The organism is Agrobacterium vitis, assembly GCF_037039395.1.
Classification (GTDB): Bacteria; Pseudomonadota; Alphaproteobacteria; order Rhizobiales; family Rhizobiaceae; genus Allorhizobium; species Allorhizobium vitis_E.
Genome location: NZ_CP146242.1, coordinates 2,475,936 through 2,937,308 on the forward strand (window position 1 = coordinate 2,475,936; position 461,373 = coordinate 2,937,308).

Genomic DNA, 461,373 nt, shown 5'->3' on the forward strand with positions numbered 1-461,373 from the left:
GATCCGTGCGAAAAATTGAGCAAACTGGGCAATTTAAGCGTGATTTGAAGCGAGAGTCCAAGGGGCGCTATCGCACAATTCTCGAAGACGAGTTGCTGCCTGTTATCGCAGCTTTGGCCCAGGATGAGGTTCTTGAAGCCAGATACCGTGATCACGCCCTAACGGGTGAGTGGAAAGATCACCGTGATTGCCACGTGAAGCCCGATCTGGTGCTGATTTACCGCAAGCCGGACGCTGAACTTCTTCAGCTCGTTCGACTTGGGTCGCATTCTGAATTGGGTCTGTGATGCTTTCGATGTCAATAGAAAGCCGTCTTAAGTCGCTGCCGCGACCCGGTTCCACCTTACCCCTCCGAAACCTCCCGCCGCGACCCCGGCCTTGGCCGCAACGCATCCAGCGCGTCGGCATTGTCACGGCCCCAGGCATAGAGCATCTCGACCGGCTCGATAAACCGATTGCCGAGCGGGGTCAGCCGGTATTCGACGGCGGGTGGAATGGTGGCCTGGACGTGGCGGGAGATCAGGCCGCTGGCCTCCATGTCGCGCAGGGTCTGGGTCAGCATTTTCTTGGAAATACCGGGCAGGCTGCGCAGCAGCACGCCGGTGCGCGCCTCGCCCCCATGGCGGGCATGTAGGGTGTGCAGCACCATGCTGGTCCATTTGGTGGAAAACAGTTCGAGTACGCGGCGCGGCGCGCAATCTTCGCGCCACTCGGTTTCGGGCGTTCCTGGGTGCATGGTGGTTACCTTCTGGTGTCTAGGCCCGTAAATGGTGCCGTCTTTTTTAAAGGCAAGGGGCGCCTACATCTCTGCCTTCAGACAGAAGGAGCATGAAGATGGTTGGATCAGCATTGGTTGTCGGCGCAAGCGGTATCGTTGGCAGTGCGACGGTGGATCTCCTGTTGGCAAAGGGATGGGCCGTGCACGGTCTGGCCCGGTCGCCGGTTGCCAAAGACGGTATGCAGCCTGTGGCCGCCGATCTTCAGGACCGTGAGGCGACGGCGCGGGCTCTTTCCGACGTGAAGCCCGACGTGGTGTTCATCTCGACATGGGCGCGGCAATCAAGTGAGGCGGAAAACATCCGGGTCAATGCGGCGATGGTGCGTAATGTGCTGGATGCGCTGCGTCCAGCCGGGTCGGTTGCCCATGTAGCCTTGGTCACGGGGCTCAAACACTATCTCGGCCCCTTCGAGGCCTATGGCAAGGGCACCCTGCCACAGACACCGTTCCGGGAGGATCAGGGCAGGCTGGATGTCGAGAATTTTTACTATGCGCAAGAAGATGAAGTGTTTGCCGCAGCCGGGCGCGACGGATTTTCCTGGAGCGTGCATCGCCCGCATACGGTGATCGGCAAGGCGGTTGGCAATGCCATGAACATGGGAACGACGCTTGCCGTCTATGCGACGCTCTGCCGGGAAACCGGGCGGCCCTTCCGTTTCCCCGGCTCTGCCGTTCAGTGGAACGGCCTGACGGATATGACCGATGCTGGTGTTCTGGCCGAACAACTGCTCTGGGCCGCAACCACTCCCCAATGCCGCAATCAGGCCTTCAATGTGGTCAATGGCGATATTTTCCGCTGGAGCTGGATGTGGGGCCGGATTGCCAACTGGTTTGGGCTGGAGCCTGCTCCGTTCGACGGCACGGTCCTGCCGCTGGAACAGCAGATGGCAGAGGACGCGGCCATCTGGCGGGAACTTGCCGAGCGCCATGGCCTGATCGAAAAAGACCTGTCGCGTCTTGCCTCACCTTGGCATACCGACGCCGATCTTGGGCGGCCGATTGAAGTGGTGACCGATATGAGCAAGAGCCGGACAATGGGTTTTAACCGCTACCAGCCCACCGACGAGGCCTTTTTCGCCCTGTTTGCGCAATTGCGCAAGGAAAGGCTGATTCTTTAGAATTTACCTTAGAAAAAGGGGAATACATTTTCCCCCGAAGACAGAGTAAAACAAAGAGATATAGAGTCCATCAGGTTAATCTTCACAGTAGACGCAAAGGTTTTTCGGCTTCGCCGCCCCCTCATCCGGCTGCCGCCACCTTCTCCTCCCCATTTCTTAAATAAAGAGTTGGGGGAGAAGAAGGAAAGAGCCGCAGCGTTTATGGCTTCCTCTCCCCAGCGGGGAGAGGTCCGCTGAGCGTAGCGGAGGCGGGGTGAGGGGAAACCCAGCACGCAAAGCTAAAGTGTCGTGTCCTGTGGTTCAACCTGACAGCCTCTAACGCCTGTCACCCCTGTTCACGCCGCGTCCGCAGCCCCTTCCTGCAACATGCCGAAGGCATATTCGGCAAAGGACCGCCAGCATTCCACCCGGAAGGCGTCTTCACTCATCCGGTAGAGCACGATTTCGATCTTGCCGAACACGGTGCGGGTGACAGCGCCGAGGGGAAAGGTTTTCAGCGACAGGTCGAGCGGGGAGGCGGTGTTGAGGGTTTGAACAGCGCCGGGGCCGGAGACCAGGATGGCGGTGTTGCGGTGGGAGACATCGGTGGCGGAGTGAATGGTGCCGGAGGCGCTAGAGGCGGCGACCAGATCGGCACCGTCTTCGTCAATGACAAGCCATTCGTCCGGGCCGAGCCAAAAGGCAAGGCGGGCACCGGCATGGGCGGAGGTTTTCGGCGCCGTGGGCAGTTCCAGGCCAAGGGCTGAGGAAAGACCAGAGACGGCATCCGCTCCGGCCCGCAGCGAGATGCGTGAGGCGGGGGCGGCTGGCGTCAGCGCCACATGGGCGGAGCCGCCATAGGCGCCGTCAAGAACCGATTTGCGGATCGCGGTCATCTCGCTGGAGGTGATTGGCTCAACCATGGATGCGGCTTCCTTCCTTGTCGTAAAATACCATGTCGGTCACTTCCACGGCGATTGTCTTGTCAGGCATCGGCACATAGAGCGTTTCGCCCATCCGCGCCCGGCCACCGGCCACCGTGGCAATGGCAATCGATTGGCCAAGACTTTCCGACCAATAGGACGAGGTGACATGCCCCAGCATGGTCATCGGCTTTGGCTGGTTGGGGTTGGCAACAATCTGTGCGCCTTCTTCCAGCACTTCGTTCGGGTCTTTGGTCTTGAGGCCGACCAGTTGCTTGCGACCTTCCTTCACCAGATCCGGGCGTTTGAGGCCGCGAATACCAACGAAGTCGGCCTTTTTCTTCGAGACTGCCCAGCCGTAATTGGCATCGTCAGGCGTCAGCGTGCCATCGGTATCCTGGCCGACGATGATATAGCCCTTTTCAGCGCGCAGCACGTGCATGGTTTCCGTGCCATAGAGGCAGGCACCAAGGCTTTCCGCCCGCTTCCACACGGCTTCCAACACCGACGCGCCGTAATCGGCTGGCACGTTGATTTCAAAGCCGACTTCCCCGGTGAACGACACGCGGAACAGCCGGGTTGGTACGCCGCAGAACTTGCCTTCCGCCACGCTCATATGCGGGAAGGCCTCAGTGGAAATATCAATGCCTTCGACAAAAGGTGCGATGATATCGCGCGCCTTTGGTCCCTGCACGGCAATCACCGCCCATTGCTCGGAAGCGGAGGTGAGCCAGACTTTCAGCTCCGGGAATTCCGTTTGCAGATAGTCTTCCATATGGTTCAGCACGCGGGCCGCACCGCCGGTGGTGGTGGTGACATGGAAGCGGTCTTCGGCCAACCGTCCAACCACGCCGTCGTCATAGATAAAGCCGTCATCGCGGGTCATGATGCCATAGCGGCACTTGCCGGGTTTCAGGCTATCCCATGGGTTGGTGTAGATCAGGTTGAGGAATTTGGCCGCATCCGGGCCAACCACCTCGATCTTGCCAAGCGTGGAGGCATTGAACACGCCAGCCACTTCGCGCGCCGTCTTGCATTCGCGGTTGACGGCGGCATGCATATCCTCGCCGGGGCGGGGATAGTACCAGGCGCGCTTCCAATTGCCGACATCTTCGAATTCCGCGCCAAGCGCAGTTTCGAGGTCATGCATCGGCGTCTTGCGGGTCGGGTCAAACAATTCGCCGCGTGAATGGTTGATCAGCGTGCCAAAGGTCACAGGCGTATAGGGCGCACGGAAGGTGGTGAGACCCACTTGCGGAATATCCTTGCCCAGCATTTCGGCGGCAATCGCCAGACCATGCATATTGGACAGCTTGCCCTGATCAGACGCCATGCCATTGGTGGTGAAGCGCTTGATATGCTCGATGGAATGCATGCCTTCGCGCACCGCCAAGCGAATGTCCTTGGCGCAGACATCGTGCTGGAAGTCGATAAAGGCTTTGACCGTGGTATCGCGGCCAGCGCCTTGGGCGGCACCAATCATGCCGCCTGTCCATGTGTGGGCATTGCTTCCCGTGGGAAGGGCGGCTGTTGCGCCTTCCGCACCCGCTTCTGCCGCAAATTTTGCGCCAGCGGCATGGGCCTCAGTCAGCAGATCGCCAAGATCATCCGTGCCGTTGCAGGCACCCACGCAGAGGCTTTCCTGCACGTACACATCCGGCAGGAACCGATCCTTGGCGGCGTCAAACTTCAGCTTGCCACGCGATTGCGAAAACAGATGCACAGACGGCGTCCAGCCTGCGGAGACCAGCAGCGCATCCACATCAATCTTGCGGGTAGAGCCGCCGGAGTTGCGCTGCACGCTGATGGTTTTTACCCGCAGACGGCCGGAGGTGTCGGTGACGCCATGGCCGGTCAGCACTTCAATGCCCAGTGCTCTAGCCTCTGCCAGCACGGCCTCGCCGGGCTTTTCACGGCAATCGACAATGGCGGCAATGGTAACGCCTGCTTTTTTCAGGTCAATCGCGGCTTCATAGGCCGAATCGTGGGCAGTGTAGACCGCCACTTTCGCGCCCACAGCCACGCCAAAATGGTTGAGATAAGTGCGCGCAGCGGATGCCAGCATAATGCCGGGGCGGTCGTTGTTGGCAAATACCATGTGGCGCTCAATGGCGCCGGTGGCCAGCACCACCTTTTTCGCCCGCACCTGCCACAGCCGTTCGCGGGGAAGGCCCTTGGCGGGCTTGGCGATGTGGTCGGTAATGCGCTCTGCAAGACCAAGGAAATTGTGGTTGTAATAGCCAAATGCCGTGGTGCGGGTCAACACGGTGACATTGTCCATGGCTTTCAGCTTGGCCACGGTGGCCTGCGCCCAGTCATAGCCGTTTTGGCCGTCAATCACGGCACCCGTATCGTAATGGAAGGCACCTCCCATTTCAGGCTGCTCATCGCAGATGATCACCGATGCGCCGGTCTCGGCCGCCGCAAGGGCAGCCGTCAGACCAGCCACGCCGCCACCCACCACCATCACATCGCAATGGGCGTAGCGGTTGGCATAATGGTCGGTATCCTCTTCGGTCGGGGCCACGCCAAGGCCTGCGGCACGGCGGATGATTGGCTCATAAATCTTGTGCCAGAAGCTCTTCGGCCACATGAAGGTCTTGTAGTAAAACCCTGCGGCAAAGAAGGGCGAGAGCATGTCGTTGACCGCGCCAATATCCATGGACAGCGATGGCCAGCGATTTTGCGTCTGCACCCGCATGCCATCAAACACTTCCTGCACGGGAGCGCGCACGTTTGGCTGACGCCGGGCGCTATCGCGGGAAATGTCCAAAAGCGCGTTTGGCTCTTCCGGGCCAGCGGTGAGAATGCCGCGCGGACGGTGATATTTGAACGAGCGACCAACCAGATGAATGCCATTGGCCAGCAGGGCCGATGCCGCGGTATCGCCCTCAAGGGCGGTGAGGATGCGACCATCGACGGTGAAACGGGCGGTTCTGGCAGGCGTCAGGCGGCCCTTGCCGGGAATACGATTGGCACCGCTCATTTCGCAGCTCCCTTGTTGTCCATGAGGACCTGTACTGTGGCGTCATCGGGCTTGGATTCCCCGATCTTGTAGGTCAGCAAGAATTTGTCGCTGACGGTATCGCGCACCGCATTGAAAAACCGCCCGCAGCCATGCAGGTGGCGCCAGCGCTCAAAGATGATTCCCTTGGGGTTATCCCGCAGAAAGAAGAAGGCTTCGAATTCCTCATCGGAAATTTCGGCAATATTGGCTGGCCGCACAATATGGGCCTCGCCAGCGCCGTGAAATTCCAACTCGGAACGCGCTTCCTGACAATAGGGACATTTGATCAACAGCATTTTCTCAATCCCTCTTTATTAGTGCGCCACAGCGGCGGCTGCCGCTTCATCAATCAACCGTCCGGTGCGGAACCGATCCAGCGTCAGGCCCTTGGCCAGTGCATGGGGCTCGCCCTTGGCGATCAGATGGGCAAACAGGTTGGCAGAACCCGGCGTGGCCTTGAAGCCGCCCGTGCCCCAGCCGCAATTGACAAACAGGTTTGGCACAGGCGTCACACTCTGGATCGGCGAGCGGTCGGCTGTGTTGTCGGTAATGCCGCCCCATTGGCGCATCATCTTGACGCGGCGGAAAATGGGGAAGAGCTCACAAATCGCATCCAGCGTGTGGGTGATGATCTGCAAACCGCCGGTCTGGGAATAGGAATTATACTGGTCGGTGCCTGCGCCAATCACCAGTTCGCCCTTATCCGATTGCGAGATATAGGCATGCACGGTGTTGGACATCACCACGCAGGGGAAAATCGGCTTCAGCGGCTCAGATACCAGCGCCTGCAACGGCGTGGAATGGATTGGCAGGCGCACATCGGCCATGCCCATGACCATGGAATTATGGCCCGAGGCCGAAACGCCGATTTTCTTTGCGCCAATAAAGCCCTTGGAGGTCTCAACGCCGGTGACTTCACCGTTTGGTCCACGACGAATAGCCGTGACCTCGCAATTTTGAATGATATGCACGCCGCGATCAGATGCCGCGCGGGCATAGCCCCAGGCCACGGCATCATGGCGGGCCGTGCCGCCGCGCCGTTGCAGAGCGGCACCATTGATGGGGTAACGGGCGGTTTTGGCAATCTCCAGCGGCGGGCAGAAAGCCTTGGCCTGTTCTGGCGTCAGCCACTCATTATCAATGCCATAGAGCGTGTTGGCGTGAACGTGGCGCTTGAAGCTCTGCTTGTCATGCACATTGTGCGACAGCATCATCACACCGCGGGCCGAATACATCACATTGTAATTCAGCTCCTGGCTCAAGCCCTCCCAGAGTTTCAGGGAGTGCTCGTAAATGTCCATGCTCTCTTCATAGAGATAGTTGGAGCGAATGATGGTGGTGTTGCGGCCTGTGTTGCCGCCGCCAATCCAGCCTTTTTCAATCACGGCAATATTGGTGATGCCATGTTCCTTGGCCAGATAATAGGCAGCACCCAGACCATGGCCGCCGCCGCCGATGATGATGACGTCATAGGATTTGCGCGGCTCTGGTGAGGTCCATTGCGCGCTCCAGCCTGTATGGGCGCGAAGCGCCTCGCGGGCTACGGCAAAAACCGAATATTTGCGCATTCGCGTCATCTCCTTCAGGCGTTATCCAGCCTGGCTGTTTTGCGTCCGCGTGTGTCGCTGGCCATGGAAGGGCCGGGCGGCTGCGGATGCAGGGGCGTTCAGGTTGTTCTACGATGGCTCGCAGGGGTCCAGATCTTAAGCTTATGCCAGAAACAATCATAGATTCCGACAGGCTTTTAATCCATCGCACTTGCCACCACACTGGCCCCATACTGACCATCGCGCTGGCGTCCTATAACGCTGGCATCAATGGACACCGCGGGGTCGTCGGGTCATCGTGGACAAAGCAAGCTGTGACAGATCGATAAAGACCATGTCCCTTTCTTTGCGACACGCTTCTATCGGTCTTTTGACACATGGCCAATATCTCGCCTGCCACGATCGCTTCACCGGCGGTCGCAGAACCACATAGGAGTGATGTTTTGCAGGGCGGCGCCGCTTGGTTGCGGATTTTTTTGGGCAGCGGCACTTGCCGTCTGGACTTCGAAAGTCCGATCTGTTATTGGCGCTCCCTAATCGCTGGTCCTGCGGGCCAGCGGAACACTCTTTTTTGGTCCGTGAAAGGCATGGTTCGGCAGAATTCGTGTCCCGGCGGAAAACGACCACCAAACCAAAGGAACGGGATTCGACGTGCAGGTACTTGTCCGCGATAACAACGTTGATCAGGCGCTTCGCGCCTTGAAGAAGAAGATGCAGCGCGAAGGCATCTTCCGTGAAATGAAAATGCGTGACTATTATGAAAAGCCGTCGCAAAAGCGCGCTCGCGAAAAGGCTGAAGCCGTTCGCCGCGTTCGCAAGCTGGCCCGCAAGAAGATGCAGCGCGAAGGCCTGATTGCCGCTCCGGCACGTCCGGCACTTGGCAGCCGCTAATTGACGTTTCCCGCGTTTTTTCAAAGCGCGACATGATCCGATTGAGCGGCAGCGATCAGTTCGCGGCCGCTTTTTCGTGTGAAATTTTCTATGACAGGCAGATCGGCAGCCGGCATAGTCGCGTCGTGGCCGGGCTATAGCCTCATTCGGGACATTGGACCGGCGCGCTGCCATAGAGTTTTGTTGTCGCATCGGATTCGTCGCAAAACCGGTTTCTACGTTTCGGTCCGATGCTATAAAGGCCGCAAATTGCTGGAATGATGTGGTTTTTGCATTTGCGCGGTGGAAACCGTCTGCATTCGGATGTAAGCCAAGTTTCGGGATAAACAGGTCTCGGTATAGACAAGTCTCCGGATAAAGTTTTGTTGAACGGACAGAACTTTAGGAACGCTGCGGCGTTTCCTTTTCAGTTTCGGCATAGTCCGACGTTTTGAACAGGTGGAACGGAAAGCATGACGCCAATGGTCGATAAGGTTTTCAACTCCGGTCCAACAGCCGGTCGCCTGGGGGCTAACATGCGCGGCAAAAGCTGCCATATGCTGGCGCTTGGCCTCACCGCCATGCTGACGCTTGCCGGATGCCAATCCACCAATCAGTCAAGCGACATGATCAGCATCGATCGCGATCAGGGCTCCAAGGAAAATATTTCCTCGCTGTCGTCGGTTATCGCGTCCAATCCACGCGACCCAGGCGGCTATAACGTGCGGGGCTCCGCCTATGGCCGGGCTGGCGAGTTCCAGAAGGCGCTGGCCGACTTCAACACCGCGCTGCAACTCAACCCGAATTTCTATCAGGCCTATGCCAACCGCGCGCTTGTCTATCGCAATATGGGCAAGCCGGTGGAAGCCGCCAATGATTATACCGCTGCGCTGAAGATCAATGGCAGCTATGATGTCGCCTATATCGGCCGTGGCAATATCTACCGCCAGGCGGGCCGGGTGGATGAGGCATTTCAGGATTTCTCCAAGGCAATCGAGCTGGATACCACCGATGGCCGCGCCTATCACAATCGTGGCCTGATCTTCCAGCTGCGTGGCCAGCACGACAAGGCGATCGACGATTTTTCCAAGGCGATCTCGCTGTCGCCCAGCGCGCCTGAGCCTTATAACGGCCGTGGCGTGAGCTATCTGGCGCTGAACGACGACGAAAACGCCTTTGCCGATTTCAACCATGCCATCGACATGAATCCGAAGCTGGCTGAATCCTGGGCCAATCAGGCGCTGGTCTACGAGCGGCGCGGCGACAAGGTCAAGGCGGCCAAGTCCTACGCCCATGCCCTGAGCCTGGATGGCAAATACACGCCTGCCCGCGATGGTCTTGCCCGCACACGCGGCTCGACAAGCTGAAGCAACTGACACAGTTCCATAGAAAAGGCCGGCATTGCCGGCCTTTCAGTTCTGGAGATTGGTCAGTTCTGGAGATTGGCAATCGCGGTTTACCGCATCATGAAAACGCCGATGACGCTGAGGATCAGGAACACCAAAATGCCGCCGAGAAATCCGGCTGTGGTGAAAAATCCGGCGGCCATGGCGATCATCAGCGCCACGAGAATGACGGTGCCATATTTCGACGCGGCTATGAAACTGTCATAGGTCCGTTCGTGGGCGGGATAATCCATCGAGGCGCCCGTTTCGACCGGGCCGGAATGGTCTTCGCTCATGCTCTTACTCCCCAAAAGCGTGTATTTCCCACAGGCTACCGCATAATTCTTAAAACCGGAACTGGTTTTCAAGAGAAAATCATGCCGCAAATTTAAAATGCTACAGCATCATCCGCTTGATGAAACGGATAGTGCCGTAGAACTTTAGGCGAACTTGACAGGCTTTCAAGGCCAAACTCCTGCTAATCCCGTGCATGGCAGGCCACCGCCCGGTTGCGCATGTCCGCCCCTTGTTCTAAGCAAATAAGGGAGTTGGGAGGCTTATATGACTGTTTTGCTGGCATGGGGGCGGGCTATCGATGCGCTAAGCGCGGGCGTTGGCCGGGTGGCGGAATATCTGGTCATGCTGTGCTGCCTGATCAGCGCCGGTAACGCGATTATTCGGTATCTGTTCAATATCAGTTCAAACGGCTGGCTGGAAATACAGTGGTATCTGTTTGCCTATGTCGTTGTGCTGGGGGCATCGCATACCTTGCGCAAGAACGGCCATGTCCGGGTCGATCTGATTTATGGATCGGTGTCGGAGCGCAAGCGGCTGTGGATCGACCTGATCGGTCTCGTGCTGTTTCTTTTACCGGTCTGTATTTTCCTGACCTGGCTGTGCTGGCCGTTTTTCTGGCTATCCTATCAGCAGGGCGAAATGTCGGCCAATGCCGGTGGCTTGATCCGCTGGCCGGTCAAGCTGATCCTGGTGACGGGTTTCGGGCTTTTGACCTTGCAGGGCCTGTCGGAACTGATCAAGCGCATTGCCGCACTGACCGGCCGCATCGATATCGACGTCAGCTACGAAAAGCCGCTGCAATAATATCTGCCTGCCCGTCCCGTTGATGCCTTCCGGCGTCCGGGGACGACAGCAGAGCGGAAGGACATGCCTGAGGGGGACGTGTTATGTTTGATTTCGGAATTATTCCGCCCGCGATGTTTCTGGGCATGGTGCTGTTCATGCTGTTCGGCTTTCCGGTGGCGTTTTCGCTGGGCGCGGTCGGCATGTTCTTCGGCATGATCGGTATCGCCACCGGCCATTTCAGCGAAATGTTTCTTCAGGCCCTGCCGCTGCGGTTCTTCGGTATCGTCTCCAACGATCTGTTGCTGGCCATTCCCTTCTTCACCATGATGGGGTCCATTCTGGAGCGGTGCGGGCTGGCGGAAGACCTTCTGGAAGGTACGGGCAAGCTGTTTGGCGCGGTGCCGGGTGGCATTGCCTATGCGGTGATTTTCGTCGGCGCCATTCTGGGCGCGATTACCGGCACGGTGGCGGCCTCGGTCATCACCATGGGCATGATCTCGCTGCCGGTCATGTTGCGCTATGGCTATAACCAGCGGATCGCCACCGGCGTCATCGCGGCGTCGGGAACGATGGCCCAGCTTATTCCGCCATCGCTGGTGCTGGTCATTCTGTCCGACCAATTGGGCAAGTCGGTGGGCGACATGTATATGGGCGCCATCGGCCCGGCTGGCATGCAGATCGCCATCTATATGCTGTTCATCCTGGCGATTTCGATTTTCCGGCCTTCGCTGGTGCCACCTTTGCCGAAGGAAGTACGCGGCGAGCTGGATGGCCGGCTGATCGGCAAGGTTCTGGCCGGCATGCTGCCGTCCATCGTGCTGATTTTCCTGGTGCTGGGCACGATTTTCCTTGGTCTTGCCACGCCGACGGAAGCGGGGGCGCTGGGTGTCGTCGGCGCGCTGGTGCTGGCGGCGGTGCATCGGCGGTTGACCAGGGTGCTGGTGCGTCAGGCGATGGAATCGACCATGACCATCACCTCGATGGTGGTGATGATCCTGATCGGCTCCACCTGTTTCAGCCTGGTGTTTCAGGGCATGGACGGTTCCCGTTGGATCGAGCATCTGCTGTCCGGCCTGCCGGGGGGACAGCTAGGCTTCCTGATCTTCGTCAACTTCTTCATTTTCTTCCTCGCCTTTTTCCTCGATTTCTTCGAAATCGCCTTCATCGTCATCCCGATGCTGGCACCGGTGGCGCAGCATCTGGGCATCGACCTGATCTGGTTCGGGGTGCTGATCTGCGTCAATATGCAGACCAGTTTCATGCACCCGCCCTTTGGCTTTGCGCTGTTCTACCTGCGCAGCGTGGCACCGAAGAGCGTCAAGACCCGCGAAATCTACCTCGGCTCTATCCCGTGGATCTGCATGCAGCTGGTTATTGTCGGCGTGGTGATTTTCTGGCCGCAATCGGTGACCATGTGGGTGGAAAAGGCCAAGGATATCGACCTCGACAAGGTGAAGATCGAAGTACCGGGCTTTGGGGCAGGCGGCGGTGGCATGAGCCTGCCTTCGCTTGGCGATGGGTCTGGCCTGAATTTCGGCACGCCCCCCGGCCTGGGCGGAGCAAGCGCCCCTGCGGCAAAGCCTGCCATGGATCTCAGCCAGCCGCCGGTGTTCAAATAAGGCAGCGGGTGGCGTGTCGAAAGAAAGCAGCGTGGCGGTTCAGGCTGTCCAGCCCTGCCATTTGACCCATCGGCCATGGAAATCGGCGCGGCCGATCTCCTGGCGCTCACCGCCCGGCCAGATTTGCAGATTGAGGCTGGCGCCATCGCGCTGGCCATCTGCTTCCATTTGCAGGCGGGCGAACGGGGCCTGCGCCGTTGCCCGTTGACCGGCTTGTGCAATCAGCGCTTCGCCCTCGGCTTTCAGTGCCTGGGGAAAATATTGCCAGGCGATGGAATGATAGACGACATGCATCTGGCCCGGATGGGACGGAGCCAGTCTTTGCGTCAGCCAGTCGATTGCATCCATGCGGTCCACGTAAAGATCGTTGCTTCGTGCCAGCGCCAGGGCTGCTTTGGTGCGCTCAAGCCGGTCGGCCTGATCGGCCCAGATATAGGAAAACAACCGCTCGCAATCCTCAGCCTTGGCGGGATCGAGAGGGTTGAGATCGCAACCGGCCCGTTCCGTAACGGTGATCGTCGCAGATGGCGGCGGTGGGCCTTGCCAGTCGGGTGCGAGCAGAACCGGCGAACCATCGCCCCAGCTCGCTTCACCCAGCCGATAGGCATAGCGGTCCCATTGCAGGTTCAGCCCGGCGCTGGCGCCGATCTCCGACAACCGCAACGGCAGGCCGAACAGCGAGGCAATGGTGAGGAAGCCCGGCAAAAGGGCTGCGGAACGGCGGACCTCATTGGTCTGCGGCGCAGAATTCAGCCGGGCCTGCATGAAGGCTTGATGGTCGCGGAAGGCGGCTTCGACTGCGGCCCAAAGCGCGTCGTCCGTGGCGACATGAGGCGGATAGACAGCAGTCAGATCAGGACTTTCCCTGCTCAAAACCAGGGCATGAAGCGTACCCGCCAACCGCAGCGGCACGGAATCACCGGCAGACGTGATGTCGCCTGGCCAATCGATCAGCCGCGCGCCAATCGCGCTTGCGGGCGTCAGCCGCTCGGCGGCAAGACGGCACAGCCTTGCGGTGAAGGGTGAGCCAAGACTGTCACAGGAGCGGGCCTGATCGGTGAGGGCATGACGCAGGCTGTCAATCGTCATCTCAAACCCCTTCCGGCCGGTTTTCGGGGTCGAACTGGATGATGGTCTGCCAGATGGCGGTGAGCGCCGGTTTGCGCTCCTCCTCGATCTCGACACTGACATCATAGGTGGTCATCAGCATGCCTGCGCCGCGAAACCGGGCACCAGCCAGCACGAAGCGGCCGCGCACCCGCTTTCCCGAGCGGACCGGCGCCATCAGCCGGATTTTCTCAAAGCCGTAATTGATGCCCATAGTTTGTTCGCGGATCACCGGCAGGCAATCGTAATTCATTGCCGATAGCAGCGAGATCGTCAGAAACCCATGGGCAATGGTGCCGCCATAGGGTGTTTCGGCCTTGGCGCGTTCAGGATCGGTATGGATGAACTGGTGATCGCCGGTGGCGGTGGCGAAGGCATCGATCATGGTTTGATCGACGGTGATCCATTTGGATATGCCCAGTTCCTCCCCGACCAGGGCCGGGACATCTGCGAGAGAAATTTGACGCTGCATGCTCTGCTCTCGTTGGGTTGGGGCTCTGGTGGGTGTCCAGATCAAGAAGAACCCTATCGCCATTTGTGGCGGCTGAAAATCACGCACTCGATAATTGGGTGAAACCATGTCCTGAATGCTCAGAATCAAGCGCAAAGAGTGAGAAAATCGTTAATTCCGGTGTGCCGGGGAATGGTTTAAGGACGGTGTCGATAAAAATCATTCAATGAATGTAGACGCTTATCATGTCGTTTCTACGTCCGGCTCCCGTGGAAACCATGAGGCCCGGCATTGGCGGTCAAGGCAGACCTGTTGCGGGCGGTCTCAGCCCTCGACGAGAAATGCCACATGGCGGGGTTCGATCATCAGTTTTGAAACAGCTGCATCCGAAAAAATCTCCCGCCATCTCCCGCCTGATGAGGCGGGAAGATCGACCGTGCGCGCTTCACCGCGATTGATCAGGATTGCCAGCCGCGTGTCGCGTCCTGTGGTGCGATCCGGGGTGGCCACCAGCAGGCCTAAGAAGCGGGTCTGTGGATTTTGCCAGGTCTCGACGCTCATAGTCAGGCCGGATGCATCGATCCAGCTGACATCGCCATTGCCGGTGAAAAAGCCCGGATCTGCAAGGGCCGGAAACCGCCGGCGAAGGGCGGCCAGCCGCCCGGTATGGGCGACCAGATCGGCATCGAGCACTGACCAATCCAGCCAGGTGATGGCATTGTCCTGGCAATAGGCATTGTTGTTACCGCGCTGGCTGCGTGCGCCTTCGTCGCCAGCCGTCAGCATCACCCAGCCTTTCGAGACAAACAGGGTGGAGAGCAGAGCGATACAATCACGCTTGCGGGCGGCAAGGATATCAGGGTCGCCGGTCTCACCCTCCGTGCCATTGTTCCAGCTGTGATTGTCACTATGGCCGTCTCTGTTATCCTCGCCATTCGCCTCATTGTGCTTATCGGCATAGGACACCAGATCGAGCAGCGTGAAACCATCATGGGCGGCGATGAAATTGACGCTGCGGGTGTGGGTGCTGCCGTTACGCGAGAAAATATCCGATGAACCCGCCAGCACCGTCGCCATCTCGCCGGTCAACCCGTCATCGCCGCGCCAGAAGCGGCGCATGGTGTCGCGGGCGCGGTCGTTCCATTCCAGAAACGGTGCTGGGAAGTTGCCGAGCTGGTAGCCGCCGGGGCCGATATCCCAGGGCTCGGCAATCATCACCCGGTCCTTTAAAATCGGGTCCTGGAGCATGGCGGTTAGCGTCTCGCCCTGCGCCTCAAAGCCTGTTGCCGTCCGTCCCAGCACCGGGGCGAGATCGAAACGGAAGCCATCGACGCCCGCCGCCATGACGAAATGGCGCAAAGTGTCGAGGATCAACTGGCGCACCACCGGTCTGTCGCAGGCAATGGTGTTGCCACAGCCGGTATCGTTGACCAGCACGCCCGGCTGGTCGGGCAGGTGCCGGTAATAGCTCCTGTTGTCGAGGCCGCGCATCGATAGCGTCGCGCCGAACCGGTCGCTTTCGCCGGAATGGTTGAAGACCAGATCGAGGATGACGCCGATGCCATTCTCATGCAGGCATTCGACGGTGCGGCGCAATTCCGCCACGCCGCCGGGGCAGAGGCGCGGGTCGAGCGCCATCAGGGCAATCGGGTTATAGCCCCAGCTGTTGGAAAGGCCGAGCGGCGGCAGGTGCCGTTCATCGATCCAGGCGGTGATCGGTAAAAGCTCCACCGCATCGACGCCAATGGCTTGCAGATGGGCGATGACGGACGGATGGGCGAGGGCCGCGACCGTGCCGCGCAGGTTTTCCGGCACGTCAGGGTGCAGCATGGTGAAGCCACGCACTGGCAATTCATAGATAAAGCCGCCATCTGGCAGGCGAGGCGGCTCCAGTACAGCATGTCCGGGCGCGGTCAGGATGGCCCTGGGCGTCAGATCGGCGGTATCTTCGCCAAGCCAGGTGAGGCGCGGATCGTGACGGAAGGGGCGGTCGATTTCCAGCGCATAGGGATCGACCAGCAGCTTGGCGGGATCAAACCACAGGCCTTGATCGGGATCATACGGCCCATGGGCGCGGTAGCCGTATCGTGCTCCAGCGACTAGTCCCTTGACGGTCAGCCGGTGCAGATCGTCTTCGCCGCGCTGCATCGGCAGGCGGCGAAGCTCTATGTTTCCGGTCTCATCGAACAGGCAAAGGTCCAGACGCTCGGCATCACGGGAATAGACCGCAAATTCCGCGCCTGTTGCCGTGAGACGAGCGCCAGCACCTGTCATAGGACCATCCGCGATCAGGTGATCACGGTTGGGGCGTCGCGGCCGGTGCGGGCCTTGATGCCGGCCAGCTCCTCGGCAGCAACAATCAGGTCGGCGAGTGCCTCCTGGGTTTCGATGCCGTGATTGGAGGAGTTTGGCTCATAGCGCTCGATATAGACGCGCAGTGTTGCACCCGACGTGCCGGTGCCGGACAGACGGAAGACCACCCGTGAGCCGCCCTCGAACATCACCCTGATGCCCTGTTTCTTGCTTTCGGAATGGTCGACCGGATCGTGATAGGCGAAGTCATCGGCCTTTTCGACCTTCAATTCGCCGATCATGGTGCCGGGCAGGGCGGGAAGCTTGGCGCGCAATGCATCCATCAACCCGTTTGCCGCATCCGAATCCACTTCCTCATAGTCATGGCGGGAGTAGAAATTGCGGCCATAGGAGGCCCAATGCTGGCGCACAATGTCCTGAACGCTTTCGCCACGGCTGGCCAGCACGTTCAGCCAGAGCAGGACTGCCCAGAGCCCGTCCTTTTCGCGCACATGGCTGGAGCCGGTTCCGGCACTTTCCTCGCCGCAGATCGTCACCTTGCCGGCGTCGAGCAGATTGCCGAAGAATTTCCAGCCGGTCGGGGTCTCGTACATGCCGATCTTCAGCCGCTCGGCGACGCGGTCGGCTGCGGCACTGGTCGGCATGGAGCGGGCAATGCCGGCAATGCCGCCGGAATAGCCGGGCGCCAGATTGGCATTGGCGGCCAGAATTGCCAGACTGTCTGATGGAGTGACGAATATGCCCTTGCCGATAATCAGGTTACGGTCGCCGTCGCCGTCGGAGGCTGCGCCGAAATCAGGCGCATCCGACCCCATCATCTCGTCATAAAGCTCTTTGGCATGAACGAGGTTCGGGTCGGGATGATGACCGCCGAAATCCGGCAGCGGAACGAAATTGCGCACCGTGCCATCAGGGGCGCCGAGGCGATTTTCGAGAATTTCCTTGGCATAGGGACCGGTGACCGCGCTCATCGCGTCGAACACCATGCGGAAGCCGAGGCTGAACAGATTGCGGATACCGGCAAAATCGAACAATTGCTCCATCAGCGCGGCATAATCGGCAACCGGGTCGATGACTTCGACAGTCATTTCGCCCAGATCGAATGTGCCGATCCGGTCGAGATTGATGTCGGCTGCCTCAACCGTCTTATAGGCGGTGATGGTCTTGGTATTGGTGTATATCGCGTCGGTGATCTTTTCGGGCGCAGGTCCACCATTGCCGATATTGTATTTGATGCCGAAATCTTCGGTCGGGCCGCCGGGATTGTGGCTGGCCGACAGCACGATGCCGCCAAAGGCCTTGTATTTGCGGATAATGTTGGAGGCCGCTGGCGTCGATAGAATGCCGCCCTGACCGACCAGCACCCGGCCAAAGCCGTTGGCCGCCGCCATCTTGATGGCTTTCTGGATGACTTCACGGTTGTAAAACCGGCCATCGCCACCAATTACCAGCGTCTTGCCTTTGAAATCCTCAAGCGAATCGAAAATCGACTGGATGAAGTTTTCGGCGTAATGCTCCTGCTGGAATTGGGGCACCTTCTTGCGCAGACCCGACGTGCCGGGTTTCTGGTCCGAATAGGGTTTGGTTGGAACCGTAATAATCATGCGTGTTTCAGCCTTTTCCGAGGAGGCGGTTATAAACATCGACGTAGCGCTGGGCGCTTGCTGTCCAGGATACGTCTGCTTTCATGCCCTGCTTCTGGATCTGATACCATAGTTTCTTGTCGTCGAAGAGGCGGATCGCCCGGCGTACCGCCTGTCGCAACCCTGCCACCGTGACCGGGGCGAACTGTATGCCGGTGGCAGCCTTTGCCGCAAGTGCCGCCGCATTGGCGTCGATGACCGTGTCATTCAAACCACCGGTGCGGCTCACCACCGGAACACAGCCGTAGCGCAGGCCGTAAAGCTGGGTCAAGCCGCAAGGTTCGAATCTTGACGGAATGAGGATGGCATCGGCACCCGCCTGCATCAGATGCGACAGCGGTTCGTTATAACCCATCACCATGCCGATCCGGCCCGGATGACGGCTGGCTGCCGCCTGCAAGGCCTCTTCCAGGGCGGGGTCGCCGGACCCCAGAATGACCAGTTTGCCGCCTGCGGCCACCAGATCGTCGGCGACCTCGGCCAGCACATCCATGCCCTTTTGCCAGGTGAGGCGGGAAATCACACAGAAAATCGGTGCCGCATCGTCATCAAGGCCGAAATGCCGGGTGAGTGCCTCGCGGTTGGCGACGCGCTTGCGCAGGGTAGCAGTGCTATAAGGGGAGGCGATCAGCCCGTCATCATCGGGGTTCCAGACGGCGGTATCGATGCCGTTGACGATACCGAACAGGTCATTGGCGCGGCTGGCGATCAGCCCTTCCATGCCCATGCCGAAATGCGGATCGAGAATTTCCTCGGCGTAAGACGGGCTGACGGTGCTGATGGCGTGGGCCGTGGCAATGCCGCCTTTCAGAAAAGCCAGTGTGCCGTAATATTCAAGCGCTTCCCACAGCGCATGCTCTGGCAGGCCAAGAGCGGGGAGAATGTCGGCGGAAAATTGCCCCTGAAAGGCGATGTTGTGAATGGTGATGAGGCTCGGAACTTCCGGCTTCTCATCGTAGCGCATATAAACCGGCACCAGAGCGGCCTGCCAATCGTGGACATGCACGAGGTCAGGTCGCCAATCATCCAGTGCGCCTTGGGCAATACGGGCACCCGCCAGCGACAACGCCGCGAACCGTTTCCAGTTGTCGGCGAAATCGCGGCCATCGCTGTCAACATAAGGGCCGCCAGCCCGCTTGTAGAGCGTTGGCGCATCAAGGATCAGCAGGTCCAGGCCCTCATGCCGGGCCGAAAGTACGGTTGCCGTCTCGCCGAGAAGGTCAGGCATATGCAGGAGCACATCCGTGTTAACAAGCTTGGCGAGGACTGCCGGATAGCCCGGCAGCAGGGTTCTGGTTTCTATGCCCAAGGGTTCGAGCGCCAGGGGCAGGGCGCCCGCCACATCGGCGAGACCGCCGGTCTTGATCAGCGGATAGACTTCCGATGCAACGGACAGGATGTTCATGTGCCCGATTGCTCCAGCTTGTCCAGCATGGCCTGGGTGATCAGGCAGATGCCGTTTTCACTGCGGCGGAAGCGTTTGGCGTCGATTTCCGGGTCCTCGCCGACAATCAGGCCTTCGGGGATGTTGACGCCATGGTCGATCACCACATTGGTCAAGCGGGCATGACGGCCAATGGTGACCTTGGGCAGAATGACGGCGCCTTCCAGTCTCGAATAGGAATTGGCGCGAACCCCGGTAAACAGCAGGCTGCGATAGAGCGTCGAGCCGGAAATGATGCAATCGCCCGAGACCAGAGAGGAAATCGCCGAACCGCGACGGCCTTCATCGTCGTGGACGAACTTTGCCGGCGGATTGATTTCGGCATAGGTCCAGATCGGCCAGGATTTATCGTAGATATCCAGTTCTGGCAGGATGTCGGTCAGGTCGACATTGGCCTGCCAATAGGCATCGATGGTGCCGACATCGCGCCAATAGGGGGTCTTTTCGAAATCCGAGCGCACGCAGGAGGAGGCAAAGCGATGCGCCACGGCTTTGCCATGCTCGACGATATAGGGAATGATGTCCTTGCCAAAATCCCGGCTGGAATTGGGGTCGGCGGCGTCGCGGCGCAGGCAATCCATCAGGAATTTGGTGTGGAACACATAAATGCCCATCGAGGCGAGCGCCATGGTCTCGTTGCCGGGAATGCCCGGTGGATCGGCGGGCTTTTCGACGAAGGCAATGATCTGGTCCTTTTCGTCGACATGCATGACACCGAAAGCCGAGGCTTCCATGCGTGGCACTTCCATGCAGCCAATGGTGACATCGGCACCACTGTCGACATGCTGCTGGAGCATGAATTCATAGTCCATCTTATAGACGTGGTCGCCCGCCAGGATCACCATATATTCCGGGCCATAAGGCTCGATAATATCGATATTCTGGAAGACGGCATCTGCCGTGCCTTCATACCATTGCGTTTCGGAAACGCGCTGGCTGGCGGGCAGGATGTCGAAGCTCTCATTGCGTTCCGGCCGCAGGAAATCCCAGCCGCGCTGCATGTGGCGGATCAGCGAATGGGCCTTGTACTGGGTGGCGACGCCGATGCGGCGAATGCCGGAATTTAGCGCGTTCGACAGGGCAAAATCGATAATCCGGGCCTTGCCGCCGAAATAGACGGCGGGTTTTGCCCGCCGGTCGGTCAGTTCCTTAAGGCGGCTGCCGCGTCCGCCGGCCAATACATAGGCCATGGCGTCACGCGCCAGCGGCTGAATTCTCTTTGTCGGCGTCATGTAATCTCCTCCCGCATGTCTAAAATACGTGTTCGTCTTACTGTTCCAACTCCAGCATGATCACAGCCAGCGGCGGCAGTGACAGCGTCGCGTGCGCCCATGGCGCCTTGTCGGGGGTCGTTGCCGCATCCAGTACGGCCTCCACCCGGCCGCCATTGCCCTTGCCGCTACCGCCATAGATCTCGGCATCGGTATTGAGGATTTCCCGCCACCGCCCGGCCACCGGCAGCGGAACGTCGTAACGCTCGTAATAGACCGGCGTCAGATTGGCGATGACAGCCACCGGCCGTTCACCGGGCGTCTTGCGCAACCAGGCAAAGACCGATTGATCGGCATCCTCGCTGATCAGCCATTCGAACCCTTCGCCCTCGCAGTCGCGGGCATGCAGCGCCGGCTTGTTGCGATAGGTAAAGTTCAGATCACGCACCAGACGGCGCATGCCCTCATGCAGCGGATATTGCAGCAGGTTCCAATCCAGCGACCGTTCCTCGCTCCATTCGCTCCACTGGGCAAATTCCTGGCCCATGAACAGCAGTTTCTTGCCGGGATAACCCCACATGAAGCCATAATAGGCGCGAAGATTGGCAAATTTCTGCCAGTCGTCGCCGGGCATTTTGGCAATCATCGAGCCTTTGCCATGCACCACTTCATCGTGGGAAATCGGCAGCATGAAATTTTCGCTATAGGCATAGATCAGCCCGAAGGTGATTTCATGATGGTGATGCTTGCGATGCACGGGGTCGCGGGCAAAATAGCTTAAAGTGTCGTGCATGAAGCCCATGTTCCACTTGAAGCCGAAGCCGAGACCGCCTTCATGCACAGGCTGGGACACTTTCGGCCAGGAGGTGCTTTCCTCGGCAATGGTCATCACCTGTGGATGGGCGCCGTAGATATGCTCGTTCATCTTTTGCAGGAAGCGCACCGCCTCCAGGTTTTCCCGCCCGCCATATTCGTTGGGGATCCACTCGCCTTCCTTGCGGGAATAATCGAGATAGAGCATCGAGGCGACCGCATCGACCCGCACGCCATCCAGGTGGAATTTTTCCGCCCAGTAGAGCGCATTGTTGACCAGATAGGACAGAACCTCGATCCGCCCGTAATTGTAGATCGCGGTGTTCCAGTCGGGGTGGAAGCCTTTGCGTGGGTCCTCATGCTCATAAAGAGCGGTGCCGTCGAAAAAGCGCAGCCCATGGGCATCGGTCGGGAAATGGGCCGGAACCCAGTCGAGAATGACGCTGAGGCCGACCTTGTGACAGCCGTTGACGAAGCGGGCAAAGCCTTCCGGCTCGCCAAACCGCGCACTCGGCGCATAAAGCCCTGTCGTCTGGTAGCCCCAGGACGGGTCATAGGGATGTTCTGATATGGGCAGGAATTCGATATGGGTAAAGCCCATCTCGGTGCAATAGGGGATCAGCCGTTCCGCCAGCTCGTCCCAGCTGAGAAAGGTGCCGTCAGGCCGCTTCTGCCAGGAACCGGCATGAACCTCGTAGACCGAGATCGGCTGACGGCGCTTGTCGATGCTGCCCCAATGGGCCAGATGCGCAGCATCCTCCCAGTCCTGGGAAAGCTCGGCGGCGGTGACGGAAGCGGTTTGCGGGCGAAATTCGCTGCGGCGGGCGAAAGGATCGGCCTTCAACGGCAAAAGCTCGCCATTGACGCCGATAATCTCGTATTTATAGGCAGAACCGGGCCGGACATCAGGGGCGAAAATCTCCCAGATGCCGGTATCGCGGCGCAACCGCATCACATGGCGGCGGCCATCCCATTCATTGAAATCGCCGACCACCGAGACCCGTCTTGCATTCGGCGCCCAGACGGCGAAATGAAAGCCATCGACGCCCTGATGCTTGATCGGGTGTGCGCCCATCTTGTCGAACAGCCGCAGATGCGATCCTTCGCGCAGGAAGTAATCGTCCATCGGACCGAGAACCGGGCCGAAACTATAGGGATCGGTCAGCGACCATTCCACATCGCCCCGGCAGGCGCGGTAGCGCAGCGGCTGCTGGGACTTGATCGCCACCGGACCGGCGAAAAAGCCAGCTGGGTCGAGACAGGCCAGCTCTCCGGCAAGGCTTCCGTCGAGTGTGAGCGCGGTAATGCTGTCGGCGCCCGGCACGAAACAGCGGGCAATAAAACCATCCGCACCGGCGTGTACGCCCAGCACCGAAAACGGATCGGTGTGCAGGCCCGCGACGATGGCTTCGATCTCGGCAGAAGAAAGGTGGTCAGTCGAGTGCGGATTTCCGCTCTCGGCTGATGCCTGCGTCTGCCTGGTTGTTTTCTTCATCAGGCTCTCCAGATGTCGGCCGTATACTGTCTGATCGTCCGGTCGGAGGAGAACCAGCCCATGCGGGCCGTATTTAGAATGGCTTTGGATTGCCAGAGGGGCTGGTCGGTCCAGACCGCATCCACCTGACGTTGGGCTGTGGCATAGGCATCGAAATCGGCAGCCACCATGAACCAGTCATGGTTATAGAGCCCATCCACCAGGCTGGAGAACCGGTCCCGATCGTCAGGCGAGAACACGCCGGACGCAATGGCGGCCAGCGCCTGTGACAGTTCGCGCGACCGTTCGATGATCGGGCGTGGGGTGTGCCCCTCGGCACGCACCTTGCCGACCTCTTCCGCAGTCATTCCAAAGATAAAGATATTGTCTTCTCCGACGTGATCGCGCATTTCCACATTGGCCCCATCAAGGGTGCCGATGGTCAGCGCACCGTTTAACGCGAACTTCATGTTCCCGGTTCCCGATGCTTCCATGCCGGCGGTGGAAATTTGTTCGGAGAGGTCGGCAGCCGGCACCATGACCTCGGCCAGCGACACATTGTAATTGGGAATGAACACCACTTTCAGCAGGCCGCGCACCGACGGGTCGTTGTTGATGACCCGCGCGACGTCATTGGCCAGTTTGATGATCAGCTTGGCATTGTGATAGCTCGGCGCTGCTTTGCCTGCGAACAGCTTGACGCGCGGCGCCCAGTCGCGTTCCGGATGCGAGCGGATCTGGTCGTAGAGCGCCACGGTCTCGATGATGTTCAGGAGCTGGCGCTTGTATTCGTGGATGCGCTTGATCTGGATATCGAACATGGCAGAGGGATCGAGCCGGATGCCCATGCGGCTGGCGACCAGATTGGCCAGCTGCTCCTTGTTGGCCCGCTTGACGGCGGCAAATTTCTGCTGGAAGGCGCTGTCCTTGGCAAAGCCATCCAGCGCGGTCAGCTTTTCGGCATCGTCGAGGAAGTCGTCACCGATTGCTTCGCGGATCAGCGAGGTCAGGCCGGGATTGCACTGCATCAGCCAACGGCGTGGTGTGATGCCATTGGTCTTGTTGTTGATCCGGTCCGGGTAGAGCTTGTGCAGGGTGGCAAACACCGTTTCCTTCATCAGCTCGGTATGCAGGGCCGAGACGCCATTGATCGAATGGGAGCCCATGAAGGCCAGATTGCCCATCCGCACCCGGCGGTCGCCGCTTTCATCGATCAGCGACAGGCTGGTGATTTCCAGATCGGTGAAATTCTTCTGCTTGCGCGCTTCCACCAGGCATTTGGCGTTGATCGCGTAAACCAGCTGCATATGGCGCGGCAACAGCCGCTCGAACAACGGCACCGGCCAGCTTTCCAGCGCTTCGGGCAGAAGCGTGTGGTTGGTATAGGAGAAGGTCTCGCGGGTCACGTCCCAGGCGGTGTCGAAATCCATGCCGTGGACGTCGGTCAATTGCCGCATCAGTTCAGCGACAGAGACGGCAGGATGGGTGTCGTTGAGCTGGATCGCCACCTTTTTCGGCAGGTCGGTCAGCGCATTGCCCTGTTGCAGGTGGCGCCGGACGATGTCTTGAAGCGATGCCGAGCAGAAGAAATATTCCTGCCGCAACCGCAGTTCCTGGCCAGCCGCAGTGGCATCGGCTGGATAAAGCACCCGGGTCAGGCTTTCAGCCCGGTTGCTTTCGCGCAGCGCACCAATATGGTCGCCCGCATTGAAGGCATCGAGCAGGATCGGGTCGATCGGCTGGGCCGACCAGAGGCGAAGCGTGTTGATACGCTCGCCGCGCCAGCCGACGATTGGCGTGTCATAGGCGGTGGCGATCACCCGCTCGCTCGGCTTCCAGACGTGGCGGATTTCCTCGCCGCTGGTGCCGTTGGAGGCGGTCTCAACGCCGCCGCCGAAGCCGACTTCGTAAGAGCTTTCACGCCGCTCGAATTCCCAGGGATTGCCGTGGGCGAGCCAGGTTTCCGGCAGTTCCACCTGCCAGCCATCGGCCATCTGCTGGCGAAACAGGCCGTGGACGTAGCGGATACCATAGCCATAGGCCGGGATATTCACCGTCGCCATGCTTTCCATGAAACAGGCGGCCAGACGGCCAAGCCCGCCATTGCCCAGTGCCGCATCGGGTTCCAGCCCGGCGATGACGCCAAGATCGACACCGAGCGATTCCAGCGCCGCCTTGATCTCTTCGACCAGGCCGAGATTGGTCATCGCATCGCGCATCAACCGGCCGATCAGAAACTCCAGCGACAGATAATAGACCCGCTTGGCATTGGTGGAATAGGTCTGGCGGGTGGATTCCATCCACTTGTCGATGATGCGGTCGCGCACCACCAGAATGGTGGCGGTCAGCCAGTCATGAGGCTTGGCAACCTTGGCGTCCTTGCCGATACCATAGGTCAGCCGCTCGATGATTTCGGCGGCCAGCGTTTCCGGATTGGAGACGCGGGGCTTTGGAAGGGGGAGGTCGGCCTTTGGATGAGTTTCATTCATGACTTCGCCACATGGTGAGGAGGAAAGGGCAGGGCGCGAGACCGATGGTCATGCGGTTTGCCAACCACCGGCACATACAGTGTATGCATCCTTGGCGAATAGTTGCAACAGCGTATTTTTTTGAAGAGCAGTCGTTGCTTCGTGTTTTTATGGCTCAGTTAAGCCCCGGATTATTCTTGGGATTATTGTTGCGTCCGCACTTTGTGCGGATACTTCGCCCTTTGCGCCATCACGAAAGCTTGGAGGGCCCGCGATAATCGCGAGATGTTGGGGATGGGCCGCAAGGATGCGGCCAGCCCGCAAGCCATTTTCCCCGCTACTTGTCGGCCATGGACGGCAGAAAGTCCTCGACCTGTTTGCGCTCGCCCTCTTCCAGCACCTCGATGTGTTCGGCCCAGAATTTGGCGGCTTCCGCCGGTTCGCCTTCCCATTTGCGGGTATCGGTGATGTTGTCATCCATCTTCAATTTCCGGGTGCCGCCCAGTTCCAGATAGCGTTTTGCCAGTTTCAGCGACGGTGTGTCTTCCATGGTTCGCTCCTTGTGTTTCAAGGAGGCTAAAGGCTGGCCAGAGGCGGAAAGTTCCAGACATCTTCGTCCAGCCCAGGTTTCGCTCACTCCCAGGTTGTTTTTCGATTGCCCTGGAGCGATTTGGCCACCAATCAGTTGGTCAGGCGGGTCGAGGTGGAGGTCGCTTTCTTGCCGATTTCCCCGAAGGCGGCGACAAGGCTGGCCGCATCGGTCGCCTCGTAATAGTGCGAGGCGTCACTGGCGCAGGCACTGAGCAGCGACTTGCCTTTGTCGGGTGCCATGAACGCAACAGTATAGATCTGGATGCCATCGGCCTTGATGCTTGTGCATTGGCTGCGCACGGCGGAGTCGATGCTGGAGCTCCAGCTGCTGCTGTTGCCGGTCATTTCCCCGTCCGTCATGAACACAATGTAGCGGCCAATCTTGCTGACGCTTGATACATTATGGGCGGTAATCTCTGTCTTGTTGGATGTTTGCAGCGCGCTATAGGCAGCACTCAGCGCGCCTCTGGCATCGGTGCCGCCGGTGGCGCTGAGCGCGTTGACGTAGGTGACGACATTGGCGGTTCCCCAGCTCATCGCCTGGGCGGTATCAGCACTGGCATTGTAGGAATCGGCGCCGGTGCGCACATATTCACTGTTTGGATCGGCCTTCTTGAGCTGTGAGGCCAGATCCGCGACGGCCAGCTTCAGCGACTCGATCTTCGTGTATTTTTTTGTGCAGCTATAGCTCGTCGTCGTGGTCTTCTTGTTGTAGCCATAGCCAGACGTCGTGGTTTTGGTGCAGGTCCCCGTGTAGGTCGTCGTCGTTTCGTCGTTCATCGAACCTGATCGGTCGAGCACCAGATACATCGAAAGCGGGCTCTCGGAGGCCGTGGTCGCGGCCTGGGCCTTGCCATAGGCCTTCAGCGTCACCGTCTCCCACCCCAAAACCCTCGAAAGCGCATTCATGGTGATGGTATAGCTACCTGTCAGTTCTACGTCATAGGCGGTCGATGAGCTGTTGACCTGAGTAGTCTTGACGGAAATATCCGGTTCCGGCTGTGTGATCTGGTCCACCGAACTGGTGTTCTCGTCTCTGGCCATGGTATTGGCCAGCTGCGAGGAAAGGAAGCTCTTGGCAAGGGCAATGGCGTCAGCCTCGCTCATGCCGTTGCTCATTGCCGAGGCGGCAGCAAGGGCTGCTGCATCCACCGAGCTTTGCAGGGCGCTTTTTGATTGCACCGTCTCCGTCGCATCCATCGCCAGGCCTGCCACGCCGATGGACACCGGCAGGAGAACAGCGGTCATCATGCCGAAATTGCCACCTGTATGGCGCAGCAGGGGAATTGCCAAAGCGGCGGATCGCCGTGCTTTCGAGGCGAGCAAACGACAGGCACGCAAATGAGGGCTAAGCGCCGAAATGACCATCATGTCCATCCGTGACGTTGATCCGGCACCTGTCATCTCTTCAGTGAAACGAAAGCGTCGGTCGTGTTTCCTGCAACAGGACCGTGGCTTGACGATCCGCATCGCTGCTGAGGAATTGATAGGACACACTGCTTGCAACTGGCTTAATGGGGTTGCTCAAATGCAACCTATTCCTGAAATAGTGCGGTTGAAACGGCGGCGATATTCGCCTCGTCAGCCAATCGGAATCAGGTCCACCGCCTGGACGGTCGTGTGGCTGCCATAGCCTTTCAAAACGCCGATGACAGGCGCGACATCGGAATAGTCACGGCCATAGGCGACGACGACATGGTCGGTGCCGGCGGTGATATTATTGGTCGGGTCAAGCTCGACCCAGCCGACGGTTTTGCCGCACCAGACCCTGACCCAGGCATGCATGGCGTCGGCGCCTGCCAGCCGTTCCTTGCCTGGCGGCGGAATGGTGCGCAGGAAGCCGCTGACATAGCCCGAGGGAATGCCGAGGCTGCGCAGCGCCACGATCATGATATGGGAAAAATCCTGGCAGACCCCCTTTTTCAGCGCAAAGGCTTGTTTCGGGGTGGTATCGACAGTGGTGGCCTTGGGGTCGTATTTGAAATCCTTGTGGATGCGGGCGCAAAGCTGTTCAGCGATTTGGCGCACCGTCATGCCGGGCTTCACGACGGAGCGGGCATAGGCGGCAATATCGGGGTTTTCAGGCAGCCGTGGGCTCGATCCGGTGAAATGATGCGGGGAGGCTGGCTCCAGAGACCAATATTCGAAAAGCTCGACCGCAAGCCTTTCGGGCAATGGAGAAAAATCCGCGGTGAACGGCTGGCTGTCCACCTGAATACGGGCCTGAAGGCGGATATCCAGTGTGTCATGGGAAGAACGATAGGCGAAAGTCGTGGTGGGATGCGCGAAAAAATCGGCAAAGCCGGTACGCTCATCCGGCTGCGGCTCGATGGAAATCGAACCGGCGATTAGCCTTTGCCGCTCCGGCAGCGAGATCGGCATGATACGCAGGATATGACGTCCGCCAGCGGCCGCCACATCGTAGTCATAGCCCATATGCAAGGTCAGGTCATACAGCATGGTTGCGTCTTTGCGTGCTCATCCGAGATAGGTTTGCGCTAAGAGATCAGACAGCAATTCCAGTTCTTTTTCCAGATGATTGTAGATCTCAGGCGTCATCATTTCCGGCGTCATCACCGCCACGCTTGAATGCAGCCTGACGGTTTCGCGCAGGAAGCGCGACATTTGGCCGTTGACCTTGGCATTGGGCAATTGTTCCACTTCATTGTGGATCTCGTTGAGCTGAAACAGGATGGAGCGCGGGTTGAGCGGATCGAGCGCCAGAAGATCGGTCACGGTCAGATAGGCGGTGTTGACATTATAACGCCGCCGATGGGTCATGACGTTGTCACCGATCTCCAGCAGCATGTCGAGCGCGCCGTCTGGTGCGTCCTGCCCCGCCATATGACCCAGCAGCCGGGTCATGTGCATGCCACGCTCCAGGTAGCGGCCGATAGCGAGGAACCTCCAGCCGGTGAAGCGATACATGTTTTCATGCACCAGACCGGCAAAACCCGCCAGCTTGCGCAGCAGGATGGTCATGGCATGCGAGGCGTCGTCGCCCGGCTTGATCTTTTCATGGAAGCGGCGTGCGGTCTTGGCGAGATCATTCAGTGCCAGCCAGCCATCCGGTGAGAACCGGTCGCGGATATTGCTGGCCGAGTAGACGGCGCTGTTGATATTGCCGAGCAGGCTTTCCGGCACGCCCTGGTCTGTATTGATGTCCAGCGCTTCGAGATATTCGCTGACAAAGGCCAGAAGCGGCTGTTTCGGATCGGCTGTTTCGGCAAAGCGTGCATTCCAGGCGCGCAGAATTCTAAGCGCGCCTTCGGCCCGTTCGATATAGCGGCCCAGCCAGAACAGGTTATCGGCGGCGCGGCTGGGCAGGCTGCCCGGCATGTTGCGGGTAAACTGTTCTTCGGCTGGCAGCAGCGTGATCCGCTCGACCGGCTTGTCGGAAACGATCCACACATCGGCGGCAGATCCGCCAGCCTGCATGGCCATCGCCGCCACATCGCTGCCGCTGCCGATCCGCCCGAACCCGCCCGGCATGATCTGCCAGCCATCCCTGGTGCGCGCCGCAAACACCCGCAAGCTCATCGGCCTCGGTTGCAGCCTGCCATCGACCATGGCGGGGGTGGTGGAGAGCGTCACGGCTTCCTGGCCGACCAGCTTGGCACCGTCGGTTTCCAGCCAGCCGGCAATCGATTGCTGAGCGGTTTCCCGCAAGGTCGCGCCCAGGACCGATTGCCTGTTGTCATCGAAAAACGGCTGGCGCGAATAGGCCGGGCCGATCACCATTTTCTCGATATTGTGGGCGACATGGTCGCGCTCCTGCTTCTGCCCGCACCACCATGTGGCAATCGAGGGCAGCAGCAGATCCTCGCCCAGCAGATGCCGACAGATGGTGGGCAGGAAAGCCATCAGCGCCCGGGTTTCCAGAATGCCGGAACCGAGTGCGTTGACGAAGGTGACCGCATTGTTGCGCAGCGCCTGCACCACGCCCGGTGTGCCGATATGGCTGAGCTGGTTCAGTTCCAGAGGATCGGCAAAGGCCGCATCCAGACGTCGCCACAGCACCCCGATCGGCTTCAGCCCGGCCACGGTGCGCACCATCACCTTGCCGTTGACCACAGTCAGATCCTCGCCCTCCAGCAGCATGATGCCGAGATAGCGGGCAATATAGGCATGTTCGAAATAGGTTTCATTGGCCGGGCCGGGGGACAGCACGGCGATCCGGTCATCAGGGCTTTGCTTATGGCCCTGAAGCGCATCACGAAACGCCCCGAAGAACGAGGCAAGCCGGTGGACATGGGTTTCGGCATAGATGTCGGAAAAGGCCCGGGCCGTCGCCACGCGGTTTTCCAGCGCAAATCCGGCCCCGGAGGGGGCCTGCGTGCGGTCGGCCAGCACCCACCAGGCGCCATCCGGCCCACGGCCGATCTCGAACGAACAAAAATGCAGGTAATGGCCACCCGCCGGTTTCACCCCGACCAGGGGTCGCAGAAATTCACCATTGGCGGCAATCAGTGCGGGCGGAATGAAGCCTTCCTGTACCAGCCTGTTATCACTGTAGATATCGGCGACAACCTGTTCCAGCAATTCGGCCCGCTGCACCAGCCCGCGCGCCAGAACCTGCCATTCGGCATCGGCGATCAACACCGGAATATGGGAAAACGGCCAGGCCCGCTCGGTGGGACCGGCAGACCCGTAGGCGCGGTAGAAGACCCCGGCATCGCGCAGATAGCGGTCGGCACGGGCAAAGCGCTCGTGCAATTGCTCTTCATCCATGCCGTTGATGGCGGCGACGAAATTCTGCCAGACCGGACGGATGTTGCCATCCCGGTCCAGCATTTCATCGGCAGCACCGGGCAAGGCCCGGTAGCCATCGGCAAATGCCGCTCCGGGGTCTTTTTCCAGCCTGTCCATCTCAATGGCCGTACGCTTGGTCATCTTCATTCCTGCCGAAGCATGTCGTCTCCGCAAAACCGTTTCACATTTTTACGCGACATAGCTTCTTGTTGGCGCATGTCGTTGCCGTAAAACCGTTTCACACTTTTACGCGACATGCTTTCTTGCCGAAGCATGTCGTCTCCGTAAAACCGCTACACACTTTTACGCGACATGCTTAAATCCCCTGTGGTCGCCGCAAATCCAATGTGTGCGGAAATTCCGGCGAGACGGCTTCCGGCCACAGCGGATAAGATCCGGCTGTATGACCCCAGGGTTCGAACCGCGCAAGCCGCCGGGCCTCCGCTTCATTACCATTCACAGGGAAAGTATCATAACTGCGACCACCGGGATGCGCGACATGATACACACAACCGCCAATCGACCGCCCTGTCCATATATCATAAACGTCGAATGTTAGCGGTGTGTTTACAGGCAGGACCGGATGCAGGCCCGATGCCGGTTGCCAGGCCTTGTAGCGCACGCCGGCGACGGCCACGCCATTGGTGCCGCTTTTCTTCAGCGGCAGGCGGCGGCCATTGCAGGCAATGGTGTAACGGTCGGGATTGGCGGTCTCCAGCTTGACCTGCAAACGCTCGACGGAACTATCGACATAGCGCACCGTCCCGCCGATGGCACCTTCCTCGCCCATCACATGCCAGGGCTCCAGCGCCTGGCGCAGCTCCAGTTTGCTGTCTTCGTATTCCACCTGTCCGACGAAGGGGAAGCGGAATTCGAGCTGGGCTGCAAACCATTCCGGCTTGAAATCGAAACCGTGTTCGCGCAGGTCGGCCAGAACTTCGAGGAAATCCTGCCAGAGATAATGCGGCAGCATGAAGCGGTCGTGCAGCGCCGTGCCCCAGCGCACGAAATTTCCGCCGATCGGGTTCTTCCAGAACCGTGCGATCAGCGCCCGCACCAGCAATTGCTGGGCCAGCGACATGCGGGCATTCGGCGGCATTTCAAAGCCACGGAATTCGACCAGACCCAGTCTGCCTGTCGGCCCGTCCGGCGAGAACAGCTTGTCGATGCAGATTTCCGAGCGATGGGTGTTGCCGGTGACATCGGTCAGCAGGTTGCGAAACAGCCGGTCGACCAGCCAGGGCAGGGGCGGCAGAGTTCCATTGCCCGGCATGGGGATCTGGGCCAGGGCGATTTCCAGCTCATAGAGCGTATCATGGCGGGCCTCGTCAAAGCGCGGCGCCTGGCTGGTCGGGCCAATGAACATGCCCGAGAACATGTAGGACAAAGCCGGATGGCGCTGCCAATGCAGGACCAGGCTTTTCAGCAGATCCGGGCGGCGCAGGAACGGGCTGTCGCCGGGATTGGCGCCGCCAACCACCACATGGTTGCCACCGCCGGTGCCGGTATGACGACCGTCGATCATGAATTTGTCGGCGCCAAGCCGCGTCTGGCGAGCCTCTTCATAGATGATATCGGTGGTGGCCACGCAATCCTGCCAGCTATCGGCGGGGTGGATATTCACCTCGATAACGCCTGGATCGGGCGCGACGCGGATGACATTTATGCGCTCGTCCTGCGGCGGGGCATAGCCTTCGATGTGGATCGGCAGGCCAAGATTGCGCGCGGCGGTCTCGGCGGCGGCAACCAGTTCCAGATAGTCCTCGATCCGCTCCACCGGCGGCATGAACACGCAGAGCCGGCCATCGCGCGGCTCGACGCTCATCGCCGTGCGCACCGCGCCGGTGATATCCCCAGCCGATCCGGCAATATTCTGTTCGTTGCGGTCCTGCTGAGTATCGCTGGTCTTGCGCGAGGCTTCCGACAGCGCCCGGCCTTCGCGAGTATCCGGGCCGAAATCCGGCAGAGGCGCACGCGGAATGGACGGGTCAGCCGTGTGGATATAGGGATATTGCGAGGGCGGCACATAGGGCAGGGTGCCGAGCGGCATACGAAAGCCGACGGGACTGTCGCCTGGAATGAGGAAGATCTTGCCGCGCCGGGTGCGCCATTTCTCGCTGATCCAGCGTCGCCCGCTGGCCTTGGCGTTCCAGGCCTGGACCGGCAGGATATAGCCGGTCGGGATCGTCAAGCCGCGCTCGAACACCTTGGCGATGCGGGCGCGCTCTTCGGGGCTTTCCAGCTTGGAATTGGACGGATCGACATTTTCCGGCAGGCTGCCTTCCTTGATGATCCAGGCTGCGGGATCTTCATAGGCCGGCAGGATCATGTCAGGCTCGATCTCTAGCTCGGTGGCAATGCCGGCCATCAGCGCCTCGGCTTGCTCGTGGCTCACATTGGTATCGGCCTGTTCGGTGGCGATCAGGTCTGGATTATGCCAGATCGGCTTGCCATCCTTGCGCCAGTAGAGCGAGAACGTCCAACGGGGCAGGCTTTCCCCCGGATACCATTTGCCCTGGCCGTAATGCAGGAAGCCACCGGGCGCAAAGCGGGTGCGCAGTTTTCGGATCAATTGATCGGCCAGTGCCCGCTTGGTCGGGCCAACCGCATCGGTATTCCATTCCGCCGACTGGAAATCGTCGATCGACACGAAGGTCGGCTCGCCGCCCATGGTCAGGCGCACGTCATGGGCTTTCAGATCGCCATCGACCTTCAGGCCAAGCGCGTTCAGCGCCTCCCAGCTTTCATCGGAAAACGGCTTGGTGATGCGCGGATGCTCGGCAACCCGTGTCACCTTCATATCGAAATCGAAATCGGTCTTCGCTTCACCGAAATAGCCGCCGGAAATCGGCGCGGCATTTTTGTAATGCGGCGTGGCGGCCAGCGGAATATGGCTTTCGCCGGTCATCAGGCCGGAGGTCGGGTCCAGGCCAATCCAGCCGGCGCCGGGAATATAGGCTTCCGCCCAGGCATGCAGGTCGGTGAAATCCACCTTGGTGCCGGAAGGCCCATCGAGCGCTTCCAGATCCGGCTTCAGCTGGATCAGATAGCCGGAGACGAAGCGGGCGGCAAAGCCCAGATGCCGCAGAATCTGCACCAGCAGCCAGCTGGTATCGCGGCAGGAGCCGCGCGCCGAAGTCAGCGTTTCATCCGGTGTCTGCACGCCCGGCTCCAGGCGGATCACATAGCCGATTTCGCTTTGCAGGCGGGCATTGAGCCCGACGATCATATCGACGGTGCCCTGGCCGGGCGTCATGTCCAGGGTCTTGAGATAGGCGTCGAGGGCGGGGCTGTCCGGCTCTGGTTTCTTGTAGATCGCCAGATCCTCGCGGATATCCTCCGGGTATTCGAAGGGCCAGGTGACGGCCTCTTCCTCCGTGAAGAAATCGAAGGGATTGTAGATGCTCATATCGGCGGTGAGATCGACCTCGATCTTGAACTCGGTGACCGGGTCGGGAAACACGAAGCGGGCCAGATAGTTGCCGTAAGGGTCCTGCTGGAGATTGACGAAGTGGTTTTCAGGCGTAACCTTGAGGGAGTGGCTCAGAACCTTGGTTCTGGAATGGGCCGCCGGTTTCAGGCGAATGATCTGCGGCCCCAGGCGGATCGGCGTGTCATATTTATAATGGGTGAGATGATAAATGCTTGCCTTGATCGCCATGAAACCCCTCGTCCGTGGTCCGGACCTAATGCCATTCTGATTGTGCCTGATCTTGTGCAATGCACAGAAATAAAGCAAGTCAGGTTCTTGGGTTTTTGGTGGGCAGTGTTTTGGGTAGCACAAGGCGATGAAGTGTCTTCACTCTCGGGCTTGTCCTTAGGATCTGTTTTATGACTCTAAGTCTTTGATATTATTGACTGAAAGTTGGTGGTCTGATGCCCGGCAGAAGGCCGAGCACCACGTTGTGTTCAATCGTTGGCTTTACCAGTAAGCCCGACCGCAAAAACCCCTCAGGTCCGCCCGAACTCATCGACCAGCCGGACGATATCGTCCTCACCCAGATAGGAGCCGGTCTGGATTTCGATCATTTCCAGCATGATCTTGCCGGGATTGCCGAGCCGATGCACAGCGCCCTGGGGAATATAGATCGACTGGTTCTCGTAAAGCATCGTCACCTTATCGTTGATCGTCACTTCGGCGGTGCCGCGCACGCAGATCCAGTGTTCGGACCGATGGAAGTGCTTTTGCAGCGACAATTTCTTTTCGGGATGGACGAACAGCCGCTTCACCTGGAACCGGTCGCCGTTGAGGATCGAGGTGTAGCCGCCCCAGGGCCGCAGTGATGTCGGGTGGGTCTCGGTGAGGTTTGCCGTCTTCTTGTTACCAGCCAGAAGCTTGACCAGATTGCCGACTTCCTGGGCCTGGTCGAGCCTGCCGACAAACACCGCGTCCTCGCTGGCAATCACCGCCACGCCGTCCATGCCCTGTACGGCCAGGTGGCTGTTGCGGGAGATAACTAGTGAATTTCGGGTGTTGTGGACGGTGGCATTGCCCTTGACGACATTGCCATCGGCATCGGCCTCGCCGATCTTCCACACCGCGTCCCAGCTGCCGAGATCCGACCATTGGATGGCGGAGGGGACGACGGCGGCATTGGCGGTCTTTTCCATCACCGCATAATCGAGGGAAATCGACGGTGCTGCGGTAAAGGCCTCGGTATTGAGCCGGATGAAATCGATATCCTTGGTAGCCTTGGCAACAGCCTCTGTCGCGGCTGCCATCACCTCTGGCGCGTAGCGTTCCAGCTCCTCGATGATATCTGTCGCGCAAAACAGGAACATGCCGGAGTTCCAGTAGTAATTTCCGGCATCGATTAAAGCCTGCGCCTTTTGCGCATCCGGCTTTTCAACGAAACGGCTGACGGCATGGGCGCCATTGCCGAGATCGGCACCCAGTTCGATATAGCCATAGCCGGTGGCCGGTTCTGTCGGAGTAATGCCGAAAGTGACGAGCTTGCCGCGTCTTGCGGCGGTGGCCGCAGCCGTGATCGAGGCCAGATAGACGGCATCAACGGTGATGGCGTGGTCGGACGCCAGCACGAGCAAGGCCGCATCAGGCCCGAACCGTTCCGCAACGACGCGGGCGGCGACGGCAATGGCGGCTGCCGTGTTGCGTGCCACCGGCTCCAGCAGGATGCCCGACAGCGCCACGCCCTGTTCGCGGGCCTGTTCGGCGACCAGGAAGCGAAATTCCTCATTGGTCACCACCAACGGTGCTTCATAGACACTGGTGTCGCTGACGCGCTGCAATGTGGACTGAAAAAGCGTTTCCTCGCCCACCACTTTCAGGAACTGCTTGGCGGCGGTGGCGCGCGACAGTGGCCACAATCTTGTGCCCTTGCCGCCTGCCATGATGACGGGGACGATTTTATCGGTCATTCTCGGTCCTTTCTGCAGAAAGCGCGCGGCCGCGATCCGGAAGGATCTGGTGGCGAAAGGCATGAAAGCGCTCCGGCCTCATAGCGGGTCTGGCGTGAGGGGGTTGTTGCATTTTTCTGCAAAACATCCAAGCGCTTCGTCGGCAGCGACTGCAGAATTCCTCAAATCGGGAGAGGATTGCGATTTCAATCAGGCGTCGATTTTCTCAGGCCGAGCTATTGCGCCGGGCTGAATTGGTGCGAATGACCCATCTTTCAAACTCTCTGGCTTTTCCTGGTGAATGCGCAGGCGCGGCAAGGCATCGGGATAGTCCTTCTGGATGAAGTCCATCAGCTTTTCGCGCACATAGCAGCGCAAGTCGAAAGCTTTTCCGGCGCTGGCGGCGGACACCAGAATGCGGATCTCCATCATCTGATCCTTCAGGTCGGTGACGGCGAGGTTGAAGACATTTCCATCCCACAACGGCGCGGACCTGACGATATCCTCGGTTTTTCGGCGCAGGGTGGAGACCGGAACGGAATAATCCATGTAAAGCATGACCGTGCCGATCAGCGCGGCGCCTTCGCGGGTCCAGTTCTGGAAAGGCTTTTCGATGAAATAATTGAGCGGCAGGACCAGTCTTCGCCAATCCCAGAGCTTCACCACCACATAGGTGGCGGTTATTTCCTCGACATGGCCGAACTCCCCTTCGACAATCAGCGCGTCATCGATGCGGATCGGCTGGGTAATGGCCAGTTGCAGCCCGGCAAACAAATTTTTCAACATCGGCTGCAAGGCGAGACCGAGAACGATACCGGCGACACCCGCCGAGGCCAGCAGGCTGACGCCATATTGGCGCACCGCCGGAAAAGACATCAGAACGGCTGCCGCCGTGAGGGCGACGATGCCGGTGGCGGCCACCCTTTCCATGATTCGGGATTGGGTGACGTGCTTGCGGGCCAGCAGATTGTCTTCGGCATCAAGCTTGAAGCGACGAAGATAGACGGTCACCCAGATATGCAGGGCGGTACGGGTCATCCATCCGACAACAATGACGAAGCACAGCAGCAGAGCATGGCGTACGATGTTGGCTGCCGCATCGCTCAAAGGTGCAAGCGCGACACCGATGGAGAGCGTCCAGGTCAGGATGGCGAGCCGCAAGGGTCGCCGGGTGCGCTGCACCAGTGAGCGCCAGAAAAGATCCCGGTTTTCCGTCAGTCGTGTCAGGATACGGAAGCCGAAGTGCTGAATTAACATGCCCGCCAGAAAAGCAAGAAGCAGGACACAAAGCGAAACAGCCCAATCCGGCATCCATGCGATGGCATGTTGCAATGTTTCAAAAATAGTCTGCATCCAAACCCATCTAGGGTGCAATGCGGTATAGAAAATAGGGAAAGGGCAAAAAAATTACCCGGGAACGGTTCTTGCAGACTAGCGCGGCGATCGCGAGCGAGGCAGTAGGCGACGATGAACCGGCCTAGGGTCTTGATATGAACCAGGCTTGTCAGATCTATAAAAGGGAAAAAATCGGATGGTGGGCGTGACAGGGATTGAACCTGTGACCCCTACGATGTCAACGTAGTGCTCTCCCGCTGAGCTACACGCCCATCCGATGGCGGGGGTAAACCATGAAACCGCCGGTTCCGTCAATAGCTATTGCGCGGTTTGGACCAAGAATTCGGCAAGCATCTGTATCTGCTGGCTTTTCCGGGTTTCTGCGCAAGCGCTTCACTGTCGTGATCTACCATGCGCCAGGGCCTGGCGCATGCATCGTTTGCCGAGCCGCTTGCGATGCGACGCATGATGGTCGCAAATCGCGGCCGATTGGAGGAATCCAATCTGGGTGAGCCAGACCGTAGAACTCTGCGGTCTCAGGCGGCGGTCAGCAGCTTGTTGACCTCGTCTACCAGGTCGCGCAGGTGGAAGGGCTTGGACAGGACCTTGGCATCCTTGGGAGCCTTGGAATCGGCGTTCAGGGCCACGGCGGCAAAGCCGGTGATGAACATCACCTTCAGGTCCGGGTCGAGTTCGGTGGCGCGGCGGGCCAGCTCGATGCCGTCCATTTCCGGCATGACGATGTCGGTCAGGAGCAGGGAGAAGGGTTCTTCCCGAAGCCTGTCATAGGCACTGGCGCCATTGTCATAGGAGGATACTTTGTATCCGGCCTTTTCCAGGGCTTTCACCAGGAAGCGGCGCATGTCGTTGTCATCTTCGGCAAGAAGTATTTTCTGAGTCATTGCTGGACCGTTACTCAACTGGGATCATGGTGTTAAGCTTTCCCAGATATTCCAGCCCGTGTAAACAGCAGGTGAAGACGGGAAAGCCGGGTGTGATTTTTCGCCACTACAGCGACCTGTCCGCGTCTTTGGCGGCGCAGACAGGTCGCTGTAGCACATTATAACTGCTGCATAAGTGCTGCATGATTCTCCTGTCATGCCGTATTCGGCTTCAGGATTAATGCAGTATGGACTTCGCGGTGGGCAACTGGCAACATATGTTTCATTATGAATTGCTGATTTGGTAAAGAAGGGGTGAGATGCAGCCGGAACGCGACGATTTCGAGCTGTTTGACGTGCGCGAACCCGAACAGCATAGCATTCCCTTTGTTTACAATTCCCCCCATAGCGGCAGAGATTATCCACAGGAGTTTCTCGCCCGTTCGCGCCTGGACAGGCTTTCCATCCGCCGTTCGGAGGATCACTTCGTCGATGAGCTGTTTGCGGCAGCGCCCGACCATGGCGCGCCCTTGCTCTACGCGAAATTTCCACGCGCCTATATCGATGTCAATCGCGAGCCTTACGAGCTCGATCCGAAGATGTTTTCCGGCTCCTTGCCGCCTTACGTCAATGCCCATTCGGTGCGCGTTGCCGGAGGGCTCGGCACGATTGCGCGGATTGTGGCCGAAAATATGGAAATCTACCGGGAGCGGTTGAGTGTAGAGGAGGGGATTGCCCGGATCGAGACGATCTACAAGCCCTATCACGCCTGCCTGCGTCGGTTGATTGCCCGCACCCATGCTCATTTCGGTGCGGCCATTCTGATTGATTGCCATTCGATGCCGGGCAATATCCGGTTGAGCGGCAGCGCCATTCGTCCTGATTTCATCATTGGCGACCGATATGGCACCAGTGCTTCGGCCGAACTGACCCATGCGGCCATGCAGGTGCTCAGCGATTTCGGATTTACGGCGGTGCGCAACAAACCCTATGCCGGTGGCTTCATCACCGAACATTACGGGCGTCCCGCCAGGGGCCTGCACGCTCTACAGATCGAAATCAACCGCGCGCTGTATGTCGATGAGACCACGTTGGAAAAACGACCGGATTTCGCCTTGCTTGCAGCCACGCTGTCGCGGTTCATCGGCCAGATGGCGGAGCTTTCCAAAGGCATTGCCACGCCCGGCCTCGGCGATGGCGCGCTCGCTGCCGAATAGAGCATCATTCCGAAAAGTAGAAGTCGACCGAAAAGTGGAAACCGGCTCTGGACCCCGCGACGCACAGCGCGATAGGGCAAAAAAAACCGCGCTCGAGGCGCGGCAAGTCTAGGGAGGAAACACCCAAGGAGGGTATTTACAGTCGAAAGACTGTAAGACGTATAATATTTTGCATTGCACAAATGTCAAGACGGTTTTGGCATTTTTTTAATCACGATTATTATTTGGGCATTTGCATCGAGGGAATGCTCGAATGGCGTGCAATTCGGTGATCTGCCGCCGTCCTGATAAATTTATGCTGGAGCGAATTCCGATCCGGCGTTTTATGCCGTAAGAAACGTCCACGTTCACCCTACCGAGGAAGCCGCATGCGCCCCGACAAGACGTTTTTCGACAGCCTCGCCGAGGCCGCCAAGGCCGAGACCCTGCCACGCTTTCGCTCAATGCTGGATGTCGTCAACAAGGATGCGGGCGGCTATGATCCCGTCACCGAAGGCGATAAGGCGGCGGAAACCGCGATCCGCGTGCTGATCGAGGCCAAGTTTCCTGATCACGGCATTCTGGGCGAGGAACATGACAATATCGGCCTTGGCCGCGATTGCGTCTGGGTGATTGATCCGATCGATGGAACGCGGGCGTTCATTTCCGGTCTGCCCACCTGGGGAACACTGATCGGTTTTCAGGAACACGGTCATGCGGTGATGGGCATGATGGACCAGCCTTTTACCGGCGAGCGTTATTTTGCCGATGGGGAGAAAGCCTGGTACAGCGGGCCGGATGGCCAGCGGCAGATCACAACGCGGGCCTGCACCGGCCTCGCGGATGCGGTGCTTTACACCACCTCACCGGATATTTTTCTGGAAGACGAGCGGCCGCGTTTCGATGCGGTGCGGGCCAAGGTGCGGCTGACCCGCTATGGCGTGGATTGCTATGCCTATGCGCTGCTGGCGGCAGGCTTTGTCGATCTGGTGATCGAAACGGGGCTGAAGCCTTATGATGTCGGCGCACTGATCCCGATCATCGAGCAAGCAGGCGGGGTGATCACCACCTGGGACGGAGGCCGCCCGGAAGCCGGTGCCAAGATCATCGCGGCAAGCTCCATCGCGGTTCATCAGCAGGCACTGGCAATTCTGGCGGGGTGATCGCCGCCGGTGCCATGCTGGATCGTCCATGATGCGGCAGATATAAACTGCTACAGCGTCCTGTGGCATATGTGCCGCAGGACGCTGTAGGGGTATTCTCAGGTCTGGTGAGACCGGCGATTAGCCGAGTATACCTGCTTGCGCTTCGATGGCCTCAATCTCGCTTGGAACCTCGCCTTGCGGCTGGTACTTTTGCAGGCCGGCATGGAACGGACATCCAGCAAATTTCGGATCGTCCTTGTAGAGCGAAACGTAATGCTCGGGAAACGCCTGATCAAGGGCTCGGATGCCAGCCTTGATGTCCGCCTTTTCATCCTTGCTCATTTTGTCGCGTGATTCGATATAGCTTTCCGTCGGATCGTCTAACTGGGTTTCCAGATACCAGAAGATCAGGCCCATCAATTTGGGCAGAACATCCTGCGCCATCGGATAGGCAGGTTCGATCTGCATGGTTTCAAGGGTTGTGGGCAGCGACATCGAGCGGAGCAGCTGGTGTCCGAGCCAATGCAGTTCCTTGGGGAAAAAGCGGAAGACGAATTGCTCATAAATCGCCGTGGCGATGAGGTTGCCGCGCTCGTGCTTCGGCTTATCCATCTCTTCTATCGCTTCGCAATAGCTGATCAGACCCGCGAAGTCCTCGGGATAGCCGTGCAGCGGCTGATTGTTCTCGGCCACGAACAGCTTGGACATTTCCAGCCAGAACCGATGGGAGGCGATCTGTTCCTTTTCCGAAATGCCCGGCAGCCCCATGCGCAACCGGAGACGGTGCATGGTTATGGCCGTAAAGGCGCAAGTATAGATATAATCTTCATTATAGGAGAATCGACCTGGATATTTCTTGGCCCAATAGGCATGCAGGTTGTTAATGCCTTCGGCGGATTTCTTGGTGCGTTCATCATGGGGGCCATAGAACCACCACAAGGCGTTGGCGCTGCTGGTCTGTTCAACGCGACTCGTGGCACGATCAACTACCTTGCCGCCATCGTCGCGCCAGACAACTTCCGCACCCCATTCCGTCACCACGAAATTCGGAAAGGTCAGCGCATAGATGAAGTTTTGCATAAAGTCGTTGAGGCCGTAGCTGCTCGACAGCCGCCAGATCCGCACATAATCCTTCTCAGGATCGAGAGATTGGATTTCGTTCTGGATCCATTTCTTAGGCGCATTCATCGTTTTTCTCCTCCCAAAAAAGCAAATTGGGCGCTGAGGCTCAGCACCCATCTTCGCTAAACAATACGAATTCGTACATTATTGATGTTCTGAATTCTGTCAATTCGGATCGTTCGCCAGCGATAAAAATCTCTTAAGGATTGCCGGGGGAGGGCCCCGCCGCATAATTTTCTCTTTAAACCGGAATCGGTTTAAAGAGAAAATTATGCGGCAGATATAAAGAGCTACAGCGAACCTTTGTGCGCCATATATGGCGCACGGCGCTGTAAAAGCCGTGCGGGATTATCGGCGGTGGGTTAGGACATCGCGGTTGGCACGCACAGGGGAAGGGGACGTGTCAAAGACCGACGAGTTCTGCCTCGCCGTCGATCTGCATCGGGTCGCTGCCGGGAATGAAGGCATGGATGGCGGCCAGCGCCTGTTCGCGGTAGCGGTCCTGTTCCTGCAACACTTCATGACGGGCGCCGGGAATGGACAGCAATTGCGCGGCGCGGAAATGCCGGGCCAGATGTTCCTGCGCACTGAAGGGCACGACGCCGTCCAGCATCGGGGCAAGCAACAGGGTAGGGATGGTGATCCCAGTCAGATGAGCGGGATCGTTGACCCGCCGGATGGCTTTTGCGCATTCATGCAGCCAGCGGGCCGAAGGCGCACTGATCGACAGTTCCGGCACGGCGGCAAAAATCGCCATATTGCGGTCGAAGCGGACGGCATCCGAGGTCAGGACATTGGTGGCGAAGGTGTGCGGCTTGCTGGCCGCAGACAAAGGCCGATTGCCAAGCCCGAGCGTTGAGGCCAGCCGCGCCAGCGCGAACACTTTTGCTGCCGACAGGGCTTCGCCATGCAGACCGACAAAGGGGGCAGACAGGACCAGCCGCGAAATGCGCCCGGACAGCCGTGGTGCTGCAGCTAGCGCGATCAATCCGCCGGTGGAATGGGCAATCATCGAAAATGGCAGACGGCAATCCGGCAGCACGACCTGTTCCAGGAACAGCTCCAGATCCTGCTCATAATCGGAAAAGCGCCGCACATGGCCCCAGCGTTTTTCCTTATCCCCTCTGGATTTCAAGGAGTTTTGCAGCAGTGTCCAGTCGGACAGGCCCTGGCCGCGCAGGTCGAAGGTGGCGACCCAAAGGCCCGCTGCGGTCAGGTCGCGGATGGTTTCGAAATATTTCTCGATGGATTCGCTGCGGCCATGCACCAGCACCACCGTGCCCTTGGCCGGGCTGATATCGCTCTTGAAAATCGCATAGCGCAGGCGAAGGCCATCGTAGCTGGTGAAGAAACCGGCGTGATGATTGTCGGGAATGGGATTGCCGTCCACGGCATGAAGCACGCTATCCATGGCCTTGCCTTTCCAAGCACAATCGTCAGTTTTTCATACCGCATATTCGCGCGGACCGAAATCGGGTCAAGGAAAAAAGCCGCCCATTGCATTGAGGCGCTTGGCATTCAAGGCCAGTAAGCTTCAAGACAAATGGGCGGCAACAAATACTGAAGACGCAGGGACGATATTCTTCAGCCACCAGGATCACTCCTGATAGGGCGACGCTAGTGCGGCCAAGGTGAACCGATGCCAAACCCGTCATTCATCAAAAATTCAGCCACAAAAAAATCGGTCGTGATGGTGCGTGCATGGTGCCGGGTCTTGAACTCGCAAATCGCCTTTCCCATCTCTTTATCGCAGGCGCCGGAAGGGCCTGCATCATCAGGCAGACACCGCCACATCAGGGGTATCTGTCTTGTCATTACCGCAACCGTCGCTTCTCAGGAGGACATCTATGCGTCACGTTGATTTTTCCCCGCTCTATCGCTCCACTGTCGGCTTCGACCGCCTGTTCACCATGCTGGACAGTCTGGGTCAGCCGGATCAGGCCCAGAGCTATCCGCCCTATAATATCGAGCGGACGGGGGACAATACCTACCGGATCACTATGGCCGTCGCCGGTTTCGATGAAACCGAACTCAGCATCGAGGCTCATGCGCATGTGCTGGCGGTCAAGGGTGAAAAGGCCCAGGAAGACCAGGCCGAACAGACCGAATTTTTGTATCGCGGCATTGCCAAGCGTGGGTTCGAGCGTCGCTTCCAGCTTGCCGATCACGTCGAGGTGACCAATGCCTCGCTCAAGAACGGCCTGCTGCATATCGATCTGCTGCGCAATATTCCAGAAGCCATGAAGCCACGCCGTATCGCGATTGCCAGCGAACCGGTCGAAGCGCCCAAGGCCATCGAGTCCCGCGTCGTCTGATCAGGGTTCGAAAGACATGAAGAAGGGCGGCTTGGTGCCGCCCTTTTGCGTTTGGGGTGTTTGTCGAAGCCGTCAGTCTTCAAATGCTCAGAGAATGTCGAGAAACTGATCGACATCCTGCTCTGTCGTGGCAAAGCTGGTGACCAGCCGGATCAAGACATTGTCCTGTCCGACCAATCCGGGCTCATCGCGTGGCACCAGCCATTCGTAGAATTTCGCGCCGCGGGCCTCGGCCTGTTTGGCGGCATCCTTGCCGATAACAGCGAAGACTTCATTGCTCTCGGTCTTCCAGGCCAGACGGGCCTTGTTGTTGTTGCTGAGACCAGCACGCATCCGGTCGGCCATGGCATTGGCGTGGCGGGCCAGATCCAGCCACAGATCATCCTTGAAATAGGCTTCCAGCTGGGCGGACACGAAGCGGGTCTTGGAAAACAGCTGCGCCGACCGCTTGCGGATATAGGGCATTTCCTCGGCCATGTCCGGGTTGAAGAATACGATGGCTTCCACGCACCAGCAGCCATTCTTGGTGCCGCCGAAGGAGAGAATATCGACGCCGCGCTTCCAGGTCATTTCGGCGGGCGTCGCATCGAGCGCCACCAGCGCATTGGCAAAACGGGCGCCATCCATGTGCAGGGGTAGGGATTTGGCGCGGGCAATGGCGCTGATCGCGGAGATCTCGTCCAGTGTATAGATGGTGCCGGCTTCGGTTGCCTGGGTGATCGTCACCGCCATGGGCCTGCCCTGATGGACGGACGGCGTGTCGAAGCGCGAAACGGCGGTGTGAAGGGCTGCCGCACGCATCTTGCCGTCGCCGCCCTCGACCGGATAAAGTCGGCTGGCATGGCTGAGATATTCCGGCGCGCCACCCTCGTCGGCATTCACATGCGCGTCGAAATGACAGAAGGTGACGCCACCGGCCCGCGCCACACTGGCCAGCGCCAGCGAATTGGCCGCCGTACCGGTGCCAACGAAGAACACCGAGACTTCGCGCTCGAAAATCTCGTTGAAATGCGCTTCGACGCGCCGGTCGAGATCGCTGGTGCCATAGGCGCTGGCATAGCCCGCCGCTTCCTTCATCAGACTTTCGGCAATGGCGGGATGGGCTCCGGCCCAATTATCGGATGCAAAGAACATGATGGCTTCCTGATTGGCTGTAACGCTTGTCTATGGGCGTAGTACCCAGGGGTCATTGAAAATGACTCTTGGTATTCCCTTTGCAAATATCTCAAGCGTTTGCTGCATTTGAGATGTTTGCAATGCTTTCAAGGCGAGAATGCGTGAGCATGTCAGAGACTTGATATAATGAGACCCTAACGATTTTACCGCCGTGTTCAATCCGGTCCCATAGGCCGTCACAGGCCGGACCGATTATCACCAGCGCGATTGTCTTCGTATTCACCTCTCCAGATCGGTTTCCTGCGCAAATGCGACGGCGGACGAAAGAATCATGCGGTAGATCGCGAAAAAAGACAGATTCTGTCGCGCCACCACCCGGCTTTTTAAGCCGATGGCTTGCGAAGCTGATTTGTTTCTGCCATATAGTTTGCAGAAATAGGTCAATGAAACTGACATATTTTCGGAAATCGAGTGGCAGGTTTTGGTTTTCTAGGCCTTTTGTCCTGGCTCTCTTGCGCTATACTCACCGGGATATCTGCTTTTGCAGCGGTCGAGAGAAGCTGTGCAGAAAGGTCAGGTTTGTGACCTGTTTTGCACATGGCAAGCGGGGCGCCTTTAAAATCCGGCCCCTGGTTTGGGCAGCGATGAGCCCCGTCGGTATTCGATTTTGTCAAATAGCTGTGTGCCGGATCGGATAGTTTCGACCGGACGGTTCAACTGGAGGGAAAACGATGACGCAGATGATGCCATCCGAAGCAATCGTGGCGGCCGATGCGACGCAGGCGAACGCCGGTGCCGCTACGGTAAAGCGTTATGGTCTTCCGCAAAAGCAGGGCCTCTACGATCCGCGCAACGAGCATGATGCCTGCGGCGTCGGCTTCATCGCCCATATGAAGGGCGAGAAGTCGCATCAGATCGTCCGCGACGGCCTGTTCATCCTTGAAAACCTCACCCATCGCGGCGCGGTCGGGGCCGATCCGCTGATGGGCGACGGCGCCGGCATTCTGGTGCAGATCCCGGACCGGTTCTTCCGTGAGGAAATGGCCGCTCAGGGCGTCATCCTGCCCAAGGCTGGCGAATATGCCGTCGGTCATTTCTTCTTCCCCGCCGACGAAGAGCAGATCGCGCATTTCAAGAAGGTGATCACCGATATCTGTCTGGCCGAGGGCCAGCACCTGCTTGGCTACCGCGACGTACCGGTCGACAATTCCTCGCTGTCCAAGGCCCCGGACATTGCCGCCACCGAGCCGCGCCATATCCAGGTGTTCATCGGCGCTGGCCGCGATGCCGCCAGCCAGGATGCTTTCGAGCGTCGGCTGTTCCTGCTGCGCAAGGTCATTTCCAACCGGATCTATGACGAATTCGGCGGCCAGGAAACCGGCTTCTATCCGGTGTCGCTGTCGTCTTCGACCATCGTCTACAAGGGCATGTTCCTCGCCTATCAGGTCGGTGCCTATTATAAGGATCTCGCCGATCCGCGCTTTGAATCGGCTGTGGCCCTGGTGCATCAGCGCTTCTCCACAAACACCTTCCCATCGTGGAAGCTGGCGCATCCTTACCGGATGGTCGCCCATAACGGCGAAATCAACACGCTGCGCGGCAATGTCAACTGGATGGCCGCCCGCCAGGCGTCGGTCTCTTCGCCGCTGTTCGGCGATGACATTTCCAAGCTTTGGCCGATCTCCTATGAAGGCCAGTCGGATACCGCCTGTTTTGACAATGCGCTCGAATTCCTGATCCGTGGCGGCTATTCCATGGCCCATGCGGTGATGATGTTGATCCCGGAAGCCTGGGCTGGCAACCAGCTGATGAGCAAGGAGCGCAAAGCGTTTTACGAATACCATGCAGCCCTGATGGAGCCATGGGACGGTCCTGCCGCCGTGGCCTTCACCGATGGCCGCCAGATCGGCGCGACGCTGGACCGCAACGGCTTGCGTCCGGCCCGCTATCTGGTGACCGATGACGACCGGATCATCATGGCGTCGGAAGCCGGTACATTGCCGGTGCCGGAAGAGAAGATCGTCAAGAAGTGGCGTTTGCAGCCGGGCAAGATGCTGCTGATCGACATGGAAAAGGGCCGGATCGTTTCCGATGATGAAGTCAAGTCGGATCTGGCCGGAAGCCTTCCCTACCGGGAATGGCTGGATCGTACCCAGTTGATCCTTGAGGACCTGAAGCCGGTTGAGCCTCGGGCGCTGCGCCGCGACGTGTCGCTGCTCGACCGTCAGCAGGCCTTCGGTTACACACTCGAAGACACCCGTATCCTGATGTCGCCGATGGCGACGACCGGCCAGGAAGCCATTGGCTCGATGGGAACCGACACGCCGATTTCGGCCATGTCGTTGAAGTCGAAGCTGCTTTACACCTATTTCAAGCAGAACTTCGCCCAGGTCACCAACCCGCCGATCGATCCGATCCGCGAAGAGCTGGTGATGAGCCTGGTATCCTTCATCGGCCCGCGCCCGAACATTCTCGACCATGAGGGGGCTGCCCGCGCCAAGCGGCTGGAAGTGCGCCAGCCGATCCTGACCAATGGCGATCTCGAAAAGATCCGCTCCATCGGCCATACGGAAGACCGGTTCGACACCAAGACGCTCGACTTCACCTATGATGTGGAGCGGGGCGCCGAAGGCATGCCTGAAATGCTCGACCGGCTCTGCGAGCGCGCCGAAGCGGCAGTGCGTGGCGGCTATAACATCATCGTGTTGTCGGACCGCCAGATCGGCCCGGACCGCATCGCCATTCCGGCGCTGCTGGCAACGGCTGCCGTGCATCACCATCTGATCCGCAAAGGCCTGCGCACCTCGGTCGGCCTGGTCATCGAGACCGGCGAGCCGCGTGAAGTGCATCATTTCTGCTGTCTGGCGGGCTATGGCGCGGAAGCCATCAACCCCTATCTGGCCTTCGACACGCTGCTGGACATGCACAAGCATGGCGAATTCCCCAAGGAAGTCGATGCCAGCGAAGTGGTCTATCGTTATATCAAGGCGGTCGGTAAGGGCATTCTCAAGGTCATGTCCAAGATGGGCATTTCCACCTACCAGTCCTATTGCGGCGCGCAGATTTTCGATGCCATCGGCCTGAATTCCCAGCTGATCGATCAGTATTTCTTCGGCACAGCCTCCAACATCGAAGGCATCGGCCTTGCCGAGATTGCTCAGGAAACGGTGGCGCGCCATCACTCCGCTTTCGGCAAGGACCCGATCCTGGCGACTTCGCTGGATATCGGCGGCGAATATGCCTACCGTCTGCGTGGTGAAAACCATGCCTGGAGCCCGGATTCGATTGCTTCGCTGCAACATGCGGTGCGTGGCAATTCCCAGGAGCGCTACCGCGAATTCGCGGAAATGGTCAATGAGAGCGCCCTGCGGATGAACACCATTCGCGGTCTGTTCAAGATCAAGAAGGCAGCCGATCAGGGACGCCAGCCGATTTCGGTCGATGAGGTCGAACCAGCGGCTGATATCGTCAAGCGTTTCTCCACCGGCGCCATGTCGTTCGGCTCGATCAGCCGCGAAGCGCATACCACGCTCGCCATCGCCATGAACCGGATCGGCGGCAAGTCCAACACGGGTGAGGGCGGCGAAGAGAGCGACCGCTATCTGCCCCTGTTCAATGGTTCGCCCAACCCGGAACGCTCTGCCATCAAGCAGATCGCCTCTGGCCGGTTCGGTGTGACCACCGAATATCTTGTCAATGCCGATATGCTGCAAATCAAGGTGGCGCAGGGTGCCAAGCCCGGCGAGGGCGGACAATTGCCCGGCCATAAGGTGGATGCGACGGTTGCCAAGACCCGGCATTCCACGCCAGGCGTCGGACTGATTTCGCCGCCGCCGCATCACGACATCTACTCCATCGAAGATCTGGCACAGCTGATCTACGACCTGAAGAACGTCAATCCGGCTGCCGATGTCTCGGTCAAGCTGGTGTCGGAAGTCGGTGTCGGCACGGTGGCCGCCGGTGTTGCCAAGGCCCGCGCCGATCATATCACCGTGTCCGGCTTCGATGGCGGCACGGGTGCCTCGCCCCTGACCTCGCTGAAACATGCCGGCAGCCCTTGGGAAATCGGCTTGGCCGAAACCCAGCAGACGCTGGTGCTGAACGGCTTGCGCTCGCGCATCGCGCTTCAGGTCGATGGCGGTTTGAAGACCGGCCGCGATGTTATCATCGGCGCATTGCTCGGTGCCGACGAATTCGGCTTTGCCACCGCACCGCTGATTGCGGCTGGCTGCATCATGATGCGCAAGTGCCATCTCAACACCTGCCCGGTTGGCGTCGCCACCCAGGACCCGGTTCTGCGTAAGCGCTTCAAGGGAACGCCGGAACATGTCATCAACTACTTCTTCTTTGTCGCGGAAGAAGTGCGCGAAATCCTCGCCTCGTTGGGCTTTGCCAAGCTGGATGACATTATCGGCGCCTCGGAACTTCTGGAAAAGAACGACATGCTGGCCCATTGGAAGGCCGAGGGTCTCGATTTCTCGCGGATCTTCCACAAGGTCGATGCGCCCAAGGAAGCCACGTACTGGACGGCGCGCCAGCATCATCCGATCGAAGATGTGCTGGACCGTAAGCTGATCGAAAAGTCGATGCCCGCGCTGGAATCCAAGCAGCCTGTGGTGTTCGATGTCGATATCAAGAATGTCGACCGCTCAGCCGGTGCCATGCTGTCGGGTGAGCTTGCCAAGCGCTGGGGCCACAAGGGTTTGAAGGACGACACGATCCACGTGACGCTGAACGGCACGGCTGGCCAGTCCTTCGGGGCGTTTCTGTCGCGCGGCATCACCTTCGATCTGGTGGGTGACGGCAATGACTATGTCGGCAAGGGTCTGTCCGGTGGCCGGATCATCGTGCGTCCGCCGGAAAATGCGCGGATCGTCGCGGAACACTCGATCATCGTCGGCAATACCGTGCTCTACGGCGCCATTGCCGGGGAATGCTATTTCCGCGGCGTGGCAGGCGAACGGTTCGCGGTACGCAATTCCGGCGCAATTGCCGTTGTCGAAGGTGTCGGTGACCACGGCTGCGAATACATGACGGGCGGCGTGGTTGTGGTGCTGGGCGAAACCGGGCGCAACTTTGCAGCCGGCATGTCGGGCGGCGTCGCCTATGTCCTCGATGAACAGGGCGATTTCGCCAAGCGCTGCAACATGGCGATGGTGGAACTGGAGCCGGTGCCGGAAGAAGATGACATGCTGGAAAAGCTGCATCACCATGGCGGCGACCTGATGCACAAGGGTCTGGTGGACGTGTCGGAAGACATGACCCGCCATGACGAGGAGCGGCTCTACCAGCTGATCTCCAACCATCTGCATTATACCGGGTCCAACCGCGCCAAGCAGATCCTCGACAACTGGGCCGATTACCGTCCGAAATTCCGCAAGGTCATGCCGGTCGAATATCGCCGGGCGCTGGAGGAAATGGAACGGATGCGCATGGGCGTTGCCGCCGAATAATTCGCCACCGCGCGATCCCGGATGCCGGGATCGCGATCACGCATGGCATGTCCGTGCAGTTGCAGGCTCATTGAGTAGGACGAGAATATGGGCAAGGTTACAGGTTTCATGGAAATCGACCGGCAGGTGGCGAAGTATCAGCCGGCCTCCGACCGCATCCGGCATTTCCGCGAATTCACCATTCCGATGTCGGAACCGGAAGTACAGAAGCAGGCAGCGCGCTGCATGGACTGCGGCATTCCCTATTGCCACGGCCCGACCGGCTGTCCGGTGCATAACCAGATCCCCGACTGGAACGATCTGGTCTATAACGGCAAGTGGGAAGAGGCGATCCGCAACCTGCATTCCACCAACAACTTCCCTGAATTCACCGGTCGCGTTTGCCCGGCTCCTTGCGAGGAGGCTTGCACGCTGAACCTCGAGGATGCGCCGGTTTCGATCAAGACCGTTGAGCAGGCAATCGCCGACAAGGCCTATGAGCTGGGCTTCATCGTGCCGCAACCGGCCACGATCCATACCGGCAAGAAGGTCGCGGTCATTGGGTCTGGACCATCGGGCATGGCAGCTGCCCAGCAGCTTGGCCGCGCCGGGCATGACGTGCATGTCTATGAGCGCGAAACCAAGCCGGGCGGTCTGCTGCGCTATGGCATTCCAGATTTCAAGATGGAGAAGAACTTCATCGACCGCCGCGTCGAGCAGATGAAGGGTGAAGGCGTGACCTTCCATTGCGGCGTCAATGTCGGCGTCGATGTAACGGTGGAAAAGCTGTTGGCCGATTACGATGCCGTGCTCTATTGCGGCGGCTCGGAAACCCCGCGTGAAGCCGGTATCCCCGGTGTCGACCTGCACGGCGTCTATGATGCCATGCCCTATCTGGTTCAGCAGAACCGCCGGGTGGGTCGTGAAAACATCGACAGCGTTGGCTGGCCCTCCGAGCCGATCATTGCCGGTGGCAAGCATGTCGTGGTGGTCGGCGGCGGCGATACCGCATCCGACTGCGTTGGCACGGCTTTCCGCCAGGGCGCTGTGAAGGTCACCCAGCTCGACATCCGTCCGCGTCCGCCGCAGACCGAAGACAAGCTGGCCGTCTGGCCGTTCTGGGCCACCAAGATGCGTACCTCCTCCAGCCAGGCCGAAGGCGCTGTGCGCGAGTTCCAGGTGGGAACACTCGGATTCGTCGGTGAAGACGGCATGCTGACCGGCGTCAAATGCTGCCAGGTGGATGACCGTCGCCAGCCAATCGCTGGTTCGGAATTCATCATCAAGGCTGATCTCGCCTTCATCGCCATCGGCTTTTCCGGCCCCTTCACCGACAGCGTCGTCAAGGAATTGGACGGCAAGCTGGACCTCAATACCGACCGGCGCGGCTCCACCAACGTTATCGCCAATGACAAGGACTACCGCACCTCCGTCGATAAATTCTGGGCAGCCGGCGACGTGCGCCGTGGCCAGTCGCTGGTGGTCTGGGCCATCCGCGAAGGCCGCCAGGCGGCTCGCGCCATTGATGAAGCCCTGATGGGCACGACGGTTTTGCCGCGGTAAGGCGTGTGGCAATCAGATAAGGGATTGTTTGAACATGAAATCGAAGGGCCGGGTAACCGGCCCTTTTCCGTTGTTGGATATCATTGTCCCGGCACGACCAAATTTATATTTGGCGTGGACACCAGCCGGTAATCGTCCACCCGGCCTTTCGGCGGTTCGGGCATGATGCCGGTCGAGACCAGCAGGTCGCGGGGCGAGGGGGGTGTTTGGGGGGCGGGTTTTTCAGCGCCGCCCAACAGGTGCTCTGCGCCATCCAGCGCCGGATCGGATATTTTCATGGGCGGAATACGGTCGGGGCCGTCAAGCTGTTCTGGCCCGGTCAGGTCGGGCAGGCTGGTCGCATCGAGCCGCACCAGGCCGGGGCTTGCCATGTCGCCCAGGAATTTGCGGGCGGATTTTTCCAGATAGAAAGCCATCTTGCGCTTGCCGGCATCGGTCATGCTGATGCCATCGGGGCCGCGCAACCGGGCCTGCTGGCCGTTGATGTCGGAGCCGGTCAGCACGAAGCCGCCATCCGCATCGACGAAGCCGTCCCAGATGTCGATGAATTCGCCGCCTGCCGCTTCCGCCGCCTTGCGGTAGAGCGCGTTGAACTTGATCAGGTCTGCCGACATGCTTGGTGATTTGACCGGCGGCAGGCCGACCCAGATCAGCGGGACCTTCTTTGCCGTCACCAGCTTGGCAATGGTGTCGATCCGCTTTTGATATTCGGCAAACCAGGCGTCGGAGGGAAAGCGCTGATCGCCGCCGCCTGGTGTCATCTGCTGGCGGTCATTGGCGCCAAGCTCGACGATCACCAAAGCCGGTTTCGTCTCCTCCAGCATTTTCGGCAATTGCCGCCGCCAGTCGAAATAATCATCCCGCACCAGGCCGGAAGAGCCGTTGCTGCGGGTCTCGATGACCGTGCCGGGCGCATCGGCAAAGGCCTGTTGCAAGCCATCGCCGATGGCGCTGGCAAAGAAATCGCCGACAACAAGGATTTTCTGGGCATTGCCGATCTTGGCGGGAGCCGCCTCCTTTGGCGGGGCTGAAACCGGGACAGGACGTGTCCGTGCCGGAGTGGCCGGAGCAGCGGCGGCGGCAGGTTTCTTGCGGCTGCGCGGCCCTGCCGGGCGCGGCGCGGCCGGATATTGCCGTTCATAGCGGCTGTCGTCCGAACGGCTGCCGAACAGCATGTCGAGCAGCGTGCGGCGGCGGGGATAATCCTGCGCCAGGGCCGGGCTAACGACGCTTGTCGCAGCCACGACGATGGCAAACGCAAAGGTCACATGTCGCCGCACGATCCGGCCTATGTCTTCACCAGGCATGAGCAGTCTTCCCGTCGCGGCCCGTCAATCGCCGATCGCTCCCAATCAATGCCGCCTGAGCATTTCCAGCAGCGACTTCGAGGGTTCGCCATCGCCCTGCATGCCCAACCGTTGCTGGATGGCGGAAATCGCCGCTTTCGAGCCGGAGCCGAAATTGCCGTCCACTTCGCCATTATAATAGCCAAGGGCCTTCATCCGGGTCTGCAACTCGAATTTTTCCTTGATGTCCAGCGTGCCGTCCGGACGTGGCCATTTCTGTTGCATTCCACCATAACCGGCGATTTCGTCGGCAAGAAGACCGACGGCCAGCGCATAGGTATCGGCGGCATTGTATTTCTTGATGGTGAAAAAGTTGGATGTCATCAGGAAGCCCGGACCGTTGGCACCGGCCAGCAGCTTCAACTGCGCCCGCTCTCCAGGGTTGCGGAATGCCTTGCCGCCGGGGCGGGTGAAGCCCAGCTTCTGCCACTGGGCCAGCGTCAGCGTCTTGCCGGCATATTTGCCAGCCCCCGCAGGCACCACGGCCTCATAGCCCCAGGTCCGTCCGCTGTCCCAGCCGTTCTTGGCCAGAAGATTGGCCGAGGTTGCCAGCGCATCGGGAATGGAATTCCAGATATCCTTATGGCCATTGCCATCCGCATCGACCGCATACAGCAGGTAGCTGGTCGGGATAAATTGTGTGTGGCCCATGGCGCCCGCCCAGGAGCCGGTCATTTCCTTTGGGCTTACATCGCCGTTTTGCAGGATTTTCAACGCGGCGATCAGCTGTTTGCGGGCAAAACCGGCGCGCTTGGGATCGGCATAACCAAGGGTGGCCAGCGCCTGCGGCACGTAATGCAGCCGGTCGTCCTTGGCGAGAACCGCGCCGTAATTGCTTTCCATCGACCAGATCGCCAGCAGGATGTGGCGGTCAACACCGAAATATTTTTCCAGCGAGGCCAGCGTGCGGCCATGCTTGGCCAGCATTTCCCGACCGATCTTCACGGTGTAAGGATTGACGCGGCTATCGAGGTAATCCCAGATGTCAGACTTGAATTCCGGTTGATAGGCCGCCTTGCGCAGCACATCGGCATCCGGGTCCTTGATACCGGCAAAGGCGCGGTTATAGGTTTGCGCACTGATGCCCGAGGCGGCAGCCGTGGGATAGAAATCCCGGATCCATTTCTGAAAGCCGGCATCGGCATGGGCATGAAGCGGCGCAAGGCTCGCCATGAGGGAAAAGGCAAGCGCGCGAAGATGGCGCGAGGCGCGTTCTCTGGTCATTGGCATTCTCGTCCGTTCAGCTGGCTGTTGTCTCATCTGCTTATGCTGGTCGATACCGCCTGGTTGTGGCGGTGGGGCAATACCGGGCTGGAATTGCACAGGCATGGCCAGTCTTGATCAGTGTATGACCATAGTCTCAACAAATTCTTTACCAATTTACCAAAATCGCAAACGGATTTGCAATTCCGTTGCAATTCTTTAGTAATCGGCGTTTGTGCGATTGAATGCATATGTGAAAAATCCTCCAGGAGGGATGTGTGGGACAACTGAAAAAAATTCGTAAAGCCGTGTTTCCGGTTGCTGGTCTTGGAACTCGTTTCCTGCCCGCCACCAAGGCCGTGCCGAAGGAAATGCTGACCGTTGTCGACAAACCGGTCATCCAATATGTGGTGGATGAAGCCGTTGAAGCCGGGATTGAGCATTTCGTGTTCGTCACCGGACGCGGCAAAGGCGTGATCGAAGATTATTTCGATATCCAGTACGAGCTGGAACAGACACTGAAATCCCGAAACAAGAATGCAGAACTGACGCTGCTGTCCGAAATCCTGCCCAAGGCAGGCGCCACCAGCTTCACCCGTCAGCAGGAGCCGCTGGGTCTCGGCCATGCCGTGTGGAGCGCTCGCGAAATCGTTGGCGACGAGCCTTTCGCCGTATTGCTGCCCGACATGATCATGCGCGGCGAGACAGCCTGCATGAAGGGCATGGTCGATCTCTACAACAAGGCTGGCGGCAATATCCTCGCCGTTGAGGAATGTGCGCCTGACCAGGCGCATAAATACGGCATCGTCGGTGTCGGCGAAACGCTGGATGGCGGCTTCAAGATCACCGAGATGGTGGAAAAGCCAGCCAAGGGCACGGCGCCCTCGAACTTCTTCATCAATGGCCGCTATATCCTGCAGCCGGAAATCTTCTCGATCCTGGAAACCCAGGAACGCGGCGCCGGCAATGAGATCCAGTTGACTGATGGAATGCTGAAACTGGCCAAGATCCAGCAATTCGCCGGTTATCATTTCAAGGGCGAAACATTCGACACGGGTGCCAAGGACGGGTTCATTCTCGCCAATGTCGCCTTCGCCCTGTCGCGTCCCGATCTTCGCGGTCTGGTGGAAGAGCCGATGAAGGCGCTGCTGGCTGCTTTGAAATAAGCGTTTTTCAGCAGAATGACATTTTCAAACGCCGTGCGTCCAACGCGCGGCGTTTTTTATCGCCTCAGCTTGAGGCCTATGCCTGCCGTCAGGGTCTTGTCGTCGGAACTGCTGTCACTGGTGGATTTTTCCCAGGTGAGATCGGCGGTGAGATCCAGCCAGCGGTTGACCTTGTAAACCAGCCCGCCACCTGCCGTGTAATACATGCCCGTACTCAGGCTGCCACCGCGATAATTGCGCCAGGTGGTGCCACCTGAAAGCTTGGCGATCAGGTTGTCGCGCAATTCATGGGTGACGACGGCCGTCAGCGCATAGGCGACATCGCCGCTGACGCCTGCGGTGGTGGACGGTTCAATGGAGGTAGCAAGACCCAGATCGACATTGGTGCCGCGCAACGGTGACCATGCGACATTGCCATCAACGGTCATCGCGCCCATATCCTCCAACCGCGTGTCGTCGAAACTGGCGAGCTTATAGCCAAGAGCGATTTCGCCGCGCAGCTTTTCGCCCATATCTGAGCTGATCCCGGCCTTGGCGCCGTAGATATTGCCGGAACGGCGGTAGCCTGCGCTGTCCTCAGTCTGGTCATAGCGGGTCTTGCCAGCGGAAACCTCGACAAAGGGTGTCAGCGCCGGGGAGATTTCATAGCCGAGCCGCGAAGACAGGGTGACGGCATTACGGTTTCGGTCGGAATTGGACAGCATGCTGCCATTGGCAAGCTTGGCATCAGTATAGACCCAGCGTTCGAAATCCAGCCCGACCGAGCCTTTCAACGGACCAAGCTGCCGTTCCAGCACAGCACCGGCGCTGAACTGATTGACGCCGGATTGCACCGAGGCATTGCGCACGGCATTGGGATCGGTGGTGCTTTCGCGGCTGAAACCATAGCCCGCGGTCAGCCGGGCGGCGATGTCATCGGCAAAATCCAGTCGTAATGCGGCATCGACGCGCCCGGAGGGGTCGCTGTCACGGTCGCCGGCAATGTGCTGACGCCATTGTCCGTCGCCGGTAATGACCAGTTGATGGCGTGACCAGTCGGAGGTCAGCGTACCCTTCAGCCCATTGTCCCAATAGGTGGTGTTCTGCTTGTCGCTGCCGGTTGATTTGCGCTCGGTGCTGATCCCTTGCGACAGTTCCGGCCTGAGAATCATCGTGCCAACATGAATGCCGGTGCCGTCATCCTCGGTTTTGCGCAGTTGACGCCGTTCATCGACCGGCGATTCTCTGAGGTTGATGCGGTTGGCATCCAGCGCGTCATTGGTGATCCGGCGGAAACTGTCGGTATCAAGCGTGTCTTCGCTGGTATCCGACTTGGTTTTGGTTGATGACGTAGCGGTGCCTGTTGCCGTCGTGTCGGTGGTTGTTGCCGAGTTGTCGGTGCTGGCTGTAGAGCCGCGCAGGGTCGCAAGGCCCGCGCTTTGCTCAGTCGATCCCGACGTCAACTGCTGGGAGAGGGCAGGACCCGCCCCAGCCGCGACCAGACACGCTGCCAGCAGGCCAGCGGACACCATCGGGCAAAAACCCGCGCTGTGCTGCCGATCAGGGGAATGGGTCTGGCTGTCCGTCATTGCGGCCTGTTGAAATCTGTCTTTCGGCGGTGATGCCATTACCGAAAGGTAAATTCCCATGGTTAATTATTCGTTGCGATCAACGATTTGCACAGGTCAGCTTGCCAGAAACACCGGCCAGTCGTCATTTCTTACAGACTGTAGGCAAGGGTGAATGGACAGTTAAGTTCATTAGCGCTATGGACATTGCCATGAACAAGCTGGCTGTAAAACTCGTGGAAGCAAGCGCCATCAAGGCTGCATTGCGTGTCGTCGCTACCGAACAAAGCGGGCTGGCGGCTCTGGAAGAGGCTTTGGCAGGGTATCTTGCCGGACCGTTTTGCAACGCGATCGATGTTATCGGCAAAAGCTCAGGCCGGGTGATCGTCTCTGGCGTCGGCAAAAGCGGCCATATCGGCGGCAAGATTGCGGCGACCTTTGCCTCGACAGGCACACCGGCTTTCTTCATCCATCCGGCGGAAGCCAATCACGGCGACCTCGGCATGATTGCCCGTGACGACGTGGTGATCGCCCTGTCGTGGGGCGGCGAAAGCACCGAGCTGAACGGCATTCTGTCCTTTACCCGCCGGTTCTCCATTCCGCTGATCGCTATTACTGCTGGTGAGCAGTCCACTTTGGCGCGTGAAGCCGATATCGTGCTTTTGATGCCCAAGGTGCAGGAAGCCTGCCCGCATGGCTTGGCGCCGACCACCTCCACCATGATGCAGATGGCGCTGGGCGATGCACTGGCCCTGGCACTGCTGGAAGCGCGTGGCTTCGGACCAAACGATTTCAAGACCTTCCATCCGGGCGGCAAGCTGGGCGCGATGCTGACCCATGTCGGTGATATGATGCATATCGGCGAGGACGTGCCGCTGGTGCCGGAAGGTACCTCTGTGCCGGAAGCCATTATCATGCTGTCGCAGAAGCGTTTTGGCTGCGTCGGCGTGACCGACAGTACCAATCGCCTGGTCGGCATCATCACCGATGGCGATATTGCCCGTAACCTCAACCGCAATCTCGGTGAGCGGATGGTGGAAGAGGTGATGACCCGTCATCCAAAGACGGTACACACCGAAACACTTGCTACGACTGCTATGGCAATCCTCAATCAGCACAACATTTCGGCGCTGTTTGTGACAGATGAAGACGGTGTGCCCAATGGCATTATCCACTTCCATGACCTGCTGCGGATTGGTGTGGCTTGACGAGTGAGTGATAGCGTCGGAAGGTTCATACTGAGCCCATGGGCGTAAGAGTTTGAGTATCTCGGCTCCGCCGCCCCCTCATCCGGCTGCCGCCACCTTCTCCCCGCTGGGGAGAAGAGGGATAGAGCCAACAGCGTATTCGGATATCCTTTTTCGGTGGACATACGACTGCGGAGCAGAGACGAGACAAAATATGACGTTTCGCTGAAGTCCCCGGTTTATTCTTAAATAGGCTTCTTCAAACCGCATCCACGGTCAAATCGCTCCCATGGGCGGCGACGATTCTGACTTGAATACCGGCGTCTAGATCCGGTCCCGAAACCGTCCAGAACGTATCATCCAACCTGATCCGGCCACGCCCCTCGCGGATCGGTTCCTGGAGTGTGGCGGTTCGCCCGACAAGACTTGCGGTGCGCTGGTTGAGCAGCGGCTCATCGCTGCGGCTGGCGTCGGAGCGTAGATAATTACGCCCAATCATGATGGCGGCGACCGAAAAAGCGCAGAACACCAGTGCTTGAACCTGCCAGGGCCAGAAGGCGTCGCCCCAGAAGGCCAGCGATAGCAGGCCGGTGGCAATAGCGCCCAGCCCGATCCAGATCATGAACATGCCGGGCATGACCAGTTCGACGGCCAGTAGCGCCATTCCCAGCACCAGCCAGCTCCACGGACCCCATTGATCGACCAGCGTGGCGAACATCGTGGCTTATTCCTCCGACTTGGCGAAGGGATTGATCGCGGGTGTGGTGCTGACTGTGGTGGTTTTCGGCACGCTTCTGGCTGAGGAGCCGGAATGACGGGCAGGACTGCCGCCCGCTTGTGGTGCATCGCCGCCGAACACTTCACGGGCGATGGCGCCAATGCCGCTCAGCGAACCGATCAGTGATGAAGCTTCCATCGGCATCAGCACGATTTTCGAGTTGGAGGCGGTGCCGATAGCGGTCATCGCCTCGGTATATTTCTGCGCGACGAAGTAGTTGATGGCCTGCACGTCACCGGCGGCAATTGCCTCGGAAACCAGGGCCGTCGCCTTGGCCTCGGCTTCTGCCAGACGCTCGCGGGCTTCGGCTTCACGATAGGCGGCTTCCCGCTGGCCTTCGGCCTGGAGAATGGCGGATTGCTTGGCGCCTTCGGCCCGCAGAATCTGGGCATTGCGGAAGCCCTCGGCTTCCAACACCAGGGCGCGTTTTTCGCGCTCGGCCTTCATCTGACGGCCCATGGCATCGACCAGATCCTTGGGCGGCTGGATGTCCTTGATCTCGACGCGGGTGACCTTGATACCCCAGGGTCGCACGGCTTCATCCACCACCCGCAGCAGCCGGTCATTGATGACCTCGCGGTTGGAGAGCAGTTCATCAAGATCCATCGAGCCCATGACCGAACGAATATTGGTCATTGTCAGGTTGAGAATGGCGTTTTCCAGATTGGCGACCTGATAAGCGGCCTCGGCAGCGTTCAGAACCTGATAAAAGGCCACGGCATCGGCGGAGACGCTGGCATTGTCCTTGGTGATGACTTCCTGGGTTGGAACATCCAGCACCTGTTCCATCACGTTCATCCTGGCACCGATGGTTTCGATGAAGGGAGTGATGATGTTCAGGCCCGGTTCCAGTGTGCGGGTATAGCGCCCGAAGCGTTCCACCGTATAGCGAAAGCCCTGCGGCACGGTCTTGATCCCGGCAATCAGCACCAGAATGACGAAGCCCACCAGGGCAATAACCATAATATCGAAGCCGGACATCTCTTCTCCCCACCGCTATTTTGTTGAACCTTATGTAAGCTTGGCCCCATCCCGTTACCAGTGGCTTGAACGATCTAAGGTCGTTGCCAGCGCAATTACCCGTTCGGGCGGGTTTGCAAAACCCCACTTCTGCGCTATCAGGGCCACGGTTTTCACCACCGGTCGCAGCCTACCCGGAAAAAACAAGGACTAGAACCATGAAAATACTCGTCGTCTGCTCCGGCGGACTCGATTCCGTTTCGCTTGCCGATAAAATGGCGGCGGAGCATCAGCTGATCGGCCTGATCTCCTTCGATTACGGCCAGCGTCATAAAAAAGAGCTGGATTTTGCAGCGCTTGCGGCCAAACGGCTGGGCGTTCCGCACCAGATCATCGACATTACCGCGATTGGTGCCAGCCTGACCGGCTCGGCGCTGACAGACGATCTCGACGTTCCCGATGGCCATTATGCCGAAGAGACGATGAAGATCACTGTCGTGCCGAACCGCAATGCCATCATGCTGGCGATTGCCTTTGGCGTGGCCGCAGCCCGCAAGGCGGATGCGGTGGCCGTTGCCGTGCATGGTGGCGACCATTTCATCTATCCCGATTGCCGACCCGGCTTCATCGATGCATTCCAGACCATGCAGACCCATGCACTGGAAGGCTATGCCGATGTCAAGCTGATGGCGCCGTTCGTCACGGTTTCGAAGGCCGATATCGTCACCGAAGGTGCGAAATACGGTACGCCATTTGAGCAGACATGGTCTTGCTACAAGGGTGGCGAGCGCCATTGTGGCCGGTGTGGCACCTGCGTGGAGCGGCGCGAAGCCTTTCATCTGGCTGGTGTTACCGATCCGACTGCCTATGAAGACCCGGATTTCTGGGTGAGCGCCACCTCCGGCTTCCAGGCCAGGGAGGTTTGAGACCATGTACCGGATCACCAAGGAATTTCATTTTTCCGCCTCGCACCAGCTGAAAGGCCTGCCCGCCGATCATCAATGCGCCCGGCTGCATGGGCATAATTATATTGTCGAGGTCGAGCTTTCGGGGGAGGACCTGAACGACCATGGCTTCCTGCGCGATTATCATGAGCTGAAAGTGCTGAAGACCTATATCGATGAGGCCTTCGATCATCGCCATCTCAATGACGTCCTGGGCCATGACAAGACCACGGCGGAATGTCTGGCCAAGCATTTCTACGATTGGTGCAAGCAGCGATTTGCCGAGACCTCTGCGGTCCGGGTCAGCGAAACCCAGAAGACCTGGGCGGAGTATCGACCGTGACGCAGCCTCAGATCTTGGGCGATACGGGGCTTAGGGTCAGCGAAATCTTTGGCCCGACCATTCAGGGCGAGGGGGTGTTGATCGGCCAGCCAACCGTGTTCGTGCGCATGGGCGGCTGCGATTATCGCTGTTCCTGGTGCGACAGCCTGCATGCGGTGGAAAGCCGCTTTCGCCACGAGTGGCTGCCAATGAGCGTCGAGGCGATCTGGTCCGAGGTGGAAAGCCTGTCCGGGGGCGTGCCTTTGATGGTGTCGCTGTCGGGCGGCAATCCGGCGATCCAGCCGCTGGGCGGGCTGATTGCTCACGGTCATGAGCGGGGCTACCGCTTTGCCCTTGAAACCCAGGGGTCGATTGCCCGCGACTGGTTTGCCGATCTGGATGTGCTGGTGCTATCGCCCAAACCACCTTCGAGCGGCATGGAAACGGATTGGGATGCGCTGTCGCTCTGTCTGGAGAAAGCCGCAGCGCGGGGCGAGCAGCAAAGCCCGCTGACCGTGTTGAAGTTCATCGTCTTCGATGAGGCCGATTATGCCTATGCCCGCGATGCCAGCGCCCGGCATCCGCATCTGCCGGTCTATCTCCAGCCCGGTAACCATACGCCCCCGCCGCCGGAAGACGATGACGCGGTAATCGATATGGATGGGATCATGACCCGGATGCATTGGCTGGTGGACCGGGTGGTCGAAGACCGCTGGTTTGCCGCCCGAGTGCTGCCGCAACTGCATGTGCTGCTCTGGGGCAATAAGCGCGGCGTGTGATGCTAAAGCATCGCGCTGAAAACCGGTGTCCATTTTTCGTACCAAGACCAACGGTCATTTAAAGAATGACCGTTGGTCTCGCGTGACCTGATGACAACCTCTTATCCGAGGACGGGTGCCTTATCAAAACTCCTCCCAGTTATCCCGGGATTGAGCGGCAGCTGCACCACCGCCAAAGGCCTTGGCGACAGCCTTGACCCGTTCGCGGGCCGGTGACGGAGCCGGACTGCGGGCGGTCATATGTGCGGAGACCGGCTGCGGTGCTCTGCGCCGAGGCTCGGACATCGTGGTTTCAGGCATTGTGCGGCTTTGCTGCCCGGAAATCTTGAAGTGGCTGAGCAGTCCGACCAGGCTCTGCGCCTCGTCGGAGAGTGAGTGGGTGGAGGCTGAGGTTTCCTCGACCATGGCGGCATTCTGCTGGGTCACCTGATCCATCTGGTTGATGGCGGCATTGATCTCATGCAGGCCGGTTGCCTGTTCCTTGGCCGCATTGGCGATGGAATGGATATGCTCGTTGATGGTCAGCACGCGGCTTTCGATCTTTGCCAGCGCTTCGCCGGTTTTTTGCACCAGCTTGACCCCGCCTTCGACCTCCTGGCCGGATTTGGTGATCAGCGCCTTGATGTCTTTGGCGGCGTTGGCGGAGCGTTGCGCCAGTTCGCGCACTTCCTGGGCAACCACGGCAAAACCCTTGCCGGCTTCACCCGCACGCGCGGCTTCTACACCGGCGTTCAGGGCCAGAAGATTGGTCTGGAAGGAAATCTCGTCGATCACGTTGATGATGGTGGAAATTTCCTTGGAGGCATTTTCGATCCGGCCCATGGCGTCCACGGCTTCGCGCACCACGACGGCGGACTGGGCGGCATTTTCCGTGGCTTCCGTCACGATCCGGCTGGCTTCCTGGGCACGTTCAGAGGAACTGCGCACCACGACCGTGATCTCATCGAGTGCCGCCGAAGTTTCCTCCAGAGCGGCCGCCTGCTTTTCGGTGCGCATCGACAACTCGTTGGTGGCATTGCTCAATTGGCCGGTGCTGCCGCTGATGGCGTCCGTCTTGTGGCGGATGCTGGAAATCGTGTCGCGCAGGCGCTCGAAGGTGGTGTTGACATTGGCCTGCAATTCGCCAAACGCGCCTCTGAACTGGCCTTGCATTTCCTGGCTCAGATCGCCGCTGGCGAGGTTGGCGATCACCCGGCGGGTTTCTGTCACCCCACGCTCAACGCTTGCGATCAGCTCATTGATATTGTTGGCGAAAAGGTCAAGATTCGGATCGTCGTAATGTTTGTCGATCCGCTTGCTGAAATCGCCATCGGCGGCGGCTGCGACGACGACGGACATGCTGGATTGCAGGTCATCGCTTTTGGCGCGCAGGGCGGTTTCCTGGACATTCATGCGGGCGACCTCCTGGCCATTGCGCTTGAAGGTTTCCACCGCCAAGGCCATATCGCCGATTTCATCCTTACGGGTGGCGCCCGGCACGTCGGTTTCGAAATCGCCACTGGCGACACGCTTGATGGCCGTGGTGAGCTGGACGATCGGGCGGCTCAATTGCTTGACGCCGATATAGATCCCGAGGCCGACGCCGATCAGGATCGAGACAACCGTCACCGAGACGATCAGGATCATCATGGTTGTCTGGAAACTGGCGACCGAAGCCGTCACCGCCTGGAGTTCTTTCTTGTCGGCGCTGACGACGGCATCCACCTCGGTCTGGAAGGCTTTGCGGTTGGCGCGGTTGGCCTCGTTATTGCCCTGCTCATTGGCGGATTGCGGGCTGACTTCGGTGCCCAGACGGACCGTTTCCGTGCGGAATGTCCGGAATTCCGCCGCCTTGGCAACCATGGCTTGGAAGGCCTGCAGCTGGGTTTCCGGTATCATTTTCCGCCAGGTTTGAAGCGTGGCATCCATGTCATCGAGGCTTTTTGTCAGCCCCTTGCCGAATTTGTCGGCGTCTTCCTTGGATTTCGCCGCGTAGATACCCCGTGATTCCATCACGACCGAAGTGATCAGACGGTTGAGCCGCTCACCCTGGAAGGCGCGCTCGGATAGGTTGAGAACCTGTGCGGTCTTGCTGTCATACCGCAATGTCACGAAAATCCCGATCGCCCCAATCAGGGATGCGGCAAAGCCGAGAATGAAGACAAGTAGATATATTTTTCCATTAATACGCATAGATTCCTCCTCCGCGGGGGCGCGGCAATCTCCCTCGATAGGTTCAATGTAGGGTGGAACAATTAATTATTGCTTTGATTTGCCCCCTTGGGCTACACAATCCGCAGATTGTAGAGGCTTGCTTTCACCATCAACATCGGCATGGATGAACAGTGCCGCGGGCAGGGGCGGGGAGGCTCATTTCAATATGGACTCATTAAGAACGGCGTTTTAAAAGCAATCTGTATATTTAAAGTATGCAATAGAAAATTTTTAAGCGGGTCAGTATCGCGCGTTGGGTAAAACGCAGGATGCTGAAGGGGAACGGGACCTGGTTTTCCCGAAACATGTTGTGAGAATATGAAAAAGCAGCCGAGTGAAAGCCATAAGATAACTTCACTTGAAGGTCTGCGAGGTATCATGGCATGGTGGGTGGTGCTGGGGCATGTTTCCTTGACATTCGGCTGGGGCCTGCCAATTGTCGACCGCAATGTCCTGGCGGTGGATGTGTTTATCATCCTGTCCGGCTTCGTGATTGCCCGCCTGATCGACCGCAAGGCTGAGCCGCTGGGACTTTATATTACTCGCCGTGGCTTCCGGCTGTTTCCACTATATCTGGTGGTTCTTGCCCTTTCGACAGTGCTGCTGCGGGTGCAGGTTTCCGCCTGGCAGGACATTCCCTTCGCGACGCCGACCAATGCCAACCGGCTCTATCTGGCTCAACAGGGCCTGGGGTCGCTCGCTCAGCAGCTTCTCGTCCATGTTCCGCTGTTGCAGGGCTTGGTGCCGGATCACGTGCTCGATAGCGCCCCCTATACGATCGTCGGCCAGGCCTGGAGCATTTCCATGGAGTGGCAGTTCTATCTGCTGGCGCCATTCTTCCTGTGGGCGCTGGCAAAGAAGCAGCGCTGGCCGTTGGGAGCGGCTGTCTTCCTTGGCCTGATCCTGGTGACGGATCTGCTTCCGGGCGGCTTCATCGGCTATAAGGTTTCCCGTTTTGCCATCGGCATCTGTAGCTATATGGCCTTTGATCGCAGGCAGGAATGGCGGGGATGGTTGCTGGCAATTCTGGGTTTTGCCGGTATTGCTGTTGTGCGCGAAGGGCTTTCACAACTGCTGCCGCTTTTGCTCTGGGCGGTCGTCCTGCTCTCGGCAGCGGCACCCGTCCATCACCTGATGCACCTGCCGGCGCGGCTTCTGGGGTCGGCTCTGCCGGTCCATCTCGGGCAGATCTCCTATTCGGTCTATCTTGTCCACATGATCCCGCTTTACGTGTCGATCGCGGTTCTGACCGGATTGGGCGTTTCGAACTCGGTCCTGCAGGCTGGTGTTGTGATCTTCACACTTGTCGCGACTTATCTTCTGTCCCTGGTCAGTTACCGTTTCATAGAGAAACCGGGAATCGAGCTTGGCGCCCGATTGACCCGGCCAGCGGAACTGCAAACCGCGTGATTTTGGTTTAAGTACTTCTATGAAGAGTCATTGAAAATGGCTCGTCGTCTCAAACCCAGCCCTGCAACTCCCGGCGCACGACGTTTTCCAGCACGCGCATGCCGTCCGGGCTGTCGTTCAGGCAGGGAATATGGGTGAATTTCTCACCGCCGGCGTGGTGGAAGATTTCGCCTGCTTCTCCGGCAATTTCCTCCAGCGTTTCAAGACAATCGGAGACGAAGCCGGGATTGATCACGGCAATGCGCTTGACGCCATCCTTGGCCAGTTTTTCCACGGTCTTGTCGGTATAGGGCTGTAGCCACTCCTCAGGCCCGAAGCGGGACTGGAAGGTGACCATCAGTTTTTCCTTCGGCCAGCCCAACCGGTCGCGCAGCAGGCGCGCGGTCTTGTAGCATTGGCAATGGTAGGGATCGCCCTTCATGAAATAGGACTTCGGAATGCCGTGGAACGAGGTCAGCACCAGTTCCGGTTCCCAGTCGAGGCTGGCGAGATGGGCTTCGATGGAATTGGCCAGTGCATCGATATAGACCGGATCGTCGCTATATTGCGGCACGGTGCGCAGTGCCGGCTGCCAGCGCATCTTGAGTAGTGCCTTGAAGGCTTCGTCATTGACGGTGGCTGTGGTGGCTGCGGCATATTGCGGATAGAGCGGAAACAGCAGGATCTTTTCGCAGCCTGCCTTTTGCAGCGCGTCGATGCGCGATTTGATTGACGGCTGGCCGTAGCGCATCGCCCAATCCACCACGACATTTGGCAGGTCGGCAAAGGAGGCCGCCATTTTCTCCGCCTGATTGCGGGTATAGGTGCGCAGATAGCTCTCGTTCAGATCCTTGTTCCAGATTTCGGCATAGGCCTTGCCGACCTTGCCCGGACGGGTGTTGAGGACGATGCCATAGAGGATCGGGTACCAGAACAGCCGCGACCATTCGATCACCCGCTTGTCGCTGAGGAATTCCTTCAGGTAGCGGCGCATCGAGGTGTAATCGGTGCCGTCGGGCGTGCCGAGATTGACGAGCAGCACGCCGACCTTGCCGAAATTGACCTTTGGATGTTCGGCAGGAAGATGGTTGACGATCGCGCTCATATTTGGACTACCTTGGTCAAGAATTCGATGCTGGTGTTACGCTTTTGGACCGAGAAGAGATCACTGTCCAGAATGAAAAATGGCCCGGATCGCTCCGGGCCGGACCTTTTGTCGCACGCGGGAGGCTGAAGGCTTCCCACAACTGAAAGTTACTTCGCCGGAACGGTCAGAACTTCACCGATCTCGATATGGTCGGGATGGCGCAGCGTGTTGGCACCGGCAATTTTCTTCCAGTCCTCGCCATTGCCATAAGTGGCCTCAGCGATCTTCCACAGGCTATCACCCTTGACCACGGTATATTGCGTCGGCTGAGCGGCAGCGGGCGGTGCGGAAACGGCCGGAGTTACCGGTGCAGGAGCTGCGGGCGCAGGGGTTGCCGGAGCGGCAGGCGCTGTTGCGGCAGGAGCCGGTGCGGTGGCCTGTGCGCCGGTCGCCGTCTTCGGCTGGGCCGCTGGCGCAACATAGCCGGCTGGCGTGACTTCGCTGACGCGGCCATCGGTAAACGGCTTGTAGGGCGAATTCTTGGCCAGGAAGTCGGCTGTCACATCGGCCAGATCCGGTCCGTAATCATAGGCGTTCTGCCCGGCTGTCGCAAAGATCTTGTAGCCGTCGCCGCCGGAGCGCATGTAATTATTGGTGACGACACCGTAGAGCTTGCTGGTGTCGAGCGGCACGAAGCCGTCGCCGTCCTTGACCTGCACGTCAACGACCCGGCTGCCGACCGGCTTGGAACGATCGAAGCTGTATTTCAGACCGGCAACCTGGGCGAACCGGCCCGCGCCGTCATCCACTTGGCTCACGCCGTTTTCAAGCGCGGCAATCACGTCGGAGCCCTTGAGCTGGAAGGTGGCAAGCGTGTTCTGGAAGGGGAGGACGGTGATAACCGAGCCCATGGTGACCTTGCCGCCGCCAATCGAAGAGCGCAAGCCGCCGCCGTTCTGGATGGCGATGCTCATGCCCTGGCTGCGGGTATGATCCAGCATGGCCTCGGCCACCAGGTTGCCCATGGCGCATTCCTTGACGCGGCAGGACGTGGAGGCGCCGTCGATCGGGCCAGCGCTTTCGCCGATTTCCTTCTGGCGCAATTCCTGGATCGGACCGGCCAGTTCCTTGACCTTGGCGGTCATCGCTTCATCAGGCTTGAATTTCGAATCGATCAGGATCGGATCGCCCTTGGCGCTCTTCACCACGCCGTTATCGTCGAAAACCACGGTCAGATCACCGAGATATTTGCTGTAGGAGGCCGCTGTTACCACTGGCACCTTGTAGCCGCCGGGATTGTCGACCAGCGTCGGATAGGGGCCTTCGGCTTTCGGATCGGTGTTTGACAGCAGTGTGTGCGAGTGGCCGCCGACCACGACGTCGACATCCGGGATCTTGGCGATCTCCATGTCGCGGTGATAGCCGACATGGGTGAGAGCGATGATCTTGTTGACGCCTTCGGCCTTCAATTTCTTCACTTCTTCGGTGATGGCGACGACATCGTCAGTGAATTTCACATTCGGTCCCGGCGAGGCGAGTTCGACGGTCTCCGGGGTAATGGCGCCGACGATGCCGATCTTCTGGCCGCCGATCTCCAGGATTGTGGAGGGCTTGAACTTGTCCTTCAGCTTGGACTCGGCATTGGCCTCCAGATTGGCGACCACGACCGGAAACTGCACCTTGTCGAGGAAGGGACCAATGGCCGTCTCACCATCGTCGAATTCGTGATTGCCAAGTGTCATGGCGTCGAACTTCAGGATGTTCATCACATCCAGTTCAGCGGTGCCCTTATACGTGGTGTAAAACAGCGATCCCTGGAAATTATCGCCAGCATTCAGCGTCAGGACATTCTTGCCGGCAAGCGATGAGCGGGTCTGGTCGAGTGCCGTCTTCAGGCGAGCGGCGCCACCGAAGCACTGGTTCTTGCTTTCTTCATCTGCCGAGCAGGTCGAATCATATTTATTGATCGACTCGATCCTGGAGTGGAAATCGTTGATATGCAGGATGTTCAGCTCGAAATCGGCAAAGGCCGCACCCGACGACAAGATCAGCACCGAGGCGCTCAACAGGCCAAATTTAAATCTTTTTAACATCCGTAACTCCTGATTTCATGGAACACCCGCTTTGGTTACCCCTCTTTTATGACGTTCTTATCGGGCTTTCGCGGAAGGATGTATGTTTCCATCGCGCTTGGTTTACCGCAAGCGAAAATACACCAGAACAGCAAAAAGCCGGCCCGTTGGGCCGGCTTTGTCAAGCCTCGATGAGGTTAAGCGTCAGATCTTGCGGCGTAGCGAGAAATTCGAGCCGGCGTCCGTGGTGCAGTTCAGCTGTTCCGGCGAAACCAGCGCGCAATTGACCCGCGACTGTGTCTTGCGTACCAGCGAGGTCATGTTGATTTCCACCAGCGTAGGCGAGGTATTGGTATAGGTACCGGAGGCCAGAAGCGCATTGGTGTCGCTGGAGCGGGTGGCAAATGTGCCGCCCTGGAAAGTGGAAACGATACCGTTCGGATCGACCCAGGCACCATCGACGCCTTGTGGCTGCGGCGTATTATATGCGACCTGGCGCGGCGGCGGCGTGCCTACGCAGGACGACACGGCAAAGGCCGCGACGAGCAGAATTGCGATGCTTTTGACCTTCATGACAGTCTCCATCCGGCAGGACATTATGGCCGCCTATGTCTCTGGCCTCTGCCCGGTCGCCTCGGCCGGAGAGGTCTCTTGCTCTTCATATTCGCGGTTGGTGACAACCGATTTCCTGAAAGTCCCGAGGGCCGATCAGGTTCCATACTGGCGACCATGCCGCGAAGATCGGGTGAAAGCAAGGCTTCCAACCGCTTCCCGGCCACTTGAACACAATCATGGCAGTGTTGTTCCACAGGGACATGAAAAGCGTGCCATGCTGGTCTTAGCGCCGCGCGGTCTTTCGATGCGCGGCGCCATTAGTTCAGGCCACTGTTTCAGGCCATTGTTTCAGATCGGCAGACGGATAGTGCCATCCGCCGTTCTGCTGCCTTTAGCGCACCAGGATATTCTTGAACTGCCAGGCGTCCTTGGTGTCGAGGTCTTCCGGGAACAGGCCGGGACGACCGTCGAGCGGGGTCCAGTCGGTGTAATGGCCTTCGACCGGGCCGAGATAGGGCGACTGCACTTCCAGGCAGCGCTTGTAATCGACTTCATCGGCCTCGACGATACCAGCCTTCGGGTTCTCGATGGCCCAGACCATGCCGGCCAGCACGGCGGAGGTTACCTGCAAGCCAGTGGCATTCTGGTAAGGGGCGATGCGGCGGGTTTCTTCCAGCGACAGGCGCGAACCATACCAGTAGGCGTTCTTTTCATGGCCATAGAGCAGTACGCCCAACTCGTCGATGCCATCGACCAGCTCGTTTTCGTCGAGAACATGCAGGACCGGCTGGGCGGTGCCGCCATTGCCGAACATTTCATGCAGCGACAGAACCGCGTCATTGGCCGGATGATAGGCGTAATGGCAGGTCGGGCGATAGGCGACTTCGCCGTCCTTCTCGACGGTGAAGTAATCGGCAATCGAGATCGATTCGTTGTGGGTGACGAGGAAGCCATATTGCGGGCCGGGGGTCGGGCACCAGGTGCGCACGCGGGTATTGGCGCCCGGCTGTTCCAGATAGATCGCAGCCTGGCAGCCCTTCTTATGCTTCTTGGCGTTTTTAGGCATCCACGTTTCGTGCGTGCCCCAGCCAAGCTCGGCCGGTTGCAGGCCTTCGGAAATGAAGCCTTCCACCGACCAGGTGTTCCAGAACACGTTGAGCGGCTTCGGTGTCTTGGCCAGCTGCGTGTCGCGCTCGGCAATGTGAATGCCCTTGACGCCGACCTTCTTCATCAGCTTGGCCCAGCCTTCGCGGTCATCGACCGAGGGCTCTTCAAACTTCAGGCCGATCTCGTTGGCGATATTGACCAGCGCCTGCTTGACGAACCAGGAGACCATGCCCGGATTGGCGCCGCAGGTGGAAACGGCGGTGGTGCCGCCCGGGTTCTTCTTCTTTTCCTGGCGAACGGTTTCGCGCAGCGCATAGTTGGTGCGCTCAGAGTTCTTCATGTTCTTGTCGAAATAGAAGCCCAGCCAAGGCTCAACCACCGTATCGATGTAAAGCACGTCCAGCTTGCGGCACAGCTTCATCAGGTCGAGCGAGCCGGTATCGACCGACAGGTTGACGCAGAAGCCCTGGCCTTCGCCTTCGGTCAGCAGAGGCTTCAGCAGGTCCTTGTAGTTCTCCTTGGTGACATGCGCCTGGATGTGCTTGATGCCATGCTTGGCCAGCAATTCGGCTTCGTCATTGCGCGGGTCGATGACCACCATCCGGCTCTTGTCGAACTTGAAATGGCGTTCGATCAGCGGCAGGGTGCCACGGCCGATCGAGCCGAAACCGATCATCACGATCGGACCGGTGATCTCGCCGTAAACCGGATAGGTCTGGGTGGTCATATAGTCTCTCCTTGGAAGGCCGTTTTGCCATAGGCGCATTGTTCACGAACGCGGTCTTGCTATGGCCGGGTTCTTTCTCTTCCTAGAGCATAATTCAGCGACAGAATAAAGACGGCGTTTCGAGAGATTGCCTCCGGGCAATAGTGACTTGCCCGAAGCTATTCGATCAGGTGGCTGACGCCGTGCGCTTGCGTTCTCGCCGGCCCAGCACGACGGCGAAGATAAAGGTGATGGTGAGGATCAGCGCTGCTGCGAGCCAGAGGAGCAGCAAGCTGGCCAGATCGTAATCACTGGAAAGGCCTCGCGTGGTGCCATCGCCATAGGCGAAATTCCAGCCGCCGATATAAGCGATGCCGGTGACGAACAGCGCGGCTATATAGATGAGAGGCAGAAGCAACGCTCGTTTCAGGGCAGGTTTATGGTTGAGATTGACGGTGGCGCCGACCTGGCCATTGCCTTTCCAGATGGTAATGGCCAGAACCGCAATGATTGGAAAATGTCCAACCAGATCCACCCGGCCGAATTCCAGCACGGCGGAGCCAAAGATCATCAGCAGTGCGAGGGCCGATAGCCGGCTGGCAACGGGGCCGCCCAGCAGCAGCATAGCGGCGGCGCCAAATTCAAACCAGCCGGAGAGGCTGAGAAAGACTTCTGGCGTCAACCCCATCGTCAAATAGGGTCGTGCGCACAGCAGCGTCAGCGACCAATCCGCGAAAGCCCATTTTTCCATAGAAGCCCACATCAGCGTCCAGGACATTGTTGCGCCGAGAAGGCCGATCCGGTGGGCGGTGAAGCTGGCCAGAGCCCTAACCCGAAGCCTGTCAAGGCTGATGGAGATCAGGCAGATGGCAAATCCCAGAAAAAGAGGGTAATCCAGCAGGTGATAGGTTCCATATTGCCGCGCCGCGCCAACCCATAGGCCAATCAAGCCAAACCCGGTCAGGCCGGCCCCCCTGCGCGAGAGGCAAAGTGCAGCCAATCCGAGTTGTATCCACTGTATGCTGGGATCCGAGGTCTTGAGCTCGGGCGTCAACCAGATCGGCTCCGGCAGCATCCAGAGCCAGGACAGCCAAAACGCAACGGTGAGACGGATCAGGTCGTCGGCCTTGAAGCCAAAGGGTTGCCGTATCAAGGACAGAACCCAGCCAAGCCGAGAGTTTTTTCCTGCCGCGTCAAGCGCTACACAGGCCCAAAGCGCAGGCAGGCTCAGGGCGAGGCCAAGCAACCATGTTGGTGTCGCCATGAATTGGTCAGGTGATATAGGTTGCTCTTTAATATTAAAGGATTGAAACCACTTTATATGAGCAAAAGAACTGTTAGCGCTAACTCCAATAATAAATATTGAAGCTAATATAATGCATATTAATTTTCCTATTTTTTCGTAGTAAATATTGTTTTTCATATTGATTTACCTATTTAAAATAATCAATACGTATTTTTATCTATCAATTCTCTTATTATGACAATTTAAGAAATTTTACTCATGATATTTGCAATAATTATGAATTGATTTTCAATGTAAAATTTACAATTCAATTTTCGATTATAAAATTAAAAATCGTAAAAACCACCAGGATCATCCATTCGATGAGGCGGTCGATCGTGTTGTTGCTGTTGTTTTTTTAGTTTATGAAGATTAAGCGACGGCCTTCTGCTGTTCTTCCACCAGTTCGGCGCGGATCAGGCCGCGCAGGCTGTTGCCGACGAAGATCGCCCGTCCATTCAGGCTTTCCGGTTTCAGCAGGTCGGCGCGGGCCTTGCGTTCACGGATCATCTCGGCGCGCAGGATGCCGGGAATGAGACCGCTGGTCAGCGGCGGGGTGATCAGCATGCCATCCAGACCCTGGACGAAGACATTGGTAAACGTCCCCTCACAGATTTCGCCACGCTCGTTCAGCAGCAGAACTTCATCTGCCTCCTCGGTGGAAAACTCGGCCCTGGCCGCTTCATAGGGATCGCGCCGCGAGGTCTTGTGGCGGTAGAGCGTATCCTGTGAATTCAGCCTGGTCTTTTCGGCGATGCGAAGACGCCAGATGGTGTTTTCGCCAATAGGTTCGAAGGGAAGTGCCGCTGCCTCCAGCTTGCCGCGAAAATTCATGGCGAGGCGCACCCGAAGCGGGGTATCGCCACTCACCACTTCTTTTAATGCCGCTTCGGGCTTGATCGGCTGGCGAAAGCCCAGCGCATCGGCAGAGCGCGAGAGGCGCCGCAAATGCTGGTCGAGCCTGATGAAGCCCTGGCCTGGCTCCCAGCGGAGCGTTTCAATCAGCGTGAAATCCATTGATCACCTACCGCAAAGCGCGCCTTGAGCAGACATTCCTGATATTCCTGTTCAGGCTTCGAATCAAAAACAATCCCGCCACCGACATTGAAAACCGCCCGGCGGCTTTTGAAAAGCCCCTGTTGTTCACGGAAATGCTCCGAAACGACCGGTTGATCAAATAAAGTCAGGGTTCGGATGGCAACGGAAAACCGCATCGGGCCTGCCGGATCGCAAAAACCGATGGCGCCGCAATAGATATCGCGCGGTCCTTGCTCCAGCCGGTGCAGGATCTGCATGGCGGCGAGCTTGGGTGCGCCGGTAATCGAGCCACAGGGAAACAGCGCTTCAAGAATGTCGCCAAGGCCCATTCCAGGCAAAAGCCTGCCGCGCACATGGCTCACCAATTGATGCAGCGTCGGATAAGTCTCGATATCGAACAGTTTCGGCACGGTCAGGCTATCAGGCTCGATGATCCGGGAGATGTCGTTGCGCAGCAGATCGACGATCATCCGGTTTTCGGCCTGGGTCTTTTCGTCCGTCAGCATTGCCGCCTTGATCGCCTCGTCCTCGGCATCATCAGAGCCGCGTGCCGCCGTGCCCTTCATCGGATGGGTCTCGATAAAGCCGTCGCCATCCACCTTGAAGAACAGTTCCGGCGAGCGCGAGACGATGGCCGGACCGCCGAGTTCCACCAGCGCACCGTAAGAGACCGGCTGACGCGCGATCAGCGACCAGAAGACGTCGCGAGGGCTGCCCCGATAGGCCGCCTCGATGGGCATGGTTAGGTTGGCCTGGTAGCAATCGCCCTGCCTGAGATGCTGGTGCAGGGTCTCAAACCGCTGCCGATAGGTCTCGAAATCCCAGGCTGCAACCGGGTTTCCCAGCAGGTGGGTGTTGCTTTCGGGGTGATGCGGGTTTCCCAGCGGATGAGCAGGGTCGGCTGGCGCGTTGAAAATGCCAAACTGGAGGAGCGGTACGTCCCGCCCATCAGGGATCAGCGGTCTCAGCTTGTCTTCAAACACAAAGCCCGCTTCATAAGCCAGCGTCCCCGCCAGCCAGTAACCCTCCTTGCGGGCGCGTTCCAACTGGGCAAGCGCCGGCAGAACGTCGTCGCCCCGCCGGGCGACGACGATGTCCACTGGATCGGTAAACACCAGCGTTTCACCGCTTTTGTCATTCCGAAACAGGATCGACGGTTGAAACGGTTCGGATTTCGCCATCGTGGCTCGATCTGTCCGTTCAGACTTTGGCGTCAAGCGCTTCCAGCTCGTCGATCAGCCCTTCGATCATCGACAGGCCCTTGGCCCAGAAGGATGGGTCGGTGGCATCCAGACCGAACGGCGCGAGAAGCTCGGAATGATGCTTGCTGCCGCCCGCCTTCAAGAGGTCGAAATACTTCTGCTGGAAGCCCTGTTCGGCATTCTGGTAGACGGCATAGAGCGAATTGACCAGGCAATCGCCAAAGGCATAGGCATAGACATAGAAGGGCGAATGAATGAAATGGGGGATATAGGCCCACCAGGTCTCATAACCCTCGGACACCTTGATGGCTGGTCCAAGGCTTTCTTCCTGCACCGATAGCCACAGTTCGCCAATCTTTTCCGCCGTCAACTCGCCCTCCTTGCGGGCGGTGTGCAGCTTGCGCTCGAATTCGTAGAAAGCGATCTGGCGCACGACCGTGTTGATCATGTCCTCGACCTTCTGGGCCAGCATGGCCTTGCGCTCACGCGCATCCGTGGCCTTTTCCAGAAGCGCCCGGAAGGTCAGCATTTCGCCGAACACCGAGGCGGTCTCGGCCAGCGTCAGCGGCGTCTGGCACATCAGCGCGCCCTGTTCGCCGGCGAGAACCTGATGCACGCCGTGGCCCAGTTCATGGGCCAGCGTCATCACGTCGCGCGGCTTGCCGAGGTAATTGACCAAAACATAGGGATGGGCAGACGGCACGGTCGGATGGGCAAAGGCGCCGGGCGCCTTGCCGGGGCGGGCGGGCGCATCGATCCAGCCGCCATCAAAGAAGCGACCGGCAATCTCTGCCATATCAGGCGCAAAACCGCGATAGGCCGACAGCACGGTCTGGCGGGCCTCATCCCAGGGAATGATCCGGTCGATGCTGTCGGGCAGGGGGGCGTTGCGGTCCCAGAAATTCATCTGCTCCATGCCCAGCCACTTGGCTTTCATCTTGTAATAGCGGTGCGACAGGCGCGGATAGGCATCACGCACCGCAGCGGCCAGCGCATCGACCACCTGACGTTCGACCCGGTTGGACAGATGGCGGCTATCGGCAATGTCGGCAAAGCCGCGCCAGCGGTCGGAAATTTCCTTGTCCTTGGCGAGCGTATTGGTGACCAGCACGAAAACCCGGATATTGTCCTTGAAGGTCTTCGACAGCGCCATGGCTGCCTTTTCACGCAACGCTGGATCGGCTTCCTGCAACATGGTCAGAACCGGCTCCAGCGTCATCTGCTCGCCGTCGATCTCAAAACGCAGGCTTGCCAGGGTCTCGTCGAACAGCCGGTTGAAGGCCGCCGAACCGGTCTGGGATTTTTCCAGGAACAATTGTTCCAGCTTGTCATCCAGCTGATAAGGCTTGTCTTGCCTGAGATCGACCAGCCAGGGCTTGTAATGGGCGGTGGCCGGATCGCGGGCAATGGCGGCATCGATCACCGCATCGTCCAGCCGGTTCAGCTCCAGCGTGAAAAACAGCAGGTGGGCGGCAAGCTCCGTCAGCCTGGCCTGCACATCGCCGAAGAATTTGCCGTTTTCCGGCTTGGTCATCTCACTATAGTAATAAAGTCCGGCATAGGAGCCGATTTTGCCGAGCAGGTCTTCGAGATCTTCGAATTCCTTCAGCGCGGCACCCAATCCCTGATCTGCGTCCTTGCTGGCGGCATCTTCCAGCCGCCCCTTCCATTTGGTCTCGAAGGCCAGGCTCATCTCGCTGGCCTTGGCGAGGTCGGCCTTGAAGAGATCCGAGGAGGGGGCTGGATAAAGATCGGTGAGCTGCCATTCGGGCAGCGTGCCGAGGCCTTGGCTTAGCGCTGATACGCTTGCGGATTCGGCTGCCGGAAGGCGGGTCTGGTTAACGGGGCTGAAAGGCATGATGGCACCCTTGAGGTCTTTCGGGCCGTGCCGTCACCAAAATGGAACAGGCGCCGGTCCGATGCGTTTGGCATGAGATATCCCCAGTCATAGCATGGCAAAGGCACCCGACAACAGCATATGGCAGATGTCTGTGCATTTCAGCGCTTGCCATTCTACCCGTCGATCTGGCATTTTAGGAAAAAGACGTCTGTGCCGATATTTGACAAAATCGAGGCACGGAGGAATTGGACTGTGTCTAAGGCCGGGATTCTGTGGCTTTTTGCAGTCTTTTTTTTAAGGCATTGTATCGAAGCGGACAGTTTGGCGGGCTATAGATAAAATCCTAGCAAATGTTGGAACCTGTTTTTCAAAACTCCATGGCATTTTGCGGGACAAGGACGACGGTTACAGCCTTTGCTTGCGGAGGGAACCTGAAAAGCGCAGCATTTTCAGGGTTTGTGGCCGGGTTCGGAAAAGGCCGAATTCGGAAAGGCCGAATTTGGAACAGGATCGCGTTTTTGATTCTGCCGCTTACGGACATGGTCCATTGTTTCAACCGGCGCCAGACGCCATAAGGACTCGGGGAGCTAAAATTGACCGCTCATATTCTCGTTGTCGATGACGATCCGGTTCAACGCCGGTTGTTGAAGGCCGCTGTCGAAAGCCAGGGGCATGTTGCCCATCTGGCCGAGGACGGAGAGGCAGGCCTTGCCTATTTCCGTCAGCACAAGGCGGAGATTTCCGTCATCCTACTGGATTTGATGATGCCGGGCGTATCCGGCCTCGATTTCCTGGTCGCCATCGGCGGTCAGGAGGCGGAAGTGCCTGTCATCGTCCAGACCGGTCAGGGCGGCATCGATACCGTGGTGCAGGCCATGCGGGCTGGCGCCTTCGATTTCGTCGTCAAGCCGGTCTCGCCGGAGCGGATCGCATCGGCCATCGGCAATGCGCTGCGCGTCGATCAGCGCGACGCCAAGACGCGGCCTGCGCGCCGCTCGCGCACCGGTGCAGTGCATTTTTCCGATATTATTTCGGCAAGCCCGGCCATGACCCGGGTCATCGACCTGTCGCGCCGTGCGGCCCAGTCGAATATCCCTGTCGTGCTGGAAGGCGAATCGGGCGTTGGCAAGGAAATGGTCGCTCGGGCCATCCAGTCGGGCAGCGACCGCGCCTCGCGGCCATTTGTCACGGTCAATTGCGCTGCCATTCCCGCCAACATGGTGGAAAGCATTCTGTTCGGCCATGAAAAGGGATCTTTCCCCGGTGCGACCGAACGCCATATCGGCAAATTCGCCGAGGCTGACGGCGGTACGCTGTTCCTCGACGAGATCGGCGAATTGCCGCTCGATACCCAGGTCAAGCTGCTTCGGGCCGTGCAAGAAGGCGAAATCGAGGTTATCGGCGCCCGCCAGACCCAGAAGGTCAATGTGCGGCTGATCTCGGCGACCAACAAGGACTTGATCGAAGAGGTCAAGGCTGGCCGGTTCCGCGAGGACCTTTATTACCGCCTCAACGTCTTCCCCATCACCATTCCGGCTCTGCGCCGCCGCAAGGAGGACATTCCCTTCCTGGCGCGCGCCTTTACCGAACGGTTCTCGGCGGAACAGCGTTTGACCCGTACCCTGTCTCTGGGGGCCGGCGCGCTTGCTTTGCTGACGGCCTTCGATTGGCCCGGCAATATCCGCCAGTTGGAAAATGCCATCTACCGGGCGGTGATTCTGGCCGAAGGCACGGATCTGACGGAAAGCGATTTCCCGCAGATCCTGGCGCAGATCCCAGGCGGTTTGGCGCAGGACAAATTCTGGACAGGCTTGCCCGGCACGGCGGAAAGCCAGCCGGAACAGGTGGCGCCGCGCGGCGCAGACCGGCCGGAACTGGCCTTTATCGACCGGCTCCCGGCCCCGCGCGCCGAGGACCCGCGTCCGGTAGCGTTGGACAATGTCATCGTCAGCATCGACGAGAGCGGCAATGTCCGGCAATTGGCTGAGATTGAGGAAGAACTGATTCGTTTCGCGCTGAAATTCTACCGGGGCCAGATGAGCCAGGTGGCACGCAAGCTGGGAATCGGCCGCTCGACGCTCTATCGCAAGCTGAAGGATTACGGGATCGACCCGGATAATCCGCAGAAGCACGCCGCCTGAAAAAGCTGATATCCGGGTTTGTTTCAGCGCCCGGCTGAAGATTTGAACACGCCGCGCACCTGACAGGGTGGGCGGCGTTGTCATTTTGGGCTATAAGGACGCCGAATTTCGCGTCTTGCAGTGCGGGATGACAATATCGTGCGGTCCGCAGAAACGCCTGCCGGTTCGATAGTTGTTAACCCCCGGGTAAGGATGATTGATTACTGGTTGTCAATGGGTTGTTATGAATTGGTTCACCATATATGAATCAATTTGAACGATGTGGCAAAATTGCCATGTGGATACCGTATTTCACAGTCATGTGATAAACGAGCGATGTGACTTTTCTGACGGGGACGGATTTTGCGGATATCTGGTGCATTTGTATCGCCCTCAGGGCCTGGGCGGGTTGACCGCACGGCCATGATTTGGGCGAACATATCCAAGCTGTTTCTGACAGCTCTGGTCCTGATGACGATCGCCTTTTCCGCCCTCTATGCCACGACCGGTTCGGCTGCTGCGGAAACGCGGTCGCTGAAAATCCTTTTTGTCCATACCGGCGAGAAGCAGGAAATCACCTTCAAGCGCAATGGCCGTTACGATCCCAAGGGCTTGCAGCAGCTCAACAATATTGTGCGCGACTGGCGTCGCAACGAAGCGACCAAGATGGACCCGCGCCTGTTCGACCTCGTCTGGTCGGTCTATCAGAAGGCGGGCGCCAGCGGTTATATCTATGTCGTGTCCGGTTATCGCTCGCCGGCCACCAATGCCATGCTGCGTTCGCGCTCTTCCGGCGTTGCAAAGGAAAGCCAGCACATGAATGGCACCGCCATGGATTTCTTCATCCCTGGCGTGCCGCTGAAAAACCTGCGCGATATCGGCATGAAATTCCAGGCGGGCGGCGTGGGCTATTATCCCAATTCCGGCTCGCCTTTCGTGCATATGGACGTGGCGGGCGTCCGCTCCTGGCCGCGCGTTCCGCGCAGCGAACTGGTGCGAATGTTCCCCGATGGCAAGACCCTGCATATTCCCGCCGATGGCAAGCCGCTTCCCGGCTACCAGGTGGCGATGGAGGAATATAAGAAACGCCTGGGGTCTGAACAAATATTGATGGCGGATAATAAATCCTCGCCGCGTGGCAGGCCGCGAAATCTGATGGCCATGCTGTTTGGTAGCGGTGATGAGGACGAGGGCGACGAAGATTCAGCCCCAGCCGCACCGGTGCGGGCATCGGCTCCAGCCGCCGCGCCAAGACCGGCCGAGCTGACCAATCCAACGCCAACCAGTCCGATGCCTGTGGCTGTGGCTTCCGCAGCGCCTGATATCGCGGCTCCCGTGCCGCAATCGCGTCCTTCCCTGCGTCAGGGTGATGACAGTCTGGCTGTGGCGCTTTATTCTCCTGGCGGGCGCAATGCTGCCGAGGATGCCCTGCAGAAAGTTGCGGGCAATCCGTCGGGTGACGCTTCCGCGCAGCAAAGCGGCTATGAAGATCTGGCCGCCTACAAGGTTCCCGTGCCGACCCTGCTTGGGCCGCGTGGTATGAAGGGTGACGCCGAGCCTGTGATGACCGCGTCGCTTGGATCGCCTGATGATAGTAACCCTATTGCCCAGCATATTCCGGTGCCAGCTGGCCGTCCGGCGCTTGCCGATGCCATGGCGGCAACCCTGCCGCAGCAGCGCCCACAGATGAACGACGAGCCGTCTACGGTCGAAGAAGCCATGCTTTCTCCGGCTGCCGCCGAGGCACTGCAACAGAGCCAGGATGGCGCGCCGCTGAAGACCGTGGTGATCCCGCGTGACCGGCCAACGCCTTCTGTTGCAGCGGTTGCCGAAGTTCGGCCTGCGGCACCCACTGAGAGACCTCAGCCTGTAGCCGCCCCGGCAGTGCAGCCGAAAGCCGTCGCCGTTCTCACCCAGGGACCGCTTCCAGCTCAAGCTAAAGCCTCCACTCAGGGACAGCAGCAGGTGGCTTCGCTTGCGCAGCCCTCCCGCGCCAAGCCGAGTGCGGGCCAGTTTGGTGATGTTTTTGACCAGCCCAAATCGGCAAGCCGTGCGAATGAAGCCTCGCTTCCCGTCAAGGGCGGACGCCCGGGACCAAGTGAAGCGGATGCGGCCAGCCGTGGCCTGACCGGCGGGACCGAGTTGACCCGGACGATGATTTCGCAATGGGCAATGAACAAGAACCGGCTTGAGCCGGGCGCAAACCCCGTGCCTGCCAAGGCCGGTCGTGGCGGCCGTGTCGTGACCCAGGCCATCACCGCACCGGTCAAGGCGCCGCAGACCGGCTTTACTCCCGGCGCCCAGGCCATCGATCCAGGCCGCTTCGGCGCGGTCCGGTAAATATATCGAGCCTTCCTTCGGGCAGGGCTGCATATCTGGTCATAAAAAACCCGCGGTAACCGCGGGTTTTTTCGTATCTCTAGGTAAAAGCCTGAAAGTCTCCCGCATCTCCCGGCTCAGGTTTTCCAAGAGGGTAACGAGGGCTCTATGGCATCGGACTTAAACGTGGGTGCCGGTTTTTAGGCCGGGATGGATGCGGCAAAGGTCTGTAGAACGAGCGTCAGGGTCAAGACCGTTATCAGCAGCGACACGATAATCGCCAGAGATGTTTCTTCACTGAAATAGCCGTATTTCCTGCCAAAAACATAAGCTCCAGCGCCAATGGGCTGTGCTGCCATCACAACAGCGGTGGCATACCAGATATCGATATCCGCCTTGAAGGCGATCGCGATCATACCAAGCGTTACCAGCGGCTGTATTAGGATCTTTATCAGGACGACCGGGGCAATCCAACCGGCCATGGCCGACAGCCGTGCTGCTGAAAAAGGAATTCTGGCAAGGCCGAGACCAAGGGCAAAAAGCGCTGTCGGTCCGGCCGCCGCTGCCAGAAACCCTGTGAAGGAGGTGAGCATGGTTGGCAACGGAATTCGCAGCAGGCAAAAAAACGCCCCGGCCAAAACCGCCATCGTCAGCGGATTTTTCAAGGTCGTCGCCAAGGCGCGTCCGGCGCTGGCCAAGGGGCTGGACTGCTTTTGGCCGGTGAGATCATGGGTAATGATCACGGCCATAATCGCTGGAATGTTATGCAATATTGTTGCAATGGCGGCAGGAACCGCGGCTTTGGGACCGAAGGCGGCAATCAGGATGGGAATGCCCATATATCCGGTTGTCCCATAACATGCTGCCATGCCGACAATGGAGGATTGCGGTGCCGATGTCCCTTTCGCTCTGGCTAGAAACAGACCGGCAAGATAGGCCGCAGCAATTCCAGCCAAAGTTGCCGCCATGAATGGCCACTGCGCGAGATCCGCCGGGTTGGCCCGCGCCACCGCCAGAAACAGCAAGGCTGGCAGGGCAATATACAGAACATATTCATTGATCAGCTTTTCGGCTTCAGCAGCAAACTGATGCTTCCTTCCAAAACCATAACCAACCAGAATGACAAGAAAAACGGGAACAACGACCTGTAACATGAAATTTGCTCGATCTGAAAAGGACGATGGGAAAACACGGCCATATGGCTGTGTGACAGAGCACGCGCAGTTGGAGCACCTGGTCCTAGCGGGATCACCCGGTCCGCTATCAATGGAAAAACCGGACAATCTGAACGTATGGTGAGCTGGAAACGTCATCACCATACTCTGGTCTTTCCTCTTGATGGAAGCCAAAATGATATTATATTTCAATGCTTTGCGTTATTCTGCGCTGCCCTGAAGTTCTATTATGTGTTGCATCAGATTCAAAATGAATTATCGTGGTAGAAAATGCGCGCGAGGCATTATGAAGCAAAGTCTGCGGTTATTGACGCTTGACCAGATCAGGGCATTTGTCTCGGTTTGCGAGCACGGCAGTTTCACCAATGCGGCGAAAGACCAGTCACGGACGCAGACCGCCGTTACCCGTCAGATTCGCGCCGCGGAAGATATTTTGGGTGAAAAGCTGTTTCATCGATGCCGTGGGCATTTCGAAGGGCCAACGGAAGCGGGCGAAAAACTGCTTCCTTTTGCCATTAAAATTCTGGCAACTCTTGAGGACGCCTGGATGTGTCTGGAGCGTCCGGGTCTGAAGGGAACGATCAGGGTCGGTGTCATGGATGACATTGACATGAACTGGCTGCTGGAATTGATTGGCCGCTTCAAGGCGCTACATCCTGAATGCGACGTGAGGGTGATTTCCGATTTTTCCACAAGGCTTGAGAAGCGGCTCGAGCAACGCGAACTCGATGTTGCCATTGTCAAGACATTGATCAGGACGCAGCATGGGGAGGTGAGCAACGCTCACAAGACGTTACGTCGTGAGCCATTGCTATGGGCGGCGGGACCGGGCTTTCGCTTGCGCCAGCGTGAGCCCCTGCCACTCGTGCTGTTTCATGAGGGATGCGTCTATCGTCACCACGTCATTCAACGGCTGGAATCAGCAGGTGTGCCTTTCAGGATTGCTTATGAAGGGCAAAGCTACAGCCATTTGCGTGCTGCCGTCGCCGCGGGCCTTGGCGTGACAGCCCTTGCCGAAAGTCAGGTTGCCATGGGTGGCCTGCAAAGTCTGATCGAGGTTGCCGGTCAGCGTCTCGATCCGCTTTCTGACGTCGAAATTGCCATGAAGGCACTTCATAGCCGCAAGAACCAGGCGCTATCGGGCTTCATGCGAGAAGTGATGCGATCAACCAAGCAGGATCGGCAGGCCTTTTGCATGCCCGACAATCAAGACGTGACCAGATTGCAAGAAGCTGGAACTGGCTTGAGGGGATAGAGCATCGTGCAGAAAACAGGAATCAGCACGATGCTCTCAGTTCTGTTTGCGGATCGGAGGTTTCCGAAAGCTGGTTTTTAACTTTCGATCTGATGTTTTGGAGTTTGTCAGGGAAAAGTGGTCACCGGTTTTCCCGAAAGGACAAACTCAAACAAAAACAGCGAGAGTCTGTCTGGTTCAATATGAACCTGGCAGACTTTAGCCTTCCGGCGGGTTCTCGATCATGCCCAGCGCATGAAGATAGGTATCGAGGATCAGGTCTTCCTCCATCCGCTCCTGCTCATCCTTCTTGCGCAACGCGATGACCTTTTTCAGGATCTTGGTATCGAATCCCATGCCTTTGGCTTCGCCATAGACGTCCTTGATATCGTCGGCGATGGTCTTCTTTTCTTCTTCAAGGCGTTCGATGCGCTCGACAAAAGCGCGAAGTTGGTCACGGGCGACGCCATGAGCATCAGACATGGGGATCTCCTTGCTGGGGATGGTCATTTGAGTGGGGGTGACGTGCCGTGAACTCTGCGCCACGTCAAGTTCTTTTGCATGGCGCAAAGCCCGGGCCTTGGCGGAGGGGGCAGTGGAATATCGGGTAAAACCTTGTCAGGATTGGATAATAGCCTGAAATCCCCAGGAGGTCTTGGGGTGGGGGTCGGCAAAATTATCCGTGTCCGGTGCCACTTCGAGAGCCGTTCTCGAAGCTAGTCCTGCGGGCGTGAGGCTTCGAAATCCGCCTTCTGGGCCTCGCTCGCCTGTTTCTGATGCCGCAATTTCCATTGCTCATAGGGCATTGCATAGACATGCTGGCGCGCCTCGTCGCGGGTCATCTCGACCCCTTTGGTGTCGGCTGCGTCCTGATACCAATTGGCCAGGCAATTGCGGCAGAACCCGGCCAGATTCATCAGGTCGATATTCTGCACATCGCTGCGTTCACGCAAATGCGCCAGAAGACGGCGAAAGGCCGCTGCTTCCAGTTCGGTTTGCTGTTCCTTGGTCAGTTCGCTCATCTCTTGTCCGATCATTTTTCCAAGGCCGGGTAAGGTCCGGTTCGGGACGGAAATTGCCGCCATTCGTGCAGGGCAGGATCGCCGTTCATTGCGGCAAAAATCGGCTCCAGCCGGTCTGCCCAGGCGGTGATGCCCGCTTCGTCGCCGATCAGGTCCTGGCGCACTTCCAGCAACGCATGAGGCATGCCCGACACCATGCAATGACGGTAGAGTGTATCGCCCTTCAAGGCGCCGTCATAGGGTTCATTGTCACCGACGAGAATGTCGCCCGGCTGGCTGAGCGCGTCGATCAATGGCCGCACGGCGCGCTCATCGCTATCCCAGAGCACGGCGGCATGCCAGGGGCGGGCCGCGCCCTTCCAGGCGGGCGTATAGGAATGCAGCGACAGCACCAAGGGCGCCTTGCCACTGGCAGCGGCCGTGTCTGCCAACAACTGTTCGACAGCGTGGTGGTAAGGCCGATGGAAGTTTTCCACCCGATACTGCCATTCTTGCGCGCTGATCGGGTGATTGCCAGGAATGATCGCGCCGTCGGAAATTTTCATCACCAGCGTCGGGTCGTCCTCGCCCCGGTTTGGGTCGATCAGCAGCCGGGAAAAACAGGACATCGCCGCCGGCACGCCGAGCCGCGCCGCCAATTGGCGGGTCAAGCTTTCCACGCCAATATCATAGGCGATATGGCGCAGATAAGCGCTATCTGGCAGGCCAAGCGTGCCGTAGCCGGCAGGCAGCCGGTTCATGGCGTGGTCGGCAAGCAGCACGAGGCCCAGGCTGTTGTCGCCGGCTATCGTCTCATAGGGTTTGAAGTCATTCATGGCTGACACATTTATGTGATGGGATTGTCTATCATGGGGGATGTGTGGAAACATCCTTCACCAAATTATTCCAGGAGGTCTCTTTTATTCTAGGAGATCCCTTGGGTCGAATTTGGACCGTCTGCCGTGCAGAAACAGGATTATCACCAGTTTTTCAAGGCTTGAGGATTGTGGGCTTGGTCAAACGCACAAAAGATGCAGCCGCACTTCAAATTTGCTGCATAATTCCTTAAATCGGAGTGGATTTAAGGAATTATGCAGCAGGCGGATTTAAAGGGATACTTCGTGCCGCTTAACGCCTTATGATCGTTCGTGTGATAACGAGTGCGGTTAAAGCCTGTGCGGAAGAAGGATCTGATTGCGCACAGAGACGGTCCGCCGTCACCATTCAGTCAAACTCACCCCTCATCATTCGCGTGGGGATTACAATCGATTAGAGCTGCGTTGACTTTCTTGGTCCATAGTCGCAAGAAGGCAACACAGAAAAATGGAGTTCCGTCGGAAGCCGTGCCTCATTCCAACACACTCTCTTCCGTTACAGGTTCCGGGCGTCTTGCACGTCTCGGCCTGTTTTTGACCATTGTATTTTCACCGATTGCTTATGCCGCACCCGCGCAGGCGGATTTTCGCGTTTGCAATGGTTCGGCCAATCTCGTCGGCGTGGCCATTGGCTACCGGGCGGCGGAAGGCTGGATCAGCGAGGGTTGGTGGCAAGTACCCGCTTCGACCTGCGCAACGCTGATCGAAGGCGAGCTGAAATCGCGCTACTATTATCTCTACGCAGAAGATGCCGCCCGCGGTGGCCGCTGGACTGGCAATGTCAACATGTGCGTGGCGGAAAACGAGTTCAAGATCGTTGGCGTCGGGGATTGTTTCAAGCGCGGTTACCAGCAAATGGGTTTCAAGGAATATGACACGGGCCGCCAGGGGAGCTGGATGGTTCAGTTGTCCGACACGCCCGGCACGCAGGAAGGCCAGAAGCAATGAAGCGTAACCGCAAAGTCAAAATTCTAGCAACGCTTGGACCGGCTTCGCAAGATGAAGCCATGATCCGCAAGCTGCATGAGGCTGGCGCCGATCTTTTCCGTATCAACATGAGCCATGCCAGCCACGATGTGATGCGTACGCTGATCCAGCGCATCCGCAATGTCGAAGCTGCTTGCGGGCGCCCGATCGGCATTCTCGCCGATTTGCAAGGCCCCAAGCTGCGGGTCGGCAAATTTGCCAATACCTCGGTGGAATTGAAGCCCGGCCAGACATTCACCCTCGACAGCAACGAGGCTCCTGGTGATGAAAACCGGGTCTATCTGCCGCACCCGGAAATCCTGGAGGCCGTCAAGGTTGGCCATCGCCTGTTGATCGATGATGGCAAGCTGCATCTGCGTGCCGAAAAATGCGACGGCAAGACCATTGTCTGTAGCGTGGTGTCTGGCACCAAGATTTCCGACCGCAAGGGCGTCAGCCTGCCCGATACCATCCTTGCGACCGGCGTGCTGACCGACAAGGACCGCGCCGATCTGGATGCTGTTCTGGCCACCAATGATGTCGATTGGGTCGCGCTGTCCTTCATCCAGCGTCCTGAGGATCTGGCCGAGGTGCGCAAGATCGCTCGTGGACGCGTCGGGCTGATGTCGAAAATCGAAAAGCCGCAGGCGCTGGAACGGATCGACGAGATCATCGAACTGTCCGACGCCTTGATGGTGGCGCGTGGAGATCTTGGCGTGGAAATGCCGCTGGAGGCCGTTCCCGGCATTCAGAAACAATTGATTCGTGCCTGCCGCCGTGAAGGCAAGCCGGTGGTCGTGGCCACCCAGATGCTGGAGTCGATGATTTCAGCGCCGGTTCCAACGCGCGCCGAAGTCTCCGACGTGGCGACAGCCGTGTTCGAAGGCGCCGATGCCATCATGCTGTCGGCTGAATCCGCTTCCGGCCAGTATCCGGTCGAAGCGGTCTCGACCATGGCGTCGATTGCCCGCACCATCGAGCGAGAGCCGCATTATCCCGGCATTATCTATGCCCAGCGCCCGCAGCCGGAAGCAACCGGCGCTGACGCGATTTCGTTGGCAGCCCGCCAGATTGCCGAGACCCTGAAGCTGACGGCCATCGTCTGTTACACGTCGTCAGGTAATACCGGGCTTCGCGCTTCGCGTGAGCGTCCCGAAGTGCCGATCCTGGCGCTGTCGCCGGTGGTTCAGACGGCGCGCCGCCTGTCGCTGGTCTGGGGCCTGCATTGTGTCGTTTCCGAGGAGCCAACCGATCTGGATGACATGGTCAACAGGGCCTGCCGCATCGTGGTGTCGGAAGAGTTTGGCAAGCCGGGCGACCGGGTGATCATTTCTGCTGGTGTGCCATTGGGAACGCCGGGCGCCACCAATATGCTGCGCATCGCCTATATCGGTCCGGATGGCCTGTCCGGCGTCTGACAGTGCTAAGCCCTGCAAGGCGAGGTGCGAATGCATCCTCGCCTTTAAGGCCCTATGCCGTAGAAGTATTTGAAAAGAGAATGTGAGAGGTCACCTTCTGTGACCCTTCTGACCGTCCATATATCCGAGAAATTCTAGTGCCGCTTGTCAGGGATGACGGGCGGCGTTTTTCGTGACATGCGCTGCCAGAGGGCCGATTTAGCGGACTGAGACCTGCGATTCGGTCTGGTAAAATCCGATGGGAACAGCCGCAGATGGCGTGTCCTGAGTTTTCTAAAATCCAGGGCGGATGCCGTCATGGTGTGAGCCTACGGCACCATTCCACTGTGAAATTTCATTCGATTTGCGGAATTATATAGAAATTCCTAATATTAGGAATTTTGAAATATCGCCCCGTAATATCGATAGCGCAAAATAATAAAGTCGCCTTGGGAGAGGCGACTTTATTACTTATAAATTATTCAATAACTCAGAAATATAAATAGACTATAAATTCGTCTTTGATAATATTGCAGTTCTAAATTGGTTTGTTACTATGCCTATAGTTTTGCTCCAATTTGATTGTGATGTCAAGGACACAATCCCCTTGGTTGTAGATAGCCGATGTCGGTGGTTATCGAGACTCTTAAGTAGCTGCCAATTTTATCAGTTTGTTGACATTTCAAAAGCATCACCGATTTTCCTGGCCAAAGACCCAAGATCACGGTCGTGGCCGGCTATTTTTTCAATGGCGGCAACCGCCAGATCTGTGACGCAATAATCCGGCTTGTGTCCTAAATGTCGTACCCAGACCAGTTCTGCGTCTGCAATGTCGCGAGCAAGACCAACGGAGTGAATATCGGCCAGAACGATGGCATCACTGTCACCGGTGACAATCACGGTGGGCGCCCGTATTTCGGAGTAGCGAGGTGCCATGCGGGTGACATAAGCATGCAAGCCGAAAACATCGATGGCATTGTGACGAAAGGTGCTGGGCCGCAGAACCAGGGTGGGAGCGGTTCGGGCCATATAATCATCCGGACGTGGATTGGGAGCGAAGACTGCCCCGATGGCTCCATCCATTTTGGCAAGCCCAGCCAGTGGTGCAAGGGTGCGGGCAAAGAGGGGCCCGATGATTGGTGTTGCCGTCAGATGGTAATGCCAATCGACCCCACCGGGCCATGGATGGGTGGCAGGGGCCAGAAAAAGCAAACCCGCCGTCTTTTCTGGATGGAGAACAGCAAAGCTTGCCGCAATAGCACCGCCAAAGGAATGGCCGATGATAATGGCCCGCGACACGCCAATGGCGTCCATGGCCTCGGCGATGGCGTTTGCCTGGCCATCTGGTGTGTCGTTTTGCGGACCACCACGCGGCGAATAGCCATGACCCGGCCTGTCCACGAAGATCAGATCCGCGCGTCCCTCAAGGGCCGGACGAAATGCCTCGGCCTGATCGCGCAAATTACCACTGGCGCCATGAATGAACAGCAGCGGTGGCAGATCGGCGCTTTCAGACGCCGGAATATGCAGAAGGTTGAGATGGGTGTCTCTTATCGGGACGAGCGTGCCAATATTCGGATTGTCAATGATGATCTGTCTTATTTTGACTGTGGAAAACACCCAGGCTACAATCAGGGGTGTAGTGACGATGGCAAGGATCAGAATTGCAGGCATGGCATATGGGTTCCTGCTGCGTCATTGCGTAAAGCGGCTCAGCTATCCGATAGATGACGCAGAAAATTTAATCAGCGATGGCCTCTTCATCCGCATAACAAAGCATGGGGCGCGTGGAGTGAGAAAGGTAAGATAGCCTTCGGCGTTCCCAAAACCACCATCCTTAGGGGCACAGCAGGGATGACAGCGCCGTGCGTTTTATAAAATGCACAAAGGATGCTGTAACACTTTAAATCTACTGCATCCGCAATGGGTCATGATTACGTCCGGGCGCCTGCCAGCTTCTCGGAAAGCTCGGTCACGGTCTTCTGGGCGGCGCGGTCGGCGGGATAGATGGACAGGTAGCGCTGCCAGGCTTCCAGCGCCTTTTGATCGCTGCCGGTCTCGGCCAGAATATTGGCGAGCATTTCCAGCGCGCCGAAATGGCGCGGTTCGATGGCCAAGACGTGATTGAGATCGGAAATCGCTTTGCGGTAATTGCCCTGGCTATAATGCAGGCTGGCGCGGTGGCCCCAGCCATTGGCATAATCAGGTTCCAACACGATCGCCTGATCGAGGAAGTCCAGTGCGGCGGCGTTCTTCTTGTCTTTGATCGCCTTGTCGGCCCATTGCATCAACAGATTGACGGTTGGGCTGCCGGAATTCGACCAATCCGCCATCACGGCAGCGGCAATCGCCTTGGCTGCCTCCGGCTGGCGTTCGCGTTTCAACTGGGTCAGCAATTCGTCCGCAGGCTTGCCGGATAGAGCTGCGGTGTCGCTGCGGTCTTCCAGACGCTCAACCTCGCCCTGCTGCGGAGATGGGTCTTGCTGTGGAGATAATGGCGGCTGGCCATCCTTGTCCGCTCTCGGCTCACCCGTCTCAGGATGGTTCGGCTCAGGTTGAAGGTCCGGCGTGAAGGGCAGGGCAGGCGGCATAGGCTGGCTGGGTGCCGCGTCTGGCCCTTCCTGCGCAAAAGTGATGTCCTGCGCAAACGTCATGGCGGCAGGCCCGGCGAGGGCGCTGGCAACCAGAATACAGGCCGTGAGAATCAGGTGAGTGAACAAACGAACAGAGCGCATGCAGGTAATCTACCGTGCATGCGCTCTGTTTCAAACCGAATTCTGCGATTGACCGAAGTCCACGCATCACAGCGAGGTGATGCCGCTCTCCCGCAGGAGAGGTTTCGATCAGCCCTGACGGGCCTTGAAACGCGGGTTCTGCTTGTTGATGATGTAAACGCGACCCTTGCGGCGAACCAGACGGTTGTCGCGGTGACGTGCCTTAAGCGCTTTCAGCGAATTCTTGATCTTCATTTTTAGATCCGCATGGTTGCCAGGGAACTGTGTGGTTCCACCGGGATGTATATCGACGAAAAACGCACCGCGGGGCGCGCTGTTTCAGGGTTGGTGGCACATACCCCGGCTTAACCCGGCATGTCAACCGGAAAACCGGGCATTTTGCCCGTTGATGGTAGGTTATTCCCGGTTCCTGACCTCGGTGACATGTCCCATTTTGCGGCCGGGCCGTGCTTCGGCCTTGCCATAGAGATGGACGAGCACACCCGGCTTCGCCAGCCAATCTGGAACAGCATCAATGTCGTCGCCGATCAGATTGGTCATGACGCAATCGCCGTGGCGGGCCGGATCGCCCAGCGGCAAGCCGGCAACGGCGCGGACATGCTGTTCGAATTGCGAGATCACGCAGGCCGCTTCCGTCCAATGACCGGAATTGTGGACACGCGGGGCCATTTCATTGGCGATCAGGCTGCCATCGGCCATCAGGAACAGCTCGAGACCCACCACGCCGACATAGTCGAGACCGCTCAGCAGTTTTTCCGCCGCACTTTTGGCGGCAGCGGCGGTCTGCGGCGAAATCGACGCAGGCACGGTGGAGGTGTGCAGAATGCCGTCGCGATGAATGTTTTCAGCCGGATCGTAGCAGGCGATTTCGCCTGATATCGAACGGGCGGCGATGATCGAGATTTCCCGCGCAAACGGCACGAAGCCTTCGAGAATCAGCGGCACGGCGCCAAGAGCCTGATAGCCGCCACTGGCCTCGTCCCCCTTGCGATAGACCCGCTGGCCCTTGCCGTCATAGCCGAAGCGCCGGGTTTTAAGCACGCCTTCGCCACCGAATTCGGCCAATGCCTGCTCCAGGTCCGCCTGGCTGTCGACGGTGCGAAACGGGGCGGTGGCAATGCCATTGTCGTTGAGGAAGCGCTTTTCGCTCAACCTGTCCTGGGACACGGCGAGCGCCTTGGCTGGGGGGTAGACCGGCACGGTGCACGCCAGGGCTTCGGCGGCTGCGACCGGCACGTTTTCAAATTCATAGGTGACCACGTCGCAACTGGCGGCCAGTTCGGCAAGGGCTGCCTCGTCGGCGTAATCGGCGGTGATCTGCCGGTTGGCGACCTGGGCCGCCGGACAGTCGGCCTGCGGTTCCAGCACGATGGTCTTCAGCCCCAGCCTTGCTGCGGCCATGGCAAGCATGCGGCCAAGCTGGCCGCCGCCGATAATTCCAATGGTCTTCACGCGTGTGATCCGTACAGTTTATAAGCCTCAGGGAGCTTCGTCGGTGGGATAGTCGGCAACGGCGGCAGTCTGGTTGTCGGTCCAGTCGTCCAGCCGGTCGGCGAGATCGGCATCCTGCAACGCCAGCACCCGTGCCGCCAGCAGGGCGGCATTGACGGCGCCGGCCCGGCCGATGGCGAGCGTTCCGACCGGAATGCCGGCTGGCATCTGCACGATGGAATAGAGACTGTCGAGGCCGGACATGGTTTTCGACTGGACCGGCACGCCGAAAACCGGAAGCGCTGTCATCGAGGCGACCATGCCGGGCAGGTGGGCGGCCCCGCCAGCTCCGGCGATAATCACCTGGAAGCCTTCGTCGCGCGCGCCCTTGGAAAAGGCGACCATGCGGTCTGGGGTGCGATGGGCCGAGACGATGCGCGCCTCGTAGCTGACGCCAAGTGCGTCCAGGGTGTCGGCAGCGTTCTTCATGGTTTCCCAGTCGGACTGGCTTCCCATGATGATGGCGACGGGCGGTCTTTCATCCTGCATCGGCGGCACCCTTTTCTCAGGCAATGATATCGGGAATGAGCTGATCTTCCAGTTTGGTCAGCCTGTCCTTGATGGCAAGCTTTTTCTTCTTCATCCGCTGGATCCGCAAGGCATCGCAGCCGACCTGAACCATGGCGTTGATCGCAGCATCATAATCCTCGTGTTCCTGACGAAGGCGTGCGAGTTGAAGCCTTGTATCCGCGTGGTCCTGATCCGGCATCCGTCTGTCCCCATCTTGTCGCTGGCTGCATCTATTTCTGATGCATGGTGGAATGGCGCAAGCTCCTATCACCAAACGTCGGTAACGGGAAGTTAGCCCTTTCGCATAATTTCATCGGCAGCGGCTGTGTCTTTCAGTCCATCAATTTTCTTTGCGTTTAGAGAGGCCTAACGCATGGGAGTGACCCGAGATGGGAAGCGTCGCCTGTGCCAACATGAAATTGCCCTCATAAATTCAGGTTTTCGCCTTAGACATCGGCAAGCGATCGTGTCACACTGCTGTCGCAAACCAAGAAGCTCCAGCGATGGATGCTGGAGGTTGAAAAGGAAGGATAGAATCAAATGACCATTCAGGCTCATATTGAATCGCTTGCCAAGAAGCATGGAGTTTTGGAGGAGAAACTACATGCCGCCCTTTCCTCTCCCTCGACCGACGACAAGGAAATTCTGGAACTCAAGCGCCTCAAATTGCGCCTCAAGGATGAAATGGAGCGCCTGAAGTCAACACGACATTAAAGGCTGGATGATGCCCCCTTAAATCGGGCCCGATTTAAGGATTTCATACAGTCAACAGGCCCTTTGAATCGTCAGTCGGCGGATGAATTGTCTCACTTACTTTGTGCGTTTTACAAAACGCACGGTGATGTAGCGTTACCGCCGCTGTCTTGATACTCTTTCCATGATCCAGGAGCGCCAAACATTGCCGCTCTTGACCGAAACCAGGCTCCGAAGCGCTGATTGCCTTCGGGGCCTTTTTTGTGGGTTGTTTTGGGAAGTGGGATCACTCGGTGCTATAAACGATTGGGAGCGCCAGAGGCGCTGTGGCGAACGAAATATTCGCGCCGGTCATGCCGATATTGGCACGGCTTTATTGTCACGCCGGTCCCCATGCGAACCGATCCCACCGTCAGTTCCAGAACTGGTCCAGCCACAGGTTCAGCCGGTTGAAGCCGGAATTGTTGACCGAGTAGATCCGCTTGGTGCCCTGAGTGGCCACTGTCACCAGATTGCAATCCAGCAGCGCCTTCAAATGTTGGGAGACGGCCGGCCGGCTGATCGGCAGGCCCTTGGCCAGATCGTTTACCGTGCGGGGTGCACGGCGTAACTCTTCCAGCAAATGGCGTCGGTTGGGATCGGCAATAGCCGAGAATGGATCGATTGTCGTCATATGCGCAAGCTATGATACATCCTGCCGTCCGGCAAGCGCAATTGTGCGATGCGAAAATGCAATTTTATCGGGATTTTGATTGTCGTCAATTTTGCAATCCCCTTCTGTGGCAAATGTCTTATCCCGCGTCTTGAGATATTTGCAAAAGCAATAGGATGCCCCATCGTCAATGGCCCATCGTATTACAGGAAAAACAAACCGTCCCAAAACAGTTTCAGTCCGGCGATGAGCGTCATGGCATAGATCAGCGGATAGAAGGTCTGCGCCTTCATGCGCCGCACCACCATGGCGCCGGCCATGGTGGACAGCAGCGCCACCGGCAGCAGGCTGAGCGACAGGGTGAAATTGCTGAAATCCAGCTGGCCGAGTGCCATATAGGGAATGACCTTGATGGCGTTGAGGCAGGCAAAAAACCGCACGCTGGTGCCGGTATAGGTTTTGGGGTCGAGCTTTAACGGCAGGGCATAGATTTCAAACGGTGGGCCGCCGGCATGCGCGACAAAGCTGCCATAGCCTGCCAGCGTGCCCCAGCCCGTGGCGGCCACGGCGCGCTGCGGTTTTGCCGGTCTTGCATCATGGCCTTCGCCGCGCAACCGTCGCTGGAAATAGCGCCCGGCAAACACAACCGTGATGGCGCCGAGCACGAGCCGCATGGCATCGGCCGGGATGAGGGCCGATGTGGCCCAGCCAAAGGCGATCCCGGCAATGGCGCCGGGCAAAAGAAGGAAAAAAGTGCGCCAGTCGCCATGGTGGCGCCAGGCGTGCAGAGCGACCAGGTCCATGACCAGCAGGATCGGCAGGAAAATCGCCGCAGCCGTCATCGGCGGCACGACGAGCGCCAGGATTGGCACACCAAGCAGACTGAAAGCGCCGCCCAGGCCGCCCTTGGACAGGCCGACCAGCATGACGGCGGGAATGGCGGCAAGCAGGAATGAGAGATCTGGCAGCATGAATGTTTGAATTTCCGCGATGGTGTCTTGGGGTGCTGGTATCTGTAGGGATGGGTATCTTCCCCACAAGGCGGCGGCTGTCTCTGACAGTTGGTGTTGATCCTTTCCTCAGTCCGGTCTATCGACTTCCTGCAAACATGGCGAGATCCTTTCGCCGCAGAGAGAGTGCCAACAAAAACGAGAGCAACAGAGGCTTCGGCATCATTCTTTAAATCACAAACGGTTTAAAGAGAAAATCATGCCACAGGCATGACGTGCTACAGCACCTTATATGCCCTATATAAAGGGTGCAGGGCGCTTTGGCCCGGATCGCCTCCCTTGCTCTTGCCATCAAGAAGACGGAAATCGCCATGTCCAAGTCGTCAAAGTCGCCCAAGTTCCAAAGCCGCTGCCGGCTCGTTCTTATCACGCCGCAGATTGCCGATGTGCAGATGCTTGCCACGACTGTCGGCAATGCCTTGAAGGGTGGCGATGTCGCCTCGGTGATCATCCCGCAATATGATTTCGATGACGACACGTTTCAGGCCCAGGCCGAAGCGGTCGTGCCACTGGTTCAGGCGGCGGGTGCCGCTGCCATCATCGCCGACAATAGCCGGGTTGCCGGTCGCGCCAAGGCCGATGGCCTGCATATCAGCGGCGATGTCGAGGCGCTGGCCGAGGCGGTGGAAAAATTCACACCGAAGATGATTGTCGGCTCCGGTGCTGCCCGCGACCGGCACCATGCGCTGGAGGCTGGCGATGCCAACCCCGACTACATGTTCTTTGGCAAGCTGGACGGCGATATCAAGCCGGAAGCGCATTCTAAAAACCTGGCCTTAGGCGAATGGTGGTCGTCGATGGTGGAAATCCCCTGCATCGTCATGGGCGGTGCAGATCCGCAATCGGCCCTGGCCGTTGCTGAAACCGGCGCGGAATTTGCGGCGCTCTCCAGGGCAGTGTTCGATGATCCGGAGGCAGCCGCCACCGTGGTTGCTCAGGTAAATGCTTTGCTTGACGAAAAAGCGCCACGGTTTGAGGATTGAACGCCTCAATGACCCTTGCCCTACCTCGTCTTGTCTTGACCCGTCTTGCCCTAACCCGTTTGGCTAAATTCCAGTTGCTGTCTGGACGATCCGTCTGTGCCAGTCTGGTCTTGGCGCTGGCTTGTCCGACGGTCATGGATATCGGTGTTTATGCGCAGGTTCCGCCTGCTGCATCCTCGCCCACGGTGGCGGAGCCTGAGGTGAAGGCGGATGACGGCAAATCAGGCGAGGCGGGCAATCAGACCGCCACTGAAACGCCATCGGAAAAAGCTGGCGAGCAAGGGCGAGGCCCAAAGCCGGGGAGCAATGTCGAGATGCCGGGCGCTCCCGATGATAAGACGGCTCCCGAAAATACCGCGGGCTCTGACGGGACCAATGGTTTTGTCAGGCCAAGCGAGCTTTCCGGTCCGGTGTCGGGCGAGGATGCTGGCAAGGTCCAGCGGCCGGGTATCAAGGATGCGGGACCGGTCGGCGGCATTACGCTGATGGAGCGCATGGGCATTCCGCTGCCGGACCTACCGCCGGAAAAGCCCTATACCGGCAAGGTCGATCTTGCCTATGGCGCGTTCCAGCGCGGGCTATTTGCCACCGCCTTCGATTACGCCCTGCCGCTTGCCGAGAAGGGCGACCCCGCCGCGCAGACATTGCTTGCCGAGTTGATGACCCGTGGACTGGCGGTCAAGCGCGACATGAAGGGAGCGGCTTTCTGGTATGCCAAAGCCGCCGAAGGCGGCGATCCGGCGGCAATGTTCAAATATGCGCTGATGTTGATCGAAGGGCAGTATGTGGCGCCCGACCGAAAGCTGGCCGATGACTATATGCGCCGGGCAGCGGAAGCGGGCAATGCGTCGGCCCAGTTCAATTGGGCGCAATTGCTGGTTTCTGAAAATCCCGGCAAGAAGGGATTGCTGCTGGCGCTGCCTTTTTACGAGCAATCGGCCGAACAGGGCATCGCGGATGCGCAATATGCTGTCGCTCAGATCTATCGCAACCTGCCGGAAGTGCCGGCGGAAAAGCGTCAGTTGGCGCGCGAATGGCTGGTGCGGGCGGCGCGTGCCGGTTTCGATACCGCAGAGCTTGATATCGGCATCTGGTTGATCAACGGTATTGCCGGGCCGCAGGATCTGGAGCAGGGCTTCAAATGGTTGCGGATTGCCGCCAATCGCGGCAATGTCGCGGCCCAGAACCGGCTGGCGCATGTTTATGTGGCGGCGCTCGGCACCCGGCCTGATCCGGTCGAGGCGGCGAAATGGTATGTGCTATCGCGTCGGGCGGGCCTTGCCGATCCGGCCCTTGAGGATTTCTATCTCGGTCTGCCGGATAGCCAGCAGAAACAAGCAATTGAAGCGGCCAACAAATACCGGACTGGCCAGCATAGGCTGGGCCGCCCGGTATCGAAGGCGCAGGGCGCGGCAACCGGCAAAAATGCAGCGAAGGCAGCGGTCGGCGATGTCGTCGCCAAGCCGGTAAAGCCGGTTACGCCACCGCCCGTTGACCCGACCGGACTTCCGGGCGTCTCCATGCCGCCAGTCGGGGGGCAAGTTGGGGGCCAGCCGCAAAATGACGTCCCCGAAAATGATGCAGACCAAAAATGATGCAGACAAGGACGAAATCCCGGCGATGGCACCGATGTGCCGGATCAGCCGCCCGCCGCCACCTGAATTGCGCAGGGACTTGAATTGCGCCAGATTTTGTGGTCTTGAACCGCTCAATCTTTGCACGCCGCTAAAAGGGCCGCGCCCAACCTCCATCCGGGTGATGGCGGGTGACGGCCTGCTGCATCATTCAGTCTAAGGAAACCGCTATGGCTCGCTCAGCCCTTCTCAATGTCATGGTCCAGGCCGCCGTCAAGGCCGGGAAATCCCTGTCGCGCGATTTTGGCGAAGTGCAGAACTTGCAGGTTTCGGTCAAGGGTCCCGGCGATTTCGTTTCCCAGGCCGATATGAAGGCTGAAAAACTGGTGCGCGAGGACCTGCTGAAGGCCCGCCCCACCTACGGCTTCCTTGGAGAAGAGGGCGAAGAGATCAAGGGGACCGATGGCGCGCATCGCTGGATCGTCGATCCGCTGGATGGCACCACCAACTTCCTGCACGGCATTCCGCAATTTGCCGTCTCCATCGCCCTGGAGCGCAATGGCGAAATCGTTGCCGGCGTGATCTTCAACCCTGCCACCGACGAGCTCTACACGACCGAAAAGGGCGGCGGCGCCTTCCTTAACGATCGCCGCATTCGCGTTGGCGCCCGCAAGGTGCTGTCGGATTGCGTGATCGGTTGCGGCATGCCGCATCTTGGCCGCGGCAATCACGGCAAGGCGCTGTTGGAACTGCGCCATGTCATGGGCGAAGTGGCTGGCGTGCGCCGCATGGGGGCCGCCGCTCTCGATCTCGCCTATGTCGCCTGCGGCCGGTTCGACGGTTTCTGGGAAACGGGCTTGCATGCCTGGGATATCGCCGCTGGCCTGTTGCTGATCCGCGAAGCGGGCGGCTTTGTCAGCGATATGGCAGGCGGAACCGATAGTCTCGACCGGGGCGATATTGTCGCGGGCAATGAATATATCCAGAAAGCACTGCTGGAAGTGGTCAAGCGGCCCTTGCCGAAGGCTTGATCGGCTCGGAGGAGGCGTCGCTTTTTCGGCGCTTTCCTAAAAGCGTCGGTTTTCGCTTCAATTCGACATGAATTTGAACTAGCCTCCGTCCACTTCACGCTGCCTGGGCCGAGCCTTTCAGAGGCTTGACCCGTGGTTTGCGAAAGGGATCGACCGCTTGCCTGTAATGGAGACGTGCTGCCAATGACGGATGTGGATGTGGACGCCCCGGACGCTGAACCGGCCCGTTACGGCTCGAAACTCTCAAGCCCGGCACCCATTATTCTGACGATGCTGATCTTTCTGATCCTCATCGGGTTCATTGCGGCCATCCTGTTTCGGCAGGCCGAACAGGCATTTTACACCAATCCGGGCCTGAATGGTCTCATTCTCGGGGTATTGGCCGTCGGCATCATCCTGATTTTCGCCCATGTGGTCGGGCTGATTTCGGAAGTGCGCTGGTTCAACCATTTCCAGATGCCAGACACTGCCGATAAATCCGGACGCGAGCCGAAATTGCTGGCGCCGATGCGCTCTCTGCTGGGCAATCGCCGCTCAACGGGCCTGTCGACCACGCTGTTGCGCTCGATTCTCGATTCCATCGCCACCCGGCTGGACGAAGCGCGCGATACTTCGCGCTATCTGATCGGCCTTCTGGTGTTTCTCGGCCTGCTCGGCACATTCTGGGGCCTGATCGGCACGATCAGCTCGATCAGCAATGTCATCCAGACCTTGGATGCCGGCTCGGGCGGGCAGGGCAGCGATGTGCTGCAAACCCTGAAAAACGGACTTTCCGCGCCGCTTGCCGGCATGGGTACTGCGTTTTCCTCGTCGCTGCTTGGTCTGTCCGGCTCGCTGATCCTCGGTTTTCTCGATTTGCAGGCTGGCCGTGCCCAGAACCGGTTCTATACGGAGCTGGAAAACTGGCTGTCTTCCGTCACCGATACCGGGTCCGATCAACCCGTACCGGCAGGCGTTTCCGGTCACGACATCGAGCGTTTGCTGGAGCAGATGAAGAAGATCGCCCAGCAGCCTGCCTCCGGCTCCGACCGTTCGGCAGCAGCACTGAGCGGTTTGTCGGACGGTATTCAGGGCCTGGTTAAGAACATGCGCAATGAGCAACAGATGCTGCGTGACTGGATCGAAGCCCAGCAGGAAGACACCCGCGCCATGCGCAAGGCGCTGGACCGGCTGAACGACAAGCTCGGGAGCAAGTAAGCCATGGCCCTGGGGCGCAACCGCAGGCGGGATCGCGGCGCCGACTATTGGCCGGGCTTTGTCGACGCCTTGTCGACGCTGCTGATCGCCATCATGTTCCTGCTCACCGTCTTCGTGGTGGCGCAATTCGTGCTCAGCCGGGAAATTTCCGGCAAGGACGAGGTGTTGAACCGGCTGAACAACCAGATTGCCGAATTGACACAGATGCTGGCGCTGGAAAAAGGCGGCAAGCAGGACCTGGAAGATGCACTGGCCAACCTGCAATCCTCGCTGGATACGTCCGAGAAGGAACGCAGCCGTTTACAATCGCTGCTCGACACAGGCGCCGGGAATTCGGCCCAGGCCCAGGCAAAGATCGGCGAGTTGAGCGGCAAGCTCGATGAGCAGCAGCAGGTCAGCGCTCGCGCCATGAGCCAGATTGACCTGTTGAACCAGCAGATCGCCGCACTTCGCGCCCAGATCGCCGCTGTCGAGCAGGCCTTGCAGGCCTCGGAGGCCAAGGACCAGAATTCGCAAGCGAAAATCGCCGATCTCGGACGGCGGCTGAATGTGGCCTTGGCCCAGAAGGTGCAGGAACTCAATCGCTATCGCTCCGACTTTTTCGGGCGCCTGCGCGAAATCCTGTCAGACCGGCAGAATATCCGCATTGTCGGCGACCGTTTCGTGTTCCAGTCGGAAGTGCTGTTTCCCTCCGGCGGGGCCGACATGAACCCGCAAGGCCAGGAGGAAATGGTCAAGCTCGCCAATGCCCTGATCGATCTCGCCAAGGAAATTCCCCCTGATATCAATTGGGTGCTACGCGTCGATGGCCACACGGACAATGTCCAGCTCTCAGGCAATGGCCGCTATCCAGACAATTGGGCGCTGTCTGCTGCCCGCGCTGTCTCGGTGGTCAAGTTCCTGATCTCCAAGGGCGTTCCCGCTGACCGTCTGGCTGCTGCCGGTTTCGGCGAATTCCAGCCGATTGCCCCTGGCGATACGCCTGAAGCCCGCGCCCAGAACCGACGGATCGAGCTGAAACTGACGGAGCGGTGAGACGGGCAGATGAATGGGTGTGGCTCTTATACGAAGATTGCACACTAGACGACGCTAAGGTTTTTCTGTGCCGCTTACCCCCCCCCTCTGTCCTGCCGGACATCTCCCCCTCACGGAGGGAGATCGGCAGGAAGCACTGGCCGCACATCTTTTTAGCGACTGAATATGCTGGAAATAAAACGGTTTCTGTAGGGTAACTGGTTTCCACACATCGATCTGCCGACGATTTTATCGTCCCACATCCCGGCTTTATCCAATGTCCCATAGAAAAGCGGTAAAGTTGTAGGAAGAGCACAGCCTGCCTTCCACTTGCTCTATTTTGACCTTTGCGTAAAAGTAATTTTTTTCTGCCAGGGAGAGAATGGCAGCGAAATGTGCTTGGGAGGGCGTGATGGACGAGTTCGACGTGATCGTGGTTGGCGCGGGGCTGGCGGGGTTGGTTGCGGCAACCGAGGCGGCGGGGCGGGGCTTGTCGGTCTGTGTCGTCGATCAGGAGGGGGAGCAGAACCTCGGCGGGCAGGCTTTCTGGTCGCTGGGCGGATTGTTTTTCATCGACAGTCCCGAGCAACGCTTGATGCGGGTGCGTGACAGCCTGGCCTTGGCCGAGCAGGACTGGTTCGGCTCGGCGGGCTTTGACCGGCCGGAGGATTATTGGCCGCGGCGTTGGGCGCAGGCCTATCTGCACTTTGCCGCAGGTGAGAAACGGGCATGGCTGCATCAGCTTGGCATGCGCTGGTTCCCGGTTGTTGGCTGGGCAGAGCGGGGAGGGCAGCTTGCCGATGGCCATGGTAATTCGGTGCCACGCTTTCATGTCACCTGGGGGACAGGGCCGGGCGTGCTGGAACCATTTCTCAAACTGGCCACGGCACTGGCCGAGGCCGGGCGCATCACCTTCCGGTTTCGCCATCAGGTCGATGCGCTGGAGCGCCGGGATGGACGGGTGACGGGCGTGTCCGGCACGGTGCTGGCCAATGATGCCGTTTTGCGGGGTGAAAAGAGCAGCCGTGAGCCACAAGGTGATTTCGCTTACTCCGCCCAGGCGGTCATCGTTGCGTCCGGTGGCATTGGCGGCAACCATCAATTGGTGCGGCAGAACTGGCCGGTCGACCGGCTGGGTCAGCCGCCTGCCACCATGGTTTGCGGCGTGCCTGCCCATGTCGATGGGCGGATGATCGCCATTACCGAGCAGGCGGGCGGCAGCGTCATCAACCGGGACCGCATGTGGCATTATACCGAGGGTGTGAAGAACCACGACCCGATCTGGCCCGATCACGGCATTCGCATCCTGCCCGGCCCATCCTCCTTCTGGTGCGATGCCGATGGTAATCGGCTGCCATCGCCCGCCATGCCGGGGTTCGATACGCTGGGCACGCTGAAAATCCTGCGCGAGCGAGGCAGCGATTACAGCTGGTTCATCCTGACCGAGGCGATTATCAAGAAGGAATTCGCGCTGTCCGGTTCGGAGCAAAACCCGGATCTGACCGGTCGCAATATCCGCCTCCTGCTGAAACGGCTTGGCAAGCGCCCGACCGGTCCGGTTCTGGCCTTCATGGAGCGGGGTGAGGACTTTGCCGTCAGCACGGATCTGGAGGAACTGGTGGCGAAGATGAACGCGATCAGCGTTGAGAGCCGATTGGACCCAGCCCATCTCCGCCGTCAGATCGAGGCGCGCGATCGGGAGATCGCCAACACCTTCAGCAAGGATGCGCAGATCACCGCCATCAGAGGCGCCCGGCGCTATCTTGGCGATAAATTGATGCGGACTGCTGCACCGCATCGGCTGCTCGATCCGGCCAAGGGACCGTTGATCGCCGTGCGCCTGCATATCCTGACCCGCAAGACCCTGGGCGGCTTGCAGACCGACCTTGAGGGCCGGGTGCTGGAAATGTCCGGTGAGCCGGTGCCGGGCCTTTATGCGGCAGGCGAGGTCTCAGGTTTTGGCGGCGGCGGAATGCACGGCTATAATGCGCTGGAAGGCACATTTCTCGGCGGCTGCCTGTTTTCCGGCCGGGTGGCTGGCCGCAATGTTCTTGCGGCCCGCCCGTCCTGATGGGCTATTTCGCTTCTGCCAGAAAATCCTGCGCTCCGCTCTGGAATTGCAGCCGGGCCAGTCGGGCATAGATGCCGCCCTGCTGGATCAGGCTTTGGTGGGTACCCTGTTCCACCACCTTGCCATCATCGATGACCAGAATCCGGTCGGCTTTGAGCACGGTGGCCAGCCTGTGGGCAATGACGATGGTGGTGCGCGATTTCATCAGCTCGTCCAGTGCTTTTTGCACCAGCGTCTCGCTTTCGGCATCCAGCGCGGAGGTGGCCTCGTCCAGCAGCAGGACCGGGGCATCTTTCAGAATGGCGCGGGCAATGGCAATGCGCTGACGCTGGCCGCCTGAAAGCGTGATGCCGCGTTCACCCACTTCAGTGTCGTAGCCACGCTCCAACCGGTCGATGAATTCCGTGGCTTGGGCGGCGCGGGCAGCAACGATTACCGCCTCGCGGCTGGCATCGGGGCAGCTGAAGGCAATATTATCGTGGATCGTGCCGGAAAAGATCGTCACATCCTGGGGTACGATGGCAATGCTGCCGCGCAATGCCTCCGTTGACACGTCGCGCAGATCACTGCCATCAAGACAGATGCGTCCGCTTGTCGGATCGTAGAACCGCAGAATCAGCGAGAAGATCGTGCTTTTGCCTGCGCCTGATGGTCCGACGATCGCCACGGTTTCCCCGGCATCGACGGCAAAGCTCAGGCCTTTGACGGCGGAGCGCCCCGGGCGGCTGGGATAGGAAAACTCGACATTTTCAAACCACACTTCGCCACGGGCGGGAGTAGGCAAGGGCTTTGGATGGTCCGGCGATTGCACGGCAGAGACTTCGGCCAGCAGTTCCGTCAGCCGTTCGGCAGCCCCGCCGGCCTGCATCAATTCGCCCCAGACCTCAGACAATTGGCCGAGCGATGAAGCGGCGATGACGGAATAGAGCAGGAACTGGCCCAGAGTTCCCGCTGACAGTGTTCCAGCCAGCACGCTTTGGGCGCCATACCAGAGCACCCCGACAATGCTGCCGAATACCAGCGTGATGGCAACCCCGGTCAGGATGGCCCGCGAGCGTGTGGCGATACGGGCGGCCTGGAAAGCCTGTTCGACGGCAGCGCCGTAACGGGCGCTGGCCGCGGCCTCGCCGTTGAAGGCCTGGACCGTGCGGGCAGCCCCGATGCTTTCGCCAGCAAAGGCTGCGGCCTCTGCCAGCCTGTCCTGGGCAAGGCGGGAGCGGCGGCGCACGGAGCGGCCAAAGGCAATCAGCGGAAAGACAATGACGGGAATAGCGGCCAGCACCATGATCGACAGTTTCGGGCTGGTATAGATCATCATGCCCATGGCGCCGAAACACATGATGATGTTGCGCAATGCCACAGAGGCGCTGGCACCGACGGCGGATTTAATCTGGGTGGCATCGGCTGTCAGCCGCGAGACGATTTCGCCGGATTGGTTGACGTCGAAAAACGCAGGCGACAGGCGGCTGACATGATCGAACACTTCGCGGCGGATATCCGAGACGATCCGCTCGCCAATGGTGATGACATAATAATAGCGCAGCGCGCTGGACGCGGCCATGATCAGCGCCAGAACGATCAACATGGCAAAATACTTGTTGATGAAACCAGCATCGGCAGAGGCCATGCCGTGGTCGATCATCCGGCGCACGGCCAGCGGCAGCGCCAGCGTGGTGACGGCGGCGAGAGCCAGAAACACCAGGGCCGCCAATGCCATGCCGCGATACCGCATCAGGTAAGGGTTGAGCCTGGCGAGAGGCTTCAGACTACGGCTCGATTTTGCCTGGCGTTCTTGGTTTTCCGACACTGATCCCTACTCCGCCCCTGCCATCCCAGCTTATGTGCTGGGGGCCTTGTTATCCTCGCGACCTTCATGTATAGGCAGCCCATCAAATTGGGAAGCCCGCGACATTACCAGTCTCCGGCTTCATGTATTGAATTGGGTCGGCTGACGCAATTGCGGCAAATAGACCCCCCGGCACATCAGGAAGACCGTCATGAAGGCTAACATTCATCCCGAATACCACAAGATCAAGGTCGTCATGACCGATGGTACCGAGTACGAAACATTTTCGACCTGGGGCACCGAAGGTCAGGTCATGAACCTCGACATCGACTCCAAGTCGCATCCGGCCTGGACCGGCGGCAACCAGCAGCTCATGGACCGCGGCGGCCGTCTCTCCAAGTTCAACAAGCGTTTCGGCGGCCTCGGCCTCTAAGTCATCGTTTGCATGTCTTCCAAAAAAGCCCGGTCCCTCGACCGGGCTTTTTTGGTTTATGCGGCGCGTTAATGCCTTCTCTGATTACGCATCCGGAATCCTGCATACGAGTGCGAAAAACCCGGCTCTGCAGGGCAGGGCCGGGTTTAAAAATCCGAGATCAGAATGCAGAACTCATCCGTCTGCATGGTGTCTTTATAAGCAAAGATTCTCAGTTGGCGTTGAAGGCCGTGCGCAGCAGGTTCAGCTGGGCCTGGACGCTGTTCTCATTGTCCGGCACGATGGATGTGTCATTCGGGCGATAGATTTCGCGGTCCAGCAGGGCAATCCGGTTCTGCAGGCGCAGCGAGCGTTCGATCAGGTCGCGGAAGGATTCCGGCAGATCGTTCCAGCCTGGCGCATTGCGGTCAACATTGAAGCCATCAAGACGCACCTTGCTCTTTTCGGAAATCACCTGGTCGCGCGACATTTCGCCATTGTTGACGGCGCGCTGCAACAGGAGCCAGGAAGCCATCTGCATCAGGCGCGTGGTCAGGCGCATGGATTCAGCTGCATAGAGCACGGAGGCCATGCGGGGCAGAACCTTCGCAGCCGAACGGCCGGGGCCGTCAAGATATGCGGCGGTTTCTTCGACCAGCCCCATGCCCTCTGCATAGGTCGCCTTGAACTGCGACGACGAAGCAGCGCGCCCGGCAAAGCTGACCGTATTCAATCCAAGTTCCGACATCGACATTTTCCCTGTCTTACGCATCACTTATTGACGTAGCGCGGCGGTTAACGAAGTCCAGCGCCAATTCCATGGGCGAACGATGCTACCAATACCCCAAATGCGCAAGTCGTTTCTTAAGAAAGGGTTAATTCCCACAGTTTTAGGCAAAGTCGAAAGGCATAAAAAAAGAGCCGCAAAAGCGGCTCTCAAGGTAAAACAGGGAGAAAAATCAGACCAAATCGCCGATTGGTGAAACCGTCTGAATCCAGAAGAACCGGACAGGTTATACATTCGCATAAAATGCTTAATGTTGTGTTAATACTGCATCGGGATAGATCAAAGCGGCGTTGCTTGCCGCCGCCTATGAGGGTTTCCGGGGTGATCTTTACCATAATCAGCAGCTGTAATATTTTGAACCATGGCCTGCTACTTTAAAGGGCGAAACAGCGACTCGGCTGCCGCTTTTCCCGCCATTTTGCTGGATTTTGCCGTTTCGAGACGGGCTATTTCCTGTTTTAGCAAAGTGATTCGCGTCTCCAGTTCGCTTGCCGACAGGAGAGAAAGGTCGCAACCGATCTCGTGTTCCGGCGGTTTGCGTGGGCGGTCGGGGTCTTCCATCATGGTTCATGCCTCCTTGTTTGCGGGCTCTTCACCACTGATGTCCATGCGTTCAGCTCTTGGGTCAAGTGTTGCCGATTGCGGGGTGGCCATCATGGTCGAGACTGGGCCGTGGCCTGTGGAAAAATTCTCTTTTTCCTCGGAGGTGAGGGTGGGGCGCAACCGGCTGCGGAAAATCGCATAGGCAACCAGCAGAGCATGGGCGGTGGCCGTGACTCCAAACAACGCATAGGGACCAAACAGCGTCATGACAGGGCCGCCGATGGTCGGGCCGATAATCGTACCGATGCCAAACAGCAGCAGCAGGCCGCCGGACACTTTGACGAAATCGCCGCTGTCGGCAAAGTCATTGGCATGGGCGACCGCAATCGGATAGAGCGAATTGGCCGCCGCCCCATAGAGCGCCACAAGCGGGATCAGGATAAAGGCTGCCTGTGGCCGTACCACCAGAAGCAGAAGGGCGGCCAACAGGGCGACCGAGGCAATGCCGGCCAGAACATAGCGCCGGTCCGTATGGTCGGACAGGCGGCCAGCCGGAAACTGGGCCGCCGCACCGGCAAAGATCGTGATACTCAACATGCTGGCAATCATCACATCCGGCAGGCCGACGCGGGCGCCGAACACCGCCACCAGGGTGCCGTAAGCGCCGTTGGCAATGCCGATCAGCAGAATACCGACAAAGGACACCGGCGAATTGCGATAGAGTTTCGGCAGATCCAGCTTGACGGATTTCAACGGCTGCGGCGAGGCAGCGTTGGACATGGTGGTGGGCAGCATGGCCAGGCAATAGAGAATGCCGCAGATCATGAACAGCGTTGGCGTGTGAATATTGCCGAAAGCCACCATCATCTGGCCGCCGACCACCCCAAACAGGGTGACGGAAATGTAGAAGGAAAAGATCGAGCCACGGCTCTCGTTGCTGGCCCTCTCGTTCAGCCAGCTTTCAATGATCATCGAGGTGCCGGCGGTGCAAAAGCCGGTCAGCGTTCGCAGGGCGACCCAGGAATATTGCTCGACGACCAGGCCGGTGATCAGCGAAATGATCGCGATGATGGCGATGAAGCAGGAAAAGGCCCGGACATGGCCGACCCGCATCACCAGCTTGGGTGCAATGAAACAGCCAAGCACAAAGCCCGCCGCCCAGGACGTGCCGAGCAGGCCGAGTACTTCATTGGAATAGCCTTCAAAGGAACCGCGCACCGGCAGAAGCAGCCCATGCAGGCCATTGCCAAGGAACAGAAAAAGCGTGCCAAGCAAGAGGGAGAGAACAGGTAGCAGGTTTCGGGTCATGCAAAATCACTTCGGAACGGGTCGAGGCGAAGGCCAAGCGTGGCGGGTCGCGGAATGCGTGGGGCCATTATTCCCCGGAATGGGGTCGATTTATGAATTATGGCAAACTGTCGTTACTGCGACGTTACAGCAGGTGATTTTCCAGCTATTTATGGGGTATGGCGCAAACCGCCAGATGATGGCCAAGCAAAGCCTGCTTCCCTTTGCCCGGTGATATCAGTATGACCGAGGACAAGCGCTTCATTCCTGCTAAAATGCGTTGGCTTCGTAGAGGTAGCGACCAAAGACATGAACAAGGCAATATCCGCCTTTCTGATCCTGGCGATGGCCGTGCAACTGATCCGGCCGCTCGGCTTGCCATTCCTTCGAAAGCGCAGCGACTTCTGGAAGCTTGCAGTGCTGGCCTTTGTCATCTGGACCGTAACGCTGCTGGTGCGGCCTTAACCTCTGCCTTTACGCTTTTTGGTTCGAGGCCTGCACCATGGCCATCAATACATCCGTTTGGGCGATCATGCCGATCAGCTTTGCCTGGGCGTTGATGACAGGCAAATGATGCAGGGCCGCTTCGGCAAAGGTGACGATGGCCTCAGACAGCGGTGCGTCTGGCGTGACGGTGCGCACCGGTGTGGTCATGATGTCCTTGACCGTGCCGTTTGGCGCAGAGGCACCTTGCAAGGCCAGCGCCAACCGTCGGCCAAGACCGATTACTGGCTTGCCGCGTGACCAGCTTGCCTTGTCCATCAGGTCGGTCTGCGTGACGATGCCGAGAATGGTGGCGTCTTCGGCGGTCACCGGCAAAGCCTTGACGCGGCTCTGGCGCAGGCGGTGCAGCGCCTCGCTCAGCGTGGTATCGGGAGAGAGGGCGGCAATGCCCGCAATCATCACCGCGCCGCAGGTCGTATGGCTGCTGCGACGGCGATAGGCGCGCAGCTCCGTGCGGCGCAGAATATCCTCCAGATCGTCGCGGTCGATGTCGAGAAAGGCGTCGTAATCCTTCAGGACGTCATCGAGATCGCGGCGCTGGAAGCCTGCGGTATCAGTAATGCCGGGCGTTTGCGGCAAAGCAGGCTTGGCGCGATGCGGATAGCGGCGGCCCGCAAGCCGGTTATAGAGCAGCGCGCTGGCCAGAAGCAGCACGGAATTGCCAGCCACCGGCCAAAGCACGAAGCCATAGCCGAGCGCATGAATGCCGGGACCGCCGAGCACGGCAGTCAGCGCGATGGCGCCGCTTGGCGGATGCAGGCAGCGCAACGCAATCATCGCGGCAATCGCACCGCCAATGGCGAGCGCGCTGGCAAGCAGCAGATCCGGCACCCATTGCGCTACGGTCACACCAATCAGTGCGGCGCAAAGATTGCCCCCAAGGATTGACCAGGGTTGGGCAAGCGGACTGGTGGGGACCGCAAACAGCAGCACGGCGGAGGCTCCCATCGGCGCGATCAGCACCGGCAGGCTTGCAGCTTGCTGCGGCCAAAAATATCCCAACAATAAGGCACTGATGAAGCCGGTGATCAGAATGCCCAGCGTCGCGCCGAGGGCGGAGCGGGCCTGTTCTGAAGAACTGATCGGCGTCACGTCCGGGATCAGATGCTTCCATGCGTCCCGCAGACCTGATTGCATTGCTGGTTTTCCGTTTCTGTATGGCGTGGATCAACGATCGATGCTGAGCGTGCCCTGCATGACGGTCACAGCGTGGCCTGAAATCTCGGTTCGGACGACGTTGCCGCCTGCTTTCTGGACGGTGATTGTTATCAGGCTGCGGCGACCCATTTCAACACCCTGTTCGATCACCAGCGTCTGGTCAAGATCGGCTTCCGGTGCCTGCTGTGCCAGATAGGCGGCAAGTGCCGCTGAGGCGCTACCGGTCGCCGGATCTTCCGCGACATTGTCGAAAGGCGAAAACATCCGGGCGCGGATATGGTTTTCCGACATCCGGCAATAGAGAAAGGTTGCGCCATCCGTTTCCTGGTCGGCATGGATTTCGACCAGACGGCTGAGAGCGGCAAGATCAGGCTTGCTGCGGCCAAGGGCGGTGAGATCGGTCAACTCCGCTGCGATGAATTTCAACCCGACGGAAATAAAGGCCGGAGCATGGTTTGCGGTTTGAATGTCACTCTCAGCCAAAGACATGGCGGCGGCCAGATCGGCTGTTGCAACCGGGCCGCTGACGAAAAGAGGCTGGGGCGCACGGATGCGGGCATTCACCAGACCATTATCATCGCGGCTCAGTTGAACGGTGACGAGACCGGCTTTTTCCTCAAAGCGCAGATCGTCGCCAAGGGACTGGCCGAACAAGGTCGGTTGTCCGACAAGGGCGATGGCTGTGCCAACATTGGGATGACCGGCAAAAGGTATTTCCATGACAGGCGTGAAGATCCGCACCTGGGCGGTATTGGCCGTGTCTGTCGGAGGCAGGACGAAGGTGGTTTCAGAATAACCGAATTCGGCGGCAATGGCCTGCATCGTCGCATCCGACAGCCCGCGCCCATCGAGAATGACCGCCAGAGGATTGCCGCGAAACCGCTCAACGGTAAAGACGTCGAGAGTGATGAAAGGTACGGAGATCATGGTTGGCCTTCTTGCAGGTGATACGTAATGAACAACCGTGATCTCGATAGCAGCGGCTTTGCCGAAATGAAGATGAAATCCTGTCAGGGTGACAAGAAAAAAGCCCCACCGGGTGTGGTGGGGCTTCAAGATGCTGGAACCAAATCTGTTCGATGCTTGACCTCAGGCGGCCTTTTCCAGGTCCTGTTTCCAGGTGCCAGTCGCGGCCAGGCTGTTCATGCGGGCGCGGTGAGTGAAGGCGCGCTGGCCAGCGGCAACATTCTCGCTGCGGCCGCCCCAAGTTTTAATGGCGCTATCCTGAAGGGCGCGGCCATAGGAATAGGTCAGGGTCCAGGGCAGGTCGTAGCCAGCATTCATCGCGGAGAGATGCGCGGTTGCTTCCTCTGTGCTCTGGCCGCCGGACAGGAAGGCGATGCCGGGAACGGAGGAAGGAACCGTGGCCTTCAGCACCTTGACGGTCGCTGCTGCGACTTCGTCGACGGAGGCCTTGCGGGCATTCTTGCCGTCGATGATCATGTTGGGCTTCAGGATCATGCCTTCGAGCTTGACGCGGGCGTCGTAGAGATCCTGGAACACGGTGCGCAGCACCCATTCCGTTACTTCAGCGCATTTGGCAATGTCGTGGGTGCCCGGAGCGCCATCCATCAGCACTTCCGGCTCGACGATCGGCACGATGCCGGCTTCCTGGCACAGGGCGGCGTAATAGGCGAGCGCCTGGCTATTGGCCTTGATCGAACCCCAGGTCGGCAGGCCATCGGCAATGGCGATAACGCCGCGCCACTTGGCAAAGCGGGCACCGGCCTTGTAGTAATTGGCGAGACGCTCACGCAGCCCGTCCAGACCTTCCGTCAGGGTTTCGCCCGGGAAACCGGCCATTGGCTTGGCGCCGGTATCGACCTTGATACCGGGGATGGAGCCGGCGGCCTTGATGATGTCAACGAAAGGCGTGCCATCGGCAGCCTTCTGGTACAGCGTCTCTTCATAGAGAATGACGCCGGAAATGTATTTTTTCATCGCCTCGTCGGAGCGAAACAGCATTTCGCGGTAGTCGCGGCGGCTGGTTTCGGTGGATTCGAGGCCAATCGTGTCGAAACGCTTCTTGATGGTGGACGTGGACTCGTCCGCTGCCAGAAGGCCCTTGCCATCAGCCATCATCTTGACGGCGATGTCTTCAAGTCTCTCACTCATGTCCTATGCTCCCAAAAACGTTACCACTGGTTATCGCGTAACAGATGTTGTTCAGGAGGAAAATGGGGCGTTAAGTCATTGAAACGATTGAAATCGTTTCAATCGTTTTAAAATTCAAACTTTTTTAAAAGAAATTCAGGTGCGGCATTTGTTCCGTGCCGCACCTCCTATTTTTCGCCGGTTGTTAAGCCGGACGGGTCAATACGGCAACGCCGGGCAGTTCCTTGCCTTCCATCCATTCCAGGAAAGCGCCACCTGCGGTCGAAACATAGGAAAAGTCATCGACAACGCCAGCATGGTTGAGCGCCGAGACCGTGTCGCCGCCACCGGCCACCGAGACCAGCTTGCCAGCCTTGCTGCGCTCTGCGGCGTGTTTTGCGGCAGAGACGGTGGCGGTATCGAAGGGGGGGATTTCAAAGGCGCCGAGCGGGCCGTTCCAGACCAGCGTTGCCGCTTTGGTGATCCAGTCATTGACGACCGCCACCGATTGCGGGCCGACATCGAGCATCATCGCGTCGGCGGGAATGGCCGAGACATTGACGGTCTCATTGGCGGCATTGGCCTTGAACTCGCGGGCGACGACGCCGTCGATCGGCAGCACGATGGTGCAGCCAGCGGTTTCGGCTTCGATCATGATCTGCTTGGCGGTTTCTGCCAGGTCGTGTTCGCACAGCGATTTGCCGACAGAAATTCCTTGGGCGGCAATGAATGTATTGGCCATGCCACCGCCGATGACGAGCGCATCGACCTTCTTGACCAGGTTCATCAGCAGGTCGATCTTGGAAGAAACCTTGGCGCCGCCGACAATGGCGACCACCGGATGGGTCGGCTTGCCGAGACCTTTTTCCAGCGCTTCCAGTTCGGCCTGCATGGTGCGTCCGGCATAGGCGGGCAGAATATGGGCAAGCCCTTCCGTCGAGGCGTGGGCGCGGTGGGCAGCGGAAAAGGCGTCATTGACGTAGATGTCGCCGTTCTTGGCCAGTTCGGCGGTAAAGTCGGCGTCGTTGTTTTCTTCGCCTTTATGGAAGCGGGTGTTTTCCAGAAGCAGGATATCGCCGTTGTTCAGCGCGGCAACGGCCCTTTCAGCCGGTTCGCCAACGCAGTCTTCACCAAACGCGACCGCCTGGTCCAGCACTTCCTCGACGGCGGAAATGATCTGCGACAGCGACATATCGGCAACTGGCTCGCCCTTGGGACGACCGAAATGGGCGAGCAGAATAACCTTGGCGCCCTTGGCCGACAGTTCCTTGATGGTCGGGGCGACGCGCTCGATGCGGGTTGCATCCGTCACCTTGCCGCCGGAGACGGGCACGTTCAGGTCGACGCGCAACAGTACGCGCTTGCCGGCGATATCGGTGAGATCGTCAAGTGTCTTGAAAGCAGGCATGGTGAGTTTCCCGTGTTGAATGTCGTTACGGTGCTGCGCGGGACCTTACACCGGTCCCGGCAAGAGGCAAGATTGATCGGGCTGTTGCCCGGCGCAATCCGGATATGAAGCCGAAGGCTCAGGCCCAGAAAGCGGGGATGGTCTCGTCAAGGCGCGGGCCGATGCGCAAGGGGGCGATCTTTTCGGCGAGCCCGGTGCTATCGGAAATCTCGACGCCGACGCCGCAGATCGTCGCCGGGCCGTGGGCTGCTTCAAACCGGCCCTTGGGCATTTTCGAAATGAAGCGGTTCAGCGGCTCTTCCTTTTCCATGCCGAGCGACGAATCATAATCGCCGCACATGCCGGCATCCGACATATAGGCGGTGCCGCCATTGAGAATCTGGTGATCGGCGGTCGGCACATGGGTGTGGGTTCCGACCACGAAACTGGCGCGGCCATCGACGAAATGGCCGAAACATTGCTTCTCGCTGGTGGCCTCGGCATGGAAGTCGAAGATGATGGCGTCGGCCTGTTCCTTCAGCGGGCAGGCGGCGAGAATGGTTTCCGCCGATTTGAACGGATCGTCCAGTTCGGGATGCATGAATACCCGGCCCATGATATTGGCGACCAGCACGCGCGCACCGTTGCGGGCATAATAAAGACCGGACCCTTTGCCGGGCGTTCCTGCCGGATAATTGGCCGGGCGCAGGAACTGGTCGTGGCGGCCGGAAAAGGTGATCGCTTCCTTCTGGTCCCAGACGTGGTTGCCAGTGGTGACGACATCGGCGCCGGCATTGATGGTTTCGAGGAAAATATCCTCGGTAATCCCGAAGCCGCCAGCGGCATTTTCACCATTGACGATGACGAAATCCAGTTTCAGGTCGGAGACCAGGCCGGGCAGCTTTTCCCAGACCGCCGTACGGCCTGTCTTGCCAACCATGTCGCCCAGAAAAAGCAGCCGCATTCCTTAAATCCAGTCAGGTCTTGAAGTTCTTGTATCCACTTTCCGTCAAAATGGCATGCAAAGCGACGTCATGGGGTTCGAAAGGCACATCTGCCACTTCCTGACAGTCAAATGCAATGCCGATCAGAAGCGGATTAAGGCCTTTCTGATGCAAACGGGCAATCGCCCGATCGTAATGGCCTGCTCCATAGCCGATTCGGTTGCCATGCCGGTCGAAAGCGGCCAGCGGGATCAGCAGGACTTGCGGATCGACCACCTCTGCCTCGCTATCCGGACCGCGGGTGCCAAACCCGGTATCGACCAGCGGCACCTGCATACGCCATTGCCGGAAGCAGATGGTCTGGCGATCAAGAACCACAGGCAGGCAGAGATCGGCGCCGCGCTGGCGCAACATCTCCATCAACGGTTGCGTGTCGACTTCGGAGCGGATCGGCAGGAAGCCGGAAACCATCGTGCCAGGGGCAATCTGGATGGCACCGGCGCCGTGATGGGCAATTGCGGTCGAATGATCGGCGCGAATATGCGCAGGAATTGCGTCCCTGCGGGCAAGGCTTTGTTGGCGCAAATGGTTTTTTGTACTGTCTAAGGGCATCTGTTCTCTCTGTGGTAGCAGTTGTTTAACCATAACCGCTCTTTGTTTTGCAAGAGCAGGTCAGGATGGAACAATTTATTGTTTAGAAACAAGTAATTTAGCACTGTATTTATGTTATTGTATAATCAAATAATTGCACTTTTTTACCCATAGATGCACGCGGCAAGTGTCCCGCATTGGCGCTGTTTCCCTTGGGATGGCACGTAAAGGCCTTGGCGGTTACGGGCAGGAGAAAGGTTTGTGACAATCTTGCCTTAACACTCGTCAAATATTTTGGGCTCAAGGGACCATAAATATTTGAGGGTTTGGCAATGAAATTTCTATCCCGTTTCGGGTTGGTCGGGACGATCACTGTTGTGACGACCTTGATATTGGTTGTATCTCTGGGCGCTGTTGCCTGGACGATTTCGGGTCAGGTTCAAGAGCGTGTGACGCAGCAGGCCATCGATAGCCAGAACAGCAGCCTGCGGGTCGCGGCGACGTTGCTGGAGCGCGATGTGCCTGGCGTCAAGGTCAGCTGGGGCAGGGATGGCAATGTCGAGCGGATTTCGGCACAGACGCTGCCGGCGCAATTTGCCAATCATGACACGATCGATTCGATTGGCCGGATGACGGGGCAGACGGCGACGCTGTTTACTCTGGACGACGCGACCAGGGGTTACATTCGCCGCACAACCAATATCATCAAGCCGGATGGCGAGCGTGCCGTCGGCACGCCGCTCGATTCAACGGGTGCGGTCTATTCGGCAGTGGTCAAGGGTGAAGCTTATCGTGGTCAGGCAGCCATTCTCGGCACTGACTATTATACGATCTATAAGCCGATCATCAATTCCTCCGGTTCTGTCATCGGCATTCTCTATGCCGGTGTGCGTGTTGCCGAAATTGCCGGTATCAGCAATCAGATGGGGCAGGCCGTGGCGATCACGGCGGGTATCGCCTTGTTGGTCTCCCTCCTGTTGATGGTGTTCATCACCCGCAAGACCATGCGCCCAATTCCGGAACTGACAGCGGCGGCGTCCAGTCTTGCCGCTGGCCGGACCGATGTCGAAGTTCCGCATCAGGGCTTGCGCAACGAAATCGGCGCTCTTGCCCGGGCGCTGGAAGTGTTCCGCGAAGACGCGCTCAAGAAGCTGCAACTGGAACAGGACGCAAATGAAACGCGGGCACGCAACGACCGGGAGCGGGCCGAGCGTGAGGCTGAAAAGGATGCGGATGCCGCCAATATCCGAAACTGTGCCGATATGCTGGCGGTTGCCATGAACCGCTTGAGCACCGGCGACCTGACGACGCGGATCGACCAGTCGTTTATTCCTGAACTTGAACCGCTCCGGGTCGATTTCAACAATTCCGTCAACAACCTCAGCCTGGCCTTCGCGCGTTTGCGCAATGAGGCGATGTCGGTCGAGGCCAGCGGCAATGAAATGCGCAGCGCCGCAGGCGCGCTGGCTAGCCGCACCGAGCAGCAGGCAGCCTCTCTGGAAGAGACCTCGGCAGCGCTGGAACAGGTCACCGGCACGGTGCGCAGCGCCGCCGACCGCGCCCAGCAGGCCTCGGCTCTTGCTGCCGACGCCCAGGTCAGCACTGAAGGCTCTTCCCAGGTGGTGGCCGATGCAGTTTCGGCCATGGGCCGGATCGAACAAGCCTCGAGTGAGATTTCCAAGATCATCAATGTGATCGATGAAATTGCCTTCCAGACCAATCTCCTGGCATTGAATGCCGGTGTCGAGGCCGCACGGGCTGGCGAAGCAGGCAAGGGCTTTGCCGTGGTTGCCCAGGAAGTACGCGAACTGGCGCAGCGCTCGGCCAATGCCGCCAAGGATATCAAGCTTCTGATCAGCAAATCCGGCACGGAAGTGGCTGGTGGCGTCAAGCTGGTGCGCGAAACCGGCGATGCGCTCGGCGCGATTTCGCGCCAGGTGTCGATGATCAACGGCTTGATTGCCGAGATTGCCACGTCTTCGCGTGAACAGAGCACCGGCTTGCAGGAGATCAACACCTCCGTCAACCATATGGACCAGTTCACCCAGAAAAATGCGGCCATGGTGGAGGAAACCACCGCCGTGACCCATAAGCTCGCTGAAAGCGCTACCACATTGGTCAGCCTGATTGCCGAGTTCAAGGTGCCGGGTGAGGCCGCATCCTGGGCGCCAAACCATCAGCCAGCCCCTGCGCCACGGGCGCCTGCCGCCAAGCCTTTGGCCGCATCGCGCATCAAACCCGCCCAGCCCACCTCCCGCCCGGTCGGTTCTCCGGCGCGCTCGATGATGGGCAAGCTGGCCAGCGCCTTCACCGGCGGCTCTTCAGCCGCTGCGGCCTCCAGCGCCTCCGGGGGCAACAATTGGGAAGAGTTTTAAGCAGTAGCGGCAGCTTCCATCGTTTCGACAGGATGGAAGCTGCCGCGATATTTCTTTCCCTTTTGACTTAGCTCTTGGCGCGTCGCACCAGCGCGGCCATAGCGTTGGCCTGGGGCGTTTCTTGTCCGTCAAGGCCATCCAGCACGCCTTGCCGGTCGATGTCGGTCCGGTTCTGGCTGGCCTTCAGTTTGCCCTCCAGATGAGAAATCTGCACTTCGATCCCGACGATGCCGCGCATCTGGGCGGTGACGAAATTGTCCGGTGCGTCATCGACAGCCCAGGGGCGAGGACCGGAGGCTTCCATCTGATCAGTCAGCAGGCGGACCTGCGCCAGCAGCCAGGCGGGGTCCTGATGGGCTTTTGCTATGCCTTTGACCTGCACGGCCTGGTAATTCCAGGTCGGCACGACTTTGCCGGTCTCCTGCTTGTTGGGATACCAATTGGGTGAGATGTAATGATCAGAGCCCATGAAGGCGACGAGAACCTCGTCTCCTGCGTCGATGGCCTGCCATTGCGGATTGGCGCGCGCCATATGGGCCAGCAGCCGGTCCGGCTGCGTGTCGTTACCGCGCAACAGGAAGAAGGGCAGGGGGTTGGCGATCAATCCGCCGCTTCCAGAAGTGATCAGCAGGGCAAGCGGCTGTGCCATGATGAACTGGCAAAGCGCTTCGTGGTCGGTATGGCGAAAATGAGGTGGTTGGTACATGGCTGTTTCCGAGAATTACGCAGCAGTACCATGTATTGTGCCGCGCTCGCCGCTTTGAAAGCAAGCCGTTTTGAACGAAACGGTAGCTGCGCCAAACCCGTCTGAAACTGATGGAAGGGAAAAGTGCGGTCCACGCAACCGATGGATTTTTGCGATCCTGGGAGCCTACAAAGTAGGTGGGCGCCGTATGTCTGAACCCACGGGTCCGAACAGGGACAGCTCCCTCAAGATCGGGTATGGCCCCAGGGATTGTGTGTTCCTGTCGAGAGGCGCAGACCGCATAACAGATATAGGCGCATTCCGGTCCTTGCGCCAGTGGTGCTGACGGTTGCAGCCATGTTTATTTCAGTGGTGCTGGTTTTCAGTTGGGCTGGCCGCAGCCTGCGGTTTTTCGGTCAGCTTGCGGGTCAGGCCGTTGAGGCGTTCCGTCAATTCCATGATGGCGGCAAGGATGTCGTCTTCACGGCCGATAGCGCCGGCGGAGTTGGCTTCGGCCACTGATATCCGGCGTTTCAGCTCGGACAATTCGTCCATGACCATGATGCCCGCCATCACGGTAACGCGCAGGTCGCCGATTTCACCGAACTGGCTTTTGAGGTGGCTGACATAACGGTCGAACTGGCTGGCCAGATCGGTCAGGTGGTTTTCCTGCCCTTCCTCGCAGGCCATGCGATAGGCTTTTCCATCGATGGTGACCGTGACTTGTGCCATGTCTGTCGAATGATCCCTGAGTGAGGCGAGGCTGGCCTAACGGTCCAGTACGGCCCTGATGGTTTCCATTGCGGTGACCAGGCGGCGCGAGACTTCGCGATTGACCTCTTCCAGCCGGTTGGCCCGAAATTGCGATTGGTCAAGTTCCTGAGCAAGACGGGCGCGGTCGATATGGACGCGCTTCACCTCCTGCTCCACCTCGCCATTGGCGCGTTGCAGTTCCAGTCGCATGTCTATGGCATTTTCCAGGCCGGAAATGGCCTGTCTCAATGCACCGAGCGCGGCTTCCGCTTTATCCGTCGCCATGTCTCTCTGCCCCGGCTTATGAAGTTTTCAGGCTCTGTTCGAGCCGGAAAGCCTCCAGATGTTCTTGCACGTCTTTGTCGTTTCGGAAAACCGGCCTCATTTTTCCCTGACAAACTCCAAAAGGCAAGCCGAATCGACCCCTTGGCCCCCATAGTTCTCACGCGACATTAGTCATTGCCTGTAGCTGGCGTCAACAAACCCCGGCTTTTCGGTGTGTCATGCTTGTGGACGAGTAGACCCGCCATCGTCCATGGCGCGCATCAATACGAGACAATGATCAATATTAAGGCAAAAACTGAAATAATGCCTTCCACGCAATCACCCGGCCTCAATTTATTGACTTGCCCGTCCTAGATGTTAAGGATCACCCACTTTCTGACGTTCGCCCGAACGGCGTTCGTCCATCGAGACCCGGAACAGGCGGAACAGTCATGATTTCTCCCGAAAAGCACAACCGGATGGCCAATGCGATCCGATTTTTGTCCATGGATGCGGTCGAAAAGGCCAATTCCGGCCATCCTGGCATGCCAATGGGCATGGCCGATGTCGCGACGGTGCTGTTTACCCGCTTTTTGAATTTCGATCCCAAGGCGCCCAAATGGGCCAATCGCGACCGTTTTGTGCTGTCGGCTGGTCATGGATCGATGCTGCTCTATTCGGTCCTTTATCTGACCGGCTACGAAGACATTTCCATTGACGACATCAGGAATTTCCGCCAACTCGGCTCGAAAACGGCGGGTCACCCGGAATATGGCCATCTCTCGGGCATCGAGACGACGACCGGCCCGCTCGGCCAGGGCGTTGCCAATGCCGTCGGCATGGCGATTGCTGAAAAGAAGCTGGCTTCCGAATTCGGCAGCGATCTGATGCATCACCACACCTATGCCATCGTTGGCGATGGCTGCCTGATGGAAGGCATCAGCCAGGAAGCGATTTCGCTGGCTGGCCATCTGAAGCTCAACAAGCTGATCGTCCTCTGGGACGATAACGGCATTTCCATCGACGGCGCGATTTCGCTGGCCGACAGCACCGACCAGCATGGCCGGTTCCGCGCTTCGGGCTGGAACACGATGGCCGTTGACGGTCACGACCCGGAAGCGATTTCGGCTGCACTGTCCGCCGCCCAGCTGTCCGAAAAGCCAACGATGATCGCCTGCAAGACGGTGATCGGTTTTGGTTCTCCCAACAAGGCGGGCACCCATAAGGTGCACGGTTCGCCGCTCGGTGCCGACGAAATCGCTGCCACCCGCAAGGCGCTGGGCTGGGCCGACGAGCCTTTCCACGTGCCTGCCGATGTGCTGGACGCCTGGCGCGAAGCCGGTGCGCGTGGTGCCTCCACACGTGCCGAATGGGAAAAAGTTCTGGAAGGCTCCGATCACAAGGCCGAGTTCACCCGCCGCTTCGCTGGCAAACTGCCAGAAGGATTCGATGCTGCCATCGACGGCTATAAGAAGAAGCTGGCCGAGACCAAGCCGACCCTTGCCACCCGCAAATCCTCCGAGGATGCGCTGGAAGTGATCAATGGCGTGGTGATCGAGACGCTTGGCGGTTCCGCCGACCTGACCGGCTCCAACAATACCAAGACCAGCCAGACTGCGTCGATCACGCCGACCGATTTCTCGGGCCGTTACGTGCATTGGGGCATTCGTGAGCATGGCATGGCGGCGGCGATGAACGGCATCGCCCTGCATGGCGGTCTCATTCCGTATTCCGGCGGCTTCCTGATCTTCTCGGATTATTGCCGTCCGTCGATCCGTCTGGCCTCTCTGATGGGCATTCGCGTCATTCACGTTCTGACCCATGATTCCATCGGTCTTGGCGAAGATGGCCCGACCCACCAGCCGGTCGAGCAGATGGCTGCATTGCGCGCCATCCCCAACCTGATGATGTTCCGCCCGGCCGATGCCACGGAAGTGGCTGAATGCTGGCAGATCGCCTTGACCCATACGGATCGTCCGTCCGGCATTGCGCTGACCCGTCAGAACCTGATTGCGGCCCGCACCGAATATTCGGCGGAAAACCTGTCGGCCAAGGGCGGCTATGAGCTGCTCGGCGCTGACGATGCCAAGGTGTCGATCTTTGCCACCGGTTCGGAAGTCGAGCTGGCGATCCAGGCGCGTGAGGCTCTGGCCGCCAAGGGCATTGCCGCCCGCGTCGTTTCCGTGCCGTGCTTCGAACTGTTCTTTGAGCAGCCAGAGGAATACCGCAACGCGGTGATCGGCACGGCTCCTGTCAAGATCGGCGTTGAAGCGGCGATCCGTCAGGGCTGGGATGAGATCATCGGCTCGCACGGCACCTTTATCGGCATGAAGTCCTTCGGCGCTTCCGGCCCCTACAAGGAATTGTACAAGCATTTCGGCATCACCGTCGAAGCGATTGTCGAAGCGGCTGAAGCCAAGCTTTCCTGAAGAGGCATTAAAAGCGGGTCTGGCGGGCCCGCTTCTCTTCGGGCTTGACTGAACGCCTTGACCCACATGAGTGCCTTTACCCAATGCCTGGGGCTGCCCAAGGCGAGAACCACTTGGCCATCGTCGCGCCGTTCCAGACCATCACCGCTCCGGGGGCGACCCAGCAGCCCGGAGCCATCCGACAAGCGGGAGTTATGCAATGACTGTGAAAGTTGCCATTAACGGCTTTGGCCGTATCGGCCGCAATGTGCTGCGCGGTATCATCGAATCCGGTCGGACCGACATTGAGGTCGTGGCCATCAACGATCTTGGCCCGGTCGAAACCAATGCGCATCTGCTGCGCTATGACAGCGTCCATGGCCGTTTCCCCTCGACCGTCAAGGTCGAAGGCGACAGCATCATCATCGACGGTCGCGCGCCGATCAAGGTGACCGCGGTTCGCGATCCCAAGGATCTGCCCTGGAGCAATGTTGATATCGCGCTGGAATGCACCGGCATTTTCACCGCCAAGGAAAAGGCATCGCTCCACCTGGCCAATGGCTCGAAGCGCGTGCTGGTCTCGGCGCCTGCTGACGGTGCCGACAAGACCATCGTTTACGGCGTCAACCACAACACGCTGACCAAGGACGACCTGGTCGTTTCCAACGCCTCCTGCACCACCAATTGCCTGGCGCCGGTTGCCTACGTGCTGCAAAAGCTCGTCGGTATCGAAAGCGGCTACATGACTACCATCCATTCCTACACCGGCGACCAGCCGACGCTGGATACGATGCACAAGGACCTGCACCGCGCCCGCGCTGCTGCGCTGTCGATGATCCCGACCTCGACCGGTGCCGCCAAGGCCGTTGGCCTGGTTCTGCCGGAACTGAAGGGCAAGCTGGACGGTTCGGCCATCCGCGTGCCCACCCCGAACGTCTCGGTTGTTGACCTTAAGTTCATCCCCGGTCGCACGGTCACCAAGGAAGAAATCAACGCCGCCATCAAGGCTGCGTCGGAAGGCGAGTTGAAGGGCATTCTCGGCTATACCGAAGAGCCGCTGGTTTCGATCGACTTCAACCACGACAGCCATTCCTCGACCTTCTCCGGCGACCAGACCAAGGTTATGGACGGCGGCAAGCTGGTGCGCATCCTGTCCTGGTACGACAACGAATGGGGCTTCTCCAACCGTATGGCCGACACCGCCGTCGCCATGGGCAAGCTCATCTAAGCAGCCAGAATTACCGCTGGCGGGCTGCAAATGGCGCTGTCTGTGCTTACCTAGGCTCACGTACGTTAAGTACGCTCCGCTCCGGTTCTCGACATCACCATTTTCGCCACGCCATCGGCAATTCTAAAGCTGACCTCGCAGTTACTTAACGACATAAGAGAAGCGGATCGGGAAACCGGTCCGCTTTTTTGTTTGGTTGGGGCAGGCGCGAACCGTCGGAAGTCGGTATAACTGCCACCATGTTTTTCGACCCCGTCCGTCGTCTGTGAGTTCAGCGCTTCGGCAAGCAGGGCGGTCGCGGCCTGTGCTGCATGAAGTCGAGTGCCTCGAGGGCAAGTTCGCAGGCATTTTCCATGTAACTCGTGCCGAAATCCGTCGGATTGACCTCTTCGAACATATCTTCTTTGAAGGCATCCCTCTTGGTCTCGATTCGGAGCCGGGCGCGCTCGTAGATTTCTGGTGTCATGAAGAGGGATGCGGCTGCAACGGAAAGCTCGTTCGGCATAACGAGAAATATTCCGGCGAGATCAAACACGTCTCGGCTTTTGAAGGTCGTGCCTCGATAATAGATCTTCTTTGCGATCACTTCACATGGGCGTTCGCGATCGATAATGCGTCCGTTGAAACTGAATTCTGTCGTTGAATCGTCGACAAGTGAGGAGGCGGTCAGGAAGTCGATCTCACCGACCCCGGTGAGGATCAGCTTGAGGTAGTGGCCGGGATACTGGTAGTTGGTCTTCTGCCTCGCGGCATCCCAGCAGATATCCCTGGTCACGGGGTTATTGACGGGAACAAGTTGCTTGACGATGCGAGCGGAGTCCATGAATGCGTCGATGTCGTAACTGATCCGGTGTTCGAGATCGATCGCTAGGGAAGTTCCATCGCCGAATGTCCAATATGGCGACAGCTCGTTTTCAGCAGTGACGGAGTCGACCGCCTGAAGCGTCAGTTCCATGAGCTTTTGCCACTGAGATGGCAGCCATTTCCCGTATCCATCGCGCATTTTCGTAGTCCTCGTCGACATCCCAGAAGGAGATGGCCTTTGCAAGATCATCAAACGTGACCGAGCCTTCGACAACCATGTCCATCAGGATTTCGACTCCGACCTCACGAAAAAAGGCGCGCACATGCGGTCTCCACTGTCGCTCCGTAAAACGGAGACGAAGGCAGGCCAGAAGTGTGTCCGAGTCGATGTGAAGCGGAAGCGGCGCGTTGACCGTGGTCAATGCTTGCCAGATTGCTTCACTTTTCACCCTATGATTATTCATGAAGACTTATCTACCAGAGAAAGAGGAAACTCTCAAGCAAGCAAGCTGTTTGGGTCTTCCGAAGCCCTCTACAGGCGATACAAAGCGAGCGGCCAACTCCACGCCGATCTCCCCCCTTGAGGGGGAGATGCCTGGCAAGGCAGAGGGGGGTGAACCTAACGGCACAACCTTTCCATTGTAGCCATACCGAATGCAGCCATTTTCAGACATATATTCAACACGCTAACCCTCCACCATTCTTCCTGATGATTTCAACGGAAGTCCGTCAAAATCCGCTTCCCCTCTCCACCCGTTATACGCTAAACCAGTTGCGGGACCAGTTGTAACGTGCCGGTCCTGGAGTGTCGAAACTCCTCCAACAACGGCCCGTGTCGGTCGTTAAATGACACCCCTCAGCCATAGGTTTGTGGCTGAGGCGGTGGACTATGTCTATACGGTCCACTCTCCATCCTTCTATGGTCGGGGAGGTCTTGGTGCATGTCCAGAGCTTCGGCTTAAAGACCAAGGCAGTCGTTTGTTGGCGGCTTTCGAACTCCCCGATCGCCAGAGGGCAAAATCCTCCGGTGATCGCTTGGCTCACAAGTGCGGGAGGAATGGACGATGGCCGATTATAATGTCTGGGCCGATATTTTCGATACATGGCAATCCATGGCCGATTGGGTGAAGGCGATAGCCATCGTCATGCCGCCGGTTTTCGCAATGGGCGTGCTGGCCCTGCTGCTACGCTACCGGCTGGCGCTGCGGCGAGACCTGCCACGCCCGGTCACCTTCGATCTGCTGGAACCCCAGCCGGATGACCCGCCTGCCAGCATCGACATCACCATCCTCGAAGCCGCCACCGACCTTCAACACCGCCTGGAAGAAGCCCGCCGCAGGCTGATGCCACCGGGCGAACCGGCGCGCAGCAGCCAGGAAACCCGCCAAAAAATCGAGCAGATCATCCTGGAAGAATACCACCGCAAATCCGACCCGGCTGATGCGCTGGCTAGGGTGCGGCGGTTTTTGAGCGAGCAGGGGGGTGGAGAGCGGGAGGCGGGGGATTGAGGCGTTGGGATGGGTCTGCGGCATCGTGCGTTTTATCGGATGCTATCGTGCTCGACACAAAGGTTTTCGGAGTCGTTATCATCGGCTTGATGACGCCTTCCTCCCTGTGAGGAGAAGAGGAAATGTCAATTGTCTCCAGAATTAGGTAGCAAATGCCAACAGTGCCGATTTGGGAGAAGGAAGGGGAAGACCGTTTTTCTGGCATGCCGATTAATTGAGGTAAAATAGTCGCGCCACCGCCAGTTTGACCGCATCAAGCTACTGCTTGTCTTCCATCGGATCACGGATCAGCGCGAGGCGATAGACTGCAAGGGCAGCCGCTACGGTCAACAGCACCGAGTAAACCAGAAGAAAAAAGCCAATGAACGAACCGCATCGGAATATCCATATACCGATCTGCTCAAGCGGAGGATAATATGGCTTGAGAAGCTTCACCAAGTCCACTAGCCATGAACCTTGAAATAGGAACGCCCACATCAATGCGATGACTTGGACAAAGATGAAGTGAAAAAATGTCGCGTTGATAGACTCAAGATAGCTCACGCCATGGGGAGCCTTTATCTGCCGTAACGCGCCTTTCAGGCGGCTGCCAATGATACTGAAGAGTATGGCATAGGTGCCTAAGCTGAACCCCAACAAGTCTGGAATTAGGCTTTCGACCTTCTCGATCCAATTTGGCTCCGGCTTCAGCCAGTTTGTATAACTCAATCCGGTGACAATGATTGCGACGCCGAAAAATGGAGACGCTATTACTCCACGCACACCTCCGTATGCGTGGAAGTAGCGCGAGAGCCACTTAATCAGCGTTTTCCATTGACCTGTCATAAGCTATTCCACAATCGGTGGAGAGGGCGGCAGGAGCGCGAGAAACGCATTGCGCTCGCTGGTTACGTCTGGATCAAATTTGTTATGTAGTTCTTCTGGAAACTGCTCGCTGTTCATCTTTACAGCACCTTTTTCATCTCGACCGACGACCTTCACTGAGCCATTATCAAGCGCGACTTTACTGATTTTTTTAATGTCATCGTCTGGATCAATCGAGCCGCCTGCATCAGCTTTGTAGGTAACAGTGATTTCCCGACTACGGGTTTGAGCAAGATGATCCTCGATGTTTTTTTCGAAATCATCGTCAAAAATGTCTGTGTTAGGCTTTAGAATTGTTATCGAAATTTCCTTAATCCGCTCAATGCTGAACATCTTGTCGAGGGTTGCCCGGTCCTGAACTACGGATATTTGAGCCTCCCCAAACTCTCCTATGATTTCCAAGTCGCGCGCTAAATTCTTGAAGAAGTTGAGTGCCGAGAGCGGAGTTATGGACTTTCCTTCTGAATATGTTTGGAAATACAACCGGTGAGACTTCGCAAAAAATTTGAAGTAAAAGGAGGACGGGTTCCAATGCAGATCGACTGGAATGGAGATCGCTGATACCTCATCCTCAGTGGCCTCTTTCAACTCTGAAGAATTGAACCATTGGCCATCTTTATCAAACTTAACGAATGTAGTGATGATGCCCGAAAGAACCTTGTCGTCAGATTTTGAACGATCTAGCGATGATAACATTCCGTATCTGTCACCATAAACTTGGGTGATGAGGCGTTTTCGATATATCTTGTCGAGCCATGAAACATAAATGTCCGGACTATGTGGGTGAAGTCTAATATTCAGCGAAGAGGCCGAAATTTTAATCTGACGCGCCATTTATTACCCCGTATTAACTGTCCCCTGAGTACTGCAATAGATTTTGCAACCATAGGTAAATTAGTCAAGGGGCTAATACGGACGAACCGTAAGAATCTGTTTCACTCCTATGTGTTCTTTGTATGTTCTTTTTTGTATGATTGTCAATGATGCTCGATGCCTTGCATCTGAAAGATTAACGGATAGACACGCCCGCCACTTCACATGGCTCTGGGGTGCCGTGCTGAGGTTGTTGCTCCCCAAATCAGCGTGCCTCCTCTCCTTTGGCGGTGAACGACTTCTCAAGCGTAGCAGAGGCCAGGTTGAGGGTAGCCGAACACACCGGGCTAAACTGTTGTCCATTGCAGTCGCTCCCGCACAGTACAAACCGCAAAGATTTTTATGCGTGGCTTACCCCCCCTCTGCCTTGCCAGGCATCTCCCCCTCAAGGAGGGAGATCGGCAAGGAGTTGGCTTGCCATGTCGCATTTACGCTTCGAAGATATCGGAAATCGCAACTTATCCGTTGAAACGGCCGGTTACGTCTGTCCGATCTCCCTCCTTGAGGGGGAGATGTCCGGCAGGACAGAGGGGGGTATGCGGCAAACAAAAACGCTTGTGTCGTGTACCGTAGCCACGCCCGCCATTTTCCCCGGTATCGCCATAATTCGTTTTGTAATTTCGCCCCAGTCTGATCAATAGTATTGCTGAGGAAATTCAAGGCGATTCTGCCGCCATTGCCTCCAGCTCCGTCTGTCTCGACCTTCTGGCCTTTGGCATCAGAGGTCTGCCGTTCGGCGCCATGGTGCGCAGGCCGTTGCTGGTGGAGCGATGTCTTTGGGCTGAGTATCGTGCCAGGCGGGGGCGAGGGCCAGAAAGGGCGAAGGATTGGAACATTTCTACATCGTCACGCTGGTTCTGACGGCGCTGATCCTGTTTGCGGCTTTTTCCAGCCTGATCGCCTTTCGCTTTGGCGCGCCGCTGCTGCTGTTGTTTCTGGTGATCGGGCTGATGGCCGGGGTCGATGGTCTCGGCATTCATTTCGACAATCATTCCGTTGCCTATACCATCGGCTCGCTGGCGCTGGCCGTTATCCTGTTTGATTCCGGCTATACAACCTCGTTGCAATCCTTCCGCCAAGCGGCAGCGCCGTCGATCATGCTGGCGACAGTCGGGGTTTTGTTGACGGCTGGCCTGTTCGGTCTGCTGGCCACCTGGCTGTTGAAACTGTCGCTGCTGGAAGGAATGCTGCTTGGCTCCATCGTCGCCTCCACCGATGCGGCGGCGGTGTTCTTCCTGTTGCGCATTGGCGGCATCAATATCCGCGACAAGGTGCGCTCCTCGCTGGAAGTGGAATCCGGCACCAATGATCCGATGGCGATCTTTCTCACCCTGGCGCTGGTGCAGATGGTGTCCACCGGCAAGGATCACACCGGTCTCGACTGGAGCCTGCTGCGGATGTTCGTCGAGCAGATGGGCATGGGCCTGGCGCTCGGGCTGATCGGCGGGGCGATGATGGCAATGATCGTCAAGAAAATCCCGATTGATCGCGGCCTGTTGCCGATCATCGTGCTGGCCATGTCGATGGTGATCTTTTCCTATACCGGCGCCATCGGCGGCAGCGGCTTTCTGGCCGTCTATGTCGCGGGCATCTATGCCGGTAACCGCAAGATCCCCGGCAGCGCTTCCATTGCCCGCTTCCAGGAGGGCATGACCTGGCTGGCGCAGATCATCATGTTCTTGGTGCTCGGGCTCCTGGCCACGCCCTCGCATTTCATCAAGATCCTGTTTCCGGCGGTGGTTCTGGGCCTGTTTCTGGTGTTTATCGCCCGGCCCGCAGCGGTCTGGCTGTGTCTCATTCCTTTCGATTATACCCATCAGGAAAAGCGGTTCATTTCCTGGGTCGGCTTGCGCGGCGCGGTCTCCATCCTGCTCGGCATTCTGCCGATCCTCGGTGATCTCAAGGGTGGCGAAGTCTATTTCAACACCGCCTTCATCGTGGTAATGATTTCGCTGCTGCTTCAGGGCTGGACCATCAAGCCGATGGCCAAGCGGCTCGGCCTGATCATCCCGCCGCGCATCGGCGCTATCGACAAGGTGGAACTGGATCTGCCGGGCGCCGCCCATCACGAACTGCTGTCCTACCGCGTCGTGGCGGGCAGCCCGGTGCTCAGCGGCGCGCGCATTCCGCGCTGGGCCATGCCATCGCTGGTGATCCGCGATGGCAAGTCGATGCGGTTTCAATATGCGGGGCGGCTCCGGGAAAACGATCAGGTCTATCTGTTCATCGCGCCGGGTTACTCGCGGCTGCTCGACCGGTTGTTTGCCAGCAAGGCGCCTGTCGATGAGGACGATAGCGAGTTTTTCGGCACCTTCACCATTTCACCCTCGCGTCCCGCCGCCGAACTGGATGCGGCCTATGGACCCGGGCTTTTGAACGAGGCCGACCGGCAAAAAACTGTTGGCGAACTGATGGAAGCGCGCCTGGGCGGCAAGGCCGAATATGCCGACCGGGTCCGTCTCGGTCATATCATCCTGATTGTCCGAGACATCGGCGAAACCGGCCATATTTCCTCCGTCGGCGTCTCCATGGAAGCTGTCGCGCCAACCGACAACGCGCCCGCCTTCCTCAGCCTGACCGGCACGGCCCATTGGCTGGCGGGCCTCCGCCACAAATTGCGCGCTTCCGAGCAGAAGTGACGATCTCCTAACATCTCTCCGAACCGTCACAGTCTGTTCAAGAATTGCAGACGGCCAGCGGCGATTATTGGATGGACTGTCAGATTTTCGCGGAAGTAGCATCGAGTGCTTTGACGCGGCGCATTCTTCGGTTACCTTTGCAGGCATGATGCAACGCTGGCAGGAGCTGAGGCGGGCATGATGACGCGAATGCTGGTGATGTTCGGTATTCTCAGCCTTCTTCCGGGCTTTGCCCTGGCGGAGGACAAAAGCTCTGCGGCCCGCCCTCCCGTCAGCCGTCCTCCTGTAAGCCAATGTCAGTTGGTGGCCAACCAGCTTCCCGGGGCTCGATTTTCTCCCGTTGAATATGCCAGCGCTGGCACGGATAAGGGGCCGCTGCGCCTTGCGGCCCTGGCGGAAAACGTCACCATCACCTTTCTCGGCCATTCCACCTTTGAGATCGAAACGCCGCAGGGCCTGACAATCGATACCGACTACAGCGGTTATTTGCGCTCCGCGCGGACACCGGATGTGGTGACGATGAACAAGGCCCATTCCAGCCATTATACGCTGTCGCCCGACCCCGGCATTGCTCAGGTTCTGCATGGCTGGAACGATGCGCAACCGGGGGAGCCGGTTCACCATAACCTTGTGGTGGGCGATGCCTATATCCGCAACGTGGCCACCGATATCCGCAGCTGGGGCGGAGATTTCGAACCGAACGGCAATTCGATTTTCATTTTCGAGGTCGCCGGGCTGTGTATTGGCCATCTCGGCCATCTGCATCATGAATTGACGGACAAACAGTTCGCCGCGATTGGCCGGTTGGATGTGGTGATGGTACCAGTCGATGGCGGTTTGACGCTGGGCAGCGACAGCATGAGCCGGATGGTCAAGCGGCTGCGCTCGGCATTGATCCTGCCCATGCACCGGCGCGGGCCTATCGTGAATGACTTTGTTGGAATGTTCGGACCAGGTTTTGATGTCAGGATTGCTGAGACCAATGCCGTGACAGTGTCTATGCGCAGCCTGCCGAAAAAGCCGCTGATCCTGGTGCTCAGCGGCTTCTAAGCGGCAAATAATATCCGTTAGGCAAAGGTCAGATGGTGGTGCTGCCCCACATCCGGTATTTTTTCGCCGTCAATGTTGGCCTTGGCGATTTCCCAGCCGAATTTCAGCGGATTTCCGGTCGAGGCCCAGACTTCGGCATCGTCGATATGCAGGGCGAGCATGGTCAGATCAGGGTCTTTCTTGCCGTTGTGATACCAGGCCTCGACCACCGAGCTCCAATATTCATCGATCTTGCCCGGATCGCGGCGCACATCGATAACGCCGGACAGGCTGGCGTGGTAATCGTGGTTTTTGCCGACCACGCAGAAATGCGCCCGGCTGCCGGGGCGGATATTCTGGACAAAATCTGAATCGGTCCGGGTGAAAAACCACACTGTATTGGTTTTCGGATCCCCGTAAGGCGCCATCGGCTGCATATGCGTGGTGGAGCCTTCCAGGCCTAGCATGCCGGCATGAATGGCTTCGATTTCCTCCCAAAGCTGGCGGGCGGGCTCTTCGCGGGCTTCCGTGAGATTGACCATTGGCTTTCCTCTCTTCTTGCTGGTGTTCTTCAGCAGGGCAACGGAAGGAAAGCCTTATTGTTCCAGGGCAGAAGGGCTCTTCGCACCTTCGCCCCCCTTGAATGGCAAGCCACAGGGCCTTATAAGGGCGCCAATTCGCGGCTGCATGGGCATGCGAGCCCAATCCGGTTCCTGATCATGCAGCAGAGAGAGCGTTAAAGCGCGCCTGACGGATCACGACAGATGCCGCAGGATGCCACAAATCAGATGTCGCAGGGGTGCCATGGCCGGCCATTCACAGTTTAAAAACATCATGCATCGCAAGGGCAAGCAGGATTCCGTGCGATCGAAAATGTTCTCCAAGCTTGCCCGTGAAATCACGGTGGCGGCCAAGGCTGGCTTGCCCGATCCGACCATGAATGCGCGCCTGCGCCTGGCCATCCAGAATGCCAAGGCGCAATCGATGCCGAAGGACAATATCGAGCGCGCCATCAAGAAGGCGTCGGGTGCCGATGGCGAGAACTATGACGAAGTGCGCTACGAAGGCTACGGCCCCGGCGGCGTCGCCGTCATTGTCGAAGCCCTGACCGATAACCGCAACCGTACGGCTTCCAATGTCCGCTCGACCTTTTCCAAGGCCGGTGGGGCGCTGGGCGAAACCGGCTCGGTTTCCTTCTCCTTCGATAAGGTTGGCGAAATCGTCTACAAGGCCAGCGTCGGCGATGCCGATGCGGTGATGGAAGCTGCCATCGAAGCCGGTGCGGAAGACGTGATCAGTGACGAAGACGGCCACACGATCATCTGCGGTTTCGAAGACATGAACGAAGTCTCCAAGGCGCTGGAAGCAACGCTGGGCGAGGCCGAATCCGTCAAGGCCGTCTGGAAGCCGCAAAACACCGTGCCTGTCGATGAGGATAAGGCGCAGTCGCTGATGAAGCTGATCGAGACGTTGGAAGACGACGATGACGTGCAGAACGTCTATTCGAATTTCGAGGTTTCTGAAGAGGTGATGGCAAGGCTTTCCGCTTGATGCGATCCATGCCGCGCTATTGAAAGCGTAGCAAAGAACGTAATGCAAAAAGCCCGGCTATGGATTAGCCGGGCTTTTTCAGTTGTAAAGATGAGGTTTTATGCCGCTTCGCGGCTATTGGCGATCACGCCGATCAGGTCGTTGACGATGCGCTCGATCTGGCTGCGGTCGTCGCCTTCGGCCATGACACGGATCAGCGGTTCGGTGCCGGACGGGCGGATGACCAGACGGCCATTGCGGGCCAGTTCGCTTTCGGCATCGGCAATGGCCTGACGCACAAAACTGTCTTCCAGCGGCTTGCCGCCGGAAATGCGGACATTGCGCAGCAATTGCGGCACGGGATCGAAACGGTGGCAAATCTGGCTGACTGTCTTGCCGGTGCGCTTCACTGCCGCCAGGATTTGCAGGGCGGCAACCAGACCGTCGCCGGTCGTGCCGAAATCCGACAGCACGATATGGCCCGATTGCTCGCCACCTATATTATAGTGGTTCTGGCGCATATGCTCGACCACATGGCGGTCGCCAACCTTGGTGCGGGCCAGTGTCAGGCCCTTGCCACCCAGAAAGCGCTCCAGACCGAGATTGGACATCACGGTGGCGACAATGCCGCCGCCTTTCAGGGTCTGGTCATTGGCCCAGCTTTCGGCAATCACCGCCATCAACTGATCGCCATCGACGATGGCGCCGGTTTCATCGATGATGATCACCCGGTCTGCATCGCCATCAAGCGCGATGCCGATATCGGCGCGCACCTCATGGACTTTCTTTTGCAACGCAGCGGTATGGGTGGAGCCGCATTCGAGATTGATATTGAGACCGTTCGGTTCGTTGCCGATCGTCACCACTTCAGCGCCCAATTCCCAAAGGGCAGTGGGCGCGACCTTATAGGCGGCGCCGTTGGCGCAATCGATGGCGATCCGCAACCCGCTCAGCGTGACATCGCGCGGCAATGTGCGCTTTACGAATTCGATATAGCGGTAGATGTCGCCATCGACGCGCTTGGCTCGGCCGATATCCTCGGCTCTGGCCAAGGGGAGGGGTGCTTCCTGGTTCAGCAGGGCTTCGATTTCAGCTTCCAGCTCATCGGAAAGCTTGTAACCATCAGGGCCGAACAATTTAATGCCATTATCGGCAAAGGGATTATGCGAGGCCGAGACCATGACGCCAATATCGGCGCGCAGCGAGCGGGTCAGCATGGCCACAGCCGGCGTCGGGATCGGGCCGAGCAAAAACACATCCAGGCCCGCGGCGGTAAAGCCAGCCACCAGCGCCGTTTCCAGCATATAACCGGAGAGGCGGGTATCCTTGCCAATCACCACGCGGTGACGATGCTGGCCGCGCCGGAGGATAGTACCGACGGCAATGCCGACCTTCATGGCGAGATCCGGCGTCATGGGAAAGACATTCGACTGTCCGCGAATACCATCGGTTCCGAAATAACGTCGTGTCATGATGTCTCCTGAGGTCCAAAGCTTTTTCGCCGTCTTTAGCTCGCGAAATGCTCTTTTCTTTGTTTTTACCTATCGCATTTACCGGCAATGCCTATGTGCGCAGGCCGTCCGCCGTTCTTTCATCGCTCATCGCATGTTTTAACGGCGCATTCACTTAAATTACCGTCAACATTGATTATAACCCGTTACCACATAAAAAAACCGCCCGTTCAAAGGGCGGCTTTTCATTCTGTGACCAATATCAAGGTCTTTTTACGAGACTTGGCGGATCAATGCGCCTGGGGTTCCAGTCCGGCTTCCGGTTCGCCACCCTTGGGTGCGTCCTTTTTACCGGTAGAGGGAACCGCAGAGCTGCGGGTTGGGCCATCTTCGCCACTATCGCGGGTTGGCTTTTCGCCACGGATCAGCGCCTTGATTTCTTCACCCGACAGGGTTTCATATTCCAGCAGGCCTTCGGCCAGAATAACGAACGCATCATGCTTCTCGGTGATAATCCGACGAGCCTCGGTATAGGCTTCGTCAATCAGGCGGCGCACTTCGGTGTCGATCTTCTGAGCGGTTGATTCCGAGACATTCTTGCTCTGCGAGACGGAATGACCGAGGAACACTTCCTGCTGGTTTTCACCATAGGCAACCTGACCGAGAATATCGGAAAAGCCCCATTGGGTTACCATCGCACGGGCAAGCTTGGTGGCCTGCTCGATGTCTGACGAGGCGCCAGAGGTGATGTTTTCCTTGCCGAAGGTGATTTCTTCGGCAACACGGCCACCCATCATGATCACCAGACGCGACACCATCCACTTGTAGCTCATGGAGTAGCGGTCGCCTTCCGGCAATTGCATGACCATGCCCAGGGCGCGGCCACGCGGAATGATGGTTGCCTTGTGCAGCGGGTCGGCGACCGGCACGTTCAACGCGGTGATGGCATGGCCAGCCTCATGATAGGCGGTCAGCTTCTTTTCGGCTTCGGTCATGGCGGAGGAGCGGCGTTCCGCACCCATCATGATCTTGTCCTTGGCGTCTTCGAATTCGGCCATGGTGACGACGCGCTTGTTGCGACGTGCTGCCATCAGAGCGGCTTCGTTGACGAGGTTCATCAGATCCGCACCGGAGAAACCGGGCGTGCCACGGGCCAAAACCTTGAGATCGACATTCGGAGCCAGCGGCACGTTGCGGGCATGAACCTTGAGAATGCGCTCGCGGCCAATGATATCGGGGTTCGGCACGACGACCTGGCGGTCAAAACGGCCTGGACGCAGCAGGGCTGGATCGAGAACGTCGGGACGGTTGGTGGCGGCAATCAGGATAATGCCCTCATTGGCCTCAAAGCCGTCCATTTCGACCAGAAGCTGGTTCAGCGTCTGTTCGCGCTCGTCATTACCACCGCCGAGACCTGCACCACGATGGCGACCGACAGCGTCGATTTCATCGATGAAGATGATGCAGGGTGCATTCTTCTTCGCCTGCTCGAACATGTCACGGACGCGGCTTGCTCCGACGCCGACGAACATTTCAACGAAGTCCGAACCGGAAATCGTGAAGAACGGCACATTGGCCTCGCCTGCGACCGAACGGGCCAGCAGAGTTTTACCGGTACCGGGAGGACCGACCAGCAGCACGCCGCGCGGAATTTTACCGCCCAGACGCTGGAATTTCTGCGGATCGCGCAGGAATTCAACGATTTCCTCGAGATCCTGCTTGGCTTCGTCCACGCCAGCCACGTCTTCAAAGGTAACGCGGCCATGCGCCTCGGTCAAAAGCTTGGCCTTGGACTTGCCAAAGCCCATCGCACCGCGCGAACCGCCCTGCATCTGACGCATGAAAAACAGCCAGACGCCGAGAATGAGCAGCATGGGCAGCAAGGTGCCGAGATAGCTGAGGAAGCCGGAAGACCCGTCGGATTCGGGACGAGCAACGATCATCACATTCTTGGTTTGCAGTTTTTCAAGCAGATTGTCATCCACGACCGGGGCATAGGTCTGGAAGGCCGCGCCGTTTTCGCCATAGCTGCCAATGATGCGGTTGCCGGTGACGGTAACGTCGCGAACGCGGCCCGAATCAACTTCACGCAAGAATTGCGAATAGGGAATCTCGCGGGAACTTGTTTGCGACGGAGACGTCTGGAACATGCTGAACAGCGCGACCAATAGCAAAGCTATGATCGCCCACAGCGCGAGATTTCTAAAATTTGGGTTCATCGAACTCCCCAGAAAAAATGTTCGGCGCATGAAAACGCCGTATCGTCGGACAGTAACATAGGTTTCCTGAAGCGCCTTGCCAAGGCAAAGCGCGGCCCCGACTTCGTTTTCCGTCAATAAGATTTAAAAACAGGGTGATAAAAAGCCTGGCGCGTCGAAAAGACCCGCTAAAGCCACGGCGAGCGGCCAGTCGAACCCCGGGAGAAACCCCTGGTAGGGGGCAATCACAGGCATGGCGTGCAGGTTTGGACCGATCCCGGGAAGAGATTGACGCGCCAGCGCCACCAATGAAACGGGCAGGGGCGAGGTGGGCAGGGAGGAGGTGGGCAGGGAGGGAGACTTCTGATCTGTTTCGGTTCCGCCCGGCCGCACCGGGCTTTCTGCACTGCCGATATTACTGATGTGCCAGCGACCGTCCCACAGCACGGTCTCACCGGGCTTCACACTATCATGCGGCAGATTGCGTCCTTCACGCACCAGATAAATGCCATGGCGATGACGATGCGCAAGACAACGACCGAGTGTCAGCCTGGCGCCAGGCGGCTGTTCGCAAAGGGCGATAAGCTGCACGAGGGCGCTCTGCCCCGGCCCATGCGGTTGGCCTCCCACGGTTGCAATCAGCGCCTGCAAAGCATGGCGCAGGATTGCTTGGGGCGCCTCAAACAGGGCGTTACCGAGATCAACAAGCCCCGGCAAGGGCATGGTGGCATGGGTGGAGACCAAAGTGGCGGCTTGTTGCGACAGAGACAGACGCTCATTCTGCGGCAGGCCGATCTGCGTTGCCGTTGTGAGCTGGGCGCGGATACGGGCGCGCTCATAAACTGGATTGTCATTGCTGGGATCATCGATCCAGCCATGCCCACTGTCCAGCAAGAACGCCCGAATTGCCTGCCGCCGCGAGCGCAGAAGCGGTCGGGTGATCCAGATGGAATTTTCAAACAGCACGGAGCAGGCCATGCCCGCCAGGCCGGGCGCTTCAGGGTTTCGGCTGCGTTCGGCGCGCATGGCGATGGTCTCGATCTGATCGTCGGCGGTATGGCCGGTCAGAATGGCGGCAGCGCCGATCTCCTTGGCGATCTCGGCGAGCAGCCGGTAGCGGGCGGCCCGGGCGGCGGCGGAAATCCCGGTTTTTGGCTTTTCGCCTGCCCAACGGCGGATCGCATGGGGAATGCCGAGCCTTGCGCAGAGCCCTGCAACTGTTTCGGCTTCTGCGGCGGAGCCATCGCGAAGACCGTGATCGATGGTGGCGGCGTAAAGGCTGATTGGCTTTGCTGGCATGGCTTGCAGCTGTTCATGCAGCGCAAGCAGCAGGCCAGTCGAATCGCTGCCGCCGGAAATCGCCACCAGAAGGCGCAAGGGGTGGTTTATTCTGTGGAGGAAAGCGGCAATGGCGGCTTCAGGAGGGATGGCGGATAGAGTGTCCGTCATCAATTCGCCCAGTCGGTTGTGGCCCGGAAGCTGTGGTTCCAAACCGGTGTCGGGCAGCATCAGCAAGCCAGGCGCTTCTGCTCGCTGGCGGCCTTGTTCTGGACGGCCTTGGAGGCGTCAGGATAGCGCTTGTTCACCTCGCGCAAGGTGGCGCAGGCGGTGTCCTTGTTGTCGAGGGCCGCCAGTGACATGCCGAGTTTCAGCAGCATTTCAGGCGCCTTGGGCGATTTTCCATAGCCCTGATAGGCTTTGAGGAAGGTCTCAGCCGAATCCTTGTAACGGGCCTGCGAATATTGCGCTTCGCCCAGCCAGAAATTGGCGTCGGCGGCCTTGCCGCTTTTCGGATAACGGCTGATGAAATCGCGGAATTCGCCTTCCGCCGCCTTGTAGTCACCCGATAGCACATGGCTATAGGCAATCTGGTAGAGATCCTGCTCGCCGCCGAGTGATGCGGTTTTGGTTCCGCTCTGGCCGGCAGGTGCCGTACCCGGCAGGGTGCTGGCGTTGGAACCAGTCGAACCATTGACGCTGGCACCGACCGGATTGCCGCTCTTGTCCATTTCGATCGAGCCCAGCGTCATTTCGCCGGGGGCTGCTGACCGACCGGAGCCCGCCGGGCTTGTGCCTTGATTGGCGGCCTGGCTGCCAGCGGTTTCGCCGATGATCTGGCCGACGCCATCACCGCCCCCAGCTGGCTGGCGCGCCGCTACCGACGGGCTGGCCTGGCCGGGGGAGCCTGCGTCACTTCTTTTTTTTCTAGCTCCTGGAATCGGAATTCATTGTCTTCCTGCGCCTTGCGGATGGTTTCCTGCATTTGCAGCAGCTGGTAGCTCATGTCCTCGATCCGGCCGTTCAACTGACGAATCTGGTCCTGCAATTGCTGGACTTGAACAATATCATTGCCCTGCTGCTGGACCTGCTGCACCGGCATGTCGCTGACTGGCGCTGGTGGCGTGTTCTGACGTTCGAAAAGCGAAAAGGCCAAGGCACTGCCCCCCGCCTGGACGCCGAGGATTGGGGGGGCGAGGATTGCAGCCATTCCCACCATCCCGGCCACGACAAGTCTCTTCATCGATGTGGTTCCTGTTTTCCGTGTTATCGCCCGATTGATGTGCGCCCGTCAGGCTTTGCTGCCGAATATCGACCGCAAGCCTGCGATGTCTGCCAATAAAGCTTTTCTCTGTTCTTTGCAAAAAGCAACCGAGTTCGGCCAAAGTGTGAAGAAAACAAAAGGGCGGCCCGAAGACCGCCCTGTTTCTGTCATGAATGCAGGCACGATTTCGTGAATTACATTCCAGCGCCGCCGAGAACCGTAACGGCACGGCGGTTCTGCGACCAGCAGGAAATGTCGTCGCAGGTGGCGACCGGACGTTCCTTGCCGTAGGAAATCGTCTTGATACGGTTGGCCGGAATGCCGCGCGATACAAGATAGGCCTTGGTGGAGGCGGCACGGCGGGCGCCGAGCGCCAGGTTGTATTCGCGGGTACCGCGTTCGTCGGCATGGCCTTCGACGGTGATCGGATACTGCGAATAACGCTGCAACCACTGAGCCTGGCGGTCCAGCGTCTGCTGGGCGTCGGCACGGATAGAGGTTGAGTCGGTGTCGAAGAAGATCCGGTCGCCGACATTGACGGTGAAGTCCTGGGTCGAGCCGGGTGTTGCAGCACCTGCGCCGCCAAGGCCAAGCTCGGACGCGCTATTGGGCATGTTCTTCTTGGAAGCGCAGCCAGCCAGCGCCAGCGTCATGGCGACAGCGAGAATGGCGGGGTTGCTGGCAAGCTTTTGCATGCGGCTCATTACCGGGGTTACAGTGCGGCTCATGGCCGATCTCCTTGCAAGTAGTGTGGGGCAGTCATTGTGCAGTGATGGTGAGCAGCCGGTCAGGCGGCCCGTGTGAGCAGTGCCGATTGACGCTGGTGTCAATCGTGGTTGCCGAACTCTAATCAATCCTGGTTAACCGGAAGCAAACGGTCATGGTTAATCTTTACTTAATTCATGACCGTCCTTCAAATGCAATCGCCTTCCGACGGATGCCGGAAGGCGATGCGCATGCTATTCGAGAAGCGGCGACCAGGCTGGGTCGGACGCAAAGCTCGGTGTCTTGACCAATTGCTCGTTGTATCCGGTCAGATCGATGGAATAGAGCTGCGGTCCGCCGGAGCCGGCCGCCTGGCGGAAGAACATCAGCACGCGGCCATTCGGCGCCCAGGTCGGGCCTTCGTTATGGAAGCCGGTGGTCAGAAGCCGCTCACCCGAACCGTCCGGCTTCATCACGCCGATCGAGAAGGAGCCGCCCGATTGCTTGGTGAAGGCGATCAGATCGCCGCGTGGCGACCAGACCGGGGTAGAGTAGGAGCCTTCGCCAAAGGAAATGCGGGTCTGGCCGGAGCCATCGGCATTCATCACGTAAAGTTGCTGGCGGCCGCCACGGTCGCTTTCAAACACGATCCGGCGTCCATCCGGCGAATAGGATGGCGAGGTATCGATCGCCGCCGTGCTGGTCAGCCGGGTGGTGGTGCGCGAGCGCAGATCCATCGTGTAGATGTTACTGTTGGCGTCCTGTTGCAGGCTCATGATCACCCGCTGACCATCCGGCGAGAAGCGCGGCGAGAAGGTCATGCCTGGGAAATTGCCGACCACTTCGCGCTGTCCGGTTTCCAGTTGCAGCAGGTAAACGCGCGGCTGGTTGCCCTCGAAGGACATGTAGGTGACTTCCTGGCGGTTCGGCGAAAAGCGCGGCGTCAGCACCAGATTGGCGGTATTGGTCAGCATGCGGACATTTTCGCCGTCCTGGTCCATGATGGCCAGCTGGCGCTTGCGGTCGGTCTTGGTGCCGCTTTCGGCCACGAAGACGATGCGGGTATCGAAATAGCCCTTTTCACCGGTGATGCGTTCATAGATCGCGTCGGCGATGATATGGGCGACGCGCCGCCAGTTTTCCGGCTGGGTGTAGAATTGCTGGCCGCTCATCTGCTGGCCCGCATAGGTGTCCCACAGGCGGAATTCGGCGCGCAAGCGGCCATCGCCTTCCTGGGTGATACGGCCAACCACCAGCGCCTGGGCGTTCAATACCGTCCAGTTCTGCATGTTGGGGGCCTGATCGGGATTGATCTGCTTGTCGATGAAGGCGCCGTGATTGACCGGAGCGAACAGGCCGGAGCGCTTGAGATCGGCCTCGACCACGGCCGAAATCTTCGCGCCGATGCCATTGGCCGACAGGAAATCGGGAATGGCGATCGGCATCGGCTCGACATTGCCCTTATTGATGTTGATCTCGACCAGCGCCATGGCCGGCGTGGCAAAGGCGCCCGCCATGCCGACGAGGACGATCAGGATACGCAGGAGTGAGAATGTCTTCATAAGGGCAAGCCTTTCAGCTTCTACATGAATTCGTGTGGGCATGAATTCGCTTTTACATGAATTCGCTTGGATCGAAGTTGACGACAACCTCTGACCAGGCATCGTATTTTTCAACGGGCAGGTTCTTGAACGGCACGGATTTCAGAATGGCGCGGCGCGCACTTGAGATCATCACCTGTTGGGCGCTGGGCGATCCGCCGGTGGCCGTCACTTCCGGCTCGCCGATCAGATTGCCGCTCTCGTCCAGCTTGAAATGAGCGCGAATCACCATGCCCTGGGCATCGCCCATGCCTGACAACACCGACCAGTTGTTCTGGATCGCGCCGCGCAGGGCGTCCATTTCACTCTGGCTGAGTGTCGAGCCACCGGTGGTCTTCTTGCCGCCCAGCGCCGCCTGTTCGGTGGAGCGTTTGGCACCGCCACCGGCTGCATCGGTCTTGTTGAGCAGAGCGGCGATCTCGTCGGCGTTGAAGTCGCTTTCCTTGGACGATTTCGCCTTCGCCGCCTGCTGGTTCTTGTCAGCCTTCTTCACATCCGGCGCCTTGGCGGCCTCGGTCTTCGGCTTGGCTTCCGTCGGCTTCGGCTCAGGCGTCTTGGTTTCCGCAGGCTTTGGCGGCTCCGGCTTCGGCTTGGACGCGGGCAGGGGAACGCTGGTCGGCAGTGGAATGTCTTCGGCTTTGGCGACTTCCTGCGGCTTGGCTTCCGGCTTTGGCTCGGGCTTGGCCTCCGGCTTTGGCGGCTCAGGCTTCGGCGGTTCAGGCTTTGGCTCGGGCGTCGGGGTCGGCACGTCCTTGGGCACCGGCACGGCTTCCTTGGAAGGGGCTACCGCCGTCTCTTCCTTGGCAATTTCCTTGACGTCATTGGTATCGTTGTCCTGCGTCGGCAAGACCTTGTCGACCTTTTCAGGGGCTGCCGCGGTTTCCTGCTGCGACGGCTTTTTCGACGGTGTCGGCGGTGTCTTCATGTCGACTTCGTTGTCGCCCATGTTTTCCGCGTTCTGAACGGTATTCGGCTTCTTGGTCGGGGTGGGCGCCGATTTTTCGCGCTTGGGCGCTTTTTTGTCACCCTGCTGGATCTGGGTCAGTTCCGAAATCGGTACGATATCGACGGGCAGCGCCTCGACATCGGCGACTTGCATGGGCGCAGGCGCGCTAATCGTCACCAGCGCCATGGCCAGCAGCGTTGCGTGCAAAATCGCAGATGTGACGAGACTGCCTTTCATTTCGAAAGATCACTTGTCCTGTTCTTGCAGGGTCACAAGGCCGATATTCTTGTAGCCAGCCGAAGAAATGCGCGCCATGACCTTCATGACCGTGCCATAGGCAGCAGCCGTGTCGCCGCGCACATAAATGCGTTCATTGTAACCCGTGGTGGCGATAGCCTGGAGCTTGGGAACGATTTCCTCAAGCGGGATCGGGCTTTCCTGCAAATAGATTTCGCCAGCCGGATTGACCGAAATGGTGATTGGCTGCGTATCGGAATTCATGGCGCTGGCCTGGGTTTCCGGCAGGTCGATCGGCACGCCGACCGTCATCATCGGAGCGGCAACCATGAAGATGATCAACAGCACCAGCATGACGTCGACCAGCGGCGTAACATTGATTTCGCTGACGGGACCGCGCTTGCCGCCCCGGCGCCTGCTGCCGCGGCGGCCACCGCCGCCTCCATTTGCTCCTACCGACATGCCCATCTGATCAATTCCTTTCGCCGACCTTGCCCAGTCGTTCTAGACTGGAGCCTTATTCCGCCGCCTGGCGAGGCTGGAGCTTCTCATCGATCTGTCGCGACAGTATGGCGGAAAACTCGTCGGCAAAGCCTTCCATGCGCGAGGACAGTTTGCCCGCTTCGCCGGAAAATTTATTGTAGGCGATGACGGCTGGAATAGCGGCGACCAGACCGATGGCCGTGGCCAGCAGCGCCTCGGCGATACCGGGGGCAACAACCGCCAGATTGGTGGATTTCGAACCGGCAATCGCCTGGAACGAGGTCATGATACCGATAACCGTGCCGAACAGGCCGATGAAGGGACCAGCCGAACCGATGGTGGCCAACGAGCCCAGACGGGCTTCGAAATGTTCGGCCTCGCGCGCCATGGTGACATCCATCGAGCGGTCGATGCGCATCTGCAAGCCGATGGGCGAACGCGCGCCGCGCTCAAAGCTCTTCTTCCACTCACGCATGGCGGAAACGAAAATAGCCGCGAGCCCGGTATTGTTGCGCTCGGCCAGCGTGCGATACAATTCTTCCAGCGACTGGCCGGACCAGAACACCTGTTCGAACTGGTCGAACTGGCGGCGCGCCTTGGCGAAGCTGACATATTTGTCGATGACGATGGCCCAGGTCCAGACGGAGGCGCCCAGAAGCCCGATCATCACGATTTTCACGACCCAGCCCGCCTGCATGAACAGGGCCCAAAGGCTCACGTCGTGGCTTGCGGCTGCCAATCCTACTTGTTCCATCGCTACCGTTCCCAAAATCCAAACGCCCGGACGTAAAACAGACCGGGGCGGATTTACAGCTTTATTTGCGCATCACGCGGGCTTGCGCAAACAACGCTGTAACAAATTCGTTTTTCTATGCAATCATATCTGCACTATCAGGCAGTGTGATCGATCATGCACTTGTATGACTGATGTGCAGATAGGCGCGGTGGCGTTTCATCAACGCGATCCGCCATCCCCAAAGCACCCAGCTTGCCTTTTTGCCGCTAAATTTGGTCAAAGGAAGGCGTGCGGCGCACAAAGCACCGCAGGGTTAGTAAGACATCATTATTGTTAACGATAGGTTATCACAGCATATCCAATAATCGCCGCTGGCCGCCTGCAAATGGTAATTTCTGCGCTTGCCTGATGCGTCAGCATTTTCGAACGAAAAACCGCTTCGCACTTTTTCCGAAATGCTTGTGCTCACGTACATTGAAAGTACGCCCCGCTCCGGTTCTCGAAATCACCATTTTCGCCAGGCCAGCAGCAATTCTTGACCAGACTGTCAGCCGGGGGTGAAGCCGAGGAACTTCTCGGCAATCGTCTCGGGCAGACGGCGCGGACGCCCAAATTTGTTAACGACGGCAATCACCACTTTTGCTTCGATCAACCGGCGGTCACCACTGTTGATGGTTTGCCGCAGCACCATCTTGGCGCCCCCGGCCTTTTCGGTGATAGTCTCGATAACAAGGATATCATCCATCCGCGCCGGGCTTTTGAAATCCAGCTCCATGCGATGCACGACGAAAATCAGCCCTTCTTCATCGGCATTGATCAGCTCGCTCTGTTCGCAGCCCAGGCAGCGCAGGTAATCGGTGCGCCCGCGCTCAAGAAAATGCAGATAGCGGGCGTGATAGACCAGACCGGAAAAATCCGTGTCCTCATAATACACCCGTTGGACGAGACGGTGGCCGCCTTCGATCAACTGGCCGGAAATTGAAAATTCGTGGGTCATAGTTTGCCTTTTGAATGACCGAGATCGGCTTCGGTCCAACCCAGCTTTTGCATATCATCGGCCCGGTCGCGGAAATCCGTTGCCGTTATGAACTCGTCGAGCTGGGGCGGCTTGACACTGGTTCCAGCCAGCATGGCATGGACCTGGCCTCTGTGGTGCGTCTGGTGGTGGAACAGGTGGAAGAGAAGATCGTCACACCGTTCAATTTGCAGTCTCGTCCCGCGATGTACTGTGACGTCTTGGACAAGCGCGTCGGCGGTGAGGGCATCGCATAGGCTTAGAAGACGCTGATCGACGGCAGATTGGGCCTTGTGCAGGGTGTCTATCGTTTCAAAAGGCTCTTCATTGTCAAAGGCCGCCGGACCAAGGGTGCCACCTTCCAAGGCGTCAACATAGAACCAATCGACGGTCAGAATGTGGTTGAGCGTTGCCTTGATGGAGGGGAAGAAGCTGGTGCGCGGCGCCTCGAATTCACCCGGTTGAAGCTGCGCGCAGGCACCCAGCAATCTCGCATTGGCCAAGGTATTGTTGCGGGCCATCTTGCGAAAGATACGGCAGGGATCAATGGTCATGGCTGTCCTCATCCACAATCAAGTGTTCAACGCGTTCGGGAAGATTGCCCATGAAGCGACCCAGGAATGCGGGCCTGACATCATAGGTATTAAAGGCGGCAGCTGTTGCGGGAATCCAGCGAAACAGAACTTCCGTTGGCCCATCAATCACACAATGCACAATGTCATTTGGGTGGAAGGGCAGCGGTGTTTCGACTTTCAAAAGATAGAAGAAACCGAGCACGTGGGCTTTATAATCACCAAAGGAATAGAAATTTTCGACTGTCCAAAGCAGACGCTCAATCTTGACGGTGCGGTTAATCTCCTCGTGCATCTCACGGATGATTGTTTGCTCACTGTTTTCGCCAATTTCGGCGCGACCACCGGGCAATGACCAATAAGGATTGTTTGCACCCTTTTGCACCAGCAAATGGCCGTTTTGCAGGATCACGCCCGCCACCCGGAAGGTAAACAATTGCGGCTTTTTATCCAGCCGGATCATGTGGCGTTCAACGGTCATTTGTCGTCCAGATTGCCATCGTTCCACACCAGATGGCGGGAGGTTTGGGGCAGGTTTTCAATCTCGTCGGCAATGAAATAGGGTGGAATATCCAGTGCGGTCAACGCCTCTTTGGTGGCGCGTGCCCATTTGAATTCCAGCGCGTTCTTGCCATCCTGAATGCGGTGGATGATCTCGCTTTCATGAAAGGCAAGCGTATCTGGCAGCTGCATGAGGTAATACATGCCCAGTTCATGCCAATCCCGGCCTTCATAATGGAAAAAGCTCTCGACGCTCCACAACAGGCGATCAACCGTGGCTTCCAGCCCAAGCTCTTCCATCATCTCGCGCTTCAGCGTGGTCTCAGAAGGCTCGCCCACTTCCGCCCGGCCTCCGGGAAAGGTCCAGAATTTTTCATGCACGGCGCGATGCACCAGCACATGGCCGTTGCGAAAAGCCAAGCCCGCAATACGCATCTGGAAGATGCGGCTCTGCTGTTTGATGCGGATGCGATTGTCTTTCGGCACGTTCCTGCCCTTATACCAAGTCGATCACAAGGATTTCCGGCGGTGAGCCGAACCGGATCGGTGCGACGGAACAGCCAAGTCCGCCCGAGACGATGATGTTGCGGCCACCTTCCTCGCGATGGCCATAGACATAACGCGAGCCGAAGCGCGACGGCACGACCGGTGTCCAGCCGAACAGATTGACCTGGCCGCCATGGGTATGGCCCGAAAGCGTCAGCGAGACCCGATCCGGCACGGTTGGAAAAATATCCGGTTCATGGGCCAGCAGGATGACCGGAGCATTGTCCGTCACCTTGACCAGCGTGCCGGGCAGGTCATCGAGCCCACGGATTCGATGATTGCCGGAGAGATAGGCCCATTGGTCTTCCAGCCCGGCCACCCAGAAAGGCTGATCGTCCGACCCCAGCCGCACCACGCTGTTCGACATGGCGTTGATGCCGACGCTGCGCAGCGCCCGATGGGCCATGGTTTCCGGCAGGCGTTGAAGCTGCGCCTCGGTATCTTGCCACCAATCGTGATTGCCGCAGACGGCATGGACGCCATAGGGGGCTTTCAAGACGGACAGGGCCTTGGCCCATTGCTCCGGCGGCACCACGCCGGTTACCAGTTTCATGCCGGACATGTAATCGCCCAGCAGCAGGATCACATCGCCGCCCAACGTATTGGCATAGTCGCAGATCCTGGCGATCCGCTCGGCCGGCATCCAGGGCTCACAGGCATGAAAATCGGCAAGCGCAACAATCCGCAGGCTTTGGCCCTTCGGCCAGCCGGGCGGGGAGAGTTTGTAGCGCGTGGTTTCCAGCCGCAGCAGCGGCTCCACTGCACCGGCATAGCCGCCAAGCGACAGAATGCCAGCGGCGGTGCCTGCCAGCAGCTTGAAAAACGTCCGTCTGGTTATCAATCGTCATCCTCAAGGGTCAGGCGGAACTGCGCGGCCTCCATGTCTTTCGGCGGCATCAGGCCCAGATGTTTCCAGGCAATCGCGGTCAGAACGCGGCCACGCGGCGTGCGCTGGATAAAACCCTGCTGGATCATATAGGGCTCGATAATATCCTCGATGGCGTCGCGTGGTTCGGACAGGCCAGCGGCAATGGTTTCAATGCCGACTGGACCCCCACCAAAATTGACGGCAATCATGGTCAAATAACGAGTGTCGAGCTGATCGAGGCCCATATTATCCACAAGTAACCGCGTGAGCGCCTCATCGGCGATCTCGCGGGTGACGGCGGGGGCACGGGCAACTTCGGCAAAATCGCGCACCCGGCGCAGCAACCGCCCGGCAATGCGCGGCGTGCCGCGGGCGCGACGGGCAATTTCCCGCGCCCCGTCATCGGTCATGCCAAGCCCCATCAGGCGCGCACCGCGCCGCACGATAAGCTCCAGTTCTTCGACCGTATAGAAGGACAGCCGCACCGGAATGCCGAACCGGTCGCGCAAGGGCGTGGTCAACAGGCCAAGCCGGGTGGTGGCGGCGACCAGGGTGAATTTGGAAAGGTCGATTTTCACCGAGCGCGCCGCCGGGCCTTCGCCGATGATCAGGTCGAGTTGGAAATCCTCCATGGCCGGATAGAGAATTTCCTCCACCGCCGGGCTCAAGCGATGGATTTCATCGATGAACAGCACGTCACGCTCTTCCAGATTGGTGAGGAGGGCCGCGAGATCCCCCGCCTTGGCAATCACAGGACCGGACGTCGAACGGAAATTGACACCGAGTTCCTTGGCCATGATCTGCGCCAGCGTCGTCTTGCCGAGGCCGGGCGGGCCGACGAACAGCACATGATCCAGCGCTTCGCCCCGGTTCTTGGCGGCTTCGATGAAGATCTTCAGATTGGCACGGGCCTCCGCCTGGCCGGTAAAGTCGTCCAGCGTCTGCGGCCTGAGCGCCGAATCGACGTCTTCGCCGCGCTTTTCCGGGGTGAGGACAGGGTTTTGAGCGCTCATGCGAGGAGTTCCATATGGGGGACGGTTCGTGCGGCTTTCCGGTCGAATGTCATGGTCGTCCGGCACCCAAGCTCCCTGTTCTTGAGAGCAATGAAAATATCGGCAAATTCCTCGCTGCTGCGATCCATTTCATCCAATGTCAGTTCTATGACATTTTCGTCTTCAAGCACGAGATTTTCAGAATCGAGAAATCCGGATAGGATGATCTTCAATTCTTCTTTTGACATCTTGACCTGCCGACGTGCCGTCCAGATGAATTCCAGCAAAACCGCGCTATTGACGAAGCCGGGTTGGTCCTGGGTCAGGCTGTCGGCCAGTGCAAGCGCCTGTTTGGTTTGAATGTCATCGTCCTGCATGGTGAGACGCAGCAGAATATTGGTGTCGATGCCGATCATTCTCGGCCCATCACGTGGTCCACGATGGCGTCACCGATCGCCTCATCCATCTCTTCAATCGTCAGGGTGGGCATGCCTGGACGATGCAGGATACCAGCCAGATCGATCAACCGCTTGTTCTTGGCTTTCAGCGTGACCTCACCGTTTTTCACCACGTAGCGAATCCGGTCGCCGGGCTTCAGCTTCAACAGCTCCCTGATTTCGGCTGGGACCGTGGTTTGACCCTTGGAGGTCATGGTTGCGTAGAAGACGTTCATGCGGACCCTCCCGCTCTAAATTTCCTTACTTTTTGACAATAGTAAGGAATCCCGCCAAAAGCAAGGAAATCACCGCGATAGCTCCTTCAAGCCCAGCCGGATCAGCTTGGCACTGTCTGCACCTTCACCACCATTTTTCAACGCGGCGGCGATGGCATTGGCGGCCTGGTCGCGGGAATAGCCGAGATTGGTCAGGGCTGACACCGCATCGGAAACCGGGGCGGAGGCAATGCCTTCGCCCAGTTCCTGCTTGAGGCCGATGGCACTTCCGGCATCCCCAGTGAAGGCCGGAGCCTTGTTCTTCAATTCGGTAACGAGGCGCAGCGCCACTTTCGGGCCGACACCAGGGGCTCTGGCAATGGCGGGTTTGTCCTGGAGGGCAATGGCATTGGCCAGTTCGGAAGGGGTGAGGGTGGCCAAAATCGCCAGCGCCACCTTGGCGCCGACGCCCTGGACACTTTGCAGGAGATTAAACCACTCCCGCTCCAGCGCACTCATGAAGCCGAACAATTTCAGCTGGTCCTCGCGCACATAGGTCTCGATGAACAGCACGATGGCTTCGCCGGGTGAGCCCAGCCGCGCCAGGGTGCGTGACGAACAATGAGCGACGTAACAGACGCCGTGCACATCGACCAGCACATGGTCGTCGCCGATCTCATCAATGGTGCCTTTGAGCTTGCCGATCATATACGATATCCAATGAAAAGAGAGATTATCCCGCCAGCGCCCGGCGCATCCGTTCACCACCGCGATTATGCGCGTGACAGATGGCGATGGCCAAGGCATCGGCCGCATCATTGCCCTTGAATTCGGCCTTCGGCATCAGGATCTTCAGCATCATATGGATCTGCTGCTTATCGCCATGGCCGACGCCGATCACCGCTTTTTTCACTGCATTCGGGGCATATTCCGCCACCGGCAATCCGGCACGGGCAGGCACCAGCATGGCAATTCCACGCGCCTGGCCAAGCTTCAGTGTCGCTACCGCGTCCTTATTGACGAAAGTCTGTTCCACCGCGGCTTCATCCGGCTGGTGAAGATGCACCACATCGGCCAGTCCATCATGCAGCTGGCACAGTCTGGAAGCCAGATCCATATCGCCATCGGAGGTTACCGTACCGGACGCGATGAAGCGCAATGAATTGCCCAACGTCTCGATAACGCCCCAGCCGGTGCGGCGCAGGCCCGGATCGATGCCGATAATACGAATCGCGCTTGTCATGGAAAAATCCTAATCCTTTTCAAGCCAGATTTGCCAGCAAAAAGTGAACAAAACAAAAACATTCACTGTGGATTGGGCGTCGATTTGCTCGTGTTCGCAGAGCCTGTCTCGTAAAGATGTGATCTGGTCTTCCTTCTACCGCCTCTGGTATTGGCATCAGCAGTACATAAATAAAGTGATATCCTCTCATCTGGAGCGCGCTTTATGACTTCTGGAAAAACCGTGCCGATTTCCATTCTGGACCTTTCGCCTATCGCAGAAGGGCAGAGCGTGTCGGATGCGCTTTCGGCCTCGCGGCGCATGGCCGTTGCGGCTGAAGAGCATGGTTACACGCGGTTCTGGCTGGCCGAACATCATGGCATGCCGGGCATTGCCAGCGCGGCGACCTCAATTGTCATTGCCCATGTCGGGGCTGCAACCAAACGGATTCGCATTGGCTCCGGCGGTATCATGCTGCCCAATCATTCACCGATGGTGATTGCCGAGCAATTCGGTACGCTTTCGGCGCTGTTTCCGAGCCGGGTCGATCTGGGTCTCGGTCGGGCGCCTGGCACCGATATGCGCACGGCCCGCGCCTTGCGTCGCAATATGGAGGCGGGCGTGGATAACTTCCCCCAGGATATTCAGGAGCTGCAATTGCTGCTGGGGCCGCCGGTTGGCGATGGCAGCCTGATTGCGGTTCCCGGTGTGAATAGCGATGTGGCGGTGTGGTTGCTTGGCTCCAGTCTTTACAGCGCCCATCTGGCGGCGGCGCTGGGTCTACCTTATGCGTTTGCGTCACATTTCGCCCCCGATCAATTGTTCGAGGTGATCTCGATCTACCGTGATCGGTTCCAGCCATCCGAGACCCTCGACAAGCCCTATATGATCGTCGGTGTGATGGGCGCTGTGGCCGAAACGGATCAGGAGGCGCGGCGTCTGTTTACCTCCGCCCAGCAGCAATTCATCAACCTGCGGCGCAATGTGCGCAGCCAGTTTCCTCGCCCGGTCGAGACCATGGAAGGGCTGTGGAGCGAGATGGAACGCTTTGGCGTCGAGCATACGCTGCAACATGCCGTGGTGGGCGGCCCGGCGACGGCGGCTGAAAAGCTGTCTCGCTTCCTGAAAGATACCGGGGCTGACGAGGTGATTGTCTCCATGCCGATCCACGATATCGAGGCACGGTTGACATCGGTCCGGCTGTTTGCCGATTTGCAGCGTCAGGCCTGCGAGGCGGCGTGACGGCATGAAAAACGGCGAAATGCGATCCCGGCATGGTTAAGCAACAGGCTTAATAAGGTCTTAACCTTTGCCCTTCATTATCCAGGGTTGAAACCTGGGGCGCGGCCCCGTCATTCTTTGATTTTGGGGCCTTTCTCATGAAAAGACATCTATTGGCACTGTTTGCCGCCGGCATTCTGGCCGGTCCGGTAAACGCCGCCGACGTCTATCAGCCAGAACCGCCGCCGCAGGACGCTCCCGAAGTGCGGGTTGCTGATACGTCCGGCTGGTATCTGCGTGGTGATATCGGCTACTCCTTCAATCAGTTGCGCGGCGCGACATTCTACCAGGGCTCCAATGCCAATCAGGCCAGTTTCGACCGGCATGATCTCGATAACAGCTACACGCTGGGAGGCGGGGTTGGATACCAGATCAACAGTCATCTGCGCACCGATGTAACCTTCGACTATCTCGGCAAGTCGGATTTCACCGGCTCGACCCGCGGGTCCTGCGGTGTCTCCAGCGCCTGTACCTCGCGTGACCTGTCCTCCTTGCAGGCCTATACGCTGATGGCCAATGCCTATGTGGATCTCGGCACCTACGCCTCGTTCACGCCCTATGTCGGCGCGGGTATCGGCGGGTCCTACGTCAAATGGGACAAGCTGAAAAACACCTCCTGCGCCGATGACGGCAGTGGTTGCGATGGCAGCGAAGAGCATGGGGGCCGGGGTAGCTGGCGCTTTGCCTATCAGCTGATGGTCGGCACCTCGATTGATATTACCTGCGACTGGAAGGCCGATATCGGCTATCGCTTCCGCCAGACGACGGGTGGTAGCATGTTCGGCTACAAGGCCAATGGCGGTCCCGGCAGTGACAAGGGCTTCTACAGCCACGACCTGCATGTCGGCGCCCGCTACCAGTTCGGCGGCTGCCCGACGCCGGTTGCTTATGAGCCGCCACCTCTCGTCTATAAGTGATCGGGCTTAAAGCCTGAAAATGCCTGCTGGTCTGGAGAGGACCGGCTCGATTTTAAAAAGGCGCCGTGCGTTCGAAAGGACGCACGGCATTTTGTTGTTTTGCATAACTGTCTGCCCCCTTGCATTTCCAGCACTGTCCCATAAAGCTAACGGCACAGGAACGGCTGCTTGGCGAAGGATCTCGTCCGTCAATGGGCTTTTCTGCCCGGATTTACATCAGCCCCGGTTTTGCATCACCACTGTCAATCTCGTTGAACGGTCAAAATGAAAATACTCGCTTCCTTCCTGGTGTGGCCGGGCGTGTTTGTGTTCGGGCTGACGGGCTCCTATTTCGCTTTTTCCAGTTCTCATCCGCTGCTTGGCTTCGTTGCGGTCTATCTCTGTGCTTTCGGTCTTCTGGCGCTTAGTGAGCGGTTCCTGCCATATGAGCCGACCTGGCTGGAAGGCGATGGCGAGACCGTCAACGATGTCGCCCATACGCTGTTGACCAAGGGCCTGGTTGAGTTTCTGTCGGGCCTGACGGTGATTTTTCCCATGGCCGCCGCCCGGGTGTTGCAACCGCTGACGGCGTTGGAATTTCACCTTTGGCCAACAGGCCTGCCCATGGTGTTGCAGGTGGTTTTGGGGCTGGTCGTTGCTGAATTCGGTCTTTACTGGGCACATCGGATTGCCCATGAACGGCTGTTTTTCTGGCGGTTCCATGCGCTGCATCACAGCGTTTCCAGGCTCTGGGTGGTCAATACCGGGCGTTTCCATGTGATGGATTCGCTGTTCAAGGTGGCGCTCAGCCAGCTGCCGCTCTACCTGCTGGGCGCGCCTGTGGCCGTCTTTCTCTGGGTTGGTGCGGCCACCGCGTTCATCGGCATCCTCACCCATTGCAATGTCGCGGTGCGCACCGGTATTCTCGACTTCGTGTTCAGCACGCCGCGCCTGCATCGCTGGCACCATTCAAAGATTTTGCGCGAAGGCAATACCAATTACGGCGAGAACCTTGTCCTCTTCGATCAGATATTCGGGACCTATTACAATCCCGAACACGGACCCAGCACCAATATCGGCATCAGCGGCACGGTGGCCAAGGGCTTTGTCGGTCAATTGGTCCAGCCCTTCACGGTGAAGGGCCAGCGGCAGATTCTTGGGGCTCGGCCGGTCGAGGAGGGGGCGCTCGCACCCCCCGATGTCGTTGCTCAGAATTCGCGCTTGACCAGCAGCCTGTCCACCGACAGCGCTCCGCCACCAAAGGCCGCATAAAACAGCGCGCCGCCGGTCCAGAACAGCGAGGCAAGCTCGGCCTTGGTCTGCACCTGTTCCAGGAAGGCGGTGCCGCCATCGGCAAGCCGTTTGACGGCTTCTGGGGTAAACAATGTTGCGCCGCTTTTAAGGGCCTCGATACCCTCTTGCGTCAGGAATGCATGGCCGTAGGGGAACTGGGTGTGAAACCACAGGGTAACCGCCAGCATGATGCCATTGGCGAGTGCGACTGGCCGTGTGAAAAGCCCGATCATGATCAGGAACCCACCGAAAAATTGCATGGCGGCCAGCATCGGCGACCAGAGCCAGCCCGGATAGAATCCAAGATTTTGTACGAAACCGATCTGGGCCATGGGCGCCATGATCTTCGGATAGCCCTCGATGACAAGCATGGCGCCGATGGCAACCCGAAACGCGGTGAAGGCCAGGGGCTCGGCAAATCCCTCATAGAATTTTCCGAGGACCGGCAGAAACAGCCGGGTTTTAGGCGGTGTGCCAGGCGCGGAATAAAGTGTTTCGGTTGTCATAGCGAACCTCAATATGTTTCACATTGCGTGTAGGCTGATGTTGCATGGGGCTGGCTGGCCGTGATTGATCTCGGTCAATAAAGTTCACGCAATCCGGGCGCGGGCGCTATCCGTTGCGCGTCTTTCGCGCAGAAACCGGCCTTTCGGAGAGGCCACCTTTGCGGCGGATTTGGCGGCGGCAGATTGTCGCTGCTGGGCCGATAAAAGTCGCTTGACGAAAATCGCGAACTCGATTAGCAACGACGGCGGGACACCTCTCCCCAACGAGAGGCCATATACCTGGAAGGGTAGTTTGTTATGGTTGATATTACTGCACCCGCCGTACGTCCGGCGAATACGCATTTTTCGTCTGGCCCTTGCTCGAAGCGCCCCGGTTGGTCGCTTGAAGCACTCAGCGATGCCCCGCTCGGTCGTTCGCACCGCGCCAAGGTTGGCAAAGACAAGCTGAAGCTGGCCATTGACCTCACCCGTGAAATTCTGAACGTTCCTGCCGATTACCGCATTGGTATCGTTCCCGCATCTGACACTGGCGCTGTTGAAATGGCGCTCTGGTCCTTGCTGGGTGAACGCGGCGTGGACATGCTCTCTTGGGAAAGCTTTGGCGCTGGCTGGGTGACCGATGTGGTCAAGCAGCTCAAGCTTGCCGACGTTCGCAAGTTCAATGCCGATTACGGCCTGTTGCCAAACCTCGCTGATGTCGATTTCGACCGCGATGTGGTCTTCACCTGGAACGGCACCACCTCGGGCGTTCGCGTTCCCAATGCTGATTTCATTCCCGCTGACCGCAAGGGTCTGACCATCTGCGATGCGACTTCTGCCGCATTTGCGCAGGAGATGGATTTCTCCAAGCTCGACGTTGTCACCTTCTCCTGGCAGAAGGTTCTGGGCGGTGAGGGCGGTCATGGCATGTTGATCCTCAGCCCCCGCGCCGTTGCGCGTCTGGAAAGCTATGCACCGGCTTGGCCGCTGCCGAAGATTTTCCGTCTGACCTCTGGCGGCAAGCTGATTGAAGGCATCTTCAAGGGCGAAACCATCAACACGCCGTCGATGCTTTGCGTTGAAGATTATATTGATGCGCTTCAATGGGCGAAGTCGCTCGGCGGTCTGGATGCGCTGATTGCCCGTGCCGATGCCAATGCCAAGGTGATCTTCGATTTCGTCGCTGCCAATGACTGGATTGCCAATCTGGCGCAGGTTGACGAGACCCGCTCCAACACGTCGGTGTGCCTGACCATTGCCGATCCTGACGTTCTGGCTCTGCCCGCTGAAGAGCAGGCGGCTTTTGCCAAGGGCATTGCAACGCTTCTGGAAAAGCAGGGCGTGGCCTATGACATCGGTGCTTACCGCGATGCGCCTGCTGGCCTTCGCATCTGGGCTGGTGCCACCATTGAGACCGCCGACATGCAGGCTTTGATGCCGTGGCTGACCTGGGCTTACCAGACCCAGAAGGCAACGCTGGCCAAGGCTGCTGCTTAAAGCTTTATTCGGCCTCGCGATTGAGCGAGGCCCACTTCCCCATTCATGCTCGTTACAAACCTGATCGTTACCAACGAACTCTTTTAGGAGGCCTCGTCATGGCACCTCGCGTTCTCGTCTCTGATGAATTGTCAGAAACCGCCGTCCAGATTTTCCGCGATCGCGGCGTTGAAGTGGATTTCCAGCCGCAACTCGGCAAGGACAAAGACAAACTGGCTGAAATCATCGGCAATTACGATGGTCTGGCCATCCGTTCGGCCACCAAGGCCACGGAAAAGCTGATTGCCGCCGCCACCAATCTGAAAGTGATTGGCCGCGCTGGTATCGGCGTCGATAACGTTGATATTCCGGCCGCATCGCGCCGTGGTATCATCGTGATGAACACGCCGTTCGGCAATTCCATCACCACGGCTGAACACGCCATTGCGCTGATGTTTGCCGTTGCCCGCCAGCTGCCAGCTGCCGATACCTCCACGCAAGCTGGCAAGTGGGAAAAGTCGAAGTTCATGGGTGTTGAAATCACCGGCAAGGTGCTGGGTGTGATCGGCGCTGGCAATATCGGCTCCATCGTTTGCTCGCGTGCCATTGGCCTGAAAATGCATGTCATCGCTTACGACCCCTTCCTGTCGGCTGAACGTGCGCAGGAAATGGGCGTGAAGAAGGTTGAGCTGGACGAGCTGCTGGCTCAGGCCGATTTCATCACCCTGCATGTACCAATGACTGACAAGACCCGTGGCATTCTCGGCAAGGACAATCTTGCCAAGACCAAGCCCGGCGTTCGCATCGTCAACTGCGCCCGTGGTGGCCTGGTGGATGAAGCCGCTTTGGCCGAAGCCATCAAGTCCGGCCATGTTGCCGGTGCCGGTTTCGACGTGTTCGAAGTGGAGCCCGCCAAGGAAAGCCCGCTGTTTGGCCTGCCAAACGTGGTTTGCACCCCACATCTGGGCGCATCCACCACCGAAGCACAGGAAAATGTCGCCCTGCAGGTGGCCGAGCAGATGTCGGATTACCTCGTTAACGGTGCGGTTTCCAACGCCATCAACATGCCGCCGATTACCGCGGAAGAAGCACCGCTTTTGAAGCCGTTCATTCGGTTGGCTGATGTTCTCGGTGCTTTCGTCGGCCAGGTCACCGATGGTGCCATCAAGGAAATCGAAATCCTTTATGACGGCCAGACGGCAACCATGAACACCAAGGCGCTGACCTCTGCGCTGCTGGCCGGGCTGATCCGCTCCCAGGTTGCCGATGTCAACATGGTGTCGGCACCGATCATGATCAAGGAAAAGGGCATTGTCCTGTCTGAGGTCAAGCGCGACAAGACCGGCGTTTACGACGGCTACATCAAGCTGACGGTGACCACCGAAAAGCAGACCCGCTCGATTGCCGGTACGGTGTTCTCGGATGGCAAGCCGCGCTTCATCCAGATCAAGGGCATCAACCTCGACGCCGATGTTGGTCCGCACATGATCTACATTTCCAACACCGACGTTCCCGGCATGATCGGCTTCATGGGCACCACACTCGGCAATGCCGGCGTCAACATCGCCAACTTCCAGCTGGGCCGCGATAAGGAATCCGGCGATGCCATCGCGCTGCTCTATGTCGACGGTCCGGTCGAACAGACTGTTCTCGACCAGCTGACCGCCAACCCGGCGATCAAGCAGGCTCGGCTTTTGACCTTTGCAGTCGAATAAACCCGCCTTACGAGATAATGGACAATGACAAGCCCGGCGCGGAGATCTCCGCGCCGGGCTTTGTCTTGAAACCGTTTTGACTTAACATTCGTCAATGTGTCGCATGGCGGCTTGTCGCATTGATCTCATCCGCATCTGTTCTATTTTGAATTGAGGTCGTTTCCGTCATGCCTGTTGCTGTCGGGTCCGGGTCCATTGAAGAGGTGCGCTGCCATGTTCGATCATTTCGATGCCGTTCTTCTCGCGCGAATACAGTTTGCCTTCACGGTTTCCTTCCACATCATCTTTCCTGCCTTCTCTATCGGGCTTGCCAGCTATCTGGCGGTGCTGAACGGGCTTTACCTGCGCACCGGAAAACAGGTCTATTTTGAGCTGTTCAATTTCTGGAAGACGATCTTCGCCGTTGCCTTCGGCATGGGCGTGGTGTCGGGCATCGTGATGTCCTATCAGTTCGGCACCAACTGGTCGGTGTTCTCAGACAAGGCCGGGCCGGTGATCGGGCCGCTGATGGGCTATGAAGTGCTTACAGCCTTCTTTCTGGAGGCAGGCTTCCTTGGTGTGATGCTGTTCGGCTTGCAGCGGGTCGGGCCGAAGCTGCATTTCTTCGCCACCTGCATGGTGGCCTTCGGCACGCTCATTTCGGCGACCTGGATTCTCGCCGTCAATTCCTGGATGCAGACGCCGGCCGGTTTCGGTATGAACGACAAGGGCCAGTTCATTCCGCTCGACTGGTGGGCGGTGATTTTCAATCCGTCCTTTCCCTATCGGCTGGTTCATATGGTGCTGGCCGCCTATCTTACCACGGCGCTGGTGGTTGGTGCGGTTGGCGCCTGGCATCTGCTGCGCAAGACCGCGCCGCGCCGGGCGGGCAAGATGTTTTCGATGGCGATGGGCATGGTCGCCGTGGTTGCGCCGATCCAGATCCTGGCCGGTGATGCCCACGGTCTGAACACGCTGGAACATCAGCCGGTGAAAATCATGGCGATGGAAGGTCATTATGATAGCCATCCCGATGGCGCGCCGCTCATCCTGTTCGGTATTCCCAATCCCGCTGAAAAACGGGTGGATTATGCCATTGAGGTCCCTAAGCTCTCCAGCCTGATCCTCAAGCATGACCTCAATGCGCCAATGGCCGGGCTGGATACGGTGCCGGATGAGCTGGAACCACCGGTCGCGGTGATTTTCTGGTCGTTCCGCGTCATGGTCGGCCTGGGCTTTGCCATGCTGGGGCTGGGTCTCTGGAGCCTGTGGGCCCGCTATCGCCGCACGCTCTATAGCAATGACTGGCTGCATCGCGCCGCTTTTGCCATGGGACCCGCTGGCTTCATAGCGGTGCTGAGCGGCTGGATCACCACCGAGGTGGGTCGCCAGCCCTATACGATCTACGGTCATTTGCTGACCGCGCAGTCCCATTCGCCAATTGCAGCCCCTGCGGTTGCGGCATCGCTGATCGCTTTCATCGTCGTCTATTTCTTCGTGTTCGGGGCCGGAACCTTCTACATTCTTCGGCTGATGGCACGGTTGCCGCGCGATCCGACGCCGGAAATCGGCGATGCACCGCTGCGCAGCGCCGGTATCACGCCGGGGCCTGCTCATCACACCCAAGGCAAAGGAGGCTCCCATGCCGTTTGATTATGCGTTCCTCTGGGCCGCGATCATCGCCTTTGCGGTGCTGGCCTATGTCATTCTCGACGGTTTCGATCTCGGCGTCGGCCTGCTGTTTCCGTTCTTCAAGAGCGAGCATGACCGCGACCAGATGATGAATTCGGTGGCACCCGTCTGGGATGGCAACGAGACCTGGCTGGTGCTGGGCGGTGGCGGTTTGATGGCGGTGTTTCCGCTGGCCTATGCCACTATCCTGCCGGCGCTTTACATGCCGATCATCCTGATGCTGCTCGGCCTGATCTTTCGCGGCGTCGCCTTCGAATACCGCTGGCGCACACGGCGCTGGAAGGGCGTTTGGGATATCGGCTTTACCGGCGGCTCGCTGGTGGCTGGCTTTTCGCAGGGCGTGGCGCTGGGGGCGCTGGTGCAGGGCATTCCGGTCGTTGACCGCGCCTATGCCGGTGGCTGGTGGGACTGGCTGACGCCGTTTTCGATTGCGACGGGCGTTGCCCTGGTGTTCGGCTACACGCTGCTGGGCGCCACCTGGCTGGTGTTCAAGACGGTCGGGCCGCTGCGCGCCCAGGCACAACGCTATGCGCTTGCCGCCGCCGTGCTGACGGTGGGGGCGATGGGTGTGTTCAGCCTGTGGACACCGTGGTTGAAGCCACATTATCTCGACCGCTGGTTCACCTTTCCGACGGCGGTGTTTTCCGTCATCGTGCCGGTGCTGGTGCTCGGCTGCCTCTATCTGGTGTTCAAAGGGCTGCGCGACGGCAAGGACTGGCTGCCGTTTGCCGCCTCGCTCGGTTTGTTCGTGCTTGGCTATGTCGGCATCGGCATCAGTTTCTATCCCTATATCGTCCCGGCCTCGGTAACGATCTGGGAAGCGGCGGCGCCCGATACCAGCCTGAAATTCCTATTGGTTGGGGCGGCTATTCTTGTGCCGATCATTCTGATCTATACGACCTATGCCTATTGGGTTTTCAGAGGCAAGATCGATCCGGAAGAAGGGTATCATTGATGGCGCAAGACATTGGGACAGAACCAAAATCCCTGAAACAGAAGATCCTGTGGTTTGCGATTTTCTGGATTGTCGGCGTGGCGGTGGTGGGCGCGGTCGCCGCCTCCATCCGGCTGGTGCTGATGCAATCATAAGGTTAGCCCGTTTTTTGCTGGCCGACCCTTAACATCGGGTAGGTCCATCGCCATATGGGCAAGGAAGGCTCATTTGGGCGCAGCAGCCCGAAAGGGCAGGTTTGGAGAGAGGACGTCATGGGAAGAGCAGGCAGGATCATCGGCATCGTGGCAATCGGAGTGGCAGTAACCCTGTCGGCAGTCGATTTCGCGGAGGCCCGCCGGGCCGGAAGCTCCAGCAGTTTTGGCAGCCGTGGCGAGCGCACCTTTAGCGCGCCGCCCGCGACCAGCACGGCCCCAACGACGGCAGCCCCGATTCAGCGGAGCATGACACCGAATACCGGCGCGACAACGCCCGGCATGCAGCAGCCCGCGTCGCGTGGCCTGTTTGGCGGCCTCGGCGGCGGCTTGATGGGTGGCCTTTTGATGGGCGGTCTGTTCGGCATGTTGCTCGGCGGCGGCTTCGGCGGTGCGGCTGGCATGTTCGGCATGTTGTTCCAGATCTTGCTGATCGGCGGCTTGATCATGCTGGCCATGCGGTTCTTTAACCGCAATCGCACGGCATCCTCCTATGCCGGTCCGGCTTCGCGCAATGATATGTCGCAGCCGGGCAGCGCTCCTCAAGGATCGTCCGGTGGCCAGGGCTCGTCTGGCGGTTTCGGTGGCTTTTCCATTCCGAAAATGGGATCTGGCGCGGCACTCGGCGCCACGCGCCCGGCCGTTGTGAAGGCCGGTACCGATGACGTCGGTATTGGTCCGAAGGATCTCGAGATTTTCGAGAGCCTGTTGAAAGATATGCAGAAGGCTTATTCGGAAGAAGACTATTCGGCACTGCGCCGGATCACCACGCCGGAAGCCATGTCCTATCTCGCTGAAGAGCTGGGTGAACATGCGACCAAGGGCGTCAAGAACGACGTGCGTGATGTTCATCTTCTGCAGGGCGATCTGGCCGAAGCCTGGCGCGAAGGCACTATCGACTATGCCACAGTCGCCATGCGCTATGAAGCCATCGACGTGATGCGTGACCGTGCCACTGGCGCTGTGATCGATGGCGACCCTGACCATCCGCAACAGTCGGTTGAAGTCTGGACCTTCGTGCGCCGTCCCGGTTCCGGCTGGAGCATTTCGGCAATCCAGTCGGCCTGAGACGAACGAGCAAGCGGCACTCACCAAGAAGGATGAACAACCTCCGGTCGCAAGATCGGGGGCTTTTTCACGCGCCGTATTTGACTGTCCTGCTCTCCAATCCATGCTCCTGGGAATTAGGCAGAAGATGTAAAGGGCTAAAGCGAACCTGTATGTGCCGCTACGGCGAGCGGCACAGGGCGTTCGTCAGTACACTCGTTCCATGGAATCAATTGTTCGTTTGCGCCACCTCTTCCTCGCCTACATCAGGGGAGATCGGCAACGGATAGGCTTGTCATGTCACATTCACGCTTTGAAGATATCGAAAATCGCAACATTGTCCGTTGAAGCGGACGGCTACGTCTGTCCGATCTCCCCCCATGAGGGGGAGATGCCCGGCAGGGTAGAGGGGGGTAAGCGGCATATAAAACCGTCTGGCCGTCCCCCGTTTTACACGCACTGCGACCCGAACGTATTCTCTCCAGAACACTTGCGCAGATAACGCCAAGCCTCACGGGCAGCGGCGAAGCTGCTGCTCGTAAACGGCAGTGATCGCGGCAAAGCGCTTGGCACCGGCCAAGGCCTCAGGCCGGGCGCGGTAAGCGCCTCGGCGGTAGCCGTCCTGACCGGAATGGTAGGCCAGATAGATGTTATAGGGACTGCTGAACGGGATGCCGTTCCGCAAATGGCTTTGGTAGTGATACCAGCCGATGAAGCGGACGGCGTCGCCAAAGTTGGTGCGCCTCGCAAGGTAACGTCCGGTTTCTCGCTGATAGCGGTCCCAGGTGCCGTCCAGCGCCTGCGAATAGCCATAGGCGGTCGAGATCCGCTTCCATGGAATGAAGCCGAGAATATAGCGTCTGGGGGGCCGGGCGCGGGCGCGGAAGCTGGATTCGGTATAGATGGTGGCCAGCAGGATCGGCACCGGAACGCCATATTCGCGCTCCACCGAGCGGGCGGCGCGTTTCCAGTTTTCAAAGGCACCGTCCTTCTGCTCGAAGATCGCGCAGGCATTGCGGATCTGGCTGGGCGGGCGGGCGCAGCTTGCCAAAGCCAGCAAGAGGGCGATGATGAGGATTCTACGCATTACAATAATACCTCTTCTATCACCCCCCATTGTATTCGCTAAAATTTAACGAAAAGTTTTCATTTCATTTACCAGCGATAGCAGTGGGTTTGGCTCCGCAACCGCTGCTATCGCAGCATGGGCAATTGGCCTTTTTTCGTTAAGGTTTCGTTGACATTTAGATCACTAAAGCTTGCGTCAACAACAGCGCTGCCCGTCTTGCAGACGGTGCGAGGACGCTGCACAAAACGACTTGGCCGGATTATTTCGCCTTAAATCAATCCTGATTTAAGAAATGATACGGTAGGATGGGTTTGACGAGGTAAACGGCTATGAAAACCACAGATGACCAATGTCCCGGCAAGGGTATTGCCCCTGCCGCACATCCAAGCTTGCGACGGATTGGAACGCTGATATCGATGCTGGGCATCGCCTTGGCGGCGTCTTCCTGCGTGGCTGGTATCGATCCCAATTCAACAGGGTCGATTTCCAAGAATAAGCCGCTGGCGGCAAAGACACAGGCTGTGGAAAAGGGCGCGCCCGAAGTGGCGATGCTAAAGCTTTCCGGCCTTTCGGTGCCGGTCACCGGCAATCGTCATCGCATCGAGTCGACCTCGGCTTTCCAGACCCTGCTTTACCCGACGACCGGCACGCTTGGTGAAAACAGCCTGGCAATCGAGATCGGGCTTGCCGACAGCGACCGTTTTCGCCAGATGGCGATGACCAATGAAGCGCCCGCGTCGATCAAGAAATTGTTTCCCGGTGTCCAGATGGTGACCGACACATCCGTTCACCAGAACGCTTATGGACAGTTCGGGGTGGCCACCGGCACGCTCGGCAAGAACGGCGGTGCCTGTGTCTATGCCTGGCAGGCGGTGAAAGACACGCGCGCCTTCAAGTCCGCAGTCAGCCTGGCCGATAAATCCGAACTGGAACTGCCGGTGCGCGTCACGCTTCGCTATTGCGATGCCAAGGCGAAGCCGGAGCAGTTGACAGATCTGATGCGGACCCTGTCGATCCGCTCAGTCACCAGCCGCAATCTCGATCTGTTGAGATAATCCAGCGCCGCCTGTGGGGCAGGCGGCGCGATAGGCTTGCTGATAAAGCCTTACCAGCTTTTCGAAATCTTCAGCGTCACGGTGCGGCCTTCGCCGTAGCCGCAGGTCAGTGTGCCCTGGCAACCCGAGACATATTGCTTGTCGAACAGGTTGGTGACGGTGAGCGCCGCGCCCCAGTCGTCTTTCTTGTAACGGATGGCGGCATCGAACAGCACGGCGTCAGGCACTTTTTTGGTATTGGCGTAATCGGCCCAGCTTTCGCCCTGGTAGCGAATGCCGCCGCCCAGGCTGAAGCCCTCGAGTTTTCCGGCCAGAACCGTGGTGGGTATCGCGTAATCCAGCCAGGCCGAGGCCAGCATTTTCGGAACGAGATAGGGTGAATTGCCGATCAGCGAGCGATCGGCGTGTTCGAGAATCTCCAGATCCTGATAGGTGAAGGAGGCCAGCGCCTTCCAATCGGCATTCAGCTCCACCTTGCCTTCCAGCTCGAAGCCGCGTGAGCGTACCTCGCCGATCTGGGTGGAGAGAAAGGTGAGCGGATCGGTCACGGTCCAGTTCTTCTTGTCGATCTGGAAGACCGAGGCGGTGATCATGCCCGGAAAGAAGCTTGGCTCATATTTGATACCGGCTTCATACTGCTCGCCTTTTTCTGCCTTCAGCGGATCGCCCTGGGTGACGCCGATCTGCGGGTTGAAGAAGCTGGCAACGCTGACATAGGGCGTCAACCCATTGTCGAATTGATAGGCGAGGCCCGCCCGACCGCTGGCCGCATTCTCACTGCTGTCATAGTCTGCATTGCTGGCGGTGCGGTCGTTCGATGTCGTATAGACATAGTCGTAACGGCCGTTCAGCGTGGCGATGAAGCCGCCACCGAAATGGATCTGGTCCTGCACATAGGCGCCGATCTGGTTCTGGCGCAGGATCTGGTTGAGATAGACCGAATTGGCCGGCTGGGTCGTGCCATAGACCGGATTGGTGGCGCTGATCGGCGTGTCGGTGGTGCTGGCCTGCACCTGATCGAGCTGGTAGAATTTGTAATCGACGCCCAGCGTCAGGTCATGTTTCAGCGCGCCGGTCTCGACCTCGCCGTTCAAGTGATTGTCGATGGCGAAGGAATTCACCTCGGTATGGTGGTTGAAGCCGAGCCGCGTCAGGTAGGCATCACTGCTTGTCGGTTCTGAAAGATAATTGCTGCCGGTGGCCGGATCGTAATACCCGTAGGTATAGGGGGTGTTTTCTGACCGGTTGAGATAGGAGTAACGAGCCGTCTGCGAAAATGTCCAGCCGTTTTCCAGCTCGTGGCTGAAATCCGTGCCCACCATGGTCTGGCGCGAATAGCTGTAGTCGCTGCCCGGCTCGCCATAATAGGCATCCCGGTCGATGCGCCCGAAGGAGGCTTTTTCCACCGTACCGACATAGGGCAGGAAGCCATTGGTGCCTGAGGTTTGGTCGAGATAGGAATAATAGGCATAGACATTCAGCTTGGTGCCGTCATCCGGAGCCCAGGTGATTTGCGGCATGATCACGCCACGGAAATCATGGGCGTAATCGGCAGCCTTGTCACCACCGGCGATCTTGCCGGTGACCCGGTAGCTGACATCGTTGTCCTTGACCGTATCGCCGGTGTCGAAGGTCAGGAAGGCGTTGCCGTAATTGTTGATGCCGATTTCGGTGGTGAGAAATTTTTCGCCCGTCGGACGCTTGCCGACCATGTTGACGATGCCGCCCGGGTTGGAGCCGCCATAGAGAACCGAGGCCGGGCCTTTCAGCACTTCCACCCGCTCCAGCACGACAGGGTCCACCAGAAACCCGCCGAAACCGTAGCTCCAAAGGTTCAGGCCATCGAGGAAACTGCCGGTCTGGGTGGCCTCGAAGCCACGGATGTACATCCAGTTGGTGTCGCCATCGGCACCGAACGGCTGGGTATAGACGCCGGATGTATAGCGCAGCGCTTCATCGACCTTGTTGGTCACGCCGCGATCGGCCATTTCGGCGGTGCCGATCACCGAGACCGATTGCGGCACTTGCGTGATCGGCGTATCGGATTTGGAGCCCGTCGAGGTGCGCTTGGCGACATAGCCATCAACCGGGCCAGTTGCGGTTTCGCTCTTGCCTTCGACGGTGATGGTCGACAATTGCGTGGTGGCGTCCTGCGCATGGACAAGGCCCGGCAGGCATAGCGTCTGTAGGGCAATCCCTGCCAGCAAGGCGGCGCGATGCCGGTTTGAGCGATCCCGCCCTTGTGTTTTCCGTGCCTGAACCAATGCCGTCCCCATATCATCACCCCATTGCCAATGCCCCGCCGGGCATGAATTTCAAATGATGACTGATTAATTCATGTATTTCTGTCGTGCTTGTCTGAAGCATGGAAGGCTTGAACGGATTTGGGCAAACCGTGTCCCGCCGTACAGAATTTTAAGGGGTATTGCACCGCGATTGCCGAACCGGGCAGGGCGACCTTCCCAGCCACCTCAATTGAGTCGGACCCGTCGCCACTCGGACGGGGAAAGGCCGACGGCGCGGCGAAAGCTGCGGGCAAAATGGGCCGCATCGGCAAAGCCGGTTTCCGCCGCGATCACCGTCAGCGGCACGGCGGGGTCGCGCAGCCGTTGCTTGACCGTTTCAATCCGCGCCTTCATCTGCCATTGATGCGGCGACAGGCCGGTTGAGGCTTTGAAAGCGTGGCTGAAATAGGTGGGTGACAGGCCTGCCAGCCCGGCCAATTCCTCCAGCCGGATGGTGCGCAGGCAATGGGCCTCGATGAAATCGCAAACCCGGCGCAGTTGCCAGGCAGCCAGCTTGCTGCGCTTCCGGTGGGGCAGTTGGCGCGCAGGGGTTGGGCGAATGTTCAGCACGTCGATCAGCAAAGCGCTGACCAGCCCATCGCCATAGAGGTCATGCAGGGGCTGCGGATTGGCGACATCGGCGGCGATCAGTTCGGCCAGGGCCAGCAGCCGTGGATCGTCGAGCAGGTAGCGTGGCTGGTGTAATGCCGCCAGCCCGGCATCCTTGCCCAAACGGCGCAGCAAGATGCCAGCATCGAAATGCAGGTCCAGATGCCGCAGGCTTTTGACGCCGGTGATCGCGGTCGACATTTCAAGCCCGGCGGGAATGAAATGGGCCGCCCTGGCAATTGCTCCGGAAATCTGCTTGCCACCGCCTTCAGCCATGCTGAGATCGGCCCCATCCTCGCCTGCGGCGTCCAATAGAATGAACAGGCGCGGATCGTTGCTGACATACTGGCCACCCGCGTCGCTTTCGCAATCCACCGACCAGAGATCGGCAACCATGCCGTTCCAGTAACGCCGGTGCAGGCCGGAGGAGACGGACAGTCCGTCGATCTTGCTGGTCATGCGGGGCAGGTAGGACATTGGCCAATCCGGGACAAGTGACGTGCGGGCGATGGGCAAAACAGTGTTGAAAACACACTTGCGAACCGGCAAGACTGTGTATAGTTGATTTTTATTATCATGTTTTATCCATCCAGTTCAAGCTTGGTGGCACCTTGTATTAGAGGATCTTTGATGGCGAGCGAACATCGTAACATCCAGGCTGCTGATAAGGCGGGGATGATTTTCGAAACGCAGGCGCTTGGTTTCACCGTCGATGGCCGGGCCTTGTTGCGGGATGTGTCGATCGGTTTTCGCAAGGGTGAGATTTCCGGTCTGGTCGGCCATAACGGCTCGGGCAAATCCACATTGCTGAAGCTTCTCGCCCGCCAGCAAAGCCTGACATCCGGGACGATCCATTTTGCCGGGGCGGATGCCGGTGCACTTGGCGCGCGCGATTTTGCCCGCAAGGTCGCCTATCTTCCACAGGACGTCACGGCCGCCCATGGCATGACCGTGTGCGAACTGGTCGCCTGCGGGCGCTATCCCTGGCATGGCGCGCTTGGCCGGTTTACCGAGGTGGACAAGGCCAAGGTGGAAGAGGCGCTGGATCTCACCCATGTCCTGCCCATGGCGGACCGCATGGTGGATACGCTGTCGGGCGGCGAGCGCCAGCGGGCCTGGATCGCCATGCTGGTGGCCCAGGACAGCGAATGCCTGCTGCTGGATGAGCCGACCTCGGCGCTCGACATCGCCCATCAGATGGACGTGCTGGCGCTGGTGCGCCGCCTGTCGCATGAAAAGGGGCTGAGCGTCATCATCGTCCTGCATGACATCAACATGGCCAGCCGCTTCTGCGACCGGCTCTATGCGCTGAAGGCCGGGCAATTGATCGCCGAAGGCTCCCCCACGGCGCTGATGACCCGCGAGACGCTGAACGCCATCTATGGCGTTGACATGGACGTCACCCGCCATCCAGGTTTGGAGATCCCGCTCGCCTATGTCTGCTGATCCTTTCCTGCCGCTCAGCCGCCGCCATCTTTTGGCCGGAGGTGTGAGCCTGTTCATGGCGTCTGCTGCCCGGGCTGAGAGTGCTGCGCCTGCCCGTGTTGTCTGCCTGGATTACGGCCTTGCCTCGACGCTGCTGGCCTTCGGGGTCAAGCCGCTGGCGGTCGCGTCTCTGGCCGATTGGGACAAATGGGTGGAAGAGCCACGCATGCCTGACGGCGTGATCGATCTCGGCTCGTCCTGGGAGGTCAATTTCGAATTGCTGATCGCCCTGAAGCCCGACCTGATCCTGTCGACGGCTTTTAACGACCCGCTGAACCCGCGGCTGGAAGCCTTGGCACCGCTGTTTCGCGCCAGCGTCTATGCGCCTGACACCACCGATATCCTGACCGCCTCTTACGGCGCGACGCGGGATCTCGGCAAGGTCATGCGGCTGGAGGCGAGGGCCGAGGCCTTTCTGGCCGAGGCCGATGCGTTTTTCGATGCCTGCCGCGCCCGCCTTGCCCGGCTCAATGCGCCGCCGGTGGCACTGGTCAATTTCATGGATGCCCGCCATGTGCGGGTCTATACGGCGCCTGGTCTTTATCACGATGTTCTCCAGCGGCTCGGCCTCACAAATGCCTGGACAAAGCCCGGCAATTACTGGGGCTTCGAGCTGATCGGCATCGAGACCCTGGCGACAATCACCGATCCGCGCGCCCGGCTGATCGCTTTCGAGCCTGTTCCCGCCGATGTCATGCCGGTGCTGGCGAAAAGCCCGCTCTGGCAGGCCTTGCCGATGGCAAAGCCGGAGCGCTTCGCCGTCCTGCCCTCGACCCTGATGTTCGGGATGGTGGTGGAAGCCATGCGCTTCGCTCGTCTGCTGACCGATTACCTGGACAGTCAAGCATGAATATTCCGTTCTCTTCCAGACCGTCCTATCTAGGTCCGCTCCTCGTCACCCTGATGCTCGCCGGTCTTGGCGGCCTGATGGCCTGGCACGGCATCGCGCCGGTGCTGGCGTGGCCTGAAAGTGCGGGTTACGACATCGATTATGCCGTGCTTTACAACGCCACCCTGCCGCGCATGGCGATGGCGTTGATTTGCGGGGGCGCATTGTCCTTGTCGGGCGCGCTGTTCCAGCAAGTGCTTCGCAATCCGCTGGCCTCGCCGACCACGCTTGGGGTTTCAGCCGGGGCCAATCTCGCCATCGTCCTGGCGCTGTTGCTGTCGCCTGGCCTGCTGGGTTTTGGCCGCGACATGGTGGCGCTGGCCGGGAGCGCCATTGCGGCGGGCCTGGTGTTGTTGATGGGGCTGAGGCGCGGGTTTTCACCGTTTTCGCTGGTTATGTCCGGGCTGGTGGTCAGCCTGTGGTGCGGGGCGCTGTCTAGCGTTCTGGTGCTGCTCAATGAGCGCTATCTGGTCTCCCTGTTCATCTGGGGGGCGGGGTCGCTCGCCCAGCAAAGCTGGGCCTTGCCGCTCGCGCTTCTGCCCAAGGTGGGGCTGGTGGCCGTCGCCGCCGCGCTGCTGCTGCGGCCGCTGGCGCTGGTGGAACTGGGCGAGGCGGGAGCCACCGCGCTCGGCGTCAAGACCGGTCATCTGCGGGCGGCGGCTATCGCGCTTGCCGTGCTGCTGGCGGCCTTCGTCACCAGCGCGGTCGGGGTCATCGGCTTTATCGGTCTCGTCGCGCCAACCCTTGCCCGGCTGACCGGAGCGCGGCGCTCCGGCGCCCTTTTGGTCTGGTCCACATTGATCGGCGCGGCGCTGCTGTTCTTTGCCGATAGTGCATTGCTGCTGCTTGCCGATCAGTTCAGCGACATGCTGCCGACCGGGGCCGTCACCGCCTTGTTCGGTTCGCCGTTGCTGCTGGTGCTGCTGCCACTGTTGAAAACTCGACATCGGATCATGGTCGAGCGGGTGCCGAAGCCTCGGCACTTCGCCTCGACGCGGACGGTCCTGATCGTCGGGCTGATCGGTGGTGTGATGCTGATTGCCATGGCGCTGCTGTTCGGGCGCAGTACCGTTGGCGATTGGGCTTTTCTGTCCCCCTCGCTCTATAGCGAAATTCTGCCTGTGCGCTTTCCTCGCGTCTTGGCCGCCTTTGCCTCTGGCGCCATGCTGGCAGTGGCCGGGCTGATCCTGCAACGGCTGACTGGCAATGAAATGGCCAGCCCGGAAGTGCTGGGCATCAGCGCCGGAGCAACCTTCGGGGTGACGGTGGCGGTGTTCTTCCTGGCGGCGCCAAGTCTTGGCACCCAGCTCGGTTTTGCTGCGGCGGGCTCGCTGACTGTGCTGGCGGTGATTTTCCTGTTTGCTGCCCGGGCTGGTTTTGCGCCGGAGCGGGTGCTGCTGGCGGGTATTGCGCTCAGCGCCATGGTCGATGCCGTGGTCGGTGTGCTGGCGGCGAGCGGCGATCCCCGCGCCACCTTCCTGATGCGCTGGATGAGCGGCTCCACCTATAATGTCACGATGACGAGTGCCATCACGGTGACGATCATCGCCCTGGCTCTGGTGGTGATTGTCGCCCTGCTGCGCCGCTGGCTGGATCTGCTGCCGCTGGGCCCATCGGCAGCTGGCGCACTCGGCGTGCCGCTCGCATCGGCCCGGCTGTTGCTGCTGCTGTTGGCAGGCGCGCTCAGCGGCGCGGCTACACTGACGGTCGGCCCGTTGAGTTTCGTCGGCCTGATGGCACCCCATCTGGCCCGCGAGGCAGGATTGCTGCGCGCTGGCCCGCAACTGACCGGCGCGGTGCTGATTGGTGGCGTGCTGATGATGATGGCCGATTGGCTTGGCCGGACGCTGGTCCACCCTTACGAAATCGCCGCAGGCCTGGTCTCCGCACTGATCGGCGCGCCTGTGCTGATTCTGCTGATGCGCCGGAAGGCTTGAGGGGCTTTCACCTGTTGTCATCCCGTTTCAAGGCATGCTTCTGTCATTGCGATCATGACAGGGAACGGAGAGGTGCATGTCTCTTCTTAAGGGATCATGTCTTTGCGGGGCGATAAGCCTTCAGATGTGAAGGCGAGTTGCCCCCCTGCCGCTTGCCATTGTTCCAAATGCCGCAAGCATTCTGGCCATTATTTTGCCTCTACCGATGTGCCAAAAGACAAAATCGAGATCGGTGGCAGCGAGACTATCAGCTGGTATCAGTCCTCGGAAACAATCAGGCGCGGCTTCTGATCAGTCTGCGGAACGTCGCTGTTCTTCGATCCTCCCGAAAAGACTGGATCGGGGTGGCCATGGGCGCTTTTGATACTCCGACCTATAGCATCGTACTGAAGATTGGAATCGATAGTACACGACGCAAACGTCTCTCGGCTTTGCCGCCCCCTCTTGCCTCTGCCGCCACCTTCTCCTCGATGGGGAGAAGAGACCTGCGGCACCCTCTTGTGCATTATACGCGCGGCAAAAGCCGATAAACGCCTTTGCCCGCAGCCTAAGGATGAGGCTCAGTGCTGTCGTGTTTACCTCTTCTCCCCTGCGGGGAGAAGTCCCCGGCAGGGGGATGAGGGGGGCGAAGCCAATTCATCAAGTTGCGCCGTGTACTGTGGACTGGAATCAGCACGATGCTCTAAGTTTTTGTTTACACATCGGATTTATCCGAAAACCGGTTCTTAATTTTCGGTCCGATGGCTAACCAGCCGTGCGGCAGACGCAAAAACCGGCGACTTCTTTCGAAGCCGCCGGTTCAGGTGATCTGGGTTCTATCGAAGCCTCTGCCTTACCAGGTATATTTCAGCGTCCCCAGCACCGTGCGGCGGTCGCCGTAGTAGGAGCTGCCGTAATAGGTGGTGGTGACGTATTTCTTGTCGAACAGGTTCTTGGCATTGATTGAGAAGGTGACGTTTTCGGTCACCTTGTAGCTCGCCATGGCATCGACCACGGTATAGGCATCGACCTTCACGGTATTGGCCGAATCGCCGTAGCTGGAGCCTACATAACGCACACCGCCGCCCAGCGTCAGGTCGCCGCGCCAGCCATTGCCGGGAATGGTATAATCGACCCAGGCCGAGGCGACGTTCCTCGGAACGCGCTCGGGGCGGTTGCCGGCATCGCCGCCGGTACCGTCTTCCTTGATCTCGGCATCCCAATAGGAATAGGCAAGCGTCATGTTCCAGCGGTCGTTGAGCGCCACCTTGCCTTCCACTTCCACGCCGCGCACCCCGACTTTACCGATCTGGCGCTGTAGCAAGGGGGTGACGTTGGAGGGAACATTGGTTTGGGTTATGTCGAACAGGGCGACCGTGAACATGGCGTCGAAACTGTCGGGCTTGTATTTCAAGCCGATTTCATACTGTTCGCCTTCCTGCGGCTTCAGGGAGCCGCTAACGGAATAGCCATTGGCGGTCGGGGTCACCAGCGGCTGGAAGGATGTGGAGTAATTGGCATAGGCCGCAAGCTCCGGCGTGATCTTGTAGCTCAAGCCGATCCGCTTGGTGAAGGCTTCCGCCGTGTCGTTGTCGCTTGTGCCGGTGGAGAGATAGTCGGCTTCGGTATTGACGTAATCATAGCGCCCGCCCAGCGTCAGGATCCAGCGGTCATCCAGCGTCAGCTGTTCCTGGGCGTAGATGCCGAGTGCCTTCTGCTTGACCTTCCAATCGAGATAGGGGTCGATAGACACGCAGGAGCGCCCGCAATACACCGGATTGCTTATGTCGATGCCCGGAGCCGAGCCATAGCCGATAACTTCATGGGTGCTGTCATAGGCATAGTCGACACCCAGCAAAGTCTTGCTGTCGAGGCGAGCCGTGCTGGTGTCATATTCCAGTTGATTGTCGATGGCGAAACGATCCGCCACGCCGTCCACGGCATAGGCTTCCCGATTGACGCTCGAATCTGTGCTGGCCCCATAGACGGTTTCGTAATCGAGATCGACGTGTGAGTAACGGGCATTCTGCCGGAAGGTCAGACCCTCGGTGATCTCGTGGCGAAACTCGTAGCCGACATCCTTCTGGATCGTGTCGAACTTGTTGAAGTCCGGCTCGCCGTAGAACCGGGTCGTGTCGACGTTAAGACCGGCAGGGAAGCCCAGGGCCGGCGTGGTGTCACGCTTGTTGTAGTCGGTCAGGAAGGTCAGCGAGGTGCTCTCGTCCGGGCTGATGGTCAGGGCCGGAGCGATGTAGATCCGGTCATCGTTGGAATAATCCGAGCCCAGGTCGGCATTCTGCCATTTGGCGGTAATCCGGTAGGTGAAGACCCCGTCCTTGTCGATCGGACCGCCGAAATCCGTGCCAGTTTCGATATGGTTTTTGCCGAAGGTGGTATAGACCTCGGCATGGAACGTGTCGGTCGGATGCTTGGTGACGGCATTGATCATCCCGCCCGGACCGTTGAGGCCGAACAGGGTAGAGGTCGAGCCTTTCAGCACTTCCACCCGTTCCAGGCCGTAGGGCTCGGTGCGGGCTGCGGTAAACCAGGCGGGAATGCGCGCACTCAGGCCATCGCGGTAGATGCCGAGCGTCGTCGTGTCGAAGCCGCGTATACGGTAATAGTCGTAGCGATCGTCAGAGCCGAATTCATCGACAACCACGCCGGACGTATAGGCGACGGCGGCTTGCATGTCGCTGACGCCGCGCGTTTCCATTTCCTTCATGGTGACAACGGAGACGGCCTGGGGAATGTCGATGATCGGTGTTTCGGTCTTGCTGCCGACAGTCGTCTCCTTGGCGACGATATTGGCATCCGGGCCGGTGGCCGAGGCTTTGCCCTGAACGGTAATGGTCGAGAGTTCCGTATCTTTCTCTTCCGACCAGGCTTGCGAGGCGGCGGCAATCAGCGCCAGGCCGGCAATACTGCCGAGTAGCAATTGTCCATGTCTGGACATCGTCCGGTTCGCAGGCTGCGCGCGTCCACCGGCCCCCTTCGTCATTTTCGTCATACTCCGCCTTCCTTCATGCTGTCGGCGTGAGGAGATATCCCGTCTCGTCACAGGCGGACAATATGAACTATACAAAGGGAGTCAACTTTAAATTTGACAAATCCACGAAGGTTTTATTCTTTTAAAAATACCTTTAAAAGATATGGCTTTTAGAGGTTCTCAGGGAACAGTGGAGTCCGCCTGTTGTAGGGGGGTGTTACCTTCTGGACACGATCCAGCCAAGCACCTTTCCCACCAAGCTACCGTAAAACAATGATAAATTGATGCTGTATTCTCTAACGAGGCGGGCAGCGAAATGCAAGCAGACCGCCTAGAACGTTGATTTATCGCGCAATCTTCTGGACACATTCGCGCATTCTTCCCGCATTGTTCTGTCAATCGTGCTGACAAGAACAACATTATGGAAAGAAAAGGGAAAATCCCTTGCGGCGTCAAAATTGACCCTATGAAATGGGGCTTTCCGGCTTGCGGTTTGCTGTAGCTTCGGCGCGGTCGGGAGTTTTGAGGTGGGAAATCTCTTCCCACCTTTGGACCGAATTTCCCACCTTGTTTACCCCTTTGAAAATCATGAGGATTTCCTGTGGCGCGGCTCACTTATGTAATAAGAGAGGTGGGAAGCGCCAAAAATTGGAAATCGAGCGCCTGCGGATTGTCTAACGACTGATGTGACAACCCTGCGATGGTGGCCTCGGCGGCCCTGGCGACACATAGTTAGCGCTTGGTGTGGATGGCGCGACGGGCGGCGGAATGGGCATTGCTAGATATAGAGTGCGGGCATGGCGTAGGGCGGCTGAGATGACGCAAGCCGACCTCGCGTTGGCGACCGGGAAAACCGTACAGACAATATCAGCCTTGGAGCGCGGACGGCCTACCCGTCAGTCAACACTTGATGCGGTGGCTCAGGTGTTCGGCGTTACGCCGGAATCCTTACGAAGCGATCCGCCAACCATGCTTATGTCCCCGGACGAGATCAAGGCTTTGGCGACGACCGGGCGGATTTTGAGCGCGGTTGCCCAGATGGCGGCGGAGGGACGAGATATCCGGCCATTATATCTGGCGATCCAAAAAATGAAGGCGGCGTCTCGCAGACGCCAAACAGCTTACACTCATAACAGCCAACCATAAGATCGGCGATTTGCAGCTCGTCATTGCCGAGCGATGATATCAGTGATGAGAGCTGCTTGCGCTTGACCATTTTTACCCCGCAAATCCAAGGGGTAATTTACATCTAGCTAATGTAATAGTGGTAATTTTTTTCTGCTCAAAAACTTAAAGTTTGGTAGGTGAAAATCAACCATTTACCATCGGTATTCGGGGGTAATTTTCCGCCCTAATTTTAAGTTCGAATATACGCATATCAGTTTGAAAGATAAAAGCTTTTGACTTCAAAGTAAGAAGGCGATTTATAGGCCTGCACAAGCGCATGTGGTTGTATTTTATGGGCGTTTAGTGTGGGGCAAGAAATGAACAGGCGTGAATTTTTAGGGCTTTTGGCCGCCGGGTCAGTGGATGTTAAAGTACGATCTAGGATGTCCAAAGCACTCGATGAGTTAGAAGCATCGGTCAAGCAGATTTATGGACCAGACATTCAGATAGATGTTTTTGAAAACGAGAGCCGCAGAATGCCGCTCCTTATCCACGCTGTATCCGCTTGAGATGCATTTGAGTGATTTCCATGATGTCCAACTGCCTGTTTTCAGGCAGTTGGTGGAAATCGTGCAGAAGCCGTGCGTCATTTTCACTTAGTTTCGCGCCAGCCGCATCGAACATGTCGCCTTCACCGGTGAGTACCCAGTTCACGTTAACGCCGAGGGCTTTTCGATAGCTCAGTAGCACCGTTGCGTCGGGTACGTTGTCGCCGCGCTCATAGTTGCCGAGCGATTGTTTGCTGATTCCCAGATTTAAGCAAAATTCTTCGCGCTCTGGATCGCCCAAGTGGCGGCGTATGTCCCTAAGCCTCTGGCCAAGCTCCGTCTTTATCCTCTCCGCACGCGCCAAAATATCCCCAATCAAATCTAAATTTCGGATTTACAAAATCCGAAATTTAGATTATCCATGTTTTTAGCAGCCCGCTTCGGCAGGCCGCAAATGTTACCGAACCACCAACAAAAAGCGGACGTTGCCGCGTCCGCTTATGCCAGGAGTAATAGCTATGGGTGCCATCAATTGGACCCCGAAGCGGATACTGTGCGAAATTCAAGAGCGTGGCATGACGCTCGAACAACTCGCACTCCGCAACGGTCGCAATCCCGCAAGCTTCCGCCATGTATGGAAGCGCCCCAACAAAATCAACGAAGCGATTATCGCTGACTTCATTGGGCGGAAGGTCGAAACCCTCTGGCCGAACCGTTATCCCAAAACCAATACTCGTATATACGATATCGCAAAGCATGGCCCGTTAGAAAGTCAAAAATCTAACGCTTCTGTTGACAAGCGGGTGTCAGCATGACGGCCCCCGTGTCAGCGAAAAAGAGCGAGGTAGGCGAAAGCTTCAATCCGCTCGATATAGCGACGATGGCGCCCCCGGCGTCGGCGCGGAAGAAAAAGCCACACACTCCGGAGGCTTCCCGCGTTGTTGTCGCCTTAGAGGTGCCGCTTTCGGAAATTGACATCCCGGCAGACCGCGCTCGCGGTCTCGATGAGGCGTGGGCGGAAGCCCTTGCAGGCATGATTGCCGAACAGGGCCTAATCAATCCAATCACCGTGCGCATCGTTGAAGGGCGCAAGCGCCTTGTGACGGGCCTTCATCGCCACGCGGCCTTTGTACGGCTGGAGCGCGGAGCCATTCCCGCCCGCATTTCCGAGGCCACCACAGATGATGAAGCTCGGCTTGAAGAGGTTATGGAAAACCTTGGGCGGAACGAGCTGAAGGTGTTGGACCGTTGCCACCACCTGTATGAGCTAAAGCAAGTCTACGAACGACTGCACCCAGGAACCAAAGCCGGTACGGCTGGGGCTATGGCCAAGCACGGAGCTGCAAACGAAATCTTTTCGTTTGCAGCGGATACCGCAGAGAAGATCGGGCTTTCCCGCCGCTCCATCGAGATTGCCGTTAAAATTTGGAAAGACCTGACCGTTGCCTCACGCCAACGGTGCGCTGGCACATGGCTTGCCGATCATCAGGCGGGCTTGAAGCAGCTTGCCGAACAGACGCCCGCGCAACAGGCAAAGGCGCTTGACCTTTTGTTTGCCAATCCCCCACGCGCCACCAATGTGCCGGACGCGCTGACCATCCTTGAGAATGGCCGGGTGTTGACCCATGTCGAAAAGAAGGTCGCTGCCGTCAATAAGACGCTGGAAAAGCTGCCCGCGCCTGTGGCTGGACAGGTTGCATCCTCGCATATCGACGCCCGCTTGGCCGAATTGCAAAAGAGCATTGCAACGTTGAGCAAGTTTTTCGGCGGATTGAAAGACGACGAGTTGGATACGGTCGTTGCCGACCATGAAGAACGCATTATTGCCTCGCTGAAGCGCCGGGGTCGCATCTGACCATGAGCAAGCGCCGCGATCCCGACACGATGGACCTGTTCCGCGATTATCAGCCGCCTGAAGTGGTGGCCCGGTTTGCGCCTGAGGTTTCCAAGGGCGGTACGCTGGACGTGAAGATTTCTCGTGTTCTTTCTGAGGCTATGAGCCGTTGCGGAAAGAGCCGTGAGCGGGTCGCGGCGGAAATGTCGGATTATCTCTCCCAAAACGTCACAGAAAACATGCTGGATTGCTACGCGTCGCCCGCCCGCCGTGACCATAAGATCACCCTGGAGCGCTTCATCGCGCTGGTCGATGTCACCGATTGCCATGAACTGTTGAATTTCGTTTGCGAGTTTTCCGGCTTCGTCGCCGTGCCTGCCCGATATGCCGAGGTCATCCATCTTTGGCAGACGGAAGAACAACTGGCTGAGCTTGAACGCCGTCGTTCCGCCCTACGTGGCAAAGTCGGAGGGTTGCTGAAATGACCTTTCTGACCGCCCAGGAAATCGCCGACGCCGGTGTCCGCCTGAAGCTGAAGGCCCTGCCAAACACCAAGCGCGGCGTGCAAGATCACGTTGATCGCCATGACTGGAAAACCCTCCCTGACAATTTGTGCCGCAAGCGCACCGGTCGTGAAGGCGGCGGCGGGTTTGAATATCATATCTCGCTTTTGCCCGAAGCATTGCAGGCCGCTTTGCATGGCGAACACACCCGCGAATTGGTGGCCGCAAGCCAGCAGGCCAAGAAGACGCAAGAGTTGGCAAAGCGGGAGAAGCTCTCGACCGCCGCTCTTTCGGCCCGCCAGCGCGAGGTGATGAATGCCCGCTCGGCGATCCTGTCTGCCATCGACATGCACCGGATTTCTAACGGCATGTCCCAGCGCCAAGCCATCCAATCATTTCTTGCTGATCCGGCAGAGGTTGGGGTGTCAGACGCGATCCTCATGACCGCAAACGACCGCACATCGGGCAAGGCCAGCGTGGGCCGTGCGACGATTTACGAATGGTTCAAGCTGCGGGATGCGTCTGGCCTTGGCGCTCTTGCCCCATTGCCCACCAAGGAAAAGCAGGACGTGCCATCATGGTTCTGGCAGTTTTTGCAATTTTACGCAAAGCCCTCCAAGCCGTGCCTGACGGATGCGTTAGAGAAGTTCTGCGAAGGCTTGCCCGCGCATATCATGCCGCCGAATTATGATCAGGTGCGCCGCTTGATGGCGCGGCTTGGCAATGTCGAAAAGCACCGTGGCCGTGAAGGGTCTTTGACCCTGAAGAGCCGCATGGCTTACACATTGCGCTCCACTGCCGACCTGTTGCCGGGCTGCGTTTACACCGCCGACGGCAAAACCTTTGACTCCGAGATTGCCCATCCGATCCACGGCCAACCTTTCCGCCCGGAAATCACCAGCATCGTGGACGTTGCGACCCGGAAATGCGTCGGATTTTCGTTTGGCTTGGCAGAAAATACCATCGGCGTCGTTGATGCGTTCCGTTTTGCCTGCGAACAGCACGGCATTCCATCGATTTTCTACGTAGACCGTGGCCCCGGCTTTAAAAATGACGTGCTGGACAACCAGTTGACGGGTATCACCGAGCGCCTTGGCGTTACCAAGCTTCATTCCCTGCCGCAAAACTCGCAAGCCAGAGGCATTATCGAACGCTTCAATGGTTCGGTCTGGAACCCACTGTCCAAAGAGTTCGACACCTATATCGGTGCCGACATGGACCGGCAGGCCCGACAGAAATCGTTCAAGACCACCCGCAAAGACATCAAACAATTCGGCGCGTCGAGCAAACTGCCATCATGGCAGGAGTTTTTAACGGCCTGCGTCAATGCCGTGGCGTCCTACAATGCTAAACCGCATTCATCGCTGCCGGGCAAGATGTCCCCGAACCAGATGTGGGAATATCATGTCTCCACGGGCTTCGAGATTGTACCAGTTCTGGAGCATGAAAAGAACGACCTGTTCCGGCCATATGTCAAGCGCCGCACCCGTCGCGCCATGATCGAATGGCTGACAAACTCCTATTTCCACCTCGCACTGGAAGAGTTCCACGGCGATGACGTGCTGGTCGGTTACGATATCCACGATGCCAGCAAGGTTTGGGTGCGGGAGATCGAGCGCCGCGATGGCGAAGAGCTGATGGGCCGCTTGATTTGCGTTGCCGTCTTTGCCGGAAACGAAGAGCGTTACATCCCGCTGACCATGGAGCGGGCGGCAATCGAGAAGCGGGCTGCATCCCGCGCCCGACGTCTTACCGACCATCTTGCCGAGGTCGATGCCGAATTGTCGCCAGCCCGCTATCTGGAGGCCACGGCACAACAGCCAATTCAGATGATCGACGTGACACCAGAGCCTGTATCCGCAGGCCCGACGCTGGTTGTTAGCAATGGTCAGGAAATTTCTCAAAGCCTGCCGGTAGCGAGTGAGCAACCTCGCAAGCGGGGCTTTGCAACGGATGAAGAGCTTGCCGCATGGGCGCTCGAACATCCCGATCAAGTCACCAGTACCCACGTTCGCGTCTTGAGATCGGCGCTTCAACGCCCCGGCTCAATTGAACTTCTCCGACTGTCAGGCATCGACCTGGACGCGCTTCGAAACCTCATCCGCGCCGCTGCCTGACAGTCGTCAACACCAAGGAAAATACGCATGAAGAATGTTTTTGTCGAGACCAGCAACGTGAAACGGTTTCAATCTGCCCTTGCCGCCCTTGAGCAGCGCGGTGCGCAGGAGGCCTGCCTTGCTGTTGTCGATGGCCTGCCCGGCTTGGGCAAAACAACCACGCTCAAGCATTGGGTCGCGCACAATGGCGCGATTTATCTGCGGGCCAAGAAAGAGTGGACCGCAGCATGGTTCATGAACGAATTGCTCGAAGAGCTTCGCGCCAATCCACCGCACTCATTCCAGAAGAAGTTCCAGAAGGTCATTGAAGAGCTGGCAATGCGCAATAATGCCGCTGCCATGGCCCGACGCAACTTTGCGCTCGTCATCGACGAGGCCGACCATATCAGCAAGAAGGAAACCATCCTCGAAACAGTCCGCGACATTTCCGACATTATCGAGCTGCCGATCATTCTTGTCGGCATGGGCAAGGTCAACGATCACCTGACCCGCTTTCCGCAGGTGTCCTCGCGTGTCAGCCAGAAAGTCCGGTTCGAAAAGGCAAACCTTTCCGATGTTAAAACGCTGATCGACCAGCGTTGTGAGGTCAAGGTTGCCGACGATCTGGCCGGTTTCGTGTTCAAGGTCTCCCAAGGCTATAACCGGGAAGTGCTGGAAGCCATTGCTAATATCGAACGGTTCGGCTTGCGCATGGAGCCCGGCGATCAGGGCGTTAGCATGGCCGACATGGCGGGCATGGCGATCATAAAGGACCGCCACAACGGCCAGTCCATCATGGTGCCGGAGGTGCTGTGATGACCGTGCGGCTTGAAAACGGCACATTGCCGACAACCCTCCTGCATTGCCTTGCTGACGGTTCATGCAAAACCATTGACGAACTGGACGCCACTCTGTCGCTGGACCGAGGGCAGATTTCGGACGGAGCTTTCAGGCTCATCATGCGCGGCTATGTCGAGCGGATCGAAAAGGGCTGCTATCAATTGACGCCTGCGGGCGTGGATGCCGCCGCCCGTGGCGAGATCCTGAAAGGTGGCCCAATCCGTCCTGACACGGCGAGGGTTCGTAAACCCGTATTCGACACATTCCGCCAACGGGTTTGGACCGCCATGCGCATGGGTGGCAACTTCACCATCGGTGACATTGTGATGGTTGCGGCCACGGCAGAAGACAAAGACGCAGACAACAATGCCCGGTGGTATGTGCGCCGCCTGAAAAGTGCCGGTTACATAGTCGAATTACCCATTCGCCAGCGCGGCACCAAGCTAACGTCCAGCGGCCATAAGCGTTTTCGGCTTCTGAAGGATACCGGAGCAAAAGCACCCGTCTACCGCCCGAAGACCAAGACCCTCCATGATTACAACATCAGCGAGGACGTGCCATGCGGCAAATGAAGCTGATGGGCTTGGCCGATCCCGCCTGGATGGATGTTCTGAGGGCCGAGGCCGAAAAGCCGGGCCGCACCAAGGCAGCCATTGCCAAAGAGCTTGGCGTATCGCGCACCGCAATCTCTCTGCTGTGTGCGGGCAAATACAGCGCCCGAACCGACAAGGTGCAAGCCAAGATCGCTGGCCCTGTCATGGCGCTTTACGCCCATCGTGTCTGGTGTCCGCACCTGCATAAGGCGATTTCGGCAGATGCCTGCGCCGAACATCACGCCGCTCCCATGTCCACCAACGATCCTGGCAAGCTCAAGCATTGGGCCGCTTGCCGTAATTGCAAACAAAACCCTGAAAATCAAACCTCATGAGGAACTTTATGGATATCAACATTCCCGACAGCATCCCGACCGAGATCATCAATGGCCAGCCTTACGTCAATAAAGGCAAGGGTGAGCTGATTGCACTGTCTGCTATCAAGCCAGAACATATTGAAGAGGACGAGCTGGTCCGCCGCTTGACGGCCAAGGCCGCTCGTTTCAACCAGATTTTGGCCTTGTTCCGCAGTGAAGTGTTTGAAGAGGTTTTTGCTTACCGCGAATTGCTGGCGGATAAATACGGTGTCAAACGCCGTGGAGCGAAAGGCAACATCACGCTTTCCACCGTTGATACCAGCCTACGTTTGACCATTCAGGTGTCGGACACGCTCACCTTCGGCCCTGAACTGGAAGTGGCCAAGGAGATAATTGACGGCTGCATTCGCCGCTGGTCAGCCGGTTCTAACGACAATATCCGCGCCCTGATTGATCAGGCGTTCCAAGTGGACAAGCAAGGCAAGCTCAACACCGACCGTATCCTTGGGTTAAAGCGCCTCAAAATCGTGGACGAAACCGGCGAATGGGAGAAGGCCATGGGCATTATCTCAGACTCCGTGCGGGTTATGGCGTCGAAAGAACACGCCCGCTTTTATCGTGTCGAAAAAGAGAGCGGTAACGCGGTGCGTATCGCCCTTGATCTTGCCAATGCGTGAGGATGCGCTGTGGCCGATCAGATGACATCCGGCACCTACAGCCAAGGCTATGCGCTTTGCACGGCGGCTGGCGTGCTGCTCGGCCATAGTTTCCGGGCAACCGAGGCGGAAGCCATCGCCTCAGTGTTCGAAAACCCCGTCCACCGTGATGAGTTTTGGCAGGCAGCCCAGGCCGAGGGCATGACCGTGCAATTCGTCTACGCCCATATTTTCACCCCCAAATTCTTTGTCACCATCCCCGAAGAGCCATCAGAAGAAAAGGCAGATGCAGCATGAACAGCATGATTACGTCGTCACTCTACGCCACTCTTAGCGCCACCCGGCTTTGCCCCGTTTGCACACAGAAAGCTATGCCTGCCAGCGATCAGCAGAAAGACATGCAGCTGGTTCGCTACCAGTGCGGGGCAGTCTTTGGCGTTAGCGACCGTCTGGGGTCCATCGTCGCTCAAGACCCATGCCCGTCAGCCTCGGAGATCGCGGCAGTGCGCTTGACGGCCAAAACTGATCTGGCGGTTGCGGCATGAGCTATGACTATATCCGCAATTACTATGGCGTTGACGTACCCATCGGACGGCATGTCCAGCACACGGTCACGGGTCGGTTCGGAGTTGTGCGACCCGAAAGCGGTAGTAACAGCCACTATGTTCAGGTCCAGTTCGAGGGCGACCGGCACGTTTCAAACTGCCACCCGAATGAGCTGGATTATGATGTGGCCGACATGCTGACTGGTGCGGCATGAACAGCAACGCCATCATCAACATTGCGAAAACCCAACTCGGTCTCGACGAGGTGACCTACCGTGCTTTGCTTATACGGGTGACAGGCACCGAGTCATTGCGGGAAATGACTGACCGCCAGAAGCTGGCAGTTGTCGATGAACTCAAAAAGAAGGGCTTTAAAGTAACGCCATCGGCCAGACAAAAGCTGTCGGTTTCCGACAAGCGCTACATCCGCCTCATCCACGCGCTGTGGAACTCTTGCCACCGCTTAGGCGTGGTTTCTAACGGCTCCCGTGCAGCGCTTCGTGAATTTTGCCGGGGTATCCTTTACCCCGGCAATAACAAGGTGGCCGTCGATCCCGACACGCTGGACTACGAAAAAGCGACCAAAGTGATCGACGCGCTGAAGGCGATGGAAAAGCGGGGTGCCGAATGCTAACGGCAGGCTGCTATTCCCATTGCGGAACCGCCTGTTTCGTAAGAAACGGGGTCATAAATCCAAACGCTTTTGAGTGTGCCTTCCGGAGACTCCCGAATGCTTCAGAAGTATGCAGACATATTGGGCAAATCCGTCGCGAGGAGACCCGTCCGACTGCATCGAAAGCCATATCACGTTGTCCTCAGCGGAACGCCACTTCGCATCAATCACTTTTTTTTCCTGTTTGATCGCTTTCAGTGCACGAGACTGCCATTGTTGCAATTCGTTGGCTGCAATAGCGGGTTGCACAATGAAGGTAACCATGAACGGGAGTGCAAACACAAATTTCATAAACAGACCTCTTACTTTGACGACAATCGTCTAACAGTTGAACCTCACCCGCGACAATCGCCATTTGCGAGTATCGAATGAAGAGCTTGGTTGAGGTTAAAAAAGTCCCGCGATCTTTGCGTGATGTGGCTGAAACTTTGGGCGACCATGCTGCTTTGCGGCTTATGGCTACATTTCCAGGTCAGGAGGTTTACTTCCCGTCCAAACCAAATGACGATCACCCGATTATCGCGGCGCTTGGCAAAGAGGCAGGATATGCGCTATGTGATTTCTTGGCGGGCGCGATTGTTTACGTGCCGAATGGCAAGACCGGCGTCCGATCCGAAGTCCTGAGACTTCAGGCTGAGGGTCGGGACCGACGCGAGATTGCCAGTGTCTTGAATGTCAGCCAGCGCCACGTGCGTCGCGTCGCCAATAAACAGAAAAACGAAGATCAGTTCGACCTGTTTTCCTGACCGGACGCATGTCCGGTCATATCTGACGCGCAATCGCGTCAAAGTCCTCGCATCTGCAAATGCAACCGCGAGGCCGAATGTCCCCCACACTTGTTTCCCGCATTGATGCGTCCGTCCTGAAGGCAATCGCGCCCACGCCACCGTCGAAAAAGGCGGCTGCGCAGCGGGCGATTATCGCCGCCTTTGGTGAAATGCTGCCGGAATTGCTCACGCTGATTGAATGCACCACGCCTCTACGGATTGCGCATTTTTTGGCACAGGTCGCCCACGAGAGCGACGGATTTTGCACCCTGGAAGAATATGCTTCCGGGGCTGCCTATGAGGGCCGTGCTGATCTGGGCAATGTCCGCCCCGGAGATGGCGTCCGTTACAAAGGCCGTGGACCGATCCAGCTTACGGGCCGCGCTAATAGCCGCGCCTTTACGATATGGATGCGTAAGACTGACCCCACATGCCCCGATTTCGAAGCCAAGCCGGAACTGGTGGCGACATGGCCTTGGGCCGGTTGGGCGGCGGCATTCTTCTGGTCGCGCAACACCATCAATACCCGCGCCGCCGATCTGGATGACCTGATCAAAGTGACCAAAATCGTCAACGGCGGTCGTAATGGTCTTGAGGATCGCCGCCGTTACCTGGCCAAGGCAAAGACCGCGATTGCCACCCTTGCTGCCGACCAGCTTTCCGGCCAGCAGAAGTTCGCCGTATTGCGGCGCGGAATGGTAGGCGAGGCCGTCGAAAAGCTACAGCGGGCTTTGGCGGCTGCCGGTTATTATCACCTTACCGTTGACGGTGATTTCGGGCCGGGCACCGAAGGAGCGTTGCGCATCTACCAGAGCGACACGGGCCTGACGGCTGATGGCATTGCCGGGATGAAAACCTTTGCGTCGCTTCAGGGGCTTTTGCCAACGGACACTTAAGCGCCGTTGCCCTCGCAAGGCGGCCCTCTCCCTCCCCAAACATCTATGGACCCAACCATGACCCTTTTGAAACAACTGCATAACCGCGTCACCGGCCTGATTGTTACCACCGCCGCACTCTTGTTTTGCCTTGCTGTTATCGCCTTTGCCGCCGCCCCGGCGTTAGCGTCAACCGCTGACACGAGTTACATCACAGACTTACTATCTGCCATCCTGCCACCTGTATTCTCACTTGCAATTACGTTGATCGCAACCGCTGGCGCTTGGTTGGTCAGTCGGCTTGTGGGGCTTATCGGTATATCCGACACGGCCAAGCGCCTGGAAGTCGAGGCCAAGTTGCGCGATTGCCTGCATTTTGCCGCCGAGAATGGCTTGCGCTTTGCACTGACCAAGGCGGGTCTGCCTGCCGTTGCAGGTCCGGCGGCGGCTGTCGTGGCCGATGCCATGTTTTATGTGCGTGAAAAAAACCCGCAAACGCTGGAAAAGCTTGGCGTCAACGACAAGGCCCTTGAAGACATCATCCTGTCTAAATGGCCCACCGCCAGCCTCTCCTTGCCGATTGCTGCGCATTGGTCATCCATCCCCAAAACCTGATCAGCCCCGCCCAGACCGGCCCGCCGCGCTGATTTGCACGGCGGTAACATCCAACAAAAGGAAACCCATGACCGGCCCCGAAACCATTTTTGGCCTCAAGGTCGCCACGCTTGCCTCGTCGGGCGTGGCGGCAGTGCTGTCCGTTGCGCTGGACTGGCGCTCCCATGACCTGTTTACGGCCATCGGCTCGATTATTGCGGGCGTATTTGTGGCCACCATTGCCACCGAGCTGACGCTTGATCTGGCGGGTGTCGCGGACAACCCCGGCTCATGGGGCTTTGCGGTCGCCGCCGCCTACGGCATTACCGGGCGCAATCTGATCCTGTGGCTCAAGCAGGCGTCCAGCAATCCACCGCAATTGATCAAAGACTTGCTCGGTCTTGGAAAGGGTGGTGGCAAAAATGGCCAATGACCAGGACACCCGCCGCAAGGCCCGCGCCGATTATGTTTATCGGCGCATGTCGGCGGCCACCATTTCCATGACGCTCAATATCAGCGCCGCCACCTTTGGACGTTGGAAGAAAGCCGCCAAGGAAGCCGGTGATGATTGGGACATGGCCCGGTCTGCGTCGGTGATTGCGGGCGAAGGTATCGACACGGTTGTTTCATCCGTGGTCGAGGACTTTGTGCTGATGGCGCAAGCTCTGCTGGAAGAGGTCAAGACCGAACAATTGACCCTTGATCAGAAGATCAAGCACATGGTCGCGCTTGGCGATGCCATGGTCAAGGTGACAGCCTCGGCTGGCAAGCTGGCTCCTAAGATCAGCCAGCTTGGAGTAGCGCAAGATGTTGTCCAGCATCTGATTGCCTTTGTGCAGGAACAGTTTCCGCAACATATCTCGGTCGTGCAGGAAATCCTCATTCCATTCGGCGACCGGATTGCCACGGCTTTTGCTCCATGAAGCGCCCAAAACTAAGCCCCACAGTTAGCGCAAAGGATTTCCGGGAAAACCTTGCCCGGATGGCCGACGAGCTGGCCCGCTGGGTGGACCTGTCCGTCACCGCCTTTGCCGCCGATCCCAAGGCTAAGGCGGAACGGCTGGCGAAAGCAAAGCACCCGGAGACCGGCTTTCGTTTCTTTCTGGAAACCTATCTGCCGCATTATGTGAAGGGTGATCACAGCCGCTTCCATGAAGAGATTTTTGCGCGCGTGCCGCAAATCCTAACGTCTTCCAAGGGCGTTAGAGACTTGTTCATCGCCCCGCGTGGCTCGTCCAAATCCACCCATATGTCGCTTGGCTTTGCGCTCTATTGCCTCTGTCTGGGATACAAGCGTTACATTCTTGAAGTCTGCGACGTGTATGCTCAGGCGGCTTTGCTGATCGAGGCGATCAAGGCCGAGCTGACCACCAATCCGCGCCTTGCCCATGACTTTCCGGAGGCGACCGGCCAGGGGCGCGTCTGGCGCGAAGGCGAAATCGTCACCGCCAATAATATCCGGGTTGAGGGGCTTGGCGCGCTGCAAAAGCTGCGTGGCCGTCGCCATGGTCCCTATCGGCCCGACTTGATGTTTTTTGACGACCTTGAAAACGACGAAGCAGTGCGCTCGCCAGAACAGCGCAAAAAGCTGGAAACATGGATCAAACGCGCCGCCCTGAAGGTTGGCCCACCGGATGGCTCCATGGATGTGGTCTGGGTTGGCACCGTGTTGCACTATGATGCCGTACTGGTGCGGGCGGCAAAGTCGCCAGTGTGGCGGGTTGCCGAGTTTCAGGCGATCATTCGCTTTCCTGATCGGATGGACCTTTGGGACCACTTCGAAGAGCTTTATCACAATGAGGGTGAGGACGCCGCCCGCGCATTCTATGATGCCAACAAGATGGATATGGACGCCGGGGCCGTGGTCAACTGGCCGTCGATGCAGCCGCTTGTCTGGCTCATGTTGGAGCGCGCTAGCGATCACGACAGTTTCCAAACCGAATACCAAAACAAGCCGATCAGCGAAGGCAGCCCGTTTAAGGATCTGACCTTCTGGGCGCTCAAGCGCACCGACCTGATTTTCTTCGGCGCGCTTGATCCGTCACTCGGCAAAAAGGGCCATGGCCGCGACCCGTCCGCTATCCTGATCGGCGGCTTTGATCGCCTGACCGGTAAGATGGATGTGGTGGAAGCCTCCATTCGCCGCCGCCTGCCGGATGTGATCATTGCCGACATTATCGCCCTTCAGCGCGAATATCGTTGCCTGTTGTGGTTTGTAGAGGCGGTACAGTTTCAAGAATTCTTGCGCACGACGTTGATGGTTGAGGCAGCAAAGCAGGGCGTCGGGATTTCTGCCGTGCCGATCATTCCCCATGCCGACAAGGATCTGCGCATCGAGCGGCTTCAGCCGCCAATTGCGGCGGGTCTGATCCGCCTCAACCAAACCCAACAGACGCTGATTGACCAGCTGCAACAATGGCCCAACGCCGACCACGATGACGGGCCGGATGCGCTCGACATGCTTTGGCAAAACACGCTGCTTTATGCCGGTGGCCAGCAGGCCGGTGGTGCCAGCGCTGGCGTGATGACTGCTGCCGCTGCTGGCTCTGACAATTATGGAGACTACCGCCTGTGAGCCGCAAGAACCGCAAAACCCGCGCCAGCTTTGCCGACACCACGACCGCAGACACCCGGAAAAACCTGCCAAGCGAGGCCGGAACGCTGATTGCCGATGTCAAGAACGACATTACCATCCCGTTCTACACCGGCGCTCTTCAACATGCTGACGACACGCTCCTCCAGCGCGGTGGCGGCAAGGGCCTTAAAATCTATGACGAGATCAAGCGCGACACCCACGCCTCTGCCTGCCTTGCCAAGCGCAACAAGCATCTGGTGGCACGGGAATGGGAGGTGATCCAGGCATCAGACAAGCCTCTTGATGTCGCGGCGGCAGACTTCGTGCGGGCCACCCTGAAGGACATGCCCTTCGACGGCATCTGTGAAGATTTGTCTGGCGGCGCGATCCTGAAGGGGTTTGCGGTTTCGGAGAGCATTTGGGCGAGAGACGGCAACCGGATCAAGCCGCAGCGCATCGTCAGCCATGACCAGCGCCGTTTTGCGTTCGGCCAGGACGGTCGGCCACGGCTGCGCACCTGGACGAACATGAATGACGGGATAGAGCTGCCGGAGCGGAAATTCATCGTCCACCGCCACGGCGTTGTCGGCAACAATCCGTATGGTCTCGGCCTCGGCTATCAGTTGTTTTGGGCTGTGCTGTTTAAACGCGAAGGCATAGCCTTCTGGCTACATTTTCTCGACAAGTTCGCAGGGCCGACCGTTGTCGCCCAAACGCCCTACGGTATGTTGAGTGACGAGCAGCAAAAGCTCCTGAACAATCTTGCCAATATCCGCACCAGCTCTGCCGTCACCGTGCCAGTGGGAACGGATGTGAAGTTTTTGGAAGCGGCGCGGTCCGGCTCCGTTAGCTATCAGGAATGGCTCGAATATTGGGACAAGCAGATATCCATCTGCATACTCGGCGAAACGCTGACCACCGATATCGGCTCTAGCGGCTCCCGTGCCGCCGCCGAAACCCACGCGGGAATGCTGGACCTGTTGGTGGACAGTGACGCTGATCACCTGTCGGACACATTGAACGAGCAGCTTATCCGCTGGCTGGTGGAGTACAATTTCCCCGGCGCTGGTGTGCCGCGTGTCTGGCGCGTCCGACCCTCGAACGAGACTGCCAAGGCTGAAACCCGCAAGGCCAAGGCTGAAGCGGCAAGCTCCGAACATGCCGCCCTGGTCGAGATCATCGCCACCGCCGCACTGCTTGATGACGACGATGTGGCCCGCGAATTTATCGTCTCGTTTGATCTGACCCATGCGTTGACCGACACGGCCATTGACCGGCTCGTAGAGGCTCGCTTTGCGTTCATGGACGGCGGCAAGCGGGGCCGTGACTTGCGTCAGGCCGCGCAGAACCCGGCCTTTGCCGCGCTGTTTGGACCCGTTGGCTCAAAAAAAAACTGCATGACACCGTAGACTTTGCAGTGGAGGTCGATCCGGTCTCCGATCTGACAGACCAGCTCGAAGACGTGACCGGCAGCAATTTGACGCGCCGCCTGGACACCTTGCGCAAGGCTATAGAGACTGCCGGTGATTTTGCAGATGCCGCCGCGAAGGTGCTGACGGTCGGGGCGAAGTGGACGCCGGACGCACTTGGGAAAATGTTGGGTGATGCGTTAGAGCTTTCTGCCTTGCAGGGCCGCGAGGCGGCGTTTCTGGACGGCGATGACGATGCCAGCTTTGCCGATGCCGACGTATTTAATCAGCCGTTCAAAGAGCAAATCGACTTCTTTACCCAGAAGCGCGCCAAGCCAACGAAGGCCTGGACGGATGCGCTACGGGGCACCCATGACCGCGCCTTTGTGATTGCCGGTGCCACCGATCTCGCCATGCTCTCGGATTTTCAGACGGCAATTGCCCAGGCCATGGAAAAGGGTACGACATTCGCGGATTTCCAGGGGGATTTTGACCGGATCGTCGCCAAATATGGTTGGTCTTATAAGGGTGAGCACGGCTGGCGTACCCGTGTGATTTTTGAAACCAATCTGCGCACCAGCCATATGGCCGGGCGGTTGAAGCAGATGCGCGACCCGGATGTGCTGAAGCTGCGCCCGTATTGGGAATATCGCCACGGCGAAACCCGTAAGCCAAAATATCCGCGAGAACAGCACCGGGCATGGCATGGCCTCTGCCTCGCCCATGATGACCCATTCTGGCAGACGCATTTTCCGCCAAACGGCTGGCTTTGTTCGTGCGGTGTCCGGTCCCGCTCCATCCGAGATCTTAAGCGCATGGGCAAGGATGCCGCCGATCCGTCACCAGAAATCCTAACGGAGCCAGCACTGGACCCGATCACCAAGCAACTGATAGAGCAGCCGCAAGGCGTCGGTTATGGCTGGGACTACGCACCCGGCGACCTTTGGGAGCGTGGCCTGACACCATCGAACCTGATGGAGCAAGGACGCGAAGTCCTGGATAATTCGCGCATGGCGGTGGAGATCGATGTGGCGGCCCCACTCGAAGAGCTGCTGAAGGCGGCAAAGCCGTTGAAGGCCAAGGCGCTCGAAGATGGGCTTGCTCCAGAGGACTATGTAAGAGCCTTTCTAGAGCCGTTTGGCGCTGACATTGGCAAAGCCGTGCTGTTCGAAGACGCAGCGGGCAACCGTATCCCTGTTTCCGATCTGCTGTTTCGAAACCGCGAAGGCGCATTCAAGGTGCTGAAACGCAATCGCCACCGCGTTATGTCGATGATGGCCGAGGCGCTGATTGACCCCGACGAAATCTGGATGGGTGTGGCCAGCAAGGTGGAAAGCGGCGACCTCGTGGTGGACCGCCGTTACATCCGTGTAGATCCGAAAACCGCCATCCAGATCGTCTTCGAGATTGGCGAACGAGGCTGGGAGGCCATCACCAACTTCGACTTCACCGATAAGCGCGGGGAGCGGGATTTCTCGGCTTTGGAAAAGCGGCGGGTCGGCAAGCTGATCTACAAGCGCCCGCAAAAGTAAAAGGCCGGGAGCGATCCGGCCTTTGTATCAACAAACTGGCGTGACCATCGCCGGTCTCGTCCGCTGACAGAACAAACATACGTGCATCGAAAGGGAAAGTCGAGATGACCGGTATCAGCTACAAGGCGACGATTGACGATCAGGACATGCGCGAAAAGTTGGCCGAGTTGATCGGCAAGATGAACCACCCGGAAGGCTTTTACAAAAACGTCGGTGAGCATTTGCTGAATTCGGTCAAGGATAATTTCGAGAACGAAAGCGCGCCGGACGGTTCACGTTGGAAAACCCTGTCCCAGGCCACCCGCGACCAGCGTGAGAAAAAATACGGCCACGCCCCTACCACCATTTTGCGGGCTTCCGGTGATCTGATGAATTCGATTAACGCCGAATCGGATGACAGCCAGGTCCGGATCGGCACGGCTCTGGTCTACGCCGCCATCCACCAGTTTGGTGGAGATGCTGGACGAGGCAACAAAGTTAAAATTCCGGCTCGGCCTTATCTAGGTCTTTCTGCTGTGGATGAGGAGGAGATTTTCGCTGTTGCGGAGGAATGGTTTTCTGCAAACGAAGGGGCGGGTGAATAGTTGGGATAAAGTCTGCAATTCAGCAAAAACTTTGGTGTATAAGTTTTTGCTGATTCCAACGATTAGATCCGTCGTACCAACGTTTTAATCCAGCTCATTGAGGTTTCTATTGTCCAGTTGGTTTGTTCGGCGCTGAGCGCGGGCATTTCGGTTTGCCCCGCACCGTGAGCAAACGGATTCCTTACGCCCCTGAACAAACCCGTAAGCATCGTCCGCTCCCAAGGCTCTAAAAAGCTTCCGTTATTTTTACTCTCAAGATTATTGAGATAGTCGTTAGCCCCGCCCTCATTGCCTCTGGTCCAGCCTTTTATATTGCTTATAATCTTGATGCAGCTTTCAAGAGCGCACACTGCATGAAAAGCAGCCATACGATCGCCGGTGTCACGGCAATCAATTGCCTCTTTCATTTGGACACCTCGATTTACCGGTCGCAGTTGGCAAGATGGTGCCGTGGATGTATTTCCGCGATGAACTCGCGCGGATGATCGCCCATTTTTTGTGATGATTGCCGCATCTGCGGCATGCATTTCGGCCTTCCGGCCAGCTGCGCGTTATGCGGTCCGTGGTTTTCCAGTCAGCCAGACATAGCGAAGCATGTTGTAGGTGATATTGGCCATGCCGATCTTCACCCTCGCTCGGCTGATTCCGATGGTGCGCACGAAGAGCTTCATCTTGTCCTTCTGCCGCGCAAAGACATGTTCGATGGCGGAGCGGACCTTCGAACGACGGCCGTTGGCGCGCGACATCGCCTCCGGCATGGGTTTGCCCTTTGGCTTCTTCTGATGGATGTCGGACTTTAGGCCATTGTCCTGCAACCATTCCTCGTTGGTCTTGGAGCGATAGGCCGTATCGGCCCAGACCGTCGACGCGGTATTGTCTTTGGTCACTACGTTTCGAAGCTGGGCTCCGTCATGGGCGCTCGCACTCGTCACCGTCCATCCCCGGATAAAGCCATGGGCTCGGTCGATGCCTGCATGGTTTTTGTAACCAAACATTGGAATGGCAATATCGTGCTGGCCAGTCGTCGTCGACGTCGGCGTCTCCGTTGGCCGTTTCGCCTTGGAATACTTCACTGTCCATCGCGCGTCGCGGTCCTTCTGGGCCAGCCTGGCGGGTTTATCCTTCCAGTCCTCAGGGATTTCGCCGGCCTTGATCGCGTCTTTCTCGTCCTGGCTGTTATGTTGCTTGGGAGCCTGGATGATCGTGGCGTCAACGATCTGCCCGCCTTTGGCCAGATATCCGGAACGTGAGAGATGCTTGTCGAAACGGGCAAACAGATTATCAATGGCACCTGCACGCACCAAACTCTCTCGGAACAGCCAGATCGTCTTGGCATCCGGCACCTTCTGCGAAAGGGAAAGGCCAAGGAAACGCATAAACGACAGCCGGTCCTGGATAACAAACTCTGCTTGGTCGTCGGAGAGATTATAAAGCGCTTGCAGCACCAGGATTTTAAACATCAGAACCGACGGAAATGGTGGACGTCCACCCTTCGATCCGTCGGACCGCTTCAGCGCCTTCGCTAAAGGTTTTTCAAATATCGCCCATGGAATGATGCTGTTGAGCTTCTCCAGCGGATCGCCGACGGCACTCAGCCGTTCGTAACGATCATCCAAATCCCAAAAGCCCGGTTGCCCACGCATCATCCGCTCCCAGAAAATCACACTGGCCGGATTGAATCATGAAACGCGGAAAATGGGGAGGTTTTTAGAGGTGTCCATTTGGCGGTCAACGTTTAGCCATGGCGCTTTACCGACCAGTGGCCAAAATGGCTCTTCAATTTGAGACCCAGTTGTTTGATCATCTAATAGCTGCAACAATCCATTATGATAGGTCAGGCTGTAAGACGCTAGTTTGAGCCGCTGATTAAGATCTTCGATAAGCTCTTCAAACGACTCATTATTGCGCTTGTTGATTGCAAGAACGGAATGTCCAGAATCGCCTGGAAGACCGAGACCTTTAAACAGGGGGCTGTTGTAAAGATCTTGTGCTCTCTCAATATCAGCTTGTAAGTTTGCGTTCGCTTCCGCGATTTGCCTTCCACGCAACGCGAACGCCAGTTCTGCTAAGCTCAGCCTTTCTTTCATCCAAACGTCTCCGCGGGAGAAGTCGTCTGGACAGTTAATTAGAAAATTCTTGCAAACTGTGGCGTATGAGTTTTTGAATGGCCGGCTATTAGGGCCACCGCCTACCCAAAGAGGACTAAGATACTCGACACCTAGCTCAAGTGCGAGATTGTCGTGAATGGTCCTGAAAGCTGCTTCCGCTACATCGGTAATTTCAGCCGTTTTCCAGCCATTCCAAAGAAGACCACACGACATCATTTTCCAAAGTTGATTGCAAAGCACTTGGTCTTCTTTAAAGTATTGCGATCTGAGCTGGATCTTCGCGTAACGCCGGGCAAATATGTCTGTGATCATTCAGTCCATCCCTGTCGATTTTTCTAACGCGAAATCATTCTGTTTCACAGTATTGCTCAAACCAATTACAAAAAATCGGAAGAAGGAAGGGAGCAACACCTTTCCACAGATGTTGTGAGACCTACCTGAAAAGAAGGCCCGCTGACGCGATTTTCGCACGTGTTGCGCTCGATGATAGCTCCTTTGCCAGACCCCCGCGTTAGAAGCGCGTTAGAAACCGAAAGAATGCGGGTTTGATTGTTGGGGGAGGATGTGGCAAAGCATCCCGGCTTGAAACGGCCCACCAATTGGCGCATGTTGGCGCTGTAACGCATTGAAGACTGACCGGACCCATGTCCGGTCATTTTGTTTTTCAGCCTCAGGCATGGTCGCTCCATAGAGATTTTGGAGCAGACATGACCACCGCTTCCCAGACCGCCCGCATCGAAGTTTTCCGGCCCGGCACATTCACGCCGATGGAAGGCGCGTCGATTACCTATAGCGCCGCTGACCTGAAGGCGGCGGCGGATGCTTACGACCCTGATACCGCACCTGTTCCTGTTGTCGTCGGTCATCCGGCCACGGACGCCCCTGCTTACGGCTGGGCGCAAAGCTTCGACTATGACGCAAGCAGCCAACGGCTTTATGCGACGGTGGGTGAGATCGATCCGGCATTCTCGGAAGCCGTGAAGGCCGGGCGTTATAAGAAAGTCAGCCTGTCATTCTTCCGGCCTGAAGCCTCGGCCAATCCGGTTCCTGGCACATGGTATCCGCGCCATATCGGTTTTCTCGGCGGTGCGGCTCCGGCTGTATCTGGCCTGAAGAACGTCCAGTTTTCCGCCCCAGAAAGCAGCGTTACCGTCAGCGCTGATTTCGGGGAGCGCGGCTTTGAAGAGGCTGCCAGCCTGTTTCGCAGCATCCGTGAATTTCTGATCGACAAATTCGGCATGGAAGACGCCGACAAGGCTCTGCCCGGTTTCCAGATCGATTGGCTGTCTGAAACCGAAATCCAGCCCCCCGCCAGCCGCCCGGCCTTTGCCGCGCCGCCTGCATCCCAACCACCAGAGAAAAAGGAGCCTGTTGTGGTCCAGACCAATGCCGACTTCGCCGCCCGCGAAGCCGATTTTGCTGCCCGTGAGGCGCGGCTCAAAGAGAGCGAGGCCAAAATCGCCCATGCTGCAAATGTATCATTTGCGGAAGGTCTCGTTAGTGATGGCAAGCTGTTGCCTGCTTCGAAAGACAAGCTCGTCGCCGTCTTGAACGCCTTTCCCGGCGAGACGACTGTTTCATTCGCAACCGGTGAAGCCGCTGTGCCGGTCGCCCAGGCGCTGCGCGATCTTTTGGCCGCGCAGCCGAAGATCGTGTCTTTTGGGGCGATGGATATGCCGGAAACGGGCGTTGACGAGAGCGCCGCCTCATTTGCGGCTGATGGTAAGCCGGTCGATCAGGCCGGTCTTGAGCGGCACAACAAGGCGGTGGCCTATCAGCGCCAGCACCCCGGCACGTCCTACATGGACGCCGTGCGGGCAGTTGGTTGAGGGAGGGCGAGGCTATGCAGTTTTTTCAGCCGGTCCTTTCGGACACAGTAACCGCCACCACACTTTTCGACGCTTACGACCTGATCGGTTTCGATGACGGCAAGGTCACGATCGACGACGCTCCGGTCAAAGGCATGGCCCATCATCCGGCCACCGAGATCGGCCTCGATGTCGCTGCCATGCTGATCGGCACAGGCCGGGTCCGCGCCCGTGGCGTCATCACCAAAGGGGCGAAGCTGATCTCTGCCGCTGCCGGTGGTGTCAAAGCCGCGCCAGCCAATGCCGCCAATCCGTTTGCCGTGGCGCTAACCGCCGCCGCCGATGGCGAATTCGTCACCATTCTCATCCGTTAAGGACACACGCCTCATGACCACCCGCGCCTTGAACCAGCGGACCGCCGCCATCATCGATCCGATCCTGTCCACTCATGCCCGTGGCTATCGCAACTCCACCTTCATCGCTGATGCGCTGTTCCCGCGTGTCTCGATCCCCAACCGGTCCATGCTGGTCATCAAGTTCGGCAAGGAAGCGTTCCGCAAGCTCAACACCCGCCGTGCGCCTGGCTCTGCCACCAAGCGTGTTCAATACGGCTATGCGGCAGACCCGGTTTCGCTGGTGCAGGACTCGCTCGAAGGCATCGTGCCGACCGAACACCAGCAGGAAGCCGAAAAGGTGCCGGGCATCGACCTCGGCGCCGGTGCGGTCAACATGGTGCTGGATGTCCTCGACCTCAATCTTGAGATCGATAGCGGGCGGATTGCCCGCGATCCCGCCAACTATGACGCCAACCACAAGATGGCGCTGACCGGCGCGGATCGCTGGACCGATCCGGACAGTGATCCAAAGGCCGACCTGGACGAGGCCAAGGAGATGATCCGCCGCTCCATTGGGCGCTATCCCAACACGCTCACGCTTGGTCCCAACGCTGGCAATGCCCTCAAGGGTCACCCCAAGATCAAGGAACAGTTTAAGTATACCTCGAAAGACAGCATTTCCACCGACATGCTGGCCGCCTATTTCGACGTCAAGAAAGTGGTGATCGGCGCGGCGGTCTATCTGCCGGAGACCGCCGACGATGCGGCTCTCGCCAATGACGTCTGGGGCGATGATGCGATCCTCGCCTATGTGCCGGAAGCGGGCGACAATTTTCAGGTGCCGTCCTTTGCTTATACTTATGAGCTGACCGGCTATCCGCAGGTTGAACAGCCCTATTATGAGCGGCCTATCAAGTCGTGGGTCTATCCGACCACAGTTGAGCGCCGACCTATTCTGACCGGTGCTGAAGGCGGTTTCCTCTTTCAGAACGCGGGGTCGAAATGAGCGATCTCATATCAGTGACCTTGACCGGCCCCGCCAAGATTGACGGGCAACGCAAGCTTGCCGGGGCTACCGTCGCCGTCAGCACGACGCTTGCGCTTCAGCTTGCAGCATCCGGTGTCATCAATCCCGAAGTGGCGAAATCGCTGGCCGAGGCGATGCAGGACACACCGCTTGCATCGGATTTTAGGGCGGCAGTTGATGCCGCCGTGGCGGAGCGGATCGCGGAGCTGGACCGTGAAACCACAAACCTTGCCGCCGATCTGGCGGATGAGGCAAGCCGTGCGAGCAGCGCCCGCACCCGTGCCGCCGAACTCGAAGACCAGCTCGCCGCAGCCCAACGTCAGATTGTCGAGCTGGATCAAGAAACCGAGAACCTCACCGCCGATCTGGCGGATGCGATCACCCGTTTGGGCAAGGCAGACGCCCGTGTTGCCGAACTGGAAAAGCTGCTTGCTCCTGCGCAGGCTTCGCCCGCCGCCGATGCCGCCACGGAAGGCGCGGAGCAAAAGCCCGCCGCCAAGCCTGCCAAGGCCACGAAATAAGGTCCGTCCCTAAATCTCCCAAGCCGGACCTTTTGAGCGGGGCGGGTGGCCCCAGCCGCCCCGCTCATTTTTCGAAACTGGATCTCAATCACCATGACGCGATTTCTAACGGTTGATGACTTTACCGCCGCCTTTGGCCTTGCCGAAGTCTCGCAGATCGCGGGCATCGGCAACCTCAATGACCCGGCTGGCCGCAGCCTGGACATAACCAAGATTGAAGCCGCCATCATCTGGGCCGAGGATATTTTTGTCGGCTATGCCCGCGCCCGCTATCCCGTTATCGAGACGCTGACGCCGGAGGCAACGGCCCCAGTCATCAAAGGCCTGATTGCCGATGTGGCGCGCTACCGCCTGCGGGATAAGTCGGGCGGTCAAGGCCAAGTTGCCGACACCGTTAGAGATCGGCACGACGCCGCCATGGCCAATATCAAGGCCGTGGCGACCGGAAAGTTCGAGCTGCCGATTGCAGGCCTGCCCACCAATGGCGAGGCCGGGTCCGTCAGTTCGCAGGCTGTTGTGCCGCCGTCGCCGGTTCGCTCGATGCTTTACGGGTGGCGACCATGACAGATGCATTGGTTACGGCCCGTCCAGCGACCGTCATTGAGCAGGTTGAGGATGCGATGCTTGGCGAACTGAAGGTCAGCGTTTCCGGCCAATGCAAGGTCGAGGTATTTCCTAACGATCCAGCCCTTTACGATTTCAGCGGACTGCCCGCCGCTTTGCTCATCCACTATGCCGGATCACGGTTTGCGCCCGCCAAAGGCCCGGTCAGCACAAACCAAGCCCGCGCCATGGAATTTTCTCTGGTGCTGCTGGTCCGGTCATTGCGCGGCGAAGGCGGCGCTTATGCCCACCTTGAGGATATTCGCCTTGCCATCCAAGGCCGGGCCTTTGCCGGGGCCGGTCCTGCCATGCTCACCCGCGACCAATTGGACCAGGAGAAAGATGGCGTCTGGCGATGGGAAATCCGCGTCTCGCTGCCGATCCCTGCCGTTGCCCGAAACTACCAGACACCCGCGCCGTTCATGCGCCCGGCATTTTCTACCCCCTGAAGCCAGCATTTCCACCCCCTGAAGAAAGCCGAGGATATGGCAAAGACACCTGCAAGACAGTCCTATCGCTACTCCGGCCCTGTCACGCCGCTCGACATCGAGGGCGAGAGCCGGATGCTGTTTCCTGGCACGTCCTACCGCGACCTGCCGGAAGATCACCCCATTGTCACCAATCTCATCGAGCGAAAGCTGCTGGTGGCCGAGACCGTTAAGGCCGAAGCCGCGCCTGCCGTTGCCGATGCCGGTTCGGAAGGAGCCTGATCATGGCCGCAACGTTTCACCACGGCCCGGAGGTCGTAGAGCATAAGGACGGCGTCTCTGTCGTCCGCGACGTCAAGTCTGCCGTCACCTATGTCAACGGTACGGCCCCAATCCACCTCATTCATGACACGGCGGCAAAGCGCGCCGAATACATCAACAAGCGGGTTGTCATCCGCACCCGCACCGAGGCCGCAGCGGCCTTCGGCGAACATGTCGCTGGCTATACCATTCCCGCAGCTCTCGACGCGATCTTCGACCAGGGCGACGGCGGCACGATCATCGTCAACAATGTCTTTGATCCGGACACGCACAAATCAGGCACGACGCCCGATCCGGCAGCGGTGACGGTGCAGGAAATCAATGGCGGCATTTCTGCTGCCGGTGTCGCCAGGGGCTTTTCCGGCGCATACGAATGCTACAACACCCTCGGCTATTTCCCAAAAATCATCATTGCGCCTGGCTATTCGCCTTCCGCAGTTGTCCGCTCTGAAATGGATGTGGTGGCCTCCCGGCTCAACGCGATGGCAATCGCCGACCTGCCACTTGGCCTGACCAAGCAACAGGCGGCGGAAACACGCGGGACCACTGGCATGGCGAATACGTCCAGCCCCCGCGTGATCCTGACCTATCCGCATGTCGTCATTGAAGACACGACCGGGGCAGCGGAAACCCGACTGGACCCGCTGTCGTCGCGGCTGGCGGGCGTTATCATCGCCACGGATCTCGACGAAGGCTGGCACCACAGCCCATCGAACCGTGAGATCAAGGGTGTGGTCGATCTGGAAACGGCGATCAATTTCTATCCGTCCGACTACCAGAACGACACCAATTTCCTCAACGAAGTGGGTATCGTCACCGCAATGCGCTCGTTTGCGACCGGGTTCCGGACGTTTGGCAACCGCTCGGCAGCTTATCCCTCCTCGTCGCATGTCGAGAACTTCATCCATGCCCGCCGCATTCTGGACATGAGCCATGAGTCGATCATTTTCTACCTCATGAATTACGTGGACAAGATCGGCACCCGCGCCAACATCGAAGCGGTCGAGGAAGGGGTAAACTCCTATCTGCGCTCCAAGATCGGCGATGGCGTTTTTTACGGCGCAAGCTTCCTCTTCGATACCGCGAAGAACACGGCGGCCCAGATTGCCGACGGGCGGTTCTTCTACAAATTCGAGTGCCATCCGATTTCTGTGATGGAGCGGATCACCGTCGATAGTTACGTCGATACCAAGTTCATCGCCGACGCCTTGTCCTTGGCGGCCTGACCAGGAGCATAACACATGACCCGTAAAACCGGACAAATCACCCAGGCCGATTGCTACATCAACGAGGTCGATGTTTGCGGTCGGGTAGCCGAACTGGATATGGGCGAAATCGCCCATACCGAGATCGAGCACAAAACGTTGGGGCAGATCGGCGTCCTCAAACTGCCGGGCCGCCCGGTGGAGGCCATTGAAGGCAAGATCAGCTTCGAATGGCTGGACGAGGAAGTGTCGAGGTCGATCATGAACCCGACCAAGACGCACAAGATACAAATTCATTCGTATGTCGATATTTTCGACGCGGATGGCCTCAACTCCGATCAGTCTCACACCCTGATCACCCATATCGGGTTTCAGATGATGAAGACCGGTGGGCGCACCGCCAAGCTGGGCGAAAACCTTGCCCAGGAGCATGACATTTCCATCACCAGTTTCAAGCAGTCGGTCTATGGCGGCGAAACGCCGATCATCGAATTTGATGCCTGGAACAACATCTACCGCGTCAACGGCGAGGATGTCTGGCCCAAATAGCGGCCAGCCTTTTCCACCTTCAGCCTCAAATTTCTAACGCAGACCGAGGAATAATCCCATGACCGACAAAGACACCGCCACCGAGTTCAAGGGCGTCCGCGCCAAGCTTTTGGCCAACAAAGCCGCGAAATCCGGCTCTTACGATTTTCCCTTGAAGGAATGCGGCGTGACCGCAAGCGTCCCGAATTTCATCAATCACGGCCTGTGGATGCGGGCGCAACGGATCGCCAAGGGCGACACCTCGAAAGCGCAAGCGGCTTTCATCTGCGAGGCGGTGCTGTTCGACGGCGAAAAGCTGACTGTCACGGATCTCGCCGAACTGGTTCCAGCGGGTGACACGCTGGCGCTGATCAATGAGGTCTTCGGTGAGGACGAAGATGAGGGAAAGGAGAAAGCGGCCTGATATTGTCGTTGCCCGTCCAGCACCTCTTCATGATTGAAAAGGGCTGGACGCATGACGATCTGAATGGCATGACGGAATCAGAATTCGGCTGGTGGTATGGCGAGGCCATCAAGCTGGAAGAGGCGAAGGCAGACGCCATTCGGGATGCCTCTAAAAGCTGACCGGACACGGGTCCGGTCAATCTCACCTCAAGAACATGCGACCTCTGGCGGGCAACCGACCGGAGGTTTTTTTATGCGCTTTGCCATGATTTTCGAGGGCGTGGACCGCGCCACCAAGGTCATGGCAAAGATCATGGCGGCAGAAAAAGCAACCGCTGCCGCTAGCGCCAGCAATTCCAAGAAATCCGCGACTGCTGCCGAAGCGGCCACCAAAGCCACGGAAAAGCAATCAGCGGCAGTCGGCAAGACGTCTTCGGCCTTTCGGGCGATGGGATCTGCGGCAAAAGGTGCGTTTTCTGCTGTCAGGTCGGGGGCGCAATCGGCTTTCGGCGCAGTTGCCAACGGCGCGAAAGCTGCCAGCCGAACCGTCCAGGCACTGCACCGGCAAACGATCCAACTGGCGAAAACCGGCTTCAGCCAGGTCGCGACGGGCGGGCAAAAAGCATTTCGCGGAGTAGCGCTGGCAGGCAGTATCGGCGCTGCTGCCGCCGTCACCTCCTTCGGCGTTGCCGCAGGTGCCGCCACATCCATGGTCGATGTCGCCGCTCAGTTCGAGAAGTTTCAGACCATCTTGGAAACCACGGAAGGCTCCAGTGCCAAAGCGAAAACCGCAATGGCATGGGTGGCGGAATTCGCGGCAAAGACGCCTTACGAACTGTCTGAGGTTAACGAGGCTTTTGTGCAACTGCGCACCCGTGGCCTTGATCCGACGAAGGGCCTTTTGAAGACCCTGGGCGATACATCTGCCGCCATGGGAACGCCGCTTAAACAGGCGGTAGAGGCCGTGGCCGATGCCGTCACGGGCGAAAACGAACGCCTGAAGGAATTCGGGATCGTCGCATCCAAGACCGGCAATAAGATCACTTACGAATACACCAATGCTGCCGGAAAAACAGTCAAAGCGTCAGCCAAGGCAACGGATCGCGTCGCCATTCAGGCGACCTTGATGAAAATCTGGAGCGAAAAATTCGGCGGTGCGATGGAAAAGCTCTCCAGCACCTGGACCGGAATGATGTCCAATCTGGCCGATCTCTGGAGCCAGTTTCAATTGGGGGTCATGAATGCCGGGCTGTTCGACTGGATGAGGGGCAAGCTGAAATTTCTTCTCGACACACTTAATCAAATGAAAGCCGATGGCTCCTTTGATGCCTGGGCAAAAAAGATCTCCGAGAATATCATTTCCGTTTTTGAAGGGGCTTGGTATTTTGCCAAAGGCGTTTGGGAAACCTTCGAAAAGCTGAAAACCTACCTAACTGCCGCTTCAGATTATGTAGGCGGCTGGGAAAATTTGGCGGCTATTCTGGGCGCGCTTGTCTTTGCACCGGCCTTAATCTCTACCGCTGCTGGCTTGGTACAAATCGCCATTGGGCTTTCAATGCTCTCGGCGGCATTGATGGCTAATCCCATCATCTTGATTGTTGCCGCCATCGTGGCCGCCGCCGTGGCAATCTACGTCTATTGGGAACCGATCAAGGCGTTTTTCGCGGACCTCTGGTCTTCGATTTCATTGGGAGCCAGCGCCGCTTGGACCGCGATCAAGGCGTGGCTAGGCTTTGATCCTGTCGCGGCCTTGTCCTCGGCCTGGTCGTCTGTAGCTTCGGTGGTTTCGAACGCATGGGATGCACTGCCGCACCTGAGCTGGGATCAGGTTATAGCCGCGCTCGATTGGGTGAGTTGGATTTTCCCGCTGCGCTGGCTGGACTTCATCCCCGGTTTCTCTTGGGCTGGCATCATTTCCGGGGCGCTTGATTGGGGCCGTTATATCGTCAGTCTCGATTGGACACGCTATCTTACCTCGCTCACTTGGGCGGATGTATTGACCGGGCTTGATTGGTTGAGCTGGATTTCTCCCCTGCGCTGGCTGGATTTCATTCCCGGCTTTTCATGGGCTGGCATCATTACCGGAGCGTTGGATTGGGGCCAGTACATCGTCGGCCTCGACTGGACGCGTTACCTGCCGACGTTCAAGTGGCCGGATTTGCCAAGCTTCAACTGGCCTGACATTCCCATGTTAGAACTGCCGTCGCTGCCAGATGTTGCGGGATGGATCGGAGCCTTTGGCGATAAGGCCATGGTGGCAATAGAGGCGGTTTCCTCGCGCCTTGGCGGTGCGTGGAGCAAGGTCAAGTCTGCCTTCTCTTTTGGCGATCAGGAAGCCAAGGTCGCCGTCACCGATCCGGCCACCATTCAGGCCACGGCGGCGGCAACTGCCGCGTTGAAAGCAGACATGCAGGCTGTCGCGGCTATCGACACCAGCGCCGCCATGGAAAAGCTCCAGGCTGTTGACGCCGCCGCAAAGGCTATTCTGCCCGCCGTCACTGCCGCGATCCGGCAGACGGAAGTCTTCCTGGCTGGCGTCACATTCTATAATCAGGGCGCATCCCTGATGGATACGATGGCGGCAGGCATTCGCGCCCGCTCTGCCGTCGCCGTGGCTGAGATTGCCAAGGTGGCTCAAACGATGCGCGATCATCTGCCATCGTCCCCCGCCAAGATCGGCCCGCTGTCGGATATTCACCGGTTGAAGTTTGGCGAGACCATTGCCGGTTCTATTCGCGCCGAGCCGATGGTGAAGGCTATGCGGACGGCAGCGTTGGCCACAATGGGAGCGGCGGCGATAACCGCGCCTGCCATGGCAGCGCCCAGTGTCACGCCCGCAACGGTCGCCTCGGCCAGTGCCGCCAGCCCGGTATCCAGCCAAAGCCAGAGCGAGGTGGCGCGGTCGCAGATTGCCCGCATGTCGGTGCAAGCCGCACCACAATCTGCCAGCGCCGCCGCACCTGTCACCCTGCAATTCAGCCCAACGTTGACGATACCCGCGCAGGCTGGCCAGGGCGACATCAAGGCGGAGGTTGAGAAGATGATGCGTGACAGTGCGCGAATGCTCGCCGACCTGATGGACGAAGAACAGCGCCGTCGCGCCCGGAGGAATGTATGATCTATCTCCTCGGCTCCATCCCGCTCGGTATCGATCCTGTCACACCTCCGCTCGCGCAGGAATTCTCTTTCGCCAACACCTTTGCCCAACATGCCCCGACGCGGGGCAAGCCGGTGCTTCAGGAAATCGGCGAGGAACTGGACACGCGCAACTTTTCCTTCTTTTTCTCGGAGGAGTTCTGCGATCCAGCCGACGAACTGGCGAAGCTTGAAGCGGCCTTCGCGTTAAAAACCCCGATGCCGCTTGTGCTGGGCAATGGGTCATTTGACGGCAAGCGCTGGGTCGTTGAAAGCCTTTCTGGCCGGATCATCAAGACCAATCGCAGCGGCTCGCCCGTGCGGATCGAGGCAACGATTGGTCTTTTGGAAGACCCGATTGCGGGCGGCCTGTTCAGCCTGATCACGTCCATTGCCAAGTCTCGTGCGCCAGCCCTTTCCGGGTCCGCTTCCTCAAACCCTGAGGTGAAGAAATGACCGAGTTGACCGGTGATTATTTCGAATACACCACCGTCGCGGGCGACCGGTGGGATATGCTGGCCTATAGCTATTATGGCGACCAGTATAAGCAAACCGTGCTGATCGAAGCCAATCGCCACCTTTATCTCGACACGCTCACCGTGCCGCCCGCGATCCTGCCCCAAGGCGTGAAGCTGAAGATCCCAGTCATCGCCGAGACCGCAACCAATGCCGATGTGCTGCCACCGTGGAAAACGGCTAACCCAACCTATGGAGCAAGCTGATGGTGTCGCGGCCATACTTCTCATTGATCTACCAGGGCGTGGACATATCGTCCGAACTGGACCCGGAAACTACATCGATCACCTATACCGACAATCACCACGGCAAGGTGGACGAGATCGATGTGGCCGTTCAGGACAAGGACGGACGCTGGAAAGGATCATGGAAGCCGGAGCCCGGCGACAAGATGACCTTGACCATCTTTGACGGCCTGGGCGGCATGTTGCCCTGCGGTGATTTCGAGATGGACGAGCCGGAAGCCGAAGGCGACCGAGGCGGCGACAAGATGACCATTCGCGGGCTGGCCGCGCCGATCTCCAAGCCATTGCGCACCGCCAAAACCCGCGCCTTTGAAAAGCAGACCTTGCGCGCCATCGTTTCCAAGGTAGCGCAGGAAAACGGCCTTAGCCTGGAAGGCGAGATCGAGAGCATGACGTTTGAACGGGTGACGCAGCGGCGCGAACGAGACCTGGAGTTTCTAACGCGGCTGGCGGAAGACACCGGCCATTATTTTACCGTGCGGGGAAAGCGGGCCATCTTCACCTCTATCAAATCCGTGGATGGCCGGGCGGCAGCGCTGACGATCAGCCTCACGCAGATCGGCACTACCCTGACACGCTACCGGCTGAAAGAGCAAACCGCTGAGACCTATTCCAAGGCCAAGGTGAAGCACATGCATGACCGGGACAAGGAACTGATCGACGAGGAAGAGGAAGACGGTAACGTCAAGACCGGCGACACGCTCAATATTACCGGGGAGCGGGTTGAAAGCCCGACCCACGCCAAGGCCATGGCCCGCAGCCGTATGCATTTCAAAAACCGCAAACGCCGCAGCGGCTCGATCTCGCTGGTAGGTGATGTGCGGGCGCTGGCGGGCGTGGTGGTCGATATGACCGACTTCGGCAAATATTCGGGCAGCTACCTGATCGACCGATCCACCCACAGCATGTCGCGCAGCGGCTACACAACGGATGCGGAACTGGTCGATGCGCGCAAGTGATGAATACCGGCAAAACCCGACCGTGCGGCGTGGCGTGGTCGTGGACCGCGACCCGAAGACCATGCGGGTGAAAGTCCAGTTTCAGGACGAAGACGCCGTCGTTACCCAATGGATCGACGTGGTGGCCAAATCCGCCACCGGCGTTTCCGCCTTCCAGATGCCGGGCCAAAGCGACGAGGTCTGGTGCGCCATGGATGCCAAGGGCGAGGCTGGCTGCCTGATAGGTTCCCGCTACAATTCCAAAGACGCGCCGCCTGCAAACAGCAATGACGTGGTGACAGTGACGTTTGCGGGCGGTTTCATCCACCTCGACACCGCCAGCGGAGATGTCACTATAAAATCACCCGGGAGTGTAAATGTCGAAGCAGCGGGAGATGTAAAAATCGCCGCGCTCAATATCATGTTAGAAAGCGGCTCCCTGACCCATAACGGCAAAAATATCGGGCATGATCATGTGCATAGCGGGGTGATCCCTGGAGGAGGCGCGTCGGGTGAGCCGGTTTGAGGATAAATATCTTCGACCATAAAGACAGGCTGTCCGGTATTAAAAAATTAATTCTTCATACCTAGCTCCTTCCTTTGATCCTTCGTAAAGTAGCATCCCGCAGGAGCCATTTCCTTCGTGATCATGTAGCTCTCATCACCTTTGATGTGAAATACGAATAATCTGTCCATGTTATCTATTCTCCAGAAAGAGCATTCTCTATCTGATCCCATTTCATAACGGGGAGCACCGAGTGCACGATTAAGTGCCGAGTCAAGCCACCCGTCAGGCAACTCCGGTTTGGGATTTTTGCCAAATTTCCGAAGACGTCCTACGTCAAAAGAAATAGCTTCGACAACTCCATCCTTCTCTACACTGTGCTCGAAAATCATCCATTCGAAAACATCCGAAGGGTTTTTGAACACAATTCGTGTGCTGGACTTACTTTCGTTTTGATAAGGGTAAGCATCAGGGATTTTCTTAATTGGATCGCCAATCCTTATCTTGTCGAGACCGACAGGATAAGGCGAACCAGCAATAAATATATTAGCCTTCTGCGCCTCAAAAAGCTGCGCTTTCAGCTCTTTAATTTGCTTATCCTTGATTGCTGAAATGCTGGACTGCTCGCTCTGGACTGCCTCTATCTTAGAGGATAGATTTGCGATTTGCGCTAAATATTCCGAACTCTTCGTTTCGAGTACGACCTTTTCAGCCGCTATTTTGTCAAGGGCTGCAGCTTTTTGATCTAGCTTATTATTGGTGGACGCCAGCATGGTCGGAACGACCCACGTGAACGTGACTACGGTACATATCGAAATGGCAGTGGCTGCGGCCGCTGCGCTGAGAACTATGGGATTATCGGATAAACTTGGCAACGGTTACCTCACACGCCTTGATTCTGAAGTTGCATGATAAAATATCGATACAGGCTATAGGAGATGCGGGGAGACATTTCCACCGCACACGGCTGCTTCGTGCGTCGTTAAATCTTCTCCTCGGCAAGGAGTTGTTGGAATCGCTGACCTTCTTCGACCAACCATTCAGCATACGCCAAGATGTTTTCAAACGGTGTTTGCGCGTTTAAGAAGAGGTTCTGCGCGATGTCTTCCAAGGCGTCTCGGCGAGATTTTCGCCCGTATTTCACCTGCCTAACAAATTGGTATTTCGTGTCCAAACTCATCTGAAAATGCCTATTATAATCGGTAACGGCCAAACCTAGTTCCCGGTTCGCTGTTGTGATGCGCAAAGCCTCATCATAATCCACGTCATGTTCGGTATGAATATTTACTTGGCGAAGGGTGGCAAAAATGTCCTGGGGAGTGAGAACGACTTTTGGAATGTCGGGGTGGAGCCCAAGTAACTTGGTTTCAACGCTCCTGCAGTCTTGGCAAATATAGACCATTCGATGCGATCCGATGATCAGTGTCGTGCTTTCACTGGGATAGCGCCAACTGAGACTGGCGGTATTTGTCTCCAGTTCCCAATCTGGAATTTTGTGGATGCGTGCTGTCCAATCTCCTTTATTAGACCGGCGGCAAATCTCTCGTTTGCTCCGGTCGCAACACCCGCACTTCCACAGATCACCTACCTTGATCCATAATTTTTTGTCGTTAACCATTCTGCGTTCGAGTAAACGAAACTCATCTTCTGTCGGCCCGCTCTCCGTCGGTACAGGCTTCCGTATAGAGAAATTTCCATCTCCATCGTAAGCGACTGAGCGCTGTTCAAGCAGGGTGACAAGGTGCCGTTTAGCAATGATCGGACTGGCTTCGGATAGTCTGTCCCTGTAGTAGGAGCGGTCTTCAAATGACTGGTCTGCCCTCACATGGAGAATTTCCTTGCGGTGTTTGCCATTGGAAACCCGCTTCGCCATTCTCTTGGAAAAATCAATACGATCGTAAAAGTCAGCCTTCGCGTTTTCCCATATCTGGCGGGCTAAGTTCCATTCAATGACCGGAGTACCGTTAGCGCTTGGCCTTATGAACCTCATAATTTCGCGCGGGGAAAACGTGAAGTATTCATCCACATCGGGTATGCTGCTTTTAGCGCTCGCTTCGGCGCTGTTGCAGTCAGCGCAAATTAGGGTTGGCGCAAAGCGCGTGGTTAGGGAGACTATAGCGTGCCTTGTGATGTCCCGCTGGCGGTTATAGTCCACATCATCGGGATTGAGCGGGTTCAGGTCATCAAAAAATCTCTGGGCAAAATCGCTCAAATGGTCGTGATGCCATTCCAACTTGCACCGGAGCACTCCAGATCGGCTGAGCCTCGCTATCTCAGCTTTACATCTGTCACAGCATGGACAATGCCAAGTCACTGGAGTTTTCGACCAAGCAAGATTGAGATCTAACTTAGAGGTATTGAATTGCTTCAGAAGAGCCTTGGTCTGCTCACTCCACCGCCCGTCATTTTCCGGCGCTAAATGTGCCAGCTCCTCATCCCGCATGTGCTCAATATCAGGAATTTTTATTGTCACAACGCTATTATCGCTCACCGATAAATCCCTCGACGGTAGAATCGAATGCTTGAGCAAGCTAAATTACAGTAACAGACAGAATTCTGTAAGCTGGCACCTCATCTTGAATACAACCTTCAATGACGTAACCTTGCCTACAGAACTTATTTTCGCTATGCCTTGATTTCAGGAAAACGATCCGCCTACCCACATCATGACCGGACCCATGTCCGGTCATTTTCGTTTCTGGCCACCGCTACCTTGTCGGCATGATCGACAAGGACACCATCACCCACCGTCATTGGTCCCTGCAAGTGGGCCGCCTGAACCCGGAAACCGGCGTGAGCGCCGATGTTTTCGGTTCGGTTGTCCTGGCGCTGGACGACCTGCATCAATCGATTGCCAATATCATCATGACCCCCAAGGGGTCAGTTCCAACGGAGCCGGAAAAGGGCTGCGATGTGCTTTCCGCCATCGACAAGCACCCGGATGTCGGCATTCCGATCCTGACCCGCGAGATCACCGATGCGCTGACGATCTGGGAGCCGCGTATTGTGGTTCAGAAGGTCACGGTGACGATGACCGCCTTTTCGCATTTCAAGACGCAGGTCTCATGGCGTCCGATTGAAAGCGTGATGGACGAGTTGCTGATGACGGAGGTCACCTATGGCTGATCCCGTCAAGCGGACGATTGAAGATCTCCGCGCCAATGGTGCGCCTGACTTTTTCGAGCGTGACCCGTCAGTGCTGAAGGCGACCTACAAGGCCCAGTTCGAGAAGGTCACCGGGCGCACGCTCTACCCGGCGCAGACGGAAATGTACCTCATTGAGTTGCAGGCCTACGCTCATTCGCTGCTGGCCGAGGCCGCCCAGACCGCCACACTGCAAAACACCGCCGTCTTTGCCGAGGGTGTGCATCTGGAAAATCGCGGCGCGTCCGTCTCTACCTTCCGGCTTCTGGCGCAGCCTGCCAGCACCACATTGCGCTTTACGCTTTCAGCGGTCCGGGACGTCGAGACGGCCATTGCGAAAGGAACGCGAGTGGCGTCAGGCAATGCCGTGACCTTTGCCACAGACGCCGATCTGATCATTCCAGCTGGAGCTTTGACCGGCGATGTGAGTGCGACGGCTGAAACGAGCGGCGCGACCTGGAACGGTCTGGCTATCGGCACGGTCAAAGACATTCTCGACCCGGTGGCCTATGTCACCAGTGCCGCCAATATCACGGTGGTTTCTGGCGGCTCCGACATCGAGGACGCCGAGCGGTTCCGGCTGCGGGTGGTCAATGCTCTCTTCACCATCGCCAAGACCGGCCCGAAAAACGGCTACCGCGAACATGCCCTGGCGGTCGATCCAGATATCATCGACGTGGCCGTGGTGCGCCCGGAGCCGGGCAAAATCAACATCTATCCGCTGATGCGCACCGGCCTGCCGAGTGCCGAGCTGAAGGCAGCGGTGTTGGCCTATCTGGACCCGGAGACATTGCGGCCCATGGGCGACGATGTGACGGTTCTTTCGCCGGAGCCAGTAGATTTTAATCTGAGGCTGACAATACGGAGTACCTCGGCAATTCCCGGCCTTGAGGCTTCCTGCCATGCCGCCGCGATTGCCGCCTTCACACCCTATACCCAAAGCCTAGGTTCGCAGGTCGCACCATCAGCGATTATCGCTGCGGTCAAAGCGGTTTCCGGCGTGACTGACGTGGTCCTAACCAGCTTTGCTTTCACCGATCTGGCCGCGCACCAGTTTGCAAGGCTGGCCTCGCTGACATTCAATATGGTGGTGAAGACCGATGTCTGATCTCATCCCCGTCGATCTGGTGACACCCGGCGTCAATGACGAGCGTTCCCGCACCTTCGCCGCCACGCTTTCGGCTATTCTCGGCGAGTTTCAAACCTCCTCATTACTCATTCAAGACGCGCTGACGGTCGATGCAAAACTGCTGCCGATCATGACCATTGAGCTTGGCATGAGCGACTTCATGACATCAGGACTTCTGGAAACCCATGTCCGGCAATTGCTGGCCCGCGCCCCGGATATTCACGCCATGACCGGCACGGTGGCCGGTGTTCGCCGGGCGCTTGGAGCCTTGGGCGTGACCGTGGATTGGGTTCAATGGTGGCAAAAACAGCCACCCGGCCAACACGACACCCATGAGGTGGTCGCCTATGTCAACGAGCACCTGCTGGAAGGCCAGGAGGCATTGCTGACATCGGAAACGCAATATGCGGTTTTGCGGGTGATCCGTGCCGTGCAGCGGTGGTCGCAGGAGATCGACTTCAAGCTTGGCGTCGGCTTTTCGTCGTCGGTCGGGATGGCTGGTGCAGTACAGACCGCTACCATCCTCAAGCCTTCCGCCCAGGCGGTCACGGCCATGCCGGAGGCGCGGATCGGCGCGGTTAGCACCGCTGCCGCCGCCCATGTGCTACGCCCTTCAGCCAACGCGACCTCGCAACACCCGCTTGCTGCACTTGCCGCTTTCGTCGGCTGTTCCAGCGTTCAATTCATTTCCGCCAGCATGGATGCGCGCACATGAAAGCCCTTATTCCTGTCCTGACCCGCGCCGGTATGCGGGCCGTCTTTAACGCCAGTCGCGACGGCCTGTCCGCCAAGGTCTCGCATCTCGCCTTTGGCGATAGCGCCTATTCGCCGACCGGCGATGAGACGGCGCTCAAATCCGAAAAGGTCCGCATTCCGATTGCAGGCGGTAGCTGGGTCGGTGATTTCACCGTCCACATGACCGGCCTGCTCGATGCTGGGCCGAGCTTCTGGATTAAAGAGTGCGGCATGATCCTGTCGGACGGTACGCTTCTCGCGGTCTGGTCCGATCCGGCAACGCCGCTGGCCTACAAGACGGATGGCGTTCCCATCGTCACCGCTTTCGATCTGACGCTGGAAGCCCTGCCAAAAGGTGCCGTTACCGTCCAGGCCGGGAGCGTGGACCTGTCGCTGTTCTTCGGCGTCGAATTCGCCCGAATGGCCACGGCCATCACTGACAATTTCAACCGGCATATGGCGCAAGCCGCAGAGATTGCCGAGCTGCGGCGACAAATCGCCTCCATCAACGCCCGTATGCGCTAACACCCACCACTCAGAGGACCCGACATGAGCCTGACGGAAGACATTGCACAACTGGTTGCCCGCACGAATGCGCTGCTGAATACATTTGAAGCCAAGGAAGCGGCCATCAACGCCGCCGTACAGGCTGCGGTTAATACGGCTGCATCGAACCGCCGTGACGTATGGGTTGACCCGGTAAAGGGTAACGACGCCAATACGGGGATAGCCCCTGCGACTGCCTTCCTGACACTGGACCGGGCAATCGAAGCCACGGCACACGCAAGCGCAGTATTCATCAACTTGCTTGGTGACGTAACCATGCGAAAGCGCATTACAACCTATTCAACGGTCATCTCTATTCAGGGCATGGATGGCGTGAACGAGCTCAATCGACCGCTTCGAAAAATCAGTTTTGCGCCTTTGGCCAGCAATTCCCCCAATGCTTATAGCAATACATTTAGCGCGGGAATTGAAATGGCATCGCGCCTCGGGATGCGGACCGAGGCTATTCAGTTCGTCATTCCTGACATGCCCTCAACCACAACAACCCGCAACATATTCGGCATTCACTTTGGCATGACCCTCACAATGCGCACCGGTGGAATTTACTGCGACAATGCCGCGACCGTAGCGGTTTTGTTTTCACCCTGGTTCATGGGGCCGATCGACCTCTGGCTATCCGATGTCACGATTGGAACCAATGCTCGTGGCCATATCCTAGATGGCGTTGCCGCAAACGCCGACCCTAACGCCACCAAGTTCTTCCGGTCCAACGTAACAGCTCTTTAGGAGGCTATATCAATGTCAGTCGATGCATCTCTTCTTATTCCGCCAGCAACTACTTCGGTATTGAGTGTCGAATACAAGGGTGAGCTTTTTATTGGCTCCACCGCCGATAGCCTCGCCGAGGCCGGTGTTCCCGATACCGTTATCAAGCAGGCCAAAGCTTACCAGCACCGCGAAGCCGTCAAAGCTGAATGCCGCCGTCGTATCTACGCGGTCGGCTCATCCGAGGCGCAAATGAACGTCACGTCGATGACCGCCGCCATCAGCGCCAAAACGGAAGCCAATCGAACAGCACAGGAAAAGGCCATCGTTGCCGCCGCCAGCCAGTCCATCGAATGGGTGACGGCCATGCGCGGTCGGTTCGCGGAGTTGGCCGAAGATATGGAGGCCAACTATCTGGCCGACGCAAGCTGGCCGGAATGCCCTCAGGCCGTGATCGATCTCTATGCGCAGTTCTGATTTCGTATAGCTACCGGGTGCCGGGGCAAAGCCCCGGAAGACGGGTCTAGTTTGCCGACCAACCCCGTCCGACATCAAGCACGCTCAACTGTCCACCCGTTCTGCCCGAAGGCAGAGCGCGGTCATAATCGGAATCTTGAGCGTTAGAAAATGAAAAATATCCGTTGCGGCACATGCACCGCCCTTTTGTTCAAGGCAGGGCGGGCATTCGCCGGAGACATCGAAATAAAGTGCCGCCGTTGCGGCACAATCAATCACTTGAGGCCAGCCGAGCCCGTACCAGATCGCCAGGAGCGGCCAAACGGAGAACCGGCTTATAATGCCAACTGAAACTGACCTGCCGCCTTTGCCGCCTCAAGCCCAAAAGGCCCCATCCGGTCTGCGTTACCGAGAGCAGTACGGTGTGATCCTCGTTTGCGAGGATGAAGATGCCCAGGAGCGGCTTTACGGGGCTCTTGCCGACATTAAGAAATCCAAGATCAAGGTGGTTGTCACATGAGGCTTGATATCATCAATTCCTGCCCCGACTTTGACAGCTACCGTGCCGCACGGGTCAAATCTCTGTTCAACGTCGAAGATGCCAGCCGTTTCGAACTGTCGGCAGACCTTGAGATTGACGACATGGACTGGAGCGTCGGCCTCATCGTTGGGCCTTCAGGATCGGGGAAAACCTCGCTCGGTCGGCAAATGTTCGAAACCGACCGCATGGCCAGCCTGGACTGGCCGCAAGATCGACCGATTATTGACGTGATTGCCAATGATGGCGATTTTGATGATGCCACTGCCGCTTTGGCTTCGGTCGGGCTTGGTTCGGTTCCGTCTTGGCTGCGCCCTTACCACGTTCTTTCTAACGGTGAGAAATTCCGGGCAGACCTTGCCCGGATCGTCTGCGATCAGCCGCAGGAGATTGTCATTGATGAGTTCACCAGCGTGGTGGACCGGCAGATTGCCAAGATCGGTGCGCTGGCCTTCGGCAAGGCGTGGCGGCGTACCAAAGGTCGCGCTGTCCTGCTGTCCTGTCATTACGATATTATCGACTGGCTCGACCCCGACTGGATCTTTGACACGGCGACAGGTGTGTTCACCGGGAGGTGTCATCGGCGACGCCCTCCGATCAACCTGGAAATCCGCCAGACCGGTTGGGAATGGTGGCGATATTTTGAGCCGCATCATTATCTGAAAGTACCGAACGCCATTGCAGCGCGCTGCTATGTTGGCTTCGTGGATGGTCAGCCTGTTGCGCATCTTGCGATGTCAACCCGTCCTGGCTTGACCGAGGGCCGAGCCTGCCGCCTCGTCGTCATGCCGGAATGGCAAGGAGCGGGAATCGGTCTAAGGTTTCTCAATACCGTTTGCGCCGCATGGCGTAGGGGGCAAAATCCCTATGCGCTGCCGCTACCGACCCTCATCAACACGTCTCATCCCGGCCTGATCAAAGCTCTGCGCCGTCATCCCCTCTGGGCGCAGGTGTCAGTGTCGCTTTACGGGAGCGCGAAGGCTCGAAGCGCCGCTGGCATCTCAAGATCGGCGGGGCGGATCAAGGCAGGCTATGGCGGCCACTTCCGAGCGGCGCAAGGGTTTCGGTATGTTGAGGGGATAGACCTTCGATAGCCGAGTGGTGATTTTGTTTTCGTGTCCAGAAGCTAATGCCGATCTGTCCGAAAGGTCGCGCCGCGCCACACCTGTTTCAATCTGAACCTGACAGACTCTAAGTGGAGCGGATGCCGCGCCACGCAAAGATCGGCAAAATAAAACCACCGATGACCGGTGTTTAAAACTCTGGTTTTTTGAAGAATGGTAGCGGGAGGCGGACTTGAACCGCCGACCTTGGGGTTATGAATCCCACGCTCTAACCACCTGAGCTATCCCGCCGCACCTCAAGGACTTTGCTTGTCGAGAAAGCTGTCCGAAGCGATGGGCGGCTTATAAGGCGAGCGTCGTTGCAAAGTCAAGCAGGCAAAATGCAAAAAAGGACCGCCGGTGGCGATCCTCTGGCAATAGGCGGATTTTGCCTTGGGACAACAACCAGTTAGGCGGCTTGTGCGCCCGCCAGAAGTGCCTTCAGGAAGGCCTCGGCTTCGGCCTGGCGTTCCGAGCGTTCGATAAAGCCGCCGCCATAGACGCGGGCATCGGCGCCTTCGCCCGAATAGAGCACGCAGGCCTGGCCCGGCGCAACGCCAGCTTCCCCCATATCGAGGTCGACATAGATGCCGGTTTCATCGGCATGCAGGGTGGCCGGGGCAGGGGGACGGGTGGAGCGCACCTTGGCAAAACAGGCAAAACCGCCGCTCGCCTCATCCTCGATGGCGCGGTCGCCCAGCCAGTTGATATCGCGCAGATAGACGCGGCGGGTTTCCAGCGCTTCACGCGGACCGACGATGACCCGGCGCGACCGGGCATCCAGATAGACCACGTAAAGCGGCTCGCCCGTGGCGACGCCCAAGCCTTTGCGCTGGCCGATTGTGTAATGCAGGATGCCTTCATGCTGGCCCAGAACCCGGCCATCGAGATGGACGATATCGCCGCTCAAAGCCGCATTCGGCTTCAGCTTGTTGATGATATCGGCATATTTTCCCTGCGGCACGAAACAGATATCCTGGCTGTCGGCCTTTTGCGCAACGACGAGGCCCATGTCCTCGGCCAGCTTGCGGGTCTCGGCCTTGGACAGGCCGCCCAGCGGAAAGCGCAGATAGTCGATCTGTTCCTGGGTGGTGGCAAACAGGAAGTAACTCTGGTCGCGCTCGCTATCAATCGGGCGAAACAGGGCGCGGTGGCCCGGATCGTTCGGCAGAGGCGTGGCGCGTGAACGGATATAGTGGCCGGTGGCCAGCGCATCGGCCCCAAGCTCGCGGGCAGTGGCCAGGAGATCGGCGAATTTGACCGTCTGGTTACAGGCCACGCAGGGGATTGGCGTTTCACCGGCGATATAGCTGTCCATGAACGGATTGATCACGGTGTCGCGAAAGCGCTGTTCGTAATCCAGCACATAATGGGGAATGCCCAGCGTCTCGCAGACCCGGCGCGCATCGTCGATGTCCTGACCGGCGCAACAGGAACCGGCCCGATGCACGGCGGCGCCATGATCGTAAAGCTGGAGCGTGATGCCCAGCACGTCATAGCCTTCGCGTTTCAACACTCCCGCCACGACAGAACTATCGACGCCGCCTGACATGGCGACGACAACGCGGGTGTCTTCCGGCTTCTTGTCAAAATCCAGCGTGTTCACGAAGTTAAATCTCTTCAGGCCTGCAGGCGAGCGCAATCTTGATCGTCCCAAGGCGGATGCAGGCTCTTTTCGGCCTCGGTGTTTCACCCGTTGATATAGAAAGGATTGCGGGGACATGCAAGGCCGGGGCAATTTGGCCGCAAAACGCGTATTTTGCCGGTTGCATCAAATGGTAGATGTTAAAATTTTACTCTCCTTATAGGAGTATTTCCCCTAAATTTGCATTGAACTTTAGCATGTCTTAATGTCTTCCCGCATAAGCTGTGGGCGAATCCTCATGTTTCTCAGGGAAACCGCCATGTCCTGGCTTGTAAACGTTTCAATCAATAAGCGAATCTTGATGGCGCTTGCTTTGCCGTTGCTGGCGGTGACCTTTCTGGTCGTTCAGGATGTAAAGGAGATGTGGACCGCCGATCGGCAAATGCGGCACGTGGTCGAGCAGACGAGCGAACTGGCGGCTTTGGGCAATGCTGCGCATGTCTTGCAGGTCGAGCGCGGTTTGACGGCGGGCTTTATCGGCTCGAAAGGCGTTTCGAATGGTCCCGAGACTGCAAAAGGCCCGCTCGGCGACGGACGCTGCCATCGCCGTTTTGTCATCGCTTTCGAACGGGGCTGCACAACGCGGTAGCGAGGACCTTTCACAGCGGTTTTCCACGATCCAGCGAAAGCTGTCGGGTATTGGCGCGACGCGGCAGGCGGTCGATGGATTGTCGATGTCCGGCGCCGATGCGTTCGGGTTTTATACCTCTACAATCGCCGAGGTTATCGATCTTGCCCGCGATCTGCCTTTCAATGGGGTGGATGCCGATCTGCTGCGGCGTGTCACCGGGATCGATCTCCTGATGCGCGCCAAGGAATTGGCCGGTCAGGAACGCGGCATGGGCAATGGCTTCGTGGCGGTCGGGAAGATGGACCCGGGCCGTTTCATGAATTTCGTAGTGATGGCGGGCGCGCAGGACGCTTACCTCAGCGCCTTCCTGGCGCTTCTGCCGCCACAAGAGACAAAGGCCGCGGCTGAAAAGCTTGCCGCGGTCTCTCAGGATGTTCTGGTGTTGCGTGCTCGTCTTTTGTCTGGCGGCGCCTCCGCCGACCTGTCTGGTCTTGACGCCAAGGCATGGTTTGCGGCGGCGACGGCCCGCATCAATGTCATGAAGGATGTGCAAGGCCAGGCACTGAACACGATTGCCACGCTTGCCTCCCAAAAGGCGGATAGTGCCCGCGCAACGCTGATCATGGATGCCCTATCCTGTATAGTCGGCGAGGCGATCGTCATCGGCCTTTGCCTTTACATGGCAGGCACGGTCGTGCGTCCTTTGAGGGGACTGACAGATAGCATGGGCCGGCTTGCCGAAGGCGAGATCGGTCAGGCGACCATCTCGGTTCGCAAGGACGAGATCGGCGATATGCAGCGGGCCGTCGATGTCTTCCGCCAGGCTGCCATTCGCAATGGGGAACTGGAAGTCGAAGCCGAGCAGGCCCGCCAGCGGACCGAGCGTGAGCGAGCCGAGATGCAGCGACAGGCTGAGGAAGAGGCCGAGCGCCTGGTGCTTCAGGCGACCGGCGCCTTGGCGGAGGCGCTGCAAAGCCTTGCCTCCGGCAATATGACCTGTGAAATAGAACGGCCACTGGCGTCGCGCTTTGAAAAGCTGCGGAACGATTTCAACCTCTCGATCACGACCTTGCGTGAAACCTTGTTGCAGGTCGATCATTCCGTCGCTGCCGTGGATAACGGTGCCCAGGAGGTTTCTGCCGCGTCTGCCGATCTGGCCCGCCGCACCGAGCGGCAGGCGGCCTCTCTGGAGGAGACGGCGGCGGCGCTGGATGAAATCACCAGCAATGTGACCTCGACGTCGAAACGCACCGGCGAGGCGCGCGAGATCGCTCGCAACGCCAGCCTGAGAGCGGAAAAGTCAGGAGCTGTCGTCAACCAGGCTATTTCCGCCATGCAGCGGATCGAGCAATCCTCCGATCAGATCGGCAATATTATCGTGGTGATCGATGAGATTGCGTTTCAGACCAATCTTCTGGCGCTGAATGCGGGTGTTGAGGCTGCACGCGCAGGCGAAGCGGGCAAGGGCTTTGCGGTCGTTGCGCAGGAAGTGCGGGAACTGGCGCAGCGTTCGGCCAAGGCCGCCAAGGAGATCAACGCGCTCATTCACAACTCTGCCGCAGCGGTCAAGGATGGCGTCCGGCTTGTTGGCGAAACGGGTGACGGGCTGAAAGACATTGGCGGATTGGTGCAGGCCTTTGCCAATCATATGGACGCGATTGCCTCGGCAGCTCAGGAACAGTCCGGCGGTCTTTCGCATATCAATGCATCGATCAATACCGTGGATCAGACCACCCAGCAAAACGCGGCCATGGTTGAGGAAATGACAGCCGCTGGTGTGGGCCTTGCTCAGGAAAGCACCAACTTGAAACAGATGATTTCGCGGTTCCAGCTTCACCGCCAGGGTATGGCGCACAGCAACAGTCAACCGCAATGGGAAGCAGCCTGAGCGGGATTTCTTCAGAAAGCGCGATGCATTTTTCGGATTGAACAGGTTCGCGCTTTATCCTTGTTGTTCTGCATATACGTTATCGTTCAACTGATCCCAGTTGAACGCGACATGCTTCAGAGTTCGTTTAGCTCTGCTCTATGCCGTTGCATGGCCAGAAAGCGGCGATAATCCCGGTCATAACAGGGCTTCATCGCAGGATTGGAGCGGACTGCTCGCCCTTTAACGCCCATGGCGGCGCCGGCCTGGGCCAGATCGGCATAAAGCCCGCTTGCGGCTGCGGCGTTGATGGCGGTGCCAATCAACACGGCATCGGTGTCGTCGGCCACCACCAGATCGCAGCCGGTCGCTTCTGCGTAGAGCTCGACCAGCAGCGGGTTTTTGACATGACCGCCGGTCAGATGCAGGCGTAGCGGACCACTGCCATTTTCTCCATTCCCCCCATGTCCATTGTCGCGCAGCATTTCGACAATCTGGCGCAGGCCAAGCACGATGCCGACGCAGGTTCGCCAATAGAGACGGCAGAGGCCGTCAAACGAGGCATCCAGCGTCAGGCCGGAGATTGTTCCGGTCAGGTTCGGGTCGGCAAAGGGCGAACGGTTGCCGTGAAAATCCGGCAGGACGTTGATTTTCTGGCCGAAAGACACGCCTTCCTCGGCGCGCAATGCAGCGATCCGGTCAATGATGCGGCGATGATTGTCGATGCTCGGTTCGCCGCCTTCCGCATGGCTGCGCACAATATGGTTGAGAAGCGCGCCGGTGGCCGATTGTCCGGCCTCCATCAGCCAGAGATCGGGAAAGATCGCCCCGAAATAAGGCCCCCAGAGGCTGAAGCCGTAAAGGGGCTGGGGCCTGAGCGCGATCAGGCAGCTGGACGTGCCGCCGATCATCGCGACATGGTTGAGGTCAGGGTCGGACAGATCTGTCGATCCCAGCACGCCGAGCGCGCCTGCATAGGCATCGACCATGCCAGCGGCAACGGGAATGCCGGCCATAAGCCCCAGCGCCTCTGCGGCCTCGGTGCTGAGTGTGCCGACGCTTTTGCCGACTGCGACCGCCTCTTGCGGTAAGCCTGCGCGGGCCACTAGGTCATCCAGCCCGACGCGATTCAGAAAATCCTGCTGCCAGCCGGGTTTGCTATGGCCGAAAAACGTCCATTTCGATGTCAGGGTGCAGAGCGAACGCGCCGTGCTGCCCGTCGCCTTCCAGGTGAGGAAATCAGCGAGATCGAAGGCGGAGCCGAGCCTTTGCCAGAGATCCGGGCGATGACGCTTCAGCCACATCAGCTTGGGGATTTCCGCTTCCGGCGAGATCACCCGGCCATTGTGGTGCAGCACCGGATGGTCGAGATCTCCGCATTCTTCGGCTTCAGCCGTGGCACGGTGATCCAGCCAGGCAATGGTGTCGAAACCTTCTTCCTCATTCAGGCAGAGCGGTTGATCGCTGCGGTCGCGCAATACCAGCGAGCAGGTGGCATCGAAGCCGATGCCCGCAATGGCTTCGGGGGCGATACCAGCCTCGCCAAGGGCTGCCTTGACCGCGATGCAGCAGGCCTCCCAGATATCCTGAGAATTGTGTTCGCCGCGCTCATCGCTTGGGCGTGAAAGCAGGATCGGGTGCTCGCGCCGCGCCAGCAGGCGACCGGTGCGCGATACGACACCGGCGCGCGCACTGCCGGTGCCGACATCCACCGCAATCAGATGATCTCGCATGATGAATTTGTTTCCGCCCTGATGCTTTCAGTTCGTCCCAAAATGGCCGCTGACGGGCTGCAAAAGGCAATTTCTGCGCTGAGCTTGATGCATTCGCATTTCCGGACGAAAAACCGCTTCGCACTTTTTCTGGAAATGCTTGTGCTCACGTACTTGAGTACGCTCCGCGCCGATACTCGAAATCACCATTTTCGCTAGGCCAACAGCAATTTTTGAACAAACTGTCATAAAACAAACTGAACCAGATTGGCCATAACGTCAAATTTTCCGTCCGGCTTCAGGGCGTCAATACTGTCGTGATAGGTTTCGCCTGTCGCATGGCCGCCGCCGGTGAAGGCTAAGGCGCGCATGCCAGCGGCGCGGGCGGCGGTGAGACCCGCGGGGCTATCTTCCACCACCACGCAGTGGTGTGGGGGGATTGCCATTTTCTCGGCGGCGTAAAGAAACAGGTCCGGTGCGGGCTTACCGTTCTTGACCATGGTGGCGCTGAAAATATGTGGCTGAAAACGCTCGATCAGCCCGGTGACACTGAGTGATAGAGCGATACGATCCGGCTGGCTGGAGGAGGCCACGCACCAATGAATGCCCGCTTTGCTGAGATCATCAAGGGCTTTGAGTAGGCCGGAAATGGGCTTTAAATCCTGCCGCAAGCGCTCATAGAGATGAGTGCGCAGGCTGGTCAGAAAGCGGTCGCCAATGGCAAACGAAAACTCCTCGCGGGCCACCTCCACCACGGTGGCCATGCTGCGACCGAGGAAGTGGCGATAGACATATTCCGCATCAATCGCCACGCCTGCTTTTTGAAACTCGGCCACCATGACCTCGACCGAGATCGGCTCGCTATCGACAAGCACGCCGTCGCAATCGAAAATCACCAGCTTGGTGGCCGGGTCGTGCATCATCTCATTCCTTTGCAGCATTTCCAGCAAAAGTGGGAACCGGTTTTGCGTCCGGAAATGCGTTTATACTTAAGCCGCTGCAAGAGTGCCATCCACGTAGCTTTGCAGGGTCTGTGCTGTGCCATGGGTGCGAAGGCTTGAGAGTGTTTTTGCAAACCGCTGTTTAAACACTTCATTTTGCCCAACAATGCCAAAAATATCGTCCAGCGCAAGGAATAGCAGCGGATCTTGTCGCGAGGCAATGGCGGTTTTTTGCAAGCGTTCTGCACTGGCGTCGTTAAACACAATCGGCTTGCCGCTATCAGTGGTGCCCTCGAAATAATGGCACCACAGGGCGGAGACCAAGGCCAGCCCGGTGACATCCAGCCCCTTGGCGAGACGATCCGCCGTTGTGGGCAGAATGAATTTTGGCTGACGGTTGGAGCCATCCTGCGCAAGACGCGGAATGGTGTCGCCGATCTTCGGGTTGGAGAAGCGGCTCTCGATCAGCGTTGCGTAATCCTGCAAGCTGGTGTTGGGCACGGGCGGCACCACGGGGATGATTTCATCATGGGTCAGCTTGGCAAGAAAAGCGCGGATCAGTGGGCTTTCCATGGCTTCATGCACGAAGTGAATGTCCATCAGCGCCGCCGGATAGGCAATGGCCGCATGGCCGCCATTGAGAATGCGCAGCTTCATCAATTCATAAGGCGCGACATCCTCGACGAAAGTGACGCCAACCTCTTCAAAAGCGGGACGACCGAGCGGGAATTTATCCTCCAGCACCCATTGCTTGAACTCCTCGCAAAACACGGGCCATGCATCATCAATGCCGTAAGTGTCGCGGGTAATGTCAATCTCGCGCGGGCCGGTGGCGGGGGTGATGCGGTCCACCATGGAATTGGGGAAGGCAACGTGGTGGTGAATCCACTCGGCAAAATCGGGATCAGACAGTTTGGCAAGACCGATGATGGTGGCTTCCGTCACCTCGCCATTACCGGGAATGTTATCGCAGCACATAACGGTAAACGGTGGGATATTGGCGGCACGGCGGGCCTTGAGGCCTGCGATGATCAGGCCAAACACGGTTTTGGGCTGGTCGGGGTTTTGCGCATCCGCCACGATGGCCGGGTGTTTTGGGTCAAAATGACCGGTGGCGGGGTCGATGAAATAACCGCCTTCGGTGATGGTCATGGAGACAATGCGAATGGCCGGGTCCGCCAGCTTGGCAATGATGCCGTCAAAATCCGGTGCAGCGATCATATCCACCATCGGTCCGGTGACGGTGGCGGCACTCTTCGCCACATCCTGTTCCACCACTGTGGTCAGGTAATCTTGCCCGGCCAGCTTGTCTTTCATGGTGGCATCGGAGGGAAGCACGCCTGCGCCGACAATCGCAAAATCGAGGTCTTTGCCGAGGTTGAACAGCTCGTGCAGGTAGACCGCTTGGTGAGCGCGGTGGAAATTGCCAACGCCGAAATGGACAATGCCTGATGTGAGGCTTTCGCGGGCGTAGGTGGGGATGGCAGCTTTTGCGGCTGCGTCTGGCAGGGTGGAAAGGGAGAGTTTTATGGTCATTGGGTTAGGTCCTGAATGAATTTTGGGAAATGGGTGAGGCGGTGCAATGTCGGAGATGGATCATGTGGCTTGGTGGCTTCGCCCCCCTCATCCGGCTGCCGCCACCTTCTCCCCGCTGGGGAGAAGAAGCAGGTTGCAGACCTCAGTCCCCGGAATGGATGGGTTTGGAACAAGCGATTGATGATGTTTGCTTTTTCGAGGTGCCATATCCGTAATGCCTCTTCTCCCCAGCGGGGAGAAGGTCCCGGCAGGGAGATGAGGGGGTGCGAAGCCCATCTCAATAGAGGCTGTCGTGAACCCTTCATCTCAACTCATCCAATTGCCGCCATCGACGTTATACGTCTGGGCCACCACGTAATCCGCCTCACTCGAGGCCAGAAAAATCGCCATGCCCGTGAGATCCTGTGCAGTCCCCATGCGGCCAAACGGAACCGCTTCACCCACCAGCTTTTTCTTCTCGCCGGGAGCGCGGTTTTCATGCTTGGCAAACAGCGCATCCACACCATCCCAATGCTCGCCATCAACCACGCCGGGGGCGATGGCGTTGACGTTGATGCCATGCTTGATCAAGTCCAGCCCCGCCGATTGGGTGAGCGAAATAATCGCCGCCTTGGTGGCGCAATAGACCGCCACCAGCGCTTCACCGCGCCGTCCGGCCTGGCTTGCCATATTGATAATCTTGCCGCCCTTGCTACGGGCGATCATCGACTTCGCCGCCGCTTGCAGCATAAACAGTGATCCGGCGACATTGATGGAAAACAACCGATCATAGCTCTCGCGGGTGATCTCCACGATGGGCGCAAGATCAAACAGGGCTGCGTTGTTGATGAGAATGTCGAGGCCGCCGATTTTCTCTTCCACGGTCTTGATGGCGGCGTCGATAGAGGCCTGATTGGTCACATCCAGATGCACGGCATAGGCTTTCTCGCCAATGGCTTTGGCGGTTTCCAATGCCCGTTCCATATTAATATCGGCAATGGCAACAGTAGCCCCTTCACGCACATAGGCCTCAGCAAAGGCGCGGCCAATGCCACGAGCCGAGCCGGTAATCAGCGCAGATTTTCCGTCTAACCTGCCAGTCATGCTGCTAATCCTTGCTCATTGAAACGATGCAGGCGGCTCTCAAACGGGGTGATGAACACCGTGTCCCCATGGCGGGCGGTGAAATCACCATCGGCGCGGGCAGTGAGGTGGCCAAGGCCTTCAACATCGACATGCAAATGGGTGTCAGAGCCAAGATGTTCGGCAATCGTCACCTTGCCTTTCCACGCGCCATCGGTGGTGGAAAGCGTCACATGTTCCGGGCGTACGCCAATGGTGGTGGCACCATATTTGGCAGCGGTTTCCCCGGAAATCAGGTTCATTTTTGGAGAGCCAATAAAGCCTGCGACAAACAGATTGGCGGGTCGGTGGTACAGATCCATCGGCGAGCCGACTTGTTCGATATTGCCCTTGTTGAGCACCACAATCTTATCGGCCATGGTCATCGCTTCGACCTGATCGTGGGTGACGTAGATCGATGTCGCGCCCAGCTTCTGGTGCAATTCGGTGATCTCAAGCCGCATGTTGACGCGCAACGCCGCATCCAGATTGGACAGCGGCTCATCAAACAAGAAGCACGAGGGTGAGCGCACAATTGCCCGGCCAATCGCCACGCGCTGGCGCTGACCACCGGAAAGCTGGCGCGGCTTGCGGTCGAGATAATCCGTGAGGTTGAGGATGCGGGCCGCATCCGTGACCTTCTTGTCAATCTCACCCTTGTCCATGCCTGCCATTTTCAGCGGAAAGCCAATGTTGGAGCGCACACTCATATGCGGATAGAGCGCATAGGACTGAAACACCATGGCAAGGCCGCGCTCAGACGGTTTGCGGTCTGTGGCATCTGTGCCGTCAATAAAAATCTTGCCGCCGGATGTGTCTTCCAGCCCGGCAATCAGCCGCAGCAGGGTGGATTTGCCACAGCCGGACGGGCCAACAAACACAACGAATTCGCCATTGTTGATCTCCAGATCAATGCCGGGAATAACCTTGTGTTCGGCAAAGGCTTTCGAGACGTTTTTAAGCTGAATACTGCCCATAGTGTGTGATCCTTATTTAACCGCGCCAAAAGTCAGTCCACGCACCAGCTGTTTCTGGCTGAACCATCCGAGCACGACGATTGGAGCAATCGCCATGGTGGAGGCAGCCGAGAGCTTGGCGTAAAACAGGCCTTCGGGGCTGGAATAGGAGGCGATGAAGGTGGTCAGCGGTGCCGCCACTGATGTGGTGAGGTTGAGGGTCCAAAACGCCTCGTTCCATGACAGAATGATGTTGAGCAGCATGGTCGAGGCAATGCCCGGAACCGCCATCGGCGTCAGCACATAGATGATTTCCTTGATCAAGGATGCGCCATCCATGCGGGCGGCTTCCAGAATTTCGCCCGGAATTTCCTTGAAGTAGGTGTAGAGCATCCAGATGATGATCGGCAGGTTGATCATGGTCAGCACGCCGACCAGACCAATGCGGCTATCAAGCAATCCACCATCACGAAACAGCAGATAGATCGGGATCAGCGCGCCCACCGGCGGCATCATCTTGGTGGAGAGCATCCACATCAGCACATCCTTGGTGCGCTTGGTGGGCGAAAACGCCATGGCCCAAGCGGACGGAATGGCAATGACTAGGCCCAGAAGCGTGGAGCCAAAGGAGATGATCACCGAGTTCATGAAATGAGCAAAGTAATCAGAGCGGCCCTGCACTTCGACATAGTTTTCCGTGGTCCAGTGGAAGAACAGAAATACGGGCGGCGAGGCGATGGCATCGCCCTCGCTTTTGAAACTGGTGAGGAAGGTCCACAGGATTGGGAAGAACAGCAACAGCCCGATTGCCCATGCGATGAGGGTAAAGGTCAGCTTACGCTTCGTTGAAATTGCGCGTGCCATTGATCAGCTCTCCAGGTTCTTGCCGATGAGGCGGATCAGGAAAAGGGCAACGATATTGGCCAGCACCACAGCCACAATGCCGCCAGCGGATGCGCCGCCAATGTCAAATTGCAGCAGGGCCTGATTGTAGATCAGATAGGTCAGGTTGGTGCTGTCCGTGCCGGGGCCGCCATTGGTGGTCACGAGAATTTCGGCAAACACCGAGAGCAGGAAGATGGTCTCGATCAACACCACCACGGTGATGGCACGGGCCATATGCGGCAGTGTGATATAGATGAATTTGGAGATCGGCCCTGCGCCATCCATCTCGGCGGCTTCCTTCTGCTCCTCACTCAGCGATTGCAGGGCGGTGAGCAGGATCAGCGTTGCAAACGGCAGCCATTGCCATGCAACAATGATGATGATGGAGAGCAGCGGAATGGTGGCGAGCCAATCCAGCGGCTCCAGCCCGACTGCGCGAAAGGCGAAGGCAAACAGGCCATTGACAGGGTTCATCAGCATGTTTTTCCACACAAGGGCGGCCACGGTTGGCATGATGAAAAACGGCGAAATCACCAGAATGCGGACAATGCCTTGGCCAAACATCGGCTGATCCAGCAGCAGCGCCAGCGCAATGCCGCCAATGATCGAGATAGCCAGCACGCCGCCCACCAATATCAGTGTGTTGGTGAGGGCTGCAAAAAACGCCGGATCGGTGAGGAAATATTCGTAATTCAGCAGGCCGACGAAGTCATGCACGCCGGGCATCAGCAGATTATAGTTCAGAGTTGAGAAATAGATGGTCATGGCCAGCGGCACAATCATCCATGCAAACAGCAGGATAACCGAAGGGGCCATCATCCATCGGGCCGAGGAATGGGTATGGGTCGTCGCCATGTCTGCCGCGCCTCTTGGGGGTGTTGGGGTTTTAGTTTTATGGTTGGTCTTGGGCTTGCTGTCCTGCTCACACATTGTAAGGGCAGTGCCAGCCGCCCCCTCATCCGCCTGCCGGCACCTTCTCCCCCCACTTTACATAGGGAATGGGGAGAAGAGGGAAAGAGCCGCAGCATCGGCTTCTCTCCTCGCCCCAGCGGGGAGAGGTCCGCCGAGCGTCGCGGAGGCGGGGTGAGGGGGCCGCTTGCACTGACGTACATTGTGGGCGAGATGGTGGGGGTAAACCCCGCACTCAACCCTTACTTCTTCGGATAACCCGCCTTCTTCATCTCACGCTCGGTCAAGGTCTGCGCTGTCTTCAACGCCTGATCTACCGTGGTTTGCCCTGCAAGAGCCGCCGAGAATTGCTGGCCAACGGCGGTGCCGATGCCCTGAAACTCCGGAATGGCCACATATTGCACGCCCTCGTAAGGCACGGGCTTGACGGTGGGGTGCTTGGGGTCTGCTGCGTTGATGCTATCAAGCGTCATTTTGGCAAAAGGTGCTGCCTTCTGGTAATCAGCATTGGCATAGAGCGAAGTGCGTGTGCCCGGAGGAACGTTGGCCCAGCCATCTTTCTCAGCCACCAGCTTCAGATAATCCTTGCTGGTTGCCCAGGCGATGAACTTTTCAGCCGCTTCGACCTTTTTGGAGCCAGCCGGAATGGCGAGGTTCCACGACCACAGCCAGTTGCCGCGCTTGCCAAGACCATTATCAGGCGCCAAAGCAAAGCCGACCTGATCAGCCACCTTGGATTCCTTCGGATTGGTCACGAAGGAAGCAGCGACCGTGGCATCAATCCACATGCCGCATTTGCCAGTCTGGAACAGGGCGAGGTTTTCATTGAAGCCGTTGGAAGAGGCACCGGGAGGGCCATCTTTCTTCATCAGGTCCACATAGAACTGAAGGGTCTTTTTCCATTCGGGCTGATCAAACTGTGGCTTCCACTGTTCATCAAACCAGCGCGCGCCAAACGAGTTGGACATGGCAGAAAGGAAGGCGATATTTTCACCCCAGCCAGCCTTGCCCCGCAAGCAGATGCCGTAGACTTCCTTGGACTTGTCGGTGATCTTGCCGGCAGCTTCCTTGATGAAGTCCCAGGTCGGGGCATCCGGCATTTTCAGGCCTGCTTTTTCAAACAGATCCTTGCGATACATCACCATCGAGCTTTCGGCATAAAACGGTGCGGCATAGAGCTTGCCATCGACGGTGAGGCCAGAGCGCACCGGCGGCAGAAGGTCTTCGGCGTCATAATCCTTATCGGCGACAAGCTTGTCCAGCGGTGCCAGCCAGCCCTGCTTGCCCCAGATGGGGGCTTCGTAAATGCCGATGGTCATCACGTCATACTGGCCGCCCTTGGTGGCGACATCGGTGGTGACCTTTTGGCGCAGAACATTTTCTTCCAGCGTCACCCACTTCACGTCAATGCCGGGGTTCTTGCTTGTAAAATCATCCGTCAGCTTTTGCATGCGGATCATATCGCCATTGTTGACGGTGGCAATCGTCAGCGTTTCGGCAGAGGCCACGCCAGCCATGGCGAAGACCGAGCAGGCGCCCAGCAATAGTGTTTTCAATGTCATTTCTTCCTCCCAGAAGACCAGGTGAAACCCGGAGGCCCCTTAAGGGTCTGCCGACGGGCCACTGATAAATCAACCGATAGACCTTGATCTCACTCGCGATCTAATGAGCATTCGCTTTACTCATGGGCAAATACTCACATTCTGTTGTGAAATGTCAATCGCAATTCGTTGCTGCACTGCCGAAGTCAGCTGCGAATCCACGCGCGGTGAGGCGCTCCATGCCGTTGAAAGACCTGTAATTAAAGAGATTTTGAATATTTTAAATTGATCAGCAGCTTGTGCTTAACTTGCCTCATCTGTCGGTTGGTGTCGGTACCAGGGTGGCAAGCTGTCATGATCAAAAAATAGCGTGGGCCGGAGCGTGAAGCCACCATAACAGGCCAAATTTCATTAAATTAAATCTATTTAAATTACCTAATTTAGAATAGTTTTTTAATAGCACATATTAATAAATATTTGCTAGTAATTTTCAGAATTGGATAATATGTAATATACAATCGATTGTTATTATTATTTTTCGATAAATAATTTGACTCTTGGTAATATTATATTACCCTTTCGAGTTGTGTTGTTTTCGCTGGGGGGCGATTGGCATGATTTTCGTTGGGTATTTCTTTGGTCGGCTTGTTTTGCCGATGGCTTTTCTTGCCTTGTTGTCTGTATCGTCGCACGCCATGGATGTTGGTGAGGCGCGTCATCTTTTGCAGCGTCTTACCTTTGGTGCCAGTCCGGCTGAAGTGGGCGCTTTAGTGAAGCTGACACGCGAAGAGGCTGTTGATCACTTTCTCGACAGTCTTGATCATCCGCAGTTTGCCGAACCGCCACCGTTTGTTTCCCGCACAAGGCCGGATTACTGGGCGAGTGGCTGGGAAAATCGCGACATGATCTTGCAGCATGTGGCGGAGCGCGATCAGATGCAGGCGGTGTGGATCAGTCATATGATCACCACCCCTACGCCTTTTGCTGAAAGACTGGCGTTGTTCTGGCACGGTCACTTCGTATCACGCTTCGATCCTGGCCGGGTCAGCGCGCCATTCTTCGATCAGATAGCGCTGTTTCGCCGGGAAGGCGGCGGTAATTTTCGGGTGTTGCTACGGGATGTCCTGCGCGATCCGATGATGCTGACCAGCCTGGACAATGTCTGGAACACCAGCAGCCATCCCAATGAAAATCTGGCGCGCGAGCTGATGGAATTGTTCACACTTGGCATTGGACACTATGACCAGCGTGATGTGCGTGAAGTTTCCCGGGTCCTGGCGGGGCATGGCGTGGATTTCGAAGATGGCTGGCGCTATCGCTTCGCTGTCGATCAGGCAGATACCGGGGAAAAGATCGTTCTGGGCCAGCCTATTGCGCCGGGCAGTCAGGATCAGATTGATCGCCTGACCGATATTCTCCTGGCGCAGCCGCAAACAGCCGAGTTTATCGCCGGTAAATTCTATGCGGCCTTCGTCTCCATTCGCCCGAACCCCGAAGCCACCAATCGGCTTGCGGATGTCTTGCGCGATCATGATTACGAGCTGCGTCCCTTCTTGCACGCCCTCCTGCTCAGCCCGGAGTTCTGGAGCCCGGCCAACAGGGGAGATCTGGTCAAATCACCGATCGATCTTGTCGTTGGATTTTGCCGCAGCTTCGGTCTGAACCCGCCGGATGCGATGGTTTTGGTGACCTATCTCGACAAGCTTGGGCAGACACCGTTTATGGCACCGTCCGTTGCCGGTTGGCGCGAGGGGACGTCCTGGCTGAACATGAAGACCCTGGTGCTTCGGCGGCTTGTGGTCTCCAGGCTATGGGATGCGATGCTGGTTGCTGATCGCATCCCAAAGCCAGGCGATCTCGCCGTCCGTTTCAGCTCGGAATTTATCATGGTGCCGACCGTGTTTACCGTGCGGGTCAATGGGGCTGAGGTCGCCACAGTCAGGCAAACCATTGGACTGGATCTGCAAAAGCAGCGCAGCCAGGGCGATAATGGCAGTTTGAAACCGATGTGGGAGACGGCGATCATCCCGGCGGAAAACCTGCCCGCGGATATCCGCAATGTGGAGATAACCCATGTTTCCAGCGATCCCGACAGCCGCCTGTTCGTCAATTGGGTCGAGGTTGCGGGACGTCGCTATCCGCCGCAGCTTAGCCGCTGGAGTCCGTCGGATGCGCCTTGTGCGGGTGCGCCGCGTGGCATGTTCTACTGCAATGTCGGTCTGGTGTTCGATATAGCGCCTTTCGATACGCAGCAGGCGACAATCGATGACCTGCGGGCCGACCATAACAGTCACATTGAATATACCACGGCGCGCCTGCAACGAGAGGAAGTTCAGGACGCCCAGCCGCCTCTTGAACAGGCATTCGATATGATGATGGCGCGTGTTGGCGAGGGCTCTGTCAGCCGTGAGAACCTTGCCGGGCAATGGCTTCTGGCGTGGCCTGTCTTGTCTGTTCTGGCGGAAAAGCCAGCGCTCGTTCCGGCCGTTGCCCAGCCTGTCGCTCAACCGATTGCCATCACGATGCAGCCTGTCGGTAATACCGGCACTGCTGAACGAGGTGTGGCACTGATCGATCTTCTCAGGTCGATGACAACAGATCCGAAATACAACCTTAAGTAAGTTTTTCATCGTTATAATTCGGGGGAATGAATGGCTATGTTTAACAGGCATGGGTTATCGCGCCGTGAATTTGCAACATGGATGGGTCGGTGTCTTGCGGTAGGCTCAATGCCGGTGTGGGGGCCGGTATGTGCGCCCTTGTGGGCGAGGCAGGCTTTGGCGGCTGCCGGACCGGGGGCTGCCGGTTCTGCCCGCCGGGTGATTTTACTCGAACTTTTCGGTGGCAACGATGCCCTGAATACACTGGTACCTTTCAAAGACCCGGTCTACCGGCATTTGCGCCCAACCATCGGTCTGAAAGGGGATGAGATCCTGCCACTCAATACGGAGTTGGGCTTCAATGCGGCCTGGCGACAGATGGCGGATCTTCATCACAATGGCGAAATCGCCATCATTCAGGATGTCGGCTATCCCGATAACAATCTCTCGCATTTTCAATCGGCGGAAATTTGGGCGGGCGGGTCCAGAAAAGGCATTTCCAGTGGCGGTTGGGTCAGTCAGGTCTTGCAGGCAAACCGGAAGGATGCAGGACCCTTCGATGCGGATGGCGTGGTGTTTTCAGGCAATCAGGACCTGCTTGAGGGCGACGGGATGCGCATCCTGACAGTCGATAACAAGGATGCATTGCGCAGCGGGGCTGCCGGTGCGATGGCTGACGCTGACAAGACCGACGATCACGCTGCGCTGGCCTACCTGACCCGCCTTATGGCCGATCAGCAGGAGGTTATCGGGCGGGTTGCCGCCAGATTGAAGGGCAATAACCGTTTCGAGGCGTGGTTTACGCGGGACTATTACATGGACCCGATTGATGCCCAGACAGCTCTTTTGCTCTGGATGGTTGAACAGGATGTGAAGTCGCCACTGTTCAAGATCAGCATCGGTGGTTTCGATCAGCATTCCAATCTGCGGGGCGAGCACGAGCGTCTGCTGGCGAAGGTTCAGAGCACGCTGATGGGCCTGCGGCGCGGGCTGAAGGAGATCGGTGTCTGGAACGATACGCTTGTCATTGCCCATTCGGAATTTGGCCGCCGACCGGCTGAAAATGCGTCTGGCGGGACCGACCATGGCTCTTGCAGCCCTATCATCATGATGGGAGGCGGGATCAAGCCTGGGCTTTATGGCAGCCGCAGCGATCTGGAAAAGCTCGACGTGGAAGGCAATCCGGTTTTCACCACTGATTTCCGCAGTGTCTACGCGTCGGTGATCGGCAATTTCTGGCGGTTTCCAACCAATCCGATTGCCGCACAGGGCTTTGCGCCCTTGGCCTTGTTCTAGGGCTGTCAGGCTCCAAAGAGTTACCCGAATAATTTAAGGATATTGCTGTGACATTGCTCTCTCCAGTTGCACCTGACGGTGCAGCCGGACAGGCTGCCGCTTTGCGCGCGCCTGTCTCGTTGCAGAATGCGCCTCTCAATACCGGTTGGTTTGATGATCAACCCTTCGATCATGCCTGTTGCGAGGGTACGGAAATTCTCGCCTGCCTGACACTCTTCAACGAGCCTGCCGAGGCGGTGGCGGGTACATTGGCCTGTCTCGCAGCCAATCAAGATATGCTGCTCAGCCGAAACAGCCCTATACAGCGGTTGGAAGTGGCCATCGTGCTGGATGGCCGCGACCGCGTTCACCCAGAGACCGAGGCACTGTTCAACCGGCTTGGCTTCGATCTCGATTGGGGCTTTTATCTTGAGGCAGCGAGCATCGGCCAGCATGGGTCGGATGAGGTGCAAGTTCGCGTTCAGACCCGCCATATTCCTGTGGATCGCCTGACCGGGAAAAGCGGACATCCTCTCTGCGTGCATCTGGCGGTAAAGGACCGCAACAGGGGCAAGCTGGACAGCCATGCTGTCTTCTTTCGAGATCTTGCGGAACGCCGCCAGCCAGATTTTGTCCTGCAGATCGATGCCGGGTCCCGGCCTGCTGATGATTGCCTGCCGGCATTGCTGGCGCAGATGCAACGCGAGCCGGATTGTGCAGCCCTTGCCACCAATATCGTCATGCAAGACGCGGCTTTGACCGATTGGCTGCAAAGCTGGCAACAGGCAGATTTTCTCTGGCAGAAACTATCCGATTGGCCAATTGGCAACGGTTTGGGCTATCTCGAAGTCGTGCCGGGGCAGGCCAGCCTGTTCAGAATGTCGGCCTTGAGACGCGGTAAAAACGGCGATCCTCTGGCTGCCTATTTTCGCGGGCTCTCCAGGCCGAAGAGCTTGATGGAGGCCAATCTGTTTCTCGCAGAGGATCGAATCATCGGCGCGGAAATCGTTAAAAGCCATCCTGCCTGCACCATCCGCTATCATCATGATGCCAATCTTGTCACCGATGGCTGCATGACGATTGGCGAATTGCTGCGCCAGCGCCGCCGTTGGACAAACAGTACGCTTGTGGCGCGCCTGACGGCCATCGGCAGCCTTGCCGATCTGCTGTGGCATGGTCGCCTGACGCCTGCGCGTTGGTGTTCGATGGCGCTGGCGCTGGCCTGGACCCTGCTGCAATTGCTGGAACAATGGTTCATCCCGGCATCACTGGCCCTGCTTGTCTCCCTGACGTCAGGGGTTTGGCAAGACGAGGCGGGCCAGAGTCTGGCATGGGGAATGGCGACGGGTGTTTTGCTGTTCTGGCTTTATTGTCTGGTCAGCATGAAGGCGAGGGAGGGGGAAAGGTCTCTCAGCCGTAGGCTGCATGGCTGCTTGCATGGCCTTGGTCTTGGCATCCTGCTGGCATGCACGGTCCTGGGGTTTGCGATTTGCCTCATCAAGGTTGGTCCGGACATCCAGGTGGCGGTGCTGACGGTTGCCCTTATCCTCGTCATGGCGGTTTTGCACCATTCGTCCCGCGGGATGTCGGATCTGCTGAGAGTGTTCGTGATCTATATTCCGTCCGCTCCCGTCGCCAACTTCTATCTGCTGAGTTATGCGCTTGCCAATTTCCACGATGTCAGTTGGGGCACCAAGGGCTTGGTCAATGACAGCAGGACTGCCATTCCGGCTGGCTGGCACCAAATGCGGTTGCGGCTTTTGATCCTTTGGGTCGTGAGCAATACAGGCTTGGTCTGGCTGGTGATGGGTGGCGTGCCGGGCGGCGCAATCAGCGTCCTGCACTATGCCTGCCTGCCGGTCGTTGGGCAGATCGCCATCGCGTCCTTGCTGCTGGTATCGGCGCGCTATCGAAATCCCGTTTCACCGTCTCCAGAGGTCACAGTCCGAGCAGATAGCGCGCCGCATCTTCATCGATGATCAGCGCGTTGACATGACCGCCGCGAGCGGCGGCGCGAATGGCGGCGTGTTTGCGTTTGCCGCGCGCCATGCCGATGACGACAGAAGTTTGGCGTGACGGGATCTCCATACTGGCGACGCGGCTATTGACCGGGTCGTCCAGCAGCTTGCCCTTGGCGTCGAAAATCCAGCCGCAGATTTCGCCGGTGGCACCGATGGCCAATAGATTGCGCATTTCGGCTTCCTTCAGGAACCCATCCTGAAGCAAGGGCGCGCTCAGCGTCATTTCACCGATGCCGACGAAGGTGACATCGGATTGACTGCCCAGCGCGATGGTGGGAGCAACCAGCGGCTGGCGGTGCAAAAGGGCGCGCTCCTCTGCGCTGGAAACGATAACCGGCAGCGGCATCGGAAAATGCAGGGCCTTCACCGCATCGGCCATGGAAAAGATCACGTTGAAATAGGCCGCCGATCCATCCGGGCTGATATTGCCGGTCAGCGAGACGATCTTGTGCTGCGGACAGTCCATATGCGGCAATTGGTCGATCATGGCGCGCAGCGTGCGGCCCGTGCCCATGGCGATGGTGAGCGGGTCCGGCCGTTTCAGCCAGCGCTCCAGTTCGGCAGCACCTGCCTCGGCAATGCCGGTCGCGGTGGCGTCCGAGCCGGGATCGGTCGGCACGACCTCAACCTGCTTCAGGCCATAGGCCTGTTTTACCGCATCGGCCAGTTCCAGGCAGACGGCAATCGGATGATCGAGGCGGACCTTGACCAGCTTTTCGGCAACCGCCAGCGACACCAGCCGCTGGGCGCTCTGGCGGGAAATATTCATCGCCGCGGCGATCTCGTCCTGCGTGCGGCCAGCCACATAATAGAGCCAGCCGGCGCGGGCGGCGTCGTCCAGCCTGGCGTTGGAACCTGCTTTGCGTGCCATAGAAAACCTCTTCCCTTGGTGGATGAGGTAGAGGCAAAGGGGATGAGCTGTCAATTGTTTCAGTCCGATACCGGCAGGATCGGCCTTGAACCGCATCTGCAATGAGGGCTATGAAAGTCTGACGACAGCGAATGGAGATTGGCCGATGCCCGCACCCGTCAACGGTTTCAAGCAAGCCCTTCGGCAGGACGCTGTTCTTTACGGTCTGTGGGTGGCGCTGGCCTCTGCGCATGGAGCCGAGCTTTGTGCCGGTGCCGGATATGACTGGGTGCTGATCGATGGCGAACATGGGCCAAATGATATTCCGCTGCTTGCCGCCCAGCTTGCCGCCTCCGCCCGTCAATCCGCCCATAAAGTGGTGCGCCTGGCCGTGGGCGAGGCCTGGCTGATCAAGCAGGCGCTGGATATCGGCGCGCAGACCCTGCTGATCCCGATGGTCGATACGCCCGAGCAGGCCTTGGCTGTGGCAAAAGCCTGCCGCTACCCGCCTTTGGGCATTCGCGGCATGGGCGCCGGGCTTGGCCGGGCCTCCGATTTTGGCCGGATCGGCGATTATGTAGCGACTGCCAATGACCAGATCTGCCTGATCGTGCAGATCGAAAGCCGGCTGGCCATGACCAATCTGGAGGGGATTATCACCACCGATGGCGTTGATGCTTTGCTGGTCGGACCTGCGGATCTGGCGGCCGATCTCGGCTTTCCGGGCCGCGCCGATGTGCCGGAGGTTTACGCGGCGGTGGAGGATATTCTGCGTCGGGCCAAGGCGCTGGGCAAGCCTGCCGGAATCATGTCAACCGATCCTGTGATGATCGATCTTGCCCGAAGCAATGGCGCGCGCTTTATCGCCATCCAAAGCGATGTCGGCCTGCTGGTTGCCGCTGCCGCCAACCATTTGCGCAGCGTAAAAGGTGAGACGGGGCCGGAGACGACTGGCAATTATTGACAGTCCTTACAGTGAGGAGAGACCTATGGCGCAATCGACGCTTCGTCTGGAAGACAGCTGGAAAGCCGTAGTTGGCGAGGAATTCGAGCAGCCCTATATGCAGACCCTCAAGCAGTTTCTGGTCGAGGAAAAGCAGCAGGGTAAGCCGATTTTCCCCAAGGGGCCTGAGTATTTCCGGGCGCTGGATCTCACTCCCATCGACAAGGTGCGGGTGGTGATCCTGGGCCAGGACCCTTATCACGGTGCGGGGCAGGCACATGGCCTGTGCTTTTCCGTGCGGCCCGGGGTGCGCATTCCGCCGTCGCTGGTCAATATCTACAAGGAATTGCAGGCCGATCTCGGCATTGCCCCGGTGCGGCACGGCTTTCTCGAACACTGGGCGCGCCAGGGCGTGCTGCTTCTCAACAGCGTGTTGACGGTGGAAGAGGGCAGGGCCGGATCGCACCAGGGCAAGGGCTGGGAAAAGTTCACCGACCGGGTCATCCATGCCGTGGCCGAGCAACGTGAGCACGTAGTCTTCATCCTCTGGGGTGCTTATGCGCAGAAAAAGGCGGCTTTCGTCGATCCGGCCCGGCATCTGGTGCTGAAATCCGTGCATCCATCGCCGCTCTCGGCCCATAACGGCTTTTTCGGCTCAAAGCCGTTTTCAAAGGCCAATGCCTATCTGGAGGCGCATGGAGAGGTCCCCATCGACTGGCAGCTTCCAGCCGATCCTGGACAGGAACAGGCGTAAATCGGCTTGCGGGTCGGGCATTTTTATCGATAGTCTTGCCGAACAGTCTATCCAAGAATCGCCGCTGACGGGCTGCAAAAGGCAATTTCTGCGCTTCCAGTGCTCACGTACGTTAAGTACGCTCCGCTCCGGTTCTCGAAATCACCATTTTCGCCACGTCAACAGCAATTCTTGAACAGACTGTAAACACACACCGGAGGCACTATGAGCAATCATCTGAAATTCTTCATCGATGGCGAATGGGTTGATCCGGTTCATCCCGCCACGCTTGAGGTGATCGATCCCTCGACTGAAGAGGCCTATACATCGATTTCGGTCGGCTCCAAGGCCGATGTCGATAAGGCGGTGGCAGCCGCCAAGCGGGCTTTCGCCGGTTTTTCGCTGTGGTCGGTGGAAGAGCGGCTGGCGCTGCTGAAGCGGATGCTTGCCGAATACAATAATCGTTTTGAGGATATTGCCAAGGCTGTCAGCCAGGAAATGGGCGCGCCGCTCAGCTTTGCCCTGGAAAGCCAGGCCTGGGCCGGACGCGCCCATATGGAAGCGACGATTGCCGGGCTGGAGACATTCAAATTTTCCGAGCAGCGCGGCGGCACGATGGTGGTCAAGGAGCCGATCGGCGTCTGCGCGCTGATCACGCCTTGGAACTGGCCGCTGAACCAGATCGTCTGCAAGGTCGCGCCCGCCATTGCCGCTGGCTGCACCGTGGTGCTGAAACCCTCCGAGATCGCCCCGATCAGCGGTATCATCTTCTCCGAAGTGATGGAGGCCGCTGGAACACCGAAGGGCGTCTATAATATGGTGAGTGGCAATGGCCCGGATGTCGGCCAAGTCATGGCCGGTCATCCCGATGTTGATATGGTGTCCTTCACCGGCTCCACCCGGGCCGGGATTATCGTTGCGAAGACTGCGGCGGAAACGGTGAAGCGCGTTGCCCAGGAACTGGGTGGCAAATCTGCCAATATCATCCTGCCCGATGCCGATTTCGAAACGGCGGTGCGCAAGGGCGTGCAGGGCTGTTTCGGCAATTCCGGCCAGTCCTGCGATGCGCCGACACGGATGCTGGTTCCCGCTGACCGTCATGACGAGGCGCTGACCTATGCGAAGTCCGAGGCGGAAACTTTTGTGACCGGCGATCCGCGCAGCGAAGACACCAAGCTCGGCCCTGTTGTCAGCCAGATCCAGTATGACAAGATCCAGCGGCTGATCGAAGCGGGCATCAAGGAAGGAGCGACGCTGGTAACCGGCGGGCCGGGGCGTCCGGAAGGGTTGAATCGTGGCTATTACATTCGCCCGACCATTTTCGGCAATGTCACCAACGACATGACTGTCGCTCGCGAGGAAATCTTCGGCCCGGTCCTGTCGATTCTGCCGTATAAAGACGAGGCCGAGGCGGTCGAGATCGCCAATGACACGGTCTATGGGCTGGCGGCCTATGTGCAATCGACCGATATTGAACATGCCCGCGACGTGGCGAAGAAGATGCGGGCCGGGTCGGTCTATCTCAACTATCCAGATTGGGACACGTTCGCGCCATTCGGCGGCTACAAACAATCCGGCAATGGCCGCGAATATGCCGATTGGGCCATTCACGACTTCCTCGAGATCAAAGGCATCGTTGGCTGGGGCGCATGAAGAAGACCTTCACCCCGCCTTCGGTGCGCAGACCTTTCGGCAATTACAGTCACGGCCTGCTGGTGCCTGCGGGCGCCAGCTTGCTGGTCACCTCTGGCCAGCTCGGGATCGGTGTCGATGACAGTATTCCCAATGACCTCGAAAGCCAGGCGGTTCTGTGTTTCGAGGCCATCGGCGCTATTCTGGCCGAGGCGGGCATGAGCTATGCGGATGTGATCCGTATCGCCGGTTTTGTCACCCGCCGAGAGGATTTTGCACCCTATATGGCGGTGCGTGATCGTTATACGTTGGAACCAAAACCGGTTTCAACGCTTCTTATCGTCACCGGATTTACCCGTCCGGAATTTCTGGTCGAAGTGGAAGTGACGGCGGCCAAATCATTCTGAAGTTTTTTCCGGCTTGATTTTATCGAGCCGGAATATTTTCATGTTTACAGATCGAAAATAACAGATCTGTACATTTCTTTACATTCCAAAAAGATGTGCATTTCTACCGTTTAATCTCATATTCAAGTATTTATTCAATATGAACGATAGATGAATGACATGTTCATTGAATGTTGTTTAAAATATTTGGAACAAATAGTTTCCTTCTCTGTTATATCACCAGATAATCGGAAAGAAGGAATAGCCAGATGAAAAACAAGATTGCTCTTATTCTCACTGCCGCGCTTGTCGGCTCTGTTGCAACCTCGGCTATGGCGCAGAACGCCACTGTCACAGGTGCAGCAGGCGGTGCGGTTACGGGTGCGGTTGTGGGTGGTCCCGTCGGTGCAGCCGTTGGCGGCGTCGTTGGCGCAGTGGCTGGCACAGCCATCGATCCGCCGCCACCGCGCGTCGTCACCTATGTTCGCCAGCAGCCAATGCCCGCGCAGCCGTATGTGACCGATCAGGAGATCGTCGTCGGCCAGCACTTGCCGCGCCAGATCGTGATCACCCCGATTCCGGAAGATCCGACCTATGGCTACGCGATCGTCAATAACGAGCGTGTTATCGTTGATCCGCAGTCCTACACGGTCATTGATATCGTCCAGTAACGACCTTTTTTGACTCTCCAGTCATCTTGCCCCGCCGGCCTTGCGCCAGTGGGGCTTTTTTTTGCCCGGAGCAGGGCGCTCTCGCTCTTTGCCTTTACGCATTTCCGAGCGGAAAACCGGTGTCCACTTTTCCTGGAAATGCTCTGTAGGTTAAATTACGCGGCAGGCCGCTATGGTGTAAAACATACCCTGAAATAGTAGAGATCAGTTTAGCAATTCCCAGCGACAGACGGATGGAAATCTCTATTTTCGACAATCGACATCTTATCGATCCTGGTGCGCGGACGCATTCACTTCGTTCATGCTTTCGTGCACTCGGTTTTTGTTTTAACGCATTTCCGTACGCAAAACCGCTACGCACTTTTGCTGGAAATGCTCTAGGGGGACCATCCGTGAAGAGACTATTTGCCGTTGCTGTGCTGACCTTGCTTCTGCCAAGCCTGTCTTTTGCCGATACGCTGCTGTTTCCAAGCGATAATCCGGTTGCGCGGATCACTATTCCGGCCGGCTGGGAGCCGAAGGAAACGGAAAGCGGCATCGATGCGACCTCCGAGGACGGCGCTATCTATATCGCCATCGACGTCGCCAACGCCAAGACCACGGATAAGGTAATCGATGACGCCATCGCTTTCCTTCAGGACAACGGCGTGAAGATCGACGGCTCGACCCAGAAGCAGTCAGACGAGGTCATCAATGGCATGGACATGACCAATTTCGACTGGACCGGCGTCGATGAAGATGGCGCCGTCAATGTCGGCCTGTCGCTGCTCTCACCCCGTGCCGGCAAGCTGCTGGTGATTACCTATTGGGGAACGAAGGGCAAACAGGAAAAGCATGGCGCCGAATTGCAGGAGATCATCTCCTCGCTGAAGGCGGCAAAGTAGCCCTTACAGGTTGTTTTTATTTTTCCAGTAAATCCTATCAAAAAGGGAGGTGGTACCTCCCTTTCTCTTCGGCTTATACGAAGATTCATTGAAAATGACTCTTTGTATTCCTTTTGAAAATATCTCAAGCCTCTGACGCATTGGAGATATTTTCAATGTCTTCAAGTCGAGGATGCGTGAGCATGTCAGAGACTTGGTATAACTGCATGATTCCTTAAATCAGAATCGATTTAACGAGAAAATTATGCAGCAGATTTAAAGTGTTACAGCGTGTTTTGTGCGTTTATAAAACCCACGGCGCGGTAATATCAGACGGTTGCCGTCTGGCTACCGTTGCCAACGGCAACGAAGGTGAAGTTACGATCGGTAGCATCGCCACCGCTATCGCCCGTCTTGACATAAATGCCATTGACATCAAGGCTGATGATGACGGCGTTGTCCTTTGTGTTACCATCGCTCGGAAAAATCTGCGTTACCGAAGCGCCGCCGATCTTGCTGAAAGCGGGGCGGAACGAAACCTGATAATGTCCCTTGGAAACGCGCGAGACGCTGAAGCCGTCACCAGAAATGATTTCACCTGTGGATTTGACCGTACCTGCAATAATACGTTGATCAGACATAAAAATATTTCCTCCATAGATGCACCTAATTGGTGCATTTCGTAAATACGAAACCAAAGGTAGTGAATCAAATGGATTTTGTTTTACATTATTACTATTTTTGGGTGTAATTTAATTAATTAAAACCGTTCCATCACGTGCCCTACCTTGGCGAGGAAGGCGGTGCGGCTTTGTTGCGTGCAATTGTTCATATCGTAATGGGCAAGAAATTTTACCGGCGCTCCGAGCTTGATCTGAGCGCGCAGCACACGCTTTACGGATTTCTTCGGTGGGTTACCCGCAAGAAAAGCCCGCAACGGGGTTGCGCCATAGGTTAGAACCCCCGCCAGTTTGCGGATATGGCGCAGCGTTGGCGTCAGTTTTCCATCGATCAGTTCGAAGGTGACGCCCGGCAGCCAGACACGGTCGAAATAGCCGCTTAGCATGGCGGGAAAGCTGAAATTCCAGACGGGGGTGACGATAACAAGGCCTTCTGCCGCCTTCAACCGCTCGACATAGGATTTCACCGGCGCGATATTGTCAGGATAATCATGATAGATCCGCCGCTCTTCAGCCGAAAGAACCGGGTCGAAACCCTCATCATACAAATTGCAGCCATCGACCTCATGGCCGGCTTTCTCCAGGCTTTGGCAGGTCTTGTGGTAGAGCGCCCGGTTGAAGCTTTCAGCCAAGGGGTGGGAATGAAGAACGAGCACGCGCATGCAAAAGTCCCTGGTTTGCGCCCGCCGGTCGTCTCACCGGAGGGTTCTGTCAAAAACATCCGCGTCGTTTGTCCCGATGCCTTCTTCCGCCTGCTGGCTGGAGGAAAGGTCATGTTCATTGCATGATCAGGGACAAGCCCCGCCAGGAGTACCTTCGGACTGTGAAGACGGCCTCATGCCGTCAAGCCGATGCGTTCTAAATCATCTCCGGTTGAAAGTGCAAGGATTTCAATCGTCTTCCATCGATTGCAAGCCGGGAAACAGATAGTTGCGCCCGGCGGAAAAGTCGAAATCGGGATTTTCCCAGGCGATCATCTTGCCGGGATTGAGCAGGCCCTTGGGGTCGGTTTCCTGTTTGAAGGCCAGCTGCACCGTATCGGTCTGCTTCATGCCGCCTTCTTCCAGCGTATAGCGATGCGGGTTGAAGATCGGGCAGCCGTTGTCCTCGTGGATGCGGATGATTTCCTCCAGCCGCTCCTTGGTCGTATAGCGTACCAACGGCAGGCCGGAACATTGGATGGCACCGTCGAAGCGCATGAATTCCAGGTGGCCGATCACTTCATCGCCGAAGATTTCGGTCATTTTTCCAACCTTTTCGACATGATCCGGTCCCGGATATTGCACTTGCAGATAGGTGATCGAAGGATCGACCTTCAGCGCCCGCAGTGTCGTATGGTTCCAGGCCAGTTCATAGGCATGGGGAATGCCCTTCATGCTCTCCACGGTGTCGGAGCGAAAGCGCAGATCTGCCTTCATTTTCTCGGCATAGGCAATAAACGGCCCCATGGAATGCGGCGCGACCATCAGCACCACCACTGACTGGCCGTCCTTCAGCCAGGGCTTATGACGGGTGAAATACTCATAAGGCACGGGAGCGGCGATAGGCGCGACTTCCTTTAACAGAATACCGTTGCGGTGGCTGAGTGCATCGGCAAAGCGCACGGCATCCATGTAGTCGTCATAGCCGACGATGACATCCACCCAGTCATAGGCCGGGGCCAGCGGCATTTCCACTTCGGTGATGATGCCATTGGTGCCATAGGCGTGGCTGACCTTTTGCAGATCCCAGGCGGACAATTCCAGCACCCGTGGCTCCGCCTCCATGGTGACGACCCGTAGCGACAGGATATTGCCGAGATCACGAAGCCCGCCCCAGGTGATCGAGCCAACCCCGCCCGAGCCGCCAGCGACGAAGCCACCGATGGAGGCTGTCTGGGCGGTGGAGGGGTGGAAGCGCAATTCCTGGCCGGAATGGGCGCGTGTCTGGCGATCCAGTTCGGCGATGACGATGCCCGGCTCGCAGATCACCCGGCCTGGATGGATCTCTTTCACCTTGTTCATGTTGATCAGGTTCAGCACGATGCCACCGGAAAGCGGCATGGCCTGACCGTAATTGCCAGTGCCCGCGCCGCGCGGGGTCACCGGCACGCCATGGGCATAGGCTACTTTCAGCGTGCGGATCACCTCTTCTTCGCTGATCGGGGAAACCACGAGGTCAGCCGTGACATGATCCAGCTCGGCCTTCAGGATTGGCGAGTACCAGTAGAAATCCCGGGACTTCTGCTTGACCAGCGCCGGATCATCCTCGACGGCGATCCCGGCAAGTTCAGCTTTGATTTTTGCGTAATCGGGCATGGTTCAATCTTCCATCATATGGTCTAGGTCGCGGTAGTCAGGCACCTGGGCGTCAATCGCCTTGCCGGATCGCAGCACGATGCGGTCAGCCTGTGGGCGCGATAAAAGCTCGCTCCAGGTTCTCGCCGAAAACACCACCAGATCGGCCTTGGCCCCGACCTTGATGCGGCCATGGTCGGGGCGTCCGAGAATATCGGCGGGGCTGCGGGTGACGATCCGGGCGGTGCTGTCCAGAGGGTGATCGAGATGGACGATCCGCACCGCTTCGCGCAGCACTTCCATACAATCGAGATCGCCATAGGCGTAGAAGGGATCGCGGGTATTGTCGGAGGAAACCGCCGTCTGCACACCTGCCGCCGCCAGTTCATGAAACAGGGTGACGCCGCGTTGGCGGGGTGTGCGGCCAGCATGCCGGTCCTGCAAATACATGTTGCACATCGGCAGCGACACGACGGCAAGCCCGGCTTCCGCAACCTTGTCGATGGTCGCCTTGGCGGTATCGTCGCTCTGCTGGGTCAGTGAACAGCAATGGCCAACCACCACCGAGCCTTGAAAACCATTGCGCAGCTTGGCTTCGGCAATGGATTTCAAGGTCAGCACGGAAGCGTCCTGCGTCTCATCGACATGCAGGTCGATGTCGAGGCCATGGTCGCTTGCGGCGCGAAACAGCCGGTCCAGCCGGTGGTCCAGATCCGGCGACACCTGGGTGACGCCGCCGAGAATGCCCTTGTGTGCGACAAGCACTTCCAGCAGATCATTGAAGAAGGCCGTGTCGGTCATGTCCTCGAAGGGAAAGAGCGCGACAGCCTGAAGATCGATCCGGCCCGCCCACTCCTTGCGTATCTGCGAAAACACCTCAAAGGAAATCCGGTGCTGGGGTGCACTGCTGTCGAGATGGGTACGGATCAGGCTGGTGCCGTGGGCATAGGCGCAGCGCAGCGAAAATTCCATCCGTGCCCGCACATCGTCTGCCGACCAATTTGCCTCGCGGTCCTGCTTTACCGCATCGAGCGCGCCGATGAAATCGCCGGTTGGATTGGGCTGGCGTGGCCAGATATGGCCCTTGTCGAGATGGGTATGCATGTCGGTAAAGGTCGGCCAGACCATGGCATCGCGCAGATCGATGATCGGCAGGTCCGCGCCGGTCTTGTCATCAGATGCGGTGCCGACCTTAACAATGGCTTCGACCTTGCCGTGGTTGATAATCAGATCGGCGCTGACCAGCCCCTCGCGGACCGGTCCAGCGGGCGGGCCATCCACCGCTTCGACGGGTAATGTGGCGCGCGTCAGGGCAAACCGCCCGGCTTTGGGAAGATCGGCAAACAATCTGGTCATCAGTTTTCTCGCTTGATGCTGCTTTCATGCCAGCGATGCAGCGCCAGCCATGAGATGAAGGAGGTGATCGCGAAGATCACCACGCCGAGACACGATAGCAGGAACAGGGCGGCAAACAGCCGGGGAATGTTCAGCCGGAATTGTGCTTCCAGCAGGCGGAAGGCAAGGCCCGAACCCGCTCCTGCCGAGCCTGCCGCAAACTCCGCCACCACGGCGGCAATCAGCGCCAGTCCGCCACCGATCTTCAGACCGGTCATGAAATAGGGCAGCGAGGCCGGCAGTTTCAGATAGAGCAGGGTTTCCAGCCGTGAGGCGCCATAGAGGTCGAACAGGTTAAGCAGATTATGATCGACGCTTTTCAGGCCCTGCACCATGTTGGAGAGGATCGGGAAAAAGGCGACCAGAAAGGCGCAGATCAGCAGCGCCACCTGGGTTGACGGTGCATAGATCAGGATCAACGGCGAGATGGCGACAACGGGCGTGACCTGAAGGATGACCGCAATCGGATAAAAGGCCGTTTCGATCCATTTCGACTGCACGAGAAACACCGCGATGCCGACACCGCCGACCAGGGCCAGGGCCAGTGACATCAGAGTGATTTTCGTCGTCACCCAGAGCGCTGGTCCCAGAATGCCCCAATCCGTATAGAGCGCTTTGGCGACCGCCAAGGGTCCGGGTAGGATATATTGCGGCACTTCGGAGATGGTGACGCTGACATGCCAGATCAGGATCAGTACGGCGACCACGGCAAGGGGGATTATCACCCGCAACATGGTTTCGCGATGACGGGCAAAAAAACCTGTCTTTGGCAGGCTCTGGTTCTCGGCTTGCGACGTCATCCGTGATGCTCCAATCCCGCCACCGAGGGGCTGCTATCGAGCGGAAAGCCGATGGCTTCCAGCAGAACAGTCGAGGCCTTTTCGCAGACCTGCCGGTATTCTTCCGAGGTTCGGTAATGGGCGTCGCGTTCCAGGCTGGTGGCAATGGTGAAATCCGCATGCACCCGGCCGGGCCGTGCCTTCATGACCACGATGCGGTTGGAGAGATAAGCGGCCTCGAACACCGAATGGGTCACGAAGATCACGGTAATGCCGGTCTCGCGCCACAGCCGCAGCACGTCGTCGTTCAGCTTTTGCCGGGTGATTTCGTCAAGGGCTGCAAACGGTTCGTCCATCAGCAGCAGTTTCGGCTTGGTCACCAGGGCGCGGGCAATCGACACCCGCATTTTCATGCCGCCGGAAAGCTGGCGCGGATAGGCATCCGCGAAATCCTTCAGTCCCACCGTGTCAAGGGTTTCGAGAACGGTCGAGGTTGCGGCTGCCTTGGAAATCCCTTGCAGACGCAGTGGCAGATAGACATTGCCGAACACCGTCTGCCAGGGCAGCAGGGTCGGTTCCTGGAAGACGAAGCTGATATCGCCTTCCGGCAGGCCTTTGGCGTTGATACGGGAACTGGGCCAATCGACCGTGCCGCTGGAGATGCCGCCGAGACCGGCAATAATCCGGAGCGCCGTCGATTTGCCGCAGCCGGAGGGGCCGAGCAGGCTGACGAATTCACCCGCCTCGACGCTGAGCGACATGTTGGACAGTGCCACCGTGCCACTGGAAAACACCTTTGACACGCCAGAGAGCGTGACGAGCGGGCGCGGGCGGCTTTCGGTGCGGGATGCGGGCGGGGTTTCGGTCAAGATCATGCCGTGCCTGTTGTTGATGTCCTTCTTCGCCCGACAAACAGAAGCGGGGAAAAGGAACAGAAGGGAAAGCGATGGCTGCTGCTTCCCCTTCTGGTTTTTCTTGCTGGTTTTTCTTGTTTGCTCCCTCTTCAGGGAGGCTTCACCGCCTTTACCAAGGCCTGACTATGCTCACGCATCCTCAGGCCAGAGGTTATTTCGGCTTACTTCTTCAGGTTAAGGCCAACGCCCTTGCAGACGAACTTGGTTGTATAGGCCTTGTTGTAATCCAACTTGGCATCGACAACGCCGATCTGAACCATGGTATCGAAGAATTTCTTGTAATGCTCATCGGTCATGCAGCCGATACCCTTTTCCAGGGTTGGGCCGGAATCGACGATGCCATATTCCTTCATCTTCTCGATGGAAAAGGCGATCTGGCTATCGGTGATCTCAGGATTATCCTTTTTGATCAGTTCATTGGCCGCTTTGTTGTCGCCGTAGAGATATTTGTACCAGCCTTCGGAGGATGCATCGATAAAGCGCTGCACCACATCCGGCTTCTTGTCGACCATGGTCTGGGTGGTGGTAATCATCGTCGCATAGGGCGTGTAGCCATTGTCGGCCAGCAGGAACAGCTTCGGCTTGAAGCCGCCCTGCTTTTCGATCTCGTAAGGCTCAGACGTGATATACCCTTGCTGGGCGGATTTCTTGTTGGCAAGGAAAGGCGCCGGGTTGAACGTATAGGGCTTGTATTGCTCGTCCTTGAAGCCCGGATAGTTCTTCTTCATCCACTCGAAATAGGTGGTGTAACCTTCCTTGCCCATGAAGATCGTGTCGAGCTTGGCGAGATCGCCAAATTTCTCGATGCCCTGGTCGGGATGGGCAATCAACACCTGCGGGTCCTTCTGGAACATGGCGGCGACATCGATCAACGGAATGCCCTGCTTGACCGCATCCAATTGCTGAAGCGGGCTGCCCATGTAGAAATCGACCTTGCCGGCGATCAGCAGTGCCTGGTTGGCCGCATTCGGCCCGCCCTGGACAATCTTCACCTTCAAGCCGTATTTTTCATAGGTGCCATCGGCCACGGCCTGGTAAAAGCCGCCATGCTCGGCCTGGGCCAGCCAATTGGTGCCGTAGCTGACCTCATCCAGCGCCATGGCCGGGCTGCCAAGGCCAAGGGCCAGGGCGGTTGCAGCCAAAGTGTTGACAATTGTCTTGTGCAGTATGGTTTTCGTCATGTGTGTTTTCCCCTGATCCCTCGGATCGCGTGCTGCCGCCCGATGTCCCATCCCGCTGAAATGGCCCCGCTCAAAATGGCTCCACTGAAATGGCCCGCCGCGTTTTATGCATTTGAGCGGTTGCCTTGCGGCTTGAAAAGCATCAAATTTCGTCCGCTTCGATGCCTTAATGGCATCGCTTGCTCGTTCTGTATGTGAAATGTTCAATCTGCTTAAAAAATGGACTGGTGTGCTACGCCATGCTTCACTCCCGTAAGCTGCTTTATATAGACGAGATTGCCCGTTGCGGTTCAATTCGTAAAGCCGCCGCTAGACTTAACGTTGCATCTTCCGCTGTCAACCGGCAGATTCTGGCCCTGGAAGACGAGCTGGGCGTTCCCCTGTTCGAGCGTCTGCCGCGGGGCTTGCGGCTGACGGCGGCGGGGGAGCTGTGTGTGGAGCATATCCGCGAAGTTCTGAAGGGCTATGAACGTCTGGAAGCGCGTATCCGCAGCCTGAAAATGCCACAGGTGGGCAAGGTATCGCTGGTTGCCACGGTGGGGTTGGCCGCCGGTCCCCTGCCGGAAATAATCGCCCGGTTTCTGGACGCGCATCCGCGCATCAAGGTGCATTTGCGCAATGACAGCGGCTCTACCACTCTCAATCCGGTGCTGACGGGCGAAGTGGATATCGGGCTGGGCTTCAACATCCCGGCAACACCCGGTATTCGGACCATAGCCAATTTCGACATCCCTGTCGGCGCGGTTTTACCGCCCGGTCATCCGCTGGCGCATGAAAAAGGCACGATCGATCTGGTCGATGTGGTGCAGGAAAAACTGGTGCTGGCCGAGCCGGGCACCAGCCTGCGCAATGTCATCAATCTGGCGCTTGCCAATCTGCCGCTGCCGGTCGAGCCCCTTTTGGAAACCAACGCCTCCGAACTGTTGAAGCAATTGGTCAAATGCGGCACGGCGCTGACCCTGCTCAACCCGCTGGATGTGATTGTCGAATGCCGCAAGGGCGAACTGGTGTTTCGCCCGCTGGCCGAGCCGCATTGCCGCCACCAGCCGATGAAATTGTTTGCCCGGGCGCGGGCGCCGCTCGATGCGGCGACCAGCCTGTTCGTTGAATATCTGGTTCAGGAAATCCAGGCTTTGGTGGAGGAATTGCAGGGCAGGGGGTATCTTGCCCCGGACCGTGGTTATTCCGGAGAATAAAGCGCAGACAGCGGATAGTCCCTGACGTCACGCAAGAGCTGGATGAAGCCGGTCACCTGATGACGGCAAATCGCCTCACCCTTTTCCGCCGTGCCTTTCGAGGCATCGCCGACCACGCCAGCCGGGTTGAGATCGTGGGCAATCCAGGCCAGCGAATGGGGCGGCAAGGGCTGGAGAAAATCCGAGTGCTCCTTCATCCATTCCGCTTTGGAGACGAAGTTTTCGGCCTTGTCCATCCGCACCAGTTCGGGGCGGAAATGCAGCATCAGCGAGGTTTCCACTTCGCCGCCATGAATGCCATAGCGGTTTTCATGATCGGAAATCATTCCCTCGGGATTGCCGAACCGGCTCCATTGGGTAGATACCACCGCCATCTTGTGGCGGACGCGCAATTCGCGCCCGACAATGCTCATGATGTCGACATTGCCGCCATGGGAATTGACGATGACCAGCTTGCGCAGGCCCGCTTCCGCCACCTTGGCGCCGATCGCGGTCCAGGCCGCAATCAGCAGATCCGCACTGAGCGAGAGCGTGCCGGGGCCATAGACATGTTCATTGGCCTTGCCGATTTCCTGGGTGGGGAGAACCAGGAAATCCAGGTCGTCCGGACGCTGGTGCTTCAGTTCTGTCAACATGCCGTTGGCAATCGCCACATCGGTTGCAATTGGCAGATGTGGCCCATGCTGTTCGGTGGAGGCAATCGGCAAAACAGCGATGGTGCTGTCAGGTGACAGGCTGGCGAAATCATAGGTGTTCAGTTCATTCCAGTAAAATGGCTTGGTCATGATGCTTCCCCATTGATTGGCTAGAATCTGTCAAAATTGATTGGAACGGACGGAGCTTTCGATCTTTTTGTTATCGTTTGTCTTTTCACAAACGAAGGGGTCCATTTTTTCTCTCATAGTTCTAGGGATAAGCTCTGTTCATGTCGCGGAAAAGCATCGATTTGCGCGCGCCGCGATGCCGAAAAGTGTGCGATTCGAAACGCTGTTAACCTTAATGGTTGGTAATTATCACGATTGGCCCTGCGCGTGGTTGAGAAGCGATTGCGACAGGCGTAAAACGGTTGCGGGAAGCTGGAACCATTATGATAAAGTTGTTGCGTAGATTTCTCGACGTCGGATCGGAAACCGGTGTGGCTGGCATGCGTAGTCGTCTGGATATCGATCCCAAGGCGTTTTCCGCGATTTATGCGGTAGGGGATGTGCATGGTTGTTATGCTGAGTTGCTGGAGGCGGAATGCCGTATCCTGCACGATGCCGGCAGTATCGATGGTCCCAAGCTGATCGTGATGCTGGGTGATTATGTCGATCGCGGACCGTCCTCACGCCGGGTGATCGATCATCTGATGGCGCCGCTGGCGCCCGGTTTCGAGCGGATATCGCTTTGCGGCAATCATGACGATGTGTTCTGTCATTTTCTCGACGATCCCTCGGCCGGTCGTCGCTGGCTGGATTTTGGCGCGGCGGCCACGCTTTATTCCTATGGCATCGACATCGACCACGCCTTGCACCAGGCCGGTAGTTTCAAGGGGCTTTCCACGGAGCTGGCCCGCGCCATCCCTGAAAGCCATTATGCCTGGCTGAAATCCCTGCCGGTCATGCTCAAGGTCGGGCAATTTCTGTTCGTGCATGCAGGCCTGAAGCCGGGCGTCGCGCTGGACACCCAGGCCGATGAAGACCTGATGTGGATCCGTGAACCCTTTCTCGGCCGTGGCCCGGAACTGCCCTATACGGTCGTACATGGACATACCCCGACCGATACAGTCACCTTCGGCAAGAACCGGATCGGCATCGATACCGGTGCCTATGCATCTGGACATCTCGCCGTCTTGCGGATCGCCGATGGGCATACCAGCCTGATCTAGTGGTCCGATTCCGACATTTGCCTCCGTTTGCAGCACCCTCGAGAGCAAATGTCGGAATCTTCAGGACCACTAGTAAGTTACTGTTTCTAGTGGAATTTAAGAATTTGACATTTGATCCTCGAGGGTGCGGCAAGGGGGAATCAAATGTCAAATTCATTCCACTAGAGCCTGTTATCAGCGAGCAGTGGTTTGCGGTTTGCCCCATTCGGCCAGCGCGATGCCGCCGATCACCAGGCTGAGTGCCAGCATGTGGAAACCTTCCAGCTTTTCACCGACCACGGCGACCGACAGGATGGTGCCGAACACCGGTACAAGGTTGATGAACAGGCCGGCCCGGTTGGCGCCGATCATGTTGACCCCTGATATATAGAGTGTCTGCGACACCAGGGATGGCAGCAGGCCGCAAAACAGGATCAGTGCCCAGCCGGTGGCATCGGGCGCGATAAGGCTGCCAGTGCTGGCTTCCCAGGCAACCAGTGGCAGGGAGGCCAGCGCTGCCCCGAAGGCGAGGGCGGCCATCAGCGTCTTCCAGTGCAGTTCCGGCTTCCAGCGCAGCGCCACGGTAAAGATCGCATAGCACAGCACGGCCAGCAGCATCAGCGTATCGCCGAAATTCAGCCGCAGCGACAAAAGCGCCATCAGGTCGCCATGGCCTGCCGTCAGCGCCACGCCGATAAAGCTGATCAGGAAGCCAGCAATCTGGATGGCGGAGGCGGCAATCCGAAACAGCAGGAAATTCAACAGGAAGATCAGCACGGGAATGCCGCCCTGTTCGATGGCGCCATTGACGGCGGAGGTGTATTTCAGCGCCGAATAGAGAAAGCCGTTAAAGCCGGTATAGCCGATTGCACCGAGCGCCAGCAGCAGGGGGATATGACGGCGCACCACCGGCCAATCCGCCTTGATCTGACGGGAGGAAACCGCCAGCAGCAGCGTCAAGGCCAGCGACCAGCGACCCAGATTCAGCATCATCGGGCTGATATGGCCCACGGCCAGCTTGCCCGCCACGGCATTGCCGCCCCAGAACAAGGTCGTCAGCACCAGATAGGCATAGGCTTTGATTTGCATCTGATCGTTCAACCTCTGCGCGTCGCCAATTTCGATGCATTTTGACTACTGCATAATTCCTGAAACCGGAATCGATTTCAGGAATTATGCAATCGTAAAATTGTGTTGCACCGTCATATGTCTCTGCCATGCAAAAAGCCGGATTAACGCGCATAAACGTGTCGCTTTCCGCAAAACAACACAGTATAGATGCGCGGGTTTGGGGACGCGCAGGCGCGAAAACGCGCTGCCTTGACTGGAAACCTGTTCAGGACGATCTGCTTCAGGGTGAATGGCGGCGCGCAGCAGACAGAACGTGTGACGGCTTACGGCTTTATCAACCGCCAGCGCTGTCGCGAGGCGAAGTTACGCTTGAGGCGTAAAGACAGGATTTTGAAATGACGAATGTCGTGGTGGTTGGCTCCCAATGGGGTGACGAAGGCAAAGGCAAGATCGTGGACTGGCTGTCGGAGCGCGCTGACGTGGTCGTGCGCTTTCAGGGCGGTCATAATGCCGGTCATACGCTGGTCATCGACGGCATTTCCTATAAATTATCGTTGCTGCCTTCGGGCGTCGTGCGTCCCGGCAAGATGGCGGTGATCGGCAATGGCGTCGTGGTCGATCCGCATGCGCTGATCGCCGAAATCGCCAAGCTGGCCGCCCAGGGCGTCACCGTAACGCCGGATAATCTGCGCATCGCCGACAACGCGACGCTGATCCTGTCGCTGCACCGCGAACTGGATGGCATGCGCGAAGACGCCGCCACCAATAGCGGCACCAAGATCGGCACCACGCGGCGCGGCATCGGCCCGGCTTATGAAGACAAGGTCGGCCGTCGTGCCATCCGGGTGATGGATCTGGCCGATCCCGAAGGTCTGGCCGAGAAGGTTGCCCGCATCCTGCCACACCACAACGCGCTTCGCCGTGGGTTTGGTGCGCCGGAGGTCGAACATTCGACGATCATGGAAGAGCTGCTGTCGGTGGCCGACAAGGTTCTGCCCTTCCGCGAAACCGTCTGGTTGATGCTGGACAAGGAGCGTCGTCGTGGCGCCCGAATCCTGTTTGAAGGCGCGCAAGGCTCGCTGCTCGATATCGACCACGGCACCTATCCCTTCGTCACCTCGTCCAACACGGTCGCCGGCCAGGCCGCGGCAGGCTCCGGCATGGGGCCAGGCTCGCTCGGTTATATCCTTGGCATTACCAAGGCCTATACGACCCGCGTTGGTGAGGGCCCGTTCCCGACCGAGCTGACTGACGAGATCGGCCAGTTTCTTGGGGAAAAAGGTCACGAATTCGGCACGGTCACTGGCCGTAAACGCCGTTGTGGCTGGTTTGATGCGGCGCTGGTGCGCCAGTCGGTGGCCACCAATGGCATTACCGGCATCGCCCTGACCAAGCTCGATGTTCTCGATGGCTTGGACGAGCTGAAGATCTGCGTCGGCTATAAGCTGGACGGTGTGGAAATCGACCATTTGCCGGCAGCCCAGGCGGCTCAGGCACGGGTCGAGCCGATTTACGTCACGCTGGAAGGCTGGAAGGAATCCACCGTTGGCGCACGTAAATGGGCCGATCTTCCCGCCCAGGCGATCAAATATGTCCGCCAGGTGGAAGAGCTGATCGGTGCGCCGGTCGCGCTGTTGTCCACCAGCCCGGAACGCGACGACACCATACTTGTGACCGATCCATTTGAGGATTAAGGTTAGAGTTGAATTAATTTGTCTTGTCGGCCTGCGCCGGTGATCACGAGAAAGTACGGATGGCAGATTTCGTAGCAGTTATTCGGCGCGCCGTTGATGGCCTGTCGAACAATACCCCGGAAATGCGCGTAAAGGTGTATGAGAAGGCTCGCGGCGCAGTGATGCGGCAGCTGGACAATATGACACCCAAGCCGTCGGAAGACATGCTGCGCCGCCAGCTGGACAAGCTTGACGCCGCGATTGCCGAGGTCGAGGCAGATTATGCCGAGGCTCTTCCTGCTGTGGAAGAGGATGCCTATGAGCCGGAGCCGGCCTACGAGCCAGCACCGCCTTATGAACCTGAGCCGGAACCAGAACCCGTTCATCATGAGCCGGAGCCTGTTGAGGAACCGGCGCATGAGCCCGAATATGTGCACCAGCCTGAACCTGTTCATGAGCCGGAGCCGGCTTATGTTCCAGCGCCTGCCCCAGCACCTGTCTATGTGCCGGAACCAGCGCCTGAGCCGGTTTATGAGCCGGAGCCAGAACCTTATACGCCAGAACCGGCCCGCATTCCGCCTGCTATTTGGGAGAATGAAGAGCCTGCCCAGCCAGCAGTGTCTCCTGCGGCTCTAGCGCCAGCCGCAAAGCCTTCGGCACCACAGAAACACTCGATGGATGAATGGCTGGAAAGCCATTTGGAAAGCTCGCCAGTTCCTCCGGCACCTGTCCATTCCTCTCCGGCCCAGTCCTTTGAGACACAGCCGCAGTCGCGCCAGGACGATGCGCAGGAGCCAGCGGTCTACCCCGCCATTCCACCGGCACGCCAGCCTGTGTTCGATGAAGCCGAGGCGCTGGGCGCTTTCGACGCTTTCGTGCGTGACAACAAGCAGCCTGCATCGCAGGGTGGCTCCTTCTCACAAGCTGGTCATGACGATCCGAAGGATCTTCTGGACTGGAGTGACAAGCATCAGAACACCAGCTTCGGCACGCCTGTCGGCCAGGCATCCGACAACGAGGAAAATGCCGCTCGCAATGGAGCCTCTCCAAAGCAGGCAGGCACGAGCAAGGCAGGCGAAGATCCTGCCTGGTTCGATGATTTCGTGGCCGCCCAGCCTGTGCCACCGGCGGCAGCTAAAAAGCAACCGCGCACCGCCGCGCCGGACCGAAGCAGTTCCTCCGAAGACATGGCAGCCGTGCTGGCCAAGGCCAACAGGAAGGCGGGGCTGCGCACCAAGAAATCCCGTCGGACCGCGCCTTACATCATCACTGGCGTGCTGATCCTGTTGATCGGCGGCGGTGGCTACTACGCCTATGCCCATCGTGACAATCTGCCGGGCGCCATCGCCGGGTTGAAGCAGACCGTGACAGGATTGTTTGCCTCGAAGGGCTCGTCACCAGCGTCCACACCATCTTCGCAGACGGGCAGCGCGGACGCCGGAAAGCCGGCGGCTGTTCCAGCGTCAACCGGCGATGCCGGGGCGGCGGGTGAAAAATTCACCCAGAAGCTGATGCCTGACGGTACGGAAGTGGATGAGGGCGCCTCGAACGCTGCCGCCAATAGCGGCGAGGGCCGTTCGGTGGCCCAGCAGAATGGCGGAGCCAATCCGGCAGCGCCAGTGTCCGGCGGTGCGGCCAGTGCGCCGGCTACCACCACGCCTGTGCAGGGTGCGCCCTTCACCGTGCCGGAAAATGGCCAGAAGGCCTATCTCTACGAAGAGCGGCTCGGCCAGACGACGCCGACCACCGTGCAGGGCTATATTGTCTGGGAAGCCCGACATGAGACTGGTGACAGCGGCAAGCCGGAACCGGAAATCCAGGGCAAGCTGACGATCCCCGAGCGGGGCCTGACAGCGCTGATTACCTTCAAGCGCAATACCGACAGCTCGCTTCCCGCCAGCCACCTGATGGAAATCGTCTTCTCGGTGCCGCAGAATTTCGAAGGTGGCGGCATAGACAGCGTTCAGCGCGTTGCCATGAAGGCAAGCGAGCAGGATCGCGGCGATCCGATCGTGGCGGTGCCTGCCAAGATCACCGACGACACGTTCATGATCGCCTTCAACGATTTTGCCGAAGTGGTGGCCCGCAATGTCGATCTGTTGCGTGGCCGTGACTGGATCGACATCCCCGTTACCTATCGCAACGGTCGCCGCGCGCTGATTACCCTCGACAAGGGTGCCGCTGGCAAGCCGATCTTCGACAGTGTCATCAGGGAATGGGCAGCGCTCGGAAACAATCGCAGCGGCGGGTGATTAAAACTCGCCGCCGCCTATGCTCCCTATGCTCCGTCGTTTGCGGCGGCCTGAGGTCGGGGACATTATGTCGGGTGAAGCCGACGCGCTTTGCGCATGAGACGTTGCCTCAGGAAAGGTGGAACCGCGTTTCCCCGAAAAGGCAAACGTCAACAAAACTCACGCAAGTCTGTCTGGTTCAACCTGAACCTGACAGACTCGCCTGAAACACTGGAGGTTTCGGTCGAAATTCTCTGTCTCTACGCCCCAATAGCGTGCCGCCTATGGGCTGGCAGTTCCGGTGCCACCTGTTTGTGATTGACGATGAACAGCAGTAGCGCCAGGGCAGCGATGCCGCCATGGACGAAATAGGCGAGCGAATAGCCGCCCTTTTCAGTCAGCCAGCCTGCAACGACATTGCTGGATGAGGCGCCGATGCCCTGGACGGTCATGACGGCGGCGAGGCCAACGTTAAAACGGCCAGAGCCGGACAGAATACGTTCCGCGGCAATCGGCGTAGCGATGCCGATCAGCCCCGCCCCGATGCCATCGAGGATCTGCACCGGATAGATCGCGCCGAAGCTGGAAAAGCTACCGGCGATCATGCCCCGGATCGGCAGGGCCATCAAAGCGATAAAGAACACCGACCGCAGTCCAAACCTTGCAATCATCCACGGTGCGGCGCAGGCGACGACAATCATCGCCAGTTGCGAGACACCTGTGGTGATGGCGGTGGTCTTGAAGGGACTGTCGAGCTGGATGGAAAAGTTCTGGGCGATCAACCTGCTGATCGGCGCATTGCCAAAGTGAAAGATCATCAGGATCAGGGCGAGTACGATCAGCCCGCGACTATGCACCAGCATGGAATAGCCCGAGGGCTGGGCCGCCGCGTGACCCTCATCCTCAGCCGATCTGCCCTTATCACTTAGCCCACGGGCGACATCCTGGTCGATTTCCTGGGGCCGGATTGTCAGGACTGCTGCAATGGTGGCAAGGGCGGAGGCGATCATCAGCCAGACAACGCCGTTCTGGCCGAAATAGCTGGTGAGGACGAAAATGCAGACCAGTGAGAATACATTGCCGGTATGATTCCATACTTCATTGCGGGAGACCTGGTTGGAAAAGGCTCTTTCGCCGACCAGTCCCAACGTCATCCCCATCAGGGCCGGGCCGATCACCGCGCCCACCAGGGCCGTTGCCGATTGTCCGCCGAACACCGCCAGATTGTCGGGGCTCGCCAGTGTCCACAATGCGGCGGCTGTCACGAGTGTGACCGGCAGGATAATCAGCGTTCGCTTATAGGGGCTTGCATCGACAACCGCGCCAAACAGTGGCGTGACCACCATGCCGAGCACGCCGCCCATCGTGGCGATGATACCCAGGGTCATCGGCGACCATCCATGGGTTGCCAGGAAGCCATCGAGGAAGGGGCCTAGCCCGTCGCGGGCATCGGCAAGGAAGAAGTTGAGGAAGGCAAGGGCAATGAGCGAGCGGCGGCTCGCGGAGACAATCTTGGACTGTGCGATCACGGGAGCGCTTTCGGAAAGGTTGAAAAATCAGGAGTTTAGCATGAATAGGCAGAAGCAGGCGCCTCGTTAATTTGCCAAATGCAAAATTGTTCCATGCCGCTTGCTCTTTGCGTATCCTGGACTAAATGGGTGATCTGATCTGACGCCGGTTCTCGGCGTCTGCCTGCCAGTCCTTTCCTTGGCCCTCGTTCCGGCCACGTCTTTTCGGATGTTTCATGACCGCGACTTACCTGACCTGGGCTGTTTGCGCCCTTTCCGTTCTGGGCGTTATCAGCCGGCCCTTTGGCTGGCCGGAGGCGATCTGGGCCGTGCTTGGCGCCATCGTGCTGCTGGGACTGGGCGCGATTGGCTTGGGGGTGATCGGCATCAATGATGCCTGGGCAGGCGTTGCCAAGGGCTATGATGTCTATCTGTTCCTGATCGGCATGATGCTTCTGTCGGAACTGGCGCGGCGCGAAGGTCTGTTCGACTGGTTGGCTGCGCTGGCAACGAAAAGGGCCAAGGGCTCGCCGCTCAGGCTGTTCGTGCTGCTGTATGGCGTCGGCGTCTTGGTCACCGCCTTTCTCTCCAACGACGCGACGGCGGTGGTGCTGACGCCTGCGGTCTATGCGGCAACCAAGGCGGCCAAGCTCAAGAACCCGATGCCCTATCTGCTGATCTGCGCCTTCATCGCCAATGCGGCGAGTTTTGTGCTGCCGATTTCCAATCCGGCCAATCTGGTGATTTTCGGCGGCGGGGAAATGCCGCCGCTCTCCACCTGGCTTGCCACATTCGCGCTGCCCTCGCTGGTGGCCATCGTGGTGACCTTCGCCATGCTCTATTGGAGCCAGAGACGCGCCATCCACGCCGAGGTGATGGATCGGCAGGTTGAGACGCCGCATCTCTCCCACAGCGCCAAGCTGGCCGGATGGGGACTGATCCTGACCGCCGTCGTGCTGATGGCGGCGTCTGCGCTGGGGTTGGACCTTGGCCTGCCGACCTTTATTGCCGGTGTGCTGACCACCGTGCTGGTACTGGCCCTGAGCGGGCAGGGACCGGTTGAGACGCTGAAGGGCATGTCCTGGAGCGTGCTGCCGCTGGTAGCGGGCCTGTTCGTGCTGGTCGAGGCGCTGGACAAGACAGGGCTGACCGTGCTGCTGGCCCGTTATTTGTCAGAGGCAGCCGCAGCGGATGCCAAGGCAGCGGCCATGGGGGCAGGGCTGCTGGTCGGCTTCCTCTCCAACCTCGTCAACAATCTTCCTGCCGGACTGGTGGCAGGCGCCACGGTGCAGAGCGCTCATGTGGGGGGCGCCGTTTCCGGTGCGGTACTGATCGGGGTCGACCTTGGCCCCAACCTGTCGGTGACCGGCTCACTTGCCACCATTCTCTGGCTATCGGCGCTCAGGCGCGAAGGCCTGCATATGGGCGCGCTGGAATTTTTGAAAATCGGCACTGTCGTGATGATCCCGGCGCTGGTTCTCTCGCTGCTGGCGCTGGTGGTGGTGACGTGATCGTTAGAGATTTTCTCAAAATAAAGTTCTGCTGAGTTTGAAATGCTGTCGTCAATGTCAATCCATCGAAAGGCTTTTGGCTTTCATCCGAGATGATCGGTCCACTGTGAATAGTGTCTTCCAATCTGAAACAATGGTGTAGAAAAGATCGGCGTCCATCCATTCTTCTCTGATTGTACTGGATAAATCGGCGGGCGATTCTGTATTCGAGAAGGCAATGATGCGCACACGGCTTCCTACGTCGAACTGCAAGATATGGCTTCCGTCATCAAAAGCCTCATCTCCATCCGGAGCCCATATTGAACCACTCGATTGTAAGGTATTGGCGAACTGTTGCTGTGAAAGCCCGAAGTAATCCGTTCGCGGACTATCACGATAAAGAGCATCAAGGTACGCGACTGCCACGTCGGCGGCCTTAACATCGGTCAGCATATCAAAAAGATGCGTTCCGCGCCGTTTCAACCTATGTTCTACCTGGTTGAAAGAGCATCCAAGCAGGGATGCGTCAGGCTTCCTCACCCCGAACATTTGTTCACCAACGTGAATGACAAAGAAACCCAGTGCCAATTGAGAAGGGTTTTCCAATGCATTGGTAATATCGCTTTCGATTCCGAAAACGCGGCAATCGCCTACAATCATCCATTAACCTCGTTGTCTCGGCCCCCACCACGAACCGATCAAACCTGTGCAACGCGATTTTGACAACCGCGCCTAAGGGCAGGCCATAAGGCTTTTTGTTTTAATTGGCGCTGGCGTCAGGACTCCACCACCCGCAACGCCTTGGCCTGTTCCAGTGCATCCTTCTGGACGGCATCCTGAACTTTTTCAAAGGCGCGCACTTCGATCTGGCGCACACGCTCGCGGCTGATGTCGAACTCCGATGACAGTTCTTCCAGCGTCACCGGCTCCTCGGACAGACGGCGTGCGGCGAAGATGCGGCGTTCGCGGTCGTTCAGCACGCCCATGGCGCGCGACAGCATGTTGCGCCGGGTTTCCAGCTCATCCTGCTCGATCAGCGTGTCTTCCTGGCTGTCATGGTCGTCCACCAGCCAATCCTGCCACTGGCCGGATTCGCCTTCGCTGGCGCGGATCGGCGCGTTCAGCGAGGCATCGCCCGACAGGCGGCGGTTCATGGAAATCACTTCCTCCTCGCTGACCTTCAGCTTGGTGGCGATTTCCGTGACCTGGTCCGGCTTCAGGTCGCCTTCCTCGATGGCCTGGATCTTGCCCTTCAGGCGGCGCAGGTTGAAGAACAGTCGCTTCTGGTTGGCGGTCGTGCCCATCTTCACCAGCGACCAGGAGCGCAGGATATATTCCTGGATCGAGGCCTTGATCCACCACATCGCATAGGTGGCAAGCCGGAAGCCGCGTTCGGGATCGAATTTCTTGACGGCCTGCATCAGGCCGACATTGCCCTCAGAGACCACTTCGCCAATCGGCAGGCCATAGCCGCGATAGCCCATGGCAATCTTTGCCACGAGGCGCAAATGGCTGGTGACGAGCCGGTGTGCGGCATCGCGGTCGCCATGCTCTGCATAGCGCTTGGCCAGCATGTATTCTTCCTGGGGTTCCAGCATCGGGAACTTGCGGATCTCATCCAGGTATCGGTTCAGACCGCCTTCACCGGCGGTAATCGAAGGCAAGCTATTGCGGGCCATAAAGCACCCCCTTTATCCATGAGCTTCCCAATGCCAAACGGGCAAGCTCCATCATGCGGATTTCCTCATCCCGCACGAAATCCTATGTCACATAAGTGTGGCATGGTCGGGATTCAAGCACACCACGCCGGTCACGATTGATTTACGAGCGGAATCGGAACAAATCTTCATCGGCGTCCTTGCGCCCGGCAATCCGGGCCGAAACAATCTCCGACGCGATGGTCGAAAACGTGATGCCATTGCCGCCAAATCCCATCACAACATGCACATGGTCGGTGCCGGGAACACGGTCGATGATCGGCAGCCCATCCCGTGTCGTGCCGAACGGTGCCGACCAGCCATAGGCGATGCGGTCCATCTCAATCCCGGCCAGAGCCTTCAGCTTTTGCCGGATCGTTTCGAATTTGCGCAACGCCTTGACCGGGTCCTGATGGGCCAGCGGATCGTCCTCATCTTCGCCACCAGCGATAATCCGGCCATCGGGAGTGGAGCGAAAATAAAGGTAGGGCTCGGATGCCTCCCAGACCAGATGGTCGTCCAGCCAGTCCGGCCTTTGGGTGTGCGGCTCGGAAGCGATCGCCCAAGTGGAAATCACCTGATGCAGGGGGCTTTCCATCATCTTCAGATATTCATAGCCCGTGCAGGCGATAAGGTCCGCCGCACAGAGCAATGTACCGTCAGCTGTTGCCACCATCACCCCGTCGCGGGTTTCCCGGATGGCGGTAATCGCCAGCGGGGAGACGATTTCGACGCCGCCTTGCTGGGCGGCCTTCAGCAGGCCAGCCGTCATCTGAGCCGGATTGGCGCTGGCGGAGCAGGGGGAGAGGATCGCTCCCGTGCGCTCAATGCCGAATCTCTCCTTCACCTGCGCCCCGGTCAGATACTCGGCGTCCAATTGCGCTTCGCGGCGCAGCTCCGCTTCAGCGGCCAAAGCGCGGTGCCCCATTTCGTCGCCCGCCAGGAAAAGGCTGGTGCGCTGCTGGAACTGGCAAGCAATACCAAGCTTGCCGACGCGCTCCCCCAGGCTGTCGACCGAGGCTGCCGAGCGCCTCCAGGCGCGCATGGCCTTCTTGGCTCCGATATGCTTCGACAATTGCGACAGCGGAATGTCGATTTCGTGCTGGATCATCGCGGTGCTGGCCAGCGTGCTGCCCCGGACCGGCTCACGCCGGTCGACCAGCAGAATATGGCGGCCATCCGCTGCCAGTGCTTGCGCCATCAAGGCACCGCTGATTCCGGCGCCGATGATGATGACATCATAGTCCTGGCGCTCGGGTATGGGCTGGCTGTCGACACTGATATTGGGCGTCGCCGCCCAGAAGGATTTGCCATCGTGCAGATCGCGCGATTTTCCCAGTGCCTGCTTGGTATCCATAATCGTCCTTTGCCCGTTCACGCCTGCCTGGATGCTCAGATGTCCAAACGCCCGGATGTCCGAACACAAGAGATCGCTTCGCGGTTCTGCTGGACGTGCGCTAACGTTTAACGGGCCAAAGGGTTCACGCGATATCGCGCAGCGCCTCGATAATTGTTTCCATGTCGTCGGGGATAGGCGCTTCGAAATGCATGACTTCGCCAGTGGTCGGGTGTTCGAACGCCAAGAGATAGGCATGGAGCGCCTGACGGTGGAAATTATTGACGATGGCCTTTGCCGCCTCCGGCAGCAGGTTGGCCTTGGTCTTGAAGGCGGCGCCATATTCGGGATCACCGATCAGCGGATGGCCGATATGGGCCATATGCACCCGGATCTGGTGGGTGCGTCCGGTTTCCAGCCTGCATTCCACCAGCGAGGCGAGGCAGGTTGCATCCGGCTTTTCACCATAACGCTCCATCACCTCGTAATGAGTGATGGCTTCGCGGGCGTCATCGGTATCCTCGCGCTTCACGGTGCGCTTGGTACGGTCGCCAGCCCGGCCAAGAGCGGCGTCAATCGTGCCGCGCAGCCCCCGCGGACGCCCCCAGACGAGCGCCTGATAGGCCCGTTCCAGCGGACCGCTGCGGCCATGGTCGGCAAACTGGTCGGCTAGATGCCGGTGGGCGATGTCGTTCTTGGCAACGACCATGACGCCGGAAGTTTCCTTGTCCAGCCGGTGGACGATGCCGGGACGCTTCACCCCGCCAATGCCGGAGAGGCTATCGCCGCAATGGTGGATCAGCGCATTGACCAGCGTTCCGGTCCAGTTGCCAGCACCGGGATGCACGACCAGACCGGCGGGCTTTGACAGCACGATCAGGTCCTTGTCCTCATAAAGCACGGTCAGCGGAATATCCTCACCCTTGGGTTCGGGGTCTTCCGGCTCCGGCATGGCGATCATCACCTGGTCGCCGGGCTTCATCTTGCGCTTCGGCTCGGTGACGGCGGTGCCGTTGATAAACACGGCGCCTTGCTCGATCAGGGCTTTTACCCGGTTGCGCGACAGGTCGCCGCCCAGGCTGGCCGCCAGCCAGGCATCCAGACGGCCTTCGGCGTCCTCACCGGCAATCAGCTCTTTCCTTGGCTCGCCTGCTTGTTTAAAGGGGTCTGTCATAGCGCATCCTGTCTTTCAGCCCTTGCGGCCGAGGCCCAATGGGCGGCAGAGCAGCTCCATCAGGGAAAGGTTTAAGTTTCATGAGCCAAGTCGAGACCGACGAACAGAAAGACAAGCCGCTCGATCCGGTGCTCGAAAAAGTTCGCCGCAAGATGGTGCGTTTGCAACTCGTCTCGGCGGCCATCATGTTTGTCAGCCTTATGGCCGTGTTGACCGCCGTTGTCTACAAGGTCAAACACGCACCAGCGCCGGAAAAGACCCAGGCCGGAGGCCTCACCATCCCCTCCGACCAGCCGATGGCGCTGGCCGCCCGCCTGCCTGCCGGTTTCAAAGTGAGTTCCACAGCGCTGTCAGGCACGCAGATCCTGTTTTACGGCACAACAGCCGAAGGCCAGTCCAAGGCCTATGTGTTTGACCTGTCGGTAGGCCGGATGATCGCGGACGTCGCGATCACGCAATAGGCCATCAAAAGCATGGTCCAGTTCGTCACCATTACCGATCCGCAGGACCCGCGCATCGCTGCCTTCTGCAATATCCGCGAGCGCGACCTGACGGGGCGCGAGGGCCGGTTTATTGCCGAGGGTACGGTGGTGCTGCGCATGTTGCTGGCGGCGCATCTGGCCGGGCGTGGTATTCGCGCCGAAGCGCTGCTGCTGTTGGAAAACCGGGTGGCGGGTCTCCAGCCGCTTCTCGACCAGTGGCCGGATGAGCTGCCGGTCTATGTGGCAAGCGCTGCCGTGCTGGATGCCATTGCCGGTTTCCACCTGCATCGCGGCGTGCTGGCGCTGGGCAGCCGGCTGACCGCGCCCGATGCTACGCAACTGATTGCTGGCTTGCCGCAAAACGCCCTGGTTCTGGTTGGCTGCGGCATTTCCAATCATGACAATATCGGTTCTATGTTTCGCAATTCCACCGGCTTCTGTGCCGATGCGGTGCTGCTTGATGAGACCAGTTGCGACCCGCTGTATCGCAAGGCGCTGCGGGTCTCGGTCGGCTCGGTGCTGACCATGCCCTATGCGCGCGAACACAGTGCCATTGCGCTGTTGTCGGCACTGGATACGGCTGGCTTTTTGGTGGCGGCGCTGACGCCTTCCGGGGCCACGGAGATCGGTGATATCGCCACCGGGCTTGGCAACCGGCAAAGGCTGGCGCTAGTGGTAGGCACAGAAGGCGAGGGACTGCCCGCCGACGTGCTTGCCCGGTTCATGACCGTGCGGATCGCCCAATCACCGCAACTCGACAGCCTCAACCTCGGCACCGCCAGCGGCATCGCGCTACACAGCGCGGCGCGGGCGCTGGGTAAATTAGGGTAGGGGATTTTGTCGCAATAGTTGGTCTACAGCGCCGTGCGTTTTATAAAACGCGACAGTACACGACGCAAATGTCTCTCGGCTTTGCCGCCCCCTCATCCCCCTGCCGGGACCTTCTCCCCGATGGGGAGAAGAGACCTGCAGCACCCTGTTGCGCCTTATATGCGCGGCAAAAGCCGATAAACTCTTTTGTCAGCAGCCTCAGGATGAGGCTCCGTGCTGTCGTGTTGACCTCTTCTCCCCAGCGGGGAGAAGTCCCCGGCAGGGGGATGAGGGGGGCGAAGCCAATTCATCAAGGTGCGTCGTGTACTGAAACAAAACGCACAAAGGATGCTGCAACACTTTAAATCGACTGCATAATTCCTTAAATCGAGTCTGATTTCAGGACTTATGCAGTAGGGGCATGGCGATGGCACCTCATCCGGCTGCGCCCTCCTGTTCTACGAGGCAATGGGCTCAATCGTTTAGAATGTCCGGCGCCAGTGCTCTTATCCGGTCCAGCAGCGGTTGCGGTGCATCGGCGCTGGGGGCAGGCTTTGCCAGCAGCGCCGGGATCGGCGATGCTTCGCCTTCCTTGCGGGCAGTGAACACGATCATCCCGGCGGCGATTTCGGCGATTTCGGCGCGCAGAGACGCGTCTTCCTCGACACCATCGCCAGCAAGCAGCCGGGAATTGAGCGCTTCGCTGCGCTGGCGCATGTCGTCTGCAAGCGTTTGAAGTGCCTCGGGCGTGGGGTGCTGCATGTCCGGCGGGCTTTCGTTCATTTGGCGACCTGTTGCACAGGGGTTTCGGTCTTTTGCAGGCGTTCCAGCCGCTCTTCCAATCGCAGCACCTTGTCTTCCTCCTGGAGGAGCCGTTGCTCTGCCTTCTGGGCGCGGCTGGCGGCGGCCTTGGCCTCGTCGCGCAGTGTCTCGCGTTCGGTGCGCAGATCCTGGAGGCGCAGTTGCAGGTCTTCTGTCTGGTGTTTGTGGCTGGCGGTTTCCCGATTGCGGGCGGCCAGCTCCGCCTCCAGGCGGGTCAGCTTGACGGTCAGCGCCTCGATGTCGAGATCGCGGCTGGCGACCATCGCTTCATGGCGCTGTAGCGTGGCTTTCAGCTGTTCCATCTGCCCCTGGTTCTGGCGAAGTTCGACGCGCAATGCCCCTGCCTCATTGCTCATGGCGTGGATCTGTTCCTTCAGAGCATCTTCGGCTCCGAGCGCGCGGATCGCTTCCGCCTGGGCCTGATCGGCGGCGGCCTTGACGGCGACGAAATACTCCCGCTCGCGGCGAAGGTCGTGGGACAGTTTCGCATTTTCGGCGGCATAAACGGCGCGGACCATGTCCTTCTGGGCACGGACTTCCTCCGGGCCAAGAGGGGCGGTGGCCCGCAGACGCCGTTCGGTATAGGCAACGATACGCCCATGGATGGCAGGGCTGATCAACGCCGCCAGAAGGGCTGCTGCGGCAAATCCCAATGCAAAGAGCAGGGCGTATTCGATCACGGCGGTGCCATATCCGTTAGAGCGGTTCCCAAAGTGTCAGATGACGGTCCAGATGCGCATTATCTAAATCAAAACCCTGCATCATTCCATCGTAACCTGTTCATGTTCGACAATAGCAGGGCAAAGACGGAGGTGGAGGGCGATGATCCGGCCTAGGCTCGACCAGACTGAAATCTACCAAGCCGGTGCCGATCAGAAGGGGTTCCAGGTGGAGGATTGCGTCAGCTTCAGATAGCCGACATTGACGCCAAGCCTCGCGCCGACGCCGGTGCGGATCGGGACCAGAACCATATTGTTGTTTTTCAGTGCCGTCATGCCGACGCCAGCCACCACATAGGCCGAGCCGCTGACGCCGCCATAGCGGCTGTAGAGGCTGCCGACGGCGGGCAGGTTATAGACCAGCATCATCGTGCGGCTGCCATTGCCACCGTAGTCGATGCCGAGCGACGGCCCCTGCCAGAAGACGGGGTGCTGACCAGCATTCTTGGTATAGAGCGTGCCTTCGCCATAGGTGAGGCCGGCAATAAACGCGCCGGAGCCTTCCTGGCCGAGAATGTAGCCATTGGGTAGGCCATATTGCCCGAACGCCTTCTCGATCACCTTGGCCAGCGCGCCGCTGGTCGAGCCGAAGAAGGAGTGGCCCGCATCGACCACTTCCTGCATGGTATATTGATCGCCTTGCGCCATTGCAGTCGCGGGCTGCGAAACAAGACTTGCCGCAACCACGCCAGCCGTTACAATCCAGGTCCTGAACAGGTCCCGAATGATGGAAAAGCGCATCGCTTCCTCCTCGGATATGAATAGAATCGGCTCTGATGAGACCGGACTTCCATCTTGATGACTTCGTATTAACAATGGGTTTACCAAATATGGTGTCATTATGGCGTCGACATCATGCGGCTTGATGGGGCAGCTATGCCTCTCAGCCGATAACAGACTTTGCCGTCGAGGAGAATTCGATGCTCAAGAACGTAAACCTAACGCTGGCCGGACCCGATCTGGCAGCCCTGCTGTGCAGCCGTGTCTGCCATGATGTCATTTCGCCGGTTGGCGCCATCAATAACGGGCTGGAATTGCTGGATGAAGGCGGGGCGGATGCCGATGCCATGGACCTGATTCGCACCAGCGCGCTGAACGCTTCGGTTCGTTTGAAATTCGCCCGGCTGGCATTTGGGGCCTCAGGCTCGGTCGGTGCGTCGATCGATACCGGCGAGGCCGAGAAAGCCGTCAAGGATTTCGCCGCCGCTGAAAAGAAAACCGAAATTACCTGGAACGGCCCGCGCGCCATTATCGCCAAGAACCGGGTCAAACTGCTGATGAACCTGATGCTGGTGGCCTACGGCGCCATTCCGCGGGGCGGCTCGCTGGACGTGACGCTGGAAAATCCGGAATATGACGCAAAATTTACCATCGTCGCCAAGGGCCGCATGCTGCGGGTGCCGCCGAAATTCGCCGAAATCTGCAATGGCCAGTTGGAAGAAGCCGTCGATGCCCATTCTATCCAGCCCTATTACACCGTGCTGCTGGCCGACGAATCATCGATGGAGCTGAAATACAGCATCGGCGAAGGCGAAATTACCTTCACCGCCGAATCAGTTGCTGCTGGCTGATCACGCATAACGATGCTCGACGGCGCCCGTTGTCTCAGGCTTCCGGCGCCGTTTTCCGTTTCCATCCGATGCAGGTAATGTTTCCTTAGTCTTCTGGATTTACCTTTGATGTAGCGCAGATATCTCAAATCCATTGAGGGTTTGAAATATGGGCCAAGTCAGACCGCGGGCTGCGGCGACAATGGGTAAAGACGCGGTGCACGGGGCGCGCCGCTTGTTCTTTTGGAAAATTGCTTAATCTTTTTGATGTTTAAGCAAGTCCAGGGGCATCGAAAGGGCATCGGCATGAAGAACCTGATCATTGCTGACTCGTCAGATATCGTTCGCAAGGTTGGCCGTAAAATTCTGTCCGAACTGGGTTTTGGAGTGACGGAAGCATCCACGGCGCGTGAGGCGATGCTGGCGTGCGAAGCACAATTACCGCATGTGATCATCGTTGATTCGGGCCTGGACGGCGCGCTTGGATTGATTACCAATATCCGGGCCATGCCGGAGGGAAAAACGGTGCGGATCTTCTATTGCGTCATCGAAGCCGACCTCAAGCACATGATGCAAGGCAAACGGGCTGGCGCCAGCGACTTCCTGCTGAAGCCCTTTGACCGGAAAACACTGACCGAGGTGTTCAGCGACCGCGAAGCCGCCTGATCCCGAATCATTCCAGACATGGCGGATTTATCCGAAAACCGGTTGTTAATTTTCGGCCCGACGCTCTAAAAGCCCCGATGCTCTAAAAGCATGGTCTGTCCCCATTATGCGGGTCACAGCAATCCATTTTCTTCAACGCAAAAAAGTCCCGGCAATGCTGGGACTTTTTTGAGATCACACGATCTCGCGCGGGAGTGGCACTGGTGGGGATTTACGGCGAGGCGTTACGAATAACGCCCCGTTGTACAAACCGGTGTCAGGCCGTTTCCATATATTCGGCACTGTCAGGTTCGCGCAGCACATAGCCACGGCCCCAGACGGTTTCGATATAGTTTGCACCACCAGCGGCATTGGCCAGCTTCTTGCGAAGCTTGCAGATGAACACGTCGATGATTTTCAGTTCCGGCTCGTCCATGCCACCATAGAGATGGTTAAGGAACATTTCCTTGGTCAGCGTGGTACCCTTGCGGAGCGAAAGCAGCTCCAGCATCTGGTATTCCTTGCCGGTCAGGTGAACGCGCTGGCCACCAACTTCGACGGTTTTGGCGTCGAGATTGACGATCAGTTCGCCGGTGATGATGATCGACTGGGCATGGCCCTTGGAACGACGAACGATCGCATGGATGCGGGCAACAAGCTCGTCCTTGTGGAACGGCTTTGTCATGTAATCGTCAGCGCCGAAGCCGAGACCGCGAACCTTGTCCTCGATGCCGGCCATGCCGGACAGGATGAGGATCGGTGTCTTGACCTTGGACAGGCGAAGCGTTCTCAAGACCTCGTAACCCGACATGTCGGGAAGATTGAGGTCCAGCAGGATGATGTCGTAGTCGTATAGTTTCCCGAGGTCGACGCCTTCCTCACCGAGATCGGTGGTGTAGACGTTAAAACTTTCGGACTTGAGCATCAGTTCGATGCTCTGCGCTGTGGCGCTGTCGTCTTCGATGAGTAGAACCCGCATAATTATCCCCTTTACCGCCGCCGAAAGGTCTGAATGGCCCACTACGCGATACGGATCCAGTCGTTGCCTGATTTGAAGGCTGCCACCAAATGGTTAACAAATTCTGATTCACTCTGGCAAGGTGTAACGAATTTATTAAGCATAATGCCTAGCCTCCTGATTCATATGTTATTTTCTCATCGCCACAGATGAATCGAAAAGGGAAGAAAACCCCTTAAGCGATTCAATTGACTCATCATTGTCATTGTCCTGCATTTTGGACCCGGGCATTTACCGACCTTTAAAAGATCTCCCTTATCATTAACGATGCCCGTAAACGAAAGGTTACCAAAGGTAGTTTTTTGTTAACGCCGTGAGATTTTTTCGCGGTGATTCGTTTAAATGTCAGCGGGCGATGTCAAAACAGAGTGACGGCGGGATGTCTCGCATCACGGGAGTATTGCGTATGAAGTCGCGTGACAGCCTAGTTCGCCTGAAGGCATTTCAGGTTACCGAGAAGCGTCGGCAGCTGCAACAATTGCAGTTAATGATGTCTGAATTTGAACGTATGGCCAAGGAACTGGAGAATCAGATTTCTCTGGAAGAAAAAAAGGCGGGCATCACTGATGCATCGCATTTCGCCTATCCGACTTTTGCAAAGGCCGCCCGCCAGCGTGCCGACAACCTGCAGGATTCGATTCGCGAGCTGAAGGTTCAGCAAGATGCCGCGGAACTGTCATTGGAACTGGCCGAGGCCGAACATGCCAAGGCCGCCGCGTTGGAAGAGCGCGACAGCCAGCAGCGGGCTCGCGCTTAACGGCGAAGATCCTGATCGTAGATGACAAAGGCAGGCAGGGAATGGGACCTGCTGGATGATGGTTTCATTGCCTGGCCGTTCACATGGAATGGAACGGCCATTTCATCCACGACTATATGATATTTATTTTATCAGATAATTGCCGGATCAAGGATGCCCTCGGCGGCATCATGGAAAAACCCTAGCGCGTCGGCTGCGATCATCAGCGTTTTTGCACCGGAGTTCCCCAAACGGGTCCACGGATCGGTCTCATGTCCGGACCGATCAGCTATGAAACCGACATCTGTGAGAGGTGAGGGGGCAGCAGCTTCCCCTTGGAAACCATTCACATCCCAACGTCCTGGGGTGACTGGGTTAACCGAAGGCTGAAAAAAGCTTAAGGGAGTTTGCCTGGGGCAAATTCGGCGGGAGCCGAATTCGAAAAATCAAATCTTTCAGACAATCGACAGGACGTCGTATCGGTCAGGTGCCTGGCTTTGTCACGGAGGCATAACGCTTCCGATTGCAGAGGCGCCTTGCCGGGATATACGCTCTAGCCCCGCTGGCCTTATTCAATACGATATTTAAAATCGGTATTGTCGTGCTTTTGCAAATATCTCAAATACCCTGAGGCATCTGAGATATTTGCAATTCCCTCCAGGCGGCATCTGGCGAGGCGAGGTGTGGTCGACCTCTTCGAGCCTTCGTATTCAGGCCCGGCCCCAATCCCAGGCCCCGTCTGGCGTTAATGACGGTATTGCTGGATGCGGGTCGTTCTCAAACCCTGCAAACCATGGTCATTGATGGAGGCCTGCCATGACAGGAATTCCTCCACGGTCAGCGTGTAGCGTTCACACGCTTCTTCAAGGCTCAACAGGCCACCGCGCACGGCAGCCACAACCTCTGCCTTGCGGCGGATGACCCAGCGACGGGTGTTTGCTGGCGGCAGGTCGGCAATTGTCAACGGACTGCCGTCAGGGCCGATAACATATTTAACTCGCGGGCGTATCGTTTCGGTCATTGGACTCTCTAATACAAACTCAAGACCACAGACCAGAAATCTAACGCCGCACCTTTAAAAATTACCTAAGCACCGGGTAACAATTTGATAAGAATTTTAGGGACTTGGCCAAGGCTGCTGATGTCACGTAGAAACGGCGTTTTCGGATGAAGACGAGCCACTGACGGGCCACTCGCAAGTTCGAAATCAACAATTTTATGTATATATATCGTCTATCACAAAATTTATTGCCGTTAAGCTGTCTATCCTAATTGGTTTTTACTCAAGAAAATTTGCGTGAAGTTAGATCCCCGTGAAATCCCAGGGTTTGAATTTAATAATTCGTGATCACTCGGAGGTTCTGACTTGACAGGTTTTGGCTTTTGGCTGAGCGCAGTGCGAATCAATGGCACCAAGAGAGCGCTTTGACGGACTTGGCCGCTGGGCGGGGCACCGTGACCTTGCGTTTTTTCGAGACAAATTTGTCGAATGTGGAAAGAATTTGCATTCACTCTCACCGCTGGAAGAGTTTTTACCGGATAATTCCGGCCAGATCAGGTGAGATCCTTCTCTTTAAAAGCCTTTGCCGCAGGTCAGTTCGGAGTGGATGGTGCCGAGAATGATCTTGATATCGAGCCAGAACGAAAAATTATCCACATAAAACAAGTCGGCGGCGATCCGGGCGCGCGCTTTGGCGGCGGAACCGGTCGGTCCACGCAGGCCGCGCATCTGGGCAAGTCCGGTGAGACCCGGCTTAACCTGATGACGGTGATGATAGTCGGCGACCAGATCCTCATAGGGCATGCCGGCGGCCAACATGCCGATCGCGTGGCAGCGTGGCCCGACCAGCGACATGTCACCCATCAACACGTTCAGTAATTGCGGAAGCTCGTCGATATTGGTGCGCCGCAGGACCGCACCGACGACGGTAATACGGGGATCGTTTTCGGTGGTTTGCCGTACGCCGCTATCGTCACATTCTGCGGCATACATGGTGCGGAATTTATAGATGCGGATTTTTTGCTGGTTGCGGCCCCAGCGCATCTGCCGAAACAGCACCGGGCCGGGGGAGGTGAGCTTGATCAGCGCGGCGACCGACAGCAGAAACGGCAGCAAGATCGTCAATGCGCTGATCGAGATCAGGATGTCGAGGCTTCGTTTAGCAATCAGATGAACCCGATTTCTTGAAAACCGCGTCCGTCGTCGGTTGATGCGACGTGCCTGAAGGCCTTGCTGTGCATGCGGTACACCCATTCCAGCCTCGTCCCTCCTGGAACAGCCGATCCGGTTTTGCCGGTGTCAACTGTTCCAGATTCTTGGTTGCGTGCGGTTGCAGGCAGAGTGTGTTTCCTCCGCTTTGGCACCGCCATTTGTTCCCGACTAAAGTTCTTGTGGCTTATGTAGTCCCAAATAGGGCGCTCGTCATGAACAAACTTAACGAATGGTTAACCTTCTGAAGTAAATGTTTCTTCTTGGGTCTATTTTCTCAAATCGGAACATTGTTGCCATTTTGCTACGCCGGTTGGACGACGATAGTGCGCTTTATATTAGAAATATCGAAAATTTAGCCCCCGCACCGGTGCTGGCAAATGTGGCCGTGCCATTATGCAACAGGCTGATTTCGGCTCCGGCGTCCAGCATGATCAGGGCTGTCGCGTGGGTCTCTGTAGCGGCTGCCGTGGTGCCCAAGGTGATCTTTGCAAGGCTCGTCTGGGCGCTATCGACCACGGTCGCAGTATAGTTGACGGTCGCGGCGGTGGAGAGACTGAGCGTGATCAGGTACAGCCCGGCGACCGGCACCTTCAGGCTTTGGCCATTGCCGCTTGCCGTGGCGGTGGCAAGCAGCACATTGCCCTGACTGATGACCAGCCCGTTAAAGCCGGTGACCATGCCGCCGGAAACCGCAAGGGATGGGCTGGTCAGTTCGGCCCGGGCGGCTGGTTTTGCCGGCTGGGTGACCGTGCCATCGCCGCTAATCAGCAGGGCAGTGGTCCAGCTGCCACTGTCATTGCAAACTTTGATGCTGAACTGGTCTGAGCCGGCCAGCCCCATTTCGGCGCGGCCTTGCCAGTTGGATTGGTAAAGAAGCGTCGCCGTATTGCTCTCGCCCGCCTTGTTGAGTTTGAGCCTGTTGTCGCCACCGGCATGATTGAGAAGTACGGCATCGCTTGACACGGCAAGTCGGTTGGTCTCATCGGCCGTGGCATTGATACCAAGCCTGGAAAAGGAGGCCGTGTCGGGCAGGGCCAGATCCTTCCAGGCCGTGCCGTCATAGGTCTGCAATCGGCCCGTCGCACGGACATAAGCGCGCCAGCCAGCGGCGGGCGCCAGGAAAGCCCAGCTATCATCCTGCCAGGCGGCGATATGCGCTTCCTTGCCAGCCCAGGCATCCGTCGCGGTGGCGGCAACCCAGTAACAGGCGCCGGCGGCAGGGGAGGCAGGAGGCGTGGTAAAAGTGCCCTCAATCACAAGCTGCGTTACCGCATCCAGAACCAGCAGCGCCTCGTTATGGGTGACGTGCTTCTGGGCTTGGGAGGGCAGGATATAAGGCAAATCGAGGCGTGGGCTATTGTCTGCCATGGTCTTCTCCATCGATATGGAGCGATCTCCGGTTGGCACGCAAGACCTGGCCGGAGATCGCATCCTGTCAAAATCCGGAGCGTGGCCGAGCCGAGATAATCGGCAGGCCAGGCTCCAGCGCTCGTGCCATTATCGGCGCGTGCGTTTGACCGTGGATAAGACCGGCAGGAGAGATCTGATTTTTCAGGCAATTCCCGGTTTCGTGTTCACGCGGGAAGGCAGAAGGCTCATGCCTGTCTGCTGCCCCAGGCGATGAAGGAGGGATTGGCGAAGTCGCTATCGTTGGGCTGATCCCGTTTGCCGTAGAGCAGCGGTGCGCCGTCCGGCCCAACCGTTATGCCGCCAGCTGCCCGAAGCACGGCGTCGCCTGCTGCTGTATCCCATTCCATCGTTCGGCCGAACCGTGGATAGACATCGGCCGCGCCTTCCGCCACCAGGCAGAATTTCAGCGAGGAACCGACGGAACGGGTATCGGTTATGGCGTGGTTTGTCAGGAACTCTTCGGTTTCCGGGCCGCTATGCGCGCGGCTGGCCACTGCAATGATCTTGGCTGAAGGCGAGCGGACCGTGATGGGCTGGCGCGAAACCGGTTGGAAATTGGCATCGATCTCGATCTTGAGGGCGCCGTTACGGTCGCCAATATAGGCTTGGCCGCGCGCCGGAGCATAGACGATACCCATGACAGGAACACCTGCCTCGATCAGCGCGATATTGACCGTGAAATCGGAGCTTTTGCGAATGAATTCCTTGGTGCCGTCAAGCGGATCGACCAGAATGAAAGGCTGGCCCCTGGTCTGTGGAATATTGCCAGCGGCAACCGCCTCCTCGGCCACCACGGGAATAGTGGGAAACTGGGCAGCCAGGGCGCTAAGAATGATCGCTTCCGCCCGCTCATCGGCCTCGGTCACCGGCGAGGAATCGCTTTTGGTGCGTACCGTCGGGCCATTGTGGAACACGTCCATAATATCGCGCCCAGCGGCTATTGCCGCCTTTTCAAACAAATCAATCACGTCATGTTCCTCAAAAAACGCAGGCTACACGATACGTGTTCAATTTTTCTACTCTATTTGTCCATATCTTCTATCAGGCAGGCGCGATTTCCTTGAGATAACGAATCACCTGACTGGCCATTTCCGTTGGGCTGGCTTGCGTGGTCTTTAAATGAATATCCGGATTTTGTGGCGCCTCGTAACTGGAACTGACCCCGGTAAATTGCTTGATCTCTCCCATCAGCGCTCGGCGATAAAGGCCCTTCGGGTCGCGCCGCATGCATTCCTGCAAGGGAGTATCGATGAAGACTTCGATAAATTCGCCGTCTGCCATCAGGTCGCGGGCCATGTCGCGGTCGGCCTGAAAGGGGGAGATGAAAGAAACGATCACGATCAGGCCTGCATCCGCCATCAGCTTGGCGACTTCAGCCACCCGGCGGATATTTTCCACCCGGTCGGTATCGGAAAAACCCAGATCGCGGTTCAGTCCGTGGCGGACATTGTCGCCGTCGAGAATATAGGTGTGGTGTCCCTGGCCGTGCAGTTCACTTTCCAGGGCGTTGGCGACAGTGGATTTCCCCGACCCGGACAGGCCGGTGAGCCAGATTACCCGTGGAATCTGCTGCTTGATCGCGGCGCGCGCCTCGCGGTGCACCTGTAGCTGTTGCACGACGATATTTTGGTATGATGGCGCAATCGTCTTCGTGTCATGCGGCGTTACCATTGTATCCCCTCGAAACGTCGGTCTTGGATATGCGTCGCATCCTTATAGTTGCAGATGCTTCTGCCGCGCATCCAAAGGAAATGCGCCGGTGCGCCCGGCCTTTGTAGCCGCCCGATCGGTTCATGGAAATCCCAAATTGTCGTCTTTCAAAACTTTTGGGTTTTGACAGGGAACAGTTGTCTAAGTTCTCCGTATTTGCCAGGAACAGTCGGCGTCGTTTTTCCTGAAAGAAGGAAGGATGTTTCAAAACCATGGTCGAGGCGATTGCCTTTGCCGGTTACGATGTACCGGCAAAGGTATCGGGTAGGCGGTCAGGCCTGGCCAGTGACCGGTGCCGACTCTCGGTCCTCGAAAAATACCTGGGTGACAAGGACAGCCAGGATGCCGCAACCGGCCATGACGCAGACCAGAGGCAGGGCGGTGCCGTTTTCCAGCAGTCCGAGGACAAAGCTGGACAGGGCGCCTGCGCCGAAGGAAAGGCCTCCCGCCAGGGCGGCAGCGGTTCCGGCAATAGCCCCATGGGCTTCCATTGCCAGCACGTTGCAACCCGGCATGATGCCGCCGATGGACATGACGAGAATAAACATCAGGATGCAGGTAACCGTCAGGCTACCGGTGCCAGTCAGTTGAGTGGCGACCAGTATCAGGGCGATGGCCGTATAGAGCAGCACGGAGCCGCGTACTGCGGCCTTTACGCCGAACCGTGCGGCAAACCGGTTGCAGATCTGCGTGCCGATGCCAAGGCCGATGGCGTTGGTGCTGAAGATAATCGAGTAACTGATGGCCGTAAGCCCATAGACCGTCATCAGCATGAACGACGACCCGGCGATATAGGCGAAGAATCCGCCCTGGACGAGCGCCATGGTGCCGGCATAGGGGATGAAATTGCGGCTGATCAGCAAGCCGCCATAGGTAATGAGGGCGCGGCTGGGTTTGCTGGAAGCGCGGTCGGCCGGCAACCGGGTTTCGGGAAGCCAGAGCGCGACGACCAGCAAGCACAGCGCCGCATAGCAGCCGAGCAATACGAAAATCATCTGCCAATTGGCTATTTTCAGAATGAGACTGCCGGCAAACGGGGCGAGGATCGGGGCGACGCCGATGACCAGCATCACCATGGACATCAGCTTTGTGGCTGCCGGGCCGGTATGCGTGTCGCGGATGATGGCTGTTCCGATGACCATGCCGATCGAGCCGCCCACGCCCTGTATGAAGCGCCATACCAGCAATTGCTCGCCGGTCGATGCGGTCAGACAGCCAAAGGAGGACAGGCAGAAGATAGCCAGTGCCACATAAATTATCGGCTTGCGGCCGGTCCTGTCGGAAATCGGTCCGTAAAACATTTGCCCGATGGTGAAACCGGAAAAAAACGTCATGACGGACAGCTGGATCGTCGCGGCTGTGGTCGATAAGCTCGTAGCCATCAGCGGCATGGCGCCCAGATACATGTCCGTTGCAAGCGGCCCGATGGCGCAGATCATGCCGATCGAAATGGCTAGAACGAGGGTTTTTCGGTCCATTTTCTTATTCCTGAATCTGACCATGCCCGCCATACATCTTTGCCGTGCTGCACATGAAGCACCATGCGTTTCCCTTGACGCATGTGCGCTGCTGCGTGATTTCTACCCTGAACCGGATGCGGTTCAGAAAATCATGCAGCAGCTCGCCGTTGGTTCGTTGTTTGCGCAGTCGTCTAGATGTTTGAATGCCGCAGAATTGATCTTTTACCATTTCGGTTGGATAAATTATGCGTTAAGCATGGAAACGTTGTCGTTTCCTCCCGACGATCAGGAAACGCTTTCGTTTCCGTTTGTCAAGTCGAAAGTGTGAGAAGACCGATGTCCGAACAGCAGCGAGTGGTCATGCGTCTGCCGGTCATGCCGGATGAGGAACGGCGTGAGCGTATTCTCAAGGCTGCCGAAGTGGTGTTTGACGCTATGGGCTTTGGCGATGCGACGATGGAGGAGGTGGCACGTCTGGCTGGCATGGCGAAGAAGACCGTCTACCGGTTTTTTCCTGATAAGCGCTGCTTGTTTACCGCGTTGATCCAGTCTCATGATCAGTTGCAGATCGAAATCGGTGGACAGCGCGGGCAGACGGCGGACCCGCGTGAGAGGGTGCGGCTGGCGCTGGAGGCTTTGGCTCGGTTCGTCTTGTCGCCCCGCCAGATTCTGGTGACTAGGCTTATCATCGCCGAAGCGGGCAAGCATCCTGATCTGACCCGGCAGTTTTACGAGGATTGTGTCGAGAATTTTCGTGCCTTTCTGGCGCAGGAGCTGGATTTTCACGTCGCGGTCAGCCCATCCGAGGGGGTAGATCGCCGCGATATTGCCGACATCTTTGTCGGGGCGGTTCTGGGACCGTTGCAGACGAAGGTTCTGATGTTCGGCAAGCAGGGGGAAGATCTGGACAGCGAAATCCGCATGCGTGTGGACCTGGCGCTGCGGCTGCTGATGCCTTCGTAAAAAACCACGAAACCGTCCAGTTTTTTTTCATTCGGCAAGTTGGTCTGGAGTGACCTGCGCGCTTTTTGAGCGCAATTTCAGGTTTAGTGCCGATTTTGTGCAAAAACTGCCGATATGTTGAGCAATTGACAGAAAAATACGCGCTGCAAAGCTTTTAGGCTTCACATTTTTGTCGAAACCGATATCAAATCCCTCCAACACGAAGAACCCGAATGGGACAACATATGGATGCTGCGTTTGATACGCATCCGGGGGATAATGTATGGATTATTTCATCCAGCAGCTTATCAACGGGCTGACGCTTGGCTCGATTTATGGTCTGGTGGCGATTGGCTATACGATGGTCTACGGGATTGTCGGCATGATCAACTTCGCCCATGGCGATATTTTCATGCTCGGCGGTTTTGCCGCCTTGATTGTCTTTCTGCTTCTCACGACATTTTTTGCAGGCATTCCAGTGGCTTTGGCGCTGCTGATCATGCTGGTTGTATCGATGTTGATGACCGGCTTGTGGAACTGGACCATCGAGCGGGTCGCCTATCGGCCCTTGCGCGGGTCCTTCCGGCTTGCGCCGCTGATTACGGCGATCGGCATGTCGATTGCGCTGTCCAACTTCATTCAGGTCGCGCAAGGCCCTCGCAACAAGCCAATTCCGGCATTGGTCAATGACGTCTATCATTTCGGCGCCATCACGGTGTCCCTGAAGCAGATGATCATCGTCGCGGTAACGGCGGTGCTGCTGGCGGCCTTCTGGTATATTGTCAACAAGACGCCGCTTGGCCGTGCTCAGCGCGCCACCGAGCAGGACCGCAAGATGGCGGCCCTTTTGGGCGTCGATGTCGACCGGACCATTTCCGTCACCTTCGTGATGGGGGCGGCGCTGGCTGCTGTGGCTGGCACCATGTATCTGATGTATTACGGGGTTGCCTCCTTTACCGATGGCTTCATTCCCGGCGTCAAGGCCTTTACGGCGGCGGTTCTGGGCGGCATCGGCTCGCTGCCGGGCGCGGTCCTCGGCGGCTTGCTGATTGGTCTGATCGAATCCCTGTGGTCGGCCTATTTCACCATCGCCTATAAGGATGTCGCGACGTTCGGCATCCTGGCTTTCGTGCTGATTTTCAAACCGACCGGCATCCTGGGCCGTCCCGAAGTCGAGAAGGTCTGAGATCATGGCAAATGTCGACGTTTCCACCGTCAAGGCGCAGCCCGGCCTGATGGCGCGGGCATTGAAAGAAGCCGTGTTCGCAGGCTTGCTTGCGCTCGGCCTGTTCGTGCTGTTCATCGGCATCAAGACTGACCAGGACATCAACAATGCCCTGGTCTGGTATACGCGCTGGGGCCTTTTGTCGATTTTCGTGGCGATTGCCGCTATTGGCCGGTTTGCCGTGGTCGCTGTCTTGCGCCCCTGGTCGGCAGCGCGCAGGGCGCGGGCGGCTGCAAAGCCCGCGACTGCCACGGATGCCCGGCCATCGTTCTTCAAGACACATTTCCTGAAGATCGCGCTGGTGGCACTGATCCTTTATCCGCCGGTCATTCTCTTTCTGGTCGGCACGCAGGGATCGCTGAAATATGTCGATAATTTCGGCATCCAGATCCTGATCTACGTCATGCTCGCCTGGGGATTGAACATCGTCGTCGGCCTGGCCGGGCTGCTCGATCTCGGCTATGTCGCCTTCTATGCGGTCGGTGCCTATTCCTACGCGCTGCTGTCGCAGCATTTCGGCCTGTCCTTCTGGCTGCTCCTGCCGATATCAGGCATTCTGGCCGCCTTCTGGGGCATTATGCTCGGGTTTCCGGTGCTGCGTTTGCGGGGAGACTACCTCGCCATCGTCACGCTGGCCTTCGGGGAAATCATCCGGTTGGTGCTGATCAACTGGACGGATGTCACCCAGGGCACGTTCGGCGTATCGGGCATTCCCAAGGCGACGCTGTTCGGCATTCCCTTCGATGCCTCGGCGCATGGCTTCGCCAAGACCTTCGGCCTGCCGATGTCCTCGGCCTATTACAAGATCTTCCTGTTCTATCTGGCGCTGGGGCTGTGCATGCTCACCGCCTATGTGACGATCCGGCTGCGGCGCATGCCGATTGGCCGGGCCTGGGAAGCGCTGCGCGAAGATGAGATCGCCTGCCGCTCGCTTGGCATCGACACGGTGAAGACCAAGCTGACGGCCTTTGCCATCGGCGCGATGTTTGGCGGTTTTGCCGGCTCGTTCTTTGCCGCCCGTCAGGGGTTCGTGTCGCCGGAAAGCTTCGTCTTCCTGGAATCGGCGGTTATTCTCGCCATCGTGGTTCTGGGTGGCATGGGGTCTTTGACCGGTATCGCAGTTGCCGCCATCGTCATGGTCGGTGGCACGGAGCTGCTGCGCGAGATGGAATTCCTGAAGCACGTGTTCGGGCCTGATTTCACCCCTGAACTGTATCGCATGCTGCTGTTCGGCATTGCCATGGTTGTGGTCATGCTGTTCAAGCCGCGCGGCTTTGTCGGCAGCAGAGAGCCGACGGCCTTCCTGAGGGAACGCAAGGCTGTCTCCGGCAGCTTTACCAAGGAGGGTCACGGCTGATGACATCCGGGACGCAAACCATGAGCAATGACCCAATCCTGACGGTCGAGCACCTGTCGATGAAATTCGGCGGCTTGATGGCCATCAACGACTTCTCTTTTGAAGCCCGGCGCGGTGAAATTACCGCGCTGATCGGACCGAACGGAGCGGGCAAGACCACGGTGTTCAACTGCATTACCGGTTTCTACAAGCCGACGATGGGTATGGTCACCCTGCGCCAGAAGGCCGGCAAGGAATTCCTTTTGGAACGCCTGACGGATTTCGAGATCACCAAGAAGGCCAAGGTGGCCCGTACCTTCCAGAATATCCGGCTGTTTTCCGGCCTGACCGTGCTGGAAAACTTGCTGGTTGCCCAGCACAATGCGCTGATGAAAGCCTCCGGCTATACGGTGCTCGGTCTGCTCGGCCTGCCCGCCTATAAGAAGGCAGCGGCACTGTCGATCGACAAGGCGAGGTTCTGGCTGGAGCGCGCCGACCTGATCGAGCGGGCCGACGACCCGGCTGGCGATCTGCCCTATGGCGCGCAGCGGCGTCTCGAAATCGCTCGCGCAATGTGTACGGAGCCGGAATTGCTTTGCCTGGATGAGCCGGCTGCCGGCCTCAACCCACGGGAATCGCTGGCGCTCAACACTTTGCTCAATGGCATCAGGGACGAAACCGGCACATCGATCATGCTGATCGAGCACGATATGTCGGTGGTCATGGAAATTTCCGACCATGTCGTGGTGCTGGAATATGGCCAGAAGATTTCCGATGGCACGCCTGACCACGTGAAAAACGATCCGAGGGTCATCGCGGCCTATCTCGGTGTCGAGGATGAAGAACTGGACGACGCGATTTCCGATGTGGAAGCCGTGGCCGGAGGCAAATTGTGATGACTGCTGAAGCTCTTTTGAAGGTTGAGGCCGTCGAGACCTATTACGGCAATATCCGTGCGCTTGGCGGTGTCAGCGTCGAGGTTAAAAAAGGCGAGATCGTCAGCCTGATCGGCGCCAATGGCGCTGGCAAGTCGACGCTGATGATGACGATTTGCGGCAGCCCGCAGGCGCGCGCCGGCCGGGTGATTTTCGATAATGTGGACATTACCAAAATGCCCACCCATCTGATTGCTCGCCAGCGCATCGCGCAATCACCGGAAGGGCGGCGGATTTTTCCGCGCATGACGGTGATGGAAAACCTGCAAATGGGTGCCGGTCTCGACAACCTCAAATATTTCCAGGAGGACGTCGAGAAGATCTTCACCCTGTTTCCACGCCTGAAAGAGCGCCACGCCCAACGCGGCGGCACGCTTTCCGGCGGCGAGCAGCAGATGCTGTCCATCGGCCGGGCGCTGATGGCGCGGCCCAAGCTGCTGCTGCTGGACGAACCATCGCTGGGGCTGGCGCCCTTGATCGTCAAGGGGATTTTCGAGGCGATCAAGAAGCTCAACCAGGAAGAAGGGCTGACCGTGTTCCTGGTCGAACAGAATGCGTTTGCCGCGCTGAAACTGTCCGACCGCGCCTATGTCATGGTCAACGGCTTGGTGACGATGAGCGGCTCCGGCCGGGAATTGCTGGCCGACCCTCAGGTGCGTGCTGCCTATCTTGAAGGCGGACGGCATTAATCGCCGTGCCGCGCTGATAAACTGCGGATAAAAAGACCCCGGAGGGGAAAAGACATGCAGGGTTTGTTTTTCGATACGGATGATCAGGTGCGGATGGTGCTGCGTTTTCTCGTGGTGCTGCTCGGCTTCTGGACCGCATGGCGCACCGGCAAGGCCGTTGCCGAAAACTGGGAAGGCTATGGCCGGGTGGTGATCTACACGCTGCTGCTGGCACTGGTCATGCGGTTTCTCCACCATGCCTTGTTTGAAGGGCCGATGCTGGATCTCGGTCTTTACGCGATGGATTTTGTTATTTTGCTGGTGTTTTCGATGGTCGGTTTCCGCCAGCGACGCACTCGCCAGATGGCCGGTAACTATTACTGGCTCTATGAAAAAACTTCCCCACTGTCCTGGAAGAAGAAAGATTGACAGCACCGTCTTTCTCGCCTCTGATGGCCGGGGAAATTGCAATAATAAAGAGTGGAAGAGTTTTCCGGCGCAATCTAGGTGGGTGTTGCGCGGGGGATCGAATGAAGCCCGCCCTAAAAACTGGGAGTATAAGAATGAAGAAGTCGCTTCTTTCAGCCGTGGCGCTGACAGCCATGGTTGCCTTCAGCGGCACCGCCTGGGCTGACATCATCGTCGGTGTCGGCGGTCCCCTGACAGGCCCGAACGCTGCTTTCGGCGCACAGCTCCAGAAGGGTGCCGAACAGGCCGCTGCCGATATCAATGCAGCCGGCGGCATCAATGGCGAAAAGATCAAGATCGTGCTCGGCGACGACGTGTCGGATGCCAAGCAGGGCGTTTCCGTTGCCAACAAATTCGTTGCCGATGGCGTCAAATATGTGATCGGCCACTTCAACTCGGGCGTATCGATCCCGGCTTCGGACGTATATGCCGAAAATGGCATCTTGCAGATCACGCCAGCCTCCACAAATCCGAAATTCACCGAACGCGGCATGTGGAACACCTTCCGCACCTGCGGTCGTGACGACCAGCAGGGCGCTGTTGCCGGCAAATACATTGCCGAAAAGTTCAAGGGCGTGAAGGTTGCCGTCATTCATGACAAGACCCCTTACGGTCAGGGTCTTGCTGACGAAACCAAGAAGGCCATGAACGGTCTGGGCGTCAAGGAAGTCATCTACGAAGGCATCACTCCCGGTGAAAAGGACTATTCGGCCCTGATCGCCAAGATGAAGGAAGCCGGCGTTGGCGTGGTTTACTTCGGCGGTCTGCACACGGAAGCTGGCCTGATCCTGCGTCAGATGGCTGACCAGGGCGTCAAGGCGACCCTGATGTCGGGCGACGGTATCACGTCCAACGAACTGGCCTCGATTGCTGGCGACGCCGTCAATGGCACGCTGATGACCTTCCCGCCGGACCCGCGTAACAACCCGAATGCCAAGGATGCGGTCAAGAAGTTCCGCGACGCTGGCTTCGAGCCCGAAGCCTATACGCTGTATTCCTACGCTGCCCTGCAGATCATTGCAGAGGCTGCCAAGGCTGCCGGTTCCACCGATGCTGAAAAGGTTGCTGAAACCATGAAGGCCAAGGGTCCGTTCACGACCGTTATCGGCTCGATCGGCTTTGACGCCAAGGGCGACATCACACGTCCCGACTACGTGATGTACACCTGGAAGAAGGGCCCTGACGGCAAGTATTCCTACTTCGAAAACTGATTTCTTCTGGCATTGCCAATGGAAACGAAAGCCCGGCCTTGCGCCGGGCTTTTTGCGTCGCACGCTTGAGTGGCGTTTGCGCGCAGCCGCAAAATTAATTTTCTAACGAATTGAATATTATAGCCAATTAGCGCCATTCCTGTCGTGTCTCTTAACGGATTGAACAGCCGCGTTAACCTTTTGTTAACCAAATCAGCCGTAAACCATCTCAACGATTTGTTCATAAAGATGACCGAAGTGCTAACAGAACCCCGCTCAATCCGCATCAAAGGCCGCTCGTTTCTGGCGGTGGTGCTTTCACCGGACCTGCCGGTTGATAACTGGCTGGAAAGGCTGGACGATCTGGCTTCGCGCTCGGCCGGGTTCTTCCTTGGCCGTCCGGTGGTTCTCGATGTGGCGGAACTGGCGATCAGCCGGGATGAGCTGAAGGCGCTGATCGCCGAGCTGTCCAGCCGCAATGTCAGCATCATGGGTCTGGAAGGCGCGCGTCCTTCGATGGTGGAACGCGGCATGCCGCCGATCCTCAAGGGTGGCCGTCCGGTTTCCGATGTCGAAGTGCCGAAGGTCGAGTCTGCGGCACAGGCCAAGGACGACAAGGCGGAGGAAAAATCCGCGGAAGCCTCCGAAAAGGACGAGGATAAGCAGGCCGATGAGGCTGCATCCCAGTCCGCAGTGATCACTGCCCCCATGGCCCGTTCCGTGGTGCAATCCTTGCTGTTGCATGAGCCGGTGCGCTCTGGCCAGTCGGTGATTTTCACCGAAGGCGATGTGACGGTGATCGGCTCGGTTGCCTCAGGCGCCGAAATCATTGCCGGTGGGTCGATCCATATCTACGGCGCCTTGCGGGGCCGGGCGATGGCGGGGTCGGTCGGCAATGCATCGGCGCGGATTTTCTGCCGCAAGATGGAGGCCGAGCTGCTCGCCATCGACGGGATCTACAAGATGGCGGAGGACATGCCGCCGGAATTGCTGGGCAAGCCCGTCCAGCTCTGGCTGGAAGACGATGTCATCAAGGCTGAAAAAATGGCCTGATGCTGGTTTGAGCCGTGCGGACGTCAGCTTGACGCCGACTCCGCTGGTTAAAGTTGACGTTTAATACGCTGGAGATTTGGTCCAGCGCTACCCGAAGCTTGTGCCGCATGCGGCGAAAGACAGGAGAATGAAATGGGGAAGGTCATCGTTGTGACATCAGGCAAGGGCGGCGTCGGCAAGACGACCTCCACGGCTGCCCTTGGTGCAGCACTTGCCCAGCGCGGCGACAAGGTTGTCGTCATCGATTTTGATGTCGGTCTGCGCAATCTCGATCTGGTCATGGGCGCTGAGCGCCGGGTGGTCTACGATCTCGTCAATGTCATCCAGGGCGATGCCAAGCTGCCGCAGGCGCTGATCCGCGACAAGCGGGTCGATACGCTGTACCTGCTGCCGGCCTCGCAGACCCGTGACAAGGACAATCTGACTCCCGAAGGCGTGGAATGGGTAATTACCGAGCTGAAAAAGCATTTCGACTGGGTGATCTGCGATAGTCCGGCCGGGATTGAACGCGGCGCGACGCTGGCCATGCGCCACGCCGATGTCGCTGTTGTCGTCACCAACCCCGAAGTGTCTTCGGTGCGCGATTCGGACCGGATCATCGGCCTGCTGGATTCGAAGACCCTGAAGGCCGAACGCGGCGAGCGGATGGAAAAGCACCTGCTGCTGACCCGTTACGATGCCGTCCGCGCCCAGCGCGGCGATATGCTGAAGGTCGAGGATGTCTTGGAAATCCTCTCCATCCCGCTGCTGGGTATCATCCCGGAAAGCATGGATGTGCTGAAAGCCTCGAATATCGGTGCGCCGGTGACGCTGGCCGATGCCAAGAGCCTTCCTGCCCAGGCCTATTTCGAAGCTGCCCGCCGTCTGGCTGGCGAGGAAATTCCGGTTTCCATGCCCGAGGAAAAGCGTGGCCTGTTCGGCAAGATTTTCGCACGGAGGGCCGCATGAGCATCTTCAACCTGTTCCGCAGACCAACCTCGGCGCCGATGGCGCGCGAGCGGCTGCAAGTCCTTCTCGCCCACGAACGCGCCGCCCAAGGCTCCGACCTCGTCGCCATCCTGCGCGAGGAAATCCTGGCTGTGATCTCCAAGCACGTCCAGGTCGATGCCGACAAGGTCCGCATCAAGGTTGACCGTGACGAGCACGTGTCGATCCTGGAGATCGACGTAGAAATTCCACGGGATGCTCAAGCGCTGGCGGCTTGATGGGGTGAGGGGCTGGCCGGTGTGGCTGGCTTGAAGCAGATATGTGATTTTTCAGCCGCAAAGTGGACGCTTTGCGGCTGATTTATTAATTGTAATTACTTGTTTTAGGTTTACCGTATTGGGGGCAAGAGTAGGGGGTATAAAATGACTAATACATCGTTCTCCATCGATATTGGTTTGGAGGAAAAAGGGTCCGATATAAAGATATCGGCATTTGATGAAATACCTGAGGATGATGCAGACGAGGGTGGGAATGATGAAGGGTCGCTTGACTTAAGTGGTGGCCAAAGACAAGCCGTAATGCAGCCAAAGGATGTTCCTCTTGGCGTGTATCATACTTGGTATAAACGCGGAAAACTTAATCTCAATCCTGATTGGCAACGTGCATACGTTTGGAAGGGGAAGCGTCCGTCTTACCTGATAGAGTCAATCTTGATGAGATTGCCTATACCAGTGATATTTTTGTCCCGTACTAAAGAGGGCGGTCTTGAAGTCATAGATGGGGTACAGCGCCTTACGACTGTCTTTAACTTTATAGAAAATAAATTTGCTTTAACGGGATTGGACGTTTTCAAGGAGTTCAATGGTCTGCGATTTAAGGATTTATCTCAAAAGATGCAAAGTGAGATAGAGGACGCGGTTATTAGCTGTTTTGAACTTTCAGAAGATACGTCACAAGATTTAAAATTCACTACGTTTGAGCGAATTAATACGGGTGGCATGTCTCTAAATGAGATGGAAATCAGAAACTGTATATATCGTGGGAAATTGAATTCTAAGCTCGCCGATTGGTCAAAGAATGATGATTTCCGAAATGCGATTAATATGCGAAATCTTTCTGACAGAATGTTTGATAGAGGATTGATACTGCGTTTTTTGGCATTTGATACTATAAAGCATGATAAAGTCACATCCGGGATAAAGTCTTTCCTAAATAGATTTTTCGAAACCTACAAGGATCCGAGCGACGACATCATAGCGGATTTTGATAAGCGCTTTCGTCGTGCGATGCGTAATAGTTATACAGTATTTGGATCTAACGCTTTTCGTTTGAGAAAATCAGACTACAAAGGTGGTGGAGAGTGGGCTTCTAGAGCAAATGCTGCGATTTTTCAAGTAATTTCTACCTCTTTGGCGCCTTATGATAATGTTCAGGTTAGTCAAAAGGCCGATGCGATTATGGAAGAGTATCTGGATATTCTCTCGGATCAGCAGTGGTTGGATTCTGTAAGTAAATCCACTGGCGATGCTAAAAAATAAAATATGCCTTTGATGCTTGGGGTCGACGTTTGAGTACGTTGATGGATGGCGTGGAAGGAGCAGATAGCCAGCGTATATTTTCTGCAAGGCTCAAGAAAGAGCTGTTTGATCAAGATAGAACGTGTGCTATCTGCAACAATGAGATCAAGTCTATAAATGACGCTGCCGTGGATCACGTTGATCAGTATTGGCGTGGTGGGGCGACAATACCTTCTAATGCTCGCTTAGCGCATCGGGCTTGCAATGGTGCCCGTTTAAGGAGCGATTAAAGATCAGTTTCACAGCGTTTTCATTGAGTGTCATTATTAATGAAATCGGGTTGATATTCGATTGCCGAAAACAGCAATGCGTTTCAAATCACGTTGTGGATGAGGTGCTCGCACGGCTGGCAACAATACTTGAGTAAGGGGATGGTTAGCCTTGGTGCAAGGATACCCCCCTCTGGCTTGCCAGCCATCTCCCCCTCAAGGGGGGAGATCGGATAGGCGAAATCGCCCGTTTCAGCAGATAAAGTTGCGTCTTCCCCGACCTCTGAAAAGTAATGTGAAGCAAGAATCTTGCCTCTTGTCGATCTCCCCCCTTTTGAGGGGGAGATGTCCGGCAGGACAGAGGGGGGTTAACGCCAAGCACAACGCCACCAATTCCCCCCGTTCAAAATCGCACCAATCCCCTCTTTTCCTCCCTACTCGTTATGCGCTAAGACAAGGGTGAGATCGGTTGTAACGAGCCGGTCTTGGGGCCTCGTAACCCCAACAAAAGCGGCCGGTGTCGGTCGTTAAATGACACCCCTCAGCCATAGGTTTGTGGCTGAGGCGGTGGGTCATGTCTATATGATCCCACTCTCCACCATCTCTATGGTCGGGGAGATCTCGGCGTATGTCCAGAGCTTCGGCTTAAAGGTCGAGATGGTCGTTCTTTTGTCGGCTTACGAACTCCCCGATCACCAGAGACAGTTCTCTGGTGATCGCTCGTTTTCCAGCGTGGGAGGAATGGACAATGGCGGATTATAATGTCTGGGCTGATCTTTTCGATACGTGGCAATCGACATCCGACTGGGTGAAGGCTCTGATCATCGTCGTGCCACCGGCTTTCGTGGCGACCATGCTGGCGCTGCTGCTGCGCTACAGGTAGAAGACGCGGAAGACGGTCCAGTCCCCTCCGGGGTTTACCATCTTTCGCCACCGCAGCACTTCCAACTGAGATCGGAGGATATGCCGGACCCGGGCGACAAGATGGACCATTTGCTGCTCGACGCCGCCACCAATCTTCAACACCGGCTGGAGGACGCCCGCCGGTCGCTCCATCCGCAAGAGAGTTCCTTGGCCGACGGGGCAGATCTGGGCAGAAGCGACATCCGGCAACAGATCACCCAGATCATCCTTGAGGAATATCACCGTGGGTCCGATCCGGGGGTTGCCCTTCGGCGCGGGCGAGAGTTCCTCGCCAGCCAGCGAAACGCCCACAGCACCAATCTGGATGTGAAAGAATAAGCCCAGTCGGGCAAAAATATCGGGGTTATGACCGAAAATCGGTTTTACCTTTCGGTTGGGTGCTGAAGCATTGCCAAGATAAATTCCAGACGCTCCACAACACTCACCTTTGGCAACACAATCACCTCATATTCCAGCGCCGGATAGGTCTCGAGCAAGCGCTGATATTCTTCCTCTGCTGCGGTCAGATCATGCTGACGCTCCGCATCCTGCTGGTAAATCTCCGGCCAAGGTGGGGTGAGAAAAACGCGGGCGTGGTAGCGGTGTTGTTGCTTGAGTGCGTTCAATTGTGTCTCATCGCCGGTCGCAGCTTTCAGCGCGGCGGCGGCGTCGATCAGGCTGCGGTCGAAGAAGACCCAGCCGGGGAGGGATGCTGCGCGTTCCCGGTCTTCCTGCGCCATGGCAATGGCGCGGTGGGCGAAGGCGGCCATGTCGATCCAGGGCAGGGCTTTGCCATCTCCGGCCTGTTCTTGCATCACAATGCGTCGGCCGGGTTCTTCTATGGTGGCAAAGCCTTTTGTAGCCAGGGCTGAGAGCAAAGTGGATTTGCCGCCGCCGGAGCAGCCGGACAGGATGACGAAACTGTTCATGGAGAGGCTCTTGGTTTGGGATTTGGACCTTGGAGCAAGGACACCCCCCTCTGGCTTGCCAGCCATCTCCCCCTCAAGGGGGGAGATCGACGCGGGGTACACTCTTTACCAAAATATTCTCTTTTTATCAGTGGTTTGAAGGGATACTGATTGAGTGGTCTGGTTCCTCTATCTGATCTCCCCCCTTGAGGGGGAGATGCCCGGCAGGGTAGAGGGGGGTATCCTTGCGCAGATATCAGCCTTCTCCCTCACTCCACCCTCAATACCGCCGCCGCCTTCACCGCCGCAGATGCCCGGTTTTCCACGCCCAGCTTCACGTAGATCTGTTCCAGATGCTTGTTCACCGTGCGGGCGGCGAGGCCGAGGATTTCGCCGATGTCGCGGTTGGGTTTGCCGCGGGCGATCCACAGCAGGACTTCGGATTCGCGTTGGGTGAGGCCGAAGGCCTGGCGCAGGCGTTCGTCTTCGCGTTGCTGGCCGCCAGCGCTGAGGCGGAACAGGTATTCGTCGGCGGCCATGGCGCCGAGATAGGCGATTTGCAGGGCAGGGTGGTTTTCAAGCGGCAAGGACAGGGCAGCGTCGCGGGATGCGCCTGCGGGCTGGCTATTGGGCGCGGTTGCGGGACCGGCGGCGGAAATCGTGGCGGTTCGGGCCTGCATCCAATCGCCGATGGCCTTGATTACCGTGTCCAGCCCGTCTTCACGTCCGGTGGCGGTGGTGATCAGGCGGCTGGCTTGCGGCGTGGACCACAGCAGGCTGCCATCAGCGCGCAAGGCCAGCAGGTGGCGGCCTGCGGCGTCCAGCGCGACACGGGCGCTTTGCGCGGACCGGGCATTGGCAAGATGCACGCGGATGCGGGCGCGCAGCTCATCGATATTGATCGGCTTGGTCAGGTAATCGACACCGCCGACCTCAAGCGCATGCACCACATGTTCGGTTTCGCTGAGGCCCGTCATGAAGATGACAGGCACCTGCGCCACCGCCGGATTGGCCTTGATCTGTCGGCAGGTCTCGAACCCATCCATGCCGGGCATAACCGCATCCAGCAGGATCAGGTCCGGGCTGATCCGCTCGACAATGCCCAGCGCCCCTTGGCCTGACGTGGCAATCAACACGGAAAAGCCGGACTGTTCCAATGCGTCAGTCAAAAAGCCCAGCGCTTCCGGGCTGTCATCCACCAGGAGAATGATATCGCGGGGGGAGGTTGGTTCAGCCATGGCGGATTTTTTCCTTAAGGCCAGCGGAACGAACGGGGCGGCGGCACTCCTCTTCTCCCCATCGGGGAGAAGATCCCGGCAGGGAGATGAGGGGGGCGAAGCCAGACCACGGAGTGAGGCGTTGCGTAAAACAAGCCTTTACACCAAGTCGCCGCCGTCTGGCCTGCCGGCCATCTCCCCCTCGGGTGGGGAGATCGGCTGGGGGATGTCTCGGCGCAAGACCGGCAATGGATTTGCGGTTGGGCGATGGCCTCTGCACGCTCATGCTGCGCCCTCCTGATAGCGATCAAGACAGGCGATTAGCCCGGCCATGTCGAAAGCCTGGACGAAGGGGCGCAATTCGTCGGTGAAGGGCAGCATATCCGGTGTCTTGGCCAGTTCCTGCAATTTGTTTTCCAAGCCCCTGATATAGCCGATTTCGGCCAGCTTGCGCAGGTCCTCGCGGTGGGCAAAGCCGGGGTCGCGCGGCGTGCCAGCGGGCAAGGCGGGGGCGGGCGGGGGCATGTCTTCGGCATAGAGCCAGCGCAGTTTCAGGTGGCGAGCCAACTTGTCGCGCAGCATTTTCACGTCGACGGGCTTGGGGATGGCGTCGTTATGGCCGCCGGAACCGGGCTCGCGCACCGCGCCATCGCCGATATTGGCCGACAGCATCAGGATCGGCGCGCTCTGGCCAGCATCGCGCAGCCGCTCGACCAATTGCCAGCCATTCATGCCCGGCATGGAAATATCGACCAGGAAAAGGTCGGGTTTGACACCTTCGATCAGCGCCAGACAATCCGGCCCACCAGTGGCGGTCAGCACGATGAAATCCAGGGGCGCCAGCGCCTCGCGCATCAGTTCGCGGTGATCCTCATTGTCATCAACCACGACAATCGTGCGGCGCGGGCCGTCATAGGAGAGGATCTTGCGTTCGGCCTTGGGTGCCGTGCTGGGCCGGTCGACAGAAGACAGCATCAGCCGCACCCGGAAGGTCGTGCCTTTGTCCTTTTCGCTCTCCACGGCAATTTCGCCGCCCAGCGTATTGGTCAGCAGCTTGGTGATGGTCAGCCCCAACCCCAGCCCCGGCATGGGCCGGATATTGTCGGCCTCGCCGCGCTGGAAGGGTTCGTAGATCCGGCTCAGATCCTTTTCAGCTATGCCGCGCCCGGTATCGGTCACGGTGAAGCTGGCGACCTGGCTGCGATAGGCGATGTCGAAACTGACCGTGCCCGCATCGGTGAATTTGATGGCATTGGAGAGAAGGTTGACGAGGATCTGGCGCAGCCGCTTCTCGTCGGCGCGCACATATTGCGGCAGGTTCTTGGCGCGGATGTGGGTAAAGGTCAGGCCCTTGGCCTCGGCCTGCGGGCGCAGCATATCGAGGATCTGGTCGAGGAAATCGTGGATGTTCAACTCGGCGGAAAACACCTGCAAGCGTCCCGCCTCGATCTTGGAAATATCCAGCAGCCCGTCGATCAGCCCGGAGAGATGGTCGGCGGACCGGCGGATCACCCGGATGGCGGATTGGCGTGGGGCGGGAATGGTCTCATCCTGCTCCAGCAATTGCGCATAGCCCATCACGGCGTTGAGCGGCGTGCGCAATTCGTGGCTGAGGCCAACCACATAGCGGCTCTTGGCGCGGTTGGCGGCCTCGGCCGTTTCCTTGGCGGTCTGAAGCGCGGCGTCGGTTTTGCGGTGGGCGGCGATTTCCTTCAACAGCAGGCTGTTCTGGCGGTAGGATTCTTCTTCCGCCACCAGCCGGCTGTCATGGGCCAGCACGTAGAACCACGTGGCGATACCAGCAATCACCGAGAACACGAAGAACACGATCAGGATCGTCGCATTGACCACCACTTCGGTTTCTGGCGAGGCGGCGGAGACCTGATGGGCAATCAGCGCCAGGATCGCCCCCACCAGCGAAATCGCCCCGACACTGGTCATCGCATAGCGGCCAAGCCGGGTCGTCAGTTTCTCGATCACCGTGCTGGGCAGCACAGTGCGGGCGACGGTGCCGACCTGGGTGTTCAGCCGGGCCTTCGGCTTGCACATGTCATGGCAGCGGCTGTCCAGCGAGCAGCACAGCGAACAGATCGGCGCGGCATAGGCTGGACACCAGGCCATATCTTCAGGCTCGAACGGATGTTCGCAGATCGAACAGGTGATATGGCCAAGGTTTTTCCAGGCATGGCGCGGCTTGCGGGCCAGATAGAATTTGCCCTTGGTGCCCCAGGCGATCAGCGGCGAAATCAGGAAGGCGATCAGCGTTACGAAGGTGGAGAGCGAGGCCATCAGCGGTCCGAACAGGCCGAAATGGGCGCAGAGCGCCAGACCCGCCGAAATCAGCAGCGTGCCGCAGCCGACCGGGTTGATGTCATAGAGATGGGCGCGCTTGAACTCGATGCCCGGCGGGGCAAGGCCCAGCCGTTTGTTGATGAACAGATCGGCGGAGATGGTGCAGAGCCAGGCCATGGCGATGATCGAGAAGATCCCGAGCGTCGCTTCCAACAGCCGGTAGATGCCAAGCTCCATCAACAGCAGCGCGATGCCGACATTGAACACCAGCCAGACCACCCGGCCCGGATGGCTATGGGTGAGGCGGGAGAAGAAATTGGACCAGGCGAGCGAGCCTGCATAGGCGTTCATCACGTTGATCTTCAGCTGCGACACCACCACGAAGGCGACCATTAGCAGCATGGCCAGCGTTTCATTGGGCAGAATATAGCCGAAGGCGGCCAGATACATATGAGCGGGATCGGCGGCCTCGCTCAGACTGACACCGGTCGATAGCGTCAGCACCGCCAGGAAGGAGCCAGCCAGCAGTTTCGGCACGCCCAGCACCACCCAACCGGCACCGGCCAAAAATACCATGAAACGGTGGTGCAGTTTGCGCCCGCCTTCCGGCGGCAGGAAGCGCAGGAAATCCACCTGCTCGCCAATCTGCGGCATCAATGCCAGGATGACGGCGGAGGCGGCGCCAAAATCAGCGAGGCGAAACGGCGCGATATTGTGCGTTCCGGCATTGGATTGGTGAATGCCGGCAAAAGCCCGCCAGAGGTCGAACTTCTCCCAGTCCTGAAAGGCGATGAACACGAAGGGCGCAATATTCAGTACGATCCAGATCGGCTGGGTGAGAAGTTGGAATTTCGAGATCAGCTGGATGCCGTAGGTGACCAGCGGAATGACGACAACAGCCGAAATAATATAGCCGATTGACGGAGGAATGCCGAAAGCCAGCGCCAAGGCCCCGGTCATGATCGAGGCTTCGATGGCAAACAGCATGAAAGTGAAGCTGGCATAGATCAGCGACGTCAGCGTCGAGCCGATATAGCCAAAGCCAGCGCCACGGGTCAGAAGATCGATATCGACGCCTTCGCGGATCGCATAACGGCTGATCGGCAGGCCGACCAGCAGCATCAGGACGGCAGCGACCAGGATGGCGAAAAACGCATTGGTGGTGCCGTAGGACAGCGTGATCGTGCCGCCGATCGCCTCCAATGCCAGAAAGGAAATCGCCCCGATTGCGGTTTGGGAAATCCGGCTGGAGGAAAACCGGCGGGCGCTTTTGGCGGTAAAGCGCAGCGCATAATCTTCCAGCGTCTGGTCTGCCACCCAGCGGTTATATTGGCGTCGGACGGGAATGATGCGTTGGCGTGCGGCCATGCCGGTATTCTGGCGCTTTCTGATGGGAAACAGGATGGATGAATACTGTCACGGCAAGACGGGGGTTTTGCAAGGGTGCTTGGAGATGTTCGCGCCGCTTCCTGCTGTTTTTCCATTGCGCATGAAACTGGAATTGTGACAGTGCTTCTCGAGTTTGTCAGGGAAAAGTGGAATCCGGTTTGCCTCTATTTTTCCATTTTTCAGGCGTTTGGGTTTTTCAACCCCCGCGTCGGTGTGATCGGCACCGCTGTACGGAATTGTTGCATCAGAAAGTGATACCGATGGATATGCCAGCCTCTCAGACTTCGACCGGTGCGGACAACGAACAAGCCTTCGGCACATCAGGCATTCAGCCGATGGACCGGCCAAGCCGCATTACCCGGTTTTTCATGGGCATCGTCGCCTGGGCGGAAAAGCTGAATTACAAATATGCCAAGCTTGGCAATCCACCGGTCTATGACAATGCCACTTTTCCCTGGGTGGCGGAGGTGGAAAAGGCCTATCCGGCCATTCGCGCCGAGCTGGACAGGATCTTGCTGCGCCAGAGTGAGCTGCCGAGCTTTCAGGACATTTCTACCGATGTGAAGACGATTTCCACGGACAATCGCTGGAAGACCTTCTTCCTGCTTGGTTTCGGTGTGAAGTCCGAGGCCAATATCAAGGCCTGCCCGGAAACCTGGAAGGCCATGCAGGCCATTCCAGGCCTGACCACTGTCATGTTCTCGATTTTCGAACCCGGCAAGCATCTGCCCGCCCATCGTGGCCCCTATAACGGTGTGCTGCGCCTGCATCTGGGGATGATCGTGCCGGAACCGCGTGACCAGATCGCCATCCGCGTCAAGGACCAGATCTGCCACTGGGAAGAGGGCAAGGTGCTTATCTTCGACGATGCCTATGAGCACGAAGCCTGGAACCACACCGACAAGATCCGCGTTGTGCTGTTCGTCGATTTCGCCAAGCCGCTGAAATTCCCGGCTCGTCTGGTCAATTGGGCGCTGATGAACATGGCGATCTTCACGCCCTTCATCCGCGAGGGGCTGGACAACCACAATGAGTGGGAAAAGAAATTCTATGCCGAGGCGGAAAAGCTGCGCAACAGCACGGCTGGCTGACAGGCACCGTTTCGATACGCACGATAGTCCGGGATATCCGCGAAAGCCTGTCAGGTTCCGGTCGAACCAGACAGGCTGTCTTTTCTGTCTATTTTTAGCCGGTGGTGGCGTCCGGCTGGCGCAACAGGCTCATCACCGCATCGGCCAGCGCCTCGCCATCATAGGGTTTGTTGATGATGGTGACGTCGCCGAAGGCTTCCGGAATGATCGACCGCTCGGCATAGCCGGTGGCAAACAGAAAGGGAATGCCGCGCTGGTGCAACTCCTGGGCTACGGGCACCGAGGTATGATTGCCAAGGTTGATGTCGAGCACGGCCACGGCAGGGGCTGTGACCTTAATTTGCGACAAGGCTTCTGGCACGGAGCCTGCTGTCATGACCGTGGTGAAACCGGCATCGCCCAGCATCATTTCGGCATCCATCGCAATCAGCATCTGGTCTTCAACCAGCAGGATCGGCAGGGTTTTGTCGATATTGGCCATGGATATGGTCTCTGTCTCGGAGGGCGGGGCATGTGTGGTTTCCGGCTCGTGTCCGGAACCGGACAGGAAACGGGCAGGAATCAAAAGATACGCATTCAGGCCGTATGGGTTATAATTCACGGTGCTCTTACCACCGAGGTCATAGGGAATGCTACGGTCTATCAAGGCGGAGCCAAAGCCCCGGCGTGTCGGCGCGGTCACCGTTGGCCCGCCGCTTTCCGCCCACAGAATTTCACAATCTCCCTCTCCCGTCCAGCGCCAAGTCAAGTCAAGTGTGCCACCTGTGCGCGAAAGTGCTCCGTATTTCGCCGCATTGGTCGCAAGTTCGTGGACAACCAGGGCCGTGACGGCATAGGCGCGGCTATCGAGCACGACCATCGGGCCACCAAGCGAGAGTGTGGTACCCTCGGTGCGGTAAGGTCCAAGCTCGGCCTGTAGCAACTCGCTCAGGTTGCCGCTGCCGCTGCCGCGGATCACCTGGTCATGGGCATGGGACAGGGCGTGGACGCGGCCCTTCAGCGAGGTGACATAATCCCTCAACTGGTGTTCCGGCCGGGTCGGAACACCGATCAGCGACTTGATCACCGCCAGAATATTCTTGACCCGGTGGTTCAATTCCTCATTCAGCACGCGCTGACGGATGTCGGCCTTGTTGCGCTCTTCCTGCATCAGCTCGTTGTGCCGGAGCACGACCTTGACGGTGACGGCGCGAATGGCCTCCGCAATTTCCCTGTCGTTTTCGCTCCAATGGTCCGATTGCTTTGTGACCGCTTCCTTCCAGATGGCGAAGCTCTTGCGCGGCGTCAGCCGGTCGCCCAGCGGACCGATCTCATAGGATTTATCGGGATTGCCGGCCCAATTGAGGGTTTGCAGCCGTTCCTTGCGGAAAAACACCAGATAGTCGCGGGGAATTTCCGAGAGCGGCACTACCATGACGCCGGAGACCGTCTCATAATAGCTTTCGGCTCTGGGCAGAAATTGGGAGAGGGCGTGGCTGGCCCAGGTCTGTCCATCGGCAATGCTGTTGACGAAGCGCACCAGCGGTTCAACTTCGGCAGGCGGCGGACAGGCACCAACCGCCGTCCAGGTCTCGTTCATCCACAGGCCAACGCCATCGCAGGGCACAAGGCTGCTGAATTCCGGCAGGCATTCGCCAAACAGCGCCTCGAGATTTTCGTGGTGGGAGGCAAGATGCAGAAAGCGGTCCAGCGACTGGCGCGCATCATGGGCCAGGTCAAGCTTGTGCTTCTGCTTCAGGGCAAGCAGTGTCAGGGAGAAAAACTCGCCAAACAATTCAGCCGCGACCCGTTGCGCCATCGACAGGGTCTTTTCGCGGTAATGATGGCAGGCGATCAGGCCCCAAAGCTCGCCGTTGAGCAGGATCGAGATCGACATGGACGCGCCGACGCCCATATTGCGCAGATATTCCAGATGGATGGGCGAAACGCTGCGCAAATGCGCAAAGGACAGGTCGAGCGGCTCACCGGACGCATCCAGCTCCGGCTCGATCGCCACCTTTTGGCCGCTTGCATCGGAAATCACCCGGATGGAATTTTGCATATAGAGCTTGCGGGCCTGCTGGGGAATGTCGGATGCCGGGAAATACTGGCCAAGGAAGCTTTCCAGCTCCATCGACTTGGCCTCGCTTACCACCTTGCCGGAGCCGTCATTGTCGAAGCGGTAGATCATCACCCGGTCATAGCCGAGCACCGCCCGCACCAGCCTTGCGGAGGTGCGGATCAGTTTGTCCATGTCGTCGATATCCTTGATCCGGCCGATCATTTCCCGCGCCAGCTGCAAGGGGTCGCGCCCGTCCTGGGCCGGTTCGAACTCGATGATGACAGTGGCGCGCTGGCGATGCACGCTGACGTCGAAAAGCTGCTCTTTTCCAAGGTGGTGAGTGGGGCGAAGACGCAAATTGGGAATGAGCGCCGGACGAGAAGCCGAAGGCGCCGTCGCCAGCGCGTTGCGCAAGTCGTGGGTGGCGACATCGCCCAGAAGCGTGTGGACCTCCAGGCCGTTCAGCGGCCCCTCCAGCCCCAGCATGTCAGCCACATTGGCGGAATGGCGCAGCACCTTGGCCATTTCCGCGTCGCAGGCCAGCAGGCAACCATGCGGCTGAATACTGCCGGGAATATGGATAGGCTCGCGGTCGCAATTGGTGAGATCAACGGTCTGCGTAGGAGGCATTCATGGGGCTTTCGAAGGCAGCGTAGGCATAAGCAAAGGTTGCATTGGCAAAGGCCACGAGCTTCCCCTCATCGAGATCCCGCAGTTCCTCCATAAGATGTAAAAACGTGGGCCAGCTCGAAAAGTTCCCGGCCTGGGCAAAAAGATGCGCCCCGCCATGGGTGGGGCCATACCCAAGCAGGGCCGCCCGTTTCGCCAGAAGCTTTGCGCCAAGCGCCGAGCCTTCCAGCACATAGAACAGGCCAAGCCAGTCTTCGGCCTCTCCCGGCTGGGGAACCCTTGCCTGCCAACGGTCATCCTCCAGCCCAAGCGCCGTCTCCAACTCAAGCGTCTGCAGGTCGGCGCGCAGCCCGTTGCCAATCATCACCGGCTGCCAGGCGCCGGGCCAGCTGACAAACGGTGCCTGCGGGGCCTGTTGGGCAATCATCGCTTCCAACGGCAGCCGGAAACGAGCCATGCCGAGCAAATAGGCGCGGTAGGCGGCAGGAGAGGAAAAATCGCCGATCACTGCATCGAGTTCGGCGTGAGCATCGGCGGTCGCTTCCTTCAGAAGCCGTCGCCGGGGTGAAAAAGGCATGGATGACTTTCGAAACAGATTGCCGCCGCTCTATTCTGCATCTGCTGCATGAGCGGTTTATGAGAATGCTCTCCATGAGAGCCTTGTTAGGTAATAAGGTTCGAATTCGGCGGAAATCAAGCATAATAAACCTATGTCCGCCGTTTTAGGCGATAAATCCCCTATTTTTGTAGGGACGGTGCTGCCTTATACGAAGATGCATTGAAAATGACTCTTCGTATTCCCCTTGAGAATATCTCGGGCCTCTGACGCAGAGGATGCTTCGCAACTTCGAGACTTGGTATTCGCGGGCGACCTACGTCAATTGACGTATACGATTTTGCAGCGCAGCAGCCGATAGTCCCCTCACTCCAGAATTCAAAAAGAGGGGAACCTGACATGAACTTCAAGTCCAAACTGGCGAGCGCACTTGTCGGCGCCATGCTGTCCACCACCGCCTTCCACGGTGCGTTTGCCGCCGAAGACACGATCAAGGTCGGCATTCTGCATTCTCTCTCCGGCACGATGGCGATTTCGGAAACGACGCTGAAGGACGCCATGTTGATGCTCATCGACGAGCAGAACAAGAAGGGCGGCGTTCTCGGCAAGAAGCTGGAGCCTGTTGTTGTCGATCCTGCCTCCAACTGGCCGCTATTTGCCGAAAAGGCCCGCGAACTGATTTCTAAGGACAAGGTTTCGGCGGTGTTCGGTTGCTGGACCTCGGTGTCGCGCAAATCGGTTCTGCCTGTTTTCAAGGAACTGGATTCGGTGCTGTTCTACCCCGTGCAGTTCGAGGGTGAGGAAAGCGAGCGCAACGTATTCTATACCGGTGCCGCGCCCAACCAGCAGGCCATTCCCGCCGTCGATTACCTGATGGAAAACGAAGGCGTGCAGCGCTGGGTGCTTGAGGGCACCGACTATGTCTATCCGCGCACGACCAACAAGATCCTCGAAGCCTATCTTCTGTCCAAGGGCGTGAAGAAGGAAGACATCATGGTCAACTACACGCCATTCGGGTTCTCCGATTGGCAGACCGAAGTCGCCGCCATCAAGAAATTCGGCTCGGCTGGCAAGAAGGCCGCCGTTATCTCCACCGTCAATGGCGATGCCAACGTGCCGTTCTACAAGGAGCTTGGCAACCAGGGCGTCAAGGCGGAAGACATTCCGGTCATGGCCTTCTCGGTTGGCGAAGAAGAGCTGGCCGGTATCGACACCAAGCCGCTGGTTGGCCATCTCGCTGCCTGGAACTATTTCGAATCCGTCGATACGCCGATCAATGCCGAATTCATCAAGACCTGGCATGCCTTTACCAAGAACGACAAGCGTGTGACCAACGACCCGATGGAAGCCGCCTATATCGGCTTCAACATGTGGGTGAAGGCCGTCGAAAAAGCAGGCTCTGCCGAACCCGACAAGGTCATCGACGCGCTGGTCGGCGTTTCCGTGCCGAACCTCACCGGCGGCTATGCAACGATGATGCCGAGCCATTACATCACCAAGCCGGTGCTGATTGGCGAAGTCCAGGAAAATGGCCAGTTCGACATCGTCTCCCAGACACCGGAAGTGGTGGGCGATGAATGGTCGGATTTCCTCCCCGACAGCAAGGACCTGATCGCCGATTGGCGCCTGCCGATGAACTGCGGCAATTTCAACGTCAAGTCCGGCAAGTGCGGCGGCAAGGGCTCGTAAAACTTCCCAGCCTGAAACTTGCTGCGGGTGCGTGACGCATCCGCAGCTTTTTCTCGCGGTGTATCTTTTTGTCGTTTTGATATGTGGCTTACCCCCCTCTGGCTTGCCAGCCATCTCCCCCTCAAGGGGGGAGATCGACCCAGAGTTAGCCTTTTGCATCTATCTGAGCCCTGCGCCTGAAGTGACGGTTCAAGTGGAAATTGGGCCAATACCTCATCCAATCTCCCCCCTTGAGGGGGAGATGCCCGGCAGGGCAGAGGGGGGTAAGCGGCAGATCAAAACAAAAATGGCATGCACAGCGAAAGACGCCACCAAATAAAAGGGGCCGAAAATTGCGATCCTGTTTGAACCATCTGTCCTCTGTGCTGGTTGCCGGGCTTTTGCTGATCTTGGCTTCTGGCCTTTGTGTGGCCCGCGCCGAAGGCGATCCCGCCACCCTGATCAAGGCGCTAGGCACTGCCAATTTCACCGATGCCGAAAAGATCGTCGGCGATCTCGGACGGACCGGCGATCTCAACGTGGTTCCGGCCCTGGAAGCCCTGAGCGGTGGTGATCTCTATCTGCGCAAGGCCGATGGCAATGTGTTTATCGCCAAGCCCGCGGGCAGCCAGCTGACGCTGGTTGATCCCTTGAGCGGTGCCGAGGTCGGCAAGGAAGCCAAGGGCGGGCTGGTCAAGATCAAGATCAACAATGGGTTGCGCCGCGCCATCCGCGCCGCGCAAGGCGGGCTGACCTTGCTCAGCCCTGACCGCACGGTGCGGCTTGCCGCTGCCGATGCGCTATTGAAGGCGCCGTCGGAAGACAATCTCGAATTGCTCGACACCGCCCTTGCCAAGGAGCAGGATGGCGCGGTGAAAACGCTGCTTGCTCAGGCCCGCGCCGTTTCGGTCATTACCTCCAATCATTCCCTGGAGGAAAAACGCGCCGCCATTGCACTCATTCGCGCGGTGGGCGGCCAGGATGCGATTTCCATTCTCGGCAATGCCGCGCCAACAGTCGATCCGGCCCTGAAGGGCGATATCGATGCCGCCATCGCCAAGATCCAGAGCGATGTGGCGCTGTGGAATACCGCGCAGAACATCACCTATGGCATCTCGCTCGGCTCGGTACTGCTGCTGGCCGCCATTGGCCTTGCCATCACCTTTGGCGTCATGGGCATCATCAATATGGCGCATGGCGAAATGGTCATGCTCGGTGCCTATTCCACCTTCATCGTTCAGCAGGCAATCCGGGCGAACGCGCCTGAGCTGTTTGACTGGTCGCTGGCCATTGCCCTGCCGGTCGCCTTTGCCGTCACGGGTATCTTCGGATTGGTGATCGAGCGCTGCGTCATCCGCTTTCTCTATGGCCGTCCGCTGGAAACGCTACTGGCCACCTGGGGCATTTCATTGATGTTGCAGCAGTTGGTGCGCACGCTGTTTGGCCCGACCAATCAGGAAGTCGCCAATCCGTCGTGGATGTCCGGCTCGTTTGGGCTTGGCGGCTTGACCATTACCTGGAACCGGCTGTGGATCCTGGTGTTTTCACTGTCGGTGTTCTTCGCGCTGCTGATGCTGTTGAAGCGCTCCGCCTTTGGCTTGCAGATGCGCGCCGTCACCCAAAACCGGCGCATGGCGTCTTCCATGGGCATTCGTACGCCCTGGGTCGATGCCTTCACGTTTGCTTTGGGCTCCGGCATTGCCGGAATGGCGGGCGTGGCGCTGTCCCAGATCGACAATGTCTCGCCCAATCTCGGCCAGACCTACATTATCGACAGTTTCATGGTCGTGGTGTTCGGCGGGGTCGGTAATCTCTGGGGCACGCTGGTGGGAGCGTTTTCGCTTGGCATTCTGAACAAGTTCCTTGAGCCCTATGCCGGTGCGGTGCTGGGCAAGATCCTGGTTCTGGTTCTCATCATCCTGTTCATCCAGAAGCGGCCGCGCGGTCTCTTCGCACTCAAGGGAAGGGCGGTGGAAGCATGATCACGGCATTTCTTCTGCGCTCGCTGGACGCCAAGATCCTCGTCGCCATCGCCATTCTTCTCGCGCTCGCCATTCTGGTGCCGATCCTCAGCCTTGCCACCGCGCCCGACAGCGCGTTGCATATGCCGACCTATCTGGTGGCGCTGTTCGGCAAATATCTGACCTATGCCATGTTGGCCTTGGCGCTCGATCTGGTCTGGGGCTTTTGCGGCATTCTTTCGCTCGGCCACGGGGCGTTCTTCGCGCTCGGCGGCTATGCCATGGGCATGTATCTGATGCGCCAGATCGGCCCGCGCGGCACTTATGGCGATCCTGTATTGCCTGACTTCATGGTGTTCCTGAACTGGAAGGAGCTGCCCTGGTTCTGGCACGGCTTCGACATGTTCTGGTTTGCCGCGCTGATGGTGCTGGTGGCGCCCGGCTTGCTCGCCTTCGTATTCGGCTGGTTTGCGTTTCGCTCGCGTGTCAACGGCGTCTATCTGTCGATCATCACCCAGGCGATGACCTATGCGCTGCTGCTGGCCTTCTTCCGCAACGATATGGGTTTTGGCGGCAATAATGGCCTGACAGACTTCAAGGATATTCTCGGCTTCAACATTCAGGCCGATGGCACCCGTGCGGCGCTGTTTTCGCTCTCGGCGCTGTTTCTGGCGGGCTCTCTGCTGCTGGTCTCGGCCATCGTACGCTCCAAATACGGCAAGGTGCTGGTCGGTATCCGCGATGCCGAAAGCCGCACCCGCTTTCTCGGCTACCGGGTGGAAAACATGAAGCTGTTTGCCTTTGTCGTCTCAGCAATGATGGCGGGCGTCGCAGGTGCGCTCTATGTGCCGCAGGTCGGCATCATCAATCCGGGCGAGTTTTCACCGGCCAATTCCATCGAGGTGGTGATCTGGACCGCTGTTGGCGGACGCGCCACGCTGATCGGTCCGATCATTGGCGCGGTGCTGGTCAATGGCGGCAAGACGGTGTTTACCGGCCTGTTTCCCAATGCCTGGCTGTTTGCGCTGGGTGGGCTGTTCGTGGCCGTCACGCTGTTTCTGCCCAAGGGCATTGTTGGCACAGTCACCCAAGGCCTTCTCCGGCGCAGGCAGGACAAGGCAGTGACGGAGGCCGAGGCATTGAACCGCAAACCCCAGGCGGCGGAGTGAGACCATGGCTGATAAAACCACCAATTCGCTTCTTTATCTCAACGGCGTCAGTGTTTCCTTTGACGGGTTCCGGGCCTTGAACTCCCTGTCCTTCGTGGTCGAGCCGGGGGAGCTGCGCGCCATTATCGGCCCGAATGGTGCTGGCAAGACGACGATGATGGATATCATCACCGGCAAGACACGGCCTGACAGTGGTGAGGTGTTTTTCGACGGCGGCAAGGTGGATCTCACCAAGCGCGATGAGGCCGACATCGCCCAACTCGGCATTGGCCGCAAATTCCAGAAGCCAACGGTATTTGAAAGCCATACGGTCTGGGACAATCTGGAACTGGCGCTGAACAAGCCGCGCGGCGTGTTTTCAACGCTGTTCTACCGGCTGACACCCAAGGACCGCGAGCGGATCGACACCATTCTCGAAACCGTGCGGCTCACCGCCCGCAAAAACGACCTCGCCGCCAATCTGTCCCACGGTCAGAAGCAATGGCTGGAAATTGGTATGCTGCTGGCGCAGGAGCCGAAACTGCTGCTGGTCGATGAGCCGGTGGCGGGCATGACCGATGCCGAAACCGCCGAGACCGCCATCCTGCTGCGCGAAATCTCCAAGACCCGCTCGGTCGTGGTGGTTGAGCACGACATGGGCTTTATCCGTGATCTCGGCGTCAAGGTGACATGCCTTGCCGAAGGCTCGGTGCTGGCCGAAGGCTCGATCGATTTCGTTTCGAACGATCCGCGGGTGATCGAGAATTATCTGGGGCGGTGAGAACAGTACCGTTGGAATGCGCAGTACCCCCTCTGCCTTGCCAGGCATCTCCCCCCTTGAGGGGGAGATGTCACGAAGTGACAGAGGGGGGTGAACGGCTTGCTCCCAATTTTTCAGAAGGTGCATCAATGCTGACAGTTGAAAATCTCAATCTTCACTATGGTGCCGCCCAGGCGCTGCGCGGTGTGAATATTACCGCGCCAATGGGCAAGATTACCTGCGTGCTGGGTCGAAACGGGGTGGGTAAAAGCTCGCTTTTGCGCGCCGTAACCGGCCAGCATCCGGTATCAGGCGGCACGATTGCGTTTGAAGGCACGGTGTTGAACGGCATGGCGCCGTTCAACCGGGCGCGGCACGGTGTCGGCTATGTGCCGCAGGGGCGTGAGATCTTTCCGCTACTGTCGGTCAAGGAAAATCTGGAAACCGGCTTTGCGCCGCTGAAGCGCAAGGACCGGACGATTCCGGACGATATTTTCGCGCTGTTTCCGATTTTGCAGACCATGCTGTCGCGGCGTGGTGGTGACCTGTCCGGTGGCCAGCAGCAGCAATTGGCGATTGGCCGGGCCATGGTGACCCGTCCGAAAATCCTGGTGCTGGACGAGCCGACCGAGGGCATCCAGCCATCGATCATCAAGGATATCGGCCGGGCAATCCGCTATTTGCGGGATTCAACCGGCATGGCGATCCTGCTGGTCGAGCAATATCTCGATTTCTGCCGGGAGTTGGCCGACCATGTCTACATCATGGATCGCGGTGAAATTGTCCATGAAGGAGGGGCTGAAACCCTGGATACGGTCGAGGCCCGCCGTCACCTTACGGTCTAATGTCGCATTCAGGCATGGGATTCGATGTCCGGATCTGGAGCGTAAACTTCTGTTTTTGCTATGAAATGCCCATGTGTATTCATAGTATATTCACGCTTTGTGTTTGACGCATGTCAGCCTTGATCATTTGTCGTCAGGTTTCAGTTGAAGCCTACGGAACATGTGGTATTTTCCGCCGAGTGCTAATAACAAGGCGACCTCATGACATTCGATGAACTGACTGGCCTGCGGCGGCCGGGTTTTTTCGCGCGCACATCTGCCCGGACTTTGTTGTGCCTGTTCACACTTGGCGTTTCCATGGTGTTGCCGGGCGGCCTTGCCTACGCGGCGGGCGGCTGCGGCGTAACCGTCCGAGCCGGATTGCAGGATCTGTCATTCACGTCAGGTGGCATTGAGCGCACGGCGGTGGCCTACATTCCCCAAGGCTATACCGGCAAGGCCAAGGTGCCTGTGGTGTTTGATCTGCATGGGTCCAACAGCTTTCCCCGCGATCAGCTGGGTCGTAGCCAATGGTCCGACGTGGCGCGTGAAAACGGCTTCATCGTCATTGCTCCGCAGGGCGGGCTGAATGGCAAGGCGGAAGGCACCCATGCCTGGAACGTGCCGGGCGTAACCCCCGTGCCTGGCGTGACCGTACCGAATGCCACAGTCTCAAATGGGACGGTAACCAACGCAAGCCTGACAAGCTCGACTGCGCCCAATACGGCTGTTTCGCAAAATGCATCTGTTTCGCCAGGCGCATCTGTTTCTACAGTAACCGAAGCCAAAGGGCCGGATGATGCCGCTTATCTCAGCGACACCGTGGCGCTGGTCAAGGCCAAGTTCTGCGTCGATCCCGACCGGATCTACGCGTCCGGCTATTCGGGTGGCGGGCGGATGCTGTCGCAATATATCTGCAACGGCAATACCGATTTCTCGGCTGCCGGTTTCGTCATGAGCCTGCGGGCTGGCACGCCGCGCCAGGGCGTTGGCCCCGATCAGGGAAAATGGTTGCCCGATCCGCAAAGCTGCCGTCCGGGCCGTCCGGTGTCGATCATCGCCTTCTGGGGACTGAAGGACAATACCAATCCCTATGCAGGCGGCGGCAGGCCCTATTGGCAATATAGCGGCGAAGCGGCACTCAATCGCTGGGCCGAGCTGGATGGCTGCCAGGGCGAGCGCAAGATCGTCAAGGGGACGAAAATTTCCTCCGCGGAATTTGAGCGCTGCAAGGGCGGTGCCCGCATCCTGTCCTATACGATTGCTGACCAGACCCATGATTGGCCAGCTCAGACCGTTGGCTTCTCGCTGGCTGCCGCCAACTCCAAGGCAAAGGTAGCTGATGGCAAGAGCCAGGAAGACATGTATGCGGCCAAGCGGATGTGGGCGTTCTTCGACAGCGGCGATGGCCGCCTGATCGCCGACAATATCGCCAAAAACGCCTGTGCAGATGGCGCAAAACCGGCTGCTGGCGCAACGGCCTCTGTAAACCCTGCCTGCTCGGTGACGATGAAGGCCAAGGTCAAGCCGCAGGCGGTGGAAAGCCCGATGTCGGCGGACGCGCTGTAGAGGTTGCCGGGTTCGGATTGAACCAGTCAGTAAACAATGCTTCGCTTGTGTTTTTGACGCATCTCCAGACACCGAACCGCGACATGGTTTGGCAGGAAATGCTCTTAAGTATCAGCAAGCGATTGTCCTAATATTATGGATGGGGTGCTGCGCTTTGGTGCGGCACCTCTTTTTTGTTTTGCATCGTATTGGTCTTTTGCTACCGTAGCCCCCGCTGCGGAGGATTATATGCAAAATATTGAAAATAAATGCGAAAAACCTGTTCTGCGAAGAGTTGGTACTCTGTCCGTTGTGGCGATTGCGGCACTCGTTTCCCTTCTGACGCTCTCGACTGGCCCCGCCTCGGCAGCCGGTTGCGGTCAGCCCAGGGATGTGGGCCGTTATGATATGACGCTGACCTCTGGCGGGCATGAGCGGGTGTTTTCTTATTTCATTCCCTCCAGCTATAGCGGCCAGGACAAGGTGCCGGTCGTGTTTGATTTTCACGGGTCCGACAGCAATGCCAATGAGCAGTTGGACCGTAGCGAATGGGAGCGGGTGGCTGAGCGCGAAGGCTTTATCGCTGTCGCGCCGCAAGGGTCGATGCCCACCAAGCGGGCGGGCTATTTCGCCTGGAATGTGCCGGGCGTCGCCAAAGGCGAGGCCGATGAAGAGGCCTATATCCGTGATGTGATCAAGGCGGTCGAAGACAATTTTTGCGTCGATCCGGCTTCTTTCTATGCCACCGGCTATTCTGGCGGCGGGCGGATGGTGTCGCAATATCTTTGCGATGGACATACCGATTTTGCCGCTGCCGGTCTGGTGGTCGGCCTACGGGCCGGAACACCGAAGCGTGAAGGCGAGACATGGGTGCCGGATGCTGCGACCTGCAAACCGGCAAAACCGATGTCGCTGATCGCCTTTGCCGGGCTGGACGACAAGATCAACCCGATTGCCGGGCAGGGTCTGCCCTATTGGGGTTATGGCGCGGATGCCGCACTGCATCGCTGGGCGGAGCTGGATGGGTGCAAGGCTCCCACTGTCAAAACGGAAGGCCGGGTCGAGACCACGGATTATGCCCAATGTGCGGACGGCGTGCGCATCGCCTCCTACCGTTTGGCGGGGGCGGGCCATACATGGCCGGGCAGCACCGCATCGCTGAAGATCCAGAAGGTGATCGGCAAGGTTTCCTTCGATTTGAATGCCACTGATATGATGTGGGATTTCTTCTCGAAATCGAAGCGTTGAAGGCATGACCCTACAGCCCGCCACGATCATCAAGCCGCAACGCGCGAATGGTCGCGGACGGCTGGACACCAAGCTGTTTCAAGGGCGCAGCCGGTTGGAAACCTTCTTCCAGGAGGGTTGCGCCAAGATCCGTATTCCCGAAAGTTTCGATGGCCGGATGGAGGCGGTGCTGATCAATTCCTCCGGCGGGCTGACCGGTGGCGACCAGCTCGATTGGGCGTTTTGCGCCGGTGATGGCACCCATCTGACGCTGACCACCCAGGCCTGCGAGAAAATCTACAAGGCCGCCGCCGATACGGCGTCGATCAGCAGCCGCATCACGGTCGGCGAGGGGGCTGCGGTCCATTGGCTGCCGCAGGAATCCATCCTGTTCGATCAGGCATCTCTGACCCGCAGGCTGGAGGTCGATCTGCATGAGACATCGGAGTTTCTCAGTGTCGAGGCCATTCTGCTGGGCCGCAAGGCGATGGGCGAAGCGATGCGCCACGGCCTGGTGCGTGACCGCTGGCGTATCCGTCGCTCAGGGCGACTGATTCATGCCGAAGACCTGGCGCTATCAGGCGATATTGCCGATCTCTCCGCCGAAAAAGCGGTGCTGGGCGGCAGGGTTGCCTTTGCCACATTGCTGTATACGGGGCGCCAGGCGGAGGCGCATATGGCGGCGCTGCAACGGTTGACGAACCAGCGATCAGGGCTTGGTGAAGTTGGCATAAGCCTGTGGAATGACAAGCTGGTTGCCCGTTTTATCAGCAGCGATGGATTTTCCCTCAGAAAATTATTGGTTCCGGTGATTTCGGCCTTGCGCGACGGCGCGTCTGTGCCGAAAGTCTGGACCTTGTAACCGGCATCATCATCGGAGCACCCATGAATCTCAGCCCAAGAGAAAAAGACAAGCTTCTGATTTCCATGGCGGCCATGGTCGCCCGGCGCAGGCTGGAGCGCGGCGTCAAGCTGAACTATCCCGAGGCGATTGCGCTGATTTCCGATTTCGTCGTTGAAGGCGCGCGCGATGGCCGCGCCGTGTCCGAACTGATGGAGGCGGGTGCCCATGTCATTACCCGCGATCAGGTGATGGAGGGCATTGCCGAAATGATCCATGACGTGCAGGTCGAAGCGACGTTTCCCGACGGCACCAAGCTGGTGACCGTCCACGAACCGATCCGCTAACGCCATGCTGGAGCTTCGCCCCAACTGTGAATGCTGCGACCGCGATCTGCCGCCTGAAAGCCGCGAGGCGCTGATCTGTAGCTTCGAATGCACCTATTGCGCTGCCTGTGCTGAGAGCGTGCTGGCTGGTATCTGCCCCAATTGCGGCGGCGAACTGGTGCGCAGACCGATCCGCCCGGCAAACAAGCTCGTCAACAATCCGCCATCCACGACGCGGGTTCTGAAGGCGGAAGGCTGCAAGCCCTCACACGCGGCCTGATCGGTGATCCATCCGGCCGTTCCGGATGTATTATTTCATGCATGGACAATGTGGTCTTCCGGCCTGCCGGAAACCTATGACGGGAGAGACAGTGATGAAACCGGGTGAAATCATTGCCGCGAGTGGCGAGATCGAGCTGAATGCTGGTCAGCCGACCGTGACGATTGAAGTGTCCAATACCGGCGACCGTCCGGTGCAGGTGGGCAGTCATTATCATTTCTTCGAGACCAATGCGGGCCTGTCCTTCGACCGTGACAAGGTGCGCGGCATGCGGCTGGACATTCCGGCGGGGACTGCGGTGCGTTTCGAACCGGGCCAGACCCGGGAAGTGACGTTGATCCCGCTTGCTGGCAAGCGCGAGGTTTATGGCTTTCGTCAGAAGGTCATGGGGCCGCTATGACGCCTGTTTCGCGGCTGATCATGCTGGCAGGGTTTGGGGTGATGTCGTCTGGCCATGGTGTTCTGGCGCAAGCGCTTGATTGCAAGGACCCGAAAACCCAGAGCGATATGACGGCCTGCGCGGTGCAGGATTTCGACGCGGCGGACAAGGCCATGAATGCCCAATGGAAAATCACCCGCAAGGCCTTCGTTGAGCAGGACGCCACGCTGGACGATGATCTGAAGGGGGCTGAAAAGGCCTTGTTGAAAGCCCAGCGCGCCTGGATCGATTACCGCGACGGTCAATGTGAGGCGCAGGGATTTTATGTCCGGGGTGGCACGATGGAGCCGATGGAGGTTGCCGCCTGCAAGGCAGAGATGACGAAGACGCGGACCAAGGAACTGAAATCCTTGGCTGAAACTCGATAAGCGGATCGGACAGGCATGGATCGCAAGATCATGATCATTGGCAATGGTGAGGTTCCCCAGGAGGTTGCGGACGCCATTGATGCTGCCGATATGGTCATTCGCTTCAATGGCGCGCGCAATTTCGGCCTGGCCGGACACCGAACCGACGTGATGGCAGTGTGCAATACCGGCCGTCCCGCCAAGGCTATGCTGGCCGATTGCGCCTGGCGCAACAGCCCGCCGGTTGATACCAGCGGTGCGATCTGGTCGGTCCGCGATCCCGCCAAGTTCGAGGCGATGAAGCCGGAGATTCTGGTGAATTTTCCCGAACTTGACGATCTGTTTGAGGATCAAACCGACAAGTTTGCCGAATTTGCTCGCAGCAACGGCAAGGATCACGTCGTTCTGCCCGTTTTGGCCCATGAGGCCGCGGTGGCGGCATTGGACCCCTATGATCCCGGGCTCTATGTCACGCCGAGCAGCGGCCTGGTAGTGATGAGCCATGTTCTTCACGATCCGGCTTTTGCCGGAGATCGGATTTTCGTCGCTGGCTTTTCGCACAAGGGTTGGGATGGCCATCCTTTCGCTGCGGAACGGCAAGTGATCGACGCGCATATCGAGGCCGGGCGGCTGACGCGCCTTGGGCCTTCACCCTTATCTGTCCTGTCCCAAGGAGCCTGACCATGCCTTTCAAGATGTCCCGCGCCGCCTATGCCAGCATGTTCGGCCCCACGACCGGGGATAAAGTGCGGTTGGCCGATACCGAGCTGTTCATCGAGGTGGAAAAGGATTTCACCCATTACGGCGACGAAGTGAAATTCGGCGGCGGCAAGGTGATCCGTGATGGCATGGGACAAAGCCAGGCGACGCGCGTGGATGGCGCGGTCGATACCGTCATCACCAATGCGCTGATCGTCGATCACTGGGGCATCGTCAAAGCCGATATTGGCTTGAAGGACGGGCGTATCGTCGCGATCGGCAAGGCGGGCAATCCCGATACCCAACCGGGCGTGACCATTATCGTCGGTCCCGGCACGGAGGCGATTGCCGGTGAAGGCAAGATCGTCACGGCGGGCGGCATGGACAGCCATATCCATTTCATCTGCCCGCAGCAGATCGAGGAAGCGCTGATGAGCGGGCTGACCTGCATGCTGGGCGGCGGCACCGGCCCGGCGCATGGCACGCTTGCCACCACCTGCACGCCCGGTCCCTGGCATATTGCCCGAATGATCGAGGCGGCAGATGCTTTCCCGATGAACCTGGCTTTTGCGGGCAAGGGCAATGCCTCATTGCCCGGCGCGTTGGAGGAAATGGTGCTGGGCGGTGCCTGCGCCCTGAAACTGCATGAGGATTGGGGCACGACGCCCGGTGCCGTCGATTGCTGCCTGTCAGTGGCCGACGACTACGACGTGCAGGTGATGATCCATACCGACACGCTGAACGAAAGCGGCTTCGTGGAGGATTCCATCGGCGCCATCAAGGGCCGTACCATCCATGCCTTCCATACCGAAGGGGCCGGCGGTGGCCATGCGCCTGATATCATCAAGATCTGCGGCCAGCCGAATGTGATCCCGTCCTCCACCAATCCGACCCGGCCCTATACGATCAATACGCTGGCCGAGCATCTGGACATGCTGATGGTCTGCCACCATCTCAGCCCGTCGATTCCGGAAGATATTGCCTTTGCCGAAAGCCGTATTCGTAAGGAAACCATCGCGGCGGAAGACATTCTGCACGATATCGGCGCGTTTTCGATCATCTCGTCGGACAGCCAGGCCATGGGCCGGGTCGGCGAAGTGGCGATCCGCACCTGGCAGACGGCCGACAAGATGAAGCGCCAGCGCGGACGGCTGCCATCGGAAACCGGCGAGAACGACAATATGCGCGTCAAGCGCTACATTGCCAAATACACCATCAACCCGGCGATTGCCCATGGTCTCTCCCATGAAATCGGCTCGGTGGAAGTGGGCAAGCGCGCCGATCTGGTGATCTGGAACCCGGCCTTTTTCGGCGTCAAGCCGGATATGGTCCTGCTCGGCGGCTCGATTGCCGCAGCCCCGATGGGCGATCCCAACGCCTCGATCCCGACGCCGCAGCCGGTGCATTACCGGCACATGTTCGGCGCCTATGGCAAGGCCCGCACCAATTCCTCGGTCACCTTCGTGTCTCAGGCCTCGTTGGATGTGGGGCTGGCCCAGCGGCTCGGCGTTTCCAAGCAATTGCTGGCGGTAAAAAACACCCGCGGCGGCATTTCCAAGGCATCGATGATCCACAACAGCCTGACGCCACATATCGCGGTTGACCCGGAAACCTATGAAGTGCGTGCCGATGGCGAATTGCTGACCTGCGAACCGGCCACCGTTTTGCCGATGGCGCAGCGGTATTTCTTGTTTTGAGGGGTGCTATACAATGAGTCATTGAATGACTCATCGTATTCCTTTTGCAAATATCCCAAGCCGTGCAAGCATTTGAGATATTTGCAATCTCTTCAAGGCGAGGATGCATGAGCATGTCAGAGCCTTGGTATTATTGCGGCCTGTGATGATGTCTGAACGTGACAATCAATCCTTCTTGCAGGAAAGTCTGCAAGTTCTTGTCGGTCTACCTCTCAGCATTGCGCGCAATGCGGCAGATATGAAAGTTTTCCATTTCGGCTCTATTCGCCCCCATCATTCAGCAGGCGGAAGAACGGGAACGGTGGGATCGCACGCGCTCCATATTCAATGTTCCTGGCGGATTGTCACGGAGAATGGGATTTTGACGGGGTCCTCGGATCGTTTCATGGAGCCTGAGGAGGGTGCTCCTGTAAACGTGGATGATCCTCAATTCGGTACGTTGCAATTCGTCCGGATTGCGGCCTTGCTGCAAGGTTACGACGAAGCCACAAAGTCCTTTGTAAACGCCGGGGATTATCTCATCGTCCAATCCGTAACATGCGACAGATATTGTGGAGCCGATCTTCAATTGTCAGGGGGCTATCGCCTGCAAATTTTCCCGGATGGTTCGCAGGCCGAGGACTGGCGTTTCATGGAGAATGAAGGACGGCACATCGTTATCGAAGGCGGAAAAGTGGATGTGGTGGGCTGATAGCCCACATCTACTTTTCCTTAAATTTATTGGAATTGAAGAGGCGGCGATGCTTTAACGTCCACTCCCGTCGCCCTCTTTCAAAGGCAGGCAGCATCGCCACTTAAAGTTGCCATCACCCTGAAAACGGTTTTTGCATCAGCCCGGAAGAATTATGGCCCGTCCGGTACTCATTCAGGGCCTCCACGTAAAAATCGTCCCAGAATTCATTGGCATCCTTCGCCGAAAACATCGTCTTTGCGGTGCGATAGGCGGCCTGGCGCATGGCTTTATAGGCATTCTGGTCGGCCATGACGGCGACGACTTCGTTCAGGCTTTCCTCGGCCAGTCGTTCGATCTCACGGGCATGGATCTCGGCAAATTCCGGCGTGCTGCGGTCGTCGGCAATGTGTTTCCACTCACCAATGTCAGTGGTCTCCATGTCGAGCAGGATGCCGTTCTGTCGGTGCTTGATGAATTCCGGCAGAGCGCCCTGTTTCGTGGCGATCACCGGCACGTAATTGGCCTCGGATTCAATCACGCTGAAACCGAATGTGTCGCAAAATGTGGTCAGCAGCGAGAAATGTGCGTTGCGCAGGATTTTCAGCACTTCGCTATTGGGAATGTTCTGGACATGGCGAACATTCGGCAGGCTCAGCAATTTGCGGTAACGGTCGAAATAACCGGGCACCAGCGGGTCCGTCCAGGACATCGGCCCGACTTCTACTGTGGAAACGATATCGACTTCCAGCGGAATGCCGCGCTCCATGGCCAGTTCGGCCATGCGCACGCCAACGCAACCGCCCTTGCGGGCAAAATGGTTTCCGACGAAGACGATACGGATCGGCCCCTGGTTTTCGTCGTTGAACGTATCCGGCCGCTCGTCGATTTCCATGTTTGGATAGCGCATGAACAGCTTCCGGTTCAGCACCTCATAGCCAGGATTGTTCCTGTGGGTCTTCTGAAAGATCCGGCGCGCATGTTCGGAGATCGCGCCGATACCAAGACAGCGGTCGGAAAGCAGACGCTGGGTCATGAAGGTATAAAGGGCGGATGTCTCAATCCCAAAGCCGCGCGGCAGGTGCGATTCAAAAGAGATCATGAAGGGCGTCGCGCTCATCGGTATGCGGTTGAACGCATGGATGAGGTCGAACCGGCGCGGCGGAAATGGCGACAGCACCGTGATGCCTTCCAGCTTCGGCGATACATAGTTCATCGGCACGAAATTGCGATTTTCGATCATGTGCCGACTTTGGCGCGGTGAGTTGAAACGCCAGGGGTAACGGGTCGGTGCCAGCACCGACAAACGGGTATTTCTGATGGAGGGGTCCCGGTCGCTGGCTCTGCCCACCGGACCATTGGTGTCTTCTGCGACTGGCAAGACGTGCCGGGTCATAGGCTGCTTTTTCGCATTCAACATCGTTTCCGTCTCCAACCCTACCCAGTACCAAAAAAGATCTTCTGTCGGCGATTGGCATTCGAAAGCCTGTTTCGATGCCTGAATTTTTTGTAAATTCTTAACAAATCGTTAAGGTCGAATATTTCCGGATTAAAATACGCAGCAAAGTTTTTTGCAATGCTTCAAGTTCTGTTTTGTCTGTTTTTTTATGTGATAAGAGCCGTCAGCATCGACCATTAAAGGTATAGATCTTAAAATAGGGCAATAATGTGCTATTATGAAGCTTTGTTAAAGTTGTGATCGGTTGCGTACGTTGCTGTCGAGGCTATGGCGGCCAATGCATCGCAGTTGGTCTTCTACACAGAGCTCGCACGAGAACGGTTGCCGCTTTTGAGCTTTTGCCGCGTGAAAATCGAAACCGGCCATTATTGGCAATGCCGGATTGGCAATGCCGGATGGGGCCGCCATGCACTATGCGCATGTCAGGCATGCTGCGGCATCCAGCACGCTGTTTTATGCTGCGCCGCACATGGTTATGCGGTAATCGAAGGGCTGATCCAGGTGGCCCGGTAAAGGCCGCTTTTCATCATTTGTACCCTTCATCATGTCTATCAAAGGAGATCAGCGATGCTTATCGGCAGAAAAGTGCCCAGCGTCACGTTTCGTACCCGCGTTCGAGATGAGCAGGTCGGTGGCCCAAACCCCTTCCGTTGGCAAGACATGACCTCGGATGATTACTTCAAGGGTAAGAAGGTCGTGCTCTTTTCGCTTCCGGGCGCCTTCACCCCCACTTGCTCGACCTTCCAGCTGCCGGATTTCGAAAAGCTTTATAGCGAGTTCCAGTCTGCCGGCATTGACGAGATCTACTGCATTTCGGTCAATGACGCCTTTGTGATGAATGCCTGGGGCAAGCAGCAGGGCCTGGCCAATGTCAAGCTCATTCCCGATGGCTCCGGTGAATTCACCCGTAAGATGGGCATGCTGGTGTCCAAGGACAATCTCGGCTTCGGCATGCGCTCCTGGCGTTATGCGGCTATCATCAACGATGGCGTGGTGGAGCAGTGGTTCGAGGAAGAGGGCTATTCCGACAATTGCGATAGCGACCCTTACGGTGTCTCTTCGCCGCAGAATATCCTGGAAAAACTGAAGGAAAAGCAGGCGGCGTAAGACGAAGGCTCATTTTCAAAGAGCCTCCTTACGCGTGGTTAAACACCTCTGCGAGACCAGAAAAACCCGGCTGCGTGCCGGGTTTTTTCGTTTCGGGGATGCGCAGGCTGCTGGTATTTCCATTGCAGCGCCGCCCACCCGACATGGTGCAAAACGCTTGGCTGTATTGCTTTATGCAGGCGCGCCCCTGCCTTTGCCCGGATGATCTGTTTTGGCTGTTCGTGTATTGAAACGATGCGATGGCCCATCCAATCAATCGTTAAAATTCTAGGTATTGATTTAGGAAACGACACACAAAACAGGCCTATCCCAGAGAAAAGCAGAGAAGGGGGCGGCAATTGATTCGAATATTGAACTGGCTTTCGCTGCGCCGAGGATTTGAAGATCTCTCGCAACGGGGAAATGTTTTCAGCTTTGTCATGCACTTGATGTTTTCATCCGTTTCGCTTGCTCTGGGCTTTCAAATCGTCGCCCTGCCGTTCTGTTGGGTCTTGGGTCTGATGCCGATGCCGCTCATCGACGCGGTCAAGCTCAGCGTGGCGATGAGCTGGCTGTTGGGCAGTTTCGGGGCGACGATCACCGGCGTCTTCGTGGCGCGTGAAATCCGCAGTCTCGCCATCGCCAAGGCCAAATACGAGCATTTGAGCCGGATTGACGGTCTGTCCGGCCTGCTGAACCGCCATGCCTTTTCTGAAGCGCTGGACCAAACGGAGGGGAACGCCTCGCTGGCCATTGCCGATCTCGATTGGTTCAAGTCGATCAACGATGCCTACGGCCATAGCGCAGGCGATTTCGTCATTCGGGCCGTGGCAGACATTCTGTGCCATTTCGCCAGTAATCCGCATGTCACCGCCAGGCTTGGCGGCGAGGAATTCGGTCTGATCATCCAGGGCGACACGATCCAGCAGCGGTTTGAGCGGATCGACATGATCCGCCGCAGCATTTCCGACCTTCGACTGCATTTCGACGGTCGGCTGATCTCGACCTCGATCTCGATCGGCGTTGCGGAAATTTCGCCGGAAAGGCGGCCGGAAGTGGTTTATGCGGCGGCCGACCGCGCGCTTTACCGTGCCAAGGCCAACGGACGCAACTGTATCGTGCATGAAATGACCCATGGCCCGCAGCCTTTGAAACAGGCTATCCAGGCCGTCTCCTGAACGGCTCGATCATTGCTTTGATATTTGCGATAACAAGTGACGCAGGTCCATTTGCCTGTTGCGCCCGGCCTTTATTTTGCGCAAACTTGGTGCTTGCCAAGGATGGAGCCTCGCTAAAAGGCTGTCGGCCAAATCCGGTTTAGGACATTGATATCTGCGTTGCGGAGCCACGGGCGATCCGCAGGGCCATGGAGTGCCGATGCTGCGTGTTATCTCTTATCTTCCGGCCAGGGACGCCCTTGATCCGGCGGTATCGACGGTTGTTCTGGCCCATGACATGCGCCATCTGCGTCGCAAGCTGTTGCATCTAGCCGATGGCGAGATGGTGATGCTGGACCTGAAGGAAGCGGTGCTGTTTGCCGATGGCGACCGCCTGGTGCTTGAAAACGGCGATCAGATCGCGGTGAAGGCCGCCGATGAGCGGCTCTACGCAATTGAACCGCGCGATGGGCAGCATTTGCTGGAGCTGGCCTGGCATCTTGGCAACCGCCATCTCCCTGCCCAGATCGAGCCGGATCGCATCCTGATCGGTCGTGATCCGGTGATCCGCGCCATGCTGGAGGGCCTGGGTGCGACAGTCAGCGAAGTCGTGGAGCCATTTCAGCCGGTGCGCGGCGCTTATCACAGCCATGGGTCACATGCCCATCACGCCCATTCTTGATCAACCATGACCATTGCTCTCGACACGCTCGGCCTGATCCGGTTGATGACATGGCTCTCGCCGGCCTTTCCCGTGGGTGGTTTTGCCTATTCCGGTGGGCTGGAAAAGGCGGTTGAGGATGGGTTGATCGAGGGTGACGGCACCGCCACCGGGCGCCAAGAGGCGTTGCTGGCCTGGCTGACATCGCTGCTGGACCATGGCGCAGTTTGGAATGACGCAGTGCTTCTGGCTGAGGCCTGGCGGGTTTGGAATGTGCCGCAGTCCCTAACCGGCGTGTCGGATCTGGCGCTGGCGCTGGCCGGTTCGCGTGAGCGCTATCAGGAAACCACGGCACTCGGCGCGGCGTTTCGCGATGCGGCCCGCGCCTGGGCGGACCCGTTTTCGGCCCAGCCGTCCGGCCCAGTTGCCTATCCGGTGGCGGTGGGGGCGGTGGGTGCCAGTCAGGGGATAAGCTGCGAAGCCGTGCTTGCCGCCTATCTGCATGCAACTCTGTCGCAGCAGGTCTCGGCGGGTATTCGCCTCAGCCTGATCGGCCAGACCGGTGGCCTCACTATTCTGTCGCGGTTCGAGGCGCCTGTGGCAAGGCTCGCTGCCCGGGCCGTCCAGACGGGGCTGGACGATCTTGGCAGCGCCACGATTGCCGCGGACATCGTTTCGGCGCGTCATGAAGGTCAAGCTGTGCGACTGTTCCGGTCGTGATATCGCCAGCTTAAAAAGCTTGGATAATAACAAGGGGAAAAGCATGAAATCGGCAAATGGTCCGTTGCGGGTCGGAATTGGTGGCCCGGTCGGCTCGGGCAAGACGGCGCTGACGGAAAAGCTGTGCAAGGCGATGCGCGACCGCTATTCGGTGGCCGTCGTCACCAATGATATTTACACCCGTGAGGATGCCGACGCTTTGATCCGCATGCAAGCGCTGTCCTCCGACCGGGTGGTCGGGGTGGAGACCGGCGGCTGTCCGCATACGGCGATCCGCGAGGATGCGTCGATCAATCTCCAGGCGATTGCCGGACTGAACGAGCGTATACCCGATCTTGACGTGATTTTCATCGAATCCGGTGGCGACAATCTGGCTGCGACCTTTTCGCCCGATCTGGCCGATGTGACGATCTATGTCATCTCGGTCTGTCAGGGCGAGGAAATTCCCCGCAAGGGCGGGCCGGGCATTACCCGCTCGGATCTGCTGGTCATCAACAAGAAAGACCTCGCGCCTTATGTCGAGGTCGACCTCGATGTGATGGATCGCGATGCGGCGCGTATGCGCGAGAGCAAGCCCGTCGTCTTCACAGATATGAAACGTGGCGAGGGTGTTGGTGACATCGTCCGCTTTCTTGAGAGCCATGGAGGCCTTTGACATGAGGGATACACGTCGTTTCGGGCACTATGATGTGACGATCATGGTCGATGGTGTGTTTAGGGCGCCGATTGAACATCTGGATCACGCCAGCAGCGAAGTGGTGCGAGATGCGGCGGTCGCGGCGTGGCCGGCACCCACCATTGACATGGACGTCAATTTTTTCGTGCTGTCGGGTGCTGACGGCATTACCTTGGTCGATGCAGGAACAGGACCTTATTGGGGACCTGAATTGGGGCTCGGCAGGGCAGCGCTTGAGCGGGCAGGAATAAGCCGTGCTGATGTGCGTCGGGTTCTCCTCACCCATTTGCACGGTGACCATGCGCTGGGCCTTTTTGACGACGCCGGACAATATTTTGCAGACGCGGAAATCGTCGTCCCGGAAGCGGATCTGGCCTTCTATACGAAAGCCGAGCTGAAGGAGACCATCCCCATCTATCGGCGCGGTGGATTCGACATTGCTGCCCGCCTGCTGGAAATCTACGGCGATCGGGTGCGACCCGTCCTGGAAGGGCCGGTACTTCCTGGAATAGAGGTGGTTTCCATGCCCGGCCACACGCCTGGTCATTCCGGCTATCTGATTGGCGAGGGGGCGGAAAAGCTCGTGCTTTGGGGCGATCTGGTACACGCGCCCAAGCTTCAACTTGATGATCCCGATTTCTGCTTCATCTACGATGCGGATGCACGACAGGGCGCCAACAGCCGCCGGACCATCTTCACTCATGCAAGCGAAAAAGGCTGGACTGCCACAGGCGGCCATGTCTCCGGTTTCGTGCGGGTGGAAAAAGCAGACAAGGGCTGGCGTTTCATCACGGCCTGATCTTTGAGGAAACCGGGAAAAGCAAAAGGGATAAAGCGGTTAACTACCCCATTTACCGCTTGTCCCTTTCACCATTTTCGACCTTCGAGCCTTGGTATTATATAGCAGAGGCGACAGGAACAGATCTTTTGGCCTTTGAGCGATGCGATGCCTGTCAAATCTGTCGGAGTGCGTTGACATCGTTGATCTGAACCATCCGGCCGCGCACGGTGACGCCGCTGTGCCGCAGGGTGGAAAAGGCGCGTGACAGGGCTTCCGGCGCAAGACCCAGCTTGCCGGCCAGCAGGCTTTTCTGGAAGGGCAGGCGGATCGACACAGCACCGCCACCATTGGGGCAATTGTCGATCAGATATTGCGCCACGCGTTGCGGAGCGGTTTGCAGCCGGTCATTGGCAATGCAATCCATGGTGCTGCGCAGATAATTGGACAGGCAGCGGATCACTGAACGGGCGATGTCGTTTTCCTGCTCTGCAAGCTGGCGTACTTTGGCAAGGTCAAATCGCGCCACTGTCACATGTTCCGCGGCCTGGGCGTTATAGTGATAGGTATCGCCCATGGCCAAAAGGCTTTCGGCAAAGGTATCGCCACCGCCGCTGATGCGAATGTCGGCTTCTCGTCCGTCCTTGTTCAGGCGATAAAGGCGGACATAGCCGGTCAGCACGCAATAGAAATAATCGGCGGGGTCGCCCTCGCGAAACAGAATATCGCGGGCCTCGAAGCTCAACACTGTCGCCAGTTCCAGCATCCGGTTTAAAGAGCCGGGGCCGAGCGTGGCCATCAGGGGTGATTTTACCAGAATATTGCGATCGCGACTGTTCAAATTCAAAACCTTGTTCACGGCCAGACCGTCCTTTTCCTTCAGCCCTTGCGCAGCAGCGCCCGCCTGATAGCGGTATGGTTCATAAGGGGAATGGGTGGTCGCAACGGCTCGGCCTTGCGCGGAACATCATAGCTGTTCCCACTGGTGCAAGACGGCGCCCTCTTTCCCACCATCGGCCCCCGCCACTGGTCGATGGGAGTAATCTAATGGGAAAACCGCGCCGATGATTTGATTTCGATCAATAGCCAATTTCAATCACAGGTTTGCGTGATTGCAGCTCGATTCAACGAATTATGCAGGGGGCATCGGGTCGAAAACTGAACCCGGCACGAGGCGATACGCTATGGTTGCCATATCGCCTCGTGGGATCAATGGATTTTCGTCTCAGTCCCGTCCGAACGGTCCTGCTGAGAGCCGTCTTGGCGGATGGGCAGCACCGGCTTCCAGGCCATCCACCCGCGCTTCGAGCGTGGAGATCTGGGCCGAGGTCTGGTCGTGCAAATCGGTGAGGGTGGCGGTATCGAGCGGCTCACGTTCCTGTTCCTTGGCGCCGACCAGCCTGCCGAAGATGACGCCCAGCAGGCGTGACAGATCGTCCATGACAAGGAAGAAAGAGGGAACGACGACAAGGCTCATCACCGTCGAGACGATGATGCCACCGATCACGGCGATGGCCATGGGCGAGCGGAACGAGCCGCCTTCGCCAACCCCGAGCGCCGAGGGCAGCATGCCCGCCGACATGGCAATCGAGGTCATGATGATCGGTCTGGCCCGCTTGCGGCCTGCCTCGACCATCGCTTCGACGCGTTCCATGCCGTGGCGGCGCATTTCGATGGCAAAATCGATCAGCAGGATGGCATTCTTGGTGACGATCCCCATCAGCATCAGGATGCCGATCAGCACGGGCATGGACAGCGCATTATGGGTGATGATCAACGCCACGGCTACCCCTCCCACGGCTAGCGGCAGCGACAGAAGGATGGTGAAGGGCTGGATGATGTCCTTGAACAGCAGGATCAATACGATCAGCACCAGCAGCAGGCCAAGGATCATCGCATTGACGAAGCTCGCCAGCATTTCCTTCTGAACCTTGGTGTCGCCGGTTTCCTTCAGATAGACGCTGGCGGGAATCTTGGCGGCGGCAACGGCCTGCTTGAAGGCCGCCGTTGCCGTATCGAGCGCCACGCCTTGCGGCAGGTCGGCCCCAATCGAGACCACACGGTCGCGGTGATTGCGTTTGATCGAGCTGATGCCTTGCGTGTAGTCAATATCGACCACGGTGGAGAGCGGCACCATGGAACCGGCAGCAGACTTGATTTTCAACGCCCTGATGGCGCCAAGGTCGCGACGCTGACCAAGGGCGGCCTGAACCCGGATCGGGATCAACCGGCCATCCAGCGAGATTTTCGGCAATTGCGCGTCGATATCGCCGATGGTTGCGACGCGAAGGGTTTCGGAGACCTGCTGGGCGGTAATGCCCAGTCTTGCCATTTCATCGGTTTTCGGGCGGATCTGCAATTCCGGGCGCGGCAGTGAGCCATCGGCGCTTACATTGGCCAACACAGGTACGGTGCGCAATTTCGCTTCCAGAATGCTGACTGCCTCGGTCAGATCCTCTTCGTTCTTGGAGAGGAAGTAGAACGCCATGTCGCGGGCACCGCGATCATTCATCTTCTGGACGCGAATATCGGGAATGTCGTGCAGCTTGGCAAAGACCAGTTTTTCGATCTGCCATTGCGGAATTGTACGTCCATCGACGGTCATTTTCGGCAGGTGAGGGCCGATCAGCGGCAGGCCACCGATCAGTTTGTTGACCACGGTTTTGACCAGCGAATGCTCGATGCGGAACAATTGCAGGGTCACGGACGCCCGCCGCAGTTCCAGATCGCCACTGGGCGAGGTACCGCCCTGGACAAAGACCGATTGCACGCCGGCAAGCGGTTTAAGGGTCTCGGTGATCTGCCTGGCCCGGCTTTCGGTTTCATCCAGTGTGGCATTGGGCGGCAGTTCTATTGAAAGCGTGATGCGCCCGGCATCTTCGGGCGGCAGGAAGCTGGTGGGAACCTGCATCAGCAGGCCGACGGATACCACCAAAAACACCAGCGCTGCCGCCAGCGTCAGATAGCGGCGATACCATGTGCTGGTGGTCCTATGAACCAGCCGCGTATAGAGCCGCATGAAGCGGCCTTCCTGCCCTTCGTCCTCATCATGGCCGTCTTCCGGCCGCATCAGGTAGGCCGCCATCATCGGGGTGATCAACCGGGCGACCAGCAGTGAAAACAGCACGGAAAAGGCCACAGTCAGGCCGAATTGGATGAAATACTGACCGGGAATCCCGCCCATGAAGGATACCGGCACAAACACCGCCACGATTGTGAAGGTGGTGGCGATGACGGCAAGGCCGATTTCGTCGGCAGCCTCGATGGCGGCCCGATAGGGCGTCTTGCCCATCTTGATATGGCGGGCGATGTTTTCGATTTCGACGATGGCGTCGTCCACCAGAATGCCGGTGGCCAGTGTCAGGGCGAGGAAGCTGACGAGATTGAGCGAAAAGCCCATCATCTCGAGAATCCAGAAGGTCGGTATGGCGGAAAGCGGCAGGGCAATGGCCGAAATAAGCGTTGCCCGCCAGTTTTTCAGAAACAGGAACACCACGATGACCGCCAGGATTGCCCCTTCCAGCAGGGTATCGATGGCGGCGGTGTAATTGCCATAGGTGAAGTAGACGAAATCGCTGATCAGGTTGATGCCGACATCAGGATTTTTGGCCCGCACCTCATCGAGGCTCTTGGCCACCAGTTCGGCGACGGCCACGTCGGAGGCGCCCTTGGAGCGGAATACCGAGAAGGACACCACCGGCTGGTTGTTGAACAGGGCGAAACTTTTCGGCTCCGTATAGCTGTCGATGATCCGGCCAAGATCGGCAAGCTTGACGAAGCGGTCCGAGGAAATGGCAATGGTGGTGGTGGCGAGCGCCTGGACATTGCGGGTATCGCCCAGCACGCGGATCGCCTGTTCGGCGCCAGCCACCTGGCCCCGGCCCGAGCCGATATCGACATTGGTGCCGCGCAATTGCTTGTTGACATCGGCGGCGGTAATGCCCAGCGCGTTCAGCCGATCCGGGTCCAGCTCGATACGGATCTCGCGGTCGGCACCGCCGATCCTGTCGATGCGGCCAATGCCTTTCTGGCCCTGGAGCGCCCGTTTGATCGTATCATCGACGAACCAGGACAATTCTTCGAGCGTCATGTTCGGGGCGGAGACGGCAAAGGTCTGGATTGCCTGGCCTTCGACATCGACTTTGTTGACGATCGGCTCATCGACGCCGGCGGGCAGATCATTCCTGATCCGATCCACCGCATCTTTGACATCCTGAACCGCCTGCTGGGTGGGAATTTCGATGCGGAACACCACCGAGGTGACCGACACGCCGTCATTGACCTTGGAGGAAATCTCGTCGACGCCATTGATCGAGGCGACGGCATCCTCGATTTCCTTGGTCACCTGCATTTCCAGTTCCGAAGGCGACGCCCCGCTCTGGGTGACGCTGATCGACACGACAGCCACATCGATATTCGGAAAGCGGGTGATCGGCAGACGATTGAAGGACTGGATGCCCAGCACCATCAACAGGAAGAAGCCCAACAGGGGGGCTATTGGATTGCGAATTGACCAGGCCGAGAAATTCATCGTCTTGCCTCGTCAGTTGGAAATTGCGCCGGTCTGGCTCACGGTTTCAAGCACCGGCCTGACCTTGTCGCCATCGCGCACGAAAGCCCCAGCTTTCAGCACCACCAGATCGCCCGGCTTGACGCCAGAGGTCACCAGGATAAAGCCGTTTTCGATAATGCCGGTTTCGATTTTCACCTGCCGGACCACGCCGTTTTCCACGATGCGGGTAAAGCTGCCGCCCTTGCCGCTGTCGATTGCCGATAAGGGCAGGGCAATGCCCGAGGCGGAGGTGATGGTGATCAGGGCGCTGGCATACATGCCCTGACGGGCGGCATCGTTATCATCAAGCAGAATATGCACCTCACCGAGCCTTGTCGTGGGGCTGACGGCGGGAGAGATCAGCCGCACATGGCCGCTGATCGGTGTTGCCTGTCCGGCAATGGCGATTTCGGCCGGTTGGCCGATCCGCATTTTTTGCATATCGCTTTCGGACACTTCGGCCACCAGCTCGATTTTGCTGTCGCGGATAATGGTGAACAGCGGCTGGCCGGAGCCGGCAGCAATCGCGCCGATGCGGGCATTGCGGGCGGTGGTCAACCCGCCGAACGGCGCCTTGATATCGGTACGGGCCAGTTTCAGGTTGAGATCGGCGACCTGGCTGATCACCACTTTCAGCTCCGCCTCGGCGATGGCGATGGACTGGCGGGCGCTGTCCACCTTGTTGCGGGCATTGATGGCGGAGGTCTCATATTGCTGGACCTGAGCGGTGGAAATCGTGCCCCCCGAGACCAGCGACTGGCCGCGCGCCAATTGCCGTTCGGATTCTGCGGCACTGGCCTGCGCATCGATCAACTGGATCTTGTACTGGGCAAGCGAGGCCTCGGCCTTGGCCTGGTTGGCGGCATACTGCGCCTTTTGCAGGATCAGGCTGTCGCCGTCCAGCGTCGCCAGGACCTGACCCTCCTTCACCTTGTCGCCGACATCGGCGAGGAGATTGCGAATGGCTATTCCATCCACTTCAGGCTGGACGTAAATTTCCTCCACCGCCTTGATGCTGCCGGTGCCGATCACTTTGTCGGTCAGGCTCTGGGTGCTGGCTTTGGCAACGACGATGGCCGGGAGCTGGGCATCGGTACTGGCTGCGGGCTGAGGAGATTGCGCGTTCGCGGCAGGTACAAAACCGCCCTGGCTGACCGACAGCAGCAGCGCCAGAACGAGGATGATTGGCCTCACGCGCAAAGTTCCAACCTGACTGTCCGTCACCCCTGGTATCCTCCCAATGCCCGATCCATCACGGTCCCATCTATCACGCTGGCTCAAGGCCTTGCGGATGAAGGCAGGGTGGGCGCGAGCCTTTTTCCCGGGGCGCGCCGCGACCAGAGACGATACGATTTCAAACATGTCTATTCAAATCCCTGAGGATCTATGGAAAATCCATAATACGCTAATATTGTCGAAATGGTTTTAAATACAATGCCAAGCTTGCCAATTGGCGGAAAACCCGGGTTTTTAATAAGGTCACGTTACGACAGGGCCGGTTGCAGCGCAATCCCGCCGCAGATAGAGCTGGTGCAGCGAAGAGGTTGCATTGCAATAATAGTTAAAGGAAAGCGCGCGGCTTCGACCTGATTGCGGATCGGCTTGTGTGGTAAACCCGGTTTTGCCCGCACGCGGCAGTCGGGCCTGTGCCAATATGAAAATCCCATGAAATAAAAGGGTTAGAACAAGTTCGGTTGGGCCGCTCAATCAGCCTTTGGGAGGCTCGCCGCCAGGGGACGGGATGAGAACCCTGGCGGCGAATACACGATAAAATTGAAAGTTGGGTCGGCCTATTTCAGCGCGGCATCGGTGATTTCATGGGTATAAGCGCCCACGGGTTCCTTGGCGATGACAGGATCAGAACCGCCGCCGAGCAGGGTGGCCACGGTGCGCTTGTAATCGGCCTCATCCAACGCGCCCTTTGAACCTTCCGTCAGCTTGGCCACTTCACTCATCATCCGCTTCTGATGCTTTTCGGTCTGAGCACCGGAGGCGTCGTTGTCCAGCACGATACCAGCTGCCTCGTCCGGGTTCTTTTCAGCCCATTTCCAGCCCTTCATCGAGGCGCGCACGAACTTGACCATTTTTTCCTTGAAGGCCGGGTCTTTCAGCTTTGGCTCCAGCACGTAGAGACCGTCTTCCAAGGTCGCGACGCCTTCTTTTTCGTAAGGAAAGGTGATCAGCTGGTCGGGCTTGATACCGGCGTCAATCACCTGCCAATATTCATTATAGGTCATGGTGGAAATGCAGGCGGCCTGCTTTTGCAACAGCGGATCGACGTTGAAGCCCTGTTTCAGCACTTTTACGCCATCGGCGCTGCCATCGGTTTTGATGCCCAGATGCGCCATCCATGACAGGAACGGATATTCATTGCCGAAGAACCACACGCCCAGCGTTTTGCCCTTGAAATCGGCAGGCGTTTTGACGCCGCTTTCCTTCAGACAGGTCAGCATCATGCCCGAATGCTTGAACGGCTGGGCGATATTGACCAGCGGCACACCTTTTTCGCGGGTGGCCAAGGCCGACGGCATCCAATCGACAATCACATCGGCACCGCCACCGGCCAGCACTTGCGCGGGCGCAATGTCCGGGCCGCCGGGCTTGATGTCCACATCAAGGCCTTCTTCCTTGTAATAGCCCTTGTCTTTGGCGACGTAATAACCGGCAAACTGCGCCTGTGTGACCCATTTCAGTTGCAGGGTCAGCTTGTCAGCCGCATGGGCCTGCATTGCCAGCATGGAAATGCTGGCGGCCATGAGGTGTGTGGTGATTTTGCTTTTCATGATCGTTCCCTCTCTTGTTATTAGCAGTTTATCTAATCTGCCCACCACGGACAGACGGATGCCAGAAAGTGACGGCTTTTTCAGCCAGCGCCACCAAACCATAGAAGATAGAACCCGCCAGCGCCGCCACCGCAATTTCGGCCCAGACCATATCCACATTGCTGCGGCCCACCTCGGTGGAAATGCGAAAGCCCATGCCAACAATGGGGGTTCCGAAAAACTCCGCCACAATCGCGCCGATCAGCGCCAGTGTCGAATTGATCTTCAGCGCGTTGAAGATAAACGGCCATGCGGCGGGAAGCCGGAGCTTGATCAACGTCTGCCACCAGCTGGCGGCATAGGTGCGCATCAAATCGCGCTCCATGGGGCTTGCCGCAGACAGGCCCTGCACGGTGTTTACCAGCATGGGGAAGAAGGTCATGATCACCACGACTGCGACTTTGGAGGGCCAATCAAACCCGAACCACATCACCATAATCGGGGCCACGCCCACCACGGGTAGGGCCGAGACAAAATTGCCAATCGGCAGCAGCCCTTGTTTCAGAAAGGGTGAGCGATCAATCAGCACGGCCACGATAAAGCCAAGGCCGCAGCCTGCGACATAGCCTGATAGTACCGATTTCAAAAAGGTTTGCTGGAAATCGGCCCAGAGGATCGGCAGCGAATGGATCAGCCGGGTCCAGATCATGCTGGGGGCGGGCAGCAGAATGGAGGGGATGTCAAAGCCGCGCACCAGGCATTCCCAGATGACCAGAAGCGTGATGCCAAACAGCAGCGGAACAGTGATATTGGCGGCACGTTGGGCGGGCAGGGCTGCAAAGTGTTGGCGCACCAGCCATTCATTCACGCCCCAAGCCACCAGCCAGAAGATCAGCGCAAACAGCAGATAACCACTCATGCCCGCTCTCCCATGCGTTTCAACACCGCAGCATGGGCAAGCCCGACGATGGCCACCAGCAGCGCGGCCAACCCTGCCGCCATGAAAAGGGCTGCCCAGATTTGCACTGTTTGGCCATAGTAAGAGCCGGACAACAGCCGCGCACCGAGACCCGCGACCGCCCCCGTCGGCAATTCCCCCACAATCGCACCCACCAATGAAATGGCGATGGCCACTTTCAGCGAGGTGAACAGATAGGGCATGCGCAGTTTCCAAAATGTCTGGGTGTTGCTGGCGTAATAGGTGCGCATCAGATCAATCAGAATCGCATCGGGGCTGCGAAGGCCTTTGACCATGCCCACCACCACGGGAAAGAAGGACAGATAGGTGGAAATCAGCGCCTTGGGCATCAGACCGGAAATGCCAACAGCGTTCAGCACCACAATAATCATTGGGGCCACGGCAATGATGGGAATGGTCTGGCTGGCAATCACCCACGGCATCAGCGATTTATCGACGGCGCGGTTATGGACAATGGCAATGGCCAGCAAAATGCCAAGCGCTGTGCCCATGCCAAAGCCCATCAACGTGGCCGAGAGGGTGATCCATGCGTGATAAACAAGGCTGCGCTTGGAGGTGATGGGTTTATCGATGGTGGTATCCCACAGCTCGGCAATGATCTGGTGCGGTGCGGGCAGGACAGGACGTTCCTGATTGAAGGTCTGCTCGATCACTTGCTCGGTGGTGATCTCTTCTCCAGCCCGTGCCGCCTGATCGCGCACAAAGGGCGCGTTGAGGATGACAACGAAGACGTGCCAGATGATCAATATGGCAAGGATGACGGTGAGAATGGGGAGCAGTCTACTCATCATAACTATGCCCCGCCCGCAAACCTTCGCGCACCCGATGGGCAATGGCCAGAAACTCCGGGCTTTCCCTGATATCCAGCGGCCGATCTCGTGGCAGGGTCGATTCAATCACATCGGTAACGCGCCCGGGCCGGGAACTCATCACCACGATTTTGGTGGAGAGATAAACGGCCTCTGGAATCGAATGGGTGACAAAACAGATGGTCTTGTTGGTGCGATCCCACAGTTTCAGCAATTGCTCGTTCAAATGATCGCGGACAATTTCATCCAGCGCGCCAAAGGGTTCGTCCATCAACAACAGATCGGCATCAAAGGCCAGTGCGCGGGCAATCGAGGCGCGCTGCTGCATGCCACCGGAGAGCTGCCAAGGGAATTTCTTGCCAAAGCCGGTGAGATTGACCAGTTCCAGCGTCTGCTCAATCCGCTTTTTCTTCTCATCCGGGCTATAGGCCATGATCTCCAACGGCAGGGCAATATTCTGCTCAATGGTGCGCCACGGATAAAGCGCTGCCGCCTGAAACACATAGCCGTAGGAGCGCTCCTTGCGGGCATTTTCCGGTGTCATGCCATTGACGGTGATGGTGCCGGATGTGTGCTTTTCCAGATCGGCAATGACGCGCAAAAACGTGGTTTTGCCGCAGCCGGATGGGCCGATGAAGGAAACGAAATCACCCTTTTTCACCTCCAGATCCACGTTGGACAGCGCATGCACCGGCCCATCATTGGTCTGGAAGGTGAGACAGAGGTCTTTGGCAGAGACGACGGAGTAGGGGGATTCTGTCATTCAACAACAAGCTCCGACGGTAATACTCTTTGCAAGACATTTTCTTATGAGGTTAATTTTTTTATATCTCCTAGTGGACGATTTTTCTCTACTCCAGCACAAGAGATAACTTCCGCCGTATGATTTCGAATATAAATCCCACCCTTCCTTAATTTTTTTCTTGCCTTGGAAATTAACTAATCCGAACCAAAGCTGGTTTCGTTGCGATATGGTCTGTAAAGCCTCTTTAATATTCAATTCTTTTTTTAAAAATAATTCCTTAAATTTTATTTCATAATTATTTTCAAAGAATATAAAGTATCGTTCTCCCCAGAAAAATAATGTATTAATCGCACAGATCCTAAATGCTGTTCCTTCTGTTCTATTTGATTCTGCCGATATTTTTGCTGATTCAGAAGACGTGAATATACTGCGGCAAACTGGTTTGATGCCGCACTTTGTGTTTCTAATGTGTTGAAGCTCACGATAGTATCCAAACTCAATTGAGCTTATAGATCGCAGAGAAACTTCTCTCGCTGAATTAATGTCATATGGAAAGTACCTCTGGATTTCATCGTTCATCTTCTGTCCATTGGAAAAATAGAATCCAGAACTCGGCGCTCCCGATAATCTTCGGATACCTCTGAAAGCGTCTTAGTGGCCTTCACATCACACCCCGCTGGCCGGAATGCCCGTACGCTCTACTTTGCGCGGCGACACCAATTCCTTCCACGTAGACAGCGCCTTGCTCACTGCCGGATAAGGCTCACGCTTCACAAACTTGCCGTGGCCTTCCTGGGTTTTCACCGTGCTTTCCTCAATCGCTACCACGCCACGGGTCAGCGTGAAGCGCGGCAGGCCGGTGACGGTTTTGCCCTCGAACACATTGTAATCAATGGCCGATTGCTGGATGCTGGCCGAGATGGTCTTGGAGCGTTTCGGGTCCCACACAACAATATCGGCATCGGCCCCCACAAGAATGGCGCCCTTTTTCGGATAGATATTGAGGATTTTGGCGATGTTGGTGGAGGTGACGGCCACGAATTCATTCATGGTCAAGCGGCCTGTGGCCACGCCATAGGTCCACAGCATCGGCAGGCGGTCTTCGAGGCCGCCGGTGCCATTGGGGATTTTGGTGAAATTGCCAACGCCAAACCGCTTCTGTTCGGTGGTGAAGGCGCAATGGTCGGTGGCAACGCAAGACAGCGAGCCGGATTGCAGGCCTGCCCAGAGGCTATCCTGATGCTGCTTGTTGCGGAACGGTGGCGACATCACCCGGCGGGCGGCGTGGTCCCAATCCTTGTCGAAATATTCGCTCTCATCCAGTGTCAGATGCTGAATCAGCGGCTCGCCATAGACCCGCATGCCCTTTTGCCGCGCGCGGCGGATGGCTTCATGGGCCTGTTCGCAAGAGGTATGCACCACATAGAGCGGCACACCCGCCATATCGGCCAGCATAATGGCGCGGTTGGTGGCTTCGCCTTCCACCTCGGCAGGGCGGGAATAGGCGTGCGCCTCCGGCCCATCATTGCCCTCGGCCAGCAGCTTGGCCGACATGGCGGCGACCACATCGCCATTCTCAGCATGCACCAGCGGCAGCGCACCCAGTTCGGCACAGCGAGAGAACGAGGCGAACATCTCGTCATCATTCACCATCAAGGCCCCCTTATAGGCCATGAAGTGTTTGAATGTGTTGATGCCCTTGTCTTGCACGATGGTCTGCATTTCATTGAAAATGCGCTCATCCCATGAGGTGATGGCCATGTGGAAGGAGTAATCGCAATTGGCGCGGGTGGATTTATTGTCCCAACGGGTCAGCGCTTCCAAAAGCGATTGGCCGGGATCGGGCAGACAGAAATCCACCACCATGGTGGTGCCGCCAGCAAGGCCAGCACGGGTGCCGCTTTCAAAATCATCGGCGGAATAGGTGCCCATGAACGGCATTTCCAGATGCACATGCGGATCAATACCGCCCGGCATGATGTAACAGCCGGAGGCATCCAGCACGGTATCGGCGGAAAGATCGGGGCCGATTGCGGTGATGATCCCGCCCTCGATTTTCACATCGGCCTTGTAGGTGAGATCGGCTGTGACGATAGTACCGCCTTTGATGACTGTGCTCATGTGTGTTCACCCGTATTTGTTTTGGTTGTCATTTGGTGGCCTTCGGCCCCCCTCATCCGCCTGCCGGCACCTTCTCCCCGCAGGCGTGAAGAGACCAAGACGCAGCCGCTTCGTCTATTGGAAAGCACAAAGGGTACGGCGCACTCCCTCTTCTCCCCAGCGGGGAGAAGGTGGCTCGAAGAGCCGGATGAGGGGGTGGCCGAAGGCCCCTAGGCTTGCTCATTCCTGTCCTCGTTTCCCCGGATAGAACCGTAATGTGCCACAGCGCTCGGTGATCTTGCCTTCCAGAACGGCAAGGATTGTCTCAAGAACATCGCGTCTTTCCGAGAGAACCTCGCCGTTCCAAAACCGAAGCACATCATAACCCTGGTCATTCAACCATGTTGTTCGTATTTCGTCTGAAGCGCTTTCGGCATGTTGGCTGCCATCCAGTTCAACGATCAAGCACCGTTCACGGCAAACGAAATCCGCAATATAGGCACCGAGAGGCACCTGCCGCGCGAATTTATGACCGTTGAGCAACCTGTTGCGAAGATCGCCCCAAAGCCGATATTCCGCGTCCGTTTCTTCTCTGCGCAGCTCGTCTTGCCTGTCCAGTTTTGCCGGGGCGGCGTTTGGTAATGTCCGTCATGCCTTCGGCCCCCTCATCCGCCTGCCGGCACCTTCTCCCCGCTGGGGAGAAGAGACCAAGACGCAGCCGCTTCGTCTATTGGAAAGCACAAAGGGTACGGCACACTCCCTCTTCTCCCCATCGGGGAGAAGGTGGCTCGAAGAGCCGGATGAGGGGTGCCGAAGGCCATACTCACCCCACAACCTCCGCCGTTTCCAACACCGCGTGCAACAACACATCACACCCAGCACTCGCCCAATCCTTGGAAATCTCTTCCGCCTCGTTGTGCGAAAGCCCACCCACGCAAGGACACATGATCATCGTCGATGGCGCAACCCGTGCCGCCCAACAGGCATCGTGGCCGGCGCCGGAAATGATGTTCATATGGCTATAGCCGAGCCGCTCGGCGGCATCGCGCACGCGGCCCACCAGTGTGGGGTCAAAGGTGACGGGGTCGAAATGGCCAACGGCTTCCACCGCGCAGCCAACGCCCAGCGCTTCGCAAATCGATGCGGCTTCGGCTTCAATCTTCGCCCGCATCCGGTCCAGCTTCTCTTGGCTCGGCGTGCGAATATCCACCGTGAAGACCACCTTGCCCGGCAGCACATTGCGCGAGTTAGGCGAGAAGAACACTTGGCCGACGCCGCCAACAGCACCCGGCTGTTCGCTCATCGCCACATCCTGCACCATCTCGATAATCCGGCTCATGGCCAGACCAGCGTTGACGCGAAGGTTCATCGGCGTGGAGCCAGTGTGCGCTTCGCGGCCCGTCAGCGTAAATTCCAGCCACCACAGGCCCTGACAGTGGGTCACAACGCCGATCTGCTTGTTCTCGGCTTCCAGTATAGGCCCTTGCTCAATGTGATATTCGAAATAGGCGTGCATTTTGCGCGCCCCCGCTTCTTCCTCACCCAGCCAGCCAATGCGCTTCAGCTCATCGCCATAGGTTTTGCCGTCTGGGTCTTTGCGCGAATAGGCGTAATCCAGCGTGTGCATGCCAGCAAACACGCCCGATGCCAGCATGGCGGGGGCAAAACGCGCGCCTTCTTCATTGGCCCAGTTGGTGACAACAATGGGATGTTTGGTCTTAACGCCAAGGTCGTTCATTGAACGCACCACTTCGAGTGCGGCCAGCACGCCCAACACGCCATCATATTTGCCGCCGGTGGGCTGGGTGTCGAGGTGTGAGCCAACATAGACCGGCAGGGCATCGGGGTCGGTGCCGGGGCGGGTGGCAAACATCGTGCCCATCTGGTCCACGCCCATGGTCATGCCTGCGGCTTCGCACCAACTCTGGAACAGAGTGCGGCCTTCAGCATCCTCATCGGTCAAGGTCTGGCGGTTGTTGCCGCCAGCCACGCCGGGGCCAATCTTGGCCATATCCATCAGGCTGTCCCACAGCCGGTCAGCATTTACGCGCAGGTTCGCACCGGGGTGAGCCGTCATTTCATCATTCCTAATTTGTGCAGGGATTTCGATGCCCATCGAAAACCGCTGTTCCCATCATTGTTAGCTCTTGTTATTTTTGAGCCTTTGTTTCGGTCTCAACCATTGCCTTTCTGAGGGCAGTGATTGATATTTGACCGATTGGTAAACATTACAACTTCCGGCGTAGCACTCAAGCCGAAAAACGCGAAAAATTCGGTCAAAGCTTTCGCCTATTTTTTTGAGGCGCGTCTGGGTGCTTCCGGGGCAGGGTTGGAAGCAGCAAGGCGCAGGCAGGCATTGGGAAGACAGGCATGGGGAAGACAGGGAGAGAGCATGGCGATTGCCAGGGCATCGAGGACGCAGAGGCGGACCCGGATTCAGGAGGAAAAGGAGGAGGTCATCCTGCAAGCGGCACTGGACGTGTTTTCCATGCGCGGCTTTCGCGGCTCGACCATCGACCAGATCGCCGAGGTGGCGGGCATGTCGAAACCCAACCTGCTCTATTACTTCCGCACCAAGGAGGCGATGCACCGGCTGTTGATGGACCGGCTGCTGGAGACGTGGCTGGAGCCGCTGCGCGCTTTCGATGCCGAGGGCGATCCGCAGGAGGAAATCCGCAGCTACATCCGTCGTAAGCTGGAAATGGCCCGCGATTTTCCGCGCGAAAGCCGGCTGTTTGCCAATGAAGTGCTCCAGGGCGCGCCTATTATCGAGGATGTGCTGAAAGGGCCGTTGAAAGACTTAGTCGATGAGAAGGCCGAGGTGATCCGCAGTTGGATCATGGCGGGCAAGCTTGCCACCTGCGATCCCTATCACCTGATTTTTTCGATCTGGTCCACCACCCAGCATTACGCCGATTTCGACGTGCAGGTGCGCGCCGTGCTGGGCGCGGGTGGGGCGGAAGACGACCGGTTCGAGAATGCCGCGCGGTTTCTGGAAGGGCTTTTCCTGCGAGGTCTACAGCCGGGAATGTGAAGGCGGGAACGTATCATACCAAGTCTCGAAGATGCCTGACGCATCCCCGACTTGAAAAAATTGAAAATATCTCAAATGCTTGCATGGCTTGAGATATTTTCAAAGGGAATACAAAGAGTCATTTTCAATGATTCTTTGTATCAATCCGGCAGCAGGGCCATGGCGAGAAGTCCGGCGGCTGTGATCAGCGCACCGGCAAATACGGCCATTGGCGCCCAGCCATGGCCCATGGCGCCTTCCAGCAGAATGATGAAGCTTGGCGTCAGGTAGCTATAGGCCAGCACCTTGGGGGCGGGCAGCCGCTGCGAGGCATATTGCAGCAGCAGGAAAGTGATCAGCGTCGTCACGACCGCCAGATAGAGCACCAGGCCCCAGCCAAGCCAGGAGATCGAGGTGTAATCAAGGGCGATCAACCGGGGCAGGCCGGGCACCATAATGAAGGCGAGTGTGCCCACCGCCGACCAGAGCAGGAAGATCAGCGCCGGTTCGTTCTCGTTGAATTTGCGCAGCAGCGGCACATAGATGGCATGGGCGGTAACGCCGACGAGGTAGATTAGCTCCCCCTTGCCGATGTCGAAATGGATCAGCGCCTGCACATCACCGCGAAAGATCACCCAGATCGCCCCGATGGCGGCAATCACCAGGCTGACCATCACCCGGCCACGGGTTTTCTGGCGCATCAATAGCCAGGCGAAGCCTGCGCTCATCAGCGGCATCATCGTGAAAATCGCCCCGGTCGCCACAGGGGCGGTGAATTGCAGGGCGATGAACATGCTGATCATATAGGTGGCCATCAGCGCGCCGATGATGACGAAGCGCAGCGGGCGACGCGGCGCCTCAACCGGATAGCGCTTGATGCGGAAGCACAGGAAAGCGGTCAGCGCGATGGTAACGATATAGCGCAGAGCCTGGACCGCAATCGGATCGATCATGTGGGTCGCCATGCCACCGAAGGAAAAGGAGGTGGCGAGCAGCACGGCAAACAGCAGAACGGCCAGATGGGCCTTCAGTTTCTCGCGGCCACGGGCATGGCTGTTATGCCTGTCTCTTATATTGTCTTTTTCAGGCAAGGGGGAAATCGGCGATGCTGTCACGGATTGGGTCTTTGTGAAATGATAGGCAAAACGGCGGCCACGCATGTCGCGTCAAGGCTCTCTATACGATGCAGGGCAAAGCGAGGCGACCCCTTTTCCGTTCAAAAATAAGGCATTTCAAAAAATATCAGAGCGCCACGGCACCCTGTTTGCGGTCGAGAGATCGGTGTTTCAAAAGCGCGAACAGCTCATCGCCGTTCATGGGTCGGGCCAGGCCGTAGCCCTGCAAGGTATGACAGCCGAGATCCCGCAGAATTTCGGCATGTTGCTTGGTCTCCACACCTTCGGCGATGATTTCAATGCCAAGCGAGCGACCGATTTCGACGATAGAGCCGATCAACCGCCGCTGTTGCTTGCTCTCGATGATCGGCTGGGTCAATTGCCTGTCGATTTTCAGCCGTCGGGGCGAGAGCTTCAACAGGCTGAGGATCGAGGAATAGCCGGTGCCGAAATCATCGATCTCGATATCGATGCCGAGGATCTTGATCTGGCTGATGGCGGTTGCCGCCGCCTCGGCCTTGTCGTCGAAGGAGATCGATTCCAGCAACTCGAAGGCAAGGCCGCCAGCGGGAAGCGGCGTATCACGCAGATGGGCGACAAGCCCGTCGTCGAACAATCTCTGGGCGGAGATATTGACGGAGACATGCGGTGTGTCCAGCCCATGCTCCTGCCAGCGCCGGGCCTCGGCAAGCGATTGTTCGAGAATGCTGTTGTCGATGGCGGCCACGACATTCAGGCTTTCCGCAACCGCAAGAAAGGCGATGGGCGGCAACAGGCCAAGCTGCGGATGTTGCCAGCGCGCCAGGGCTTCGACACCGGTGATCTGCATGGTGTGCGCGTTAAATTGCGGCTGGAAATAGGGGATGAAATCGTGATCGGCCAGCGAGCGGAGAATGGCGTCGGCGGTGCGCTTGGTGGAAAGGGTCGCTTCCTTCAGCGTGTCGGAAAAGAATTCCAGCCGGTTCTTGCCGCGCCGTTTTGCCTCGTAAAGCGCGATATCGGCATTGATCAATGCCTGTTCCAGATGAGGGTGGATGTTGCAGGATTGGGCGATGCCGATGCTGGCGCTAACACGGCATTCCTGGCCCTCCCAATGGATTGGCTGGTTGATGGCGTCGATCAGGATTTCGCCAAGGATGCGGGCTGCAGCCTGGCTACTCTCGTCGTGTTTGACCACCACGAATTCGTCGCCGCCGATGCGCGCGGCAAAATCCCCGGGCGAAATATGGGCGTTGATCTGGCTGGCGGCATGACGCAGCATGGCATCGCCTGCCGCGTGGCCCAGCGTGTCGTTGATCTCCTTGAACCTGTCGAGATCGATATGCAGCAGAGCGACAGATTTGCCGCTGGCCCTGATCTCTTCGACGTCTGCCAGATGCCGGTCGAGGAAGCGTCGGTTTGCAAGTCCGGTCAGGGGATCGTGCAGGGATGTATGTTCCATGATCCGCCGGGCAGTTTCCAGCTCCTGGTTCTGGGCCTCCAGCGCGGTTTTGGCATCGTGCAGGGCTTCATGCAGTTTGACATCCGCGGTGATGTTCCAGTTCACGCCAACGATCTTCTTGCGAAAATCGGCATCGCGATAGATCGAGCCGAAGGAGCGGATATGGCGTATCTGCCCGCTGCGATCCAGAATGCGGAACTCGGTCGAGTAATTGGAGCTGGTGCGGATGGCTGAGGCCAGAGCGTGTGTGGCACTTTCCCGATCCTCCGGGTGGAGACAATTGCTCCAGTCCTCGCGGGTTTCAATCGGACGGGATGGATCGCAATCATAGAGCTGGCGCATGCGATTGTCCCAGGTCAGGGCCAGACTGCCGATATCCATTTCCCACACGCCGATTTGCGAGGCATCGAGCGCAATCTGCAATCGTTGTGACAGGGTGCGCAGTTCGCGTTCCTGCTCGTTGAGTTCGGCAATATTGGCCTGCCGTTCCATCAGCAGATGCGCGACCCACAGGAAAGGGGTGATGATCGTCAGCGCCAGGATGAACATCACCACCTGGCGGAACCAGATGTCCTTGGCGGGTTGTTGCCAGCCGCCCTTGGGCGCTGCCGCCAGCACCCAAGTCTGGGCGCCAATGCTGACCTCCATGCGCACCGCGCTGGCGCCAATCAATGCGGGATCGCCGAAAAAGGCGGTATTTGCAGCGTTTTGTGTATCGGAGGCAGCGTAAAGCGCGACATTCATATCGAGGTCGTAGAGACCGCTTTCACGAAACAGCCGCTCCACATCGACGGTGCCGCGCAGCAGGCCGTGGGTAAGGGGCTTGTCTTGGGAGGTGGGTTTATCTTGGGAGGCGGGTTTATCCTGGGATATTGGCTGGTCGGGCAAGTCCGCTGACGCGCTGACCGGTTCGCTCAGGCTCGATGATGCGATGGGGTAAAAGATAACGAGACTATTGCCGGTGTTCGGCAGGTTCATCGGCTCTGTGATGACATAGATATTGCTGCGCATGGCCTGCAAGGCGGCTTTTTGCTCCTGCGGGTTGGCGGTAAAATCATATCCAATCTGGTTGAGAATGAACGGATAGGTCAGCCTTGTCTGCATGTCGAAGGAAAGACCGATTGAGCGCAACCGTACAGGCCTGGAGAAAAATCGCCGGCCAATGGCGGAAAACCGCGCCTGGCTCATGTCCGGCTCGGTTTCCAGCACGGCAAGCAGCCCCTGGAGCATCTTGATGTCGGCCTTGATATTGCCTTCCAGCCGGGCGCGGACGGGGCTGAGCTTGTCGGAAATCGCGGCCTTCCTGTCTTCCAGATAGGCTTTGCGATTTTGGCCCTCGATTGCAAAAATGGTGACGAAAACCGCAGCGCACACAATAAAAGCGGGCCAGTAGAAGCTGGCGAGCTTCCTGACACTTTCCGCAATGTTACCGGCCCAGGCAGAAGTGATCATCATCAAACTCTTCAACATGCAGATATATCGATGTTTCGGTCCTGCTCTTTACAGCGCCGTGCGCCATATGGCGCACAAAGGTTCGCTATAACTCTTATATCTGCGGCATAATTTTCTCTTTAAGCCGATTCCGGTTTAAAGAATTATGCAGGAGAGTCTGCCAGTCTCATATGTCACCTGACAGACTTTCGATCTTGTTGTTTTCGCGTCGGATTTCTCAAAAATCGATCTCAATTTGCGGTCCGATGCTGTCGCGCTCGGTAGAGCGTAAGGTGCAGTATTCATTTCGAAGATTGACCCCTAATCGCTTCGCCCATTTTGGATGATATGGTTAGATCACTCTTCTTATTCTAAGATACTTATGCAGACTTGATCATTTCATTGCAAAGTAATTCTCTAAAATGTCCTCATTGATGTAAAAAATGTCGTGTTTCGAAAAAATATCCGTATTTCAATCGATCCTGGTGACATATCTTGTTATAAAGAAAATTATCTGTGAATTTTAATTTGTAATTTTGTTGAATTTCCTCTCAAATAATCTGGAATTTATGAGAGAAATTTTCCAATGGGCAATAGATAAAAATGAGATTGCCTGCGCTATAGTCGACGCATGGTGTTGTCATATTATCTGGGTGAAGCGCGCTCCACGATAGGGGGTGCAAGGCGCTGTATGGATATTGTCGTCAAGCACGCGATGAAATAATGACCGCATCAGTTCATGAAAAAATTGAAAATTCCTGAATTTTCCTGCCAAGTTTCGTGGGTTTGTTTTCATTTGTGTATTTCTAATATTGAAAAATCCTGATGCAATTCACGTCGTTCCCTATCATTTTTGCTCGGAAACCTACGGAAACCCAAAAGACAAATGAAAAAAGCGAGTGACAATCTGGCTGGTTCAATCTGAACCCGGCCGACCGTCACTCGCTGCCAGTTTAAGGCTTTGAGATATTCACAAAGGGAAGTCCAACGCCACCGCGATGACGGCTGGGCTTATTCCGCTGCCTGCACCGCCATCGGATTGTTGGGATGGGTCGTCCAGTTGGCATAGTTCGGATCGACCGGCTTGCCGGTGCGTTGGTCCAGCGTGCCGGGTTCCAGCCCGACCATGGTGATGCAGTTTTCGACCGGACAGACGTTGACGCAGAGATTGCAGCCGACGCATTCGTCTTCCATCACCTCAAACTTGCGCGCACCATCGACAATGCTGGTAATCGCCTGATGGGACGTGTCCTCACAGGCGATGTGACAGCGTCCGCATTTGATGCAGGCATCCTGGTCGATCTGCGCCTTGGCGATATAGTTGAGGTTGAGATATTGCCAGTCGGTGACGTTGGGCACTGCGCGGCCGCAGATGTCGTCCAGGCTCCGATGGCCCTTGGCATCCATCCAGTCGGACAGGCCCGATATCATTTCCTGAACGATCTTGAAGCCATAGGTCATGGCGGCGGTGCAGACCTGCACATTGCCAGCGCCCAGCGCCAGGAATTCCGCCGCATCGCGCCAGGTGGTGATGCCGCCGATGCCTGAGATCGGCAGGCCATAGGTTTCCGGATCGCGGGCGATTTCCGCCACCATGTTCAGCGCGATTGGCTTGACCGCCGGGCCGCAATAGCCGCCATGGCTGCCCTTGCCGCCAACGCTGGGGTTCGGGGCAAAGCTATCGAGATCGACCGAGACGATGGAATTGATGGTGTTGATCAGCGACACCGCATCGGTGCCGCCAGCCTTTGCAGCGCGGGCCGGTTTGCGGATATCGGTGATATTCGGTGTCAGCTTGGTGATTACAGGCATGCGGCTATATTGCTTGCACCAGCGCACCACCATTTCGATATATTCCGGCACCTGGCCGACGGCAGCCCCCATGCCGCGTTCCGACATGCCATGCGGACAGCCGAAATTCAGCTCGATGCCGTCTGCCCCGGTTTCCTCGACCAGCGGCAGGATGGCCTTCCACTCTTCCTCCTCGCAGGGCACCATGATCGAGGCGATCAGGGCGCGGTCCGGCCAGTTCATCTTGACCATCTTCATTTCCTGAAGATTGACCTGCAAGGGCCGGTCGGTAATCAGCTCGATATTGTTGAGACCCAGCAGGCGGCGGTCCGCCCCCCAGATGGCCCCGTAGCGCGGACCATTGACATTGACGACCGGCGGGCCTTCCGAGCCGAGGGTTTTCCATACCACGCCACCCCAGCCCGCCTTGAAGGCGCGCTCGACATTATAGGCCTTGTCGGTGGGTGGCGCAGAGGCCAGCCAGAAGGGGTTGGGCGATTTGATGCCGACGAAATTATTTCTGATATCAGCCATGGTTCAATCCCTTCGGCTCAGGCGACGGCGCTGACGCCGGAGGCGTCCGCAGCAAGCGTCAGGTTGATGCTTTCAGCCGCGTCGCGGCCCATGGCAACGGCAGAGACCGTCAGGTCCTGACCGCCCAAGGCGCAGTCACCGCCCGCCCAGACGCCGGGCAGCGACGTGCGCCCCTCTGCATCCACAGCGATCTTGCCGCCTTGCATGGCAAGGCTTTCCTGGCCTTCCGGGTCGAGCTTCTGGCCGATGGCGACGAGGATCTGATCGGCCTTGATCTCGGTGATGTGGCCGGTGCCCTTCATCAACCCGTTTTCCAGGTGGGTGTATTCAAAGCTGATCGAGGCGACATGGCCGCCGTGATGCGCAACCTCTTTCGGCTGGAGCCAATGGCGGATCTGCACGCCCTTGGAGGCGGCAAGATCCTGCTCATAATCCGAAGCGTTCATATGCTCCTTGCCACGGCGATAGCAGATGGTAACGTTTTCCGCGCCGAGCAGCTTGGCCTGCACGCCCGCATCGATGGCGGTCATGCCGCCGCCGATGACGACGACATCGCGTCCGACAGGCACATCGCTCTTGGCGTCTGCCTGGCGCAGATGGGCGATGAACTCCACCGCATCCATCACACCATTGGTATCGGCGCCGGGAATGGTCAACATATTGACATTGCCAAGGCCGGTGCCGAGGAAAACCGCATCAAACTTGGCCTTCAACTCGGCAAGGGTAAAGTCGCGGCCCAGCATCTGGCCATGCAACACATCGATATTGCCAATCGACAGGATGTAATCCACTTCCGCCTGGGCATAGTCATCGGTGGTCTTGTAGGCGGCAATGCCATATTCGTTCAATCCGCCCGCCTTGGGGCGGGTATCATAGATGGTGACGGAATGGCCGTGCATGGCCAGCCGATGCGCGCAGGCAAGACCGGCTGGACCGGCGCCAACCACGGCAACGGTTTTTCCGGTTGAGGCAGCGGCTGTGTAGAACTGGTGGCCATGTTCAATGGCCAGATCTGTCGCATAACGCTGCAAGCGGCCGATCTCCACCGGGCGTTCTTCGGCGGTGTTGCGCACGCAGGCCTCTTCGCAGAGCTGTTCGGTGGGACAGACGCGGGCGCACATGCCGCCAAGGATGTTCTGATCGAAAATCGTCTTGGCCGAGCCGGTCGGATTGCCGGTCGAGATCTGGCGGATGAACAGCGGAATGTCGATTGAGGTCGGACAGGCCGTCATGCAGGGCGCGTCATAACAGAAATAGCAGCGGTCAGACGCGACAAGCGCTTCATGGTCGCCCAGGCGCGGATGCAGATCGGAGAAGTTTTTTACATAATCGGCAGCGTCAAGCCGCCCGGCCTTCAGGCCCGGTTCCAGTTTTCGCATCGCAGTTCCCTCTTTTTTGTTCGAAGCGATTGGGAAAATCGTAACGCAGGATAAAAAATTTATCAAACGGTAAAAATTGGAATATGCCGCAATGCGGCAAATTGTTCAACCTGCTGATATTGAAGGATTTTACTCGATTTCTGATGCTGTGTGTTGGCCTTCATGCCCAGTGATAAAACATGATGAAAATCCTCCACTATATACTTTACTCTTTTACTCATGTTTTGTAGGGTGGTTGCACACACACGAGGATGGCAAGACGCCGCCGCCATACACAGGAGACGGTCCATGGCAAAACACAATGCGCCAAAAAAGAAGAAGCAGACGGATAAGCGGGCTGTGACGGCTGCCCCGGTTGACGACAAAGGCGGCCAGGCAGATATCAAGAGCTTCCTCTATGTCGGCGGGCGCGATTGCCAGGTGGCGCATCTGCGCCAGATTGCCACGAATTTCGGCGCTGAACTGATCCACCACGACGGCGGATTGCGGGAAGCCGTCTCGCGTATCGATACCGTGCTGCCCTCGGTGGACTGCGTGTTCTGCCCGATCGACTGTATCAGCCATGATGCGTGTCTGCGGGTGAAGAGCGGCTGCAAGAAATTCGGCAAGACCTTCATTCCGCTGCGCAACGGCTCGAAATCCAGCCTGGAACGGGCGCTTCAGACCTTGAACGACCGCTCTGACAGCAATTGAGGGACATATTTCATGCATGACGGCAGTGACGGTAGCCTGATGATCGAGCTGCACAAGCTTGGCGACCAGGCGGGGGAGGGACTGATCGGCGCTCTCTATGAGCGGCAGCAGGATGGCCGGGAACGGCAGGCGGCGATGGCAGAGATCATCCGGCTGCCGGGCCTGCATGAACGGCCCGTTTCGCGCACCCAGCATTTGGCTCAAGGGTTGCGCCGGGACGCGGTTTCAGCCGAGGTCATCGATTTTCCGCCGCCGCAATGGCACCGCAACGCGGCACGCCGCAAAAGCTGATTAGCTGCGCGGCAAAAACGCGCCCAGCGCCAGCAGCGCCCAACCAACCATCATCGCAATACCGCCCGTTGGGGCGGCCATGGGAAACAGGCTTTGGCCAGTCCATTGCTTGACTGCCAGGTCGCCTGCAAACAGCAGCACGCCAAGGCCGATCACCAGGCCGGATAGCGTCGCGGTGCGTATCCTGTCACCGGCCAGATAAAGCCCCAGCAAGGCGGGAGCATGGGTGAGCGCAATCGAGGAGGCGGGGCCGAGCAGATTGCCAGCCCCCGTCACATGCGCCGCCGCTGCCGCCAGCCCGACGCCGCAGGCGCCGAACAGGCCGGACAGAATAAGCAGGAGAGGTCTCAATGCGCGCAGGCTCATGGCGCTATTCCTTGTTCTGCATATGATGGGCAAGTTTCTCGATGGGCGTCCAGATGATCTCGCGCAGCTTCTCGTGGGCAATGGTCTCGTCCATGGCGCGGCGAAAACACAGCAACCACTCATCGCGCTCTTGGTGCCCGATTTCCGCGACAAAATGGCGACGCCGTAACATCGGATGGCCGCGCTTCTGCATATAAACCGGCGGCCCGCCGAGATAGCCGGTGAGGTAATCGTAAAACTTCTCTTCGCTTTCGGTGAGGTCGGCTGGATGGATTGCCCGGCATCGCGCCGCTTCCGGCAGCGTGTCCATCAACTGATAAAACCGCGCCACCAGCGCCTTCACCGTCGCATCGCCGCCGATCGCCTCATAAAGCGTTATGGTCTTCTCGTCGCTCACGTTCTGCCTCATTTTTACGGGAGTCTTATCGCTGAACTGTCGGCGATGATGCAACGAAGAATGAAATGATGTGTCGATTGGGCGCAGACCGACCGATATCACCTATCGGCGCGGCTCCTGCCTGGCGGGGTGACAGGCATGTTTCAATCCACGCCCCTGCATGAGGGGCGTCCTGATCTTCCCTCGTTTCAGTTCATCAAAATCATTCGGGTTTTACGAACCGGAGGCTTTTCCGGCATGCTCAGGGTTCGCGCCAGATTATGCCGTGGCGCATTGCCTGGCAAAGGATCAGGTCTTCAATGCTTTTTGTGAGGCCTCACGCCGCGACCTGATGGAAAAACTGCATGCTGGCTTCCACCGCATGGGGGATTTCGCTGGTGTGATTGCCTTCCACCTCTTGCGAGGAGATAATCGCGTTGGCGGCTCGGGCGCGCTTTAGCAGCAGGGCGGCGTTGTCCTCGAAGCTGGTTTCGGTTTCGGCATGCAGCAGTTTTATCGGACATTTGAAGCTATGGGCGTAGCAGACCGCGCTGCGCACCTCAAATTCATGCGGGCGGCTGTCGTCGAAGCGAATATCCTCGGGGTAGCGCTTGAAAAACCGGAAAGCGTTGGGATTGCCGGAAATCGGCACGGCGGCGCGGAAGCGGTGAGTGCTCATTGCGGCCAGCATGGCCAGCGTGCCACCGATGCTGTGACCGGCCAGAAACACCCGCTCGCGGTCGACGCCGGGCAGGTGGGAGAGCCGGTCGGCCGCCGCAAGCACGTCATCCACTTCGTCGTAGAAACCGGAGAAAATCCCCATCTGGCCGTTTTCACCGCGCATGGAGGGCATCATCACCACATAGCCAGCATCCGCATAGGCTTTCAGCGGTTCCCACTGGCCAGCTCCCATGGCATTGCCGCCATGCAGGAACAGCACGGCGGGCTTCAGCTTGCGCTCGCGCTTATAGGTGGACACCCAGGCGGCCAGGGTCAATTCACCGCCACGCCCGGAGCGGTAGAAAATCCGGTTGGCGCCGGCAGGTGCGGTCAAAGGCTCGTATTTGTCGGGGGCGGGGCCTTTTTGCAGCAGCCGGGTGCGAAACCGCTCGCGCATTTTCATATAGTCATGGTGCAGCAGGCGCGGCTCGGTTGGAATGTCGAAGGCCTGCGCCATGGATGGAACTGCAAGTGCAGCGGCCATGCCGGAGAGCAGTGTGCGCCGTGTCAGTGCTGTTTGGCTCGCTGGCGCCTCGTCCGATCCCATGCCGAATTCCTTCATGCAATTTCTGCCCCTGCCGCTTGCAACCCTGCGATAACTGTCAGTGCTCGATATCCCGGTTCCGCCCTAAACGGCATGTCGTGATTCGAATATTCTTCACATCAGGCTATCGCATTCTCAGATCGGAATCGATTAAAACGAGGATGATGCCGCAAATAAGACGAAGAGCCCTTGAAAATGACGCTTCGTATTCCTTCGTCGAATATCTCAAGCTATTGGTGCATTTTAGATAGCCGTTATTCCTGTCGGCCGAGCATGCGTGAGCATCTTCGAAACCTTCTATAAAATATCGCAATGCTGCCGTTATAAATTCCGCATCATGCAAACTCATCGTGGCGCGATACGCTATCCGCGCCAAGACAAATTTTGTTGAGCCCGGTATTTCGTTTTCAGCACAGACATGCCTGGGCTGTGTTCAGATCCCTATCAGGCCACGCGGGCCATGCCGGAGAACTGTGCGGGATGGGTGGCCTTGCTTTGTGAAAGCTTGAACTGGCCGATCATCTCGACCAGCTTGTTGCTCTCGTTGGCCAGCGTCGAGGCGGCGGCGCTGCTTTCTTCCACCATGGCGGCGTTCTGCTGGGTGGTCTGATCCATGCTGTTGACGGCGCTGTTGACTTCGCCAAGTCCGGTTGACTGTTCTCGTGCCGCGGTGGAAATCGCGACGATATGATCGTTGACCTGGACGATCAGCGCGCTGATATCGGTAAGAGCCGTTCCCGTGTCGCTGACCAGCTTGACGCCGCTTGCCACTTCCGTGGTCGAGTTCTGGATCAGGTCCTTGATTTCCTTGGCAGCCTTGGCGGAACGCTGCGCCAGTTCGCGCACTTCCTGAGCGACAACGGCAAATCCACGGCCCGCTTCGCCTGCTCTTGCCGCCTCGACGCCTGCGTTAAGTGCGAGAAGATTGGTCTGGAAGGCGATTTCGTCGATCACGCCGATGATATTGGAAATCTTCGATGAACTATCCTCGATCCGGCTCATGGCGTCCACGGCCTGGGAGACGACATTGGCCGAGGCTTCGGCATTGGCCTTGGCCTTGGCGGCGACCGAGCGCGCCTCCTGGGCGCGCTGGGCAGAGGAATTGACATTGGCGGTCACTTCGTCGAGGGCGGCGGCGGTTTCCTCCAGATTGGAGGCCTGGGTTTCGGTGCGGCGCGACAGGTCGTTGACGCCCTGGCTGATTTCGCGCGTGCCTTCGCTCATCACCATGGTGCTGGCGGCGATCTGCTTGAAGGTGTCGCCGAGCTGGGAGACGGACCGGTTGAGGTCATGGCGCAGAAATTCGAAATCGGCGGCAAAGGGGTCGGTGAGCTGGAAGGCGAAATCGCCCGAACACAGCCGCTTCAGGCTGTCGCCCAGCGCCGAGACGGTCTGCACCCGCGCTGTCACGTCGGTTGCGAATTTCACCACCTTGACCACCTTGCCGTCTATGTCGAGAATGGGATTGTAGGAGGCGGCGATGATGACATCGCGGCCATCCTTGGTGACGCGCTTGAATTCCGCCGCCTGATATCTGCCTTCCCGCAGCACCTGCCAGAACTGCCTGTAATCCTCAGAGGCAGCATAATCCTTTGCGACGAACATGCTGTGGTTCTTGCCACGAATCTCGTCCAGCCTGTAGCCCATAGTCTTCAGGAAATTCTCGTTGGCGTTGAGGATCTCGCCGGTCACGGAAAATTCGATGATCGCCTGCGAGCGGCTGATCGCCGCCATCTGGGCGGCGTAGTCCATGTTGAGCAGCCGTTCCTTGGCATCAGCCCATTCCACCACAAAGCCATGGACCTTCTCGCCCTTCTTCAGCGGTGTGACCAGCAGGTCGAAAATGCGCGCGCCAACCCGGATCGTGGCTGCATGGCGCTGCTTCAGCGCCGCCAGCATGCCACGTTGATGAGCGGGGTTCTTGTGAAACACGTCGATATTGCTGCCAATCAGGGTTTCGACGCTGAAACGCGGCAGCTCCTTCTTCAGGTCACTCTCGGCTTCCTTGAGCAGGTCGACGACGGCAGGATTCATATAGGTGATGTTGAGATTGGCATCGGCCACCATGACATTAGCCTTCAAGGCCTCCAGAGCCAAAAGCTTGCTTGTCGTCTTCGAGCTCAGAAATCCGTCCATACCCATGCCAGCACTCCTCTTTTGCGGTCATGGCGATCTGTCGCCTTTTCCGGGTGATATATCTTGGTTCTCGAAAAAGTAGACAGGAATTACGAATAAATCGCTAATTTAGCGTTCTTGTATGTTTTTTGGGGTTGAAATTTGTAACCTGTGGTATTTGCATATAATTTTCGCAAAGGCTTTTATTTTATACACTGCTTTCGCCCGATCGCTGTGCAGGTCTGGCCATGGCAGCGGCACAAGCTCAGTTTTTCGGCTGGTTTGCGGCGATTTTGGCAGGCTGAAATATTTTCGTCGCGATTGAGCACGCTTCTTGCATTGTAAAAGGCACTGTATTCATATGGCTAAAACAAACGGGGATAGCGCCATTGGCATTTGATGAAATGATTACGGCGGACGGCAGCCCGCGCGGACCGTACCAGAAATATTTTGACTGGTATTCGAGCCAGGACCCCAAGCATCTGATCGCAAAATCGCGGGATGCGGAAACCATCTTCAGAAAGACCGGTATTACATTCGCCGTTTACGGCCACGAGGATTCCTCGGAAAAACTGATCCCCTTCGATCTCATTCCCCGGATCATTTCCGGCCAGGAATGGCGAAAGCTTGCCCAGGGTATCGAGCAGCGCGTGTTGGCGCTCAATGCCTTTCTCGATGACATCTATCATAAGCAGGAAATCATCAAGGCTGGCCGCATCCCCCGCGAGCTGATTGAGAACAATGTCGCCTTCCTGCCGGAAATGATCGGCTTCCGTCCGCCGGGCGGCGTCTATACCCATATCGTCGGCACCGACATCGTGCGCACCGGCGAGGGCGAATTCTATGTGCTGGAGGACAATGCCCGCACGCCGTCCGGTGTCAGCTATATGCTGGAAAACCGCGAAACCATGATGCAGATGTTTCCCGAACTGTTCCAGCTGAACAAGGTGCAGCGGGTCGAGGACTATCCCTATCTGCTGCGCCAGTCGCTGGCTTCGCTGGCGCCCCCCGGCTGCAAAGGTAAGCCGCGCGTTGCGGTGCTGACGCCGGGCATCTACAATTCCGCCTATTACGAACATTCGTTCCTGGCCGACATGATGGGCGTGGAACTGGTGGAAGGCTCGGACCTGCGCGTCATTGACGGCAAGGTGAAGATGCGCACCACCCGTGGCTATGAGGCGATTGACGTGCTTTACCGTCGCGTTGACGATGATTTCCTCGATCCGCTGACCTTCCGCCCGGATTCGGCGCTGGGTGTACCTGGCATCATGGATGTTTACCGCGCCGGCAATATCACCATTGCCAATGCGCCCGGCACCGGTATTTCCGACGACAAGGCGATCTATTCCTACATGCCTGAAATCGTCGAGTTCTATACCGGCCGCAAGGCGATCCTTGAAAACGTGCCGACCTGGCGTTGTTCGGAAGCCGATAGCCTGGCCTATGTGCTGGAGCATCTGGAAGAACTGGTGGTCAAGGAAGTGCATGGCTCCGGCGGCTACGGCATGCTGGTTGGGCCGACCGCCAGCAAGAAGGAGAGGGCGCTGTTTGCCGAAAAGCTGAAGACCCGCCCCAGCAATTACATTGCCCAGCCGACCCTGTCGCTCTCGACCGTGCCGATCCTGGTCAACAAGGGCATTGCGCCCCGGCATGTCGATCTTCGTCCCTATGTGCTTGTCTCCGACAAGGTGCAGATCATTCCTGGTGGCTTGACCCGCGTGGCCCTGAAGCAGGGTTCGCTGGTGGTCAATTCCAGCCAGGGCGGCGGCACCAAGGATACATGGGTACTGGAGGATTGATGGTCATGCTGGGAAGAACTGCAAACGGCCTCTACTGGATGTTCCGCTATATCGAGAGGGCTGAAAACATTGCGCGTCTGGTGGATGCGGGGCTGCGCGTCTCGCTGACCCGTTCGGGTGCCACCGACGACGACTGGACCGGCGTGCTGCAAAGCGCCGACGTGCTGGATATTTTCCTGGAAGCCCATCCGAAAGTAACGGCGGCTGATGCCATCGACTTTCTGCTGCGCGACACGGCCAATCCGTCCAGCGTGATGTCCTGCATCGACAGCGCCCGCAACAATGCCCGCATGGTGCGCACCGCGCTGACCCGGGAAACCTGGGAAGCCACTAACGAATGCTGGATCGAGCTGAAACAGCTTCTGTCACGCAGGCTGAAATCCGCCGACCTGCCCGAAACCATCGATACGGTGAAACGGCGGGCAGGGCTGATCCGTGGCGCCTTTCATGGCTCGATGCTGCGCAACGAGATCTATAATTTTGCCCGGATCGGCACATTCATCGAGCGGGCCGATAATACCAGCCGCATTCTCGATGTGAAATATTATGTGCTGCTGCCCTCGGTAAACCAGGTCGGGTCATCGCTGGACAATATCCAGTGGGAATCGATCCTGCGCTCGGTTTCGGCGCATCGGTCTTACCGCTGGGTCTATGACGGCGACTATCTTGCTGCCAATATTGCCGACTTCCTGATTATCAACGGTCAGATGCCGCGGTCTCTGGCCTATTGCTATGAGAAGATCGTCAGCAATCTCGCCTATATCGGCAAGGAATATGGCGAGCGGCTGCCCGCCCATGAAACAGCCGATAGCATTCGTGCTTCGCTGCGCTCCAGCAATATTACCCGGATCATGGATCAGGGCCTGCACGAGTTTCTCGATAGTTTCATTTCCCGCAACAACCGGCTGGGGCATGAGATTAACGAGGGCTACCGATTCTACAGTTGAGCGGGGCACAAGCGATGCGTCTGAAAATCAATCATGTGACGGAATATAGCTATGACGAGCCGGTGCAGTTCTCGCTCCAGCGGCTCAGGCTGACCCCGATCGAAAATCCCGGACTGCACGTCGTATCCTGGACGATCGTGGTGGACGGCGCCAATGTCGAGGCCGGGTTCAACGACCAGTTCGGCAATCACACTCATCTGGTGTCCTTTGAAGGGGATGCCAAGTCCGTGCGGATCGTTGCCTCAGGCGAGGTGACGACCGAGGATCGCGCCGGCGTATTTGGCGCCCATACCGGCTATGTGCCGCTTTGGCTCTACCTGCGCGATACGCCACGCACCAAGGCGGGAAAGCTGGTGCGCGATCTGGTCAAAAGCCTGACGGGTGATAATGAACTGGCCAGAATGCACGACCTGATGGCCCGCGTGCATGAACAGGTGCGTTACGAGACGGGCGCAACCACGACGGAGACGACGGCTGAGCAGGCATTGGAGGCGGGGACAGGCGTTTGCCAGGACCACGCCCATGTAATGATTTCCGCAGCACGGCTGATGAACCTGCCCGCCCGCTATATTTCCGGCTATCTGATGATGGATGGGGTTGAGGAGCAGACGGCAACCCATGCTTGGGCCGAAATCCACCTGCCATCGCTTGGCTGGGTCGGCTTCGATGCCGCTAATGATGTCTGCCCGGACGCCCGCTACGTGCGCCTCGCCTCCGGCCTTTGCTACGCCGACGCAGCACCGGTTTCCGGCATGCGTATCGGCTTGGCAGGCGAGGACATGTCCGTAACGGTCAGCGTCGCGGAAACCGGTCAAAGCCAGTCGCAGAGCCAGGGGTGAAGGTAGGAAGCGATGTATATTGCGGTTTTGGGCGGCGCCTGTGTTGGTCGGGAAACCCTCTCCGCTCTGTAACCGGGATTGGTAGGAAACCAATTCCGGTTCTGTCCGTTGTGCTGTAGAGTTCTTGGCAAATCAGGACAGGCGCGATGTTGTTTGGACAATCGATCTTTCAATCCGTCGTCGAGCGGCTTTCCAACGAGGAGGCGGAAAAGGCCGAACTTGAGGGTGAGGCCAATCACTACCGCGTCTCCGGATTGAACACCGGCTTCGTTCAGGAAAACAGCCACATGCCGCAAGCCGCCGCTGCATGGGCGCAAGAGCAATATCTCGAGTTGATGCCGGATGAGGAACCAGTTTCCGAGGCGGAATTGGCCAGTGAAGACGTGGCGCCCCCCGAAATGCCTGATTATCTGAAGCGTCTTGCACCGGAGGAGGTCGCGGAGGATCTGGGTATTGCTGATAATGACGAGGCTTCAAGCTTGAAAGCGAAGCGGAGAGCGTTTGCGCAGCTCGAATCACCCGGACCTGGTTCATCCATTATTTGCGGAGGCCGCGCATACCCGGATGACCATTGCCAATCAATTGATAGATCAGGCTCTGAAAACAAGAATTTGAAAACCAAAGTGTCGGGAAAAGGCTCTTGTGTGTAGAGCCGGACAGGCAATAGCCGAAATTTTCATGTAAAAAATGAAACCGGCATTTCGAAAGATATACGATCTCGCCGGATTTCAATGCGATAAACTCAGGCCCGGAAATTACACCGGACCTGAGTTATGATCGATCATTACTCAGAAATCGACTTCAGCAACTCAATGAGCTGATCGCGTTTTTCCGATCCGCCGAGGCGACCCACGAATTTCTCCTCATGCTCACGCCACTTCGGCAAAAGCTCTTCGAGAAATGCCGAGCCCTTGGACGTCAGGTGAAGAAAATAGACGCGGCGGTCCGTATCCGAGCGACGACGCTCGATAAGGCCCTTGTCTTCCAATCCATCGACGATCGCGACGAAATTGGCCCGCTGAATTGCCAGCGTGGAGGCTACGTCGCTTTGCTTCATTCCGGAATTACCGGCGATGATCGACAGAACGGAAAAATCAGCAGGCCTGATATCGTGGCCGCCGAGTACATCCTGAAAGTCCTGCAGAATGGCCAGTTGCGCACGTCTTACGCGAAAGCCAAGTGAATAGGCTAGCCCGGAATAATCGACAACCCCTTGTCGTACGCCGGCGCCCTCACCAATAAAATGTTGATTGCTCATGCCCCTAGACTACAAACCTCCGTGACCAATGCCCGATCCCACAATCAGGCATGTTCCGACTCTCAATAACAAATTATCTTTACCCTTCTTAACATATAGGTACAAGATAATTCTTCAATTGAATGATTTCCCCCTGAAACAATATAGGAGTAAAACAGCTATATCCACAATCTCTTATTTTAGGGGCGCCTTTTTCGGTGAGCAGGCTTCTGTGGATCGAACACAAATTCACCATTGATGCGGCCGTCAGACTAGGCTATGTACCGCTTCGCACCACAAGTGCTCATCTGAACGCACCCGTAGCTCAGCTGGATAGAGTGTTGGATTCCGATTCCAAAGGTCACAGGTTCGAATCCTGTCGGGTGCGCCATTTTTTACTAGGTAAGTATTTGTTTTTTATTGCGAAATAGCGATTCACGAAAATTCCATCCCCCGTAATTTCCCCCAATAACAGTCGGATTGCCTTGGATTTATTCGGATGAGCGAAGTCGAAACAAAACTCCCACAAGTGTTTACTCCTGAGGACGTCGCAAATGTGGCGCGGCGCGACCTTTCGGACAGATTGGCATTAGCTTCTGGACACGAAAACATAATCGCCACTCGGCTCGCGAACGTCTATCCCCTCAACATACCGAAAGCCTTGTGCCGCTCGGAAGTGTCCTCCATAGCCCGTTTTGAGGGAGATTGCGGCGGCGCTTCGAGCCTTAGCACTTCCATAGAGCGACACTGAGACCTGAGCCCAGAGGGGATGACGGCGAAGGGATTTGATAAGACCTGGGTGAGACGTGTTGATGAGGGTCGGTAGCGGCAGCGCATAGGGATTTTGCCCCCTACGCCATGCGGCGCAAACGGTATTGAGAAACCTTAGACCGATTCCCGCTCCTTGCCATTCCGGCATGACGACGAGGCGGCAGGCTCGGCCCTCCGTCAAGCCAGGGCGGGTTGACATCGCAAGATGGGCAACGGGCTGACCATCCACGAAGCCAACATAGCAGCGCGCTGCAATGGCGTTCGGAACTTTCAGATAATGATGCGGCTCAAAATATCGCCACCATTCCCAACCGGTCTGGCGGATTTCCAGGGTGATCGGAGGGCGTCGCCGATGACACCTCCCGGTGAACACACCTGTCGCCGTGGCGTAGATCCAATCGGGGTCGAGCCAGTCGATAATATCGTAATGACAAGACAGCAGGACGGCGCGGCCTTTGGTACGCCGCCACGCCTTGCCGAAGGCCAGCGCGCCAATCCGGGCGATCTGCCGGTCCACCACACTGGTGAACTCGTCAATGACGATCTCCTGCGGCTGATCGCAGACGATCCGGGCAAGGTCTGCCTGGAATTTCTCGCCGTTAGAAAGAACGTGGTAGGGGCGCAGCCAAGACGGAACCGAACCAAGCCCGACCGAAGCCAGAGCGGTAGTCGCATCATCAAAATCGCCACCATGGGCAATCACATCGATAATCGGTCGATCTTGCGGCCAGTCCAGGCTGGCCATGCGGTCGGCCTCGAACACTTGCCGACCGAGCGAGGTTTTGCCTGATCCTGAAGGCCCGACGATCAGGCCGACGCTCCAGTCCATGTCGTCAATCTCAAGGTCTGCCGTCAGTTCGAAACGGCTGGCATCTTCGACGTTGAACAGAGATTTGACCCGTGCGGCCCGGTAGCTGTCAAAGTCCGGGCAGGAATTGATGATATCAAGCCTCATGTGACAACCACCTTGATCTTGGATTTCTTAATGTCCGCAAGAGCCCCGTAAAGCCGCTCCTGGGCATCTTCATCCTCGCAAACGAGGATTACACCGTACTGCTCGCGGTAACGCAGACCGGATGGAGCCTTTTGGGCTTGAGGCGGCAAAGGAGGCAGGTCAGTTTCAGTTGGCATTATAAGCCGGTTCTCCGTTTGGCCGCTCCTGGCGATCCGGTTCGGGCTCGGCTGGCCTCAGGTGATTGATAGTGCCGCAACGGCGGCACTTGATTTCGATGTCCCCGGCGAATGCCCGCCCTGCCTTGAACAAAAGGGCGGTGCATGTGCCGCAACGGATATTTTTCATTTTCTAACGCTCAAGATTCCGATTATGACCGCGCTCTGCCTTCGGGCAGAACGGGTGGACAGTTGAGCGTGCTTGATGTCGGACGGGAGTGGTAGCCAAACTTACACCCGTCTTCCGGGGCTTTGCCCCGGCACCCGGCAGCTATGCGAGATCAGAACTGTGCATAGAGATCGATCACGGCCTGCGGGCATTCCGGCCAGCTGGCGTCGGCCAGATAGTTTGCCTCCATATCTTCGGCCAACTCCGCGAACCGACCGCGCATGGCCGTCACCCATTCGATGGACTGGCTGGCGGCGGCAACGATGGCCTTTTCTTCTTCAGTGCGGTTGGTCGCCGTTTTGGCACTGATGGCGGCGGTCATCGATGTGACGTTCATTTGCGCATCAGCGGATAGATGTTGATTTTGCCCGGCTCCGGGCGCACCACGGCCACGTCGATGATATCGGGATCGACCGCCAGGGCATGTTCGCGGTAGCCGTTTTTCGGGCCGGTCTTGGCGATGGTGAAGAGAGCATTGACCACCCGCAGCCGTAACCGCTCGGCGTCCTCGATGTCGGAGCCGCCAGAAACCACCGTGATATTGGCGGCACTGGTGACATAGGCCACGGGGTCGAGGATATCCTTGACCGTGCCGACAGCCAAACCGTTCCAGGCAGCCCCGGTGGCCTCAGCGGTAGCGGCCACATCGCCGGTCAGTGCGCCAGCCGGAATGATCAGATCGGCGTCTGTGGCAAAGGTCACGGCATTGCCGGAGGCGACCCGCGTACCTTTCGCAATGGCCGTCTCGACATCGCGAACCGCCGAAAGCGTAAAGCGCAATGTTGTGCTGGCAGGCTGCGCCAGAAGCCGGAAGGCTGAAACGGACGCGCCGCGATTTTCCAGATGCACACCCTCGGCAAAGACGGCGGTATTTTGCAGCGTGGCGGTTTGCGCGGCCTCGGCCAGCAGCGAATGGGCGTAGGCCAGCACCTCAATGAGGTACATTTCCGTTTGCGCCGGATAGAGCGTGCGCCCGGTGATCTCCTCGAACTGGGCCTTGTAGGTCGCCTTCAGCACTGACGGGTCACGCTCAAAAAAGGACGGCGCACCATTGGCGCGGAGATCCTCAATTGTGCGCTTGACGGGATCAGCCATAGGTGACCTCCGTCATCAGCAACTCGTCCATCACGCTTTCGATAGGACGCCAGGAGACCTGCGTCTTGAAATGCGAATAGGCCACCGCCTTGTTGTGCCGCTCAAGACCGGCCTGATCGACCGGCTTACCGTCAGCGGCGAATGAGGCGGCGCTCTCGTCAACGCCCGTTTCCGGCATATCCATCGCCCCGAAAGACACGATTTTGGGCTGTGCGGCCAAAAGATCGCGCAGCGCCTGGGCGACCGGCACGGCGGCTTCGCCAGCCGCAAAGGACACGGTGGTTTCACCGGGAACCGAGTTCAGAACGGCGACGAGCCTTTCTTTCGAGGCAGGCAACAGCTTGCCATCGGTAACGAGACCTTCCGCAAATGACACATTTGCAGCATGGGCGATTTTGGCCTCGCTCTCTTTGAGCCGCGCCTCACGGGCAGCAAAATCGGCTTCGCGGGCGGCGAAGACGGCATTGGTCTGGACCACAACAGGCTCCTTTTTCTCTGGTGGTTGGGGTGCAAGCGGCGCGGCAAAAGCCGGGCGGCTGGCGGGGGGCTGGATTTCGGCTTCAGACAGCCAGTCGATCTGGAAACCGGGCAGAGCCTTGTCGGCGTCTTCCATGCCGAACTTCTCGATCACGAATTCACGGATGCTGCGAAACAGGCTGGCAGCTTCTTCAAAGCCGCGCTCCCCGAAGTCGGCGCTGACGGTGACGCTGCCCTCAGGCGCGGAAAACTGCACGTTCTTCAGGCCAGATACAGCCGGAGCCGCGCCGCCGAGAAAACCGATATGGCGCGGATACCATGTGCCGGGAACAGGATTGGCCGAGGCTTCAGGCCGGAAGAATGAAAGGCTGACCTTCTTATAACGCCCGGCCTTCACCGCTTCGCTGAATGCCGGATCGATCTCGCCGACCGTCGCATAAAGCCGTTGGCTGCTTGCGTCATAGTCGAAGCTTTGCGCCCAGCCGTAAGCAGGGGCGTCCGTGGCCGGATGACCGACGACAACAGGAACAGGCGCGGTTTCGGGATCGTAGGCATCAGCCGCCGCCTTCAGGTCAGCGGCACTATAGGTAATCGACGTGCCTTCCATCGGCTGAAATGTGCCGGGGCGGAAAACCTCAATGCGGGCGGTGGCGCTGGCCGGGGCGGTTTTGGCGGGTATGGCAGAAGCGGTGGTCATCTCGGCTCCAGAAATCATCTGAAGCCACCATGCCGCCTTGCCCAAAACAAAAAGACCGGACGTCAGGTCCGGTCAGTTCAATGCGTCTCGTGAAGCCAACATGCGACACTCGAATGGGAGTTTCAAGCCCGCATCGCAATTGTGGTGCAAAGATGCGGGCTGGATGGCCCCGTAGCCGGTTTCTAACGGGGGTCTAACGCGGGGGGATTGAACATTCGGTAGCTTAAGATGCGACCAACGCGATGACGCTAGGCTCTACTTTAACTTTATGTTGAAATAATAGCACCTGCCTTCACCATGGCGTCAATCGCCGACTGCACTTCGGTGTAAAGATCGGTCAGCAAATTCTCCGCATCAATCTCCACTATAAGGGCATAGCGGCAGACTGGAGGGTGATCCCCAAAGTTCTTAAGGTACGACTTTTCCTTCCACCAGCCAGCTACAGGGTAGACTGCAAGAAGATTCCGCCGCGCCAAATCTGATGCTTTGCAAGTCAGTTGATCAATCTGAAGTGAACCAACATCCCGCCGCTTCGGGCCAAAGTCCCAACCATCATTTTCCTCGCTCTGGAACATCATCTGATCATCCTCCTCGTCAACCAGATTAGAAATCCGACCTAAGAATGCCCCTTCAAGTTCATCTGCCCGATTCAACTTAAAGCGGAGATTATGAGAGGCATAGCGAAACTTCGATCCTCGCGCAGGCTCGGAAGGGTTTGGTTCAATGAATGTGCTCAACGTAACCCGGAGCGTAACATTGGCATCCGCCAAAGCGCGCAAAGCCTCAAGCGGCCATGGCAGCGGGAATAGCCGCAACTCGTTATGGATTGCTCCATTTTTTTTATCATTGAGCCGATAAGGGGAGATCGTGTCTTCAACAATCAGCGTCAGCGCATTTGATGCGCTATGCCTCGCACGAGCCAAGTCCGGTACACCGTAGCCATACCGGCGAAACAATACCTCTAATTGACCTTTCTTCTTCCAGTCACTCACGTGACTTTTCATTTGCTTTGTCCAGCGTGCAGACGACACAAACAAGCCGCGAATAGTTTCCGGCCAAAGATCCGGATATTCCGTCCACAATTCCGTTACTTGTTTCGCGGCCAGTGCGGTTGCAGCGCTGGTATCACAGGTTAATGCGAATGATCGAAGCGGATAATTATGATGTGTCGTCAACAAACCCAGATCTTCATGGCGCATAGGTGGCCCAGGCGGCTGATTAATCCAGTTGCCTCCTTCCAACACGACATCAGGCTTTATAGGCCATGTCGATGACCAGCTTGCGGTGCGAGAGGATGGTGAGAGGTCACCGAAAGACGCTAGCGGAGCTCCTGTAATTCCTGATGGTAAAACTACCTTTTCAGTATATGCGCCGATTGCAATAGGGTTCCATGCCTGCGCTGGTGACTCGAGTTCGTGGTCTGGGTGATCACAACGTTCAAGATAATTACCGATCCCAAATGAACGGTTATCGGTATTGCCGGCAGAAATCAAAACTAAACGTTTTTGCTTATGTTGCCCAGAAATCCCTGATGCCAGTTGGTCCATAGACGTGGACCACGAGGTGGGCGCGCCATCATGTGGACTGTCTTGATCAGTTGTCACCGCCATGGTGAATGTACGCCTCCTGTGAGGCTTACACTCGACGGCATTAACTGCATTTTCCGTGATTGTTCCCAACAGATGGTGTGGGTTGCTATCTGCATCCGGCAATAATTTAGCCGACTCCAACCTGTTATGAATGTCTATTGGCATAGTCTGCCGTAGAGCAGATGACAGATCTCCCATCAAGGCGAGGCCTGCTAAGGCAGTGCCATGCCCTTTTACATCTTCAAGCCCCCATTCTGGCTTCGCTGCATATCTATCTTCTCTCGAAAATGCAGGCTGTAACAAGGGGTGTGAAAGGCTTATTCCCGTGTCCAACAATGTCACATAACCCGGGTTTACATTTGGAAAATACCGGCATCGTTGCTGTAATTCATCAACCCATTCCCACTGCTCCTCAGGGTCCAGACTATCGAAGTCATTGTTTAATGTCGCTGGGACCGCAAGAGCACGAACTACGGCCAACTTTCGGACGGCGTGCAATAAGGCGTGGCGCGTAGCAATTGCGATCACCACCACATCATTAGGAAAGTGCAAACGATCCTTGGCAACCGCAATGTCGAATTGCTCTACGGAGCGAATAAATCGCTCAGCATTTTCTGGATCAAGCCAAATCTCCCACGCAAACTTTTCATTTCCATTAGGAAATCGTTCAAGCGGGCTGCGCCATAAGGCAATAAGTTCGGCCTCCACAATAGCGTCTAAACTTTGGACTAGATCCGCATTCTTTGGGCGCCCAGGTACGTTTTTCCCGTCCTTGCTAACCCTGTCTTCGGTATTCTGAGTGCGAAACTCATCAACTTTTTTTCGTAATTTTTCTACGCCTGCTGCTGAAGCAAATACCGTTGCATGGTCGCTATTATTTTCAACGTCACTTTTTTTATAACGCAATAGAGTGAGGCCGCTAGCGTCAAGACTTTTCGTTGTCAGCGCCTCATTAGCGCGTCCAGAAATCTCCAGATACAAACCGGGAAGATTTTGCCTATCTATGTCCGGCAAATTATCGATTTCACGAAGTAGACTCTGGGCATGCCTTTCCCGATCTTGTACGTCACTCGGCTTTTTGCTGCTGCCCCCCGGTTTTGCGCGAAATGGCTTTGCCCGACCGAGATTTTTTAGGTGAAAATGCCTCAGATTCCTTACCAATGTCGTCTACCCCTAGCCCCTGTAATGAGCGACGACGCTGAAATGCATTTATCAAATCTTGTGTCGCTATCGTCTCTGACCCTGACAAGACAGAGCGTCGGGCTGCATCTTCAGACTCCGGACACGATGTCAGCAGTTGACAGCCCCCCGGCGGTCTTTGTCACTTTTGTCCAGTCAATTTGTTTTATTGAAAAGCCAATTAGTCGGCGCTGTAATGCGGTCTTAATAGCATCGGCATCCGGCAATTCATAAGGCAATACGAGGTCAAAACGCCGCAAAATAGCCCTATCCAATATTTGAGGCAGATTCGTTGTTGCAACAACAATTGATGGACCTGTATCGTCATCGAGAAATTGAAGAAATGAATTAAGGATTCGGCGGGCTTCTCCCACGTCATTTTCCGAACCGCGTGAAGCTGCCAAAGCGTCAATTTCGTCGAAAAGATAAACGCCGCGCCTCGTTTTAATCGCGTCAAAAACAACCTTAAGCTTCTGGGCTGTTTCGCCCATAAACTTGGTAATCAGCCCGTGTAACAGCACAGTAAAAAGTGGCAACTGGAGCTGTCCAGCAAGCGCCGCCGCGCTCATCGTTTTTCCCGTTCCCGGCGGTCCGGAAAGAATAATGCGTCGTCTCGGCTTTAGTCCCTTGGCTTCAAGCTTATCGCGCAACCTTATCTCATTGACAATTTGCTCAAGTTCTTCCTCAATATGATGGGGGAGGATGAGGTCGTTGAGCCTAGCGGTCGGATAGCTTGCGGCCAAAAATTCAGCTAAATCGCCGCGCGGTGCAGCGATAGGAGTCGGTTCAAATTTTCTGATTTCCTTTGGCTTTTGTCCAGCGTCGGCCCACTGACGCAATTGTTCAGCTAAACGGGTATGACCTTTTTGGGCCTCCGCAGCCGCAAGCTGAATCGCCAGATCGTAAAAACGATCTGCGTTTCCTTCAGCATGGCTCTTTATAAGCCCTATGAGCTGCTGCGCGGATGCCATTTAAGTCTCGCCTCTACCCCAGGTGGCACTCTACAGTGCTACGATTCTAGAGCCTATACCGTATTATTTAAAAATCCAGAAGGCATACGAAACACGTCTGATTGGTCGTGAAACTTTAGGCATGAAAACGGCCGAAATCATGGTAGCGAAATGACCGTTAATTTCACAACCGAATCCATGGGTATGTGATTTTACCTATTTCACGCTCCTGAAAAAGTGTACCTTGCACAGGCTGGCCAATTTCGTCACTCCACCCCCAACCACTCTTCCGCAATCGCCAGCAGCTCATCCTCATCAGCTGCGGACAGCCCCAGATAAGGTCGCGCCGGAATGGTGACTTTCTTCCGCCGACCAGCATCACCGCCGAACTGGTGAATGGCGGCGTAGATGAGGCTGGAACCGATGCGCACCTCAGTGTCGCTGGCTTGCATATTGATGGAGTTCATCAGATCGCCGGAGGCGCGCAGGATGGTGGTAGGAGCGTTGCCGTATTTTAGGGAGCGCAGGTCGCGGGTAATCTGAGACAAAGCTTGCCAGCGGTTTCCGTCCGGGGCGGCCTCGGCTTCAAAATTATCTTTGACCGAATTCAGCAGATGTTCGCCGACATTTTTGTAAAAGCCAGCCGGGCGGTTCATCTTGCCGATCAACTCGGCCAGCTTTGCCCGCATGTCCTGATCGTCAATGGTCGCCTTGTAGCTGATACCAGTCATCTCGACTTTCCCTTTCGATGCGCGTAGATTTGTTCTGTCAGCGGACGAGACCGGCGATGGTCACGCCAGTTTGTTGATGCAAAGGCCGGATCGCTCCCGGCCTTTTACTTTTCCGGGCGCTTGTAGATCAGCTTGCCGACGCGCCGCTTTTCCAAAGCCGAGAAATCAGGCTCCCCGCGCTTATCGGTGAAGTCGAAGCTGGTGATGGCCTCCCAGCCTCGTTCGCCAATCTAGAATACGACCTGGATGGCGGTTTTCGGATCGACACGGATGTAACGGCGATCCACCACAAGATCTCCGCTCTCGACTTTGTGCGCCACACCCATCCAGATCTCGTCAGGGTCAATCAGCGCCTCGGCCATCATCGACATAACGCGGTGGCGATTGCATTTCAGCGCCTTGAACGCGCCTTCGCGGTTTCGAAACAGCAGATCGGAAACAGGGATGCGGTTAATCAGGCGCGGCCTCAGTGGCGCTGCGAATGTTGCTGAGGCGGCGGGTGGAGAGGCTGGCGGCTAAATCTTCGAGCTGCTCCGTCAGATCACCGACCGGATCGGCGTCATCGGCAAAGCTTGCCGTCAACTGCCGTTTTTTTTGAGCCGAGCGGCCCGAACAGGCTGGAGAATGCAGGAGGGATCACCGGCTATGATCTCGTCATGCAGTCAATTTTGAAGCGACTGCATTAAAATCGCGGGGAGGAAGCACGGTTCGTTTTCTTTGTTGCATGTCGCTTCCCTTGTGGCCATTAACCCCATTTTTCTCATCGAAAGTTGAAAGCTTGTGGCCTTGTCCTTGAAGCGAGGGAATAGCTGGTTTGCTAGCTTCAGGTGGTCCATTCCAGGGTTCAATTGACAGTGCATCAAAATCACAAGCGAGACCTTGATCTTTTGGGATGCTGGTCTATTCTCGTCATGGGTGGCGTAATTGAAACAGTTTCCTTGCGCGATCGAGCTGTTTTGACGATTTTCGATGACGTTATATGGGGGCATTCCATGGACGACATTCTGTCGCCGACCGATTTCATTCAAGCAAGCCGTGTGCTGAAGGTCTCGTCACCCTTGGGCGAGGACCAGTTGCTACCTGAGCGGATGATGGTTGATGAAGGCGTCAATCGTCTGTTCGAGATCACCTTGTCGGTGCGCGCCAAGCGTGAGGCGGTCAAGCCCGATGAGTTAATCGGAAAGTTGGTCGATGTATCGCTCGAAATCCGTCAGGGCGAACTGGACGGTGACGGCGTGCGCCGGCCGTTCAATGGACTGGTGACCAATCTGTCCGAGGGACCACCGGTGACGCGCGGACTTCGCTCATATACCCTGACCATTCGTCCGCAACTGTGGCTGCTGTCACGCCGGTCCGATTGCCGGATCTGGCAGAACATGACGGCCATCCAGGTGATGGAAACATTGCTCTCTGAACACGGTCTTCCCAGTGCCGCCTATGCCCCTCTGCACAAGACACCGCCATCGCGCGAGTTTTCTGTCCAGTGGAACGAAACGGATCTCGATTACCTGCTGCGCCGCTTCGAGCAAGAGGGATTGTTTTACTGGTTTGAGCATGAGACCGGCGTTCACCGGCTGAAGGTCAGCGACAGCAAGGTGGCCTGGAGCAAGCCATCGGCTGCGGCAGAGGGAGAAGATAAAGTCAGATTAGCCCAGGGCTCATCGGACCGCAACCACATCAACGAATGGATGCGGCAATTCTCCTATGTCCCCGGCCAGCGTGCCGGTGCGGACTGGAATTTCGAGACGCCCAGCACTGTACCGCTGAATGTCACGCCGTCACTGATTCAGATGCCGGGCGCCAAGCAGCGTGAGCTTTACGAATATCCGGCCCGCATCAGCGATGTGAAGGAAGCCGAACAGGCAGAGACCTTCCGCATGCAAGCAACAGAAGCCGATCATGAGCGGGTGACGGGCAAATCCAATGTGCGCTTTCTGGAAGCCGGACGACGGTTCACGCCCTATGAGGAGCCGCATCCGGAACACAAATACGAAGAGCATGTGATGACCCGGATTACCCATTGGGTCGTTGATCGCTCCTATGAAACGACGGAGAACGAACCAGAATATCGCAATGAGTTCGAGGCTATCCCGTCACGCGTGCCGCTAACCCCGCATCGCGACACGAAACGCCCCCGCATTGAGGGCGCGCAGGTGGCGATCGTCGCCGGACCCTCGGGTGAAGAGATCCACACCGACCAGTATGGCCGCATCAAGGTCTGGTATCCCTGGGACCGCAAGGCAAAAAAGGATGGCAGCGACACTTGCTGGGTGCGGGTTGCCCAGAACTGGGCGGGCGGCCAGTGGGGAGGGCAGATCATCCCACGGATCGGCATGGAGGTGATGGTTGCCTTCATCGATGGCGATCCGGACCGGCCGTTGGTGACGGGGGTGGTGCCCAATCCGAAAAATGCCGTGCCTTATGATTTGCCAGCCAATAAGACGAAGAGCGTGTTTAGAACCAATACGCATAAGGGTAAAGGCTTCAATGAATTGAGCTTTGAAGATGAAGCCGGTCGAGAGCAAATATTTCTACATGCACAAAAAGATTTCGATAATCATGTACTCAATGACACGCGCGAACGAGTCGAGAGTGATCGACACCAGCATGTTGGAAACGACAAGACGAGTTTCGTGGGCGGCGATCAAGAGCAAGTTGTTGCAGGAAACATGTCTATTGCTGTAGGTCAAAATAAATTAACTGAATATCTTCTTTCGAGAACCCTAAATGTATTCGGTAGATTTTCTGATTTCATGGAAAAGCTTCGCATCCCGGACCCGTTTAATTTTGCGAAAGGTAATTTCCAGCTTTTCGTAGAAAAGAACAAATCGGAGATAGTACTTGCCGGTTCTTCAGAGATAGTAGGCGTAGCTAAATCGACGGTCGTTGGCAATCTCCACCAGACGACGGTCGGGAAAAAAATGAGTGTGATCGTTCGGGGTCGCTCGGATGAAGACGTGGGGAGAATAAAAAATATTAATGTCGGGGAGCAGTTCACCATCCGTGTTGGCGAAAACGTGATGATATCGATGTCAAAGGAGGGCGATGTGGTCATTCAGGCAAAGCGTATCATCATGAAAGCTGACAGTATTCACGAGAACTGATCACTATGGCAGAGAGCCAAGAAGACAAGACTTCAAATGGTGGCAAAGATCCTCAGGAAGGAGTTTGGCGTGTTCCCATGCTTCCGCCCGTGGAGCAGCGCGACTCAGTACGAGAAGAATGGTTACGAAGGCTTCATTGGAAGGACATCGATGCTTCAATCGCCGATGATGGCGGTATATCGAATCTTTGGGGGATGGGATCTCACGGCAGGACAAGCCCCACGCTATGGTCTCCGATCGTGCCGCCACCGCAAGGCGACCTAGGATCTCTGCTTGGAAAGCCTGCTCGGGCAGCGACGACAAACGTCCAGCTTTCCCAGCAGGGACAAGCAGATCATTCGCTTGTGACCGATGACAACGAGGCCCAGCAAACGGCAAAAGAAGGTGAACAGCGACCGCCGAACCAAACGATTAAAAGCGAGCAGCCCGGTACCGCAACACCATCAACTAAGGAGGAGAAGAGTCCTTGGAAGTTTGGAATCGATACTGAGTTTAAACGAGAGTTGAGCCAAGAAAGCGTGAAATTCGGTGGCGATAGCGGTCGAACGCTCCGGCAAGCTGCTGGTGAATCGCTCGGTCAAAGCGCCAAAAAATTTGAACGTAAGTATCCTAAGCTTGATGAAGTCGGTGTAAGCGGCGAATATACCGCATGGGATAAGGCTGGTGAATTCAAGAAAATAGAGGGAAAAAGCGGCTCGGCTGACGGTAATCTTAGAGTATTCTATGGCGAGACGAAAGGAACTGCAAAAGGTACTATTTCCGCAGGCGGTGCTAAAGGTGAGGCGAGTGCTGGTGCAGAAGTTGGAATGCTAAAGGGCGAAGCAAATCTGGGTGACAAAAAAAGTCTGCTTGCTGGCAAAGCGGAAGGCCGAGTGGCCTCGGCAGATGCGAAGGCCAAGGTAAGTGGTGAAATCAAGTTCAAGGAAGTAGAAGCAACCGCTTCCGGTTCGCTCGGAGCGTCAGCGGTTTTATTAGAGGGGGAAGTTGGAGGCGAGATTCGTATCACTCCACGCCGCATCTGGAACGGGGTGATCGTCAGTGGTGTCAATACAGCTGCGAGTTGGGTCGGTTATGGCAAGCAACTCGAGAACATCGATGGTTGGGATTGGGGAATCATGTTGGGCGGATCGGTGGGTGGTACGGTCGGCCTTTCCGCTGAAGCTGAAGCATCGGCTGAACTCTCTAAGAAAGATAGAAAAGCCGGGGTCGAGACTAAAATCAAATTCGCTCCCGGACTGGGTGGATCCGTTAAAGGTAAGGCTGGACTTGTATGGTAGCGACGAGTGCACCAATGCTAGGGCGATGCATTGTTATAATGATCGCTGTGGTATCGCTTTATAATTACGTTGGCGCCGGGCAGGCGGTATCGGCAAAACGAGAAACGGGAAGGATGCAGACATTGACCGAGCAGGAAGCCAAACAACTTGGTTACATGCGACTATCCTTGAATTTGGGTGATAACGTCAAGGCTTCCTTCTTTGCAAAGGCCAATTCTCTTACCAGTCCGTTGGCAAAAGCCGAAGCGATCGAAGCGCCGGGTCGAGGCGAATTGGCAAAGGTATTTGTGCCCGATGATCGCGATAAGTTTGAAGTGACTGTCGCTTTGTTCAAGCCAGGTTTCGCGGCTGAAGCACCTTCCATAAGTGAGCAGTTATTGATGGAAAACGGCTACGGCATAACCGACGCAAATCATATCTCACTGACATCCGCGGATGCCGAAGGCAAAACATTAGATGAAGGCAAAGTAGCTAAGCTTGCTCGCTCGCTATGCCAAGTGCGTCAAGAGAAGGTTGTGTGCTTTCTCATGCAAGGCGACGCCGAGCACAGCTCCGAGTTTGAAGAACAGGCTCGTATGCTGAAAGATTCGTTGCAAATTGAAGACGGGGTCAAGGAAGGGTTTGACGCCAATCAGATTAAGCATCTGAAGATATCCTTGGGTGCGAAGGGTTCACTCACTTTGGACTATCCCTCCGTATTTTCTGTAGTTGATAATGATTTTAGCGGTGATCTCCCTGGAACGCTCCATCTGCAACAAGGGGATGCTGATAATCCCCTCTCTGCGATCATGGTTGCCGCATCGGCTGGCGCCGCACCTCCAAGCGCTGACGCAATTGACTCTGTCGCGGATGGAATGATGCACAACTGGCTGGAGCAGAATGCGAAGCTTTTTGCTAATCCCGTCCTGGCGACCAAAGGAGATTTGTCAGGCCTTGGCAGTGGCGATATGGGGCGCTCCTATGCCTATGTCGTTGACAAGCTTGCAGATGGTGGTGGACAGGCACAGGTCCGCCTGAGCCTGTTTGCATCAGCAGGCGTTCGATACTCCGTTCTTATGGTCACCCATTACGCTCCTGGAGTTGATGAGACAGGTCCCTTCTTCGTCCGGTTGGGGGGGATAACGGGCTATGACCTCGTCATGCAGTCAATTTTAAAGCGAGTACATTAAATCAATGGGAGGGGATGGCGTTTGTTTTCTTTAGCGACGTGTCACTTGCTTCGTAATCTTTAACAGTCTCCTTGGCGGTACGACTTGTAAGCTTGTTCTTGGGGCATGCAGATCTTGTTGCTGACGGATGATGTTTTGTTGCTGCGTGCAAGCCGTTTTAAACCCAATATCCGAGGAGCGCTTTCATGAATGCAATACAGGACAAGGCTGCGTTTTTGCTGCCCGACATATCGACAGGTGATGATCGCTGGTCAAAATTGATGGCATTGGCTGATATGATGGAGATCGACGAAGCTGACCGGTGCTCTGACAATAACCAATGGAAAATCCTCGCTTACCCTGCGCAAGGATGGCCGCATCAGTGTCAAAGGGGTTTCGATTACTCAGCAGGCAGAGCGGTCTATTGCTCTCGATGCGGCCGTTATCGATCTAAATTGACGATCTGTTTATGTGGCAGGTTGAAAACAAAACACCGTTTGCTGCGCTCGGCTATTTCGCGCGGGATCGTGCAGGTTTGGAGCATTGGACTGTAGCAGTTCGTGCACGGTTTCACATTCTCACACATCAGTTGAACTCTTTGATGGACGATCAAGGTGAAATCCGAATCAAGCCGGAATACGCGGATAGCGAAAGACTAGAATTGCAGGCCGATGCGGACTTCTGCGCTTTCAAGCCAAAGACCGATGTGCTTTTGGCCGGTGAGGCGCGCGCGCGCGCTGGCTACGAGGTTAATAAGGTCGAAGTCGGATTCGATCTGGCTGGACGTGGCAAACGTGCAATGGTTTTCGGCAAAAGACAGTTGCGCCAGAAGGCTGGAAAACTGGACCTGGAAGGGTATGAAGCGTTCAAATCTTGTCCTTTGAGTTGGAGGCATAGCCTCGGCGGTGCGGACTTTCTCAACCTCGATGCAGACCCCAATGAGGATAATCCGATAGGGATGGGTTGGACATCGAAATGGCCAAACATTCCTGATGGTACTGAAGTTGACTTGCCGTTGATTGAAAATCCGGAAGGGTTCATTGATGCTGGCCCCTTGCCTGCGCCGATTGGCTTCGGCGCAATCCAACCGTCCTGGCAGCCACGGGCATCTCATGCTGGAACCTATGACGAAGCTTGGCGAAAATATGAAGCGCCCTTGTTGCCATCCGACTTCTCCGAGCAATTTTATCAGGTGGCACCGGCTGATCAAATATTCGATCTGAAAGGCGGCGAGTCAGGGCGCATCCTTGGCATGCATGAGGAAGGCGATTACGGTTTTCGTCTGCCACAGGTGATTATGGATTGTAGCACCTGGATCAGAGGCCAGAAAGTCGACACAAGACCAAGGTTGATTTCGGTCCTTGTCAATGGTTCCGAAAAGACACTTGAAATGGTGTGGAACACCAATCTGCCGTGTCCGACCGGTGATATGTCGGTTTCTCACTGCCGGGTTCATGTCAAACAGATGGCCGGGGTTGAGCGATGACCGCTTTTGCCCAGGTGTACGGTCTTGGTCTTTGTTGCCCTTTGGGCAAAAATCTCACCGATGCGTCCGAGGCCTATGCGGCAAACGACCATAACTTTATAAAGTCTGAAAAAGGACCCGTGGGGGCGGATGGCGCACCCATCACGCTTTCCTGTGTGATGCCCTTTGAGGATGTCCGGAATTTTGAAGTGAGACTACAGCGGCTTTTCGCAGGCGCTGTCGACGATTTGGTTAAGGCGCTCGATCTCAGCTACAGCGCGGCTTCGATGCGTCTTGTCGTGCCCCGCTGGCTGGCTGGGCACAAGATCGGGCAAGAACTGGCGACATGGATTGTCGCGACTTGGCCCACTCTGTTCACGGATGTCGCCTTGCTTGCTGATGGTGACACTTTGGCCGTCTATGAACTGGTCAAGGGATTGCAGGAGATCACCGAGGGGCAGATCCCTGCCTTGGCTATTGCTGCACTTGATAGCTATATGGATGCCGAACTCCTCGACATACTCGCGATAAGCGACCGTATTTATAAGCGCGGTACGCCCCATGGTCTCGTGCCCGGTGAGGCAGCGGTGATTGTCATGCTCGGTTCAAGTGCGACATTCCCCGATGCGTCGCCCATTGGCACGGTAAGATCGGCCTTCAACGGATTTGAGGCTGAAAATCTTTCGGAACCGCAAGGCATCATTGGCAGAGGTCTCGCCAGGCCGCTGCGTCAGGCTTTTGAAGCCTTTCAGCCGGATCGGTTTCTGGTCGATCTGAATGGCGAACGGTGGCGCTCGGAAGACCTTGGCTTTGCGCTTTCGGGGGCGCTCATTCCTGACAGGTTGCTCTCGGACTTTGAAACACCTCTCTCGAATACCGGTGACTGCGGCGCCGCCAACGGCTTGGTGATGACAGCATTTGCTTTGTGCTCGCCTGCGGACACGATCGACCACGATGTTTTCGCAGGCGATGACCACGAACGACGGCCCAGCCTTTCGATCCTATCGACTTCGCATTTTGAAGGCCCGCGCTGTGTCATCGCGCTTGAGCGCTACGGAAGGGAGAACTGAGCCATGCAGGAAACTGTCTCGATTAACGGTTTGACACTCTGCCATAAGCATTCCGATGGCTGGGTTCGCTCAACTCTTCCGGATGTGTGCAAAAGCCCGGATAAACCGGTGCCTTACACCAACACCGCCTATGCCCGTGATCTCGCCAAAGGCACGACCACGGTATTCTCTCACGGTGGTGCCATGAATGGCATCAAGGGCTCTGAATTCTATCGCTCCTTCGGCGATGAACCCGGCAGCGGCGGCGGCGTCAAATCCGGCGTGCACCTGGACCGGGCAACATGGCTCTCCTGGTCGCCGAACGTGTTTATGGAGGGGCGTAATGTCACGCGGTTGACGGATCGCATGTTGCTGAACAAGGGCAATACGATCTCGGCGGGTGGGTATTTTACGGGAGATATTAAAGACGAAAAGAACAAAGATCTTTTAGAGGAGTTTTGCAAGGCCGCGTGCGAATGTCTGGCGGCTGGAACGATGAACCAACGTTGCGTGGCGGCGAAGCTAAAGGAATGGGCCAAGGCCAACGGGAAAAATGTTTATCCAGAGGCTACCTATATTCGGAGCGGTCCAGAAGGTGAATGGCGTCTATTGGGGGAGCGCGCTGACGGCAGTTTGCGTACAAGCCGTCCGAAGGGATCACGTGCACCAGATATAACTGACCGCGATAATCAAGCGATCGTCGAAGGTAAGCTGAGCAATCCCAACACCGGTTTCAAAGATAGATATAACCCCGGCCAGGAGGATGATTATGAAGAAATGGCAGATCAAAACAATCTTACTTTCGAAAAGGTAGATTTTGACGACTGTGATTGTGATGGAAAAGGCAGATCGAAAGAGGTTCGAAAAAAAGAAGCAGAGCAGGCAGCGAAAGACGTGAGTGTTGCGCAAGCATTGATGTCGATAGCCAGTTTTACTGCAAGAAGAAATCCGGTTGGTCTGTTTCTGGACATGCTTTTTACAGCTTCACCTGCTTATTAAATCCGGGATGATTGAGGGGAATTCAATGCAATGACTGATATCCACGCTGCCGATAAAGTCGAAATTAATAATTTTTCCGATTTTGATAAAATATATTTATCAGAGGGTGAGTACAAGGACGTAGTCTTCGGATTTGCCGCAAATTTTTTCTATGAAGGGGGCTCAACGAAAGAAGGGCGTATTCGGGGTAATAAACTATTGTCCCGATATCGTGATTTATTTCCTAGAGAAGTTAACCACTTTCATCCGTTTGGTGCGCGACGTCGCCGAAAAATCGATAAAATCGATCCAATTGATTACTACAATAAGTCTACGGATAAAATTTCCGACGCTGAAACCTATGGAGCCGGATTATACGGGTTTAACGCAGAATTCCATGTAAATGGAGCGACTCCATATACGATAGGAAACGTCGGGTCTTCAAAATTCAAGCGGTGGTCATATGTGGATGCTTATTTCCGTGCATCCTGGGTGGAGGTTCAAGGCTACGAGTTCTTGCTAAAGACGTTGTTGTCATGGCTTGATATTCTCAAGCCTAGTCACGGAACATTTGGCGTCTCGGTGCTGTTCGATACCGGCGGTTTTACCAGTCGTCAATGCGCGCTTGCCTTTCCTATTTTCACAAGATTTCCGGGTATGGATGTGCCTCGTCTCGGCACCTGGACTATCAAAGGTAGAGAAGAGAAGGACAAACGCTGGATCAGAACCATAAATTGGCTCACCATTCTCGATGACGCATTCGTCGAAGAACTAGGTGGATTGTCTCATGTCGAGGCGGAGCTTGGTGAAGATTGCCCGATTCACAAATGGAATGGCGGCATCATCATTCAGGCGGGTGCCGAACCACAGCTCGGTGACGTCAATCGTGGTGATGTCCCTGAAGCTTATCGGAAAGTCGCACGGGTTACAAAGCCAATTAGGTTCGACAATTTCGTACCGAGCACAATCAGCATCATTGAGGCACCTAAACCATTCGACCACCATGAAGAAACCGTAAAATGGTTTCGTCGCTTTGACTGAAACAGGCGCCCCTCGGTGTAAAGCGCACCATTTTCCTGGGGGAAATCACTTGGACTCAACGGATGTTTTGTGTGACAGCGAAAGACTGGAGCTTCCTTGATGAGATTGGTTTAGCATCCGAGCGCGGTGTTCCAATGTTGCGCTTCGGCTTTTATATCGATTTTGCGCTGCAAAAGGCGACGAGCCTTGAGACACGGCGGGCGATGGCTGATGTCATCTTAGAGTATAAATCGATATTCGCTGACAAGGTGACGCATTATATACCTGATGGTGCCCGCCGCCTTCATCCACTCACCGAAATTGATTATAATCGATATATTATGGAGCGGGCAGAAAAGCCCGATAATGTCGAGGAAGATGATTGTTTTGAAGCTTCTCTGTTTGGTTATCCAGAAGGTGGTGATCTTGATAATCCGACTATTTATTACGCGGAGGCCATTGGAAATACAGAGGCGCGCGAGTTCTCCCGAATTGGAATTTACCTTCCTGCAAGTTGGCCAGAACAGGTCGGCTATGAGAGTTTTCGATCGCTTATTTTAGGGTGGTGTGAGAAGCTAAAGCCGGCTTATGGCACCGCTGGCCTGTCAATTTTCTTCAATGAAGGACGTCAAGGTCTTTCTGACCGACTTCTTGCCTTCCCGATAGCGAAGCGCTTTCCGGGACTGGACCTGCCCGAGCAATCGCGTTGGTATGCTCGGATGAACCGTTTGCGCAGGCGAGCAATCAGGACGGTCAATTGGCTCACATTTATAGATGATGATTTTGTAACCGAACTTGGCGGCAGGACTAAGATCGAAAAAGACGTAGGCGATCTCTGTGCTTTATATCCATATGCTGGAGGGATCGTTGTTCAAGCTGGGGAAAGGCCTGAACTCGGTGATTTGAATAAGGGACAGATCCCAGAAGCCTACCGAAACGTCTCCAGAGTTCTCAAGCCTATTCGCTTTGATGAACATCAACGACCTCTTATCGATGCGCCGCGACCACTGGACTCTTTGGAAGAGACGCAAAAATGGGTTCGCCGATTTGATGAGTGACGCAATCAGGCTTCCGGCAGCCTCTTCCTCGTTGTTCCAGTTGGCGCTATAGCGTGGCAATTGAAGTTCCCGAAGCATGGCCTATTCGGATACGGGGCCTCGGCAGCGCTGTAACCTTAGCCGTCGAAACACTGATATTATGGGCAAAAAACATCTTACGCCTGAGATTGCCGATGAATTGGACAAAGTCGAACTGACACACAACGGCTTTGTCATTTCTCGAATCGGTTTTGCGCTTGAACTCTATTTTCTAGGCGGCGAGAGGGTGGAAACCCGTATGGCGCTTTGTCAAATGCTGCGTGATTACCAGCTTATCTGCGCGACGATCTTCATGAGGTTCAGAATGCCCCAATGCGCGGTAATGAACTCGCCTTCGACTTTCAGCACATCGATGACGTCGAATGTTATGCGCCGTCCGGTTGGCGGGATGCCGTTAAAGGGGCCGGAATGGGTAACGGAATAGACCTTGCGGGTGGTGACGAGGTCGCCTTCGGCGGTCTGGAAATCGATCTCGCAGACCGGTTCTGAGAAGGAGGCGTGGAACGCACGGTAGAATGTCCGCACGCTGTCGCGATCGGGGGCGAAGCCGGGCGTGGGTGTGTGGTCGATGAAATCTGGATGTATCAGGGCATCGAAGACGGCGTAATTGCCGCCGACCTGAACCTCTTCAATGAGTTTTCTGACAATCGCCTTTTTATGGTCGCTCATAATTCTTGCCTCTGTTCAGTTTAACGGGGAAATGTGCCGTGGAAGGCGGAGGCGTCGACAGGGCGGCGCGGGCTTGGTGTCTCGCGTCCGCGCAGCGCCTCGGGAAGCTGGTCGGCACTTGCGCGTCGTCCGATCGCGATGACCACCTGCATGGCATATCCCTCGGGCATATTGACCGCTTCGGCGGTCTTTACCGGGTCGATGCCGCCCATGGCATGGGTGGACCAGCCCTTCAGATGGGCCTGGAGAGCGAGATAGCCCCAGGCTGTTCCCGCGTCGAAGGTGTGGCCGGGATTGGGCACCTCCGCATCGCTGCCTGGTGGAATGAGAGTTGTCTTTGTGGTGATGACGATCAGCGCTGCCGCATGTTGCGCCCAGACGCGGTTTCCTTCCCAGAGCGCCGCGATGACCCCATCAAATTGCGGTTCTCCGCGAAAGCTGTAAATAAAGCGCCAGGGCTGGGCGTTCAGGCCGGAGGGTGCCCAGCGCGCCGCCTCCAGCACGCCAAGCAGATCCTGTTCTGAAATCGTCTCTTCGGTGAAGGCGCGGGGAGACCAGCGATCCACGAAGAAATCTTCGATTGGGTGATCCGCTGTGCGGGAGTTTGTCTTTACATCCATTATTGAACCTGCTCTCTTCTAGTTACCAGTCGCGCCAGGCTATGGTGCGGCGGTAAGCGGCGCAAGAAAGGGAGCGAGAAATTACCTGGTAACCCTGAGGTAACCGGGCAATCGTTTAACGTGATGGAAACTCTGGAAAACAACCTGGAAAATTGCCCCATACGCGATGTGCTTCACCGCGTCTCCGACCGCTGGAGCATGCTGATCGCTCTGCACCTTGAAGGGGGAACGCTGCGGTTTTCAGAGCTGAAGCGATGCATTCCCGATATTTCGCAGCGGATGCTGTCGCAGACGCTCCGGCGATTGGAACTGGATGGCCTTGTCGAACGCCGGGTCTATCCGGTTGTCCCGCAGCGGGTGGAATATGACCTCACTCCGCTTGGGCGTTCCTTGTTGGTGCCGTTTCATCTGATGAAAAATTGGGCCGAGGCCAATCATGCAACGATCCGCAAATCCAGATCGTTGGGACGTGATCGTTAAAAAGCATCGGCTTGTGGCGAATAGATCGATTAAGCGATGGGTCGCTGGTTCTTAAGGTTTCATGCGCGTATGACCGGTTGAATGCGCCGCTAAAAGCTTGGGACTATCGCTCCTCAAGGACCGCTCGGTATGGGCGCGGTTAGAGCGGAAGCCAATTGCGAAAACGGGTGAATTGTGGGGCGGAGCTTCGCGCTGCTTTTGCCGCGAGCTGTGGCTGCCTCTCATTTGAAAATACGCAAAATCTTGTTATTGCTCATTAATATCCAAGGCCCACCCTTGGAGACAAAGTCGCTCGCGCCGGTTACGGTGGGCGAAATCCTGATTTTTTGGTCTCTTGTGACGCTGAATGACTTTTTTTGGGTTGAAAAAAACAATCAAAAATTACAGTTACAATTCAGGGTAGTTTTACGCTTTACTGACTGCTAATTTTCGCGCGCAATCCTTAAACCTCCCAGGATTAACGAGGCGAATTATGAATGAAATTGTAAAACTTATTAGCAAGCATAATGATGTGAGAACGGGTGCTATTAACCTGATCGTCAGTGAAAACCGGATGTCTCCGGCCGCTTTGGCCGCTCTGAGTTCCGACCTTGCGTCCCGCTATGCGGCGCCATTTTATGCCGGTACCGATATTTCCCAGGAAATCGTCTCGATTACCGAGCAGAAGGCCAAAAAGCTTTTCAATGCCGAATATGTGAATATTTCCCCGATTTCCGGCAGTGCGAGCCTTATGGCGGTTGTGTTCGCGCTGACCTCACCGGGCGACAAGGTCGGACGTGTGCCGCCTTTCTTTCCAGGTGGCGGCTATCCCTTCAATTACGAAGTGTTTGACCGGGTTTCCTTGCCGCTTCCGTTCGATGACGATGAGTGGCAGCTTGATCTGGAAGCTACTCTTGAGTTGCTGGAACGGGAAAAGCCCAAACTCGTCATCCTTGGCGCGTCGATCTTTACCGTCCCCATGCCGGTGCGGGAAGTGGCCGATCTGGTGCATAGCTATGGCGGCATCGTCGCCTATGATGGCTCGCACAGCCTTGGCCTGATTGTTGGCAAGCAGTATCAGGACCCGCTTAACGAGGGTGCCGATATTCTGTTTGGCTCGACCCACAAGACATTCCCCGGTCCGCAGGGCGGCATTATCGTTACCAACAACAAAGAATTGAACGACCGCATCGACATCGTCTCCAATTTCACGCCATTGAACGGGCCGACGATGATTTGCAATCCACATCTGGCGCGCATTGCCTCGCTGGGCATCGTCATCGATGAAGTGCCGTGGGAGCGTTACGCCGAGCAGGTGGTGAAGAATTCGCGCGCCTTTGCCAACACGCTGCAAGCCAAGGGCTATGAGATGCGGGGCCAGTCCACCAGGAGGTTCTCGGAGTTATCCTATTGCCACCAGGTGCTGCCCAAGCTCGACCGGCAGATGGGCCAGGGATATCGTGACAAGTTGAAGCAGCATAACATCCATGTGGATGGCTTCATGCGGGTTGGCACGGCGGAAATCACCCGTCTTGGCTATGTCGAAGCCGATTGCACCCGCATTTCTGAAATCATGGCCGAGATCGTCTCCAGCAATCAGAATGTCATTCCCTCGCTTCGCCATGAAGTCGTCGAGATGAATGCCAACCACCAGCACATTGTCATGTGAGTTTGATTTTCCCTTCCTGTCGAACGGTTGGGAAACAAGTTTTCCAGAAAAGCAACCATGAAACGTAACAGGCCTGTCCGGTGCGATCCGGACCGGACAGGCCTGCTCTGAACCTCATATTTCTTCCGAACCCAATATTTTCTAGGGGGTCTTTATCGTGTCTTCGAAAAACATTTCGGCACCAGCCGAAAAAATCGTCAATCCCGGAAGCGTCAGCCAGACTGTCTATGATACAATCATCATCGGCTCCGGCTTCGGCGGCAGCGTCGCCGCCCTTAGGCTATGCGAGGCCTTCCAGAAGGTTGATCGTCCCAAGGGTGCCAGCAAGCCTGTGCTACTTTTGGAGCGCGGCAAGGACTGGTGGGGCAATCTGACAGGCCAGCCAACCACTGCGCCGCCGTTTAGCAACTATCGCCAGCCGGATGGCCGCGCTGGATGGATGACGAATGTCGAGCCGTTCGGTACGCCGCAATCCCCACCGGATACCTATGGCCAGGCAGAGGATTTGGGTGACGAGACGGCCAACTTCAATACGATGACCACTTATGCGCAGCGTCCTATCCCGGTCTATCCCGGCCTGGTCGAGACGCTTACCGCTTTCCAGGGCCCGGTGCCGACCATGACCGCCATTGTCGGCGCAGCGCTGGGCGGCACGTCGCAGGTCTATAACTCGTTCTTCCAGAAGCCGTCGCAACTGGCCTTCACCCTGGCCTTCCGCGACCCGGAAAATCTGGATTCCTATGACAAGGTGCTGCTGTCCTATGGCGAACTGGCGCAGCATTACGACACCGTTGAGCAGATGATGGGGCCGAAAACCATTGATGCCAAGGAAAACAAGGTGTCGGTGACGGTGCCGGTGAGCAGCGATGCGGACCTGACGGTCTCCTATCCGCTCAAGGACAGCCCGCCCTATCTCTCTACCCGTAGCTTCAGGGCGCAGGTCGCGAAGATCGATGAGGTCGTCAAGTCGGGCACTGTTGAAACGCCGATCCAGTCAGTCACGCTGGAATATACCAAGTTGGCGCTCGACTGGGGCGTGGTCTGCAAGGAAGTCAATGCCGAAATGCTGCCGTCCGCCATCATCGGCGAAATGTGGTATGGCATGAACAGCTATTCGGTCTCGACCAAGCCATTGGGCAAAAAGGAATTGCTGGGCGTCAAGAAGGCGCTGGACCAGAACTACCTGAAACAGGCCAAGGAAACCGGCCTGCTTGACATTCAATGCCTGAGCAATGTCACCAATGTCTACCAGGATCTGAGCTCCAACAGTGTGAGCCCGGTTTATGTCGTCACTGTCGAGGAGATCTCGCCAACCGATGTCGCCAATCCGACATCGGTGACCTATCGGGCGAAGAACGTGATCTTCTCGGCTGGCTCCATGCATACGGCATCGATGCTGCTGGAATATTCTAACAACCCCAATCCGCAAGCGCCTGACACCAATGGCCTGCCAGCGCTGAGCAAATATGTTGGCCAGTTCTGGGGCCAGAATGGCGACGTCACCGGCACCCAGGACATGAGCTGCAAGACGCGGCCTTCGGATGGTGGTCCCGGCTCGACCGATGCGTCCTTCTACTTCGTCAAGGACGAAAGCCTTGATGGCATCACCCTTCCGGACGACAAGCTGGAGGCGGCCTTCAATCAGTCGATCGACTACATGAAGAGCAATAATTCGGCATCTTTCATTCGCCTCATGCTTTATCCGGCCTGGTTTGACGAAGCCGACAATCTGCAAAACACCTATAATATGTCGGTTTGCTACGACCCGGCGCCGGGCTATTTTGACGTGAATTCGGCATCGACCAACACTTCGGGCCGCAAGACCTATAGCCTGTATTATCCCAATACGCCGGTGGCGGGTTCGAAGCCTTCCCAGGTTGGTGCCGGCAGTTCCGGCGTGCTGGATTCGGTCAATGCGCTTACCACGGTGCTGACCGAATGGGGTGAGATCAATGCCAGCACGGAGGGTGAAAGCCTGATCCGGCGCAACGGCCATCTCTCCTATCGCGGTGCACTGCCAGCACTGGCATCGACCGGGCAGTACCACGCCCGGGTCTTGGAAGGCTGGAACTCCAACACGGTGAAGGAGGAGTTCGTGGTGGCCTATGGCGTCACGGCCCATCCGCTCGGCGGCTGCGTGCTGGGTAAGGCCTGCGACAAACACGGCCAGCTCTTGGCGGCCGACGAGAAAACGGCGGTACCAGGCCTCTATGTGGTTGATGGTTCTCTGATTCCCGGCTCCACCGGTGCCGCTACCCCGGCCTGGACCATTGCCGCCGTGGCCGAATATTGCATGACGGAAATCACCAAGAAGATCGTCAGCCCCACGCAACATTGAGCCGCCCCGTCCACAGTGAAAGCTGACGGGTAAGCAATACTGATAGAGTTTGTCAGGGAAAAGTGGAACCCGGTTTTCCCGAAAAGACAAACGAAAACAAGAGTAGCTAGAGTCTGTCTGGTTCAATCTGAACCTGACAGAATCTAGCATGATAAAGGGCCGTGTGTTTGATGAAACACACGGCCCTTTTGCCATTTTCAGCCGTTTTTCATGTCTTCTGGCCAAAGAAAAAGGCCGGAAAAACCGGCCTTTCGCAAAATTACAGAGGACGCTTAACGCTCGCGGCGCTGGCCGCCTGCACCGGCGCGGGCCGGGCCGTCCTGACGCGGACGGTCGGGGCGGCGGGCCGGGCGGCCATTGGCCGGCTTGTTGCGGTTGGCCGGGCGGGCAGAACGCTGTTCGCCACCATCGCCTTCTTCGCGCGGGCCACGGCCTTGCGGACGGCCATCCTTGCGGGCCGGGTTGCCATGGTTGCGGTTTCCAGCACCTGCGCCAGCGCCGCCACCACCTGCACGGCGGGTCGGACGGGCAGGGCGACCACGGTCAGCCGGAGCTTCCCCGCTGGCGACAGAAATTTCGATACCCATCAGCCGCTCGATGTCGCGCAGCAGGCGGGCTTCGTCGGGACCGCAGAATGCAATCGCGATACCATCGCGGCCAGCACGGGCGGTACGGCCGATGCGGTGGACATAGGCATCCGGCACTTCCGGCAGGTCATAGTTGAACACATGACTGACAGCCGGGATGTCGATGCCGCGGGCGGCGACGTCGGTGGCGATCAGCGTACGGATCGAACCATCGCGGAAACCCTTCAGGGCGCGCTCGCGCTGGCCCTGGCTCTTGTTGCCGTGAATGGAGGCAACCGAGAAACCGGTGATTTCCAGATGCTTCATCAGCTTTTCAGCGCCATGCTTGGTGCGCAGGAAAACGATGGAGCGGCCATCGGGATGATCGGCAAGGGTCTTCTTCAGCAGCTCGGTCTTGTGGTTCTGGCCGTTGACGAAGTGAACATACTGTTCGACCTTGTCGGCGGCCTTGCCCGGAGGCGACACTTCGACGGTGACCGGGTTGTTGAGGAAGCTACCGGCCAGATCGGCAATCGCCTTCGGCATGGTGGCCGAAAACAGCAGGGTCTGGCGCTTGGCCGGAACCATTTTGGCAATCTTGCGCAGATCGTGGATGAAGCCCAGGTCGAGCATCTGGTCGGCTTCGTCCAACACCAGATGGGTGACGGCGCGCAGCGAAATCGCATTGCGGGAAATCAGGTCCAGCAACCGGCCCGGGGTGGCGACGAGAATGTCGGTGCCACGTTCCAGCTGAAGCTGCTGCTTGTTGATCGATGCGCCACCAACCACCTGGTTGATCTTGATCGGGGTCTTGCGGATGAAGGACCGCAGATTGTCGCCGATCTGGTTGACGAGTTCGCGGGTCGGGGCAAGGATCAGCGTACGGGTGGTGCGATTGTCGGGACGGCGTTCGTCCTTCATCAGCAACTCGATGATCGGCAGGCCAAAGGCAGCGGTCTTGCCGGTGCCGGTCTGGGCAAGGCCAATCAGGTCGCGACCGGCCATCACCACCGGAATGCCCTGCGCCTGGATGGGGGTAGGGGTCTCGAAGCCAAGCTGGGTCAGCGTGGCGACAACAGTCGGCGAGAGGCCAAGTTCGTTAAAACTGGTCAATTCATAAACCTTTCGGGGCGCCAAGACGTGAGAGCCACGATCGCCTCATTGCGATTATAGCGGTCTTTGGCGTCAAGAACCCCGCGTGAATTGGGAACTTGTAAGTTGGAAACGACTTTCGGTGCGTTTGACCGCTGATGCGGTCATATATGAAGCACCCATACCTTTTTTGCATGACAGTGCCGAAATAGGCAAAGCCGGAATGCAGTGGCGCGCTCACGCGGCGGCCGGAAGGCTGAAAGCTTGCGCCGCTTTTGCGCGTTCTGCGGCCAAATGTCAAGCGCCCGCCCGTCGTGGACGGGGCGGGCGCTGAATATTTATAGTTACACCGCGTTCGGGTGACTGGCGGCAGATCCGTTACCGGGGGCAGACCTGAACGCGGTAGCTGTCACCCCATTCATCGTAGCGTCGCTCGAAGTGGCAGGGCGCCGCATAGACCGGACGATAATAGGTCCGATAAACCGGTGGGGGCGGTGGTGGCGGGTCGTAGGACCGGTAATAGCGCGGTCCTCCATCTATTCCGTTGACGATGGCGCTGCCGACGATGCCACCGACGGCACCGGCTGCGACGCCACCCCAGAAACGGTCATCGGCCTTTGCGGCAGGGGCCGTCGCCAGCAGCGAAGCGCCTACCAGAGTGGCAACAAGGCCCGCAGACATACTCATGCGAAATACGGACATGGCTTGATCCTTTCAGAACTTTTTCTCCGAAGAGAATGGTATGAAGATGATCCTGAAACCGGGCAGATTGATGATGGAATTGTGGAGCCAAGATTAAATTATCGTCATTTAAAGCGATCGATGCCACAAGGGTAAATGGCATAAATTATTGAGATTAAATAATATTTTCTCAAGCTTGCGGCTGGCGCGCCGTCTCTCTGCCACAAAGACCGGGTGCTTTGATCTGTCTTGTGCGGGTTGCTCCGCCTGCTGGTAAAAAGCTTTGCGAAACAGGAGATTGACGGGATATTTTTCGGTTAGGCGCTTTGTTTTGTGTTTTGCCTGGTGATAGGGTTGTTTCAACAGCGGACAAGGACACGGAGAGGTTCATCCGTGATGCAGGCGGCTCGGGCAATAAAGGGGATTCCATTGCCGATAGAAGGCGGATTGCTCACCATAGCGTGCGAGAAAATCGCCAGGCTTGATGTGCCCGCTTTCATCAAGGATAGCGAGCTTCGTTTCGTTGCCGTCAATCCCGCCTTTGTCGCATTTTTCGGGGCGGATCTGGGAGAGCTTCTCGGCCGCCGGGCAGGGGAGCTGACGGACCGCCCGGAAGATCTGGCCTGGGAAGATGTCGAGCGCCGGGCGCTGGTGTTTGCGGAAGAGCATCTGGCCCTTTGTTTCGATCATAGCGGTCGCCAGCATTGCCGGGTGCAGATCGAGCGCTTCATCACCGAAGATGAAATGCCCTATGTGTTCGGGGTGTTTCGCGAGCGGCCCGGCCGGGTCAAGAACCGGGGCTGGAAGAAAGAGCCGCTGCCAGCCGGGGCCCAGATGCCTTCTGCCATGGTTGACGTTTCCAGAGGTGCCGCTTCTCAAGGCAGGAGTGCCGACATTGGTCATGGGGCGCCTGGTGCCTGCCTGCCAGCCGATTATGCCATGCTTCTCGATCTCATTCCGCTTGGTGTGCTGCTTCTCGATTCGCAGCTCGATATTGTCTATTTCAACACCAGCTTCTCCAGGATGTTCGGTGAGACAGCGGTCGAGCTGAAGACCGGCATGAATTTCCAGGCGGTTCTCGATGTTATCGGACGTGCGGGCGGCGATGGGAGTGGTGAGGATATTTCCGGACAATTCCTGGCAGCGTCGATAGACGAACCAGAGCCATCCCAGATCGCCATGCCGAACGGGAGGGTGATTTCGGCCCGGGGCAACCGGCTGGAAAACGGCCAGTTTTTGCTGCTCTATACCGATGTCACCGAGGCGCAGACCTATGAGCGCGAAGGCACTCTTTACCGTGCAGCGCTGGAAAATGTGCCGGAGCCGGTTTTTCTGCGCGATGGCGACCGGCGTCTGGTGTTTGCCAATGCCGCTTATGAGCAAATGCTGGGCGGCGACCGAACCCGCTTTTATGGCTTGCGCGAAGATGAGATGTTTCCCGCCGAAGGCGATGCCCTGCGCGAGGAGAATATCGAGATCCTGGAAACCGGATGCGCGACGGAGCGCGAACAGCTGATCATCATGCCCAACGGCGACACCGTGCCCTTGCTGACCAGCCTGAAGCGGATCGAGACGAAGGATGGCGCGCCTTATATCGTAGGGACATTGGCGGATGTTTCGCTGCTGAAGATCGGCGAGCGACAATTGCGCGAAGCCAAGGCCCATGCCGAAAAGCTCTATGACGATATAGAGGCCATCTTGCGGACCATGCCGGTCGGGGTGATCATCCTCGATGCGGATCAAACCTTGAGTTTTTCCAACCTCATGGCACGCAATATGGTGTGCTGGCCTGAGGACAAGGCGATGACCGGCACAAGTTTCGCGGACTATCTGCGCCACGCCCATGCCAATGGCTGGCCACTCAAGTCCGACGATGACGCCAGCCCCAATCTGGCGAGTTCTGACCCGGCCAGCCCTGACCCAGTCAGCCCTGAAACGGAAGCCCTGATCGCCGCCTATAGTCTTGAATTGCGGACATTGACGGCGGCGCGGCAAACCGAGGTGACGCTTTCGGATCGCCGGCATATCGTGGTGACGGCATCGCCGCTGGACGATGGCCAGATCATGCTGACTTTTTCCGACTATACCGAGCAGCGCTTGCGCGAGCGCGAGATAGACGAGGCGCGTGCCCGGCTGCAGGATGTCGGCAAGCTGCTGGAAGAGGCGACCCAGCACATGGCCCAGGGGCTGTGTGTTATCCAGAAGGATCGTATCCTCTATCGCAACGATAAATTGGCGGAAATATTGAACGTGTCGCCGCAACTGGTGCGCACGGGGGCAGATTGGCGTCAGCTTTTCGATCATTGCGCCGAGCGGGGCGATTTCGGCGACAATCCAAAAGGGTTCCTCGACCGGATGCGCTCAAGGCTGTCTGTTGACACTTCCGCCAGCGTCGTGGTGCAGCGGCGCGATGGTGCCTGGCGCAGCATCGAGGCGATTGTCAGCGCCGAGGACCGCTGGCTGTTCGTGATCAGCGATGCCAGCGAGGCGAAGCAGCGTGAGGCGGAACTGACCACGCTTGCGGCGCAGGCCGAGGCGGCGGACAAGGCCAAGTCGCGGTTCCTGGCCAATATGAGCCATGAAATCCGCACGCCGATGAGCGGCGTGCTGGGCATGACGGAATTGCTGCTGTCGTCCAATCTCGATGCGCGGCAAAAGACCTTTGTGGATGTGATCGTCAAATCCGGGCGCTCGCTGCTGACCATCATCAATGACATCATCGACTTCTCGAAGATCGATGACGGCAGTCTGTCCTTGCGGTCGGCCCCTTTCGATCCGCTGGCGGCAGTGGAGGATGTGGTCACCTTGATGGCCGGGCGTGCCGCGGAAAAGGATGTGGACATCCTGGTGCGCGGTCAGGGCAGGCTGACCCATATGCTGGCGGGCGATGCAGGTCGGTTCCGCCAGATTCTCACCAATCTGTTGGGGGAGGCAATCCGGGCCACCGACAGAGGCCATGTGCTGGTCGATCTCGGTTTGCGCCATGAAGAGCCGTATCTGGACATCGCGGTTCAGAGCCCCCGAGACCTCAGTAACGGGGTCCCGATGGCCGAAACGAGCAGCCGCGCCCGTGCGTGGCTGGTTCTGCGGATCGAGGATACCGGCCATGGCATGACGCCGGAGCAGTGCCGGATGGCCTTTACCAAGTTTTCCCAGATGAATGACGGGGCTTTGCATCATCGGGATGGGGCGGGGCTTGGGTTTTCGATTGCCGGTGGGCTTGTCGATCTGTTCGGCGGGACGATCGGGGTGGAAAGCGCACCTGGCCGAGGCGCCACCGTGACTGTCAACCTGCCCTTTGCAATGGCGGCTGAAAAGCTTCCGAGCCTTGCCGGCTTTCAGCTGCGCGGTGCCCGGGTCTTGGGTTTTGAAAGCAACGACATCAGCTGCGGCATTCTCAACGACCAGCTTTGCCGCTGGGGCTTCGATGGCGTGGCGGTCAACGATCCGGCGCTGGCGTTGGCCGTGCTGGAGCAGGCCGAGAACCAGAAAAGCCCGATTGAGGTGGTTGTGATCGATTGCTGCCGGCGCAGCGGCGGCGGACTGGATCTGGTGCGCAAGATCCGCAGTGACCGACGGTTCGATCCGTTGTCGATCATCCTGCTGGCGGCGGATGCCCCCTTCAATCTCGACAGAATGGCCGATGGGCTGAATATTCAGGCGCAGCTTACCAAGCCGGTGGGCGAAAATCTGCTGCGCAATGTTGTCATCGACGTGTTGCGCGGCGCGCGGCGGGGTGCAGCCTCCGGGTTCAGGGCGGAACCGGAGGCCGAGGCGCCCCCGATCTTGGACGGAGAGCAATCGGATCTGATGCGTTCGGGCGTGATGCAGCAAGAGCCAATCGATCTCCTGGTGCTGGATGCCGGTGAAGCGGAGCGTCATTTTTTCCATCAGGCCTTGCAGTCGCTGGGGGTTGGGCATGCCTGCGTGGAGGGGGAAAGCGAGGCGCTTACCCTCTGGCGCCAATGGCAGCCGGGCATGATGCTGATCGATCTCGTCGAGGATCGGGCGCGGGTGCTCGATATGGTCAGGCAGATCCGTGCCGAGGAAAGCCAGCAGCCACAGACCGCGCCGACCGTGCTGATCGGACTTGCAGGAGATCTTTCCACCTATGACAAGGCGGCCTGCCATAAGGCCGGTCTGGATGATCTCGTGCTCAAGCCCGTCAGCCCAGATCGTCTCCAGGACTGCATTGTCTACTGGTTGGGGGGATCAGCAGCGCAGACGCAGGCCATGGCAGAGGATCTCGGTGCGAGGCAGACGGCACTCTGACCGTGGGGTCGATCCGGCCGATGACGGCGTATCTGAGATTACGACGGCTCGGTTTTCGACCCGCATAGCATTTCCCGTTTGCCGGCAAAGCCGGGGCGGCGCTCCACGGTAAAGCCTGCGGCGATAAGGTTGCGGCGTACGAAACCGGCGGCGGCATAGGTGGCGAAGCGGCCACCGGATGTTGTCAGTTGATAGAGCCGCGTCATCAGATCCAGCGACCACATGGCGCTGTTGCGGGACGGGGCGAAACCATCGAGATACCAGGCGTCGAATGGGTCGGTCCAGGCTTGCAGCGAGGTCAGCGCGTCGCCGCAAACCACGATCAACCGGGTCTGGGCGTCGAGATCGAGCTGGACTTGACCTTGCGGCTCGTCCGGCCACAGCGCCAGCAAGCGGTGCCGCTCCGCATCGATTTGCGGCCAGCGCGACAGGGCACGGTCGATATCGGGGCGCGCCATCGGGTAAAGCTCAAAGGATATGAAGGTCAGATGTCCGCTCGGCATGCGCGTCGCCTGCCATTGGCGCCAGGTTTCCATGGCGTTCAGCCCGGTGCCGAAACCCAGTTCGCCGATGCGGAAAGAAGAAGCGTCGATCCAGCGCTGCGGCAACCCATTGCCTGTGAGGAAAACATGGTCGCATTCCAGGCGGCCATCGGTCTGGCAGTAAAAATGGTCGCCAAAGGCGGTGGAATAGGGCATATCGCCGTCCTGCCAGCTGAGAGGCTGGGTGTCCGCCGTTTCGGCGTCAGGCATCGGATCGGGATTGGAAGTGGAGTGGGTCATGAAGACAGGCGATAGGACGGCTTCGGTCTCCGGTCAACACTTGTCCCTGAAAGGCTCGTCCCATAGCCTCGCGGCAGATCTGCTGGTGGTCGGCGGCGGCATTATGGGCCTGTGGGCGGCGCGTTTTGCGGTTCTGGCCGGGCTGGATGTGGTTCTGGTCGATGGCGGTCGGGTGGCGGGTGGCGCCAGCGGCGGGCTACTGGGCGCGCTCATGCCCTATATGCCGGATAAATGGGATCGCAAGAAGCAGTTTCAGTTCGATGCGCTGCTGGCACTGGAAACGGAAGCGGCACAGCTTGAGGCGGAAACGGGCATCGGTGTGGGCTATCGCCGGTCCGGGCGGCTGATGCCCTTGCCCAAGCCGCATCTGCGGGTGATTGCCAAGCGGCATGAAAAAGACGCCGAAACCGCCTGGAAAACCGGTGATCGGCAATTTGCCTGGAAGGTTATCGACACCTCCCCGGCTGGCGATGGCTGGCCGGACAGTGCTGTCACGCAGGCCGGTCTGGTGCATGACACGCTGGCGGCGCGGGTGTCGCCACGCGGCTTGACGGCGGCGCTGAAGGCGGCCCTTGTTGCATCGCCGCACTGCCGGATCATCGAGGGTTCGGCAATCAGGGCCATTGATCCGGTCCGGCAATGGGCAGACTTGGCGGATACAAGCCGGATTGCCTTCGGCCATGTGATCGTTTCAGCTGGCGTCGGGAGTTTTCCACTGCTGGATGGTTTCAGCCCGACCGGTGTGCTGCCGCTCGGCATGGCAGTCAAGGGGCAGGCGGCATTGCTGAAGGCCGATGTCGATCCAGCCCTGCCGCTGGTCTATCTGGACGGCATTTATGCCGTGCCACATGAAGGCGGGCATGTGGCGATTGGCAGCACCAGCGAAAACCGCTGGGATGCCCCCTTTACCACCGATGACCAGCTGGAAACCCTGATTGCCAAGGCCCGGCGGCTGGTGCCGATGCTGGGCGACGCCCCGGTGGTGGAGCGCTGGGCCGGGCTGCGGCCCAAGTCGATAGACCGCGATCCCATGGTTGGGCCGCATCCCGATCATCCCAGGCTGATTGCACTGACCGGCGGTTTCAAGATCAGCTTCGGGCTGGCGCATAGCCTGGCGCAGCAGGCGTTACGGCCGATTTTCGGTGGCGAGATGGATATGCCTGAAGGTTTTACGCTTGCCCATCATCTGCAGATCGCCTCCCGTGTCCCTGATAAAGCCGTGGAACCGCCGTTGGAAAACCCGGTCGGTTGATAAACAGGCCTTAATATTCCCTTTAAAAATATTTCAAGCATCGAGCCTTGCGTAATCCGAGGCCGCTTCTCATCACCCTCCTGTGATCTCGCGTAAAAAGTGAACCTGATGCTCGGTCACTTTCGTCATAGTGTCATGCAAATCCCCTATCTGACTGCGCATGCGGACTGTCGGTCATCGTCGATTCGATTGTTCTGCATGACAGCGCCATGCGTTTGGCAGAATGCGGGCAAGGCGTTGTATCGATTTGAATATGTTGCATAAATCCACAAATCCGTTGGGGTTAAGGGCGCTTGCGACAGGATCACTTTGGTCCAGCATGCCGTAATGCAGAACTTAAGAAGATTTGCAGCGTTCCTGGCGCGTCTTTGCAGACGCTCGTCGCTGCTGGAGGCCACCCGCATGCGATATTCAATTTGCTATACACCGTCTGCGCGTGACCCGCTGTCGCTCGCAGCCGCCAGCTGGCTGGGGCGCAATGTCTATTCCGATGAGCCGGTCGAACATCCGGGACTGGGAGGGCTTGGCCTGCACGAGATTGCCTTTCATACGGCCTTGCCGCGTCGAAATGGGTTCCATGGCTGCCTGAAGGCGCCGTTTGCGCTGCATCCCGAGGTCAGCGAATCCCAGTTGCTGCGGGAGCTGATGCATTTTGCTGGCATTGTCGAGCCTTTCGCACTGCCGGGACTGGAAGTAGCGAGGCTCGGTGATTTTTGCGGCCTGACTTTGACGCATCCGTCCAACCAGTTGGACCGGGTGGCCGCGCTGGTGGTGCAGAATTTCGACCGGTTCCGTGCGCCGCTCAGCGATGCCGAAATTGAGCGCATGGCGCCCGAACGGCTCAGCGCGCCGCAATTTGCCAATCTTTACCGCTGGGGCGATCCGCATGTGCTGGACGAATACCGTTTCTATATGCCCCTGACCGGGCCTTTGCCGCTCAGCCACCGCGATCGCATTCACCAGGCGGCCACACAGTATTTCGCGCCATTGCTGCAAAACCCTGTCGTGTTTGCCAATCTGGCGCTGTTTATCGAGCGTGAGCCTGGCGCTCCCCTGGTGGTGCATTCGCTGCATCCGATGGGGCGGGTTTCGGCGCGCAAGAGCGCCTGATCTCACGATACTGTATGCCCTCTCGACAAAAAGGGCAGGGTTGCTTACCGTTTCTCGTCACAAGACCAGAAGGTAACAGCTATGCAGAGTGAAACCTATCCCCGCGATCTCATCGGTTATGGTCGCCGTACCCCCGATCCCCGCTGGCCGGGAGAGGCGCGTGTGGCGGTACAGTTCGTCATCAATTATGAGGAGGGTGGCGAAAGCTGTATTCTCGATGGTGACCCGGCCTCCGAAAATCTGCTGTCGGAAATCGTCGGTGCAGCGGCCTGGCCCGGTCAGCGCAACCTGAATATGGAATCCATCTACGAATACGGGTCTCGTGCTGGCTTCTGGCGTCTGCACCGGATGTTCACGGCCCTCAACGTACCGGTGACGGTTTACGGCGTCACGCTGGCCATGGCCCGCAACCCGGACGCCGTGGCGGCGATGAAGGAGGCGGGCTGGGAAATCGCCAGCCATGGCTATCGCTGGCTGGAATATAAGGATTTCCCCGAGGAGGTCGAGCGTCAGCATATTCTGGACGCCGTGCGCCTGCATACCGAGGTGGCGGGGGAACGGCCCTATGGCATGTATCAGGGCAAGCCTTCCGACAACACGCTGCGGCTGGTGATGGAGGAGGGCGGCTTTCTCTATTCCTCCGACAATTATTCCGACGATCTGCCTTTCTGGGTGCCGGATCTCGAGGGCAAGCCGTTTCTGATCATTCCCTATACGCTGGAAACCAACGACATGCGGTTTGCCACGCCGCAGGGCTTTAACACCGGCGACCAGTTTTTCACCTATCTGAAGGATGCCTTCGATACGCTCTACCAGGAAGGCGCAGAGGGCGCGCCGAAAATGATGTCCGTCGGCCTGCATTGCCGGCTGGTTGGCCGCCCGGGCCGGGCGGCGGCGCTAAAGCGCTTTCTGGATTACGTGCTGTCCCATGACAAGGTCTGGACGCCGACCCGTCTCGACATTGCCAAGCACTGGCACGCCCATCACAAACCTGAATGGTAATAGGAAGAGTCTTTGAAAAAGACTTTCCGTCGTCGCGACGGCTTCAGGCCGCCGCGACTGACAAATTCTCATCAAAAGAGACGACTTTATTGCGACCGGAGTTTTTGGCTGTGTAAAGGCATTGATCGGCTTTCACAAACAGCGCTTCATCTGTTTCATCATGCTCAGCCGATTGTTCGGCAACCCCGATGCTGACGGTCACATGTCCCCAGGGCAGGTTTTTCTGGTGGATTATCTCCAGGGCGGCAATCCGCTGGCGGATCTCCTCGCCTATCTGGTGGGCCTGGCTTGCGGTTCTGCCCGGCAGCAGGATAACGATTTCCTCCCCGCCGTAGCGCGCGGCAAGATCCGTTCCGGGACGGATTGCAGCGGCGATTTCGGTCGAAATTTTCCGCAGGCAATCATCGCCTGGCAGATGGCCATAGGTATCGTTGAACAGCTTGAATTTATCGACATCGACGACAAGCAGTGACAGGGGGGTGCCCACCATCCTTGCCTCGGCGGAAAGACTTTTCATCTGCCTGTTGAAGTGACGTTTGTTGGAAAGCTGTGTCAATTCATCCGTGTTGGCAAGCCGATCCAGCTCTTCCTGCAAAAGCCTTTGGCTTGTGACGTCCCTGGTCACGGCGACCATGCCACTGCTGACATCGAAGCTGCGAACCCGGGTTATCACGGTTTCCAGCCAGGAGATCTCACCGTCTTTTTTTATTCTGGGGAAGACAAGCCGTTCGATTGATGAACCGGCGGCAATGTTGGCCAGCGCCTCCGACCAGTATTGCCGGGCGTCGGCATCGTATTCGTCCAACACGCTGCGCCCGACGATCGTATCGGCCTCAACGCCGAGAACAGATTTGGCGGCTGCCGAAACATATTCGCGGATACCGTTGTCATCCAGCTTTTCAATCAAGTCGGATGAGACATTGGCAATCAGGCGGAATTCCGCTTCTCGTGCGGCAATAATCATCTCGTCGCGGCGCTTTAATGCCCATTGCCGTCTCAAGCGGACGCCCAACGCACATGCGACCATCAATGCGACGAGGAAACAGATCCATCTGGGTTTGCTGATATCTATCCAATACCACAGGATAGATTTCTTCGAGACAGCTACAAGCACGGTGATCTGCGTATTGCTGCTTCTATAATATCCAGATGTTCTCAATATGCCGTCAAAGCGGGATGTATATTGAAAATTTCCAATGTTGCTTGTCGAAACACTTCGGTACAGAGCCGAATCGGCGATGCTGGTTCCCATTGCCGTTGCATCCAGGGGCGCACGGACCAGTACGCGGCCAGCCCCATCCATCATCGCGAAGGCACTGTTGTCCAGCATGTTGAAACTCCGGAAAAACCGGATGAAGCTTTCGACATCAATGGTCGCCACCATGATGCCCGCAAATTGTCCTCGATCATCGTTCATCCGCTGGGAGAGGGTAATGAACCAGTCTTTGGCCGACGGACTTTGATAGGGTCCATCGACAAATGGTCGCAGCTCCGCGGATGTTTGATGGGTTTTGAAATAACTGCGGCTGGAAAGATCGAGACCCGATGAAAACGGATCGGAGGTCGACTCAATCAGCCGACCATCCGGGCCGATATAGGCCAAACTGCGCAAATAGGGTGACGTCTTGATAAGCTCGCGCATCCTGCGGACAAGGTCGAGGCTCTGCAAAACGCTTTTGCTGTTGTTTTCCTGCACTTCGAAGACCAGCCCGGCCAAAGGCTGCTTGGCCACCTCGATGACGTCGTCCGTATGCTGGGCGATCGCTCTTGCCGTTTGCGCAAGATAGGAATTCATCCGCGACACCTGGGCCGTCCAGTTTGCAACCTCGGACCAGATCGTCAATGCCAGAAATATTGCAAATCCTCCCGCGATAACCAGCTGTTGGGCGGGATTTTTCGATGCGATATGCATGACATTCATGGTCAAGTTTTCTCTTGTAGTAGATCAATATTATATTAAGAGGGTAGTAATTAAAAAATTATTTCGTATTTTTGCGAATGAATAAAATGATAGGAGTTTGAAATTTACACTTGGAAAACGATCTGAAGACAATAAATTTTAAGGTAAATGCAAGAATTTACTGCCTGGATGAACTTGCCGCACTTAACCCGCGGTGCATTTTATAAAGCACACCAAGGTTTTTGTAACCCTTTAAAATTACTGGATAATTTTCTCTTGGGGCCTCAGCCGACTTAAGGAGCTATCTGGCTTCCTGCGTCTGACCAGAATGATTGCTTCAAGGTTTTGGATGTGATCCATAATCCTTCTCACTTCATTCAAGATATAGTCTGTAACAGATCGCCGCTTTCCTTATGTTTATTATCGAACTCAACTTACTCATAGAGCAGATATAAATGCATCCGACGGTAGGGCGTGTAATATTTTACCCGTCTATAGCGGCAGAGGAAATCGCGATTTCTTTTAATGACTGGTGAACAATTTTTCCGGCCGCACGTTTCAATGCCGGAACACCAACAACGGTCTTCCTTAATCAAGAGAAGGACGAAAACCATGGACAAGAATCGCATCGAAGGTGCCGCCAAGGAAGCCAAGGGCAGCGTCAAGGAAACCGTAGGCAAGGTAACCGGCAGCAAGAAGCTCGAAACCGAAGGCAAGATGGACAAGGCCGCCGGCAAGGTTCAGTCCACCGTTGGCAAGGCCAAGGATGCCTTCAAGTAAACGAAATATCATGTTCGAAGTCTCTGAGGCTTGAAGATGCGCAGCATCCTCGCCTTCAGACGTCCTACGATAATAACGGCAGCCACGCGGCGTGGCTGCTGTTGAAAGACACTTGGGCAAGGCGGATTACTGCCTTGCGAAGGGGACCGGAAACGGTCCGCAACAGCGGAAAGGAATGTTCGATGAGAACAGTTTTTGCTCTGGTCGCGGTGGCGGCAATGGGGGCGGCATCGGTCGCCAATGCAGCGAATACCCATCACAACAGCACGCGCCACCCTGCCTCCCAGATGACGGCAACGCAGCCGAAGGAGCGTCTGGGCACCTTGTCCTGCGAGGTTGCAGGCGGCATCGGCATGTTGATTGGTTCCAGCCGAACCGTGACCTGTGACTTCCAGCAGCGTTCTGGCAAGATTGAGCGCTATAGCGGCTCTATCGGCAAGCTGGGTCTGGATGTCGGCATCACCGGCAAGAGCTATATCCGCTGGATCGTCTATAACATCAAACCGACCACGACGCGCCAGGGCGCGCTGGCGGGCACCTATGTCGGCGCATCGGCGAGAGCCTCGGTCGGCATTGGCCTCGGCGCCAACGCCCTGGTTGGCGGCAGCAACAAGAATTTCGGTTTGCAGCCGCTCAGCGCAGAGGCCGGAACAGGCTTGAACGTCGCAGCCGGGATCTCGCGCCTGCTACTGAAGCCGGCTCGTTGATCTGATATTTCATTTGATGTGAGATTTGTGCATCCCCCGGTCTTGGCCGGGGGATTTTTCTATTGAAATTTTAGGCGGCCAGCGTCGCCATATCGATGACGAAGCGGTAACGCACGTCGCTTTTCAACACCCGCTCATAGGCCGTGTTGATATCCTTGATGTCGATCAGCTCGATATCGGAGGTGATGCCGTGCTTGCCGCAGAAATCCAGCATGTCCTGGGTTTCCTTGATCGACCCGATCATCGAGCCTGCCAGATTGCGGCGGGCGGGGATGAGCGAGAAGGCATGGACCGGCACCGGCTTTTCCGGCACGCCGAGCAGAACCATGGTGCCATCCACCTTCAGCAGGTTGAGATAGGCGTTCCAATCGATATCGGCACTGACAGTGCAGATGATCAGGTCGAAGGACCCGGCCAGCGTCTCGAAGGTCTTGGCGTCGCTGGTCGCATAATAATGGCTGGCGCCGAGGCGCAGGCCATCCTCTTTCTTCGACAGGGTCTGGCTGAGCACGGTGATTTCCGCGCCCATGGCAGCACCGATCTTGACGCCCATATGGCCGAGACCGCCCATGCCGACGATCGCCACTTTCTTGCCAGGACCGGCCTTCCAATGAGCGAGCGGCGAATACAGCGTGATCCCGGCGCACAGCAGCGGGGCAGCCTTATCGAGTGGCAGATTGTCCGGGATCGACAGGACATAGCCTTCCTTGACGACGATCGTGTCGGAATAACCGCCCTGGGTGGGGGTTTTACCGTCGCGGTCTACGCCGTTATAGGTCTGGACGAGGCCGGGCAGATATTGCTCAATATCCTCATCGCGTTCCTGGCAATGAACGCAGGAATCGACGAAACAGCCAACGCCGACATGATCGCCGACTTTGAATTTCGACACGTTTGCGCCAACGGCGGTGACGACACCGGCAATTTCGTGGCCGGGCACCATAGGGAATGCGGAATTGCCCCATTCATTGCGGGCCTGATGAATGTCGGAATGGCAGACGCCACAATATTTGATGGAAATCACCACGTCGTCATCATTGGGTTCGCGACGTTCAAAAGTGAAGGGTTCCAGCGGCTTGCTGGCGTCGGTTGCGGCATAACCTCTTGCGATTGGCATGCGGCGCTCCTTTTTTGTCATGGGGAGGAATGTGTAGAGAACAGTTTTTGTAATTGGGAAGGGCACGGAAAAGCCGTTGGGAACGGCAGCCCGCCCCTTAGATAGGTCTCTGGCGGGTGTGTTCAACATCTATGGTGAATATTCGGCGCGGCCTTCCGAAAATCCGGCTCTTTCCAACCCGTCGCATATTGGCTATCGATTGCAAATCAAAACAGGGGTGAGCCGATGCAGCGACAGGATTTCATTGAGCAATTCGGCGGGATATTCGAGCATTCGCCGTTCATTGCCGAGCGCGCTTTCGATGCCGGTTTTATCGATGAGCCCCTGAGCGCCCTTGGCGTTCATGATGGAATGAGCGCGATGTTTCGCACCGCAACCCAAGCCGAGCGGCTCGAGGTCCTGCGGGCGCATCCGGATCTGGCGGGAAAACTGGCCATTGCGGGTGAGTTGACAGCGGAAAGCCGCAGCGAACAGGCTGGCGCCGGGCTCGATCGCCTGTCGGAGGCTGAACACCAGCGTTTTACAGCGCTCAATAGTGCTTATATGGAGAAATTCGGCTTTCCGTTCATCATCGCCGTAAAAGGTCTGACGAAAGACGATATTCTGGCCGCATTTGAGGCCCGGATTGACAATAGCGTCGAGACGGAGTTCTCAACCGCCTGCCTTCAAGTCGAAAAAATCGCCCGCCTCCGGCTCGAAGCAATGCTGCCAGCCGAAAGTGCCGAGCAGGAATGAGTGCCACCCAGGAATGATTAGGCCGCGCATTTAGATTAGGCCGCGCGTTTACAAGCGCGCAGCCGAAGCAGGGTCATACATCATGATCCCACTGATTGCGGTTTTGCCAAACATTACTGCTTGCGGGCGTCTTCCGCCTCGCGGATCGCTTCCTCGTGATACCAGCTGGCGGCTCCGCTTTCGAGGATCACCTGCTTTTGGAGACTGCGCTCACGCATTTCACGCAGTCTTTGCGTGTTGTGTACTGGGAATTCGTAGATTTTTGCCGATTCCCGACCAAGGCCCGTTGTCATCGCTACTGCCCTTCGTTGTTCCTCGAGCTCCTCCGCCCGGATGAATCTCATAGCATTTTTTCAGCTAAAATGCACATAGAAAGTGCAATTTGCCCAAAAATAAATCATTTTAAGCTGCTTTTTCACGTCGACGCTGCTATCCACCGGGCATTGCTGCCTTTTATTTTGCAAATGCGCATTGAGAAGGCGGTGGCGCGCCAGCCAATCTGACGCAAAACTGTTAAAAACCCGTGGCTTTTAAGGTGTTTTGAATATGCCTGGCATTTTTTCTGCTGGCTGCGGAGTGATTTTTGCGGGTTTGGCATGGTTCCTGCTTGTTATTTATCGACTCCCGGACCGCCGGAGAATCACCCCAGGGTGCGCCCGATGCGAGGCGCTGGACTTATGAGAGATCGACAATGACCAAGTACAAGCTCGAGTATATCTGGTTGGACGGCTATACGCCGGTCCCGAACCTGCGTGGCAAGACGCAGATCAAGGAATTCGCTGAATTTCCGACCCTCGAACAGCTCCCCCTCTGGGGCTTCGACGGTAGCTCCACCCAGCAGGCCGAAGGCCATAGCTCGGATTGCGTGCTGAAGCCTGTTGCTGTTTACCCCGATCCGGCCCGCACCAATGGTGCATTGGTGATGTGCGAAGTGATGATGCCAGATGGCGTCACCCCGCATAGCTCCAACAGCCGCGCCACCATTCTGGAAGACGAAGGCACATGGTTCGGCTTCGAGCAGGAATATTTCCTCTATCAGGACGGTCGTCCGCTCGGCTTCCCGGAAAATGGCTATCCTGCACCGCAGGGTCCTTATTACACCGGCGTCGGCTTCAAGAATGTCGGCGATGTCGCGCGTGAAATCGTTGAAGAGCATCTGGATCTTTGCCTGGCTGCTGGCATCAACCACGAAGGCATCAATGCTGAAGTGGCCAAGGGCCAGTGGGAATTCCAGGTTTTCGGCAAGGGCTCCAAGAAGGCCGCCGACGAAATCTGGCTGGCTCGCTACCTGCTGCTGCGTCTTTGCGAAAAATACGGCGTCGATGTCGAGTTCCATTGCAAGCCGCTCGGCGATACCGACTGGAACGGTTCCGGCATGCACTGCAACTTCTCGACCAAGTTCATGCGCGAAGTGGGCGGCAAGGACTATTTCGAAGCGCTCATGGCGGCTTTCGCCAAGAACTGGAAAGAGCATATCGACGTTTACGGTCCCGACAACCACCTGCGTCTGACCGGCAAGCACGAAACCGCTCCGTGGAACAAGTTCTCCTACGGCGTTGCTGACCGTGGTGCATCGATCCGCGTTCCGCACTCCTTCGTCAACAATGGCTATCGTGGCTATCTGGAAGACCGTCGCCCCAATTCGCAGGGCTGCCCTTACCAGATCGCTTCCCAGGTCTTGAAGACGATTGCGGAAGTTCCGGCTGCCAAGTCCGAAGCTGCCTGATCCTCTCTGCTTGCGCCCAGATCCAACCGGGCTGATCCATCGGATCTTACCATCGGATCTGGGCGCAAGCGCTCTTGATATGATGTACCAGGGCATCGAAGGCGCCGATGCGTCCTTGTCTTGAAGATGGTGTGAATATTTCAAACCATTGATATTTTTGAATTTTTCTGAAGGGGAAGATGCGGCAGCGTCTTCGAGCCTTCGTAGAGGTGAAGATCGGCTGTGGTCTTCTATGGCCCTTGATCATTCAGTCAAAACGCCATCATGTGCTGTAAGCAGTATTCAAGGGTGAAGTGAATACGGTCGGGCGATTTTAAAATGAAGACTGCATCATTCCCCGTTCCGAAACAGATTTAAGCCCATCTGTACCCACTGTACATTAAAGCGTCGTCGTGGAATCGGGAATTTACCCTGTTTTTTTTAAGGCTTCGGCCTCTGTCGATGCATTGATAATAGCAATCCTGCCTATGTTGTTCGCGTATCGATCTAATTCCTCGGGTTTTTTATTTCAAAATATTATAATTTGATATATGTTAATAACAAGCAATGCTGGTTTTATAAAAATTCGGATAATACGATTGTTTTACTCTTTAATATGAGGGGTTTTTGCGTATAAAAACGACCTTGCGTCAAAAGCATTATAAACCCACTCATTTTGATTTTCTCTATGTTTGTTTATGTATAATTTTTATTATTTATCCCTGTTTGAGGCAATATATCCATCCGTAAAGGTGTCAAAATTGTTTCATCTTCGGTCTGTATACTTAATTGGATAGAAATAGAAATTTAAACGTGCATTTGTGGAATTTTCTACTTTTGGGCGATTAATCCGGCATTAAGTGCAAAGTTCATCCCCGTTCTGTTTCGTTGATTTTTACGGGTTATTGCAAGTCGGACACTTTACAAACGTGCCTTGTGCTGTTTTCATTGTCTCACGTTTTCAGGCTTGTGTGTCTGATTTGTATATAGTTTGTGAAATTTATAGCAAAATCTGTGTTCGTTTTATTCGTGATTGTATCGTTTCGCGACAAATAGGTTTTTTGTTTTATATTTAAGTACGTCTAATTTGTATTGAGCAGTTGAATTCATGACATGCTGATGCGTTTTATTTTGAGTGGCAGTTTTTGCGTTTCCTAGCAGCGCAATCGTTTGATTGCGCTTGCTTTTAGATTGTTTTCTGGTTTTGGCCGATATTTCAGTGAGGTTTTTCAATGTCTTTTGTAGGCAGACATGAGCAGGTTTTTCCGGTTTCTCTTGCGCAGGCTGGCTTGTGGGTCAAACAAAAGGTAGCTCCAGCCGATCTGAGTTTTGTCCTTTCCGAATCCATCGAAATTCACGGTCCCGTTCATCCAGGGCTGTTCTGCCAGGCGCTGCGCCGCTTGTCGGATGATGTTGCTGTCACACGCTCCCGGATCAAGGAAATTGACGGGCAGCCGCATCAGGTTGTCATGGCGGCCTATTGCGGCGTCTTTGACGTGATCGATTTCAGTACTGCTGAAAATCCTGGCGCAAGCGCCACGGAGTGGATGCAAAAGCACATGTGCAAGCCACTCGATCTTGCCAATGACAATCTCTGGGGCTCCTCGCTTCTGAAGCTCGGAACCTCGGAATGGGTCTGGTATCATTGGGCACATCATATCATCATGGATGGGTTCTCCGGTGGCCTGCTGGCTCGGCGGCTGGCCGATATTTACTCGGCACTGGCCCAGGGCAACCAGCCGGAGCCCTATGATTGCGGCTCTCCGCAGGAATTGCTGGAGCTTGAGCGTACATATCGCAGTTCCGGTCATTTCCAGCGCGACAAGGCCTATTGGTCCGAGCAGATGAAGGGCCTGCCGGAGCCGGTGACACTGATGAAGAAGAAAGGCGAGCCCTCCGGCGGCCTGCTGCGCCACACGACAGTGATCGACCGCCAGACGGTCAAGGCGCTTGCTGAGATCAGCCGTGGCTTTGGCGCCAGCGTGCCGCAGGCCTTGATTGCCCTGGTCGCCGCCTATTATGCCAAGGCGACCGACTGCGAAGAGCTGACCATGGTCACCATGGTCACGGCCCGGATCAGCCAGACGATGCGTCGCATTCCGGGCATGACGGCCAATGCGGTTCCCCTGCGGTTTTCAATGACGCCGGACCTGTCCTGGCGCGAACTGACCGGTCAGGTTTCCCAACAGATGAGCCGGGCTTTGCGCTACCAGCGCTACCGTTATGAGGATATTCGCCGCGATCTCGGCATGGTTCGCCAGGATGCGCAGATTGCCTGGCTGGGCGTCAATATCGAGCCTTTCGATTACGACCTGCGCTTTGATGGCCATCCGACCACTGTGCACAACCTCTCGAACGGCACGATGACCGATTTCACCATCTTCGCCTATGACCGTGGTGACAATGGCGACCTGCGCATCGATTTCGATGCCAATCCGGCGCTCTATACGCTGGAAGAACTGGCCGATCACGAGGCGCGGTTTACCCGGATGTTGAGGGAGATCCTGGTCAGGCCGGAACAGCCCTTGCGCGATTTCAGCCTGCTGTCGAAGTGGGAGCGGCAGGAAATTCTGACCGATTGGAATGATACGGGTCACAAACTGCCGGATCAGACCTGGCCGGAACTGTTCCGGGCGCAGGCGGCACGTACGCCGGATGCTGTTGCACTGGCCTTTGGCGGTCGCCAGATGACCTATGGCGAGCTGGATGCCGCCTCCGATCATCTGGCTGGCTATCTGATGGAAAAGGGCGCGGTGCCCGGCGCCCTGGTGGCTGTGGCCGTGCCACGGTCTGAAAACATGGTTGTGGCGCTACTGGCGGTACTCAAAAGCGGTGCGGCCTATCTACCGCTCGACCCGGCTGATCCGGCCTCCCGGGTGGCAATGATCCTGGAGGATGCGCAGCCAGCCTGCGTCATCACCACGGAGGAAGTGGCGGGCAACCTGCCGGATGCGACCGACAATCTGATCTTCCTCGACAAGCCTCTGGAGCGACAGGGACGCGACCTGCCGAAGGGGCCGTCGCTGACCGATACGGCCTATATCATCTTTACCTCCGGCTCGACCGGCAGGCCCAAGGGTGTGGAAATTCCGCATCGCGGCCTGATGAACTTCCTGCTGTCGATGCAGGATCTGCTGAAACTGGACAGCGAAGACCGGCTGCTGGCGGTGACGACGATCTCCTTCGATATCGCCGCACTTGAGCTTTATCTGCCGTTGCTGGCAGGCGCACGCACGGTGATCGCGCTGCGCTCGGAAGTGCGCGACCCGGCGGTGCTGCATGGGTTGATCCGCAGTGCGGGCATTACCATTATGCAGGCGACGCCGTCTTTGTGGCGGGCACTGCTGGCCGATCATCATGAGGGCCTGAAGGGATTGCGCAGTCTGGTGGGAGGCGAGGCGCTGCCCGCCGATCTCGCCCATAAGATGGCGCGGCTCGGTCATCCGGTTCTCAATGTCTATGGGCCGACGGAAACCACGATCTGGTCCACCAACATGCCGCTTTTGGGCAGCGATCTCGACAGTGCGCCGATTGGCCGACCAATCTGGAACACCCGCGTCTACGTCCTCGACCGGCATTGCCAGCCAGTACCGCCCGGCTTCATCGGTGAACTGTATATCGGTGGTGCGGGCGTGGCGAAGGGCTACCTGAACCGCCCGGACCTGACGGCGGAAAAATTCATGGCCGATCCATTTGCAGGCGAGGGGGAGCGGATCTACCGGACCGGCGACCTGGTGCGCTGGCGGCGCGATGGTGTGCTGGACTATCTCGGCCGCAACGACCACCAGATCAAGATCCGTGGTTTCCGGGTGGAGCCGGGCGAAATCGAGGCGGCGCTGGCCAGCCTGCCACAGGTGCGCGAAGCCGTGGTTATTCTGCGCGACGATCCGGGCCGCGAAAAACGACTGGTTGCCTATGTGGTTCCCAGAGAGGGTGCCGTACATGAGGGCGCCTCGCTGGATGCCGCAGATCTTTCGGAGCGCTTGGGCAAGGTTCTGCCGGTCCATATGATCCCGGCGGCCTATGTGGTGATGGAAGCTATTCCGCTGAATTCCAATGGTAAAACCGACCGCCACGCGCTTCCAGTACCGCAATGGACGGTAACGGAAGGCATAGCCCTGCCGGGGACCGATGCCGAAAAGCGGCTTGCCGCCTTGTGGTGCGAAATCCTCGGTCTGGAGCAGATCGGCATTCACGAAAGTTTCTTCGTGCTCGGCGGCGATTCGCTGGCTGCCGCCGGAATGATTTCCGCCGTTCGCAGCCGGTTGAAGGGCGAAATCCCGCTCGGCGCTGTGTTCGAAACGCCAACCATTGCCGCCTTGGCGGTACATCTGGATGAGGCAAGTGCAGGTTCACCGCTGATCGAGCCGGTGCTGGCCATCCGCGCCAAGGGCGAGCGCCCGCCACTGTTCTGCATCCATCCGGTGCTGGGCCTCGGCTGGAGCTTCTTCTCGCTCGCGCAGCACTTGAGCGATGATGTGCCGGTTTATGCTCTGCAATCGGACGGTTTGCATGACCTCGCTGCTCTGCCTCGCTCTATCGAGGACATGGCTGCGCTCTATGTGCAGAGGATTCGCAAGATCCAGCCGCAGGGGCCATATCATCTGCTGGGCTGGTCGCTGGGCGGGCTGATTGCCCATGAAATGACCCGGCAATTGCGGGCAGAAGGCCAGGCTATCGCGTTCCTGGGCATGATGGACAGCTACCATTTCAAGCCTGCCGCCCAATTGCAGGACGATGCGACGCTGGCGCGGGCAGCCCTTGGTTTCCTCGGCTTCGATGAGAAGGCGGCGGGCGACAAGCCATCGCTGGCCGAGCTTGGCGATTTTGTGCTGAAAATGTTCGATACGGACAACCATGTCCTGCTGGAGCAGGTTCACCAGTTCGATCCGGAATTCGTCGAACGCGCCAAAGCGACCATCCTCCACAATCTGGAGATTGCCCAGCGCTTTACACCGGGCAAGATCGACGTCGATGTGCATTTCTTCCGCGCCGAACCAAGTGCGGGCAGTGAGGCGCTGAACACAATCCTCAACTATGATGCGGAAACCTGGTTGCCGCATGTGGAGGGCAGGGTTTACCTGCGCGACATGACCTGCAACCACCACGACATGCTGAATATAGAACCGGCATCCCATATCAGCGCGGTTGTTCAGGCAGAACTGCTGCGTGAATTCCTGGTCCTGCGCCGGCCCCAGGCTGAAGCCAAGGTCGAACTTGTGTCGAGGTTTGCGTAAGCTGACAGGTTCTACAGCGCCGTGCGTTTTATAAAACGCACAAAAGAATTACGCAGTAGCATCGACAATTGAATTATCCCGCCCCGCGCTATCGTGGGGTGGGTAAAATATCGAAATCAGGTTTGCTGTTCGGTTCCAATGGGTTACTGCTATCGAGATCAGCGGCATATGTCCGGGCTGTGAGGCCAATCATGACACTGCCGCTGGCCCATCTCGTTTGCGGATCTTGCCATGACACAGCCCTCATCTTTTTCTCTCGCCGTTCGTCCCCTGACGCCCGAAGCCTTCGCTCCCTTCGGCGATGTCGTCGAGGCCGACCCCGCCCGGATGCGGCTGATCAATGGCGGCACGACCGAGCGGTTTCATGCCTTGGCCAGCCCCGATGTGGTGGGTGAGGACGCGCGCGTGGTCCTCAATATCTTTCGCGGCCAGCCGCGCCACTTTCCCTATGAGATTGGCATGATGGAACGGCATCCGCTTGGCAGCCAAAGCTTTACGCCGCTGTCGGGCCGCCCGTTCCTGCTGGCGGTTTCGTTGGACGAGGGGGGGCGCCCGGGCGTGCCGCATGTGTTTCTGGCCGCGCCACAGCAGGGCGTGAATTATCACCGCGATGTCTGGCACCATCCTTTGATGGCAATCGGTGAGGTCAGCGATTTTCTGGTTGCGGATCGCGACGGGCCGGGAAACAATCTGGAAGAGTTCTTCTTCGACCAGCCCTACCTGATTCTGGAGCCACGCCCATGACCGGCCTGACCACCCATGTTCTCGATACCGCCTTGGGCCGCCCGGCGTCCGGCCTGCGCATTCAGCTGATGCGGATGAACGGCGAGGAGGCGGAGCTGATCAAGACCGTGTTCACCAATGCCGATGGCCGGGTGGATGGCGGGCCGATCCTGGCTGGAGAGGACTTTCGCATCGGTCAGTACGAGCTGCTGTTTCATGCCGGTGACTATCTGCTGAGCCAAGGGGCGGAACTAACCGATCCGCCATTTCTGGATGTCATTCCCATTCGTTTCGGCATTGCCGATCCGCAGGCGCATTACCATGTGCCGCTGCTGCTTTCGCCCTACGGCTACTCCACCTATCGCGGGAGCTAACCCATGCGTTTTGCCGCTATAGCCGATATTCACGGCAATTGTCTGGCTCTGGAAGCGGTGCTGGCCGATATCGCTGCTCAGGGCATTGGCTATGACCATGTCGTCAATCTCGGCGATTGTTTTTCCGGGCCGCTGGAGGCGGGGCGCACCGGCGACCTGCTGCTGTTGCTGGATCTTGTCACCGTCAGGGGCAATCACGACCGCTATCTGATCGAGCAGGACAGGGCGGCGATGCATTCTTCTGATGCGGTTGCTTACGACCAGCTTTCGCCCCGGCATTTGCAATGGCTGCAACGCTTGCCCGTCACCACGGTCTGGCGCGAGGAGGTGTTTCTCTGCCATGCCACGCCTGGTATTGACGATCTCTACTGGCTGGAAAGCGTCAGCCCCGAAGGCCTTGTGCATCTGAAAGCCCGCGCCGAAATCGAGGCGCTGGCCGAGGGCGTCGGGCAGGAACTGATCCTCTGCGCCCATTCGCATCTGCCGCGTGCGGTGCGGCTTACCGATGGGCGGCTGATCGTCAATCCCGGCAGCGTCGGCTGCCCGGCCTATGATGATGACGTACTGTTTTATCACCGGGTGGAAGCCGGAACGCCGCTCGCCTCCTACGCCATTCTGGAAAAGGGTGAAACAGGCTGGACGGTGACGTTCCGGCAGGTGCCTTACCGTCATCTCGAAATGGCCCGGCTGGCGGCGGACAGGGGCCGGGATGATTGGGCAAGCGGGTTGGAAAGCGGCTGGCTCGCCTGACGATCGATGCCAAAAATAATCTGTTGCAACACTCTTTCCGCGACCTTTTTGATCGGCGGCGCTGTATGATGGCTCCGGGAAGAGGATGAATGAACCACCATGCGATTGCTGATCGTTGAAGACAATCATGAATTGGCCGATTGGCTGGCCAAGGCCCTGACCCAGGCGCATTACACCGTGGATGCCGCCCATGATGGCGAAGAGGCCGAGGATTTTTTGAACCTCGCCGATTATGCCGCTGTGATCCTCGATCTGTCCCTGCCGAAGATCGACGGAATGACCCTGCTGAAGCGCATTCGCCGCAGTGGTCGTAAGGTGCCGGTGATTATCCTGACTGCCAATGCCTCGCTGGACGGACGGGTGGCGGGGCTGGATTCCGGTGCCGACGACTATCTCGCCAAGCCTTTCGAAATGGCTGAGCTGGAAGCCCGGCTGCGGGCGCTGATCCGGCGCGGGCATGATTTGGCCAGCCCGGAAATTGCCGTGGCTGATCTGGTGTTGAACAGCGCGACCCGGCAATTTTCCCTGAAAGGCGAGGTGTTGTCGCTAACGCCACGCGAACATTCGGTGCTGGAATATCTGATACTGAAGGCGGGCAGCACTGTTACCAAGGCGGCGCTGTCGCAAAGCGTGTTCGGCTTCGATGCCGAGACCGATCCGAGCGCCATTGAGATTTACGTGCATCGGGTCCGCAAAAAGCTGGAAGGCGGGACGGTGCAGATCGCCACCCTGCGTGGCCTCGGCTATATGCTGCGGGCCGCATGAGATGGGTGGGCGGGGCATGAATTTTGGTCGTGTCCGGCCCTTGCTGCGGCTGCGCCACAGCCTGAGGGCCCAGCTTCTGGCCTGGGTGATGGTGACGCTGGTCGGCGTGATCGGCTTCAATCTGTATTTCGGGCTGGTGATGGCCCGCAGTACCGCCAATCTTGTGACGGATAATATGCTGCTCGGCTCAGCACGGATGATTGCCGAGGCGGTGCGGGTCGATCAGGGCGGCAATGTCGAGGTGGATATTCCACCGGCAGCGCTGGAAATCTTCGATACCGGCTTTGGCGACCGGGTCTATTACCGGGTCACGACCGCCTGGGGCAATCTGCTGTCCGGCTATGCCGACCTGCAAACCCCGGCCCATGAACGCCAGGGCGAGGACATGGTGTTTCGCAATCTCAATGTCCGTGCCTTGATGCTGAACCATCCGGTGGTCGGCTTTGATTCCGGCGCAGGGACTGATGGCGCTGGCGTCACCGTGACGGTGGCGGTGACGCGTTATAGCCAACAGGCGATGCGCACCCATTTGTGGTTTTCGAATTTTAACGGGCAGGTTCTGTTGGTTCTGGTCGCCGGGGTGGTGACGGTGCTGGGGCTCCAGCGCGGTCTTGCCCCCGTCTTGCGGCTGCGGGATGCGGTGCGCGCCCGCCGTCGTGACCAGCTGGAACCTTTTGATGAGGCGATCGTCCATACCGAGCTTCGTCCGTTGGTGCGGGCGCTGAATGATTACATGAACCGCGTGCAGCGCCAGATGGCGGCGCAAAAACGGTTCGTTGCCAATGCCGCCCATCAATTGCGCACGCCGCTGACGCTGATTTCGACGCAAGCCAGCTTTGCCGCCCGCGAAACTGACCCGGTCCGGCGCGAAGAAGCGCTGCACGCGCTGATCCGCAGCACACGGCAAGTCACCCGGCTGGCCGAACAACTGCTGACCCTGACCCGCGCCGAACCCGGCAGTCGCGCCCCCCGCGCCGACCGCGTCGATATGGCCGACATCGCCAGACAGGTGCTGGAAGCCCAGGCCGAAGACGCATTGCGGCGCGGCATCGATCTCGGCCTGGAGGCGGAAGGGGCGGCCCCCGTCACCGGCGATGGCACCATGCTGCGCGAAATGACCGTCAACCTGGTCGATAATGCCCTGCGCTACACGCCTTCACCCGGCGTGGTGACGGTAGCAGTGGAGACGCTTGCCGATACCGTACAACTCACCGTCGAAGACAGCGGCCCCGGCATCGCCCCCGCAGAACATGAGCAGGTCTTCGAACGCTTCTATCGCATCATCGGCACCCAACCCGAAGGCAGCGGCCTCGGCCTCGCCATCGTCCGCGAAGTGGTGGAAGGCGCAGGCGGCAAGGTGACGCTGGGAAGTGCTGCGGAGGGAGGGTTGAAGGTGGTGGTGCGGCTGCCGAGGGCGGGGTGAGGTTCAGCCAAAGCCGAAAAACACAGCCAGCGAACGGGTTACGAATAGCATGGCGTCATCATCCAACCGACCGAAGGCCGGGCCAAGCCGTTCTCGCCTGATCGATATGGCTTTGTCCACCATGATCTGTGACGGCTTTTTCAAGCCATTGGCAGACGACGGCTGCACAGTCACCCGCAACAGCGGCGCATCGACAAGGGTAGAGGAGATCAGCAATACGGTTGCGGTGCCGGTTTCAGAGAAAAAGTCCGATTGAATGATGAGGGCAGGGCGCGGCCTATCAAAATCGCCGGGCACGGCGGATTGTGGGCGGTTGTCAAGTTTGTGAATTGGAGCGGCTTCAATAAACCAGCCGCGATCATTCGCCATGCGTTCGACTATTCTCATCTCAATGGCAACTCGAAACTTTGTTTCAGTGTTTCCATTGGCACGTCAGTTTTCACGCTGAGGATGCTTGGAATCCGGGTGAGGTGGTCGGCCTGGAAGCGCCAATAGCTGTGCAGATCGGCGGTGACGATGCGAAGAATGGCGTCGCATTCGCCGGTGGTCAGATAGCATTCGATAACTTCTGGAAATTTCCTGATCGCCTCGGCAAATTGCAGGGTGAGCTGCGCATCCTGCGTCTTGAACCACACCCGTGCAAACACAGTCAGCCCGGCGCCCACCTTTGCCGGGTTCAGCACCGCGACATAGCGGTCGATAATGCCTGCCTCTTCCAGCAATCGCACGCGCCGCAGGCAGGGAGAAGGAGACAGCCCGACCTGCTGAGCCAGATCGACATTGGAAATACGTCCATTTTTCTGAAGTGCCCGCAAAATGCGGCGATCTATATCGTCCAAAGTGTGAGACATTTTCTATCTTCAATGCTGATAATATTGAAATTATATGCCAATATATCAGATTATTATAGCCTTTTCGCAACCTCATTGCGCAGGAATTGGCCTATTCTTTCAGTTATCAATCTGGAGACTGGAACGATGGCAAGGGAAATCAAAAAACTGGTGCTGGCTTATTCTGGGGGCCTGGATACGTCCGTGGTCCTGAAATGGTTGCAGGTTACCTATGGCTGCGAGATCATCACCTTTACCGCTGATCTCGGGCAGGGCGAAGAGCTTGAACCGGCGCGCCACAATGCGCAAAGGCTGGGCATCGAGGATATTCGCATTGTTGATCTTCGAGAAGAATTCGTTCGCGATTTCGTTTTCCCGATGATGCGCGCCAATGCGCTCTATGAAGGTCAGTATCTTCTGGGCAGTTCGATTGCCCGGCCCTTGATTGCCAAACATCTTATCAGCATTGCTCAGGACGTCGGGGCCGATGCCATTGCCCATGGGGCGACCGGCAAGGGCAATGATCAGATCCGGTTCGAACTGGCCGCCAATGCGCTTGATCCGTCAATCAATGTCGTCGCTCCTTGGCGCATTTGGAGTATCCAGTCACGCACGCAATTGATCGAATACGCGCAGGCGCATCAGATTACGATCCCTCACGACAAGCTCGGAGAGGCGCCTTTCTCCACCGATGCGAACCTGCTGCATACCTCCACCGAAGGCAAGGCTTTGGAAGATCCGTCCGTGGTTGCTCCGGCTCATGTCTATCAGCGGACGGTTGATCCTATTCATGCTCCCGATGTGCCTGAAATCATCACAATCGGCTTTGAAAAGGGTGATGCCATTTCTCTGAACGGGGAGACATTATCTCCAGCCGCCTTACTGACGAAATTGAACAGTTTGGGTGGGCGGCATGGAATTGGCAGGCTCGATCTTGTTGAAAACCGCTTCATCGGCATGAAATCCCGTGGGATCTACGAGACGCCAGGTGGCACGATCTTGCTTGCTGCGCATCGCGGTATCGAATCCATCACGCTTGACCGGGCAGCGGCGCATCTGAAAGATGAGATCATGCCCCGTTATGCCGAACTGGTTTACAATGGCTTCTGGTTTGCGCCGGAACGGGAGATGTTGCAGGCCTTGATCGACCGAAGCCAGGATTATGTTGCCGGGGAGGTGACAGTGAGCCTTTACAAAGGGCAGGCGCGCGTCATTGCCCGGAACTCTCCGAGTTCGCTCTATTCAATGGATCTGGTGACGTTCGAAGAAGGATCGAGCGGCTACGATCACCACGATGCCGAAGGCTTTATCCGGTTGAACGGACTACGCTTGAAAAGCTGGGGCGCTCGAAACAGAAGCGTTATGCGGTCGACATGAGATTTGCGCCAATCGCAGGTGTATCCTCTGCTGAAAGATCGCGTCCTCTTCCGTCACCCTTGGGCTTGTCCCAAGGGTCTGCTGCCGCCAGCCCATGGTTGCTCTATAGGATATCTCACTGTGGTTAGATGCCCGGCACAAGGCCGAGCATGATGAAGAGGCGCAATGACGCGTTATCAAAATATCAAAAACCGCCCGCAACATCAGTTGCGAGCGGCTTTTGCCGGGAGGAGCATTTGCTTCCGTCAACTCACCTCAATGCGTGTCGAGGCTCTGCTGTGGGCGCCATTTGGCCAAGCGGTTTTCGATCAGCGTCATCACATATTCGGCGGCGAGCGTGATGATCATGACGAGGACGATGGCGGCGAACATGCCGGCGGCGTCGAACGTGCCTTTGGCAATCGAGATCAACTGGCCGATGCCGTAGCGGGCACCGACGAACTCGCCGACGATGGCACCGATAATCGCAAAGCCGAAGGAGACGTGCAGGCTGGCGAAGATCCAGCTCATCGCCGAGGGTACGATCACCGCCTTGGTCACCTGCCAGTCATTGGCACCGAGAATGCGGGCATTGGCAATCATGTCCTGGTCGGCTTCACGCACGCCCTGGAAGGCGTTGGCGAACACCACGAAGAACACCATGATGAAGGCCAGCGCCACCTTGGAGGCAAGGCCAAGGCCCATGATCATGATGAAGATTGGCGCCAGAACCACGCGGGGAATGGAGTTGATCGCCTTGATATAGACGGAGAAAATATCGGACAGCAGCTTGTTGCGGCCAAGGCCGATGCCAACCACCACACCGGCAATCGAGCCGGAGAAGAAGCCGATCAGCGCCTCTTCCATGGTAATGCCGAGATTGTACCAGAGCGAGCCTTCCGTGGTGCCATTCACGGCCCAGTCATAGATCCGCTCCACCACCGCATAGGGGCTGGCATAGAAGAACGGGTCAATCCAGGTCTGGTCGGAAGCCACCTGCCACAGGGTCAGCACGCCAACCAGAATAGCGATCTGCCAGAACAGCACGATCTGCTTGCGGCGCTTGACGGATTTGAGTGCGGCGGCCTCGATTTCCTTGTCGGACGTGCCAGCGCGAAAGGTGGCCGCAGGGGTGGCCGGGCTTTGCATACTAATGTCTGCCATAATTCTATCCTCCTCAGGCGGCTTCGCTGGCGCGGCGGTAGCTGGTTTCCACTTCCTGGCGCATGTCTTCCCAGATCGTCTTGCAATATTCGACGAATTCCGGCTCGTAACGGATCTCGGAGACAACACGCGGGCGCGGCAGCGCGATGGGGTAGACGGATTTGACCGTGGCCGGACCGGCGGTCAGCACATAGACCTTGTCGGCCAGCGCCACGGCTTCTTCCAGATCGTGGGTGACGAAAATCACCGAGGCCTTGCGCTCGGCCCACAGCTTCAGCAATTCCTCATGCATCACGGTGCGGGTCTGCACGTCTAACGCCGAGAATGGCTCGTCCATTAGCAGGATTTCCGGCTCGTTGATGAAGGTCTGGGCCAAGGCCACGCGCTTCCTCATGCCGCCCGAAAGCTGGTGGGGATAGTGATGCAGGAACTTGCCAAGGCCGACGCGGGCCAGCCAGTCTTTCGCCAGCTTTTCTGCTTCGGTTTTGGATTTGCCGCGAAACAGCGGGCCAGCCATGACATTGTCGATGACATTCTTCCACGGAAACAGCGCATCCTTCTGGAAGGCGAAGCCGACGCGCGGGTCGATACCGTTGACCGGGCCGCCCATCAGCCGCACTTCACCAGCGCTGGGCTTGGCTAGGCCGGTAACGAGGTTGAGCGTGGTGGATTTGCCGCAGCCGGTCGGGCCGACGACGGCAACGAATTCGCCGCGCTCCACCGCCATGTTGAAATCCTTCAGCGCGGTCAGCGTCTTGCCGGTGGGGGAGACGAAACGGCGCGTCACATTGATGAGTTCGATAGCCGGGGTCCGGCTCTGATCTTTGGCCATGGGACATCCTTCCGGCGAGCGTCAGGCCCGCAGAGTGTGGTCGTTAAAGGAGAGGGAAGGGCCGCCCGGCCAACTGACTGGCGGCCCATTCAAGTCATAAATTGCGCAATCAGAACTTGGCGTTCTTGACGAATTCGGTCGTATAGGTCTTGGACAGGTCGATCTTCTTGCCCTTGACGTTCTTGGAGAACTCCGAGAGCACGGCCAAAACCGTCGGCGGGCCATCTTCCGGCATCACGCCATCGGGGGTGAACATGCCCTTGCCCGCGTCGAGAGCCTTGATATAGCCCTCCTTGTCGCCAACGTAGAAATCCTTCGGCATCTTTTCGGCAATTTCGGCAGCCGAATGGGTGTTGATGAATTTCAGCGTCTTGACGAAGGCGTTGGCAAGCTTCTGCACCTCTTCCTTATGCTCGTTGACCCAGGCGGTTTCCATGTAGAGCGAGGCGGCCGGATAGGTTCCGCCCAGTGCTTCGCGGGTCTTGTCCACGGTGCGCAGATCCACGAGAACCGAGGCTTCGCCGGTCTTGACCATGCGCGAAATCGTCGGCTCGGTGGTCATGCCGCCCTGAATGCTGGCCTGCTGCATGGCGGCAATGAATGTGCCGCCCGCGCCGACCGGGATGGTGACGATCTCGCCTGGCTTCAATCCGGCCTTGGAGGCCATGTAAAGGGTGAGGAAATTGGTGGAAGAGCCAAGCCCGGTCACACCCAGCGTCTTGCCTTTGAAATCGGCAAAGCTCTTGATTTCGGGGTTCTTGGTCGAAACCAGCTCAACTTCGCCCGGTGCCTGGCTGAACTGCACGACCGATTCGACGAACTTGCCCTTGGCTTGCAGATCGACGCAATGATCGTAGAAGCCGACCACGCCGTGGACAGCGCCCGCCAGAAGCTGGTTTTCCGCATCGACGCCAGCCGCTTCGTTCAGCAGCTCGACATCAAGGCCTTCTTCCTTGAAATAGCCAAGGCTCTCGGTCAGCTTGGCGGGCAGATAGATCTGCTTTTCAAAACCACCGACCATAATGGTGATCTTTTCGGCGGCCTGTGACAGCGCGGTGCTAGCCGTCAGGCTGGCAGCAGCAACGGCGCACAACGAAAGGGCGCGGAAAAATTGGCGTGTGGAACGCATGGATATTATCCTCCTCTGGGTCAGTCCCGTGGCGCGCTCCCCGGCGCGTCTCCTCCACGGGATGGTGGAGCGTTTGTAGCAGCGCTACCTTTCAGTCAGCTTTCAGAGGGCGAAAAAATGAATGGAGTCCTAACAGTGTTAAAATGTGGCCCACCCTCTTTACGCTTGGATGGCGGCCCGCAGCGATCGGATTTGCGCACGGCCTCTGTCTCGCGATCCCTTCTGATCCATTCTCAATCGAGAAAATTATCAAGCGATTGGAAGACACCTGCCGTTTTCCAGTGGTTTCTGTTGCCGACGACGTAGAGAGCCTCTTTGGCTCTTGTCGCGGCAACATTCAGCAAATTAGGACGCCCACCGGCCCAACCGCGCGCGCCGCGCTGCTGCGCATCTGGCGCTCCCAAAATGAAGAAGACGGCTTCCGCCTCTCGGCCTTGTACAGTGTGAACCGTGCCAATACGCTCGCGAACCCACTGATAGGGAGTGTCTACCCAGCCATCGAGTATGCCGCTTGTCCGCAATGCGTCCCGCATGCGATCCTGCACCACGACAAACGGCGTCACGACATAGAAATCGGGCGGGCATTTGTTATCCTTAAGCTGGCGCAAAACTGCCAGCAGCGCGGTGCCTTCCTGGGGGCACCATTTTTCCTGCCCGCGTCCTTCGACATCGATCCATCGTGATGGACCGAGAACATCTCTGATGGCAGAGGATTTTGCGACCTTCGCCTGAACCATCAGATTTTCGTAAGCGATAGAATTGGAAATGCTGAACATTGGCTCTGCGCAGCGGCGATGCACGAGCAGCGGAACGCCAACTTCACGTGTTCCGAACTTCGTCTCGAACGTGCCGTAATATTCGGTGGCACTGTCGGCCAATGTCTGGGTGGAGGCTCCTGGCGCATTATAGATCAGTGGATCTATGCCGAACTGGTGGCACATGGCTTCAGTCAACTGATCAGGCAAGACGACAACCGGCTCGATCTGGATGGGGTCGCCCACAACCATTGCCCGTTGCGTTCGCATCAATGCGCCGATGGCAGCCTGTGGCAAGGCTTGCCCTGCTTCGTCCACAAGCAGCCATCCGAAGGCGTCTGGCCCGATCTTGGTAAACATCCGAGAGACCGACGCGAAGGTCGTCGATATCACCGGCACCAGCAGGAACAAGGTGGACCATATATCGGGGATCAGCGCATCCTTTTCAGGGCTACCCAGCGAGCGGGTGCCAAATCCATCCAGCAGCACGTTAAGATTATGCCGGATGGGTTTGGCGGCGGCATCGATGAACGCCTTGTGAAGAGCCATCGCCGCCTCGAACACATCGTTGCGCAGATGCGCCGTCGTCGCGTCCAGCCAAGGCGCGCTTTTCTGCTTTTCCGGATGGCGCTGTTCGAAGAAATCATCCGAGATAAATATGCCGGGATAGTGTTGGCTAAGGGCGTCTAAGGCACTCCGTTCGCGGTTCAGTGCTTCGGTCAATCCTGCGATTGAGGCTTCCATCCTCTTGAGCTCACTATCGGCGCGCGCATGTTCGGAACTCTTGACATTGGCATCAGCCGCCAGGCTTGAGAGCGTCGCTTGCTCGGACATGAAGCGTTGGGTGATGATATCGTGTGCTGCACGCCATGACCGGTAGGTCTGGGTGCCGAAAAGACGGCTGAACAATCCCGGACGGTGTTTTGCGGATGCGTCGAAGTCTTTTTTCAACGCGTCTACGATTTTTCTCTGGGCATTTGATAGGGACACAGCGTGTCGCGCGCGTTCCGCCATCGCGGCAACGACTGGGCTCATTGTGTCTATTTCAGCACGAAGGCTACCAATCGTTTCCAGCTTTAACGGGATAGAGCGTAGGAGATCGTGGGCTTTTTGCAAATCGGCCAATTTCGTTTTGGCGGATGCCGTCACTTTGCGGAAATGCTGGCGTGCCTTCTTCCAGCGCCGCAAGGCCTCCTCGTGGTCCTCTGGCGCGTTTTCGTTGACGATAATATGCGGAGGTCTTTGCTTTGTACCGGTTTCAGTCTTCTCTGTGATGAATTGGGGATTGCCGCTGGCCTGCTGCAAATATTTCTGCATGCCAACATCTTCGCCCCACCAGAAGGTTTGCCGGAAATCGCTGCGGTTCTTGCTGTTGCCGAGGACTGCCGCAACCGTTCCCCAGGTGTCGCGCTGCAACAGCGCGTCCGAGACGGTTTTGAAATACCGCAGACCATTGGCATCTGCCGCAATAGCCTCCATTGAGGGCAGTTCGGCGCTGACATTCTCCGCGGCTTTGTTGTTGGAGGACGCGACAATCATCTCGTAGCCGGTGATCTTGCTATCAAGACGGTAGAGTTGAACGAAGGCATTTCCCTTCCTCATTCTCTGACCGGAATGGATGAAGGCTTTTTCCGGTTCGTCATAGGTGCAGAGAATTTCCGCCCGCTTGGTGACGAGAGCGGCGATGACATCGCGCAGGAGCGTGGTCTTGCCTGTGCCGGGTGGGCCGTTGACCGCCAAAATGCCATCCGTCTTCAGGTCATGTATGGCGAGATTAACGGCGCATTGCTGGAGAAGCGCCAACGGATGCCGGCCATTGCCCGGCCACGATCCCAAGGGGAATTTTTGGGGTTCGAGAGCATCTGCAAGCGCCTCATTGTCCTTCATCAGATTGCGGCGGCTGCGCGGTTTGATGACGCCCAGGTAGCGCTTGAGGTTTGGTGTCGCCTTGCCAGAGGCTATGAGCGAGCGGGCCATGGCCAGATCGTCGAGAAAGAAGGAGTTGAGCAGGATCGACTCCGGCGGGTCTTTCAGCTTGAAGAATTGATAGGATTTCACGGCAAAAGCCGGAGGCTTTGCAAATTGAGCTGACAGACCGATGGTCTGAACCAGCCAGTCATAGGCAGTCTGGATCGTCTTTCTTGTCAGCGGTAATATCTTGCCGTCTTCACCTTTTACGACCACTTTATTGGTCAGACCTTCCAAGAGCGCCCGTTCCGCCTGCGACCATTGGGCAAGATCGCCAAGCCGTCCGCTCAGCGCTAACGGAATTCCCCATCCGAAACTGGCAACGGAAACGGCTTCTTTTTCTACAGGGCGACCTTCCCGGTCCAACATGATCGTGGCAAGCACGGCCTCTCCACGCGCCTGTGGGCGTTCGGCCCTGCTGTCGGTGTAGACAGATAGCAAGGCTGAGACGGCAGCTTCCATGTCGACGCTGCCAAGCACGACTTGATAATACAGCTTCTGATTCGGGCGGCTCTTCTCACCGCCGTTCTCCCAGGGGAGAACCTCCTTATTGATATCGCCAATGCGGTAACGATCGCCGCCGGTCAAATCTTCCGGTTTGCGGAAAGACGGCGGTGACAAGACCTCCATTGCTGTCATGCTGACAGGACATTGCTGGCGTCGTTGGTGATAGGAGGCCGTTCGAGCGGCGGGCGGTTGGCGGATGGGGTGGAGCCTCTCGGCGCCTCTGACGTTCCAATCGGTGAGGCTATAGGTGTTTCGACAGACGTCGGGATAACTGGAGATGAACGAACTGGAGCAGTCTGGTGGTTCGCGACATCCGGCAGAGGTGGTTTGGCAGTCACTCCTATAGATTGCATTACGCGTTGCCGTAATTCGTTTGCACGCTGGACTTTCCGCTCGGATAGTTCCTCAAACAACTGGTTCAGAAACTCTGGATCACCGCGCCGTTGATCGAACAGTTGCTCAAGTTCTACCACACCCTTTTGGATCAACGGTCTTTTGGCCATATTCATAAAATCTCTGATTGATAGGACAGGACTTTATTTACGATCAAAGGTTGCGATAAGCCTAAATTTCCTCTCTTTGACACGGAAAGAGTGTGTTAAATCCGCGGTTTCGACGCCACGCCCGCCACATAGGTTTCCACCACCACCCGGTCGTCGCCCAGCGTCTGCATGAGGAACAGTTCTTCGGTCAGTGAGGTTACAGCTTCCATTTTCAGTGCCATGGCAGGCGTGGCATGGGCATTGAGTACCACCAGATCGGCTTCGGTGCCTGACGCGAGCGTGCCGATCTTGTCGGAGAGCGACAGCGCTTCGGCATTGCCCAGCGTCATATGGTAGAAACTGTCCAGCGGGTTCAGCCGCTCGCCCAGCAATTGCTGGATCTTGTAGGCCTCATCCAGAGTGCGCAGCATGGAATAGCTGGTGCCGCCGCCGATATCGGTGGCAAGGGCAACGCGCACCGGCTTGGTCCGCCGCTGGATGGCTTTCAGCGGAAACAGGCCGGAGCCAAGGAACAGGTTTGACGTTGGGCAATGCACCGCGACAGAGCCTGACTCAGTGAGAGCGTCCGCCTCACGCTCCGAGAGGTGAATGGCGTGACCGAACAGGGTTTTACGCCCGAGCAGGCCGTAGCGGGCGTAGATATCCGTATAGTCGGATGACTCAGGGTAAAGGCTGGCGGTGAAATCGATTTCCTCGCGGTTCTCAGAGAGATGCGTCTGGATATGGAGATCAGGAAATTCATGGGCCAGCGCCTGGGTTCGCTCCATCTGCTCCGGTGTCGAGGTGATGGCAAAGCGCGGCGTGATGGCCACGAGATTGCGTCCGCGACCGTGCCAGCTTTCAATCAATTCCTTGGTTTCGTCATAACCGCTTTGCGGCGTGTCCAGCAGGCCCTGTGGCGCATTGCGGTCCATCATCACCTTGCCGGCGATCATCCGTGTGCCACGCCTTGCGCTCTCGGCAAAGAAGGCATCCGCCGAGGTTTTATGCACCGAGCAATAGGCCACCGCCGTCGTCGTGCCTTGGCGCAGGAATTCATCGAAGAAATGCGTGGCGATCCGCGCTGCATGCGCAGTTTCAACGAAGCGGCATTCCTCCGGGAAGGTATAGGTGTTCAGCCATTCCAGCAGGTTGGCGGCGTAGGAGCCGATCACCTGCATTTGCGGGAAATGCACATGGCAGTCGATAAAACCGGGCAGAATCAGATGTGGGCGGTGATCAATCTCCACGGTCTGCGCGTCGGCCTCTGCTTTGACACTGTCATAGGTGCCGGAGGCGAGGATCAGGCCGTTTTCTACCAGGACGGCGCCATCGCTTTCAAAGAGATAGCTATCTGTATCGGTGATGTCGCGGGGCTGGCTGCGGAAGGAGAGCAGGCGTCCACGGATCAGGGTCTTTGTCATTACGGGCTTTTGCCTTTCACAGCACTTTCATACCAGGCGACCAGCAGGGCGCGTTCCTGAGGCGTGACCTCCGAAACATTGCCGGGCGGCATGGCGTGGCTTCGTCCGGCCTGGATATAGATCTCCCGGGCATGCGCCGCAATCTCGGCATCGGTTTCGAATTTGACGTTCTTGGGCGCAAATGTCAGCCCTTCCCAGACCGGTTCCGCCGCATGGCACATCGAACAGCGCGCTTGGACGATATCGCGTGCCGTGCCAAAATGCGCGTCGGCCAGGAATTGCTGTTGCATGGGCGACAGTGCGGCATGCTCGCCTGAACCTGGTTTCTGCACGGTGGAAAGCCACATGATGATAATGAAGATCACCGTGGTCAGCATCCAGGTCCAGATCGGGCGGCCTTTGCGGGCATGGGTGGTATTGAACCAGTGGCGGATGGTGACGCCCATCAGGAACACCAGCGCGGCAATGATCCAATTATAGGCGGTGGCAAAGGCCAGCGGATAATGGTTGGACAGCATGAAGAACACGACGGGAAGCGTCAGGTAATTGTTGTGCAGCGAGCGCTGCTTGGCAATCATGCCGTATTTCGGATCGGGTTTACGCCCCGCAATCAGATCGGCCACCACGACGCGCTGGTTGGGCATGATGATGAAGAACACATTGGCGGTCATGATCGTCGCGGTAAACGCGCCCAGATGCAGGAAGGCGGCACGCCCGGTAAACACCTGTGTATAGCCCCAGGCCATGGCGACCAGCAGGATATAGAGCAGGATCATCAGCCCCCAGGTATTCTTGCCGATCGGGGATTTGCACAACAGGTCATAACAGATCCAGCCAATGGCAAGCGAAGCCATCGACAGGCCGATGGCCTCCGGCTGGGTAAGGTCGAGCACGCTCCGGTCGATCAAAAACAGATCGGCCCCGCCATAATAGACCACGCAGAGCATGGCAAAGCCGGACAGCCAGGTGGCATAGCTTTCCCATTTGAACCAGGTCAGGTGCTGCGGCATCGAGGCGGGCGCCACCAGATATTTCTGCACGTGGTAAAAGCCGCCGCCATGCACCTGCCATTCCTCGCCATAGACGCCTTCTGGCATGCCGGGGCGTTTGACGAGACCCAGATCCAGCGCGATGAAATAGAAGGAAGAGCCGATCCAGGCGATGGCGGTGACGACATGCAGCCAGCGGACCGCAAAAGCCAGCCATTCCCAGGCGATGGCAAATTCATACATGGTTGACCTCTTTTACTCTCCCGACCAGTGACATTGCAAAATACTGGCGGCCAAGGGAAGGGCACATTTTCGCAGATGCGCAAAAATATGTGCATGCGTATGTTTTAGGCAGATTGGGTGAGGATCAAGCGGTATTGACGCCGTTCAGTTCGAAGGGTGGCAGGTTTGCAATCAGCCATTGGTGAAAGGCCTTGACCTTCGGCAAGGTCCGGCGCGATGGCGGGTAAACCAGCCAGTAGATCTGGTCATCACCCAGCAGCAAGTCGAAGGGCTGGATCAGACGGCCCGCCGTCAGATCGTCGCTGACATAAAAGGGGCTGAGAAAGGCCATGGCGTGGCCTGCAATTGCCGCTCCGGCTTGAAGGTCGAGCGCGCCCTGAGCATCCAGTCCTGTTGACCTGGGGAGGGGAGAAACAACGCCTGCGGCACGAAACCAGTCTGCCCACCAGGTCTTGTCGCTGCTCATGCGGGGCAGTTTGAGAAGGTCTGCCGGTTCATGCACACCGCCAATGCTGGCGGCCAATGCGGGACTGAGCATGGGGGCGTAGCTGAGCTTCAATATCGGATGACAGATCAACCCGGGTACCGGCTCTTTGCCAATATGGATGCCGACATCGCCGCTCTCGCGGACAAAATCCCGCGGCTTCCCATCGTTTCGCAGCAGGCGCACGGCAATACCAGGATGCTGGAGTTGGAAATTGCCGAGATGGCGCGCCAGCCAATGGGAGGCAAAGGTCGGTGTGGAGTGAATTTCCAGAACTTCGCTTGCCTCATGCCGTGCCAGCGCCACGGCCTCGCGCAGCAGCTCGAAGCCTTCCCGCGTTTTCGGCAGCAGCCGTTCTCCGGCCTCGGTCAGGCTGATCTGCCTTGACGTCCGCAGAAACAGCAGCGCGCCGAGATTGTCCTCCAGCAGCTTGATCTGGTAGCTCACCGCCGTCTGGGTCATGCCAAGCTCTTCAGCGGCGCGGGTAAAACCATTGTGGCGGGCAACGGCCTCGAACACCCGCAATGCATTGACCGGGAACTGTTTCGACAATTTCATTGGATAAGCTCTCTTTATGGATGAGCATGATAATCCGATTGGATTGTCGAGGCAATCGGCGCCAATATCCTCATATCAAAACGGGCGCCGGTGGTGAATTCACGCCTCTGCCGACCCGGTCTTACACATCAATAGATTTTGGGGAGTGCGGAGCATTATGCCGTCTGCGAACGCATTGTGGTGCCTTGTTGCGAGGCTTTTTAGCAAGGTGATTATCGGCCTTTCTGGCCGGAAAAACCGTTATCGATATCAGGATCTACCAGAGGATCTGAGGCGGGATGTCGGCCTTGACGATAGGCTGCCTGAACAGGCCGCCGATGCTATCTGGTTGCCCGGCAGCAGGCTCAGGCATTTGCTGCAAGGCGTTCTTCGTTGAGCAATCCTGCCAGCGTCAACCCGGCGATCATCTCGCCTAGACGATGACGATAATGGGCTGTCTTTTTATCGACGCCGCTGTAAAGCCCCTGGCGGACCTGGGCGCTGCTGAGTGTCATCACCGCCCTGTCGGCCTTGTGGAAGTCGAGGCAGTTTGCGTCCCAGGGCAGGCCGCAAAAGGCCAGCAGGCGGCGCGTTTCGCCTTCCTGGTCGAGCGTCAATTGCTCATAGCCCAGCTCCAGCACATCATCAGGAAACAGCGTTTGCCAATGGGCGCAGAGCCTGCGCTGGGCGGCGATATAGCGGGCGGTCTCGGCTTGGTCGTAGCTATATTGCATGCCGTCACTGGGAAAATAGCTGGAATAAAGCGCAAAGCCGCTGGCCAGCGGATCGCGTTTCATGATGACGATCCTGGCGTCAGGAAACATCAACTTGATAAAGCCGACCCAGAGGAAATTGACCGGCATCTTATCGACGACACGGGCACCTCCAGCTTTTTCACGGACCGGATCGATATAGCGCCGCGCCGCATCGGCCAGGGCCTTGGGCGTCACACTATCGAGGCCACGCAATGTCTGGCGGTCTTGTTTGAAGAACGCGTCGGTAATCGCATAGCTGAGCGTTTCCAACTCACCGGCGCCGTAGACATCCGCGTGGCTGGCAAGGATCTGCTCCGTCAGGCTGGTGCCGGAGCGCGGCAGGCCAACCACGAAGATCGGCCGTTCCGGCTGGACATATCCCGCCTTGGCGATGCTGTCCTGCGTTGAGCGGATGAATTCGGCGGTGAACCGGCCTTGCAACGCCTGCATCAGGTCAAGATCCTGATCAATGGTGTAGGCCGTGAATTGGCGCCGCCGTTTACGGTTGGCGTCTTCGAGATAGGTGAAGGCATCGTCGTATCGGCTGATATCGTTCAGCGCCTTGTAAAGCGCAAAGCCGAGTTTCAGCCGTCGGGCAGGCTCAACTGCCAGCGTCGCATGCAGGGCCTGCATGGCGGCGATATCTGGATCGTCTGGCCGGGCGCGGCTCAACATGCCCAGCAGCAGATAGCTATCGACATGGGTGGGGTCGAGGTTCAGCACCCTGCGATAGGCCGCCTTTGCCTCATCCATCCGCCCGACGCCCTGCAATGCCTGTCCCAGGTTGAAATGCGCCGTGAGATCGTTGGGATGGGCGCTTGCCGCCCGCTCCGCCAGCGCCAGGCCTAGCTTGAAATCACCTGCAATCAGGCTGCGGAAACTTTTGTCGTTCAGCGCCGCTAACTGGTTTGGGTCGTGGTTGAGGGTTAGATCGTAGGCCTCATTGGCCTCCAGATGGCGGCCCGCCTGTTTGAGGCAATGGGCAAGGGCGCTGTAGAGCGCGGCATTCGGACCGCCTGCTGCTATTGCGGCCCGATAATGGGTGATTGCATCCGGCCAGCGCCCGTCGATCTGGGCCAGATCGGCAAGCCGGCTATGGGCGGAAGGCTCAGCGCGGATCGACAAGACCGCCTGCAGAAGCTCTGTTGCTCCGGCGTGGTCATGAAGATGGATTGAAATTTCGGCCAGATTGCGCGCCGCTGTGCAGGCCATCTGTTGCAGATCCTCGGCCTTGCGGCGATCGTCGGTTGGCAGCTTGGCCAGATCGGCTGGCTTATACTGGCGCGCCATGGCCAGCAGCGGTTCCAGTTTCTGGCGCTGGGCCTGTAGCTTTTCCAGGGCGCTCATCGTGTCCGTTCTTTCATGTCCATTCCGGACCCTGAATGGCAGATCAGCCCTGCGTGAAGCTGTGGTTACAGCAGGCGGTTGACCAGTTCGGCGGCGACCAGCGCGGCGATGACAGGCGGGCGCTTGTCCCGGATCGGGCTTGCCCCGATCGGCAGGATCAGGCGGTCGAGTATCGCCGGGTTGTCGCCCTCGCGTTCCAGCCAATGGGCGAAACTGGCGCGTTTGGTGGCAGAGCCGATCATGCCGATATAGGAGAGATCGTCGCGGGCCAAGGCTTCGCGGGCAATCAGGAAATCCAGCGCATGGTCATGGGTGACGATGACAACGCCGCCGCCGGGGGCAATTTGCGCCACATGGCTTTCCGGCATCGCCGTGCGATCGAGCGGAATGCCGGTTGGCACCGCGCCATCAATTGCGTCGCGTGCATCGATCAACCGGGTGCGAAACGGCAGTGGTGCCAGGGCCGCGGCCAGCGCCAGCCCGACATGGCCAGCGCCAAAAATGAAGACCTGGGGGAATGCCTGCCACGCCTGTTGTGCCAAGGTCAGCAGCTCTTGCCGCCGCTGCGGTGTCAGGAGAGAAAGCGTCAGTTTCACCCACCCGCCGCAGCATTGGCCGATGGCCGGGCCAAGCGGCACGGCCATCTCCGCCTGATCTTCGCTGGCCTCCAGCATAGCGCGGGCTTTTTCAATCGCCAGATATTCCAGCTGTCCGCCGCCGATGGTGCCAAGCACCTGATGGCGTGCCACCACCATCAGCGCCCCGGCCTCGCGGGGCGTTGAGCCTTTGGCTTCAGTGACAGTCACCGCCACACAGTCAGCGTGGCGCGAGAGGAACGCGGCAAGCACTGCGCCGGAAAGATCAGTCACGCGCGCTGTGCCTCCTTCAACCGCTCGACCGCCATCAATACCCGCTCCGGCGTGGCAGGCGTATCGAGGCGCGGGCAGGAGCGGTAATCGGTCACGCTTGCCACCGCCATGGAGATCGCTTCCAGCACCGAATTGGCCAGCATGAAGGGCGGCTCGCCAACCGCCTTGGAGCGGCCAATGGTGAGTTCGGTATTTTCCGCCCAGTCCGCCAGCTTGACGTTGAAGATTTTTGGCCGGTCTGAGGCGAGCGGTATCTTGTAGGTGGAGGGCGCGTGGGTGCGCAGCCGCCCTTTGCCGTCCCACCACAATTCCTCTGTTGTCAGCCAGCCCATGCCCTGCACGAAACCGCCTTCGATCTGGCCGATATCGATGGCCGGATTGAGCGATTTGCCGACATCGTGGAGAATATCGGTACGGTCAACAAGATATTCGCCGGTCAGCGTATCGATTGAGACTTCTGTGCAGGATGCGCCATAGGCATAGTAATAGAACGGCGTGCCGCGCCCGGTCTCGCGGTTCCAGTGGATTTTCGGTGTCTTGTAGAAACCGGCAGCCGAGAGCTGGACGCGGGCGAAATAGGCCTGGCGGATGAAATCGGGGAAAGCAATCTCTTCACCGCCGACCCTGACACGATTGGGCAGAAACACCACTTCTGCCTGCGACACACCCCATTTTTCAGAGGCAAACACCACCAACCGCTCCTTGATCTGGCGCACGGCATCATAGGCGGCCATGCCGTTCAGGTCCGAGCCGGAAGAGGCGGCGGTGGCAGAGGTATTCGGCACTTTGCCTGTCGTGGTGGCAGTGATCTTCACTCTGTCGATATCGACCTGGAAGCCATCGGCAATCACCTGGGCCACCTTGGTATAAAGGCCCTGGCCCATTTCGGTGCCGCCATGGTTGAGATGGATGGAGCCGTCCTGATAGACATGCACCAGCGCCCCCGCCTGATTGAAGGCCGTCATGGTGAAGGAGATACCGAACTTGACCGGGGTGAGCGCAATGCCCTTGCGGATCACCGGGCTCGCCTTGTTGAAATCGAGGATCGCGGCGCGCCGTGCCTGATAATCGCAGGAGGTTTCCAGCTCCTCGACCACGCGGGCGATGATATTGTCGGTGACCTGCTGGTGATAGGGCGTCAGGTCCCGGCCAGAGCCGGTCTCGCCATAGAAATTGGCTTTGCGAACCTCAAGAGGGTCTTTGCCCAGGGCGTAGGCGATTTCCTCGATCACCCGTTCTGCCCCCAGCATGCCCTGCGGCCCGCCGAAACCGCGATAGGCGGTGTTGGAGACCGTGTGGGTTTTCAGCGGTTGCGAGGTCAGTTTCACATGCGGGTAAAAATAGCTGCTATCGGCATGAAACAGTGCCCGATCGGTGACGGGGCCGGAAAGATCAGAGGAATAGCCGCAGCGGGCGGCGAAGTTTGCCTCTATGGCGTGGATACGGCCATCGTGATCGAAGGCGACGTCGAAATCCATTTTAAAATCATGGCGTTTGCCGGTAACGCTCATGTCCTCGTCGCGGTCCGGGCGAAACTTCACAGCCCGGTTGAGCTTCTTGGCGGCCAGGGCCGCGAGCGCCGCAAACTGATTGCCCTGGGTTTCCTTGCCACCGAAGCCGCCGCCCATGCGCCGCACATTGACGGTGATCGCATGCGAGGAAATATCCAGCACATGGCCGACAATATGCTGGATTTCCGACGGATGCTGGGTCGATGACCAGACGGTGACATCATCGTCTTCGCCGGGAATGGCCAGCGCGATATGGCTTTCCAGATAGAAATGTTCCTGGCCGCCGATCCGCATCGCGCCTTGCAGCCGGTGCTCGGCCTTGTCCAGCTCGGTTTCTGGCGTGCCGCGCTTCAGCACCATGCCTGGGGTTACGAGCGGCGCGCCGTTTTCCAGTGCGGCATCGATATCGGTCCAGAAGGGCAGGTCGCGGTATTCGATTTTGGCAAGCCTTGCCGCCTTGCGGGCTGCCTCGCGGGTTTCGGCAATCACGGCAAAAACCGTCTGGCCGTGAAACTCCACCCGGTCGGTGGCGATCAACGGTTCGTCATGTCGCCCGCCGGAGGAGACGTCGTTGGTGCCGGGAATGTCCTTGGCCGTCAGCACCGCGACGACGCCGGGATAGGCCTGAACACCAGACAGATCGATGGAGAGAATGTCGGCATGGGCGCGATCTGCCATGCCGAGCGCGCCGTGCAACAGACCGGCGGGTTCTGGAATATCGTCGATATATTCTGCACTCCCAGCCACATGCTTATGCGCTGAATCATGGCGCAGCGATTGATGCATCGGACCCTGGATTGTGGCGGCGGTGGTGAAAAGGGCCTTATCCATGGGGGTGGTTCCTTGCATCAACGGCAAAATAATATGGCTTCGCCCCCCTCATCCCCCTGCCGGGACCTTCTCCCCGCTGGGGAGAAGAGATGAGTGGAGATGCCTTGCTCCCAGTGAAATGCCGTATTCCAAACGGTTGCGATATGAACAAGGCATTTGCAGCTCGCGTCTTCTCCCCAGCGGGGAGAAGGTGGCGGCAGCCGGATGAGGGGGGCGAAGCCAAATGCCAGATGTTCATACCCATCAAACCCCCTCCATCGCAAAGCGTTCCAGTTCTTGTCTCTGGCCGGATGTTTCCAGAAAGAACCGTGTCAGCAGGTTCTTGGCCGTCAATTGCCGGTAATCGGCGCTGGCCCGCCAGTCGGAGAGCGGCTGATAGTCGGCATCGAAGGCGGCGCGGGCAGCCTCGATGCTCTCCCGGCTCCAGACTTTCCCCATAAGAACCGCTTCCACGGCGCGCGCCCGTTTCGGCGTTCCGGCCATGCCGCCAAAGGCGATGCGCAGGGTGGTGACGCGGGCTTGGGCATCCTTCTCCAGATAAAAGGCCCCGCAAAGCGCCGAGATATCCTCATCGCGGCGCTTGGAGATCTTGTAGATGGCAAAGTCGCTTTCGGCCTTGGGGCGGGGCAGAAAAATACGTTCGACAAATTCGCCCGACTGCCGATCTTGGCGGCCATACTCAATGAAAAAATCTTCCAGCAGCAAGGTTCGCGTTCCCGAAGCCGAGCGCAGCGTCACCGTCGCACCAAGCGCGATCAGGGCAGGAGGCGTATCGCCAATCGGCGAACCATTGGCGATATTGCCGCCAATCGTGCCCATATTGCGCACCTGCTGGCCGCCGATCCGCTCGATCAACCGGCCAAAGGCGGGGATTTCTGCCCGAAGACAGTCGAAGGCGGCGCTGTAGTTGACCCCGGCACCAAGGGTAATGCCGGTCTCATCGACCGTGATTTCCTGCAACGCTTCCAGATGGTTGATGAACACCACGGGGCTTAACGTCCGCATCTGCTTTGTCACCCAGAGACCGACATCGGTTGCACCGGCAACAATCGTCGCCTTGGGGTGTGCCGCCAGCACATTGGCCAGTGCCTCGATACTGTTGGGGACGATCAGGCTGCGGCCATCGTCGCCATCCAGGGCGATGGTGTCGGTGCTGGTCATGGCTTCCAGCGTGGCGATGATCTGCTCCCGTTCCCGTGCCAGAGGATCGAACAGCGCTGAAGGCCGGGTGAGGCCCATCTGTTCAGCGGCCTTGACGATGGGTTCATAGCCGGTGCAACGACAGAGATTGCCTTGCAAGGCCCGCTCGATTTCGGCCCGGCTCGGCGCCTCGCTTTCCAGCCACAGGCCGTAGAGCGACATAACGAAGCCGGGGGTGCAGAACCCGCATTGCGAGCCATGGCAATCCACCATGGCCTGCTGCACCGGATGCAAGGTGCCATCCTTGGCGGCCAGATGCTCGACCGTCACCACATGGCTGGCGTTGAGCGAGCCGATGAAGCGGATACAGGCATTAACCGCCTCATAGCGCAGCATGCCCTTCACCAGCCGCCCGACCAATACCGTACAGGCCCCGCAATCGCCTTCCGCGCAGCCTTCCTTTGACCCGGTCAGCCGCTTTGCCAGACGCAGATAATCCAGCAGCGTGCCGGTCGGATCGGCGCTATCAAGCGTCACGGGCTGGTCGTTGAGCAGAAAGCGGATGCGGTTGGTCATGATGGCCCTTTGAGCGATGCGTTGGAAAGATTACTGCGCCGTCCAGCCGCCGTCGATGGACAGGCTGGTGCCGGTGACCTGCTTTGCCGCATCGCTCGCAAGATAGAGCGTCATGGCGGCAATGTCCTCAACGGTGACGAATTCCTTGGTGGCCTGGAGATGCAGCATCACATCCTTGACCTCGCTTTCGGCAATGCCACGCGCCTTGGCGGTGTCGGGGATCTGCTTTTCCACCAGCGGCGTCAGCACATAGCCGGGGCAGATGGCGTTGACGGTAATGCCGCTTTGCGCCACTTCCAGCGCAACCGACTTGGTCATGCCGAGAATGCCGTGCTTGGCGGTGACATAGGCGGATTTGAACGGCGAGGCGACCAGGCCATGGGCCGAGGCGATATTGATGATCCGCCCGGATTTTTGCGCCTTCATCGCCGGGATGGCGGCGCGCATGGTGTGGAAGGCGCTCGACATATTGATGGCGATGATCTGGTCCCATTTGTCGATGGGAAACTCTTCAACGGGGGCGACGTGCTGAATGCCCGCATTGTTGACGAGAACATCGATGCCGCCGAATTCGGCGATGGCGGTTTCCACCAGTTCGGCGATTTCCTTGGGCTTGGTCATGTCGGCGGGGTGGTAGAGCGCCTTGCCGCCGCCCGCTTCCAGCTGCTTGCGGATCGACTCGATTTCACCGAGAGGGCCGAAACCGTTGATCAGCACATTGGCGCCTTCAGCCGCAAAGGCGCGGGCAATGCCAAGCCCGATGCCGCTGGTGGAACCGGTAATAACGACAGTCCTGGTCATGACGTAACTCCCTGTGCGATGATTTTTCTGGTTTGGCCGTGTAGCGAAGCGGTCGGTTGCGCCGCAGCAAGGTTAAACCTATGCCCAAATCCCTGTCCTATGCAATTGCCCTGTGCAATCAGGTTATGAGGAACAGACCAAGCCATCAGCAATAGGGCAGACCAGGATGAAGACTGGCCAGCCCGGTCTTTCCGGTGTTATCGAACAAGACGGTCGGAGCGGAGGGGTGAAGCCGAGAATGTCGCCTTCGTTTGTTTTTCATTTTCGGTTTTGACTTGGCATAAAACTTTCGTATCTTAATATAAGCGAAAGAAAGCGAAAACTCTGGGAGGAGTATCATGGGCGGTTTTGTGCTGGCGATTGACCAGGGAACGACGTCGAGCCGTGCCATCGTGTTTGATGGGGCGATGCGTATCGTTGGAACCGGCCAAAAGGAATTTCCGCAGATCTTCCCGCAATCGGGCTGGGTGGAGCATGAGCCGGAAGCGATCTGGGACAGTGTCGTCAGCTCTATCCACGATGCGCTGGCCCGCGCCCGGATCACCGCAAACGATCTCGCCGCCATCGGTATTACCAATCAGCGGGAAACCGTTGTGGTCTGGGATAAGGATACGGGCAAGCCGATCCATAATGCCATCGTCTGGCAGGATCGCCGCACATCGGCGTTTTGCGAAACGCTGAAGCGCGACGGGCTGGAAGCAACGTTCACGACGAAGACCGGCCTGCTGCTGGACCCGTATTTCTCCGGCACAAAACTGTCCTGGATGCTCGACCATGTCGAGGGCGCCCGTGCCAGGGCAGGCGAGGGCGGCCTGTGCTTCGGCACCGTCGATACCTACCTGATCTGGCGGCTGACAGGCGGCAAAAGCTTCGTCACCGATGCCACCAATGCCTCGCGCACGCTGATTTTCAACATTGCCGAGCATGGCTGGGATGAAGAATTGCTGGCGCTGTTGAACATCCCCGCCGCCATGCTGCCAGAGGTGAAGGATTGCGCTGCCGATTTCGGCGTGACCGACAAGGCGGTATTCGGGGCGGCGGTGCCGATCCTTGGTGTGGCGGGCGACCAGCAGGCGGCCACCATCGGACAGGCCTGTTTTGCGCCCGGCATGGTCAAATCCACCTATGGCACCGGCTGTTTCGCGCTGCTCAATACCGGCGCGGACCGGGTGGTGTCGAAAAGCCGGTTGCTGACCACCATCGCCTACCGGATGGACGGCAAGACCACCTATGCGCTGGAAGGCTCGATCTTCATTGCCGGTGCCGCCGTGCAATGGCTGCGCGATGGATTAAAAGTGATCGGCGATGCGGCGGAAACCGGGCGGCTGGCGGCTGAAGCCGATCCCGGCCAGCCGGTCTATCTGGTGCCAGCCTTCACAGGTCTCGGCGCGCCCTGGTGGGACCCGGATGCACGCGGCGCGCTGTTCGGCCTGACCCGCAATACCGGACCGGCAGAACTGGCCCGCGCCGCGTTGGAAGCCGTCTGCTACCAGACCCGCGACTTGCTGGATGCCATGCACAAGGACTGGCAGAACGGCGAGGACGACATGGTGCTGCGCGTCGATGGCGGCATGGCGGCCTCCGACTGGACGATGCAGCGGCTGGCCGATCTGCTTGACGCGCCGGTGGATCGCCCCTCCGTTATTGAAACGACAGCGCTCGGTGCTGCCTTCCTCGCGGCCAGCCGTGTCGGTCTCTGGCCCGGCATGGATGCGTTTGCTCGCGCCTGGGCGCGCGACCATCGGTTTGAGCCGGTCATGGATGCCGAGACCCGCACGGAAAAGCTCAGAGGCTGGCGGGATGCAGTCAGACGGACGCTGACGGCGGGTTGATGTCGCTCTCAAACTGAATCCGGCGCGGCTTGTATTCCCTTGATTTTAGGGGGAAAACATCGCTCTTCAGATTTTGATTCACATTCGTTGAACGCTGCGTTTTCGTCCCAGGGTTTGCCAAGGCCGGACTTTGCACTTATCTGCCTACTGCATAATTCTTTAAACCGGAATCGGGTTCAAGAGAAAATTATGCAGCAGATATAGGGAGCTACAGCGAACTTTTTTGCGCCATATAAGGCGCACGGCGCTGTAGCGAACAACTGAGGATGCGACCCATGGAACTTGGCCTTTACACCTTCGCGGATGTGGACCCTACGGCGCCCAACAAGGGGATGGAGGCCAAGCGGCGGGTGGATGATCTGCTGGAGGAAATCCGGCTGGCGGACGAGGTGGGGCTGGATGTCTTCGGTCTTGGCGAACACCATCGGCCCGATTACATGGCCTCTTCGCCTGCGACCATTCTGGCGGCTGCGGCTGTGCAGACCAAAAATATTCGCCTGACCAGCGCGGTATCTGTGCTCAGTTCCGATGATCCGGTGCGGGTGTTCCAGCAATTTGCCACCGTCGATCTGCTGTCGAACGGACGGGTGGAGATGATGGCCGGGCGCGGCTCCTTCATCGAAAGCTTTCCGTTGTTCGGCTATGATCTTGACGATTATGATCTTTTGTTTGCCGAAAAGCTGCAATTGTTGATGGAGATTCGCGACACCGAAATCGTCACCTGGGAAGGCGAGACCCGCAAGCCGATCCAGGGGCGTGGCGTTTATCCCAGACCGTTGCAGGACCCGCTGCCGCTGTGGATTGCCGTGGGAGGTACGCCGCAATCGGTAGCCCGGGCCGGCTATCTCGGTCTGCCGCTGGCCATTGCCATCATCGGCGGTGAGCCGCGCCGGTTTGCGCCGTTGGTCGATCTTTACCGGCAGAGCGGCGCGAAGGCCGGGGTCGATCCGGCGGCCTTGAAAACCTCGATCAATGTGCATGGTTTTATCCATGACACGACCCAATCGGCGGCTGACATTTTCTACGCACCGCAGGCGCAGGTAATGGACCGGATCGGCCGCGAGCGCGGCTGGGGACCGACCAACCGGGGCCAGTATGATGCGATGCGCGGGCCGCATGGGGCGCTGTTCGTTGGTGATCCGGAAGCGGTGGCCGAAAAGATCGTCGCCCATCACGCCCTGTTCAAAAACGACCGCTTCCTGCTGCAAATGGCCATCGGCCCGATGCCGCACAAGGATATCATGCGCGGCATCGAGCTTTACGGCACCAAGGTGGCGCCATTGGTGCGCCAAGAGCTTGGCCATGGCTTGACGTCGGTCGGGGCGGGGGCGTAAGCAGCGGCAAAACCTGCAAACGCTCATGAAAGTCCCAGAATGATCATCTCCAGCGACGAGGAACTCCAGCACCTGAAGGAGATTGGCATTCTCTGCGCGCTGGCGGTGAAAACCATGGGTGCCGCGCTGGAGCCGGGTATTACCACCCGTGAGCTGGACCTGATCGGCCGCAAGGTGCTGGAAGACAATGGCGCGCAATCGGCACCGGAGTTCTGCTATCAGTTTCCCGGCGCCACCTGCATCAGCGTCAATGAGGAAGTGGCCCATGGCATTCCGGGTGACCGGGTGATTGCTCGGGGCGATCTCGTCAATATCGACGTTTCCGGCGTCAAGAACGGATTTTTCGGCGATACCGGCTCATCCTTCATCGTCCCGCCGGGCAAGCCGAAGATCGAAAAACTGCTGCGTGACGGCAAGCGGGCGCTGTTTCTCGGCGTCACCCAGGTCAAGACCGGCGCGCCTTTTGCCAGTATCGGCAATGCCATCGGCGCCTTCGCCGCCAAGAACCGCTATACGCTGATTGCCAACCTTGCCAGCCACGGCATTGGCCGCGAATTGCATGAGGAACCGCGCGAACTTTCCACCTGGGCCGACCCGGATGAAACAAGAATCATGCAGGAAGGCCAGGTCTTCACCATCGAGCCTTTCCTGTCGCTGGGCGGTCAATGGGCCGAGGACGGCGATGACCCCTGGACGCTCTACAGCGACCCGAAAGCGCCCACCGTGCAGTTCGAGCACACCGTGGTGGCAACCCGCAACGGGCCGCTGATCCTGACGATGGTGGAGTAATACGAAAAGTCATTTCAATGACTTTTCGTCGTCCATTTAAGCGGACTGGCCTCAGCTCGCAAAGCTGACAGCGACACCCTTTTTCTTGAAATAGGCCTGCATGATCTTGCGGCCCTGACGATTCGGCTGTGCAAGCTTTGTGGTCTCGAACACCGCTTCCTTGGCGCCTTCGCGGGCCATGGCGGCCTTGAGAGCGGCGATATGCACATCGATCTCCTCGTTATCATTGTTGATCGAGGTGTAGATATTGTCGATGGCCTGTTGCAGGCTGAGGTCGCTCATGATGCACTCCTTGGAATTTTCTCCCTCCACTAGCGATTTTTGCGGTTTCGGCAAGCTTCAGCGATAAGAAACTGTGGGCTTGAAGCACGACCGGGCGTTTTTTAGGATGGCGGGAAAACCGGAAGCCTCTATTTCCTTTGAGCGCTCAATCAGTATTTTTGGTTTGTGGGGCCAAATCGGCGGTGCGATAAGCAGCCCATGAGGATCACGCCGCCCAGACATGCCAATCCCCCATTCACCGCTCTTGCGGGTGCGCTGTCCTTGGCTGCGGCCATGGGTTTTGGCCGGTTTTCCTTCACCCCCATTCTGCCGGGGATGATGGCAGATCTTCATCTCCTACCCGCCGATGCGGGCCTGATCGCGGCGGCGAATTTCCTCGGCTATCTCCTCGGGGCCGTGCTTGCTGGCCAGGGTTGGGCGGCGGGGCGCGAAAGGTTGATTGGGTTGTCTTCGCTTTTGGCAACCAGCCTGCTTCTGGCCGCCATGGCGCTGACGCAGCATGTCGGCGTGTTCATGCTCATTCGCTTTCTATCAGGCGCGGCCAGTGCCTTCGCGATGATCTTCACGAGTTCCATCGTGCTTGCCCATATCAGCACTCATGCCAGCAATCATGGTGGGGAATATGCCCAATCCACCCATTTTGGCGGGGTAGGCCTGGGTATCGCGGCGTCTTCCCTCTTGGTCTATGCCTTGCCGCACCTCTCTGGCACATCGACGGTTGCCGGGTGGCGGCTGGACTGGCTGGTCGGGGCGGCGCTGACCTTTGTTGTCTTCCTGGTTGTCAGCCTGCTGTTGCCACGGGTGCGCAAAACCGGGGTGAGGGCCGAGCAGGAGCCTCCGCTTTCCTGGGGCAGGCCGTTTCTTTTGTTGTTTGCCTCCTATGGCCTGTTCGGCTTCGGCTATGTGGTGACGGCCACCTTCATCGTCACCATGGCCCGCATGGCCAATGCGGGACCGGCTGCGGAATTTCTGGCCTGGTTTCTGGCGGGGATCATGGCGGCTGGCTCGCTTTTCGTCTGGCGTCCGGTGCTGGACAGGCTTGGACTGGCGGGCGCCTACAGCCTTGCCCTGCTTCTGGCGGCCATTGGGGTTTTTGCGTCAGTCGGATTGCCGGGCACGGCTGCCCCGCTAGTGGGAGCGGCTCTTCTCGGCTTAACCTTCATGACGATCACCGCCTATGGTCTGCGGCTGGCAAGAACCCTTGCCCCAGCCAGTTCCCGCAAGGCCCTGTCGATCATGACGGCGGCCTTCGGCGTAGGGCAGACGGTCGGGCCTCTGGTCGCCGGCTGGCTTGCCGCCATCAGCGGCAGCTTCGCGCTGCCAAGCCTTGTTGCAGGTGCTGTATTGCTGGTCAGCCTCATTCTGGCCGCAAGCCTGTGGAGAAAGACGGTCTGAAGACCTTTGCAGCGATTACAAATCGTTAAGGTGGTATTCCCACCATTGCTGCACTGCGGCTTCTGGCATAGTTTGCCGCGCTAAAGACGGCCACGACCATATCTTCAGGAAAGCGAGACCCCGTGTTTCACTCATTCTTCCCCAAGCCGAAATTGTTCTTCACTTCGGCTCTCGTCTGGACGCTTGTTGCGATCTTCGGCTGGTATCTATTCGCTGAGGGACTGGGAGGCAGTCTCGGTTTTGTGTCGCCGGAAGGCACGGCGGAACCCTATGACCTGACCTATTTCCTGATGCCGGAAAATCTATGGTTCTACGGCTATTTCCTGCTGTGTCTCGGCGTGTTCGGCGCGGTCTGGAGCATTATTGCCAGAGATCACGAATGGAAGCTCTGGTCGATATGGGGTTCCATGCTGATCATCGTTGTTACCTATTTCGGCGTGCAGATTTCCGTAGTTATCAATAATTATCGCCGCCCTTTCGGCGACTTGCTGCAAAATGCGCTCGCGCAAAAGCCAGGCATAACAATATGGGATTTCTACAATCTGCAGATCATTTTCGTGCAGATTGCCTTTCTCAGCATGTTCGTGTCGATCCTGTCGGACTTCTTCACTAGCCATTATATTTTCCGCTGGCGCACGGCGATGAACAATTTCTACATGTCGAAGTGGGAGAAACTGCGCCATATCGAGGGTGCTTCGCAGCGTGTTCAGGAAGATACCATGCGGTTTTCCTCGACACTCGAAGGCCTTGGCATAAGCCTTGTCAATTCGGTCATGACGCTGGTTGTTTTCCTGCCAATCCTGTTTTCTTTGTCGTCATACGTGGGCGAACTGCCTGTCATAGGCGAAATTCCGCATGCGCTCTTTTGGCTCGCTTTGTTCTGGTCGGCCTTCGGTACCGTTTTGCTAGCCGTCGTTGGCATTAAGCTTCCAGGGCTAAATTTCCGCAATCAGCGCGTCGAAGCCGCCTATCGTAAAGAACTTGTTTATGGTGAAGACCACGAAGATCGCGCTCAGCCTATAACCGTGAAAGAACTGTTCGGAAATGTTCGGAAGAATTATTTCAGAATGTATTTCCATTATCTCTATTTCAACGTTGCTAGATATTTTTATCTTCAGGCGGATGCGTTGTTTTTGACTTTCATATTGGTGCCGACCATCGTCGCCGGCAAGATTACCTACGGCATCTTTCAGCAGATCCTCACAGCCTTTGGACAGGTTAGCAATTCCTTCCAATATCTCGTGACCTCCTGGACCACGATCATCGAACTGCTCTCGATCCATAAGCGCCTGAAAGCGTTTGAGGCGGCCATTGACGATCAACCGTTGCCGGATATCGACCAGCGCTATCTGGCGCGGGAAGAAATCGACGGCGAGATTGCGGCTGATAAGCCCTACTGATTAAGGGTGGCTTTCACCTAAAACGAAGACTCGGCACCTAAAACGAAGACCCGGCCGGATTTTTCCGGCCGTTCTGTTTTTCCAATATCGCCACAGCTTCCGAATAGCTGACGCAGGCGACATCGTCTCTGTGGCAGACATCCGTCACCAGTCGCTCCATTGCCCGCCAATAGGCGGCGCCGTTCATCAACACGAAGTGGAAGCCGAACTGCACGGGTTTGCGGTCGCCGTTATACTGCGCCTCGAAGGCGGTTTTGAACGCCTGATAGGTGCGGTCCTCAAATTCGGCGCTTTTCGACGGATTGTCGAAGCCCGCCGAATGGCGCACGAATATGTTGTAATCCATGCCGATGATCGGGCGGTTGCCCGGTCCTTCCGGGATCAGTGGCAGGCCAAAGCGGGTGAGATTGCCGTCCTGTTCGGGCTCTTGTGGTCCTTTGGTGACGAGGCTGGCGTCATAGAGAAAACCAGCCTGTTTTTCGGCCTCCACCATGCCTTTGCTGGTGGAGAGGTAGGGTGCGCGAAACCCTTTGATGCCGGTCTTGACGAACTCCTGCCAGCCTTCCGGTTCCTTGTCAGCCACGCCATTCTGTTTCCAGGCCCTGGCCATCACGGTTTTTACCGTAGAGAATTCGCTCAGCCAGTCTGCCTTGCTCCAGTCCTTGCCGTCGAAATGGCCGCAGGCATGGCTGGAAATATCATGCCCGGCGAGATGCGCGGTCCAGATGTGCTGAAGTCTTGCCGCGGCATCGGCCTCGTCAGGGGCAAAGCCGACATTGGACTTGCCGGGCTTTTGCTGCGGGGCCTGATAGGCTTTCGAGGCTGGCCCTCGGGCAATCAGCGTCGTGCACGAAAGAAAATAGGTGAAATGGGCATTGGCCCGGCTGGCGATCTCGCCGCTGCGCTCCCAAAGCCTGTTATCGGCGGCACCATCGAAGGAAATCAGCAGCAATTGCTTCGGCTTTTGCGGAGTTTTCACTGCATCCTGAGCAAAGGCGATGCCCGGCACACACAATGCGGCCAGCAGGGTTCGCAGCGATGATGAGAAAAGCGGGCGGGGCGGGACCAAATGAATAACCTTGTGTGAACAGAGCATCGCACCGAAAAGTGGAAACCGGTTTTCGGACAATACGATGCGAAAAAAACCTAGAGCGGGTCCGCTGCTTGCCGGGCAAATGCGGCGAAGCTTTGATGGTCATGGCTGTATCGTTCGCCCCAATCGTCTGGCGTTTACGGTCGTTCCCCCCAAATTATGCAGGCTGGTCAAGAGCAGGCCGACCGGCTATCTCTATGGTCTTTCATTCGCGGGGGATTTTTATGTCTGTCCTTATTCTCGGTCTGTTGTTTTTCACATTGGTGCATCTCACCCGGACGATTGCGCCGGGCTTTCGCGATTCCATGGTGGCCCGCCTCAGCCTGAACGGCTGGAAGTCGCTGTTTTCAGTCCTGTCTCTGCTGGGCATTGCCATTATTGCCTATGGCTACAGTATCGCGCCAATCGTCAATGTCTGGTTTCCACCGGCTGGCATGACTCATATGACGCTGACCCTGATGGTCATCGCGATGATCTGTCTGGTGGCCAGCCTTCTCCCGGCTGGCCATATCGCTGCAAAAACCAAGCATCCCATGGTTCTCTCGGTGAAAATCTGGGCGCTGGCGCATTTGCTGTCGAATGGCGATCTGCGCTCGATCCTGCTGTTCGGCTGGTTGCTGGCCTGGGGCGTCGTCCTGCGGATCTCCTTGAAGCGCCGGGAGCGGGCGGGACTGCTGGTGCGCGCACCTTTCGTGTCGGCCAAATACGATGTCTATGCCGTGGTCATCGGTCTGGTCGCCTATGTCACTATCCTTCTCAAGCTGCATGAAGTGCTGATTGGCGTGTCGCCATTGCCAATGTAATCGCGCTTTTTGATGGGGAGATGGGTGTTTTGCCCTTCTCCCCCTTACATCGGCGCAAAAATCGGGTAGAAGGCCCTGCATCTTGTTATGTATTCGACAGGCCCAGATATCCGGACAATGTAATGGCAAATCAGAACGACAGCTTTATCCGCGAAGTCAATGACGAGCTTCGCTCCGAACAGATGCGCCGTTTCTGGCGGCGTCTGGGGCCAGTGTTCATTGGCATTGCCGTGCTGATCGTGGTGGGCACCGCCGGATACCGGCTTTATGATTATTACACGGACGACCGTTCCTCCAAGTCCGGCGACCGCTTCTTAGCGGCGACCAGGCTGGCGACAGATGGCAAGAATGATCAGGCACTGAGCGATCTGCAAGCCCTGGAAAAAGACGGGTTCGGCGCCTATCCGGTACTGGCGAAGCTTCGGGCGGCCTCTCTTATGGCGGAGAAGGGCGATGCCAAGGCGGCGATCGATGCCTTTACCGCCATCGGCAAGGATAACAGCGTTCCGCAAGTGATCCGCGATGTCGCCCATATCCGCGCCGCCTGGCTGCTGATCGACAACGGCACCTATGAACAGGTGTCCACTGAGGTCGAAGCGCTGGCAGTGCCCGGCCAGGGCCTTCGCCATTCCGCCCGTGAGGCGCTCGGTCTTGCCGCCTACAAGGCTGGCCAGATGGAACGCGCCCGCGAATGGTTCCAGCAGATTACCGAGGACAGCGAGGCACCGCGCAACGTGGCCAACCGCGCCCAGATCATGCTGGACAACATCGCTGCCGCCGGCAAGGCGTCCTGACACTTTCAACGGGCTACTGCGCAACGTTGTTGCGCTGTCGCCCGACATGCTCTCACGCATCGGATCGAAAACCGCTTCACAGGTTTCGCTCCGATGCGCTACTGTTTTAAAGTCCGCTTGAAGACGGGCTGGATATAACCGGATACCAAATTATCATGAGCTTTACCGTCGCCATCGTCGGACGTCCCAATGTCGGCAAATCCACCTTGTTCAACCGTCTGGTCGGCAAGAAACTGGCGCTTGTCGATGACACGCCGGGCGTAACCCGCGACCGGCGGCCCGGTGAGGCCAAGCTGGTGGACCTGCGCTTCCACATCGTCGATACCGCCGGTCTGGAAGAGGCTGGCGCCGACACGCTGGAAGGCCGGATGCGCGCCCAGACCGAAATCGCCATCGATGAGGCCGATCTGTCGCTGTTCGTGGTCGATGCGAAAATGGGCCTGACCCATGTGGACAAGGCGCTGGCCGATATGCTGCGCAAGCGCGGCAAGCCGGTCGTGCTGGTGGCCAACAAGTCCGAAGCCCGTGGCTCGGATGGCGGCTTTTACGATGCCTTCACGCTTGGCCTTGGCGAACCCGTACCGATTTCCGCCGAGCACGGCCAGGGGATGATCGATCTGCGCGACGCCATTGTCGAGGCTATCGGCGTTGACCGCGCCTTTCCCGAAGACGATGACGACGTGGCCGAGACCGATATCGTCCTTAGGCCCACCGTCGAGGGTGAGGATGACGAGGAAGATCTGGCCTATGACGATACCAAGCCGCTGCGGGTTGCCATTGTCGGACGCCCGAATGCCGGAAAATCAACGCTGATCAATCGCTTCCTCGGTGAGGACCGGTTGCTGACCGGCCCGGAGGCCGGGATTACCCGCGATTCGATTTCGGTGGAATGGGATTGGCGTGGCCGCACCATCAAGATGTTCGACACGGCGGGCATGCGCCGCAAGGCGCGGGTGATCGAGAAGCTGGAAAAGCTGTCGGTGGCCGACACGTTGCGCGCCATTCGCTTTGCCGAAACCGTTGTCATCGTCTTCGACGCCACCATTCCCTTTGAAAAGCAGGATATCCAGATCGTCGATCTGGTGCTGCGCGAAGGCCGCGCCGCTGTGCTCGCATTCAACAAATGGGATCTGGTGGAAGATCCGCAGGCGGTGTTGGCCGAGTTGCGCGAAAAGACCGAACGGCTCCTGCCACAGGCGCGCGGCATTCGCGCCGTTCCTATGGCTGGCCAGACCGGCTACGGCCTTGAAAAGCTGATGCAGTCGATCATCGACACCGACATGGTGTGGAACAAGCGGATCTCGACCGCCAAGCTCAATCGCTGGCTGGACAGTGTCCAGACCCAGCATCCGCCACCGGCGGTTTCCGGTCGCCGGTTGAAGCTGAAATACATGACGCAGGTCAAGGCCCGCCCGCCCGCCTTCATGATTTCCTGCACCAGGCCCGATTCCGTGCCGGAAAGCTATATCCGCTACCTCACCAACGGTTTGCGCGCCGATTTCAATATGCCGGGCGTGCCGATCCGCATTCATTTGAAGGCGTCGGAAAATCCGTTTGAGAATAAGCGGAAAAGGCGCTGATTCAACTTTCCAAGGCTTGGTTGATTGTCTTCTTCCGCCGCATCAGCATCCGTCTGCGCCCCTGCGTCTTGGCCTCGATGACATTGTCGAGAAACTGGCGGGTAGCAGACGCCCAGGAATAGGTTTCCGCCAAGGCTCTGGCCTGGCTGCGAGAGCAGGCGAGCGCTTCAAGGCAGGCGGCTTTCAGCTCGTCATTGAGCGCGCCAGCCTTGGGATCAGAGATGATGTCGATCGGTCCGGTGACGGGAAAGCCTGCCACGGGCACGCCGCAGGCCAATGCTTCCAAGATCGTATTGCCAAACGTGTCGGTTTTCGAAGGAAACACGAAAACATCGGCCTGCGCATAGGCGCTTGCCAGCTCGGCGCCGAATTTGACGCCGGTAAACAGCACGTCCGGATAGCGTTCCGCCAATTCGGCGCGGGCCGGGCCATCGCCCACCACCACTTTCGAACCCGGCAGGTCGAGATCGAGAAAGGCCGGCAGGTTTTTCTCCACCGCGACCCGGCCAACCGTCATGAAGATCGGGCGGGGCAGGCCAAAGGGGTTTGCCTCAAGCGGCTGCGGGTGGAACAGTTCGGTATCGATTCCCCGGCTCCAGAGCCGCAAATTGCCGATCTTGCGGTCTTCCAGCTCTCGTTTCAGGCTTTCTGTCGCCACCATGCAGGCGCCGCCAGCGCGGTGAAACCAGCGCACATAGGCATAGAGCAGCGAAAGCGGCAATGGCAGGCGGGCGGCGACATATTCGGGAAACCGGGTGTGATAGCTGGTGGAAAAGGCGAGGCCCTGGCTCAGGCACCAGCGCCGCGCCAAGAGACCCAGCGGCCCTTCGGTGGCGATATGGATCAGGTCCGGGCGGCTCTGCTTGATCGCGGCGGCAATCCGCCAGGGGCTGGCCAGCGACAGGCGGATTTCCGGGTAGGTCGGCATGGGCAGGCTGCGATAGTCCGCCGGGGTGACCATGGTGACGTCAACGCCCATCCTGGTCAGTTCGGCATTGGTGTTTTCAATGGAGCGCACCACGCCATTCACCTGCGGATGCCAGGCATCGGTCACGATCGTCAATCTCATCGCGCGTGCTCCTCGATCCGATGCGGCTTCACGGACAGGTGGCGTCATCCCGCTTGAAATGCTCCCCCGGCGAAACGGCAGCCTGCTATCGGGTGCCGTTTCGCCGGGGAATCACGCAGAAGCCCCCGCCACTGTCCTTTGGCTTATGGGCCAGCATTGTAACAAAGGAATGAAGGTGGATTGATCGCCTGACTTGACCATCGCCACTGGTCATCGCGGCATTGAGCCCTATAGTCTTGAAGTGCCGAATTTTTTGAGCAGAGGATGGGCCATATGCCGACCAAGACCGATCGTGCCAGCAAAACCACAGTGAACGCAGTGAGTGATTGGTGGCGCGGCGCGGTTATCTATCAGGTCTATCCACGCTCGTTTCAGGATACGACAGGCGATGGCATCGGCGACATCAAGGGCATAACCCAGCGCTTGCCCTATATCGCCTCGCTCGGTGTCGATGCCATCTGGCTGTCGCCGTTCTTCACCTCGCCCATGGCTGACATGGGCTATGACGTCTCGGACTATTGCGATGTCGATCCGATGTTCGGCACGCTTGCCGATTTCGACGAGATGATGAAGGAGGCCCATGATCTCGGCCTGAAAGTGATTATCGACCAGGTAATTTCCCATACATCCGACCAGCACCCCTGGTTCATTGAGAGCCGCTCCAGCCGCAACAATCCCAAGGCTGACTGGTATGTCTGGGCCAATGCCAAGCCGGATGGCACCGCACCGAGCAATTGGCTATCGGTGTTCGGCGGCCCGGCCTGGGAATGGGATGGGGTGCGCAAGCAATATTACATGCATAATTTTCTGGGCTCCCAGCCGGATTTGAATTTCCACAATCCGCAGGTGCAGCAGGCGGTGCTGGACGCCACCCGTTTCTGGCTGGAGCGCGGCGTGGATGGGTTCCGGCTGGATACCGTGAACTATTATTTTCACGACAAGGAATTGCGCAACAACCCGCCCCATGCCCCAGACAGCGGCGATGCCGGGCTCGATGCGCCGGATGTCAATCCCTATGGCATGCAGGAACATCTGCACGACAAGACCCAGCCGGAAAATATCGGCTTCCTGCAAAAACTGCGGGCGCTGCTGGATGAATATCAAGACCGCACCACGGTCGGCGAGGTTGGCGATGGCGCGCGGTCGTTGAAAACCGTGGCCGCCTATACCAGTGGCGGCGACAAGCTGCATATGTGCTACACATTCGATCTGCTGGGGCCGCATTTCACGCCGTCGCATATTCGCGATTGTGTCACCTCCTTCCAGTCCATGGTTAGGGATGGCTGGGTGTGCTGGGCCTTTTCCAACCATGACGTGGTGCGCCATGTCTCGCGCTTTGCCCAGGGGCCGGAAGAGATGCCGCAGGTGGCCAAGCTTGCCATCAGCATTCTTGCCAGCATGCGCGGCTCGATCTGCCTTTATCAAGGCGAGGAACTCGGCCTGCCGGAGGCCGATCTTGCCTTTGAGGACCTGCGCGATCCCTATGGCATCCGCTTCTGGCCCGCATTCAAGGGCCGCGACGGATGCCGCACGCCGATGGTCTGGGAAAAAGCCAAGGCAGAGGCCGGTTTTACCAGCGGCAAGCCATGGCTGCCGGTTCAGCCGGAGCAGCAGGCTCTGTCGGTGGACGCCCAGGATAAAGATAAGAGCTCGGTGCTCAACCATTACCGCAACATGCTCGCCTTCCGCAAAGCCCATCCGGCCCTGCGCGATGGGTCAATGTCCTTCCTCGACATTAACGAGGATGTACTGGCCTTTCTGAGGGAGCAGAACGGCGACAAGCTGCTGTTCGTCTTCAACATGCGTCGCGGTCCGCAGGAAGTCCGGCTGCCCGAGCATATGATGGTGAAAGACGTCATCGCTCTGCCGGAGGCCCGCAGCACGTTTGAAAAGGGCGTGATTACGCTCGATGCGCTGGACGGTTTTTGCGCGCGGGTGTGAGGTGCGCGATCAAGCGAAGGCTACTCAGCGGCAACCGGGCTTCTTGTCTGGTCGCCTCGGCCTTCAATAAGGCCAGCAATGGAAATATCTTCGTCCAGATCGTCCCAATGAATGCCGGATATGCTCAATTCGAACTGATTTCGCTGCTCCGCCGAGGCCGTAAGCAGGCGCGGAAACCAGGCAAGCGGAATGCCCAGCACCCGGCCATCGCTAAGCGAAACCCACATGCTATCGTCATCGAAGCGGACATCAGTTGCCGAAATATTCACGCCAAGCCCTCGTAAATGCCGTACGGTTGTCTATGACGATCTTGATAATAGCAGATAATTCCCGACTGTTGAACCCGAAGCTCTCGGACAGTCCGATGGTTGGTTCCAGCCAGATTTTGGCTTCCCCCGAGCGCTGCGCACATGGACGTGGATTGGCTCTCGGGGATTGCCTTCATTCGAGTAAAAGAAGAATTTGTATGGGCCGTGGCGTAACAGGATGGGCATTGTTGTTTCCCTGTGAATCAACTAACCTGTCAATTTTAGGGTGGATTTGAGTGTGTTCAGGCGAATTAGCTTTTTTTGAGCGGCCAATGCATGGTTTCTAGCTTTGTCTCTCAGGAAAATATCGTAAAAACAATATGCTAGTTGTTTTTTTGGCTGTTTGATCTCATTGCTATATTGATGAGAGCGGCGTGGCGGGCTTTTGATTTATACGTTTATCCACAGATAAGCTGACTTTTTGCACGTGCTTAACTTTCCTCCAAGCAGAATTTTTAACACTCTTAAATCTGCAATCTCACCCAATCAGCATGAACTTATCGACATCCACCATGCCCTTGTCGGAAATCTTCAAATGCGGGATGACCGGCAGCGGCAGGAAGGCGACCTGCAAAAACGGCTCCTGCAAAGTGGTGCCAAGCGCGTAAGCCGCCTTGCGCAGCTCATGGAGTGTGTCGCGCACGCTCTCGAACGGCTCAAGGCTCATCAGACCCGCGACGGGCAGGGGGATTTCGCCGGTCACCTTGCCGTCTTCTACCACCACGAAGCCGCCCTTGATATCCGAGAGGCGGTTGGCGGCCATGGTCATGTCGTCTTCGGAGACACCGACCACGCAGATATTGTGGCTGTCATGGCCGACGGTGGAGGCGATGGCGCCCTTTTTCAGGCCGAAGCCCTGCACGAAGCCATTGGCGTGATTGCCGTTCTTGCCGTGACGCTCGATGACCGCGACCTTGATGATGTCGCGATCGAGATCGACACTGGTCTGGTTGCCGGAGGCGGGCAGGCGGTAGCGGCGATATTCGGTGATGATCTTGCCCGGCAATACGCCCATGACAGGCACTTCGCCGTCACTGACAGGCACGGCAAAATCAGCCGACTTGACGATCCTGGCCTTGACGCTGTCGAGGCCAACCGGGGCCACCGGCTTGCGGGTGGCAAACAAAGCGTCGGTGACACGGCGACCGGCCGCAAACACGGTCTCGGCCTTGCAGTTTTCCAAACTGTCCACCACCACCAGATCGGCCCGCCAGCCGGGGGCAACCAGGCCGCGATCCCGCAGGCCAAAGGCGCGGGCCGCCGAAATGGAGGCGGCGCGGTAGATGGCCAGCGGCTCCACACCATGGGCTATGGCGGTGCGGATCATGTAATCCAGATGGCCTTGCTCGGCGATATCAAGCGGGTTGCGGTCATCGGTGCAGAGCGCCAGAAAGGGCGAGAGCCGCTCGGTTATGATTGGCATCAGGGCGTGCAAATCCTTGGAAACCGAGCCTTCGCGCACCAGAATATGCATGCCCTTGCGGATCTTCTCCAGCGCTTCTTCCGCCGTGGTGCACTCATGCTCGGTGCGGATGCCCGCCGAAAGATAGCCGTTCAGATCGTTGCCGCGCAAAAGCGGCGCATGGCCATCGATATGGCCGCCCTGAAAGGCTTCCAGCTTGGCCATGCAGATCGGGTCCTTGTGGATGACCCCGGGGAAATTCATGAATTCGGCAAGGCCGATCACCTTCGGATGGTCGCGGAATGGCAAAAGCCGCTCGATGGGCAGGTCGGCGCCCGAGGTTTCCAGATGGGTCGCGGGCACGCAGGAGGAAAGCTGCACGCGGATATCCATGATGGTTTCCAGCGCCGATTCCAGGAAGAACTCGATGCCCTCAGTCCCCAGCACATTGGCGATTTCATGGGGATCGCATATGACAGTCGTTACTCCGTAAGGCAGCACGCAGCGGTCGAATTCATGCGGTGTGACCAGCGAGCTTTCGATATGCAGATGCGTGTCGATAAAGCCCGGCACGACGATCTTGCCGGATATGTCGATTTCCTCACGGCCCTGATAGGCCCCGCAGGTGCCGACAATGGTATCGCCGCAGATGGCAATATCGCTTTCCACCAATTCGCCGGTAACGAGATCGAAAAACCGGCCGCCTTTCAGCACGATATCAGCGGTTTCGCGGCCGACGCCCTGGTCGATGCGGCGTTCCAATGGGCTCATGGATGTGGCTCCTTCGGTCTCAGGTCTGGATGAGCGTCAAACGCCGCTCGAAAAAGCTGGGCTGTGGGCGATCCTTCCCCAGCAATGTCAAAATCTCTCTAGCACACTCTTCAGGCGTCTTGTCTGTGGTATCGACTTGCAAATCATAGGTGCCATGCTCATGCACAGCCATTTGCCAGCGTTGTACGGGGTCCGGCACCGGATCGTCCGCTGAGCCCTGTAGATAGGTTATCGCACCATTCGACGCGGATGCGGCCCGCCGCGCCATGATCGTCGCCAGCGCGCAATGGACGCCGATGAACAGCGCCGGCAGGCCAGCCAGCCGTCTGGCGCAATCATCCAGGATATGCAGAGGCCGCGAATAGCCATCGTGATAACCTGCATCGACCACCACATTGATGCCCAGCCGGCTATGGGCAGCAATCGTTTCATGCAGGGCGCTGTAGAGTTGCTGAACCAAAGCTTCTTTTTCCGGGTGCTCGCCGCCGGGCCGCAAGCCGATGCCGGGCCTGTGCCTTTCGCTGAGCGTTGCCATCTGTGCATCAACGCCAAGATTGACCCAGAGACCCGGAAAGCTGTCCAGCACTACCTTTGCGATGCTGGATTTACCGGAACGCGGCGCCCCGTTCAGGATCAGGATCTGTCCCGCAGAACCGATCTCCCGTATCGTGTCCAGCCTCACGCCTCGACGGTCACGGTAAAGCCGTGGCGGGTGCTATCGCCGGGGGCGAGTGTGACGGTATAGGGCCGTTCCACCAGTTCGCTGCTCTTGCCATGGCGGGCGGCCATGCCGTGCCAGGGCTCGATGCAGATGAAGGGCGCGCCGGGCTTTTGCCAGAGCGCCAGATTGGGCAGGTTTTCAAAGCGGAAATGCAGGCTGGCCGCATCCTTGGCGCCATAGGTCAATTCCGTCCCAGTCCCTTCGGGAAAGATCATCGCGTCTTCCTCGAACTGGCTCTTGTCCAGCACCAGCCGTCCGGCATGGAAGGGTGAGGGGCGGGCTTCTTCGGCCAGCAAGCCGCCACCCAACCGTAACAGGGCAGGCTCGGCGCCATTTTCCAGCGTGATCGTGTGTGGCTTGCCATCCGCCCCCGGCAAGGGCCAGAGAAAAGCCGGATGGAAGCCGAGGCCATAGGGCATGGGCGTGTCGCCGCGATTGCTGACCGTGGCGGACACCGTCAGGGCAGCACCATTCAGCCGGTATTCCAGCACCAGCGAAAAATCGAAGGGATAGACCGCTTTGGTCTCATCATTGGCCGTCAGTTCGTGGCGACAGAAATCGGCTCCAGCTTCCAGCAGCGAAAATTCGCGGCGTCGGGCAATGCCGTGTTGCGCCATGGAATAGGGCTTGCCATTGATCAGCAGCGTATCGTCCTTAGCCTTGCCGACAATCGGAAACAGAACGGGCGAACGCCCGCCCCAATAGGCCGCATCACCATGCCAGAGTAGGGGGTTGCCATCTTTTTTTACGGTGAGGGCCTGCATTTCCGCGCCAAGCGAGGAGATCTGCACAGTAAGCTGGTCATTGCCGATCTCAGTCAGTGTAGGCATGGGCATCTCTCTCTTGGGCTGGAATAGTCAGGCGGTCGTTGATCTCTATATAGTTACAATGTGAATACCTGAATGGTCAGAGGGTACAATGCATGGAGCTGAGCGGAATTGCTTCGCCTCCTCTTGCCTCTGCCGCCACCTTCTCCCCGCAGGGGAGAAGAACGCAGGAGCCGCAACTGTCGTCTGCATTACGGATTGTTCTTGCTGCCATTGTAACGCATTTTACCCGCTCTTCATGGCACATAAACGGCAAAAGACGCGGATGGTGGCACCCGCGTCTCATGTCATGGCTGAATTATTCAGCGGCGACGGTCTTGCCGCCTTCCCATTTGTACATGGAGAAGCTCTGCGAGGTGAGGTCGCCGGTTTCGCCATAGGTCAGCTTGCCGATGGCGGTTGGGATCGGGTCGCCGGATTTGATCGCGGTGGCGACAGCTTCGGCATCCTCGGCGCTGCCGACCTTTTCGATGCCAGCGGCAATGACCTGCACGGCGGCGTAGGCGTTGAGCGTGAAGGCTTCCGCCGGAATGCCCTTGGCGGTCAGCGCATCGGCGGCAACCTTGGAATCCGGGTTTTTCAGCGCGTCGGCGGCATTGGTGAACAGCGTGCCATTGGCAGCGTCGCCGCCGACAGTGGTATATTCGCTGTTGGATAGGCCATCGCCGGCCACCACCACGGCTTTCAGCCCGGCATCCTTCATCTGGCGCACCAGCAGGCCTGCTTCGGGATGATAACCGCCAAAATACAGCACTTCGACATTGGCCGACTTCAACCGGGTGACGAGCGCGCTGAAATCCTTTTCGCCTGCCGTCAGCGAATCGTTGAACACTTCAGTGACGCCGCCTGCATTGAGCGCGGCCTTGAAGGCATCCGCCAGACCCTTACCATACTGGCCCTTGTCATTGAGGATGGCGATTTTCTTGTCCTTGAAATGGGCCAGCACATATTTGGCCGCCACATCGGCCTGCTGGTCGTCACGCCCGCAGGTGCGCAGCACGGTCGGCAAGCCGCGCTTGGTCAGGCTGGGGGCCGTGGCGGTCGGGGTGACCATCAGCGCGCCGTTTTCCGCCAGCACGTCGGAGGCCGGAACGGCGACGCCTGACGTCACCGGGCCAACCACGAAACGCACACCTTCACCAACCAGCTGGTTGGCGGCGGACACGCCTTGCTTCGGCTCGCCCGCATCGTCAGCGGTCTTCAGCACCAGCTTTTCGCCCTTGATGCCACCCTTGGCATTGATATCGGCAATCGCCGTTTCCGTGCCGTTCTTGATCTGCGCACCAATGGCCGCCAACGGCCCGGTCAGCGGCGCCATCAGACCAATGGTAATATCGGCATGGGCTGCGGGGGCAGCGGCGATAAGCGCGGCTAGCGCAGCGCTGGCCAAAAGATGAAGTTTCATAATCGTCTCCTTGGGTCGGCGCTCCGATCTATGCCGGTTTGCACGCCTTTCGGGTTGTTCTGTTTCGTTCCCCGCATTGACTGTGGATGTAACGGAAAACCCTGACAACCGAAAGGCCGCCAATATGCGGCAACAGATCAATATGTCTCTTTGAATGGGGCCGGATCATGCAAAATTTCATCTCTCCGCCGCCGTTGGATGAGGCGCTATCACGCCAGGCTGAAATCCTTCACTTGAAGATTGTCCGTCCACGCTCGGTCTCGTAGCCAAACACGGTCCCCGTGGCGGCATCGACGAAATAAAGTGTCGGCTGAACGAGAAAATACATCCAGTCCTTGTCTTCAGGGCAATCTTCGGACACGCCACTGATCACCCAGGTGTCGCGGTCCTCGATCATTCCTCGCTCTGCCGTCGTCAGGCTTTCCCGCAAAGGCGTATGCCGTCTTTGCGCAAGGAACTCCCGCAGCGCCTCTCTTGCCTCGTCCTCAGCGAGCATCTTCGATCAAGCCATAATATGCGTTCATTGTCGCTCCACCTACGGTTACCGGACCCAGAAGAATGCCTTGCGCTTCACGTTTCATATCCATAACCGTGATGCCGTATCTACCGTTCAGCGGGAATTGGATTCCCGCATAGTCACCGTTCCGAAGCCCTTGTGTTTTGGCCAAGCCGTAGGACTCGGCGGCCGCCTCTTCAATGTAGCGCAATATGTATGATCTCTTATAGGCGCTCATCCTGCTATAAAGAGCGGGCCGGCCCAACAGGGACAAAGCTTGGGTGAGGCGCTGATGAACTCGCTCATGATAGACGGTTTTGCGCAGATCGGTAATGGCTCCCGCCAATGGCTTCGATTCGAGATAGAAATTGCGACCGATCGTAGCCCGGTTGTCTCCTAACCGCGTTCCGCCTTGGCCAGCGTAAAGTTTGCGGGTGAATATCAACCTCGCTTCATACATACGGGTTGGTCCGGCCTTTGGCATAACACGCGCATACTCGCCGTAGCTCGGCATTTTGCTGCCCTCTGGGAAAGTGGTCTTAAAAGTCCCTTTTGGCTTGCCCTTGAGCAGCAGGCCGAGCACGACATCAACGCCGAGAATGGTGATGGCATCCGCCAGATCTTTGGCTGCTTTGTCTAGGTCGGCATCGTTGCGCGCACTGTTGGTGCCGACCGCGAAGGCCAACAATTTTTTTCCACCCTCAAGCGCAGCGCCACCGATCGTGATCCAGCCAGCCGTCAGCAGAATCACGTCAGCGATTTCCCCAACGCCAAAGAAATGCGACCCTGCCCAGATCAGCACGACGCCCGCCATGATGGCAAGCGACGTTGGGGTGATAAGCGCCAGCAGCCGGTTGCCGATATCAGCTGGTAGCAGGGCGGCTGCCTTGCGCAAGACTGTTTCAAGTTTTGCTTGCAGCGATAAGCCGGAGACGGATGCAGCAGATGTGGCGATATCCATGCGCGTTTCCCTTATTTTCGACTGTCTCGGCGGGAGGAATCCTCGATCCCCAGCGGAGCGCAACAAGGTGTCAACAATGGCGCAATTAGATCATCTTCAGGAGGGGCAAGCAATTGATCTTTATCTGGAAGCAATTGAAAAACAAGGGATAGAATACTGTATCGACGTGTGTGGACGTTTCCGATAGCGACATACGGTAAAGCGCTTCAACACATTATTCCGGCGGGTATGAAAAAAGGCGGCAGAAAAGCTGCCGCCTTCAAAGGGTTCAAAGCGGCGAGCGCCTCAAATATTGCTCATCAGCACCTTGCGCAGCTTGTCGAACAATTGGTCGATTTCGGCCTTGGAGATGATCAGCGGGGGTGAGAGCGCGATGATGTCGCCGGTGGTGCGGATCAGCAATCCGTCTTCATAGGCCTTCAGGAAGGCGTTGAAGGCGCGTTTGGTGGGTTCGCCGTCGATGGGTTTCAGCTCCACGGCGCCGATCAGGCCGATATTTCTGATATCGATGACATTGGGGCAATCGGCGAGGCTATGAAGCTGCTCTTCCCAATAGGGGGCAAGCTCGCTGGCGCGGGTCAGCAGGCCTTCGTCCCTGTAGGTGTCGAGCGTACCGAGGGCTGCGGCAGACGCAATCGGGTTGCCGGAATAGGTATAGCCGTGGAAGAACTCGATCATGTGTTCTGGGCCGGACATGAAGGCATCATGGATTTCGGCTGTGACGAACACGGCGCCCATCGGGATGACGCCATTGGTCAGGCCCTTGGCGGTGACGATGATGTCAGGCGTGACATCGAAATACTGAGCGGCGAACGGCGCGCCGAGACGGCCATAGCCGGTGATGACTTCATCAAAAATCAGCAGAATGCCGTGCTTGGTGCAGATATCGCGCAGCTTTTGCAGATAGCCCTTCGGCGGGATCAGCACGCCGGTCGAGCCTGCGACCGGCTCGACGATGACGGCAGCGACCGTGGAGGCGTCATGCAGGGTAACGATGCGCTCCAGCTCGGCTGCGAGATCGCCGCCATGCTCCGGCTGGCCCTTGGTGAAAGCGTTCTTTTCCGGCAGATGGGTGTGGGGCATGTGGTCTACGCCGGTCAAAAGCGTGCCAAACATCTTGCGGTTGGAGACGATGCCGCCGACCGAAATGCCGCCGAAATTGACGCCGTGATAGCCGCGCTCGCGGCCGATCAGGCGGAAGCGCGAGCCATTGCCTTTGACCCGGTGATAGGCCAGCGCCACCTTCAGCGCGGTCTCGACCGATTCAGAGCCGGAATTGGTGTAAAGCACATGCTCCATGCCGGCAGGTGCGATATCCACCAGGCGGTTGGCCAGCTCGAAGGCCTTGGGATGGCCGAGCTGGAAGGCGGGGGCGTAATCCAGCTCTCCGGCCTGCTGGCGGATCGCCTCTGTGATCAGCGGGCGGCAATGGCCGGCATTGACGCACCATAGACCCGCCGTGCCATCCAGAACCTGACGGCCATCATGGGTGGTGTAATACATGTCCTTGGCGCCGACGAACAGGCGCGGCTCCTGCTTGTATTGACGGTTGGCGGTAAACGGCATCCAGAAGGCGCGCAGGTCGTTTGGAATGGTGGTGCGATTGGACATGATATCTCCATGGCCCTTTCCGCGGGCCCTGTCAGTGGTTTCGGGGCCATATCCGGTGGTTTGATCGGCTGCGGGTTGAGCGTCTTCACACATTGAAGGTCATGTCGCAGTGACATGGACATATGGCGCTGTAACTGGCAAATCAGCCGTCCTGATAGGCCAGCCGCTCCGCATAAATTTACCGCGCGGTCAAAGTAGCAGCCGGCCTTGTGCCGTCAAGCGGCGAGAGCGCGGCTATCCTGAATAATCAGCGAAACCAGTGTTTCTCTTGATGCATAATTTCCTCATTACACTGGAATGGGTTCAAGGAGGAAATGGAGTGGTAACGCGATAGCGACGAGGCGCTTTGGCTGCGGTTGATAAAACGCAAGATACGGACGTGGCGCGGATTGCACGTTCAGCGGGCAAGGTCGGCGCAAGCTCGTCATGGGTATATGCCAGCATGATCAGATGCAGGATCGAAGGGCAGTTCGACAGCATCGATCGACCGGCGGCCACTGCTGCATAACTCTCTAAATCCCACGGGATTTGAAGTGTGCAGGAGCAGGAACAGACGCTTTTGTGAAGAGAGCGGGCTCCGAACTGCATTGGTGGTTCGGGGTCTGTCACCTGCTGGCCGGATAGGCTCATTTACGTCGTTTGACGAGCGCTGAAAGCCGCTAGTGGATTTTGAAAATCTGAAATTTTATGAGGCAGATTGCCTGTTCAGCTTGCTGTCAGGAATAGCCATTAATGCAGATTCGCGCTGGCTGCTGTGCCGCTGCTCTATTTTCCGCAGTTCATGCGGTAATAGTCTAGGCGGCCGGTGTGTTTTTAACACCAGGCCGCCTTTATGTTAGACCAAGCTGTTATGTCAGCGTTGTCATTCAAGCAGCGTTTCTGCTGCTTTCCTGATGGCAGAATATATCCTCGAGCGTGCCGAGCACTTTCATGACGGCATCCGACGTGCTGGAATAATAGATGGTCTGGGCATCGCGGCGGGTCTTGACCAGCTTCTGGGCGCGAAGCTTGGAAAGGTGCTGGGACAGCGCTGACTGGCTCAAGCCAACCTGCGAGGCCAGGACGCCGACCGGCACCTCACCTTGAACCAGGCTGCAGAGAATCATCAGTCGCTTAGGATTGGCCATGGCCGTGAGGAGGCCGGCAGCCGCATTCGAGTGATCAGACAAGTCATTGGCTTTCATCTCTCAATCTTCCTTTGAAGCGATGGCCTGCACACATGGCAGGCCCTGGTTGTTGCATCCCACAAGAAACCCTACGCCTTGAGTTTAGCAATATGAGGAGGATTGTATATGCCTAAATTTAAGGTATCGTTTCATCTTAATTAGTTTGGAGTGAAGGGTGTGTGTCCAAAGACACAATTTCACGCTCAAATTCGCATCTAAGCAGCCATTTACCCCAAAAAAAGTCGATTCCCGACGCATCCAACCCGCAGATTGTGACTTTTCCCTTGTGCTTTGCACCCGTATAATGGGGGTGGTTTTTTATGATTTGCAGAAGTCCATACCCTAAATCTTGTATGGTTTGCTCCTCGGTTTTGCCGTCGGCAAATATCAACTCTGTGCGAATCAACAAATCGTCTCCATCAAGGACAAAGGCTTTTCCGAACCCGCCGTTTAACGCGGCGCGTTGTGGCACGAGCTGAAAAAACAGAAAATCCGGAAAGTCGATATAAAGCTTGGCCTTTGGATGGCGGGCCAGAAACCGGCGGCGCATGGCCTGATGGATGTCGCTATCGGGGTCCACCGGGCTCGCCACGCATTGCACGCTGAGGCGCGGATAAGCGAGCGGATCGCCCTTGCCGGGTTCGCCGGCCAGCAGCGATACGCGCGGATCGGCCAGCATGGCCCGGGTATGCGCCGAGAGGCGCGAGACCAGAACGGTCAACGTTCCATCCGGCATGGTGCCCATCAGCACGCGGCTGACGAAAGGCCCGCCGGTTTGCGGATCGAGCACGCCCAGGGGGACATGGGTGGCGCTGCGCAACAGGGTTCGCGCCTGCCGCCGCGCCTCGTCATCGGTCGGACGGATGGGAGAGGGGCGGTCGATCATCGTTCTGTCTCATGGGTTTAAGGCTGGGTGGTGCTGGCTGAAGCTTCGACCATATCCCAGCGGCCCTTCACGCGAAAGCGTCAAGGGCCGCCACTTGCGGCATCACGGTTTTTATAAAACGCATGATATCGTAAGCGGCGGCCCTTGGCTCAACAGTGTCGTTCTGCGCTTTGCGCGCTCAACCTTGTGTAACAGCCTTTACTGCGTCAGGTCTGGCGGTGCCGGGTCAGGGCCGAGACCACATCCTGCGCGCCGATGGCGCCAATCACCATGCCGTTCTCGACCACGCCGACCAAGCCGGGCTGGCGGGCCATGGCGTCGAGAATATCGATCAGCGGCGTTTCCGGCGCGGCGGTGGCGGTAACGCCGAGACCCGGTGTGTGACTGGTGCCGGCAGTCATGACATCTCTCGCCGTCAGCATGCTGATCGGGTTCATGTTGCGCACGAAATCGGCGACATACTGATCCGCCGGGTTCTGGACGATCTGCTGCGGCGTGCCGCATTGGATGATCCGGCCGCTTTCCATGATGGCGATGCGGTTGCCGATCCGAAAGGCCTCGTCCAGATCGTGGCTGACGAACAGGATGGTCTTTTTCAGCCGGTGCTGGAATTCCAGCAGTTCATCCTGCAAGCGTGTGCGGATCAGTGGATCGAGTGCCGAGAACGGTTCGTCCATCAACAGGATCGGCGCACCGGTGGCAAAGGCGCGGGCGAGGCCAACCCGCTGCTGCATGCCGCCGGACAATTCGTCCACCTTGCGGTCGGCCCATTGCGTCAGGTTGACCAGTTCCAATTGCTCGGCAACGATTTTCCGGCGTTCCTTTTCGCCGACACCGGCCAATTCCAGGCCGAAGCCGATATTGTCGGCAACGCTGCGCCAGGGCAGCAGGCCGAATTGCTGGAACACCATCGAGACGCTGTGCATGCGCAGGTCACGCAATGCCTTGCGGCTGGCCTGGTAGGGATCGACGAAGCCATTGCGCGACTTGACCGACACCGAGCCGCGCACGACAGGCGCCAGCCCGTTGACGGCCCGCAGCAGTGTCGATTTGCCGGAACCGGACAGGCCCATCAGCACCAGGATTTCGCCTTCCTTCAAGGTCAGCGAAGCATTGGCCACGCCGAGGATGAGGCCGGTTTCCTTGTTGATCTCGTCGCGTGTCCGGCCCTGATCGACCAGGGCAAGCGCCTTCTGGGGCCGGTCGCCAAAGATGATGTCGACATTTCCAAAGATGACTGCATCGCTCATTGGTCATCTCCCGCCGATGGAATGCGGAACATCCGATCCAGAATGATTGCCAGGATGACGATACAGAGGCCCGCCTCAAAACCTCTGGCGATATTGACGGTATTCAGCGCCCGTACCACCGGAACGCCAAGACCGGCAGCGCCGACCAGAGCGGCAATCACCACCATGGACAGCGACAGCATGATGGTCTGGGTCAGACCCGCCATGATCTGTGGCAACGCATAGGGCAGCTCCACCTTGCGCAGCACCTGGGTGGGCGTGGCGCCGAAGGCAACGGCGGCTTCCACCAGGGATGAAGGGGTGGAGACGATGCCGAGCCGGGTCAGGCGGATGGGTGAGGGGACGGCAAAGATCACCGTGGCGATCAGGCCGGGCACCATGCCAAGTCCGAACAGGATTAGCGCCGGGATGAGATAGACGAAGGTCGGGATGGTCTGCATCAGGTCCAGCACCGGGCGCATCAGCGCGTAGATCCATGTGCGGCGGGCGGCCAGAATGCCGAGCGGCACGCCGATCACCATGCAGACGGCGGTGGAGGCCAGAACCAGCGCCAGCGTCTCGGTGGTTTCCTTGAAATAGCCCTGGTTGATGATCAGCGCCAGGCCGAGAAAAGTGAAGATCGCCACGAGAAGGGAGCGGCGTAGCAGCCAGGCGATAATGCTGATGGCAAGTGCCGTCACCAGCGGGTGGGGATATTGCAGCACGAACAGAACGCCATCGATACTGCTTGAAATGAGGTGGGAGAGCCAGTCGAAAAACCAGGCTCCATTGGCCGTCAGCCAGTCGACAACGACTTTGGCGGTAGGGCCGATGGGAATTTTGAAATCAGTCAGCCAATCCACTGAAACGCATCCTTTCGAGCATTTGCAGGAAATGCGTAAAAAAGAGAATAAGGAATAGCGGTGCCAGGGCGCAATGTGTCGCCCCGGCGCTATCGGTCACAGTCTGTTCAAGAATTGCTGCTGGCCTGGCGAAAATGGTGATTTCGAGAACCGGAACGGAGCATACTGAATGTACGTGAGTACAAGCATTCCAGGAAAAGTGCGAAGCAGTTTTTCGTTTGGAAATGCGATTGCATCATTCAAGCGCAGAAATTGCCATTTGCAGACGGCCAGCGGCGATTATTGAATAGACCGCCAGTGGTGCTTAGAGGCCAAGCTTGGTCTTGACAGCCGCCAGGCCGTCCTTGCCATCCTTGGTGGTGACGCCAGCCAGCCAGGGCTCGATCACGGTCGGGTTGGCCTTCAGCCAGGTCTTGGCAGCCTTGTCGGCGTCCTCGCCGTCATCGAGGATCTTGCCCATGATGGCATTTTCCATGTCGAGCGAAAACTTCATGTTGGTCAGCAGCTTGCCGACATTTGGACATTCCTTGGCATAGCCGCCGCGCGCCACCGTATAGACCGTCGCGCCACCGTAATTGGGGCCGAACACCGTATCGTCGCCATCGGCGAGATAGGTGATCTGGTGGGCGGTGTTCATCGGATGCGGCGCCCAGGCCAGGAAGATCACCGGCTTGTTTTCCTTGTCGGCGCGGGTCACCTGGCTCAACATGCCCTGTTCGGAGCTTTCGACGACGTTGAAGCCCTTGAGGCCGAACTTGTCGCCATCGATCAGCGACACGATCATGCCATTGCCTTCATTGCCTGGCTCAATACCGTAGATCTTGCCATCCAGATCGGCCTTGTGGGCGGCAATGTCCTTGAAGCTCTTGATGCCGAGCTTGGCACCGGCAGCGTTGGTGGCCAGCGTGTATTTGGCGCCTTCGAGATTGACGGTGACGCTGTCGATCGACTTGTCGTCGAGATATTGCTGGATGGCTTCCTTCTGGGCGGGCATCCAATTGCCGAGAAAGACGTCGATATCCTTGTTCTTCATCGAGGAATAGGTCACGGGCACGCCGAGCGTCTTGACGTCGGCCTTGTAGCCCAATGCCTCCAGAACGGTGACGAAGGAGGCATTGGTGGATGCCAGATCCGTCCAGCCGACATCCGAGATGCGAACGGTGCCGCAGCTGGCAGGTTCTGCCGCATAGGCAGCCGGGCTGAATGCTGCGACGCATCCGGCCAAAGCCAGCGCGTATTTTGGCAGTGCAAATTTCAGTGTCTTGGCAATTGGCATATTATGCTCCCTTTTTTAGTTCCCGGCATTATCAATACATAAACAGCCGAGGCAAGCCTGCGTGTTCGCGCCGGTCCATAGGGGCCATTTGCGACATTTTGTCATCACGCCTTAAAAATGCGCTGCATCGCCGTAAATCCGGGGGAAATGGCCTTGGCGACAAGCGCCTTGAAGGGCTTGCTCGGCGTTTGAAATTTTTTGGGACTGTGCATCTGAGGGCTGGAATTTCGCCTCTCCTCTGCGCAAAAACCGGGGGAATTTCGATTTTTCGGGTTAAAACCGCCCTGTTTTTGTGCTGCATGGCGGCGCGAGACAGGAAAGCCCAGGGAACGGTGCCAATGGCCAAGCTCTATTTCAATTATGCCGCCATGAATGCCGGTAAATCCACCATGCTGTTGCAGGCCTCCTATAATTATCAGGAGCGCGGCATGCGCACGGTGATTTTTGTCGCCGCGCTGGATGACCGGGCCGGGCGTGGCCGGGTTGCCTCCCGCATTGGGCTTTCCAGCCCCGCCGAAACCTTCGAGCCGGGAACCGACCTGTTTGCCGTGGTCGAGGCCATGCATGCGAGTGAGCCGATTGCCTGCGTTTTTGTCGACGAGGCCAATTTTTTGAGCGAGCACCATGTCTGGCAATTGGCGCGGATTGCCGACCGCCTGCATATCCCGGTCATGGCCTACGGGTTGCGCACGGATTTTCAGGGCCAGCTGTTTCCCGCCTCCCGGCTGCTGCTGGGCATTGCCGATGAATTGCGCGAGATCCGCACGATTTGCCATTGCGGCCGCAAGGCGACGATGAATGCCCGCTTCGATGCCAGTGGTCAGGTGACGCGCGAGGGTGAGCAGATCGAGGTTGGCGGCAACGAGAAATATGTGTCCTTCTGCCGCCTGCATTGGGATGAACTGTTCAATGGGTGACGCTCGGCTTGACGCTGGCGCCGAGATTTGACAGTCGGCAAGTTCAACCGGGTTTTTTCAAAAATATAGTCACCTGAAAAACCTCGTGTCGTTAAAAACGCGGTTTGTCGTTGTTATTGTTGATGGGCAGACATATCTGTTGAGCAGTGACCGGACGCTAGGCGTCCGCCGTTGCCATGACCACAGGACGGGAGACAGGGCAGATGCTGAATGCGCTAACGGGGTTTTTCCGAGGGCTCTGGGGAGCGCTTCGGCGCAGCGGTAATCTTCTCTATACGGCAGTGGCCTGGCCTTTCCGCGCCCGCCATAGCGAAGCGGGCCGTCGGGCCTATATTTTCCGTGGGTCCGTCGCCCTGATCGTCCTGGTGCTGATTGCTGCTTACGGGCAGTTTTTGTGGCGCACCCAGGTCTGGTATGGCTTTGATCCGGCCTTTGCTAAAGCCTATGGCTTTGCCGACCGCAAGGTTGCCGCCGGACAGCAGATCGCCGACAAGCCCGGCACCTGCCAGAATTCCGCTATCGTCACCACGGTTGCCGATCTGACGGACTCCAATGTCAACCAGAATGTCTGGGTGTCCTCGACGCTGCTCTACAAGCTCGGCCTGTTCGGGATGAGCTGGGATGACACGCCGTTCTTCGACAACAAGGCCTCGTTCCAGCGCGGTATCAACCAGGTGGCGCGCCGGGTCGGCATCGTATTGGCCGACGACCTTGGCCGGGTGAGAGGCACTTCCGGCATCAATACCGATCTGCAGGATGCGCGCGGCAACATCCAGTTCAACGAAGGCACCTGGTATTTCGGCTCCAATCCGTTCGGGTTCAAGACGCCGACGCCAAGCTATTATCGCGCTGCGATCACCAGCTGGCGCGGTTTCAACTCCGATCTTGAGACCTGCAAGGCGGTGTTCGATGCCCGGGCCGACAATCTCGTCAAACTGCTCGACGGGCTGGCCAGTGACCTCGGCAACACATCCGACATTCTGCGTCGCCGCTCCGAAGAGCATAATGGCGGCTGGTTCGACACACGGGCCGACGACCGTTTCTGGTTCGCCTATGGCCAACTTTATGGGCAATACGCTTTGTTTCAGGCGGCAAAGGCCGATTTCATCGATGTGGTACGCGAGCGCAATCTGACGGCGATCTGGGCGGAGCTGGAAAAGCAGTTCGAGGCCGCGCTCAAGGTGCAGCCGATGATTGTTTCCAACGGCAGCGAGGATGGGCTGCTCATGCCGAACCACCTGTCGACCATGGGTTTCTACACGCTGCGGGTGCGCGCCAATATGGTCGAGTTGAGGGCCGTTCTGCAACGCTGACGGTCAACGGCCCGGCGGCCAGACCGCCGGGTATTGTCTTATAATTCAATGAAGCTTGCGGTGGGCTCCAGTTGAAATAATTCATGCAGCATGCCGCGATATTCGCCGGAACCTCCCTCGATGGGATGATAGAGACCGACGGTACGAATATATTTCAAGGTGCCGCTTGCGGTTATGATCCGATGGATATTGTGGAAAATACCGCGACTGGTGGCGGCGCGATAATAGCTGTCCATCACCTGGTCTACGTCCTGCGGGTGCATACGGCTGCAAAAATCTTTCACATTCAGCGGACCTTCAGAATGATCTATCTCGTAGAGCTTAGACACATGCGACGTGCCATATAAATGGCCCTGATCTATATCCAGTCGCCAGAAGCCGCAGACATGCATGGCCTGGGTAAGATTGACAACATCACATTCCTGTAATCCGATTGAATGAAAATCCTGTAGCGGACAAGGCCGCATTTTATTTGAGCGCCAAGCCAAGTGAAAAACCTCCCTTTTGGCTTGGCTGAAGCAAATGAATTAATGAATGAGCTTCAGCCTAATGGCCTTTGCTACCAATTGCGTTCGGTTGACGCAATCCAGCTTTTTCATTGCAGTGGTCATATACGCGTTTATGGTGTGGTCGGAGAGGCTCAGGATCTGGCCGATTTCCACCGAGGTTTTACCCTGCGCCGTCCAGCGAAGCACTTCCAACTCGCGCACTGAGAGAACATCGACATTCATCAGTTCCGTGCGGCGCAGGCGGTCATAGGTGTCGAAAACCTCCATTGCCAGCATGCCCAGCTCATTGACTTCGCATTGAGAGAGAGGCGAGCGGTCCCCATCGAACCGCATGAAATACAGCCGGGAATCAAGGGAGGGAAAAATGAAAACAACGCCGACGATCAGTTTGAACCGCAGCATCAGGTCGCGCATGGCAATTGGCCATTCCTCGGCCATGTCATCAGGTTCCCTGAATTTCATGTCCCAGGTTCGCGGCAGGATCGAGCCGGCGAATTTCTTGACCACCGGACAGAATTTTACGAATTGATGGCGGTCGAATTCATGGCCGAATTCAATCGGCAAAGTGGTTTCCATGACCAACGGCATGAGATGCACATCGGTCGCAGAGGGGGCGAGCATGATACTGCCATGCGACAGTCCAAACGCCTGAGCAACGTTACGCAGGACCTCCGTGCAATGCTCACGGCTTTCCATTGCGGTTATTTCTGTACTGAGCAGTGTTTGGCGCTCGGCAATCAACATGGGGGGCGACTGAATTTGAGATAGGGGCGGTGTGTTTGGCGACGAAGCGGGTATAGGGGAGATTTTATATATTAAATCCTAGAGCTTTCGAAAGTTCTTATCGATTAATTTCAAAAAATGTCTTTCAAAACTCTGTGAACTCATTAGCGAAAAAATATATATCTTTCGCTTTGATTGAAGAGGTTGTGTCGATGCTGTTTGGTTGCATTTCTTTCACTGTGCCACTTCTGCGTCTATGCAGTCGGAAATGCATCGAAGCGAGTATTAAATGAGCGCCAGTCCCCTTAAAAGTCAAGGTAATAACGCGCCATTCGAAAATAAGCGCTTTCTGTTGAGCTCGCGGCGGTCAACGCCTGCGTGATTGCTCCTCCGTAGAATTCTACCCCGAAACGGGATGCGTCATGCAGGGATCTTATAGGGATTTAGGCTGTTCTTTTGCCCATGGCAATGACCCCGTCCGGGGTGGGCCGTTTCATGGTTTCCCGAGGTTTTCCGCAGGCAGGAGAATTTTTGCATCGCGCTCTACCGGGTGCGCTGAATTATGCGGTAAGACGATGCGCAACAGAAGATGGCCTATCGTATTGCCTATGCGATATTTTCAATGCATTCGCGGCAAGGATGCGTGAGCGTCTTGAAGACTTGATGTAAAGGATAGACGCGCGGCTACTGCATAATCCTTAAATCCCCGTGGATTTAAGGGGGAAATTATGCAGCAAATTTAAAGTGTTACAGCGTCCTTTGTGCGTTTTATGAAACGCACGGCGCGGTAGCGCGAGCTGGCTGAAAGAAAAGTGCCGGAAACGGTTTAGAGACAGGGTTAAGAGGCTGATGTCGGATATTGAAATTGCACGGGCAGCATCAAAGCTCCCGATCACGCAGATTGGCGAGCGTCTGGGAATCAGCCCCGGTGATTTGCAGCCCTATGGCCATGACAAGGCAAAGATCAGCGCTTCCTTCCTGCACTCGCTGGCGGATCGCAAGGATGGCAAGCTCATCCTGGTGACGGCAATCAATCCGACACCGGCGGGCGAGGGCAAAACCACGACCACGGTCGGTCTGGTTGACGGGCTGAACCGCATCGGCGCCAAGGCCATGGTCTGCGTGCGCGAGCCGTCGCTTGGCCCTTGTTTCGGGGTCAAAGGTGGCGCTGCCGGTGGCGGGCGGGCACAGGTCGTGCCGATGGAAGATATCAACCTGCATTTCACCGGCGATTTCCACGCCATCACCTCCGCGCATAACCTGCTGGCGGCGATGATCGATAACCACATCTACTGGGGCAATGAGCAGGATCTCGACACCCGGCGCATCGCCTGGCGGCGGGTGGTGGATATGAACGATCGGGCGCTGCGGGAGATGGTCGGCGCGCTGGGCGGGGTGCGCAACGGCTTTCCGCGCGAAACCGGCTTCGATATCACGGTTGCGTCCGAAGTGATGGCTATCCTCTGTCTGGCCCGCGATCTGGCCGATCTGGAAACGCGGCTGGGCCAGATCGTCATCGGCTACCGGCGTGACAAGACGCCCGTGCATGCCCGCGACATCCATGCCCATCATGCCATGACGGTGCTGTTGAAGGAGGCGATGCAGCCCAATCTGGTGCAGACGCTGGAAAACAATCCGGCGCTGGTGCATGGCGGCCCGTTTGCCAATATCGCCCACGGCTGCAATTCAGTGGTGGCGACGAGAGCGGCCCTGAAACTTGCCGATTACGTGGTGACGGAAGCGGGCTTTGGCGCGGATCTTGGGGCTGAAAAATTTTTCGATATCAAATGCCGCAAGGCCGGTCTTCGCCCGGCAGCCGCTGTCATCGTCGCCACGGTGCGGGCGCTGAAGATGAATGGCGGTGTTCCTAAAACGGAACTTGGCCGCGAGGATGTGGCCGCCCTGGTCCGGGGTGCTGTCAATCTCGGGCGGCATGTGGAAAATGTCCGGGGCTTTGGCGTGCCTGTTATCGTCGCCATCAACCATTTCCTGTCCGACACGCCAGCGGAAATCGCAGCCTTGCAGGACTACGCCAATGGACTGGGCGTGGAGGCCATTCTTTGCCGTCATTGGGCCGAAGGCGGGGCGGGTATCGAGGAACTGGCGGGCAAAGTCGCAGCCATGGCCGATAGCGGCATTGCCGATTTTCAGCCGCTTTATCCCGACGATATGCCGCTGTTTGCCAAGATCGAGACGGTGGCCAAGCGGATTTACCGCGCAGGGAGTGTCACTGCGGAGCGTGCTGTCATCGACCAACTCGCCCAGTTTGAGGCCATGGGCTATGGCCACCTGCCGGTGTGCATCGCTAAGACCCAGTATTCTTTCTCCACCGACCCCTCGCTGCTCGGCGCTCCCGATGGCCACGAAGTGCATGTGCGCGACGTGCGGCTATCGGCCGGTGCCGGTTTCGTGGTGGCCATCACCGGCGATATCATGACCATGCCCGGCCTGCCGAGAAAGCCGGCAGCCGAAACCATCCGGCTCAATGACGAAGGACTGGTTGAAGGCCTGTTTTAAAGAATAGTGCTTCATTGCTTTACATCATTAAAGTGTAAAATATAACATGATTTATTTAATCATGTTTTTAATCTTGACATAAAAAATCATGTTTAATAAGTGTCCGAATTAAGGCGCGCATGTCTGTCGCGCTTTGTTTCGGGGACGACCAATTGCGTGCGAAACCGGCTGCACTGCCCTGCAGCCGAGGGGGTTTCGTGCGCCGTATTGAAAGTTTGCACCATGTCTTTTCGGGGAATTCGGCCTGTTCTGCTTGCCTGCACGGCACTTTGCTCCTTCTATGCGACCGTGCCTGTCATTGCGCAGGAAGCGACAAAAACGGCGGAAAACGGTGGCTCTAACAGCCAGACCGAACTTTCGACCATTACCGTCAAGGGCCGGAAGGTTGTAAAGGGTTCCGTGGAAGACACGCCTGTGGCGACCCATACCTCGGCCGAGCAATTGCAGAAGAAGCAGATCGACGATATCGATGACCTCGGCAATACGGTCGAGCCGAGCGTGACCTATGTGAAGAATTCCAAGAGCGTCAACATTCGCGGCCTGGAGGCCGACCGGGTGCTGACCACGATTGACGGCATTCCGGTGCCTTATTTCTTCGACAGCGTTTATAGCTACGGCGGCGGGGCCGATACCTATGACTTCACCTCGCTGTCATCGGTCGATGTGTTGCACAGCGCCGATTCCAGCCGGGCCGGTTCCGGCGCGCTCGGCGGCGCGCTTCTCCTGCATACCTATGAGCCAGAGGACCTGATTGGCGACGGCAAGAGCTTTGGCGGCATCGTCAAGCTCGGCTATGACGGCTCGGACCGGTCGCTGACCGCCTCCGGGGCCATTGCCAAGAAATTCGGCAATACCTCGGTGCTGTTCCAGTCTTCCTACAAATACGGCCATGAGACCGAGACGAGTGGTGATGTCGGTGGGACTCGTTCCACCCGGACCGAAGCCGATCCGATGAGCTATAACGACCGCAATTTCCTGTTCAAGATCCGCCAGGAGCTGGAAGGCGGGCATACGATCGGCCTGACGGCAGAGCATTACGACTATAATTCCAAGAAGGATTACAAGTCCAATGCCAGCTACGGCACGACCTATCGCGCTGGCGATTACGATTATATTCAGGACAAGGGCCGCGACCGGGTTTCGCTCGATTATGTCTATGACAGCACCTCTGCCGATAGCTGGATCGACAGCGCCTTCGCTACCCTTTACTGGCAGCGCGCCACCCGCGTGGAAGGCACATCCAGTTACCGGCTGACGGCTCCAATCGGCATTTACGAACGGTTGATGGAAAGCGAGCAGCGCGACATCGGGTTGAACAGCTATGCCAATTCCAATTTCAGCACCGGCGCGCTGAACCACAAGCTGACCTTCGGCGCTGACATCCGCTTCACCCAGAGCAGCTATTATCTGGCCGGCCAGGACACCTGCTCGGTTACCTACGTTTCAGGCTGCGCCTATTACCATACCAACCAGGCCTATTCGCCTGACGTGAATTCCTACAAGCTCGGCGCCTTTGTCGAGGACAAGATTTCGCTGGGCGACAGCCCCGTCTCGCTGACGCCCGGCCTGCGCCTCGACTGGTACAAGGAAGATCCGCAGGATACCGCCAGCTATGAGGGAACCATGCCCGAGGGGCAGGACGGCGCCCACCTTTCGCCCAAGCTGCGCGCCGCCTGGCAGGCAACACCGGATGCCGAGCTGTATGCCCAGTTCTCCACGGCCTTCAAGTCGCCCAATGCCTATCAGCTCTATGTCGATTACGACAATGCGCCGCTCTATCGCTCGATCGGCAATCCCGATCTGAAGCCGGAAACCAGCTGGGGCTTCGATGTCGGCGCCAATCTCGGCAATGAGGATTTCGGCGGGCGGATCAGCGCGTTTACCACCCGCTACAAGAATTTCATCGATACCTCGGATATCATTCGCACCACCGGCTATGCGCTTGGTACTTATGAATATATCAACCGCGCCAATGTCCGTATCAGCGGCGTCGAGATCGAGGGCCACAAGACCTTCGCCAACGGCATCAACCTGCACGGCTCGATGTTCTATGCACGCGGCACGGATCTCGACACCGACGAATTGCTGAGCACAGTGGCGCCGCTGAAAGCCATTGTCGGCGTTGGCTATGAGCGGGAGACCTGGGGCACGGATGTCAGCCTGGTGGCTGCCGCAGCGGTCTCCGACAAATCCAGTGCCTCCACCAAGCCGGCGGGATACGGTGTCGTCAACCTGACCGGATGGTGGGAACCGGAACAGACCAAGGGCCTGCGCCTTCAGGCCGGTGTCTACAATCTGTTCGACAAGCAATATTACGACGCGCTTGAGGTGAAGGATGTCTCCAATGCCAATGCGCTTTATTCCGAGGCCGGTCGTTATTTCAAAATCGCCATCTCTCAGAAGTTCTGAGAGATCCGGTTTCAGTCAATTCGGCTCCTGACAGACGCGGTAATCGTTGCGGCGTTTGATCAGGTCGAGATGCATATGGTCCTTATGTGTCTCATCGGCCCCTGGCGCCAGCACCGTGGTGAAATACAGGCAGGCCGAGGAGTTGATGGTGCGCTGGAAAGCGCCGGGCAGGGTTGGTTCGCTGTCTGGCACGATCTTCATTGGCACATCGCCGTTTTCAAACTCGAAGCCGGCTATATCCAGCGCATTGCCCTTGGCATGTTCGGACATCTTGCCTTCGCTGCGGCTATTGCGGTTGCGGCAGATATAGGAGGAGGCCTGGTCTACAACCGTAAGCCGACCCTTGTCGGGCAGCGCCTGATCGGCGGCGGGAATAACCAGAGTGCGCACCCATTCCGACAGTTCCAGAGCCGCCGCGCAGCGCAGCGTCGCCTTGGGCTTCAGGTTGACGCCCGGAAGGATTTCCGTCACCTCCAGCGGCTTGTCGATGCCACAACCATCGCCGTCATCGATCCGGGGCCGTTCGGTAAATTGCGCGCCCGCCGCCTTCAGGTCCGTGAGGCATTGTCCATAGGCTTGCGGGTCCTCCGTCATGATGGGCGGCGGTGGAGGCGGTGCGGGGGCTGGAGCTGGTGTTGGGGCCGGTGTCGGCTCTGCTGATGTGGGTGGAGCAGGTGAGGTCGGGGCAGGGGCCGGGACAGGGATTGGCGCGGCGGGTGAGGGCGTCGGCACGGGAACAGTTTGCGGTGCCGGAACCGGGGCCGATGTATCGCCGGGCTTGCCGACATCAGCTTTTGTGTCGGGGCCTTTAACACCGGAGAACGCATCTGGCGTGTCGGTTGCGGTTCTCGGCTTGCTATCGGGAATAGGGCCCTGCTCGGGGAGGGCGTCTTTTGGAGGGAGTGATGCACCGCTCAGGCATATCAGGCTCACGGCCAGCAGCAGCGCTTTGCATCTCATTACGTCGTTCCCCCAAGGTGTGTCGCAAGAGGGAACGTTTGAGTCTGCGATTGGTTTCAGTGCCTTGAACCTGATGCTGCATATGGTTGATTGCTACTGCATAATTCTTTAAACCGGAATCGGTTTAAAGAGAAATTATGCAGCAGATATAAAGAGCTACAGCGCCGTGCGACATATATGGCGCACGGCACGTAGTGGACGATGGCGTGCCTCGCATAAAGGTTTGGCTACAGCATGAAAGTGTCACGTTCCGCAAAATGTCTTTGCTACTCTCTCTTCCGCTTTCGGCGGCACTCTGAGATCTGCGGTGTCCTGCGTTTCTTCGAAGGGCCGTTCCAGCGCCTGCGTTAGCCGTTCAAAGAACGAATAATCGTCATAGACCGCAGCCGAGATTGCCTCTTCGATGCGGTGGTTGCGGGGGATGAGCGCAGGGTTGATGGTTTGCATTTCGGCTTGGATCATCTCTGCCGGGCGATCCGTGCCAAGCCTTGCGCGCCAGCGGATCAGCCAGGCGATCAGCGCGTCGGTTTCGGGCATGAGATCCTGTGCCACACCGCCTCCGGCAATCCTGCCGAGCTGGCGGAAGGTCAGGGTGAAATCAGCCTCATGGGTCTCCATCAAGCCAAGGAAATCGTTGATCAGCGCCAGATCGGCCTCATCAGTACCGGTCACGCCCAGCTTGGCGCGGAAGGCGGCGAGCCAATAGGTCTGGAACACGTCGCCAAAGCGGGCCAGCGCCGCATTGGCGTCTTCCACGGTCTTGTCTTCATCGCCGTCAAACAGCGGCAGCAGGCATTCGGCCAGCCGCGCCATGTTCCATTGGCCAATGCCGGGCTGGTTGGCATAGGCATAGCGGCCGCGCTGGTCGATGGAGGAAAACACCTTTTTCGGATTATACTCATCCAGAAAGGCGCAGGGGCCAAAATCG

414 protein-coding genes, 3 tRNA genes, 1 other RNA gene and 4 pseudogenes (2 of these 422 running past the window's edge) are annotated in these 461,373 nt (G+C 57.9%); 205 read left to right on the plus strand and 217 right to left on the minus strand.

Going from position 1 to position 461,373, the window contains the following annotated elements; translation table 11 throughout:
* Both V6582_RS13995 and V6582_RS14000 read left to right on the plus strand, forming a co-directional pair.
* On the plus strand, window positions 1-19 hold the 3' end of the coding sequence (locus tag V6582_RS13995; RefSeq protein WP_156631809.1) for a type II toxin-antitoxin system RelB/DinJ family antitoxin. Its footprint begins 242 nt before the window's first position; only the last 19 of its 261 coding nucleotides appear in the window; the start codon falls outside the window, past its left edge; the stop codon is at window positions 17-19.
* Entirely contained in the window at window positions 6-287 is a 282-nt protein-coding gene (locus tag V6582_RS14000; RefSeq protein ID WP_071203788.1) for a type II toxin-antitoxin system YafQ family toxin, read from the plus strand. The genes V6582_RS13995 and V6582_RS14000 overlap by 14 nt, the downstream gene beginning before the upstream one ends.
* Before the next feature lie 56 nt (window positions 288-343).
* On the opposite strand, the gene V6582_RS14005 is transcribed toward V6582_RS14000, so the two are convergent.
* Window positions 344-736, minus strand: coding sequence for a winged helix-turn-helix transcriptional regulator (locus V6582_RS14005; protein WP_156631810.1), 393 nt, complete (start codon window positions 734-736; stop codon window positions 344-346).
* 98 nt (window positions 737-834) lie between these two features.
* Here V6582_RS14005 and V6582_RS14010 point away from each other — a divergent pair, with 98 nt between their 5' ends.
* Complete coding sequence (locus V6582_RS14010) at window positions 835-1,896, plus strand: SDR family oxidoreductase (RefSeq protein WP_156631811.1); 1,062 nt, start codon at window positions 835-837, stop codon at window positions 1,894-1,896.
* Between the two features lie 335 nt (window positions 1,897-2,231).
* On the opposite strand, the gene V6582_RS14015 is transcribed toward V6582_RS14010, so the two are convergent.
* Genes V6582_RS14015 through V6582_RS14030 form a run of 4 tightly spaced genes read right to left on the minus strand, consistent with a single transcriptional unit; the run spans window position 2,232 to window position 7,373 of the window.
* Window positions 2,232-2,798, minus strand: coding sequence for a sarcosine oxidase subunit gamma (locus tag V6582_RS14015; RefSeq protein WP_156631812.1), 567 nt, complete (start codon window positions 2,796-2,798; stop codon window positions 2,232-2,234).
* Window positions 2,791-5,784: a sarcosine oxidase subunit alpha gene (locus tag V6582_RS14020; RefSeq protein ID WP_156631813.1), complete on the minus strand. Its 2,994-nt coding sequence runs from the start codon at window positions 5,782-5,784 to the stop codon at window positions 2,791-2,793. The genes V6582_RS14015 and V6582_RS14020 overlap by 8 nt, the downstream gene beginning before the upstream one ends.
* Window positions 5,781-6,101: a sarcosine oxidase subunit delta gene (locus V6582_RS14025; RefSeq protein ID WP_156631814.1), complete on the minus strand. Its 321-nt coding sequence runs from the start codon at window positions 6,099-6,101 to the stop codon at window positions 5,781-5,783. The genes V6582_RS14020 and V6582_RS14025 overlap by 4 nt, the downstream gene beginning before the upstream one ends.
* Window positions 6,102-6,119: 18 nt before the next feature.
* Entirely contained in the window at window positions 6,120-7,373 is a 1,254-nt protein-coding gene (locus V6582_RS14030) for a sarcosine oxidase subunit beta family protein (protein ID WP_156631815.1), read from the minus strand.
* Between the two features lie 630 nt (window positions 7,374-8,003).
* On the opposite strand from V6582_RS14030, the gene rpsU reads away from it, so the two are divergent.
* A complete protein-coding gene (gene rpsU, locus V6582_RS14035; RefSeq protein ID WP_337739246.1) occupies window positions 8,004-8,243 on the plus strand; it encodes a 30S ribosomal protein S21 in 240 nt (79 codons plus the stop codon).
* A 515-nt stretch (window positions 8,244-8,758) separates the two neighbouring features.
* A complete protein-coding gene (locus V6582_RS14040; protein WP_156631859.1) occupies window positions 8,759-9,589 on the plus strand; it encodes a tetratricopeptide repeat protein in 831 nt (276 codons plus the stop codon).
* 89 nt (window positions 9,590-9,678) lie between these two features.
* On the opposite strand, the gene V6582_RS14045 is transcribed toward V6582_RS14040, so the two are convergent.
* Window positions 9,679-9,903 carry an aa3-type cytochrome c oxidase subunit IV gene (locus V6582_RS14045; RefSeq protein WP_156631816.1) on the minus strand — a complete coding sequence of 75 codons (225 nt, stop codon included), beginning with the start codon at window positions 9,901-9,903 and terminating at the stop codon, window positions 9,679-9,681.
* Window positions 9,904-10,168: 265 nt separating this feature from the next.
* Between V6582_RS14045 and V6582_RS14050 the strand changes: the two genes are divergently transcribed.
* Entirely contained in the window at window positions 10,169-10,708 is a 540-nt protein-coding gene (locus V6582_RS14050; protein ID WP_156631817.1) for a TRAP transporter small permease subunit, read from the plus strand.
* 83 nt (window positions 10,709-10,791) lie between these two features.
* The gene (locus tag V6582_RS14055) at window positions 10,792-12,309 is read left to right on the plus strand and encodes a TRAP transporter large permease (protein ID WP_156631818.1); all 1,518 of its coding nucleotides are present in this window, start codon (window positions 10,792-10,794) and stop codon (window positions 12,307-12,309) included.
* A gap of 39 nt (window positions 12,310-12,348) precedes the next feature.
* On the opposite strand, the gene V6582_RS14060 is transcribed toward V6582_RS14055, so the two are convergent.
* From V6582_RS14060 to cpdR1, 17 genes are all read right to left on the minus strand, one after another.
* The gene (locus V6582_RS14060) at window positions 12,349-13,398 is read right to left on the minus strand and encodes a DUF2332 domain-containing protein (protein WP_156631819.1); all 1,050 of its coding nucleotides are present in this window, start codon (window positions 13,396-13,398) and stop codon (window positions 12,349-12,351) included.
* Between the two features lies 1 nt (window position 13,399).
* The gene (locus V6582_RS14065) at window positions 13,400-13,888 is read right to left on the minus strand and encodes a MaoC family dehydratase (protein WP_070153548.1); all 489 of its coding nucleotides are present in this window, start codon (window positions 13,886-13,888) and stop codon (window positions 13,400-13,402) included.
* Between the two features lie 303 nt (window positions 13,889-14,191).
* Window positions 14,192-16,141 (minus strand): glycogen debranching protein GlgX, encoded by a 1,950-nt coding sequence (gene glgX, locus V6582_RS14070; RefSeq protein WP_156631820.1) that lies wholly within the window; start codon window positions 16,139-16,141, stop codon window positions 14,192-14,194.
* Between the two features lie 14 nt (window positions 16,142-16,155).
* Window positions 16,156-17,784 carry an alpha-D-glucose phosphate-specific phosphoglucomutase gene (locus V6582_RS14075; RefSeq protein WP_156631821.1) on the minus strand — a complete coding sequence of 543 codons (1,629 nt, stop codon included), beginning with the start codon at window positions 17,782-17,784 and terminating at the stop codon, window positions 16,156-16,158.
* 7 nt (window positions 17,785-17,791) lie between these two features.
* Window positions 17,792-19,228, minus strand: coding sequence for a glycogen synthase GlgA (gene glgA, locus V6582_RS14080; RefSeq protein ID WP_156631822.1), 1,437 nt, complete (start codon window positions 19,226-19,228; stop codon window positions 17,792-17,794).
* Complete coding sequence (glgC, locus tag V6582_RS14085) at window positions 19,225-20,499, minus strand: glucose-1-phosphate adenylyltransferase (RefSeq protein WP_156631823.1); 1,275 nt, start codon at window positions 20,497-20,499, stop codon at window positions 19,225-19,227. Before glgC ends, glgA begins: the two co-directional genes overlap by 4 nt.
* Window positions 20,500-20,536: 37 nt before the next feature.
* Complete coding sequence (gene glgB, locus V6582_RS14090; protein WP_156631824.1) at window positions 20,537-22,786, minus strand: 1,4-alpha-glucan branching protein GlgB; 2,250 nt, start codon at window positions 22,784-22,786, stop codon at window positions 20,537-20,539.
* Complete coding sequence (locus V6582_RS14095) at window positions 22,786-25,254, minus strand: glycogen/starch/alpha-glucan phosphorylase (protein WP_156631825.1); 2,469 nt, start codon at window positions 25,252-25,254, stop codon at window positions 22,786-22,788. The genes glgB and V6582_RS14095 overlap by 1 nt, the downstream gene beginning before the upstream one ends.
* A gap of 316 nt (window positions 25,255-25,570) precedes the next feature.
* Window positions 25,571-25,783: a hypothetical protein gene (locus tag V6582_RS14100; protein WP_156631826.1), complete on the minus strand. Its 213-nt coding sequence runs from the start codon at window positions 25,781-25,783 to the stop codon at window positions 25,571-25,573.
* Window positions 25,784-25,914: 131 nt separating this feature from the next.
* Entirely contained in the window at window positions 25,915-27,201 is a 1,287-nt protein-coding gene (locus V6582_RS14105; protein WP_349508875.1) for a VWA domain-containing protein, read from the minus strand.
* Window positions 27,202-27,405: 204 nt separating this feature from the next.
* The gene (locus tag V6582_RS14110; RefSeq protein ID WP_156631828.1) at window positions 27,406-28,284 is read right to left on the minus strand and encodes a transglutaminase family protein; all 879 of its coding nucleotides are present in this window, start codon (window positions 28,282-28,284) and stop codon (window positions 27,406-27,408) included.
* An 18-nt stretch (window positions 28,285-28,302) separates the two neighbouring features.
* Window positions 28,303-30,693: a circularly permuted type 2 ATP-grasp protein gene (locus V6582_RS14115; protein ID WP_156631860.1), complete on the minus strand. Its 2,391-nt coding sequence runs from the start codon at window positions 30,691-30,693 to the stop codon at window positions 28,303-28,305.
* 199 nt (window positions 30,694-30,892) lie between these two features.
* Entirely contained in the window at window positions 30,893-34,237 is a 3,345-nt protein-coding gene (locus V6582_RS14120; RefSeq protein WP_156631829.1) for a DUF2126 domain-containing protein, read from the minus strand.
* 290 nt (window positions 34,238-34,527) lie between these two features.
* Window positions 34,528-35,955, minus strand: a complete 1,428-nt coding sequence (locus V6582_RS14125; protein WP_156631830.1) for a mannose-1-phosphate guanylyltransferase/mannose-6-phosphate isomerase — start codon at window positions 35,953-35,955, stop codon at window positions 34,528-34,530.
* Between the two features lie 189 nt (window positions 35,956-36,144).
* The gene (locus tag V6582_RS14130; RefSeq protein ID WP_156631831.1) at window positions 36,145-37,287 is read right to left on the minus strand and encodes a mechanosensitive ion channel family protein; all 1,143 of its coding nucleotides are present in this window, start codon (window positions 37,285-37,287) and stop codon (window positions 36,145-36,147) included.
* 179 nt (window positions 37,288-37,466) lie between these two features.
* Window positions 37,467-37,541: transfer RNA gene (locus V6582_RS14135), tRNA-Val, on the minus strand.
* A 264-nt stretch (window positions 37,542-37,805) separates the two neighbouring features.
* On the minus strand, window positions 37,806-38,171 hold the full coding sequence (gene cpdR1 / locus V6582_RS14140; RefSeq protein ID WP_015917105.1) for a response regulator CpdR1: 366 nt from the start codon (window positions 38,169-38,171) through the stop codon (window positions 37,806-37,808).
* A gap of 299 nt (window positions 38,172-38,470) precedes the next feature.
* On the opposite strand from cpdR1, the gene V6582_RS14145 reads away from it, so the two are divergent.
* Window positions 38,471-39,367 carry an N-formylglutamate amidohydrolase gene (locus V6582_RS14145; RefSeq protein ID WP_156631832.1) on the plus strand — a complete coding sequence of 299 codons (897 nt, stop codon included), beginning with the start codon at window positions 38,471-38,473 and terminating at the stop codon, window positions 39,365-39,367.
* A gap of 368 nt (window positions 39,368-39,735) precedes the next feature.
* The gene (gene hisN, locus V6582_RS14150; protein WP_156631833.1) at window positions 39,736-40,509 is read left to right on the plus strand and encodes a histidinol-phosphatase; all 774 of its coding nucleotides are present in this window, start codon (window positions 39,736-39,738) and stop codon (window positions 40,507-40,509) included.
* Window positions 40,510-40,629: 120 nt separating this feature from the next.
* On the opposite strand, the gene V6582_RS14155 is transcribed toward hisN, so the two are convergent.
* The gene (locus tag V6582_RS14155; RefSeq protein ID WP_156631834.1) at window positions 40,630-41,679 is read right to left on the minus strand and encodes a hypothetical protein; all 1,050 of its coding nucleotides are present in this window, start codon (window positions 41,677-41,679) and stop codon (window positions 40,630-40,632) included.
* A 337-nt stretch (window positions 41,680-42,016) separates the two neighbouring features.
* Window positions 42,017-43,024 carry an alpha/beta fold hydrolase gene (locus V6582_RS14160; protein WP_156631835.1) on the minus strand — a complete coding sequence of 336 codons (1,008 nt, stop codon included), beginning with the start codon at window positions 43,022-43,024 and terminating at the stop codon, window positions 42,017-42,019.
* 436 nt (window positions 43,025-43,460) lie between these two features.
* On the opposite strand from V6582_RS14160, the gene V6582_RS14165 reads away from it, so the two are divergent.
* Window positions 43,461-43,928, plus strand: coding sequence for an Hsp20 family protein (locus V6582_RS14165; RefSeq protein WP_015917100.1), 468 nt, complete (start codon window positions 43,461-43,463; stop codon window positions 43,926-43,928).
* A gap of 87 nt (window positions 43,929-44,015) precedes the next feature.
* On the opposite strand, the gene V6582_RS14170 is transcribed toward V6582_RS14165, so the two are convergent.
* The gene (locus V6582_RS14170; protein ID WP_156631836.1) at window positions 44,016-45,062 is read right to left on the minus strand and encodes a threonine aldolase family protein; all 1,047 of its coding nucleotides are present in this window, start codon (window positions 45,060-45,062) and stop codon (window positions 44,016-44,018) included.
* Between the two features lie 713 nt (window positions 45,063-45,775).
* Here V6582_RS14170 and gltB point away from each other — a divergent pair.
* Both gltB and V6582_RS14180 read left to right on the plus strand, forming a co-directional pair.
* Window positions 45,776-50,497 (plus strand): glutamate synthase large subunit, encoded by a 4,722-nt coding sequence (gltB, locus tag V6582_RS14175; RefSeq protein WP_156631837.1) that lies wholly within the window; start codon window positions 45,776-45,778, stop codon window positions 50,495-50,497.
* 87 nt (window positions 50,498-50,584) lie between these two features.
* Complete coding sequence (locus tag V6582_RS14180; RefSeq protein ID WP_156631838.1) at window positions 50,585-52,039, plus strand: glutamate synthase subunit beta; 1,455 nt, start codon at window positions 50,585-50,587, stop codon at window positions 52,037-52,039.
* Between the two features lie 80 nt (window positions 52,040-52,119).
* Here V6582_RS14180 and V6582_RS14185 read toward each other — a convergent pair whose 3' ends face one another.
* On the minus strand, window positions 52,120-53,346 hold the full coding sequence (locus tag V6582_RS14185; protein WP_349508876.1) for an SGNH/GDSL hydrolase family protein: 1,227 nt from the start codon (window positions 53,344-53,346) through the stop codon (window positions 52,120-52,122).
* 45 nt (window positions 53,347-53,391) lie between these two features.
* The gene (locus tag V6582_RS14190) at window positions 53,392-54,609 is read right to left on the minus strand and encodes a lytic murein transglycosylase (protein WP_156634507.1); all 1,218 of its coding nucleotides are present in this window, start codon (window positions 54,607-54,609) and stop codon (window positions 53,392-53,394) included.
* A gap of 257 nt (window positions 54,610-54,866) precedes the next feature.
* Between V6582_RS14190 and galU the strand changes: the two genes are divergently transcribed.
* Complete coding sequence (gene galU, locus V6582_RS14195) at window positions 54,867-55,754, plus strand: UTP--glucose-1-phosphate uridylyltransferase GalU (protein WP_015917091.1); 888 nt, start codon at window positions 54,867-54,869, stop codon at window positions 55,752-55,754.
* Between the two features lie 56 nt (window positions 55,755-55,810).
* Here the strand turns inward: galU and V6582_RS14200 are convergent, their stop codons facing one another.
* Entirely contained in the window at window positions 55,811-57,322 is a 1,512-nt protein-coding gene (locus tag V6582_RS14200; RefSeq protein WP_349508877.1) for an outer membrane beta-barrel protein, read from the minus strand.
* Window positions 57,323-57,513: 191 nt separating this feature from the next.
* Between V6582_RS14200 and V6582_RS14205 the strand changes: the two genes are divergently transcribed.
* Window positions 57,514-58,509, plus strand: a complete 996-nt coding sequence (locus V6582_RS14205) for a KpsF/GutQ family sugar-phosphate isomerase (RefSeq protein WP_156634505.1) — start codon at window positions 57,514-57,516, stop codon at window positions 58,507-58,509.
* Between the two features lie 238 nt (window positions 58,510-58,747).
* On the opposite strand, the gene V6582_RS14210 is transcribed toward V6582_RS14205, so the two are convergent.
* Both V6582_RS14210 and V6582_RS14215 read right to left on the minus strand, forming a co-directional pair.
* Window positions 58,748-59,206: an NfeD family protein gene (locus V6582_RS14210; RefSeq protein ID WP_156634504.1), complete on the minus strand. Its 459-nt coding sequence runs from the start codon at window positions 59,204-59,206 to the stop codon at window positions 58,748-58,750.
* A gap of 6 nt (window positions 59,207-59,212) precedes the next feature.
* Complete coding sequence (locus V6582_RS14215) at window positions 59,213-60,247, minus strand: SPFH domain-containing protein (protein WP_156634503.1); 1,035 nt, start codon at window positions 60,245-60,247, stop codon at window positions 59,213-59,215.
* 197 nt (window positions 60,248-60,444) lie between these two features.
* On the opposite strand from V6582_RS14215, the gene queC reads away from it, so the two are divergent.
* Genes queC through queE form a run of 3 tightly spaced genes read left to right on the plus strand, consistent with a single transcriptional unit; the run spans window position 60,445 to window position 62,271 of the window.
* Window positions 60,445-61,152 carry a 7-cyano-7-deazaguanine synthase QueC gene (gene queC, locus V6582_RS14220; RefSeq protein WP_156634502.1) on the plus strand — a complete coding sequence of 236 codons (708 nt, stop codon included), beginning with the start codon at window positions 60,445-60,447 and terminating at the stop codon, window positions 61,150-61,152.
* 4 nt (window positions 61,153-61,156) lie between these two features.
* Window positions 61,157-61,513, plus strand: a complete 357-nt coding sequence (gene queD / locus V6582_RS14225) for a 6-carboxytetrahydropterin synthase QueD (protein ID WP_070166776.1) — start codon at window positions 61,157-61,159, stop codon at window positions 61,511-61,513.
* Window positions 61,432-62,271, plus strand: a complete 840-nt coding sequence (gene queE / locus V6582_RS14230) for a 7-carboxy-7-deazaguanine synthase QueE (protein ID WP_420360230.1) — start codon at window positions 61,432-61,434, stop codon at window positions 62,269-62,271. The genes queD and queE overlap by 82 nt, the downstream gene beginning before the upstream one ends.
* A 123-nt stretch (window positions 62,272-62,394) precedes the next feature.
* On the opposite strand, the gene V6582_RS14235 is transcribed toward queE, so the two are convergent.
* The gene (locus V6582_RS14235; protein ID WP_156634501.1) at window positions 62,395-64,443 is read right to left on the minus strand and encodes a methyl-accepting chemotaxis protein; all 2,049 of its coding nucleotides are present in this window, start codon (window positions 64,441-64,443) and stop codon (window positions 62,395-62,397) included.
* A gap of 339 nt (window positions 64,444-64,782) precedes the next feature.
* Between V6582_RS14235 and V6582_RS14240 the strand changes: the two genes are divergently transcribed.
* Window positions 64,783-65,874 (plus strand): acyltransferase family protein, encoded by a 1,092-nt coding sequence (locus tag V6582_RS14240; protein ID WP_156634500.1) that lies wholly within the window; start codon window positions 64,783-64,785, stop codon window positions 65,872-65,874.
* Between the two features lie 49 nt (window positions 65,875-65,923).
* Here the strand turns inward: V6582_RS14240 and hemH are convergent, their stop codons facing one another.
* From hemH to V6582_RS14280, 8 genes are all read right to left on the minus strand, one after another.
* Window positions 65,924-66,958: a ferrochelatase gene (gene hemH, locus V6582_RS14245; protein WP_156634499.1), complete on the minus strand. Its 1,035-nt coding sequence runs from the start codon at window positions 66,956-66,958 to the stop codon at window positions 65,924-65,926.
* Window positions 66,959-67,107: 149 nt separating this feature from the next.
* Window positions 67,108-69,033: a 5'-nucleotidase C-terminal domain-containing protein gene (locus V6582_RS14250; protein WP_156634498.1), complete on the minus strand. Its 1,926-nt coding sequence runs from the start codon at window positions 69,031-69,033 to the stop codon at window positions 67,108-67,110.
* A 183-nt stretch (window positions 69,034-69,216) separates the two neighbouring features.
* On the minus strand, window positions 69,217-69,585 hold the full coding sequence (gene omp10 / locus V6582_RS14255; protein ID WP_156634497.1) for an outer membrane lipoprotein Omp10: 369 nt from the start codon (window positions 69,583-69,585) through the stop codon (window positions 69,217-69,219).
* 373 nt (window positions 69,586-69,958) lie between these two features.
* Complete coding sequence (locus tag V6582_RS14260) at window positions 69,959-71,401, minus strand: homospermidine synthase (RefSeq protein ID WP_156634496.1); 1,443 nt, start codon at window positions 71,399-71,401, stop codon at window positions 69,959-69,961.
* 166 nt (window positions 71,402-71,567) lie between these two features.
* Window positions 71,568-72,803 carry a hypothetical protein gene (locus V6582_RS14265; RefSeq protein ID WP_156634495.1) on the minus strand — a complete coding sequence of 412 codons (1,236 nt, stop codon included), beginning with the start codon at window positions 72,801-72,803 and terminating at the stop codon, window positions 71,568-71,570.
* 234 nt (window positions 72,804-73,037) lie between these two features.
* A complete protein-coding gene (locus V6582_RS14270; RefSeq protein ID WP_156634494.1) occupies window positions 73,038-73,682 on the minus strand; it encodes an aminotransferase class IV family protein in 645 nt (214 codons plus the stop codon).
* Complete coding sequence (locus tag V6582_RS14275) at window positions 73,667-74,884, minus strand: aminodeoxychorismate synthase component I (protein ID WP_156634493.1); 1,218 nt, start codon at window positions 74,882-74,884, stop codon at window positions 73,667-73,669. The genes V6582_RS14270 and V6582_RS14275 overlap by 16 nt, the downstream gene beginning before the upstream one ends.
* Window positions 74,885-74,903: 19 nt before the next feature.
* The gene (locus V6582_RS14280) at window positions 74,904-76,763 is read right to left on the minus strand and encodes a M3 family oligoendopeptidase (RefSeq protein ID WP_156634492.1); all 1,860 of its coding nucleotides are present in this window, start codon (window positions 76,761-76,763) and stop codon (window positions 74,904-74,906) included.
* 575 nt (window positions 76,764-77,338) lie between these two features.
* Between V6582_RS14280 and V6582_RS14285 the strand changes: the two genes are divergently transcribed.
* On the plus strand, window positions 77,339-78,886 hold the full coding sequence (locus tag V6582_RS14285; protein WP_156634491.1) for a sigma-54-dependent transcriptional regulator: 1,548 nt from the start codon (window positions 77,339-77,341) through the stop codon (window positions 78,884-78,886).
* 402 nt (window positions 78,887-79,288) lie between these two features.
* Window positions 79,289-81,205, plus strand: a complete 1,917-nt coding sequence (locus tag V6582_RS14290) for a DUF882 domain-containing protein (protein ID WP_156634490.1) — start codon at window positions 79,289-79,291, stop codon at window positions 81,203-81,205.
* Between the two features lie 179 nt (window positions 81,206-81,384).
* Here V6582_RS14290 and V6582_RS14295 read toward each other — a convergent pair whose 3' ends face one another.
* On the minus strand, window positions 81,385-82,338 hold the full coding sequence (locus V6582_RS14295; RefSeq protein ID WP_156634489.1) for an AEC family transporter: 954 nt from the start codon (window positions 82,336-82,338) through the stop codon (window positions 81,385-81,387).
* A gap of 307 nt (window positions 82,339-82,645) precedes the next feature.
* On the opposite strand from V6582_RS14295, the gene V6582_RS14300 reads away from it, so the two are divergent.
* Window positions 82,646-83,614 carry a LysR substrate-binding domain-containing protein gene (locus V6582_RS14300; RefSeq protein ID WP_349508878.1) on the plus strand — a complete coding sequence of 323 codons (969 nt, stop codon included), beginning with the start codon at window positions 82,646-82,648 and terminating at the stop codon, window positions 83,612-83,614.
* Window positions 83,615-83,812: 198 nt separating this feature from the next.
* On the opposite strand, the gene V6582_RS14305 is transcribed toward V6582_RS14300, so the two are convergent.
* The 3 genes from V6582_RS14305 to V6582_RS14315 all read right to left on the minus strand — a co-directional run bounded on the left by V6582_RS14305 (window position 83,813) and on the right by V6582_RS14315 (window position 85,430).
* The gene (locus tag V6582_RS14305; protein ID WP_015917069.1) at window positions 83,813-84,076 is read right to left on the minus strand and encodes a DUF2312 domain-containing protein; all 264 of its coding nucleotides are present in this window, start codon (window positions 84,074-84,076) and stop codon (window positions 83,813-83,815) included.
* 233 nt (window positions 84,077-84,309) lie between these two features.
* Window positions 84,310-84,615 carry a DUF1244 domain-containing protein gene (locus V6582_RS14310; RefSeq protein WP_156634487.1) on the minus strand — a complete coding sequence of 102 codons (306 nt, stop codon included), beginning with the start codon at window positions 84,613-84,615 and terminating at the stop codon, window positions 84,310-84,312.
* A gap of 11 nt (window positions 84,616-84,626) precedes the next feature.
* Window positions 84,627-85,430: an N-formylglutamate amidohydrolase gene (locus tag V6582_RS14315; protein ID WP_234889854.1), complete on the minus strand. Its 804-nt coding sequence runs from the start codon at window positions 85,428-85,430 to the stop codon at window positions 84,627-84,629.
* 507 nt (window positions 85,431-85,937) lie between these two features.
* On the opposite strand from V6582_RS14315, the gene V6582_RS14320 reads away from it, so the two are divergent.
* Together V6582_RS14320 and pyk are read left to right on the plus strand one after the other, a co-directional pair.
* The gene (locus tag V6582_RS14320) at window positions 85,938-86,417 is read left to right on the plus strand and encodes a DUF1036 domain-containing protein (RefSeq protein ID WP_041697052.1); all 480 of its coding nucleotides are present in this window, start codon (window positions 85,938-85,940) and stop codon (window positions 86,415-86,417) included.
* Window positions 86,414-87,853 carry a pyruvate kinase gene (pyk, locus tag V6582_RS14325; RefSeq protein ID WP_156634485.1) on the plus strand — a complete coding sequence of 480 codons (1,440 nt, stop codon included), beginning with the start codon at window positions 86,414-86,416 and terminating at the stop codon, window positions 87,851-87,853. Before V6582_RS14320 ends, pyk begins: the two co-directional genes overlap by 4 nt.
* A 645-nt stretch (window positions 87,854-88,498) precedes the next feature.
* Here the strand turns inward: pyk and V6582_RS14330 are convergent.
* The 6 genes from V6582_RS14330 to V6582_RS14355 all read right to left on the minus strand — a co-directional run bounded on the left by V6582_RS14330 (window position 88,499) and on the right by V6582_RS14355 (window position 92,767).
* Entirely contained in the window at window positions 88,499-89,506 is a 1,008-nt protein-coding gene (locus V6582_RS14330; protein WP_156634848.1) for an alpha/beta fold hydrolase, read from the minus strand.
* A 260-nt stretch (window positions 89,507-89,766) separates the two neighbouring features.
* A complete protein-coding gene (locus tag V6582_RS14335; protein WP_234889898.1) occupies window positions 89,767-90,567 on the minus strand; it encodes a tetratricopeptide repeat protein in 801 nt (266 codons plus the stop codon).
* 108 nt (window positions 90,568-90,675) lie between these two features.
* Entirely contained in the window at window positions 90,676-90,801 is a 126-nt protein-coding gene (gene ykgO / locus V6582_RS14340) for a type B 50S ribosomal protein L36 (RefSeq protein ID WP_003497670.1), read from the minus strand.
* A 162-nt stretch (window positions 90,802-90,963) separates the two neighbouring features.
* Entirely contained in the window at window positions 90,964-92,019 is a 1,056-nt protein-coding gene (locus V6582_RS14345; protein ID WP_337739416.1) for a 5-(carboxyamino)imidazole ribonucleotide synthase, read from the minus strand.
* A 27-nt stretch (window positions 92,020-92,046) separates the two neighbouring features.
* Window positions 92,047-92,547 (minus strand): 5-(carboxyamino)imidazole ribonucleotide mutase, encoded by a 501-nt coding sequence (purE, locus tag V6582_RS14350; protein WP_015917061.1) that lies wholly within the window; start codon window positions 92,545-92,547, stop codon window positions 92,047-92,049.
* Between the two features lie 16 nt (window positions 92,548-92,563).
* Window positions 92,564-92,767: a YdcH family protein gene (locus V6582_RS14355; RefSeq protein WP_041697050.1), complete on the minus strand. Its 204-nt coding sequence runs from the start codon at window positions 92,765-92,767 to the stop codon at window positions 92,564-92,566.
* Window positions 92,768-93,108: 341 nt separating this feature from the next.
* On the opposite strand from V6582_RS14355, the gene V6582_RS14360 reads away from it, so the two are divergent.
* A complete protein-coding gene (locus V6582_RS14360) occupies window positions 93,109-93,282 on the plus strand; it encodes a YdcH family protein (RefSeq protein ID WP_015917059.1) in 174 nt (57 codons plus the stop codon).
* Between the two features lie 391 nt (window positions 93,283-93,673).
* On the opposite strand, the gene V6582_RS14365 is transcribed toward V6582_RS14360, so the two are convergent.
* Complete coding sequence (locus tag V6582_RS14365; protein WP_060718245.1) at window positions 93,674-93,934, minus strand: ArsR/SmtB family transcription factor; 261 nt, start codon at window positions 93,932-93,934, stop codon at window positions 93,674-93,676.
* Window positions 93,935-94,116: 182 nt separating this feature from the next.
* On the minus strand, window positions 94,117-94,884 hold the full coding sequence (locus tag V6582_RS14370; protein WP_156634849.1) for a sulfite exporter TauE/SafE family protein: 768 nt from the start codon (window positions 94,882-94,884) through the stop codon (window positions 94,117-94,119).
* Between the two features lie 350 nt (window positions 94,885-95,234).
* On the opposite strand from V6582_RS14370, the gene V6582_RS14375 reads away from it, so the two are divergent.
* The 6 genes and pseudogenes from V6582_RS14375 to V6582_RS14400 all read left to right on the plus strand — a co-directional run bounded on the left by V6582_RS14375 (window position 95,235) and on the right by V6582_RS14400 (window position 102,793).
* Entirely contained in the window at window positions 95,235-95,906 is a 672-nt protein-coding gene (locus tag V6582_RS14375) for a thiamine phosphate synthase (RefSeq protein WP_156634850.1), read from the plus strand.
* Window positions 95,907-96,220: 314 nt separating this feature from the next.
* Window positions 96,221-97,270 (plus strand): annotated as a pseudogene (locus tag V6582_RS14380) (tetratricopeptide repeat protein); the annotation flags it as partial.
* A gap of 440 nt (window positions 97,271-97,710) precedes the next feature.
* Entirely contained in the window at window positions 97,711-98,511 is an 801-nt protein-coding gene (locus tag V6582_RS14385; RefSeq protein WP_156634851.1) for an inositol monophosphatase family protein, read from the plus strand.
* A 183-nt stretch (window positions 98,512-98,694) separates the two neighbouring features.
* Window positions 98,695-99,708, plus strand: a complete 1,014-nt coding sequence (locus V6582_RS14390) for a flagellar motor protein MotA (protein WP_156634852.1) — start codon at window positions 98,695-98,697, stop codon at window positions 99,706-99,708.
* A 3-nt stretch (window positions 99,709-99,711) separates the two neighbouring features.
* Window positions 99,712-100,743, plus strand: a complete 1,032-nt coding sequence (locus tag V6582_RS14395; protein ID WP_156634853.1) for a peptidoglycan -binding protein — start codon at window positions 99,712-99,714, stop codon at window positions 100,741-100,743.
* A 391-nt stretch (window positions 100,744-101,134) separates the two neighbouring features.
* Window positions 101,135-102,793: an FAD-binding dehydrogenase gene (locus tag V6582_RS14400; RefSeq protein WP_349508879.1), complete on the plus strand. Its 1,659-nt coding sequence runs from the start codon at window positions 101,135-101,137 to the stop codon at window positions 102,791-102,793.
* Window positions 102,794-102,797: 4 nt separating this feature from the next.
* On the opposite strand, the gene V6582_RS14405 is transcribed toward V6582_RS14400, so the two are convergent.
* Window positions 102,798-104,600 (minus strand): ABC transporter transmembrane domain-containing protein, encoded by a 1,803-nt coding sequence (locus tag V6582_RS14405; RefSeq protein ID WP_337739405.1) that lies wholly within the window; start codon window positions 104,598-104,600, stop codon window positions 102,798-102,800.
* A gap of 190 nt (window positions 104,601-104,790) precedes the next feature.
* Between V6582_RS14405 and rpmE the strand changes: the two genes are divergently transcribed.
* Window positions 104,791-105,012: a 50S ribosomal protein L31 gene (gene rpmE, locus V6582_RS14410; protein ID WP_015917049.1), complete on the plus strand. Its 222-nt coding sequence runs from the start codon at window positions 104,791-104,793 to the stop codon at window positions 105,010-105,012.
* Between the two features lie 211 nt (window positions 105,013-105,223).
* Here rpmE and V6582_RS14415 read toward each other — a convergent pair whose 3' ends face one another.
* From V6582_RS14415 to V6582_RS14425, 3 genes are all read right to left on the minus strand, one after another.
* Window positions 105,224-105,739 (minus strand): DUF1465 family protein, encoded by a 516-nt coding sequence (locus V6582_RS14415; protein WP_015917048.1) that lies wholly within the window; start codon window positions 105,737-105,739, stop codon window positions 105,224-105,226.
* A 408-nt stretch (window positions 105,740-106,147) separates the two neighbouring features.
* Window positions 106,148-106,342: a DUF1192 domain-containing protein gene (locus V6582_RS14420; RefSeq protein ID WP_156634691.1), complete on the minus strand. Its 195-nt coding sequence runs from the start codon at window positions 106,340-106,342 to the stop codon at window positions 106,148-106,150.
* A gap of 3 nt (window positions 106,343-106,345) precedes the next feature.
* The gene (locus V6582_RS14425) at window positions 106,346-107,629 is read right to left on the minus strand and encodes an MFS transporter (RefSeq protein WP_156634690.1); all 1,284 of its coding nucleotides are present in this window, start codon (window positions 107,627-107,629) and stop codon (window positions 106,346-106,348) included.
* Window positions 107,630-107,917: 288 nt separating this feature from the next.
* Between V6582_RS14425 and V6582_RS14430 the strand changes: the two genes are divergently transcribed.
* Window positions 107,918-108,073, plus strand: a complete 156-nt coding sequence (locus V6582_RS14430; RefSeq protein WP_197433848.1) for a hypothetical protein — start codon at window positions 107,918-107,920, stop codon at window positions 108,071-108,073.
* A gap of 9 nt (window positions 108,074-108,082) precedes the next feature.
* On the opposite strand, the gene V6582_RS14435 is transcribed toward V6582_RS14430, so the two are convergent.
* The 6 genes from V6582_RS14435 to V6582_RS14460 all read right to left on the minus strand — a co-directional run bounded on the left by V6582_RS14435 (window position 108,083) and on the right by V6582_RS14460 (window position 114,307).
* Window positions 108,083-109,237, minus strand: coding sequence for an HPP family protein (locus V6582_RS14435; RefSeq protein ID WP_197434512.1), 1,155 nt, complete (start codon window positions 109,235-109,237; stop codon window positions 108,083-108,085).
* 42 nt (window positions 109,238-109,279) lie between these two features.
* Entirely contained in the window at window positions 109,280-110,197 is a 918-nt protein-coding gene (locus V6582_RS14440) for a PhzF family phenazine biosynthesis protein (RefSeq protein ID WP_156634688.1), read from the minus strand.
* 162 nt (window positions 110,198-110,359) lie between these two features.
* Window positions 110,360-111,385, minus strand: coding sequence for a class I fructose-bisphosphate aldolase (locus tag V6582_RS14445; RefSeq protein ID WP_156634687.1), 1,026 nt, complete (start codon window positions 111,383-111,385; stop codon window positions 110,360-110,362).
* A gap of 184 nt (window positions 111,386-111,569) precedes the next feature.
* Complete coding sequence (locus tag V6582_RS14450) at window positions 111,570-112,772, minus strand: phosphoglycerate kinase (protein WP_156634686.1); 1,203 nt, start codon at window positions 112,770-112,772, stop codon at window positions 111,570-111,572.
* Window positions 112,773-112,890: 118 nt separating this feature from the next.
* On the minus strand, window positions 112,891-113,715 hold the full coding sequence (locus V6582_RS14455) for a TIGR00282 family metallophosphoesterase (protein WP_156634685.1): 825 nt from the start codon (window positions 113,713-113,715) through the stop codon (window positions 112,891-112,893).
* 13 nt (window positions 113,716-113,728) lie between these two features.
* Window positions 113,729-114,307 (minus strand): 5-formyltetrahydrofolate cyclo-ligase, encoded by a 579-nt coding sequence (locus V6582_RS14460; RefSeq protein WP_156634684.1) that lies wholly within the window; start codon window positions 114,305-114,307, stop codon window positions 113,729-113,731.
* A 311-nt stretch (window positions 114,308-114,618) separates the two neighbouring features.
* Between V6582_RS14460 and V6582_RS14465 the strand changes: the two genes are divergently transcribed.
* On the plus strand, window positions 114,619-116,661 hold the full coding sequence (locus tag V6582_RS14465) for a methyl-accepting chemotaxis protein (RefSeq protein WP_156634683.1): 2,043 nt from the start codon (window positions 114,619-114,621) through the stop codon (window positions 116,659-116,661).
* 67 nt (window positions 116,662-116,728) lie between these two features.
* Here the strand turns inward: V6582_RS14465 and V6582_RS14470 are convergent, their stop codons facing one another.
* The 4 genes from V6582_RS14470 to V6582_RS14485 all read right to left on the minus strand — a co-directional run bounded on the left by V6582_RS14470 (window position 116,729) and on the right by V6582_RS14485 (window position 118,384).
* A complete protein-coding gene (locus tag V6582_RS14470; protein ID WP_156634682.1) occupies window positions 116,729-117,367 on the minus strand; it encodes an FMN-binding negative transcriptional regulator in 639 nt (212 codons plus the stop codon).
* Window positions 117,368-117,490: 123 nt separating this feature from the next.
* Window positions 117,491-117,648: non-coding RNA, 6S RNA (ssrS, locus tag V6582_RS14475), on the minus strand.
* A gap of 64 nt (window positions 117,649-117,712) precedes the next feature.
* Window positions 117,713-118,078 carry a cell division protein ZapA gene (locus V6582_RS14480; RefSeq protein ID WP_156634681.1) on the minus strand — a complete coding sequence of 122 codons (366 nt, stop codon included), beginning with the start codon at window positions 118,076-118,078 and terminating at the stop codon, window positions 117,713-117,715.
* Between the two features lie 36 nt (window positions 118,079-118,114).
* The gene (locus V6582_RS14485) at window positions 118,115-118,384 is read right to left on the minus strand and encodes a DUF4164 domain-containing protein (protein ID WP_060718229.1); all 270 of its coding nucleotides are present in this window, start codon (window positions 118,382-118,384) and stop codon (window positions 118,115-118,117) included.
* Between the two features lie 431 nt (window positions 118,385-118,815).
* Between V6582_RS14485 and tkt the strand changes: the two genes are divergently transcribed.
* On the plus strand, window positions 118,816-120,792 hold the full coding sequence (tkt, locus tag V6582_RS14490; protein ID WP_156634680.1) for a transketolase: 1,977 nt from the start codon (window positions 118,816-118,818) through the stop codon (window positions 120,790-120,792).
* Between the two features lie 199 nt (window positions 120,793-120,991).
* Complete coding sequence (gap, locus tag V6582_RS14495; protein WP_060718227.1) at window positions 120,992-121,999, plus strand: type I glyceraldehyde-3-phosphate dehydrogenase; 1,008 nt, start codon at window positions 120,992-120,994, stop codon at window positions 121,997-121,999.
* A gap of 271 nt (window positions 122,000-122,270) precedes the next feature.
* On the opposite strand, the gene V6582_RS14500 is transcribed toward gap, so the two are convergent.
* Both V6582_RS14500 and V6582_RS14505 read right to left on the minus strand, forming a co-directional pair.
* Complete coding sequence (locus V6582_RS14500) at window positions 122,271-122,954, minus strand: hypothetical protein (protein WP_156634679.1); 684 nt, start codon at window positions 122,952-122,954, stop codon at window positions 122,271-122,273.
* Window positions 122,914-123,267 (minus strand): hypothetical protein, encoded by a 354-nt coding sequence (locus V6582_RS14505; RefSeq protein ID WP_156634678.1) that lies wholly within the window; start codon window positions 123,265-123,267, stop codon window positions 122,914-122,916. The genes V6582_RS14500 and V6582_RS14505 overlap by 41 nt, the downstream gene beginning before the upstream one ends.
* Before the next feature lie 600 nt (window positions 123,268-123,867).
* Between V6582_RS14505 and V6582_RS14510 the strand changes: the two genes are divergently transcribed.
* Complete coding sequence (locus V6582_RS14510) at window positions 123,868-124,311, plus strand: protein kinase (RefSeq protein WP_349508880.1); 444 nt, start codon at window positions 123,868-123,870, stop codon at window positions 124,309-124,311.
* 258 nt (window positions 124,312-124,569) lie between these two features.
* Here V6582_RS14510 and V6582_RS14515 read toward each other — a convergent pair whose 3' ends face one another.
* Complete coding sequence (locus V6582_RS14515; RefSeq protein ID WP_156633973.1) at window positions 124,570-125,136, minus strand: hypothetical protein; 567 nt, start codon at window positions 125,134-125,136, stop codon at window positions 124,570-124,572.
* Between the two features lie 3 nt (window positions 125,137-125,139).
* Entirely contained in the window at window positions 125,140-126,009 is an 870-nt protein-coding gene (locus tag V6582_RS14520) for a DUF4747 family protein (protein ID WP_156633971.1), read from the minus strand.
* An 866-nt stretch (window positions 126,010-126,875) separates the two neighbouring features.
* Between V6582_RS14520 and V6582_RS14525 the strand changes: the two genes are divergently transcribed.
* Together V6582_RS14525 and V6582_RS14530 are read left to right on the plus strand one after the other, a co-directional pair.
* Complete coding sequence (locus V6582_RS14525) at window positions 126,876-128,687, plus strand: potassium/proton antiporter (protein WP_156633969.1); 1,812 nt, start codon at window positions 126,876-126,878, stop codon at window positions 128,685-128,687.
* A gap of 177 nt (window positions 128,688-128,864) precedes the next feature.
* Window positions 128,865-129,737 (plus strand): MBL fold metallo-hydrolase, encoded by an 873-nt coding sequence (locus V6582_RS14530; RefSeq protein ID WP_156633968.1) that lies wholly within the window; start codon window positions 128,865-128,867, stop codon window positions 129,735-129,737.
* Between the two features lie 17 nt (window positions 129,738-129,754).
* Here V6582_RS14530 and V6582_RS14535 read toward each other — a convergent pair whose 3' ends face one another.
* Entirely contained in the window at window positions 129,755-130,258 is a 504-nt protein-coding gene (locus tag V6582_RS14535) for a pyridoxamine 5'-phosphate oxidase family protein (protein WP_156633966.1), read from the minus strand.
* 262 nt (window positions 130,259-130,520) lie between these two features.
* Here V6582_RS14535 and V6582_RS14540 point away from each other — a divergent pair, with 262 nt between their 5' ends.
* A complete protein-coding gene (locus tag V6582_RS14540; RefSeq protein WP_070149822.1) occupies window positions 130,521-131,267 on the plus strand; it encodes a YebC/PmpR family DNA-binding transcriptional regulator in 747 nt (248 codons plus the stop codon).
* 98 nt (window positions 131,268-131,365) lie between these two features.
* Here V6582_RS14540 and glmM read toward each other — a convergent pair whose 3' ends face one another.
* The 19 genes and pseudogenes from glmM to ruvC all read right to left on the minus strand — a co-directional run bounded on the left by glmM (window position 131,366) and on the right by ruvC (window position 148,534).
* Window positions 131,366-132,718 carry a phosphoglucosamine mutase gene (glmM, locus tag V6582_RS14545; RefSeq protein WP_070166699.1) on the minus strand — a complete coding sequence of 451 codons (1,353 nt, stop codon included), beginning with the start codon at window positions 132,716-132,718 and terminating at the stop codon, window positions 131,366-131,368.
* Window positions 132,719-132,987: 269 nt separating this feature from the next.
* The gene (gene ftsH / locus V6582_RS14550; protein WP_041698195.1) at window positions 132,988-134,916 is read right to left on the minus strand and encodes an ATP-dependent zinc metalloprotease FtsH; all 1,929 of its coding nucleotides are present in this window, start codon (window positions 134,914-134,916) and stop codon (window positions 132,988-132,990) included.
* A gap of 123 nt (window positions 134,917-135,039) precedes the next feature.
* Window positions 135,040-136,344, minus strand: coding sequence for a tRNA lysidine(34) synthetase TilS (gene tilS, locus V6582_RS14555; protein ID WP_197434477.1), 1,305 nt, complete (start codon window positions 136,342-136,344; stop codon window positions 135,040-135,042).
* Between the two features lie 59 nt (window positions 136,345-136,403).
* Window positions 136,404-137,416, minus strand: a pseudogene (gene ybgF / locus V6582_RS14560) (tol-pal system protein YbgF).
* A 215-nt stretch (window positions 137,417-137,631) separates the two neighbouring features.
* Window positions 137,632-138,165, minus strand: a complete 534-nt coding sequence (gene pal, locus V6582_RS14565; RefSeq protein WP_156633958.1) for a peptidoglycan-associated lipoprotein Pal — start codon at window positions 138,163-138,165, stop codon at window positions 137,632-137,634.
* 231 nt (window positions 138,166-138,396) lie between these two features.
* The gene (gene tolB / locus V6582_RS14570) at window positions 138,397-139,704 is read right to left on the minus strand and encodes a Tol-Pal system beta propeller repeat protein TolB (protein WP_156633956.1); all 1,308 of its coding nucleotides are present in this window, start codon (window positions 139,702-139,704) and stop codon (window positions 138,397-138,399) included.
* Between the two features lie 52 nt (window positions 139,705-139,756).
* Window positions 139,757-140,926, minus strand: coding sequence for a hypothetical protein (locus V6582_RS14575; RefSeq protein ID WP_156633954.1), 1,170 nt, complete (start codon window positions 140,924-140,926; stop codon window positions 139,757-139,759).
* 9 nt (window positions 140,927-140,935) lie between these two features.
* Complete coding sequence (tolR, locus tag V6582_RS14580; protein WP_015917019.1) at window positions 140,936-141,394, minus strand: protein TolR; 459 nt, start codon at window positions 141,392-141,394, stop codon at window positions 140,936-140,938.
* 49 nt (window positions 141,395-141,443) lie between these two features.
* Window positions 141,444-142,163: a protein TolQ gene (gene tolQ / locus V6582_RS14585; RefSeq protein WP_015917018.1), complete on the minus strand. Its 720-nt coding sequence runs from the start codon at window positions 142,161-142,163 to the stop codon at window positions 141,444-141,446.
* A gap of 529 nt (window positions 142,164-142,692) precedes the next feature.
* Window positions 142,693-143,142, minus strand: a complete 450-nt coding sequence (ybgC, locus tag V6582_RS14590; RefSeq protein WP_156633952.1) for a tol-pal system-associated acyl-CoA thioesterase — start codon at window positions 143,140-143,142, stop codon at window positions 142,693-142,695.
* Window positions 143,139-143,714, minus strand: coding sequence for a DinB family protein (locus V6582_RS14595; RefSeq protein WP_156633950.1), 576 nt, complete (start codon window positions 143,712-143,714; stop codon window positions 143,139-143,141). Before V6582_RS14595 ends, ybgC begins: the two co-directional genes overlap by 4 nt.
* Window positions 143,704-144,213: an NUDIX hydrolase gene (locus tag V6582_RS14600; RefSeq protein WP_156633948.1), complete on the minus strand. Its 510-nt coding sequence runs from the start codon at window positions 144,211-144,213 to the stop codon at window positions 143,704-143,706. The genes V6582_RS14595 and V6582_RS14600 overlap by 11 nt, the downstream gene beginning before the upstream one ends.
* On the minus strand, window positions 144,210-144,668 hold the full coding sequence (locus V6582_RS14605; protein ID WP_156633992.1) for an NUDIX hydrolase: 459 nt from the start codon (window positions 144,666-144,668) through the stop codon (window positions 144,210-144,212). Before V6582_RS14605 ends, V6582_RS14600 begins: the two co-directional genes overlap by 4 nt.
* A 61-nt stretch (window positions 144,669-144,729) precedes the next feature.
* A complete protein-coding gene (locus V6582_RS14610; RefSeq protein WP_156633946.1) occupies window positions 144,730-145,620 on the minus strand; it encodes a metallophosphoesterase in 891 nt (296 codons plus the stop codon).
* Window positions 145,617-146,660: a Holliday junction branch migration DNA helicase RuvB gene (gene ruvB / locus V6582_RS14615; protein WP_015917012.1), complete on the minus strand. Its 1,044-nt coding sequence runs from the start codon at window positions 146,658-146,660 to the stop codon at window positions 145,617-145,619. Before ruvB ends, V6582_RS14610 begins: the two co-directional genes overlap by 4 nt.
* Entirely contained in the window at window positions 146,657-147,055 is a 399-nt protein-coding gene (locus V6582_RS14620) for a PIN domain-containing protein (RefSeq protein ID WP_070166690.1), read from the minus strand. The genes ruvB and V6582_RS14620 overlap by 4 nt, the downstream gene beginning before the upstream one ends.
* Window positions 147,052-147,312 carry an AbrB/MazE/SpoVT family DNA-binding domain-containing protein gene (locus V6582_RS14625; RefSeq protein WP_060718209.1) on the minus strand — a complete coding sequence of 87 codons (261 nt, stop codon included), beginning with the start codon at window positions 147,310-147,312 and terminating at the stop codon, window positions 147,052-147,054. Before V6582_RS14625 ends, V6582_RS14620 begins: the two co-directional genes overlap by 4 nt.
* Window positions 147,313-147,381: 69 nt before the next feature.
* Window positions 147,382-147,999 (minus strand): Holliday junction branch migration protein RuvA, encoded by a 618-nt coding sequence (ruvA, locus tag V6582_RS14630; protein WP_070149812.1) that lies wholly within the window; start codon window positions 147,997-147,999, stop codon window positions 147,382-147,384.
* A 25-nt stretch (window positions 148,000-148,024) separates the two neighbouring features.
* Window positions 148,025-148,534, minus strand: coding sequence for a crossover junction endodeoxyribonuclease RuvC (gene ruvC / locus V6582_RS14635; RefSeq protein ID WP_156633944.1), 510 nt, complete (start codon window positions 148,532-148,534; stop codon window positions 148,025-148,027).
* A gap of 204 nt (window positions 148,535-148,738) precedes the next feature.
* On the opposite strand from ruvC, the gene V6582_RS14640 reads away from it, so the two are divergent.
* The 3 genes from V6582_RS14640 to V6582_RS14650 all read left to right on the plus strand — a co-directional run bounded on the left by V6582_RS14640 (window position 148,739) and on the right by V6582_RS14650 (window position 151,962).
* Complete coding sequence (locus V6582_RS14640; RefSeq protein WP_156633942.1) at window positions 148,739-149,755, plus strand: LLM class flavin-dependent oxidoreductase; 1,017 nt, start codon at window positions 148,739-148,741, stop codon at window positions 149,753-149,755.
* Window positions 149,756-149,892: 137 nt separating this feature from the next.
* Window positions 149,893-150,711 carry an outer membrane protein gene (locus V6582_RS14645; RefSeq protein ID WP_156633939.1) on the plus strand — a complete coding sequence of 273 codons (819 nt, stop codon included), beginning with the start codon at window positions 149,893-149,895 and terminating at the stop codon, window positions 150,709-150,711.
* 264 nt (window positions 150,712-150,975) lie between these two features.
* On the plus strand, window positions 150,976-151,962 hold the full coding sequence (locus V6582_RS14650; protein ID WP_156633936.1) for a sterol desaturase family protein: 987 nt from the start codon (window positions 150,976-150,978) through the stop codon (window positions 151,960-151,962).
* Here V6582_RS14650 and V6582_RS14655 read toward each other — a convergent pair.
* Window positions 151,899-152,489 carry a DoxX family protein gene (locus V6582_RS14655; protein WP_156633935.1) on the minus strand — a complete coding sequence of 197 codons (591 nt, stop codon included), beginning with the start codon at window positions 152,487-152,489 and terminating at the stop codon, window positions 151,899-151,901. The two genes, V6582_RS14650 and V6582_RS14655, sit on opposite strands and share 64 nt — an antisense overlap.
* A 297-nt stretch (window positions 152,490-152,786) precedes the next feature.
* Here V6582_RS14655 and V6582_RS14660 point away from each other — a divergent pair, with 297 nt between their 5' ends.
* The 6 genes from V6582_RS14660 to V6582_RS14685 all read left to right on the plus strand — a co-directional run bounded on the left by V6582_RS14660 (window position 152,787) and on the right by V6582_RS14685 (window position 159,544).
* On the plus strand, window positions 152,787-153,965 hold the full coding sequence (locus tag V6582_RS14660) for a phosphoserine transaminase (protein WP_156633933.1): 1,179 nt from the start codon (window positions 152,787-152,789) through the stop codon (window positions 153,963-153,965).
* A 98-nt stretch (window positions 153,966-154,063) separates the two neighbouring features.
* Window positions 154,064-155,659 carry a phosphoglycerate dehydrogenase gene (gene serA / locus V6582_RS14665; RefSeq protein ID WP_156633931.1) on the plus strand — a complete coding sequence of 532 codons (1,596 nt, stop codon included), beginning with the start codon at window positions 154,064-154,066 and terminating at the stop codon, window positions 155,657-155,659.
* A 213-nt stretch (window positions 155,660-155,872) separates the two neighbouring features.
* A complete protein-coding gene (locus tag V6582_RS14670) occupies window positions 155,873-157,291 on the plus strand; it encodes a cytochrome ubiquinol oxidase subunit I (RefSeq protein WP_156633929.1) in 1,419 nt (472 codons plus the stop codon).
* Window positions 157,281-158,285 carry a cytochrome d ubiquinol oxidase subunit II gene (gene cydB / locus V6582_RS14675; RefSeq protein ID WP_156633927.1) on the plus strand — a complete coding sequence of 335 codons (1,005 nt, stop codon included), beginning with the start codon at window positions 157,281-157,283 and terminating at the stop codon, window positions 158,283-158,285. The genes V6582_RS14670 and cydB overlap by 11 nt, the downstream gene beginning before the upstream one ends.
* Window positions 158,285-158,419 carry a DUF2474 domain-containing protein gene (locus V6582_RS14680; RefSeq protein ID WP_139190353.1) on the plus strand — a complete coding sequence of 45 codons (135 nt, stop codon included), beginning with the start codon at window positions 158,285-158,287 and terminating at the stop codon, window positions 158,417-158,419. The genes cydB and V6582_RS14680 overlap by 1 nt, the downstream gene beginning before the upstream one ends.
* Window positions 158,420-158,536: 117 nt before the next feature.
* The gene (locus V6582_RS14685) at window positions 158,537-159,544 is read left to right on the plus strand and encodes a Tim44 domain-containing protein (RefSeq protein WP_156633924.1); all 1,008 of its coding nucleotides are present in this window, start codon (window positions 158,537-158,539) and stop codon (window positions 159,542-159,544) included.
* A gap of 490 nt (window positions 159,545-160,034) precedes the next feature.
* On the opposite strand, the gene V6582_RS14690 is transcribed toward V6582_RS14685, so the two are convergent.
* A complete protein-coding gene (locus V6582_RS14690; RefSeq protein ID WP_070149850.1) occupies window positions 160,035-160,610 on the minus strand; it encodes a hypothetical protein in 576 nt (191 codons plus the stop codon).
* A gap of 311 nt (window positions 160,611-160,921) precedes the next feature.
* Here V6582_RS14690 and bcsN point away from each other — a divergent pair, with 311 nt between their 5' ends.
* Entirely contained in the window at window positions 160,922-161,647 is a 726-nt protein-coding gene (gene bcsN / locus V6582_RS14695) for a cellulose biosynthesis protein BcsN (protein WP_156633922.1), read from the plus strand.
* A gap of 50 nt (window positions 161,648-161,697) precedes the next feature.
* Here bcsN and V6582_RS14700 read toward each other — a convergent pair whose 3' ends face one another.
* Together V6582_RS14700 and V6582_RS14705 are read right to left on the minus strand one after the other, a co-directional pair.
* Window positions 161,698-163,923 carry a TonB-dependent siderophore receptor gene (locus V6582_RS14700; protein ID WP_234889825.1) on the minus strand — a complete coding sequence of 742 codons (2,226 nt, stop codon included), beginning with the start codon at window positions 163,921-163,923 and terminating at the stop codon, window positions 161,698-161,700.
* 195 nt (window positions 163,924-164,118) lie between these two features.
* Window positions 164,119-165,018 carry a helix-turn-helix transcriptional regulator gene (locus V6582_RS14705; RefSeq protein ID WP_197434476.1) on the minus strand — a complete coding sequence of 300 codons (900 nt, stop codon included), beginning with the start codon at window positions 165,016-165,018 and terminating at the stop codon, window positions 164,119-164,121.
* 153 nt (window positions 165,019-165,171) lie between these two features.
* On the opposite strand from V6582_RS14705, the gene V6582_RS14710 reads away from it, so the two are divergent.
* From V6582_RS14710 to V6582_RS14725, 4 genes are all read left to right on the plus strand, one after another.
* Window positions 165,172-165,987 carry an ATP-binding cassette domain-containing protein gene (locus tag V6582_RS14710; RefSeq protein ID WP_156633921.1) on the plus strand — a complete coding sequence of 272 codons (816 nt, stop codon included), beginning with the start codon at window positions 165,172-165,174 and terminating at the stop codon, window positions 165,985-165,987.
* 7 nt (window positions 165,988-165,994) lie between these two features.
* A complete protein-coding gene (locus tag V6582_RS14715) occupies window positions 165,995-166,876 on the plus strand; it encodes an iron-siderophore ABC transporter substrate-binding protein (protein ID WP_420360225.1) in 882 nt (293 codons plus the stop codon).
* Window positions 166,873-168,852 carry a Fe(3+)-hydroxamate ABC transporter permease FhuB gene (gene fhuB / locus V6582_RS14720; RefSeq protein WP_156633919.1) on the plus strand — a complete coding sequence of 660 codons (1,980 nt, stop codon included), beginning with the start codon at window positions 166,873-166,875 and terminating at the stop codon, window positions 168,850-168,852. Before V6582_RS14715 ends, fhuB begins: the two co-directional genes overlap by 4 nt.
* A 96-nt stretch (window positions 168,853-168,948) precedes the next feature.
* A complete protein-coding gene (locus V6582_RS14725) occupies window positions 168,949-169,143 on the plus strand; it encodes a GFA family protein (RefSeq protein ID WP_234889823.1) in 195 nt (64 codons plus the stop codon).
* A 541-nt stretch (window positions 169,144-169,684) separates the two neighbouring features.
* Here V6582_RS14725 and V6582_RS14730 read toward each other — a convergent pair.
* Window positions 169,685-171,832 carry a TonB-dependent siderophore receptor gene (locus V6582_RS14730; RefSeq protein WP_420360224.1) on the minus strand — a complete coding sequence of 716 codons (2,148 nt, stop codon included), beginning with the start codon at window positions 171,830-171,832 and terminating at the stop codon, window positions 169,685-169,687.
* 756 nt (window positions 171,833-172,588) lie between these two features.
* On the opposite strand from V6582_RS14730, the gene V6582_RS27555 reads away from it, so the two are divergent.
* A complete protein-coding gene (locus V6582_RS27555; protein WP_156633915.1) occupies window positions 172,589-172,966 on the plus strand; it encodes a helix-turn-helix transcriptional regulator in 378 nt (125 codons plus the stop codon).
* A 507-nt stretch (window positions 172,967-173,473) separates the two neighbouring features.
* Here the strand turns inward: V6582_RS27555 and V6582_RS14735 are convergent.
* Window positions 173,474-173,854 carry a helix-turn-helix domain-containing protein gene (locus tag V6582_RS14735; RefSeq protein WP_156537630.1) on the minus strand — a complete coding sequence of 127 codons (381 nt, stop codon included), beginning with the start codon at window positions 173,852-173,854 and terminating at the stop codon, window positions 173,474-173,476.
* A 139-nt stretch (window positions 173,855-173,993) separates the two neighbouring features.
* On the opposite strand from V6582_RS14735, the gene V6582_RS14740 reads away from it, so the two are divergent.
* From V6582_RS14740 to V6582_RS14795, 12 genes are read left to right on the plus strand one after another with little or no spacing between them, the layout of a single operon-like run.
* Window positions 173,994-174,290 carry a helix-turn-helix domain-containing protein gene (locus V6582_RS14740; RefSeq protein WP_156537629.1) on the plus strand — a complete coding sequence of 99 codons (297 nt, stop codon included), beginning with the start codon at window positions 173,994-173,996 and terminating at the stop codon, window positions 174,288-174,290.
* Window positions 174,287-175,330, plus strand: coding sequence for a ParB/RepB/Spo0J family partition protein (locus V6582_RS14745; RefSeq protein WP_234889822.1), 1,044 nt, complete (start codon window positions 174,287-174,289; stop codon window positions 175,328-175,330). The genes V6582_RS14740 and V6582_RS14745 overlap by 4 nt, the downstream gene beginning before the upstream one ends.
* 2 nt (window positions 175,331-175,332) lie before the next feature.
* A complete protein-coding gene (locus V6582_RS14750; protein WP_156633913.1) occupies window positions 175,333-175,794 on the plus strand; it encodes a hypothetical protein in 462 nt (153 codons plus the stop codon).
* Entirely contained in the window at window positions 175,791-177,929 is a 2,139-nt protein-coding gene (locus V6582_RS14755) for a Mu transposase C-terminal domain-containing protein (protein ID WP_156633911.1), read from the plus strand. The genes V6582_RS14750 and V6582_RS14755 overlap by 4 nt, the downstream gene beginning before the upstream one ends.
* A gap of 27 nt (window positions 177,930-177,956) precedes the next feature.
* The gene (locus V6582_RS14760) at window positions 177,957-178,724 is read left to right on the plus strand and encodes an AAA family ATPase (RefSeq protein WP_156537626.1); all 768 of its coding nucleotides are present in this window, start codon (window positions 177,957-177,959) and stop codon (window positions 178,722-178,724) included.
* Window positions 178,724-179,320 (plus strand): hypothetical protein, encoded by a 597-nt coding sequence (locus V6582_RS14765; RefSeq protein WP_156633909.1) that lies wholly within the window; start codon window positions 178,724-178,726, stop codon window positions 179,318-179,320. The genes V6582_RS14760 and V6582_RS14765 overlap by 1 nt, the downstream gene beginning before the upstream one ends.
* Entirely contained in the window at window positions 179,308-179,676 is a 369-nt protein-coding gene (locus tag V6582_RS14770) for a helix-turn-helix domain-containing protein (protein ID WP_234889821.1), read from the plus strand. The genes V6582_RS14765 and V6582_RS14770 overlap by 13 nt, the downstream gene beginning before the upstream one ends.
* 8 nt (window positions 179,677-179,684) lie before the next feature.
* Window positions 179,685-180,335, plus strand: coding sequence for a DUF3164 family protein (locus tag V6582_RS14775; protein WP_197434473.1), 651 nt, complete (start codon window positions 179,685-179,687; stop codon window positions 180,333-180,335).
* A gap of 9 nt (window positions 180,336-180,344) precedes the next feature.
* Window positions 180,345-180,611, plus strand: coding sequence for a hypothetical protein (locus V6582_RS14780; RefSeq protein WP_234889820.1), 267 nt, complete (start codon window positions 180,345-180,347; stop codon window positions 180,609-180,611).
* The gene (locus tag V6582_RS14785) at window positions 180,608-180,859 is read left to right on the plus strand and encodes a hypothetical protein (RefSeq protein ID WP_156633904.1); all 252 of its coding nucleotides are present in this window, start codon (window positions 180,608-180,610) and stop codon (window positions 180,857-180,859) included. The genes V6582_RS14780 and V6582_RS14785 overlap by 4 nt, the downstream gene beginning before the upstream one ends.
* Complete coding sequence (locus V6582_RS14790; RefSeq protein WP_156633902.1) at window positions 180,856-181,074, plus strand: hypothetical protein; 219 nt, start codon at window positions 180,856-180,858, stop codon at window positions 181,072-181,074. Before V6582_RS14785 ends, V6582_RS14790 begins: the two co-directional genes overlap by 4 nt.
* Window positions 181,071-181,493, plus strand: coding sequence for a phage protein GemA/Gp16 family protein (locus V6582_RS14795; RefSeq protein WP_156633900.1), 423 nt, complete (start codon window positions 181,071-181,073; stop codon window positions 181,491-181,493). Before V6582_RS14790 ends, V6582_RS14795 begins: the two co-directional genes overlap by 4 nt.
* 51 nt (window positions 181,494-181,544) lie before the next feature.
* Here V6582_RS14795 and V6582_RS14800 read toward each other — a convergent pair whose 3' ends face one another.
* Entirely contained in the window at window positions 181,545-181,823 is a 279-nt protein-coding gene (locus tag V6582_RS14800; protein ID WP_349508881.1) for a hypothetical protein, read from the minus strand.
* 77 nt (window positions 181,824-181,900) lie between these two features.
* Between V6582_RS14800 and V6582_RS14805 the strand changes: the two genes are divergently transcribed.
* The 9 genes from V6582_RS14805 to V6582_RS14845 all read left to right on the plus strand — a co-directional run bounded on the left by V6582_RS14805 (window position 181,901) and on the right by V6582_RS14845 (window position 189,868).
* A complete protein-coding gene (locus V6582_RS14805) occupies window positions 181,901-182,278 on the plus strand; it encodes a hypothetical protein (protein WP_156633899.1) in 378 nt (125 codons plus the stop codon).
* 77 nt (window positions 182,279-182,355) lie between these two features.
* A complete protein-coding gene (locus tag V6582_RS14810; RefSeq protein ID WP_197434472.1) occupies window positions 182,356-183,195 on the plus strand; it encodes a peptidoglycan-binding protein in 840 nt (279 codons plus the stop codon).
* Between the two features lie 57 nt (window positions 183,196-183,252).
* Window positions 183,253-183,789 (plus strand): hypothetical protein, encoded by a 537-nt coding sequence (locus V6582_RS14815; protein WP_156633895.1) that lies wholly within the window; start codon window positions 183,253-183,255, stop codon window positions 183,787-183,789.
* Window positions 183,790-183,856: 67 nt separating this feature from the next.
* The gene (locus tag V6582_RS14820; RefSeq protein WP_070166659.1) at window positions 183,857-184,201 is read left to right on the plus strand and encodes a hypothetical protein; all 345 of its coding nucleotides are present in this window, start codon (window positions 183,857-183,859) and stop codon (window positions 184,199-184,201) included.
* A complete protein-coding gene (locus V6582_RS14825; protein WP_070166658.1) occupies window positions 184,191-184,691 on the plus strand; it encodes a DUF1804 family protein in 501 nt (166 codons plus the stop codon). The genes V6582_RS14820 and V6582_RS14825 overlap by 11 nt, the downstream gene beginning before the upstream one ends.
* Before the next feature lie 59 nt (window positions 184,692-184,750).
* Entirely contained in the window at window positions 184,751-186,343 is a 1,593-nt protein-coding gene (gene terL, locus V6582_RS14830) for a phage terminase large subunit (protein WP_234889819.1), read from the plus strand.
* The gene (locus tag V6582_RS14835) at window positions 186,340-187,752 is read left to right on the plus strand and encodes a phage portal protein family protein (RefSeq protein WP_337739372.1); all 1,413 of its coding nucleotides are present in this window, start codon (window positions 186,340-186,342) and stop codon (window positions 187,750-187,752) included. Before terL ends, V6582_RS14835 begins: the two co-directional genes overlap by 4 nt.
* An 8-nt stretch (window positions 187,753-187,760) precedes the next feature.
* Complete coding sequence (locus V6582_RS14840; RefSeq protein ID WP_337739371.1) at window positions 187,761-189,284, plus strand: PBECR2 nuclease fold domain-containing protein; 1,524 nt, start codon at window positions 187,761-187,763, stop codon at window positions 189,282-189,284.
* Window positions 189,285-189,388: 104 nt separating this feature from the next.
* Window positions 189,389-189,868, plus strand: coding sequence for a phage virion morphogenesis protein (locus V6582_RS14845; protein WP_156633890.1), 480 nt, complete (start codon window positions 189,389-189,391; stop codon window positions 189,866-189,868).
* A gap of 62 nt (window positions 189,869-189,930) precedes the next feature.
* Here V6582_RS14845 and V6582_RS14850 read toward each other — a convergent pair whose 3' ends face one another.
* The 3 genes from V6582_RS14850 to V6582_RS14860 all read right to left on the minus strand — a co-directional run bounded on the left by V6582_RS14850 (window position 189,931) and on the right by V6582_RS14860 (window position 192,288).
* Window positions 189,931-190,275, minus strand: coding sequence for a hypothetical protein (locus V6582_RS14850; RefSeq protein ID WP_156633888.1), 345 nt, complete (start codon window positions 190,273-190,275; stop codon window positions 189,931-189,933).
* A 144-nt stretch (window positions 190,276-190,419) separates the two neighbouring features.
* Window positions 190,420-191,511 carry an IS5 family transposase gene (locus V6582_RS14855; RefSeq protein ID WP_349508847.1) on the minus strand — a complete coding sequence of 364 codons (1,092 nt, stop codon included), beginning with the start codon at window positions 191,509-191,511 and terminating at the stop codon, window positions 190,420-190,422.
* A 36-nt stretch (window positions 191,512-191,547) separates the two neighbouring features.
* Window positions 191,548-192,288, minus strand: coding sequence for an AbiJ-NTD4 domain-containing protein (locus tag V6582_RS14860; protein WP_156634184.1), 741 nt, complete (start codon window positions 192,286-192,288; stop codon window positions 191,548-191,550).
* A gap of 395 nt (window positions 192,289-192,683) precedes the next feature.
* Between V6582_RS14860 and V6582_RS14865 the strand changes: the two genes are divergently transcribed.
* The 16 genes from V6582_RS14865 to V6582_RS14940 all read left to right on the plus strand — a co-directional run bounded on the left by V6582_RS14865 (window position 192,684) and on the right by V6582_RS14940 (window position 204,517).
* Window positions 192,684-193,805 carry a hypothetical protein gene (locus V6582_RS14865; RefSeq protein WP_156634182.1) on the plus strand — a complete coding sequence of 374 codons (1,122 nt, stop codon included), beginning with the start codon at window positions 192,684-192,686 and terminating at the stop codon, window positions 193,803-193,805.
* A gap of 14 nt (window positions 193,806-193,819) precedes the next feature.
* Entirely contained in the window at window positions 193,820-194,158 is a 339-nt protein-coding gene (locus V6582_RS14870; RefSeq protein ID WP_156634180.1) for a capsid cement protein, read from the plus strand.
* Between the two features lie 13 nt (window positions 194,159-194,171).
* The gene (locus tag V6582_RS14875) at window positions 194,172-195,125 is read left to right on the plus strand and encodes a major capsid protein (RefSeq protein WP_156634178.1); all 954 of its coding nucleotides are present in this window, start codon (window positions 194,172-194,174) and stop codon (window positions 195,123-195,125) included.
* Complete coding sequence (locus tag V6582_RS14880; protein ID WP_156634176.1) at window positions 195,122-195,667, plus strand: hypothetical protein; 546 nt, start codon at window positions 195,122-195,124, stop codon at window positions 195,665-195,667. Before V6582_RS14875 ends, V6582_RS14880 begins: the two co-directional genes overlap by 4 nt.
* A gap of 93 nt (window positions 195,668-195,760) precedes the next feature.
* Entirely contained in the window at window positions 195,761-196,231 is a 471-nt protein-coding gene (locus V6582_RS14885) for a phage protein Gp36 family protein (protein ID WP_156634174.1), read from the plus strand.
* Window positions 196,228-196,719, plus strand: coding sequence for a Gp37 family protein (locus V6582_RS14890; protein ID WP_156634172.1), 492 nt, complete (start codon window positions 196,228-196,230; stop codon window positions 196,717-196,719). The genes V6582_RS14885 and V6582_RS14890 overlap by 4 nt, the downstream gene beginning before the upstream one ends.
* Window positions 196,720-196,755: 36 nt before the next feature.
* Window positions 196,756-196,980, plus strand: coding sequence for a hypothetical protein (locus V6582_RS14895; protein ID WP_156634170.1), 225 nt, complete (start codon window positions 196,756-196,758; stop codon window positions 196,978-196,980).
* A gap of 2 nt (window positions 196,981-196,982) precedes the next feature.
* Complete coding sequence (locus V6582_RS14900) at window positions 196,983-198,245, plus strand: phage tail sheath family protein (protein ID WP_156634168.1); 1,263 nt, start codon at window positions 196,983-196,985, stop codon at window positions 198,243-198,245.
* A 15-nt stretch (window positions 198,246-198,260) separates the two neighbouring features.
* Window positions 198,261-198,773, plus strand: a complete 513-nt coding sequence (locus V6582_RS14905; RefSeq protein ID WP_070166641.1) for a phage major tail tube protein — start codon at window positions 198,261-198,263, stop codon at window positions 198,771-198,773.
* A 58-nt stretch (window positions 198,774-198,831) separates the two neighbouring features.
* Window positions 198,832-199,176, plus strand: coding sequence for a hypothetical protein (locus V6582_RS14910; protein WP_156634165.1), 345 nt, complete (start codon window positions 198,832-198,834; stop codon window positions 199,174-199,176).
* 2 nt (window positions 199,177-199,178) lie between these two features.
* Window positions 199,179-199,337: a hypothetical protein gene (locus tag V6582_RS14915; protein ID WP_156634163.1), complete on the plus strand. Its 159-nt coding sequence runs from the start codon at window positions 199,179-199,181 to the stop codon at window positions 199,335-199,337.
* Window positions 199,338-199,410: 73 nt separating this feature from the next.
* A complete protein-coding gene (locus V6582_RS14920; protein WP_156634161.1) occupies window positions 199,411-202,275 on the plus strand; it encodes a tape measure protein in 2,865 nt (954 codons plus the stop codon).
* On the plus strand, window positions 202,272-202,748 hold the full coding sequence (locus V6582_RS14925) for a phage tail protein (RefSeq protein WP_156634159.1): 477 nt from the start codon (window positions 202,272-202,274) through the stop codon (window positions 202,746-202,748). The genes V6582_RS14920 and V6582_RS14925 overlap by 4 nt, the downstream gene beginning before the upstream one ends.
* Window positions 202,745-203,014: a tail protein X gene (locus tag V6582_RS14930; RefSeq protein WP_070166637.1), complete on the plus strand. Its 270-nt coding sequence runs from the start codon at window positions 202,745-202,747 to the stop codon at window positions 203,012-203,014. The genes V6582_RS14925 and V6582_RS14930 overlap by 4 nt, the downstream gene beginning before the upstream one ends.
* Window positions 203,014-204,012, plus strand: coding sequence for a phage late control D family protein (locus V6582_RS14935; protein ID WP_156634157.1), 999 nt, complete (start codon window positions 203,014-203,016; stop codon window positions 204,010-204,012). The genes V6582_RS14930 and V6582_RS14935 overlap by 1 nt, the downstream gene beginning before the upstream one ends.
* Complete coding sequence (locus tag V6582_RS14940) at window positions 203,999-204,517, plus strand: phage baseplate assembly protein V (RefSeq protein WP_156634155.1); 519 nt, start codon at window positions 203,999-204,001, stop codon at window positions 204,515-204,517. Before V6582_RS14935 ends, V6582_RS14940 begins: the two co-directional genes overlap by 14 nt.
* A gap of 47 nt (window positions 204,518-204,564) precedes the next feature.
* Here the strand turns inward: V6582_RS14940 and V6582_RS14945 are convergent, their stop codons facing one another.
* Window positions 204,565-205,269: a hypothetical protein gene (locus tag V6582_RS14945; protein WP_156634153.1), complete on the minus strand. Its 705-nt coding sequence runs from the start codon at window positions 205,267-205,269 to the stop codon at window positions 204,565-204,567.
* Between the two features lie 209 nt (window positions 205,270-205,478).
* The gene (locus V6582_RS14950) at window positions 205,479-206,987 is read right to left on the minus strand and encodes a hypothetical protein (RefSeq protein ID WP_156634151.1); all 1,509 of its coding nucleotides are present in this window, start codon (window positions 206,985-206,987) and stop codon (window positions 205,479-205,481) included.
* Between the two features lie 230 nt (window positions 206,988-207,217).
* On the opposite strand from V6582_RS14950, the gene V6582_RS14955 reads away from it, so the two are divergent.
* From V6582_RS14955 to V6582_RS14990, 9 genes are all read left to right on the plus strand, one after another.
* The gene (locus tag V6582_RS14955) at window positions 207,218-207,622 is read left to right on the plus strand and encodes a GPW/gp25 family protein (protein ID WP_156634148.1); all 405 of its coding nucleotides are present in this window, start codon (window positions 207,218-207,220) and stop codon (window positions 207,620-207,622) included.
* Complete coding sequence (locus V6582_RS14960) at window positions 207,615-208,748, plus strand: baseplate J/gp47 family protein (protein WP_156634146.1); 1,134 nt, start codon at window positions 207,615-207,617, stop codon at window positions 208,746-208,748. The genes V6582_RS14955 and V6582_RS14960 overlap by 8 nt, the downstream gene beginning before the upstream one ends.
* Window positions 208,741-209,484, plus strand: coding sequence for a phage tail protein I (locus V6582_RS14965; protein WP_156634144.1), 744 nt, complete (start codon window positions 208,741-208,743; stop codon window positions 209,482-209,484). The genes V6582_RS14960 and V6582_RS14965 overlap by 8 nt, the downstream gene beginning before the upstream one ends.
* Window positions 209,481-210,029 carry a phage tail protein gene (locus V6582_RS14970; RefSeq protein ID WP_156616689.1) on the plus strand — a complete coding sequence of 183 codons (549 nt, stop codon included), beginning with the start codon at window positions 209,481-209,483 and terminating at the stop codon, window positions 210,027-210,029. The genes V6582_RS14965 and V6582_RS14970 overlap by 4 nt, the downstream gene beginning before the upstream one ends.
* A gap of 24 nt (window positions 210,030-210,053) precedes the next feature.
* Window positions 210,054-210,797, plus strand: a complete 744-nt coding sequence (locus V6582_RS14975) for a hypothetical protein (protein ID WP_156634142.1) — start codon at window positions 210,054-210,056, stop codon at window positions 210,795-210,797.
* Window positions 210,798-210,809: 12 nt separating this feature from the next.
* Window positions 210,810-211,253 carry a hypothetical protein gene (locus V6582_RS14980; RefSeq protein ID WP_156634140.1) on the plus strand — a complete coding sequence of 148 codons (444 nt, stop codon included), beginning with the start codon at window positions 210,810-210,812 and terminating at the stop codon, window positions 211,251-211,253.
* A gap of 150 nt (window positions 211,254-211,403) precedes the next feature.
* Entirely contained in the window at window positions 211,404-211,583 is a 180-nt protein-coding gene (locus V6582_RS27560) for a Com family DNA-binding transcriptional regulator (protein WP_156634138.1), read from the plus strand.
* Window positions 211,573-211,752, plus strand: coding sequence for a hypothetical protein (locus tag V6582_RS14985; protein ID WP_156537590.1), 180 nt, complete (start codon window positions 211,573-211,575; stop codon window positions 211,750-211,752). The genes V6582_RS27560 and V6582_RS14985 overlap by 11 nt, the downstream gene beginning before the upstream one ends.
* A complete protein-coding gene (locus tag V6582_RS14990; RefSeq protein ID WP_156634136.1) occupies window positions 211,749-212,864 on the plus strand; it encodes a GNAT family N-acetyltransferase in 1,116 nt (371 codons plus the stop codon). Before V6582_RS14985 ends, V6582_RS14990 begins: the two co-directional genes overlap by 4 nt.
* Before the next feature lie 184 nt (window positions 212,865-213,048).
* Here the strand turns inward: V6582_RS14990 and V6582_RS14995 are convergent.
* A tRNA-Met gene (locus tag V6582_RS14995) sits at window positions 213,049-213,125 on the minus strand.
* Window positions 213,126-213,282: 157 nt separating this feature from the next.
* A complete protein-coding gene (gene mnmA, locus V6582_RS15000) occupies window positions 213,283-214,479 on the minus strand; it encodes a tRNA 2-thiouridine(34) synthase MnmA (RefSeq protein ID WP_337739377.1) in 1,197 nt (398 codons plus the stop codon).
* 298 nt (window positions 214,480-214,777) lie between these two features.
* Between mnmA and V6582_RS15005 the strand changes: the two genes are divergently transcribed.
* Together V6582_RS15005 and V6582_RS15010 are read left to right on the plus strand one after the other, a co-directional pair.
* Window positions 214,778-215,107 carry a hypothetical protein gene (locus V6582_RS15005; RefSeq protein WP_349508882.1) on the plus strand — a complete coding sequence of 110 codons (330 nt, stop codon included), beginning with the start codon at window positions 214,778-214,780 and terminating at the stop codon, window positions 215,105-215,107.
* On the plus strand, window positions 215,016-216,977 hold the full coding sequence (locus V6582_RS15010) for a methyl-accepting chemotaxis protein (RefSeq protein WP_349508883.1): 1,962 nt from the start codon (window positions 215,016-215,018) through the stop codon (window positions 216,975-216,977). The genes V6582_RS15005 and V6582_RS15010 overlap by 92 nt, the downstream gene beginning before the upstream one ends.
* Before the next feature lie 116 nt (window positions 216,978-217,093).
* Here V6582_RS15010 and V6582_RS15015 read toward each other — a convergent pair whose 3' ends face one another.
* The 8 genes from V6582_RS15015 to V6582_RS15050 form a co-directional block, all read right to left on the minus strand.
* Window positions 217,094-218,689, minus strand: coding sequence for an FGGY-family carbohydrate kinase (locus V6582_RS15015; protein WP_156634134.1), 1,596 nt, complete (start codon window positions 218,687-218,689; stop codon window positions 217,094-217,096).
* A 224-nt stretch (window positions 218,690-218,913) separates the two neighbouring features.
* Window positions 218,914-219,588, minus strand: coding sequence for an HAD family hydrolase (locus V6582_RS15020; protein WP_156634132.1), 675 nt, complete (start codon window positions 219,586-219,588; stop codon window positions 218,914-218,916).
* 69 nt (window positions 219,589-219,657) lie between these two features.
* Window positions 219,658-221,145, minus strand: a complete 1,488-nt coding sequence (locus V6582_RS15025; protein WP_156634130.1) for a mannitol dehydrogenase family protein — start codon at window positions 221,143-221,145, stop codon at window positions 219,658-219,660.
* Window positions 221,146-221,451: 306 nt separating this feature from the next.
* The gene (locus tag V6582_RS15030) at window positions 221,452-222,228 is read right to left on the minus strand and encodes an L-iditol 2-dehydrogenase (RefSeq protein ID WP_156634128.1); all 777 of its coding nucleotides are present in this window, start codon (window positions 222,226-222,228) and stop codon (window positions 221,452-221,454) included.
* Window positions 222,225-223,223 carry an ABC transporter ATP-binding protein gene (locus tag V6582_RS15035; protein ID WP_156634126.1) on the minus strand — a complete coding sequence of 333 codons (999 nt, stop codon included), beginning with the start codon at window positions 223,221-223,223 and terminating at the stop codon, window positions 222,225-222,227. The genes V6582_RS15030 and V6582_RS15035 overlap by 4 nt, the downstream gene beginning before the upstream one ends.
* A gap of 12 nt (window positions 223,224-223,235) precedes the next feature.
* Complete coding sequence (locus V6582_RS15040; protein WP_156634124.1) at window positions 223,236-224,066, minus strand: carbohydrate ABC transporter permease; 831 nt, start codon at window positions 224,064-224,066, stop codon at window positions 223,236-223,238.
* 3 nt (window positions 224,067-224,069) lie between these two features.
* Window positions 224,070-224,942: a carbohydrate ABC transporter permease gene (locus V6582_RS15045; RefSeq protein ID WP_156634122.1), complete on the minus strand. Its 873-nt coding sequence runs from the start codon at window positions 224,940-224,942 to the stop codon at window positions 224,070-224,072.
* 296 nt (window positions 224,943-225,238) lie between these two features.
* Window positions 225,239-226,558, minus strand: a complete 1,320-nt coding sequence (locus tag V6582_RS15050) for an ABC transporter substrate-binding protein (protein ID WP_156634119.1) — start codon at window positions 226,556-226,558, stop codon at window positions 225,239-225,241.
* 593 nt (window positions 226,559-227,151) lie between these two features.
* Between V6582_RS15050 and V6582_RS15055 the strand changes: the two genes are divergently transcribed.
* The 3 genes from V6582_RS15055 to V6582_RS15065 all read left to right on the plus strand — a co-directional run bounded on the left by V6582_RS15055 (window position 227,152) and on the right by V6582_RS15065 (window position 232,391).
* Window positions 227,152-229,158: a DUF1800 domain-containing protein gene (locus V6582_RS15055; protein ID WP_156634117.1), complete on the plus strand. Its 2,007-nt coding sequence runs from the start codon at window positions 227,152-227,154 to the stop codon at window positions 229,156-229,158.
* A 156-nt stretch (window positions 229,159-229,314) separates the two neighbouring features.
* Complete coding sequence (locus V6582_RS15060; protein WP_234889831.1) at window positions 229,315-230,433, plus strand: DUF1501 domain-containing protein; 1,119 nt, start codon at window positions 229,315-229,317, stop codon at window positions 230,431-230,433.
* Window positions 230,434-230,480: 47 nt separating this feature from the next.
* Window positions 230,481-232,391: a glycosyltransferase family 2 protein gene (locus tag V6582_RS15065; protein WP_156634113.1), complete on the plus strand. Its 1,911-nt coding sequence runs from the start codon at window positions 230,481-230,483 to the stop codon at window positions 232,389-232,391.
* On the opposite strand, the gene V6582_RS15070 is transcribed toward V6582_RS15065, so the two are convergent.
* A complete protein-coding gene (locus tag V6582_RS15070) occupies window positions 232,351-233,304 on the minus strand; it encodes a sugar-binding transcriptional regulator (protein ID WP_156634111.1) in 954 nt (317 codons plus the stop codon). The genes V6582_RS15065 and V6582_RS15070 overlap by 41 nt on opposite strands.
* A gap of 145 nt (window positions 233,305-233,449) precedes the next feature.
* Between V6582_RS15070 and V6582_RS15075 the strand changes: the two genes are divergently transcribed.
* The 6 genes from V6582_RS15075 (at window position 233,450) to V6582_RS15100 (ending at window position 238,532) form a co-directional block, all read left to right on the plus strand.
* Window positions 233,450-234,247, plus strand: coding sequence for an HpcH/HpaI aldolase family protein (locus V6582_RS15075; protein WP_156634109.1), 798 nt, complete (start codon window positions 233,450-233,452; stop codon window positions 234,245-234,247).
* Between the two features lie 25 nt (window positions 234,248-234,272).
* Complete coding sequence (gene ung, locus V6582_RS15080; RefSeq protein WP_156634107.1) at window positions 234,273-234,980, plus strand: uracil-DNA glycosylase; 708 nt, start codon at window positions 234,273-234,275, stop codon at window positions 234,978-234,980.
* Between the two features lie 204 nt (window positions 234,981-235,184).
* Entirely contained in the window at window positions 235,185-236,612 is a 1,428-nt protein-coding gene (locus V6582_RS15085) for an aldehyde dehydrogenase family protein (RefSeq protein ID WP_156634105.1), read from the plus strand.
* Entirely contained in the window at window positions 236,609-236,998 is a 390-nt protein-coding gene (locus tag V6582_RS15090; RefSeq protein WP_156634104.1) for a RidA family protein, read from the plus strand. The genes V6582_RS15085 and V6582_RS15090 overlap by 4 nt, the downstream gene beginning before the upstream one ends.
* Before the next feature lie 248 nt (window positions 236,999-237,246).
* On the plus strand, window positions 237,247-237,648 hold the full coding sequence (locus V6582_RS15095; RefSeq protein WP_156634102.1) for a DUF1236 domain-containing protein: 402 nt from the start codon (window positions 237,247-237,249) through the stop codon (window positions 237,646-237,648).
* A gap of 392 nt (window positions 237,649-238,040) precedes the next feature.
* Entirely contained in the window at window positions 238,041-238,532 is a 492-nt protein-coding gene (locus V6582_RS15100; protein ID WP_337739376.1) for a histidine kinase, read from the plus strand.
* A gap of 308 nt (window positions 238,533-238,840) precedes the next feature.
* Here the strand turns inward: V6582_RS15100 and V6582_RS15105 are convergent, their stop codons facing one another.
* The 7 genes from V6582_RS15105 to V6582_RS15135 all read right to left on the minus strand — a co-directional run bounded on the left by V6582_RS15105 (window position 238,841) and on the right by V6582_RS15135 (window position 245,736).
* On the minus strand, window positions 238,841-239,152 hold the full coding sequence (locus V6582_RS15105) for a hypothetical protein (RefSeq protein ID WP_156634100.1): 312 nt from the start codon (window positions 239,150-239,152) through the stop codon (window positions 238,841-238,843).
* A 119-nt stretch (window positions 239,153-239,271) separates the two neighbouring features.
* Window positions 239,272-239,853, minus strand: a complete 582-nt coding sequence (locus tag V6582_RS15110; protein ID WP_156634098.1) for an NAD(P)H-dependent oxidoreductase — start codon at window positions 239,851-239,853, stop codon at window positions 239,272-239,274.
* A gap of 228 nt (window positions 239,854-240,081) precedes the next feature.
* The gene (locus tag V6582_RS15115; protein WP_156634096.1) at window positions 240,082-241,488 is read right to left on the minus strand and encodes an FAD-binding oxidoreductase; all 1,407 of its coding nucleotides are present in this window, start codon (window positions 241,486-241,488) and stop codon (window positions 240,082-240,084) included.
* 3 nt (window positions 241,489-241,491) lie between these two features.
* A complete protein-coding gene (locus V6582_RS15120) occupies window positions 241,492-242,823 on the minus strand; it encodes a cytosine deaminase (protein ID WP_156634094.1) in 1,332 nt (443 codons plus the stop codon).
* Window positions 242,823-243,662 carry an ABC transporter permease gene (locus V6582_RS15125; RefSeq protein ID WP_156634092.1) on the minus strand — a complete coding sequence of 280 codons (840 nt, stop codon included), beginning with the start codon at window positions 243,660-243,662 and terminating at the stop codon, window positions 242,823-242,825. The genes V6582_RS15120 and V6582_RS15125 overlap by 1 nt, the downstream gene beginning before the upstream one ends.
* A complete protein-coding gene (locus V6582_RS15130; protein WP_156634090.1) occupies window positions 243,659-244,516 on the minus strand; it encodes an ABC transporter ATP-binding protein in 858 nt (285 codons plus the stop codon). Before V6582_RS15130 ends, V6582_RS15125 begins: the two co-directional genes overlap by 4 nt.
* A gap of 200 nt (window positions 244,517-244,716) precedes the next feature.
* Window positions 244,717-245,736, minus strand: coding sequence for an ABC transporter substrate-binding protein (locus V6582_RS15135; RefSeq protein ID WP_139190362.1), 1,020 nt, complete (start codon window positions 245,734-245,736; stop codon window positions 244,717-244,719).
* Between the two features lie 239 nt (window positions 245,737-245,975).
* Between V6582_RS15135 and V6582_RS15140 the strand changes: the two genes are divergently transcribed.
* Window positions 245,976-246,932 carry a LysR family transcriptional regulator gene (locus V6582_RS15140; protein WP_156634088.1) on the plus strand — a complete coding sequence of 319 codons (957 nt, stop codon included), beginning with the start codon at window positions 245,976-245,978 and terminating at the stop codon, window positions 246,930-246,932.
* Here V6582_RS15140 and V6582_RS15145 read toward each other — a convergent pair.
* Entirely contained in the window at window positions 246,917-247,717 is an 801-nt protein-coding gene (locus V6582_RS15145) for a creatininase family protein (RefSeq protein WP_156634087.1), read from the minus strand. The genes V6582_RS15140 and V6582_RS15145 overlap by 16 nt on opposite strands.
* Window positions 247,718-248,031: 314 nt before the next feature.
* On the opposite strand from V6582_RS15145, the gene V6582_RS15150 reads away from it, so the two are divergent.
* Window positions 248,032-248,799: a metallophosphoesterase family protein gene (locus V6582_RS15150; RefSeq protein WP_349508884.1), complete on the plus strand. Its 768-nt coding sequence runs from the start codon at window positions 248,032-248,034 to the stop codon at window positions 248,797-248,799.
* A gap of 174 nt (window positions 248,800-248,973) precedes the next feature.
* Here V6582_RS15150 and V6582_RS15155 read toward each other — a convergent pair whose 3' ends face one another.
* Window positions 248,974-249,867, minus strand: coding sequence for a DMT family transporter (locus V6582_RS15155; RefSeq protein ID WP_156634083.1), 894 nt, complete (start codon window positions 249,865-249,867; stop codon window positions 248,974-248,976).
* Between the two features lie 377 nt (window positions 249,868-250,244).
* On the opposite strand from V6582_RS15155, the gene V6582_RS15160 reads away from it, so the two are divergent.
* Entirely contained in the window at window positions 250,245-251,543 is a 1,299-nt protein-coding gene (locus V6582_RS15160; RefSeq protein WP_060718166.1) for an adenylosuccinate synthase, read from the plus strand.
* A gap of 59 nt (window positions 251,544-251,602) precedes the next feature.
* A complete protein-coding gene (locus V6582_RS15165; RefSeq protein WP_349508885.1) occupies window positions 251,603-253,774 on the plus strand; it encodes a hypothetical protein in 2,172 nt (723 codons plus the stop codon).
* A gap of 239 nt (window positions 253,775-254,013) precedes the next feature.
* Here the strand turns inward: V6582_RS15165 and V6582_RS15170 are convergent, their stop codons facing one another.
* Window positions 254,014-255,282, minus strand: coding sequence for an MFS transporter (locus tag V6582_RS15170; protein WP_337739181.1), 1,269 nt, complete (start codon window positions 255,280-255,282; stop codon window positions 254,014-254,016).
* A gap of 215 nt (window positions 255,283-255,497) precedes the next feature.
* On the opposite strand from V6582_RS15170, the gene V6582_RS15175 reads away from it, so the two are divergent.
* Entirely contained in the window at window positions 255,498-256,772 is a 1,275-nt protein-coding gene (locus tag V6582_RS15175) for an arsenic transporter (protein ID WP_156630762.1), read from the plus strand.
* Window positions 256,773-256,829: 57 nt separating this feature from the next.
* Here V6582_RS15175 and V6582_RS15180 read toward each other — a convergent pair whose 3' ends face one another.
* From V6582_RS15180 to V6582_RS15195, 4 genes are all read right to left on the minus strand, one after another.
* Window positions 256,830-257,411, minus strand: a complete 582-nt coding sequence (locus V6582_RS15180) for an Imm42 family immunity protein (RefSeq protein ID WP_156630763.1) — start codon at window positions 257,409-257,411, stop codon at window positions 256,830-256,832.
* A gap of 116 nt (window positions 257,412-257,527) precedes the next feature.
* Window positions 257,528-258,430 carry an RNA polymerase sigma factor RpoH gene (gene rpoH / locus V6582_RS15185; RefSeq protein WP_156630764.1) on the minus strand — a complete coding sequence of 301 codons (903 nt, stop codon included), beginning with the start codon at window positions 258,428-258,430 and terminating at the stop codon, window positions 257,528-257,530.
* Window positions 258,431-258,572: 142 nt separating this feature from the next.
* Window positions 258,573-259,805 (minus strand): NAD(P)/FAD-dependent oxidoreductase, encoded by a 1,233-nt coding sequence (locus V6582_RS15190; RefSeq protein WP_156630765.1) that lies wholly within the window; start codon window positions 259,803-259,805, stop codon window positions 258,573-258,575.
* 124 nt (window positions 259,806-259,929) lie between these two features.
* Complete coding sequence (locus V6582_RS15195) at window positions 259,930-260,958, minus strand: RluA family pseudouridine synthase (protein WP_156630766.1); 1,029 nt, start codon at window positions 260,956-260,958, stop codon at window positions 259,930-259,932.
* Between the two features lie 80 nt (window positions 260,959-261,038).
* Here V6582_RS15195 and V6582_RS15200 point away from each other — a divergent pair, with 80 nt between their 5' ends.
* Both V6582_RS15200 and V6582_RS15205 read left to right on the plus strand, forming a co-directional pair.
* Window positions 261,039-261,419 carry a hypothetical protein gene (locus tag V6582_RS15200; RefSeq protein WP_156630767.1) on the plus strand — a complete coding sequence of 127 codons (381 nt, stop codon included), beginning with the start codon at window positions 261,039-261,041 and terminating at the stop codon, window positions 261,417-261,419.
* Window positions 261,420-261,431: 12 nt separating this feature from the next.
* A complete protein-coding gene (locus V6582_RS15205) occupies window positions 261,432-262,271 on the plus strand; it encodes a TrmH family RNA methyltransferase (protein WP_156630768.1) in 840 nt (279 codons plus the stop codon).
* Window positions 262,272-262,724: 453 nt separating this feature from the next.
* Here V6582_RS15205 and V6582_RS15210 read toward each other — a convergent pair whose 3' ends face one another.
* The 3 genes from V6582_RS15210 to V6582_RS15220 all read right to left on the minus strand — a co-directional run bounded on the left by V6582_RS15210 (window position 262,725) and on the right by V6582_RS15220 (window position 264,532).
* Entirely contained in the window at window positions 262,725-263,033 is a 309-nt protein-coding gene (locus V6582_RS15210) for a hypothetical protein (RefSeq protein WP_156630769.1), read from the minus strand.
* Window positions 263,030-263,752, minus strand: a complete 723-nt coding sequence (locus V6582_RS15215) for a hypothetical protein (RefSeq protein WP_156630770.1) — start codon at window positions 263,750-263,752, stop codon at window positions 263,030-263,032. Before V6582_RS15215 ends, V6582_RS15210 begins: the two co-directional genes overlap by 4 nt.
* A gap of 192 nt (window positions 263,753-263,944) precedes the next feature.
* Window positions 263,945-264,532, minus strand: coding sequence for a DUF1134 domain-containing protein (locus V6582_RS15220; protein ID WP_070149767.1), 588 nt, complete (start codon window positions 264,530-264,532; stop codon window positions 263,945-263,947).
* A gap of 179 nt (window positions 264,533-264,711) precedes the next feature.
* Here V6582_RS15220 and chpT point away from each other — a divergent pair, with 179 nt between their 5' ends.
* Together chpT and V6582_RS15230 are read left to right on the plus strand one after the other, a co-directional pair.
* Window positions 264,712-265,362 (plus strand): histidine phosphotransferase ChpT, encoded by a 651-nt coding sequence (gene chpT, locus V6582_RS15225; protein ID WP_156630771.1) that lies wholly within the window; start codon window positions 264,712-264,714, stop codon window positions 265,360-265,362.
* 285 nt (window positions 265,363-265,647) lie between these two features.
* A complete protein-coding gene (locus V6582_RS15230) occupies window positions 265,648-266,007 on the plus strand; it encodes a response regulator (RefSeq protein WP_070166975.1) in 360 nt (119 codons plus the stop codon).
* 256 nt (window positions 266,008-266,263) lie between these two features.
* Here V6582_RS15230 and ctrA read toward each other — a convergent pair whose 3' ends face one another.
* The gene (ctrA, locus tag V6582_RS15235) at window positions 266,264-266,965 is read right to left on the minus strand and encodes a response regulator transcription factor CtrA (protein WP_015916946.1); all 702 of its coding nucleotides are present in this window, start codon (window positions 266,963-266,965) and stop codon (window positions 266,264-266,266) included.
* Between the two features lie 445 nt (window positions 266,966-267,410).
* Here ctrA and V6582_RS15240 point away from each other — a divergent pair, with 445 nt between their 5' ends.
* A complete protein-coding gene (locus V6582_RS15240; protein ID WP_015916945.1) occupies window positions 267,411-267,761 on the plus strand; it encodes a hypothetical protein in 351 nt (116 codons plus the stop codon).
* Between the two features lie 724 nt (window positions 267,762-268,485).
* Here V6582_RS15240 and V6582_RS15245 read toward each other — a convergent pair.
* The 6 genes and pseudogenes from V6582_RS15245 to V6582_RS15270 all read right to left on the minus strand — a co-directional run bounded on the left by V6582_RS15245 (window position 268,486) and on the right by V6582_RS15270 (window position 274,511).
* The gene (locus tag V6582_RS15245; protein ID WP_015916944.1) at window positions 268,486-268,761 is read right to left on the minus strand and encodes a DUF1153 domain-containing protein; all 276 of its coding nucleotides are present in this window, start codon (window positions 268,759-268,761) and stop codon (window positions 268,486-268,488) included.
* A gap of 552 nt (window positions 268,762-269,313) precedes the next feature.
* Window positions 269,314-269,994, minus strand: coding sequence for a sugar transferase (locus V6582_RS15250; RefSeq protein WP_156630772.1), 681 nt, complete (start codon window positions 269,992-269,994; stop codon window positions 269,314-269,316).
* A gap of 288 nt (window positions 269,995-270,282) precedes the next feature.
* The gene (locus V6582_RS15255) at window positions 270,283-271,320 is read right to left on the minus strand and encodes a DUF2793 domain-containing protein (protein WP_197434293.1); all 1,038 of its coding nucleotides are present in this window, start codon (window positions 271,318-271,320) and stop codon (window positions 270,283-270,285) included.
* A gap of 227 nt (window positions 271,321-271,547) precedes the next feature.
* Window positions 271,548-272,330 (minus strand): 3'(2'),5'-bisphosphate nucleotidase CysQ, encoded by a 783-nt coding sequence (cysQ, locus tag V6582_RS15260; RefSeq protein WP_337739182.1) that lies wholly within the window; start codon window positions 272,328-272,330, stop codon window positions 271,548-271,550.
* Window positions 272,331-272,403: 73 nt separating this feature from the next.
* Window positions 272,404-272,991 (minus strand): annotated as a pseudogene (gene cysC, locus V6582_RS15265) (adenylyl-sulfate kinase); the annotation flags it as partial.
* Window positions 272,992-273,344: 353 nt separating this feature from the next.
* Window positions 273,345-274,511, minus strand: a complete 1,167-nt coding sequence (locus V6582_RS15270; RefSeq protein ID WP_234889598.1) for a multidrug effflux MFS transporter — start codon at window positions 274,509-274,511, stop codon at window positions 273,345-273,347.
* Here V6582_RS15270 and V6582_RS15275 point away from each other — a divergent pair.
* From V6582_RS15275 to V6582_RS15340, 15 genes are all read left to right on the plus strand, one after another.
* Window positions 274,405-274,860 (plus strand): hypothetical protein, encoded by a 456-nt coding sequence (locus tag V6582_RS15275; RefSeq protein WP_234889607.1) that lies wholly within the window; start codon window positions 274,405-274,407, stop codon window positions 274,858-274,860. The two genes, V6582_RS15270 and V6582_RS15275, sit on opposite strands and share 107 nt — an antisense overlap.
* A gap of 8 nt (window positions 274,861-274,868) precedes the next feature.
* Entirely contained in the window at window positions 274,869-275,495 is a 627-nt protein-coding gene (locus V6582_RS15280; protein WP_060718152.1) for a TetR/AcrR family transcriptional regulator, read from the plus strand.
* A gap of 262 nt (window positions 275,496-275,757) precedes the next feature.
* Complete coding sequence (locus tag V6582_RS15285) at window positions 275,758-276,660, plus strand: branched-chain amino acid ABC transporter permease (protein WP_015916937.1); 903 nt, start codon at window positions 275,758-275,760, stop codon at window positions 276,658-276,660.
* A gap of 4 nt (window positions 276,661-276,664) precedes the next feature.
* Window positions 276,665-278,056, plus strand: coding sequence for a high-affinity branched-chain amino acid ABC transporter permease LivM (livM, locus tag V6582_RS15290; protein ID WP_156630778.1), 1,392 nt, complete (start codon window positions 276,665-276,667; stop codon window positions 278,054-278,056).
* Complete coding sequence (locus V6582_RS15295; protein WP_070166575.1) at window positions 278,056-278,931, plus strand: ABC transporter ATP-binding protein; 876 nt, start codon at window positions 278,056-278,058, stop codon at window positions 278,929-278,931. The genes livM and V6582_RS15295 overlap by 1 nt, the downstream gene beginning before the upstream one ends.
* Window positions 278,931-279,659 carry an ABC transporter ATP-binding protein gene (locus V6582_RS15300; RefSeq protein ID WP_156630779.1) on the plus strand — a complete coding sequence of 243 codons (729 nt, stop codon included), beginning with the start codon at window positions 278,931-278,933 and terminating at the stop codon, window positions 279,657-279,659. The genes V6582_RS15295 and V6582_RS15300 overlap by 1 nt, the downstream gene beginning before the upstream one ends.
* Before the next feature lie 54 nt (window positions 279,660-279,713).
* Window positions 279,714-280,067, plus strand: a complete 354-nt coding sequence (locus V6582_RS15305; RefSeq protein ID WP_156630780.1) for a DUF6867 family protein — start codon at window positions 279,714-279,716, stop codon at window positions 280,065-280,067.
* Window positions 280,068-280,201: 134 nt separating this feature from the next.
* Window positions 280,202-281,317, plus strand: coding sequence for a branched-chain amino acid ABC transporter substrate-binding protein (locus V6582_RS15310; RefSeq protein ID WP_070166572.1), 1,116 nt, complete (start codon window positions 280,202-280,204; stop codon window positions 281,315-281,317).
* A 228-nt stretch (window positions 281,318-281,545) separates the two neighbouring features.
* The gene (gene minC, locus V6582_RS15315) at window positions 281,546-282,349 is read left to right on the plus strand and encodes a septum site-determining protein MinC (protein WP_156630781.1); all 804 of its coding nucleotides are present in this window, start codon (window positions 281,546-281,548) and stop codon (window positions 282,347-282,349) included.
* Between the two features lie 132 nt (window positions 282,350-282,481).
* Window positions 282,482-283,297 carry a septum site-determining protein MinD gene (gene minD / locus V6582_RS15320; RefSeq protein ID WP_015916930.1) on the plus strand — a complete coding sequence of 272 codons (816 nt, stop codon included), beginning with the start codon at window positions 282,482-282,484 and terminating at the stop codon, window positions 283,295-283,297.
* Window positions 283,294-283,554 carry a cell division topological specificity factor MinE gene (gene minE / locus V6582_RS15325; protein ID WP_015916929.1) on the plus strand — a complete coding sequence of 87 codons (261 nt, stop codon included), beginning with the start codon at window positions 283,294-283,296 and terminating at the stop codon, window positions 283,552-283,554. The genes minD and minE overlap by 4 nt, the downstream gene beginning before the upstream one ends.
* Before the next feature lie 144 nt (window positions 283,555-283,698).
* Window positions 283,699-284,814, plus strand: a complete 1,116-nt coding sequence (locus V6582_RS15330; RefSeq protein WP_156630782.1) for a GmrSD restriction endonuclease domain-containing protein — start codon at window positions 283,699-283,701, stop codon at window positions 284,812-284,814.
* Window positions 284,815-284,855: 41 nt separating this feature from the next.
* Window positions 284,856-285,083 (plus strand): HNH endonuclease, encoded by a 228-nt coding sequence (locus V6582_RS27565; RefSeq protein ID WP_156630783.1) that lies wholly within the window; start codon window positions 284,856-284,858, stop codon window positions 285,081-285,083.
* Window positions 285,084-285,810: 727 nt separating this feature from the next.
* A complete protein-coding gene (locus V6582_RS15335) occupies window positions 285,811-285,945 on the plus strand; it encodes a hypothetical protein (RefSeq protein ID WP_272950769.1) in 135 nt (44 codons plus the stop codon).
* Between the two features lie 80 nt (window positions 285,946-286,025).
* Window positions 286,026-286,304, plus strand: coding sequence for a hypothetical protein (locus V6582_RS15340; RefSeq protein WP_234889585.1), 279 nt, complete (start codon window positions 286,026-286,028; stop codon window positions 286,302-286,304).
* A 44-nt stretch (window positions 286,305-286,348) separates the two neighbouring features.
* Here the strand turns inward: V6582_RS15340 and V6582_RS15345 are convergent, their stop codons facing one another.
* The 3 genes from V6582_RS15345 to V6582_RS15355 all read right to left on the minus strand — a co-directional run bounded on the left by V6582_RS15345 (window position 286,349) and on the right by V6582_RS15355 (window position 291,750).
* Complete coding sequence (locus V6582_RS15345; RefSeq protein WP_156630784.1) at window positions 286,349-286,894, minus strand: AAA family ATPase; 546 nt, start codon at window positions 286,892-286,894, stop codon at window positions 286,349-286,351.
* 248 nt (window positions 286,895-287,142) lie between these two features.
* Complete coding sequence (locus V6582_RS15350; protein WP_156630785.1) at window positions 287,143-288,111, minus strand: response regulator; 969 nt, start codon at window positions 288,109-288,111, stop codon at window positions 287,143-287,145.
* Between the two features lie 261 nt (window positions 288,112-288,372).
* Window positions 288,373-291,750, minus strand: a complete 3,378-nt coding sequence (locus V6582_RS15355; protein WP_156630786.1) for a hybrid sensor histidine kinase/response regulator — start codon at window positions 291,748-291,750, stop codon at window positions 288,373-288,375.
* Window positions 291,751-292,031: 281 nt separating this feature from the next.
* Between V6582_RS15355 and V6582_RS15360 the strand changes: the two genes are divergently transcribed.
* Window positions 292,032-292,862, plus strand: a complete 831-nt coding sequence (locus tag V6582_RS15360) for an aspartyl/asparaginyl beta-hydroxylase domain-containing protein (protein WP_156630787.1) — start codon at window positions 292,032-292,034, stop codon at window positions 292,860-292,862.
* A 94-nt stretch (window positions 292,863-292,956) separates the two neighbouring features.
* Here the strand turns inward: V6582_RS15360 and V6582_RS15365 are convergent, their stop codons facing one another.
* The gene (locus V6582_RS15365) at window positions 292,957-295,533 is read right to left on the minus strand and encodes an HWE histidine kinase domain-containing protein (protein ID WP_156630788.1); all 2,577 of its coding nucleotides are present in this window, start codon (window positions 295,531-295,533) and stop codon (window positions 292,957-292,959) included.
* Complete coding sequence (locus V6582_RS15370) at window positions 295,511-296,110, minus strand: biliverdin-producing heme oxygenase (RefSeq protein WP_156630789.1); 600 nt, start codon at window positions 296,108-296,110, stop codon at window positions 295,511-295,513. Before V6582_RS15370 ends, V6582_RS15365 begins: the two co-directional genes overlap by 23 nt.
* Before the next feature lie 378 nt (window positions 296,111-296,488).
* Between V6582_RS15370 and urtA the strand changes: the two genes are divergently transcribed.
* The 15 genes from urtA (at window position 296,489) to V6582_RS15445 (ending at window position 310,545) form a co-directional block, all read left to right on the plus strand.
* Window positions 296,489-297,778, plus strand: coding sequence for an urea ABC transporter substrate-binding protein (gene urtA / locus V6582_RS15375; RefSeq protein WP_060718135.1), 1,290 nt, complete (start codon window positions 296,489-296,491; stop codon window positions 297,776-297,778).
* 332 nt (window positions 297,779-298,110) lie between these two features.
* Complete coding sequence (gene urtB, locus V6582_RS15380) at window positions 298,111-299,739, plus strand: urea ABC transporter permease subunit UrtB (protein WP_420360164.1); 1,629 nt, start codon at window positions 298,111-298,113, stop codon at window positions 299,737-299,739.
* Window positions 299,736-300,887, plus strand: coding sequence for an urea ABC transporter permease subunit UrtC (gene urtC / locus V6582_RS15385; protein ID WP_156630790.1), 1,152 nt, complete (start codon window positions 299,736-299,738; stop codon window positions 300,885-300,887). Before urtB ends, urtC begins: the two co-directional genes overlap by 4 nt.
* Before the next feature lie 4 nt (window positions 300,888-300,891).
* Window positions 300,892-301,647, plus strand: a complete 756-nt coding sequence (gene urtD / locus V6582_RS15390) for an urea ABC transporter ATP-binding protein UrtD (protein WP_156630791.1) — start codon at window positions 300,892-300,894, stop codon at window positions 301,645-301,647.
* A 128-nt stretch (window positions 301,648-301,775) separates the two neighbouring features.
* Window positions 301,776-302,471 (plus strand): urea ABC transporter ATP-binding subunit UrtE, encoded by a 696-nt coding sequence (gene urtE / locus V6582_RS15395; protein WP_015916914.1) that lies wholly within the window; start codon window positions 301,776-301,778, stop codon window positions 302,469-302,471.
* Between the two features lie 201 nt (window positions 302,472-302,672).
* Window positions 302,673-304,019 carry an alpha/beta hydrolase family esterase gene (locus tag V6582_RS15400; RefSeq protein ID WP_156630792.1) on the plus strand — a complete coding sequence of 449 codons (1,347 nt, stop codon included), beginning with the start codon at window positions 302,673-302,675 and terminating at the stop codon, window positions 304,017-304,019.
* Between the two features lie 228 nt (window positions 304,020-304,247).
* The gene (locus V6582_RS15405; RefSeq protein ID WP_197434295.1) at window positions 304,248-305,246 is read left to right on the plus strand and encodes an alpha/beta hydrolase family esterase; all 999 of its coding nucleotides are present in this window, start codon (window positions 304,248-304,250) and stop codon (window positions 305,244-305,246) included.
* Between the two features lie 4 nt (window positions 305,247-305,250).
* Complete coding sequence (locus V6582_RS15410; RefSeq protein ID WP_156630794.1) at window positions 305,251-306,087, plus strand: urease accessory protein UreD; 837 nt, start codon at window positions 305,251-305,253, stop codon at window positions 306,085-306,087.
* Window positions 306,088-306,110: 23 nt separating this feature from the next.
* Entirely contained in the window at window positions 306,111-306,413 is a 303-nt protein-coding gene (locus V6582_RS15415) for an urease subunit gamma (protein WP_070149744.1), read from the plus strand.
* A gap of 4 nt (window positions 306,414-306,417) precedes the next feature.
* Entirely contained in the window at window positions 306,418-306,672 is a 255-nt protein-coding gene (locus tag V6582_RS15420) for a DUF1272 domain-containing protein (RefSeq protein WP_070166557.1), read from the plus strand.
* Between the two features lie 94 nt (window positions 306,673-306,766).
* Window positions 306,767-307,072 (plus strand): urease subunit beta, encoded by a 306-nt coding sequence (locus V6582_RS15425; protein WP_015916908.1) that lies wholly within the window; start codon window positions 306,767-306,769, stop codon window positions 307,070-307,072.
* Entirely contained in the window at window positions 307,069-307,479 is a 411-nt protein-coding gene (locus V6582_RS15430) for a lysozyme inhibitor LprI family protein (RefSeq protein WP_156630795.1), read from the plus strand. Before V6582_RS15425 ends, V6582_RS15430 begins: the two co-directional genes overlap by 4 nt.
* 15 nt (window positions 307,480-307,494) lie before the next feature.
* Window positions 307,495-308,139, plus strand: a complete 645-nt coding sequence (locus tag V6582_RS15435) for a Urease operon accessory protein (protein WP_156630796.1) — start codon at window positions 307,495-307,497, stop codon at window positions 308,137-308,139.
* Between the two features lie 2 nt (window positions 308,140-308,141).
* Window positions 308,142-309,854, plus strand: a complete 1,713-nt coding sequence (ureC, locus tag V6582_RS15440; protein ID WP_156630797.1) for an urease subunit alpha — start codon at window positions 308,142-308,144, stop codon at window positions 309,852-309,854.
* A gap of 145 nt (window positions 309,855-309,999) precedes the next feature.
* Window positions 310,000-310,545: a hypothetical protein gene (locus V6582_RS15445; protein WP_234889586.1), complete on the plus strand. Its 546-nt coding sequence runs from the start codon at window positions 310,000-310,002 to the stop codon at window positions 310,543-310,545.
* A 115-nt stretch (window positions 310,546-310,660) separates the two neighbouring features.
* Here V6582_RS15445 and V6582_RS15450 read toward each other — a convergent pair whose 3' ends face one another.
* Window positions 310,661-311,944, minus strand: coding sequence for a glycosyltransferase family 4 protein (locus V6582_RS15450; RefSeq protein ID WP_156630798.1), 1,284 nt, complete (start codon window positions 311,942-311,944; stop codon window positions 310,661-310,663).
* 606 nt (window positions 311,945-312,550) lie between these two features.
* Between V6582_RS15450 and V6582_RS15455 the strand changes: the two genes are divergently transcribed.
* The 6 genes from V6582_RS15455 to aidB all read left to right on the plus strand — a co-directional run bounded on the left by V6582_RS15455 (window position 312,551) and on the right by aidB (window position 317,082).
* On the plus strand, window positions 312,551-313,090 hold the full coding sequence (locus V6582_RS15455) for a peroxiredoxin (protein ID WP_156630799.1): 540 nt from the start codon (window positions 312,551-312,553) through the stop codon (window positions 313,088-313,090).
* Between the two features lie 500 nt (window positions 313,091-313,590).
* The gene (locus V6582_RS15460) at window positions 313,591-314,247 is read left to right on the plus strand and encodes a GGDEF domain-containing protein (RefSeq protein ID WP_197434296.1); all 657 of its coding nucleotides are present in this window, start codon (window positions 313,591-313,593) and stop codon (window positions 314,245-314,247) included.
* 199 nt (window positions 314,248-314,446) lie between these two features.
* Window positions 314,447-314,908: an urease accessory protein UreE gene (gene ureE, locus V6582_RS15465; protein WP_156630801.1), complete on the plus strand. Its 462-nt coding sequence runs from the start codon at window positions 314,447-314,449 to the stop codon at window positions 314,906-314,908.
* 6 nt (window positions 314,909-314,914) lie between these two features.
* Window positions 314,915-315,607, plus strand: coding sequence for an urease accessory protein UreF (locus tag V6582_RS15470; protein ID WP_156630802.1), 693 nt, complete (start codon window positions 314,915-314,917; stop codon window positions 315,605-315,607).
* A gap of 43 nt (window positions 315,608-315,650) precedes the next feature.
* Entirely contained in the window at window positions 315,651-316,262 is a 612-nt protein-coding gene (gene ureG, locus V6582_RS15475; RefSeq protein WP_070166548.1) for an urease accessory protein UreG, read from the plus strand.
* Between the two features lies 1 nt (window position 316,263).
* Window positions 316,264-317,082, plus strand: a complete 819-nt coding sequence (aidB, locus tag V6582_RS15480; protein ID WP_156630803.1) for an AidB family quorum-quenching N-acyl homoserine lactonase — start codon at window positions 316,264-316,266, stop codon at window positions 317,080-317,082.
* Window positions 317,083-317,236: 154 nt separating this feature from the next.
* Here the strand turns inward: aidB and V6582_RS15485 are convergent, their stop codons facing one another.
* The 11 genes from V6582_RS15485 to V6582_RS15535 form a co-directional block, all read right to left on the minus strand.
* The gene (locus V6582_RS15485; protein ID WP_197434318.1) at window positions 317,237-317,926 is read right to left on the minus strand and encodes a Crp/Fnr family transcriptional regulator; all 690 of its coding nucleotides are present in this window, start codon (window positions 317,924-317,926) and stop codon (window positions 317,237-317,239) included.
* 360 nt (window positions 317,927-318,286) lie between these two features.
* Window positions 318,287-321,592, minus strand: coding sequence for an efflux RND transporter permease subunit (locus tag V6582_RS15490; RefSeq protein WP_156630805.1), 3,306 nt, complete (start codon window positions 321,590-321,592; stop codon window positions 318,287-318,289).
* A 12-nt stretch (window positions 321,593-321,604) separates the two neighbouring features.
* A complete protein-coding gene (locus V6582_RS15495; RefSeq protein ID WP_234889587.1) occupies window positions 321,605-322,975 on the minus strand; it encodes an efflux RND transporter periplasmic adaptor subunit in 1,371 nt (456 codons plus the stop codon).
* Window positions 322,976-323,403: 428 nt separating this feature from the next.
* Window positions 323,404-324,396, minus strand: a complete 993-nt coding sequence (locus V6582_RS15500) for an ABC transporter substrate-binding protein (protein WP_156630806.1) — start codon at window positions 324,394-324,396, stop codon at window positions 323,404-323,406.
* A 28-nt stretch (window positions 324,397-324,424) separates the two neighbouring features.
* The gene (locus V6582_RS15505) at window positions 324,425-325,294 is read right to left on the minus strand and encodes an ABC transporter permease (protein WP_156630807.1); all 870 of its coding nucleotides are present in this window, start codon (window positions 325,292-325,294) and stop codon (window positions 324,425-324,427) included.
* Window positions 325,291-326,145, minus strand: a complete 855-nt coding sequence (locus V6582_RS15510; protein WP_156630808.1) for an ABC transporter permease — start codon at window positions 326,143-326,145, stop codon at window positions 325,291-325,293. Before V6582_RS15510 ends, V6582_RS15505 begins: the two co-directional genes overlap by 4 nt.
* A complete protein-coding gene (locus V6582_RS15515) occupies window positions 326,135-326,926 on the minus strand; it encodes an ABC transporter ATP-binding protein (RefSeq protein ID WP_349508886.1) in 792 nt (263 codons plus the stop codon). The genes V6582_RS15510 and V6582_RS15515 overlap by 11 nt, the downstream gene beginning before the upstream one ends.
* A complete protein-coding gene (locus V6582_RS15520; RefSeq protein WP_156630810.1) occupies window positions 326,927-327,487 on the minus strand; it encodes a hypothetical protein in 561 nt (186 codons plus the stop codon).
* An 87-nt stretch (window positions 327,488-327,574) separates the two neighbouring features.
* Window positions 327,575-329,029, minus strand: a complete 1,455-nt coding sequence (gene hydA / locus V6582_RS15525; RefSeq protein WP_156630811.1) for a dihydropyrimidinase — start codon at window positions 329,027-329,029, stop codon at window positions 327,575-327,577.
* 219 nt (window positions 329,030-329,248) lie between these two features.
* Window positions 329,249-329,626, minus strand: a complete 378-nt coding sequence (locus tag V6582_RS27570; protein WP_432706319.1) for an endonuclease domain-containing protein — start codon at window positions 329,624-329,626, stop codon at window positions 329,249-329,251.
* 205 nt (window positions 329,627-329,831) lie between these two features.
* Complete coding sequence (locus V6582_RS15535) at window positions 329,832-331,085, minus strand: Zn-dependent hydrolase (protein ID WP_156630813.1); 1,254 nt, start codon at window positions 331,083-331,085, stop codon at window positions 329,832-329,834.
* A gap of 315 nt (window positions 331,086-331,400) precedes the next feature.
* Here V6582_RS15535 and V6582_RS15540 point away from each other — a divergent pair, with 315 nt between their 5' ends.
* Window positions 331,401-332,042: a TetR family transcriptional regulator C-terminal domain-containing protein gene (locus V6582_RS15540; protein ID WP_156630814.1), complete on the plus strand. Its 642-nt coding sequence runs from the start codon at window positions 331,401-331,403 to the stop codon at window positions 332,040-332,042.
* Window positions 332,043-332,182: 140 nt separating this feature from the next.
* On the opposite strand, the gene V6582_RS15545 is transcribed toward V6582_RS15540, so the two are convergent.
* The 4 genes from V6582_RS15545 to V6582_RS15560 all read right to left on the minus strand — a co-directional run bounded on the left by V6582_RS15545 (window position 332,183) and on the right by V6582_RS15560 (window position 339,712).
* A complete protein-coding gene (locus tag V6582_RS15545; protein ID WP_156630815.1) occupies window positions 332,183-333,181 on the minus strand; it encodes a DMT family transporter in 999 nt (332 codons plus the stop codon).
* 82 nt (window positions 333,182-333,263) lie between these two features.
* A complete protein-coding gene (locus V6582_RS15550) occupies window positions 333,264-336,032 on the minus strand; it encodes a bifunctional diguanylate cyclase/phosphodiesterase (protein ID WP_197434297.1) in 2,769 nt (922 codons plus the stop codon).
* A 987-nt stretch (window positions 336,033-337,019) separates the two neighbouring features.
* Entirely contained in the window at window positions 337,020-338,333 is a 1,314-nt protein-coding gene (gene preA / locus V6582_RS15555) for an NAD-dependent dihydropyrimidine dehydrogenase subunit PreA (RefSeq protein WP_156630817.1), read from the minus strand.
* Between the two features lie 17 nt (window positions 338,334-338,350).
* Window positions 338,351-339,712, minus strand: coding sequence for an NAD(P)-dependent oxidoreductase (locus tag V6582_RS15560; RefSeq protein WP_156630818.1), 1,362 nt, complete (start codon window positions 339,710-339,712; stop codon window positions 338,351-338,353).
* Window positions 339,713-340,000: 288 nt separating this feature from the next.
* Here V6582_RS15560 and V6582_RS15565 point away from each other — a divergent pair, with 288 nt between their 5' ends.
* Together V6582_RS15565 and V6582_RS15570 are read left to right on the plus strand one after the other, a co-directional pair.
* Window positions 340,001-340,405 (plus strand): DUF2325 domain-containing protein, encoded by a 405-nt coding sequence (locus V6582_RS15565; protein WP_015916881.1) that lies wholly within the window; start codon window positions 340,001-340,003, stop codon window positions 340,403-340,405.
* A 12-nt stretch (window positions 340,406-340,417) separates the two neighbouring features.
* Window positions 340,418-340,696, plus strand: a complete 279-nt coding sequence (locus tag V6582_RS15570) for a hypothetical protein (protein ID WP_156630819.1) — start codon at window positions 340,418-340,420, stop codon at window positions 340,694-340,696.
* Here V6582_RS15570 and V6582_RS15575 read toward each other — a convergent pair whose 3' ends face one another.
* The 4 genes from V6582_RS15575 to V6582_RS15590 form a co-directional block, all read right to left on the minus strand.
* Complete coding sequence (locus tag V6582_RS15575) at window positions 340,697-341,062, minus strand: DUF423 domain-containing protein (protein ID WP_156542426.1); 366 nt, start codon at window positions 341,060-341,062, stop codon at window positions 340,697-340,699.
* 4 nt (window positions 341,063-341,066) lie between these two features.
* Window positions 341,067-341,459 carry a globin gene (locus tag V6582_RS15580; protein ID WP_337739183.1) on the minus strand — a complete coding sequence of 131 codons (393 nt, stop codon included), beginning with the start codon at window positions 341,457-341,459 and terminating at the stop codon, window positions 341,067-341,069.
* 316 nt (window positions 341,460-341,775) lie between these two features.
* Window positions 341,776-342,705, minus strand: coding sequence for an alpha/beta hydrolase family protein (locus V6582_RS15585; protein WP_156630992.1), 930 nt, complete (start codon window positions 342,703-342,705; stop codon window positions 341,776-341,778).
* A 441-nt stretch (window positions 342,706-343,146) separates the two neighbouring features.
* Window positions 343,147-344,844, minus strand: a complete 1,698-nt coding sequence (locus tag V6582_RS15590; protein WP_156630821.1) for a methyl-accepting chemotaxis protein — start codon at window positions 344,842-344,844, stop codon at window positions 343,147-343,149.
* Window positions 344,845-345,206: 362 nt separating this feature from the next.
* Here V6582_RS15590 and V6582_RS15595 point away from each other — a divergent pair, with 362 nt between their 5' ends.
* The 4 genes from V6582_RS15595 (at window position 345,207) to V6582_RS15610 (ending at window position 349,052) form a co-directional block, all read left to right on the plus strand.
* Window positions 345,207-346,616: a circularly permuted type 2 ATP-grasp protein gene (locus tag V6582_RS15595; protein WP_060718098.1), complete on the plus strand. Its 1,410-nt coding sequence runs from the start codon at window positions 345,207-345,209 to the stop codon at window positions 346,614-346,616.
* Between the two features lie 5 nt (window positions 346,617-346,621).
* Complete coding sequence (locus tag V6582_RS15600; protein WP_156630822.1) at window positions 346,622-347,563, plus strand: alpha-E domain-containing protein; 942 nt, start codon at window positions 346,622-346,624, stop codon at window positions 347,561-347,563.
* Between the two features lie 14 nt (window positions 347,564-347,577).
* Window positions 347,578-348,402, plus strand: coding sequence for a transglutaminase family protein (locus V6582_RS15605; protein ID WP_156630823.1), 825 nt, complete (start codon window positions 347,578-347,580; stop codon window positions 348,400-348,402).
* Between the two features lie 146 nt (window positions 348,403-348,548).
* Window positions 348,549-349,052 (plus strand): hypothetical protein, encoded by a 504-nt coding sequence (locus tag V6582_RS15610; protein ID WP_349508887.1) that lies wholly within the window; start codon window positions 348,549-348,551, stop codon window positions 349,050-349,052.
* A gap of 134 nt (window positions 349,053-349,186) precedes the next feature.
* On the opposite strand, the gene V6582_RS15615 is transcribed toward V6582_RS15610, so the two are convergent.
* Entirely contained in the window at window positions 349,187-349,660 is a 474-nt protein-coding gene (locus V6582_RS15615; RefSeq protein ID WP_060718093.1) for a MarR family winged helix-turn-helix transcriptional regulator, read from the minus strand.
* A gap of 293 nt (window positions 349,661-349,953) precedes the next feature.
* Here V6582_RS15615 and V6582_RS15620 point away from each other — a divergent pair.
* A tRNA-Arg gene (locus V6582_RS15620) sits at window positions 349,954-350,030 on the plus strand.
* A gap of 198 nt (window positions 350,031-350,228) precedes the next feature.
* Here V6582_RS15620 and V6582_RS15625 read toward each other — a convergent pair.
* The 10 genes from V6582_RS15625 to V6582_RS15665 form a co-directional block, all read right to left on the minus strand.
* Complete coding sequence (locus V6582_RS15625) at window positions 350,229-351,365, minus strand: GNAT family N-acetyltransferase (RefSeq protein WP_156630825.1); 1,137 nt, start codon at window positions 351,363-351,365, stop codon at window positions 350,229-350,231.
* A gap of 165 nt (window positions 351,366-351,530) precedes the next feature.
* A complete protein-coding gene (locus V6582_RS27575) occupies window positions 351,531-351,710 on the minus strand; it encodes a Com family DNA-binding transcriptional regulator (protein WP_156542556.1) in 180 nt (59 codons plus the stop codon).
* Window positions 351,711-351,861: 151 nt separating this feature from the next.
* The gene (locus V6582_RS15630; protein WP_156630826.1) at window positions 351,862-352,086 is read right to left on the minus strand and encodes a hypothetical protein; all 225 of its coding nucleotides are present in this window, start codon (window positions 352,084-352,086) and stop codon (window positions 351,862-351,864) included.
* Entirely contained in the window at window positions 352,083-352,844 is a 762-nt protein-coding gene (locus tag V6582_RS15635; RefSeq protein ID WP_156630827.1) for a baseplate J/gp47 family protein, read from the minus strand. The genes V6582_RS15630 and V6582_RS15635 overlap by 4 nt, the downstream gene beginning before the upstream one ends.
* A complete protein-coding gene (locus V6582_RS15640; protein WP_197434298.1) occupies window positions 352,837-354,018 on the minus strand; it encodes a hypothetical protein in 1,182 nt (393 codons plus the stop codon). The genes V6582_RS15635 and V6582_RS15640 overlap by 8 nt, the downstream gene beginning before the upstream one ends.
* A gap of 266 nt (window positions 354,019-354,284) precedes the next feature.
* Window positions 354,285-356,768: a S8 family peptidase gene (locus V6582_RS15645; protein ID WP_234889589.1), complete on the minus strand. Its 2,484-nt coding sequence runs from the start codon at window positions 356,766-356,768 to the stop codon at window positions 354,285-354,287.
* A 110-nt stretch (window positions 356,769-356,878) separates the two neighbouring features.
* The gene (locus tag V6582_RS15650) at window positions 356,879-357,757 is read right to left on the minus strand and encodes an AAA family ATPase (protein WP_349508888.1); all 879 of its coding nucleotides are present in this window, start codon (window positions 357,755-357,757) and stop codon (window positions 356,879-356,881) included.
* 245 nt (window positions 357,758-358,002) lie between these two features.
* The gene (locus V6582_RS15655; RefSeq protein WP_156630829.1) at window positions 358,003-358,467 is read right to left on the minus strand and encodes a phage virion morphogenesis protein; all 465 of its coding nucleotides are present in this window, start codon (window positions 358,465-358,467) and stop codon (window positions 358,003-358,005) included.
* 230 nt (window positions 358,468-358,697) lie between these two features.
* On the minus strand, window positions 358,698-358,937 hold the full coding sequence (locus V6582_RS15660) for a PBECR2 nuclease fold domain-containing protein (RefSeq protein ID WP_197434319.1): 240 nt from the start codon (window positions 358,935-358,937) through the stop codon (window positions 358,698-358,700).
* Complete coding sequence (locus V6582_RS15665) at window positions 358,918-359,049, minus strand: hypothetical protein (protein ID WP_272950770.1); 132 nt, start codon at window positions 359,047-359,049, stop codon at window positions 358,918-358,920. The genes V6582_RS15660 and V6582_RS15665 overlap by 20 nt, the downstream gene beginning before the upstream one ends.
* A gap of 410 nt (window positions 359,050-359,459) precedes the next feature.
* On the opposite strand from V6582_RS15665, the gene tssI reads away from it, so the two are divergent.
* The 8 genes from tssI to V6582_RS15705 all read left to right on the plus strand — a co-directional run bounded on the left by tssI (window position 359,460) and on the right by V6582_RS15705 (window position 369,566).
* Window positions 359,460-361,571, plus strand: a complete 2,112-nt coding sequence (gene tssI / locus V6582_RS15670) for a type VI secretion system tip protein TssI/VgrG (protein ID WP_156630831.1) — start codon at window positions 359,460-359,462, stop codon at window positions 361,569-361,571.
* A gap of 5 nt (window positions 361,572-361,576) precedes the next feature.
* Window positions 361,577-362,848: a hypothetical protein gene (locus V6582_RS15675; RefSeq protein WP_156630832.1), complete on the plus strand. Its 1,272-nt coding sequence runs from the start codon at window positions 361,577-361,579 to the stop codon at window positions 362,846-362,848.
* Window positions 362,849-362,886: 38 nt separating this feature from the next.
* Window positions 362,887-364,017 carry a hypothetical protein gene (locus V6582_RS15680; protein ID WP_156630833.1) on the plus strand — a complete coding sequence of 377 codons (1,131 nt, stop codon included), beginning with the start codon at window positions 362,887-362,889 and terminating at the stop codon, window positions 364,015-364,017.
* A gap of 448 nt (window positions 364,018-364,465) precedes the next feature.
* Window positions 364,466-365,482, plus strand: a complete 1,017-nt coding sequence (locus V6582_RS15685; RefSeq protein ID WP_156630834.1) for a DUF2169 family type VI secretion system accessory protein — start codon at window positions 364,466-364,468, stop codon at window positions 365,480-365,482.
* Window positions 365,479-366,531 (plus strand): hypothetical protein, encoded by a 1,053-nt coding sequence (locus V6582_RS15690; RefSeq protein WP_156630835.1) that lies wholly within the window; start codon window positions 365,479-365,481, stop codon window positions 366,529-366,531. Before V6582_RS15685 ends, V6582_RS15690 begins: the two co-directional genes overlap by 4 nt.
* Window positions 366,532-366,534: 3 nt before the next feature.
* Window positions 366,535-367,509, plus strand: coding sequence for a DUF4150 domain-containing protein (locus V6582_RS15695; protein ID WP_156630836.1), 975 nt, complete (start codon window positions 366,535-366,537; stop codon window positions 367,507-367,509).
* 30 nt (window positions 367,510-367,539) lie between these two features.
* Window positions 367,540-368,529: a type VI immunity family protein gene (locus V6582_RS15700; RefSeq protein WP_156630837.1), complete on the plus strand. Its 990-nt coding sequence runs from the start codon at window positions 367,540-367,542 to the stop codon at window positions 368,527-368,529.
* Between the two features lie 71 nt (window positions 368,530-368,600).
* Window positions 368,601-369,566 carry a type VI immunity family protein gene (locus V6582_RS15705; RefSeq protein ID WP_197434299.1) on the plus strand — a complete coding sequence of 322 codons (966 nt, stop codon included), beginning with the start codon at window positions 368,601-368,603 and terminating at the stop codon, window positions 369,564-369,566.
* A gap of 303 nt (window positions 369,567-369,869) precedes the next feature.
* Here the strand turns inward: V6582_RS15705 and V6582_RS15710 are convergent, their stop codons facing one another.
* Both V6582_RS15710 and V6582_RS15715 read right to left on the minus strand, forming a co-directional pair.
* A complete protein-coding gene (locus V6582_RS15710) occupies window positions 369,870-370,274 on the minus strand; it encodes an ester cyclase (RefSeq protein ID WP_156630839.1) in 405 nt (134 codons plus the stop codon).
* Between the two features lie 20 nt (window positions 370,275-370,294).
* Window positions 370,295-370,894: a nitroreductase family protein gene (locus V6582_RS15715; RefSeq protein ID WP_156630840.1), complete on the minus strand. Its 600-nt coding sequence runs from the start codon at window positions 370,892-370,894 to the stop codon at window positions 370,295-370,297.
* A gap of 123 nt (window positions 370,895-371,017) precedes the next feature.
* On the opposite strand from V6582_RS15715, the gene V6582_RS15720 reads away from it, so the two are divergent.
* The 3 genes from V6582_RS15720 to V6582_RS15730 all read left to right on the plus strand — a co-directional run bounded on the left by V6582_RS15720 (window position 371,018) and on the right by V6582_RS15730 (window position 375,360).
* Window positions 371,018-371,374 (plus strand): winged helix-turn-helix transcriptional regulator, encoded by a 357-nt coding sequence (locus V6582_RS15720; protein ID WP_041696949.1) that lies wholly within the window; start codon window positions 371,018-371,020, stop codon window positions 371,372-371,374.
* A 472-nt stretch (window positions 371,375-371,846) separates the two neighbouring features.
* Window positions 371,847-373,022: an aminotransferase class V-fold PLP-dependent enzyme gene (locus V6582_RS15725; protein WP_156630841.1), complete on the plus strand. Its 1,176-nt coding sequence runs from the start codon at window positions 371,847-371,849 to the stop codon at window positions 373,020-373,022.
* Window positions 373,023-373,179: 157 nt separating this feature from the next.
* Entirely contained in the window at window positions 373,180-375,360 is a 2,181-nt protein-coding gene (locus V6582_RS15730) for a GMC oxidoreductase (RefSeq protein ID WP_197434301.1), read from the plus strand.
* Between the two features lie 272 nt (window positions 375,361-375,632).
* On the opposite strand, the gene V6582_RS15735 is transcribed toward V6582_RS15730, so the two are convergent.
* Both V6582_RS15735 and V6582_RS15740 read right to left on the minus strand, forming a co-directional pair.
* Window positions 375,633-377,039: a DEAD/DEAH box helicase gene (locus V6582_RS15735; protein ID WP_081089007.1), complete on the minus strand. Its 1,407-nt coding sequence runs from the start codon at window positions 377,037-377,039 to the stop codon at window positions 375,633-375,635.
* 357 nt (window positions 377,040-377,396) lie between these two features.
* A complete protein-coding gene (locus V6582_RS15740; RefSeq protein ID WP_156630842.1) occupies window positions 377,397-377,720 on the minus strand; it encodes a hypothetical protein in 324 nt (107 codons plus the stop codon).
* A 408-nt stretch (window positions 377,721-378,128) separates the two neighbouring features.
* On the opposite strand from V6582_RS15740, the gene V6582_RS15745 reads away from it, so the two are divergent.
* Complete coding sequence (locus V6582_RS15745; RefSeq protein ID WP_197434302.1) at window positions 378,129-381,971, plus strand: PAS-domain containing protein; 3,843 nt, start codon at window positions 378,129-378,131, stop codon at window positions 381,969-381,971.
* Between the two features lie 38 nt (window positions 381,972-382,009).
* Here the strand turns inward: V6582_RS15745 and mnmD are convergent, their stop codons facing one another.
* Window positions 382,010-382,753, minus strand: coding sequence for a tRNA (5-methylaminomethyl-2-thiouridine)(34)-methyltransferase MnmD (gene mnmD / locus V6582_RS15750; protein WP_156630844.1), 744 nt, complete (start codon window positions 382,751-382,753; stop codon window positions 382,010-382,012).
* Here mnmD and V6582_RS15755 point away from each other — a divergent pair.
* The 3 genes from V6582_RS15755 to puuE all read left to right on the plus strand — a co-directional run bounded on the left by V6582_RS15755 (window position 382,752) and on the right by puuE (window position 386,117).
* On the plus strand, window positions 382,752-384,005 hold the full coding sequence (locus tag V6582_RS15755) for an NAD(P)/FAD-dependent oxidoreductase (protein ID WP_197434303.1): 1,254 nt from the start codon (window positions 382,752-382,754) through the stop codon (window positions 384,003-384,005). The genes mnmD and V6582_RS15755 overlap by 2 nt on opposite strands.
* Before the next feature lie 402 nt (window positions 384,006-384,407).
* Complete coding sequence (locus V6582_RS15760; RefSeq protein WP_156630845.1) at window positions 384,408-385,115, plus strand: DUF1045 domain-containing protein; 708 nt, start codon at window positions 384,408-384,410, stop codon at window positions 385,113-385,115.
* Window positions 385,116-385,196: 81 nt separating this feature from the next.
* Complete coding sequence (gene puuE, locus V6582_RS15765) at window positions 385,197-386,117, plus strand: allantoinase PuuE (RefSeq protein ID WP_156630846.1); 921 nt, start codon at window positions 385,197-385,199, stop codon at window positions 386,115-386,117.
* Between the two features lie 43 nt (window positions 386,118-386,160).
* On the opposite strand, the gene V6582_RS15770 is transcribed toward puuE, so the two are convergent.
* Entirely contained in the window at window positions 386,161-388,038 is a 1,878-nt protein-coding gene (locus V6582_RS15770) for a sensor domain-containing diguanylate cyclase (RefSeq protein WP_234889605.1), read from the minus strand.
* Window positions 388,039-388,629: 591 nt separating this feature from the next.
* On the opposite strand from V6582_RS15770, the gene V6582_RS15775 reads away from it, so the two are divergent.
* Entirely contained in the window at window positions 388,630-388,797 is a 168-nt protein-coding gene (locus tag V6582_RS15775) for a CsbD family protein (RefSeq protein WP_156630848.1), read from the plus strand.
* A gap of 182 nt (window positions 388,798-388,979) precedes the next feature.
* Window positions 388,980-389,504: a DUF992 domain-containing protein gene (locus tag V6582_RS15780; RefSeq protein ID WP_156630849.1), complete on the plus strand. Its 525-nt coding sequence runs from the start codon at window positions 388,980-388,982 to the stop codon at window positions 389,502-389,504.
* A 70-nt stretch (window positions 389,505-389,574) separates the two neighbouring features.
* Here the strand turns inward: V6582_RS15780 and V6582_RS15785 are convergent, their stop codons facing one another.
* A complete protein-coding gene (locus V6582_RS15785) occupies window positions 389,575-390,621 on the minus strand; it encodes an NAD(P)-dependent alcohol dehydrogenase (RefSeq protein ID WP_156630850.1) in 1,047 nt (348 codons plus the stop codon).
* 225 nt (window positions 390,622-390,846) lie between these two features.
* On the opposite strand from V6582_RS15785, the gene uraD reads away from it, so the two are divergent.
* Window positions 390,847-391,356 (plus strand): 2-oxo-4-hydroxy-4-carboxy-5-ureidoimidazoline decarboxylase, encoded by a 510-nt coding sequence (gene uraD / locus V6582_RS15790; RefSeq protein ID WP_156630851.1) that lies wholly within the window; start codon window positions 390,847-390,849, stop codon window positions 391,354-391,356.
* Window positions 391,357-391,469: 113 nt separating this feature from the next.
* On the opposite strand, the gene V6582_RS15795 is transcribed toward uraD, so the two are convergent.
* Window positions 391,470-391,649, minus strand: coding sequence for a DUF2735 domain-containing protein (locus V6582_RS15795; RefSeq protein WP_197434304.1), 180 nt, complete (start codon window positions 391,647-391,649; stop codon window positions 391,470-391,472).
* 398 nt (window positions 391,650-392,047) lie between these two features.
* On the opposite strand from V6582_RS15795, the gene V6582_RS15800 reads away from it, so the two are divergent.
* From V6582_RS15800 to V6582_RS15830, 7 genes are all read left to right on the plus strand, one after another.
* Window positions 392,048-393,082: a glutamine synthetase beta-grasp domain-containing protein gene (locus V6582_RS15800; RefSeq protein WP_015916816.1), complete on the plus strand. Its 1,035-nt coding sequence runs from the start codon at window positions 392,048-392,050 to the stop codon at window positions 393,080-393,082.
* 1,211 nt (window positions 393,083-394,293) lie between these two features.
* Entirely contained in the window at window positions 394,294-398,298 is a 4,005-nt protein-coding gene (locus V6582_RS15805) for a non-ribosomal peptide synthetase (protein WP_156630853.1), read from the plus strand.
* A gap of 231 nt (window positions 398,299-398,529) precedes the next feature.
* Window positions 398,530-399,042, plus strand: coding sequence for an ureidoglycolate lyase (locus V6582_RS15810; protein ID WP_156630854.1), 513 nt, complete (start codon window positions 398,530-398,532; stop codon window positions 399,040-399,042).
* Window positions 399,039-399,395: a hydroxyisourate hydrolase gene (gene uraH, locus V6582_RS15815; RefSeq protein WP_156546761.1), complete on the plus strand. Its 357-nt coding sequence runs from the start codon at window positions 399,039-399,041 to the stop codon at window positions 399,393-399,395. Before V6582_RS15810 ends, uraH begins: the two co-directional genes overlap by 4 nt.
* A 3-nt stretch (window positions 399,396-399,398) precedes the next feature.
* Window positions 399,399-400,145, plus strand: coding sequence for a metallophosphoesterase family protein (locus tag V6582_RS15820; protein WP_156630855.1), 747 nt, complete (start codon window positions 399,399-399,401; stop codon window positions 400,143-400,145).
* Window positions 400,146-400,244: 99 nt separating this feature from the next.
* Window positions 400,245-400,910, plus strand: a complete 666-nt coding sequence (locus tag V6582_RS15825; protein ID WP_070166499.1) for a response regulator — start codon at window positions 400,245-400,247, stop codon at window positions 400,908-400,910.
* A gap of 16 nt (window positions 400,911-400,926) precedes the next feature.
* Window positions 400,927-402,333 (plus strand): sensor histidine kinase, encoded by a 1,407-nt coding sequence (locus V6582_RS15830; RefSeq protein ID WP_234889591.1) that lies wholly within the window; start codon window positions 400,927-400,929, stop codon window positions 402,331-402,333.
* Window positions 402,334-402,336: 3 nt separating this feature from the next.
* Here V6582_RS15830 and V6582_RS15835 read toward each other — a convergent pair whose 3' ends face one another.
* Window positions 402,337-402,702, minus strand: coding sequence for a type II toxin-antitoxin system PemK/MazF family toxin (locus tag V6582_RS15835; RefSeq protein WP_234889592.1), 366 nt, complete (start codon window positions 402,700-402,702; stop codon window positions 402,337-402,339).
* Window positions 402,703-402,716: 14 nt separating this feature from the next.
* Window positions 402,717-403,184: an Lrp/AsnC family transcriptional regulator gene (locus V6582_RS15840; protein ID WP_156630857.1), complete on the minus strand. Its 468-nt coding sequence runs from the start codon at window positions 403,182-403,184 to the stop codon at window positions 402,717-402,719.
* A 126-nt stretch (window positions 403,185-403,310) separates the two neighbouring features.
* Between V6582_RS15840 and V6582_RS15845 the strand changes: the two genes are divergently transcribed.
* Window positions 403,311-404,540 (plus strand): argininosuccinate synthase, encoded by a 1,230-nt coding sequence (locus tag V6582_RS15845; protein ID WP_156630858.1) that lies wholly within the window; start codon window positions 403,311-403,313, stop codon window positions 404,538-404,540.
* 255 nt (window positions 404,541-404,795) lie between these two features.
* On the opposite strand, the gene V6582_RS15850 is transcribed toward V6582_RS15845, so the two are convergent.
* From V6582_RS15850 to V6582_RS15905, 12 genes are all read right to left on the minus strand, one after another.
* The gene (locus tag V6582_RS15850) at window positions 404,796-405,683 is read right to left on the minus strand and encodes an ABC transporter permease (protein ID WP_156630859.1); all 888 of its coding nucleotides are present in this window, start codon (window positions 405,681-405,683) and stop codon (window positions 404,796-404,798) included.
* Window positions 405,684-405,696: 13 nt separating this feature from the next.
* Window positions 405,697-406,515 (minus strand): ABC transporter ATP-binding protein, encoded by an 819-nt coding sequence (locus tag V6582_RS15855; protein ID WP_015916803.1) that lies wholly within the window; start codon window positions 406,513-406,515, stop codon window positions 405,697-405,699.
* A 109-nt stretch (window positions 406,516-406,624) separates the two neighbouring features.
* Complete coding sequence (locus V6582_RS15860; protein WP_156630860.1) at window positions 406,625-407,644, minus strand: ABC transporter substrate-binding protein; 1,020 nt, start codon at window positions 407,642-407,644, stop codon at window positions 406,625-406,627.
* A 233-nt stretch (window positions 407,645-407,877) separates the two neighbouring features.
* On the minus strand, window positions 407,878-410,997 hold the full coding sequence (locus V6582_RS15865) for a DEAD/DEAH box helicase (protein ID WP_197434305.1): 3,120 nt from the start codon (window positions 410,995-410,997) through the stop codon (window positions 407,878-407,880).
* A 475-nt stretch (window positions 410,998-411,472) separates the two neighbouring features.
* Window positions 411,473-412,780, minus strand: a complete 1,308-nt coding sequence (gene guaD / locus V6582_RS15870) for a guanine deaminase (RefSeq protein ID WP_156630862.1) — start codon at window positions 412,778-412,780, stop codon at window positions 411,473-411,475.
* Window positions 412,780-414,012, minus strand: coding sequence for a urate hydroxylase PuuD (gene puuD / locus V6582_RS15875; RefSeq protein ID WP_156630863.1), 1,233 nt, complete (start codon window positions 414,010-414,012; stop codon window positions 412,780-412,782). Before puuD ends, guaD begins: the two co-directional genes overlap by 1 nt.
* 124 nt (window positions 414,013-414,136) lie before the next feature.
* Window positions 414,137-415,054, minus strand: a complete 918-nt coding sequence (locus tag V6582_RS15880; protein WP_156630864.1) for a LysR substrate-binding domain-containing protein — start codon at window positions 415,052-415,054, stop codon at window positions 414,137-414,139.
* A gap of 344 nt (window positions 415,055-415,398) precedes the next feature.
* Window positions 415,399-417,135, minus strand: a complete 1,737-nt coding sequence (locus tag V6582_RS15885; RefSeq protein WP_156630865.1) for a tetratricopeptide repeat-containing sulfotransferase family protein — start codon at window positions 417,133-417,135, stop codon at window positions 415,399-415,401.
* Between the two features lie 65 nt (window positions 417,136-417,200).
* Window positions 417,201-418,004: a xanthine dehydrogenase accessory protein XdhC gene (gene xdhC, locus V6582_RS15890; protein WP_337739184.1), complete on the minus strand. Its 804-nt coding sequence runs from the start codon at window positions 418,002-418,004 to the stop codon at window positions 417,201-417,203.
* On the minus strand, window positions 418,001-420,346 hold the full coding sequence (gene xdhB, locus V6582_RS15895) for a xanthine dehydrogenase molybdopterin binding subunit (protein ID WP_156630866.1): 2,346 nt from the start codon (window positions 420,344-420,346) through the stop codon (window positions 418,001-418,003). Before xdhB ends, xdhC begins: the two co-directional genes overlap by 4 nt.
* 243 nt (window positions 420,347-420,589) lie before the next feature.
* On the minus strand, window positions 420,590-422,062 hold the full coding sequence (gene xdhA / locus V6582_RS15900) for a xanthine dehydrogenase small subunit (RefSeq protein ID WP_156630867.1): 1,473 nt from the start codon (window positions 422,060-422,062) through the stop codon (window positions 420,590-420,592).
* Window positions 422,063-422,092: 30 nt separating this feature from the next.
* Window positions 422,093-422,863 carry a 3-hydroxybutyrate dehydrogenase gene (locus V6582_RS15905; RefSeq protein WP_156630868.1) on the minus strand — a complete coding sequence of 257 codons (771 nt, stop codon included), beginning with the start codon at window positions 422,861-422,863 and terminating at the stop codon, window positions 422,093-422,095.
* A gap of 338 nt (window positions 422,864-423,201) precedes the next feature.
* On the opposite strand from V6582_RS15905, the gene glpK reads away from it, so the two are divergent.
* From glpK to map, 3 genes are all read left to right on the plus strand, one after another.
* Entirely contained in the window at window positions 423,202-424,695 is a 1,494-nt protein-coding gene (gene glpK / locus V6582_RS15910) for a glycerol kinase GlpK (RefSeq protein ID WP_156630869.1), read from the plus strand.
* 275 nt (window positions 424,696-424,970) lie between these two features.
* The gene (locus V6582_RS15915; protein WP_156630870.1) at window positions 424,971-426,029 is read left to right on the plus strand and encodes an LLM class flavin-dependent oxidoreductase; all 1,059 of its coding nucleotides are present in this window, start codon (window positions 424,971-424,973) and stop codon (window positions 426,027-426,029) included.
* A gap of 39 nt (window positions 426,030-426,068) precedes the next feature.
* Window positions 426,069-426,818, plus strand: a complete 750-nt coding sequence (gene map, locus V6582_RS15920; RefSeq protein WP_156630871.1) for a type I methionyl aminopeptidase — start codon at window positions 426,069-426,071, stop codon at window positions 426,816-426,818.
* A 51-nt stretch (window positions 426,819-426,869) separates the two neighbouring features.
* Here the strand turns inward: map and V6582_RS15925 are convergent, their stop codons facing one another.
* Window positions 426,870-427,100 (minus strand): hypothetical protein, encoded by a 231-nt coding sequence (locus tag V6582_RS15925; RefSeq protein ID WP_070149030.1) that lies wholly within the window; start codon window positions 427,098-427,100, stop codon window positions 426,870-426,872.
* A gap of 198 nt (window positions 427,101-427,298) precedes the next feature.
* Here V6582_RS15925 and V6582_RS15930 point away from each other — a divergent pair, with 198 nt between their 5' ends.
* Together V6582_RS15930 and sbmA are read left to right on the plus strand one after the other, a co-directional pair.
* Window positions 427,299-428,495, plus strand: a complete 1,197-nt coding sequence (locus V6582_RS15930; RefSeq protein WP_156630872.1) for a YbfB/YjiJ family MFS transporter — start codon at window positions 427,299-427,301, stop codon at window positions 428,493-428,495.
* A gap of 122 nt (window positions 428,496-428,617) precedes the next feature.
* Complete coding sequence (gene sbmA, locus V6582_RS15935) at window positions 428,618-429,895, plus strand: peptide antibiotic transporter SbmA (RefSeq protein ID WP_337739185.1); 1,278 nt, start codon at window positions 428,618-428,620, stop codon at window positions 429,893-429,895.
* A gap of 37 nt (window positions 429,896-429,932) precedes the next feature.
* On the opposite strand, the gene V6582_RS15940 is transcribed toward sbmA, so the two are convergent.
* Window positions 429,933-430,991, minus strand: a complete 1,059-nt coding sequence (locus V6582_RS15940) for a polysaccharide deacetylase (protein WP_234889593.1) — start codon at window positions 430,989-430,991, stop codon at window positions 429,933-429,935.
* Between the two features lie 221 nt (window positions 430,992-431,212).
* Between V6582_RS15940 and V6582_RS15945 the strand changes: the two genes are divergently transcribed.
* From V6582_RS15945 to der, 3 genes are all read left to right on the plus strand, one after another.
* Window positions 431,213-431,791: an NnrU family protein gene (locus V6582_RS15945; RefSeq protein ID WP_156630873.1), complete on the plus strand. Its 579-nt coding sequence runs from the start codon at window positions 431,213-431,215 to the stop codon at window positions 431,789-431,791.
* 122 nt (window positions 431,792-431,913) lie between these two features.
* Entirely contained in the window at window positions 431,914-432,585 is a 672-nt protein-coding gene (locus tag V6582_RS15950; protein ID WP_156630874.1) for a tetratricopeptide repeat protein, read from the plus strand.
* 155 nt (window positions 432,586-432,740) lie between these two features.
* Window positions 432,741-434,165 (plus strand): ribosome biogenesis GTPase Der, encoded by a 1,425-nt coding sequence (gene der / locus V6582_RS15955; protein WP_015916784.1) that lies wholly within the window; start codon window positions 432,741-432,743, stop codon window positions 434,163-434,165.
* Window position 434,166: 1 nt separating this feature from the next.
* On the opposite strand, the gene V6582_RS15960 is transcribed toward der, so the two are convergent.
* Window positions 434,167-435,234: a glycosyltransferase family 4 protein gene (locus V6582_RS15960; RefSeq protein WP_234889594.1), complete on the minus strand. Its 1,068-nt coding sequence runs from the start codon at window positions 435,232-435,234 to the stop codon at window positions 434,167-434,169.
* Between the two features lie 273 nt (window positions 435,235-435,507).
* Here V6582_RS15960 and V6582_RS15965 point away from each other — a divergent pair, with 273 nt between their 5' ends.
* Complete coding sequence (locus V6582_RS15965; protein WP_156630876.1) at window positions 435,508-437,175, plus strand: alpha-glucosidase; 1,668 nt, start codon at window positions 435,508-435,510, stop codon at window positions 437,173-437,175.
* A 20-nt stretch (window positions 437,176-437,195) separates the two neighbouring features.
* Here the strand turns inward: V6582_RS15965 and V6582_RS15970 are convergent, their stop codons facing one another.
* The 15 genes and pseudogenes from V6582_RS15970 to choX all read right to left on the minus strand — a co-directional run bounded on the left by V6582_RS15970 (window position 437,196) and on the right by choX (window position 451,091).
* On the minus strand, window positions 437,196-437,444 hold the full coding sequence (locus V6582_RS15970; protein ID WP_070149037.1) for a DUF2442 domain-containing protein: 249 nt from the start codon (window positions 437,442-437,444) through the stop codon (window positions 437,196-437,198).
* Window positions 437,425-437,559 (minus strand): hypothetical protein, encoded by a 135-nt coding sequence (locus V6582_RS15975; protein WP_349508958.1) that lies wholly within the window; start codon window positions 437,557-437,559, stop codon window positions 437,425-437,427. Before V6582_RS15975 ends, V6582_RS15970 begins: the two co-directional genes overlap by 20 nt.
* A gap of 41 nt (window positions 437,560-437,600) precedes the next feature.
* Window positions 437,601-437,669, minus strand: a pseudogene (locus tag V6582_RS27580) (DUF4160 domain-containing protein); the annotation flags it as partial.
* 292 nt (window positions 437,670-437,961) lie between these two features.
* Window positions 437,962-439,656, minus strand: a complete 1,695-nt coding sequence (ade, locus tag V6582_RS15980; protein WP_156630878.1) for an adenine deaminase — start codon at window positions 439,654-439,656, stop codon at window positions 437,962-437,964.
* Window positions 439,657-439,675: 19 nt separating this feature from the next.
* The gene (locus V6582_RS15985; protein ID WP_337739186.1) at window positions 439,676-440,338 is read right to left on the minus strand and encodes a chloramphenicol phosphotransferase CPT family protein; all 663 of its coding nucleotides are present in this window, start codon (window positions 440,336-440,338) and stop codon (window positions 439,676-439,678) included.
* Window positions 440,335-441,207 carry an aldose 1-epimerase family protein gene (locus V6582_RS15990; RefSeq protein WP_156630879.1) on the minus strand — a complete coding sequence of 291 codons (873 nt, stop codon included), beginning with the start codon at window positions 441,205-441,207 and terminating at the stop codon, window positions 440,335-440,337. Before V6582_RS15990 ends, V6582_RS15985 begins: the two co-directional genes overlap by 4 nt.
* 295 nt (window positions 441,208-441,502) lie before the next feature.
* Window positions 441,503-442,609: a branched-chain amino acid ABC transporter substrate-binding protein gene (locus V6582_RS15995; RefSeq protein WP_156630880.1), complete on the minus strand. Its 1,107-nt coding sequence runs from the start codon at window positions 442,607-442,609 to the stop codon at window positions 441,503-441,505.
* A gap of 229 nt (window positions 442,610-442,838) precedes the next feature.
* A complete protein-coding gene (locus V6582_RS16000; RefSeq protein ID WP_156630881.1) occupies window positions 442,839-443,105 on the minus strand; it encodes a hypothetical protein in 267 nt (88 codons plus the stop codon).
* Window positions 443,095-444,066 carry a hypothetical protein gene (locus tag V6582_RS16005; RefSeq protein ID WP_156630882.1) on the minus strand — a complete coding sequence of 324 codons (972 nt, stop codon included), beginning with the start codon at window positions 444,064-444,066 and terminating at the stop codon, window positions 443,095-443,097. Before V6582_RS16005 ends, V6582_RS16000 begins: the two co-directional genes overlap by 11 nt.
* 285 nt (window positions 444,067-444,351) lie before the next feature.
* Window positions 444,352-445,677 carry an aspartate aminotransferase family protein gene (locus V6582_RS16010; RefSeq protein WP_156630883.1) on the minus strand — a complete coding sequence of 442 codons (1,326 nt, stop codon included), beginning with the start codon at window positions 445,675-445,677 and terminating at the stop codon, window positions 444,352-444,354.
* A gap of 866 nt (window positions 445,678-446,543) precedes the next feature.
* Window positions 446,544-446,861 (minus strand): ArsR/SmtB family transcription factor, encoded by a 318-nt coding sequence (locus tag V6582_RS16015; RefSeq protein ID WP_015916773.1) that lies wholly within the window; start codon window positions 446,859-446,861, stop codon window positions 446,544-446,546.
* Between the two features lie 136 nt (window positions 446,862-446,997).
* Window positions 446,998-447,729 (minus strand): HugZ family protein, encoded by a 732-nt coding sequence (locus V6582_RS16020; protein ID WP_156630884.1) that lies wholly within the window; start codon window positions 447,727-447,729, stop codon window positions 446,998-447,000.
* 206 nt (window positions 447,730-447,935) lie between these two features.
* Window positions 447,936-448,979 carry a choline ABC transporter ATP-binding protein gene (gene choV / locus V6582_RS16025; protein ID WP_156630885.1) on the minus strand — a complete coding sequence of 348 codons (1,044 nt, stop codon included), beginning with the start codon at window positions 448,977-448,979 and terminating at the stop codon, window positions 447,936-447,938.
* Window positions 448,976-449,821, minus strand: a complete 846-nt coding sequence (choW, locus tag V6582_RS16030) for a choline ABC transporter permease subunit (protein ID WP_060719909.1) — start codon at window positions 449,819-449,821, stop codon at window positions 448,976-448,978. The genes choV and choW overlap by 4 nt, the downstream gene beginning before the upstream one ends.
* Before the next feature lie 304 nt (window positions 449,822-450,125).
* Window positions 450,126-451,091 carry a choline ABC transporter substrate-binding protein gene (choX, locus tag V6582_RS16035; RefSeq protein ID WP_420360167.1) on the minus strand — a complete coding sequence of 322 codons (966 nt, stop codon included), beginning with the start codon at window positions 451,089-451,091 and terminating at the stop codon, window positions 450,126-450,128.
* Between the two features lie 344 nt (window positions 451,092-451,435).
* Between choX and V6582_RS16040 the strand changes: the two genes are divergently transcribed.
* Both V6582_RS16040 and V6582_RS16045 read left to right on the plus strand, forming a co-directional pair.
* Window positions 451,436-452,014, plus strand: a complete 579-nt coding sequence (locus V6582_RS16040) for a thymidine kinase (protein ID WP_156630887.1) — start codon at window positions 451,436-451,438, stop codon at window positions 452,012-452,014.
* Window positions 452,015-452,217: 203 nt separating this feature from the next.
* The gene (locus tag V6582_RS16045) at window positions 452,218-453,327 is read left to right on the plus strand and encodes a DUF2333 family protein (protein WP_156630888.1); all 1,110 of its coding nucleotides are present in this window, start codon (window positions 452,218-452,220) and stop codon (window positions 453,325-453,327) included.
* A gap of 38 nt (window positions 453,328-453,365) precedes the next feature.
* Here V6582_RS16045 and V6582_RS16050 read toward each other — a convergent pair whose 3' ends face one another.
* Together V6582_RS16050 and V6582_RS16055 are read right to left on the minus strand one after the other, a co-directional pair.
* A complete protein-coding gene (locus tag V6582_RS16050) occupies window positions 453,366-453,815 on the minus strand; it encodes a PAS domain-containing protein (RefSeq protein WP_156630889.1) in 450 nt (149 codons plus the stop codon).
* Window positions 453,816-453,854: 39 nt separating this feature from the next.
* On the minus strand, window positions 453,855-454,580 hold the full coding sequence (locus V6582_RS16055) for a LuxR C-terminal-related transcriptional regulator (RefSeq protein WP_156630890.1): 726 nt from the start codon (window positions 454,578-454,580) through the stop codon (window positions 453,855-453,857).
* Between the two features lie 828 nt (window positions 454,581-455,408).
* Here V6582_RS16055 and V6582_RS16060 point away from each other — a divergent pair.
* Together V6582_RS16060 and V6582_RS16065 are read left to right on the plus strand one after the other, a co-directional pair.
* Window positions 455,409-457,076: a formate--tetrahydrofolate ligase gene (locus tag V6582_RS16060; RefSeq protein ID WP_156630891.1), complete on the plus strand. Its 1,668-nt coding sequence runs from the start codon at window positions 455,409-455,411 to the stop codon at window positions 457,074-457,076.
* A 222-nt stretch (window positions 457,077-457,298) separates the two neighbouring features.
* The gene (locus V6582_RS16065) at window positions 457,299-459,485 is read left to right on the plus strand and encodes a TonB-dependent hemoglobin/transferrin/lactoferrin family receptor (protein ID WP_156630892.1); all 2,187 of its coding nucleotides are present in this window, start codon (window positions 457,299-457,301) and stop codon (window positions 459,483-459,485) included.
* Between the two features lie 15 nt (window positions 459,486-459,500).
* Here the strand turns inward: V6582_RS16065 and V6582_RS16070 are convergent, their stop codons facing one another.
* Both V6582_RS16070 and V6582_RS16075 read right to left on the minus strand, forming a co-directional pair.
* Window positions 459,501-460,445 (minus strand): extensin family protein, encoded by a 945-nt coding sequence (locus V6582_RS16070; protein WP_156630893.1) that lies wholly within the window; start codon window positions 460,443-460,445, stop codon window positions 459,501-459,503.
* A 243-nt stretch (window positions 460,446-460,688) separates the two neighbouring features.
* Window positions 460,689-461,373: the 3' end of a protein adenylyltransferase SelO family protein gene (locus tag V6582_RS16075; RefSeq protein WP_156630894.1), read on the minus strand. It continues 767 nt past the right edge of the window; 685 of the gene's 1,452 nt are visible here — the last part of the coding sequence; the start codon falls outside the window, past its right edge — the gene reads right to left on this strand; its stop codon occupies window positions 460,689-460,691.

Bases quoted from the DNA above. Each gene is read 5' to 3' on its own strand.
- V6582_RS14005 (WP_156631810.1), bottom strand. From the start codon at position 736: ATGCACCCAGGAACGCCCGAAACCGAGTGGCGCGAAGATTGCGCGCCG.
- V6582_RS14010 (WP_156631811.1), top strand. From the start codon at position 835: ATGGTTGGATCAGCATTGGTTGTCGGCGCAAGCGGTATCGTTGGCAGT.
- V6582_RS14015 (WP_156631812.1), bottom strand. From the start codon at position 2,798: ATGGTTGAGCCAATCACCTCCAGCGAGATGACCGCGATCCGCAAATCG.
- V6582_RS14020 (WP_156631813.1), bottom strand. From the start codon at position 5,784: ATGAGCGGTGCCAATCGTATTCCCGGCAAGGGCCGCCTGACGCCTGCC.
- V6582_RS14025 (WP_156631814.1), bottom strand. From the start codon at position 6,101: ATGCTGTTGATCAAATGTCCCTATTGTCAGGAAGCGCGTTCCGAGTTG.
- V6582_RS14030 (WP_156631815.1), bottom strand. From the start codon at position 7,373: ATGCGCAAATATTCGGTTTTTGCCGTAGCCCGCGAGGCGCTTCGCGCC.
- V6582_RS14040 (WP_156631859.1), top strand. From the start codon at position 8,759: ATGCGCGGCAAAAGCTGCCATATGCTGGCGCTTGGCCTCACCGCCATG.
- V6582_RS14045 (WP_156631816.1), bottom strand. From the start codon at position 9,903: ATGAGCGAAGACCATTCCGGCCCGGTCGAAACGGGCGCCTCGATGGAT.
- V6582_RS14050 (WP_156631817.1), top strand. From the start codon at position 10,169: ATGACTGTTTTGCTGGCATGGGGGCGGGCTATCGATGCGCTAAGCGCG.
- V6582_RS14055 (WP_156631818.1), top strand. From the start codon at position 10,792: ATGTTTGATTTCGGAATTATTCCGCCCGCGATGTTTCTGGGCATGGTG.
- V6582_RS14060 (WP_156631819.1), bottom strand. From the start codon at position 13,398: ATGACGATTGACAGCCTGCGTCATGCCCTCACCGATCAGGCCCGCTCC.
- V6582_RS14065 (WP_070153548.1), bottom strand. From the start codon at position 13,888: ATGCAGCGTCAAATTTCTCTCGCAGATGTCCCGGCCCTGGTCGGGGAG.
- glgX (WP_156631820.1), bottom strand. From the start codon at position 16,141: ATGACAGGTGCTGGCGCTCGTCTCACGGCAACAGGCGCGGAATTTGCG.
- V6582_RS14075 (WP_156631821.1), bottom strand. From the start codon at position 17,784: ATGATTATTACGGTTCCAACCAAACCCTATTCGGACCAGAAACCCGGC.
- glgA (WP_156631822.1), bottom strand. From the start codon at position 19,228: ATGAACATCCTGTCCGTTGCATCGGAAGTCTATCCGCTGATCAAGACC.
- glgC (WP_156631823.1), bottom strand. From the start codon at position 20,499: ATGACGCCGACAAAGAGAATTCAGCCGCTGGCGCGTGACGCCATGGCC.
- glgB (WP_156631824.1), bottom strand. From the start codon at position 22,786: ATGAAGAAAACAACCAGGCAGACGCAGGCATCAGCCGAGAGCGGAAAT.
- V6582_RS14095 (WP_156631825.1), bottom strand. From the start codon at position 25,254: ATGAATGAAACTCATCCAAAGGCCGACCTCCCCCTTCCAAAGCCCCGC.
- V6582_RS14100 (WP_156631826.1), bottom strand. From the start codon at position 25,783: ATGGAAGACACACCGTCGCTGAAACTGGCAAAACGCTATCTGGAACTG.
- V6582_RS14105 (WP_349508875.1), bottom strand. From the start codon at position 27,201: ATGGACATGATGGTCATTTCGGCGCTTAGCCCTCATTTGCGTGCCTGT.
- V6582_RS14110 (WP_156631828.1), bottom strand. From the start codon at position 28,284: ATGCTGTATGACCTGACCTTGCATATGGGCTATGACTACGATGTGGCG.
- V6582_RS14115 (WP_156631860.1), bottom strand. From the start codon at position 30,693: ATGGACAGGCTGGAAAAAGACCCCGGAGCGGCATTTGCCGATGGCTAC.
- V6582_RS14120 (WP_156631829.1), bottom strand. From the start codon at position 34,237: ATGGCGATCAAGGCAAGCATTTATCATCTCACCCATTATAAATATGAC.
- V6582_RS14125 (WP_156631830.1), bottom strand. From the start codon at position 35,955: ATGACCGATAAAATCGTCCCCGTCATCATGGCAGGCGGCAAGGGCACA.
- V6582_RS14130 (WP_156631831.1), bottom strand. From the start codon at position 37,287: ATGCAGACTATTTTTGAAACATTGCAACATGCCATCGCATGGATGCCG.
- cpdR1 (WP_015917105.1), bottom strand. From the start codon at position 38,171: ATGACTCAGAAAATACTTCTTGCCGAAGATGACAACGACATGCGCCGC.
- V6582_RS14145 (WP_156631832.1), top strand. From the start codon at position 38,471: ATGCAGCCGGAACGCGACGATTTCGAGCTGTTTGACGTGCGCGAACCC.
- hisN (WP_156631833.1), top strand. From the start codon at position 39,736: ATGCGCCCCGACAAGACGTTTTTCGACAGCCTCGCCGAGGCCGCCAAG.
- V6582_RS14155 (WP_156631834.1), bottom strand. From the start codon at position 41,679: ATGAATGCGCCTAAGAAATGGATCCAGAACGAAATCCAATCTCTCGAT.
- V6582_RS14160 (WP_156631835.1), bottom strand. From the start codon at position 43,024: ATGGATAGCGTGCTTCATGCCGTGGACGGCAATCCCATTCCCGACAAT.
- V6582_RS14165 (WP_015917100.1), top strand. From the start codon at position 43,461: ATGCGTCACGTTGATTTTTCCCCGCTCTATCGCTCCACTGTCGGCTTC.
- V6582_RS14170 (WP_156631836.1), bottom strand. From the start codon at position 45,062: ATGTTCTTTGCATCCGATAATTGGGCCGGAGCCCATCCCGCCATTGCC.
- gltB (WP_156631837.1), top strand. From the start codon at position 45,776: ATGACGCAGATGATGCCATCCGAAGCAATCGTGGCGGCCGATGCGACG.
- V6582_RS14180 (WP_156631838.1), top strand. From the start codon at position 50,585: ATGGGCAAGGTTACAGGTTTCATGGAAATCGACCGGCAGGTGGCGAAG.
- V6582_RS14185 (WP_349508876.1), bottom strand. From the start codon at position 53,346: ATGCCTGGTGAAGACATAGGCCGGATCGTGCGGCGACATGTGACCTTT.
- V6582_RS14190 (WP_156634507.1), bottom strand. From the start codon at position 54,609: ATGACCAGAGAACGCGCCTCGCGCCATCTTCGCGCGCTTGCCTTTTCC.
- V6582_RS14200 (WP_349508877.1), bottom strand. From the start codon at position 57,322: ATGACGGACAGCCAGACCCATTCCCCTGATCGGCAGCACAGCGCGGGT.
- V6582_RS14205 (WP_156634505.1), top strand. From the start codon at position 57,514: ATGAACAAGCTGGCTGTAAAACTCGTGGAAGCAAGCGCCATCAAGGCT.
- V6582_RS14210 (WP_156634504.1), bottom strand. From the start codon at position 59,206: ATGTTCGCCACGCTGGTCGATCAATGGGGTCCGTGGAGCTGGCTGGTG.
- V6582_RS14215 (WP_156634503.1), bottom strand. From the start codon at position 60,247: ATGTCCGGCTTCGATATTATGGTTATTGCCCTGGTGGGCTTCGTCATT.
- queC (WP_156634502.1), top strand. From the start codon at position 60,445: ATGAAAATACTCGTCGTCTGCTCCGGCGGACTCGATTCCGTTTCGCTT.
- queD (WP_070166776.1), top strand. From the start codon at position 61,157: ATGTACCGGATCACCAAGGAATTTCATTTTTCCGCCTCGCACCAGCTG.
- V6582_RS14235 (WP_156634501.1), bottom strand. From the start codon at position 64,443: ATGCGTATTAATGGAAAAATATATCTACTTGTCTTCATTCTCGGCTTT.
- V6582_RS14240 (WP_156634500.1), top strand. From the start codon at position 64,783: ATGAAAAAGCAGCCGAGTGAAAGCCATAAGATAACTTCACTTGAAGGT.
- hemH (WP_156634499.1), bottom strand. From the start codon at position 66,958: ATGAGCGCGATCGTCAACCATCTTCCTGCCGAACATCCAAAGGTCAAT.
- V6582_RS14250 (WP_156634498.1), bottom strand. From the start codon at position 69,033: ATGTTAAAAAGATTTAAATTTGGCCTGTTGAGCGCCTCGGTGCTGATC.
- omp10 (WP_156634497.1), bottom strand. From the start codon at position 69,585: ATGAAGGTCAAAAGCATCGCAATTCTGCTCGTCGCGGCCTTTGCCGTG.
- V6582_RS14260 (WP_156634496.1), bottom strand. From the start codon at position 71,401: ATGACCACCCAGACCTATCCGGTTTACGGCGAGATCACCGGTCCGATC.
- V6582_RS14265 (WP_156634495.1), bottom strand. From the start codon at position 72,803: ATGAAAAACAATATTTACTACGAAAAAATAGGAAAATTAATATGCATT.
- V6582_RS14270 (WP_156634494.1), bottom strand. From the start codon at position 73,682: ATGGATTTCACGCTGATTGAAACGCTCCGCTGGGAGCCAGGCCAGGGC.
- V6582_RS14275 (WP_156634493.1), bottom strand. From the start codon at position 74,884: ATGGCGAAATCCGAACCGTTTCAACCGTCGATCCTGTTTCGGAATGAC.
- V6582_RS14280 (WP_156634492.1), bottom strand. From the start codon at position 76,763: ATGCCTTTCAGCCCCGTTAACCAGACCCGCCTTCCGGCAGCCGAATCC.
- V6582_RS14290 (WP_156634490.1), top strand. From the start codon at position 79,289: ATGATTTGGGCGAACATATCCAAGCTGTTTCTGACAGCTCTGGTCCTG.
- V6582_RS14295 (WP_156634489.1), bottom strand. From the start codon at position 82,338: ATGTTACAGGTCGTTGTTCCCGTTTTTCTTGTCATTCTGGTTGGTTAT.
- V6582_RS14300 (WP_349508878.1), top strand. From the start codon at position 82,646: ATGAAGCAAAGTCTGCGGTTATTGACGCTTGACCAGATCAGGGCATTT.
- V6582_RS14305 (WP_015917069.1), bottom strand. From the start codon at position 84,076: ATGTCTGATGCTCATGGCGTCGCCCGTGACCAACTTCGCGCTTTTGTC.
- V6582_RS14310 (WP_156634487.1), bottom strand. From the start codon at position 84,615: ATGAGCGAACTGACCAAGGAACAGCAAACCGAACTGGAAGCAGCGGCC.
- V6582_RS14315 (WP_234889854.1), bottom strand. From the start codon at position 85,430: ATGAATGACTTCAAACCCTATGAGACGATAGCCGGCGACAACAGCCTG.
- pyk (WP_156634485.1), top strand. From the start codon at position 86,414: ATGAAGCGTAACCGCAAAGTCAAAATTCTAGCAACGCTTGGACCGGCT.
- V6582_RS14330 (WP_156634848.1), bottom strand. From the start codon at position 89,506: ATGCCTGCAATTCTGATCCTTGCCATCGTCACTACACCCCTGATTGTA.
- V6582_RS14335 (WP_234889898.1), bottom strand. From the start codon at position 90,567: ATGCGCTCTGTTCGTTTGTTCACTCACCTGATTCTCACGGCCTGTATT.
- ykgO (WP_003497670.1), bottom strand. From the start codon at position 90,801: ATGAAGATCAAGAATTCGCTGAAAGCGCTTAAGGCACGTCACCGCGAC.
- purE (WP_015917061.1), bottom strand. From the start codon at position 92,547: ATGCAGGATGAAAGACCGCCCGTCGCCATCATCATGGGAAGCCAGTCC.
- V6582_RS14355 (WP_041697050.1), bottom strand. From the start codon at position 92,767: ATGCCGGATCAGGACCACGCGGATACAAGGCTTCAACTCGCACGCCTT.
- V6582_RS14360 (WP_015917059.1), top strand. From the start codon at position 93,109: ATGACCATTCAGGCTCATATTGAATCGCTTGCCAAGAAGCATGGAGTT.
- V6582_RS14365 (WP_060718245.1), bottom strand. From the start codon at position 93,934: ATGACGACAATCGATCCATTCTCGGCTATTGCCGATCCCAACCGACGC.
- V6582_RS14370 (WP_156634849.1), bottom strand. From the start codon at position 94,884: ATGCTGCCAGATCTCTCATTCCTGCTTGCCGCCATTCCCGCCGTCATG.
- V6582_RS14375 (WP_156634850.1), top strand. From the start codon at position 95,235: ATGTCCAAGTCGTCAAAGTCGCCCAAGTTCCAAAGCCGCTGCCGGCTC.
- V6582_RS14385 (WP_156634851.1), top strand. From the start codon at position 97,711: ATGGCTCGCTCAGCCCTTCTCAATGTCATGGTCCAGGCCGCCGTCAAG.
- V6582_RS14390 (WP_156634852.1), top strand. From the start codon at position 98,695: ATGACGGATGTGGATGTGGACGCCCCGGACGCTGAACCGGCCCGTTAC.
- V6582_RS14395 (WP_156634853.1), top strand. From the start codon at position 99,712: ATGGCCCTGGGGCGCAACCGCAGGCGGGATCGCGGCGCCGACTATTGG.
- V6582_RS14400 (WP_349508879.1), top strand. From the start codon at position 101,135: ATGGACGAGTTCGACGTGATCGTGGTTGGCGCGGGGCTGGCGGGGTTG.
- rpmE (WP_015917049.1), top strand. From the start codon at position 104,791: ATGAAGGCTAACATTCATCCCGAATACCACAAGATCAAGGTCGTCATG.
- V6582_RS14415 (WP_015917048.1), bottom strand. From the start codon at position 105,739: ATGTCGGAACTTGGATTGAATACGGTCAGCTTTGCCGGGCGCGCTGCT.
- V6582_RS14420 (WP_156634691.1), bottom strand. From the start codon at position 106,342: ATGATGGAAGACCCCGACCGCCCACGCAAACCGCCGGAACACGAGATC.
- V6582_RS14425 (WP_156634690.1), bottom strand. From the start codon at position 107,629: ATGACCCGAAACCTGCTACCTGTTCTCTCCCTCTTGCTTGGCACGCTT.
- V6582_RS14430 (WP_197433848.1), top strand. From the start codon at position 107,918: ATGAACAAGGCAATATCCGCCTTTCTGATCCTGGCGATGGCCGTGCAA.
- V6582_RS14440 (WP_156634688.1), bottom strand. From the start codon at position 110,197: ATGATCTCCGTACCTTTCATCACTCTCGACGTCTTTACCGTTGAGCGG.
- V6582_RS14445 (WP_156634687.1), bottom strand. From the start codon at position 111,385: ATGAGTGAGAGACTTGAAGACATCGCCGTCAAGATGATGGCTGATGGC.
- V6582_RS14450 (WP_156634686.1), bottom strand. From the start codon at position 112,772: ATGCCTGCTTTCAAGACACTTGACGATCTCACCGATATCGCCGGCAAG.
- V6582_RS14455 (WP_156634685.1), bottom strand. From the start codon at position 113,715: ATGCGGCTGCTTTTTCTGGGCGACATGGTTGGCAAGACAGGCCGTACG.
- V6582_RS14460 (WP_156634684.1), bottom strand. From the start codon at position 114,307: ATGCCCTTAGACAGTACAAAAAACCATTTGCGCCAACAAAGCCTTGCC.
- V6582_RS14465 (WP_156634683.1), top strand. From the start codon at position 114,619: ATGAAATTTCTATCCCGTTTCGGGTTGGTCGGGACGATCACTGTTGTG.
- V6582_RS14470 (WP_156634682.1), bottom strand. From the start codon at position 117,367: ATGTACCAACCACCTCATTTTCGCCATACCGACCACGAAGCGCTTTGC.
- V6582_RS14480 (WP_156634681.1), bottom strand. From the start codon at position 118,078: ATGGCACAAGTCACGGTCACCATCGATGGAAAAGCCTATCGCATGGCC.
- V6582_RS14485 (WP_060718229.1), bottom strand. From the start codon at position 118,384: ATGGCGACGGATAAAGCGGAAGCCGCGCTCGGTGCATTGAGACAGGCC.
- tkt (WP_156634680.1), top strand. From the start codon at position 118,816: ATGATTTCTCCCGAAAAGCACAACCGGATGGCCAATGCGATCCGATTT.
- gap (WP_060718227.1), top strand. From the start codon at position 120,992: ATGACTGTGAAAGTTGCCATTAACGGCTTTGGCCGTATCGGCCGCAAT.
- V6582_RS14500 (WP_156634679.1), bottom strand. From the start codon at position 122,954: ATGGAACTGACGCTTCAGGCGGTCGACTCCGTCACTGCTGAAAACGAG.
- V6582_RS14505 (WP_156634678.1), bottom strand. From the start codon at position 123,267: ATGAATAATCATAGGGTGAAAAGTGAAGCAATCTGGCAAGCATTGACC.
- V6582_RS14510 (WP_349508880.1), top strand. From the start codon at position 123,868: ATGGCCGATTATAATGTCTGGGCCGATATTTTCGATACATGGCAATCC.
- V6582_RS14515 (WP_156633973.1), bottom strand. From the start codon at position 125,136: ATGACAGGTCAATGGAAAACGCTGATTAAGTGGCTCTCGCGCTACTTC.
- V6582_RS14520 (WP_156633971.1), bottom strand. From the start codon at position 126,009: ATGGCGCGTCAGATTAAAATTTCGGCCTCTTCGCTGAATATTAGACTT.
- V6582_RS14530 (WP_156633968.1), top strand. From the start codon at position 128,865: ATGATGACGCGAATGCTGGTGATGTTCGGTATTCTCAGCCTTCTTCCG.
- V6582_RS14535 (WP_156633966.1), bottom strand. From the start codon at position 130,258: ATGGTCAATCTCACGGAAGCCCGCGAAGAGCCCGCCCGCCAGCTTTGG.
- V6582_RS14540 (WP_070149822.1), top strand. From the start codon at position 130,521: ATGGCCGGCCATTCACAGTTTAAAAACATCATGCATCGCAAGGGCAAG.
- glmM (WP_070166699.1), bottom strand. From the start codon at position 132,718: ATGACACGACGTTATTTCGGAACCGATGGTATTCGCGGACAGTCGAAT.
- ftsH (WP_041698195.1), bottom strand. From the start codon at position 134,916: ATGAACCCAAATTTTAGAAATCTCGCGCTGTGGGCGATCATAGCTTTG.
- tilS (WP_197434477.1), bottom strand. From the start codon at position 136,344: ATGACGGACACTCTATCCGCCATCCCTCCTGAAGCCGCCATTGCCGCT.
- pal (WP_156633958.1), bottom strand. From the start codon at position 138,165: ATGAGCCGCACTGTAACCCCGGTAATGAGCCGCATGCAAAAGCTTGCC.
- tolB (WP_156633956.1), bottom strand. From the start codon at position 139,704: ATGAAGACATTCTCACTCCTGCGTATCCTGATCGTCCTCGTCGGCATG.
- V6582_RS14575 (WP_156633954.1), bottom strand. From the start codon at position 140,926: ATGAAAGGCAGTCTCGTCACATCTGCGATTTTGCACGCAACGCTGCTG.
- tolR (WP_015917019.1), bottom strand. From the start codon at position 141,394: ATGGGCATGTCGGTAGGAGCAAATGGAGGCGGCGGTGGCCGCCGCGGC.
- tolQ (WP_015917018.1), bottom strand. From the start codon at position 142,163: ATGGAACAAGTAGGATTGGCAGCCGCAAGCCACGACGTGAGCCTTTGG.
- ybgC (WP_156633952.1), bottom strand. From the start codon at position 143,142: ATGACCCACGAATTTTCAATTTCCGGCCAGTTGATCGAAGGCGGCCAC.
- V6582_RS14595 (WP_156633950.1), bottom strand. From the start codon at position 143,714: ATGACCATTGATCCCTGCCGTATCTTTCGCAAGATGGCCCGCAACAAT.
- V6582_RS14600 (WP_156633948.1), bottom strand. From the start codon at position 144,213: ATGACCGTTGAACGCCACATGATCCGGCTGGATAAAAAGCCGCAATTG.
- V6582_RS14605 (WP_156633992.1), bottom strand. From the start codon at position 144,668: ATGCGTATTGCGGGCTTGGCTTTTCGCAACGGCCATGTGCTGGTGCAT.
- ruvB (WP_015917012.1), bottom strand. From the start codon at position 146,660: ATGAGCGCTCAAAACCCTGTCCTCACCCCGGAAAAGCGCGGCGAAGAC.
- V6582_RS14620 (WP_070166690.1), bottom strand. From the start codon at position 147,055: ATGATCGGCATCGACACCAATATTCTGCTGCGTCTCACCATGCAGGAC.
- V6582_RS14625 (WP_060718209.1), bottom strand. From the start codon at position 147,312: ATGAACGTCTTCTACGCAACCATGACCTCCAAGGGTCAAACCACGGTC.
- ruvA (WP_070149812.1), bottom strand. From the start codon at position 147,999: ATGATCGGCAAGCTCAAAGGCACCATTGATGAGATCGGCGACGACCAT.
- ruvC (WP_156633944.1), bottom strand. From the start codon at position 148,534: ATGACAAGCGCGATTCGTATTATCGGCATCGATCCGGGCCTGCGCCGC.
- V6582_RS14640 (WP_156633942.1), top strand. From the start codon at position 148,739: ATGACTTCTGGAAAAACCGTGCCGATTTCCATTCTGGACCTTTCGCCT.
- V6582_RS14645 (WP_156633939.1), top strand. From the start codon at position 149,893: ATGAAAAGACATCTATTGGCACTGTTTGCCGCCGGCATTCTGGCCGGT.
- V6582_RS14650 (WP_156633936.1), top strand. From the start codon at position 150,976: ATGAAAATACTCGCTTCCTTCCTGGTGTGGCCGGGCGTGTTTGTGTTC.
- V6582_RS14655 (WP_156633935.1), bottom strand. From the start codon at position 152,489: ATGACAACCGAAACACTTTATTCCGCGCCTGGCACACCGCCTAAAACC.
- V6582_RS14660 (WP_156633933.1), top strand. From the start codon at position 152,787: ATGGTTGATATTACTGCACCCGCCGTACGTCCGGCGAATACGCATTTT.
- serA (WP_156633931.1), top strand. From the start codon at position 154,064: ATGGCACCTCGCGTTCTCGTCTCTGATGAATTGTCAGAAACCGCCGTC.
- V6582_RS14670 (WP_156633929.1), top strand. From the start codon at position 155,873: ATGTTCGATCATTTCGATGCCGTTCTTCTCGCGCGAATACAGTTTGCC.
- cydB (WP_156633927.1), top strand. From the start codon at position 157,281: ATGCCGTTTGATTATGCGTTCCTCTGGGCCGCGATCATCGCCTTTGCG.
- V6582_RS14680 (WP_139190353.1), top strand. From the start codon at position 158,285: ATGGCGCAAGACATTGGGACAGAACCAAAATCCCTGAAACAGAAGATC.
- V6582_RS14685 (WP_156633924.1), top strand. From the start codon at position 158,537: ATGGGAAGAGCAGGCAGGATCATCGGCATCGTGGCAATCGGAGTGGCA.
- V6582_RS14690 (WP_070149850.1), bottom strand. From the start codon at position 160,610: ATGCGTAGAATCCTCATCATCGCCCTCTTGCTGGCTTTGGCAAGCTGC.
- bcsN (WP_156633922.1), top strand. From the start codon at position 160,922: ATGAAAACCACAGATGACCAATGTCCCGGCAAGGGTATTGCCCCTGCC.
- V6582_RS14700 (WP_234889825.1), bottom strand. From the start codon at position 163,923: ATGGGGACGGCATTGGTTCAGGCACGGAAAACACAAGGGCGGGATCGC.
- V6582_RS14705 (WP_197434476.1), bottom strand. From the start codon at position 165,018: ATGTCCTACCTGCCCCGCATGACCAGCAAGATCGACGGACTGTCCGTC.
- V6582_RS14710 (WP_156633921.1), top strand. From the start codon at position 165,172: ATGGCGAGCGAACATCGTAACATCCAGGCTGCTGATAAGGCGGGGATG.
- fhuB (WP_156633919.1), top strand. From the start codon at position 166,873: ATGAATATTCCGTTCTCTTCCAGACCGTCCTATCTAGGTCCGCTCCTC.
- V6582_RS14725 (WP_234889823.1), top strand. From the start codon at position 168,949: ATGTCTTTGCGGGGCGATAAGCCTTCAGATGTGAAGGCGAGTTGCCCC.
- V6582_RS14730 (WP_420360224.1), bottom strand. From the start codon at position 171,832: ATGACGAAGGGGGCCGGTGGACGCGCGCAGCCTGCGAACCGGACGATG.
- V6582_RS27555 (WP_156633915.1), top strand. From the start codon at position 172,589: ATGGGCATTGCTAGATATAGAGTGCGGGCATGGCGTAGGGCGGCTGAG.
- V6582_RS14740 (WP_156537629.1), top strand. From the start codon at position 173,994: ATGGGTGCCATCAATTGGACCCCGAAGCGGATACTGTGCGAAATTCAA.
- V6582_RS14745 (WP_234889822.1), top strand. From the start codon at position 174,287: ATGACGGCCCCCGTGTCAGCGAAAAAGAGCGAGGTAGGCGAAAGCTTC.
- V6582_RS14750 (WP_156633913.1), top strand. From the start codon at position 175,333: ATGAGCAAGCGCCGCGATCCCGACACGATGGACCTGTTCCGCGATTAT.
- V6582_RS14755 (WP_156633911.1), top strand. From the start codon at position 175,791: ATGACCTTTCTGACCGCCCAGGAAATCGCCGACGCCGGTGTCCGCCTG.
- V6582_RS14760 (WP_156537626.1), top strand. From the start codon at position 177,957: ATGAAGAATGTTTTTGTCGAGACCAGCAACGTGAAACGGTTTCAATCT.
- V6582_RS14765 (WP_156633909.1), top strand. From the start codon at position 178,724: ATGACCGTGCGGCTTGAAAACGGCACATTGCCGACAACCCTCCTGCAT.
- V6582_RS14770 (WP_234889821.1), top strand. From the start codon at position 179,308: ATGCGGCAAATGAAGCTGATGGGCTTGGCCGATCCCGCCTGGATGGAT.
- V6582_RS14775 (WP_197434473.1), top strand. From the start codon at position 179,685: ATGGATATCAACATTCCCGACAGCATCCCGACCGAGATCATCAATGGC.
- V6582_RS14785 (WP_156633904.1), top strand. From the start codon at position 180,608: ATGAACAGCATGATTACGTCGTCACTCTACGCCACTCTTAGCGCCACC.
- V6582_RS14790 (WP_156633902.1), top strand. From the start codon at position 180,856: ATGAGCTATGACTATATCCGCAATTACTATGGCGTTGACGTACCCATC.
- V6582_RS14795 (WP_156633900.1), top strand. From the start codon at position 181,071: ATGAACAGCAACGCCATCATCAACATTGCGAAAACCCAACTCGGTCTC.
- V6582_RS14800 (WP_349508881.1), bottom strand. From the start codon at position 181,823: ATGAAATTTGTGTTTGCACTCCCGTTCATGGTTACCTTCATTGTGCAA.
- V6582_RS14805 (WP_156633899.1), top strand. From the start codon at position 181,901: ATGAAGAGCTTGGTTGAGGTTAAAAAAGTCCCGCGATCTTTGCGTGAT.
- V6582_RS14810 (WP_197434472.1), top strand. From the start codon at position 182,356: ATGTCCCCCACACTTGTTTCCCGCATTGATGCGTCCGTCCTGAAGGCA.
- V6582_RS14815 (WP_156633895.1), top strand. From the start codon at position 183,253: ATGACCCTTTTGAAACAACTGCATAACCGCGTCACCGGCCTGATTGTT.
- V6582_RS14820 (WP_070166659.1), top strand. From the start codon at position 183,857: ATGACCGGCCCCGAAACCATTTTTGGCCTCAAGGTCGCCACGCTTGCC.
- V6582_RS14825 (WP_070166658.1), top strand. From the start codon at position 184,191: ATGGCCAATGACCAGGACACCCGCCGCAAGGCCCGCGCCGATTATGTT.
- terL (WP_234889819.1), top strand. From the start codon at position 184,751: ATGGCCGACGAGCTGGCCCGCTGGGTGGACCTGTCCGTCACCGCCTTT.
- V6582_RS14845 (WP_156633890.1), top strand. From the start codon at position 189,389: ATGACCGGTATCAGCTACAAGGCGACGATTGACGATCAGGACATGCGC.
- V6582_RS14850 (WP_156633888.1), bottom strand. From the start codon at position 190,275: ATGAAAGAGGCAATTGATTGCCGTGACACCGGCGATCGTATGGCTGCT.
- V6582_RS14855 (WP_349508847.1), bottom strand. From the start codon at position 191,511: ATGCGTGGGCAACCGGGCTTTTGGGATTTGGATGATCGTTACGAACGG.
- V6582_RS14860 (WP_156634184.1), bottom strand. From the start codon at position 192,288: ATGATCACAGACATATTTGCCCGGCGTTACGCGAAGATCCAGCTCAGA.
- V6582_RS14865 (WP_156634182.1), top strand. From the start codon at position 192,684: ATGACCACCGCTTCCCAGACCGCCCGCATCGAAGTTTTCCGGCCCGGC.
- V6582_RS14870 (WP_156634180.1), top strand. From the start codon at position 193,820: ATGCAGTTTTTTCAGCCGGTCCTTTCGGACACAGTAACCGCCACCACA.
- V6582_RS14875 (WP_156634178.1), top strand. From the start codon at position 194,172: ATGACCACCCGCGCCTTGAACCAGCGGACCGCCGCCATCATCGATCCG.
- V6582_RS14880 (WP_156634176.1), top strand. From the start codon at position 195,122: ATGAGCGATCTCATATCAGTGACCTTGACCGGCCCCGCCAAGATTGAC.
- V6582_RS14885 (WP_156634174.1), top strand. From the start codon at position 195,761: ATGACGCGATTTCTAACGGTTGATGACTTTACCGCCGCCTTTGGCCTT.
- V6582_RS14890 (WP_156634172.1), top strand. From the start codon at position 196,228: ATGACAGATGCATTGGTTACGGCCCGTCCAGCGACCGTCATTGAGCAG.
- V6582_RS14895 (WP_156634170.1), top strand. From the start codon at position 196,756: ATGGCAAAGACACCTGCAAGACAGTCCTATCGCTACTCCGGCCCTGTC.
- V6582_RS14900 (WP_156634168.1), top strand. From the start codon at position 196,983: ATGGCCGCAACGTTTCACCACGGCCCGGAGGTCGTAGAGCATAAGGAC.
- V6582_RS14905 (WP_070166641.1), top strand. From the start codon at position 198,261: ATGACCCGTAAAACCGGACAAATCACCCAGGCCGATTGCTACATCAAC.
- V6582_RS14910 (WP_156634165.1), top strand. From the start codon at position 198,832: ATGACCGACAAAGACACCGCCACCGAGTTCAAGGGCGTCCGCGCCAAG.
- V6582_RS14920 (WP_156634161.1), top strand. From the start codon at position 199,411: ATGCGCTTTGCCATGATTTTCGAGGGCGTGGACCGCGCCACCAAGGTC.
- V6582_RS14925 (WP_156634159.1), top strand. From the start codon at position 202,272: ATGATCTATCTCCTCGGCTCCATCCCGCTCGGTATCGATCCTGTCACA.
- V6582_RS14930 (WP_070166637.1), top strand. From the start codon at position 202,745: ATGACCGAGTTGACCGGTGATTATTTCGAATACACCACCGTCGCGGGC.
- V6582_RS14935 (WP_156634157.1), top strand. From the start codon at position 203,014: ATGGTGTCGCGGCCATACTTCTCATTGATCTACCAGGGCGTGGACATA.
- V6582_RS14940 (WP_156634155.1), top strand. From the start codon at position 203,999: ATGCGCGCAAGTGATGAATACCGGCAAAACCCGACCGTGCGGCGTGGC.
- V6582_RS14945 (WP_156634153.1), bottom strand. From the start codon at position 205,269: ATGCTGGCGTCCACCAATAATAAGCTAGATCAAAAAGCTGCAGCCCTT.
- V6582_RS14955 (WP_156634148.1), top strand. From the start codon at position 207,218: ATGATCGACAAGGACACCATCACCCACCGTCATTGGTCCCTGCAAGTG.
- V6582_RS14960 (WP_156634146.1), top strand. From the start codon at position 207,615: ATGGCTGATCCCGTCAAGCGGACGATTGAAGATCTCCGCGCCAATGGT.
- V6582_RS14965 (WP_156634144.1), top strand. From the start codon at position 208,741: ATGTCTGATCTCATCCCCGTCGATCTGGTGACACCCGGCGTCAATGAC.
- V6582_RS14970 (WP_156616689.1), top strand. From the start codon at position 209,481: ATGAAAGCCCTTATTCCTGTCCTGACCCGCGCCGGTATGCGGGCCGTC.
- V6582_RS14975 (WP_156634142.1), top strand. From the start codon at position 210,054: ATGAGCCTGACGGAAGACATTGCACAACTGGTTGCCCGCACGAATGCG.
- V6582_RS14980 (WP_156634140.1), top strand. From the start codon at position 210,810: ATGTCAGTCGATGCATCTCTTCTTATTCCGCCAGCAACTACTTCGGTA.
- V6582_RS27560 (WP_156634138.1), top strand. From the start codon at position 211,404: ATGAAAAATATCCGTTGCGGCACATGCACCGCCCTTTTGTTCAAGGCA.
- V6582_RS14985 (WP_156537590.1), top strand. From the start codon at position 211,573: ATGCCAACTGAAACTGACCTGCCGCCTTTGCCGCCTCAAGCCCAAAAG.
- V6582_RS14990 (WP_156634136.1), top strand. From the start codon at position 211,749: ATGAGGCTTGATATCATCAATTCCTGCCCCGACTTTGACAGCTACCGT.
- V6582_RS15005 (WP_349508882.1), top strand. From the start codon at position 214,778: ATGTCCTGGCTTGTAAACGTTTCAATCAATAAGCGAATCTTGATGGCG.
- V6582_RS15010 (WP_349508883.1), top strand. From the start codon at position 215,016: ATGGTCCCGAGACTGCAAAAGGCCCGCTCGGCGACGGACGCTGCCATC.
- V6582_RS15015 (WP_156634134.1), bottom strand. From the start codon at position 218,689: ATGCGAGATCATCTGATTGCGGTGGATGTCGGCACCGGCAGTGCGCGC.
- V6582_RS15020 (WP_156634132.1), bottom strand. From the start codon at position 219,588: ATGCACGACCCGGCCACCAAGCTGGTGATTTTCGATTGCGACGGCGTG.
- V6582_RS15025 (WP_156634130.1), bottom strand. From the start codon at position 221,145: ATGACCATAAAACTCTCCCTTTCCACCCTGCCAGACGCAGCCGCAAAA.
- V6582_RS15030 (WP_156634128.1), bottom strand. From the start codon at position 222,228: ATGACTGGCAGGTTAGACGGAAAATCTGCGCTGATTACCGGCTCGGCT.
- V6582_RS15035 (WP_156634126.1), bottom strand. From the start codon at position 223,223: ATGGGCAGTATTCAGCTTAAAAACGTCTCGAAAGCCTTTGCCGAACAC.
- V6582_RS15040 (WP_156634124.1), bottom strand. From the start codon at position 224,066: ATGGCACGCGCAATTTCAACGAAGCGTAAGCTGACCTTTACCCTCATC.
- V6582_RS15045 (WP_156634122.1), bottom strand. From the start codon at position 224,942: ATGGCGACGACCCATACCCATTCCTCGGCCCGATGGATGATGGCCCCT.
- V6582_RS15050 (WP_156634119.1), bottom strand. From the start codon at position 226,558: ATGACATTGAAAACACTATTGCTGGGCGCCTGCTCGGTCTTCGCCATG.
- V6582_RS15055 (WP_156634117.1), top strand. From the start codon at position 227,152: ATGATTTTCGTTGGGTATTTCTTTGGTCGGCTTGTTTTGCCGATGGCT.
- V6582_RS15070 (WP_156634111.1), bottom strand. From the start codon at position 233,304: ATGGCACGCAAAGCAGGTTCCAACGCCAGGCTGGACGACGCCGCCCGC.
- V6582_RS15075 (WP_156634109.1), top strand. From the start codon at position 233,450: ATGCCCGCACCCGTCAACGGTTTCAAGCAAGCCCTTCGGCAGGACGCT.
- ung (WP_156634107.1), top strand. From the start codon at position 234,273: ATGGCGCAATCGACGCTTCGTCTGGAAGACAGCTGGAAAGCCGTAGTT.
- V6582_RS15085 (WP_156634105.1), top strand. From the start codon at position 235,185: ATGAGCAATCATCTGAAATTCTTCATCGATGGCGAATGGGTTGATCCG.
- V6582_RS15090 (WP_156634104.1), top strand. From the start codon at position 236,609: ATGAAGAAGACCTTCACCCCGCCTTCGGTGCGCAGACCTTTCGGCAAT.
- V6582_RS15095 (WP_156634102.1), top strand. From the start codon at position 237,247: ATGAAAAACAAGATTGCTCTTATTCTCACTGCCGCGCTTGTCGGCTCT.
- V6582_RS15105 (WP_156634100.1), bottom strand. From the start codon at position 239,152: ATGTCTGATCAACGTATTATTGCAGGTACGGTCAAATCCACAGGTGAA.
- V6582_RS15110 (WP_156634098.1), bottom strand. From the start codon at position 239,853: ATGCGCGTGCTCGTTCTTCATTCCCACCCCTTGGCTGAAAGCTTCAAC.
- V6582_RS15115 (WP_156634096.1), bottom strand. From the start codon at position 241,488: ATGCCCGATTACGCAAAAATCAAAGCTGAACTTGCCGGGATCGCCGTC.
- V6582_RS15120 (WP_156634094.1), bottom strand. From the start codon at position 242,823: ATGACCAGATTGTTTGCCGATCTTCCCAAAGCCGGGCGGTTTGCCCTG.
- V6582_RS15125 (WP_156634092.1), bottom strand. From the start codon at position 243,662: ATGACGTCGCAAGCCGAGAACCAGAGCCTGCCAAAGACAGGTTTTTTT.
- V6582_RS15130 (WP_156634090.1), bottom strand. From the start codon at position 244,516: ATGATCTTGACCGAAACCCCGCCCGCATCCCGCACCGAAAGCCGCCCG.
- V6582_RS15135 (WP_139190362.1), bottom strand. From the start codon at position 245,736: ATGACGAAAACCATACTGCACAAGACAATTGTCAACACTTTGGCTGCA.
- V6582_RS15140 (WP_156634088.1), top strand. From the start codon at position 245,976: ATGCTTCACTCCCGTAAGCTGCTTTATATAGACGAGATTGCCCGTTGC.
- V6582_RS15145 (WP_156634087.1), bottom strand. From the start codon at position 247,717: ATGACCAAGCCATTTTACTGGAATGAACTGAACACCTATGATTTCGCC.
- V6582_RS15155 (WP_156634083.1), bottom strand. From the start codon at position 249,867: ATGCAAATCAAAGCCTATGCCTATCTGGTGCTGACGACCTTGTTCTGG.
- V6582_RS15160 (WP_060718166.1), top strand. From the start codon at position 250,245: ATGACGAATGTCGTGGTGGTTGGCTCCCAATGGGGTGACGAAGGCAAA.
- V6582_RS15165 (WP_349508885.1), top strand. From the start codon at position 251,603: ATGGCAGATTTCGTAGCAGTTATTCGGCGCGCCGTTGATGGCCTGTCG.
- V6582_RS15175 (WP_156630762.1), top strand. From the start codon at position 255,498: ATGACCGCGACTTACCTGACCTGGGCTGTTTGCGCCCTTTCCGTTCTG.
- V6582_RS15180 (WP_156630763.1), bottom strand. From the start codon at position 257,411: ATGATTGTAGGCGATTGCCGCGTTTTCGGAATCGAAAGCGATATTACC.
- rpoH (WP_156630764.1), bottom strand. From the start codon at position 258,430: ATGGCCCGCAATAGCTTGCCTTCGATTACCGCCGGTGAAGGCGGTCTG.
- V6582_RS15190 (WP_156630765.1), bottom strand. From the start codon at position 259,805: ATGGATACCAAGCAGGCACTGGGAAAATCGCGCGATCTGCACGATGGC.
- V6582_RS15195 (WP_156630766.1), bottom strand. From the start codon at position 260,958: ATGACAGACCCCTTTAAACAAGCAGGCGAGCCAAGGAAAGAGCTGATT.
- V6582_RS15200 (WP_156630767.1), top strand. From the start codon at position 261,039: ATGAGCCAAGTCGAGACCGACGAACAGAAAGACAAGCCGCTCGATCCG.
- V6582_RS15205 (WP_156630768.1), top strand. From the start codon at position 261,432: ATGGTCCAGTTCGTCACCATTACCGATCCGCAGGACCCGCGCATCGCT.
- V6582_RS15210 (WP_156630769.1), bottom strand. From the start codon at position 263,033: ATGAACGAAAGCCCGCCGGACATGCAGCACCCCACGCCCGAGGCACTT.
- V6582_RS15220 (WP_070149767.1), bottom strand. From the start codon at position 264,532: ATGCGCTTTTCCATCATTCGGGACCTGTTCAGGACCTGGATTGTAACG.
- chpT (WP_156630771.1), top strand. From the start codon at position 264,712: ATGCTCAAGAACGTAAACCTAACGCTGGCCGGACCCGATCTGGCAGCC.
- V6582_RS15230 (WP_070166975.1), top strand. From the start codon at position 265,648: ATGAAGAACCTGATCATTGCTGACTCGTCAGATATCGTTCGCAAGGTT.
- ctrA (WP_015916946.1), bottom strand. From the start codon at position 266,965: ATGCGGGTTCTACTCATCGAAGACGACAGCGCCACAGCGCAGAGCATC.
- V6582_RS15240 (WP_015916945.1), top strand. From the start codon at position 267,411: ATGAAGTCGCGTGACAGCCTAGTTCGCCTGAAGGCATTTCAGGTTACC.
- V6582_RS15245 (WP_015916944.1), bottom strand. From the start codon at position 268,761: ATGACCGAAACGATACGCCCGCGAGTTAAATATGTTATCGGCCCTGAC.
- V6582_RS15250 (WP_156630772.1), bottom strand. From the start codon at position 269,994: ATGGGTGTACCGCATGCACAGCAAGGCCTTCAGGCACGTCGCATCAAC.
- V6582_RS15255 (WP_197434293.1), bottom strand. From the start codon at position 271,320: ATGGCAGACAATAGCCCACGCCTCGATTTGCCTTATATCCTGCCCTCC.
- V6582_RS15275 (WP_234889607.1), top strand. From the start codon at position 274,405: ATGACGGACAGCTGGATCGTCGCGGCTGTGGTCGATAAGCTCGTAGCC.
- V6582_RS15270 (WP_234889598.1), bottom strand. From the start codon at position 274,511: ATGATCTGCGCCATCGGGCCGCTTGCAACGGACATGTATCTGGGCGCC.
- V6582_RS15280 (WP_060718152.1), top strand. From the start codon at position 274,869: ATGTCCGAACAGCAGCGAGTGGTCATGCGTCTGCCGGTCATGCCGGAT.
- V6582_RS15285 (WP_015916937.1), top strand. From the start codon at position 275,758: ATGGATTATTTCATCCAGCAGCTTATCAACGGGCTGACGCTTGGCTCG.
- livM (WP_156630778.1), top strand. From the start codon at position 276,665: ATGGCAAATGTCGACGTTTCCACCGTCAAGGCGCAGCCCGGCCTGATG.
- V6582_RS15295 (WP_070166575.1), top strand. From the start codon at position 278,056: ATGACATCCGGGACGCAAACCATGAGCAATGACCCAATCCTGACGGTC.
- V6582_RS15300 (WP_156630779.1), top strand. From the start codon at position 278,931: ATGACTGCTGAAGCTCTTTTGAAGGTTGAGGCCGTCGAGACCTATTAC.
- V6582_RS15305 (WP_156630780.1), top strand. From the start codon at position 279,714: ATGCAGGGTTTGTTTTTCGATACGGATGATCAGGTGCGGATGGTGCTG.
- V6582_RS15310 (WP_070166572.1), top strand. From the start codon at position 280,202: ATGAAGAAGTCGCTTCTTTCAGCCGTGGCGCTGACAGCCATGGTTGCC.
- minC (WP_156630781.1), top strand. From the start codon at position 281,546: ATGACCGAAGTGCTAACAGAACCCCGCTCAATCCGCATCAAAGGCCGC.
- minD (WP_015916930.1), top strand. From the start codon at position 282,482: ATGGGGAAGGTCATCGTTGTGACATCAGGCAAGGGCGGCGTCGGCAAG.
- minE (WP_015916929.1), top strand. From the start codon at position 283,294: ATGAGCATCTTCAACCTGTTCCGCAGACCAACCTCGGCGCCGATGGCG.
- V6582_RS15330 (WP_156630782.1), top strand. From the start codon at position 283,699: ATGACTAATACATCGTTCTCCATCGATATTGGTTTGGAGGAAAAAGGG.
- V6582_RS27565 (WP_156630783.1), top strand. From the start codon at position 284,856: ATGGATGGCGTGGAAGGAGCAGATAGCCAGCGTATATTTTCTGCAAGG.
- V6582_RS15335 (WP_272950769.1), top strand. From the start codon at position 285,811: ATGGCGGATTATAATGTCTGGGCTGATCTTTTCGATACGTGGCAATCG.
- V6582_RS15340 (WP_234889585.1), top strand. From the start codon at position 286,026: ATGCCGGACCCGGGCGACAAGATGGACCATTTGCTGCTCGACGCCGCC.
- V6582_RS15345 (WP_156630784.1), bottom strand. From the start codon at position 286,894: ATGAACAGTTTCGTCATCCTGTCCGGCTGCTCCGGCGGCGGCAAATCC.
- V6582_RS15350 (WP_156630785.1), bottom strand. From the start codon at position 288,111: ATGGCTGAACCAACCTCCCCCCGCGATATCATTCTCCTGGTGGATGAC.
- V6582_RS15355 (WP_156630786.1), bottom strand. From the start codon at position 291,750: ATGGCCGCACGCCAACGCATCATTCCCGTCCGACGCCAATATAACCGC.
- V6582_RS15360 (WP_156630787.1), top strand. From the start codon at position 292,032: ATGGATATGCCAGCCTCTCAGACTTCGACCGGTGCGGACAACGAACAA.
- V6582_RS15365 (WP_156630788.1), bottom strand. From the start codon at position 295,533: ATGCCTCCTACGCAGACCGTTGATCTCACCAATTGCGACCGCGAGCCT.
- V6582_RS15370 (WP_156630789.1), bottom strand. From the start codon at position 296,110: ATGCCTTTTTCACCCCGGCGACGGCTTCTGAAGGAAGCGACCGCCGAT.
- urtA (WP_060718135.1), top strand. From the start codon at position 296,489: ATGAACTTCAAGTCCAAACTGGCGAGCGCACTTGTCGGCGCCATGCTG.
- urtC (WP_156630790.1), top strand. From the start codon at position 299,736: ATGATCACGGCATTTCTTCTGCGCTCGCTGGACGCCAAGATCCTCGTC.
- urtD (WP_156630791.1), top strand. From the start codon at position 300,892: ATGGCTGATAAAACCACCAATTCGCTTCTTTATCTCAACGGCGTCAGT.
- urtE (WP_015916914.1), top strand. From the start codon at position 301,776: ATGCTGACAGTTGAAAATCTCAATCTTCACTATGGTGCCGCCCAGGCG.
- V6582_RS15400 (WP_156630792.1), top strand. From the start codon at position 302,673: ATGACATTCGATGAACTGACTGGCCTGCGGCGGCCGGGTTTTTTCGCG.
- V6582_RS15405 (WP_197434295.1), top strand. From the start codon at position 304,248: ATGCAAAATATTGAAAATAAATGCGAAAAACCTGTTCTGCGAAGAGTT.
- V6582_RS15410 (WP_156630794.1), top strand. From the start codon at position 305,251: ATGACCCTACAGCCCGCCACGATCATCAAGCCGCAACGCGCGAATGGT.
- V6582_RS15415 (WP_070149744.1), top strand. From the start codon at position 306,111: ATGAATCTCAGCCCAAGAGAAAAAGACAAGCTTCTGATTTCCATGGCG.
- V6582_RS15420 (WP_070166557.1), top strand. From the start codon at position 306,418: ATGCTGGAGCTTCGCCCCAACTGTGAATGCTGCGACCGCGATCTGCCG.
- V6582_RS15425 (WP_015916908.1), top strand. From the start codon at position 306,767: ATGAAACCGGGTGAAATCATTGCCGCGAGTGGCGAGATCGAGCTGAAT.
- V6582_RS15430 (WP_156630795.1), top strand. From the start codon at position 307,069: ATGACGCCTGTTTCGCGGCTGATCATGCTGGCAGGGTTTGGGGTGATG.
- V6582_RS15435 (WP_156630796.1), top strand. From the start codon at position 307,495: ATGGATCGCAAGATCATGATCATTGGCAATGGTGAGGTTCCCCAGGAG.
- ureC (WP_156630797.1), top strand. From the start codon at position 308,142: ATGCCTTTCAAGATGTCCCGCGCCGCCTATGCCAGCATGTTCGGCCCC.
- V6582_RS15445 (WP_234889586.1), top strand. From the start codon at position 310,000: ATGATGTCTGAACGTGACAATCAATCCTTCTTGCAGGAAAGTCTGCAA.
- V6582_RS15450 (WP_156630798.1), bottom strand. From the start codon at position 311,944: ATGTTGAATGCGAAAAAGCAGCCTATGACCCGGCACGTCTTGCCAGTC.
- V6582_RS15455 (WP_156630799.1), top strand. From the start codon at position 312,551: ATGCTTATCGGCAGAAAAGTGCCCAGCGTCACGTTTCGTACCCGCGTT.
- V6582_RS15460 (WP_197434296.1), top strand. From the start codon at position 313,591: ATGCCGATGCCGCTCATCGACGCGGTCAAGCTCAGCGTGGCGATGAGC.
- ureE (WP_156630801.1), top strand. From the start codon at position 314,447: ATGCTGCGTGTTATCTCTTATCTTCCGGCCAGGGACGCCCTTGATCCG.
- V6582_RS15470 (WP_156630802.1), top strand. From the start codon at position 314,915: ATGACCATTGCTCTCGACACGCTCGGCCTGATCCGGTTGATGACATGG.
- ureG (WP_070166548.1), top strand. From the start codon at position 315,651: ATGAAATCGGCAAATGGTCCGTTGCGGGTCGGAATTGGTGGCCCGGTC.
- aidB (WP_156630803.1), top strand. From the start codon at position 316,264: ATGAGGGATACACGTCGTTTCGGGCACTATGATGTGACGATCATGGTC.
- V6582_RS15490 (WP_156630805.1), bottom strand. From the start codon at position 321,592: ATGAATTTCTCGGCCTGGTCAATTCGCAATCCAATAGCCCCCCTGTTG.
- V6582_RS15495 (WP_234889587.1), bottom strand. From the start codon at position 322,975: ATGTTTGAAATCGTATCGTCTCTGGTCGCGGCGCGCCCCGGGAAAAAG.
- V6582_RS15500 (WP_156630806.1), bottom strand. From the start codon at position 324,396: ATGAAAAGCAAAATCACCACACACCTCATGGCCGCCAGCATTTCCATG.
- V6582_RS15505 (WP_156630807.1), bottom strand. From the start codon at position 325,294: ATGAGTGGTTATCTGCTGTTTGCGCTGATCTTCTGGCTGGTGGCTTGG.
- V6582_RS15510 (WP_156630808.1), bottom strand. From the start codon at position 326,145: ATGATGAGTAGACTGCTCCCCATTCTCACCGTCATCCTTGCCATATTG.
- V6582_RS15515 (WP_349508886.1), bottom strand. From the start codon at position 326,926: ATGACAGAATCCCCCTACTCCGTCGTCTCTGCCAAAGACCTCTGTCTC.
- V6582_RS15520 (WP_156630810.1), bottom strand. From the start codon at position 327,487: ATGAACGATGAAATCCAGAGGTACTTTCCATATGACATTAATTCAGCG.
- hydA (WP_156630811.1), bottom strand. From the start codon at position 329,029: ATGAGCACAGTCATCAAAGGCGGTACTATCGTCACAGCCGATCTCACC.
- V6582_RS15535 (WP_156630813.1), bottom strand. From the start codon at position 331,085: ATGACGGCTCACCCCGGTGCGAACCTGCGCGTAAATGCTGACCGGCTG.
- V6582_RS15540 (WP_156630814.1), top strand. From the start codon at position 331,401: ATGGCGATTGCCAGGGCATCGAGGACGCAGAGGCGGACCCGGATTCAG.
- V6582_RS15545 (WP_156630815.1), bottom strand. From the start codon at position 333,181: ATGCGTGGCCGCCGTTTTGCCTATCATTTCACAAAGACCCAATCCGTG.
- V6582_RS15550 (WP_197434297.1), bottom strand. From the start codon at position 336,032: ATGATGATCACTTCTGCCTGGGCCGGTAACATTGCGGAAAGTGTCAGG.
- preA (WP_156630817.1), bottom strand. From the start codon at position 338,333: ATGGCTGATATCAGAAATAATTTCGTCGGCATCAAATCGCCCAACCCC.
- V6582_RS15560 (WP_156630818.1), bottom strand. From the start codon at position 339,712: ATGCGAAAACTGGAACCGGGCCTGAAGGCCGGGCGGCTTGACGCTGCC.
- V6582_RS15565 (WP_015916881.1), top strand. From the start codon at position 340,001: ATGGCAAAACACAATGCGCCAAAAAAGAAGAAGCAGACGGATAAGCGG.
- V6582_RS15570 (WP_156630819.1), top strand. From the start codon at position 340,418: ATGCATGACGGCAGTGACGGTAGCCTGATGATCGAGCTGCACAAGCTT.
- V6582_RS15575 (WP_156542426.1), bottom strand. From the start codon at position 341,062: ATGAGCCTGCGCGCATTGAGACCTCTCCTGCTTATTCTGTCCGGCCTG.
- V6582_RS15585 (WP_156630992.1), bottom strand. From the start codon at position 342,705: ATGGGATCGGACGAGGCGCCAGCGAGCCAAACAGCACTGACACGGCGC.
- V6582_RS15590 (WP_156630821.1), bottom strand. From the start codon at position 344,844: ATGGGTATGGACGGATTTCTGAGCTCGAAGACGACAAGCAAGCTTTTG.
- V6582_RS15600 (WP_156630822.1), top strand. From the start codon at position 346,622: ATGCTGGGAAGAACTGCAAACGGCCTCTACTGGATGTTCCGCTATATC.
- V6582_RS15605 (WP_156630823.1), top strand. From the start codon at position 347,578: ATGCGTCTGAAAATCAATCATGTGACGGAATATAGCTATGACGAGCCG.
- V6582_RS15610 (WP_349508887.1), top strand. From the start codon at position 348,549: ATGTTGTTTGGACAATCGATCTTTCAATCCGTCGTCGAGCGGCTTTCC.
- V6582_RS15615 (WP_060718093.1), bottom strand. From the start codon at position 349,660: ATGAGCAATCAACATTTTATTGGTGAGGGCGCCGGCGTACGACAAGGG.
- V6582_RS15625 (WP_156630825.1), bottom strand. From the start codon at position 351,365: ATGAGGCTTGATATCATCAATTCCTGCCCGGACTTTGACAGCTACCGG.
- V6582_RS27575 (WP_156542556.1), bottom strand. From the start codon at position 351,710: ATGAAAAATATCCGTTGCGGCACATGCACCGCCCTTTTGTTCAAGGCA.
- V6582_RS15630 (WP_156630826.1), bottom strand. From the start codon at position 352,086: ATGAACGTCACATCGATGACCGCCGCCATCAGTGCCAAAACGGCGACC.
- V6582_RS15635 (WP_156630827.1), bottom strand. From the start codon at position 352,844: ATGGCTGATCCCGTCAAGCGCACAATTGAGGATCTCCGCGCCAATGGT.
- V6582_RS15640 (WP_197434298.1), bottom strand. From the start codon at position 354,018: ATGACCACCGCTTCTGCCATACCCGCCAAAACCGCCCCGGCCAGCGCC.
- V6582_RS15650 (WP_349508888.1), bottom strand. From the start codon at position 357,757: ATGGCATCCGCGCAGCAGCTCATAGGGCTTATAAAGAGCCATGCTGAA.
- V6582_RS15655 (WP_156630829.1), bottom strand. From the start codon at position 358,467: ATGACTGGTATCAGCTACAAGGCGACCATTGACGATCAGGACATGCGG.
- tssI (WP_156630831.1), top strand. From the start codon at position 359,460: ATGGACGACATTCTGTCGCCGACCGATTTCATTCAAGCAAGCCGTGTG.
- V6582_RS15675 (WP_156630832.1), top strand. From the start codon at position 361,577: ATGGCAGAGAGCCAAGAAGACAAGACTTCAAATGGTGGCAAAGATCCT.
- V6582_RS15680 (WP_156630833.1), top strand. From the start codon at position 362,887: ATGATCGCTGTGGTATCGCTTTATAATTACGTTGGCGCCGGGCAGGCG.
- V6582_RS15685 (WP_156630834.1), top strand. From the start codon at position 364,466: ATGTGGCAGGTTGAAAACAAAACACCGTTTGCTGCGCTCGGCTATTTC.
- V6582_RS15690 (WP_156630835.1), top strand. From the start codon at position 365,479: ATGACCGCTTTTGCCCAGGTGTACGGTCTTGGTCTTTGTTGCCCTTTG.
- V6582_RS15695 (WP_156630836.1), top strand. From the start codon at position 366,535: ATGCAGGAAACTGTCTCGATTAACGGTTTGACACTCTGCCATAAGCAT.
- V6582_RS15700 (WP_156630837.1), top strand. From the start codon at position 367,540: ATGACTGATATCCACGCTGCCGATAAAGTCGAAATTAATAATTTTTCC.
- V6582_RS15710 (WP_156630839.1), bottom strand. From the start codon at position 370,274: ATGAGCGACCATAAAAAGGCGATTGTCAGAAAACTCATTGAAGAGGTT.
- V6582_RS15715 (WP_156630840.1), bottom strand. From the start codon at position 370,894: ATGGATGTAAAGACAAACTCCCGCACAGCGGATCACCCAATCGAAGAT.
- V6582_RS15720 (WP_041696949.1), top strand. From the start codon at position 371,018: ATGGAAACTCTGGAAAACAACCTGGAAAATTGCCCCATACGCGATGTG.
- V6582_RS15725 (WP_156630841.1), top strand. From the start codon at position 371,847: ATGAATGAAATTGTAAAACTTATTAGCAAGCATAATGATGTGAGAACG.
- V6582_RS15740 (WP_156630842.1), bottom strand. From the start codon at position 377,720: ATGTCCGTATTTCGCATGAGTATGTCTGCGGGCCTTGTTGCCACTCTG.
- V6582_RS15755 (WP_197434303.1), top strand. From the start codon at position 382,752: ATGAAGACAGGCGATAGGACGGCTTCGGTCTCCGGTCAACACTTGTCC.
- mnmD (WP_156630844.1), bottom strand. From the start codon at position 382,753: ATGACCCACTCCACTTCCAATCCCGATCCGATGCCTGACGCCGAAACG.
- V6582_RS15760 (WP_156630845.1), top strand. From the start codon at position 384,408: ATGCGATATTCAATTTGCTATACACCGTCTGCGCGTGACCCGCTGTCG.
- puuE (WP_156630846.1), top strand. From the start codon at position 385,197: ATGCAGAGTGAAACCTATCCCCGCGATCTCATCGGTTATGGTCGCCGT.
- V6582_RS15770 (WP_234889605.1), bottom strand. From the start codon at position 388,038: ATGAATGTCATGCATATCGCATCGAAAAATCCCGCCCAACAGCTGGTT.
- V6582_RS15775 (WP_156630848.1), top strand. From the start codon at position 388,630: ATGGACAAGAATCGCATCGAAGGTGCCGCCAAGGAAGCCAAGGGCAGC.
- V6582_RS15780 (WP_156630849.1), top strand. From the start codon at position 388,980: ATGAGAACAGTTTTTGCTCTGGTCGCGGTGGCGGCAATGGGGGCGGCA.
- V6582_RS15785 (WP_156630850.1), bottom strand. From the start codon at position 390,621: ATGCCAATCGCAAGAGGTTATGCCGCAACCGACGCCAGCAAGCCGCTG.
- uraD (WP_156630851.1), top strand. From the start codon at position 390,847: ATGCAGCGACAGGATTTCATTGAGCAATTCGGCGGGATATTCGAGCAT.
- V6582_RS15795 (WP_197434304.1), bottom strand. From the start codon at position 391,649: ATGACAACGGGCCTTGGTCGGGAATCGGCAAAAATCTACGAATTCCCA.
- V6582_RS15800 (WP_015916816.1), top strand. From the start codon at position 392,048: ATGACCAAGTACAAGCTCGAGTATATCTGGTTGGACGGCTATACGCCG.
- V6582_RS15805 (WP_156630853.1), top strand. From the start codon at position 394,294: ATGTCTTTTGTAGGCAGACATGAGCAGGTTTTTCCGGTTTCTCTTGCG.
- V6582_RS15810 (WP_156630854.1), top strand. From the start codon at position 398,530: ATGACACAGCCCTCATCTTTTTCTCTCGCCGTTCGTCCCCTGACGCCC.
- uraH (WP_156546761.1), top strand. From the start codon at position 399,039: ATGACCGGCCTGACCACCCATGTTCTCGATACCGCCTTGGGCCGCCCG.
- V6582_RS15820 (WP_156630855.1), top strand. From the start codon at position 399,399: ATGCGTTTTGCCGCTATAGCCGATATTCACGGCAATTGTCTGGCTCTG.
- V6582_RS15825 (WP_070166499.1), top strand. From the start codon at position 400,245: ATGCGATTGCTGATCGTTGAAGACAATCATGAATTGGCCGATTGGCTG.
- V6582_RS15830 (WP_234889591.1), top strand. From the start codon at position 400,927: ATGAATTTTGGTCGTGTCCGGCCCTTGCTGCGGCTGCGCCACAGCCTG.
- V6582_RS15835 (WP_234889592.1), bottom strand. From the start codon at position 402,702: ATGGCGAATGATCGCGGCTGGTTTATTGAAGCCGCTCCAATTCACAAA.
- V6582_RS15840 (WP_156630857.1), bottom strand. From the start codon at position 403,184: ATGTCTCACACTTTGGACGATATAGATCGCCGCATTTTGCGGGCACTT.
- V6582_RS15845 (WP_156630858.1), top strand. From the start codon at position 403,311: ATGGCAAGGGAAATCAAAAAACTGGTGCTGGCTTATTCTGGGGGCCTG.
- V6582_RS15850 (WP_156630859.1), bottom strand. From the start codon at position 405,683: ATGGCAGACATTAGTATGCAAAGCCCGGCCACCCCTGCGGCCACCTTT.
- V6582_RS15855 (WP_015916803.1), bottom strand. From the start codon at position 406,515: ATGGCCAAAGATCAGAGCCGGACCCCGGCTATCGAACTCATCAATGTG.
- V6582_RS15860 (WP_156630860.1), bottom strand. From the start codon at position 407,644: ATGCGTTCCACACGCCAATTTTTCCGCGCCCTTTCGTTGTGCGCCGTT.
- V6582_RS15865 (WP_197434305.1), bottom strand. From the start codon at position 410,997: ATGGAGGTCTTGTCACCGCCGTCTTTCCGCAAACCGGAAGATTTGACC.
- guaD (WP_156630862.1), bottom strand. From the start codon at position 412,780: ATGACAAAGACCCTGATCCGTGGACGCCTGCTCTCCTTCCGCAGCCAG.
- puuD (WP_156630863.1), bottom strand. From the start codon at position 414,012: ATGTATGAATTTGCCATCGCCTGGGAATGGCTGGCTTTTGCGGTCCGC.
- V6582_RS15880 (WP_156630864.1), bottom strand. From the start codon at position 415,054: ATGAAATTGTCGAAACAGTTCCCGGTCAATGCATTGCGGGTGTTCGAG.
- V6582_RS15885 (WP_156630865.1), bottom strand. From the start codon at position 417,135: ATGAGCGCCCTGGAAAAGCTACAGGCCCAGCGCCAGAAACTGGAACCG.
- xdhB (WP_156630866.1), bottom strand. From the start codon at position 420,346: ATGGATAAGGCCCTTTTCACCACCGCCGCCACAATCCAGGGTCCGATG.
- xdhA (WP_156630867.1), bottom strand. From the start codon at position 422,062: ATGACCAACCGCATCCGCTTTCTGCTCAACGACCAGCCCGTGACGCTT.
- V6582_RS15905 (WP_156630868.1), bottom strand. From the start codon at position 422,863: ATGACCAGGACTGTCGTTATTACCGGTTCCACCAGCGGCATCGGGCTT.
- glpK (WP_156630869.1), top strand. From the start codon at position 423,202: ATGGGCGGTTTTGTGCTGGCGATTGACCAGGGAACGACGTCGAGCCGT.
- V6582_RS15915 (WP_156630870.1), top strand. From the start codon at position 424,971: ATGGAACTTGGCCTTTACACCTTCGCGGATGTGGACCCTACGGCGCCC.
- map (WP_156630871.1), top strand. From the start codon at position 426,069: ATGATCATCTCCAGCGACGAGGAACTCCAGCACCTGAAGGAGATTGGC.
- V6582_RS15925 (WP_070149030.1), bottom strand. From the start codon at position 427,100: ATGAGCGACCTCAGCCTGCAACAGGCCATCGACAATATCTACACCTCG.
- V6582_RS15930 (WP_156630872.1), top strand. From the start codon at position 427,299: ATGAGGATCACGCCGCCCAGACATGCCAATCCCCCATTCACCGCTCTT.
- V6582_RS15940 (WP_234889593.1), bottom strand. From the start codon at position 430,991: ATGCTCTGTTCACACAAGGTTATTCATTTGGTCCCGCCCCGCCCGCTT.
- V6582_RS15945 (WP_156630873.1), top strand. From the start codon at position 431,213: ATGTCTGTCCTTATTCTCGGTCTGTTGTTTTTCACATTGGTGCATCTC.
- V6582_RS15950 (WP_156630874.1), top strand. From the start codon at position 431,914: ATGGCAAATCAGAACGACAGCTTTATCCGCGAAGTCAATGACGAGCTT.
- der (WP_015916784.1), top strand. From the start codon at position 432,741: ATGAGCTTTACCGTCGCCATCGTCGGACGTCCCAATGTCGGCAAATCC.
- V6582_RS15960 (WP_234889594.1), bottom strand. From the start codon at position 435,234: ATGAGATTGACGATCGTGACCGATGCCTGGCATCCGCAGGTGAATGGC.
- V6582_RS15965 (WP_156630876.1), top strand. From the start codon at position 435,508: ATGCCGACCAAGACCGATCGTGCCAGCAAAACCACAGTGAACGCAGTG.
- ade (WP_156630878.1), bottom strand. From the start codon at position 439,656: ATGAGCCCATTGGAACGCCGCATCGACCAGGGCGTCGGCCGCGAAACC.
- V6582_RS15990 (WP_156630879.1), bottom strand. From the start codon at position 441,207: ATGCCTACACTGACTGAGATCGGCAATGACCAGCTTACTGTGCAGATC.
- V6582_RS15995 (WP_156630880.1), bottom strand. From the start codon at position 442,609: ATGAAACTTCATCTTTTGGCCAGCGCTGCGCTAGCCGCGCTTATCGCC.
- V6582_RS16000 (WP_156630881.1), bottom strand. From the start codon at position 443,105: ATGCTCGCTGAGGACGAGGCAAGAGAGGCGCTGCGGGAGTTCCTTGCG.
- V6582_RS16005 (WP_156630882.1), bottom strand. From the start codon at position 444,066: ATGGATATCGCCACATCTGCTGCATCCGTCTCCGGCTTATCGCTGCAA.
- V6582_RS16010 (WP_156630883.1), bottom strand. From the start codon at position 445,677: ATGTCCAATCGCACCACCATTCCAAACGACCTGCGCGCCTTCTGGATG.
- V6582_RS16015 (WP_015916773.1), bottom strand. From the start codon at position 446,861: ATGAAAGCCAATGACTTGTCTGATCACTCGAATGCGGCTGCCGGCCTC.
- V6582_RS16020 (WP_156630884.1), bottom strand. From the start codon at position 447,729: ATGATCGACCGCCCCTCTCCCATCCGTCCGACCGATGACGAGGCGCGG.
- choV (WP_156630885.1), bottom strand. From the start codon at position 448,979: ATGAGCGATGCAGTCATCTTTGGAAATGTCGACATCATCTTTGGCGAC.
- V6582_RS16040 (WP_156630887.1), top strand. From the start codon at position 451,436: ATGGCCAAGCTCTATTTCAATTATGCCGCCATGAATGCCGGTAAATCC.
- V6582_RS16045 (WP_156630888.1), top strand. From the start codon at position 452,218: ATGCTGAATGCGCTAACGGGGTTTTTCCGAGGGCTCTGGGGAGCGCTT.
- V6582_RS16055 (WP_156630890.1), bottom strand. From the start codon at position 454,580: ATGTTGATTGCCGAGCGCCAAACACTGCTCAGTACAGAAATAACCGCA.
- V6582_RS16060 (WP_156630891.1), top strand. From the start codon at position 455,409: ATGTCGGATATTGAAATTGCACGGGCAGCATCAAAGCTCCCGATCACG.
- V6582_RS16065 (WP_156630892.1), top strand. From the start codon at position 457,299: ATGTCTTTTCGGGGAATTCGGCCTGTTCTGCTTGCCTGCACGGCACTT.
- V6582_RS16070 (WP_156630893.1), bottom strand. From the start codon at position 460,445: ATGAGATGCAAAGCGCTGCTGCTGGCCGTGAGCCTGATATGCCTGAGC.